General features: G+C 60.3%; 427 protein-coding genes, 2 tRNA genes, 1 other RNA gene, 2 pseudogenes and 1 riboswitch (2 of these 433 running past the window's edge). Of the genes and pseudogenes, 221 read left to right on the top strand and 211 right to left on the bottom strand.

Going from position 1 to position 447,062, the window contains the following annotated elements:
• The 3 genes in view from ACQZ6F_RS12165 to gltX are tightly spaced (at most 36 nt apart) and all read right to left on the bottom strand, a layout consistent with a single transcriptional unit that may run on beyond the window.
• Positions 1-256: the 5' portion of a hypothetical protein gene (locus tag ACQZ6F_RS12165; protein WP_449091670.1), read on the bottom strand. It extends 29 nt beyond the left edge of the window; only the first 256 of its 285 coding nucleotides appear in the window; its start codon is at positions 254-256; the stop codon falls past the left edge of the window.
• Positions 257-292: 36 nt separating this feature from the next.
• Positions 293-1,789 carry a lysine--tRNA ligase gene (lysS, locus tag ACQZ6F_RS12160; protein ID WP_449091671.1) on the bottom strand — a complete coding sequence of 499 codons (1,497 nt, stop codon included), beginning with the start codon at positions 1,787-1,789 and terminating at the stop codon, positions 293-295.
• A gap of 15 nt (positions 1,790-1,804) precedes the next feature.
• Positions 1,805-3,262, bottom strand: a complete 1,458-nt coding sequence (gltX, locus tag ACQZ6F_RS12155; protein ID WP_449091672.1) for a glutamate--tRNA ligase — start codon at positions 3,260-3,262, stop codon at positions 1,805-1,807.
• Between the two features lie 363 nt (positions 3,263-3,625).
• Between gltX and ACQZ6F_RS12150 the strand changes: the two genes are divergently transcribed.
• Entirely contained in the window at positions 3,626-4,036 is a 411-nt protein-coding gene (locus ACQZ6F_RS12150; RefSeq protein ID WP_077472554.1) for a hypothetical protein, read from the top strand.
• A 34-nt stretch (positions 4,037-4,070) separates the two neighbouring features.
• On the opposite strand, the gene ACQZ6F_RS12145 is transcribed toward ACQZ6F_RS12150, so the two are convergent.
• The 3 genes from ACQZ6F_RS12145 to ACQZ6F_RS12135 all read right to left on the bottom strand — a co-directional run bounded on the left by ACQZ6F_RS12145 (position 4,071) and on the right by ACQZ6F_RS12135 (position 6,581).
• On the bottom strand, positions 4,071-4,814 hold the full coding sequence (locus tag ACQZ6F_RS12145) for a TerC family protein (RefSeq protein WP_449091673.1): 744 nt from the start codon (positions 4,812-4,814) through the stop codon (positions 4,071-4,073).
• A gap of 131 nt (positions 4,815-4,945) precedes the next feature.
• Positions 4,946-5,785, bottom strand: coding sequence for an AraC family transcriptional regulator (locus ACQZ6F_RS12140; RefSeq protein ID WP_449091674.1), 840 nt, complete (start codon positions 5,783-5,785; stop codon positions 4,946-4,948).
• 115 nt (positions 5,786-5,900) lie between these two features.
• Positions 5,901-6,581, bottom strand: coding sequence for a TetR/AcrR family transcriptional regulator (locus ACQZ6F_RS12135; RefSeq protein WP_068400500.1), 681 nt, complete (start codon positions 6,579-6,581; stop codon positions 5,901-5,903).
• Between the two features lie 162 nt (positions 6,582-6,743).
• Between ACQZ6F_RS12135 and ACQZ6F_RS12130 the strand changes: the two genes are divergently transcribed.
• The 5 genes from ACQZ6F_RS12130 (at position 6,744) to xylA (ending at position 13,808) form a co-directional block, all read left to right on the top strand.
• Positions 6,744-7,964: an HlyD family secretion protein gene (locus ACQZ6F_RS12130; RefSeq protein ID WP_077472556.1), complete on the top strand. Its 1,221-nt coding sequence runs from the start codon at positions 6,744-6,746 to the stop codon at positions 7,962-7,964.
• 26 nt (positions 7,965-7,990) lie between these two features.
• Entirely contained in the window at positions 7,991-9,601 is a 1,611-nt protein-coding gene (locus ACQZ6F_RS12125; protein ID WP_077472557.1) for a DHA2 family efflux MFS transporter permease subunit, read from the top strand.
• Between the two features lie 151 nt (positions 9,602-9,752).
• Positions 9,753-10,778, top strand: a complete 1,026-nt coding sequence (locus ACQZ6F_RS12120) for a LacI family DNA-binding transcriptional regulator (protein ID WP_449091675.1) — start codon at positions 9,753-9,755, stop codon at positions 10,776-10,778.
• 37 nt (positions 10,779-10,815) lie between these two features.
• A complete protein-coding gene (gene xylB, locus ACQZ6F_RS12115) occupies positions 10,816-12,273 on the top strand; it encodes a xylulokinase (RefSeq protein ID WP_449091676.1) in 1,458 nt (485 codons plus the stop codon).
• 224 nt (positions 12,274-12,497) lie between these two features.
• Positions 12,498-13,808, top strand: a complete 1,311-nt coding sequence (xylA, locus tag ACQZ6F_RS12110) for a xylose isomerase (protein ID WP_449091677.1) — start codon at positions 12,498-12,500, stop codon at positions 13,806-13,808.
• 40 nt (positions 13,809-13,848) lie between these two features.
• Here xylA and ACQZ6F_RS12105 read toward each other — a convergent pair whose 3' ends face one another.
• Positions 13,849-14,205, bottom strand: coding sequence for a VOC family protein (locus ACQZ6F_RS12105; RefSeq protein WP_449091678.1), 357 nt, complete (start codon positions 14,203-14,205; stop codon positions 13,849-13,851).
• 12 nt (positions 14,206-14,217) lie between these two features.
• Positions 14,218-15,243 (bottom strand): LacI family DNA-binding transcriptional regulator, encoded by a 1,026-nt coding sequence (locus ACQZ6F_RS12100; RefSeq protein ID WP_077469394.1) that lies wholly within the window; start codon positions 15,241-15,243, stop codon positions 14,218-14,220.
• A 167-nt stretch (positions 15,244-15,410) separates the two neighbouring features.
• Between ACQZ6F_RS12100 and ACQZ6F_RS12095 the strand changes: the two genes are divergently transcribed.
• From ACQZ6F_RS12095 to ACQZ6F_RS12075, 5 genes are all read left to right on the top strand, one after another.
• A complete protein-coding gene (locus tag ACQZ6F_RS12095; protein WP_449091679.1) occupies positions 15,411-16,934 on the top strand; it encodes a sugar ABC transporter ATP-binding protein in 1,524 nt (507 codons plus the stop codon).
• 62 nt (positions 16,935-16,996) lie between these two features.
• A complete protein-coding gene (locus ACQZ6F_RS12090; protein ID WP_068400503.1) occupies positions 16,997-18,010 on the top strand; it encodes an ABC transporter permease in 1,014 nt (337 codons plus the stop codon).
• A gap of 65 nt (positions 18,011-18,075) precedes the next feature.
• A complete protein-coding gene (locus tag ACQZ6F_RS12085; protein ID WP_449091680.1) occupies positions 18,076-19,023 on the top strand; it encodes a substrate-binding domain-containing protein in 948 nt (315 codons plus the stop codon).
• A 259-nt stretch (positions 19,024-19,282) separates the two neighbouring features.
• On the top strand, positions 19,283-20,335 hold the full coding sequence (locus tag ACQZ6F_RS12080) for a sugar phosphate isomerase/epimerase family protein (RefSeq protein ID WP_449091681.1): 1,053 nt from the start codon (positions 19,283-19,285) through the stop codon (positions 20,333-20,335).
• A 293-nt stretch (positions 20,336-20,628) separates the two neighbouring features.
• On the top strand, positions 20,629-21,816 hold the full coding sequence (locus ACQZ6F_RS12075; protein ID WP_449091682.1) for a Gfo/Idh/MocA family protein: 1,188 nt from the start codon (positions 20,629-20,631) through the stop codon (positions 21,814-21,816).
• A 57-nt stretch (positions 21,817-21,873) separates the two neighbouring features.
• Here the strand turns inward: ACQZ6F_RS12075 and ACQZ6F_RS12070 are convergent, their stop codons facing one another.
• Positions 21,874-22,278, bottom strand: coding sequence for a DoxX family protein (locus tag ACQZ6F_RS12070; protein ID WP_449091683.1), 405 nt, complete (start codon positions 22,276-22,278; stop codon positions 21,874-21,876).
• Positions 22,279-22,537: 259 nt separating this feature from the next.
• Here ACQZ6F_RS12070 and ACQZ6F_RS12065 point away from each other — a divergent pair, with 259 nt between their 5' ends.
• From ACQZ6F_RS12065 to ACQZ6F_RS12055, 3 genes are all read left to right on the top strand, one after another.
• Positions 22,538-23,911 (top strand): GH1 family beta-glucosidase, encoded by a 1,374-nt coding sequence (locus tag ACQZ6F_RS12065; protein ID WP_449091684.1) that lies wholly within the window; start codon positions 22,538-22,540, stop codon positions 23,909-23,911.
• 165 nt (positions 23,912-24,076) lie between these two features.
• The gene (locus ACQZ6F_RS12060; protein WP_449091685.1) at positions 24,077-24,625 is read left to right on the top strand and encodes an NADPH-dependent FMN reductase; all 549 of its coding nucleotides are present in this window, start codon (positions 24,077-24,079) and stop codon (positions 24,623-24,625) included.
• 110 nt (positions 24,626-24,735) lie between these two features.
• Positions 24,736-26,949 (top strand): bifunctional diguanylate cyclase/phosphodiesterase, encoded by a 2,214-nt coding sequence (locus tag ACQZ6F_RS12055; protein WP_449091686.1) that lies wholly within the window; start codon positions 24,736-24,738, stop codon positions 26,947-26,949.
• 5 nt (positions 26,950-26,954) lie between these two features.
• Here the strand turns inward: ACQZ6F_RS12055 and trhO are convergent, their stop codons facing one another.
• The 3 genes from trhO to ACQZ6F_RS12040 all read right to left on the bottom strand — a co-directional run bounded on the left by trhO (position 26,955) and on the right by ACQZ6F_RS12040 (position 29,358).
• Entirely contained in the window at positions 26,955-27,896 is a 942-nt protein-coding gene (gene trhO / locus ACQZ6F_RS12050) for an oxygen-dependent tRNA uridine(34) hydroxylase TrhO (RefSeq protein WP_449091687.1), read from the bottom strand.
• Between the two features lie 87 nt (positions 27,897-27,983).
• The gene (locus ACQZ6F_RS12045; protein WP_449091688.1) at positions 27,984-28,895 is read right to left on the bottom strand and encodes a CHAD domain-containing protein; all 912 of its coding nucleotides are present in this window, start codon (positions 28,893-28,895) and stop codon (positions 27,984-27,986) included.
• Positions 28,873-29,358 (bottom strand): CYTH domain-containing protein, encoded by a 486-nt coding sequence (locus ACQZ6F_RS12040; RefSeq protein ID WP_068400507.1) that lies wholly within the window; start codon positions 29,356-29,358, stop codon positions 28,873-28,875. The genes ACQZ6F_RS12045 and ACQZ6F_RS12040 overlap by 23 nt, the downstream gene beginning before the upstream one ends.
• A gap of 159 nt (positions 29,359-29,517) precedes the next feature.
• Between ACQZ6F_RS12040 and ACQZ6F_RS12035 the strand changes: the two genes are divergently transcribed.
• From ACQZ6F_RS12035 to ACQZ6F_RS12025, 3 genes are all read left to right on the top strand, one after another.
• Positions 29,518-30,156, top strand: coding sequence for a 2-dehydro-3-deoxy-phosphogluconate aldolase (locus ACQZ6F_RS12035; protein WP_077469402.1), 639 nt, complete (start codon positions 29,518-29,520; stop codon positions 30,154-30,156).
• Positions 30,157-30,286: 130 nt separating this feature from the next.
• Positions 30,287-31,000, top strand: a complete 714-nt coding sequence (locus ACQZ6F_RS12030) for a tellurite resistance TerB family protein (RefSeq protein WP_449091689.1) — start codon at positions 30,287-30,289, stop codon at positions 30,998-31,000.
• 58 nt (positions 31,001-31,058) lie between these two features.
• Entirely contained in the window at positions 31,059-31,295 is a 237-nt protein-coding gene (locus tag ACQZ6F_RS12025; protein ID WP_068399939.1) for a hypothetical protein, read from the top strand.
• Between the two features lie 2 nt (positions 31,296-31,297).
• On the opposite strand, the gene ACQZ6F_RS12020 is transcribed toward ACQZ6F_RS12025, so the two are convergent.
• The 3 genes from ACQZ6F_RS12020 to ACQZ6F_RS12010 form a co-directional block, all read right to left on the bottom strand.
• Positions 31,298-32,413, bottom strand: coding sequence for a nickel/cobalt transporter (locus ACQZ6F_RS12020; protein WP_449091690.1), 1,116 nt, complete (start codon positions 32,411-32,413; stop codon positions 31,298-31,300).
• On the bottom strand, positions 32,407-33,066 hold the full coding sequence (locus tag ACQZ6F_RS12015; RefSeq protein ID WP_169055382.1) for a DUF1007 family protein: 660 nt from the start codon (positions 33,064-33,066) through the stop codon (positions 32,407-32,409). The genes ACQZ6F_RS12020 and ACQZ6F_RS12015 overlap by 7 nt, the downstream gene beginning before the upstream one ends.
• A 79-nt stretch (positions 33,067-33,145) precedes the next feature.
• Positions 33,146-34,039, bottom strand: a complete 894-nt coding sequence (locus ACQZ6F_RS12010) for a LysR family transcriptional regulator (protein ID WP_077469405.1) — start codon at positions 34,037-34,039, stop codon at positions 33,146-33,148.
• A 529-nt stretch (positions 34,040-34,568) separates the two neighbouring features.
• Between ACQZ6F_RS12010 and odc2 the strand changes: the two genes are divergently transcribed.
• On the top strand, positions 34,569-35,702 hold the full coding sequence (odc2, locus tag ACQZ6F_RS12005; RefSeq protein ID WP_037196325.1) for an ornithine/lysine decarboxylase: 1,134 nt from the start codon (positions 34,569-34,571) through the stop codon (positions 35,700-35,702).
• A 96-nt stretch (positions 35,703-35,798) separates the two neighbouring features.
• Entirely contained in the window at positions 35,799-36,389 is a 591-nt protein-coding gene (locus ACQZ6F_RS12000; RefSeq protein WP_449091691.1) for a GNAT family N-acetyltransferase, read from the top strand.
• A gap of 83 nt (positions 36,390-36,472) precedes the next feature.
• On the opposite strand, the gene cysE is transcribed toward ACQZ6F_RS12000, so the two are convergent.
• The 4 genes from cysE to ACQZ6F_RS11980 form a co-directional block, all read right to left on the bottom strand.
• Positions 36,473-37,288, bottom strand: a complete 816-nt coding sequence (gene cysE, locus ACQZ6F_RS11995; protein ID WP_449091692.1) for a serine O-acetyltransferase — start codon at positions 37,286-37,288, stop codon at positions 36,473-36,475.
• A gap of 16 nt (positions 37,289-37,304) precedes the next feature.
• The gene (locus tag ACQZ6F_RS11990) at positions 37,305-38,294 is read right to left on the bottom strand and encodes a WD40 repeat domain-containing protein (RefSeq protein ID WP_077469408.1); all 990 of its coding nucleotides are present in this window, start codon (positions 38,292-38,294) and stop codon (positions 37,305-37,307) included.
• Complete coding sequence (locus ACQZ6F_RS11985; protein WP_449091693.1) at positions 38,294-39,412, bottom strand: CobW family GTP-binding protein; 1,119 nt, start codon at positions 39,410-39,412, stop codon at positions 38,294-38,296. The genes ACQZ6F_RS11990 and ACQZ6F_RS11985 overlap by 1 nt, the downstream gene beginning before the upstream one ends.
• 140 nt (positions 39,413-39,552) lie before the next feature.
• Positions 39,553-40,344 carry a creatininase family protein gene (locus ACQZ6F_RS11980; protein WP_449091694.1) on the bottom strand — a complete coding sequence of 264 codons (792 nt, stop codon included), beginning with the start codon at positions 40,342-40,344 and terminating at the stop codon, positions 39,553-39,555.
• Positions 40,345-40,430: 86 nt separating this feature from the next.
• On the opposite strand from ACQZ6F_RS11980, the gene ACQZ6F_RS11975 reads away from it, so the two are divergent.
• The 3 genes from ACQZ6F_RS11975 (at position 40,431) to ACQZ6F_RS11965 (ending at position 43,082) form a co-directional block, all read left to right on the top strand.
• Complete coding sequence (locus ACQZ6F_RS11975; protein ID WP_068399973.1) at positions 40,431-40,943, top strand: MarR family winged helix-turn-helix transcriptional regulator; 513 nt, start codon at positions 40,431-40,433, stop codon at positions 40,941-40,943.
• A gap of 118 nt (positions 40,944-41,061) precedes the next feature.
• Positions 41,062-42,081 (top strand): LacI family DNA-binding transcriptional regulator, encoded by a 1,020-nt coding sequence (locus ACQZ6F_RS11970; RefSeq protein ID WP_068400510.1) that lies wholly within the window; start codon positions 41,062-41,064, stop codon positions 42,079-42,081.
• Between the two features lie 32 nt (positions 42,082-42,113).
• Positions 42,114-43,082 carry a 2-hydroxyacid dehydrogenase gene (locus ACQZ6F_RS11965; RefSeq protein WP_449091695.1) on the top strand — a complete coding sequence of 323 codons (969 nt, stop codon included), beginning with the start codon at positions 42,114-42,116 and terminating at the stop codon, positions 43,080-43,082.
• Here ACQZ6F_RS11965 and ACQZ6F_RS11960 read toward each other — a convergent pair whose 3' ends face one another.
• Positions 43,083-43,871 (bottom strand): gamma-glutamyl-gamma-aminobutyrate hydrolase family protein, encoded by a 789-nt coding sequence (locus ACQZ6F_RS11960; RefSeq protein ID WP_449091696.1) that lies wholly within the window; start codon positions 43,869-43,871, stop codon positions 43,083-43,085.
• A 294-nt stretch (positions 43,872-44,165) separates the two neighbouring features.
• On the opposite strand from ACQZ6F_RS11960, the gene ACQZ6F_RS11955 reads away from it, so the two are divergent.
• From ACQZ6F_RS11955 to ACQZ6F_RS11925, 7 genes are all read left to right on the top strand, one after another.
• On the top strand, positions 44,166-45,272 hold the full coding sequence (locus ACQZ6F_RS11955) for a TRAP transporter substrate-binding protein (protein WP_077469412.1): 1,107 nt from the start codon (positions 44,166-44,168) through the stop codon (positions 45,270-45,272).
• A gap of 231 nt (positions 45,273-45,503) precedes the next feature.
• Positions 45,504-47,807 carry a putative bifunctional diguanylate cyclase/phosphodiesterase gene (locus ACQZ6F_RS11950; protein ID WP_449091697.1) on the top strand — a complete coding sequence of 768 codons (2,304 nt, stop codon included), beginning with the start codon at positions 45,504-45,506 and terminating at the stop codon, positions 47,805-47,807.
• 272 nt (positions 47,808-48,079) lie between these two features.
• A complete protein-coding gene (locus ACQZ6F_RS11945; protein ID WP_449091698.1) occupies positions 48,080-48,835 on the top strand; it encodes an N-acyl amino acid synthase FeeM domain-containing protein in 756 nt (251 codons plus the stop codon).
• A 273-nt stretch (positions 48,836-49,108) separates the two neighbouring features.
• The gene (locus tag ACQZ6F_RS11940) at positions 49,109-49,333 is read left to right on the top strand and encodes an aa3-type cytochrome c oxidase subunit IV (protein ID WP_077469415.1); all 225 of its coding nucleotides are present in this window, start codon (positions 49,109-49,111) and stop codon (positions 49,331-49,333) included.
• Between the two features lie 109 nt (positions 49,334-49,442).
• Positions 49,443-50,606 carry a Re/Si-specific NAD(P)(+) transhydrogenase subunit alpha gene (locus tag ACQZ6F_RS11935; protein WP_449091699.1) on the top strand — a complete coding sequence of 388 codons (1,164 nt, stop codon included), beginning with the start codon at positions 49,443-49,445 and terminating at the stop codon, positions 50,604-50,606.
• Position 50,607: 1 nt separating this feature from the next.
• On the top strand, positions 50,608-51,006 hold the full coding sequence (locus tag ACQZ6F_RS11930) for a proton-translocating transhydrogenase family protein (RefSeq protein WP_068399999.1): 399 nt from the start codon (positions 50,608-50,610) through the stop codon (positions 51,004-51,006).
• Between the two features lie 7 nt (positions 51,007-51,013).
• Positions 51,014-52,408 (top strand): NAD(P)(+) transhydrogenase (Re/Si-specific) subunit beta, encoded by a 1,395-nt coding sequence (locus tag ACQZ6F_RS11925; protein WP_449091700.1) that lies wholly within the window; start codon positions 51,014-51,016, stop codon positions 52,406-52,408.
• A 30-nt stretch (positions 52,409-52,438) separates the two neighbouring features.
• Here the strand turns inward: ACQZ6F_RS11925 and ACQZ6F_RS11920 are convergent, their stop codons facing one another.
• From ACQZ6F_RS11920 to rpsU, 4 genes are all read right to left on the bottom strand, one after another.
• Positions 52,439-54,100 (bottom strand): sensor histidine kinase, encoded by a 1,662-nt coding sequence (locus ACQZ6F_RS11920; protein ID WP_077469418.1) that lies wholly within the window; start codon positions 54,098-54,100, stop codon positions 52,439-52,441.
• Between the two features lie 253 nt (positions 54,101-54,353).
• A complete protein-coding gene (locus ACQZ6F_RS11915) occupies positions 54,354-55,424 on the bottom strand; it encodes an NAD(P)/FAD-dependent oxidoreductase (RefSeq protein ID WP_449091701.1) in 1,071 nt (356 codons plus the stop codon).
• A gap of 114 nt (positions 55,425-55,538) precedes the next feature.
• Positions 55,539-56,414, bottom strand: a complete 876-nt coding sequence (locus ACQZ6F_RS11910; protein ID WP_077469420.1) for a tetratricopeptide repeat protein — start codon at positions 56,412-56,414, stop codon at positions 55,539-55,541.
• Between the two features lie 138 nt (positions 56,415-56,552).
• Entirely contained in the window at positions 56,553-56,765 is a 213-nt protein-coding gene (rpsU, locus tag ACQZ6F_RS11905; RefSeq protein ID WP_004117638.1) for a 30S ribosomal protein S21, read from the bottom strand.
• 348 nt (positions 56,766-57,113) lie between these two features.
• Between rpsU and ACQZ6F_RS11900 the strand changes: the two genes are divergently transcribed.
• From ACQZ6F_RS11900 to ACQZ6F_RS11865, 8 genes are all read left to right on the top strand, one after another.
• Positions 57,114-57,395, top strand: a complete 282-nt coding sequence (locus ACQZ6F_RS11900; RefSeq protein WP_449091702.1) for a hypothetical protein — start codon at positions 57,114-57,116, stop codon at positions 57,393-57,395.
• A gap of 13 nt (positions 57,396-57,408) precedes the next feature.
• On the top strand, positions 57,409-57,810 hold the full coding sequence (locus ACQZ6F_RS11895) for a hypothetical protein (RefSeq protein WP_449091703.1): 402 nt from the start codon (positions 57,409-57,411) through the stop codon (positions 57,808-57,810).
• Between the two features lie 176 nt (positions 57,811-57,986).
• Complete coding sequence (locus tag ACQZ6F_RS11890; RefSeq protein ID WP_068400018.1) at positions 57,987-59,240, top strand: sarcosine oxidase subunit beta family protein; 1,254 nt, start codon at positions 57,987-57,989, stop codon at positions 59,238-59,240.
• Positions 59,240-59,659, top strand: a complete 420-nt coding sequence (locus ACQZ6F_RS11885) for a hypothetical protein (RefSeq protein ID WP_449091704.1) — start codon at positions 59,240-59,242, stop codon at positions 59,657-59,659. Before ACQZ6F_RS11890 ends, ACQZ6F_RS11885 begins: the two co-directional genes overlap by 1 nt.
• 15 nt (positions 59,660-59,674) lie before the next feature.
• A complete protein-coding gene (locus tag ACQZ6F_RS11880; RefSeq protein WP_449091705.1) occupies positions 59,675-60,040 on the top strand; it encodes a sarcosine oxidase subunit delta in 366 nt (121 codons plus the stop codon).
• Entirely contained in the window at positions 60,037-63,033 is a 2,997-nt protein-coding gene (locus tag ACQZ6F_RS11875) for a sarcosine oxidase subunit alpha (RefSeq protein ID WP_449091706.1), read from the top strand. The genes ACQZ6F_RS11880 and ACQZ6F_RS11875 overlap by 4 nt, the downstream gene beginning before the upstream one ends.
• Positions 63,026-63,574, top strand: coding sequence for a sarcosine oxidase subunit gamma (locus ACQZ6F_RS11870; protein ID WP_449091707.1), 549 nt, complete (start codon positions 63,026-63,028; stop codon positions 63,572-63,574). The genes ACQZ6F_RS11875 and ACQZ6F_RS11870 overlap by 8 nt, the downstream gene beginning before the upstream one ends.
• Positions 63,575-63,753: 179 nt before the next feature.
• On the top strand, positions 63,754-64,131 hold the full coding sequence (locus ACQZ6F_RS11865; protein ID WP_449091708.1) for a hypothetical protein: 378 nt from the start codon (positions 63,754-63,756) through the stop codon (positions 64,129-64,131).
• Here ACQZ6F_RS11865 and ACQZ6F_RS11860 read toward each other — a convergent pair.
• The 13 genes from ACQZ6F_RS11860 to ACQZ6F_RS11800 form a co-directional block, all read right to left on the bottom strand.
• Entirely contained in the window at positions 64,128-64,616 is a 489-nt protein-coding gene (locus tag ACQZ6F_RS11860) for a MaoC family dehydratase (RefSeq protein ID WP_068400034.1), read from the bottom strand. The two genes, ACQZ6F_RS11865 and ACQZ6F_RS11860, sit on opposite strands and share 4 nt — an antisense overlap.
• A gap of 68 nt (positions 64,617-64,684) precedes the next feature.
• Positions 64,685-66,655 (bottom strand): glycogen debranching protein GlgX, encoded by a 1,971-nt coding sequence (gene glgX / locus ACQZ6F_RS11855; protein WP_449091709.1) that lies wholly within the window; start codon positions 66,653-66,655, stop codon positions 64,685-64,687.
• Positions 66,656-66,875: 220 nt separating this feature from the next.
• On the bottom strand, positions 66,876-68,504 hold the full coding sequence (locus tag ACQZ6F_RS11850) for an alpha-D-glucose phosphate-specific phosphoglucomutase (RefSeq protein ID WP_449091710.1): 1,629 nt from the start codon (positions 68,502-68,504) through the stop codon (positions 66,876-66,878).
• Positions 68,505-68,508: 4 nt separating this feature from the next.
• Positions 68,509-69,951 (bottom strand): glycogen synthase GlgA, encoded by a 1,443-nt coding sequence (gene glgA / locus ACQZ6F_RS11845; RefSeq protein ID WP_449091711.1) that lies wholly within the window; start codon positions 69,949-69,951, stop codon positions 68,509-68,511.
• Positions 69,952-69,954: 3 nt separating this feature from the next.
• Positions 69,955-71,217: a glucose-1-phosphate adenylyltransferase gene (gene glgC / locus ACQZ6F_RS11840; RefSeq protein ID WP_068400045.1), complete on the bottom strand. Its 1,263-nt coding sequence runs from the start codon at positions 71,215-71,217 to the stop codon at positions 69,955-69,957.
• Positions 71,218-71,243: 26 nt separating this feature from the next.
• Positions 71,244-73,451, bottom strand: coding sequence for a 1,4-alpha-glucan branching protein GlgB (gene glgB / locus ACQZ6F_RS11835; RefSeq protein ID WP_077469432.1), 2,208 nt, complete (start codon positions 73,449-73,451; stop codon positions 71,244-71,246).
• The gene (locus tag ACQZ6F_RS11830; protein ID WP_449091712.1) at positions 73,448-75,910 is read right to left on the bottom strand and encodes a glycogen/starch/alpha-glucan phosphorylase; all 2,463 of its coding nucleotides are present in this window, start codon (positions 75,908-75,910) and stop codon (positions 73,448-73,450) included. Before ACQZ6F_RS11830 ends, glgB begins: the two co-directional genes overlap by 4 nt.
• A gap of 297 nt (positions 75,911-76,207) precedes the next feature.
• Positions 76,208-77,452: a vWA domain-containing protein gene (locus tag ACQZ6F_RS11825; RefSeq protein ID WP_449091713.1), complete on the bottom strand. Its 1,245-nt coding sequence runs from the start codon at positions 77,450-77,452 to the stop codon at positions 76,208-76,210.
• A gap of 135 nt (positions 77,453-77,587) precedes the next feature.
• Positions 77,588-78,466 carry a transglutaminase family protein gene (locus tag ACQZ6F_RS11820; RefSeq protein WP_449091714.1) on the bottom strand — a complete coding sequence of 293 codons (879 nt, stop codon included), beginning with the start codon at positions 78,464-78,466 and terminating at the stop codon, positions 77,588-77,590.
• Positions 78,467-78,470: 4 nt separating this feature from the next.
• Complete coding sequence (locus ACQZ6F_RS11815) at positions 78,471-80,888, bottom strand: circularly permuted type 2 ATP-grasp protein (protein ID WP_449091715.1); 2,418 nt, start codon at positions 80,886-80,888, stop codon at positions 78,471-78,473.
• A gap of 13 nt (positions 80,889-80,901) precedes the next feature.
• Positions 80,902-84,222 (bottom strand): transglutaminase family protein, encoded by a 3,321-nt coding sequence (locus ACQZ6F_RS11810; RefSeq protein WP_449091716.1) that lies wholly within the window; start codon positions 84,220-84,222, stop codon positions 80,902-80,904.
• Between the two features lie 183 nt (positions 84,223-84,405).
• Entirely contained in the window at positions 84,406-85,833 is a 1,428-nt protein-coding gene (locus tag ACQZ6F_RS11805) for a mannose-1-phosphate guanylyltransferase/mannose-6-phosphate isomerase (protein ID WP_077469436.1), read from the bottom strand.
• Positions 85,834-86,130: 297 nt separating this feature from the next.
• Positions 86,131-87,225 (bottom strand): DUF475 domain-containing protein, encoded by a 1,095-nt coding sequence (locus ACQZ6F_RS11800; RefSeq protein WP_449091717.1) that lies wholly within the window; start codon positions 87,223-87,225, stop codon positions 86,131-86,133.
• 393 nt (positions 87,226-87,618) lie between these two features.
• On the opposite strand from ACQZ6F_RS11800, the gene ACQZ6F_RS11795 reads away from it, so the two are divergent.
• Positions 87,619-87,870 carry a hypothetical protein gene (locus ACQZ6F_RS11795; protein ID WP_077469438.1) on the top strand — a complete coding sequence of 84 codons (252 nt, stop codon included), beginning with the start codon at positions 87,619-87,621 and terminating at the stop codon, positions 87,868-87,870.
• A 30-nt stretch (positions 87,871-87,900) separates the two neighbouring features.
• On the opposite strand, the gene ACQZ6F_RS11790 is transcribed toward ACQZ6F_RS11795, so the two are convergent.
• Positions 87,901-88,371: a hypothetical protein gene (locus ACQZ6F_RS11790; RefSeq protein WP_077469439.1), complete on the bottom strand. Its 471-nt coding sequence runs from the start codon at positions 88,369-88,371 to the stop codon at positions 87,901-87,903.
• Positions 88,372-88,455: 84 nt separating this feature from the next.
• Positions 88,456-88,686, bottom strand: a complete 231-nt coding sequence (locus ACQZ6F_RS11785; protein WP_068400072.1) for a hypothetical protein — start codon at positions 88,684-88,686, stop codon at positions 88,456-88,458.
• Between the two features lie 213 nt (positions 88,687-88,899).
• Between ACQZ6F_RS11785 and ACQZ6F_RS11780 the strand changes: the two genes are divergently transcribed.
• Positions 88,900-89,208 (top strand): hypothetical protein, encoded by a 309-nt coding sequence (locus ACQZ6F_RS11780; RefSeq protein WP_077469440.1) that lies wholly within the window; start codon positions 88,900-88,902, stop codon positions 89,206-89,208.
• Between the two features lie 106 nt (positions 89,209-89,314).
• On the opposite strand, the gene ACQZ6F_RS11775 is transcribed toward ACQZ6F_RS11780, so the two are convergent.
• Both ACQZ6F_RS11775 and cpdR1 read right to left on the bottom strand, forming a co-directional pair.
• Positions 89,315-89,389: transfer RNA gene (locus ACQZ6F_RS11775), tRNA-Val, on the bottom strand.
• Between the two features lie 84 nt (positions 89,390-89,473).
• Positions 89,474-89,836: a response regulator CpdR1 gene (gene cpdR1, locus ACQZ6F_RS11770; protein ID WP_004117561.1), complete on the bottom strand. Its 363-nt coding sequence runs from the start codon at positions 89,834-89,836 to the stop codon at positions 89,474-89,476.
• A 272-nt stretch (positions 89,837-90,108) separates the two neighbouring features.
• Here cpdR1 and ACQZ6F_RS11765 point away from each other — a divergent pair, with 272 nt between their 5' ends.
• Together ACQZ6F_RS11765 and hisN are read left to right on the top strand one after the other, a co-directional pair.
• On the top strand, positions 90,109-91,008 hold the full coding sequence (locus ACQZ6F_RS11765; protein WP_449091718.1) for an N-formylglutamate amidohydrolase: 900 nt from the start codon (positions 90,109-90,111) through the stop codon (positions 91,006-91,008).
• A 338-nt stretch (positions 91,009-91,346) separates the two neighbouring features.
• Positions 91,347-92,120, top strand: a complete 774-nt coding sequence (gene hisN / locus ACQZ6F_RS11760) for a histidinol-phosphatase (RefSeq protein ID WP_449091719.1) — start codon at positions 91,347-91,349, stop codon at positions 92,118-92,120.
• 3 nt (positions 92,121-92,123) lie between these two features.
• Here hisN and ACQZ6F_RS11755 read toward each other — a convergent pair whose 3' ends face one another.
• The 3 genes from ACQZ6F_RS11755 to ACQZ6F_RS11745 form a co-directional block, all read right to left on the bottom strand.
• On the bottom strand, positions 92,124-93,098 hold the full coding sequence (locus ACQZ6F_RS11755) for an alpha/beta fold hydrolase (RefSeq protein ID WP_077469442.1): 975 nt from the start codon (positions 93,096-93,098) through the stop codon (positions 92,124-92,126).
• 148 nt (positions 93,099-93,246) lie between these two features.
• A complete protein-coding gene (locus ACQZ6F_RS11750) occupies positions 93,247-94,314 on the bottom strand; it encodes a cyclic nucleotide-gated ion channel (protein WP_449091720.1) in 1,068 nt (355 codons plus the stop codon).
• A gap of 125 nt (positions 94,315-94,439) precedes the next feature.
• The gene (locus ACQZ6F_RS11745; RefSeq protein ID WP_449091721.1) at positions 94,440-94,931 is read right to left on the bottom strand and encodes an Lrp/AsnC family transcriptional regulator; all 492 of its coding nucleotides are present in this window, start codon (positions 94,929-94,931) and stop codon (positions 94,440-94,442) included.
• 132 nt (positions 94,932-95,063) lie between these two features.
• Between ACQZ6F_RS11745 and ACQZ6F_RS11740 the strand changes: the two genes are divergently transcribed.
• On the top strand, positions 95,064-95,480 hold the full coding sequence (locus ACQZ6F_RS11740; RefSeq protein ID WP_449092385.1) for a DUF2000 domain-containing protein: 417 nt from the start codon (positions 95,064-95,066) through the stop codon (positions 95,478-95,480).
• Between the two features lie 348 nt (positions 95,481-95,828).
• Positions 95,829-96,293 (top strand): Hsp20 family protein, encoded by a 465-nt coding sequence (locus ACQZ6F_RS11735; protein WP_449091722.1) that lies wholly within the window; start codon positions 95,829-95,831, stop codon positions 96,291-96,293.
• Between the two features lie 137 nt (positions 96,294-96,430).
• Here ACQZ6F_RS11735 and ACQZ6F_RS11730 read toward each other — a convergent pair whose 3' ends face one another.
• On the bottom strand, positions 96,431-97,447 hold the full coding sequence (locus ACQZ6F_RS11730) for a bile acid:sodium symporter family protein (RefSeq protein ID WP_449091723.1): 1,017 nt from the start codon (positions 97,445-97,447) through the stop codon (positions 96,431-96,433).
• Between the two features lie 110 nt (positions 97,448-97,557).
• Here ACQZ6F_RS11730 and ACQZ6F_RS11725 point away from each other — a divergent pair, with 110 nt between their 5' ends.
• Positions 97,558-98,415: a LysR family transcriptional regulator gene (locus ACQZ6F_RS11725; RefSeq protein WP_449091724.1), complete on the top strand. Its 858-nt coding sequence runs from the start codon at positions 97,558-97,560 to the stop codon at positions 98,413-98,415.
• Between the two features lie 404 nt (positions 98,416-98,819).
• On the opposite strand, the gene ACQZ6F_RS11720 is transcribed toward ACQZ6F_RS11725, so the two are convergent.
• Positions 98,820-99,866, bottom strand: coding sequence for a threonine aldolase family protein (locus ACQZ6F_RS11720; protein WP_449091725.1), 1,047 nt, complete (start codon positions 99,864-99,866; stop codon positions 98,820-98,822).
• Between the two features lie 566 nt (positions 99,867-100,432).
• Between ACQZ6F_RS11720 and gltB the strand changes: the two genes are divergently transcribed.
• Both gltB and ACQZ6F_RS11710 read left to right on the top strand, forming a co-directional pair.
• The gene (gltB, locus tag ACQZ6F_RS11715; protein ID WP_267553587.1) at positions 100,433-105,157 is read left to right on the top strand and encodes a glutamate synthase large subunit; all 4,725 of its coding nucleotides are present in this window, start codon (positions 100,433-100,435) and stop codon (positions 105,155-105,157) included.
• A 173-nt stretch (positions 105,158-105,330) separates the two neighbouring features.
• Complete coding sequence (locus ACQZ6F_RS11710) at positions 105,331-106,785, top strand: glutamate synthase subunit beta (RefSeq protein ID WP_068400111.1); 1,455 nt, start codon at positions 105,331-105,333, stop codon at positions 106,783-106,785.
• A gap of 63 nt (positions 106,786-106,848) precedes the next feature.
• On the opposite strand, the gene ACQZ6F_RS11705 is transcribed toward ACQZ6F_RS11710, so the two are convergent.
• From ACQZ6F_RS11705 to ACQZ6F_RS11695, 3 genes are all read right to left on the bottom strand, one after another.
• Positions 106,849-107,598, bottom strand: a complete 750-nt coding sequence (locus ACQZ6F_RS11705; RefSeq protein ID WP_449091726.1) for an aminoacyl--tRNA ligase-related protein — start codon at positions 107,596-107,598, stop codon at positions 106,849-106,851.
• 260 nt (positions 107,599-107,858) lie between these two features.
• Positions 107,859-109,058 carry an SGNH/GDSL hydrolase family protein gene (locus ACQZ6F_RS11700; RefSeq protein ID WP_449091727.1) on the bottom strand — a complete coding sequence of 400 codons (1,200 nt, stop codon included), beginning with the start codon at positions 109,056-109,058 and terminating at the stop codon, positions 107,859-107,861.
• An 84-nt stretch (positions 109,059-109,142) separates the two neighbouring features.
• Positions 109,143-110,366, bottom strand: a complete 1,224-nt coding sequence (locus ACQZ6F_RS11695; protein ID WP_077469450.1) for a lytic murein transglycosylase — start codon at positions 110,364-110,366, stop codon at positions 109,143-109,145.
• 202 nt (positions 110,367-110,568) lie between these two features.
• On the opposite strand from ACQZ6F_RS11695, the gene galU reads away from it, so the two are divergent.
• Positions 110,569-111,456, top strand: coding sequence for a UTP--glucose-1-phosphate uridylyltransferase GalU (galU, locus tag ACQZ6F_RS11690; RefSeq protein WP_068400121.1), 888 nt, complete (start codon positions 110,569-110,571; stop codon positions 111,454-111,456).
• 115 nt (positions 111,457-111,571) lie between these two features.
• Here the strand turns inward: galU and ACQZ6F_RS11685 are convergent, their stop codons facing one another.
• Complete coding sequence (locus ACQZ6F_RS11685) at positions 111,572-113,092, bottom strand: outer membrane beta-barrel protein (protein ID WP_449091728.1); 1,521 nt, start codon at positions 113,090-113,092, stop codon at positions 111,572-111,574.
• Between the two features lie 196 nt (positions 113,093-113,288).
• Here ACQZ6F_RS11685 and ACQZ6F_RS11680 point away from each other — a divergent pair, with 196 nt between their 5' ends.
• The gene (locus ACQZ6F_RS11680; RefSeq protein WP_449091729.1) at positions 113,289-114,284 is read left to right on the top strand and encodes a KpsF/GutQ family sugar-phosphate isomerase; all 996 of its coding nucleotides are present in this window, start codon (positions 113,289-113,291) and stop codon (positions 114,282-114,284) included.
• Here the strand turns inward: ACQZ6F_RS11680 and ACQZ6F_RS11675 are convergent, their stop codons facing one another.
• Together ACQZ6F_RS11675 and ACQZ6F_RS11670 are read right to left on the bottom strand one after the other, a co-directional pair.
• Positions 114,285-114,743, bottom strand: a complete 459-nt coding sequence (locus ACQZ6F_RS11675) for an NfeD family protein (RefSeq protein ID WP_077469453.1) — start codon at positions 114,741-114,743, stop codon at positions 114,285-114,287. It lies immediately after the preceding gene.
• Between the two features lies 1 nt (position 114,744).
• Positions 114,745-115,761: an SPFH domain-containing protein gene (locus tag ACQZ6F_RS11670; RefSeq protein ID WP_449091730.1), complete on the bottom strand. Its 1,017-nt coding sequence runs from the start codon at positions 115,759-115,761 to the stop codon at positions 114,745-114,747.
• A gap of 320 nt (positions 115,762-116,081) precedes the next feature.
• On the opposite strand from ACQZ6F_RS11670, the gene ACQZ6F_RS11665 reads away from it, so the two are divergent.
• Complete coding sequence (locus tag ACQZ6F_RS11665; RefSeq protein WP_068400138.1) at positions 116,082-116,990, top strand: S1C family serine protease; 909 nt, start codon at positions 116,082-116,084, stop codon at positions 116,988-116,990.
• 133 nt (positions 116,991-117,123) lie between these two features.
• Here the strand turns inward: ACQZ6F_RS11665 and hemH are convergent, their stop codons facing one another.
• The 9 genes from hemH to ACQZ6F_RS11620 all read right to left on the bottom strand — a co-directional run bounded on the left by hemH (position 117,124) and on the right by ACQZ6F_RS11620 (position 127,035).
• Positions 117,124-118,158, bottom strand: a complete 1,035-nt coding sequence (hemH, locus tag ACQZ6F_RS11660) for a ferrochelatase (RefSeq protein ID WP_068400142.1) — start codon at positions 118,156-118,158, stop codon at positions 117,124-117,126.
• 96 nt (positions 118,159-118,254) lie between these two features.
• Entirely contained in the window at positions 118,255-120,342 is a 2,088-nt protein-coding gene (locus tag ACQZ6F_RS11655) for a 5'-nucleotidase C-terminal domain-containing protein (protein ID WP_449091731.1), read from the bottom strand.
• Between the two features lie 148 nt (positions 120,343-120,490).
• The gene (locus ACQZ6F_RS11650) at positions 120,491-120,814 is read right to left on the bottom strand and encodes a hypothetical protein (RefSeq protein WP_449091732.1); all 324 of its coding nucleotides are present in this window, start codon (positions 120,812-120,814) and stop codon (positions 120,491-120,493) included.
• 27 nt (positions 120,815-120,841) lie between these two features.
• Positions 120,842-121,228, bottom strand: a complete 387-nt coding sequence (locus ACQZ6F_RS11645; RefSeq protein ID WP_077469457.1) for a hypothetical protein — start codon at positions 121,226-121,228, stop codon at positions 120,842-120,844.
• Positions 121,229-121,408: 180 nt separating this feature from the next.
• Entirely contained in the window at positions 121,409-122,860 is a 1,452-nt protein-coding gene (locus ACQZ6F_RS11640) for a homospermidine synthase (protein WP_068400151.1), read from the bottom strand.
• 222 nt (positions 122,861-123,082) lie between these two features.
• The gene (locus ACQZ6F_RS11635) at positions 123,083-123,367 is read right to left on the bottom strand and encodes a YciI family protein (RefSeq protein WP_068400154.1); all 285 of its coding nucleotides are present in this window, start codon (positions 123,365-123,367) and stop codon (positions 123,083-123,085) included.
• Positions 123,368-123,370: 3 nt separating this feature from the next.
• Positions 123,371-124,015, bottom strand: a complete 645-nt coding sequence (locus ACQZ6F_RS11630; RefSeq protein ID WP_449091733.1) for an aminotransferase class IV family protein — start codon at positions 124,013-124,015, stop codon at positions 123,371-123,373.
• Complete coding sequence (locus ACQZ6F_RS11625) at positions 124,000-125,160, bottom strand: aminodeoxychorismate synthase component I (RefSeq protein ID WP_449091734.1); 1,161 nt, start codon at positions 125,158-125,160, stop codon at positions 124,000-124,002. Before ACQZ6F_RS11625 ends, ACQZ6F_RS11630 begins: the two co-directional genes overlap by 16 nt.
• Before the next feature lie 27 nt (positions 125,161-125,187).
• A complete protein-coding gene (locus ACQZ6F_RS11620) occupies positions 125,188-127,035 on the bottom strand; it encodes a M3 family oligoendopeptidase (protein ID WP_449091735.1) in 1,848 nt (615 codons plus the stop codon).
• A gap of 219 nt (positions 127,036-127,254) precedes the next feature.
• Between ACQZ6F_RS11620 and ACQZ6F_RS11615 the strand changes: the two are divergent.
• From ACQZ6F_RS11615 to ACQZ6F_RS11590, 6 genes and pseudogenes are all read left to right on the top strand, one after another.
• Positions 127,255-128,506: pseudogene (locus tag ACQZ6F_RS11615) on the top strand (sigma-54-dependent transcriptional regulator); the annotation flags it as partial.
• A 107-nt stretch (positions 128,507-128,613) separates the two neighbouring features.
• A pseudogene (locus tag ACQZ6F_RS11610) lies at positions 128,614-128,835 on the top strand (helix-turn-helix domain-containing protein); the annotation flags it as partial.
• Positions 128,836-129,010: 175 nt separating this feature from the next.
• Positions 129,011-130,969: a DUF882 domain-containing protein gene (locus ACQZ6F_RS11605; RefSeq protein WP_449091736.1), complete on the top strand. Its 1,959-nt coding sequence runs from the start codon at positions 129,011-129,013 to the stop codon at positions 130,967-130,969.
• A gap of 281 nt (positions 130,970-131,250) precedes the next feature.
• A complete protein-coding gene (locus ACQZ6F_RS11600; protein WP_449091737.1) occupies positions 131,251-131,868 on the top strand; it encodes a hypothetical protein in 618 nt (205 codons plus the stop codon).
• 122 nt (positions 131,869-131,990) lie between these two features.
• Positions 131,991-132,833 carry a glycosyltransferase family 25 protein gene (locus tag ACQZ6F_RS11595; RefSeq protein WP_449091738.1) on the top strand — a complete coding sequence of 281 codons (843 nt, stop codon included), beginning with the start codon at positions 131,991-131,993 and terminating at the stop codon, positions 132,831-132,833.
• Positions 132,834-132,844: 11 nt separating this feature from the next.
• Positions 132,845-133,546: a polysaccharide deacetylase family protein gene (locus ACQZ6F_RS11590; protein ID WP_449091739.1), complete on the top strand. Its 702-nt coding sequence runs from the start codon at positions 132,845-132,847 to the stop codon at positions 133,544-133,546.
• Positions 133,547-133,604: 58 nt separating this feature from the next.
• On the opposite strand, the gene copC is transcribed toward ACQZ6F_RS11590, so the two are convergent.
• The 5 genes from copC to ACQZ6F_RS11565 form a co-directional block, all read right to left on the bottom strand.
• A complete protein-coding gene (gene copC, locus ACQZ6F_RS11585; RefSeq protein WP_449091740.1) occupies positions 133,605-133,973 on the bottom strand; it encodes a copper homeostasis periplasmic binding protein CopC in 369 nt (122 codons plus the stop codon).
• Between the two features lie 125 nt (positions 133,974-134,098).
• Positions 134,099-134,692, bottom strand: coding sequence for an SCO family protein (locus ACQZ6F_RS11580; RefSeq protein ID WP_449092386.1), 594 nt, complete (start codon positions 134,690-134,692; stop codon positions 134,099-134,101).
• 49 nt (positions 134,693-134,741) lie between these two features.
• Entirely contained in the window at positions 134,742-135,239 is a 498-nt protein-coding gene (locus ACQZ6F_RS11575; RefSeq protein ID WP_449091741.1) for a copper chaperone PCu(A)C, read from the bottom strand.
• Between the two features lie 56 nt (positions 135,240-135,295).
• Positions 135,296-136,663 (bottom strand): PepSY-associated TM helix domain-containing protein, encoded by a 1,368-nt coding sequence (locus ACQZ6F_RS11570; RefSeq protein ID WP_449091742.1) that lies wholly within the window; start codon positions 136,661-136,663, stop codon positions 135,296-135,298.
• Positions 136,664-136,891: 228 nt separating this feature from the next.
• Positions 136,892-137,308 (bottom strand): hypothetical protein, encoded by a 417-nt coding sequence (locus tag ACQZ6F_RS11565; protein WP_449091743.1) that lies wholly within the window; start codon positions 137,306-137,308, stop codon positions 136,892-136,894.
• Positions 137,309-137,623: 315 nt separating this feature from the next.
• Between ACQZ6F_RS11565 and ACQZ6F_RS11560 the strand changes: the two genes are divergently transcribed.
• The 4 genes from ACQZ6F_RS11560 (at position 137,624) to ACQZ6F_RS11545 (ending at position 142,347) form a co-directional block, all read left to right on the top strand.
• Positions 137,624-138,886, top strand: coding sequence for a flavin monoamine oxidase family protein (locus ACQZ6F_RS11560; protein WP_449091744.1), 1,263 nt, complete (start codon positions 137,624-137,626; stop codon positions 138,884-138,886).
• 191 nt (positions 138,887-139,077) lie between these two features.
• Positions 139,078-140,175: a branched-chain amino acid aminotransferase gene (locus ACQZ6F_RS11555; RefSeq protein WP_449091745.1), complete on the top strand. Its 1,098-nt coding sequence runs from the start codon at positions 139,078-139,080 to the stop codon at positions 140,173-140,175.
• A gap of 129 nt (positions 140,176-140,304) precedes the next feature.
• Positions 140,305-141,228 (top strand): NAD(P)-dependent oxidoreductase, encoded by a 924-nt coding sequence (locus ACQZ6F_RS11550; protein WP_449091746.1) that lies wholly within the window; start codon positions 140,305-140,307, stop codon positions 141,226-141,228.
• 66 nt (positions 141,229-141,294) lie between these two features.
• On the top strand, positions 141,295-142,347 hold the full coding sequence (locus tag ACQZ6F_RS11545; RefSeq protein WP_449091747.1) for an NAD(P)H-dependent flavin oxidoreductase: 1,053 nt from the start codon (positions 141,295-141,297) through the stop codon (positions 142,345-142,347).
• Positions 142,348-142,435: 88 nt separating this feature from the next.
• Here ACQZ6F_RS11545 and ACQZ6F_RS11540 read toward each other — a convergent pair whose 3' ends face one another.
• The 3 genes from ACQZ6F_RS11540 to ACQZ6F_RS11530 form a co-directional block, all read right to left on the bottom strand.
• Complete coding sequence (locus tag ACQZ6F_RS11540; protein ID WP_068400198.1) at positions 142,436-142,687, bottom strand: DUF2312 domain-containing protein; 252 nt, start codon at positions 142,685-142,687, stop codon at positions 142,436-142,438.
• 171 nt (positions 142,688-142,858) lie between these two features.
• Complete coding sequence (locus ACQZ6F_RS11535) at positions 142,859-143,164, bottom strand: DUF1244 domain-containing protein (protein ID WP_449091748.1); 306 nt, start codon at positions 143,162-143,164, stop codon at positions 142,859-142,861.
• A gap of 28 nt (positions 143,165-143,192) precedes the next feature.
• The gene (locus tag ACQZ6F_RS11530) at positions 143,193-143,987 is read right to left on the bottom strand and encodes an N-formylglutamate amidohydrolase (protein WP_449091749.1); all 795 of its coding nucleotides are present in this window, start codon (positions 143,985-143,987) and stop codon (positions 143,193-143,195) included.
• A gap of 203 nt (positions 143,988-144,190) precedes the next feature.
• Between ACQZ6F_RS11530 and ACQZ6F_RS11525 the strand changes: the two genes are divergently transcribed.
• The 4 genes from ACQZ6F_RS11525 (at position 144,191) to ACQZ6F_RS11510 (ending at position 147,827) form a co-directional block, all read left to right on the top strand.
• Positions 144,191-144,679, top strand: coding sequence for a DUF1036 domain-containing protein (locus ACQZ6F_RS11525; protein ID WP_068400525.1), 489 nt, complete (start codon positions 144,191-144,193; stop codon positions 144,677-144,679).
• The gene (gene pyk / locus ACQZ6F_RS11520; RefSeq protein ID WP_077469474.1) at positions 144,679-146,118 is read left to right on the top strand and encodes a pyruvate kinase; all 1,440 of its coding nucleotides are present in this window, start codon (positions 144,679-144,681) and stop codon (positions 146,116-146,118) included. Before ACQZ6F_RS11525 ends, pyk begins: the two co-directional genes overlap by 1 nt.
• A 128-nt stretch (positions 146,119-146,246) precedes the next feature.
• The gene (locus tag ACQZ6F_RS11515) at positions 146,247-147,128 is read left to right on the top strand and encodes an NAD(P)-dependent oxidoreductase (RefSeq protein WP_449091750.1); all 882 of its coding nucleotides are present in this window, start codon (positions 146,247-146,249) and stop codon (positions 147,126-147,128) included.
• Between the two features lie 63 nt (positions 147,129-147,191).
• Positions 147,192-147,827 carry a LysE family translocator gene (locus tag ACQZ6F_RS11510; protein WP_449092387.1) on the top strand — a complete coding sequence of 212 codons (636 nt, stop codon included), beginning with the start codon at positions 147,192-147,194 and terminating at the stop codon, positions 147,825-147,827.
• Between the two features lies 1 nt (position 147,828).
• Here the strand turns inward: ACQZ6F_RS11510 and ACQZ6F_RS11505 are convergent, their stop codons facing one another.
• The 4 genes from ACQZ6F_RS11505 to ACQZ6F_RS11490 form a co-directional block, all read right to left on the bottom strand.
• A complete protein-coding gene (locus tag ACQZ6F_RS11505) occupies positions 147,829-148,800 on the bottom strand; it encodes a threonine ammonia-lyase (protein ID WP_449091751.1) in 972 nt (323 codons plus the stop codon).
• 88 nt (positions 148,801-148,888) lie between these two features.
• Positions 148,889-149,461, bottom strand: coding sequence for a DUF4865 family protein (locus ACQZ6F_RS11500; protein WP_449091752.1), 573 nt, complete (start codon positions 149,459-149,461; stop codon positions 148,889-148,891).
• Between the two features lie 3 nt (positions 149,462-149,464).
• Positions 149,465-149,860 (bottom strand): cupin domain-containing protein, encoded by a 396-nt coding sequence (locus ACQZ6F_RS11495; protein WP_449091753.1) that lies wholly within the window; start codon positions 149,858-149,860, stop codon positions 149,465-149,467.
• Positions 149,861-149,865: 5 nt separating this feature from the next.
• A complete protein-coding gene (locus tag ACQZ6F_RS11490) occupies positions 149,866-150,258 on the bottom strand; it encodes a tautomerase family protein (protein WP_077469479.1) in 393 nt (130 codons plus the stop codon).
• A 110-nt stretch (positions 150,259-150,368) separates the two neighbouring features.
• Here ACQZ6F_RS11490 and ACQZ6F_RS11485 point away from each other — a divergent pair, with 110 nt between their 5' ends.
• Complete coding sequence (locus ACQZ6F_RS11485; protein ID WP_449091754.1) at positions 150,369-151,310, top strand: LysR substrate-binding domain-containing protein; 942 nt, start codon at positions 150,369-150,371, stop codon at positions 151,308-151,310.
• Here the strand turns inward: ACQZ6F_RS11485 and ACQZ6F_RS11480 are convergent.
• From ACQZ6F_RS11480 to ACQZ6F_RS11455, 6 genes are all read right to left on the bottom strand, one after another.
• The gene (locus ACQZ6F_RS11480) at positions 151,289-152,338 is read right to left on the bottom strand and encodes an alpha/beta fold hydrolase (RefSeq protein WP_449091755.1); all 1,050 of its coding nucleotides are present in this window, start codon (positions 152,336-152,338) and stop codon (positions 151,289-151,291) included. The two genes, ACQZ6F_RS11485 and ACQZ6F_RS11480, sit on opposite strands and share 22 nt — an antisense overlap.
• A gap of 111 nt (positions 152,339-152,449) precedes the next feature.
• Positions 152,450-153,079 (bottom strand): tetratricopeptide repeat protein, encoded by a 630-nt coding sequence (locus tag ACQZ6F_RS11475; protein WP_077469481.1) that lies wholly within the window; start codon positions 153,077-153,079, stop codon positions 152,450-152,452.
• A gap of 90 nt (positions 153,080-153,169) precedes the next feature.
• Positions 153,170-153,295, bottom strand: a complete 126-nt coding sequence (ykgO, locus tag ACQZ6F_RS11470) for a type B 50S ribosomal protein L36 (RefSeq protein ID WP_003566454.1) — start codon at positions 153,293-153,295, stop codon at positions 153,170-153,172.
• Between the two features lie 152 nt (positions 153,296-153,447).
• Positions 153,448-154,506, bottom strand: a complete 1,059-nt coding sequence (locus tag ACQZ6F_RS11465; protein ID WP_449091756.1) for a 5-(carboxyamino)imidazole ribonucleotide synthase — start codon at positions 154,504-154,506, stop codon at positions 153,448-153,450.
• The gene (gene purE, locus ACQZ6F_RS11460) at positions 154,503-154,997 is read right to left on the bottom strand and encodes a 5-(carboxyamino)imidazole ribonucleotide mutase (RefSeq protein WP_077469688.1); all 495 of its coding nucleotides are present in this window, start codon (positions 154,995-154,997) and stop codon (positions 154,503-154,505) included. Before purE ends, ACQZ6F_RS11465 begins: the two co-directional genes overlap by 4 nt.
• 19 nt (positions 154,998-155,016) lie before the next feature.
• Positions 155,017-155,220 carry a YdcH family protein gene (locus ACQZ6F_RS11455; RefSeq protein ID WP_068400531.1) on the bottom strand — a complete coding sequence of 68 codons (204 nt, stop codon included), beginning with the start codon at positions 155,218-155,220 and terminating at the stop codon, positions 155,017-155,019.
• Positions 155,221-155,452: 232 nt separating this feature from the next.
• Here ACQZ6F_RS11455 and ACQZ6F_RS11450 point away from each other — a divergent pair, with 232 nt between their 5' ends.
• On the top strand, positions 155,453-155,626 hold the full coding sequence (locus tag ACQZ6F_RS11450) for a YdcH family protein (RefSeq protein WP_077469689.1): 174 nt from the start codon (positions 155,453-155,455) through the stop codon (positions 155,624-155,626).
• A gap of 192 nt (positions 155,627-155,818) precedes the next feature.
• Here the strand turns inward: ACQZ6F_RS11450 and ACQZ6F_RS11445 are convergent, their stop codons facing one another.
• On the bottom strand, positions 155,819-156,079 hold the full coding sequence (locus ACQZ6F_RS11445) for an ArsR/SmtB family transcription factor (RefSeq protein WP_034476040.1): 261 nt from the start codon (positions 156,077-156,079) through the stop codon (positions 155,819-155,821).
• Positions 156,080-156,302: 223 nt separating this feature from the next.
• Between ACQZ6F_RS11445 and ACQZ6F_RS11440 the strand changes: the two genes are divergently transcribed.
• The 5 genes from ACQZ6F_RS11440 to ACQZ6F_RS11420 all read left to right on the top strand — a co-directional run bounded on the left by ACQZ6F_RS11440 (position 156,303) and on the right by ACQZ6F_RS11420 (position 161,402).
• The gene (locus tag ACQZ6F_RS11440; protein WP_077469690.1) at positions 156,303-156,956 is read left to right on the top strand and encodes a thiamine phosphate synthase; all 654 of its coding nucleotides are present in this window, start codon (positions 156,303-156,305) and stop codon (positions 156,954-156,956) included.
• 9 nt (positions 156,957-156,965) lie between these two features.
• The gene (locus tag ACQZ6F_RS11435) at positions 156,966-158,192 is read left to right on the top strand and encodes a tetratricopeptide repeat protein (RefSeq protein WP_449091757.1); all 1,227 of its coding nucleotides are present in this window, start codon (positions 156,966-156,968) and stop codon (positions 158,190-158,192) included.
• Positions 158,193-158,384: 192 nt separating this feature from the next.
• On the top strand, positions 158,385-159,185 hold the full coding sequence (locus tag ACQZ6F_RS11430; RefSeq protein WP_449091758.1) for an inositol monophosphatase family protein: 801 nt from the start codon (positions 158,385-158,387) through the stop codon (positions 159,183-159,185).
• Positions 159,186-159,317: 132 nt separating this feature from the next.
• Entirely contained in the window at positions 159,318-160,367 is a 1,050-nt protein-coding gene (locus ACQZ6F_RS11425) for a flagellar motor protein MotA (RefSeq protein ID WP_449091759.1), read from the top strand.
• Between the two features lie 3 nt (positions 160,368-160,370).
• Positions 160,371-161,402: a peptidoglycan -binding protein gene (locus ACQZ6F_RS11420; protein ID WP_449091760.1), complete on the top strand. Its 1,032-nt coding sequence runs from the start codon at positions 160,371-160,373 to the stop codon at positions 161,400-161,402.
• 4 nt (positions 161,403-161,406) lie between these two features.
• On the opposite strand, the gene ACQZ6F_RS11415 is transcribed toward ACQZ6F_RS11420, so the two are convergent.
• The 4 genes from ACQZ6F_RS11415 to ACQZ6F_RS11400 form a co-directional block, all read right to left on the bottom strand.
• Positions 161,407-162,654: an RNA polymerase sigma factor gene (locus ACQZ6F_RS11415; RefSeq protein WP_449091761.1), complete on the bottom strand. Its 1,248-nt coding sequence runs from the start codon at positions 162,652-162,654 to the stop codon at positions 161,407-161,409.
• A 5-nt stretch (positions 162,655-162,659) separates the two neighbouring features.
• On the bottom strand, positions 162,660-162,998 hold the full coding sequence (locus ACQZ6F_RS11410; RefSeq protein ID WP_449091762.1) for a YciI family protein: 339 nt from the start codon (positions 162,996-162,998) through the stop codon (positions 162,660-162,662).
• Between the two features lie 244 nt (positions 162,999-163,242).
• Positions 163,243-163,431 (bottom strand): YegP family protein, encoded by a 189-nt coding sequence (locus tag ACQZ6F_RS11405; RefSeq protein WP_068400257.1) that lies wholly within the window; start codon positions 163,429-163,431, stop codon positions 163,243-163,245.
• Positions 163,432-163,540: 109 nt separating this feature from the next.
• Positions 163,541-165,340 carry an ABC transporter transmembrane domain-containing protein gene (locus tag ACQZ6F_RS11400; protein WP_449091763.1) on the bottom strand — a complete coding sequence of 600 codons (1,800 nt, stop codon included), beginning with the start codon at positions 165,338-165,340 and terminating at the stop codon, positions 163,541-163,543.
• A 192-nt stretch (positions 165,341-165,532) separates the two neighbouring features.
• Between ACQZ6F_RS11400 and rpmE the strand changes: the two genes are divergently transcribed.
• On the top strand, positions 165,533-165,754 hold the full coding sequence (rpmE, locus tag ACQZ6F_RS11395; RefSeq protein ID WP_034503571.1) for a 50S ribosomal protein L31: 222 nt from the start codon (positions 165,533-165,535) through the stop codon (positions 165,752-165,754).
• An 84-nt stretch (positions 165,755-165,838) separates the two neighbouring features.
• On the opposite strand, the gene ACQZ6F_RS11390 is transcribed toward rpmE, so the two are convergent.
• The 4 genes from ACQZ6F_RS11390 to ACQZ6F_RS11375 form a co-directional block, all read right to left on the bottom strand.
• Positions 165,839-167,776: a GTP-binding protein gene (locus tag ACQZ6F_RS11390; protein WP_449091764.1), complete on the bottom strand. Its 1,938-nt coding sequence runs from the start codon at positions 167,774-167,776 to the stop codon at positions 165,839-165,841.
• Between the two features lie 264 nt (positions 167,777-168,040).
• Positions 168,041-168,556, bottom strand: coding sequence for a protease adaptor protein RcdA (gene rcdA, locus ACQZ6F_RS11385; RefSeq protein ID WP_068400266.1), 516 nt, complete (start codon positions 168,554-168,556; stop codon positions 168,041-168,043).
• A 369-nt stretch (positions 168,557-168,925) separates the two neighbouring features.
• Complete coding sequence (locus ACQZ6F_RS11380; protein ID WP_077469488.1) at positions 168,926-169,117, bottom strand: DUF1192 domain-containing protein; 192 nt, start codon at positions 169,115-169,117, stop codon at positions 168,926-168,928.
• Positions 169,118-169,145: 28 nt separating this feature from the next.
• Positions 169,146-170,420: an MFS transporter gene (locus tag ACQZ6F_RS11375; RefSeq protein WP_449091765.1), complete on the bottom strand. Its 1,275-nt coding sequence runs from the start codon at positions 170,418-170,420 to the stop codon at positions 169,146-169,148.
• A gap of 227 nt (positions 170,421-170,647) precedes the next feature.
• On the opposite strand from ACQZ6F_RS11375, the gene ACQZ6F_RS11370 reads away from it, so the two are divergent.
• Complete coding sequence (locus ACQZ6F_RS11370; RefSeq protein ID WP_169055381.1) at positions 170,648-170,809, top strand: hypothetical protein; 162 nt, start codon at positions 170,648-170,650, stop codon at positions 170,807-170,809.
• Between the two features lie 48 nt (positions 170,810-170,857).
• Here the strand turns inward: ACQZ6F_RS11370 and ACQZ6F_RS11365 are convergent, their stop codons facing one another.
• Together ACQZ6F_RS11365 and ACQZ6F_RS11360 are read right to left on the bottom strand one after the other, a co-directional pair.
• On the bottom strand, positions 170,858-171,775 hold the full coding sequence (locus ACQZ6F_RS11365) for a PhzF family phenazine biosynthesis protein (protein ID WP_449091766.1): 918 nt from the start codon (positions 171,773-171,775) through the stop codon (positions 170,858-170,860).
• A 134-nt stretch (positions 171,776-171,909) separates the two neighbouring features.
• Entirely contained in the window at positions 171,910-172,290 is a 381-nt protein-coding gene (locus ACQZ6F_RS11360; RefSeq protein ID WP_449091767.1) for a winged helix-turn-helix transcriptional regulator, read from the bottom strand.
• 47 nt (positions 172,291-172,337) lie between these two features.
• Here ACQZ6F_RS11360 and ACQZ6F_RS11355 point away from each other — a divergent pair, with 47 nt between their 5' ends.
• Positions 172,338-173,147 (top strand): SDR family NAD(P)-dependent oxidoreductase, encoded by an 810-nt coding sequence (locus tag ACQZ6F_RS11355; protein ID WP_449091768.1) that lies wholly within the window; start codon positions 172,338-172,340, stop codon positions 173,145-173,147.
• A gap of 660 nt (positions 173,148-173,807) precedes the next feature.
• Here ACQZ6F_RS11355 and ACQZ6F_RS11350 read toward each other — a convergent pair.
• From ACQZ6F_RS11350 to tkt, 6 genes are all read right to left on the bottom strand, one after another.
• On the bottom strand, positions 173,808-174,833 hold the full coding sequence (locus tag ACQZ6F_RS11350; protein ID WP_174072163.1) for a class I fructose-bisphosphate aldolase: 1,026 nt from the start codon (positions 174,831-174,833) through the stop codon (positions 173,808-173,810).
• A gap of 212 nt (positions 174,834-175,045) precedes the next feature.
• Positions 175,046-176,248 (bottom strand): phosphoglycerate kinase, encoded by a 1,203-nt coding sequence (locus ACQZ6F_RS11345; RefSeq protein ID WP_077469493.1) that lies wholly within the window; start codon positions 176,246-176,248, stop codon positions 175,046-175,048.
• Positions 176,249-176,320: 72 nt separating this feature from the next.
• Positions 176,321-178,171 carry a potassium/proton antiporter gene (locus ACQZ6F_RS11340; protein WP_449091769.1) on the bottom strand — a complete coding sequence of 617 codons (1,851 nt, stop codon included), beginning with the start codon at positions 178,169-178,171 and terminating at the stop codon, positions 176,321-176,323.
• A gap of 319 nt (positions 178,172-178,490) precedes the next feature.
• The gene (locus tag ACQZ6F_RS11335) at positions 178,491-179,078 is read right to left on the bottom strand and encodes a putative glycolipid-binding domain-containing protein (RefSeq protein ID WP_449091770.1); all 588 of its coding nucleotides are present in this window, start codon (positions 179,076-179,078) and stop codon (positions 178,491-178,493) included.
• Between the two features lie 2 nt (positions 179,079-179,080).
• Positions 179,081-180,091: a type I glyceraldehyde-3-phosphate dehydrogenase gene (gene gap / locus ACQZ6F_RS11330; RefSeq protein WP_449091771.1), complete on the bottom strand. Its 1,011-nt coding sequence runs from the start codon at positions 180,089-180,091 to the stop codon at positions 179,081-179,083.
• Positions 180,092-180,155: 64 nt separating this feature from the next.
• Positions 180,156-182,138, bottom strand: coding sequence for a transketolase (gene tkt, locus ACQZ6F_RS11325; RefSeq protein WP_449091772.1), 1,983 nt, complete (start codon positions 182,136-182,138; stop codon positions 180,156-180,158).
• A gap of 405 nt (positions 182,139-182,543) precedes the next feature.
• Between tkt and ACQZ6F_RS11320 the strand changes: the two genes are divergently transcribed.
• From ACQZ6F_RS11320 to ssrS, 3 genes are all read left to right on the top strand, one after another.
• Positions 182,544-182,819: a DUF4164 domain-containing protein gene (locus ACQZ6F_RS11320; RefSeq protein WP_077469497.1), complete on the top strand. Its 276-nt coding sequence runs from the start codon at positions 182,544-182,546 to the stop codon at positions 182,817-182,819.
• A gap of 47 nt (positions 182,820-182,866) precedes the next feature.
• On the top strand, positions 182,867-183,244 hold the full coding sequence (locus ACQZ6F_RS11315; RefSeq protein ID WP_077469498.1) for a cell division protein ZapA: 378 nt from the start codon (positions 182,867-182,869) through the stop codon (positions 183,242-183,244).
• Positions 183,245-183,310: 66 nt separating this feature from the next.
• Positions 183,311-183,469, top strand: a non-coding RNA gene (gene ssrS / locus ACQZ6F_RS11310) — 6S RNA.
• Positions 183,470-183,542: 73 nt separating this feature from the next.
• Here the strand turns inward: ssrS and ACQZ6F_RS11305 are convergent.
• Positions 183,543-185,342 (bottom strand): chloride channel protein, encoded by a 1,800-nt coding sequence (locus tag ACQZ6F_RS11305; protein WP_449091773.1) that lies wholly within the window; start codon positions 185,340-185,342, stop codon positions 183,543-183,545.
• A gap of 125 nt (positions 185,343-185,467) precedes the next feature.
• Between ACQZ6F_RS11305 and ACQZ6F_RS11300 the strand changes: the two genes are divergently transcribed.
• On the top strand, positions 185,468-185,905 hold the full coding sequence (locus ACQZ6F_RS11300) for a MarR family winged helix-turn-helix transcriptional regulator (RefSeq protein WP_077469693.1): 438 nt from the start codon (positions 185,468-185,470) through the stop codon (positions 185,903-185,905).
• A 38-nt stretch (positions 185,906-185,943) separates the two neighbouring features.
• On the opposite strand, the gene ACQZ6F_RS11295 is transcribed toward ACQZ6F_RS11300, so the two are convergent.
• Both ACQZ6F_RS11295 and ACQZ6F_RS11290 read right to left on the bottom strand, forming a co-directional pair.
• Positions 185,944-186,660, bottom strand: coding sequence for an SDR family oxidoreductase (locus ACQZ6F_RS11295; RefSeq protein WP_449091774.1), 717 nt, complete (start codon positions 186,658-186,660; stop codon positions 185,944-185,946).
• A 47-nt stretch (positions 186,661-186,707) separates the two neighbouring features.
• Complete coding sequence (locus ACQZ6F_RS11290) at positions 186,708-187,526, bottom strand: SDR family NAD(P)-dependent oxidoreductase (protein WP_449092388.1); 819 nt, start codon at positions 187,524-187,526, stop codon at positions 186,708-186,710.
• Positions 187,527-187,627: 101 nt separating this feature from the next.
• On the opposite strand from ACQZ6F_RS11290, the gene ACQZ6F_RS11285 reads away from it, so the two are divergent.
• Positions 187,628-188,491, top strand: a complete 864-nt coding sequence (locus tag ACQZ6F_RS11285) for a helix-turn-helix transcriptional regulator (protein ID WP_449091775.1) — start codon at positions 187,628-187,630, stop codon at positions 188,489-188,491.
• Between the two features lie 8 nt (positions 188,492-188,499).
• Here ACQZ6F_RS11285 and ACQZ6F_RS11280 read toward each other — a convergent pair whose 3' ends face one another.
• Positions 188,500-188,823 carry an ArsR/SmtB family transcription factor gene (locus ACQZ6F_RS11280; RefSeq protein ID WP_077469503.1) on the bottom strand — a complete coding sequence of 108 codons (324 nt, stop codon included), beginning with the start codon at positions 188,821-188,823 and terminating at the stop codon, positions 188,500-188,502.
• Positions 188,824-188,890: 67 nt separating this feature from the next.
• Here ACQZ6F_RS11280 and ACQZ6F_RS11275 point away from each other — a divergent pair, with 67 nt between their 5' ends.
• From ACQZ6F_RS11275 to ACQZ6F_RS11240, 8 genes are all read left to right on the top strand, one after another.
• Positions 188,891-189,373 (top strand): SRPBCC domain-containing protein, encoded by a 483-nt coding sequence (locus tag ACQZ6F_RS11275; RefSeq protein ID WP_449091776.1) that lies wholly within the window; start codon positions 188,891-188,893, stop codon positions 189,371-189,373.
• Between the two features lie 711 nt (positions 189,374-190,084).
• The gene (gene mprF, locus ACQZ6F_RS11270; protein ID WP_449091777.1) at positions 190,085-192,694 is read left to right on the top strand and encodes a bifunctional lysylphosphatidylglycerol flippase/synthetase MprF; all 2,610 of its coding nucleotides are present in this window, start codon (positions 190,085-190,087) and stop codon (positions 192,692-192,694) included.
• A complete protein-coding gene (locus ACQZ6F_RS11265) occupies positions 192,691-194,088 on the top strand; it encodes a virulence factor family protein (protein ID WP_077469506.1) in 1,398 nt (465 codons plus the stop codon). Before mprF ends, ACQZ6F_RS11265 begins: the two co-directional genes overlap by 4 nt.
• 233 nt (positions 194,089-194,321) lie before the next feature.
• The gene (locus tag ACQZ6F_RS11260) at positions 194,322-194,987 is read left to right on the top strand and encodes an HAD family hydrolase (RefSeq protein ID WP_348641745.1); all 666 of its coding nucleotides are present in this window, start codon (positions 194,322-194,324) and stop codon (positions 194,985-194,987) included.
• Between the two features lie 103 nt (positions 194,988-195,090).
• A complete protein-coding gene (locus tag ACQZ6F_RS11255) occupies positions 195,091-195,678 on the top strand; it encodes a 5-formyltetrahydrofolate cyclo-ligase (protein WP_449091778.1) in 588 nt (195 codons plus the stop codon).
• 3 nt (positions 195,679-195,681) lie between these two features.
• Complete coding sequence (locus tag ACQZ6F_RS11250) at positions 195,682-196,506, top strand: TIGR00282 family metallophosphoesterase (protein WP_034476099.1); 825 nt, start codon at positions 195,682-195,684, stop codon at positions 196,504-196,506.
• Between the two features lie 125 nt (positions 196,507-196,631).
• Positions 196,632-197,474 carry an MBL fold metallo-hydrolase gene (locus tag ACQZ6F_RS11245; protein ID WP_449091779.1) on the top strand — a complete coding sequence of 281 codons (843 nt, stop codon included), beginning with the start codon at positions 196,632-196,634 and terminating at the stop codon, positions 197,472-197,474.
• Between the two features lie 125 nt (positions 197,475-197,599).
• A complete protein-coding gene (locus ACQZ6F_RS11240; protein ID WP_068400336.1) occupies positions 197,600-198,346 on the top strand; it encodes a YebC/PmpR family DNA-binding transcriptional regulator in 747 nt (248 codons plus the stop codon).
• Between the two features lie 58 nt (positions 198,347-198,404).
• Here ACQZ6F_RS11240 and ACQZ6F_RS11235 read toward each other — a convergent pair whose 3' ends face one another.
• Both ACQZ6F_RS11235 and ACQZ6F_RS11230 read right to left on the bottom strand, forming a co-directional pair.
• Positions 198,405-199,208 carry an anti-sigma factor family protein gene (locus ACQZ6F_RS11235; RefSeq protein ID WP_449091780.1) on the bottom strand — a complete coding sequence of 268 codons (804 nt, stop codon included), beginning with the start codon at positions 199,206-199,208 and terminating at the stop codon, positions 198,405-198,407.
• On the bottom strand, positions 199,205-199,993 hold the full coding sequence (locus tag ACQZ6F_RS11230; RefSeq protein WP_449091781.1) for a sigma-70 family RNA polymerase sigma factor: 789 nt from the start codon (positions 199,991-199,993) through the stop codon (positions 199,205-199,207). The genes ACQZ6F_RS11235 and ACQZ6F_RS11230 overlap by 4 nt, the downstream gene beginning before the upstream one ends.
• Before the next feature lie 333 nt (positions 199,994-200,326).
• On the opposite strand from ACQZ6F_RS11230, the gene ACQZ6F_RS11225 reads away from it, so the two are divergent.
• From ACQZ6F_RS11225 to ACQZ6F_RS11215, 3 genes are all read left to right on the top strand, one after another.
• The gene (locus tag ACQZ6F_RS11225) at positions 200,327-201,301 is read left to right on the top strand and encodes an MBL fold metallo-hydrolase (RefSeq protein ID WP_449091782.1); all 975 of its coding nucleotides are present in this window, start codon (positions 200,327-200,329) and stop codon (positions 201,299-201,301) included.
• Between the two features lie 25 nt (positions 201,302-201,326).
• A complete protein-coding gene (locus tag ACQZ6F_RS11220; RefSeq protein WP_077469510.1) occupies positions 201,327-201,788 on the top strand; it encodes a tetratricopeptide repeat protein in 462 nt (153 codons plus the stop codon).
• Positions 201,789-201,894: 106 nt separating this feature from the next.
• A complete protein-coding gene (locus tag ACQZ6F_RS11215) occupies positions 201,895-202,332 on the top strand; it encodes a DoxX family protein (RefSeq protein ID WP_449091783.1) in 438 nt (145 codons plus the stop codon).
• A 66-nt stretch (positions 202,333-202,398) separates the two neighbouring features.
• On the opposite strand, the gene ACQZ6F_RS11210 is transcribed toward ACQZ6F_RS11215, so the two are convergent.
• Positions 202,399-203,397, bottom strand: a complete 999-nt coding sequence (locus ACQZ6F_RS11210; RefSeq protein ID WP_449091784.1) for an LLM class flavin-dependent oxidoreductase — start codon at positions 203,395-203,397, stop codon at positions 202,399-202,401.
• 191 nt (positions 203,398-203,588) lie between these two features.
• On the opposite strand from ACQZ6F_RS11210, the gene ruvC reads away from it, so the two are divergent.
• From ruvC to ACQZ6F_RS11170, 8 genes are all read left to right on the top strand, one after another.
• A complete protein-coding gene (gene ruvC / locus ACQZ6F_RS11205) occupies positions 203,589-204,101 on the top strand; it encodes a crossover junction endodeoxyribonuclease RuvC (RefSeq protein WP_077469513.1) in 513 nt (170 codons plus the stop codon).
• A gap of 60 nt (positions 204,102-204,161) precedes the next feature.
• The gene (locus tag ACQZ6F_RS11200) at positions 204,162-204,413 is read left to right on the top strand and encodes an AbrB/MazE/SpoVT family DNA-binding domain-containing protein (protein ID WP_007701353.1); all 252 of its coding nucleotides are present in this window, start codon (positions 204,162-204,164) and stop codon (positions 204,411-204,413) included.
• A gap of 2 nt (positions 204,414-204,415) precedes the next feature.
• Entirely contained in the window at positions 204,416-204,829 is a 414-nt protein-coding gene (locus tag ACQZ6F_RS11195; protein ID WP_068400354.1) for a type II toxin-antitoxin system VapC family toxin, read from the top strand.
• A gap of 12 nt (positions 204,830-204,841) precedes the next feature.
• The gene (gene ruvA / locus ACQZ6F_RS11190) at positions 204,842-205,456 is read left to right on the top strand and encodes a Holliday junction branch migration protein RuvA (RefSeq protein WP_068400357.1); all 615 of its coding nucleotides are present in this window, start codon (positions 204,842-204,844) and stop codon (positions 205,454-205,456) included.
• Between the two features lie 154 nt (positions 205,457-205,610).
• Positions 205,611-206,651: a Holliday junction branch migration DNA helicase RuvB gene (ruvB, locus tag ACQZ6F_RS11185; RefSeq protein WP_449091785.1), complete on the top strand. Its 1,041-nt coding sequence runs from the start codon at positions 205,611-205,613 to the stop codon at positions 206,649-206,651.
• On the top strand, positions 206,652-207,554 hold the full coding sequence (locus tag ACQZ6F_RS11180) for a metallophosphoesterase (protein WP_449091786.1): 903 nt from the start codon (positions 206,652-206,654) through the stop codon (positions 207,552-207,554).
• A 5-nt stretch (positions 207,555-207,559) separates the two neighbouring features.
• Positions 207,560-208,069 carry an NUDIX hydrolase gene (locus ACQZ6F_RS11175; protein WP_449091787.1) on the top strand — a complete coding sequence of 170 codons (510 nt, stop codon included), beginning with the start codon at positions 207,560-207,562 and terminating at the stop codon, positions 208,067-208,069.
• Positions 208,070-208,081: 12 nt separating this feature from the next.
• Positions 208,082-208,645, top strand: a complete 564-nt coding sequence (locus ACQZ6F_RS11170; protein ID WP_449091788.1) for a DinB family protein — start codon at positions 208,082-208,084, stop codon at positions 208,643-208,645.
• On the opposite strand, the gene ACQZ6F_RS11165 is transcribed toward ACQZ6F_RS11170, so the two are convergent.
• Genes ACQZ6F_RS11165 through ACQZ6F_RS11155 form a run of 3 tightly spaced genes read right to left on the bottom strand, consistent with a single transcriptional unit; the run spans position 208,614 to position 211,626 of the window.
• On the bottom strand, positions 208,614-209,546 hold the full coding sequence (locus ACQZ6F_RS11165) for an NAD-dependent epimerase/dehydratase family protein (protein ID WP_449091789.1): 933 nt from the start codon (positions 209,544-209,546) through the stop codon (positions 208,614-208,616). The genes ACQZ6F_RS11170 and ACQZ6F_RS11165 overlap by 32 nt on opposite strands.
• On the bottom strand, positions 209,543-210,409 hold the full coding sequence (locus ACQZ6F_RS11160; protein ID WP_449091790.1) for a glycosyltransferase: 867 nt from the start codon (positions 210,407-210,409) through the stop codon (positions 209,543-209,545). Before ACQZ6F_RS11160 ends, ACQZ6F_RS11165 begins: the two co-directional genes overlap by 4 nt.
• Complete coding sequence (locus ACQZ6F_RS11155; RefSeq protein ID WP_449091791.1) at positions 210,406-211,626, bottom strand: NAD-dependent epimerase/dehydratase family protein; 1,221 nt, start codon at positions 211,624-211,626, stop codon at positions 210,406-210,408. Before ACQZ6F_RS11155 ends, ACQZ6F_RS11160 begins: the two co-directional genes overlap by 4 nt.
• Positions 211,627-211,763: 137 nt before the next feature.
• Between ACQZ6F_RS11155 and ybgC the strand changes: the two genes are divergently transcribed.
• From ybgC to glmM, 11 genes are all read left to right on the top strand, one after another.
• On the top strand, positions 211,764-212,219 hold the full coding sequence (gene ybgC, locus ACQZ6F_RS11150) for a tol-pal system-associated acyl-CoA thioesterase (protein WP_077469520.1): 456 nt from the start codon (positions 211,764-211,766) through the stop codon (positions 212,217-212,219).
• A gap of 417 nt (positions 212,220-212,636) precedes the next feature.
• On the top strand, positions 212,637-213,359 hold the full coding sequence (gene tolQ, locus ACQZ6F_RS11145) for a protein TolQ (RefSeq protein ID WP_068400373.1): 723 nt from the start codon (positions 212,637-212,639) through the stop codon (positions 213,357-213,359).
• 27 nt (positions 213,360-213,386) lie between these two features.
• A complete protein-coding gene (gene tolR, locus ACQZ6F_RS11140; RefSeq protein ID WP_077469521.1) occupies positions 213,387-213,848 on the top strand; it encodes a protein TolR in 462 nt (153 codons plus the stop codon).
• A gap of 9 nt (positions 213,849-213,857) precedes the next feature.
• A complete protein-coding gene (locus ACQZ6F_RS11135) occupies positions 213,858-215,081 on the top strand; it encodes a hypothetical protein (protein WP_449091792.1) in 1,224 nt (407 codons plus the stop codon).
• Positions 215,082-215,089: 8 nt separating this feature from the next.
• Complete coding sequence (locus ACQZ6F_RS11130; protein WP_136686830.1) at positions 215,090-215,512, top strand: cell envelope integrity protein TolA; 423 nt, start codon at positions 215,090-215,092, stop codon at positions 215,510-215,512.
• Between the two features lie 20 nt (positions 215,513-215,532).
• Positions 215,533-216,837, top strand: coding sequence for a Tol-Pal system beta propeller repeat protein TolB (gene tolB, locus ACQZ6F_RS11125; RefSeq protein ID WP_449091793.1), 1,305 nt, complete (start codon positions 215,533-215,535; stop codon positions 216,835-216,837).
• A 153-nt stretch (positions 216,838-216,990) separates the two neighbouring features.
• Positions 216,991-217,524 carry a peptidoglycan-associated lipoprotein Pal gene (gene pal, locus ACQZ6F_RS11120; protein WP_077469525.1) on the top strand — a complete coding sequence of 178 codons (534 nt, stop codon included), beginning with the start codon at positions 216,991-216,993 and terminating at the stop codon, positions 217,522-217,524.
• A gap of 160 nt (positions 217,525-217,684) precedes the next feature.
• Entirely contained in the window at positions 217,685-218,701 is a 1,017-nt protein-coding gene (gene ybgF, locus ACQZ6F_RS11115; protein WP_449091794.1) for a tol-pal system protein YbgF, read from the top strand.
• A 5-nt stretch (positions 218,702-218,706) separates the two neighbouring features.
• The gene (gene tilS, locus ACQZ6F_RS11110; protein WP_449091795.1) at positions 218,707-220,038 is read left to right on the top strand and encodes a tRNA lysidine(34) synthetase TilS; all 1,332 of its coding nucleotides are present in this window, start codon (positions 218,707-218,709) and stop codon (positions 220,036-220,038) included.
• A 116-nt stretch (positions 220,039-220,154) separates the two neighbouring features.
• Positions 220,155-222,101 (top strand): ATP-dependent zinc metalloprotease FtsH, encoded by a 1,947-nt coding sequence (ftsH, locus tag ACQZ6F_RS11105; RefSeq protein ID WP_077469528.1) that lies wholly within the window; start codon positions 220,155-220,157, stop codon positions 222,099-222,101.
• A 501-nt stretch (positions 222,102-222,602) separates the two neighbouring features.
• Entirely contained in the window at positions 222,603-223,955 is a 1,353-nt protein-coding gene (gene glmM / locus ACQZ6F_RS11100; RefSeq protein ID WP_449091796.1) for a phosphoglucosamine mutase, read from the top strand.
• A 94-nt stretch (positions 223,956-224,049) separates the two neighbouring features.
• On the opposite strand, the gene ACQZ6F_RS11095 is transcribed toward glmM, so the two are convergent.
• Positions 224,050-224,604, bottom strand: coding sequence for an SH3 domain-containing protein (locus ACQZ6F_RS11095; protein WP_449091797.1), 555 nt, complete (start codon positions 224,602-224,604; stop codon positions 224,050-224,052).
• A 320-nt stretch (positions 224,605-224,924) separates the two neighbouring features.
• Between ACQZ6F_RS11095 and ACQZ6F_RS11090 the strand changes: the two genes are divergently transcribed.
• Both ACQZ6F_RS11090 and ACQZ6F_RS11085 read left to right on the top strand, forming a co-directional pair.
• On the top strand, positions 224,925-225,770 hold the full coding sequence (locus ACQZ6F_RS11090; RefSeq protein WP_077469531.1) for an outer membrane protein: 846 nt from the start codon (positions 224,925-224,927) through the stop codon (positions 225,768-225,770).
• Positions 225,771-225,957: 187 nt separating this feature from the next.
• Complete coding sequence (locus ACQZ6F_RS11085) at positions 225,958-226,848, top strand: outer membrane protein (protein WP_449091798.1); 891 nt, start codon at positions 225,958-225,960, stop codon at positions 226,846-226,848.
• A gap of 8 nt (positions 226,849-226,856) precedes the next feature.
• On the opposite strand, the gene ACQZ6F_RS11080 is transcribed toward ACQZ6F_RS11085, so the two are convergent.
• Complete coding sequence (locus ACQZ6F_RS11080; protein ID WP_449096330.1) at positions 226,857-227,927, bottom strand: glycosyltransferase family 25 protein; 1,071 nt, start codon at positions 227,925-227,927, stop codon at positions 226,857-226,859.
• Here ACQZ6F_RS11080 and ACQZ6F_RS11075 point away from each other — a divergent pair.
• From ACQZ6F_RS11075 to ACQZ6F_RS11040, 8 genes are all read left to right on the top strand, one after another.
• Positions 227,911-229,089: a phosphoserine transaminase gene (locus ACQZ6F_RS11075; RefSeq protein ID WP_449091800.1), complete on the top strand. Its 1,179-nt coding sequence runs from the start codon at positions 227,911-227,913 to the stop codon at positions 229,087-229,089. The two genes, ACQZ6F_RS11080 and ACQZ6F_RS11075, sit on opposite strands and share 17 nt — an antisense overlap.
• Before the next feature lie 87 nt (positions 229,090-229,176).
• Entirely contained in the window at positions 229,177-230,772 is a 1,596-nt protein-coding gene (gene serA / locus ACQZ6F_RS11070) for a phosphoglycerate dehydrogenase (RefSeq protein ID WP_068400412.1), read from the top strand.
• Positions 230,773-230,979: 207 nt separating this feature from the next.
• Positions 230,980-231,627 (top strand): lysophospholipid acyltransferase family protein, encoded by a 648-nt coding sequence (locus ACQZ6F_RS11065; protein ID WP_449091801.1) that lies wholly within the window; start codon positions 230,980-230,982, stop codon positions 231,625-231,627.
• A 2-nt stretch (positions 231,628-231,629) separates the two neighbouring features.
• Entirely contained in the window at positions 231,630-232,580 is a 951-nt protein-coding gene (locus ACQZ6F_RS11060; RefSeq protein WP_068400415.1) for a phosphatidate cytidylyltransferase, read from the top strand.
• Positions 232,577-232,993 (top strand): hypothetical protein, encoded by a 417-nt coding sequence (locus tag ACQZ6F_RS11055; RefSeq protein ID WP_449091802.1) that lies wholly within the window; start codon positions 232,577-232,579, stop codon positions 232,991-232,993. The genes ACQZ6F_RS11060 and ACQZ6F_RS11055 overlap by 4 nt, the downstream gene beginning before the upstream one ends.
• The gene (locus ACQZ6F_RS11050) at positions 232,983-233,633 is read left to right on the top strand and encodes a CDP-alcohol phosphatidyltransferase family protein (RefSeq protein WP_449091803.1); all 651 of its coding nucleotides are present in this window, start codon (positions 232,983-232,985) and stop codon (positions 233,631-233,633) included. Before ACQZ6F_RS11055 ends, ACQZ6F_RS11050 begins: the two co-directional genes overlap by 11 nt.
• A 275-nt stretch (positions 233,634-233,908) precedes the next feature.
• Positions 233,909-235,108, top strand: a complete 1,200-nt coding sequence (gene mnmA, locus ACQZ6F_RS11045; RefSeq protein ID WP_068400561.1) for a tRNA 2-thiouridine(34) synthase MnmA — start codon at positions 233,909-233,911, stop codon at positions 235,106-235,108.
• Between the two features lie 165 nt (positions 235,109-235,273).
• Positions 235,274-235,350 (top strand) — tRNA-Met (locus ACQZ6F_RS11040).
• A gap of 152 nt (positions 235,351-235,502) precedes the next feature.
• On the opposite strand, the gene ACQZ6F_RS11035 is transcribed toward ACQZ6F_RS11040, so the two are convergent.
• The 3 genes from ACQZ6F_RS11035 to ACQZ6F_RS11025 all read right to left on the bottom strand — a co-directional run bounded on the left by ACQZ6F_RS11035 (position 235,503) and on the right by ACQZ6F_RS11025 (position 236,697).
• A complete protein-coding gene (locus tag ACQZ6F_RS11035) occupies positions 235,503-235,754 on the bottom strand; it encodes a DUF982 domain-containing protein (protein WP_449091804.1) in 252 nt (83 codons plus the stop codon).
• Between the two features lie 196 nt (positions 235,755-235,950).
• Entirely contained in the window at positions 235,951-236,205 is a 255-nt protein-coding gene (locus ACQZ6F_RS11030; RefSeq protein WP_068400434.1) for a PilZ domain-containing protein, read from the bottom strand.
• 84 nt (positions 236,206-236,289) lie between these two features.
• Positions 236,290-236,697, bottom strand: coding sequence for a hypothetical protein (locus ACQZ6F_RS11025; RefSeq protein ID WP_449091805.1), 408 nt, complete (start codon positions 236,695-236,697; stop codon positions 236,290-236,292).
• A gap of 34 nt (positions 236,698-236,731) precedes the next feature.
• Between ACQZ6F_RS11025 and ACQZ6F_RS11020 the strand changes: the two genes are divergently transcribed.
• Positions 236,732-236,902 carry a hypothetical protein gene (locus ACQZ6F_RS11020; RefSeq protein WP_246662526.1) on the top strand — a complete coding sequence of 57 codons (171 nt, stop codon included), beginning with the start codon at positions 236,732-236,734 and terminating at the stop codon, positions 236,900-236,902.
• A gap of 5 nt (positions 236,903-236,907) precedes the next feature.
• Here the strand turns inward: ACQZ6F_RS11020 and ACQZ6F_RS11015 are convergent, their stop codons facing one another.
• The 5 genes from ACQZ6F_RS11015 to ACQZ6F_RS10995 form a co-directional block, all read right to left on the bottom strand.
• Positions 236,908-237,159 carry a DUF6074 family protein gene (locus ACQZ6F_RS11015; protein ID WP_077469543.1) on the bottom strand — a complete coding sequence of 84 codons (252 nt, stop codon included), beginning with the start codon at positions 237,157-237,159 and terminating at the stop codon, positions 236,908-236,910.
• Positions 237,160-237,281: 122 nt separating this feature from the next.
• The gene (locus tag ACQZ6F_RS11010) at positions 237,282-237,503 is read right to left on the bottom strand and encodes a DUF982 domain-containing protein (protein ID WP_244510141.1); all 222 of its coding nucleotides are present in this window, start codon (positions 237,501-237,503) and stop codon (positions 237,282-237,284) included.
• A gap of 370 nt (positions 237,504-237,873) precedes the next feature.
• Entirely contained in the window at positions 237,874-238,125 is a 252-nt protein-coding gene (locus ACQZ6F_RS11005; protein WP_169055380.1) for a DUF982 domain-containing protein, read from the bottom strand.
• 172 nt (positions 238,126-238,297) lie between these two features.
• Positions 238,298-238,657: a DUF4189 domain-containing protein gene (locus tag ACQZ6F_RS11000; protein ID WP_077469545.1), complete on the bottom strand. Its 360-nt coding sequence runs from the start codon at positions 238,655-238,657 to the stop codon at positions 238,298-238,300.
• A gap of 268 nt (positions 238,658-238,925) precedes the next feature.
• Positions 238,926-239,186: a DUF982 domain-containing protein gene (locus ACQZ6F_RS10995; protein WP_077469546.1), complete on the bottom strand. Its 261-nt coding sequence runs from the start codon at positions 239,184-239,186 to the stop codon at positions 238,926-238,928.
• Between the two features lie 255 nt (positions 239,187-239,441).
• Here ACQZ6F_RS10995 and ACQZ6F_RS10990 point away from each other — a divergent pair, with 255 nt between their 5' ends.
• Together ACQZ6F_RS10990 and ACQZ6F_RS10985 are read left to right on the top strand one after the other, a co-directional pair.
• On the top strand, positions 239,442-240,137 hold the full coding sequence (locus ACQZ6F_RS10990) for a DNA-3-methyladenine glycosylase I (protein ID WP_449091806.1): 696 nt from the start codon (positions 239,442-239,444) through the stop codon (positions 240,135-240,137).
• Between the two features lie 114 nt (positions 240,138-240,251).
• Positions 240,252-241,250 carry a prohibitin family protein gene (locus tag ACQZ6F_RS10985; protein WP_449091807.1) on the top strand — a complete coding sequence of 333 codons (999 nt, stop codon included), beginning with the start codon at positions 240,252-240,254 and terminating at the stop codon, positions 241,248-241,250.
• A gap of 21 nt (positions 241,251-241,271) precedes the next feature.
• On the opposite strand, the gene ACQZ6F_RS10980 is transcribed toward ACQZ6F_RS10985, so the two are convergent.
• From ACQZ6F_RS10980 to ACQZ6F_RS10965, 4 genes are all read right to left on the bottom strand, one after another.
• A complete protein-coding gene (locus ACQZ6F_RS10980; protein ID WP_068400462.1) occupies positions 241,272-241,928 on the bottom strand; it encodes a methionine ABC transporter permease in 657 nt (218 codons plus the stop codon).
• Positions 241,918-243,003 carry a methionine ABC transporter ATP-binding protein gene (locus ACQZ6F_RS10975; protein ID WP_449091808.1) on the bottom strand — a complete coding sequence of 362 codons (1,086 nt, stop codon included), beginning with the start codon at positions 243,001-243,003 and terminating at the stop codon, positions 241,918-241,920. The genes ACQZ6F_RS10980 and ACQZ6F_RS10975 overlap by 11 nt, the downstream gene beginning before the upstream one ends.
• Positions 243,004-243,368: 365 nt before the next feature.
• Positions 243,369-244,217: a MetQ/NlpA family lipoprotein gene (locus tag ACQZ6F_RS10970; protein ID WP_449091809.1), complete on the bottom strand. Its 849-nt coding sequence runs from the start codon at positions 244,215-244,217 to the stop codon at positions 243,369-243,371.
• Positions 244,218-244,427: 210 nt separating this feature from the next.
• The gene (locus ACQZ6F_RS10965; protein WP_449091810.1) at positions 244,428-244,937 is read right to left on the bottom strand and encodes a cupin domain-containing protein; all 510 of its coding nucleotides are present in this window, start codon (positions 244,935-244,937) and stop codon (positions 244,428-244,430) included.
• 338 nt (positions 244,938-245,275) lie between these two features.
• On the opposite strand from ACQZ6F_RS10965, the gene ACQZ6F_RS10960 reads away from it, so the two are divergent.
• On the top strand, positions 245,276-245,665 hold the full coding sequence (locus tag ACQZ6F_RS10960) for a BRA0787 family protein (RefSeq protein ID WP_068400478.1): 390 nt from the start codon (positions 245,276-245,278) through the stop codon (positions 245,663-245,665).
• A gap of 61 nt (positions 245,666-245,726) precedes the next feature.
• On the opposite strand, the gene ACQZ6F_RS10955 is transcribed toward ACQZ6F_RS10960, so the two are convergent.
• Complete coding sequence (locus tag ACQZ6F_RS10955; protein WP_077469552.1) at positions 245,727-246,140, bottom strand: carboxymuconolactone decarboxylase family protein; 414 nt, start codon at positions 246,138-246,140, stop codon at positions 245,727-245,729.
• A gap of 233 nt (positions 246,141-246,373) precedes the next feature.
• Between ACQZ6F_RS10955 and ACQZ6F_RS10950 the strand changes: the two genes are divergently transcribed.
• The 3 genes from ACQZ6F_RS10950 (at position 246,374) to ACQZ6F_RS10940 (ending at position 249,697) form a co-directional block, all read left to right on the top strand.
• On the top strand, positions 246,374-247,534 hold the full coding sequence (locus tag ACQZ6F_RS10950; RefSeq protein ID WP_449091811.1) for a CaiB/BaiF CoA transferase family protein: 1,161 nt from the start codon (positions 246,374-246,376) through the stop codon (positions 247,532-247,534).
• 41 nt (positions 247,535-247,575) lie between these two features.
• Positions 247,576-248,853 (top strand): L-fuconate dehydratase, encoded by a 1,278-nt coding sequence (locus ACQZ6F_RS10945; RefSeq protein ID WP_449091812.1) that lies wholly within the window; start codon positions 247,576-247,578, stop codon positions 248,851-248,853.
• 94 nt (positions 248,854-248,947) lie between these two features.
• Entirely contained in the window at positions 248,948-249,697 is a 750-nt protein-coding gene (locus tag ACQZ6F_RS10940) for a dienelactone hydrolase family protein (RefSeq protein ID WP_449091813.1), read from the top strand.
• A 21-nt stretch (positions 249,698-249,718) separates the two neighbouring features.
• Here the strand turns inward: ACQZ6F_RS10940 and ACQZ6F_RS10935 are convergent, their stop codons facing one another.
• The 3 genes from ACQZ6F_RS10935 to ggt all read right to left on the bottom strand — a co-directional run bounded on the left by ACQZ6F_RS10935 (position 249,719) and on the right by ggt (position 254,961).
• The gene (locus ACQZ6F_RS10935; protein WP_449091814.1) at positions 249,719-251,281 is read right to left on the bottom strand and encodes a VOC family protein; all 1,563 of its coding nucleotides are present in this window, start codon (positions 251,279-251,281) and stop codon (positions 249,719-249,721) included.
• A gap of 128 nt (positions 251,282-251,409) precedes the next feature.
• Entirely contained in the window at positions 251,410-252,864 is a 1,455-nt protein-coding gene (locus ACQZ6F_RS10930) for an MFS transporter (RefSeq protein WP_077469557.1), read from the bottom strand.
• A 354-nt stretch (positions 252,865-253,218) separates the two neighbouring features.
• Positions 253,219-254,961 carry a gamma-glutamyltransferase gene (gene ggt / locus ACQZ6F_RS10925; RefSeq protein ID WP_449091815.1) on the bottom strand — a complete coding sequence of 581 codons (1,743 nt, stop codon included), beginning with the start codon at positions 254,959-254,961 and terminating at the stop codon, positions 253,219-253,221.
• Between the two features lie 191 nt (positions 254,962-255,152).
• Between ggt and ACQZ6F_RS10920 the strand changes: the two genes are divergently transcribed.
• Positions 255,153-255,335 (top strand): hypothetical protein, encoded by a 183-nt coding sequence (locus ACQZ6F_RS10920; protein WP_068401808.1) that lies wholly within the window; start codon positions 255,153-255,155, stop codon positions 255,333-255,335.
• Between the two features lie 16 nt (positions 255,336-255,351).
• Here the strand turns inward: ACQZ6F_RS10920 and ACQZ6F_RS10915 are convergent, their stop codons facing one another.
• Together ACQZ6F_RS10915 and ACQZ6F_RS10910 are read right to left on the bottom strand one after the other, a co-directional pair.
• Positions 255,352-256,950: a purple acid phosphatase family protein gene (locus tag ACQZ6F_RS10915; RefSeq protein ID WP_449091816.1), complete on the bottom strand. Its 1,599-nt coding sequence runs from the start codon at positions 256,948-256,950 to the stop codon at positions 255,352-255,354.
• Between the two features lie 171 nt (positions 256,951-257,121).
• A complete protein-coding gene (locus ACQZ6F_RS10910) occupies positions 257,122-258,387 on the bottom strand; it encodes a glycerate kinase type-2 family protein (protein WP_449091817.1) in 1,266 nt (421 codons plus the stop codon).
• Between the two features lie 152 nt (positions 258,388-258,539).
• Here ACQZ6F_RS10910 and ACQZ6F_RS10905 point away from each other — a divergent pair, with 152 nt between their 5' ends.
• Positions 258,540-258,968: an OsmC family protein gene (locus ACQZ6F_RS10905; protein ID WP_034503705.1), complete on the top strand. Its 429-nt coding sequence runs from the start codon at positions 258,540-258,542 to the stop codon at positions 258,966-258,968.
• A gap of 286 nt (positions 258,969-259,254) precedes the next feature.
• On the opposite strand, the gene ACQZ6F_RS10900 is transcribed toward ACQZ6F_RS10905, so the two are convergent.
• The 3 genes from ACQZ6F_RS10900 to ACQZ6F_RS10890 all read right to left on the bottom strand — a co-directional run bounded on the left by ACQZ6F_RS10900 (position 259,255) and on the right by ACQZ6F_RS10890 (position 262,204).
• Positions 259,255-259,797 (bottom strand): hypothetical protein, encoded by a 543-nt coding sequence (locus ACQZ6F_RS10900; RefSeq protein ID WP_449091818.1) that lies wholly within the window; start codon positions 259,795-259,797, stop codon positions 259,255-259,257.
• Between the two features lie 11 nt (positions 259,798-259,808).
• Positions 259,809-261,155 (bottom strand): LLM class flavin-dependent oxidoreductase, encoded by a 1,347-nt coding sequence (locus tag ACQZ6F_RS10895; RefSeq protein WP_449091819.1) that lies wholly within the window; start codon positions 261,153-261,155, stop codon positions 259,809-259,811.
• Between the two features lie 137 nt (positions 261,156-261,292).
• Positions 261,293-262,204, bottom strand: a complete 912-nt coding sequence (locus tag ACQZ6F_RS10890) for a LysR family transcriptional regulator (protein WP_449091820.1) — start codon at positions 262,202-262,204, stop codon at positions 261,293-261,295.
• Positions 262,205-262,326: 122 nt separating this feature from the next.
• Here ACQZ6F_RS10890 and ACQZ6F_RS10885 point away from each other — a divergent pair, with 122 nt between their 5' ends.
• The 3 genes from ACQZ6F_RS10885 (at position 262,327) to ACQZ6F_RS10875 (ending at position 265,429) form a co-directional block, all read left to right on the top strand.
• Complete coding sequence (locus ACQZ6F_RS10885) at positions 262,327-263,067, top strand: SDR family oxidoreductase (RefSeq protein ID WP_449091821.1); 741 nt, start codon at positions 262,327-262,329, stop codon at positions 263,065-263,067.
• 91 nt (positions 263,068-263,158) lie between these two features.
• A complete protein-coding gene (locus tag ACQZ6F_RS10880; protein ID WP_449091822.1) occupies positions 263,159-264,061 on the top strand; it encodes an SDR family oxidoreductase in 903 nt (300 codons plus the stop codon).
• Between the two features lie 156 nt (positions 264,062-264,217).
• Positions 264,218-265,429, top strand: a complete 1,212-nt coding sequence (locus tag ACQZ6F_RS10875) for an adenylate/guanylate cyclase domain-containing protein (RefSeq protein ID WP_077469565.1) — start codon at positions 264,218-264,220, stop codon at positions 265,427-265,429.
• A 70-nt stretch (positions 265,430-265,499) separates the two neighbouring features.
• Here the strand turns inward: ACQZ6F_RS10875 and ACQZ6F_RS10870 are convergent, their stop codons facing one another.
• The 8 genes from ACQZ6F_RS10870 to ACQZ6F_RS10835 are packed head-to-tail and all read right to left on the bottom strand — an operon-like array spanning position 265,500 to position 274,647.
• The gene (locus tag ACQZ6F_RS10870; RefSeq protein ID WP_449091823.1) at positions 265,500-267,467 is read right to left on the bottom strand and encodes a 3-hydroxyacyl-CoA dehydrogenase NAD-binding domain-containing protein; all 1,968 of its coding nucleotides are present in this window, start codon (positions 267,465-267,467) and stop codon (positions 265,500-265,502) included.
• 22 nt (positions 267,468-267,489) lie between these two features.
• Positions 267,490-267,885: a RidA family protein gene (locus tag ACQZ6F_RS10865; protein ID WP_449091824.1), complete on the bottom strand. Its 396-nt coding sequence runs from the start codon at positions 267,883-267,885 to the stop codon at positions 267,490-267,492.
• Positions 267,863-268,294 (bottom strand): acyl-CoA thioesterase, encoded by a 432-nt coding sequence (locus ACQZ6F_RS10860; protein ID WP_077469568.1) that lies wholly within the window; start codon positions 268,292-268,294, stop codon positions 267,863-267,865. The genes ACQZ6F_RS10865 and ACQZ6F_RS10860 overlap by 23 nt, the downstream gene beginning before the upstream one ends.
• Before the next feature lie 8 nt (positions 268,295-268,302).
• A complete protein-coding gene (locus ACQZ6F_RS10855) occupies positions 268,303-269,484 on the bottom strand; it encodes an acyl-CoA dehydrogenase (RefSeq protein WP_449091825.1) in 1,182 nt (393 codons plus the stop codon).
• A 15-nt stretch (positions 269,485-269,499) separates the two neighbouring features.
• On the bottom strand, positions 269,500-270,681 hold the full coding sequence (locus ACQZ6F_RS10850; RefSeq protein ID WP_449091826.1) for an acyl-CoA dehydrogenase family protein: 1,182 nt from the start codon (positions 270,679-270,681) through the stop codon (positions 269,500-269,502).
• Positions 270,682-270,684: 3 nt separating this feature from the next.
• Positions 270,685-271,536 carry an enoyl-CoA hydratase family protein gene (locus ACQZ6F_RS10845; protein WP_449091827.1) on the bottom strand — a complete coding sequence of 284 codons (852 nt, stop codon included), beginning with the start codon at positions 271,534-271,536 and terminating at the stop codon, positions 270,685-270,687.
• A 5-nt stretch (positions 271,537-271,541) separates the two neighbouring features.
• Positions 271,542-272,321: an SDR family NAD(P)-dependent oxidoreductase gene (locus ACQZ6F_RS10840; protein ID WP_449091828.1), complete on the bottom strand. Its 780-nt coding sequence runs from the start codon at positions 272,319-272,321 to the stop codon at positions 271,542-271,544.
• Positions 272,322-272,328: 7 nt separating this feature from the next.
• Positions 272,329-274,647 (bottom strand): bifunctional salicylyl-CoA 5-hydroxylase/oxidoreductase, encoded by a 2,319-nt coding sequence (locus tag ACQZ6F_RS10835; RefSeq protein WP_449091829.1) that lies wholly within the window; start codon positions 274,645-274,647, stop codon positions 272,329-272,331.
• 299 nt (positions 274,648-274,946) lie between these two features.
• On the opposite strand from ACQZ6F_RS10835, the gene ACQZ6F_RS10830 reads away from it, so the two are divergent.
• Positions 274,947-276,557: an AMP-binding protein gene (locus ACQZ6F_RS10830; protein ID WP_449091830.1), complete on the top strand. Its 1,611-nt coding sequence runs from the start codon at positions 274,947-274,949 to the stop codon at positions 276,555-276,557.
• Positions 276,558-276,571: 14 nt separating this feature from the next.
• Here the strand turns inward: ACQZ6F_RS10830 and ACQZ6F_RS10825 are convergent, their stop codons facing one another.
• The 5 genes from ACQZ6F_RS10825 to ACQZ6F_RS10805 form a co-directional block, all read right to left on the bottom strand.
• On the bottom strand, positions 276,572-277,420 hold the full coding sequence (locus ACQZ6F_RS10825; RefSeq protein WP_449091831.1) for an ATP-binding cassette domain-containing protein: 849 nt from the start codon (positions 277,418-277,420) through the stop codon (positions 276,572-276,574).
• The gene (locus ACQZ6F_RS10820; protein WP_449091832.1) at positions 277,417-278,289 is read right to left on the bottom strand and encodes an ABC transporter ATP-binding protein; all 873 of its coding nucleotides are present in this window, start codon (positions 278,287-278,289) and stop codon (positions 277,417-277,419) included. Before ACQZ6F_RS10820 ends, ACQZ6F_RS10825 begins: the two co-directional genes overlap by 4 nt.
• Positions 278,286-279,179 (bottom strand): ABC transporter permease, encoded by an 894-nt coding sequence (locus ACQZ6F_RS10815; RefSeq protein WP_449091833.1) that lies wholly within the window; start codon positions 279,177-279,179, stop codon positions 278,286-278,288. Before ACQZ6F_RS10815 ends, ACQZ6F_RS10820 begins: the two co-directional genes overlap by 4 nt.
• A complete protein-coding gene (locus ACQZ6F_RS10810) occupies positions 279,172-280,179 on the bottom strand; it encodes an ABC transporter permease (RefSeq protein WP_449091834.1) in 1,008 nt (335 codons plus the stop codon). The genes ACQZ6F_RS10815 and ACQZ6F_RS10810 overlap by 8 nt, the downstream gene beginning before the upstream one ends.
• Positions 280,180-280,407: 228 nt before the next feature.
• A complete protein-coding gene (locus ACQZ6F_RS10805) occupies positions 280,408-281,943 on the bottom strand; it encodes an ABC transporter substrate-binding protein (protein WP_449091835.1) in 1,536 nt (511 codons plus the stop codon).
• A gap of 377 nt (positions 281,944-282,320) precedes the next feature.
• Between ACQZ6F_RS10805 and ACQZ6F_RS10800 the strand changes: the two genes are divergently transcribed.
• The 3 genes from ACQZ6F_RS10800 to ACQZ6F_RS10790 all read left to right on the top strand — a co-directional run bounded on the left by ACQZ6F_RS10800 (position 282,321) and on the right by ACQZ6F_RS10790 (position 286,718).
• Positions 282,321-284,474 (top strand): thiamine pyrophosphate-dependent enzyme, encoded by a 2,154-nt coding sequence (locus tag ACQZ6F_RS10800; protein WP_449091836.1) that lies wholly within the window; start codon positions 282,321-282,323, stop codon positions 284,472-284,474.
• A 9-nt stretch (positions 284,475-284,483) separates the two neighbouring features.
• On the top strand, positions 284,484-286,043 hold the full coding sequence (locus tag ACQZ6F_RS10795) for an indolepyruvate oxidoreductase subunit beta family protein (RefSeq protein ID WP_449091837.1): 1,560 nt from the start codon (positions 284,484-284,486) through the stop codon (positions 286,041-286,043).
• A gap of 201 nt (positions 286,044-286,244) precedes the next feature.
• Positions 286,245-286,718, top strand: coding sequence for a VOC family protein (locus tag ACQZ6F_RS10790; protein ID WP_077469581.1), 474 nt, complete (start codon positions 286,245-286,247; stop codon positions 286,716-286,718).
• A 7-nt stretch (positions 286,719-286,725) separates the two neighbouring features.
• On the opposite strand, the gene ACQZ6F_RS10785 is transcribed toward ACQZ6F_RS10790, so the two are convergent.
• The 3 genes from ACQZ6F_RS10785 to ACQZ6F_RS10775 all read right to left on the bottom strand — a co-directional run bounded on the left by ACQZ6F_RS10785 (position 286,726) and on the right by ACQZ6F_RS10775 (position 289,706).
• Positions 286,726-287,232, bottom strand: coding sequence for a MarR family winged helix-turn-helix transcriptional regulator (locus ACQZ6F_RS10785; protein ID WP_449091838.1), 507 nt, complete (start codon positions 287,230-287,232; stop codon positions 286,726-286,728).
• Between the two features lie 24 nt (positions 287,233-287,256).
• Entirely contained in the window at positions 287,257-288,846 is a 1,590-nt protein-coding gene (locus ACQZ6F_RS10780) for a phytoene desaturase family protein (RefSeq protein ID WP_449091839.1), read from the bottom strand.
• Positions 288,847-288,923: 77 nt separating this feature from the next.
• On the bottom strand, positions 288,924-289,706 hold the full coding sequence (locus ACQZ6F_RS10775) for a cyclase family protein (protein ID WP_449091840.1): 783 nt from the start codon (positions 289,704-289,706) through the stop codon (positions 288,924-288,926).
• Positions 289,707-290,100: 394 nt separating this feature from the next.
• Between ACQZ6F_RS10775 and ACQZ6F_RS10770 the strand changes: the two genes are divergently transcribed.
• Both ACQZ6F_RS10770 and ACQZ6F_RS10765 read left to right on the top strand, forming a co-directional pair.
• Positions 290,101-291,669 (top strand): phytoene desaturase family protein, encoded by a 1,569-nt coding sequence (locus ACQZ6F_RS10770; protein ID WP_449091841.1) that lies wholly within the window; start codon positions 290,101-290,103, stop codon positions 291,667-291,669.
• Between the two features lie 96 nt (positions 291,670-291,765).
• Positions 291,766-292,281, top strand: a complete 516-nt coding sequence (locus tag ACQZ6F_RS10765; RefSeq protein WP_068401637.1) for a MarR family winged helix-turn-helix transcriptional regulator — start codon at positions 291,766-291,768, stop codon at positions 292,279-292,281.
• Positions 292,282-292,306: 25 nt separating this feature from the next.
• Here the strand turns inward: ACQZ6F_RS10765 and ACQZ6F_RS10760 are convergent, their stop codons facing one another.
• The 8 genes from ACQZ6F_RS10760 to ACQZ6F_RS10725 form a co-directional block, all read right to left on the bottom strand.
• On the bottom strand, positions 292,307-292,981 hold the full coding sequence (locus ACQZ6F_RS10760) for an amino acid ABC transporter permease (protein ID WP_077469587.1): 675 nt from the start codon (positions 292,979-292,981) through the stop codon (positions 292,307-292,309).
• Between the two features lie 94 nt (positions 292,982-293,075).
• Positions 293,076-293,873 carry an ABC transporter substrate-binding protein gene (locus ACQZ6F_RS10755; RefSeq protein WP_077469588.1) on the bottom strand — a complete coding sequence of 266 codons (798 nt, stop codon included), beginning with the start codon at positions 293,871-293,873 and terminating at the stop codon, positions 293,076-293,078.
• Positions 293,874-293,954: 81 nt separating this feature from the next.
• Positions 293,955-295,163 carry a pyridoxal phosphate-dependent aminotransferase gene (locus ACQZ6F_RS10750; protein ID WP_449091842.1) on the bottom strand — a complete coding sequence of 403 codons (1,209 nt, stop codon included), beginning with the start codon at positions 295,161-295,163 and terminating at the stop codon, positions 293,955-293,957.
• On the bottom strand, positions 295,141-295,356 hold the full coding sequence (locus tag ACQZ6F_RS10745; RefSeq protein WP_449091843.1) for a hypothetical protein: 216 nt from the start codon (positions 295,354-295,356) through the stop codon (positions 295,141-295,143). The genes ACQZ6F_RS10750 and ACQZ6F_RS10745 overlap by 23 nt, the downstream gene beginning before the upstream one ends.
• Positions 295,353-296,135, bottom strand: a complete 783-nt coding sequence (locus tag ACQZ6F_RS10740; protein ID WP_449091844.1) for an HpcH/HpaI aldolase family protein — start codon at positions 296,133-296,135, stop codon at positions 295,353-295,355. The genes ACQZ6F_RS10745 and ACQZ6F_RS10740 overlap by 4 nt, the downstream gene beginning before the upstream one ends.
• 174 nt (positions 296,136-296,309) lie before the next feature.
• Positions 296,310-297,590: a cysteine desulfurase-like protein gene (locus tag ACQZ6F_RS10735; RefSeq protein ID WP_449091845.1), complete on the bottom strand. Its 1,281-nt coding sequence runs from the start codon at positions 297,588-297,590 to the stop codon at positions 296,310-296,312.
• Between the two features lie 102 nt (positions 297,591-297,692).
• Positions 297,693-298,421, bottom strand: a complete 729-nt coding sequence (locus tag ACQZ6F_RS10730; protein WP_083197076.1) for a GntR family transcriptional regulator — start codon at positions 298,419-298,421, stop codon at positions 297,693-297,695.
• Positions 298,422-298,500: 79 nt separating this feature from the next.
• Positions 298,501-299,460 (bottom strand): DMT family transporter, encoded by a 960-nt coding sequence (locus ACQZ6F_RS10725; protein WP_449091846.1) that lies wholly within the window; start codon positions 299,458-299,460, stop codon positions 298,501-298,503.
• Between the two features lie 141 nt (positions 299,461-299,601).
• On the opposite strand from ACQZ6F_RS10725, the gene ACQZ6F_RS10720 reads away from it, so the two are divergent.
• Entirely contained in the window at positions 299,602-300,363 is a 762-nt protein-coding gene (locus ACQZ6F_RS10720; RefSeq protein WP_449091847.1) for an AraC family transcriptional regulator, read from the top strand.
• Positions 300,364-300,366: 3 nt separating this feature from the next.
• Here ACQZ6F_RS10720 and ACQZ6F_RS10715 read toward each other — a convergent pair whose 3' ends face one another.
• Positions 300,367-301,251, bottom strand: coding sequence for a sigma-70 family RNA polymerase sigma factor (locus ACQZ6F_RS10715; protein WP_449091848.1), 885 nt, complete (start codon positions 301,249-301,251; stop codon positions 300,367-300,369).
• 134 nt (positions 301,252-301,385) lie between these two features.
• On the opposite strand from ACQZ6F_RS10715, the gene ACQZ6F_RS10710 reads away from it, so the two are divergent.
• On the top strand, positions 301,386-301,844 hold the full coding sequence (locus ACQZ6F_RS10710; RefSeq protein WP_077469594.1) for a carboxymuconolactone decarboxylase family protein: 459 nt from the start codon (positions 301,386-301,388) through the stop codon (positions 301,842-301,844).
• A 58-nt stretch (positions 301,845-301,902) separates the two neighbouring features.
• Here the strand turns inward: ACQZ6F_RS10710 and ACQZ6F_RS10705 are convergent, their stop codons facing one another.
• Entirely contained in the window at positions 301,903-302,814 is a 912-nt protein-coding gene (locus ACQZ6F_RS10705) for a LysR family transcriptional regulator (RefSeq protein ID WP_068401615.1), read from the bottom strand.
• Positions 302,815-303,046: 232 nt separating this feature from the next.
• Between ACQZ6F_RS10705 and ACQZ6F_RS10700 the strand changes: the two genes are divergently transcribed.
• The 6 genes from ACQZ6F_RS10700 to ACQZ6F_RS10675 all read left to right on the top strand — a co-directional run bounded on the left by ACQZ6F_RS10700 (position 303,047) and on the right by ACQZ6F_RS10675 (position 313,521).
• Positions 303,047-303,859, top strand: a complete 813-nt coding sequence (locus tag ACQZ6F_RS10700; protein ID WP_068401612.1) for an alpha/beta hydrolase fold domain-containing protein — start codon at positions 303,047-303,049, stop codon at positions 303,857-303,859.
• A gap of 172 nt (positions 303,860-304,031) precedes the next feature.
• Positions 304,032-305,222 (top strand): efflux RND transporter periplasmic adaptor subunit, encoded by a 1,191-nt coding sequence (locus ACQZ6F_RS10695; protein WP_077469595.1) that lies wholly within the window; start codon positions 304,032-304,034, stop codon positions 305,220-305,222.
• Between the two features lie 119 nt (positions 305,223-305,341).
• Complete coding sequence (locus tag ACQZ6F_RS10690) at positions 305,342-308,539, top strand: efflux RND transporter permease subunit (protein WP_449091849.1); 3,198 nt, start codon at positions 305,342-305,344, stop codon at positions 308,537-308,539.
• A gap of 342 nt (positions 308,540-308,881) precedes the next feature.
• The gene (locus ACQZ6F_RS10685) at positions 308,882-309,766 is read left to right on the top strand and encodes an NAD(P)-dependent oxidoreductase (protein ID WP_449091850.1); all 885 of its coding nucleotides are present in this window, start codon (positions 308,882-308,884) and stop codon (positions 309,764-309,766) included.
• 7 nt (positions 309,767-309,773) lie between these two features.
• Positions 309,774-311,558, top strand: a complete 1,785-nt coding sequence (locus ACQZ6F_RS10680) for an IlvD/Edd family dehydratase (RefSeq protein ID WP_449092389.1) — start codon at positions 309,774-309,776, stop codon at positions 311,556-311,558.
• 130 nt (positions 311,559-311,688) lie between these two features.
• Positions 311,689-313,521 carry a putative bifunctional diguanylate cyclase/phosphodiesterase gene (locus tag ACQZ6F_RS10675; RefSeq protein ID WP_449091851.1) on the top strand — a complete coding sequence of 611 codons (1,833 nt, stop codon included), beginning with the start codon at positions 311,689-311,691 and terminating at the stop codon, positions 313,519-313,521.
• Here the strand turns inward: ACQZ6F_RS10675 and ACQZ6F_RS10670 are convergent.
• Positions 313,484-314,506: a YeiH family protein gene (locus ACQZ6F_RS10670; RefSeq protein WP_449091852.1), complete on the bottom strand. Its 1,023-nt coding sequence runs from the start codon at positions 314,504-314,506 to the stop codon at positions 313,484-313,486. The genes ACQZ6F_RS10675 and ACQZ6F_RS10670 overlap by 38 nt on opposite strands.
• A gap of 116 nt (positions 314,507-314,622) precedes the next feature.
• On the opposite strand from ACQZ6F_RS10670, the gene ACQZ6F_RS10665 reads away from it, so the two are divergent.
• Positions 314,623-315,558, top strand: a complete 936-nt coding sequence (locus tag ACQZ6F_RS10665; protein WP_449091853.1) for a LysR substrate-binding domain-containing protein — start codon at positions 314,623-314,625, stop codon at positions 315,556-315,558.
• 34 nt (positions 315,559-315,592) lie between these two features.
• Here ACQZ6F_RS10665 and ACQZ6F_RS10660 read toward each other — a convergent pair whose 3' ends face one another.
• Positions 315,593-316,402, bottom strand: a complete 810-nt coding sequence (locus tag ACQZ6F_RS10660; RefSeq protein ID WP_449091854.1) for a DeoR/GlpR family DNA-binding transcription regulator — start codon at positions 316,400-316,402, stop codon at positions 315,593-315,595.
• Positions 316,403-316,717: 315 nt separating this feature from the next.
• Here ACQZ6F_RS10660 and ACQZ6F_RS10655 point away from each other — a divergent pair, with 315 nt between their 5' ends.
• Entirely contained in the window at positions 316,718-317,596 is an 879-nt protein-coding gene (locus ACQZ6F_RS10655) for a phosphotransferase (RefSeq protein ID WP_449091855.1), read from the top strand.
• Between the two features lie 9 nt (positions 317,597-317,605).
• Positions 317,606-320,053 carry a GcvT family protein gene (locus ACQZ6F_RS10650; RefSeq protein WP_449091856.1) on the top strand — a complete coding sequence of 816 codons (2,448 nt, stop codon included), beginning with the start codon at positions 317,606-317,608 and terminating at the stop codon, positions 320,051-320,053.
• 173 nt (positions 320,054-320,226) lie between these two features.
• Here the strand turns inward: ACQZ6F_RS10650 and ACQZ6F_RS10645 are convergent, their stop codons facing one another.
• On the bottom strand, positions 320,227-320,766 hold the full coding sequence (locus tag ACQZ6F_RS10645; RefSeq protein ID WP_449091857.1) for an AAA family ATPase: 540 nt from the start codon (positions 320,764-320,766) through the stop codon (positions 320,227-320,229).
• A 231-nt stretch (positions 320,767-320,997) separates the two neighbouring features.
• On the opposite strand from ACQZ6F_RS10645, the gene ung reads away from it, so the two are divergent.
• From ung to ACQZ6F_RS10630, 3 genes are all read left to right on the top strand, one after another.
• Positions 320,998-321,699: a uracil-DNA glycosylase gene (gene ung / locus ACQZ6F_RS10640; protein WP_449091858.1), complete on the top strand. Its 702-nt coding sequence runs from the start codon at positions 320,998-321,000 to the stop codon at positions 321,697-321,699.
• Between the two features lie 144 nt (positions 321,700-321,843).
• Positions 321,844-322,776 (top strand): VOC family protein, encoded by a 933-nt coding sequence (locus tag ACQZ6F_RS10635; protein ID WP_077469606.1) that lies wholly within the window; start codon positions 321,844-321,846, stop codon positions 322,774-322,776.
• Positions 322,777-322,790: 14 nt separating this feature from the next.
• Complete coding sequence (locus ACQZ6F_RS10630; protein ID WP_077469607.1) at positions 322,791-323,402, top strand: alpha/beta hydrolase; 612 nt, start codon at positions 322,791-322,793, stop codon at positions 323,400-323,402.
• A gap of 50 nt (positions 323,403-323,452) precedes the next feature.
• Here the strand turns inward: ACQZ6F_RS10630 and ACQZ6F_RS10625 are convergent, their stop codons facing one another.
• Positions 323,453-323,878, bottom strand: coding sequence for a hypothetical protein (locus tag ACQZ6F_RS10625; protein WP_174072032.1), 426 nt, complete (start codon positions 323,876-323,878; stop codon positions 323,453-323,455).
• 247 nt (positions 323,879-324,125) lie between these two features.
• Between ACQZ6F_RS10625 and ACQZ6F_RS10620 the strand changes: the two genes are divergently transcribed.
• The 5 genes from ACQZ6F_RS10620 (at position 324,126) to ACQZ6F_RS10600 (ending at position 327,644) form a co-directional block, all read left to right on the top strand.
• Complete coding sequence (locus tag ACQZ6F_RS10620; protein ID WP_068401567.1) at positions 324,126-325,025, top strand: DMT family transporter; 900 nt, start codon at positions 324,126-324,128, stop codon at positions 325,023-325,025.
• A 61-nt stretch (positions 325,026-325,086) separates the two neighbouring features.
• Complete coding sequence (locus ACQZ6F_RS10615; RefSeq protein WP_077469609.1) at positions 325,087-325,476, top strand: RidA family protein; 390 nt, start codon at positions 325,087-325,089, stop codon at positions 325,474-325,476.
• Positions 325,476-325,982 carry a VOC family protein gene (locus tag ACQZ6F_RS10610; protein ID WP_449091859.1) on the top strand — a complete coding sequence of 169 codons (507 nt, stop codon included), beginning with the start codon at positions 325,476-325,478 and terminating at the stop codon, positions 325,980-325,982. Before ACQZ6F_RS10615 ends, ACQZ6F_RS10610 begins: the two co-directional genes overlap by 1 nt.
• A 127-nt stretch (positions 325,983-326,109) precedes the next feature.
• Positions 326,110-326,838, top strand: coding sequence for a class I SAM-dependent methyltransferase (locus ACQZ6F_RS10605; RefSeq protein ID WP_449091860.1), 729 nt, complete (start codon positions 326,110-326,112; stop codon positions 326,836-326,838).
• Between the two features lie 299 nt (positions 326,839-327,137).
• Positions 327,138-327,644: a flavin reductase gene (locus tag ACQZ6F_RS10600; protein WP_449092390.1), complete on the top strand. Its 507-nt coding sequence runs from the start codon at positions 327,138-327,140 to the stop codon at positions 327,642-327,644.
• Positions 327,645-327,653: 9 nt separating this feature from the next.
• Here the strand turns inward: ACQZ6F_RS10600 and ACQZ6F_RS10595 are convergent, their stop codons facing one another.
• Together ACQZ6F_RS10595 and ACQZ6F_RS10590 are read right to left on the bottom strand one after the other, a co-directional pair.
• Positions 327,654-328,658 carry an NAD-dependent epimerase gene (locus ACQZ6F_RS10595; protein WP_449092391.1) on the bottom strand — a complete coding sequence of 335 codons (1,005 nt, stop codon included), beginning with the start codon at positions 328,656-328,658 and terminating at the stop codon, positions 327,654-327,656.
• A 72-nt stretch (positions 328,659-328,730) separates the two neighbouring features.
• Positions 328,731-330,053 (bottom strand): UDP-glucose dehydrogenase family protein, encoded by a 1,323-nt coding sequence (locus tag ACQZ6F_RS10590; RefSeq protein WP_068401561.1) that lies wholly within the window; start codon positions 330,051-330,053, stop codon positions 328,731-328,733.
• 327 nt (positions 330,054-330,380) lie between these two features.
• Between ACQZ6F_RS10590 and ACQZ6F_RS10585 the strand changes: the two genes are divergently transcribed.
• From ACQZ6F_RS10585 to ACQZ6F_RS10570, 4 genes are all read left to right on the top strand, one after another.
• On the top strand, positions 330,381-331,235 hold the full coding sequence (locus tag ACQZ6F_RS10585; RefSeq protein WP_077469613.1) for a GNAT family N-acetyltransferase: 855 nt from the start codon (positions 330,381-330,383) through the stop codon (positions 331,233-331,235).
• Positions 331,236-331,426: 191 nt separating this feature from the next.
• A complete protein-coding gene (locus ACQZ6F_RS10580; RefSeq protein ID WP_449091861.1) occupies positions 331,427-332,224 on the top strand; it encodes a class I SAM-dependent methyltransferase in 798 nt (265 codons plus the stop codon).
• Positions 332,225-332,427: 203 nt separating this feature from the next.
• Positions 332,428-333,723: an adenylosuccinate synthase gene (locus ACQZ6F_RS10575; RefSeq protein ID WP_077469615.1), complete on the top strand. Its 1,296-nt coding sequence runs from the start codon at positions 332,428-332,430 to the stop codon at positions 333,721-333,723.
• Positions 333,724-333,784: 61 nt separating this feature from the next.
• On the top strand, positions 333,785-336,133 hold the full coding sequence (locus tag ACQZ6F_RS10570) for a hypothetical protein (RefSeq protein WP_449091862.1): 2,349 nt from the start codon (positions 333,785-333,787) through the stop codon (positions 336,131-336,133).
• An 82-nt stretch (positions 336,134-336,215) separates the two neighbouring features.
• Here the strand turns inward: ACQZ6F_RS10570 and rpoH are convergent, their stop codons facing one another.
• Both rpoH and ACQZ6F_RS10560 read right to left on the bottom strand, forming a co-directional pair.
• On the bottom strand, positions 336,216-337,124 hold the full coding sequence (rpoH, locus tag ACQZ6F_RS10565) for an RNA polymerase sigma factor RpoH (protein WP_068401550.1): 909 nt from the start codon (positions 337,122-337,124) through the stop codon (positions 336,216-336,218).
• Between the two features lie 370 nt (positions 337,125-337,494).
• Entirely contained in the window at positions 337,495-338,520 is a 1,026-nt protein-coding gene (locus tag ACQZ6F_RS10560) for an RluA family pseudouridine synthase (protein ID WP_449091863.1), read from the bottom strand.
• Between the two features lie 50 nt (positions 338,521-338,570).
• On the opposite strand from ACQZ6F_RS10560, the gene ACQZ6F_RS10555 reads away from it, so the two are divergent.
• Both ACQZ6F_RS10555 and ACQZ6F_RS10550 read left to right on the top strand, forming a co-directional pair.
• Positions 338,571-338,948, top strand: a complete 378-nt coding sequence (locus ACQZ6F_RS10555; protein ID WP_077469618.1) for a hypothetical protein — start codon at positions 338,571-338,573, stop codon at positions 338,946-338,948.
• Positions 338,949-338,957: 9 nt separating this feature from the next.
• Complete coding sequence (locus tag ACQZ6F_RS10550) at positions 338,958-339,788, top strand: TrmH family RNA methyltransferase (RefSeq protein WP_449091864.1); 831 nt, start codon at positions 338,958-338,960, stop codon at positions 339,786-339,788.
• A 21-nt stretch (positions 339,789-339,809) separates the two neighbouring features.
• Here the strand turns inward: ACQZ6F_RS10550 and ACQZ6F_RS10545 are convergent, their stop codons facing one another.
• Positions 339,810-341,003, bottom strand: coding sequence for a hypothetical protein (locus ACQZ6F_RS10545; protein ID WP_077469620.1), 1,194 nt, complete (start codon positions 341,001-341,003; stop codon positions 339,810-339,812).
• Between the two features lie 185 nt (positions 341,004-341,188).
• Entirely contained in the window at positions 341,189-341,800 is a 612-nt protein-coding gene (locus ACQZ6F_RS10540; RefSeq protein ID WP_068401540.1) for a DUF1134 domain-containing protein, read from the bottom strand.
• A 305-nt stretch (positions 341,801-342,105) separates the two neighbouring features.
• Here ACQZ6F_RS10540 and chpT point away from each other — a divergent pair, with 305 nt between their 5' ends.
• The gene (gene chpT / locus ACQZ6F_RS10535) at positions 342,106-342,753 is read left to right on the top strand and encodes a histidine phosphotransferase ChpT (RefSeq protein ID WP_068401537.1); all 648 of its coding nucleotides are present in this window, start codon (positions 342,106-342,108) and stop codon (positions 342,751-342,753) included.
• 204 nt (positions 342,754-342,957) lie between these two features.
• A complete protein-coding gene (locus ACQZ6F_RS10530; protein ID WP_449091865.1) occupies positions 342,958-343,320 on the top strand; it encodes a response regulator in 363 nt (120 codons plus the stop codon).
• 236 nt (positions 343,321-343,556) lie between these two features.
• On the opposite strand, the gene ctrA is transcribed toward ACQZ6F_RS10530, so the two are convergent.
• Positions 343,557-344,258, bottom strand: coding sequence for a response regulator transcription factor CtrA (ctrA, locus tag ACQZ6F_RS10525; protein WP_068401532.1), 702 nt, complete (start codon positions 344,256-344,258; stop codon positions 343,557-343,559).
• Between the two features lie 441 nt (positions 344,259-344,699).
• Between ctrA and ACQZ6F_RS10520 the strand changes: the two genes are divergently transcribed.
• Positions 344,700-345,056, top strand: a complete 357-nt coding sequence (locus ACQZ6F_RS10520; protein ID WP_449091866.1) for a flagellar export protein FliJ — start codon at positions 344,700-344,702, stop codon at positions 345,054-345,056.
• A 230-nt stretch (positions 345,057-345,286) separates the two neighbouring features.
• Here ACQZ6F_RS10520 and ACQZ6F_RS10515 read toward each other — a convergent pair whose 3' ends face one another.
• The 3 genes from ACQZ6F_RS10515 to cysQ all read right to left on the bottom strand — a co-directional run bounded on the left by ACQZ6F_RS10515 (position 345,287) and on the right by cysQ (position 347,326).
• A complete protein-coding gene (locus tag ACQZ6F_RS10515) occupies positions 345,287-345,568 on the bottom strand; it encodes a GNAT family N-acetyltransferase (RefSeq protein WP_068401529.1) in 282 nt (93 codons plus the stop codon).
• 401 nt (positions 345,569-345,969) lie between these two features.
• Positions 345,970-346,245, bottom strand: coding sequence for a CtrA inhibitor SciP (gene sciP, locus ACQZ6F_RS10510; protein WP_034476390.1), 276 nt, complete (start codon positions 346,243-346,245; stop codon positions 345,970-345,972).
• A 286-nt stretch (positions 346,246-346,531) separates the two neighbouring features.
• Positions 346,532-347,326: a 3'(2'),5'-bisphosphate nucleotidase CysQ gene (gene cysQ / locus ACQZ6F_RS10505; protein ID WP_449091867.1), complete on the bottom strand. Its 795-nt coding sequence runs from the start codon at positions 347,324-347,326 to the stop codon at positions 346,532-346,534.
• A gap of 330 nt (positions 347,327-347,656) precedes the next feature.
• Between cysQ and ACQZ6F_RS10500 the strand changes: the two genes are divergently transcribed.
• The 12 genes from ACQZ6F_RS10500 to ACQZ6F_RS10445 all read left to right on the top strand — a co-directional run bounded on the left by ACQZ6F_RS10500 (position 347,657) and on the right by ACQZ6F_RS10445 (position 362,398).
• Positions 347,657-348,907, top strand: coding sequence for a sarcosine oxidase subunit beta family protein (locus tag ACQZ6F_RS10500; RefSeq protein ID WP_449091868.1), 1,251 nt, complete (start codon positions 347,657-347,659; stop codon positions 348,905-348,907).
• A gap of 13 nt (positions 348,908-348,920) precedes the next feature.
• Positions 348,921-349,196, top strand: coding sequence for a sarcosine oxidase subunit delta (locus tag ACQZ6F_RS10495; RefSeq protein ID WP_449091869.1), 276 nt, complete (start codon positions 348,921-348,923; stop codon positions 349,194-349,196).
• Complete coding sequence (locus ACQZ6F_RS10490) at positions 349,193-352,150, top strand: sarcosine oxidase subunit alpha family protein (protein WP_449091870.1); 2,958 nt, start codon at positions 349,193-349,195, stop codon at positions 352,148-352,150. The genes ACQZ6F_RS10495 and ACQZ6F_RS10490 overlap by 4 nt, the downstream gene beginning before the upstream one ends.
• Positions 352,151-352,157: 7 nt before the next feature.
• Positions 352,158-352,712: a sarcosine oxidase subunit gamma gene (locus ACQZ6F_RS10485; protein ID WP_449091871.1), complete on the top strand. Its 555-nt coding sequence runs from the start codon at positions 352,158-352,160 to the stop codon at positions 352,710-352,712.
• A 218-nt stretch (positions 352,713-352,930) separates the two neighbouring features.
• Positions 352,931-355,357 carry a GcvT family protein gene (locus ACQZ6F_RS10480; protein WP_449091872.1) on the top strand — a complete coding sequence of 809 codons (2,427 nt, stop codon included), beginning with the start codon at positions 352,931-352,933 and terminating at the stop codon, positions 355,355-355,357.
• Between the two features lie 303 nt (positions 355,358-355,660).
• A complete protein-coding gene (locus tag ACQZ6F_RS10475; protein WP_068401518.1) occupies positions 355,661-356,563 on the top strand; it encodes a branched-chain amino acid ABC transporter permease in 903 nt (300 codons plus the stop codon).
• A 4-nt stretch (positions 356,564-356,567) separates the two neighbouring features.
• Positions 356,568-357,992 carry a high-affinity branched-chain amino acid ABC transporter permease LivM gene (livM, locus tag ACQZ6F_RS10470; RefSeq protein ID WP_449091873.1) on the top strand — a complete coding sequence of 475 codons (1,425 nt, stop codon included), beginning with the start codon at positions 356,568-356,570 and terminating at the stop codon, positions 357,990-357,992.
• Positions 357,992-358,864: an ABC transporter ATP-binding protein gene (locus ACQZ6F_RS10465; protein ID WP_068401515.1), complete on the top strand. Its 873-nt coding sequence runs from the start codon at positions 357,992-357,994 to the stop codon at positions 358,862-358,864. The genes livM and ACQZ6F_RS10465 overlap by 1 nt, the downstream gene beginning before the upstream one ends.
• Positions 358,864-359,592, top strand: coding sequence for an ABC transporter ATP-binding protein (locus ACQZ6F_RS10460; protein WP_068401508.1), 729 nt, complete (start codon positions 358,864-358,866; stop codon positions 359,590-359,592). Before ACQZ6F_RS10465 ends, ACQZ6F_RS10460 begins: the two co-directional genes overlap by 1 nt.
• Positions 359,593-359,616: 24 nt before the next feature.
• Positions 359,617-359,970: a DUF6867 family protein gene (locus ACQZ6F_RS10455; RefSeq protein WP_068401507.1), complete on the top strand. Its 354-nt coding sequence runs from the start codon at positions 359,617-359,619 to the stop codon at positions 359,968-359,970.
• A 184-nt stretch (positions 359,971-360,154) separates the two neighbouring features.
• A complete protein-coding gene (locus ACQZ6F_RS10450; RefSeq protein WP_077469627.1) occupies positions 360,155-361,276 on the top strand; it encodes a branched-chain amino acid ABC transporter substrate-binding protein in 1,122 nt (373 codons plus the stop codon).
• 150 nt (positions 361,277-361,426) lie between these two features.
• Positions 361,427-362,398, top strand: a complete 972-nt coding sequence (locus ACQZ6F_RS10445; RefSeq protein WP_449091874.1) for a 2-hydroxyacid dehydrogenase — start codon at positions 361,427-361,429, stop codon at positions 362,396-362,398.
• A 21-nt stretch (positions 362,399-362,419) separates the two neighbouring features.
• Here ACQZ6F_RS10445 and ACQZ6F_RS10440 read toward each other — a convergent pair whose 3' ends face one another.
• Both ACQZ6F_RS10440 and ACQZ6F_RS10435 read right to left on the bottom strand, forming a co-directional pair.
• Positions 362,420-363,343 (bottom strand): response regulator, encoded by a 924-nt coding sequence (locus ACQZ6F_RS10440; protein WP_077469629.1) that lies wholly within the window; start codon positions 363,341-363,343, stop codon positions 362,420-362,422.
• Positions 363,336-366,725: a hybrid sensor histidine kinase/response regulator gene (locus ACQZ6F_RS10435; protein ID WP_449091875.1), complete on the bottom strand. Its 3,390-nt coding sequence runs from the start codon at positions 366,723-366,725 to the stop codon at positions 363,336-363,338. The genes ACQZ6F_RS10440 and ACQZ6F_RS10435 overlap by 8 nt, the downstream gene beginning before the upstream one ends.
• 230 nt (positions 366,726-366,955) lie before the next feature.
• Between ACQZ6F_RS10435 and urtA the strand changes: the two genes are divergently transcribed.
• The 16 genes from urtA (at position 366,956) to ureG (ending at position 380,497) form a co-directional block, all read left to right on the top strand.
• On the top strand, positions 366,956-368,245 hold the full coding sequence (urtA, locus tag ACQZ6F_RS10430) for an urea ABC transporter substrate-binding protein (RefSeq protein WP_068401494.1): 1,290 nt from the start codon (positions 366,956-366,958) through the stop codon (positions 368,243-368,245).
• A gap of 72 nt (positions 368,246-368,317) precedes the next feature.
• Positions 368,318-369,943 (top strand): urea ABC transporter permease subunit UrtB, encoded by a 1,626-nt coding sequence (gene urtB / locus ACQZ6F_RS10425; RefSeq protein WP_449091876.1) that lies wholly within the window; start codon positions 368,318-368,320, stop codon positions 369,941-369,943.
• Positions 369,940-371,100, top strand: coding sequence for an urea ABC transporter permease subunit UrtC (gene urtC, locus ACQZ6F_RS10420; protein WP_449091877.1), 1,161 nt, complete (start codon positions 369,940-369,942; stop codon positions 371,098-371,100). Before urtB ends, urtC begins: the two co-directional genes overlap by 4 nt.
• A 4-nt stretch (positions 371,101-371,104) precedes the next feature.
• Positions 371,105-371,860 carry an urea ABC transporter ATP-binding protein UrtD gene (urtD, locus tag ACQZ6F_RS10415; RefSeq protein ID WP_449091878.1) on the top strand — a complete coding sequence of 252 codons (756 nt, stop codon included), beginning with the start codon at positions 371,105-371,107 and terminating at the stop codon, positions 371,858-371,860.
• A 1-nt stretch (position 371,861) separates the two neighbouring features.
• On the top strand, positions 371,862-372,557 hold the full coding sequence (gene urtE, locus ACQZ6F_RS10410; RefSeq protein ID WP_199150318.1) for an urea ABC transporter ATP-binding subunit UrtE: 696 nt from the start codon (positions 371,862-371,864) through the stop codon (positions 372,555-372,557).
• A gap of 163 nt (positions 372,558-372,720) precedes the next feature.
• The gene (locus ACQZ6F_RS10405) at positions 372,721-373,542 is read left to right on the top strand and encodes an urease accessory protein UreD (RefSeq protein ID WP_449091879.1); all 822 of its coding nucleotides are present in this window, start codon (positions 372,721-372,723) and stop codon (positions 373,540-373,542) included.
• Between the two features lie 142 nt (positions 373,543-373,684).
• The gene (locus ACQZ6F_RS10400) at positions 373,685-373,987 is read left to right on the top strand and encodes an urease subunit gamma (protein ID WP_034476417.1); all 303 of its coding nucleotides are present in this window, start codon (positions 373,685-373,687) and stop codon (positions 373,985-373,987) included.
• Between the two features lie 7 nt (positions 373,988-373,994).
• On the top strand, positions 373,995-374,249 hold the full coding sequence (locus ACQZ6F_RS10395) for a DUF1272 domain-containing protein (RefSeq protein ID WP_267550591.1): 255 nt from the start codon (positions 373,995-373,997) through the stop codon (positions 374,247-374,249).
• Between the two features lie 11 nt (positions 374,250-374,260).
• Positions 374,261-374,566, top strand: a complete 306-nt coding sequence (locus tag ACQZ6F_RS10390) for an urease subunit beta (RefSeq protein ID WP_449091880.1) — start codon at positions 374,261-374,263, stop codon at positions 374,564-374,566.
• Between the two features lie 23 nt (positions 374,567-374,589).
• The gene (locus ACQZ6F_RS10385; RefSeq protein ID WP_449091881.1) at positions 374,590-375,021 is read left to right on the top strand and encodes a lysozyme inhibitor LprI family protein; all 432 of its coding nucleotides are present in this window, start codon (positions 374,590-374,592) and stop codon (positions 375,019-375,021) included.
• A gap of 17 nt (positions 375,022-375,038) precedes the next feature.
• Positions 375,039-375,662 carry a Urease operon accessory protein gene (locus ACQZ6F_RS10380; protein ID WP_449092392.1) on the top strand — a complete coding sequence of 208 codons (624 nt, stop codon included), beginning with the start codon at positions 375,039-375,041 and terminating at the stop codon, positions 375,660-375,662.
• A gap of 3 nt (positions 375,663-375,665) precedes the next feature.
• Positions 375,666-377,378, top strand: a complete 1,713-nt coding sequence (gene ureC / locus ACQZ6F_RS10375) for an urease subunit alpha (protein ID WP_449091882.1) — start codon at positions 375,666-375,668, stop codon at positions 377,376-377,378.
• A 271-nt stretch (positions 377,379-377,649) separates the two neighbouring features.
• On the top strand, positions 377,650-378,510 hold the full coding sequence (locus ACQZ6F_RS10370; RefSeq protein ID WP_449091883.1) for a GGDEF domain-containing protein: 861 nt from the start codon (positions 377,650-377,652) through the stop codon (positions 378,508-378,510).
• A gap of 79 nt (positions 378,511-378,589) precedes the next feature.
• Complete coding sequence (gene ureE, locus ACQZ6F_RS10365) at positions 378,590-379,087, top strand: urease accessory protein UreE (RefSeq protein WP_449091884.1); 498 nt, start codon at positions 378,590-378,592, stop codon at positions 379,085-379,087.
• Between the two features lie 60 nt (positions 379,088-379,147).
• Positions 379,148-379,780 carry an urease accessory protein UreF gene (locus ACQZ6F_RS10360; RefSeq protein ID WP_449092393.1) on the top strand — a complete coding sequence of 211 codons (633 nt, stop codon included), beginning with the start codon at positions 379,148-379,150 and terminating at the stop codon, positions 379,778-379,780.
• 105 nt (positions 379,781-379,885) lie between these two features.
• Positions 379,886-380,497, top strand: a complete 612-nt coding sequence (ureG, locus tag ACQZ6F_RS10355; RefSeq protein WP_068401472.1) for an urease accessory protein UreG — start codon at positions 379,886-379,888, stop codon at positions 380,495-380,497.
• Between the two features lie 62 nt (positions 380,498-380,559).
• Here ureG and ACQZ6F_RS10350 read toward each other — a convergent pair whose 3' ends face one another.
• The 7 genes from ACQZ6F_RS10350 to ACQZ6F_RS10320 all read right to left on the bottom strand — a co-directional run bounded on the left by ACQZ6F_RS10350 (position 380,560) and on the right by ACQZ6F_RS10320 (position 389,679).
• Entirely contained in the window at positions 380,560-383,907 is a 3,348-nt protein-coding gene (locus tag ACQZ6F_RS10350; protein ID WP_449091885.1) for an efflux RND transporter permease subunit, read from the bottom strand.
• Between the two features lie 14 nt (positions 383,908-383,921).
• The gene (locus tag ACQZ6F_RS10345) at positions 383,922-385,112 is read right to left on the bottom strand and encodes an efflux RND transporter periplasmic adaptor subunit (RefSeq protein ID WP_449091886.1); all 1,191 of its coding nucleotides are present in this window, start codon (positions 385,110-385,112) and stop codon (positions 383,922-383,924) included.
• A gap of 389 nt (positions 385,113-385,501) precedes the next feature.
• Positions 385,502-386,470 carry an ABC transporter substrate-binding protein gene (locus ACQZ6F_RS10340; protein WP_068401468.1) on the bottom strand — a complete coding sequence of 323 codons (969 nt, stop codon included), beginning with the start codon at positions 386,468-386,470 and terminating at the stop codon, positions 385,502-385,504.
• Positions 386,471-386,524: 54 nt separating this feature from the next.
• Positions 386,525-387,658 (bottom strand): ABC transporter permease, encoded by a 1,134-nt coding sequence (locus ACQZ6F_RS10335; RefSeq protein ID WP_449091887.1) that lies wholly within the window; start codon positions 387,656-387,658, stop codon positions 386,525-386,527.
• Positions 387,655-388,542, bottom strand: a complete 888-nt coding sequence (locus ACQZ6F_RS10330) for an ABC transporter permease (protein ID WP_449091888.1) — start codon at positions 388,540-388,542, stop codon at positions 387,655-387,657. The genes ACQZ6F_RS10335 and ACQZ6F_RS10330 overlap by 4 nt, the downstream gene beginning before the upstream one ends.
• Positions 388,543-388,544: 2 nt before the next feature.
• Positions 388,545-388,880, bottom strand: coding sequence for a hypothetical protein (locus ACQZ6F_RS10325; protein WP_077469649.1), 336 nt, complete (start codon positions 388,878-388,880; stop codon positions 388,545-388,547).
• Positions 388,881-388,887: 7 nt separating this feature from the next.
• Complete coding sequence (locus ACQZ6F_RS10320) at positions 388,888-389,679, bottom strand: ABC transporter ATP-binding protein (protein WP_077469650.1); 792 nt, start codon at positions 389,677-389,679, stop codon at positions 388,888-388,890.
• A gap of 121 nt (positions 389,680-389,800) precedes the next feature.
• On the opposite strand from ACQZ6F_RS10320, the gene ACQZ6F_RS10315 reads away from it, so the two are divergent.
• The gene (locus ACQZ6F_RS10315; RefSeq protein WP_449091889.1) at positions 389,801-390,214 is read left to right on the top strand and encodes a cupin domain-containing protein; all 414 of its coding nucleotides are present in this window, start codon (positions 389,801-389,803) and stop codon (positions 390,212-390,214) included.
• A 33-nt stretch (positions 390,215-390,247) separates the two neighbouring features.
• Here ACQZ6F_RS10315 and hydA read toward each other — a convergent pair whose 3' ends face one another.
• Together hydA and ACQZ6F_RS10305 are read right to left on the bottom strand one after the other, a co-directional pair.
• Complete coding sequence (hydA, locus tag ACQZ6F_RS10310) at positions 390,248-391,702, bottom strand: dihydropyrimidinase (RefSeq protein WP_449091890.1); 1,455 nt, start codon at positions 391,700-391,702, stop codon at positions 390,248-390,250.
• A 48-nt stretch (positions 391,703-391,750) separates the two neighbouring features.
• The gene (locus tag ACQZ6F_RS10305) at positions 391,751-393,004 is read right to left on the bottom strand and encodes a Zn-dependent hydrolase (protein ID WP_077469653.1); all 1,254 of its coding nucleotides are present in this window, start codon (positions 393,002-393,004) and stop codon (positions 391,751-391,753) included.
• Positions 393,005-393,303: 299 nt separating this feature from the next.
• Between ACQZ6F_RS10305 and ACQZ6F_RS10300 the strand changes: the two genes are divergently transcribed.
• Complete coding sequence (locus ACQZ6F_RS10300; RefSeq protein ID WP_068401450.1) at positions 393,304-393,948, top strand: TetR family transcriptional regulator C-terminal domain-containing protein; 645 nt, start codon at positions 393,304-393,306, stop codon at positions 393,946-393,948.
• A 91-nt stretch (positions 393,949-394,039) separates the two neighbouring features.
• Here ACQZ6F_RS10300 and ACQZ6F_RS10295 read toward each other — a convergent pair whose 3' ends face one another.
• From ACQZ6F_RS10295 to ACQZ6F_RS10275, 5 genes are all read right to left on the bottom strand, one after another.
• Entirely contained in the window at positions 394,040-394,129 is a 90-nt protein-coding gene (locus tag ACQZ6F_RS10295; protein ID WP_244510155.1) for an SEC-C metal-binding domain-containing protein, read from the bottom strand.
• Positions 394,130-394,433: 304 nt separating this feature from the next.
• On the bottom strand, positions 394,434-395,747 hold the full coding sequence (gene preA / locus ACQZ6F_RS10290; protein WP_068401770.1) for an NAD-dependent dihydropyrimidine dehydrogenase subunit PreA: 1,314 nt from the start codon (positions 395,745-395,747) through the stop codon (positions 394,434-394,436).
• A 13-nt stretch (positions 395,748-395,760) separates the two neighbouring features.
• Positions 395,761-397,119 carry an NAD(P)-dependent oxidoreductase gene (locus ACQZ6F_RS10285; RefSeq protein WP_449091891.1) on the bottom strand — a complete coding sequence of 453 codons (1,359 nt, stop codon included), beginning with the start codon at positions 397,117-397,119 and terminating at the stop codon, positions 395,761-395,763.
• 498 nt (positions 397,120-397,617) lie between these two features.
• Complete coding sequence (locus tag ACQZ6F_RS10280) at positions 397,618-398,568, bottom strand: sensor histidine kinase (RefSeq protein ID WP_205910609.1); 951 nt, start codon at positions 398,566-398,568, stop codon at positions 397,618-397,620.
• Between the two features lie 228 nt (positions 398,569-398,796).
• Entirely contained in the window at positions 398,797-399,591 is a 795-nt protein-coding gene (locus ACQZ6F_RS10275; protein WP_077469657.1) for a response regulator, read from the bottom strand.
• Positions 399,592-399,857: 266 nt separating this feature from the next.
• Between ACQZ6F_RS10275 and ACQZ6F_RS10270 the strand changes: the two genes are divergently transcribed.
• The gene (locus ACQZ6F_RS10270; protein ID WP_068401443.1) at positions 399,858-400,064 is read left to right on the top strand and encodes a NepR family anti-sigma factor; all 207 of its coding nucleotides are present in this window, start codon (positions 399,858-399,860) and stop codon (positions 400,062-400,064) included.
• A 12-nt stretch (positions 400,065-400,076) separates the two neighbouring features.
• A complete protein-coding gene (locus ACQZ6F_RS10265; RefSeq protein WP_068401441.1) occupies positions 400,077-400,628 on the top strand; it encodes an RNA polymerase sigma factor in 552 nt (183 codons plus the stop codon).
• A gap of 98 nt (positions 400,629-400,726) precedes the next feature.
• Here the strand turns inward: ACQZ6F_RS10265 and ACQZ6F_RS10260 are convergent, their stop codons facing one another.
• The 7 genes from ACQZ6F_RS10260 to hemP form a co-directional block, all read right to left on the bottom strand.
• Positions 400,727-401,131 (bottom strand): hypothetical protein, encoded by a 405-nt coding sequence (locus ACQZ6F_RS10260; RefSeq protein ID WP_449091892.1) that lies wholly within the window; start codon positions 401,129-401,131, stop codon positions 400,727-400,729.
• A 9-nt stretch (positions 401,132-401,140) separates the two neighbouring features.
• Entirely contained in the window at positions 401,141-401,491 is a 351-nt protein-coding gene (locus ACQZ6F_RS10255) for a glycine zipper domain-containing protein (RefSeq protein ID WP_449091893.1), read from the bottom strand.
• 169 nt (positions 401,492-401,660) lie between these two features.
• A complete protein-coding gene (locus ACQZ6F_RS10250; protein WP_449091894.1) occupies positions 401,661-402,452 on the bottom strand; it encodes a heme ABC transporter ATP-binding protein in 792 nt (263 codons plus the stop codon).
• A gap of 7 nt (positions 402,453-402,459) precedes the next feature.
• Positions 402,460-403,533, bottom strand: coding sequence for a FecCD family ABC transporter permease (locus ACQZ6F_RS10245; RefSeq protein ID WP_449092394.1), 1,074 nt, complete (start codon positions 403,531-403,533; stop codon positions 402,460-402,462).
• A 37-nt stretch (positions 403,534-403,570) separates the two neighbouring features.
• A complete protein-coding gene (locus ACQZ6F_RS10240; RefSeq protein ID WP_449091895.1) occupies positions 403,571-404,506 on the bottom strand; it encodes a heme/hemin ABC transporter substrate-binding protein in 936 nt (311 codons plus the stop codon).
• 10 nt (positions 404,507-404,516) lie between these two features.
• Complete coding sequence (locus ACQZ6F_RS10235) at positions 404,517-405,572, bottom strand: hemin-degrading factor (RefSeq protein ID WP_449091896.1); 1,056 nt, start codon at positions 405,570-405,572, stop codon at positions 404,517-404,519.
• 9 nt (positions 405,573-405,581) lie between these two features.
• Positions 405,582-405,755: a hemin uptake protein HemP gene (gene hemP / locus ACQZ6F_RS10230; RefSeq protein WP_068401422.1), complete on the bottom strand. Its 174-nt coding sequence runs from the start codon at positions 405,753-405,755 to the stop codon at positions 405,582-405,584.
• Positions 405,756-405,986: 231 nt separating this feature from the next.
• Here hemP and ACQZ6F_RS10225 point away from each other — a divergent pair, with 231 nt between their 5' ends.
• From ACQZ6F_RS10225 to ACQZ6F_RS10205, 5 genes are all read left to right on the top strand, one after another.
• Positions 405,987-406,403, top strand: a complete 417-nt coding sequence (locus ACQZ6F_RS10225) for a hypothetical protein (RefSeq protein ID WP_449092395.1) — start codon at positions 405,987-405,989, stop codon at positions 406,401-406,403.
• Positions 406,404-406,408: 5 nt separating this feature from the next.
• Complete coding sequence (locus ACQZ6F_RS10220; RefSeq protein ID WP_449091897.1) at positions 406,409-407,632, top strand: TonB family protein; 1,224 nt, start codon at positions 406,409-406,411, stop codon at positions 407,630-407,632.
• A gap of 247 nt (positions 407,633-407,879) precedes the next feature.
• Complete coding sequence (locus ACQZ6F_RS10215) at positions 407,880-408,278, top strand: DUF2325 domain-containing protein (protein ID WP_449091898.1); 399 nt, start codon at positions 407,880-407,882, stop codon at positions 408,276-408,278.
• Positions 408,275-408,553: a hypothetical protein gene (locus tag ACQZ6F_RS10210; RefSeq protein ID WP_449091899.1), complete on the top strand. Its 279-nt coding sequence runs from the start codon at positions 408,275-408,277 to the stop codon at positions 408,551-408,553. The genes ACQZ6F_RS10215 and ACQZ6F_RS10210 overlap by 4 nt, the downstream gene beginning before the upstream one ends.
• Before the next feature lie 19 nt (positions 408,554-408,572).
• Entirely contained in the window at positions 408,573-408,887 is a 315-nt protein-coding gene (locus ACQZ6F_RS10205; protein ID WP_068401412.1) for an antibiotic biosynthesis monooxygenase family protein, read from the top strand.
• A 48-nt stretch (positions 408,888-408,935) separates the two neighbouring features.
• On the opposite strand, the gene ACQZ6F_RS10200 is transcribed toward ACQZ6F_RS10205, so the two are convergent.
• From ACQZ6F_RS10200 to ACQZ6F_RS10190, 3 genes are all read right to left on the bottom strand, one after another.
• On the bottom strand, positions 408,936-409,313 hold the full coding sequence (locus ACQZ6F_RS10200; RefSeq protein ID WP_449091900.1) for a DUF423 domain-containing protein: 378 nt from the start codon (positions 409,311-409,313) through the stop codon (positions 408,936-408,938).
• Positions 409,314-409,320: 7 nt separating this feature from the next.
• Positions 409,321-409,710 (bottom strand): group II truncated hemoglobin, encoded by a 390-nt coding sequence (locus tag ACQZ6F_RS10195; RefSeq protein WP_449091901.1) that lies wholly within the window; start codon positions 409,708-409,710, stop codon positions 409,321-409,323.
• A gap of 90 nt (positions 409,711-409,800) precedes the next feature.
• Entirely contained in the window at positions 409,801-410,844 is a 1,044-nt protein-coding gene (locus ACQZ6F_RS10190) for a substrate-binding domain-containing protein (RefSeq protein ID WP_174071980.1), read from the bottom strand.
• A 135-nt stretch (positions 410,845-410,979) separates the two neighbouring features.
• On the opposite strand from ACQZ6F_RS10190, the gene ACQZ6F_RS10185 reads away from it, so the two are divergent.
• The 14 genes from ACQZ6F_RS10185 to olsC all read left to right on the top strand — a co-directional run bounded on the left by ACQZ6F_RS10185 (position 410,980) and on the right by olsC (position 424,605).
• The gene (locus tag ACQZ6F_RS10185) at positions 410,980-412,023 is read left to right on the top strand and encodes a Gfo/Idh/MocA family protein (protein ID WP_449091902.1); all 1,044 of its coding nucleotides are present in this window, start codon (positions 410,980-410,982) and stop codon (positions 412,021-412,023) included.
• Positions 412,024-412,027: 4 nt separating this feature from the next.
• Positions 412,028-412,921, top strand: coding sequence for a sugar phosphate isomerase/epimerase family protein (locus ACQZ6F_RS10180; RefSeq protein ID WP_068401392.1), 894 nt, complete (start codon positions 412,028-412,030; stop codon positions 412,919-412,921).
• Between the two features lie 234 nt (positions 412,922-413,155).
• The gene (locus ACQZ6F_RS10175; RefSeq protein WP_267550622.1) at positions 413,156-414,421 is read left to right on the top strand and encodes an ABC transporter substrate-binding protein; all 1,266 of its coding nucleotides are present in this window, start codon (positions 413,156-413,158) and stop codon (positions 414,419-414,421) included.
• A 71-nt stretch (positions 414,422-414,492) separates the two neighbouring features.
• Positions 414,493-415,398, top strand: coding sequence for a carbohydrate ABC transporter permease (locus ACQZ6F_RS10170; protein WP_449091903.1), 906 nt, complete (start codon positions 414,493-414,495; stop codon positions 415,396-415,398).
• 1 nt (position 415,399) lies between these two features.
• On the top strand, positions 415,400-416,275 hold the full coding sequence (locus ACQZ6F_RS10165; protein WP_449091904.1) for a carbohydrate ABC transporter permease: 876 nt from the start codon (positions 415,400-415,402) through the stop codon (positions 416,273-416,275).
• Positions 416,276-416,375: 100 nt separating this feature from the next.
• The gene (locus tag ACQZ6F_RS10160; RefSeq protein WP_077469674.1) at positions 416,376-417,464 is read left to right on the top strand and encodes an ABC transporter ATP-binding protein; all 1,089 of its coding nucleotides are present in this window, start codon (positions 416,376-416,378) and stop codon (positions 417,462-417,464) included.
• A 95-nt stretch (positions 417,465-417,559) separates the two neighbouring features.
• Positions 417,560-418,123, top strand: a complete 564-nt coding sequence (locus ACQZ6F_RS10155) for a TetR/AcrR family transcriptional regulator (protein ID WP_174071975.1) — start codon at positions 417,560-417,562, stop codon at positions 418,121-418,123.
• A gap of 19 nt (positions 418,124-418,142) precedes the next feature.
• Positions 418,143-418,484 (top strand): DMT family transporter, encoded by a 342-nt coding sequence (locus tag ACQZ6F_RS10150; RefSeq protein WP_068401382.1) that lies wholly within the window; start codon positions 418,143-418,145, stop codon positions 418,482-418,484.
• Positions 418,485-418,646: 162 nt separating this feature from the next.
• Positions 418,647-419,432: a ThuA domain-containing protein gene (locus tag ACQZ6F_RS10145; protein ID WP_077469675.1), complete on the top strand. Its 786-nt coding sequence runs from the start codon at positions 418,647-418,649 to the stop codon at positions 419,430-419,432.
• An 8-nt stretch (positions 419,433-419,440) separates the two neighbouring features.
• Complete coding sequence (locus ACQZ6F_RS10140; protein ID WP_174071973.1) at positions 419,441-420,484, top strand: Gfo/Idh/MocA family protein; 1,044 nt, start codon at positions 419,441-419,443, stop codon at positions 420,482-420,484.
• A 41-nt stretch (positions 420,485-420,525) separates the two neighbouring features.
• On the top strand, positions 420,526-421,347 hold the full coding sequence (locus ACQZ6F_RS10135; RefSeq protein ID WP_449091905.1) for a class I SAM-dependent methyltransferase: 822 nt from the start codon (positions 420,526-420,528) through the stop codon (positions 421,345-421,347).
• Positions 421,348-421,406: 59 nt separating this feature from the next.
• A riboswitch (Fluoride riboswitch) is annotated at positions 421,407-421,495 on the top strand.
• A 115-nt stretch (positions 421,496-421,610) separates the two neighbouring features.
• The gene (locus ACQZ6F_RS10130) at positions 421,611-422,981 is read left to right on the top strand and encodes a voltage-gated chloride channel family protein (RefSeq protein ID WP_449091906.1); all 1,371 of its coding nucleotides are present in this window, start codon (positions 421,611-421,613) and stop codon (positions 422,979-422,981) included.
• A 92-nt stretch (positions 422,982-423,073) separates the two neighbouring features.
• A complete protein-coding gene (crcB, locus tag ACQZ6F_RS10125; protein WP_136686816.1) occupies positions 423,074-423,463 on the top strand; it encodes a fluoride efflux transporter CrcB in 390 nt (129 codons plus the stop codon).
• Between the two features lie 296 nt (positions 423,464-423,759).
• On the top strand, positions 423,760-424,605 hold the full coding sequence (gene olsC, locus ACQZ6F_RS10120) for an ornithine lipid ester-linked acyl 2-hydroxylase OlsC (RefSeq protein WP_077469680.1): 846 nt from the start codon (positions 423,760-423,762) through the stop codon (positions 424,603-424,605).
• 86 nt (positions 424,606-424,691) lie between these two features.
• Here olsC and ACQZ6F_RS10115 read toward each other — a convergent pair whose 3' ends face one another.
• From ACQZ6F_RS10115 to olsE, 5 genes are all read right to left on the bottom strand, one after another.
• Entirely contained in the window at positions 424,692-426,407 is a 1,716-nt protein-coding gene (locus ACQZ6F_RS10115; RefSeq protein WP_136686815.1) for a flotillin family protein, read from the bottom strand.
• On the bottom strand, positions 426,404-427,057 hold the full coding sequence (locus tag ACQZ6F_RS10110; RefSeq protein ID WP_449091907.1) for an OB-fold-containig protein: 654 nt from the start codon (positions 427,055-427,057) through the stop codon (positions 426,404-426,406). Before ACQZ6F_RS10110 ends, ACQZ6F_RS10115 begins: the two co-directional genes overlap by 4 nt.
• 5 nt (positions 427,058-427,062) lie before the next feature.
• On the bottom strand, positions 427,063-428,208 hold the full coding sequence (locus tag ACQZ6F_RS10105; RefSeq protein WP_449091908.1) for a PspA/IM30 family protein: 1,146 nt from the start codon (positions 428,206-428,208) through the stop codon (positions 427,063-427,065).
• A 271-nt stretch (positions 428,209-428,479) separates the two neighbouring features.
• Positions 428,480-431,803, bottom strand: coding sequence for a thiamine pyrophosphate-dependent enzyme (locus tag ACQZ6F_RS10100; RefSeq protein WP_077471915.1), 3,324 nt, complete (start codon positions 431,801-431,803; stop codon positions 428,480-428,482).
• A 221-nt stretch (positions 431,804-432,024) separates the two neighbouring features.
• Positions 432,025-433,020, bottom strand: coding sequence for an ornithine lipid hydroxylase OlsE (gene olsE, locus ACQZ6F_RS10095; RefSeq protein WP_449091909.1), 996 nt, complete (start codon positions 433,018-433,020; stop codon positions 432,025-432,027).
• Between the two features lie 133 nt (positions 433,021-433,153).
• On the opposite strand from olsE, the gene aac(6') reads away from it, so the two are divergent.
• A complete protein-coding gene (aac(6'), locus tag ACQZ6F_RS10090; protein ID WP_449091910.1) occupies positions 433,154-433,594 on the top strand; it encodes an aminoglycoside 6'-N-acetyltransferase in 441 nt (146 codons plus the stop codon).
• Positions 433,595-433,618: 24 nt separating this feature from the next.
• On the opposite strand, the gene ACQZ6F_RS10085 is transcribed toward aac(6'), so the two are convergent.
• Both ACQZ6F_RS10085 and ACQZ6F_RS10080 read right to left on the bottom strand, forming a co-directional pair.
• The gene (locus ACQZ6F_RS10085) at positions 433,619-434,281 is read right to left on the bottom strand and encodes a GNAT family N-acetyltransferase (protein ID WP_449091911.1); all 663 of its coding nucleotides are present in this window, start codon (positions 434,279-434,281) and stop codon (positions 433,619-433,621) included.
• A gap of 29 nt (positions 434,282-434,310) precedes the next feature.
• Complete coding sequence (locus tag ACQZ6F_RS10080) at positions 434,311-434,994, bottom strand: pyridoxamine 5'-phosphate oxidase family protein (RefSeq protein ID WP_449091912.1); 684 nt, start codon at positions 434,992-434,994, stop codon at positions 434,311-434,313.
• Between the two features lie 94 nt (positions 434,995-435,088).
• On the opposite strand from ACQZ6F_RS10080, the gene pdxR reads away from it, so the two are divergent.
• On the top strand, positions 435,089-436,516 hold the full coding sequence (gene pdxR, locus ACQZ6F_RS10075) for a MocR-like pyridoxine biosynthesis transcription factor PdxR (RefSeq protein WP_449091913.1): 1,428 nt from the start codon (positions 435,089-435,091) through the stop codon (positions 436,514-436,516).
• On the opposite strand, the gene ACQZ6F_RS10070 is transcribed toward pdxR, so the two are convergent.
• Positions 436,506-437,369, bottom strand: a complete 864-nt coding sequence (locus ACQZ6F_RS10070; protein WP_449091914.1) for a helix-turn-helix domain-containing protein — start codon at positions 437,367-437,369, stop codon at positions 436,506-436,508. The two genes, pdxR and ACQZ6F_RS10070, sit on opposite strands and share 11 nt — an antisense overlap.
• Positions 437,370-437,501: 132 nt before the next feature.
• On the opposite strand from ACQZ6F_RS10070, the gene ACQZ6F_RS10065 reads away from it, so the two are divergent.
• Positions 437,502-438,437, top strand: a complete 936-nt coding sequence (locus ACQZ6F_RS10065) for a phytanoyl-CoA dioxygenase family protein (protein ID WP_449091915.1) — start codon at positions 437,502-437,504, stop codon at positions 438,435-438,437.
• A gap of 61 nt (positions 438,438-438,498) precedes the next feature.
• On the opposite strand, the gene ACQZ6F_RS10060 is transcribed toward ACQZ6F_RS10065, so the two are convergent.
• The 5 genes from ACQZ6F_RS10060 to ACQZ6F_RS10040 all read right to left on the bottom strand — a co-directional run bounded on the left by ACQZ6F_RS10060 (position 438,499) and on the right by ACQZ6F_RS10040 (position 442,297).
• Entirely contained in the window at positions 438,499-439,080 is a 582-nt protein-coding gene (locus ACQZ6F_RS10060) for a histidine phosphatase family protein (RefSeq protein WP_449091916.1), read from the bottom strand.
• A 69-nt stretch (positions 439,081-439,149) separates the two neighbouring features.
• On the bottom strand, positions 439,150-439,356 hold the full coding sequence (locus ACQZ6F_RS10055; RefSeq protein WP_034503887.1) for a hypothetical protein: 207 nt from the start codon (positions 439,354-439,356) through the stop codon (positions 439,150-439,152).
• Positions 439,353-440,108, bottom strand: coding sequence for a COG4280 domain-containing protein (locus tag ACQZ6F_RS10050; RefSeq protein WP_449091917.1), 756 nt, complete (start codon positions 440,106-440,108; stop codon positions 439,353-439,355). Before ACQZ6F_RS10050 ends, ACQZ6F_RS10055 begins: the two co-directional genes overlap by 4 nt.
• Positions 440,109-440,205: 97 nt before the next feature.
• The gene (locus ACQZ6F_RS10045) at positions 440,206-441,105 is read right to left on the bottom strand and encodes a MurR/RpiR family transcriptional regulator (RefSeq protein ID WP_449091918.1); all 900 of its coding nucleotides are present in this window, start codon (positions 441,103-441,105) and stop codon (positions 440,206-440,208) included.
• 154 nt (positions 441,106-441,259) lie between these two features.
• Positions 441,260-442,297: an LLM class flavin-dependent oxidoreductase gene (locus ACQZ6F_RS10040; RefSeq protein WP_449091919.1), complete on the bottom strand. Its 1,038-nt coding sequence runs from the start codon at positions 442,295-442,297 to the stop codon at positions 441,260-441,262.
• Between the two features lie 212 nt (positions 442,298-442,509).
• Here ACQZ6F_RS10040 and ACQZ6F_RS10035 point away from each other — a divergent pair, with 212 nt between their 5' ends.
• Positions 442,510-442,887: a cupin domain-containing protein gene (locus ACQZ6F_RS10035; RefSeq protein ID WP_068401333.1), complete on the top strand. Its 378-nt coding sequence runs from the start codon at positions 442,510-442,512 to the stop codon at positions 442,885-442,887.
• Positions 442,888-442,947: 60 nt separating this feature from the next.
• Here the strand turns inward: ACQZ6F_RS10035 and ACQZ6F_RS10030 are convergent, their stop codons facing one another.
• Complete coding sequence (locus tag ACQZ6F_RS10030; RefSeq protein WP_449091920.1) at positions 442,948-444,630, bottom strand: phosphoethanolamine transferase; 1,683 nt, start codon at positions 444,628-444,630, stop codon at positions 442,948-442,950.
• A 230-nt stretch (positions 444,631-444,860) separates the two neighbouring features.
• Between ACQZ6F_RS10030 and ACQZ6F_RS10025 the strand changes: the two genes are divergently transcribed.
• Positions 444,861-445,247 (top strand): response regulator transcription factor, encoded by a 387-nt coding sequence (locus ACQZ6F_RS10025; protein WP_077471926.1) that lies wholly within the window; start codon positions 444,861-444,863, stop codon positions 445,245-445,247.
• Positions 445,248-445,259: 12 nt separating this feature from the next.
• Here the strand turns inward: ACQZ6F_RS10025 and ACQZ6F_RS10020 are convergent, their stop codons facing one another.
• The gene (locus tag ACQZ6F_RS10020) at positions 445,260-445,961 is read right to left on the bottom strand and encodes a phosphatase PAP2 family protein (protein WP_449091921.1); all 702 of its coding nucleotides are present in this window, start codon (positions 445,959-445,961) and stop codon (positions 445,260-445,262) included.
• 285 nt (positions 445,962-446,246) lie between these two features.
• Positions 446,247-446,624: a VOC family protein gene (locus ACQZ6F_RS10015; protein WP_449091922.1), complete on the bottom strand. Its 378-nt coding sequence runs from the start codon at positions 446,622-446,624 to the stop codon at positions 446,247-446,249.
• A gap of 375 nt (positions 446,625-446,999) precedes the next feature.
• Here ACQZ6F_RS10015 and ACQZ6F_RS10010 point away from each other — a divergent pair, with 375 nt between their 5' ends.
• Positions 447,000-447,062, top strand: partial view of a YciI family protein gene (locus ACQZ6F_RS10010; RefSeq protein ID WP_449091923.1) — the start only. 330 nt of this gene lie beyond the right edge of the window; only the first 63 of its 393 coding nucleotides appear in the window; its start codon is at positions 447,000-447,002; its stop codon lies beyond the right edge, outside the window.

Raw genomic sequence — 447,062 nt, 5'->3', positions numbered from 1 at the left:
CCTGGTAAAGCGCGAAGAGTGCTTCGTGAACTTCGCCGGCAAGACGGTAGAAATCGGGATTCGCCAAGATGGCCGGGTGCTGCAGCAACTGGTCGTCGGTCATGTCGAGCATGATCGACGCCGTGTGCATCGCCTCGTGGCAGCCGAAGGTTCCCGGCGCATATTGTGATAGATCGACATCGCCGATCTCCACAAGATCGGCCAGCCGCTGCTGCTCGCTGTCGGCATCGGCGGCCGTTGTCTCTTTCTCGGTCATAGTTCGCACCTTTGAGGTTCGGAGGACGAAACGGTCTCAGTCCGCCTTGGCGCGACGGGCCGGGAAGAGGATGATGTCGCGGATCGACGGCGAGTTGGTCAGAAGCATGATGAGGCGGTCGACACCGATGCCGAGACCACCAGCGGGCGGCATGCCCTGGTCGATGGCATCGAGGAACTCCTCGTCCAGTTCCTTCTGCTTTTCGCCGCGTGCATGCGCCTGCTCGAGCTGCTCGACCATGCGGGCGCGCTGCTCTTCCGGATCGTTGAGTTCCGAGAAGGCGTTGCCGAGTTCCCAGGCGTTGCAATAGGTCTCGAAGCGTTCGACAAGGCGCGGCTCGCCCGGCACTTCCTTGGCGAAGGGCGATATGTCCTTCGGGAAATGCGTGACGTGGGCCGGCTGGATCAGCGTGCCCTCAACCTTTTCTTCGAAGATGAAGGCCAGGCATTCGCCCCAGGTCGCGTCCTTTTCGACGGCAAAGCCAGCGGCCTTGGAGGCGGCGCGCGCTTCCTCGTCGGTCTTGATCGCCAGGAAGTCGATACCGGTCGCTTCCTTGACGGCATCAGGCATCGGCACCCGGCGGAACGGGCCCTTGAAGGAGATCTGCTTGTCGCCGAAGGCAAATTCGGTGCTGCCGTGGATCGACATGGCCAGCGTCGAGAACAGCCGCTCGACGAGGTCCATGATGTCCTCGTAGTCGGCGTAGGCCCAGTAACATTCCATCATGGTGAATTCTGGATTGTGCCGGGTGGAGACGCCTTCGTTGCGGAAGTTGCGATTGATCTCGAAGACCTTGTCGGTGAGGCCGGAGACCAGCGTGCGCTTCAGGAACAGTTCCGGCGCGATGCGCAGGTACATGTCGAGCTTCAGCGTGTTGTGGTGTGTCTTGAACGGCTCAGCGGTGGCGCCGCCATAGACCGAATGCAGCATCGGCGTTTCGACTTCCATGAAGCCGTCATTTTCCATGAAGCGGCGGATGCCGGAAACGATCCGGCTGCGCTGCTGGAAGCGGAGCTTCGATTCCTCGTTGGTCATGATGTCGAGATGGCGCTTGCGGTAGCGCAGCTCGATATCGGACAGGCCGTGCCACTTCTCAGGCATCGGCAAGAGCGACTTGGTCAGCATGGTGATCTGCTGCGCATTGATCGTCAGCTCGCCGCGCTTGGTGCGGCGCACGACGCCGGTGACGCCGATGATGTCACCGATGTCGATCATCGGCAGCAGGGAGCGCGCTTCTTCCGAGGTCACGTCCTTGTGGCTGAAGATCTGGATCTTGGCCGAGGCGTCATGGATGTCCATGAACATGCCGGAGTTGCGCGAGGAATAGACGCGGCCGGCAACGGTGACGACGTCTGTCGTTTCCGTATCCGGCTCCAGGCCTTCGTATTTCGCAGCCAGCTCGGCATTGGTGAGCGTCCGGTGGAAATGCGCCGGATAGACGTCGCCGATCTGCTCACGCAGCAGCTTCAGCTTCTGCGCACGAACTTCCGTCGCGTCGGAGGAAAGGGCTGATGTTTCGGTCTTGTCGTTCATGGTTTTACGTCCGGTTCAATTCTTCGGGCCGACGAGGGTCGCAACGGTCTGGGCCGCCAATTTCAGCCGCTGACGCACGACGGAACGGCCGAGGATTGCCATGCTATCGAAAAGCGGCAGGGAGCGCGAGGAGCCCGATACCGCGACGAACAGCGGCGCAACGATAACCTTGAGCTTCTTGCCCATGCGGTCGGCGATGGCGCGCAGCTCGGCTTCGATCGTCTCGACATTCCATTCGAGGATCTTTTCGAGATCCGGCTGCACGGTGTTCAGGATTTCCAGCAACTCTTCCGGCGTCGACTTGATCTTGGCGAAGGCCGAAGCATCGAGGTTGAGGTCCGACTTGAACAGGAAGCCGGCGAGATCGGGCAGCTCACCAAGCTTGGTGATGCGCGACTGCGATAGCTTCAGGCCTTCCTGCAGGCGGCTGTTTTCCATGGCCCAGGTCAGGACGCGCTGCTGGAACTCTTCTTCCGAGAGCTTCTCGCGGATCCAGCGGCCGTTCAGCCAGTCGAGCTTCTGGATATCGAAGATCGCGCCGGCCTTGGAGAGGTTCTCCGGGTCGAACTTTGCGGCAAGCTCTTCCATCGTCAACAGCTCATCGCCTTCGGCGATCTGCATGAAGAACAGGCCGAGGAAGTTCATCAGCGCTTCGGGAATATAGCCGAGAGCCGTGTAATAGGAGATCGACGTCGGGTTCTTGCGCTTCGACAGCTTTGACTTGTCGGCGTTGCGCATCAGCGACAGGTGCATGAAAACCGGCGGTTCCCAGCCGAGATACTGATAGATCAGGATGTGCTTCGGCACCGAGGCGAGCCATTCTTCGCCGCGCGCGACGTGGGTGATCTTCATCAGATGGTCGTCGACGACGTTTGCCATGTGATAGGTCGGCATGCCGTCCGCCTTGAGCAGCACCTGCATGTCGACGGCATCCCACGGGATTTCGACATCGCCATAGACGCCGTCATGGAACTTGCAGCTACCCTCGGTCGGGATCTTCATACGCACGACATGCGGCTCGCCGGCGGCAACGCGCGTCGAGACTTCCTCGGCCGAAAGGTTCAAACAGTGACCGTCATACTTCGGCGGCAGGCCGGCGGCACGCTGCGCCTCGCGCATCTTTTCCAGACGCTCGGGCGTGCAGAAGCAGCGGAAGCCGTGTCCGTTCGTGACGATCTGTTCGACGTAGGGCTTATACAGCTCCTTGCGGTCGCTCTGGCGATAAGGGCCATAGGGCCCACCGACATCCGGACCCTCAGACCATTTCAGGCCGCACCATTTCAGAGCGTCGAGCACCTTGGTCTCGAATTCCGGGGTGGAGCGGGTGGCGTCGGTGTCCTCGATGCGCAGGATGAACTCGCCGCCGTGTTTCCTGGCGAAGAGATAGTTGAACAGCGCGATATAGGCCGTGCCGACATGCGGCTCGCCGGTGGGGGAGGGTGCGATGCGGACGCGAACGCCTGAAGTGGTCATCTTGTTTGCCCGTCATAAAAGGCCGGGTCGCGCTTTGGACAAGCGCCGTCCAGCCGAAGATGTGTATCTGGATGAGGAAACCGGCCGGAAAAGGGCGCCTGCCGCTTCAATTCCGCGTTTTCCATATGGCTGGCCTTAGGCCATATTCAATGCATGACGTCAAGGGAAACCGCGCCTCAAGATCGACCCGATGGTGTGTCATGGACATTGCAACGCGCCGATTCGAGCCGATATATCAGAATAGTGATGCCTCTTTACCGTTCGTAAGTCTATCGGGATGAAAGCGGGTCGGTTGCCGAATTTTATTTGCAATTTCTGCGGCAGTGGCGGAATAGGTCTTCAATCAAATACCGCGAGGAAGTAATGAAGAGACTGGTTTTGAGCCTCATAATGGCGGCGGCCATGTTCGGTCCCGCCGCCGCGCAATCGACGATTACGCGCGATAGCTCGGCCAAGCTGATCGAGTCCTATCGCGCCTATATCGGTAACGACGACCTCTACAATTCAAAGGGGGAGCGTCTAACGCTGCCCTGGCAGATCATCCGTCAGGATCGGGCGAACTATCACGCCTACCGTCGGCGCGACCGCGGCGACCAGGGCGATAGTTTCTTCTCGCTGCCGTCAAACCGTCAGCGGCTGGAAGCCATGCTCGCCGATGGCAATATTGCCGATGATGCCGCGAAACTCATCGTCCGCGGCAATGTCAGGATCAAGGTCGATATTTACGGGCGCGGCGACATCGGCGAATGGGTCGACGTCCACGTTCAGGATTGAGTGCCGCACCCGTTTCCGGATGCGGATCTCTTCCTCAATGGCCGCCGGATGCCTTTTTCCGGCGGTTCCTGACCAGCATGTTGAGCACTTCCACGAGAGCTGAGAAGGCCATGGCGGCGTAGATGTAGCCCTTGGGCACATGCACGCCCATGCCTTCGGCGATCAGCGTCGTGCCGATCATCAGCAGGAAGGCGAGCGCCAGCATGACGATGCTCGGGTTCTTCTCGATGAAATTGGCGAGCGGGTTGGCGGCGACCAGCATGACCGTAACCGCAGCAATCACGGCGACGAACATGATCGGCAAATGCGGCGTCATGCCAACGGCGGTGATGATGCTGTCGACCGAGAAGACCAGGTCGAGCAGCAGGATCTGGCCGATAGCGGCGGCGAAGGTGGAGGTCGTCGACTTGGCGATGAAATCCTCGCCGTGTTCCTGCGGATCGACGTTGTGATGGATCTCCTTCGTCGCCTTCCAGACGAGGAAGAGGCCGCCGCCGATCAAGATCATGTCTTTCCAGGAGAAGCCCTGGCCGAAGATCTCGAAGACGGGCTGCGTCAGCTGAACGATCCAGGCGACAGTGCCGAGCAGTGCGAGACGCATGCCAAGAGCAAGGCCGATACCGATCTTGCGCGCCCTGTCGCGGTGTTCGGCGGGCAGTTTGTTGGTCAGGATCGAGATGAAGATGAGGTTGTCGATGCCAAGCACCACCTCCATGACCACGAGTGTGACGAGCGCGACCCACGCGCTCGGATCCTGTATCAGCCCAACAATATCCATCGACGATTTCCCCTTTTTGTCAGCATTGCCGATACTGACCCCCAGCCCCGGCCTGTCAAGAATGGCCGTAATGTAAGGAGCGTCGTCGTCCGTACAAGCGCCGCCGCCATTTTCGTGGCGGCGGGCTCGCTTTAAGCTTTGAGGGGGATCCAGATTTCGGTCACGCCCATGCCGGTGCGCGGGTCGAAACGCTCGTCATAGCGCTCCATCATGTCCGGGGTTCCGCCGTGCTGGTGGCCCGATTGCGGGAGCCATTCGCCGAAGATCTGATGCACGGTCGCGGAAATGCCCGAGATGTGGCCGCGATGGGCAAAGACCGCATAGCGCTGCGGCGGCAGTCTCGCGGTCGTAAACCCTCCGGGCAGGTCGTCGGTGCCGGTGACTTCGGCTGCGGACATATAGCGGAAGCCTTCGCTACCCTCATCCGCCTGGGTGCAGACGCCATAGGCGACGTTGCCCACCTGGCCAGGAATGTGGCCGAAATGCTGGTTGAACTTCTGCCAGAGCGAAGGGATCGCCTGCGTTGCCTCATGGGCATAGGTTTCGGCAAAGCCGGCGAGCAGCATTGCCGGGCGGATCTCGAAGCGCGGGGCATCGAGCTTGGGGAGGCGGGTGTCGTCCATTCTGATCGGCTCCTGTAGAGCGAGGTTGCGAACGTGCCCCTGTTTGCGCAGGCTCTCCGGCGTCATGCCGAATTGCTCGCGGAAGGCACGGGTGAAGGCCTCGTGCGAGCCGTAGCCGGCATCGAGGGCAACCTGGAGAATGGTGGAAGAGCTGTCCGTCAGTGCGAGAGCCGCACTGCTGAGGCGGCGGCTCCTTATATAGCCGCTGATCGAATGACCTGTGGTCATGCCGAAGACGCGCGACAGATGATATCGCGAAAGCCCGGCCGTATCGGCAATCTCATCCAATGAGATATCGGATGTGAAATGGCTTTCGATGAACCATATCGCTCTGCCGATCGCGCTCATGCCCAACTCCCTGGTTGCCGGACAATTCATAAGCGCCCGGCGGCCGCGACGCTTGATCGCCATTGCGGAGTTGGATCGCTAGCTGCTCATCGGCAACAAGGGAAGGCTTTTGCCATCAATCCTTGCGGTCGGGCCCATAGCCTGCGAGGAAAACGCGCACGGCGCCGCGTACGACATAATCGATCTCCTCCTTTGACGGAGGTTCGTCCATGTCGCCAAACAGCCGCAGCTTGAAGTAGCCGCCACTGGCCATCTCCAGAAAATGGCGGGCCGCCATGTCGAAATCGTCGATCTTGAGATGACCGGCTGCGACCTGCCGCTCAAGGAAGCCGCGCAACACCGTGCGCAGGTTTTCCGGGCCGGTGAAGAAACGTTGACAGAGGGAGGGCATGCGTTCGCGCACGCCGATGACCGTGCGCATGGCGCTGATGGTCTTGTCCGAGGTGACGTGCGTCACGAATACGATGCCGAAATCATAAAGAGACGTCGTGACATCCGATTCATCCGCCAGTGCGTTGCGCACGAGGTTGACGAAATAGGTGCGCTCGCTCTCCATCATGGCGGCGAACAGGTCTTCCTTGTTCGCGAAATAGACGTAAAGCGTGCCCTTGGAGACGCCCGCCTCGCGGGTGACGTCGTTCATGCTCGCCGCGTCGAAGCCCATCTTCATAAAGACGCGCTTGGCGCCTTCGAGAATCTGGTGGCGCTTGACCGGATCTTCGCCAGCGGCCCAGCGGCCCCCGGATGCAGGTGCGGGCGCGTTCAATATGATGGCATTTTGCGATTCGTGTTTCATCGTCTCCTTCATCAATCATTTTTGCAGAATCTTAAACAGACTCGCCAAATAAATCGAACCACGCGGTTCGATGTCTCTTGATATGGAATGGAAAAGGCTTTATGTCAATTGAACCGAACCGTTCGGTTCGATTATTTTACCTAGATTTTCGGTGGTAGGGCAATGTCGTCAAGTCATGGAAACAATGTAGCGCGCATCGTGGATGAGTCCGCTGATGCCGAAGCGGAAGCGCCGGAAGCTGGCGTATCTGCCAACGCTCCCGCCGCAGAAACGCGAAGCAATCCAGCTCCCACCCAGGCTGCGCCCGCATCTCCGGTTCCCGCGGCCCCACCGCCTCCGGCAAAGAAGCGGCGCAGCCTGGTGCTCCCTGTCATCATCGTCGCCGTGCTCGCAGCCGGCGGCTGGTATGGCTATGACTGGTGGACGAACGGCCGCTTCATGGTCTCGACTGACGATGCCTATATCGGCGGCGATATCGCGACCATTCAGCCGAAGGTCACCGGCTATGTCGCCAAGGTGAATGTCGTTGCCAACCAGCTCGTCAAGGCTGGCGATGTGCTCGCTACGCTCGATGACGGCGACTACAAGCTGGCGCTGGATCAGGCCCAGGCCTCGTACGACACCGAACAGCTCTCACTCCATACCATCGATGCACAGATCGCTGCCGGCCAGGCCGCTCTTGCCCAGTCGCAGGCCCAAAAGGTTGCCCTCGACGCCACTGTTCGTGGCGCTCAGATCACCCAGACGCGCGCTGCTGAACTGCAAGCCAAGTCGGTCGGCACCACGGCCGCCTTGGATAGCGCCAACATCGCGCTCGACCAAGCCAAGGCCAACCTGGTCGGCGGCGATGCCGCGATTGCTTCGGCACAAGCCAATATCAATCTGCTGCAGGCCCAGCGCCGCCAGGCGGAAAGCACGATCAAGGGTCTTGCCGCCGCTCGCGACAAGGCCGCCCGCGACCTGTCCTTTACCGTGCTGAAGGCGCCTTATGACGGCGTTGTCGGCAATCGTTCCGTTCAGGAAGGCGACCTTGTGTCCCCCGGACAGAAGCTGATGGCGATTGTGCCGACCCGGCAGCTCTATATCGATGCGAACTTCAAGGAAACGCAGATCCAGCACCTGGTTCCCGGTTCCAAGGTGAACGTCCATGTCGATGCCTATAGCGACCATCCGATCGTTGGCACCGTCGAGTCGATCTCGCCGGCTTCCGGCTCGGTCTTCTCGCTGCTGCCGCCGGAAAACGCGACTGGCAATTTCACCAAGATCATCCAGCGTGTGCCTGTTCGCATCGCATTGCCGCAGGATGCGCTTGATACCGGTCGTCTGCGCGCAGGCCTCAGCGTCGTCGTCGACGTCGATACCCGCACGGCACCGAACAAGTAAGCGCTCAAGCTCGGGAGAGACGCAGCATGTCGTCCGCCAGCACTACTGCAGGGTCGCCCCCACGCGCGGCCGGCCCTGCCGCGCCACCAGCGGTGGATCATATCGAGACCAAAAAGCTCATCGCCTTTCTGGCGATGGTGCTCGGCATGTTCATGTCGATCCTCGACATTCAGATCGTGTCTGCCTCGCTCAGCGAAATCCAGGCTGGCCTCAGCGCCGGCTCGGATGAAATCGGCTGGGTGCAGACGGCCTATCTGATTGCCGAAGTCATCATGATCCCGCTGTCGGGAACGCTGGCGCGCATCATTTCCACGCGCTACCTGTTCGCGATCTCGGCCGCCGGCTTCACCGCAGCGAGCGCGCTTGCCGCGACCGCCACCAACATCGACCAGATGATCATCTACCGTGCGCTGCAAGGCTTTATCGGCGGCGGCATGATCCCCTCGGTCTTCGCGGCGGCGTTCACCATCTTCCCGCCATCGAAGCGCAACGTCGTCTCGCCGATCATCGGCCTGATCGCGACGCTGGCGCCGACCATCGGCCCGACGGTTGGCGGCTATCTCTCCAATGCCTTTTCCTGGCACTGGCTGTTCCTCGTCAATATTCCGCCGGGTATCATCGTTGCGATCGTCACCTGGAATTTCATCGATTTCGACAAGCCCGAACTGTCGCTGATGAAGAAATTCGACTGGTGGGGCCTGGTTTCCATGGGTGTCTTCCTTGGCGCTTTGGAATATGTGCTTGAGGAAGGCAACACCAACGACTGGTTCAACGACAATTACATCGTCGCAGGCGCCATCGCCTCGGCCATCGGTGCGGTCATCTTCTTCTATCGAGCCTTCACGGCCGAGTTCCCGGTGGTGGATCTGAAGGCGTTCACCAACAAGAACTTCTCCTTCGGGTCAGTCTTCTCCTTCGTCATGGGCATCGGTCTCTACGGCCTGACCTATATCTACCCGCTCTATCTTGCCCGTATCCGCGGTTACGATTCGCTGCAGATCGGCGAAACGATGTTCGTTTCGGGCCTGACCATGTTCTTCACGGCGCCGCTTGCCGGCTTCCTGTCGAGCAAGATCGACCTGCGCATCCTGATGATCATCGGCTTCACCAGCTTCTCGGCCGGCACCTACATCATGATGCATCTGACGACGGATTGGGATTTCTGGGAACTGATGATCCCGCAAATCTTGCGTGGGTTCGGGCTGATGCTCTGCATGGTGCCGATCAACAATATCGCGCTTGGAACCATGCCGCCCGCCCGCATGCGCGGTGCGTCCGGCCTGTTCAACCTGACGCGTAACCTCGGCGGCGCTGTTGGCCTTGCTATCATCAACACGCTGCTGACGAACCGGCAGGACCAGCACTACTTCAACCTGCGTGACAATATTCATTGGGGCAATCAGATTGCCGTCGATCAGCTGAACAACATGGCTGCCAGCTTTACCGCCTCCGGGTTGAACGGACAGCAGGCTGCGCTGAGGCAGATGGTCAACATGGCAACGCAACAGGCTGTGGTCATGTCCTTCAGCGACATCTTCCTGATGCTTACCATCCTGTTCCTGGCGATGATCCTCGGGGTGCTCATGCTGAGCAAGCCGAATGCACCAGGCGGCGGTGGAGGTGGCGGAGGCCATTGATCTCACGCCACGCCGGTATCGATAGAAGGCCCCTCGAAGCGAGGGGCCTTTTTCGTTTCGGGAGGAAAAATCGGCAGGAAAATCGGGCGGCCGAAAATTTCTGATTTACGTACATCAGAAATCGCAGTAAGGATCTCGGCAGGAGGAGCTGATGAGACCGACTGTTCATGATATCGCCGCTGCCGCAGGCGTGAGCCTTGCCACCGTCGACCGCGTGTTAAACCAGCGGCCGGGCGTGCGGTTGGTGACGCGGGAAAAGGTGGAAGCCGCGATCAACGAGATCGGCTACATCCGCGATGTCGCCGCCGCCAATCTGGCCAAGGGCCGCGTCTATCCCATCGTCTTCATCCTGCCGACAGGCGACAATTCCTTCATGCACGGACTTCGCTCCGAGGTGCATCAGGCGACATTGCGCTCAAGCTTCGAGCGCACCGAAATCCGCATTCTGGAGGTGCCGCCTTTTGATGTGTCGGCACTGGTTGCCGCACTCGATGCGCTGCAAGGACAGGATCTCGCGGGCGTTGCGCTTGTGGCAACAGACGCACCGGAGGTGCGGGCCGCCGTCGACCGCCTCGTATCCGAGCGAATTCCTGTGGTTACCCTGGTCTCCGACCTCACCGATTCCACTCGGCATCATTATGCCGGTATCGACAATATCGCTGCGGGGCGGACCGCCGCCCGCCTGCTCGGCCGGTTTCTCGGTGGGCAGGAGGGCGATATCACCGTTCTAGCCGGCTCGATGCTGGTGCGCGACCATCGCGAGCGCCTCGAAGGATTTTCAGCCGTCATGGCGGCGGAGTTTCCCAAGCTACGATTGCTGCCTGTGCTCGAGGGACGCGATGATCCTGGGCGTGCCAGGTCGCTCGTTTCCAAGGCGCTTTCCGGCAGCACAAAGATCATCGGCGTCTACAGCCTCGGCGCCGGCAACCGGGGCCTGATTGCTGCCGTAAAGGCCGTTCGGCCCGAGCGCGAGCTGACCGTCGTCGTGCATGAGTTGACGCAGCATACGCGCGCCGCGCTGATGGATGGCACGATCGACGCCGTTCTTAACCAGGATGCCGGCCACGAAATACGCAGCGCCATCCGTGTGATGAAGGCGAAGGCCGATGGTCAGGGCGTCATCGCCGACCAGGAGCGCATACGTCTCGACATTTTCTTGAAGGATAATCTGCCCTGATCATTCGAAAGTGGCAGAACACAGGGAGTAGCATCTGATGTATTTGGGTCTCGATCTCGGAACGTCCGGCGTCAAAGCGATGCTGATCGACGGCAATCAGAAGATCATCGGTTCCGCCCATGGCGATCTCGATGTATCGCGTCCGCATCCCGGCTGGTCGGAGCAGGATCCGGCGCACTGGGTCCGCGCGACCGAGGAAGCGGTTGCCGGGCTGAAGGCGGCGCATCCGAAGGAGCTGGCGGCGGTGCGCGGCATCGGCCTTTCCGGCCAGATGCATGGGGCGACATTGCTCGATGCCGATGACAAGGTGCTGCGGCCCTGCATCCTCTGGAACGATACGCGCAGCTATCATGAGGCTGCAGCGCTTGACGCCGATCCGCGCTTCCGCGCGCTGACCGGCAATATCGTCTTCCCCGGCTTCACCGCGCCCAAGCTCGCCTGGGTCGCCAAGCATGAGCCCGATGTCTTCGCCAGAGTGCGCTGGGTGCTTTTGCCCAAGGACTATCTGCGCCTGTGGCTGACCGGCGAACACATGTCGGAAATGTCCGATTCCGCCGGCACCTCCTGGCTCGACACCGGCAAGCGCAAATGGTCTTCCGAGCTGCTGGCCGCGACCAATCTCGATGAAAAGCAGATGCCGACGCTGGTCGAAGGCACGGAAGCTGCCGGCAAGTTGCGTGGTGAGCTGGCCTCGAAATGGGGTATCGGCGGCGATGTCGTCGTTGCCGGCGGGGCAGGGGACAATGCAGCCTCGGCCTGCGGCATGGGCACGGTGAGCCATGGCGCCGCCTTCGTTTCGCTCGGAACGTCAGGCGTGCTCTTTGCTGCCAACGGCTCCTACCTGCCGAAGCCGGAGAGCGCCGTGCATGCCTTCTGCCATGCGCTGCCGAATACCTGGCACCAGATGGGCGTCATTCTGTCGGCGACCGATGCGCTGAACTGGCATTCGGGCGTGACAGGCAAATCCGCCGCCGACCTCACCGGCGAGCTGGGCGAGACGCTGAAAGCGCCTTCCAGCGTTACCTTCCTCCCCTATCTCTCAGGCGAGCGCACGCCGCACAATGACGCGACGATCCGCGGTGCCTTCATCGGCCTTGGTCATGAAAGCGGCCGCGCAGTGCTGACGCAGGCCGTGCTCGAAGGCGTATCCTTCGCCATCCGCGACAATCTCGAAGCGCTGCGCTCCGCCGGCACCGACATTGCCCGCGTCACCGCCATCGGCGGCGGCTCGCGCTCGCGCTACTGGCTGGCCTCGATCGCCACGGCGCTCGGCGTGCCTGTGGATCTGCCGGCGGACGGCGATTTCGGTGCTGCCTTCGGCGCTGCGCGTCTCGGCCTGATCGCGGCCACCGGCGCTGATCCGGTTGCGGTCTGCACGCCGCCACAGACGGCCGGGACGATTGAGCCGGTCGCGGCGCTGACGGATGCCTATACGGATGCCTACAAGCGCTATCGGGCGCTTTATCCGGCGATCAAGCCGTTGTCGGCGCATTGAAATACTGTGGCTTAAAGCCCCTCATCCGCCCTGTCGGGCATCTTCTCCCCGTTCTGACGGGGAGAAGGGGATAGACGCACCATCACCGTCCCTCCGTCTCTGATTTGGGCGAGGGTACAGAAGTCGTCCCCTCTCCCCGCTTGCGGGGAGAGGGCTAGGGTGAGGGGCAAAGCTACACGGCACGAACACGAATACCGAAATACCAAAACCCAAGGAGACAGACTATGAGCACCGGATTTTTCGGCGATATCAGCAAGGTAAAATACGAAGGCCCCGACAGCACCAATCCACTGGCCTTCCGCCACTACAACAAGGACGAGGTTGTTGCCGGCAAGCGCATGGAAGACCATCTTCGCTTTGCCGTCGCCTATTGGCATACCTTCACCTGGCCGGGCGGCGACCCCTTTGGCGGCCAGACTTTCCTTCGCCCCTGGTTCAACGAGACGATGGAAGCCGCCAAGCTAAAGGCTGACGTCGCGTTCGAATTCTTCACGCTGCTCGGCTCGCCCTACTACTGCTTCCACGATGCTGACGTGCGTCCGGAAGGCAAGAACTTTGCCGAGAACACCAGGAACCTCAACGAGATCGTCGATTACTTCGCCCAGAAGCAGGCCGAAACCGGCGTCAAGCTGCTGTGGGGCACGGCGAACCTCTTCTCGAACCGCCGCTTCATGTCGGGCGCTTCCACCAACCCGGATCCGGACGTCTTCGCCTTCTCGGCTGCGACCGTGAAGACCTGCATGGACGCGACCCACAAGCTCGGCGGCGAGAACTACGTGCTTTGGGGCGGCCGCGAAGGCTATGAAACCTTGCTCAACACCGACCTGACGCGTGAACTGGACCAGATGGGCCGCTTCCTCAACCTCGTGGTCGAGTACAAGCACAAGATCGGCTTCAAGGGCACGATCCTGATCGAGCCGAAGCCGCAGGAGCCGACCAAGCACCAGTATGACTACGACGTCGCGACCGTCTATGGCTTCCTGAAGAAGAACGGCCTCGAAAACGAAGTGAAGGTCAATATCGAGCAGGGCCATGCGATCCTCGCCGGCCACTCCTTCGAGCACGAACTGGCGCTGGCCAACACGCTCGGCATCTTCGGCTCGATCGACATGAACCGCAACGACTACCAGTCCGGCTGGGATACCGACCAGTTCCCGAACAATGTTCCGGAAATGACGCTGGCCTACTACCAGGTTCTGGCAGGCGGCGGCTTCAAGAACGGCGGTACCAACTTCGATTCGAAGCTGCGTCGTCAGTCGCTTGATCCGGCAGACCTGCTGATCGGTCATATCGGCGGCATGGATTGCTGCGCCCGTGGCCTGAAGGCTGCTGCCAAGATGATCGAAGACAAGGCGCTGTCGCAGCCGCTCGCCGACCGCTACGCCGGTTGGGATTCGGCCGAAGGACAGAAGCTGCTTCGCGGCGAATATTCACTCGATCAGATCGCGCAGTGGGTCGAGGCCAAGGATATCAATCCGCAGCCGAAGTCCGGCAAGCAGGAACTGCTTGAGAACATCGTCAATCGTTACGTTTGATCGATGACATCCGGGAGGCGGCTATTCGTCGCCTCTCGGACTACCGCCTGAACGCGCGGCTGGAAATAGCGATGGGATTTCCCGAGGGGTCCTTGGCATTGGCGAATACATAGCCGTCGGCCTGATGCAGAGGGCCGAATTCCAGTCCATCGCCCGCGCATTTGGCGCGGAATGCATCGACATTTTCGACGTCGAAGACCAGTTTCACCAGCACCTGGCCCATCTTCTGGGCCTTTCCTGCCTGATGGATCATCAGATTGGCGCCGCCATCCGATGCCAAAAGTTCGACAATCCGATCACCCTCCTGCCGGAGTGGCTTGAAGCCAAAATGTCTCTCGTAGAAATCGATCGTCGCTTCCACATCGCGGACATAGAGGGTGATCCTGCCGAGCGGCATGGCTGCGCCTCCCTATCGCCTGATACGCGACGGCGCCGAGACGGAGTTGCGCACCACCAGATCCGGCAACAGCAGGATTTCCGTCTCCGTCGGCTGACCGTCCGAGAGGAGTTCGAGCAGCAGCGCCATGGCATGCTTGCCGATGGCGGTGCGCGGCTGGCGGATCGTCGTCAGCGATGGTGTCATGAAGACGGCTTGCGGCACGTCGTCGAAGCCGGTCACCGAAAAGTCCCCCGGAATGTCGTAGCCGCGTGTCTTCAGGCCGATCATCACGCCGATTGCGGTCTGATCGTTGACGCACATGAAGGCTGTCGGCAGCGTGTCGCGCATGAAAAGCTGCTCGACGGCCAGCCGCCCGCTCTCGATGGTGCCGTCGCCGTCGAGAACGATGCGGAGATCCTCGCCGATTTCGGCGGCATCCATCCCGGCCTCGTAACCCATGCGCCGCCGGCTATAGGCAAGGCGGGTGCGGGAATCACCGATAAACGCGATCTTGCGATGGCCTTCGGCGATCAGCAGGTCGACAGCCTTGCGCGCACCGGCGATATCGTCGACGCCGACATAGGGAATACCGCCATTGAACACCGGCTCGAAGACGCCGACGCTCGGCGGCAAGCGCGCCGTCATCGTCTGGTGTCCGAAAGGCAATATGCCGGTGAACAGGATCAATCCCGCCGCTTGGTTGGAATTCAGGAATTTCAGATATTCCAGCCCGCGCTGGGCATCGTTCTGTGTGTGACCGATGAGGATGCCATAGCCATGCGCGCGTGCTTCGTTCTCCAGGCCGATGAGGATATTGGAGAAATTGGGGTCGCCAATGTCGGGCGCGACCACGAGAATCATGTTGGAACGGCCGAGCCTGAGGCTGCGTGCCATGGCATTGGTCGTGTAGCCGGTGACGGCAATTGCCTGATTGACCTTCAGCCGCGTCGAATTGGCGACCTTCTCCGGCATGTGGATTGCCCGGGAGACCGTTGCGATCGAAACATTGGCAATTCGGGCGACGTCTTCGATGGTTGCGGGCGTGGAATTCGACACTGCGCTCTGCCTTGGGTCTCGTCTCGCACCGGACACTACACAGACTTCCGTGCAGGTCAAAGGCGACCGCGAAGAATTGTGCAATATCCAACGATGTAAACCTTTACACGTTATATGTAAAGGTTTACACAGCAAGGAAAGCGGGTGGAGCCGCAAGGGAGGAAGCAATGAATTCGGAGGCCGTCGACGGTGCCGTTGTGCTGTCAGCGAAGCGAATCTGTAAGTCCTTCAATGGCGTGCAGGTTCTGTTCAGCGTCAACTTCGATCTCCGGGCCGGCGAAATCCATGCATTGATGGGCGAAAACGGCGCCGGCAAGTCGACGCTCGTCAAGGTTCTTTCCGGTTTCGAGCAGCCCAGTTCCGGCGAAATCCTGCTTGACGGCAAGCCGGTGAAGCTGCCGCCGAATGGCGCCGCCGAGGCGCTCGGCATCGTCATTATCCACCAGGAATTCAATCTTGCCGAACATCTGACCGTGACCGAGAGCTTGTTTCTGGGCCGCGAAGTCACGCATTTCGGCGTGCTCGACCGCAAGCACATGCGGGCGGAGACGCGGCGCGTGCTCGATCTACTCGGGTCGCATGTCGATGAGAACGCGATGATCAGCACGCTTTCCGTCGCCGACAAGCAGATGGTCGAGATTGCCAAGGCGATCAGCCGTGATGCGCGGATCGTCTTCATGGACGAGCCGACGGCCGTGCTCTCGCGTGAGGAAACCAACTTTCTGTTCAAGCAGGTACGCAAGCTGCGCGACCAGGGCACGAGCTTCGTGTTCGTGTCGCACAAGCTCGATGAAGTCATGGAGCTGACGGACCGGGTGACGGTCCTGCGCGATGGCCAGTGGGTGAAGACGTCGCCGACCTCCATGCTCGACGGCGAATCCATCGCGCAATTGATGGTCGGGCGCGAGCTCTCCAGCCTCTACCCGGCCAAGAACGAGCCCGATGTCGACGAGAAGGTCGTGCTCGCGGTGAACTCCATCTCGACTGGCTATGTCCGCGATGCGAGCTTCGAGCTGCGCAAGGGCGAAATACTCGGCTTTTCCGGCATGATCGGCTCCGGCCGCACCGAGCTGATGGAGGCGATCGTCGGCCTGCGCTCCCGAAATGCCGGTGAGGTCGTCGCCAACGGACAATCCGTACCGGCGCATGACGTGCATGCTGCGATCGATGCCGGCCTTGCCTATATGACCAAGGACCGCAAGTCCAAGGGCCTGCTTCTGAACTCCGGCATGACGGCGAACCTTACGCTGCAGTCGCTCGATCGGCACGGCAGGTTCGGTTATCTCAGCGCCGCAAGCGAAGCTGATGCCTTGGCGCGAGCACGCCGCCGTTTCGATATCCGCGTTCGCGACGGAAACATCGTTGCCGGCCGCATGTCCGGTGGCAATCAGCAGAAGCTGCTGCTTGCAAAGGTTATGGAGACCGAGCCGCAGATCATCATCATCGACGAGCCGACCCGCGGCATCGATGTCGGCACGAAGCAGCAGATCTATCATTTCATCTCGGCGCTGGCGCGCGACGGGCATTCGATCATCGTCGTCTCTTCGGAGATGCCTGAGGTCATCGGGCTGTGCACGCGGGTGGCCGTGATGCGCGAGGGCCGGATCGTCGGCATGCTCGAAGGCGACGAAATCTCCGAACAGGAGATCATGCGTTATGCGGCGGGCCTGAAGAAAAAGACGGCTGCCTGAACGGGCGGCGAAGGCATAAGTGAATTCCCAAGCAATAATGGGACGGGAGGTTGGTTTTGGATATGAGCGTAGGCGAGGATAGCAGCGAGAAGACAGTCAGACGGGGCCGATCCTGGCGGGATGTCGATCTGCGGGCCGTGGCACCGTTTGCGGCGCTGGTGCTGCTCCTGATCGTCGGCGCGTTGGTCAATCCGAATTTCATCGGCATGACCAATCTTACCAATGTCGCCACCAGATGCGCCTTCATTGCGATCATCGCGGTGGGAGCAACCTTCGTCATCTCGGCGGGCGATCTCGATTTGTCCGTTGGCGCAATGGTCGCCTTCGTTGCGAGCCTGATGATACTGTTCATGAACTCGGGCGTCATCGCCGATCCGAGCCTGATGCTGGCGGCGGCTGTATTGTTCTCGGTTGTCGCGGGCGTCCTGTGCGGCCTGGCCAATGGCCTGATCACGACCATGGGCAAGATCGAACCTTTCATCGCAACGCTGGGCACGATGGGCGTCTACCGCGGCTTGACGACCTGGCTGTCGCAGGGCGGCGCGATCACCTTGCGCCCGGCGGATGTGCAGGCGCTCTACAAGCCCGTCTATTATGGTTCCGTGCTCGGCGTGCCGGTTCCGATCGTGGTCATTCTTGTCGTCACCTGCATCGCGGCCTTCATCCTTTATCGCACGCGTTACGGCCGGCATGTCATCGCCGTCGGCTCCAATCGTGATGTTGCGCGCTATTCCGGCGTGGCGGTCAATCGCGTCCGCACCGTCGCCTTCGTCATCCAGGGCCTGTGTGTGGCGATTGCCGTGCTTCTCTACGTGCCGCGCCTTGGATCCACATCGGCAACGACGGGCATTCTCTGGGAGCTGCAGGCGATTACCGCCGTGGTCGTCGGCGGAACGGCGCTGAAGGGCGGCGCGGGCAGGGTATGGGGCACGATCTGCGGCGCCTTCATCCTCGAGCTCGTCGGCAACATCATGCTGCTTTCCAATTTCATTAGCGAGTATCTGCTGAGTGCCATCCAGGGCGCGATCATCATCATCGCCATGCTGGTCCAGCGGTCGCTTGCACGCAAATCATGAATAAACCGGGTCAGGGGGCGCCCGGTTCTTATGACAAGGCCCTGTCTCTATCTGGGAGGATAAACATGCGTAAAAGACTATTGGGACTGGCGGTGGTGATGGCGGCTTTGGCCGGCACGGTACATGCCGCAGACAAGAAAGTGACGATCGGCGTCTCCATTCCGGCCGCCGACCATGGCTGGACCTCGGGCGTGGTGTTCCATGCCGAGCGTGTCGCCAAGCTCCTGATGGCGGAGCATCCGGGACTGACCGTCATCGTCAAGACGTCGCCTGACGCCGCCAGCCAGGCAAACGCCGTGCAGGACCTTGAGACCCAGGGCATCGACGCGCTCGTGATCCTGCCGTCTGACCCGGATCCGCTGGTCAACGCCATCAAGGAAGTCAAGGACAAGGGCAAGTTCGTGACGCTCGTCGACCGTGCGCCAAGTAACAACGACAATTCCGTCCGCGACCTCTACGTTGCCGGCAACAACCCGGCGCTCGGCCAGACGGCCGGCGAATATATCAAGAAGAACACGCCGGACGCGCAGGTCGTCATTATCCGTGGCCTGCCGATCCCGATCGACCAGCAGCGTCAGGACGGTTTCGACAAGGGTATTGCCGGCTCGAACGTCAAGGTTCTCGACCGCCAGTACGGCAACTGGAACCGCGACGATGCCTTCAAGGTCATGCAGGACTACCTGACGAAGTTCCCGAAGATCGACGTCGTGTGGTGCCAGGATGACGACATGGCTGTCGGCGTGCTGCAGGCGATCGAACAGGCAAAGCGCACAGACATCAAGTATGTCATCGCCGGCGCCGGCTCGAAGGACATGATCAAGAAGGTCATGGACGGCGACAAGCTGATCCCGGTCGACGTGCTTTACCCGCCGGCAATGGTTGGCACGGCCATGGCTCTGACCGCTGCCAACTTCTACGACCAGGTTCCGGTTCGCGGCAATTACATCCTCGATGCGACGCTCGTCACCAAGGACAATGCCAAGGACTTCTACTTCGCCGATTCACCGTTCTGATCGGTTGATCTGAACAGATGCGCCCGCCGGTTCCGGCGGGCGTTTTTTATGCAGATGCCCTGTCATTTCGCATCGAGTGGAAATTTTTGCGGCACGTACCTCTTGCCGTCGACAGCGTGCCGTGTTTAGGTCACGGGGCATTCGACTTTCAGCCAAACGCCCCTATAGTTTTTCGAGGTTATGGTGTCCCAACCGCCTCACATAAGGGTCCGCAAGGCATCGGAAACGTTTACAGAGCGTGATTAGGGAGGAATTACTGATGAAGACGATCAAGGGCCCCGGCCTGTTTCTCGGCCAGTTCGCAGGCGATGCAGCACCGTTCAACTCGTGGGATTCTATCACGAAGTGGGCAGCTGATGCCGGCTATGTCGGCGTGCAGGTTCCGACCTGGGCAAGCCAGCTCATCGACCTGAAGAAGGCGGCCAGCTCCAAGGATTATTGCGACGAGTTCGCGGGCGTTGCCCGCTCGAACGGCGTCGAAGTAACAGAACTTTCAACCCACCTGCAAGGCCAGCTCGTTGCCGTTCATCCGGCCTATGACGAAGCCTTTGACGGTTTTGCGGCACCGGAAGTGCGAGGGAATCCGAAGGCACGGCAGGAATGGGCTGTCGAGCAGGTGAAGATGGCGCTGACCGCCTCTAAGCATCTCGGCATCAAGGCGCATGCGACCTTCTCCGGCGCGCTTGCCTGGCCCTTCATCTATCCGTGGCCGCAGCGCCCGGCCGGTCTCGTCGAGACCGCCTTCGACGAGCTTGCCCGCCGCTGGACGCCGATCCTCAACCATGCAGATGAAAACGGCGTCGACGTTTGCTACGAAATCCATCCGGGCGAAGACCTGCATGACGGCATCACTTTCGAGATGTTCCTGGAGCGCGTGAAGAACCATCCGCGCGCCAACATGCTCTATGACCCCTCGCACTACGTCTTGCAGTGCCTCGATTATCTCGACAACATCGACATCTACAAGGACCGGATCAAGATGTTCCACGTCAAGGACGCGGAATTCAACCCGACCGGCCGACAAGGCGTCTATGGCGGCTATCAGGGCTGGGTCGAGCGTGCCGGCCGCTTCCGTTCGCTGGGCGACGGTCAGGTCGATTTCGGCGCCGTGTTCTCGAAGATGACGGCGAACAATTTCGATGGCTGGGCCGTGGTCGAATGGGAATGCGCGCTGAAGCATCCCGAAGACGGCGCACGCGAAGGCGCCGAATTCGTCAAGGCGCACATCATCCGCGTGACGGAAAAGGCCTTCGACGATTTCGCCGGCAGCGGCACGGATCAGGCGGCCAATCGGCGCATGCTGGGGCTGTAATCCAAAGCCTTCTCCCCGCAGGTGCGGGGAGAAGGTAGAGGCCACCCTCGTCCTTCGAGGCTTCACTCCCTCGCAGAGCTCAGGAGGCTCCGCACCTCAGGATGAGGGCGGAGCGGGCTTTTGCGAAACTCCACAAAGGCCATCTTCGGCATTGGTAGGTAGAGGGTAGTGGTGCTGGCGCAGAAGATCAGCCTCACCCTGAGGTGGCCCGTAGGGCCCTCGAAGGGCGAGGCGGGTGGCTTGAAACGGCAAGCATCAGGAATTTGAATTTTAATTTATTCAGGAGGACCCTTATGGCAATCGAAGGATCATCGGAACAGACGCGGGAGCCGCGCATTCGGCTTGGCATGGTGGGCGGCGGCGCTGGCGCCTTCATCGGCGCGGTGCATCGTATCGCCGCGCGCATTGACGACCAGTTTGATCTCGTCGCCGGCGCGCTTTCTTCCTCGCCGGAGCGGGCCATCGCTTCTGGGCGCGATCTCGGCCTCGACCCCACGCGCACCTATTCCAGCTACCGTGACATGGCGATCCGCGAAGCCAAGCTGAAGAACGGCATCGAGGCTGTCTCGATCGTGACGCCGAACCATGTGCACTATGATGCTGCCAAGGAATTCTTGAGACGCGGCATCCATGTCATTTGCGACAAGCCGCTGACCTCCAATCTTGCCGATGCCAAGAAGCTGAAGAAGGTGGCAGATGAGAGCGGTGCGCTCTTCATTCTCACCCACAATTACACCGGCTATCCGATGATCCGCCAGGCGCGCGAAATGATCGCCAATGGCGAACTCGGCGATATCCGCATCGTGCAGGCGGAATATCCGCAGGACTGGCTGACGGAGAATATCGAGCAGTCCGGCCAGAAGCAGGCCGCATGGCGCACCGACCCGTCACAATCCGGTGCTGGCGGCTCCACAGGCGATATCGGCACGCATGCCTATAATCTCGCCTCCTTCGTTACCGGCCTGGAACTCGACAGCCTCGCTGCCGATCTCGACAGCTTCGTCGAAGGACGTCGCCTGGACGATAACGCCCATGTGATGCTGCGCTTCAAGGCCAGGGGTTCGGAAAAGCCGGCCAAGGGCATGCTCTGGTGCAGCCAGGTGGCGCCGGGCCACGAGAACGGCCTGAAGCTCCGGGTCTATGGCACCAAGGGCGGTATCGAGTGGACGCAGGCCGATCCGAACTATCTGTGGTACACGCCGTTCGGCGAGCAGAAGCGGTTGATTACCCGCAATGGCGCCGGCTCAGGCGCTGCAGCGGCCCGCGTCTCGCGCATCCCGTCGGGCCATCCGGAAGGCTATCTGGAAGCTTTTGCTACGATCTACACCGAGGCTGCGCGCGCCATCAATGCCCGCAAGAAGGGCGTTGCGGTCGATCCGGCCGTGATCTATCCGACGGTTGATGACGGTGTGAAGGGTGTTGCCTTCGTCGACGCTTGCGTTGCTTCTTCGAAGCGCAACGGCGCCTGGATCAAGCTATAGGTTCGATTTTGTTCGAGGCGGCGAAGGCCGCCTCGAATTCGCTAGGGTTGTTGCCGGTCAGGCGGCGAGTCCCTGCTTGCGCTTCGTTAGTGCGTCGATACCAAGCGGGCCGCTGCCGGCCGCGACGAGAAACAGGAAGATGAAGCAGAAGAGGATGGCAGAGACGCCGCCGTTCTGTGCGGGATAAAAACTCTTCGGTGCGTGGGCCAGGAAATAGGCAAAGGCCATGAGGCCTGACAGGACGAAGGAAGCGATCCGCGTCTGGAAGCCGATCAGGACGAGGAAGCCAAGTGTAAGCTCGAGCAGTCCGGCGATCCATGAGAGTGATCCGACGGCCGGAACAGTCTCGGCGGCTGGAAAATGCAGCACCTTTTGCGTTCCATAGCTGAACAGCACCAGCGACGCGACGATGCGCAAGAGGCTCAGCAGATAGGGGTGGAGAGAGTGGAGCGCAGGGAGCATTTGTATCCTTTCACTGTCAAGTTTGAACACTACCCTCAATTGATCCGCAATAAAAAGACAAGTCACGACTGTTGACATTGATGTTATCGAACTATCCGCAAAGGCTCTGCGATTGCCTGCGGAATCCTCCGCAAAACCGGTAGCCGGCTCTGTTTTCCAGTGGCTGCAACGTTGCAGCTCTGTCATATCGGCACTGTACTTTGTCACGCGGCTTGGCTAAACCGCAGCCAACGAAGCCATAACAGACGGGATTTTCATCATGATCGATCCGAAGCTTCTTGCTGATCGCTTCCCCGGCGATTTTACCTTCGGCGTTGCCACCGCCGCCTTCCAGATCGAAGGCGCCACCAAGGCGGATGGCCGCAAGCCCTCGATATGGGATGCCTTCGCCAACATGCCCGGCCGCGTCTTTCAGCGCCAGAATGGCGATGTTGCCTGCGACCACTATAACCGGCTTGAGCAGGATCTCGATCTGATCAAGGACATGGGCGTCGAAGCCTATCGCTTCTCGATCGCCTGGCCGCGCATCATTCCCGATGGCACCGGTCCTGTGAACGAAGCTGGCCTTGATTTCTACGATCGTCTTGTCGACGGCTGCAAGGCGCGCGGAATCAAGACCTTCGCGACACTCTATCACTGGGATCTACCGCTGACGCTTGCCGGCGATGGTGGCTGGACGGCGCGCTCGACCGCGCATGCCTTCCAGCGCTATGCCAAGACCGTGATGTCGCGCCTCGGCGATCGTCTCGATTCCGTTGCCACCTTCAACGAGCCGTGGTGCATCGTCTGGCTGAGCCATCTCTACGGCGTCCATGCGCCGGGCGAACGCAACATGCAAGCGGCGCTCTACGCCATGCACTATATGAACCTTGCTCATGGTCTCGGCGTCGAGGCGATCCGCTCCGTTGCGCCGAAAGTGCCCGTCGGCATCGTGCTGAATGCTGCTTCGGTCCTGCCGGGCTCGGATCGCCCGGAAGATGCCGCTGCCGTCGAGCGCGCGCATCAGTTCCACAATGGCGCCTTCTTCGATCCGATCTTCAAGGGGGAGTATCCGAGGGAGTTTGTCGAGGCGCTTGGCGACCGCATGCCTGTCATCGAGGATGGCGATCTCAAGACCATCAACCAGAAGCTCGATTGGTGGGGTCTGAACTATTACATGCCGATGCGCGTCTCCGATGACGCCTCGAAGAGCGGCGATTTTCCCTGGACAAAGGAAGCGCCGCCGGTCAGCGACGTAAAGACCGATATCGGCTGGGAAATCTATGCGCCGGGCCTGAAGCACGTTGTCGAAGATCTCAACAAGCGCTACGAGCTGCCGGAATGCTACATCACCGAGAACGGTGCCTGCTACAACATGGGCGTGGTCAACGGCGAGGTTGATGACCAGCCGCGCCTGGATTACTACATCGAGCATCTTGGCATCGTCGCCGACCTGATCAAGGATGGCTATCCGATGCGCGGCTATTTCGCCTGGAGCCTAATGGACAATTTTGAATGGGCCGAAGGCTATCGCATGCGCTTCGGCCTCGTACATGTCGACTACGAGACGCAGGTCCGCACGGTCAAGAAGAGCGGCAAGTGGTATCGAGAGCTGGCCGCTCAGTTTCCGAAGGGCAACCACAAGGCGGATTAATACGGTTTTACCCCCCCCCCCGAGGGGAGGTCGCGCGGAACGCGCGGGTGGGGATAATCTTCGGCGTCCGTAATGGTCACCCTACCCCGGACCTTTGGTCCGACCCTCCCCCTCAAGGGGAGGGTGGCTATCGCCCGAATCGATCGCGGCTGTTAGGCTTCGTTCATGTTTTCGCGCCCACTTTTCCTTTATGCACTGTGCGGCAGCCAGAGGCAGGCTTCGACCAGCCGCCGGCTGCTGGAAGCCCTAAGGCAGGTCTGTCCGGAGGGCATCACTATCGAGATCTGCGATCTGATCGGCGACCTGCCAATCTTCAATCCGGATGACGAGGGTGAGAGGACGCCGACCATTGTCGAGCAATTTGCCGCGAGGATCGAGCGCGCCGATGGTTTGATCGTCTCCTGTCCCGAATATGCGCATGGCATACCGGGTGGCTTCAAGAATGCGCTGGACTGGTTGGTGTCACGCGACGAGGTGCCTTTCAAACCGCTCATGTTCGCGCATGCCTCGCATCGCGGCGACCTTGTGCTGGAGCAGCTTGCCGAGGTGCTGCAAACCATGTCGCTGCGCATCGTGGAGGCGGCCTTTTTGCGTGTACCGATTGCCGGCAAGAGCGATGAGGCGCAGGCGGCAATTCTCTCGGATGCGCGCGAAAGCGGCCTGTTGCAGGCTAGTCTCAGACGTTTCGCAGAGGCGATTTGCGCTGGGCCATAAATTTTGCCGGGGGCGGCAAATATACAACTCTTTCCTGTAGGAATCTCCAACTCGCCTTAACCGTTTGTTGAAGTCCTGACGGCAGACTTCGACGCCAAGGAGAAAAGGCGTTGGGGGCAGTTTTGAAATCGTTGCGTCAGAGTACGCAGATCGGTCGTCATTCCATCGTGACGGCCGTTTTGATTTCTTTCGCAGTGGTCGTTGCCGTGGTGACCCTGATGGTGCTCTCGGCCATAGGCCGTGTGGCTGATTACTCCAACAAGCTGGATGACGAGCGCTCCTGGGAAACGACCGTCGGCGCGCTCAAGACTTTTCAGGGGCAACTCGAGGCGACGCTTCACGATCATTCGGCCCGCAATGATGCGGCGCGTAGCGTCTACGGAACAGACGATCAGGGCTGGGTCGCCGGAAACTATGGCGACATATCCTCAAACGGTGCGCTTTTCGATATCGCCGTCATCGTCGATGACCACAATAAGCCGATCATCGGCTACCACAACGGCGAGCCGGTGACGCAGAAGGTCGAGGATCTTCTTGGCACCGCCGTCTGGGCGCTGGTCGATCAGGTGCGCAGCACGCGGGTGACCGGTGTCCCCGAAGCGGGCGGCTACATCATGACCAGCAACGGCATCGCGGCTGTCGGAGCCGCGACGATCCGCGAAAGGTCCGGCCGCATTCCCGTCCCCGAAGGTCAGCGGCGCTATCTCGTTCTGGTGCGCTATCTCGATGCGGCCAGGATCAAGATGCTGTCCAACACCTATGTCATCAGCGGTCTCAAGCTGGTGCCGCCGGAGACCGTCGCGCGCTATGCCGTTTCCATCGTCGATCCGCTCGGCAAGTCGCTCGGACGGCTGGTCTGGAATTCGCGGGAACCGGGCGACCTCAGTTATCTCCAGGTCCGTCCGATCGTAGTCGGCGCGCTTGGTCTGGTAGGACTGTTCTTTATCGTATTGCTGATCTTGGGATCGCTCGCGGGACGCCGGTTGCGGGCCGAGGAAGTGCAGGCCCGCCAGGGCTCTCTTCGCGATCGCCTGAGTGGCCTCCTCAATCGCGAGGGACTGCGGCTCGACGTCGACCGGCTGGTCGAGCGGGCGAGCAGCGATGGCAGTAACGTCCTGCTTCTGTATCTTGATCTCGACGGGTTCAAGGAAATCAACGACGCCTATGGACATGGCACGGGCGACCAGCTCATCCGCGCCGTGGCCGCCGGCCTCAGCGTGCTCATCCCGCCGCAGGCGACGCTGGCGCGGCTTGGTGGCGATGAGTTCGCCATCGTTTTCCCGACCAGGGAGCTTAACGATGGGCCCGCCCTGGGATTGGCCGAACAGGTCCTGGATTTTCTTTCCGAGCCGCTGGAAATTGGTCGCCGCGTGATCGTCGTCGGCGCCAGCATCGGCATTGCAAGCTCGCCGGAAGGCCGCATCGATCGCGAGGAACTGGTGCGCCGCGCCGATCTCGCCATGTACAAGGCCAAAGAGGCCGGCCGGGCTCGTATGGCCTGCTATGAGACGGCCATGGATGCGCATCGTGAGGAACGCAATGCATTGGAACTCGATTTGCGCCGTGCGATCGAGATGGAAGAATTGACGCTTGCCTATCAGCCGCTTGTGGACGCGTCGAGCTGTGAGATGACAGGTGTCGAGGCGCTCGTGCGATGGAACCGCCCAGGCCACGGGCCTATCTCGCCCGACGATTTCATTCCTGTCGCCGAAACAAGCGGGCTGATCGAGGCTCTGGGACTTCTGGTGCTGCGCAAGGCATGCGAAGCGGCGCAGCAATGGCCGGATCTGCGCGTTGCCGTCAACGTTTCGCCGGGACAATTCCGCAATCCCGCCTTTGCCGATTACGTCCGCGGCGTGCTGAACCGGACGGAGATCGAGGCCGGTCGCGTGACGCTTGAAATCACTGAAGGCTATATCATTCAAAATCCGGAGCGTACCCGCAAGTCGATCGAGCGCCTGAAGGCGCTTGGCGTCAAGGTGGCGCTTGATGATTTCGGGTCGGGCTTCTCATCCATCGGTTATCTGCGCCAATTCGGCTTCGATCGCATCAAGATCGACCGCTCATTGACGATGGATGTGCTCGAAGATAGCCGTGCCCGCGAGATGCTGCGGGCGACGGTGGCGCTGGCCCGCTCGCTCGACATTCCGGTGACGGCCGAGGGTATCGAGCTTGAAGAGCAGGGAAGGGCGCTACGGGACTTCGGCTGCGACGAATTGCAGGGCTATTTCTATGGAAAGCCGATGCCTGCCGCCGACATCAGCAAGCGCCTGGCCGCGCAGATGACGGTTACCCTCGACGAAGAGCATGGCGCCGCCGCCTGATATCCTCAGCCGATATGCTGCTGGCCGCGTTTGCGGGCAAGAGCGACCTGCCGCTGTCTTTCGCGAAAGCGTTCCCGATCTTCCTCGCTGCGCTCGTGATAGCAATGGCTGCAGGAGACGCCGGCTTCGTAGAAGGGTGAGGTCACTTCTTCCACGGTGATCGGGTTGCGGCAGGCGTGACAGAGCTTGTGATTGCCCTCTTTCAGGCCATGCTCGACCGAGACGCGCTCGTCGAAGACGAAGCATGCGCCTTCCCAGAGGCTTTCTTCCGCCGGCACTTCCTCGAGATATTTCAGAATGCCGCCCTTGAGGTGATAGACCTCATCGAAGCCCTGCTGCTTCATGAAGGCCGTGGCCTTTTCGCAGCGGATGCCGCCGGTGCAATACATGGCGATCTTCGGCTTGTTGTGCAGGCCGGTATTCTCGCGCACCCATTCCGGAAATTCGCGGAACGTCTTGGTCTTCGGATCGACGGCGCCCTTGAAGACGCCGATCGCCGTCTCGTAATCGTTGCGGGTATCGATGACGATGGTATCGGGGTCGGAGATTAGCGCGTTCCAGTCCTTCGGCGCCACATAGGTGCCAACGATCTGGGTGGGGTCGATATCTTCGACGCCCATGGTGACGATCTCTTTCTTGAGCTTCACCTTCATGCGCACGAACGGCATTTTCGAGGCGTGGCTTTCCTTGTGTTCCAGGCCGGCAAATTCCGGCTGTGCCCTGAGGAAGGCGAGCACGGTGCCGATGGCGGCATGCGTCCCGGCGATTGTGCCGTTGATGCCCTCATGTGCAAGCAGCAGCGTGCCTTTGACGCCATTGGCCTCGCAGAGCGCAAGCAACGGCTCCTGCAGGCTTTCGAAGCGCGGAAGGGAAACGAAATGGTAGAGCGCCGCAACGAGGAATGCGCCGGTCGCCTCATGCCGTGAGCTGGAAAAGATGTCGGTCATGCCGGGGAAATACAATTTTGTGGGCCGGCAGGCAATCGGGATTTGCGTTGAAGCCTTGCGTCATCGAAACAGCATCGGCCGGCTGCTCTAGTCTGCCGCGTCCAGCCAGAGGCGCTTGACGGTTCGCGCTTCCCGCTCCGGCTTGTCGGCAAACACCCAGTGAGCCCTGTTCAATGCTTCTTCGCGGGCTATCTGCTGGCGGGAGATGATCGCCTCCAGCAGGCGTGCGCGGTCGTCGCTACCGTCGAACAACTGCGGTTCGCGATCGGCAACATCGGACAGGATCGCAAGATCGAGATAGCGGCCGAGCACATCGACCAATGCCTTGGCTTCAAGCTGCTTGGCGTGCATGGCGGCCGGCCAGATGTCCCTCAGCAACATGTGGTGCATCCAGTAATCCTGGCTGCGCTTGCGCAGATCGTGAAAGCTTTCCGCGTGAGGCATTTCGCCGAGGCATTCGGAGAGCGCTTCCATCGCCTTGCGACCGTTCTTGCGCCAGCTTTTCTGGAAGAGGCGTGCGGTATCGCGCCGACCAACGCCAAAGGATGTGTTCTTCACGGCCCCGATGGCTTCACCACAGACGGCGATTGCTGCCTTGGCCTTGTCTTCGAGGTCCGTCTCGGCCTCGGACAGGCGGTCGCGACGGCTCGTCAGCACAGCGGTGACGCGCGCCAGTGCTTGCTGCTCATCGTCAGACGTCGCAGTCTCCTGCAGATAATGGCTGACTTCAATCAATGCCGTGGCGTCCCGCACGCCCGAAAGCGTGCGTGCCACGTCTCGAAGGCGGGCATTTTCCTGCTGTTGGAATTCCCGAGCGAGCGGGGCAATCAAACGATAAAGGGCACGGACCCGCTTGATGCTTTTCCTGGCGGCATGCACCGCTTCGTGCAGGCCTTGCGGGCGATCCGTCAGGACAGCCATCGCCTTGCCGAGTTGATGCGCGGCGGCCTTGTGCACCTCGCCATCAAGAGCCCGGTCAGGCCGTATGCGATAGCTCATTATATTCCTGTTCGAACTGTGTCGCGAGCGCCTGGTTGGAATAGCGATGTTCGCCGGTCACTTCCCGGCCGATCCAATCCGGCAGTTCCGGATCATCGCTTTCGTCTTCCATCTCCACCTCGGCGATCACCAGGCCGCGATGGGCGCCGCGAAACACGTCGATCTCCCAGACAAATCCCTTGAAGGGCACCTTGTGGCGGGTTTTCTCGATCACGAGGCCGATGGCCGTTCCGAGCAGTTCCTCTGCCTCCGGAATCGGGATCTCATATTCGAATTCGTCGCGCGTCATTTTCTTGCCGATCTTGATCGTCAAGGTCGCGGTTGCCTCGTTCGTCAGCCTGATCCGGACTGAGCGATCCTCCATGGAGGCAATATATCCTTGCCGTAGAATGAGCCTCTCGGACACCAAATTACGCCACTGATCGCCGCGCACCAGAAACTTTCGCTCGATCTCTTTTGCCATGCGTTTGACATGCTCCACTGGCACAGATCGGGCTACATTATAGCAAGTCATGGGGATTTCCTACCCGTTGTATTGAGAGCAAGCTTTTGTCTCGACAAGCATCTCCGGGAAGGTTATTCGAAAGCCGGATTTCAATCGTTTTAAGGGAGCGCTCCGACCATGGGCGAGAAAACCGAGAAGCTTCTTTCCGTTCTGAAACTGCAACCGGTCGTACCCGTGCTGATCGTCGACGATGCGAAATCGGCCGTACCTCTGGCCCGGGCGCTTGTGGCCGGCGGGCTCAAGGCCATCGAGATCACGCTGCGCACCGCGGGCGCGCTCGATGCCATCCGCGCCGTCGCCGATGAAGTGGAGGGTGCGGAAGTCGGCGCCGGCACGATCCTGAATGTTGCCCAGTGGGATGCTGCTGTCGAAGCCGGTTCCAAGTTCATCGTCAGCCCCGGCACGACGCAGGAGCTTCTCGATGCGGCCCGCGCGTCGCATGTGCCGTTGCTGCCGGGTGCTGCCACCGCAAGCGAAGTCATGGCGCTGCGCGAAGAGGGCTATGCGGTGCTGAAGTTCTTCCCGGCCGAGCAGGCGGGCGGTGCGGCCTATCTCAAGGCTCTGTCCTCGCCGCTTGCCGGCACGCTCTTCTGCCCGACGGGCGGTGTCTCGCTCAAGAACGCCCATGATTATCTGTCGCTGTCGAACGTCATCTGCGTTGGCGGCTCCTGGGTCGCGCCGAAGGAGCTGGTTGCGGCCGGTGACTGGGCCGGGATCACCAAGCTTGCAGCCGAGGCTGCAGCGCTCAAGGGCTGAACGGCTTCCTTCTGATCGATTTCAGAGGCGCGCGGGGTTTCTCACGCGCCTTTTTCTTTGCCCTGGATTTGTATTTGCGGTTGCGCTTCCTATCTCCCTTTCACCATCACAAGGACGGAGGACCATCCATATGATCGACGCCCGCAAACTTCTTGACCAATTCCTGGGGTCGCAGGTTCCAGGAATGCAGGGAAGCGTGAAAGACAAGGCAACGCAGGCCATCAATCTTGCCAGGGACAATCCGATGGCAACGAGTGCCATCGCCGGCGTGCTGCTGGGAACGAAAACCGGACGTCAGATTGCCGGCAATACGCTGGCGCTCGGCGGCCTCGCAGCCATCGCCGGGCTCGGCTATCAGGCCTACAAGAATTACAGGGATGGCAATCAGCCGCAGCCGGCACCGCAATCCGCTCCTCAGAGCGAGCCGCAATTCCTGCCGCCGCCATCCAACTCCGGTTTCAGCACCGCTCCGGCAATTGCCAGCAATGATTTTACGCTCTCCCTGGTGCGGGCGATGATCGCCGCTGCCCGGGCCGATGGCCATATCGACGATACGGAGCGCCAGCGCATTCTCGGCAAGGTGCAGGAGAGTGGCGTCGGCTCCGAGGCCGAAGCCTTCTTCCAGCGCGAACTTGCCAATCCGGTCGATCTCGACGCCATTGTTGCCTCTGCGCAGACCGAGGAGCAACGGGTGCAGATCTATACGGCGTCGCGCCTGGCCATCGAGCCGGATTCCCGGGCGGAACGTGGCTATCTGGATCTGCTGGCAGGGCGACTTGGCCTGGCCGATCCGCTGGTCGATCATATCGAGGCGACGGTGGCAGGCGCCAAAGTCCAACTCTGAGGGGTAGAGCCAGTTGCCTTTCACCGGCGGCTGGCCTAAGCCTTCGCCGGAACATTTCATGGCGCTAGGGATCGGCAACTTGACGGACAAAAAGAGCGACACCCGCTCGGCGGCGATCGCAGCCGGTGTTATTTTGCTGGTCGCGACGGCCGTGCTCTATCTGATGCCAAACGTCATCGTCTGGCTCGGAAACATCTCGCCGTGGCTCGGGACGGGTTTCGGCGTATTGGTTATCCTGGCCTTCTTCTTCGTGTTCTGGCTGAGAGCTCGCTACCAGCGACGCAGCGGGCAATAAGCTCAATTCTGCAGCGAAGCGCCGAGCAGAATGACGCCGGTGCAGATGACAAGCAGCGCGCCGAAAATCTCGATGCCGTCACCGACCCATCCCGAGAGTCTCGAGCCCTTGCCGGTGAAGCGCACGGCGGTGCTTTTCGCGAAAACCGCGATAATGGCCAGCAGCGAGACGGTCAGTGCCGTGCCGATCGACATGGCGAGCACGGACAGCAGGCCGCCGAGATAGAGCCCATTCAGCATGGAGAAGGTCATGACGAGAAGCGCACCCGAGCAGGGGCGCAGACCGACGGCGATGATTGCCGACCAGGCTTCGCGGACGCTGAACTTCTCGTTCGACAGCATTTTCGGGTCTGGAAGATGGGCGTGGCCGCAGGCTTCGCAGTAAGCACCATCACCAGCCGCGTGAGCGGGATCGTAGCATTGATAGCCCTCGGCAGCCGGCATCATAGTGTTGCTGCTGCGTGAGAAGCCTCTCACCGAATCCGTGCCCGTTGCCGCACCTTCAAAAAGCGACAGGCTGATCGGGCCGGTTGACGTTGCCATCTGTATTTCCCGGCGCTGCGCCCGGCTTTGGAGCATCGCTCGCAGCTTGCGAAACAGAAGCCAGCCGCCGAACATGACGACCATGACGAAGCTGGCGATCTCCATCGCATTGGTCGCCATCGTCATGGTGATGCCGGAGCCGCGCAGCACGAAATAGGCGGCGCCAACGACGAGGACTGCGACGAGGCCCTGGATGAGTGCCGAGACGAAGGAAATGCCGATGCCGCGCTTCAGTTCAATCTCGTTGGCGACCATGTAGGAGGAAATAACTGCCTTGCCGTGGCCGGGGCCGGCAGCGTGGAAGATGCCGTAGGCGAAGGAGAGGCCGATCAGCGTCCAGAGCTGCCACGGGTCCTGGCGCATGGCCTCGATCGATTTGGTGAGGGCACGGTAGAAAGCCTGCTGCTCGTAATTCACATAGAGAAAGATCGGCGCCAGCGGTCCGCCCATCGGCTGGAAGCTCGGCTCGGCCGTGCCGATGCCAAGCGGCGAGCCTGCGGCATGCGCGAGGCCGGCGATCGCCAGAAAGGCAAACGCTGCGGTCGGGGCCAGTCTCTTTACGCTCGAAATCAGCATTGAACGTCTATCCGCGTTGCGAAGAGTTTCGACATCGTCGTTCCCGTCGGATCGTTGAAGAAGGCATCCGTCAATGTCGCCTTGTTTTCGGCGATGACCTCATCCGGGTTGGGCCGCACGACCTGGTGCGTGCAGCTTTTGAAGGCGTCGCCTTCTACGACCAGCTCGTTATCGGTCGGGAAATCGATCGATGTGTACAGTGTCGGGTCGTAGATGCCGAAGCTGAGCTTGTTGCCCTTGGTGAGCGGCATGGGCTCGGACGGTTTCACGGCAAAGAACATCAGGATCTGACCGTCGCGATAATCGACGTTGATGACGTCAGGCTTGTTCACCTTGATGCTTTTGCCGTTGAGCGTCAGGTTCGTGTAGTAGTCATAGTCGACAAGGGAATCGCGCACGGTCTTGCCGACTTCTTTCAGCTCGTCTGGGTCGAGCTTCAGGTTGGTGTTCTTGTCGAAATCCATCAGCACGGAGGACGAGAACACCTCGTCGAAACGCCAGACGTTGCGCAGCTCCTGCACATTGCCGTCCGGCCCGGCCAAAACCTCGAGCCGCGCTTCCACGAAAATATGCGGGTGCGCCGAGGCGATCGGCGGCACAAGCAGCATGCCGCCTGTCAAGGCGATAGCATAGACAATCGTGGATTTTTTCATGCGTCCGATGTGTTTCGTGAGCATTGATTCAGTTCGACTTCTGGTCAGGAAATGAGACGGAATTGGGACCGCTTGGCCCTTAGCCGTGCTTGCGGAACCAGTTGTGAAGGTAGTCCACAAAGATGCGCACTTTGGCGGGGAGATAGCGGCGGTGCGGGTAGACCGCATAGATGCCGCGATCTGTTGGAAGATAGTCGTTGAACAGCGTCAGCAGCTGTCCGCTTTCGATCGCCTTGCGGCCGATGAAATCGGGGACAACGGCAACGCCGAGATCGGACAGGGCGGCGCGCAAGGTCGCGTGCGGGCTGTTGACTTCAAGCGTGCCGTTGATGGCCACATTGAAGGTGGTGCTGTCGGCATCCACGAAGCGGATACTGCCTTGCGAACGATTGTTGCTGTCGATGATGAACGGCACGCGCGTCAGATCGGTCGGATGCTCCAGGGCCGGATAGCGGTCGAGGAATTCCCGGGTTGCGCAGAGATGGACGCGGAAATCGGAGATCTTGCGGGCGATCATGCCGGAATCTTCGAGCTTGGTGATGCGCACGGCCACATCGAAGCCTTCCTCGATCAGATCCACGAAGCGGTCGTCAGCAGCGATTTCGAGAGCAAGGTCGGGATTTTCCTTGGCGAAATCGATCAGAGATTGTCCGACTTCGGCATCGACGAAGGTGCGCGGCACCGAAACGCGCAACCGTCCTTTAAGCTGCTGGTTATTCTCGCGCACGAGGTCGGCAAGATTGTCGATCTCTTTCAGGATGTCGGAAGCGGTGCGATAGTAGGTATGGCCTGCCTCGGTCATGGAAAACTGGCGAGTGGTGCGGTTGAGCAGCAGCGCGCCGAGTTCGTCCTCAAGCTCACGGACATATTTCGAGAGCAGGGCCTTGGAGCGCCCGGTCTTGCGAGCCGCCGCCGAAAACCCCTCGGCTTCCACCACGTCGATAAAGGCACGAATCCGGGTCAACGTATCCATGGTGAAGCCTCCCGTTAACTGTTTCCGGATGTTGAACAAAACGCGCTGATTTGTTCAATTATTTTTTTAGGGCACGGGCGAAAAAAATTCTTGATTGTTACGGCGAATGTACCTATTTCCGGATCAGCCCAAAGTCGCACGTGCCCGTGGGTGTCCGCCGATCCTCGATGTGGTGAGAAAATCGGTAAGGTACCTGGAACTAACCCCTCCAGTCGCTATTTCGGCCAACCGAAAAATGCGAGGACATCTAAAGCAACGACGGTGCGGGCCTTTTTGTTCTCTCCCGGCTTTCCATCAGCCGGGGTTACTGAAGAGGCACACCTTCATTGCCGGAAGTGCGGTTGGGATACTCCCTCCAATCCATGGCAGACAAAGCGAATTAGCGCCGCTTGCGGCACTGGTTCATCATCCGCGCTTCGCGCATTTGCACGGTACCGGGGTCTCCACCGGCTGGTTCCTGAGCGAATGAGCGTCGCCCTTTGTCCTCTGGGTCTTTCCCCGGAGTTTTTGGAATTGAAAGGGAATTGACATGACCACGCAGCGTATTCGCGACTTTCTCGCTACCCGACGTCCGGACGGTCCTTGCCTGGTGGTCGATCTCGATGTCGTCCGCGATAACTTCCGTGCCTTCCGTCATGCCATGCCGGACAGTGCCATCTATTATGCCGTCAAGGCCAACCCGGCTCCGGAAGTGCTGCGTCTGCTCGCAAGCCTCGGCTCCAACTTCGATTGCGCGTCCGTCGCTGAAATCGAAATGGCGCTCGATGCCGGTGCGACCGCTGCCCGCATCTCCTTCGGCAACACGATCAAGAAGGAGCGTGATATCGCTCGTGCGCATGCGCTCGGCATCAGCCTCTTCGCCGTCGACAGCCACGAGGAAGTCGAGAAGATTTCCCGTGCCGCTCCCGGCGCTCGCGTGTTCTGCCGCGTCCTGACGGACGGCGAAGGCGCCGAATGGCCGCTGTCGCGCAAGTTCGGCTGCGTTCCGCAGATGGCTGTCGACGTTCTCGTCTACGCCCATCAGCTGGGTCTGGAATCCTACGGCGTGTCTTTCCATGTCGGCTCGCAGATGACCAAGGTCGACGCCTGGGACGCTGCTCTTGCCGATGCCAAGCGCGTCTTCGTCTCGCTGGCCAAGCAGGGCATCCACCTGCAGATGGTCAACATGGGCGGTGGTTTTCCAACCAAGTATCTGCGCGACGTTCCGTCGGCTGAGGCCTATGGCAAGGCGATCTTTGCGTCTCTGCGCGCCCATTTCGGCAACCAGATCCCGCACACGATCATCGAGCCGGGCCGCGGCATGGTCGGCAATGCCGGTGTGATCAAGGCTGAAGTCGTCCTGATTTCGAAGAAGTCGGACAATGATGCCGCTCGCTGGGTGTTCCTCGACATTGGCAAGTTCGGCGGTCTGGCCGAAACCATGGACGAGGCGATCCGCTACCCGATCCGCACGGAGCGCGACGGCGACGAGATGGAAGCCTGCGTGATTGCCGGCCCGACCTGCGATTCGGCTGACGTGCTCTATGAAAAGAACCTCTATCCGCTGCCGGTGACGCTCACCATTGGCGACGAGGTCCTGATCGAAGGCACCGGCGCCTATACGACGACCTATTCGGCTGTTGCCTTCAACGGTTTCGATCCTCTGAAGGCCTACATCATCTAAGGTCCGACTTCGCCGACCCCGTAATCAGTCGGGGCGGCACTCTCACAATTATTTGTCACCACCGCTGATAACGGTATTGGGCAACGGGAGGCCAAGATGGCCGCTGTTCTTGATTCTGTCCGCGCATTCTTTGCGCCCACAACTTTTACCCTCGACCTGGAAAACGCAGGCGATGTCGTCGCGCGAGAAAATCTGCTGGATCGCGCCATGGGTGCCGACCGCCGCAAGAAGTCGTCCGAAAAGCTGCGCCACGGCCGCGTTCCGGCCGAAGGTCTGGCACTGGTCGCTCGCGACCGCGCCGGCCATGTCGTCGGTACGGTTCGTCTCTGGAACGTCGAAGCCGGCGTCGATCGCGAGACGCGTCCGGTCGATGCGCTGCTGCTCGGCCCGCTGGCCGTTGACCCTGCCTATGAAGGCAAGGGCATGGGTTCGGCGCTGATGCGCGCTGCCGTCCTGGAAGCCAAGAAGCGCGGCCATGGCGCCATTCTGCTGGTCGGCGATGCGCCTTACTATGAGCGCTTCGGCTTCTTTGCCGAAAAGGCCCGCCATCTGGTGATGCCGGGACCGTTCCAGCGCGAGCGTTTCCTTGCGCTTGAGCTCAAGGAAGGCTGGCTCAGTGGCGCTGCCGGCATGATCGTCGCCAGCGGCCGCAAGCTTGCCCAGCCGCCGATGTCAAAGGCTGCCTGAAAGCTACTTGCCTTCGCTCCAAACGAGCGAGGGCACTCCTAATGCTCGTTGAATTTGCTATGCCGCTACATACTGGCGGAACGCTAGATGTTCTGATCCATCGTCTCGGCCGGAATTTCGTCGGCGGGATGAATACGGACGACGACAGCGGGCACACCGGCAACAGTGCAATGGGGCGGTACGGCTTTCACGACGACGCTGCCGGCCGCGACCTTGCTGAAGGCGCCGACTTCGATATTGCCGAGGATTTTTGCACCGGCGCCGATCATCACGCCATGGCGGATCTTCGGATGCCGATCGCCGCTCTCCTTGCCCGTTCCCCCAAGCGTGACGTTCTGCAGGATGGAGACTTCATCCTCGATCACGGCTGTCTCGCCGATGACGATGCCGGAGCCATGATCCAACATGATCGAGGAGCCGATCCTGGCGGCCGGATGGATATCCGGACCGAAGACGAGCGAGACGAGATTGGAAAGCCAGCTGGCGATTTCCGTGCGGCCCTCGGTCCAGAGCGCATGGGCGATACGGTGGGTCTGCAGGGCATGAAAGCCCTTCAGGTTCAACAGCGCGTGCAGATAGGTCGTGCAGGCGGGGTCGCGGGTGCGCACGGCGAGGAGATCGGCTTCGGTCGCCTGCAGGATTGCGGCGTGCCGCGCCAACACGCCTGATAGCAGCGAAAGCAGTTCGTCGTGCTCGATCCGGACGACGCAAAGCCGGGCGGTGAGCACATTGGCGAGGCTCTCGGCATTCGAGCGGCTGGCAAGGATCTGTGCCTGCAGCAAAGGGCCGAGCGTCGGCTCACGCTTGGCGAGCTCGGCAGCCTCCCGGCGGATCACATCCCAGACGCTTTCGGCTGATGCAGGTGTATTTCCGGCGATTGCCGATCCTGACTGGGGCATGATGCTGTCTTTCTCTTCAACCGGAGACGTCGACGACGCCGCAATCGCCGGCTTCGGAGGCGAAGGCCAGCAATTTGCCGGACTTGCTCCAGCTCATCGATGTGATCGCACCCTTGCCCGGCCGGCGCAAGAGCGCTTCCTTGGCGTCGCCGAGGCGGACCGCGAGGATCATGCCGTCGATGAAGCCGATGGCGAGGATATCCTCGGCAGGATGGAACTTCACGCAAGTGGCCATGATGTTGGCGCGGCTGCCGAGTTCGAGCGGCGCTTTGCCCATCGGGCCGTCCTTGCCCTGGAAGGGCCAGACGATTGCGGCTGGTGCACCGGACGAGGCGAGCCACTTGCCCTTTGCCGACCACGACAGGGATTTCACCTTGGCGGGGTAGCCCGTCATGCGCATGTGCCGGGCTTCGGCGCCCGGTTTGACATCCAGCTTCCAGCCGTGCAGGGCGTTTTCTTGCATGGTGGTGACGATGAACTGGCCGTCCGGCGAGAAGGTGACGGCGTTATGCGCGCCCTTCCATTCCAGATTGATCGGCTGTGCGCTCATGCCGACCCAATGCAGCGATACGCCATTGTAGCGGGCGGCGGCGATGCGCAGGCCCTTGGGCGCAAACGCTATGCCTTCGACGGTGCGCTCTTCCGCAAATTCCTTCGTCGTGCCGTCGGACAGTCGCACGAAGGTGCTCTTGCCGTAGGAATAGGCGACCGCACCCTGCGGACCCGCGGCGATCTGCGCGATCCATTTGCGCGGGGCTTCAGCCAGGACCGTCACGCCGCCATCGGCTGCGATGCGCAGAACCTTGCCATCTTCGCCGCCTGAAATCAGGCTTTCGCTATAGGGATCGCGAATGCAGGTGAGCATGCCCTGATGGGCTTCGGTCACCTTGTCTCCGCCTTCCAGGCGATGGATTGCGCCGGCGGCGCTGGCGAAGAAGGGGGTGTCACCTAAAAATTCGACGGCCAGAACGTGGCCGTCGATATCAAGCGGAGCAACAGTCGGCATCAGGCGGACGCCTCGCAGGCCTTGAAGCTTGCTTCGAGCTTTTCGCGGTCGAGGTCCCGGCCGATGAAGACCAGACGGCTTTCATGCTTTTCGCCATCCTTCCAGGGACGCTGGTGATCGCCTTCGATGATCATGTGCACGCCCTGAACGACGTAGCGTTCCGGATCGTCCTTGAAGGCAATGATGCCCTTGAGACGCAGGATGCTCGGCCCCTGGGTCTGCGTAACCTTCTGGATCCATGCGAAGAACCGCTCCGCGATCATCTCGCCGCCGCGGAGCGACACCGACTGCACGGTCACGTCATGGATCGGCGACGGGGCGTGGTGATGGTGGTCGTGACCGTGGTCATGATCATGGTGGTGGTGATGATCGTGGTCGTGGTCGTGGTCATGATGATGGTGATCATGGCCGTGATGGTCGTGATCGCAATCCGGGCCGCAGACATGATCGTCATGGCTCTGGTCGAGGAAATGCGGATCGTTTTCGAGCGCACGCTCCAGATTGAAGGCACCCTGGTTCAGCACGCGGGCAAGGTCGACGCCGGAGCGGGTCGTCTTGTAAACGCGGGCGGCCGGGTTGATGGCGCGCACGATATCCTCGATCTGCGCCAGCTCTGCCGGCGATACGAGATCGGACTTGTTGATGACGACGACGTCGGCAAAGGCGATCTGGTCTTCGGCCTCGCGGCTGTCCTTGAGGCGCAGCGGCAGGTGCTTGGCGTCGACCAGCGCGACAACGGCGTCGAGTTCCGTCTTGGTGCGGACATCGTCATCCATGAAGAAGGTCTGGGCGACGGGAACCGGATCGGCAAGGCCCGTCGTTTCGACGATGATGCCGTCAAAGCGGCCGGGGCGGCGCATCAGGCCCTCGACGACGCGGATCAAGTCGCCGCGAACGGTGCAGCAGACGCAGCCGTTGTTCATTTCGTAGATTTCTTCGTCCGACTCGACGATCAGGTCGTTGTCGATGCCGATTTCGCCGAATTCATTGACGATGACGGCGTATTTCTTGCCGTGGTTTTCGGAGAGAATGCGATTGAGCAGCGTCGTCTTGCCGGCACCGAGATAGCCGGTGAGAACGGTAACGGGAACGGGCTTTTGCGTGGCTGTTTCGGTCATGGGAGCCTCGAAATATGGAAGGTTGCCCCGGGGAGCGGATATTGGTCGGGTTCCATATAAGGAGTTGGAGACGGCAGTTCAAAGGCTTTTATATGTTATAAGATCACATTGGGTTGCGGACGGGCGAAATGGCCGCATGGTCAGGTCAGCGTTGATACATCGAAGCCATCGACATCCTGCAAAAGCTCCACCAGCCCTTTGACCGCATGGGCGATCAGCCTTTCGCCCTTTACAGCTGTTGCCGCCCTGGCATTGCCGGCCACGCCTTGCGCGCTCAGGTCCGACATCTTCCAGCCGAAGGCATGGGGGCCATAGGCGCGAAGATGCTTGAGGTCGCGGGTGAAATCGGACTGGCGGGACGGAAAGTTTTCCGCCTTCGACATATCGACCTTTTCCGGATCAAGGGCGAGCATGACGGAAGTCTCGATATCGCCGCCGTGAATATCGATGGCCTTGTCGTCCGGTGCGATCAGCCCGTCCGGCACGCCGAAGCGGGTCCAGCTGGTGGCGACCGCCAGCATGCCGAAGCGGACGCGGGCTTCGGTCGCGACAATGGTCATCAACGGCGAGTTGCCGCCATGGGCATTCAGCATGACGAATTTGCGGATGCCGAGCTTGTGCATTCGCTCAGCAATGCCGAGCCAGCGTTGAACCGCCTCATCGAAGGCAAGCGATTTCGAGCCGGCGACATCCATGTGCTCGATGGAGTAGCCGACGGGCTCGGCGGCGAGGAAGGTGACGGGCAGATTGGCGGGCAGGGCAGTCTTGAGGCGGGCGACGATGCCTTCGGCGATCAATGTGTCGGTTTCGAACGGGAGATGGGGCCCGTGTTGCTCATAGGCGCCAAGTGGCAGCACGACGATCCATTTTGCCCGTTCTTCAGGGGTCAATGTAGCATCATTGTCGTCGAAACATGGCAAAGGATACGCCATCTGAGGGTGTGCCTCTTGTTTATGTCAATAACCTGCGCAATGTCATAGCGTGATGGCGCATCGGCGAAAAGGTCAACGGAATCACGATGGGTAAGAAGAACAAGGTCGGGAAGAAAAGTAAGTCAGGTAAAAAGAAGGATCACCGCGACTACACGCTTGCCGATCTGTCGCCGGCATTGACGCAGGCGGCGCGGTCGATGCGCACGGTGATAACACGCAACCTGACGGCAAGCGGTCTTTATGCCGGGCAGGATGGCGTCATTCTTGCCCTGGCGGCAAGTGACGGTCTCCCCGCCGGGTCGCTGGCACAAAAGCTCGGCGTCAAGGCGCCGACTATGACGCGCACGATCGGCCGCATGGAAGCGCAGGGCTTCGTCGAGCGCCGGCCGGATGCCGAAGACGCCCGCCTGACCAAGGTCTATCTGACCGAAACTGGGCGCAACAGCGTCAGCGAGATCGAAAGTTCGGCTGCCAGCTGTGACGAGTTGGCGACGCGCGGCTTCTCCGAAAAAGACATTCGCTCGCTCGTGCGGCTGCTCAAGGCGATCGAGAATAACCTCCAGGCCGGCGATGACGACGAGGATGATGAGGAAATCTGAAATTCCTCAAGAATTCGAGTTGCGCGGCGCGATTAAACCTTTTAATTAAATATTTTAAATTCCGGAATCGTAAAACGACGGAATGAGTATAAAGCTGCGTTTCACGGGGAGGGTGCGCGTGGCGCAAAAGATAAAGCTTTCGACGATTGCGGAAACGCTGGGCATTTCAACGGCAACGGTATCCCTGGCCTTACGTGACAGCCCGCTGGTTGCGGCCAACACGCGTGACAAGATCAAGGATCAGGCCCGCGCGCTCGGCTATATATACAATCGCCGCGCGGCCAGTCTCAGGACGTCACGCTCGGGGATCATCGGCGTCGTCGTGCACGACATCATGAACCCCTTTTACGGGGAAATTCTGAAAGCGATCGAAAGCGAGCTCGACCGCAGCCGTCACACATTCATTCTTTCCAACCACTATGATTCCGTCGAAAAGCAGCGGACCTTCATCGAGACGCTGCTGCAACTCGGCGGCGATGGCGTCATCATGTCGCCGGCGATCGGCACGCCGCCTGAAGATTTCGAGCTGGCCGAAGAAAACGGCATGCCGGCTATCCTTGTAGCGCGTCAGATCGATGCGCTGGATCTGCCGACCTTTCGCGGCGATGACAGCTACGGCATCTCGCTTGCGACCAACCATCTGATCAGCCTTGGCCATCGCTCCATTGCGATGATCGGCGGCACCGACCAGACCTCGACCGGGCGCGACCGCTATCAGGGTTATGTCAACGCGCTTCGTAAGGCTGGCATCGAAGTCGATCCCGATCTGCGCATTCCCGGCGCGCGCTCCAAGCAGGGTGGTTTCGAAGCGGCGGTGCATTTCCTGTCGCTGCCGCAGAAGCCGACAGCTGCGGTCTGCTGGAATGATCTGGTCGCCATCGGCCTCATGAACGGTATTTCCCGCGCCGGCCTCGTGCCGGGACGGGACATCTCCGTCACCGGCTATGACGATCTGGAGGAAGCGGCGATCGCGACGCCTGCGCTTACCACGGTATGGAACGGCCAGGCCGAGGTCGGAAGGCTTGCAGCGAGAGCGCTTTTGGATAGGTTAGCTGGAAGCCATGAGCCGGATGGTATTCATCTCATCAAGCCGGAAATGCGCATCCGCCAGTCGACAGTGCCCTACAAGGCTCGCTAGTAGCGCCGAACCGTATCTCAAAGGAAAGATTCATGTCCGATAACCGCGTTGCCATCCTCGTCCCGGGGAAGATACACCCGCGTGTGCTCGAAAGGCTTGGAAAGCAGTTCGATGTCATCTCCGTCGATCGCGATGGTGGGCCGAAGGTTGACGCGGAAACTACGGCTCGCGTGCGTGGCGTGGCTGTCGCGGGTGGTTTCAACGCAGCCTGGATCGATGCCTTTCCGAATGTCGAAGTCATCGCCAATTTCGGCGTCGGTTATGACGGCATCGACGTCAAGCACGCCGCTTCGAAGGGTGTCATCGTCACCAACACGCCCGACGTGCTGAACGATGAAGTCGCAGATACGGCGATCGCCCTGCTGCTGAACACGCTGCGGCAATTTCCGAAGGCGGAAAGCTGGCTGCGTGAGGGACGCTGGGCGAAGGACGGCGCGTTTCCGCTCTCGCCCTTCTCGATGAAGGGGCGTCGCATCGGCATTAACGGTCTTGGCCGCATCGGCCTGGAGATCGCCAGAAGGCTCGAGCCGTTCAAGGTGAAGATCGGTTACCACACGCGTACGCCCCGCGACGCGCTGCCCTATGATTACTATTCAACCCTCAAGGAGATGGCGCAGTCGGTGGATACGTTGATCTCCATCGTGCCGAAGACGCCGGAAACGCATAAGGTCATCAATGCCGAGATCCTTTCGGCGCTCGGACCGCAGGGCGTGTTCATCAATGTCGGCCGCGGCTGGTCCGTCGATGACGATGCGCTGATTGCTGCGCTCGGCAACGGAACGCTCGGAGCCGCCGGCCTCGACGTTTTCTACGACGAGCCTAATGTTCCGGAAGGCTATCTCTCGCTGCCTAACGTTTCGCTTTTGCCGCATGTGGCTTCCGCCTCTGCGCCAACGCGCGATGCGATGGCCGATCTGGTGGCCGACAACATCATCGAGTGGTTCGCTAAGGGCAAGGCGGTAACGCCGGTGCCGGAAACGCCGGTCAAGCCGCGCGGCTGATCAGACGGCGTTTTGGTGATGGGGAGCGGCGAGGGGCCGCTCCTTGCTCGATGCATAGTCGCGCACGGCGTCGCCGAATGCGACAAATAGCTTGTGCGACGGCGAATCCGTCTCGGCCCAATATTCCGGGTGCCATTGCACGCCGACGGCGAAGGCCTTGGCACCGATCACGGAGACGGCTTCGATCGTGCCGTCTTCGGCAAGCGCTTCCACCTGCAGCCTCGGGGCCGTCTCGGCAATCGCCTGACGATGCAGAGAATTGACCCGCACTTCGCCCGGACCGATGACACGGGCGATGCAGGAACCTTCCTTGACGAAGACGCTCTGGCGGATGGAGTACATTGTGTCCCGGTCGACATTCTGAGGCTTGCGGTGATCCCAGATGCCAGGCTGGTCCTGGATCTCGCTCGCCAGCGTGCCACCAAGCGCAACGTTCAGCTCCTGAATACCACGACAGATGGCAAGCATCGGAATGGCGCGTTCAATGGCCCTCCGGATGAGCGGCAGGGATGTCGCATCGCGCGCCGGATCGAACGGCCCATCGCTTTCGTGAGCTTCTTTGCCATAGAGCGACGGATGCACATTGGTGGCGGAGCCGGAGACGAGCAGGCCGTCGACGCGGTCCAGAATGGCGTCGGCATCATTGTCTTCTTCCAGTGCCGGAACGATGAGCACCGTCAATCCCGCTGCCTTTACCGCCGCGCGGACATATTGCAGCTGCACCGCGTGCCAACTCGTACCGTCGAACTCACGGATGTCGGCGGGAATGGCAATGATCGGTCTGGACATGCAAGGCTCCGAAGGCTGCTGAACGGCTGTTTGTCGGGATCCGTGAATGACGAAGATGTCAATCCGAGGGCGGATTACCCTAGTCCTTAGTCTACGCGAAGAGGGTTCGACCGGCAACGCGGAGTGGTTTCAATAAGGCTTTGTTTCCGTTCGTCACGCGGATGTACAGGAATCGCCATAATGCGATGCAAGAGCAAACTTGAAAGACAGTGTGCGGCGTGGTTAGTTCCATCGCTTGCGCTGGGTTGGGGAGCGCGCCGCTCTCCTGCAGAACCGCCCGTATAGGAGATTTCGATGGATCGCCGTTCCTTTATAAGGCGGGCAGGAGCAGTTGGCGCAGGCGCTGCCGCCTCCGCGCTTGCGAGCCCGGCTTTGGCCCAGGAATATCCGAAGATCACCTGGAAGATGACTTCGTCGTTTCCCAAGAGCCTGGATACGATCTATGGCGGTGCGGAGGATATTGCCTCGCATGTGTCCGATGCGACCAACGGTAATTTCGTGATCCAGACCTACGAGGCCGGCGAGATCGTGCCCGCCGCGCAGGCTGCCGATGCCGTGAGCGCCGGCACGGTCGATGCCGCTCACACCTGCTCCTATTATTTCTCCAACAAGGATCCGACCTATGCCATCGGTACGGCGCTGCCGTTCGGCCTCAATGCCCGGCTGACGAATGCCTGGTTCTACCAGGGCGACGGCAACAAGCTGATGAACGAATTCTATGCGACGCAAGGTATTCTCGGCCTTCCGGCCGGCAATACCGGAACGCAGATGGGCGGCTGGTTTCGCAAGGAAATCAATACGCTTGATGACCTCAAGGGGCTGAAGATGCGCATTGCCGGCCTTGCCGGCAAGGTGATGGAAAAGATCGGCGTCGCGCCGCAGCAGGACATTGCCGCCAATGGTGTCTATGATGCACTGGACAAGGGCACGGTCGATGCGGTCGAATGGGTCGGGCCTTATGACGACCTGAAGCTCGGACTGCAGAAGATCGCCAAATACTATTATTATCCGGGATGGTGGGAAGGCGGCGCCGTGGTGCATGCCTTCTTCAATCTCGACAAGTGGAATAGTCTGCCGAAAAATTATCAGACGATCCTTGCCGATGCCTGTGCTTTTGCCAACACCAACATGCTGGCGAAATACGATGTAAAGAATCCGCAGGCGCTGAAAGATATCGTACAGCAGGGCGTGACGCTGCGTCCCTTTAGCCAGGAAATCATGGAAGCGTGCTTCCAGGCGGCCAACGGGCTCTATGCCGAGCTGTCCAAATCCAACGACTCCTTCAAGCGTATCTATGAGGATCAAGTTGCCTATAAGAAGGATGCATATCTCTGGATGCAGCTCTCCGAATATACTTTCGATACCTTCATGATGATTCAGCAGCGTGCGGGAAAGCTCTAATCAGTATTCTATAAGTGTTTAGTGATGTTGTGTTTTATTTATTAGGCACTTAAATACTACATTGCTGGTAGAATCCACTTGGGTCGATTGCGCGAATACGATGCGGCTTACAACTTAAATTCAACGTAAGTTACCGACATAATTGGAAAAACTGTCGCGATGCATGCTATTTGGGCAATCAAATTTTAAAACGTTTCACCTAGGGTGTCCGCCGCATCAGGGGAACTCTGAATGAAGCCTCCAAGCCCGAACACCGTGCCGACGGATGTTTATCTGTCGTTCGTCAGTTCGCTTTTCGGAAACCGTAAAACATTGTTTACGGGGGTGGCTGTCCATATCCTGACGTATGTCATCGTCTTCCTGAGCACGCGCGCGAACATCTACCTCGTCCTTTGCCTGGCTTTCGCAGCCGTATTTGCATTGCGGATGTATTCGTTCTGGCTTTTCGACGTGGCCGACAAGCATAGTTTCACGCGTGCCGACATCGCGCGCTGGGAAACGCGCTATGTGATCGGCGCGGCGGCGACGGCGTCCATCCTCGGCATCGGCAGCGGCTATGCCATTCTGATCGTGCAGGATCCGCTGGCCGAATTCATCTGTATCGCCGTGACGATGGCGTCGATGGTATCGATCGTCGGCCGCAACTACGGTTCACAGAAGGCGATCGATCTCCAGACGCTCGCCTGTTGCCTGCCCATCATCATCGCCTGCCTGATGTCGCAGCAGCTCTACAAGGCCGTGGTTTCCATCATGCTCGTGCCGTTCGGCCTGACGACGCGCGCGATGGCAAACGGTGTGCGGGAGTTTCTCTACAAGAATGTCATTGCGTCACGCGAGATCTCGCAGATCGCCGACCGGTTCGATACGGCGCTCAACAATATGACGCATGGCCTGTTCATGCTGGACGCCCACAACCGCATCCTCGTGGTCAATCGCAAGGCATGCGAACTGCTGAATTTCTCACATCAGGAGCAGCTCAAGGACTGTGAGTTCGATGTCGTGCTGCGCTACGGCGCGCGTCATGCCTTCATCGACGGGTCGCTGCCGGGGCTCATTCAGCGGCAGATGGCACAGCTCGTCAGCGGCACGCTGTCGCGCACGCTGATCCAGTTCAACGAAGATCAGTTTCTGGAATTTTCGGCCAGCCGCCGCGCCGATGGCGTCGTCATCCTGATTTTCGAGGATGTGACGGTTCGCATTCGGGCCGAGCGCAAGATCCTGCACATGGTGCGCTATGACCCTCTGACAGGATTGCCGAACCGCGAATATTTCGTCGAGATGGTCAAGGAGAAGCTCGCTGCGCGCAGCAGTGAAGGCCAGATCGGCATTCTGGTTCTCGACGTCGACGACTTCAAGCATGTCAACGACACCAAGGGTCATGTGACCGGAGATCGTTTGCTGGTCGCCATTGCCGAGCGACTGAAGGAGATCGCAGGCACCACAGCGCTTGCTGCGCGTCTGGTGGGCGACCAGTTCGTGCTGTTTTTCCCGAATGAGGGCAATGCGTCTGATATCGACGACCGCGTGCGCGCGCTCCATGCCGGGATGACGGGTAGCTACGATGTCGATGACAATAGCTTCCGTATTTCGTTCAGCGGCGGCTACGTGACCATGTCGAACCGCGAATTCCGTTCCGAGGAATGGCAGATCAAGGCCGATCTGGCGTTGTTCGACGCCAAGCTGAGGATAAAGGGCGGCTGCAGCGCCTTCGAGCAGGAGATGGATGCGCGTTACGTCGAGCGGCAGAAGCTGAAGGATGATTTGCGCGAGGCAGTGGAGGCCGGCAATCTTCAAGCCGTGTACCAGCCGATGTTCACGCCGGACGGCTCCCGTATCGATTGCTGTGAGGCACTGGCGCGCTGGGTTCACCCGGAAAAGGGCTCAATTCCGCCCAACATCTTCGTGCAGATCGCCGAGGAAATGGGCATCGTCGGCGGCATCACCCGCTTCATGATCAACCAGGCTTGCCGGGATTGCGTCTCATGGCCGGCACCGGTTGCCGTTTCGGTCAACCTCTCGGCGCAGGATCTGCGCAGCAACGATATCGTCGGTATCGTCATGGAAGCGCTCGACGCGTCTGGTCTGGAGGCTTCGCGGCTGCATCTCGAGGTCACCGAAAGTTGCCTCATGGATGAGGTAGCGACGGTGCGCTCCATTCTTGCCGATCTACGCTCCAAGGGTATCACGATCGCAATCGATGACTTCGGCACGGGCTTTTCCAGCCTCAGCTATCTCGATTCGCTGCCTGTGGATGTCGTTAAGATCGACCGGTCGTTCGTTCGTGACATCACGACCGACAGCCGCCGCTTCAAGCTGCTGTGCGGCATTGTCGATCTTTCCCGCGCTCTCAGCCTTCACATCGTCATCGAGGGTGTCGAGACGTTGGAGCAACTGGCGCTCATCGTTGAAAAAAATCTGGCCGATATCATCCAGGGCTACGTATTCTCAGCTCCGGTTTCCAAGGAACAAGTTTCCGGCATGGTGGAAAATCTTGTCCGGCGACAGTCAGGGCCGCGGCACGATCACGTCGCCTGACACGTCTGAGACGCTTGGGATCATCGTTGGTAAGTCACCATGGCTCGCGAAAGCAAGACAGCGGATCTATTTTGCGCACCTTTATCAAGGCCGGTCATTGTCTGTTTTACAGCAACGTACACTCGGGCGCTTCCACGATCTCCAATTTATACCGGTATTCGTTTGAAAAATTAACCTTAATGAACGAATAGTTAATAAAATCTAAAACAAATATTGATCAAATTTTCCGTAAATACCATTAATGATTCGTTAACCATCACGGAACATTAATCATGACGCATATGAGTACTTTGCAAAACAGCTTCGCTGGCAAGCTGATGGAGGTGCTCGATCACGTGGAATACCGCCGAATCGAAAGCAGCGAAGACATGGAGGATGTCGCGCGGCTACGCTACAAGGCCTACAAGGCGCGCGAAGTCTTGCCGGTGGCGGCCAAAAACCTGATCGACGACATCGATTTCGATGATCACGCCTATATTTTCGGGGTTTATTACTACGAGGAATTGGTCAGCACGGTGCGAATACACCATGTGACGCCAAATCATCGAGTATGCCAGTCGACCGGCATTTTCCCTGACGAGATTCACGCCTTTCTCGATGCCGGCATGACGTTGATCGATCCCGCGCGTTTTGCCGTGGATCCTGATCTCGAGCTCGAATTGCCGGCTTTGCCCTACCTGACGCTGAGGCCGGCCATCGTGGGTGCCATCTACTTCGACACGGATCGGGTGATGCAGCATATTCGCCCGGCACATGCGGCTTTCTATAAACGCGTCTTTTATGCCGATACGGTCGTGCCGCCGCGCATGACCAAGACTTACGGTTTCGAACTGACGCTGCTGGCATCCCGATCGAAGGAGATTCGCGGCAAGCTGATGCAACGATATCCGTTTTTCGATTCCGAACCCTACGAGCGGCGCATGATGTTTTCCCGCAGCGAAGACACCGGCACTCCGCCTTTGACCATCCTGCCGACGGCACGGCTGGCAAGCGGTGGTCGACGCGACATTCGAGGGCAGTTTGGCTAGAGCAATTCCAGCAAAAGTGCGAAGCGGTTTTGCGTCCGGAATTGCTTGAGGCAAGGAGATAGAGCATTTCCGTTCAAAAACGGAAATGCTCTGAGCTGCGCACCGATGCGACCTTCTCGTGCATTGCATTTTCCCTCGCTTTGTGTAACCCCTCGGTAGAGGATATTTGGCTGTGGCATCTCGCTCTTTGATGCTGCAGCTTTTGAGGACAATCTCCTGCCGCCAGCGAGCTACAAGGCATGTCGGGGGAGAGGATTGAGGGGAGATTTTTGAATGGCCGAACATCATACTGGACCCGCGGAAACTGGTGCTCCCATGGACTACAGGGAGCATGAAAAGACCTATAATGGCTTCCTTTTCGTCGCCAGGGTCGGATCGGCGATCATTGCCGCGCTATTGATTGGAATGGCTGCCGGTTTCTTCGGCCACGCCGGCCTGTTCGGCGGATTTGCCATTTTCCTCGTTCTTGCGATCGTTGGCGGTTTTCTCGTGCGCTGATCGACGCTGGGCTGTTCCGCCCGCGCTTTCCCTGAAATTCTGACCTGATTTCGCAGGTTCTTGCGCTGCTGTATTCAGCGGGGCTGTCGTTTGATGCGAGGTGTTGTCGTTGGGCAATCTGGTTTTTGTCGGCAAAGAAACCGTAGGGGATGAAACGCGCGTCGCGGCATCCGTCGAGAGTGTCAAGAAGATGAGAAGCCTCGGCTTCGATGTGGTCATCGAGGCTGGCGCCGGGGCTTCGGCCCGCATTCCTGACAGCGAATATGAGGCCATGGGCGCGCGCATCGGCACCACGAAGGATGCCAAGCGGGCGGATGTGATCCTCAAGGTCAGGCGACCGACGAGCAAGGAAATTACCGGCTACAAAAGCGGCGCGATCGTCATCGCCATCATGGATCCCTATGGCAACGAGGCAGCTCTCGTCGAGATGGCGCGCGCCGGACTGACGAGCTTTGCCATGGAGCTGATGCCGCGCATCACGCGGGCGCAGTCGATGGACGTTCTGTCGTCGCAAGCCAATCTCGCCGGCTATCAGGCCGTCATCGAGGCTGCCGCAATATATGACCGGGCGTTGCCGATGATGATGACCGCAGCCGGCACCGTGCCGGCGGCAAAGGTATTCGTCATGGGCGCCGGTGTTGCCGGCCTGCAGGCGATCGCCACCGCCAGGCGCCTGGGTGCCCTGGTCTCGGGTACCGACGTGCGTCCGGCTGCCAAGGAGCAGGTTGCCTCGCTCGGCGCGAAATTCATCGCCGTCGAGGACGAAGAGTTCAAGGCGGCGGAGACCGCCGGCGGCTATGCCAAGGAAATGTCGAAAGAGTACCAGGCCAAGCAGGCAGCGCTCGTGGCGGAGCACATTGCCAAGCAGGATATCATCATCACCACGGCGCTGATCCCGGGCCGGCCGGCACCGCGGCTTGTCAGCCGCGACATGCTGAAGGCGATGCGCCCGGGTGCGGTCGCGGTCGATCTTGCCGTAGAGCGTGGCGGCAACATCGAGGGCGCCGAATACAACACCGTCACGGATGTCGAAGGCGTCAAGGTGGTCGGATATCCGAACATGGCTGGACGAATTCCGGCGAGTGCGTCGGCTCTTTATGCCAAAAACCTCGTCACTTTCCTGGAAACGATGGTGGACAAGGACAGCAAGAGCCTCGGCCTCAATCGCGCGGACGAGCTGATCAAGGCGACGATGCTGACCGACGGCGGCGAAGTCGTGCACCCGAATTTCGTCGATCCCGATCAGCCGACGGTCAAAAAGGGAGATCTCTGAGATGGCCAGCCAAGCAATGGACCAGGCACTCCAGCAACTGAATGACGCCGTGACCGCTGTCACGACGGCAGCCGCACAGGCGCCTGAAGTGGCGAGCGCCGCAACGGGCGGGGTGATCGATCCCTTCGTGTTTCAGTTCGCGATCTTCGTGCTGGCGATCTTTGTCGGTTACTATGTGGTCTGGTCGGTGACGCCGGCTCTGCACACGCCGCTGATGGCGGTGACGAATGCCATCTCCTCGGTCATCGTCGTCGGCGCATTGCTGGCGGTCGGCATTTCCGCCAGCGGCTTGGCCACGGGGTTCGGCTTCGTGGCCCTAGTGCTCGTTTCGGTCAACATCTTCGGCGGCTTCCTCGTCACGCAGCGCATGCTGGCGATGTACCGCAAGAAGGACAAGTGAGGCCGGCATGACCAATATCGCAGCTTTCCTCTATCTCGTCTCCGGTGTGCTGTTCGTTCTCGCACTGCGCGGCCTTTCGCACCCGGCGACCAGCCGGCGCGGCAATCTCTACGGCATGGTGGGCATGGGGATCGCCATCGTCACCACGCTGGTGCTGGCGACGCCATCCTTCGGTGGCCTGGTGCTCATCATCCTCGGTCTTGCCATTGGCGGCGGGGCAGGCGCCTATATCGCCCGCGTCATCCCGATGACCTCGATGCCGCAGCTTGTGGCCGGCTTCCACTCGCTAGTGGGTCTTGCTGCTGTTCTGGTGGCGGCATCGGCGCTCTATACGCCCTCTTCCTTCGGTATCGGCAATATCGGCTCGATCCATACGGAAGCGCGCGTCGAGATGGCGATCGGTGCGGCGATCGGCGCGCTGACCTTCACGGGTTCTATCATTGCTTTCCTGAAGCTCGATGGGCGCATGTCCGGCAAGCCGATCATGCTGCCCTTCCGGCACGTCATCAACGCCGCTCTGCTGGTTCTCATCGTCTTTTTCATCGTCGGCCTTGCCGTCAGCGAAAGCCATTTCGATTTCTGGGCAATCATCGTCCTGTCGCTGGCGCTCGGCGTGCTCCTGATCGTGCCGATCGGTGGCGCGGACATGCCTGTCGTCGTGTCGATGCTGAATTCCTATTCGGGATGGGCGGCGGCCGGCATCGGCTTCACGCTCGGTAATCTCGCGCTGATCATCACCGGGGCGCTCGTCGGCTCTTCCGGCGCGATCCTGTCCTACATCATGTGCAAGGGCATGAACCGCTCTTTCGTCTCCGTCATCCTTGGCGGCTTTGGCGGAGAGACGGCATCCGGCGGCGCTGATAATTCCGACAAGTCCGTCAAGCTCGGCTCGGCCGAGGATGCCGCCTATCTCATGGCGAATGCTTCCAAGGTCATTATCGTGCCGGGTTACGGCATGGCGGTCGCACAGGCCCAGCATGCGCTGCGCGAGATGGGAGACAGGCTTAAGGCCCATGGTGTGGAGGTGAAATACGCCATCCATCCGGTCGCCGGCCGCATGCCAGGCCATATGAACGTGCTTCTCGCCGAAGCCAACGTGCCCTATGACGAGGTCTTCGAGCTTGAGGATATCAACTCCGAGTTCGCGCAGGCCGATGTCGCCTATGTCATCGGCGCCAACGACGTCACCAACCCGGCGGCGCGCGATGACAAGACCTCGCCGATCTACGGCATGCCGATCCTCGACGTCGACAAGGCCAAGACCTGCCTCTTCGTCAAGCGCTCCCTCGGCTCAGGCTATGCCGGCATCGACAACACGCTCTTTTACAAGGACGGCACGATGATGCTGCTGGGCGATGCCAAGAAGGTGACCGAGGAAATCGTCAAGGCGATGAACGAGTAAAGGCGTTTGCGGCCCATTCGGCTTGCCTGCCTATGCCCGTTCGCGCTCGCGCTCCATCGTGTTGCGCGGGGCGATCAGTATCCAGACGAGGCCGCCGGGGCGGAAATCGATCTCGACACTGCCGCTGAAGGAGGCAGCGGCATGGGTCTTCGTCACGGTGGTGCCGAAGCCGGTCTCGGTCGGCGGCTTGACGGGCGGACCGCCGCTTTCCGTCCATGTGACGCGGATCATCGGTCCGTTTTCGCTGGCTTCATTCGCCCACTCGATGGCGATCCTGCCTTCAGGCGCTGAAAGCGCACCGTACTTCACCGAATTCGTCGCAAGCTCATGCAGGATCAGCCCAAGGTTTTGCACGGCCTCGGGCTTCAGCAGAAAATCGTTGCCCAGGACGTCGAGCTGTTGCGGCTCCTGAAGAAAGGTTGCGAGATGGATGTCGATCACCCGTCGCAGCGAAACGCCCGACCATTGTTCGCTGGTCAGCACTTCGATCGATCGAGCCAATCCCTCCAGCCGGTCGGCGACGGCACGCTGGAAGGTATCGACACTATCCGTCTGGCGGGCGAGCTGACGGGTCATCGCCTGGGCAAGCGCCAGCAGGTTCTTGGTGCGATGGACGAGCTCATGCATGACGAAATGCAGCCGGTCTTCCGTGACGCTGCGATCGAAGGATGCATTGGAAAGCGCAATCGCCACCTGATTGGCTTCGACAACGCTCGTCTCGACCGGGGCGACGATCTCGCCGCGGCCCATGCGTTCCGCCATGTCGGCAATGCTCTGTATGGTGGTCCGCACCTGGCGCGCCAGGGCATAGACGGCAATGAGCGCGACCAGCAGCAAGGTGACGCCGCCATAGATCAGGAAGCGCCAGGTGCTCATCAGCGAGGATTGTGCCGAGGCGACAGGCCCCCAGACGACCGCTTTCCATGACCATCCGGAGATCTGGGCATAGCCGAGCAGCGAGTGCGGGAGGACCTTGTCATCCTGATAGACGCCGCTCGATGCAATCAGCTTGGAGAGGATTTCCTTGTTGAACACGTCGCCCGGCGCGTGGATCGTCGGCCCGCCGGCGGCGACGACATGGCCCGATTTGTCGAGGACGGCCGCCGACCAGCCCGGCGGCAAAGCCTCCGTGGAGATGAGTTTGGCAAGATCATCGGCATCCTGGGTTATGGCCAGGGCGGCGCCAGCCGGCGAATGTTCGAGGGGCAGGGTAACGTTATAGACCCATCGATGGATCGTTGACCCCATGAAGACGTCGGAGGTCTCGATGCGCCCGGAGTCGAGCGCCGATTGCAGCGCAACGACATTGCCCGTCTTGCCGAGCGGCTTGCCAAGAGGCCAGCGGGTGTTCAGCCTGATATCGCCGTCCTTGTTCATCAGCAGGACAAAGAGGGAATCGGTGCGCAAGACCGTCTCCGTCCGGGCGAAGAAGGTAGCGATGTCGTTTTGCTCCAACTCCGGTGAAGAGGAAAGCAGCCGCAGCGTCGTCGCCATGTCCTGCAATTGCCGATCAATGACGCGCGCCAGAGCCTGGGCGTCCTGGACGGTATCGCCCTTCAATGCGTCGCGCTCGTTGTCCTCGAGCTGAACCAGAAGCAAAGCGACGAAGGCCAGAATGGGCAAGGCGATCGCCAATGCGATGGCGATCAGATAAGCCCCAATTGACGCCTTAGGGAAATGCGGCTTCCTCATGGTGCGATCAACCGATCGTAACTCCATGACGATGAGAAGCGTTGGCAAAAGCGGAAAGATTGGTTCTCGTCGTCATGCCAAGCGCCCCCATGCCCAGTCCCGAGCTACATGCTCTCGAAGCGCCCATGTTAGGGCGCGGTAAATTACCTTGCAACATCTGAAAAGTCATCGCCGCGAAATCATAAGCGATCTCGGATATTTACGACCATAAAGATGTATTCCTGCGGTTGCGGCAACCGTGCCTTCTTCCGGGTCAGTCAAAGCGGGACAGGCGGAAAGGCGAGAGTTGCGGGGCTTTGCTGCCATCAAGGATTTCCTCGGCGGCAAGCAGTCCGACGAGTGGTGCCAGCGTTACGCCGGAATGAAGAACGGCGAGATAGAGGCCCGGTACCGCATCGACGCTTCCGAGGATCGGAAAACCATCCTTCGGCGTCGGCCTATAGCCGATGGTATGAAAATCGAGCTTCAGTGCCTCGCCACCTTTCAATGCTGCCTTGACCTTGGCGAAAAGCTCTGCTGCGGCTTTCTCCGGTTGGTTTCCGGGATTGGTGCCGCCGAAATCGCTGCCGGCGATGATCCGCCCCTCCGCCGTCTGGCGCATGTGCAGTTCCGGCGCCATCACCAGGCCATTCAGCAGTTTTGGCGCGGGCAGGGAGTGGACGATGAGGCCCGGCGGTGTTTCGAGCGGCACATCGATATCCACCGACGCGGCGAGTGCTGCCGTGCCTGCGCCAGCGGCAAGAGTGACATGATCGGCAGTTATAACGCCCTGGCTGGTTTCGACGCCGATGATCTTGCCGTTAGCCTTCAGCAGGCGGGTGACCTCGACGCCGGACAATAATGTCGCGCCATGGCGCTGCGCATCCTCCAGCAGCAGTTCTGCGGCGGCAACGGGCTCGACCGCGCCTTCTTCGGCGACGTGCAGCGCGTAGTCCGGCGGGGAGGCAAGGTTCGGCTCGATCATGATGCTGGTCGCACGATTGACAGGCTGTATGCCGTAGCCCCAGCCGTGATGCTGAGCCGCATAGGCGTCCAGCTCCACCTCTGGGAGATCCCAGCTCAATCCGCCGCACCAGGACAGCGGCAGGCCCGGCACCTCCGCCGCCAGTCGCGACCATTTGGCCATGGAGCGATGCCTGAGCCGGAAATAGAACTCCGGATTGCCCCAGCTCGCATTGATCCAGGCGAAGGAATTGGGCGTCGCCACGCCGCCGATCTTTCCGGCAATCACCGTGACTTCAGCACCCTTGCGCTGGAGATGCCAGGCGATGGAAGCGCCGATAATTCCGGCGCCGATGACGATGACTTTCTGGGGGGAGGGCATATCGCTGCCTCGTTCGAATGGGGTGCCTCAAGACTAGGCGTTCATCGGCGCAAAGAAAAGCCGCCGGGCGAAGCATCGCCGGCGGCCGAATGTCCTATTGTGGTGCGACCTTTATCAGGCGCCGGCGCCTACGCGCGCCAGGCCGTCTCTGGCTGGCTGGTAGTTGGGATCGAGATTAACCGCATGCTGGTAGGAACGGCGGGCTTTCGCCTTGTCACCCTTGCGCTCATAGACGAAGGCCTGGTTTGCCCAGGATTCGGCGACCTTGTTGTTCAGGTCGATGGCATGGTTGAAATCGGCGAAGGCGTTGTCGTCGTCATTCTGCGCGAGATAGGAAATGCCGCGGCTGTTGTAGGGCTCCGGCGAGTTCGGCGACAGCGAGATCGCCTTGGAGAAATCGTCGATCGCCTTGTCCTGTTGATTGCGCTTCTGGAAGATCACGCCGCGGCCATTATAGGCGCGGCCGTCCGTCGTTCCCAGGCTGATGGCCTTGGAATAGTCGTTGAAGGCATCGTTGTCGCGGCCTGCCTGGCGATAGAGGTTGCCACGGCCGATATAGGCGACATCGTAATTGCCGTTGATCTGCAGCGCCGCATTATAGTCAGCGACCGCTTCCGGCAGCTTGCCCATGTTGCGGTAGATGAGCGCGCGGTTGGCGTAAGCCTGATAGAACTTCGGATTGAGCTGGATCGCCTGATTGAAGTCCCCAAGGGCGCGGTTGAAATCACCGCCGCGGCCGTAAGCGGTGCCGCGTACGTTGTAGCCTTCCGGATCCTGGGGATTGGCGTTGATGACCGAGGTCAGCGAAGCAATATTTTCCGAGGAGCCCTGCGCCTTGTCGATGCGTATGACGCTATCGGTTGAGGCGGTCTGGCAGCCGGAAAGGCTGATTGCGGCAAGAATTGCCAAAGCCGGCAGAGCCGCGGCGCGCTTCGAAACACGGGAGGAGAGGCTCGAAGTGCGGAACTGTACGAAAGTCGTCATTGCCATTATCGGGTTCGCTTTCCCCATGCGTCATATCAGTCTGTTCTGATTTAATCCGATTTGCGCAGAGAATAAATCAAAAAGGCGGCGGCGAACGACTCGCCCCCGCCACACATACATCTGAAAACGTCCAAAAAACGGCGATTACTTGGCAACCAAGCCTTCGCGCTGAGCACGCTTGCGGGCAAGCTTGCGAACGCGACGAACAGCTTCGGCCTTTTCGCGAGCACGCTTCTGCGACGGCTTCTCGTAATAATCGCGCATCTTCATTTCGCGGAAAATACCTTCGCGCTGCATCTTCTTCTTGAGAGCGCGGAGAGCCTGGTCAACATTGTTATCGCGGACAAGTACCTGCACGAGAATCACGTTCCTTTGGTTTGTTGTTACCAACGGCGACGGCGGCGCCTGGAGGCAAAAAAATAACGTTCGCGCGGCCGCAGCCTTGCGATTGGTTAGGCGGGATAGCAGATCGGTTTGTCAAAGTCTAGCCAGATCGTGAGTTTGCCGGGGAAAAAGCGGCTTGTCGAGGGCTGAATTGACCCGATAAAGCCATCGCAGCCTCATGATGGCTCTGGGATGGGAATGTGATTTGCGGTGTTTTGCGACACCGACATGCCTGTGCGATGATTCTGGGTCACAATCATTTGCCTGCCACGGCAATTGCCCAATTGCTGTAGTCGGATGGTGCAAAGGGGAGTTATTTTTATGGAATCTCGCGGCTTGGTGGCCACCGGAAGACTCGGTGCCGCACTCATGCTTGCTTTCGTCGTCGCTCTTGCCGCTACTCCTGGCCTTGCTGCATCAGGCGAAGTGCATTTCGGCAGGAATGTTCGGGTCGGCGGTCATGATTTTTCGCACCAGACTTTTGACAGCAAGCATCGCGCGCAAATTTATCTTTACAACCATAAGCCGCAGAAGCCAGGATGTGTCTGGCGCAGCGACGGCCGTGGTGGCCGGGTGAAGGTTTGTCACCTGCAGCGCAAGTAGATTAGGGGAAACTATGAGCGATCAGTTCATGCCGGACAGCGTCCGCTATTTTGAGCGTCTTGTGTATGCTTCGATGGTTGTCACTTTTTGTGATTATTTTATCAGCTGGACCGACACGAGCGAGAAGTTCAACGAGAGCCCAATACTGTTCATGATTGTTCAGGTCATGGTTTTTGGTGCGCAGCTTTTTTGGGTATGGTTGGTTGTCTATCAAAAATTGAATTGGGCGCGATGGATCACCCTGTTGGCACAATTCCTTATGCTGCTTGTCGTTGGTTACGGTATCGACAAGCACTTCGGGGGCGGGACATGGACCATCGTCATTTCGTCGTTGCAAGTGATAATATCTTTGCTTGCCACGTGCTTTCTTTTTACGCGCGACGCAACAATGTGGTTTGTTCCCCAGCGGGCATGAATTCGGCCATATCGGCGCAGACTCCGCAGATGACTTGAGGTTGCTGTTCGCCCATTCTTTTTAACCGTGTCGAAAGCCGGTCCTGAATGCGTCGCAAAAGAGCCGTTGTGTCGGTTTTTGATTTGCGATCTGTATGAGCCATAAAAGGGCGTCATGCCTGAAGGAGTTGAGGGCGAATGCGTAAATACTCGGTTTTTGCCGTGGCAAGAGAAGCGATGCGGGCTCACAAGGGCTGGGAGGCCCAATGGACCTCGCCGGAGCCGCGCAAGGAGTATGACGTCATCATCGTCGGCGCGGGTGGTCATGGCCTGGGTGCGGCCTACTATCTCGCCAAGGAGCATGGCATCACCAATATTGCCGTGATCGAAAAGGGCTGGCTCGGCGGCGGCAATACCGGCCGCAACACCACGATCATCCGCTCGAACTATCTCTATGAAGAGAGCATGCACATCTACGAGCATTCGATGAAGCTCTGGGAGGGGCTGTCTCAGGATCTCAATTACAACGTCATGTACTCGCCGCGCGGCGTGATGATGCTGTCGCACAATGTGCACGACCAGCAGTCCTTCAAGCGGCATATCCACGCCAACCGCCTCTATGGCATCGACAATGAATGGCTGACGCCGGAACAGGCGAAAGCTTTTTGCCCGCCGCTCGATATCTCCAAGACGGCCCGCTATCCGATCAATGGCGCTGCCCTGCAGCGTCGCGGCGGCACGGCGCGGCACGATGCCGTCGCCTGGGGCTTTGCCCGTGCGGCGGCCGATCGCGGCGTGCACATCATCCAGAATTGCGAAGTGACCGGCATCCGCCGCGGGCCGGATGGCCGCGTGACCGGCGTCGACACGAGCAAGGGCTTCATTGGTGCGAAGAAGGTCGGCGTTTCGGCCGCCGGCCACACCACGGTGGTCATGCAGATGGCCGGCGTGCGCGTGCCGCTGCAGTCGAGCCCACTGCAGGCGCTGGTGTCTGAGCCGCTGAAGCCGATCTTCCCCTGCGTCGTCATGTCGAACACGGTGCACGCCTATATCTCGCAGTCCGACAAGGGCGAGCTCGTCATCGGCGCCGGCACGGACCAGTATAATTCCTACAGCCAGACGGGCGGGTTGCAGATCATCACCCATACGCTGGATGCCATCTGCGAGCTTTTCCCGATGTTCCGCCGCGTGAAGATGATGCGCTCCTGGGGCGGCATCGTCGACAATACGCCGGATCGTTCGGCCATCCAGTCGAAGACGCCGGTGCCGGGGCTCTACGTCAACTGCGGCTGGGGCACGGGCGGGTTTAAGGCAACGCCCGGTTCTGCAAATCTCTTTGCGCACCTCATCGCCCGCGACGAGCCGCACAAGTTCAATGCCGGGCTCAATCTGGATCGCTTCCGCACCGGTCGCCTGATCGACGAGGCCGCGGCTGCCGCCGTGGCGCATTGATGCAGGCGGCGGTCGGGATCGCTCTTGCAGCGGGGCTTTCGCTTCCGGCAGGAACGGTCGCGACCGAAGTCAGCGATCTCTTGCCAGGGGTGAACGATTTTCGCATGCAGGTGATCCATAAGGCGCATAACGAGACGGAATGGCCCTTCGTGGCCGACAGCGGAGCGCTTCTGTGTGCCAAGGTGCTGAACAAACCGGTGGTTTATTTCTTGCCGAAGCAGACGCCGGAAGTGCCAAGGGCATTCGCGCTGGATACGGATCTGTTCGGAATGAGCATGGCCAATCTGGGAATGACCTACGTGCTGAAACCCTATGGTTCGCTGGAAGTACTGCTGAAGCGCATAACGCCTTTCGTCATCATGGGACGGCGGCTCTGCGCACAGCCTCCCGGTACAAGCCTTTCGGGCTCCGAGCTTTAACACAGGTAGAAAACGATGCTGCTGATTTACTGCCCCTATTGTGAGGAAGAGCGTTCGGAACTCGAATTCCGCAACGCCGGCGACGCGCATATCGTGCGGCCGGCCAATATCGCCGGGATCTCGGATGAGGAATTCGAGGAATATTTCTTCCTGCGCGACAATCCGAAGGGCCTGATCTTCGAACGCTGGCGGCACATCCATGGCTGCGGCCGCTTCTTCAACGCGGCGCGCGACACCGTGAGCGACCATTTCTACCGCACCTACAAGGCCGGTGAGCCGAAGCCGGATCCGGCTTCGCTCAAGCCTGGCACGTCCGAGCCGGCGGTCCAGCAACAGAACGAACAAGAACAGACGGCACAAAAAGAGGGATTTGCTGAATGAGCGGCGCCAATCGTATTGCGGGCAAGGGGCGTCTGACGCCCGCCAGAACCGCCCGCTTCACCTTTGACGGCAAAAGCTACACGGCGCTCGAAGGCGATACCGTCGCCTCCGCCCTGCTTGCCAATGGCGTTCATCTCGTCGGCCGGTCATTCAAGTACCACCGCCCACGCGGCATTCTTTCGGCCGGAGCCGAAGAGCCGAATGCGCTGCTCGATATTTCCCGCGATGCGGCGCGGCGCCAGCCGAATGTGCGCGCCAGCGTGCAGGAAGTCTTCGACGGCATGAAGGCGCAGTCGCAGAACCGCTGGCCGTCGCTCGCCTTCGATGTCGGCGGCGTCAACAATCTTGCCTCGCCTTTCTTTGCTGCCGGTTTCTACTACAAGACCTTCATGTGGCCGAAGGCGGCCTGGAAGCATATCTATGAACCCCTGATCCGTCGTGCGGCCGGCCTCGGTGTCGCGCCGACGGAAGAGGATCCGGATCACTATGCCAGCCGCTATGCGCATTGCGATGTGCTCGTCGTCGGCGCCGGCATTTCCGGCCTGTCGGCGGCATTGGCCGCTGCCGAAACGGGCGCAAAGGTCATTCTCTGCGACGAGCAGGCGGAAGCCGGCGGCGCACTGCGCTTCGACACCGGCGTCAAGATCGATGGCGTCGAGGGCTACGTCTGGGCGCAGGAGATCGTCGCCAGGCTCAAGGCCATGCCGAATGTCGAGGTGCTGACCCGCACGACCGCCTTCGGTTATTACAACCACAATTTCTTCGGCCTTGCCGAGCGGGTGACCGATCATCTGGCGAAGCCCGGCCGTAATCTGCCGCGAGAACGCCTGTGGCAGGTGCGTGCCAAGCGGGCGATCCTGGCGACCGGCGCCATCGAGCGCCACATGGTGTTTCCGAACAACGACCGGCCGGGCATCATGCTGGCGTCTGCGGCGCGCGCCTATCTCAACCATTACGGCGTCGCCGTCGGTGCGAAGATCGGCGTTTATACCGCGCATGATTCCGCCTATGAAGCCGCCTTCGATCTGAAGCGCGCCGGTGTCTCTGTCGTCGCCATCGTCGATAGCCGTGCCCGCCCGGGCGAGGCTGTACTGGCCGAGGCAAAGCGGCTCGGCATCGAGGTGATGGCCGATTACGCTGTGGTCGACACCTCAGGCAAGCTCCGCGTCTCCTCCATGACGGTTTCGCGCAATGGCAGCTCCGCCACCCGCAAGATTGCGATCGACGCGCTGCTGGTGTCGTCAGGCTGGACGCCTTCGGTGCATCTGTTCTCGCAGTCGCGCGGCAAGTTGAAATTCGATGCGGAGAAGCAGCGCTTCCTGCCTGGCACCTATGTGCAGGATTGCCTTTCCGTCGGCGCATGCAACGGCACGGACGGGCTGCAGGCGGCAATCGAAGAATCGCTGGCGGCTGGCGAGCTGATGGCACGCGCCACCGGCAGCACCAATGGCGGTGAGAAGATCCAGCTTCAGGCCGAGCAGGCCTTCGAATGGACCGGTGGCATGATCGGTGCTGCCGAAGGCGCCGGACCGGACACGAATGCCAAGGCTTTCGTCGATTTTCAGCATGACGTTTGCGCCAAGGATATCCGCCTTGCCGTGCGCGAGGGCATGCATTCCATAGAGCATATCAAGCGCTTCACCACCAACGGCATGGCCTCCGACCAGGGCAAGCTTTCCAACATGCACGGGCTGGCGATCGCCGCCGAAATGCTTGGCAAGGATATTCCGCAGGTCGGCCTCACCACTTTCCGCGCGCCCTACACGCCTGTTACTTATGGCACGCTGATCAGCCATTCGCGCGGATCGCTCTTCGACCCCGCCCGCAAGACGCCGATGCATGCCTGGGAAGAGGCGCATGGCGCGATCTTCGAGGATGTCGGCAACTGGAAGCGTGCCTGGTTCTACCCTCGCGCCGGCGAGACCATGCATGAGGCCGTCAATCGCGAGTGCCGCACGGCGCGTGACGTGGCCGGCGTGTTCGATGCCTCGACGCTCGGCAAGATCGAGGTTGTCGGGCCGGATGCGGCCGAGTTCCTGAACCTGATCTACACCAATGCCTGGGATACGCTGAAGCCCGGCCGCTGCCGCTACGGCATCATGACCCGCGAGGATGGCTTCGTTTATGATGACGGCGTCGTCGGACGTCTGGCCGACGACCGCTTCCATGTGACCACTACGACCGGCGGTGCGCCGCGCGTGCTGCATCATATGGAGGATTATCTCCAGACCGAATTCCCGCATCTGAAGGTGTGGCTGACCTCGACGACCGAGCAATGGGCCGTCATCGCCGTGCAGGGTCCGAAGGCGCGCGAAATCATCGAGCCGCTGGTCGAGGGGCAGGATCTTTCCAACGAGGCCTTCCCGCATATGAGCGTGGCTGAGTGCAAGGTCTGCGGCGTGCCGGCCCGGCTGTTCCGCGTCTCCTTCACCGGTGAAGTCGGCTACGAAATCAACGTGCCGGCCGATTATGGCCAGTCTGTTCTGGAAGCCGTCTGGGCGCGGGCCGAGCCGCTGGGCGCTTGCGCCTACGGCACTGAAACCATGCATGTGCTGCGCGCGGAGAAGGGCTACATCATCGTCGGCCAGGATACGGACGGCACGGTGACGCCAGATGATACCGGTCTTTCCTGGGCTGTTTCCAAGAAGAAGACCGATTTCGTCGGCATTCGCGGCTTGAAGCGGCCCGATCTCATCAAGGAAGGCCGCAAGCAGCTCGTCGGTCTCGTCACGCGGGACCCGAAGGTGGTGCTGGAGGAAGGCGCGCAGATCGTCGCCGATCCGAACGAGCAGAAGCCGATGACCATGCTCGGCCATGTCACTTCGGCCTATTGGTCCGAAAATCTAGGCCGATCCATCGCCTTCGCTTTGGTCGCCGGCGGTCGCGAGCGCATGGGCAAGACGCTCTATGTGCCGATGCCCGACAAGACGATATCAGTCGAGGTGACGGATCTGGTGTTCTTTGACAAGGAAGGAGGCCGGATCAATGGCTGATATCGCTGCCCGTAAACTGCCGCTCGCCGGCCGCCATGGCGGTTCTTCCACCGTGCGACTGACGCCGGCAGCACCCGCTAGCCGCATTGCGCTGCGCGCGCCGACCGATTCCATCGGCGGCCTTTCGCAGGCACTCGGCCTGCAGGTGCCGAACCGGCCGAAGACTTCGGCCAGCGCCAACGGGCGTCATGCGCTCTGGCTCGGCCCGGATGAATGGCTTGTGATCGATGAGAATGGCGTGGATCTGGTAGGCCTTGCGGCCTCGGCCGGTGCGTTGCATTCGGCGACCGATGTCTCGCATCGCAACACCGCTATTATCGTCTCCGGTCCCGGAGCCGAGGCAACGATCTCGGGCGGCTGCCCGCAGGATCTTTCGCTTGAGGCCTTTCCGGTCGGCGCCTGCTCGCGCACGCTGCTCGGCAAGGTCGAAGTCGTGATCCTGCGTCTCGATGCGGAAACCTTCCGCGTCGAAGTCTGGCGCTCCTTCTCCGACTACGCCTTCGGCCTTCTGAGCGAAGCCGCCGAGGATGCGGGTCTTTAGGCTCGACAGGCCTTCGCGAGCAAGGCTGATATAAAGATCGGCTCGTTGCATGACGCCGATGGTTGGTGGCAATCGATCTTGTTTGTCATCAATATCGGTCGCATAGTGGTTGTATCGGCGAGGTCGAAATACTCGCCTTCAACCGGTGCACTGGGACGCGCGACACAAAGGTCATGCCCATGGGCTCTGACAAAGACGGCCTTGAAGTTGATTCCAAGTCGTGGACGGGCACGGGATCTGCTGAAAGCGGTTTCGGAAAGACAGAAAACTCAGAATTCTCTTGGCGAGAAGCTCTTTCTTTCGACAGGGTTCTGAAATTCATGTTTTTTCTGACTGCCAGTCAGATATTAATTACGGCGACTCTTCACGTTGCTTATCATCTCTTCGATGGGACACTCAGCCCAAATATCGACTCTGTGGTGAGCGAGCTATTTTTCAGCGGATCGCATTTTTCATATAATCTGAAGATCAAGTTGGAATTCTGCGGCGCTATCATTCTTATAAAAGCAATTGCTCTTCTGATCCGAAGAACCACCCGGCTCTTGCAACGGTTTTAAGATTCCTCGGGCCGATCCTTCGGATCGAACTGCGATATGGTCGTCCATGTCGCAGTCAGTGCCGGTTTGCGCTCGTTCTCGATTTCGACCGTCACGTCATAGGTCAGCATCAGCATATTGGCGCCGCGCAGTCGGGTTTCGGCAAGGTTGAAGCGGCCGCGCACGCGTGCGCCGCACTTCACTGGCGACATGAAGCGGATTTTCTCGAAGCCGTAGTTGATGCCCATGATCTGCTCGCGGATTTTCGGCAGGGCGCTGTAGTTCATCGCCGAGAGCAGTGAAAGCGTCAGAAAGCCGTGGGCGATGGTGCCGCCATAGGGCGTTTCCGCCTTGGCGCGCTCCGGATCGACATGGATGAACTGGTGGTCATGCGTCGCATCGGCGAAGGTGTCGATCATCGTCTGGTCGACTTCGATCCAATCGGAGACGCCGATCTCGGTTCCCACACATTTCATGATCTCAACAAGTGAGGTATCGCCGGGCATTCCATCCTCGTCTATCTAAAGGGCCATTGGCCCTTTCTGGCGAATTGGGACGGAAAGTGCAACCGGCGTCAGGATTCGACGAAGAAACTGACGGAGCGGGCGGGGATCGTGATCTGCTCACCGGCTGATGTTTCACTCGCAGGACTCAGTTGCGACCAGCCGCCTTTTTCGGATGGCGGCAGCGTGGCGTGGAGCTCATCGGCGGTTCGATTGAACAGCATGGCAAGGCGTGCCGATCGACCGGCATCGAGATCTTGCGTCTCGATGGCCATGCCGAGCACGCCCGCCGCGGGCACATCCCAGTCCGGCAAGGTCATCGGCATACCTGCGGCTGAAAACCAGACCACATCGCCGTCTCCCTTGAAGAAATCCATATCGCTGAAAGCGCTGAAACGGCGGCGCAGGCCGGCAAGCCACGCGGTATGAGCGATCAACTCATCGTCCAGCGTCTTCCAGTCCATCCAGGTGATGGCATTGTCCTGACAATAGGCGTTGTTGTTGCCTTGCTGGGTACGGCCGCCTTCGTCACCTGAGGTCAGCATGATCGTGCCGCGCGTGGCAAAGAGCGTCGAAAGCATGGCTTTGATGTCGGCGCGACGCCTGTTCTGGATGGCCTGGTCGTCCGTCTTGCCTTCGACACCATTGTTCCAGGAGAAATTCTCGTTGTGGCCGTCGCGATTGTTCTCGCCATTGGCCTCATTGTGCTTGCCGGCGTAGGAGACGATGTCCATCAGCGTGAAGCCGTCATGGGCGGCGAGGAAGTTAACGCTGCGCGTCTGCGTGCGGCCGTCACGACCGAAGATGGAAGAAGAGCCGGCAAGGATGGTCGCGAGATCGCCGATCCTGATGTCGTTGCGCCAGAAACGGCGCAGGTCGTCGCGAGCGCGGTCGTTCCATTCGAGAAAGGGCGCCGGAAAACTCCCCAGCTGGTAGCCACCGGGACCGATGTCCCAGGGTTCGGCGATGAGGATGCGATCCTGCAGCACCTCATCCGCCAGCATGGTCCGCAGCGTGACGCTCTCGGGATCAAAGCCCTTGCTGCCACGCCCGATCACAGGGGCAAGGTCGAAACGGAAACCGTCGATACCGGCATGCTGAACGAAATGGCGGAGGCTGTCGATGATCAGCCTGCGCGTCGCCGGCTGGTCGCAGGCGACGGTGTTGCCGGTGCCGGTATCGTTGACCAGCACGCCGGGCTGATCCGGCAGGCTGCGGAAATAGGTGGGGTTGTCGAGGCCGCGCAGCGACAGCGTCGGCCCCTGGCGGTCGCTTTCGCCGGTGTGATTGAAGACGAGATCGAGGATGACAGCGATCCCTTCGGCATGAAGAGCCGCGACCGTCTCGCGTAATTCCTTGATGCCGCCGGGCACGAGGCGTGGGTCGAGCGCCATGAAGCCAACGGGATTATAGCCCCAGCCATTGGTAAGGCCGAGCGGCGGCAGGTGACGTTCGTCAATCCAGGCGGTGATCGGCATCAGTTCGACGGCATTCACCCGCAGGCGCTTGAGGTGGGCGATAATGGCGGGATGGGCGAGGGCGCCGAGCGTGCCACGCTGCTTCGCCGGCACATCCGGGTGCAGCATGGTGAAGGGCCTGACGGCGATCTCATAGATCAGCCCTCCCGCCTGAAACAACGGCTTGGCGGGGGCAACGGTGACATCGCGCGAGACGATCGCTTTCGGCATAAGATCGCGCGTATCTTCGCCGACTATTCCCAGGCGTGGATCATATTGGAAGGGTCGGTCGATCTCCCGGGCGTAGGGGTCGATCAGCAGCTTCGAAGGGTCGAACCACAGGCCGCGATCGGGGTCGTATGTGCCATGGGCGCGCAGGCCATAACGCATGCCTTGCTTGGCGTGCTTGACGAAGACACGATGCTCATCGCCATCGCGGACCAATGGCAGCCGTACGACTTCCTTCTTGCCCTCGGCGTCGAACACGCAAAGCTCGATCCGCTCGGCATTCCGCGACCAGACGGCAAAATCAACGCCCGTATCGGTGAGAGTAGCGCCAAGGGAGCGGATCGTCGGCTCTGACATGCTCGGGCTTTCCATTTCTCTGACGTTGGAGCGACAAAGGTGGCGCAATTTGTGGCAGGAGCCAGTCTCGGACAGATCCCCCTCATCCGTCTTTCGGCGGCTTCGCTTCGCTCAACCACCGAAATCCACCTTCTCCCCGAGGGGAGAAGATGTTTAAGCCGCAATCCCCCTCTCCCCTCGGGGAGAGGGCAGGGTGAGGGGGACCGTACTGAATTTGCCGTTAGGTAATAACCGTCGGCTCGGCGCGGCCGGTGCGGCCCTTGATATCGGCGATATCCTGGGCTGCGGTGATGAGGTCGGCAAGCGCTTCCTGTGTCTCGATATTGTGGCGGGTGGAATCGGGTTCGTAGCGCTCGATGTAGACGCGCAACGTCGCGCCCGTCGTGCCGGTGCCGGAGAGGCGGAAGACGACGCGGGAGCCGCCCTCGAACAGGATGCGGATCCCCTGATGCTGGCTGACGGATTTGTCGACCGGATCGTGATAGGCGAAGTCATCGGCGGCGGAAACGGTGAGATCGCCAAATTTCGTGCCCGGCAGCGTCGGCAGCTTTTCGCGCAGTGCCGCAATCAGGCCGTTGGCGGCATCGGTGTCGACGCCTTCATAGTCGTGGCGGGAATAATAGTTGCGGCCGTAGGTGGCCCAATGCTGCGTGACGATGTCGATCACGCTTTCGCCACGTACTGCGAGAATGTTGAGCCAGAGCAGCACGGCCCAGAGGCCGTCCTTTTCGCGGACGTGGTTCGAGCCCGTGCCGGAGCTTTCTTCGCCGCAGATCGTCGCCATGCCGGCATCGAGCAGGTTGCCGAAGAATTTCCAGCCGGTCGGCGTCTCGTACATGCCGATGCCGCGCTTTTCGGCGACGCGGTCGGCAGCGCCGCTGGTCGGCATGGAGCGGGCAATGCCGGCGATGCCGTGCGAATAGCCGGGCGCTAGGTTGGCGTTGGCGGCCAGAATCGCCAGACTGTCCGACGGCGTGACGTAGATGCCTTTGCCGATGATCAGGTTGCGGTCGCCGTCGCCGTCGGATGCCGCGCCGAAATCGGGCGCATCGTCACCCATCATCTCGTCGTAAAGCTCCTTGCAGTAGACGAGATTGGGATCGGGGTGGTGGCCGCCGAAGTCGGGCAGCGGCAGGAAGTTGCGCACGGAGCCGTCGGGCGCCCCGAGGCGGATCTCGAAGATTTCCTTGGCGTAAGGGCCTGTGACGGCGCTCATCGCATCGAAGTTGAGGCGGAAGCCGAGGCTGATCAGGTTGCGGATGGCGCCGAAATCAAACAGCTCTTCCATCAGGGACGCATAGTCTTCGACGGGATCGATGACCGAAACGATCATGCCGCCGACATCTTCGCGCGCGATGCGGTCGAGATTGATGTCCGGGAAATCGGCGATCTTATAGCTGTCGATGACCTTGGAGCGTTCGAAGATGGCATCCGTGATCTTTTCCGGAGCCGGACCGCCATTGCCGATATTGTACTTGATGCCGAAGTCTTCGGTCGGGCCGCCGGGATTGTGGCTGGCCGACAGGATGATGCCGCCGAAAGCCTTGTATTTACGGATGATGTTCGAGGCTGCGGGCGTCGAGAGGATGCCGCCCTTGCCGACCATCACCTTGCCGAAGCCATTCGCGGCGGCCATCTTGATGGCCTTCTGGATGACATCGCGATTGTAGTAACGACCGTCGCCGCCGATGACCAGGGTCTTGCCCTGATAGCCTTCGAGCGAATCGAAAATCGACTGGATGAAGTTTTCCGCATAATTCGGCTGCTGGAATTCGGGAACCTTCTTTCGCAGGCCGGAAGTACCGGGTTTCTGATCCGCGTAGGGGGTGGTGGATACGGTTTTAATCATCGGGTTAAGCGCCTCTCGAGACTAGACTGGAGTAGAGAGCGGCGTAGCGTTCTGCGCTCCTGCCCCAGGATACGTCGGATTTCATGCCCTGCTTTTGCATCTGCGTCCAGACCTTTCGATCCTGGAAAAGATGCATGGCTCGGCGCATTGCCTGTAGCAGCCCCTCGGCGGTGACGGGCGAAAACTGAATGCCGGTTGCGACCTTGGCCTGCAGCGCGGCGTGGTTGGCATCGACAATGGTATCATTGAGGCCGCCCGTGCGGGCTACGATCGGCAAGCAGCCATAGCGTAAGCCATAAAGCTGCGTGAGGCCACAGGGTTCGAAGCGCGAGGGGATGATAATCGCGTCGCAGCCGGCCTGCATCAGATGTGACATCGGCTCGTTATAGCCGGCCGACACACCGATGCGGCCGCGATGGCGGCCGGCTGCGGCAAATAGCGCGCCTTCCAGCGCAGCGTCGCCGGCGCCCAGTATGGCAAGCTTGCCGCCCATCTGGACGATCTCGCCGGCAATCCCGGCCAGGAGGTCCATGCCCTTTTGCCAGGTAAGGCGGCTGACGACGCAGAAGATCGGCCCGTCATCGCTATCAAGTCCGAAATGTTCAGTCACCCGCTGGCGGTTGACGATGCGGTCCTTCAGCGTTGCGGCGCTATAGGTCTGCGCGATCATCGGATCGGTCGCTGGGTTCCAGACATCGTCATCGATGCCGTTGACGATGCCGTGCAGGCTGCTCGCCCGGCTGGCGATGACGCCCTCGAGGCCCATGCCGAATTCCGGCGTCAGGATCTCCTCGGCATAGGACGGGCTGACGGTGGTCAGTGCATGAGCCGTCTGCAAGCCGCCCTTGAGAAAGCCGACATCGCCATAATATTCGACGCCTTCCATGGAAAAGGCATGCGCGGGCAGGCGCAGGCCGGGGAAGATATCGGGGCCGAACTGGCCCTGGAAGGCAATGTTATGGATGGTGAGGACGCTCGGCAGCTCCGGCGTCGGAGAGTAGCGCATGTAGACCGGCACCATGGCCGACTGCCAGTCATGCGCATGCACCAGATCGGGTTGCCAGCCGGGCAGGCGGCCGGCGGCGATTTCCGCCGCGGCCAAAGACAAGGCGGCAAAACGCCGCCAGTTGTCGGGATAATCCTTGCCCATCGCATCGACATAGGGTCCGCCGGTGCGATTGTAATAGGCCGGCGCGTCCAGCACGAGGAAGGAAATGCCGGCGTGCTCGACTTCCAGTACGGTTGCCTTTTCGCCGAGCAGATCCGCGAATTCGAAACGGATCACAGGGTCGCGGATCGTCTTCAAGACTGCCGGGTAACCTGGGATGAGGGTCCTGGTCTCGACGCCGAAGGGTTTCAGCGCGATGGGCAGGGCGCCGGCCACATCGGCCAGCCCCCCTGTCTTGATCAGAGGGAAGACTTCGGACGAAACCGAGAGGACCTTCATATGCTACAAATCCAGCTTGTCGATCATCGATTGCGTGATCAGGCAGATGCCACTTTCCGTGCGGCGCCAGCGCTTGGCGTCGAGTTCCGGATCCTCGCCGACGATCAGCCCCTCCGGAATGGTGACACCATGGTCGATGACGACGTTCTTAAGCTGCGCGCGCCGTCCGACCTTGACGCTCGGCAGCACGACGGCTCCCTCCAGCTTGGAGTAGGAATTGGCGCGCACGCCGGTGAACAGCAGGCTGTTGTAGAGGCTGGCGCCTGAAATGATGCAGTCGCCGGCAACGACGGAGGAGACGGCCGAACCGCGGCGGTCTTCGTCGTCATGAACGAACTTGGCCGGCGGGCTGATTTCCGCATAGGTCCAGATCGGCCAGGACTTGTCGTAGATGTCGAGCTCCGGCACCACGGCGGTCAGGTCGATATTGGCCTGCCAGTAGGCATCGATCGTGCCGACATCGCGCCAATAGGCCTCACGCTCGAAATCCGAGCGGACGCAGGACTGCGTGAAGCGGTGCGCGACGGCTTTGCCGTTCTTGACGATGTAGGGGATGATGTCCTTGCCGAAGTCGCGGCTGGAATTCGGATCGGCTGCGTCGCGCTTCAGGCATTCGATCAGGAACTTGGTGTGGAAGACATAGATGCCCATCGAGGCAAGCGCGAAATCCGGATTGCCGGGAATGCCGGGCGGATCAGCAGGCTTCTCGACGAAATCGATAATCTCGTCCTTCTCGTTGACATGCATGACGCCGAAGCCGACCGCTTCCATGCGCGGCACTTCAAGGCAGCCGATGGTGACCTGCGCGCCGGAATCGACGTGCTGCTGCAGCATCCACTCATAGTCCATCTTGTAGATGTGGTCGCCGGCGAGGATGACCATGTACTCCGGGCCGTAGGGCTCGATGATGTCGATGTTCTGGTAGACGGCGTCTGCCGTGCCTTCATACCATTGCGTTTCCGACACGCGCTGCGAAGCCGGCAGAATATCGAAACTCTCGTTTCGCTCAGGGCGGAAGAAGTTCCAGCCGCGCTGCATGTGGCGGATCAGCGAGTGCGCCTTGTACTGGGTGGCGACACCGATGCGGCGGATACCGGAATTGAGTGCGTTGGAGAGGGCGAAATCGATAATGCGGGTCTTGCCGCCGAAATAGACGGCCGGCTTGGCACGGCGGTCGGTCAATTCTTTCAGGCGGCTGCCTCGGCCCCCGGCAAGAACGTAGGCCATGGCGTCGCGTGCCAGCGGCTGGAAACGTTTTTCTACCATTTTATTCCTCCCTGTCCGTAATGATCTCAAAATTCCGGTTCGAGCATGATGGTCGCCAGCGGGGGCAGCGTTATTGTCGCTTGTATGCCTCCACCGGCGTTAACGGCCTGTACACGCCCGCCGTTCCCCTTGCCGCTACCGCCATAAATGTCGGCATCGGTGTTCAGTATTTCACGCCACCGCCCCTCAGCTGGCAAGCGCAACGTATAATTCTCACGGTAGACTGGCGTAAAATTGGTGATGACCGCAATCGGTTTTTCACCGGGCGTCTTGCGCAGCCAGGCAAAGACCGAATTTTCAAAATCGTCGACGACGAGCCACTCGAAGCCCTCACCTTCACAGTCACGCGCATGCAGGGCCGCCTTGCTGCGATAGGTAAAGTTGAGATCGCGCACGAGGCGCCGCATGCCCTCATGCATGCGATATTGCAGCAGGTTCCAGTCCAGCGCGCGCTCTTCGCTCCATTCGCTCCACTGCGCGAATTCCTGGCCCATGAACAGCAGTTTCTTGCCGGGATAGCCCCACATGAAGGCATAATAGGCACGCAGATTGGCGAATTTCTGCCAGTCGTCGCCGGCCATCTTGGCGATCAGCGATCCTTTGCCGTGCACCACTTCGTCATGGGAGAGCGGCAGCACGAAGTTTTCCGAGAAGGCGTAGATCAGGCCGAAGGTCAGCTCGTTGTGATGATACTTGCGGTGCACGGCCTCGCGGGAGAGATAGCTCAGCGTGTCATGCATGAAGCCCATGTTCCACTTGAAGCCGAAGCCGAGGCCGCCTTCGTGAACGGGCTGCGAGACTTTCGGCCAGGAGGTGGATTCCTCGGCGATGGTCATCACGCCCGGATGAGCACCATAGACCCTGGTGTTCATCGACTGGAGGAAGCGGACAGCTTCGAGGTTCTCGTTGCCGCCATATTCGTTGGGGATCCATTCGCCGTGCTTGCGGGAATAATCGAGGTAGAGCATGGAGGCGACGGCATCGACGCGTAAACCGTCCAAGTGGTATTTTTCTGCCCAGAAGAGTGCATTGTTCTCCAGATAGGAGAGGACCTCGGTACGGCCGAAATTATAGATCGCCGTATTCCAGTCGGGGTGAAAGCCCTTGCGCGGGTCTTCGTGCTCGTAGAGGGCGGTGCCGTCGAACCAGCGCAGGCCGTGCTCGTCGGTTGGGAAATGCGCCGGCACCCAATCGAGAATGACGCCGATGCCGACTTTGTGGCAGCCGTTGACGAAGCGGGCAAAACCCTCCGGTTCGCCGAAGCGGGCTGTCGGAGCATAAAGACCGGTGGTCTGATAGCCCCAGGAGGGATCATAGGGATGCTCGGTGATCGGCAGAAATTCGATATGGGTGAAGCCCATGTCGACGCAGTAGGGGATCAGCCGCGAAGCGAGCTCATCCCAGGAGAGCATTGAGCCGTCGTCGCGACGCTGCCACGAGGCTGCATGAACCTCGTAGATGCTGATGGGTTGGCGGCGCTGATCGACGCTTGCCCAATGCTCGCGATGGGCTGCATCCTCCCAGACCTGGGTCAGTTCGTTTGCCGTGACGGAAGCGGTTTTGGGGCGCAGCTCGCTGCGGCGGGCGAAGGGATCTGCCTTGAGCGGCAGCACGACGCCGTCATTGCCACGGATTTCGAACTTGTAGGCGACACCGGCCGGGACATCCGGCGCGAAAATCTCCCAGATGCCGGAATCCGATCGGTAGCGCATGACATGCCGACGGCCATCCCAGTTGTTGAAGTCGCCGACGACCGAGACGCGCTGGGCGTTCGGCGCCCAGACGGCGAAATGGAAGCCCTGGACGCCTTCGTGCTTCAGGGGATGGGCGCCCATCTTGTCGAACAGACGCAGATGCGTGCCCTGACGGGCGAAATAGTCGTCCATCGGACCGAGAACCGGGCCGAAGCTGTAGGGATCGGTTACCGCCCATTCGGCGTCGCCGCGCCGGGCACGATAGCGCACCGGCTGCTGCTTGCTCAGCTTCACATCGCCGGAAAAGAAACCCGCCGGATCAAGGCAATCCAGTTCGCCGATGACGGAGCCGTCGAGCGCCAGGGCGGTCACGGCTTCCGCACCGAGAATGAAACAGCGCGCCACAAATCCGTCATCCGTTCGATGCACGCCGAGCACGGCAAACGGGTTGGAATGTGTGCCTGCGAGAATTGCAGCAATATCGTCTGCCGAAATATCCCTCAAGCTTGTGCCGTCAGCGGGTCTCTTCGGCTTTTTCATCCAGCTCTCCAGATTTCCTTGGCATATTGACGGATCGTCCGATCGGAGGAGAACCAGCCCATGCGAGCAGTGTTGTTGATCGTCTTGGCATACCATTCGGAGGGATTGGCCCAGAGGATATCGACCTCGCGCTGAGCTGCGGCGTAGGCATCGAAATCGGCGGCGACCATGAACCAGTCGTGGCTGTAGATGCCCTCGATCAAGTTGGCGTAGCGGCTGCGATCGTCCGGCGAGAAGACGCCGGAAGCGATGGCGGAAAGCGCCTGGGCGAGTTCGCGCGAGCGTTCGATGACGGCGCGGGGATCGTGGCCGTCGCTGCGCAGGCTGGCGACTTCATCGGCCTTGAGACCAAAGATGACGATATTGTCTTCGCCGACATTGTCGCGCATTTCGACGTTGGCGCCATCGAGCGTGCCGATGGTCAGTGCGCCGTTGAGGCCGAATTTCATGTTGCCGGTGCCGGAAGCTTCCATGCCGGCGGTGGAGATCTGCTCGGAGAGATCGGCGGCCGGAACCATGACTTCGGCGAGAGAGACATTGTAGTTCGGGACGAAGACGACCTTCAGCAGGCCGCGCACCGACGGATCATTATTGATGACGCGGGCGACATCGTTGATCAGCTTGATGATGAGCTTCGCATTGTGATAGCTCGGCGCCGCCTTGCCGGCGAAGAGCTTGACGCGCGGTTGCCAGTCCAGCTCGGGGTGCGAACGGATCTGATCGTAGAGGGCCACGGTCTCGATGATGTTGAGAAGCTGGCGCTTGTATTCGTGGATGCGCTTGATCTGAATGTCGAACATCGCATTCGGATCGAGCTTGATGCCCATCCGGCTCGCAACGAGATTGGACAGCTGCACCTTGTTGGCGCGTTTGACCGCGGCAAACTTCTCCTGGAAGGCGCTGTCGTGAGCGAATTTGTCGAGCGGCTTCAGCTTTTCGGCATCGTCGAGAAACTCGTCGCCGATTGCTTCGCGGATAAGGCTGGTCAGGCCCGGATTGCACTGCATCAGCCAGCGGCGCGGCGTGATGCCGTTCGTCTTGTTGTTGATGCGATCCGGATAGAGCTTGTGCAGGTCGGCAAAGACGGTGACCTTCATCAGGTCGGTGTGCAGCGCCGATACGCCGTTGATCGAGTGCGAACCGACAAAGGCGAGATTGCCCATGCGCACGCGCCGGTCGCCGTTTTCGTCGATCAGGGAAATAGAGCGGATTTCCGTATCGCTGAAATTGCGGGCCTTGCGGGCTTCGACCAGAATCTTGGCGTTGATGGCGTAGATGATCTGCATATGGCGCGGCAGCAGCCGTTCGAACAGCGGCACCGGCCAGCTTTCGAGCGCTTCCGGCAGCAGCGTATGGTTCGTATAACCGAAGGTCTCGCGGGTGATGTTCCAGGCCTTGTCGAACTCGAGGCCGTGGACATCGACTAGCAGGCGCATCATTTCAGCGACGGAGACAGCCGGATGGGTGTCGTTCAGCTGGATCGCGACCTTGTCGGCGAGGTTGGTCAGGTCGTCATACTGCTGGAGATGGCGGCGAATAATGTCCTGCAGCGACGCTGAGGAGAAGAAGAATTCCTGGCGCAGGCGCAGCTCCTGGCCGGCGGGGGTTCCGTCTGCCGGATAGAGGACGCGCGTCAGGCTCTCCGCCTTGTTGCTTTCGCGCAACGCGCCGATGTGGTCGCCCGCGTTGAAGGCATCGAGCAGGATCGGATCGATCGGCTGTGCCGACCAGAGACGTAGCGTGTTGACGCGCTTGCCGCGCCAGCCGACGACGGGCGTGTCGAATGCGGCGGCGATAACGCGTTCCGCCGGCTTCCACACATAGCGGGGTTGGTCGTCATGGCTGCTTGCCGTCTCGACGGCGCCGCCAAAGCCGATTTCGTAGGCGCTTTCCTGGCGTTCGAATTCCCAAGGGTTGCCGTGTGCAAGCCAGGTTTCCGGCAGTTCCACCTGCCAGCCATCGGCCATCTGCTGCCGGAACAGGCCGTGCACGTAGCGAATGCCATAGCCGTAGGCCGGCACATCGACGGTCGCCATGGATTCCATGAAACAGGCGGCGAGGCGGCCGAGGCCTCCATTGCCGAGTGCTGCGTCCGGCTCGAGCCCGGCGATGACGCGAACGTCGACACCGAGCGAGGCCAGGGCGTTGGTGATTTCTTCCATCAAGCCGAGATTGGAGACGGCGTCGCGCATCAGGCGGCCGATCAGGAATTCGAGCGATAGATAGTATACGCGCTTGGCGCCGGTCTCGTAGACCCGGCGGGTGGATTCCATCCATCTGTCGATAACGCGGTGGCGAATGACGAGGATCGTTGCCGTCAGCCAATCGTGTGGCTTGGCCACTTTCGCATCCTTGCCGATGCGATAGGTCAGGCGCTCGATGATTTCTTCCGCAAGGATTTCGGGGCGGGAAATGCGCGGGGCGGGAACGGGGAGATCGGCCTTCGTCAAATTATTCATACTATCAACTCTCGCCATTTGTGATTTATATTCAGAGTGTTATGCCCAATAAATCAAATTTCCTTTCCGTTTCACTATCAGTTTACGCACTGATGTAAAGCAGTTGCAATATGCGAGTTGGGCAGATGCGAAAATAGCCGCCAAACGTTTCCCATTCGCGGGAAAAGACTTGATTCCGATGATGTTTCAGGCTCTTATTCGCGAATTGATGAAAAATAAAAGCCGCGCGATACTCGTTTCGCGCGGCTTTTATTTTGACGGCTATTTATGGTTGCTTGGTGTGGGGTCCAGACGAGGTCACTTCGTTAGGAGCGTCATCTGCTTGGATGTTTCCGTGGCGATTACCGTAAACGCCTTGAAAAGATCCGCCGCGCTCTGTGGCGTGAAGTAGTCAGAAGCAGAAGTGGCGCAGTATTTTAGCAATGCCTGGCCATTCGATGGGGCCATAAAGGCAATCGTATACACGTGGATACCATTGCTACGCGCCTTGTCGCACTGAGTTTTGGTATCTGTGTCGGCATTTGCTACGTTGTTGTCGCCATCGGTCATAAAGACGATGTACATGCTCGGATTTGTGACGCCACTCTTCGTCTTGTGCTGAAGCTGCTCATTTGTCAGTCCGGCCGTTGTAGATGGTTTCGTCAACGCGTCGACTGCGGCCGTAAAAGCGGGGGCCGAGTTTGTGGAGCCGCTTGATGTCAGGTTGTTGACATATGTAACGACGGCGCTCGTGCCCCACTGCAGCGCCGTGGCCGTCTGGGCGACGTTATTGTAGGAGTCTGCGCCCGTGCGGACATACATCATGTTGGGGTCGGCGCTGTTTAGTTGCGCGGACAGATTGGACGTCGCAATCTTCAGCGATTCCATTTTGGTGTAGTAGTTCGGTTGAGTACCGGTACAAGTACTCCACACCTGTTTGCCGTTTTTATTCGTTTTAAGGCAACTATAAGTATATGTTGTTGTTGGTTGCTGGGCGTTAACGGTATCGGTGGCTTCGTCCATGGACCCAGAGCGATCCAGTACGAAATACATCGACAAAGCATTCTTCTGGGTTTCAGAAGTTTTTCCGCTGGTCGAGGTGCTTGACGCGGAAATGTTCATCGAACTCTGGCCGGTCAAGCGGGTCATGCTGTTGACGGGCATTGAATAGGATGCGTTCACAACGACCGTATAACCTGTATTCCCAGAGGAATCGGTCGTCTTCGTCACCGTCGTGCTAGTTCCCGCCTTAAGCGAATTCGTGGCGTTCGCATCTCCGCCAAGATAGTTGGACATCTGACCGAGCACAAAATTGTTGCCGAGATCTTTTGCGGTCGTGGTGGTCGCACCACCGTCGACAAGTGCTGTTGCAGTGGCGAGCGCGGCGGCATCAGTCGATTCCTGGAGCTGGCTGCGTGTCAGCGACATGTTCGTGACATCTACAGCAACGCCACCCGCTACAGCTAGTACCGGGATGGAAAGTGCCGTTATAATACCGAAATTTCCGGCCCTATCACGCGACAGTCTTTTAAAGATATAAAGTATATCCGAACCGGTGATCATCATGTCCGCCTGATGGAGAGTTGAAGTTCTCAATAATTGGCGGGACTATCGGCTATAAATATTAGTCAAACGTTTAAGTTGTGGTTCAAATTTTAAAAAACTATCGGATTAGTCTCATTCTTATTTCGACTTATACTATATTAGTGGAATAACATCTACGGCTTGCACGGTTTTTTGGTTACCATAACCTTTCAACACACCAATAACGGGTGCAACATCGGAATAATCGCGGCCATAGGCAACGACGATGTGATCGGTGCCGGCGGGAATGTTGTTGGTGGGGTCAAGTTCGATCCAGCCGGCGGTTTCTCCGCACCAGACGCGCACCCAGGCATGCATGGCGTCGGCACCTTCCAATCGTTCCTTGCCGGGCGGCGGGATGGTGCGCAGGAAGCCGCTGACATAGCCGGCCGGAATGCCGAGGCTGCGCAGCGCGATGATCATCACATGCGAGAAATCCTGGCACACGCCGCGCTTCAGGCGGAATGCCTCCTTGGGCGTCGTGTCGACGGTCGTCGCCTTCGCGTCGTAAACGAAATCCTTGTGGATCCGCGCGCAGACGGCATGGGCGATCTGTATCGTCGTCAGCTTCGTCGTCTTCCACTGCCTGCCGTATTCGGCGATTTCGCTCGTCTCCGGCAGGCGAGGGCTGCTGCCGAGGAAATGATGCGGGGAGGAGGGGTCGATCGACCAGCAGCTATTGATCTCGTCAGGCAATTCCGCAAGCAAGGGCGAGAAATCGGCGGCGATGGGCTGGCTCTCCACCTGCACACGCGCCTGCATGCGGATATCAAGCTTCTCATGCGGGTTGCGCACCAGGATCGACGTCGCGGGGTGCTGGAAGAAATCGGTGAAATTCGATTGTTCGTTCGGATGCGGCGTGATCTTCAGGGAACCGGCGACCAGTCGCTGGCGGTTGGTGAGCGACAGCGGCAGAATACGCAGGATGTGGCGCGCGCCGCTGGCCGGCGCGTCGTAGGTGTAACCCATGTGCAGCGACAGGTCGTAGAGCATCACATCATCCGAGATAGGTGCGGGCGAGCAGATCGGAGAGCCGCTCCAGCTCACGCTCCAGCCGCTGATAGACTTCGCCGGTCATCGTCTCCGGCGTCATGACGGCGAGGCCCGAATGCAGCCGCATGGCTTCCCGATAGAAGGGCGACATCTGGCCGTTGACGAAGGCGTTCGGCAGTTGCTCCACTTCGCGATGGATCTCGTTCATCTGGAAGAGGATTGAGCGCGGGTTAAGGGGGTCAAGCGCCAGGAGGTCGGTCACCGTCAAGCGCGCTGTATTGACGTTGTAGCGGCGGCGATGGGTCATGACGCTGTCGCCGATTTCGAGCAGCATATCGAGCGCGCCATCGGGCGCCTCGGGGCCGGACATGTGTCCGAGAAGCCGCGTCATATGCAGCCCGCGTTCGATATAGCGGCCGAGCGACAGGAAACGCCAGCCGGTGAAGCGATACATGTTTTCGTGCACGAGGCCGGCAAAGCCCGCGAGCTTGCGCAACAGGATCGTCATGGCATGGCTGGCGTCATCCCCATGCTTGACGTTTTCCTTGAAGCGGCGGGCGGTCTTGGCGAGGTCCGTCAAGGCCAGCCAGCCGTCGGGCGAAAAGCGGTCGCGAATGTTGCTGGCCGAGTAAACGGCGCTATCGATGTTGCGCAGCAGGCTTTCCGGTACGGCCTTCTCGATGTCTATGTCGATGCCGGCAAGATAGGCGCTGACGTCGGCGAGCAGCGGCTGGCTCGGATCGGCGGCTTCGGCGAAGCGGCCGTGCCAGGCGCGCAGAATGCGCAGCGCCCCTTCGGCCCGCTCGATATAGCGGCCGAGCCAGAACAGATTGTCGGCGGCGCGGCTCGGCAGGCTGCCGGGCATATTGCGGGTAAAGGTCTCTTCGGCGGGCAGCAGCGTATGCGCTTCCACGGGCTTGTCGGAGACGATCCAGACATCGGCGGCTGAGCCGCCCGACTGCATGGCGATGGCGGCGACATCGTCGCCGCTGCCGATACGGGCAAAGCCGCCGGGCATGATCTTCCAGCCGCTTTCCGTGCGGGCGGCAAAGACGCGCAAGCTCATCGGCCGTGGCATCAGCTTGCCGTTGACCCAGGCCGGCGTTGTCGAAAGGGTGACGACTTCCTGGCCGACCAGCTTGTGGCCGTCGGTTGTCAGCCAGTCCGAAATTGAATCGCGGGCAGTGCTGCGCAGCGTCGAGCCCAGCACTGATTGGCCGCTGTCATCGAAGAAGGGCATGCAGGAATAGGCGGGGCCGATCACCATCTTCTCGATATTGGCGGCGACATGCTCGCGCTCGCTCTTCTGTCCGCACCACCAGGTGGCGATCGACGGCAGCTTCAGTTCCTCGCCGCGCAGATGCCGACAGATGGTCGGCATGAAGGCGAGCAGGGCACGGGTTTCCAGAATGCCGGAACCGAGAGCGTTGACGATACTGACGGTCTGGGCCCGCAGCGCCTCCACCAGGCCCGGCGTGCCGATATGGGAGTGCTGGTTGAGCTCCAGCGGGTCGGCGTAGGAGGCATCGAGGCGCCGCCAGAGCACGCTGATCGGCCGCAATCCGGCAACGGTTCGCACCATCAGCTGGTTATTGACGACGGTGATATCCTCGCCCTCGAGCAGCATGAAGCCAAGGTAGCGGGCGATATAGGCGTGCTCGTAATAGGTTTCGTTGGCCGGGCCAGGCGTCAGGACGGCAACGCGTCCTTCGCCGCCACGCTTGCCACCCAGAAGCGCGTCACGAAAGGCTCCGAAGAAGGAGGCGAGGCGGTGCACCCGGGTTTCGGCATAGATGTCGGAGAAGGCGCGCGTCGTGGCGACGCGGGTTTCGAGCGCAAAGCCGGCGCCTGACGGCGCCTGGGCACGGTCGGCGAGGACCCACCAGTTGCCATCCGGTCCGCGGCCGATCTCGAAGGCGAGGAAATGCAGATAGTGGCCATTTGCGGGCTTGACGCCGACCAGCGGCCGCAGGAATTCCGGATTGCCGGCGATCAAGGCTGGCGGCAGCAGGCCTTCGTTGACAAGCCGGCTGTCGCCATAGATGTCGGCCATGACCTCTTCAAGCAGATCGGCGCGCTGTTGCAGGCCTTCGGAGAGGTTTTGCCATTCGCGCTCATCGATGAGGACAGGGATGTGCGAGATGGGCCAGTTGCGCTCGCTGACGCCGGTTGCGCCATAGGCGCGATAGAAAACGCCGGCATCGCGCAGGTAGCGATCGGCGCGGGCGAAGCGTTCGGTCAGTTCCTGTTCCGACATGTGGGACAATGCCGACAGGAGCTTTTGCCAGACCGGGCGCACGGCACCTGCATTGTCGACCATTTCATCGGCAACACCAGGCAGGGCGCTATAGGCAAAGGCCGGATCGTTGCCGATGCCAGCCTTTACTTCACTTCGCCGTTCCGCTGCCGGTTTTCTAACCATGCATATTCCCGTTTCAAAGTCCTGCCGGCCGGCGAAGATCGAGCGTCAGCAGGAATTCCGCCGATGTCGTCTCCGGTCGCAGGGCATAGCCGCCAGCGGTATGCCCCCAAGGTTCGAATCGCGCAAGACGTCGCGCTTCCGCTTCGTTACCATTGACAGGGAAGGTGTCATAGTTCCGGCCCCCCGGATGAGCAACGTGATAGATGCAGCCGCCGATCGAACGGCGCGACCATGTATCATAAATGTCGAAGGTCAAAGGCGTATCGATGGGCAGAACCGGATGCAGACCGGAGGCCGGATGCCATGCCTTGTAGCGGACGCCGGCGACGAAAACGCCCGAGGCACCCGTCGACGTCAACGGCATCGGGCGCCCGTTGCAGGATACGGTGTAGCGCGAGGGATTGCTGGTTTCCAGCCGCACCTGCAGACGCTCGACCGAGGAGTCGACGTAGCGGACCGTGCCGCCGACTGCGCCCTCTTCGCCCAGTACATGCCAAGGCTCCAGGGCCTGGCGCAGCTCCAGTCTGTTGCCCTCGTATTCAACTTCGCCGCAGAAGGGGAAGCGGAATTCGAGCTGCGCCTGGAACCACTCGGACCGCAGGTCGAAGCCGTTTTCACGGAGGTCAGCGAGCACATCGAGGAAATCCTGCCAGACATAATGCGGCAGCATGAAACGATCGTGCAGCGTCGTGCCCCATCGGGTGAATTTGCCTTCGATGGGATTGCGCCAGAAGCGGGCGATGATGGCGCGCACCAGCAATTGTTGAGCAAGGCTCATGCGGGCGTTGGGCGGCATTTCGAAGCCGCGGAATTCGACAAGGCCGAGCCGTCCCGTTGGGCCATCGGGCGAGAAGAGCTTGTCGATGCAGATTTCCGAACGGTGGGTGTTGCCGCTGGAATCGGTCAGGAGATTGCGGAACAGCCGGTCCACCAGCCAGGGTAATGGCGGATTGCCCTGGCCGGGCGCCGGCACCTGGGCTATCGCAATTTCCAGCTCGTAGAGGCTGTCGTGGCGCGCCTCGTCGATGCGCGGCGCCTGGCTGGTCGGGCCGATGAACAGGCCGGAGAAAAGATAGGAGAGAGAAGGATGGCGCTGCCAGTGCAGCACCAGGCTCTTCAGCAGGTCAGGACGGCGCAGGAACGGGCTGTCGTTCGGATTGGCGCCGCCGACGACCACATGATTGCCGCCTCCGGTGCCGGTGTGACGGCCGTCGATCAGGAACTTGTCGGTGCCGAGGCGCGTCTGTCGCGCTTCTTCGTAAACCGTCGTGGTGATGTCAACGCAATCCTGCCAGTTCGATGCAGGATGGATATTGACCTCGATCACGCCGGGGTCGGGCGCGACGCGAATGACGTTGATGCGCTCGTCCTGAGGCGGTGAATAGCCCTCGATATGGACCGGCAGCCCGAGCTCTGCCGCCGCATTCTCGGCGGCCGCCAAGAGTTCCAGATACTGCTCAATCCCCTCGGTCGGCGGCATGAAGACGCAGAGCCGGCCATCGCGGGGCTCGACGGAGATGGCCGTGCGCACTGCGCCGCGGATATCGCCAAGCGTTTGCTCCACCCGCGATTGCGCGCCCTCGTCGGCCTGGAACGACGCTTCCGGCATGGCGCGGCCCGCGGGCACGATGACATCGGGCAGAGGCGCGCGCGGAAGGGTGGGGTCGACGGTGTGGATATAGGGATAGCGCGACGGCGGCACATAGGGCAGCGTGCCGAGCGGCAGGCGGTAGCCGATCGGCGAGTCACCGGGCACGAGGTAAATCTTGCCGCGTCGCGTGCTCCATTTTTCGCTGACCCAGCGCGTGGCGGATGCCTTTGAATTCCATGCCTGGACGGGAAGCACGTAGCCGGTCGCCGTCGTCAGGCCGCGCTCGAAAACGCGGGCGATGCGGCTGCGCTCTTCGGGGTCCTTCAGCTTCGAATTGGACGGGTCGACATTCTCAGGCAGGCTGCCTTCCTTGATGATCCATTCGGCCGGATCTTCATAGGCCGGCAGCACCATATCGGGCTCGATGGCCAGCTCCCTGGCAATCGCCGTCAGAAGCTTTCCCGCGTCCTCGGCACTGGCGCCGGTCTTTGCTGTTTCCTCGGCAATCAAAGCCGGGTTTTGCCAGACCGGCTTGCCGTCCTTGCGCCAGTAAAGCGAGAAGGTCCAGCGCGGCAGGCTTTCACCCGGATACCATTTGCCCTGGCCGTAATGCAGGAAGCCGCCCGGCGCGAAGCGGTCGCGCAGGCGGCGGATCAGCTGATCGGCCATGTCGCGCTTGGTCGGGCCGACGGCGGCGGTGTTCCATTCCTCCGACTGAAAGTCGTCGATCGAGATAAAGGTCGGCTCGCCGCCCATGGTCAGGCGCACATCCTCGGCCTGCAGGACGCGATCGACCTCTTCGCCAAGCGCATTCAGCGCATCCCAGCTTTCGTCCGAGAAAGGCTTGGTGATGCGCGGATGTTCGGCGACGCGAGTGACCGTCATCGCGAAATCGAATTCTGTCTTGGCTTCGCCGAAATAGCCGCCGGAGATCGGGGCGGCATTGCGATAATGCGGTGTAGCGGCGAGCGGAATATGGCTCTCGCCGGTGAGCAGACCGGACGTCGGGTCGAGACCGACCCAGCCGGCGCCGGGAAGATAGACTTCCGTCCAGGCATGCAGGTCGGTGAAATCGACTTCGGTGCCCGATGGGCCATCCAGCGCCTTCAGGTCCGGAGTGAGCTGAATGAGATAGCCGGAGACGAAGCGGGCGGCGAGGCCGAGATGGCGCAGAACCTGGACGAATAGCCAGCTTGTATCGCGACAGGAGCCTTTAGCCCTCTCCAGGGTTTCTTCCGGCGTCTGCACGCCGGTTTCCATGCGGATGACGTAACCGATCTCCTGCTGCAGACGCGCATTGATGCCAACGATCATGTCGACGGTGGGTTGCTCGGAGCGGTCAAGCGTGTCGAGAAAAGCCTGCAGCCGGGGCCCGGTTTCTTCCGGCGTCATATAGATGGACAGATCCTCGCGGATCGTCTCGGGATAGGCGAAGGGCCACTTGGTCGCCTCCTCTTCGACGAAGAAGTCGAAGGGGTTGTAGACCGTCATGTCGGCGACGAGATCGACCTCGATCTTCAGCTCGGTTACTGGATCGGGAAAAACGAAACGGGCGAGATAATTGCCGTAAGGATCCTGCTGCAGGTTCACGAAATGATTTGACGGAGTGACTTTCAGCGAGTGGCTGAGAACGCGGGTCTTGGAATGCGATGCGGGCTTCAGGCGAATGATCTGAGGGCCGAGGCGGACCGGATTGTCATATGTGTAGTGGGTGAGATGATAGATGCTTGCCTTGATCGCCATATGTCTCTTTGCCTAGCCCACATCATTGTGCGGTGGTTGCTGTTCCCCGCAGGCAGTGTGTGCAATGCAGCGAAAGAATGCAAGACATCTCGGCGGGACGGTCAAAGTCTTGCTGCACAATGCCAAAATAAAAACGGCGAGCTTTTGCCCGCCGTTTTGAGAATTCTATTTTGCAGCCTGCGATCAGTGTCTGCCAAACTCGTCGACGAGACGGATAATATCGTCCTCGCCGAGATAGGAGCCGGTCTGCACCTCGATCAATTCCAGCAGGATCTTGCCGGGGTTGGACAGGCGGTGCACTTCGCCGAGCGGAATATAGATCGACTCGTTTTCGCGCAGCATCTGCACATTCTCGCCGACCGTGACTTCGGCTGTGCCCTTGACGACGATCCAATGCTCGGAGCGATGGTGATGCTTCTGCAGAGAGAGCTTCTTGCCCGGCAGAACGAAGATGCGCTTGACCTGGAAGCGCTCGCCGTTCAGCACCGAGGTGTAGCCGCCCCAGGGGCGATAGGATGTCGGATGTGTCTCGGTGAGCTTGGCGGTCTTCTTGTCGCTCGCTAAAAACTTCACGAGCTTGCCGACTTCCTGGCTGTCCTTGAGATGGCCGACATAAACGGCGTCTTCGCTGGCGATGACCGCGACGTCTTCAAGACCCTGCACCGCGACATGGAGGCTGTGCGACATCACGAGCGAGTTCTTGGTGTTGACCAAGGTCGTGGCGCCGGCTGAGACGTTGCCGCTTTCATCGCGATTGCCGACCTTCCAGACCGCATCCCAGCTGCCTAGGTCGGACCAGATGAAGGGTGAGGGGACGACAGCCGCGTTGGCCGTCTTTTCCATCAGGGCATAGTCGATGGAGATATCGGGGCTCTTTGAGAAATGATCTGCGTCCAGGCGGGTGAAGTCGAGGTCGCGCGTCGACTTGGAAACGGCCTTGCTGGCGGCCTTTTCGACATCAGGCGCATATTCCTTCATCTCGGCCAGGAGCTGGGCGGCCGAAAACATGAACATGCCCGAGTTCCAGTAGAAGTTGCCGCTCGCAACCATCTCCTCCGCCTTATCCAGCGCCGGCTTTTCGACGAAGCGCTTGACGGCATGGGCTCCGGTCGAAAGCGCCTTGCCGCTTTCGATATAGCCATAGCCGGTCGCAGGTTCGGTGGGCGTGATGCCGAAGGTGACGAGCTTGCTCTGAAGGGCCGTGTCACGCGCTAAACGTACGCAATCGTAATAGGTCGTGGTGGCATCGATCTCGTAGTCTGAACCGAGGACATGCATGATTGCGTCCTTGCCGAAAAGCTCGGTGACGAGCACGGCGGCGGCGGCGACTGCGGCTGCGGTGTTGCGAGCGACCGGCTCCAGCAATATCGCTGCGAGCTTCAGGTCCAGCTCTCGCGCCTGTTCGGCGACGAGGAATCGAAACTCCTCATTGGTCAGGACGATCGGCGCCTCGTAAAGCTCGGCATCCGAAATGCGCTCCAGCGTATTTTGAAACAGCGTCCTATCGCCGATGAACTGAATGAACTGCTTTGGGGCAGAAGCGCGCGATAACGGCCAAAGTCGTGTACCCTTGCCTCCTGCCATGATCACCGGAACGATTTTAGCTGCCATACCTTGCCTCTCCTGGATACTTCCCTCGGTAGCCTGCCGTGAAAGATTGCAACTTTCGCGCCGGCATTCTCGCCCCCAGGACAACCTATATCGCCATTGCGATGTTTTTGCACGACACGCTAGCTACAATACGCCAAGACCACAAATATTCGATTATCCCCTCAAGGAAATTTCAATGAAAGCTCGTCGGGAATATCTTCTTTAGATAAAAAGGGCTTAAGCGATCGAAATCGCTTAAGCCCGATAAAGGCAGGCCATCGACGCTTGGCCATGAGCCGGCAACCATGATGTTATTGCCTACGCCTCAGCCTTCTCGGATTGTTCCTCATGCGCATGGGCAACACCGTTGCGCCTGTTATAACGGATCGACGACCAGAGCGAGATGCCGATCAGCGCGGCGCCGCCGAGACCAGTGATGACTTCAGGGACATGCACCAGCGTCTGCACATACATGATCACCGAGAGGATCAGAATGGCATAGAAGGCGCCATGCTCAAGATAGCGGTAGTGCGCGAGTGTGCCCTTCTCCACGAGCATGATGGTCATGGAGCGCACATACATGGCGCCGATGCCGAGACCGATTGCGATGATGAACAGGTTCTGGGTGAGCGCGAAAGCGCCGATGACGCCATCGAAGGAAAAGCTGGCATCGAGGATTTCGAGATAGAGAAAGGCGCCGAAACCACCCTTTGCAGCCGCACTCATCGCCTTTTGAGAGGCGTCCAGAAAGCCTGCAAGCACTTCAACCAACAGGAAGGTGAGGAGGCCGTAGATCGAGGCGTGGAGGAAGGTCGTCGAGTCATCGCCGTCGAGGAGCGAGCTGAAAATCAGAACGAGGATCAGGACGAAGGCGATCTCGATGCCCTTGATGGTGGCGAAATTTGCCATCCGCTTTTCCAGGAAGTTGATCCAGTGCACGTCCTTCTCATGGTTGAAGAAGTAGGTGAGGCCAACCATCATCAGGAAGGTGCCGCCAAAGGCAGCGATGGGCAAGTGCGCGTCGTGCATGATGCGCGCATATTGTTCGGGTTCGGCGGCTGCGAGCTTCAGCGCCTCCCACGGATTGATCCAGGCGGCGATGGCGACGATCAGCAGCGGGAAGACGATCCGCATGCCGAAGACGGCAATGATGATGCCCCAGGTCAGGAAGCGATGCTGCCAAACCGGTGTCATTTCCTTCAGCTTGTTGGCATTGACGATGGCATTGTCGAAGGAGAGTGAAATCTCCAGCACGGCTAGGACCGCGCAGATGAAGAAGGCCGTCGCAAGGCCACCGAGCGTGCCCGTCGCATTCCAGCCCAACAGGGCTCCGAGAGCGAGACCTGCCAGGGTGACGGCAAAAGCCCAGCCGAAATAGCTAAGCATGGATTTCGAAGCGACGGGCGGCGTCATGGGCGCACCTCGCTGCAAAGGGATTTGACTCCGAATCGAGCGCGCAGCCGCATACCGAAGACGGCATGCGGGCAAGGCATGGTCAAGCTGTTCATGAGAAGAAGTCCGCCGGCTCATCTGCAGGCGGTACCGACATCGCGAGAGCGCCGTAAAAACTCTCGCCAGAGGGGCCCGGCACCATAGTCCAATCCGCTGCCGATGTCAGAAGGCGCGGAGATGACCAATAGTTAGTGAAGTCGTGACGTACGTCAAGGGGTTGAAATCGCCGCCGGAGCCGTTGCTCCCAGAAATTGAGATTTTGAGGAACCAAACAGGAAAGGCGGCGTTTGACCCTTAGGCTTATCTGTACCGCCCGTCTTGCCTGGACGACCACGACCGACAGGAGCGACCTCCATGAGTCCCAATCCCATCCATCGCAAAGCGCATGAGCAAAAGCCGGAGCTGACGGACCGGCAGAAGAAGGCGAAATCCAATACGCTTCGACAGGCACAGGTCCTGCCGCCGCATCAAGTGGACTTGACCTTACATCCAGTGACGCACGATGACGTTCACGTTCCTGCTCATGTCAACGGCGCTGACCTGTCGCGCGAAGCACCCGCCGACGCCAATCATAAGCAGAAGCGCAAAGCCAGCTCGCGGCACTGAGCCGCCCGCGCGTCATTCAATGAACGGCGCCTATTTGTGCTTGGGCGCCTTACCGTCTGACGTGAAGCTGCCGTTGAAAGTCATCTCGGGCGATTTGGCCGAGCACTCGATGGCGACCGATTTGCCGGCATAGGGATTTGCGAAGGTACAGGTGCCCTTTGCTTCAACCTTGCCTGCCATCTTGTTGCCGGCTCCTGTCGAAATGACGTCGACCGGCAGCTGCGCGGTGCCCTTTTGGCTACCGGGCTTGATGCCTCCACCATTGCCCTGGAAGCCGAGCATCTTGCCGCCCGAGGTGAAAATGAAGGTCACCGAGCCATCAGGCCCCGTCACGCTGGCGAGCTCACCCTTGCAGCCTTTGGAGGCATCCAGTTTGCCGACGACGAGCTTTGCGCATTTCCCGCTGACCACGGTGACGCCCTGTGCCGGGAAATTTTCAACGGCTGCAGCCGACGTGGCGGCCAGCGCCGTCAATCCAAAAACAATGCCTGCGAATCGCATAAGGGGCTCCTTTAAAGCCCCTGCAGGTTTGCCGATCAAAATGTGGCAGTCAACCCAAAGCAGCGACGCGTGGATACGCGGCTGTTATTCCGGCACGAGCGAGCCGATCAGTTGCAGCAGGGCATTTTGCCGATTGCCGCCGCCGGCGAGGAATTCATAGAGGCTCATGCTTGTTTCGTTGCCGCCATCGACCATGTAATCGGCCTGGCGGATGACGAAGACCTCGCCGCTTTCCGAATCGCGGGCCAGGTGGAACATATATTCATCGCCGTTGGGCTTGTGGTTCTTATAGAACTGCCGCTTCACCACCGTCATCTCGTCCTCCCGTATGATCGATGTTTCCGTATGACAGTAGGATGACGGCGCGGCCGGAAGTCAAGCGACTTGTCGCGCGAAATTGCATCAATAGGCCTGATATGGCCCAGGCCATAACGAACATCAGCATGTGATTGGCTATCTGCAAAAACGCGCTTATTCTCGGCTCTGCGCCTGAATATTCGGGACGCGACAAGTAGGAGATCGAAGCCTATGAAAATGATGTTAGCGCTGGGAGCGATTTTGAGCCTGGCATGCGTCTCCGCCGGGGAGGCGCCTTCGAACTATCAGACTTACCAGGGCGTTCGCGTCGACAGCGATCCGGTGCTGCTGGCCAGATATAGCAGGGCTCTCAACCATTGCGAGCCAGAGGCCTATTCCTGGCGTCGGGGATCACCCGACCCGAACAGCACCTTCTATTGGCTGGCTCTGAGGAATTGCCTCTATCGCCAGGGCTATGTGGATCGCGGCGTTTATGCCTATCCGACGACGGCGGTGTTCCGGCATTTTCTGGATCGGTGAATATCCGCGAGCTATTGCGGCCCGCGGAACATTCTTCCCGAAACAGACATGAAACGAAAAAGGCCTTTCGATTTCTCGAAAGGCCTTGCTTTTCAGCGAATTAGGATGGTGGGCGTGACAGGGATTGAACCTGTGACCCCTACGATGTCAACGTAGTGCTCTCCCGCTGAGCTACACGCCCATCCGATGGCGGCGCATAGATCACAAAACCTCGGGGGCCGTCAATAGGCTTTTTTTCGGTTTTGTGACGTAGTTGCCGGAAGCCTTACGCGGCAAGGAGTTTATTGACTTCGTCGACCAGCTCGCGGAGGTGGAAAGGCTTGGAAAGCACCTTCGCATCCTTTGGAGCCTTCGAATCAGGATTGAGCGCGACGGCGGCAAAGCCGGTAATGAACATCACCTTCAGGTCCGGATCGAGTTCGGTGGCGCGACGAGCCAGCTCGATGCCGTCCATTTCCGGCATGACGATGTCGGTCAAAAGCAGCGAAAACGGCTCTTCACGCAGCCGGTCGTAAGCGCTTGCTCCATTGTCAAAGGACAAGACCTTGTAGCCGGCTTTTTCGAGCGCCTTCACAAGGAAGCGACGCATGTCGTTGTCATCTTCGGCAAGAAGTATCTTTTGGGTCATCATCTTTTCGCTAATCAATGTTGTCTTGTTGGACACGTCCAGCGTTCAGGTTAGCGCTCCGCCGTAAACAAGCTGTGAATGGCCAGCTAAAACGCGCCAATCCAGCATTGGTTCAAAGCATAAGTGCATTCCACGAAAACGTCTTGCGTTTCCGCTCGCCGAACATTCGGAGATTTCGATTACGGCGCTTTGGATTAAGGCCATTTCGGTCAAGTTACTATGGACTTGCGGTCATGCAACTGGCAACATGATTACTGCGACAAGTTGTTGACATGGTAAAGACGTTGATGTCCGCGGAAATGCGCAGTTTCGAGATTTACGAGGTATTGGAGCCCGCCTCCCAGACGATACCGTTTGTCTACAGCTCACCGCACAGCGGCCGCATTTATCCCCCCGATTTCATCGCCCAGTCCCGCCTCGAAGGTATCGCCATCCGCCGTTCGGAGGATCATTATGTCGACGAGCTTTTTTCGGCCGCAAGCTCTCTCGGTGCGCCGCTGTTGCTCGCCAATTTTCCGCGTGCCTATATCGATGTGAATCGCGAGCCCTACGAGCTCGATCCGCGCATGTTCGACGGCGCTTTGCCATCCTATGCCAACATCAATTCGCTGCGGGTCGCCGGCGGTCTCGGTACGATCCCGCGAATCGTCGCGGAGAACATGGAAATCTACGCGCGCCGTGTACCGGTCGAAGAGGCACTGCGGCGTATCGATACCATCTATAAGCCCTATCACGCCAGGCTTCGCCGGCTGATCGCGCGCACCCATGTCAAATTCGGCTTCGGTGTCCTGGTCGATTGCCATTCGATGCCGGGCAACATCCGAATCGCCGGCAGCAACGCGCGGCCGGATTTCATTCTCGGTGATCGCTACGGCACCAGCGCCTCGGCGGAACTTTCGCGCGCCGCCATGCAGATCCTCGAGGAGCTCGGCTTCAACGCCGTGCGCAACAAGCCCTATGCCGGCGGCTTCATCACCGAGCATTACGGTCGTCCCTCTCGCGGACTGCATGCTCTGCAGATCGAAGTCAACCGGTCGCTCTATGTAGACGAGACGACGCTGGAGAAGCGTCCGGATTTCGATCAGGTCGCGTCGGCCATCACGCTGTTTATGAAGCGGATTGCCGAGCATGTGGAATCTTACACGGGCGATCCGGCACTGGCTGCCGAATAGCGAAAATTCTCTAGGAAAGCTTGGAAAGGCGTGGTTCCGCGCTGGCCGTTTCGTCGCGGCTTATATTCCGTATCCCAGCAAAAAAGAACCGCGCTCGTGGCGCGGCTAAGTCTAGGGAGGAAACACCCAAGGAGGGTATTTACAGTCAGAAGACTGTAGCTGGATATTGATCTCGCACTGCACAAATGTCAAGCATTTTATTGCGATGCAAAATATTTAGGCATATTTGAAAACTCTGCCTGATCGGCAGGCATTGCGCCCATTGCGTCATCATCCGGTTTGCTTCATCGGCTATATGCGTTATGGATCGCTCATCCCATCACCTAATCGGATTGACCATGCTCCCCGATCGCTCGTTTTTCTACCGTCTGGCCGAGGCGGCCAAGGCCGAAACCCTGCCGCGCTTCCGCGCCGGCGTCGATGTGGTCAACAAGGAAGCCGGCGGGTTCGATCCGGTGACCGAAGGCGATCGCGCTGCCGAAGTGGCGATTCGGTCGCTGATCGAGGCTGAGTTCCCCGATCACGGTATCTTGGGCGAGGAACATGGCAGCGTCGGCCTCGATCGCGAGCATGTCTGGGTGATCGACCCGATCGACGGGACGCGTGCCTTCATCTCGGGCGTACCCGTCTGGGGAACGCTGATCGGCCTGCAAAAGAACGGCCGCGCCATCATGGGCCTGATCGATCAGCCCTTCACCGGCGAGCGCTATTTCGCCGATGGCAACGGCTCTACCTATTCCGGCCCGGACGGCGAGCGACGCCTTAAGGTTCGCGATTGCGGCAGCCTGTCGAACGCGATTCTCTTTACCACCTCGCCGCATCTCTTCGTCGGCGAGGAGCTTGCCAAATATCGCGAAATCGAGAGCCAGGCCCGGCTCTTCCGCTATGGGACGGATTGCTACGCCTATGCGCTGCTCGCTGCCGGCCATGTCGATCTCGTCATCGAAAATTCATTGAAGCCCTATGATGTCGGCGGCATCATCCCCGTTGTGGAGCAGGCGGGCGGCATCATGACCACCTGGGACGGCGGCCGTCCGGAAATGGGCGGCACGATCATCGCGGCCGGCAGCCGGGCGGTTTACGAGCAGGCTTGCGCCATCCTGTCCCGGTAAAGGTCAGGCTCCTGCTTCCAGCTCATAGGCGTTGGTCTCCGCGTCGCTGCCGGGAATGAAGGCGTGAATGGCGGCCAGCGCCTGGTTGCGATAGATATCCCGCTCCTGCAGGATCTCGTGCTTCGAGCCATGAATGGGCACAAGCTGGGCGGCCCGGAAGTAGCGCGATACCCTTTCCTGGTCGACATAAGGCACGACGCCGTCTCTTGTCGGTGAGAGCATGACGGTCGGGATGGGGATCGAAAACAGATGCTCTGGCCTGTTGACCTGCTCGATTGCACGGAGTGCCTGCGAGAGCCAGCGTGCCGTCGGAGGCCCGAGGGAAAGCTGCGGGTAGGCCTCGCTGATGCCTGCATTGCGCCGATAGCGCTGTTCATCCGTGGTCACCGGATTCTCGCTGAACGGCCTTTCCTTGAATTTCTTGCTGAATTGCATCCGGCCGAGCCCGACCGTGCTGAAGGCGCCGGACAGGAAACGGATCAAGCCCGGAGAGGCGCCGTGACCGGTCAGGCCGATAAAGGGCGCCGATAGCACCATGCGCTCGATACGGCTTGCAAGCCTTGGCGCTGAATACATGGCAATCAGGCCGCCTGTGGAATGTCCGAGAAGAAAAAAGGGCAGGCGCGTATCCGGCAGCACGATCTTGTCGAGGAAGACGGTGAGGTCGCGTTCATAGTCTGAAAACCGCGAGACGTGGCCGCGCAACGGATCCTTCAGCAGCCGCTCCGATCCGCCCTGGCCGCGAAGATCGAAGGTCGCCACCCAAAGACCCTTGGCCGTCAGGTCGCGGATCGTCTCGAAATATTTCTCGATGAATTCGTTGCGTCCCTGCAGCACAACGACGGTGCCCTTGGCAACCGGCTGCTCGCAACGGAATACGGCATAGCGCAGCTTGCGCCCGTCGAAACTCTCGAAGAACCCTTCCGTGCGGTTTTCCGGCACCGGATTGTCTGGCGTGGAATAGAGGATCGAATCCATGGCGATGTCGCGCCTCGCTGACAAATGGCTTACCTCAAGGGGATAGCGCAGGTTGGAGGAATTGCAACAGATTTGTTGGCGGTTCTTTAGCTCGACGATCCAGTGCCCAGGACACCTCCCAAAATGTTTTGTCAAAACCTTGTCGTCATCAGGTCGTTGGTGTCCCGCCGCGTCGTTCGAGAGCGGTTCTGCGGATGATATCGGCGATTTCCGGGCTGCTGCTGGATAGCATCTGGAAATCCGACGAATAGAGCGACAGAAGCGAGACCTCGGTTGCAGCGCTGACGGTTGCCGAGCGCGGTTCGCCGCTGATCAGCGCCATCTCGCCGAAGAAGCTGCCGGTGCCGAGCTCCACGGGATTCGGCGTGGCGACGGTGACGCGGCCCTCGACGATGAAGTACATCTGGTCGCCGGCCTCGCCCTTGCGGCAGATGATGCCACCGGCCGGCACGACACGAGGCCTCAGCGCTCTGACGATCTCGATGAGTGCTCCCGAGCCAAGTTTCTGGAACAGCGGCACGGCTGCGACCAGCTGCCAGTTGCGCACGAAGTCCTGACGGCGGACCTCCTCGTAGAAGCCTGTGGCGAGGATACCCGCCCAGAGCGCGAAAATGCCGATTCCGCTCATCATGACCAGCCCGGCAAGGATACGGCCGGCGAAACTTTGGGGAATCTCGTCGCCATAGCCGGTGGTCGAGAGCGTAACCACCGCCCACCACATGGCCAGGGGAATGCTGCCGAATTTATCGGGCTGGACGTCGCGCTCGATGATATAGGCAGCAAGCGCCGCGCCAAACAGAACGATGCAGAAAATGGAGGTGACGCCGATCAGATTGCGTGCTTCTTTGCTGAGGACCCGGCCCAACAGCCGAAAGAAGGTCGAGCCACGCAGCGGCTTGAGCAACCAGATGGCGCAATAAAGGCTCTGGTCGCGCCCGCGAGCGAAGAGGAATGCGAGCACGGGGACGAGAACCGCAAGCACGTCGACGGCGGTTTCCAGCGCTCTGCCGCGCGCCTCTCTTGATCGCTGCATGAACAGCGTTTCGATCAATTGCAGAACATAGGCGGCCCAGACACCGGCGAGCACGATTTCCAGGATCAACCTGGTTTGCCCGGTCATATCAGGCGTCGTCAGTGCCGCCACCGTCAGCAGACCGATGGCAGCGAGCAGCGCGTTCAGCGATGTGGAAATCTTCGAGAAGGAAAGCGCCGACATTCGATACCCCAACTGGCCCGCCACTTTCTCAGAATAGGATGCCTCCGGTTGAAACGTAAAGGGCTCGCGGGATGTTCGCAGCAACCGGGTTTTGGCTTTGGTATAGGCAATTTATCGCTGTCTTTTCAATCTGATTTCAGTCGCTGCCCGACATCCAGCGGTAGTCCCTTGAATGGCTTGATTTCCTTCAGAACGAATGTCGTCTGCATTTCCTTGATGCGCGGCAGGCGACGCACCACCCGCATGGCGAAATCCGCATAGCTGTCGAGATCGGCGGCCACGACCTGCAGCAGGAAATCCGCATCGCCGGCAATGCTGTAACAGGCGACGACCTCGCTCAGCTTCAGGACATCGCGTGAGAATTCCTCGGCTTCCGCCTCGCTGTGGCTATCGATCTTCACCCTGATGAAGGCAAGGACGCCGAGGCCGATCTCGCGCCTGTCGAGCGTTGCCGTATAGCCCTGGATGACACCGGTTTCCTCAAGCTGGCGCACGCGCCGCCAACAGGGCGAGGTGGAGAGCCCGACTTCGGACGAAAGCGCCTGGTTCGTCAGGCGTCCGTCTTTCTGGAGGGCGCCGAGAATTCTTAGATCGACGGGTTCAAGATCGGAGGGCATAGATTGACTCAGTAGCGGTTGATATCGGTAGGATCTACCATATTGGGCGAATATGCCGCAATGAAAGGTAAGATCGCCCGCGATTGGCGCGATATCCTGCTGATAGCCATCGTCAACAGCAGCAGGGTTCCAATGCCTCCCGATATCCGTCTCGCCATAGTCATCAATCCGGATCTGCCGCTCGGGCTGATCGCCAATACCGCCGGCGCCATCGCTATAGGGTTAGGGGCCAGATTTCCCGCTCTTGCGGCGCAGTCCTTGACCGACAGGGAGGATCGCACCATCGACATCAGCTCAAACATGCCGGTACCGATGCTGCAGGCGGATGCCGATACCATCCGGTCGCTGCTGCTGAAGGCGCTGTCGCAGCTGGGCGAGCGGGCAATCGTTCCCTTTCCGGCTTTCGCGCGGTCGCTGCACGATTACAGGGAGTATGAGGCAACGTTTCCCGGGCGCGATCTATCGGAGGAGGCCATTGATGGCCTGGGCATAGCCGGTCCATCGAAATGGGTGAAATCGCTTACCGGTTCGCTGAAGCTTTTGCGTTAGCATCGAGGAGAAAAGGGGCCGGCTTGCGGGATAGAGAGATCCGCTTCGCCGGCCGAGCAGGACTGAAGAAGAAGGGACGATACACTTCAGTCATCGGAAGATGATGTATCCGACGATGTTATGGATAGGACTGTCTGCCTGAACGGGTGCCGAACTGGGTGTTCATCTGCGGTTCACGCGTTCTTTTTCAAAATCTCGGCTGCGAGGTCTGGGGCTTGAACTCCTGAAAAGCGATCCCCATCTCCATCCTGCGGGTGCCAAACGGGCTCGCAAAGCCGTCCCGAGGCCGCCAGGAGTGGGGCCGTGGGGCAAATTCAGAATCGCAATTGTCGCTCACAGGAGGACTCCATGCGTCACGTAGACTTCTCTCCCCTTTACCGTTCCACCGTCGGTTTCGACCGTCTGTTCACCATGCTCGATACCCTTGCCCAGCCGGATCAGGCTCAGACCTATCCGCCCTACAATATCGAGCGCACCGGTGAGAACACCTATCGCATCACGATGGCTGTTGCCGGTTTCGATGAAAAGGAACTGAGCGTCGACGCTCATGCCCACGTTCTCCACGTCAAGGGCGAGAAGAGCGAAGAGCCGGCTGAAGCCAGCGAATATCTCTATCGCGGTATCGCCAAGCGTGCCTTCGAGCGTCGTTTCCAGCTCGCCGATCATGTCGAGGTCCAGGCTGCTTCCCTGAAGAATGGTTTGCTGCACATTGATCTGTTGCGCAACATTCCGGAAGCCATGAAGCCCCGTCGTATCTCGATTGCGGCTGATCCGGTGGAAGCCCCAAAGGCCATCGAGGCTCACATCAACTAAATCGGGCTGACGGTCTTAAGCCGTCATGCCTAGGCTGACGGTTATCGACCGTCACGCCTTTGATCCTCCCAAGATCAAAAAGAAGCGGCGCTCCATCGGGGCGCCGCTTTTGTTTTGGGAGGAATATCAGGATATTGTCAGGCGGCGTTCGTGGCCCCTGTCGCTGCCTCGGTCTTAGCGTCGGCACGCTTCTTGGCGGCGTCGGCATATTTCTGGGCCAGGAAGGCGCAGGTCATCAGCTGGATCTGATGGAACAGCATCAGCGGCAGGACGATGGCGCCGATACCCTGGCCGGCGAAGATGACATTTGCCATCGGCACACCGCTTGCCAGCGACTTTTTCGAGCCGCAGAAGGTGATGGTGATCTCATCGGCCTTGGAGAAGCCAAGCGCACGGCTGCCGAACATGGTGATGCAGAGCACCATGGCCAGAAGCAACATGTTGGCGACGATGACGGTGGCGATGTCGAGCACCGAAAACGTATGCCACAGTCCCTCGACCACTGCCTCGCTAAAGGCCGAATAGACGACCATCAGGATCGAGCCGCGGTCGACCGGCATCAGGATCTTCTTTTTCGAGCGGATCCAGTCGCCGATCCACGGCTGCAGCAATTGGCCGGCGATGAAGGGGGCAAGCAGCTGCAACATGATCTGCCACAGCACATCCCAGGAAAAACCGCCGCCCTGGCCGCCCACTGAAAACAGCACGCCGACGAGCAGCGGCGTCAGGAACATGCCGAAGATGTTCGAAGCCGAAGCCGAGCAGATGGCGGCGGGAACATTGCCGCCGGCGATCGAGGTGAAAGCGATCGACGACTGTACTGTCGAAGGAAGCACGCTCAGAAACAGCAGGCCTGTATAGAGCGAGACAGGCAGAACGCTGGTCGGCACGATCTGGCCGATGGCGAGCACCAACAGCGGGAAGATGCCGAAGGTTGTCAGCAGGATGACGAGATGCAGCCGCCAGTGCAGCATGCCGGCAATGACAACATCGCGCGATAGGCGCGCGCCGTGCAGGAAGAACAGCAGACCGATGGCAAAGTTTGTCGCGATGCTAAAATAGTGGGCGCTTGCCCCCTGAACGGGAAAGAGGGATGCCGTCAGAACAGTGAGCACCAACAGCATGGTGAAAGTATCTGGAAGAAAGCGGCGCATCGTGCCAACCCCAATCGCGGTTGCAGGTCTTGATAATTGATCCTTGCAGATAGACCTATTGTGATCCACGATGCAAGGAATAACAGTTATCGCAATATAGGATAAGCGCTATGCTCGATCTCACGCAGTTGCGCAGCTTCGTTGCCGTGGAGCAGATGGGTAGCTTCACGCTGGCGGCAGAAAGGCTCGGGCTCGGCCAGTCGACCGTCAGCCAGCATATACAGCGATTGGAAACGGAGCTTGGGCGCAAGCTATTGGCCCGCGACACGCATCGCGTCGTCCTGACCGGTGATGGCGAGGCGTTGCTCGGGCATGCGCGCAACATATTGTCCATCGAAGGGGAGGTGCGCCAGCTCTTTGCCGGCAACAGCCTGCGCGGCAGTCTTCGCCTTGGCGTTTCCGAGGATTTCGTTACCAGCCAGCTCCCCGACGTGCTTGAGGAATTCGTTCGCTCGCATCCCTCGGTCGATCTCGAATTGACCGTCGCGCTCAGCGGCACTCTTTATGAAATGCAGGACAATGGCGATCTGGATCTGGTGCTCGCCAAACGTCGCCTCGGCGATGTCAGGGGCAAGCTGGTTTATCGCGAGCCGCTGGTTTGGCTGGCACGTGATCCCGAGCGCATTCGCAGGCTTGCAGGGCCACTGCCGTTGATTGCCTTTCCGACGCCGAGCGTCACGCGGGCGGTGGCGCTGGAGGCGCTGCGTCGCCAGCAGGTGCCGTGGCGGATCGTCTGTACCTGCGGCAGCCTTAGCGGGCTGACGGCAGCGGCTCGCGCCGGCATGGGCGTTCTTGTCCAGCCGCAAAGCATGGCGCCGACCGGGTTGACGGAGATCGCGCCGGGCTGGCTGCCGGCCCTGGAAGATGTGGAATTTGTGCTTGTGCCACGCAAGGGGGCGGATCAACTTGTGGTCAATGCCCTATCGGAAGACATTTTGACAAAAGTTCGAGGGCCCAGATCGATTTGATGATGGTGGCGTAGACCACAGGGATGGAAAAGCCTTTGTCCAGCATGCGGATAGGATTAAGCTCCTGTTAGGATTTCCTTCGCCGGCTGTCGTTTTTCACCCCGTACGTCTGTTCCGTCGCAGCGTCCGGTTCAGGTCGCAGTCAGCTTGGACTGCTATCGTAGGTGGCAGTGGACGAGTTGCATGAGGACATCCGCCCCCGATGACTTATGGCGCCATCTTCATTTCCGGGCTTATTGCTTGCGTAATGGCAATGACGGTGATCGTTCACCACGCTCCGGCATCCGATCGCGACGATTTTTCGACTTTCAGACTGTTCGCGCATCGGAATTAGAACTGAGCTTTCCTGCGACATTGAGAGCCGTCCGGCCCGAAGCCGGCTCCGGCGCTCCTTTTTCTTGCCGTCAGGCAAGACAGGCGAGGAAGTTCGTCACGTCGGCCTCGGTCGTGGCGAAGCTGGTGACAAGGCGGATCAGTGTCTCATCAGAGCGGACCAGATCCGGCTGTGATTCCGGGATCGGCCATTCGTAGAATTTCGCACCCTTGTCCTCGGCGGCCTTGGCAGCCGATTTCGATATGATCGCGAAAACTTCGTTAGAAAGCGTTGGCCAGGCAAGGCGTGCCGAAGGCGCCTTTTCGATGCCGGCGCGCAGGTGGTCGGCCATGCCGTTGGAATGGCGAGCGAGATCCAGCCAGAGGCCATCCTTGAAATAACCATCGAACTGGGCGGCGATGAAGCGCGACTTCGAGAAGAGCTGGGCGGCGCGCTTGCGGATGAAATGCATCTCCTTTGCCTGCTCCGGATTGAAGAAGACAATCGCCTCAGCGCACCAGCAGCCGTTCTTGGTGCCGCCGAAAGAGAGGATGTCGATTCCGCGCTTCCAGGTCATTTCCGCCGGGCTGACGTCGAGCGCGGCCAGGGCATTGGCGAAACGCGCGCCATCCATATGGAGCGGCAGGCCGTTCGTCTTTGCGATGGCGGCGATGGCATCGATCTCGGCGAGCGAATAGACCGTGCCGATTTCCGTGGCCTGGGTGATTGTCACCGCGGCGGCGCGGCCGTGATGGACGGCATCCTGGGGGAAGCGGGCAACCTTGGCGGCGAGCGCCTTGGGATCGATCTTGCCGAGGGCACCATCGACGGTTGCCAGTCGCGCACCGCTGAAGAAGTCAGGTGCACCGCATTCGTCCTCGGCCACATGCGCCTCGTTGTGACAGAAGCTCATTCCGCCCGGCTTCTGGACGCTGGCGAGCGACAGCGAATTTGCCGCCGTGCCCGTCGCAACGAAAAACACGGCAACCTCGCGCTCGAAGATCTCCGAGAACTTGGCCTCCACCCGTTGGTCCAGGTCGCTTGTACCATAGGCGGAAGCAAAGCCGCCGGACTCGGCGAGGAGACGTTCAGCGATCTTGGAGTGGGCGCCAGCCCAGTTATCGGAGGCAAAGAACATGAAGTGCACCAATTATAAGGAGTGAATAGCAGGCGGCATAAATAGGGTCGGCGGGACCTTACGCCAATGCAAAAACCTATCAAGTGCATGAACTTGAACAATCCATCACAGAAATTGATTGGCGCAATCAACAAATAAAATGATGCGCTGCAGCGAAACTTTATTGCTCTATTTGCGCAACAAGGGCAATCTTCCGTCGTTTGCTGACGAATTTTTGCCATTTTGCTCTTGCGAAGGCTTAAGCTTTCTGGCATAGAACTGATGAATTAGGACAGGGTTGCTGTCCTATTTTGGCCGCCGAGGCCGAAGATGCGCCAGAAGGTCCTGACGATGTCGGGATTTCAAGCTATAGTTATCGGGAGCATGCCCTTTCAAGCCGTCCAGGCAATGGGTATTGCGGCGGTGGAATAGCAAGGCGCGGAACGCTGACGACGGGCTCCACTCAAGGGGCCATGGTTCGCGGCCGGATCTTCACAATGCAACAGAGCTGTCGCGCGTCGGCGCCGGAAACGGACCGCGCGGGACGAAGGATCGCCCGCCATGCGGGCCTTACCGGAGGGAAGACGATGACGAACAGGACGACGTCCACGAGTTTTGACCAGACTGCTGCAGCCAATGCTGTCGCTGCGGCCAAAACGTCGAAACGCGCCGGCGGCTTCCCCCGGAAACAGGGCCTCTATGATCCGCGCAATGAGCATGATGCCTGCGGCGTCGGCTTCGTCGCGCATATGAAGGGCCAGAAGTCACACCAGATCGTGCGCGACGGCCTGTTCATTCTCGAAAACCTGACGCATCGCGGCGCCGTGGGTGCCGATCCGCTGATGGGTGATGGCGCTGGCATTCTCGTGCAGATTCCGGATCGTTTCTTCCGTGAGGAAATGGCTTTGCAGGGCATTACCCTGCCGAAGGCGGGCGAATATGGCGTCGGCCATTTCTTCCTCCCGCGCGACGAAGCGTTGATCGAGCATTTCAAGACCGCCATCAAGCAGGTCGTTACCGAGGAAGGCCAGGTTCTGATCGGCTTCCGCGACGTGCCGGTCGATAATTCCTCGCTGTCGAAGGCGCCTGATATCGCCGCCACCGAGCCGCATCACGTACAGGTCTTCATCGGCGCTGGCCGCGATGCTGGCACGAACGAGGAGTTCGAGCGTCGCCTCTTCACCCTGCGCAAGGTGATCTCCAACCGCATCTATGCGGAATATGAGGGCGAAGAGAGCAGCTTCTACCCCGTTTCGCTGTCGAGCTCGACCATCGTCTACAAGGGCATGTTCCTCGCCTATCAGGTCGGTGCCTATTATAAGGACCTTGCCGACCCGCGTTTCGAGACGGCGGTCGCGCTCGTGCACCAGCGGTTCTCGACCAACACCTTCCCGTCGTGGAAGCTGGCACATCCCTACCGCATGGTCGCCCATAACGGTGAAATCAACACGCTGCGCGGCAACGTCAACTGGATGGCCGCTCGCCAGGCATCCGTATCCTCGCCGCTGTTCGGCGAGGACATCTCGAAGCTCTGGCCGATCTCCTACGAGGGACAGTCGGACACGGCCTGCTTCGACAACGCGCTCGAATTCCTCGTGCGCGGCGGCTATTCCATGGCGCATGCCATGATGATGCTCATCCCTGAAGCATGGGCCGGCAACCAGCTGATGGCTGCCGAGCGCAAGGCATTCTACGAGTATCATGCCGCCTTGATGGAGCCATGGGATGGCCCGGCGGCCGTCGCCTTTACAGACGGCAAGCAGATCGGCGCGACGCTCGACCGCAACGGCCTGCGTCCTGCCCGCTACCTCGTCACCAACGACGATCGCATCATCATGGCTTCCGAAGCCGGCGTTCTGCCGGTCGAGGAAGAAAAGATCATCCAGAAGTGGCGCCTGCAGCCGGGCAAGATGCTGCTGATCGACATGGAAAAGGGCCGCATCATCTCCGACGACGAGGTGAAGTCGGAGCTTGCCACCAAGCATCCCTACCAGAGCTGGCTCAAACGCACGCAGCTGATCCTCGAAGACCTGAAGCCGGTGGAGCCGCGCGCGCTGCGTCGCGACGTGTCGCTGCTCGATCGCCAGCAGGCCTTTGGCTACACGACCGAGGACACCAAGCTCCTGATGTCGCCGATGGCGACGACAGGGCAGGAGGCTGTCGGCTCGATGGGGACGGATACGCCGATCTCCGCCATGTCGGACAAGCCGAAGCTGCTCTACACCTACTTCAAGCAGAACTTTGCGCAGGTGACCAACCCGCCGATCGATCCGATCCGCGAAGAGCTGGTCATGAGCCTGGTCTCGTTCATCGGCCCGCGCCCAAACCTGCTCGACCATACCGGCATGGCCAACGCCAAGCGTCTGGAAGTGCGCCAGCCGATCCTGACCAACGGCGATCTCGAGAAGATCCGCTCGATCGGTCATACGGAAGACCGCTTCGACACGAAGACGCTCGACTTCACCTATGATGTCGAACGCGGCGCCGCAGGAATGCCCGAGATGCTCGACCGTCTCTGCGAGCGGGCGGAAGCGGCCGTTCGCGGCGGCTACAACATCATCGTGCTTTCCGATCGCCAGATCGGGCCCGACCGCATCGCCATTCCGGCGCTGCTGGCGACGGCGGCCGTGCATCACCACCTGATCCGCAAGGGCCTGCGTACCTCGGTCGGTATCGTTGTCGAAACCGGCGAACCGCGCGAAGTGCATCAATTCTGCCTGCTCGCCGGCTATGGCGCCGAGGCGATCAACCCCTATCTGGCTTTCGACACGTTGCTTGACATGCATCAGCGCGGCGAATTCCCGAAGGAAGTGGACGCGACCGAAGTCGTCTACCGCTACATCAAGGCTGTCGGCAAAGGCATCCTCAAGGTCATGTCCAAGATGGGCATCTCGACCTACCAGTCCTATTGCGGCGCGCAGATCTTCGATGCGATCGGCCTGCAGCAGGAGCTGGTCGACAAGTACTTCTTCGGCACGGCGACGATGATCGAGGGCATCGATCTGGAGACCATTGCCGAGGAAACGGTTGCTCGTCACAGCTCGGCTTTCGGCCGCGATCCGCTCCTGGCAAGCACGCTCGACATTGGCGGCGAGTATGCCTATCGCATGCGCGGCGAAAGCCATGCCTGGACGCCGGATGCGGTGGCAGCGCTTCAGCATGCCGTGCGCGGCAATGCCGAGGACCGCTATCGCGAATTCTCCGAAATGGTCAACGACTCCGCGCTGCGGATGAACACCATCCGTGGTCTCTTCACGATCAAGGGTGCGGAAGCGCTTGGTCGCAAGCCGATCTCGATCGATGAGGTCGAGCCGGCGGTCGATATCGTCAAGCGTTTCTCGACCGGCGCCATGTCCTTCGGCTCCATCAGCCGCGAGGCGCATACGACGCTGGCGATCGCCATGAACCGTATCGGCGGCAAGTCGAACACCGGCGAGGGCGGCGAGGAGTCCGACCGCTACATGCCGCTCTTCGACGGCTCGGCAAACCCGGAACGCTCCGCCATCAAGCAGATCGCCTCTGGCCGCTTCGGCGTGACGACGGAATATCTTGTCAATGCCGACGTGCTGCAGATCAAGGTGGCGCAGGGTGCAAAGCCCGGCGAGGGCGGCCAGCTGCCCGGCCACAAGGTCGACGCCACGGTTGCCAAGACCCGGCATTCGACGCCGGGTGTCGGCCTGATCTCGCCGCCGCCGCACCACGACATCTACTCGATCGAAGATCTGGCACAGCTGATCTTCGACCTGAAGAACGTCAACCCGACCTCGGATGTGTCGGTCAAGCTCGTCTCGGAAGTCGGCGTCGGCACGGTCGCCGCCGGCGTCGCCAAGGCGCGCGCCGATCATATCACCGTCTCGGGCTATGACGGCGGCACCGGCGCTTCGCCGCTGACCTCGCTGAAGCATGCGGGTAGCCCTTGGGAAATCGGCCTTGCCGAAACCCAGCAGACGCTGGTGCTGAACGGGCTGCGCTCGCGCATCGCCCTGCAGGTGGACGGTGGTCTGAAGACCGGACGTGACGTCATCATCGGCGCGCTGCTCGGTGCGGACGAATTCGGCTTTGCCACGGCGCCGCTGATCGCGGCCGGCTGCATCATGATGCGCAAATGCCACCTCAACACCTGTCCGGTGGGTGTCGCTACCCAGGATCCGGTCCTGCGCAAGCGCTTTAAGGGCAGCCCGGAGCATGTCATCAACTACTTCTTCTTCGTGGCCGAAGAAGTGCGCGAGATCCTCGCCTCGCTTGGTGTTGCCAAGCTGGACGACATCATCGGCGCTTCCGAGCTTCTGGAAAAGGACGACATGCTCGCCCATTGGAAGGCGAAGGGTCTCGACTTCAGCCGCATCTTCCACAAGGTCGATGCGCCGAAGGAAGAGACCTACTGGACATCCGTGCAGAAGCACCCGATCGACGACATTCTGGATCGCCAGCTGATCGAGAAGGCGGAGCCTGCTCTCTCTTCCAAGACCCCGGTCGCCTTCGAGGTCGACATCAAGAACGTCGACCGTTCGGCCGGTGCCATGCTGTCGGGCGCGGTTGCCAAGCGCTACGGTCATCGCGGTCTGAAGGAAGACACGATCAACGTCACCCTCAAGGGGACGGCCGGTCAGTCCTTCGGCGCGTTCCTCGCACGGGGCATCACGTTCGACCTCATCGGCGACGGCAACGACTATGTTGGCAAGGGTCTTTCGGGTGGCCGCATCATCATCCGTCCGCCGGAAAATTCGAAGATTGTTGCGGAGAACTCGATCATCGTCGGCAACACCGTGCTTTACGGTGCGACCGAGGGCGAATGCTACTTCCGTGGTGTTGCGGGCGAGCGCTTCGCGGTCAGAAACTCCGGCGCGGTCGCCGTCGTCGAAGGCGTGGGTGACCATGGTTGTGAATACATGACCGGTGGCGTCGTCGTGGTGCTGGGCGAGACGGGGCGCAACTTCGCGGCCGGCATGTCGGGCGGCGTTGCCTATGTGCTTGACGAAATCGGTGATTTCGCTCGTCGCTGCAACATGGCGATGGTCGAGCTGGAGCCGGTTCCGGAAGAGGACGAACTGCTGGAGAAGCTGCATCATCACGGTGGCGATCTTGCGCACAAGGGACGCGTCGACGTTTCGGGTGACATGACGCGCCACGACGAGGAGCGCCTTTATCAACTGATTTCGAACCATTTCCACTACAGCGGCTCGACGCGCGCCAAGGAAATTCTCGATCACTGGGCCGATTACCGCCCGAAATTCCGCAAGGTCATGCCGGTCGAATACCGTCGCGCCCTTGAGGAAATGGAGCGCAGCCGGATGAGCGTGGCGGCGGAGTAATCCGTCTCCTGGCAAACCAGTCGAGGATTTCGCCTCGCATTGCGATCGCCATCCGGGCGATCGCGACTGTCGAACAGCGGAATCAGATGTGAATTACAGTGCCGGACAGGGAACAGATTTTACCCTTGGCACGGGAGCCGGCGGCTCCACTTTTTGAGTGAGGAAACGAAAGCATGGGCAAGGTAACAGGCTTCCTGGAAATCGACCGGCAGGTCGGCAAGTATCAGCCGGCGTCCGATCGCATCCGGCATTTCCGTGAATTCACGATCCCCATGTCGGACCCGGAAGTGCAGAAACAGGCAGCGCGCTGCATGGACTGTGGCATTCCTTATTGCCATGGCCCGACCGGCTGCCCGGTGCACAACCAGATCCCCGATTGGAACGACCTCGTCTACAACAACAACTGGGAAGAGGCGATCCGCAATCTGCATTCGACCAACAATTTCCCGGAGTTCACCGGCCGCGTCTGCCCCGCACCTTGTGAGGAAGCCTGCACGCTGAACCTGGAAGATGCGCCGGTCGCCATCAAGACCGTCGAGCAGGCGATTGCCGACAAGGCCTATGAGCTCGGCTTCATCCGGCCGCAGCCGGCAACGGTGCATACGGGCAAGAAGGTCGCCGTCATCGGCTCCGGCCCAGCCGGCATGGCTGCTGCCCAGCAACTTGGGCGCGCCGGGCATGAGGTTCATCTCTATGAGCGCGAGTCGAAAGCCGGCGGTCTGCTGCGTTATGGCATCCCGGACTTCAAGATGGAGAAGAACTTCATCGATCGCCGCGTCGAGCAGATGAAGGGCGAGGGCGTTACCTTCCATTGCGGCGTCAATGTCGGCGTCGACGTCAAGATCGAGCAGCTTTTGGCTGATCATGATGCCGTGCTTTATTGCGGCGGCTCGGAGACCCCGCGCGAAGCCGGCATTCCCGGCGTCGAGCTGGCCGGCGTCCATGACGCCATGCCCTATCTCGTGCAGCAGAACCGCCGCGTCGGCCGCGAAAACATCGACAGCGCCGGCTGGCCTGCCGACCCGATCCTGGCCGGTGGCAAGCATATCGTCGTCGTCGGTGGTGGCGATACGGCGTCCGACTGCGTCGGCACGGCATTCCGCCAGGGTGCGGTGAAGGTCACCCAGCTCGACATTCGCCCGCAGCCGCCGGAAAAGGAAGACAAGCTCGCCGTCTGGCCGTTCTGGGCGACGAAGATGCGCACCTCTTCCTCGCAGGCCGAAGGTGCGGTTCGCGAGTTCCAGGTCGCGACGCTCGAATTCATCGGGGAAGATGGCGTGCTGACCGGCGTGAAGTGCTGCGAAGTGGATGAGCGCCGCAAGCCGATTGCCGGGACTGAATTCGTCATCCGCGCCGATCTCGCTTTCATCGCCATCGGTTTCCGCGGCCCGTTCACGGACAGCGTGCTCAAGGAACTCGACGGCAAGCTGACTTTGAACACCGACCGCCGCGGCTCGACCAACGTCGTCGCCAACGACAAGGACTACAAGACCTCGGTCGACAAGCTCTGGACGGCCGGCGACGTGCGCCGCGGCCAGTCGCTGGTGGTCTGGGCGATCCGCGAGGGACGCCAGGCTGCGCGTGCGATCGACGAGACCTTGATGGGTTCGACGGTTCTGCCGCGGTAAGCCTCACAGCCGTTCCAAATATGATTTGAAAGGCCGGGCTCGCGATGAACCCGGCCTTTTTATTTATTGGTTTGCGGCGATGTTCCAGTTGTAGACGCAGCGGTCGAGCCCGATGGCAATCTCGAGCACCGTGACATCGTGATCTATCGCCAACCCCTTCCTGGCCTGGCTGCGATAGCGCTGCGGGAAGTCCGTTCGCTTGGAGATCGAGCAGACCTCCATCCATTTGTCACCGTTATCGACTTCGATATCCATCGTCACCTCGGAATAGGCCGGCAGGCGGTCGGAGGGTACGATCCTCGTCGGCAGATGGATGACCGATCCGATCATCCGGCGAACCGGTTCGAGGCAGGCGGCATGGTAGTCATTGCCGCTATCGGCGGTGAAGGCGCATTGAAATTCGAGCTGCCAGAACTCCTTGAGCCGCACATGCTTTGTCGGCTGCTCCTGCTCGCGACGATAGGATTTTCCTGCTTGCCAGACGCATAATGGCAGGCGCGTTCTGGAGTGATTGCCGAGAAGATGCTGCATGTAGACATAGGTCGAAGGCGTTGTTTCCGGCCGGAGCACCAGTTCGGTCTCCGTCTTCGAAAGCTGTTCCTGTACCCATATGTCTTCATGGGAATAGGCATCCGAAACGAGGCTGCGCGGCGTCAAGGTCGGGGCTTCCACCCTTCGGACATCCCAGGCAGGGTTTACGGATCGCAGGAAGCTGCGGATATCATCGGAAAAGAATCGGACGAGATCCTCGCGCAGGCGGATATCCCGCTCTTCCCAATGAACGAGCGAATTGACGTTGTAGATATTGAGCACGTGCCATTCTCCATGGGCAACGTTGATGTTTTGGGTAAGGGCTTTACGTCCAGCAGCCGCCGGACAGGCCAATGCCTCCGGCCGTCACGACTGGACGCGGAGACCTCGGCCGGAGAAAGCGCGCAGAATCGCGACCTGCGGGCAGGTGCGGTTACGATCGATATGATCTGCGCTGATAGTGCTCATGCCGTTTTTCTATTGGCGCGCTGTGATATTGTCAAACGGGTACAGTAATCAACCGCTGCTTGTGCCGGAGGTTCTCACGGGGTGGCCGTTGCCGGGACCGGCAATCGATAATCGTCGATGCGGCCGGCCGGCGCCGGCGCCATCTGACCCTTGTCGACGAGGAGGTCGCGCGGCGACGGCGCGGCGGCGGTTGGTGCGGGGGCCGCCCCCAGAAGCTGCGCGCCGCCGTCGAGGTCGGGATCGGACAGGCTCATGGGCGGCGTCCGGGTGACTTTTTCCGCCTCTGCCGCGGGCACATTCGCCGGCTGCACCGGCAGTGGATTGCCGGTGTCGAGGCGGGTGATATCGGGGCTTGCCTGATCGCCGAGCAGCCGTCGCGCCGATTTCTCGACATAGAAGGCGAGTTTTCGCTTGCCTGCCGGGGTCATGTTGACACCATCGGCGGTTCTGAGGCGCACCTGCTGGCCGTTGATATCGGACCCTGTCACGATGAACTCGCCGTTCTGATCGGTAAAGCCGTCCCAGATGTCGATGTACTCGCCGCCGACGCCTGCCATCTGGCTCTGATAGAGTTGATTGAGCTTGACGGCGCTGGCCGTCAGCTGATCCGAGCCGAAGGAGGGCAGGCCGACCCAGAGCAGCGGGATGTGGCGGCTCGTCACCAGCTTGGCAAATTGCTGCACGCGCTCCTCATAGGCGAGGAACCACGGATCGGTGCCGTATTTTTCGTTGAGGCCATCGCCGATGATCTGCTGACGATCATTGGCCCCGAGCATGACGATGACGATCGCCGGCTTCAGCTGATCCATCATCCCGGTCAATTGCTGCGGCCAGTTGTAATAGTCCTGACGGACAAGACCGGAGGCGACATTGCCGCGCGTCTGAATGATGACACCGGGCGAGGCGGAAAAGGCGTCCTCCAGCCCGGTTCCAAGGCCGCTCGCCAGAAAATCGCCGACGACGAGGATGGTTTTGGCATCCGGCAGCTTTTCCGCCGGCGGTGGTGTCTCCGGCTGGACCACCACGGGCTCGCGCGGCGGCGGCGTTGGGCGTTTGCGGGGCTGCACCTTGCGCCGTGGTGGCGGTTGTTCAACCTGTTGATCGGGGTAGTCGGGCTCGCGGGTGCCGAACAGCATGTCGAACAGATTTCGACGCGGCCGTTCCTGCGCTTCGGCTGCCTTCGAGAGGCAGCCAAACGCGATGACGACGGCAAGAAATGCCGTGAGAATGACCTTCAGGGTTGCCATGGTCGCGCGGGCAGGTCGTTCTGTCATAACTTCTTTCCGCTCACGGCCCGTGGTCGCATGAGGGTAGCTCCCCGGTCCAGCGATCCCGGAATCGATTGATGGCGGCGGGGCCTATTTGCGCAATGCGTTCAGCAGATCCATCGAAGGTTCGCCATCCGTATCCATGCCGATGCGCTGCTGGACAGCGCTGATCGCAGCCTTGGATCCAGATCCGAAATTGCCGTCGACGACGCCGTCATAATAGCCAAGCTGCTTCAGCCGCGTCTGCAGCTCGAATTTCTGCTGCACATTCAGCGTACCGCTCGGGCGTGGCCAGGATTGCTGCATGCCGCCATAGCCGGCGATCTGGTCAGCAAGCAAGCCAACGGCGAGAGCATAGCTGTCGGATGCGTTGTAGCGCTTGATGGTGAAGAAGTTGCCGGTCATCAGGAAGCCTGGGCCGTCTGAGCCGCCGGGCATCTTCAGCTGCGCACGATCGGAGGTCATGCGGAAGCCCTTGCCTTTGGGGCGCACGAAACCGAGGGCTGCCCATTGAGCGATCGTATGGGTCTTGCCGACTTGAGCGCTGCCACCAGGCGGCACGACGACCTCATAGCCCCAGGTGCGGCCGGTATCCCAGCCGTTTTTGGCCAGAAGATTGGCTGTTGTTGCCAGGGCATCCGGAATGGAATTCCAGATATCGGCATGGCCGCTGCCGTCGGCATCGACGGCGTAGAGCAGATAGCTCGTCGGGATAAACTGGGTATGGCCCATGGCACCAGCCCAGGAACCGTTCAGATCCTTCCGAGAGATATCCCCCTTCTGCAGGATTTTCAAAGCTGCAACCAGCTGCTTCTTGGCATAGTTGGCGCGCTTCGGATCGGCATAGGCAAGCGTTGCAAGTGCGCGGGGCACGTAATGGAGGCGGTCATTCTTGGCGAGAACAGCACCGTAGTTCGATTCCATCGACCAGATGGCCAGCATGATATTGCGGTCCACGCCGAAGTGCTGCTCGAGCGTGCGAAGCGTGGACCCATACTTGACCGCCATTTTCCGGCCAATATCCACGGTATAGGGATTGACACGGGAGTCGAGGTAATCCCAGATTTGGGACTTGAATTCCGGTTGGTACTGCGCTTTTTCGAGGACCGTGGGGTCGGGGTCCGTCACGCCGGCAAATGCATCGCGATAGGTCGATTGTGTGATGCCGCTCTTTGCGGCGGTAGCATAGAAGCCCGCGATCCATTTTTGGAACCCTGGGTCAGCATTGGCGTTAACGGGAGCGAGTCCCGCAAAGGCACCGAGCGCGAGCGCCAGAGCGAGACCACGAAGGGAGTTTTTGCGGTTTGCAGTCATCTACAGCCTTGTCCATCAATCGTTGGATTTCGGTGCGGCGAAGCAGGTAACATTCGCCGAAGCATGACACTAAGGGAACGAAGTCAACAAATTCTTTACCATGGAAGCCGGGTTCAGTCATTATTTGCAAAACAGTAGCAAATTTAATCTACTGACCTTGAGATTGGCTCGGCGCCAGCGATTTAATGCCCAGGAGGTATGAGTGGGACAGCATAAGAAGGTGCGTAAGGCAGTATTTCCGGTTGCCGGACTAGGGACGCGGTTCTTGCCGGCGACCAAGGCCGTGCCGAAGGAAATGCTCACCGTCGTCGACAAGCCGGTGATCCAATACGTCGTCGATGAGGCGATGGAGGCGGGCATCGAGCATTTCGTGTTCGTAACGGGCCGCAGCAAGCACGTCATCGAGGATTATTTCGACATCCAGTTCGAGCTTGAGCATACGCTGCGCCAGCGCAACAAGAATGCCGAGCTGTCGCTTTTGAACGGCCTGCTGCCAAAGGCCGGCACGGCCAGCTTTACGCGGCAGCAGGAGCCGCTTGGCCTTGGCCACGCCGTCTGGTGCGCCCGCGAAATCGTCGGTGACGAACCTTTCGCGCTGCTGCTGCCTGATATGGTCATGCGGGCCGAAAAGGGCTGCATGAAGGGCATGATCGAGCTCTATGAGCAAAGCGGTGGCAATGTCATCGCCGTCGAGGAATGCGCTCCGGACCAGACCCATAAATACGGTATCGTCGGCGTCGGCGAAACGATCGGCAATGGTTTCCGTATCACCGAAATGGTGGAGAAGCCGGCCAAGGGTACGGCTCCGTCCAACTTCTTCATCAATGGTCGTTATATCCTGCAGCCGGAAATCTTCCGTATCCTGGAAAGCCAGGAGCGTGGTGCGGGCAACGAGATCCAGCTGACCGACGGCATGCTGAAGCTTGCGCAGACGCAGGATTTCGCCGGTTACCATTTCCAGGGCCAGACCTTCGACTGTGGCGCCAAGGATGGCTTCATCCTCGCCAACGTCGCTTTCGCGCTTTCGCGTGCGGATATCCGTCCAACGATCGAGGACGAGCTGAAGGCACTGATCGCGGCCTTGAAATAAGCTCTCGAACTTTCGGGAAAAATGACGGGGCCTGGCATCTGCCGGGCCTCATTTCGTTTGGGTGGAGAGATTGTGCCGGATCAAGGTGTCGGGCGGGGAATCGTCCAGCCGGCTATCAGCGCTTCACCGTCAGTCCCACTCCAGCCTGGAGTTGATGCGTATCGTCGCCGGCTTTGCGGGTGGTCAGCTGATAGCCGAAATTGCCTGTGAGATCGAGGTAGCGGTTGATCCCCCAGGTCAGGCCGAGGGCCGCGTCATATTCGGTCTCATCGGCTGCACTGCCGTTGGAAGGATAGTCGCGCCAGATCGTGCCGCCCGTCGCTTTGGCGGTGAGGTTATCGCGCAATTGGTGGCTGATGGTACTCGTCAGCTGGTAGGCGGTGTAGCCGCTCAGGCCGGCCGTGGTGGATGGCTGAACGGTGGTCGAAAGGCCGATACTGACATCCGTTCCGCGCTGCGGCGACCAGGCGAGACTGCCGTCGATGGTGGGCGAGTCGACCGAGGCCAGGCGTGAATCGTCGAATTGCGTGTGCTGATAACCGAAGCCCAGCTCGCCTTTCAGCTTTTCGCCGAGATCGAGTTCGACGCCGGCCTTGCCGCCGTAACCCTGGTTCGAGCGGGCATAGCCGTTGCTGTCACGCGTCTCATCGTAGACAGCGCGACCGAGATCGACTTCGACGAAGGGAATGATCGCCGGCGACAGCTCGTAGCCGATACGCCCGCGCCATGTGCCTGCGGTCTGATTGCGGTCGCTGAGCGTGACCTGGGTTCCATCCGAGAGCACGGCATCCGAATAGACCGTGCGGGTCAGTGCGACCGCCGTCGTGCCGCGCAGCAGACCGAAATCACGTTCCAGCGACAGTCCGGTGGTGAACTGATTGACGGCGGATTGTTTGGAGGCGCCGGCAATGGCGTTCGGGTCGCTGGTGTCCTCGCGGAAGAACTGATAGCCGGCCGTTATGTGGGCAGTCGTGTCGGCTGGAAGGTCGAGGCGCAGATCCGCATTGAGGTTGATCGTCGGCTTCTCTTCACCCGTGCCGCTGATATTCTTCTGCCAGACGCCCTCGCCGGTGATGGTCAGCGCGTGGCGATCCCAGTCCGACGTCAACGTGCTGCGCAGATCCGTCTGCAGGAAGGTGCGGTTGTCTTCGACGGAGCCGGTGCGGTCGCGTTCGATATTGATCGACTGATTGACCGAAGGGCGCAGGGTGAAGGTGCCGAGCGGTATGCCCTGGGCATCCGCGCGGTCCGGATGCTGGCGCGTTCTCAGGCCATCGACGGTGGATTCCGGCAGGTTGACGCGGCGCATGTCGTTGTCGAGCGTCGAGCCGGTGGTTGTGGGGTCGACGCCATCAAGGCGAAGGCGCATATTCGGCGGCCCATCCGCATTGGTGGTAGCGGCCTGATTTGCTGGCGGTGCTGCCTGCGCGTCGGTGGCAGGTGTTGCGGACGAGTCGGTCGTCGTGGCAGACGTCGAGACGGTGGATGTATCGTCGGGTTCCTGGCCGGGCGGCAGGGATTGTGCGTTAACGGACATCGGCGCGGCGCATACGACGCCCCAGCCAAGCACGGCGGATGTCGCCCATGCCGTCAGCCGGAGGGCATTTTTACCCGCCTTTTTCTTGCCGATGTTCATTTTGTCTATGTCTGACCTTGCTGGAAAAGCACTAAATCCTTACCCAAGTGTAAAGCCGTGTGGTTAACGCTTGGTTGCTAAAGAGTTACGGCGAGATGCTATCGGTAATATTATCCAGGCCCAGCAAAAGCCCGCTGCCGTCGGCATAAGTCGATCTTTGGTGGACAGAATTGCAGAAAAGCGTTAGGCCTCGCTCATGAATAAGAGAGCTGTGAGACTCATCGAGAACGGTGCGATCGAATCCGCAATGAGGACGATCGAGACCGAGAGACGGGGCCTTGAGGCGCTGGAACGTGCATTGGCCAATGGTTTGGCCGGGCCATTCAGCCGCGCGGTGGAGATCATCGGCGACATCAAGGGCCGCGTCGTCATCACTGGTGTCGGCAAGAGCGGCCATATCGGCAACAAGCTTGCCGCAAGCCTGGCTTCCACCGGAACGCCGGCATTCTTCGTGCACCCGGTCGAGGCCAATCATGGCGATCTCGGCATGATCACGCAGGATGATGTCATCATCGCCATCTCGTGGGGTGGAGAAAGCGCCGAGCTGCGCGGCATTATCAGCTATTCCCGCCGCTTCTCGATCCCGATGATTTCCGTCACTGCGGGTGAGACGTCGACGCTGGCGCGTGAGTCCGATGTGGTTCTGCTGCTGCCCAAGGAGCAGGAGGCCTGCCCGCATGGGCTGGCGCCGACCACGTCGACGATGCTGCAGCTTGCGATCGGCGATGCGCTCACCGTGGCGCTGCTGGAAGCGCGTGGCTTCACCGCCGAGGATTTCCGTACCTTCCATCCTGGCGGCAAGCTGGGCGCCAGCCTCTCGCATGTGGCCGATATCATGCACAAGGGCGATAGCGTGCCTCTCGTCAAGCTTGGAACAGGCATGCGCGAGGCTGTCACGACGCTTGCGAAAATGCGATTCGGCTGTGTTGGCGTCGTCGATGATGACGGCTGCCTCTGCGGTATCGTCACAGACGGCGATATTGCTCGCAATATCGGCTCCAGCCTCGCGGAGATGCTGGTGGACGAGGTGATGACGCGGAATCCGAAGACGGTTAAGGAAACGACGCTGGCGACCGGCGCGATGGCCGTGCTCAATCGTCACAACATTTCCGCGCTCATTGTCGTTGACGATGCGCAGCGGCCAGTTGGGGTCGTTCATTTCCACGATCTGCTGCGAATCGGCGTCGCCTGATCAGAACGGTTCGACTGTAAGCTCGCGGCCGTTGCTGGCGACGATTTTCACGCGTGTGCCAACGGGCAAATCAGGACCTGTGACTGTCCAATAGGTATCGTTGAGGCGGATGCGTCCGCGGCCTTCGGCAATGGGCTCGCCAAGTGTTGCTGTACGCCCAACAAGGCTCGCGCCGCGCTGGTTCAGAAAAGGCTCGTCGGTCACCTGGTTGTTGTTATAGACGTAACGCCGCCCGAGCAGGGTGACGATGACGGCGGCTGCCGCAAAGACCAGCCACTGCACCTGCCAGATCCAGAAGGCGTTATCCCAGAACAGCAGCGACAATGCCCCGACGATGATGCCGGCCAGACCGATCCAGACGAGGAAGAAGCCCGGCAATATCAACTCGGCGGCGAGTAGTACCAATCCCAGCAGCCACCAGCTCCAGGGACCGAGTTCCACGACGAGATTGTCGAACATCTTAGCTCTCCCGAGGGGTCAGCGGATTGACGGAGGGCGTGGTGCGGACCGTGTTCGTGCGTGGCCGTGAAGGCTGCGGCGTGCTGTTGCCGTCGCCATTGTCGCCGAAGACTTCGCGGGCAATGGCGCCGATGCCGCCAAGCGAACCGATGAGGGAGCTGGCTTCCATCGGCATCAGCACGATCTTCGAGTTGCTGGCCGAACCGATTGACGTCAGGGCTTCGGTGTATTTCTGAGCGACGAAATAGTTGATGGCCTGCACATTACCCTCTGCAATGGCTTCGGACACCATGCGGGTAGCCTTTGCTTCGGCCTCTGCGAGACGTTCGCGGGCTTCGGCGTTGCGGAACGCCGCCTCGCGCTGGCCTTCCGCCTGCAGCACCGCCGATTGCTTTGCGCCCTCGGCGCGCAGAATCTGTGCGGCACGCAAGCCTTCCGCCTCGAGAATCTGGGCGCGCTTTTCACGCTCGGCCTTCATCTGCCGGCCCATGGCGTCAACGAGATCCTTCGGCGGCTGGATGTCCTTGATTTCGACACGCGTCACCTTGATGCCCCAGGGCTCGACTGCTTCATCGACGACGCGCAGCAGCCGCTCGTTGATGGCGTCGCGGTTGGACAGAAGCTCATCGAGGTCCATCGAACCCATGACGGAACGGATGTTGGTCTTGGTGAGGTTGAGGATCGCGCTTTCGAGATTGGTGATCTGATAGGCAGCCTGCGCCGCGTTCAGCACCTGGAAGAAGGCGACCGCGTCGGCAGAGACGCTGGCATTGTCCTTGGTGATGACCTCCTGCGTCGGAACGGCGAGCACCTGCTCCATCACGTTCATCCGTACGCCGATGGTTTCGATGAAGGGCACGATCAGATTGAGGCCCGGCTCCAATGTGCGGATATAGCGGCCGAAGCGCTGGATTGTATAACGATAGCCCTGCGGCACCGTCTTGATCCCTGCAAACAGCACCAGGATGACCAAGACCACTAGGGCAACCACGACGATGCTGAAACCACCGACTACCATTGAATTCCTCCATGGACGCGCTCGCGGAATGCGAGCCTCTCGCGTCAGGTAAAGCGCCGCCATATCGTTCCGGCGTCTTCGGTCGAAAACGCATCACGGCAGCTCAATCAGATGTGGTGGGTTAGCATGTTCTCGGCAAGGGAGGAATGGGTAGACGGGCCGTACCGGCCGATCAGCCCCAAGTTGTTGCGCCGGATCAATCAATCGCGATCCAGCCCTTGCGCCTGGCTGTTGATATTCATACTTTATAAGAGAATTTTTCGGGTCAGCTGCCGCGCAGTCTTTCGAGCCCAACCGCCGCGCATCGTCAGGGTGAAGCAATGAATATCGATAGGACTTTACGGTCGGTCGTGGCCGTCCATGCCTCAATTCCGGAAGACGCTTTCACAGCGACGACGCTGGGCACCCGCAGGGAAGGCAACGGCGTGGTCATCCGAGGAAACGGCTTGGTGCTGACGATCGGCTACCTCATCACGGAGGCGGAAGAGGTCTGGCTGACGACGAGCAATGGCCGGGTAGTGCCCGGGCATGCGCTTGCCTATGATCAGGAAACCGGGTTTGGCCTTGTGCAGGCGCTCGGCCCGCTCGACGTACCGGCGCTGGAATTCGGCGATGCCGACAAGGCCGAGATCGGCGATCCGGTCGTGATCGCCGATGGTATCGGCCAGGTCGTCGAGGCAAAGATCGTCGCCAAGCAGGAGTTTGCGGGTTACTGGGAATATCTGCTCGACGAGGCGATTTTCGTCGCACCCGCGCATCCTTCATGGGGCGGCGCTGCTCTGGTGGATGAGGACGGCAAGCTTCTGGGTGTCGGGTCGCTGCACCTGCAGATGGCGACCCAGAATGGTGAAGGCGCCGATATCAACATGATCGTGCCGATCAACCTGCTGACGCCCATTCTCGATGATCTGATCAAGCGCGGCCGCGTCAACAAGCCGCCAAGGCCCTGGCTCGGCGCTTTCTCGGCCGAAAGCAATGGTGAGGTCGTCGTCATGAGCGTGACGGAAGGCGGCCCGGCCGCTCAGGCGGGCTTGCGGCGCGGCGATGTCATTTCGGAGATCCGCGATGCGGAAGTCGACGGCTTGGCCGACTTCTATCGCAAGATATGGGAGAGCGGGCCGGCCGGCGCCGAGATCCCGCTGCGGGTGCTGCGCAATGGCCGCGAAGCCTGGTTGCGCATCAAATCCGCCGACCGTGGCAGCTTCCTCAAGAAGCCGCAACTGCAATAGAGCCTCTCCGCTTTTCTTCGAATCGCGAAGACGCTCTATATTTTGCTTTTTCACGCATTCCGGACGGAAAACCGCTGCGCACTTTTCCTGGAAATGCTTTAGAGGCCATCGCCGGGCTTGGTCCGGCGATCGGTCAGACCCAGCCGAGCAACTCCCGCCGCACGACCTTCTCGAGCACCTTCATGCCGTCTTCGCTATCGTTGAGGCAGGGAATATGCGTGAACTTGTCGCCGCCATTGTGATGGAAGGATTCGGCCGCCTGTTCGGCGATCTCTTCCAGCGTTTCCAGGCAGTCCGAGACGAAGCCCGGATTGAGCACGGCAATGCGCTTGGTGCCATCCTTGGCGAGTTGTTCCACGGTCTTGTCTGTATAGGGCTGCAGCCATTCCTCCGGGCCGAAACGGGACTGGAAGGTGACCATGAACTGATCTTCCGACAGCCCCAGCTTTTCACGCAGCAGGCGGCCGGTCTTTTGACAGAAACAGTAATAGGGATCGCCCAGTTTGAAGTAGGACATCGGTATGCCGTGGAACGACGCCAGGATCTTTTCGGGCTGCCAGTCCAGTGTTGAAAGATGCCGGGTCACGGAATTGGCAAGCGCTTCGATATAGGCATCGTCGTCGTGATATTGCGGCACGGTGCGGAGTGCCGGCTGCCAGCGCATCTTTGCCAGCTTCTCGAATGCCTTGTCGTTGACGGTTGCCGTCGTTGCGGCGGCGTATTGCGGATAGAGTGGAAAGAGCACGATGCGCTCGCAGCCCTGATCCTTGAGCGCCTGTATGCGGTCGCCGATCGACGGTTGGCCGTAACGCATGGCCCAATCGACCGTCACGTTGGGTAGATCCCGCAAGCGCTCGGCCATCAGATCGGACTGGTTGCGCGTATAGGTGCGCAGGAAGCTCTCATTTTTTTCCTTGTTCCAGATCGTCTCGTAGGCCTTGCCGACTTTTTGCGGCCGGGTGTTGAGGACGATGCCGAACAAGATTGGATACCATTTCCAGCGGGACCATTCGATGACGCGGCGATCCGTCAGGAACTCACGCAGGTAGCGACGCATCGAGGCGTAGTCGGTCCCGTCAGGTGTTCCGAGGTTGACAAGCAGCACGCCGACCTTGCCGAATTTCACGCTTGGGTGATCAGGCGGGAAGGTGGTCACGTTTTCTGTCATCAATCATATCCTCTCAGCGAAACGAAGCCCTTCACATAGGAACAAAAACCGGCCCGGGGAAGCCCGGGCCGGCGTTCTCATGCGAGACAAATCGTCTTACTTGGCTGGAATCCTCAACTTTTCGCCGACCTGGAGATGATGAGGCTTCAGATTGTGGTTGGCAGCCACAAGCCTATGCCATTGCTTGGCACTGCCATAATAGGTCTTGGCGAGATCCCAGAGCGTGTCGCCGGTAACGATGACATGCGTTGTCGGTGTCTTCGGCTTTTCGCTGGCTTCAGCTGCCGGTGCGGCGGTGGCAGGAGCTGTCGTCACCGGGGTTGCCGGTGCCGGGGTGGCCGTCGCAGGGGCAGATGCGGCGGGCGTCGTGGTTGCCGATGCCGATGATGTGTCCGCGGGCTTTGCCGGTGTTGTGGTTGCCGGTGTTGCCGCCGAGGGTGTCGAGGAGGCCGGAGGCGTCACGGCAGGTGCTGCCTTGCTGGTGTCTGCGGGTGCCGGGGCGGGCTTTTGCTCCGGTGCGGCCTGTTGCGGCGTTTCCGCCGGCTTGGCTGCTTCGGGCTGGGCGGCAGGTGCTGCCGCGGCAACCTGGGTCACACGGCCATCGGTATAGGGCTTGTAGGGATTGTGCGCGCCGAGATAGTCGGCAACCACCGATTCCAGGTTCGGACCGAAGTCATAGGCGTTCTTGCCGTCCTTGGCGAATACGGTGTAGCCGTCGCCGCCCGCGCGCATATAGTTGTTGCTGACGATGCCGTAGGTCTTTTCGGGGTCAAGCGGCTTGAATTCCGTGCCTTCCTGCACGTCGACGGAGACGAGCCGGCTGCCCGGCGGCTTCGATTTGTCGAAGCTGTATTTGAGGCCCGCGACCTGCGGGAAGCGGCCGGCGCCATCGTCGATCTGGCTGAGGCCGTTTTCCAATGCCGCCTTCACATCCGCGCCCGTCAATTGGAAGGTCGCGACTGTGTTCTGGAACGGCAGCACGGTGAGAACGTCGCCCATGCTGACATCGCCGGCGGCGATCGAGGCTCGCAGGCCGCCGCCATTCTGGATGGCGATGGAGATGCCCTGGGCCTTGGTTCGGTCGAGGATCGCGTCGGCCACGAGGTTGCCCATCGAGCATTCCTGTACGCGGCAGATCTCGCGTGCGCCCTCGATCGGGCCTTGCGAATTGCCGATCACCTTCTTGCGCAGCTCTTCGATCGGCTTGGCCATCTCCTGGACGCGGGCGGCGATCGCCGGATCCGGCTTGATGGAGGAATCGAGCAGGATCGGATCGCCCTTGGCGTCCTTGACCGCGCCGTTGTCGTCGAAGGTGACGACGATATCGCCGAGATACTTGCCGTAGGACGCGGCCTGTACCACAGGCACCTTATAGCCGGCGGGATTGTCTACCATGGTCGGATAAGGGCCGGCAGCCTTCGGATCCGTATTCGACAGCAGCGTATGCGAGTGGCCGCCGACGACGACGCTGACACCGGCGATCTTGGCGATCTTTTCGACATCGCGGGGATAGCCGACATGGGTGAGCGCGATGATCTTGTTGACGCCCTGCGATTTCAGCGCGTCCACTTCGGCGCTGATGGCGGCGGCATCGTCGGTGATCTTCACATGCGGGCCGGGCGAGGCGAGCTCAGGGGTCTCGGTCGTCACGGCGCCGACGATGCCGATCTTCTGGCCGCCGATGGTAAGCACGATCGATTTCTTGATGCGGTTGCCGAGCTTGGACTGGTCGTCGACCACCAGATTGGCTGTTACGACAGGGAATTGCGCCTTGTCGAGGAAGGCGGCAAGCGGGCCTTCGCCGTCGTCGAACTCGTGATTGCCGACGGTCATGGCGTCGATCTTCATGTCGTTGAGGAATTCGACTTCGGCGGCACCCTTATAGGTCGTGTAGAACAGCGAGCCCTGGAAATTGTCGCCGGCGTCGAGTACCACCACGTTCTGGCTGGCGAGTGCGGCCCGGCGCTGATCGATGGCCGCCTTCAGGCGAGCGGCGCCACCAAAGCATTCGTTCTTGGCTTCTTCGGCCGCAGAGCAAGTCGCATCGAATTTGTTGATCGACTCCACGCGCGAATGGAAATCGTTGAAGTGCAGGATGTTGAGCTGATAGTCCGCGAAGGCGGCGCTTGTGCTCAGCGCCAAGGCTGCGGCGGCCAAAAGTCCCACTCCTAAGGGCTGCTTCATCTGTCTCTCCTGTTCGTCTTTACAATCCGGCCCGCCGATGCCCCCATGGCGGTCCCCCGCCGGAATGTTTTCATCATGGCGGAGCGAGCGCAAGCAAAAGCTGTTGGCTTCATTCGGATTTTATAAGGAGGGTGAATTCATCACCGGATCAGGCGCATGCCTCTATGGAGGCGTCTCCGTGGGATTCTCGGATCGCCGAGGCGGCGTTCCATCCGACGACGCAGAAGACGGCTGTGCAGCAGAGCGCCGCAGCGAAATGAAAGCGCCGGCGCCGGTTCCGATAAAGCAGAATGGCGCCGATGCCATAGATCAGCAGCACGGGCAGGGCGAAGAGGAGAACGCTTGCCGGGCTATCGCAATCGAGCCCGTCGATACCCTGCGCCCGATAGCTGTTGACGGGGAGAACCGCCGCCAGAATGGCGAAAGGCAGCGCTGCGATGAGGGCCAGATAGAGCAGCATCATGCGGCGCATGGCGTTCTATCCTTCCGCCATGCCTGATCAGCCCTGGCGGTTGAGGGAGAAGTGCCCACCCGTCTCCGAGGTGCAGTTCAGCTGACCGGGGTTCGCCATGAAGCAATTCACCTTGGAGCTGGTGCGCTTGATGTTCGAATAGAGATTGATCTGGATCACGCCGGAGGGGTCGGTCGTGTAGGTTCCCGAAGCCATCTGCTGGTTCGTGCCGTCGGTCGTGTGCGTCTCGAACCGGCCGGCGGTGAACGTCGAACTCAGGCCGTTCGTGTCGCTCCAGCTGCCTTCCACCGAGTTTGTCCGCGGCTGAACGCCGGGGTTCATCGTCATCGGCGGCGGTCGCGATCCGCCGAAATCAACGCAGGCGGACAAGGCTGCTGCAGCGGCTGCGAGGGAAAGAACGGTTCTGATCTTCATAAATGTCTCCCGCGATGAAGGGCGGAGTGTTGTCGTATCGGTTGCGAGAAAGATGGCGCGGCTATTGGGTTAAAGCAAGGCTTGAGAACGCAACTCCTTGATTTATCCCGCTTGCGTAACAAAAATGCCCGCACGACCTGTGCGGGCATTCGAACGTTGCATCAGCAAGCGCTATTCCCGTTAGCGAACGAGGATGTTCCTGAACTGCCAAGGATCCTTCGTGTCGATGTCTTCCGGGAAAAGACCCGGGCGGCCATCGAGCGGCGTCCAGTCGGTGTAGTGGCCTTCAACCGGACCGAGGTATGGCAGCTGCACTTCGAGGCAGCGCTTGTAGTCGATCTCGTCAGCTTCGACGATGCCGGCGGTCGGGTTTTCGAGTGCCCAGACCATGCCGGCGAGAACGGCGGAGGTTACCTGCAGGCCGGTCGCGTTCTGGTAAGGGGCAATGCGGCGGGTCTCTTCGAGAGACAGGCGCGAACCGTACCAGTAGGCATTCTTGTCGTGGCCGTAGAGGAGCACGCCGAGTTCATCGACACCGTCTTCCAGCTCATGCTCGTCGAGAACGTGGTGTACCGGCTGCGGCGTGCCGCCATTGCCGAACATTTCGTGCAGCGAGAGCACGGCATCGTTGGCCGGATGGTAGGCATAGTGGCAGGTCGGACGGAACGTAACGTCGCCGTCCTTGTCGCGCACGGTGAAGAAGTCGGCGATCGAGATCGATTCGTTGTGCGTGACGAGGAAGCCGTATTGCGGGCCGGGGGTCGGGCACCAGGTGCGGACGCGGGTGTTGGCGCCCGGCTGTTCCAGATAGATAGCGGCCTGGCAGCCCTTCTTGTGCTTCTTGGCGTTCTTCGGCATCCATTCTTCGTGGGTGCCCCAGCCAAGTTCGGCCGGCTGCAGACCTTCGGAGATGAAGCCTTCGACGGACCAGGTGTTCCAGAAGACGTTGAGCGGCTTCGGATGCTTGGTGCGCTGGGTGTCGCGCTCGGCGATATGGATGCCCTTGACGCCAACCTTCTTCATCAGCTTGGCCCAGCCTTCGCGGTCATGCTGATCCGGCTCTTCGAACTTCAGGCCGATATCGGTGGCAAGGTTGACGAGCGCCTGCTTGACGAACCAGGAGACCATGCCCGGGTTCGCGCCGCAGGTCGAAACAGCAGTCGAACCACCGGGGTTCTTCGCCTTTTCCTTGCGCATGGTTTCGCGCAGCGCGTAGTTGGTGCGGTCGGCATTCTTCAGGCTCTTGTCGAAGTAGAAGCCGAGCCAGGGCTCGACGACGGTATCGATGTAGAGCACGTCGAGCTTGCGGCACAGCTTGACGAGGTCGAGCGAACCGGTGTCGACCGAGAGGTTGACGCAGAAGCCCTGGCCGCCGCCTTCCGTCAGGAGCGGCTTGAGCAGCTCCTTGTAGTTTTCCTTGGTGACGTGTGCCTTGATATGACGGACGCCGTGCTTCGCCAGGATTTCCATATCGGCTGGTTCTTCACGCGGGTCGATAACGACCATCCGGCTCTTGTCGAATTTGAAATGGCGCTCGATCAGGGGCAGGGTGCCGCGGCCGATGGAGCCAAAGCCGATCATCACGATCGGGCCGGTAATTTCGGCATATACCGGATAGTTGTGTTTCGTCATTCTTGTCTCCTTCGAAAGGCAGGACGCCGTTCGGTTCACGAAATTCAATCAGAGTTTGCGCGATAACGCGAGGTGAAGGGCTCTAATCATAATTTGATGTCACAATAAAGAGCTCTTCAGAGTTAGCCGGACAAAGTCAAGTGGAGGCCAACATACACGCCATATGCGACGAGTTTGTTGCCTTCAAGGTCGGTTTTCACTGACCTATCCGGAATAAAGCCATCAGGCCTTCAAGGCTTCCAATCCGTCGACAACTGTGGTGAGGGCGATTTCCTGGACGTCGTAGGATGCGATCCCGTGGATGGTGAAGGGGTCGGCGGCGACATAGGCCTCCAGCTCAGCGCGCTCGCCGCGGGCAAAAATAACGCCGCCGGTGCGCGGTACCTTGCGGCCGGATGCGAGGAACCAGCCCTTGGCATATCCCTCTTTCACCCAGGCCATGTGCGGCTCCATCTGCTTGTCGGCTTCATCATTGCCCTTGAGGTAGGTGAGCGAAAGAATGAACATGCATCAATTCCATATGAGTTGCGCGCGGATCAGGCCGCGCAGGGAGTTTCCAACGTAAAGAGTGCGGTTTCGCAGGTCGTCGGGCCGTATGCGTCCGACGCGGGCCTTGCGCTGGCAAATGAGCTCGGTGCGTAACACGCCGGCCAGCAGGCCGGATGAAATTGGGGGCGTCCGCAGCACATCAGGGCCATCCTCGAGGAAGATAGAGGTGATCGTCCCCTCGCAAACCTCGTCCTTCTCGTTCAGCAGCAGCACCTCGTCGGCCTCGTCGGGCCGATATTCGGCGCGGGCGGCCTCATAGACGGCGCGGCGCGTGGTCTTGACGCGCAGCAGCTTGTCGGCGGAATCGAGCCGGGTTGCGGCGGCGATACGGACGCGCCAGACTGTGTCGGGTGACAGCGCCGAGAAGGGGGCTGTCGTTACCGCCGCTTGTCCGTCTCGGTCCAGCGTCAGCCGGACCCTCAAGGGTGCGGAAGCACCGGCGATGGCCTCTTCCAGTTTGGTGAGCGCATTTTTCGGAGCCGGGAAGCCTAGGCGGCGGGCCGAGCGTTGCAGCCGGGCAAGATGCAGGCGCAGGCGGATGAAGCCGGCCTCCGGCTCATAGCGCAGCGTCTCGATCAGGGAAAAATCCTCTAGCGGTCGATCCATCGGTCCCCCACGGCGAAGCGCGCCTTGAGGAGGCATTCCTCATATTCCGCTTCCGCCGTCGAATCGAAGACGATGCCCCCGCCGACATTGAACACTGCGCGGCCGTCTTCGAAAAGCGTGATCGTGCGGATCGCCACCGAAAAGCGCATGGCTCCATCAGGCGAGATCATGCCGATCGCACCGCAATAGGCATCTCGCGGGCCATCTTCCAGCTCATGCAGGATTTCCATCGCCCGCATTTTTGGCGCACCGGTGATCGAGCCGCAGGGAAAGAGTGCCGCAAGAATATCGCGGATGGTGATGTCGGGCAGCAGCTTTGCCTGCACATGGCTGACCATCTGGTGCAGGGTCGGGTAGGTCTCGATTTCGAAGAGCCTGGGCACGTCGAGTGTGCCGACTTCGGTGATGCGGGAGATATCGTTGCGCAGGAGATCGACGATCATGCGGTTTTCGGCCTGCGTCTTCTCGTCGGCGAGCATGGCGGCGACGATTTCGGCATCCTCGACGGCGTTTGTGCCGCGCTTGGCCGTGCCCTTCATCGGATGCGTCTCGATCCAGCCTTCTTCATCCGTGCGGAAAAAGAGCTCCGGCGAGCGCGACAAAATGATCGGACCGCCGAGATCGACGAGCGCACCGTATTTCACCGGTTGCCGCTCGATCAGCGACCAGAAGGCAGCTCTGGCGTCGCCGTTCCAGCGGGCATGGATCGGCATGGTCAGGTTCGCCTGATAGCAGTCGCCGAGGCGAATATGCCGGTGCAGCCGGTCGAATCGCTCTTTATATATAGGGAAATCCCAGGCGGCCTTTGGCTCGGTCAGGAATTCTTGATTTTCAAGCCGTTGCATCGGCTGGCCAAGAGAGTCGTCATCGGCTGCGGGAGCATCGAAAACGCCGAAGCAAAGCAGCGGCGTCTCGCGATTCTCTTCGGCAAAAGCTGCAAGCTTTTCCTCGAAAAGATGGCCGGCTTCATAGGCAATGTATCCTGCCAGCCATTTTCCCTGTCGCCTTGCCGTCTCCATCCGGTCCAACGCATCGAAGAATTCGGCGCGCGTCCGGGCCGTGATGATCTCGGCCGGTTCGGCAAAGATCATCACCTGTCCTGTACTGTCGTCCCTGAAGAGGACGTAAGGTCGGGCGTCGGCCATTGGGCAGTTCTTCGCCGATCGGTGTCTTCAGCCCTTATCTAGCGCTTCCAACTCGTCGATCAGCCCTTCGATCATCGACAGTCCCTTGCTCCAGAACGACGGGTCGGTGGCGTCGAGGCCGAAAGGCTTCAGGAGTTCGGAATGATGCTTGGTGCCGCCGGCCTTCAGCAGTTCGAAATACTTCTCCTGGAAGCCCTGATCGGCATTCCGGTAGACGGCGTAAAGCGAGTTCACCAGGCAATCGCCGAAGGCATAGGCGTAGACGTAGAAGGGCGAATGGATGAAGTGGGGGATATAGGCCCAATAGGTCTCGTAACCCTCGGAGATCTTGATCGCCGGGCCCAGGCTTTCCGCTTGTACGGACAGCCACAGCTCGCCGATGTCATCGGAGGTCAGCTCGCCATTCTTGCGTGCAGTGTGCAGCTTGCGCTCGAATTCGTAGAAGGCGATCTGGCGCACGACCGTGTTGATCATGTCCTCGACCTTCTGGGCGAGCATCGCTTTGCGTTCGCGCTTGTCGGAGGTCTTGTCGAGCAGCGCACGGAAGGTCAGCATCTCGCCGAAGACGGAAGCGGTTTCGGCCAGCGTCAGCGGTGTCTGGCACATCAGGGCGCCCTGGCCGCCGGCCAGAACCTGGTGCACGCCATGGCCAAGCTCGTGTGCGAGCGTCATGACGTCGCGCGGCTTGCCCATGTAGTTGACGAGAACGTAAGGGTGCGCCGATGGCACGGTCGGATGGGCAAATGCGCCCGGCGCCTTGCCCGGACGGACCGGCGCGTCGATCCACTCTTCATCGAAGAAGCGCTTGGCGATTGCGGCCATGTCAGGCGCGAACTTGCCATAGGCTGATAGCACCGTCTCCTTCGCCTCGCTCCAGGGGATCAAGGCATTGGGCGTTTCCGGGAGCGGCGCGTTGCGATCCCAGAAGTTCATCTGCTCCATGCCGAGCCACTTGGCCTTCATCTTGTAATAGCGATGCGAGAGCCGCGGATAGGCATCGCGTACGGCCGCGGCCAGTGCGTCCACCACTTCGCGCTCGACGCGGTTGGCGAGATGCCTGCTGTCGGCGATATCCTCGAAGCCGCGCCAGCGGTCGGAAATTTCCTTGTCCTTGGCGAGCGTGTTGGTGATGAGCGTGAAGGTGCGAAGGTTCGCCCTGAAGGTTGCGGCAAGCGCCATGGCCGCCTTGCGGCGCGCTTCGGGATCCTGTTCCTGCAGCATGTTCAGCGCGACTTCCAGCGGCTGCTTTTCACCGTCGATCTCGAAGCGTAGCTCCGCCATCGTCTCGTCGAACAGCCGGTTGAAGGCTGCGGCGCTGGTCATGGACTTTTCCAGGAACAGCTGCTCGAGCTTGTCGTCGAGCTGATGCGGCTTGTCCTTGCGCAGGTCGACGATCCACGGGCGGTAGTGGCCGGCAGCGGGGTCGTTCGCCATGCAGGCATCCATCGCGGCGTCATCGATGCGGTTCAGTTCCAGAGGGAAGAACAGCAGGTGGGCGGCATAGTCCGTCAGCCGCGTCTGCACATCGCCATAGAGCTTGCCGTTGGCCGGATCGCTGGTGTTGGAAAAATAGGTGAGGCCGGCAAAGGAGCCGAGTCGGCCCATGATATCGTCAAGCGCCTCATATTCCTTGATGGCGGCGCCGATACCGGCATCGCCCGTCATGGTCGCCGCTTCCGTAAGCTTGCCCTTCCACTTATCCTCGAAGGCGGTGGCCATCCTGCCAGCCTTTTCCATGTCGCCCGTGAAGTCAGGCGAGGTAGCGGAAGGATAGAGATCGCTGAGCTTCCAAGCGGGCAGGTCCCCGAGCGCGCTGCCGGCGGCAGGCTGGTTGGCGGAGAAGTTAAGGGATTGACGGAGCGAGGTCGGGCTCATGGGCGATATTTCCTCTGCTTTTTATTGCGGAACGTCCGATGCATTCGTGTTTATTCGGCCAGAAAGCCTGCTGCAAGCCTGATTTCCCTGGCGCTGACGGTTGAACCATAGGCGGTAGTACATTCGTCATAATGATTAAAATGCGATGATTTGGCAAAACTTCATGTTCAAGCCTTTCTGCGAATGTCCGTGTCAGGTTTCGCATGAAGTGAGGCACCAATGACCGTTTATAATAGCGCCAAAGGGGGCGCGCAGATTCTCGTTGTTGAGGATGATCCGATTCAACGTCGTCTGCTGAAGAATGCCATCGAGCGGCACGGACACGTGGCCCATTTGGCAGAGAATGGCCGCTTTGGCCTTGAAGTTCTGAAGCGTAACAGCGATCAGATCAATGTGATCGTGCTCGACCTGATGATGCCGGAAATGAACGGCATCGAGTTCCTGGGCGCGCTGAACGAGATGGGTATCGATCTGCCCGTTATCGTGCAGACGGGGCAGGGCGGTATCGACACCGTTGTGCAGGCCATGCGGGCCGGCGCCTTCGATTTCGTCGTCAAGCCCGTGTCGCCGGAGCGCATTGCTGCGTCTATCGGCAATGCGCTCAAGCTCGATCAGCGCGAGGCAAAGGCACGCGCGGGACGCAAATCGCGTTCCAGCGCCATCACCTTCGACGACATCGTCTCGGCAAGCCCGGCGATGATGCGGGTGATCGATCTTGCGCATCGTGCCGCACAGTCGAATATTCCCGTCGTCCTGGAAGGTGAATCCGGCGTCGGCAAGGAACTGGTGGCACGTGCCATTCAGGCCGCAAGCGACCGCTCCGGCAAGCCGTTCATAACGGTCAATTGCGGTGCCATTCCGCACAATCTGGTGGAAAGCATTCTTTTCGGACATGAAAAGGGTGCGTTCACGGGCGCGGCGGAGCGCCATGTCGGCAAGTTCATGGAAGCCGATGGCGGTACGCTGTTCCTCGACGAGATCGGCGATCTGCCGCTGGAAGTCCAGGTGAAGCTGCTGCGCGCCGTGCAGCAAGGGGAAATCGAGACGGTCGGTGCGCGCGTCGCGCAGAAGGTCAATGTCCGCCTGATCTCTGCGACCAACAAGGATTTGATCGAAGAGGTCAAGGCCGGGCGTTTCCGCGAGGACCTCTACTATCGCCTCAACGTCTTCCCGATCACCATGCCGGCGCTTCGTCGCCGCAAGGAGGATATCCCGCATCTGGCACGCGCCTTTGCCGACCGGTTTGCGCTGGAGCAAAAGCTCGATCATTCGCTCGATATCAGCAACAGTGCTCTTGCGCTGCTGACGGCTTACGACTGGCCGGGCAATATTCGCCAGCTCGAAAATGCCGTGTTCAGGGCGGTCGTTCTATCGGAAGGACCCGAGCTGCTGGATAGCGATTTTCCGCAGATCGCCGCGCAGTTGCCCGGCTATTTCTCGGGCGAGCATCCGACCTTAGTTGTGGATAATTCACAGGCTCATGCCATGGATTCTGCGACCGGGGAGAGAGCCGAGCGCGGGATGCGCGTGATTTCAGCTGACGCGGCTGCAACCTCGCCGCTTCCTGTCGGCGATGCATTGGCGACCGCTTCCGACAACGTCATCGTCAGCACCAATACCTCAGGGGATGTCAGGAAACTGGCGGATGTCGAGGAAGAATTGATCCGCTTTGCCCTCCGATTCTACCGCGGGCAGATGAGTCAAGTGGCAAGAAAGCTTGGGATTGGGCGCTCAACTCTCTACCGCAAGTTGAAAGATTACGGGATAGATCCGGATGACCCGCAAAAAAGCGCGGCATGAGGGGAAGCTTAACTTTTAGGCAAGCATATTTTGTTACCCGTCGTAAAGCACTTGTTAGTGCATCGTTCACCATGTATGAAGAGGGCGATTATGTGTGGCATTTTTGCCATCGTGTCACCGCAATTGACAGCCATTTGGAACACGATGCGACATTGTCTGTCGGACGGGGATCGAATTGCCGAATTTGAGTGGAAATACCAAGCCTAATAGCTTGAGCTGGCATTCTGCGTGCTCAGACCTATTTAGCAAGGTGGCCAAGGTGGTAGCCGTTGGCCTCCTTGCTTTGGCCGTTTCTACGCCTGTTTTCGTTGGCACTCCCTCTCAGGCCGGCGGGGAAACCCGTAGCCTGAAGATCTATTACGTCCATACCGGTGAAAAGGCCGTCATCACCTACAAGCGCAATGGCAAGTTCGATCCGGACGGTCTGGAGAAGCTGAACCGCATTCTGCGCGACTGGCGCAAGAATCAGCCGACCAAGATGAATCCGCGGCTGTTCGACCTCATCTGGGAAGTGTACCGCGAGAGCGGTTCGCACGAATTCATCTACGTCATCTGCGGATTCCGTTCGCCGGGCACCAACGAGATGCTGCGCACGCGTAACGCACACACGGGCGTTGCCAAGAAGAGCCAGCATATGCTCGGCAACGCGATGGACTTCTATATTCCGGACGTCAAGCTCACCAAGCTGCGTGAGCTCGGCATGAAGCTCCAAGAGGGCGGCGTCGGCTATTACCCGACTTCGGGCTCGCCCTTCGTCCACATGGACGTCGGCGGTGTGCGCGCTTGGCCGCGCATGGATCGCCAGGATCTCGTCCGTTTGTTCCCGGACGGCAAGACCATGCATATTCCTGCCGATGGCCGGCCGCTGCCGGGCTATCAGGAGGCCGTCGCCGATTACAAGCGACGCATGTCGTCCGATATCCAGATCGCCAGCTCCTCGTCACCTCGCCGTGGCTTCTTTGCCCGCCTGTTTGGCGGCGGTGGTGCGGATGAGGAAGAGGACAATGCGGATGAAGGCTCGTCGTCGGCACCGGTCGCTGTTGCTTCGGCTTCCCGCAAGGGGCAGCCGGCTCCAACCGCGGCTGACGATGGTGACGATAGTGCGGCTCCCGCTTCTGCTCCTGCCCAGGTTCAGGTTGCGAGCATAAACGCACCCGTACCGCAGATCCGCCCGGCCTTCGGTGGTCAGTCCGCTGGCAGCGACGTAGCCTCCGCGCTCGTATCGGCGCCGCGCAATGACGCTCAGGATGCGCTTGCAGCAGCCATGCCGAATACGGGTGACCAGCCACAATATGCCGACCTTCGCTCCTATCACGTACCGGTGCCGTCCTTGCTTGACCGCCGCGCACCCGGCGATGCTGAAGTGGCGTCCGCAGAGGCAGACATGAAGGGCCAGCTTGCCGCCGTGCCTGTGCCGGCACAGCGTCCCGAAATTGCCGAAAGCCTCCTGGCCTCTGCTGATGCCGATCAGGAAGCAATCGATGACCAGGCCGATGCCGGTACGCTTTCGCCCTCGGTCATCGCCGCTCTTGAGCAGAGCCGACCCGATCGATCGGATGCTAACGCGGTGGCTGCTGTGACTTCGCCGCAGAACAATGTTGCCTCGAAGGATCAGCTCGCGCCTTCGAATAGTGGCGTAGCTTCCAGCAACGATGCTGCGCAGGCGATTGCAGCGGTTCTGCCGCAGCAGCGACCCGCTCAGCAGATGCCGATGCAGGTGGCGGCACTGGCGCCGGTTCGCAATGAACTCAAGGCAAGCAGCCCCCGTCGTTTCAATGACAGTTTCGATGCGGTGACACCGCAGGAGCGCCCGATCGCTGCGGGTATCGCCACCAAGGGCGGCCGGCCGAACAAGCAGGATGCGGTGACAGCGGATTCCGGTCGTGCCACGATAACGACGGCGCCGAAGCTGACCGAAAAGATGATTTCACAGTGGGCAATCGCAAAGGCCCGCGTGGAGATCGTCAATCGCCCGGTTAAGGCTCCTCGCTTCGTAAGCCCGGCGCTTCGTGCCCAGCCGACCGCCGTCTATACCGATGGCTTTAAGGTGCAGACGGCGTCGATCGACCCGGAGCGCTTTAGCGGTACGGCAGTGAATTTCCTTCAGGTGAAGAAGTTCAATTCGGTCGAGTAAGCAGCGTTCAAAGTTCAGACAACTTTACGGGAGCCCATTGGGCTCCTTTTCATTTGTGCGCGGCGACGAGCTTGCTGTGATTGCGGCTTGATTGATCGCTCGCAAAGCTCACGCAAATTTTGGTGGGAGGGGATCGATCAAAGCAGCTGTTGCCTGTAGGTGACACCCTGCTGGCTTTCAGGTTGCTGTCAGTTTTTATTCATTTTCGCATCATCTTTTGCTCAGTTTCGCTTCATCCGGCGCAATTAGGGCGATAGACTTGTAAGGCTGGATATCCGAATTTGAACCGTAAGACGGCAATCATCATTGGCAATGGCACACTGCACCGCGATCTCTCGGAGATCGTCGACAATGCAGATTTTGCGATGCGCTTCAACGAGCCTAAAGCCTCTGTCGGCATGAGCGGTTCACGCACCGATATCCTGATGCTCGCAGCCTCCAGCAAGCCGATGCAGCGGCGACTGACCGATCCGGCCTTCCTGACAAGCGCTACCTTCAAAGCGGCCAAAGAGGTCGTGCTCGCCTATCATCCCGACATCATCCGCAAATATCATCCCAAGCCCAACTTCCTCTCGCGTCTGAAGGGCCGAAAGAGCGACTGGACGATGCGAACCATCGAGCTGGTGGGTGCAGCGGGCAAGGAAATTCGCATCATGCCGCCGCAGTTCTACATCGAAGGTTGTGCGGAACTTGGAGTCGCCGAGTGCCGGATGGACCAGGTCTTTCCGAGCACCGGCTTTTTCGGCGTCCGATATGTGCTGTCGATCCTTCCCGCCTGTGAATGGGAGGTGAAACTCTGCGGGTTCAGCTGGGAGGGATGGAAGCGCCATGCCTGGCTGGATGAACGCCGCTGGGTAGAGGAAAAGATGGCGAGCGGCCACATCAGTCTGCTCGCTTAGTCGATAATTGGCTGTGGAATGCCATCGAAAATCACTGTTTTCAGTTTCGCCTCATGTCTGCCTAAGCTCGCCTTCATTCAGGGTTGATAGAGCCTGCGCCTACAACACTGGGATATCATTTGATGCAGACCAACGAATTCGACCCGTCTTCGGCGACGCCGCTTGAAAGAGCGCATGCGGGATTCGGATTCGATCGCGTATCTGCCCCCGTTGGAGCGAACCTGAACGAGCCGAGTCAGCTCGTCATCCGTGGCTTCATCGTCCACCTGGATCGTGCTCGCGATCGTATGCCGCAGGTCGAAAGACTGATGGCAAAGCTGCCGGTTTCGAGTGAAATCGTGGAAGCCGTCGACGGCCGTTGCCTGACCGAGGCTGAAATAGACCGCGTCTATCGCCGTAAGCTCCACAAGCCGTCCTATCCCTTTGCCATGAGCCAGGGCGAGATCGCCTGCTTCCTGTCGCACCGCAAGGCATGGGCCGCCATCGTCGAACAGAACATCGATGCCGGCCTCATCTTCGAAGATGATGTGGAGATCGATGATTCGTTTCATGCGGCCTTTGCGGCTGCCAAGGCCTGCCTCAAGCCAGGGGCGTTCATTCGCTTCCCCTTCCGAATGGGCAAGGAACATGGCACCCGCGTTCTGACGCAGGGCGAGATCAACGTCATTCAGCCGACCCGGATCGGCCTTGGCATGGTGGCGCAGCTCGTCAGCCGCGACGCAGCCATTCGTCTGCTGCAAGCAACCGCCTTCTTCGACAGGCCGGTTGATACAACGGTGCAGATGAGCTGGCTTACCCATGTTTCACCGCTCGCCGTGCTTCCCGGTGGTGTGCATGAAATCTCCTCGCAGCTTGGCGGCAGCACCATCAAGAGCCGTAAGACCCTGATGGAAAGGCTTTCCAGAGAGGTGCTGCGGCCGCTATATCGCGCAAGAATTGCGCTGCGCTCGCACCGCCCCATCTAAGAAGAGCAAAATTGTCCGTTCCAATTCTCGCATATCATCAGATTGCGGTGCCACCTTCGAGCAAGGCGCCGTTCAGAAGCATGACCGTCCATCCGGAAGCATTCCGTCGCCAGATGGAATGGCTGAAGAGGCTCGGAATTCAAGGCCTGTCACTGCGTGAGGCAATGCCTTACATCACCGGATTGAAGGCCGGCAAGGTTGCCGCCATCACCTTCGACGACAGCTATTTGAACGTCTTCGAGAATGCCTTGCCCGTGCTGCAGGAATTCGGCTTCACCGCCACGAATTTCGTTGTCGTGAACCAGATCGGCGGCGGCAATGTCTGGGACCTGCCGCTTGGCGTGGCGCCTGCGGCTTGCATGTCTGTCGAGCAGCTGCGCTGCTGGAGCAGCCTTGGGCATGAAGTCGGCTCGCACACGCTCGATCATGTCCATCTTCCGCAATTGCCGATGGAGGATGCGCGGCGCCAGATCTCGGATTCGCGCGGGCTACTGGAAGACGTGCTGGACGAGGGCGTTTCGTCCTTCTGTTTTCCCTATGGCGACGAGACACCGCTCGATCGGGTGCTGGCCTACGAGGCCGGCTATAGTGCCGCGACCACAACACGGCGCGGAAGGGCGCGGCCGGGGGACGATCCCTTCGGCCTGCCGCGCGCAACGATCCGGCGCAACGACAGCTGGCTGCATTTCGTCAAGAAATGCACGTTTGGTTGAGTCACCCATAGCTGGCGGCGTCGCCGGAGCGGCTGAAAGCCGCCCCGGAAAGGCTTGATCAAGGCGCGATGGTGAATGTGTAGGCGCCGTTGGTCTTATGGCCGTCAGTCGAGAGCGCGTGCCATTCGACCGTGTACTTGCCGGGTGCAAGCTTGTCGCTGACAGGCACCATCAGCGTTTTGTCGCCATCCATCAGCGAAGAAGCGCCCGTTTTGACCGCCTTCTTGTCCGGTCCGGTAACGGTTACGCCGCTGAACTTCAGGTTCAGACCTTCGGTGAAGGTGAGGTCGAGTTCCGAAGGGGCCTGCTTGACGGCGCTGTCGGCGGCCGGCGCGGAGGACTTCAGGTGAGCATGCGCCAGGGCCTGGCCTGCGAAGGCCATGCTGGCGGCGACAGTCACGGTTAGCAACGTCTTCATCCGAGTCATGTCGGTCTTCCTTTTCCATTGAGGCGCCGCAGGGGGCTGCGGCAGGTTTGATGGCGACGGATGTCGCCTCTTATATCCCGTTCGGATTGCTACCGATGGGGTGCGTGCGGGCGGCCTATGGCCGCTCATTTCAGAAGATTGCGGATCTTTTGCAGGGCGACGTCCTTGTCCTCGCCGTAGGCAATGAGACCGCGCAGATTGCCGTCAGCGCCGACGAGAAGGACCGAGGCTGTATGATCCATCGTATAGTCGCCGTCGGGCGAAGGCACTTTCTTGGCATAGATGCGCCAGTCCTTGATGGCCCTCTGCATTTCCGTGGGATTACCGGTAACGCCGGTGATGCGATCGGTGAAATTGCCGGTGTATTTGTGCATGACCTCCGGCGTGTCGCGCTCCGGGTCCACGGAGAAGAAATAGGCTTTGAGCCTGTCCGCCTCCGGCCCCAGCGTCTTCAGCCAGCCGGCCATTTCGAACAGTGTGGTCGGGCAGACATCTGGGCAATGGGTATAGCCGAAGTAGACGAGTGACGGGTGGCCCTTGAAAGCCTGCGCGGTCATCGGCTGGCCCCGGTCGTCGATAAGGTTGAAGGAGGAGCCGATGTGCTCCTCCGCCCCTTTTGCCGGCGGCATCAGGCTCCAGGTGAAGTAGGCGATCAAGCCGCAGACGCTGAGCAGGAAGACCGTCAGGATAGCGGGGACCGACCATTCCTTCGTGAACATGGGCTTCTCCTCCTTGGCGTGAAGGGAGGCACGGCTGCTGCCGCGCCGTTCATTCAGCTGCGTTGGCATGCTCGCCTCCGTTCTCCGCCTTGCTCGCAACCGCCGAACCCACAGGGAAATCGACATCGATCGAACCGGCCTTTTCGAAGGTCAATTTCGCCCTGATCGTCTCGCCCTGTTTGAACGGATCGATGACATCCATGAACATGAGGTGATAGCTGCCGGGCTTCAGCTGAACCGTCTTGCCGGCGGGCAGCGGCAGACCCTTCTCAAGCTTGCGCATCACCATGACGTCGTTGTCCATCTTCATCTCATGGACCTCGACTTTGACCGCTCGCGACGAGCTGGCTGCGATCAACCGGTCGTCGGTGCTGCCGGTATTGGTGATGGTCACGTAACCGCCGCCGACCTCGGCACCTGGCACCATGGCACGCACATAGGGAGCAGCGATCTTGAGCTTTCCAAGCGTTACGTCCGTGGCGAAAGCCAGACCGGGCGCGGCAAGGCAGAGGCTTGCGGCAACGAAAGAGCTGATAAATCGGTTCATGATCGGTTTCCTCCGGGGATCTGGATGCTGTGCGGCAGGACCTGCCGCACAGCCTTTCATGAGAAAAAGCGTTTCAGCGGCGGTACAAAGCGGATGACGGTCTGATCCACCACCAGCATCGCGACGACGGCGAGACCGCTTAAGGGAAAGGCGGCGCCGAAGACGATCGCGATCAGCCACAATCCGATATAGACGGACTTTTGCGGCGGCATCGGCGGCACGCCGAGACGGCCGGCCGGCCGCCGTTTCCACCACATCATGATTGCGGTGACGCAGCTCAAAATGATGGCAATGCAGGTCGCCAGCATCAGCAGCTGGTTGAGGAGGCCCCATTCCTGCCCCTGATGGACATTGATGCCCCATTCGATCGCCTGGCCGAGTGCCGGATATTGATCGAAGGAAAGGTCGACCAGCGGCTTGCCGGAATATTGGTCGATATGGACGGTGCGTTCCTGGGAGAGATCTTTGGGGAAGATCGAGGCGGTGAAGACGCCCGTTTCGTCGGAGGGCAGGGCCATGCTGAAGCCGGGCGCTATGCCCAATCCTCTGGCGATCTCGACCGCCTTGTCGAGCCCGATCGGTGTCGATGTCGGTGCTGCGCTCGAGAGCGGCACGGGCGCGTTCTCGACAATCCAGCCGGGCCTGTTGACGATGTCCTGTGTGACTTTCGTCGATTTCGGCACCTCGTCCCAGAGAGCTGCAGGATAGCCGAGATCGTTGGAGGTCAGCCATGCATTGACATTGGCGCCCCAATAGCCCGACCAGGGCATGCCGCTGAAGGCGAGGAAAAAGATGACGATGCCGGCGATGGCGCCGGTGACGGCATGGAGATCGCGCCAGAAGACACGGCGGGACGGCGTGCCGCGAACGGTGAGGACGCCGCCCGTCTGGCGCCGCGGCCACCAGAGATAGATGCCCGTCACGACAAGCATCAGTGCGAAGCCACCGACGATCTCGATGATGCGGTTGGTCCATGTTCCGAAATATTCGAGGCTGTGGATGCGTTTGACGACCCAGCTGAACTCTTGCTTCGAGCCGACCGAGCCGAGCACATCGCCATTGTGCGGATTGACGTAGACGAGCGTCGATTGGCCACCTTTCGACACCGTGACCAGCGCGGATCGGTCTGCCGCAGCAGGTTCGCGATAAGATGCCGCCATGGTGCCCGGCATGGCTGCCAATGCCGCGTCGACGATCTGCCGCGGCGGCAGCATCGCACCGGTATCGGCGACGATGTTGCGATGGGCATAGAAGGTGTCGGCGATCTGATCCTTGAAGAGATAGATGGACCCGGTGATCGCCAGGTTGAGCAGAAAGGGGATGACGAGCAGGCCGGCGAAGAAATGCCAGCGCCAGATCGCTCGATAGAGCGAGATATGGTCTGATGCGGTTGCGGCGGGCTCGGCCGCGGTGAAGGCAGACATGGGAAACTCTCCGAAGATCCGGCGGCGCGGAACGATCCCTTTCGAGAAAGATGCCTGTCTGCGGGAGTGGTGGCCTATGCCGATGTCGCCTGTAGGGCGGACAACAAAGAGATCCGTCATGTGTCGGGACATCAGCAAGGAGGTATCTCACCCGCAGCCGGCACGATCAGTTCTCGTGGTGCGGCCACCGTTGACGACAAGCGTCACGGCATCGTCCGTGACGCAGGCTCAGACAAGGATCTGGGGAGAGGGGGGAGCGCGTGGGCCGCTATTCGGCGGATAAAGCTGCCGGCGGAACGCTTCGTCTCGCGTGACGACGATATCCTCTCTGACAAAGGCGAGATGCTCGCAGATGTCAGTCGGCGGGGTGGGAAGCAGGATGGCGGCGGAGATGCGGCAGGCCTCGCATCCCGGCATATAGGCCTTGCTGTGTTCCTTGCCGTCGGGCGTCCTTTCGGTGACGCAGAGGACCGGCAGGGTTCCATCAGGCAGACGGTATTGAGCAAGTTCGACAGGGGTGAGTTCTGCGGCGCTGGCAACAGCCGGGCGATGGGCGAAACCGACGGACAGCAATGCGATGGCGCATAGAATGCGCACCAGCAACCGCGTTGTCCCAAAGATTCGCTTCCGCACGAGTCTCCCCATTATTTTCCAAAGCACCTACGACATTCGCCGCCACAGCTCAATGCGGCAATTTGGTATGCGCTTCGATGTGCCCGTTTACATGCCGCGCGAAGGTCAGTTAGAGATTGGTCGGAAAGTCTGAGCCGACTAGAGCCGGATGATTTTAGGTCTGTTTGACCTAAAATCTGAATCCGCTCTAGACTCAAAGAAGTAGAGCGTGATGTCGTCCGAAAACCGCTTACACTTTTCGGCATCACGCTCTGCCGGCGGGGCTCTGCGTCGTGCATCGTCCTGCGGCAGTTCGCCTCCAGGGGTTTGTGCAAAAAAGGAAATGGAATGCCCATCGAATCCTGGAGGGGCGGCGAAGTCGACGTTGCCGTTATCGGTGCCGGCGCTGCGGGCGTCGGAGCTGCCCGGCGGCTGCAATCGCTTCGGCCCGACCTTTCGATCGTTCTGCTCGAAGCGTCCGATCGCGTCGGCGGACGGGCGCGGACGATCCATCCCTTCGGCGCCGATGGAGTCGCGCTCGACCTCGGCTGCGGCTGGCTGCACGGCGCACGCACCAACCCCTGGACAAAGATTACCGAAGAGATCGGCCTGACGGTCGATCGCACGCCGGCACCCTGGAGCGATGGCAGCCGACAGCTGGAAGGAAAAGAGCCCGGAGTGAAGGCGGCGGCAGAGGCCGTTGCGGAATTCTTCGAGCGGGTCGATGCCTATGAAGGCGTTGCCGACGCGGATCTGTCAACCATGCTCGCGCCTGATGATCCGTGGATCGAGCGGCTTTACGCCGTCGGCGCATTCATGACCGGAGCGGAATTGCCGAAGTCTTCGGTTATCGATCTCGGTCGCTACGATCCAGGCCCAGGCCCGGACTGGCGCGTGCTGCAGGGCTACGGCACGCTTGTGGCCACCTACGGCTTGCCCGTGCCGACCATTCTCGGCGTGGAGGTTAATCGGATCGACCACACCGGAGCGGACCATGTCGTGCTTTCGACGGGCAAGGGCGAGCTGAAGGCGCGGGCGGTTATCCTGGCAGTCTCTACCAATGTCCTCGCCGCGGAGCGGATTGCCTTCTGGCCGCCGCTTCCGGAGAAGATCGAAGCGGCCTCGCGCTTGCCTCTCGGATTGGCGGATAAGCTTTTCATCCATGTGTCCGAACCGGAGATGTTTCCCGAGGATACGCATGTCATGGGGTCGCGGGAGAGCCGGCGCACGGGCGCCTATCAGCTGAGGCCGTTCGGCGCGCCCGTCATCGAAGCCTATTTTGCAGCCGATCTCGCGCTCGATCTCGAACGACAAGGCACGGAAGCCGCCTTCGCCTTTTCGGTGGAGCAGTTGAAGCGTGTTTTCGGCGCGGATATCGGCAAGAAACTCTCGCCTCTCGTCATGTCGGCCTGGGCGAGCGAGCCCTTTGTCGGCGGCTCTTACTCCTATGCGACACCTGGTGCTTCGGATCTACGCGGTGTTCTGGCCGCGCCTTGCAACGATCGGCTGTTCTTTGCCGGGGAGGCCTGCTCGCGGACGCGATATTCGACCGCGCACGGCGCCTATGAAAGCGGCGTTGTCGCGGCGGAAGCGGTGGCGAAAGCACTCTGATCTCTGCTTGATGACAGGGGCGACGCACTTCGGGGCGAAAAATAGCGATTCGCCTCAAAAATTTATGCGAAGTGCTCTTAAACTTGCGCGGCAACAGGCGTAAACGCAATCAAATACCACCCGATTTGGTTTAGATTTTCTTTCGGGAGATAAGCGGCGAAAGCCGTGATGGACAAAGCATTGGAGGAGCCATGAGTAACGGCGTCGCATTACCGTTCGACATTCAGAAAAATCCAAACCCGGCAACGGCCAGCGAGCGGGAAACCCTGCTGCAGAATCCGGGCTTTGGACGCATATTCACCGATCACATGGCGACGATCCACTATTCGCAGGATCGCGGTTGGCACAGCGCCAAGATCGAGCCGCGCAAGGCACTGGCTCTCGATCCCGCGACCGTGGTGCTCCACTATGCGCAGGAAATCTTCGAAGGCATGAAGGCCTACCATCTGCCTGACGGCGGAGCCGCATTGTTCCGCCCCAGCGCCAATGCGCGGCGTTTCCACAATTCGGCCGAGCGCTTGGCCATGCCGACCCTGCCTGAGGATCTCTTTGTCGAATCCGTGCGGGAACTGGTGAAGATCGATCGCGACTGGATTCCGACCGCCGAGGGCGCATCGCTCTATCTCCGGCCGTTCATGATCGGCTCTGAAGCCGCGCTCGGCACAAGGCCGGCGACCGACTACCTCTACTGCGTTATCGCCTCTCCGGTTGCCTCCTATTTCAAGGGTGGCGCGTCGGCTGTCACGCTTTGGCTTTCAGAGAATTTCACGCGTGCTGCTCCCGGCGGCACGGGCGCTGCCAAATGCGGCGGCAATTACGCTGCAAGCCTTTCCGCGCTTGCCGAAGGCCAGCGCGAGGGCTGCGAGCAGGTCGTCTTCCTCGATGCTGTCGAAAAGCGCTGGATCGAAGAGCTTGGCGGCATGAACATCTTCTTCGTCTTCGAAGACGGTTCTCTACAGACGCCGCCGCTGACCGGCACGATCCTGCCCGGCATCACGCGCGACTCGCTGATCAAGCTCGGGCGCGACATGGGCCTGACCGTTCGCGAGGAGCCCTATGCCATCGATCAATGGCAGGCCGATGTCGAGAGCGGGCGCCTGCGCGAAGCCTTTGCCTGCGGTACGGCAGCGGTGGTGACGCCGATCGGCAAGCTGAAGGGCCGCAAGCATGGCTTCACCATTGGCGACGGCAATGCCGGCCCCATAACGCTGCGCCTGAAGGCGGCGCTGACGGACATCCAGTTCGGCCGTGCCCCGGACAAGAACGAGTGGCTGGACCGGCTGTTCTAAGCCGGCGCAAGCGGATAATCGGCGCCCGGTGCCGACTGGGCGGTGGATCGATACTCGGCGGGAAGAATTGTCCCGCCGAGCTCTGACATGTGAGATCGCATCGTCACCCGAAACATCGGAGTTGTTATGATGAGCAACGCAAGCGAACGTCCCGGCGCCGAGCCGGGCGAGGAGATCGGCTTTGTCGGTCTCGGCGTCATGGGCCAGCCGATGGCACTCAATCTTGCAAGGGCCGGCACGCGGCTCGTCGTGTGGAACAGATCGCCGGCCGCAGCCGATCCGCTGCGTCAGGCCGGGGCGGCGGTTGCGACAAGTGTGGAGGACGTGTTTGAGCGGACGCGCATCGTGCTCCTGATGCTCGTCAATGAAGCAGTGCTGGATGAGGTGCTGCAGCGCGGCACGCCTGCATTCGCCAAGCTGGTTTCCGGGCACATCGTCGTTTCGATGGGGTCCAATCCACCCGACTACTCGCGCGGCCTTGCCGCCGAGATTGTTGCTGCGGGCGGCCGCTATGTGGAAGCGCCGGTATCGGGCTCGCGGAAGCCGGCCGAGATGGGACAGCTGGTCTCGCTGCTCGGTGGCGATCCGGAGGATGTTGCCGAAGTGCGGCCGCTGCTCGCCCCCATGTGCCGCGAAACGATCCTGTGCGGGCCGGTCGGCAACGCGCTCCTCATGAAGCTCGCCGTCAATCTCTATCTTTGCACGACGCTTGCCGGATTGGCCGAGGCGGCGCATTTCGCAAGCCGGAATGGGCTCGATCTCTCCACCTTCCAGGCGGCGATCGATTCCGGTCCGATGGCCAGCGATCTGACGCGCGTGAAGATCCCGAAGCTGATCGCCGGCGACTTTTCCGTGCAGGCGGCGACAGCCGATGCCTTCAACAGCACCAATCTGATTGCGCAGGCGGCGCGGGCTGCCGGCATGGCGTCGCCGGTGCTCGATCTGTGTCGTGCGCTCTATGGAGAAAGTGTCGAGCTTGGTAACGGCAGGCTCGATATGTCCTCCGTTTTGAAGGCAATCGAAGCGCGCACCGCGGCGCTTGGTCGCTCCTAGGAAACGGCCTGGGAATGCCTATGTTGAGCTGAGACTTAGACAGGTATTCCCGAAAGGAAGATCGACATGTCTGCCCCTACGGACAGCAATCTATTTCAGAAGCTCGGATTGAAGCATCCATTGATCGTTGCCCCGATGGCCGGCGGTCCCTCGTCTTCAGATCTCGTGGCCGCCGCCTCGGCTGCGGGCGCGCTTGGCGCCATGGGAGGCGCTTACTCCAACGCGGCGGCGATCGAGGCCTTTGCCGCTCAGGTGCGCCAGCGGACCGACAAGCCATTTGCGATCAATCTGTTCATTCCTCATTCAATCCCCGACGTCGCGCCGGATCAGTTGGAAAGGGCAGTCGAGGCAACGGCGGGTTATCGCGCGGAGCTGCAGTTGCCGCCGCCGCAGCTGAGTGCTCCTTATGAAGAGGATTTCGACGTGCAGTTCGAAGCCGTGCTGCGCATTAACCCGGCCTGCTTCAGCTTCGTCTTCGGGTTGCTGCCCGCCGATCATGTCCGCGCGGCAAAGAAGGCGGGCATCCCGCTGATCGGCACCGCGACGACACCGGAAGAGGCGAGGGCGCTTGAAGATAGCGGTGTCGACGCAATCACGCTACAGGGTTTCGAGGCTGGTGGCCATCGTGGCATCTTCGATGCCCATGCGTCGGACCCGGCAATCAACTTGCACGATCTTCTGGCGCAAAGCGTCGGAAAAATCCGCGTGCCCCTGATCGCGGCCGGCGGCATCATGACGGCCGGCGATGTTCGCGCGGCTCTGCAGGCCGGTGCGCAAGCCGTGCAGGTGGGCACCGCTTTCTTGGCCTGCGCGGAAGCCGGGACGTCTGCACCCTATCGGGCGAAACTTCTGGCAACGCCGGAGCGCAGGACACGCACGACGCGCACCTTTTCCGGCCGTTTTGCCCGTGGCCTCGAAAACCGCTTCATGGATGAGATGGAGACGAAGGGCGCTGCCATCCTTCCCTTTCCTGCGCAGAACAAATTCACGCGGGATATTCGGGGCGCATCGACCGCCAAGGGCTCGGCCGATTTCCTGTCGCTCTGGGCCGGGACCGGCAAGGGTGAGCTTTGGCAGGGAAGTGCGGCCGCGCTGATCGATCGTCTTTTCGAGCAGTGATCCCGTATTGGGCGATCTTTGCGCGCCAAAAGCAAAGGAGCCGGCAAGCCGGCTCCAATTCATGCAAACAGGTTGAGGCCAGCCTCGATTATTCCATGCCGAGTGCGGCCATGTAGGTCTGCAGGATGGATTCTTCTTCCAGGCGCTCGTTGGCGTCCTTCTTGCGAAGACGAATGATGGTGCGGATCGCCTTGGTGTCGTAGCCACGACCCTTGGCTTCGCCCATGACATCCTTGATGTCGCTGCCGATCGCGGCCTTTTCTTCTTCCAGACGTTCGATCCGTTCGATGAACTGACGCAGTTCCGCTGCGGCTACATTCTCAACGCTGCTCTCTTCCATGCACTTCTCCTAAAGGGTCCTAGAGGGTCGCTTGAAGCCGGTTGCAAATGTGATCGGCGGGTCTACCGATGCTGCCTTCGCTTCAGGGCTTGCGCGGGATTTCGAATTCGATTGGGCAGTTGAACTGCCGCGAATGAAGCGGAAGGTCAAGCCGTATTGGCCAAAGCGAGACTATTCTTTCGGCTTGTTCTGTTCGAAAGCGGCTTTTTGCACAGCCGAGGCTTCGCCTTGATGCAGGTTCTTCCAATCCTCATAGGGCATGCCGTAGACCATCTCGCGCGACTCGTCCTTGCTGACGGGCAAGCCCGATTCCTCGGCTGCTTCGCGGTACCAGTTGGACAGGCAATTGCGGCAAAAGCCGGCGAGATTCATCAGGTCGATGTTCTGAACATCGCTGCGTTCGCGCAGGTGCGCCACAAGACGGCGGAAGGCAGCGGCTTCCAACTCGGTCTGTTGTTCCTCGGTCAGCGTGCTCATCTCTCTTCTCCTCGATTCGCTCGCCGCATCATGCCTCGTAGGGACCTGTGCGCGACGGATATCGCTTGTATTCGTGCAGTGCCGGATCGGCATTCATCTCGGCGAAGATCTGGGTGAGCCGATCGGCCCATTCGACGATGCCGGCCTCGTCGCCGATCAGATCCTGGCGAACCTCCAGCAGCGCATGTGGGATACCCGTCTTCATGCAATGGCGAAACATGGTGTCGTTTCGCAATGCGCCGTCGTAAGGCTCGTTGTCGCCAATGACGAGATCGGTATCGGCACCGAGTTTTGCAAGGAGCGGCGCGACTGCGCGATCGTCGCTGTCCCAGAGCACGCTCGCATGCCAGGGTCTCGCGACACCCTTCCAAGCCGGCGTGAAGGAATGCATCGACAGGACAAGCGGCGCCTTGCCTGTTGCTTCGGCCACCGAGGCGATCGTTTCCTCGACGGCACGGTGATAGGGCCGGTGGAATGCCTCGATGCGGTAGTTCCATTCCTCGTCGGTGATGGGGTGATTGCCCGGAATGATCGCGCCGTCGGAGATCTTCATGATCAGGGTGGGGTCGTCCTCGCCGCGGTTCGGATCGATCAGCAGGCGGGAAAAGCCGCCAAGCACGCCTGGCACATCAAGCCTCTCGCAGAGGCGGCGGCACAGGCTTTCGATGCCGATATCGTAGGCGATGTGTCGAGAAAAGGCGGTTTCCGGTAGCCCCAGGCGGCCATAACGCTCGGGCAGATGCCGCATGGCATGATCTCCGAGAATGACCATGCCTTTGTCACGATTGCCGGATAGGATTTCAAAAGATCTGAAGTCGGTCATGTGGATTGTCGATTATTGTATTTTCAACTCTTTGTTTGATTGCATGCGCGGATGGAAGGTGCAAGGTTCGCAGCTTCGATCGGATGAAGAGCGGCGCGGGATGCCGTCACCATCCCGTGAAGAAAATATAATCGATTAGAGTTGCGTTGACATTCATGGGATGGCAGCGCAAGAAGACGCAACGACGAATAACCGGGAGCCAATTGGAAGCCGTGTCCAGCCAAGTCGCGCCAAGTTTCGTTAAGCGGTCAGGTCCGCTCAGCCGAATCGCCTTTCTCATCCTTGCTGCGGCAGCGCCGTTTTTCTTCATGCCGAATGCGGCTCGCGCCGATTTCCGAACGTGCAACGGCACACAGAATCTCGTCGGCGTGGCCATCGGCTATCGGGCAAAGGAAGGCTGGGTAACCGAGGGCTGGTGGCAAATTCCGGCCAATACCTGCGCCACTTTGATCGAGGGACCGCTCCAGTCCCGCTATTATTACCTCTACGCAGAAGACGCGGCTCGCGGTGGCCGATGGGTGGGCGACGTCGAAATGTGCGTGGCGGAAAACGAATTTAAAATCCCAGGCGTGAAGGACTGCTACGCTCGTGGCTACCAGAAGATGGGATTCAAGGAATACGACACGGGGCGTCAGGCGAGTTGGATGGTTCAGCTCTCCGATACCCCGGGCAGCCAGGAAAGCCAGAACTGATGAGACGCAACAGAAAAGTCAAAATCCTCGCCACGCTCGGCCCGGCCTCCTCATCGGAGGAGATGATCCAGAAGCTTCATGAAGCCGGCGCAGACCTGTTCCGCATCAACATGAGCCATGCCAGCCATGATGTGATGCGCGCGGTCATTCAGCGCATTCGCGCCGTCGAAAGCCGTTGCGGCCGTCCGATCGGTATTCTCGCTGACTTGCAGGGTCCCAAGCTGCGCGTCGGCAAGTTTGCCGAAGGCAAGGTCGATCTGAAGCCCGGCCAGACCTTTACGCTCGACAATCAGGACACGCCCGGCGACAACACCCGCGTTTTCCTTCCGCATCCGGAAATTCTGGAATCGGTCCAGCCTGGCCACCGCCTGCTGATCGACGATGGCAAGCTGGCGCTACGTGCCGAAAAATGCGACGGCAAGAGCATCGTCACGACTGTTATTTCCGGCACGAAGATTTCGGATCGCAAGGGCGTCAGCCTGCCCGATACGCTGCTCGGCGTTGGCGCTTTGACCGAGAAGGACCGTATCGACCTCGATGCCGTTCTCGCCACCAACGAAGTCGACTGGGTCGCCCTTTCCTTCATTCAGCGCCCTGAAGACCTGACGGAAGTTCGCAAGATCTCCCACGGCCGCGTCGGCCTGATGTCGAAGATCGAAAAGCCGCAGGCCGTCGAGCGCATTGAGGAAATCATCGAGCTTTCCGACGCCTTGATGGTGGCTCGCGGCGACCTTGGCGTCGAAATGCCGCTCGAATCCGTTCCCGGTATCCAGAAGCAGCTGATCCGCGCCTGCCGCCGTTCCGGTAAGCCCGTGGTCGTTGCCACCCAGATGCTGGAATCGATGATCTCTTCGCCGGTTCCGACCCGCGCTGAAGTCTCCGACGTTGCAACCGCCGTCTTCGAAGGCGCCGATGCCGTCATGCTCTCGGCTGAATCCGCATCTGGCGACTATCCGGTTGAAGCCGTGTCGACGATGGCTTCCATCGCCAGCACCATCGAGCGCGAGCCGCATTATCCGGGCATCATCTACGCCCAGCGTGCCCAGCCCGAAGCAACCGGTGCCGACGCAATCTCGCTGGCAGCGCGCCAGATCGCCGAAACGCTGAAACTTGCCGCCATCGTCTGTTACACGTCTTCCGGGACAACAGGCCTGCGCGCCTCGCGCGAGCGCCCGCAGGTATCGATCCTTGCGCTGTCGCCGAGCATTCAGACGGCGCGCCGTCTTTCGGTCGTATGGGGTCTGCATTGCGTCGTCACGCATGACGCGACCGATCCGGACGACATGGTCAACAATGCCTGCCGCATCGTTGCCGATGAAGGCTTCGGCAAGCCCGGCGACCGGATCATCATTTCCGCCGGCGTACCGCTCGGCACGCCCGGCGCCACCAATATGCTGCGCATCGCCTATATCGGTTCGGACGGCCAGTCCGGCGTGTGATTGCCGACATCCGATTGCGGCAGCACTTGAACCATCCGAAACCCGCTGTCGAAAGACGGCGGGTTTTTTCTTGAAGCCAAATTGCCTGCAATTCCCCCAAGCAGGCGGATTGAGAAGGAGATATGCCAATGAAAGTCGGATTTATCGGATTAGGGCAGATGGGCAGCGCCATGGCGGCCAATCTTCTGAAGGCTGGCCACGAGGTGACAGTCTATAATCGTTCGCGCGACAAGGCAGAGGCTTTGGCCGGCGAGGGCGCGAAGGTCGCGGCGACGGTCGCGGATGCCTGCGGCGGCGATGCCGTCTTCACGATGCTCGCTCATGACGACGCGCTGTCGGCTGTCGTTCATGGCGATGGCGGCGTGCTCGCAAGCCTGGGCAAGGGCGCCGTCCACATCTCCGCGAGCACGATCAGCGTCGCCATGTCCGAGCGGCTAACCAGGGACCATGCAGCAGCGGGTCAGCGCTTCGTCGCCGCGCCGGTTTTCGGCAGGCCGGAAGCGGCTGCCGCCGCGAAACTATTTGTCGCCGCTGCCGGCGCACCGGATGCCATAGAGACGGTCACGCCGCTTTTCGAGGCTATTGGCCAGCGCACTTTCGTTCTCGGCGAAGAACCCAAGTCTGCCAATCTCGTCAAACTCAGCGGCAATTTCCTTATCGCCTCTGTCATCGAGTCGCTGGGCGAAGCCATGGCGTTGGTCGAAAAGGGTGGCGTCGACAGGCATGCCTATCTCGATCTGCTGACATCGACACTGTTCAACGCGCCCGTCTACAAGACCTATGGCGGGCTGATCGCCGACCGCAAGTTCAAGCCAGCCGGTTTCACCGCGCCGCTTGGCCAGAAGGATATCAGATTGGCACTGGCGGCCGGTGAGGCGTTGAACGTGCCGCTGCCGCTTGCAAGCCTGTTGCGCGACCGGTTCCTGAACCTGCTTGCCCATGGCGGCGAAGAGCTCGACTGGTCGGCGATCGGCGCGCTTGCGGCGAAGGATGCTGGGTTGGTGGACTAACCTCCGACTGCTTGCAAAAGCGTGAGATGCATGCAAATTTCCTGGCTCGAAGAGGAGGAAACCATGCATCTCACCACGCTGCTAGCCTTCGCCGCCGTCTCCTTCATTGGTATCGCGACACCCGGGCCAACCGTGCTTCTGGCGCTGACGAACGGCTCGCGCTTCGGCGTCAGGCGGGCCTTGCCGGGTATGATCGGCGCCGTCCTTTCCGATGCTGTCCTGATCAGTGCCGTCGCCATCGGTCTTGGAGCCTTGCTTGCCGCCTCCGAATTCTGGTTCTCGGCTCTGAAATGGGTGGGTGCAGCCTATCTCGCCTTTCTCGGCATCATGATGTTGCGCTCCAAGGGGACGATCGACGGGGCCTTGCAGGCCAGCGCGAGCCAGCCGAAGGGAACGGCCTTTGCCATTGGCCTGAAGAGCTTTATGGTCGCCGTCACCAACCCCAAGGGCTACCTTTTCTTCTCGGCCTTCCTGCCGCAATTCATCGATCCCGCCACGCCGCAATTGCAGCAATATGTGATCCTTGGCGCCATCTTCGCCTCGCTCGATTTTGTGATCATGTTCGGCTACGCGGTTTTCGGGTCGCAGGCTGTGCGGGTGCTGAAATCAGAGGGAGCGAAGTGGCTCGAGCGTGCCTGTGGTGGCGCGCTTCTGGCTCTTGCTGGATCGCTGGCGCTTTATCGCCGCGCCTCGAATTGACTCACTGAAGGCTCAGTGCCGCTTCGAAGACCTCGGTATCGACATTGCCGCCCGATGTGACGGCGATCACCGTGTCGCCGTCGATATGCTTGCCGTGGAAGAGGGCCGCGGCCAGCGCGACGGCGCCGCCCGGTTCCACGACGATCTTCAAGCGGGTGAAGGCGAGCGCCATGGCCTTCTGGGCCTCTTCATCGGTTACGACAAGGCCGGGGCCGCAGAGGCGTTTCAGGATCGGGAAGGTGATGTTGCCCGGCTGCGGCGTGATGATGGCGTCGCAGATCGAACCCTCCATCGCGGCATTGCGCTCGATCTTGCCCGATGCCAGCGAGCGGGTGGTGTCGTCGAAATTCTTCGGCTCGCACGGGCGCACCTTGAAGCCCGGTGCCCTGGATTCCAGCGCCAGCGCGATCCCCGAAGTCAGGCCGCCGCCGCCGCACGGGACGAGTACGCTTGCGGCTTCGATACCTTCCTCTGCCGCCTGTTCGGCAATCTCCAGGCCGGTCGTTCCCTGGCCGGCGATGACCTGCGGCTCGTCGAAAGGCTTGATCAGTGTCAGGCTGCGCTCTTTCGAAAGGCGCGCGCCGATCTCGTCGCGATCCTCCTTTACACGGTCATAGAGCACGACTTCGGCGCGGAAGGCGCGAGTATTGGCGATCTTCAGCCGGGGAGCGTCCGTCGGCATGATGATGACGGCGGGGATGCCATGCAGCCGGGCCGCCAGCGCCACGCCCTGCGCGTGGTTGCCGGATGAGAAAGCAATGACGCCTCGGGCACGCACGGAAGGTTCCAGCGCCGACACGGCCGACCAGCCGCCGCGAAACTTGAAGGAGCCGGAATGCTGCAGGCATTCGGCCTTTACGAACAATTTGCGCCCGGCAATTTCTTCAAGGAAAGGCGAGGAGAGAAGCGGCGTACGCCGCGCGCGGCCACCGAGGCGAACGCGGGCGGCTTCGATCATTGCGATATCGACCATTAGGGATCACTCTTCTGCTGCAGAAAGACCTTCCATGCATAGAGCTCCCGACCTCGCTTTAAAATAAGGGGATTGTCTCCATGACACTTCAATCCGCGCCCGGCAGCGAGAGATGGCCGACATTGTAAAGCTGGATGCTCGATGCCGGTATGTCTGACGGCGGATTGGCCAGCAGGCGGAAGCGCACCAGCGTCCAGCGTGTCGGCTCGAAGGCGACGACCGAGGCGAGCACATCCTCGCGTGATAGCGCGGCAGCGGCGGCGTCGCTCTCTTTGCGGCGAAGCTCGGACAGAGACTGATCCGGTTCGATTGCCACCAACTCGCGTTTGGCGAACTTGGCGTTGCCAACATCCGCTGAAGTCCCGGCATGCCAGACGATCCAGCTGTTCACCTGAGGTCTGCCGAAGCTCTCGGTCACAGCCTGGAAGCCGGGACCGCAGATAAAATCACTTTGCGCCTCTTCTTCGTGCCAGACATAAAAAGGCGCGTAGAGGTTTTCCCTGCTCCTGGTGACTGGATCGCCCTTTCTGGCGGTAAGGTAGGCCTTGAACTTCAAGCCGGGGAGGTTGTCGAGCAGGGGCCCCTTGTCGCGGATGCGGCGATCGATGATCGCCATGTCGTAATCCGCCGGAAGGGAGAAATTATACTGCATGGCGATCATTGGTCACTCCTCTAGCCAGGTGACGGCGCTGCCGCCCTGGGCTGCCTGTATGCTGATATAGGCGAAAGTGCTTTCCGGTGCAGCACCATGCCGATGACGTTCGTTCGGCGCGAAGGTGATGCAATCGCCGGCCCGCAATTCCTCAGCCGAGGCGCCGAAGCGTTCGGCCAGTCCAACGCCGGAAAGCACGTAGAGAATCTGGCCATGCGGATGCGTGTGCCAACGGCTCATGACACCGGGTTCCAGCGTGCAGCGCATGGCCGTGAGGTCGCCGTCCTCGCTGCCTTCGACCAGTGCTTCCACCCAGAAGGGTGCGGTGGCGATGCCGGCCGGCGAAGGTCGTATATTCGTGCCGGCGCGGTGGATCGCGGATGATTGGCGAGATATGGTTTGCGGCATGGCGGTCAGCTCTGTTCGATCATCTGCGCACGGCCATCCGCAAAGGACCAGTCCTCGCGCGTAGCCGTCGTGATGGTGATCATGATGTCCTCCGGGCGGACGCCAGGTGCTTCGCCAAGAAGCTCGGCTGCCCGGCGGTAGAAAGCCTTCTTGACTTCGGTGCTACGCGGCTTGCCGGTCGTGACATCGAAGAAGACGTAGTCGTCCGAGCGCGGGTTGCTGGCGAAGTAGGTCCGGTCGAAGATCAATTCATGCGGTTCCAGCTGATGGATTGCATGAAACCGATCGGCGGCGGGCACGTCGAATGTTTCGACCATGGCGCGGTGAAAATTGTCCGACAGAGCCTTCAGATATTCGGGCGACTTGCCGCGAAGAAGGGTGATGCGGGTGAAAGGCATGGGACGCTCCTGTTTCTGTGTCACTTGACGAACATAGAATGCCATTGGATAATCATCCTGAAAATCAGATAATTATGGATCAATGATCCTGAAAATGTGGACGATTCCCTATGCGGAAGATTATCTTCGATCTCGATGTTTTGCGCAGCTTCGTCACCGGCATGGAGCTTGGCAGCTTTGCCAAGGCGGCAGACCGGCTCGGGCGCTCCACGTCGGCGATCAGCGCTCAACTCAAGAAACTGGAGGAGCAGGCGGGCACGCCCATCTTCCGCAAGGCCGGGCGCGGACTGGCGCTGACCGAAGCCGGCGAGACCATGCTTGCCTATTCCCGGCGGTTGCTGGATCTGAACGACGAGGCGGCGACGGCAATCCATGGTGCCGAACTGGAGGGTTGGGTGCGGCTCGGCCTGCAGGAAGATTTCGGCGAGACGCTGCTGCCTGATGTGCTGGGCCGCTTCGCGCGTGCGCATCCGAAGGTCCGAATCGAGGCGCGCGTTGTGCGCAACGCGGAGCTGGTCGAGCGCGTGACGTCAGGCAAGCTCGATCTGGCGCTCGCATGGAGCGATGGTTTTCGCACCGAACACACGGATCGCATCGCCGAGGTGCCGCTGTGCTGGGTCGGTCCGGCGCAAGGCGCGGTGCAATGGCATGCCGATAGTGGCGAGGTCATGCCACTGGCCTCGCTCGAGGCGCCGTGCCTTCTGCGAAATATCGCCGTCAAGACACTCGACCGGGCCGGTATCGGCTGGCGCATTTCCTTCGTCAGCCCTAGCCTCGGTGGCCTTTGGGCCGCAACGGCTGCGGGGCTTGGCCTGGCCATTCGCACGCCGCTCGGCTTGCCCAACAAAGTCCGGCAATTGACGACGGGCGAAGCGGGGCTGCCCTCCTTGCCGAAGCTGGATCTCGTGTTGCATCGCGCTGAGATTGACGCGAGCCCGGCGACAGAGCGGTTGGCATCGATCATTCTGCAGGCGGTGCGGCAGACGATCGACGCCGTGCCGCAGAGCCGGATATTTGAGGATGCGCCTGACTACGATGTCGTCACGGCCTGAGACGAGGATTCTCGTCCGGAGGTCTCACCTGTCAGGCCGGCGATCCGATTTTCCGCCTGCGCCGCCAATGTCTGTAGGTCGCGCGGCTGGCCCGCCAGCCGTTCCATGGCGGCGATCGCAACATCCGTGGTGACGTAGTCGGGCTTGTGGCCGAGATTGCGGATGGTGACGAGTTCGGAACCGGGAATGTCCCGCGCCAGACCGCGCGAATGCAGCTCTTCCAATACGATGTCGTCGCTGTCACCGGTGATGATAATGGTCGGCGCCTTGATCTCGCGATAGCGCGGCGCATGGGCGGAGACATAGGAGAAGAGGTTGACGACATCGGCCGCATTGTTGCGGAAGGTCTGCGGCCGCAGCACCAGTTCCGGCGCTGTCTTTGCGATGTAATCCGCAGGCCGCTTGTTTGGATGGAAGATGCTGAGCGTGCCGTTCTCGACCCGGCGCAAGCCAATCGGCATGACCAGCAGTCTTGTGAACAGCCAGCCGAAGACGGGCATGGCGGCCAGCGTGTAGTACCAATCGACACCGCCGGGCCAGGGATGCGTCGCGGGCGCCAGGAAGAGTAATCCCTCAGTTTTCTCGGGGTGGCGCATGCCGAAGGCGGCGGCGATAGCGCCGCCAAAGGAGTGGCCGATGATGATGGCGCTCTTGATGCCAAGCTTGTCCATCAGTTTGGCGATGGCATCCGCTTGACCTGAGGGAAGGGCGTTTTCCGCCGTTCCGCGCTCGGAATAACCATGGCCGGGCCGGTCGACGAACAGCATCTCCGCACGACCGCTCAAGGGGGCGGCAAAGGCTTCGAACTGATCGCGCAGATTGCCGCTGGCGCCGTGGATGAAAACCAGGGCAGGGAGATCCGACGTGGCCGGGCGCGGCAGGTGCACGGCGTTCAGATTATAGCCGCCGACATCGGTAAGCTCACCAATATTGGGATAGGTTCGCTCGATGGCGCGCGTCTTATAGGCGGAAAAGCCTGCGGCAGTCAGAAGAAACAGAGCGATGGTGGCGAACAGGGAATCGATCATTGCAGCACTATTCAAATATCGTCAGCTACTAATCTAGCGCGATCCCGCAGGTTTTCATCCCCTTTTTGGTGTGGTTTCGCCGGTTGGCATGGACGGGCTGTGGCACAAGGCTCAGGTGCGGCTACCGGCAATCTTTTCCGAGAGCTTGCCGGCTTCGTCCTGCGCCGAACGATTCGCCGGATAGACTTCCAGAAAGCGCTCCCAGGCCTTCAGCGCCAGCTCGTCGTTACCGTGTTCGGTCAGAATCGCCGCCATGCCGGCCAGCGCGCCGAAATGGCGCGGTTCGATGCGCAGGACTTGATTTATGTCCTCCATCGATTTGCGATAGTCGCCGATAGCGTAGTTGAGCGTTGCGCGCCGATTCCAGCCGTCGACAAAGTCGGGCTTCAGAGAGATAACCTGATCGAGGTAGTCCATGGCGGCGGCATTGCGCTTCTCTTGAATGGCCTTGTCGGCCCATTGCATCAGGAGATTTATGGTGGCGCTGCCGGAATCGCCGAGCTGTGTGTTGATCTGGTCGGCGATTAGGCTCGCCTGATCCGGGTCACGCTGGCGTTTGAGCGCCGTGAAGAGATTGTCGAGCTGTTGCCTGGGCGACAGGCTTCCCGAAGAGTCTCCGGGATCTTTTCGTTCGACGACGCTCGGCTCGTCCGCCATCGCCACATGGGGCGCGGTAGCACTCAGAACAAGGAGAATCGGCAGGGCTAGATATGACAAAGCAAAAACGCGCATGGCGGGCATAGTAGCCCGCCAATGTCGAAGATCAAACCAAATTTGATGCGATCAACTAAAACTGAGCGCCTGATCCATAGATATCAGGCTACGCGTCAATCAGCCCTGACGAGCCTTGAAGCGCGGGTTCAGCTTGTTGATGATGTAAATGCGGCCCTTGCGGCGAACCAGACGGTTGTCACGGTGACGCGCCTTGAGCGACTTGAGCGAATTCTTGATCTTCATTTTTTTGATCCGCGATGTTCGAGGGGGAATGTCACATTCGCCCGTATCTTTTAACAATCAAAAGCGCGCTCGGGGCGCGCTCTTTAGGGTGGGGAGCAAATAACCTGTCATACTGGGCCTGTCAACCATCTCAGGGCTTTTTCCCACCAGTCTTAACCAAGAAGCTGGGTAACATGGCCCATCTTGCGACCGGAGCGAGCTTCGGTCTTGCCATAGAGATGCACGAATGCGCCGTCAAGGCGCAGCCATTCCGGCAGTGCCAGTATATCGTCGCCGATCAGATTCGTCATGACGCAGTCCGAATGGCGTTGAGGATTTCCGAGCGGCAGACCGGCGACGGCGCGGATGTGCTGCTCGAATTGCGAGATGACGCAGGCAGCCTCTGTCCAGTGGCCGGAATTGTGGACGCGCGGCGCCATTTCATTGGCGATGAGGCTGCCATCGGAAAGAGCGAAGAACTCGATGCCGATGACGCCGACATAGCCGAGCGCCTCCAGTATTTTCCTCGCTGCCTCGCGCGCCGCCGCAGCTGTTTCATCGGAAATAGCTGCGGGGAGGGTGGAGGTGTGGAGGATGCCGTCTCTATGCACGTTCTCGGCTGGATCGTAACAGGCGATCGTTCCATCGATCCCGCGCGCGGCGATGATGGAAATCTCGCGCTCGAAGGATACGAAGCTTTCCAGAATAAGCGGCACGCCGCCCAGAGCGGCATAGCCACCGGCCGGGCTGTCGGCAGCCGAGCGGTAGACGCGTTGGCCCTTGCCGTCATAGCCGAGGCGGCGGGTCTTCAGCACGCCCTGACCACCGAAATCGGCAAGCGCGGCTTCAAGATCGGCCTGGCTGTCGACGGCATGGAAGCGTGCGGTCGGAATGCCGCAATCATTGATGAAGCACTTCTCGGTCAACCTGTCCTGCGCCATTTCCAATGCCTTCGGCGGCGGATAGACGGGCACCTCCAGCGCAAGCTTTTCTGCGGCGGTGACCGGAACGTTCTCGAACTCGTAGGTCACGACGTCGCAGCGCTTCACCAGTTCGGAGAGTGCTGTCGCGTCGTCATAGGCGGCAACGATCTGTTCGTTCGCCACTTGCGCTGCCGGACAGTCGATCTGCTCTTCGAGGATGATGGTGCGGAAGTTGAGGCGCGCAGCCGCCATGGCCAGCATGCGGCCGAGCTGGCCGCCGCCGATAATGCCGATCGTCTTCTCGGTCATAGGTCGTCCATTGGATATTCGGCTACGGCAGCGCTCTGGCGGGCGCGCCATTCGTCGAGACGGTCGGCGATCTCTTCATCGCTGAGCGCCAGTACGGCGGCGGCAAGCAAGGCAGCATTGACTGCGCCGGCTTTGCCGATCGCCAGCGTTCCGACGGGAATGCCGGCCGGCATCTGTACGATGGAGAGAAGACTGTCCTGTCCAGAGAGCGCGCGGGATTGTACCGGCACGCCGAAGACCGGCAGCGGTGTCATCGAAGCGGCCATGCCTGGCAGGTGGGCGGCGCCGCCAGCCCCGGCAATGATGACCTTGAAACCCTCTTCCCTGGCGCCCTTGGCGAAGCTCATCAGCCGATCGGGCGTGCGGTGGGCGGAGATGATGCGCGCATCATAGGTGATTTCAAGCACTTCGAGAGTGTCCGCGGCATTCTTCATGGTCTCCCAGTCGGACTGGCTTCCCATGATGATGGCGACAGGCGGTCTTTCAGTCATCATCGGCGCGTTGTGCTCCTCAAGCAATGATGTCGGGGATAATCTGGTCTTCCAGCTTGGTCAGCTTGTCCTTGATGACGAGCTTTTTCTTTTTCATGCGCTGGATGCGAAGGGCGTCGCAGCCCGTCTGAATCATGGCGTTGATCGCGGTATCGTAATCTTCGTGTTCCTGACGCAGCCGCGCCACGATCAGCCTGATTTCCGCCTGTTCCTGATCGGCCATGCTCATTTCCCCAGCATCTCGCGGAATCGCAGTCATTCCGCCTCATGAATCCCGCAAGCTCCTATCATCAATTGGCGATAACGGGAAGTTATCCTTCATCACGAAATTGCCGCCCATAGGCCACGTTTTCGCCTTCGACAACAGCTTGTTATTATGGCACAGTGGGAGGGTTGACACCTAGGGCCTTGGCAACTGGATGGTCAGGGCGCTCAAAGAGGAAGGAAGGGTCATAATGACTGTTCAAGCTCATCTTGAATCGCTCGAAAAGAAACATGTCGCTCTTGAGGAGGAGCTGCATGTTGCACTGACGTCTCCCTCTATCAATGATATCACGATAGCCGATATCAAACGCAGGAAGCTGCGGGTTAAGGACGAAATCCAACGTCTGCGTTCGCCTGTTCACTGATCGCAACGCTTCCAAAAATCAAAAGCCATCGATCCTGGCTGACGATAAGGGCCGACCGAAAGGTCTTCAGGCAATATGCCGGCCGGGATCGATGGGCATCTCCGCCAAAAACGGATGCGCCAGCTTCATAGCGTCGAGAGTGGGGGTTGGCGCAATTTTCCCGGAAAATTCCAAGTCATGCTTATGGGCTTTTCAGCTCCAGAATTGATCAAGCCATAAATTGAGCTTGTCAAAGCCGCGACTGTTGACCGCGTATATGCGTTTCGTGCCTTCGTTGGTCACGGAAACCAGATTGCTGTCGAGCAATGCCTTGAGGTGCTGTGACACGGCCGGGCGGCTGATAGGCAGGCCCTGCGCCAGTTCGTTGACCGTTTTGGGTGCGCGGCGCAACTCTTCCAGCAAATAGCGCCGGTTCGGATCCGCGATGGCTGCGAAAGGGTCCATGGTCGACATGGCGAAAAGCTACGTCAAACGCCAGGGTGCGGCAAGTTAATTGTGCGGTGCAGGATATATTGTGCAATAGGGCTGGTTGCAGACGACTTGGCGCTCCGACCTTTGCCTTCCCCGGGCCAGTTTCGGTCACTGCCCCTTGTCAGACTGGGCTAACGGATTTACTCACGATTGTCGAACCGGTGCGTCATCCCTGACGATGGAGCCCGAAACCATGGAAGATCGCATGACCGTGCCCGAAGATCGTTGCCGCCTCGTTCTCATCGTTCCCGATATCACTGATATAGAGGAGCAGGCGAAGGTCGTTGCCGATGCACTCAGAGGCGGCGACGTCGCCTCGGTCATCATCCCTCAATATGGATTGGATGATGGCACGTTTCAGAAACATGCGGAAAAGCTGGTGCCGATCGTTCAGGCGGCGGGTGCAGCTGCCTTGATTGCCGGCGACAGCCGCGTGGCCGGTCGGGCCAAAGCCGACGGCTTGCATATGACGGGCAACCTCGCCGAGTTTACGGACGCCGTTGAGAAGTTCGTGCCGAAATTGATCGTCGGTGGCGGCAGTGCGACCGAAAGACATACCGCGCTTGAGATCGGCGAGCTTCGACCGGACTATATTTTCTTTGGCAAGCTGGACGGAGATATCAAGCCCGAAGCGCATCCGAAGAACCTAGCGCTTGGCGAATGGTGGGCATCGATGATCGAGATCCCTTGTATCATCATGGGCGGCACCGATCCGAAATCGGCGTTGGAGGTGGCTTTGACCGGAGCCGAATTCGTCGCCTTGCGCGCGGCGGTCTTTGCAGAGCCCGCGAGCGCGCCTTCCATCGTTGCCGAAGTGAATGCACTTCTCGACGAAAAAGCGCCACGGTTTGAGGATTGATAGCGATTTATGTCGTCAAAGCCTCGATTCCGCCATCAATCCTTTTTTGCCGCGCTCGCAATGGGGCTTGTGGCATTTCCGGTGCTGGCTGCAGCACAAGCGGCAACCGGTGATACGTCGCTGCCTGGCGTCACGACACCGGGGGATAAGGGCGCGGCGCAGACTGGCGACAATGGAAAATCCGACGATTCAGCCGTGCCGGACGAGGGCGCGCCGCCTGCGAACCAAAGCATCGTAACGCGGCCACTGGGCGCCGATGCCAGCACCTTCAAGACCGAAAAGATTCAGCCGGGTGCCGAGCCCAAGCCCGACGGCGATATCAAGCCGTCCGAAGGCGTCGGTGTATTCGAGCGCATGGGCGCGAAACTGCCAGACCTGCCGCCGGAAAAATCCTTTACCGGCAAGGTCGACGATGCCTATGGCGCCTTTCAGCGCGGATATTACCTGACCGCGTTTCAGAGGGCCCTGCCGCGGGCGCAGCTCGGCGACCCCTCTGCGCAAACGTTGATTGCCGAGCTGATGACTCAAGGGCTGGGTGTGAAGCGTGACACCAAGGACGCCGCCTTCTGGTACAGCAAGGCAGCCGAGGGTGGCGATGCGACCTCCATGTTCAAATACGCGCTGATCCTGATGGAAGGGCGCGACGTGCCGCGCGACCAGAAGAAGGCGGACGAATGGATGAGGAAGGCAGCTGCGGCGGGACAGGCTTCTGCCGAATTCAACGTCGCACAGATGCTGACCGCGGAAAATCCCGGGCTGAAGGGACTGCAGCTGGCGCTTCCCTATTATGAGAAATCCGCCGAACAGGGCATTGCCGATGCGCAATATGCGGTCTCGCAGCTCTACCTCAATCTTCCGGACCTGCCGCCGGAAAAGAAGTCGCGGGCTCGCGAATGGCTATCGCGCGCGGCCAATGCCGGCTTCGATACAGCGCAGCTCGACATGGGTATCTGGCTGATCAACGGTACCGGCGGCAAGCAGGACCTCGAAAACGGCTTCAACTGGATGCGGGTGGCCGCCTATCGCGGCAATGTCGTCGCGCAAAACAAGCTGGCGCATCTCTACATCAATGCGATCGGCACCAAGCAGGACCCGGTGGCCGCAGCCACATGGTATGTCATTTCGCGACGCGCCGGATTGAGGGATCCGGACCTTGAGGACTTCTATCAGGGTATCGAGGATTTCCAACAGAAGGCCGCCATCGACGCCGCCAATAAATATCGTCGGGCGCACTGACACTGGGTCTGAAACCGGTCTTATTGAGGGTGGTGCAGCGTCAGTTTGCATGCGCCATCGCCTCGCCACTTGAAATTCCCCCGATTTTATGGTCTTGAGGCCGCCAATCTTTTATGTGCGCTGACGCTCCCGCTCCGCCGGGGCCTGATTTCGGGTCCGGTCAGCACCTTCTGCATTACCCAAGGAAATTCGATGGCCCGTTCAGCTCTTCTCAATGTCATGGTTCAGGCTGCCCTCAAGGCAGGCAAGTCGCTCAGCCGCGATTTCGGCGAGGTGCAGAACCTGCAGGTTTCTGTGAAGGGACCGGGCGATTTCGTCAGCCAGGCCGATCTCAAGGCGCAGAAGATCATCCGCGACGAGCTGCTGAAGGCCCGTCCGACCTATGGTTTCCTTGGCGAAGAAGGCGAAGAGATCAAGGGAACGGACGGCGCGCATCGCTGGATCGTCGATCCGCTCGACGGCACGACCAACTTCCTGCACGGCATTCCGATGTTTGCCGTATCGATCGCGCTGGAGCGCAATGGTGAAATCGTCGCCGGCGTTACCTTCAATCCGGCGACGGATGAGCTTTACACGGCCGAGCGTGGCGGTGGCGCGTTCCTCAACGATCGCCGCTTGCGGGTTGCCTCCCGCCGCGTGCTGTCGGATTGCGTTATCGGCTGCGGCGTTCCGCATCTCGGACGCGGCAATCACGGCAAATTCCTCGTCGAGTTGCGCCACGTCATGGGTGAGGTTGCCGGTGTTCGCCGCGTTGGTTCCGCGTCACTTGATCTCGCCTATGTGGCGGCCGGCCGTTTCGACGGTTTCTGGGAAACGGGCCTGTCTCCCTGGGACATGGCGGCAGGGATCCTGCTCATTCGTGAAGCCGGCGGCTTTGTCTCCGACTTCAATGGCGGAACTGATATGCTGGACACCAGCTCGATCATCTGCGGCAACGAGCATATCCAGAAGGCGCTTGCCGAAGTCGTCAAGCGGCCGATCCCGGCAAAGTAAAGCCGTCTTTCACTGTCTTTCACACAGTAAAACAGTCTGTTGCCAACGGGCTGTTTTGTGCTTTCCGTCTCTTCAATTCGGCGCAATGTTGCTCTAGTCTCCGCTGCGGAAAATGCGGCGGCGGAGCGTATGATGGAAAATGTGAAACTGGCGGATCTGGGATCGACAGACAATGTGTCGGGCAGTTACGCCTACAAGCTCTCAAGCCCCATGGCTTTCTTCTGGACGATGGTGCTTTTCCTGATCATCGTCGGCTTCATCGTCGCCATCTTGTTCCGGCAGGCTCAGGTCGCCTTCCTGCATAATCCGGGTCTCAACGGCCTGATCCTCGGTGTTCTTGCCGTCGGCATCCTCCTGGTTTTCAACCATGTGCTGATGTTGAGGCCCGAAGTTCGCTGGTTCAACCATTTTCGCGCCGTCGGAAATGCCGCCGACAAGGTCGGCCGCAATCCCCGGCTTCTGGCGCCGATGAGCGCATTGCTTGGCAACCGCCGCGCCATGCAGCTGTCGACCGCGACCTTGCGCTCCATTCTCGACTCGATCGCCACGCGCCTCGACGAATCGCGCGATACCTCGCGCTATCTCATCGGCCTTCTCGTCTTCCTCGGTCTGCTCGGCACCTTCTGGGGTCTGATCGGTACGATCGGCTCGATCAACGACGTTATCCAGGGCCTCGATGCCGGCACAGGCGACAGCGGCGATATTCTGAGCGCGCTGAAGTCCGGCCTCTCCGGCCCGCTTGTGGGCATGGGTACGGCGTTTTCGTCTTCGTTGCTCGGCCTTTCCGGCTCGCTGATCCTCGGCTTCCTCGATCTGCAGGCCGGGCGCGCGCAGAACCGTTTCTACACGGAACTTGAGAACTGGCTTTCTTCGGTTACCGATGTCGGCTCGGATCTGGCGCCCGTCATGAGTGGCAGTGCCGACGGGGCCTCTTCGGAGGATGTGCGGGCACTGTCGGATTATCTGCGCAAGATCGCAGACGAGGGCGGTGGACAACGTTCGGTGACGGCAATGGCGAACCTTGCCGAGGGTATTCAGGGCCTGGTCAAGAACATGCGTAACGAGCAGCAGATGCTGCGCGACTGGATCGAAGCGCAGCAGGAAGAGGCGAAATCGATGCGTCGGACGCTCGATCGCCTTGCCGATCGCATCGGCCATGCCGAGAAGACCGGGAGCAAATAACCCATGGGGCTCGCCCGCAACCGACGTCACCAGAGAACGGTGGACTATTGGCCCGGCTTCGTCGATGCGCTGTCGACATTGCTGATGGCGATCATGTTCCTGCTGACGGTTTTCGTCGTCGGCCAATTCATTCTAAGCCGCGAGATTTCCGGCCGTGACGAGGTGCTCACCCGGTTGAACAGCCGCATTAACGATCTTGTCGAGCAGCTGGCACTGGAAAAGAACGGCAAGCAGGATCTCGAGGATACGGTTGCCAATCTGCAGGCTTCGCTTTCGTCGGCAGAGAGCGAGCGTTCGCGCCTGCAGGCGTTGCTTTCGGCGGGTTCGGGCAGCAGCCAGGCGGCCGAGGCGCGCGCAGGCACGCTCTCGCAGCAGCTTGACGAGCAGAAGCAGGCAAGTGCCCGGGCCCTGAGCCAGGTCGATCTTCTCAACCAGCAGATTGCCGCTCTGCGCAGCCAGATCGCCGCAGTCGAGGCCGCGCTTCAGGCGTCGGAGTCCAAGGATCAGTCGTCGCAGGTGAAGATTGCCGATCTCGGGCGGCGCCTGAACGTGGCGCTGGCCCAGCGTGTGCAGGAACTGAACCGCTATCGCTCCGACTTCTTCGGCCGGTTGCGCGAAATCCTTTCCGACCGCGACAATATCCGCATCGTCGGTGACCGCTTCGTGTTTCAGTCGGAAGTGCTGTTCCCCTCAGGTGCCGCGGATCTCAATCCGGCCGGTCAGGCGGAAATGGCCAAGCTTGCTGCGGCACTGATCGATCTTGCCAAGGAAATCCCACCTGAGATCAACTGGGTGCTGCGTGTCGACGGCCATACCGACAATGTGCCGCTGTCGGGCAGCGGACGTTATGCGGACAACTGGGCGCTCTCCTCGGCGCGCGCCATTGCCGTCGTGAAGTTCCTGATTTCGCAAGGCGTTCCCGCCGACAGGCTCGTCGCCGCCGGCTTCGGCGAATTCCAGCCGATCGCACCCGGCGATACACCTGAGGCACGCGCCACCAACCGGCGCATCGAGCTGAAACTGACGGAGAAATAGGTCGTCAGCATCCAGGTGACGTGACAGCATCAAGGCGTGCCTGCAGAAATTGCCGCACTGCATTGCTGTCGCTCAAGCCTATTGCCGTTCTGTAGGCCGCAATGGCACTTTTGGTATCTCCGAGCTCGGCCAGCAGATGCGCCCTCACGGCCCAATAGGGTTGGTAGCTGTTGATCTCGCGCTCGGCCATCTGGTTCAGATACTGTAATCCTGCGGTTGCACTTTGCGCTCGGCCAGTGACAGCCGCGTGGCTGACGCGGGCGCCGATTGTCGGTTTCATCATCACGAGCGCCTCATAGAGCTTGGCAAGGGCCGTCCAGTCGGTGATACCAGAGCGTCGTCGGTCGGCATGTACGGATTGAATGGCGGCCTGGCACTGGAACGGGCCGAATTGGCCGAATGCTCCGGCCTGTCGCAACAGCCTGTCGGCCTCGGCGATCATCTCTGCATTCCAGAGAGCCGTATCCTGCTCGTCGAGGGGGACATACTGTCCCGCAGCACCCCGCCGCGCCTCGCGCCGCGCCTCGCTGTAGAGCATCAGCGACAGCAAGCCAGCGACTTCCGGTTCCTGGGGCAGGGTTGCCAGCAGGGTGCGGCCGAGCCAGATGGCTTCGTCGGCGAGGGAGCCTTGCTTGCCGCTCTCTCCGTCGACCCCATCCCAGCCGAGCCCGTAAGCGGCATAGATTGCCGAGAGCACACTCTCCAATCGGTCTGGCAAGGCGGGTCGGTCCGGAACGATGAAAGGGATGTGTGCATCGCGGATCTTGATTTTTGCCCGCACCAGCCGCTGGCTCATCGCCTGCGGCGAAACGAGGAAGGCCTTGGCTATGGTTGCGGCATCCACGGCCAATACCGATTGCAGCATCAGCGGAGTGTGAGCCGAGCGATCCAAAGCCGGATGGGCGCAGACGAAGAGGAGCTTCAAGCGCTCATCTGGAAAGGTGGAATTGTCGGCATTCATGCGTTCCTCCGCTTCTTCGAAGGCCATCATGATCCTGTCGCGCGCTCCGGCCCTGACGTTCTCGTGCCGCACCCGGCGAAGGAGGTTACGCTTGGCTGCAACCAGCAGCCAGGCTTCCGGATTGTCGGGGATGCCGCGTTCCGGCCAGGTACTCAATGCTGCCGCGATCGCGTCAGACAAAGCATCCTCGGCGGCCGGCACGTCGCGGAAGCGTGCGGCGAGAAAAGCAATCAGCTTGCCGTAGGATTGACGCGCCGCTTGCTCGGCGGCGCGTCGGGCATCCAATATCATGATGGCTACATCTGCAATCGTGGCCGTATCTCGACCGAGCCTTCCTGGGAGATCGGTATACGCAAGGCCCATTCCAGTGCGGCATCGAGATCCGGCACGTCGATCAGATAGAAGCCGCCGAGCTGCTCCTTACCGTCAGGGAAGGGGCCGTCCTTTACCTCGTGGTCCTCGCCCTGGCGCCGGACGACCGTTGCCGTTTCCGGCCGCGTCAGTCCAGCGCCGCCGGTCATGATGCCGGCCTGGACGAGTGCCTGCGTGTAGGCAACCCAGCCGTTCTTGTAGGCCGGGTCCTCGCGGCGGTTAAAGTCCTCGGGCGATTCTCGGATGATCAAAGCATATTGCATGAGACAACTCCCACTTCCTCTGTTGATGGTAGCCGGGCAGGCGCAATGCCTGAAAATGCAATTCTAGACTATGCGGGCTTGCCGGCGAAACGACTTTGGGCCGCTTCGATAGAATGAGCCGCGAGACGGGGGGAATTCGACAGATATGGGAGGATTTCTTGAAATTTATTGTCCAACAAACAAAACGGCCGGCACACCCAAAGGCGACCGGCCGGTCTTTATAGCAAATGCTTGGCGCGAAACCTCAGGCGGTCGCGATGGTCTGGTCGTCGATGACGGCGCCGCCAACGTGAGCCTTGATCGATTCGATAGCATGCAGAGCAGAAGCTTTCGCCTTGTAGCCTTCGGACCCGAACATGGTTTCGCCGTTCGAGGCTTTGAAGCGGAAGCGAAATTCTCCAGCCTTGTCCTTGTAGACTTCAAATTTATACATGGTTCTCGTCTCCTAGATTCGCGTCAGCGTGGGATAACGCTGAAAATCTAGCGCAACTTCGAACTTATTTCCACAAGGTTGTATGCGGTCCGACTTAACCCGGTTTACGCTATTTTGCGATGAGCATGCGCTCCTCGATGCCGGCGTCGAATTGCAGGCGCGCTAGCTTCGCATAGATGCCGCCATGACGGATCAGGCTTTGATGCGTACCCTCCTCGACAATGCGACCGTGATCCAGCACCAGGATGCGGTCGGCCTTCAGCACCGTCGCGAGACGATGGGCGATGACGAGGGTGGTGCGCGTTTCCATCAGACCTTCGAGTGCCTTTTGGACGAGAGTTTCACTCTCGGCATCGAGAGCCGATGTGGCCTCGTCGAGCAGGAGGATCGGTGCGTTCTTGAGGATGGCCCGGGCAATGGCGATGCGCTGGCGCTGGCCGCCGGAAAGCGTCACACCACGTTCGCCCACCTGCGTGTCGTATCCTTGTTCGAGGCGTGCGATGAATTCGTCTGCCTGCGCGGCGATCGCGGCGGCGCGGACCTCCTCGCGGGAGGCGCCGGGGCGGCCGAAGGCGATATTGTCGTGGATCGAATTGGCGAAGATCGTCGTGTCCTGGGGCACGATGGCAATGCGCTCGCGCAATGCCTCGGGCAGAACCTGGCTGATATCGACGCCGTCCACGGCGATACTGCCCTGCTGCGGATCATAGAAGCGCAGCAACAGCGAAAAGATTGTGCTCTTGCCGGCGCCCGAGGCGCCAACGATCGCGACCGTTTCGCCTGATGTGACCGAGAAGGATAATCCGTGCAGCGCCGATCTGCTCGGCCGCGACGGATAGGAGAAGTGGACGTCGGAGAATTCGACGTGACCATGCGGCGCCGGCAAAGGCAGCGGATTGGCCGGGGCGGCGATCGGGGAGACTTCGGCAAGCAGCTCGCCGAGCCGATCGGCAGCACCTGCTGCCTGCGACAGCTCGCCCCAGACTTCCGACAGCGAGCCGAGCGAGGTGCCGGCGATGACGGAATAAAGCAGGAACTGGCCGAGCGTTCCGGCGGACATCGTGCCGGCAAGCACGTTTTCCGCGCCGACCCAGAGAACGGCGACGATGCTGCCGAAGACCATGGCAATGGCAAAGCCCGTCAGCAGCGAGCGGGATTTAATCGCGGCGCGGGCCGCCTCGTAGGCATCCTCGACCGCCGCGCCATAGTGCTGCGAAGCGGCATCCTCGCCATTATAGGCCTGTATGGTGCGGTTGGCCGCGATGGTTTCATTGGCATAGGCCGATGCCTGCGCCAGCGTATCCTGCGCGGCGCGGGAGCGTTTGCGCACCGAACGGCCGAAACTCACCAGCGGCAACACGATGATGGGGATTGCGATCAGCACGATGCTCGACAGTTTCGGGCTGGTGAAGATCATCATCACCATGGCGCCGAGACAGAGGATGAGATTGCGCAGCGCCACCGAAGCCGTCGCGCCGACTGCCGACTTGATCTGCGTCGTATCCGCCGTCAGCCGCGAGACGATCTCGCCGGACTGGTTGACGTCGAAGAAGGAGGGCGACAGCCGTGTCACATGATCGAAGACTTCACGGCGCAGATCGGAGACGATGCGCTCGCCGATCGTGATGACGAAGTAGTAGCGCAGTGCGCTCGCCGCAGCCAGAATGAGCGCCATGGCCATGATGGCGATGAAATAGCTGTCGATCAGGCCGCGATCGGCGGCATCGAAGCCGTGATCGATCATGCGCCGCACGGCGATCGGCAGAGCGAGCGAGGTGACGGCGGCGATGACCAGCGCAATGATAGCGCCTGCCACCATGCCCCGGTATCTCTTGAGATAGGGTGTCAGTCGCCCAAGGGGTCGGATAGACCTGTTTGTTTTTTCTTCTGCGCGGCCAATTTCCGACAAGTCTTCTCCAATCCCCATATCAGCAAGGGACTTGACGTTTTCGCCCCTTGTTATCCCTGCTGCCTTCATGTATAGGCACGCCATCTTAATTGGAAGCCGTGGCCTAACCGGACTGCGGCTTCATTTATTCAATCGGTTCGGTTGCCGCAATGCCTTGCGACAAATGGACCCTGCCATGACAGGAAGATTGTTATGAAGGCGAACATCCATCCCGACTACCACACCATCAAGGTAGTCATGACCGACGGCACCGAATATGAAACCCGCTCGACCTGGGGTTCTGAAGGCGCTGTCATGAATCTCGAAATCGACAGCAAGTCCCATCCGGCCTGGACGGGCGGCAATCAGCAGATGATGGACCGTGCCGGTCGCGTTTCGAAGTTCAACAAGCGCTTCGGCGGTCTCGGCATCTAATCGCATCGCGATTTGTTGTTTTGAAAAAAAGCCCGGTTTCGCCGGGCTTTTTTGCGTCTGTCCGCTAGACTCTTGCCCGGCAAGTCATCGCAGCCGCTGCAGATAGTCGGCGCGCTCGAATGGATTGGCATTCGAGCGTTTGCGCAGGCGGGGCGGGCCTGCGGTTGGGGCATAATGGTCGAACGCATCATCCAATGTGCCCGTTCCGCTTGAGAGCCCCGGCAGCTGCTTTTGAATGCCTTGGATCATCGCAGACGCCACCGTGCCTTCCAGCCGTGCCATCCCAGCCGATATCACCGAATCCCTTGTCGATGCGCCGGATTTCGCGAGCAGGGTCGATACTCCCGTCAATGCCGTTGTCGGTATCTCGAGATGGAAGCGGTCGATCGGCTCGCACACGATCGTTTGAGCGGCAGAGAGAGCGGCGGCCAATACCAGAGGTGTCAATCGCCGAAAGTCCACGGCCGTGGTTGCGGGCGAGGTCTGGCGTGCGGCGGTCATGGCAACGTGGCAATCGATGACTTGCCAGCCAAAGATGCCTTCCTTGAGCGTTTCGAAAACCGCCTCTTCGACGGCTCGATAGAAGCTTGCGGGCATCTGCCCGACGTCCACTTCCAGGGCAAAGCTGTTGCCTGTCCCCTGTGGCCGGGGTTCGACCCGCAAGCCAACCGTTGCAAGAAAAGGGTTTGGCTCCCTGAATATGATCTCAATGCCGCTGCCCGTTCCGACAGGCCTTTCGGCGTAGATGATCGTGCTTTCCTCGAAGGCGGCCTCCAGCCCGAAATCATTTGCAAGGGTTGCCTGGATGACTTCCTTTTGCACCTCTCCGTAAAGCGAGACGGATATCTCCGATGCATCCTCGTTGGTGCGCAGATTGATGAGCGGATCCTGGTCTGCCAGCTGCATGAGTGCCAGCCACAGCGCCGCCGTGTCGGCGGGGCGGGATGGACGGACCCGGGTTTCCAGGGTCGGGGGCGAAAAATGCAGCTTGCTGGCGGATGAGCCTTCGCTGCCGATGTCATCGCCGATCTGAGCATTCGTCAGCCCGCCAATTCTGGCAATGTGTCCGGCACCGACATGCGTGACCTTGTCGATCCGGCCATTGCTGAAAACCTGGATACTGTTCACCTTTGCCTGGCCCTTCGGCAGATCGAGGTGGTCCCGGAGGGCGATCGTGCCGGAGGTCAGGCATAGATAGGCCAGCTTTTCGCCGCCCCATCCGCGCTCGATCTTGAAGATCCTGCCGCTGACCGGCCCGTCCGGGTCGGGCTTGCGGCTCGGCAGCAAGGTCGCAATAGCTGAAGTCAGGGCGCGCGCGCCGGCGCCGCTCATGGCGACCCCGGCAAAGGCGGGATGCACCAGCCCGCGTGCGATCTGATCTGCCAGGGCATGTTCAAGCCTCCGAGCGGTCAACCGATCCGGCGATAGAACATAATCGTCCATTATCGCTTCGTCGCTGGCTGCCAGGGCTTCGCAGAGAGCTGACCAATACGGTTCTTGCGCCATATCGATAGCCGTGATCTCGGCTTGCTTGCTGCCGGCATTACGAATGGCCGACATTGCAATGGGGCGTGCCGACAACTGACTCTCTATGTCGTCAAGGACTTCGGCATAGCGTGCGCCAAGGCGATCGACCTTGTTGATGAAAAACAGAAATGGGACCCCGAGCTGCCGCAATGCCCGGACCAATACGCGGGTCTGCGGCTGGACACCCTCGACGGCCGAGACAACCACGACTGCTGCATCAAGCAATCGCAGCACGCGCTCGACCTCGGCGATGAAGTCGGGGTGACCGGGCGTGTCGATCAGGTTTACGATCAGGTCGCCGATCGTAAACGACACCACCGCGGCCGCGATGGTGATGCCACGCTGCCGTTCGAGTTCGAGGCTGTCGGTCTGTGTGTTGCCGCTATCGACGCTGCCGAGTTTGTCGATGACGCCGATGTCAAAAAGGAGTCGTTCCGTAAGGCTAGTCTTGCCTGCGTCTACATGGGCCAGAATGCCCAGATTCAATGTGCGCATATCTCATCATCTTCTCAGAATTTCGGATTTGATTTTCGTGAGAAGTGAGTCGGCGCATTGGGACCTCCACATTGATTTCGGCTTGCCTTCCTCTCCATTTTTAAGAGGAAAACACCGCTATTTCTACAGGTGCCTCAAGGAGCCCGTCAAGCGCAGGCCGTTGGCTGCCTCGGGATCGGGGCGCCGCGTCCTGGGGTCAGGCCAAAGAAAAACCGGCCGTGCAGGGCACGACCGGTTGAAATCCGTTGCCGATTCTCGGTCGGCTCAATTGGTTCCGAAAGCGGTCTGCAGCAGGGTGAGCTGCGCCTTGACGCTGTTCTGGTTGTCCGGAACGATCGCGGGTTCCGTCGGACGGTAGATCTCGCGGTCGAGCAGGGCGACGCGGTTCTGCAGGCGAAGGGAGCGCTCGACGAGGTCGCGGAAGGATTCCGGCAGGTCGTTCCAGCCGGGCGCGGTGCGGTCGACGTTGAAGCCGTCGAGACGAACCTTGTTCTTCTCGGCCAAGACCTGATCGCGGGACATTTCACCGTTGTTGACGGCGCGCTGCAGCAGCAGCCAGGAGGCCATCTGCATAAGGCGGGTCGTCAGCCGCATGGATTCGGCTGCGTAGAGTACGGAGGCCATGCGCGGCAGAACCTTTGAAGCGGCGCGGCCCTGACCGTCGAGATAACCCGCGGTTTCCTCGACCAGCGACATGCCCTCGGAATACAGCGCCCTGAACTGTGCCGACGATGCGGCGTGGCCAGCAAAGCTGATCGTGTTCAACCCAAGTTCCGACATTGAATAAATCCCTGCTTCACGCAACACTTTTGTTCAGGAAAAGCCGGTCAAGTCCCTAAGAGCTTTCGGCATCCGCTTTTATGACTTTAGGATGGTGTTTTTAACTGAAATTCGCAAGGCGATTCTTAAGAAAGGGTTAATCTCCACAGTTTCGTCGGGAATGCCGATACACGACAAAAAAGAAGAGCCGCAAAAGCGGCTCTCAAGGTAAAACAGGGAGAAAAATCAGACCAATTCGCCAAGTGGAGGAACTGTCTGAGTCCAGAGCGAATCTGGATGATCCTAGTAATAAGTCGTAAAGCTTAATATTCTGTTGAGCATGTCTCAATCTTAAGCTTGTCATCCTCGATCCAGCGCCGGCAGTGGGCTTCAGAAACGAAAGAGGCTTTCCGCCGCCTTGCGGCCGGATGCCTTGGTGGCGATTTCCTCTTCCAGCCTGGCGATCTCGCTGTTGAGCAAGGCTATGCGGTTTTTCAGCTCGTCAACCGACAGTAACGACAGGTCGCTGCCGATCTCGTGTGCCGAGGGCTGCTGCGGACGATCATCGTCGAATATGCTCATTTCGGCTCCTCCATGTCCCTGAAAGGGATCAGGTGCCGTAATTTACAGTTATATCGTCCTTTTTTGAAGTCTCGCTTCTTGCCAGCGACATGCTCTCCGGCGTGATCATCTGTGCGTTGGCTGACGGCATGGTCGTATAGGCGTCGCGATCACCCGCGGGCCTTGCGGCGCGGCGGCGGCTGCGGAAGATGGAATAGGCCGTTATCAGCACGTGGGCGACGGCCGTGAGGAAGAAAAGCGAATAGGGGCCGACGGAGGACATGACCGGTCCGCCGAGAGTCGGGCCGATGATCGTGCCGATGCCGTAGAGCAGCAGCAGGCCGCCGGAAACCTTGACGAAATCCTCGGGCGCGGCGAAGTCGTTGGCATGGGCGACGGCGATCGGATAGAGCGTGTTGGCAACCGCGCCGTAGACGACCACCATGCCGATGAGGAAATAGGGGCTTGCGGGTTTGAGCAGGAAAAGCAGCAGACCGTCGAGAGCTGCGACGGCGGCCATGCCCGCCAGCACGTAGCGGCGGTCGATGCGATCCGACAGGCGGCCCGCCGGCAGCTGCATCACGGCGCCGGCAAAAATTGTCAAGCTCATCATCAGCGCGATATCGCTCTCCGACAGGCCAGCCTTGGAGCCGAAGACGGCGCCGAGCGTGCCGTAGGCGCCATTGGCGATGCCGACGAGCAGGATGCCGAGCGAGGCGACGGGCGAATTTCGATAAAGCGCCTTCAGATCGAGGCTGACGGCCTTGAGCGGCTGCGGCGAGGCGGCTGTTGACAGCGTCGTCGGCAGCATGGCGATGCAATAGCAGATGCCGCAGAACATGAAGAGGATGGGCGTGTGAATGTCGGCAAAGGGCACCATCATCTGGCCGGCGACGGCGCCGATCAGCGTGATGCCGATATAGAGCGAAAAGATCGCGCCGCGGCTCTCGTTGGTGGCGCGCTCGTTCAGCCAGCTTTCGATGATCATCGAGGTGCCGGCGGTGCAGAAGCCGGTGACGGCACGTAGCGCCACCCACCAGGTCGCGTCGACGACGATGCCGGTCAACAGCGCGATGATGGCGATGACGGAGATGAAGCCCGAAAAGGCGCGGACATGGCCGATGCGCCGGACCAGCTTCGGGGCCGTGAGGCAACCGAGGACGAAGCCGGTCGCCCAGGTTGTGCCGAGCAGGCCGAGCGTCGTGGTCGCATAGCCTTCCGCCGTGCCGCGCATCGGCAACAGCAGGCTATGCAGGCCGTTTCCCGTAAACAGGAAGAGCGTGCCGAACAGCAGGGCCAATACGGGCAAAATATTTCTTTTCATGCTCCCCACCTTCATGCGGATCCGTTTGAGGACCCGATAAGACAGGAATCCCCTCCTGCCCGTCTTCGCTATTGATTGTGTCCCGGATTGCCGCTATCGGCGTGTAGAAACAGTCTGTTGGCGCGGAAAAATGTCCGTCCTATGACGATTAGAGCATGATCGCGAAAACTGTGCAGCGGTTTTTGGTCGCGGCCATGTTCATTCTTGCGCAAACGGGGAAAAATAGCGTGACAAAAGTCATCGCGGTGCTGCTGTTGCTCGCCATGGCGGTGCATATCATCAAGCCATTGGGGCTGCCGGGCCTCAGGCGTCGAGCGGATTTCTGGAAGATCGCCATCATCGCCTTTGCCGTCTGGACGATCGCACTGATCATCAACGAGACGTTTTAGCGCGTTTCGAGCCTCGATTTGGCCTTCCAGGTGCAGTGCACTTGCAGCTTAAAGCCGGATCTCGCCGCGCATGGCGTGGACGCAGCTGCCCGAGAACAAGACTTCGTTTACCAAGCCTGCGGATTTCCTGACATCGACACTGATCAGGCTGCGCCGCCCCATCTCCACGCCTTGTTCGATGGTGATTTTGATCTCGGCATCGCGGGCTGGGAGCAGCGAGGTCAGGTAGGCTCCGAGCGCCGCCGAAGCGCTGCCGGTAGCCGGGTCTTCGGTGACATTGTCGAGCGGCGCGAACATGCGGGCACGGATATGCCACGGGTTCTCGGCCGAACGCGTGTAGAGAAAGAGCGAGAAACCGGTCTTGTCTTCCTTATGCCGCGCGGCTGCTTCGGCGAAAACAGCGGCGTTCGGGCGAGCCTTGCCGAGGGTATCGAGACCGTCCAGTTCGGCAAAGGCAAAGGGCAGGCCAACGGAGGCAAATGTCGGCGCATGCGTTGCCCGGAGGATCGATCGCGGGTCGATCTGAACGCAGCGGGCAATCAGCTCGTCGGCAACGGTCCCGCCAATCGTAAGCGGCCCCGGAGCGCGAATGCTGGCGCCGGTGACGCCTTCACCACTGCGCAGCAATGTCACATTCACCAGGCCGGCATCCTCTTCGAAGATCAGCCTGTCACCTACGGGCTTGCCGAAGATCTCCGGTTGCTGGCCAAGCGCAAAAGCGGTGCCGACATTGGGATGGCCGGCAAAGGGGATTTCCGCTGTTGGCGTGAAGATGCGGACGCGGGCCGTGTGATCCGGATCTGCCGGCGGCAGCACGAAGGTCGTTTCGGAATAGCCGAACTCGGCCGCGATCTTCTGCATGGCTTTACCGGTGAGGCCGCGCGCATCTGGAATGACGGCCAAGGGATTGCCGACGAAACGCTCCGAGGTGAAGACATCGACGGTGACATAGGCGACGGTGTTCATGGCGGCTCCCGATGGCTGTCATAGGACTGCTAGGGATATAACCGCAGGCCGGGCATGGCTGAATGCCGGAACTTGTGCCGGTGACAAGTTCGGATGATCAGCTCGATTCGTGTCAGGCCAAACGCGGGTGGGAGCTAGCCTTCAGCGACATGGCCTATCGAAAACTCCCGCGCCGCCATCAGGACAGGCATCAGCGCTCGACCGGCATCGGTCAGCTGGTATTCGACGCGCGGTGGTTGTTCGCCGAAGTCTCGCCTTGCGACAAGCCGACCATCCTCCAGCTCTCGCAGGTGTTGCGTCAACATCTTCTGTGAAATGCCCGGCATGTCCCGTTTCAATTGCGAGGTCCGCATCGATGGCTCCGCGAAAAGGCGAAACAGGATCGGAAGTTTCCAGCGCCCGCTGATCATTCGAAGCACCCTGGTGACATGCGCAACGGATCCGTCGGGACCAAGGCATACCGTCCGCTCTTCACGTTCTACAGGCACTTTAAAGTGCGTAATTGTCTCGACCATCGTTCTGTTCTTTTGTGAGCTATCGATTTCAACATAGGTATCGCGCAATGGATTTGAAACTGGACGGGAAGACCGCACTCGTCACCGGCAGCAGCAAGGGCATAGGCGAGGCGATCGCCCGGGGACTTGCTCGCGAGAGGGCGGTGGTTATCGTCCATGGCCGCGACAGGACGCAGACGGAACGGGTTGCCCGAGATATCGTCGCTGAAGGAGAACGCGCCCATGCTGTCATCGGCGATCTGACGATCGAGGACGATGTTCGGCGGTTCGTCGATGAGGCGCAGGCGCTTGCCGGCCCGATCGATATCGTGATCAACAATGCCGGCGGATCCGGCGAGGCGGAAGATTGGGCGAGCAGCCGCGCCGCCTCATGGGCGTCCGCTTACGATCGCAATGTTCTTGCTGCGGTGAGAGTAACGACCTTGCTGCTGCCGAGAATGCGGCAGGCCAAGTGGGGACGGGTGGTCAATATTTCCAGCCTGGCCGGTTTGATGCCACCAGCCTCGCGGCCGGATTATTCCGCGTGCAAGGCCGCCATGAACGCAATGACCGCCTCCATGGCGAAAGCAGTCGCGGCTGACGGCATCACGGTCAATACGGTATCGCCCGGCACGATACATAGCGGCAGGCTGGATGCCCGGTTTCGCGAGGTCGCCGTGGAGCAGGGGCTTGCGCAAGACGCGCCGTGGGAGGCGATCGAGCAAGTCGTGCTGCCAATGTTTGCCCAGGTGCCTGTTGGTCGTGTGGGAACCCTGGAGGAGATCGCCGATGCGGTTTCCTTCCTCGCCAGCCCACGGGCGGCATACATAACCGGCGTCAATCTGAGGGTCGATGGCGGGATGCTGCCGACGATTTAGGAGAGATTGGATGACAATGGCCGCAACAGATCGACAGTCTTCTTGGCTCGCAAGTGCCAATTGCGGTCATTGCGATTATCTGCGGAGCCGCTAGATTTGTCCCTTCTCCCCATGAACAAGGGAACCGCTCATTGTGGCCGAGATAATCCACCTAGATATGCCGATGGCTCTGGTAGGGGTCTGGCGCTCCGATGAAGACGACGCGAGGTCGGAATATCATGTTCGAATTCAAGGCGGTCAACTGTCAGTGACTGCAGGGGATTACATGGATGGAGAACGCTACATAGTTTCGAACGTTTCACACGATCCGCGCCGGGTGGAATTCGATACATTCATGGCATCTACCTCACGGACAGGCCACGTCATCCTGACCGCAACCAGCTCTCCTGATCGGGCGGAGATATGCTTTACCTTCACCGACATTGGCTTCTTGGCAAGACATAGAGGGGATTGAGGCAAGTGGCGAGTGCGGGCCGAGAGTGATCATGGGAGATATTGGCTACACAGGACCGAGCCTACGGCTGCGCGCTTTTCCCTTAGGAGGCTAGGCAGCAGTCAGGCCGAAAGGGAGGATTTTTCCAAATATGTGTGGCCGCGCGAACCAAAAAGCCCCGACCGCATAGCGATCGGGGCTTCTGTCCATTCAAACGCCAGCTGAAATCAGGCAGCCTGTTCGCGGTCCTTGGTCCAGCTGCCCTTGGCGGCGAGATAGTTCATCTCGGCGCGGTGGGTGAAGGCGCGCTGGCCAGCGGCGACGTTTTCAGGCTTGCCGCCCCAGGCCTTCAGCGCGCTGTCCTGCAGGGCGCGGCCATAGGAGAAGGTGACGTTCCAGGGCAGGTCATAGCCGGAGTTGATGGCGGAGAGGTGGGCGGTTGCTTCTTCGGTCGTCTGGCCGCCGGAGAGGAAGGCGATGCCGGGAACGGCCGAAGGTACGGTTTCCTTGAGAACCTTGACGGTGCGCTCGGCAACCTGCTCGACGGAGGCCTTGCGGACCTTCTTGCCGTCGATGACCATGCTCGGCTTCAGGATCATGCCTTCGAGCTTGATGCGGGCTTCGGCGAGTTCCTGGAAGACGATCTGCAGCGTCCAGCGGGTGACTTCTTCACTGCGGTCGAGGCTCTGGGTGCCGGGTTCGCCGTCCATCAGCACTTCCGGCTCGACGATCGGGACGATCTTTGCCTGCTGGCAGAGAGCAGCGTAGCGGGCAAGCGCATGGGCGTTGGCCTTGACAGCGCCAAAGGTCGGAAGCGTGTCGGAAATGGCGATCACGCCGCGCCACTTGGCGAAGCGGGCGCCGGCGTCATAATATTTCGCCAGGCGCTCGGCGAGGCCATCGAGGCCTTCGGTGACGGTTTCGCCGGGGAAACCGGCCAGCGGCTTGGCGCCGATATCGACCTTGATGCCTGGAATGCTGTCTGCAGCCCTGATGACGTCGACGAAGGGCGTGCCGTTCGCAGCCTTCTGGAAGAGGGTTTCCTCATAGAGGATGACGCCGGAGATGTATTTCTTCATCGCTTCGTCGGAGCGGAAGAGCATTTCGCGATAGTCGCGGCGGCTCTCTTCCGTTGATACGAGAGAGATGGTGTCGAAGCGCTTCTTATTCGTGGCGGTGGATTCATCCGCTGCGAGGAGGCCCTTGCCACCGGCAACCATCTTTACGGCAATGTCTTCAATTCGTTCGCTCATTTTGTTTCTCCAAGGCGATTTCAGTCGGCGACAAGATCAATATAGATCGGCGATAACAGAAGTATAGAAGGAGGGAAATGGTCGGCTAACTAATTGAAACGATTGAAATGATTTCAACCGTTTGAAACTTTCGAGGGTCATCTTAGCACTCACAGGAAAGCCGCGAAAGCCTTCGCCTTCGCGGCTCCTATCACTCGTTTGTGCGAAGCTGCTTACTTGGTGGCCTGAAGGACGGCGACACCCGGAAGAACCTTGCCTTCCATCCATTCGAGGAAAGCGCCGCCCGCTGTCGAGACATAGCTGAAGTCATCGGCAACGCCGGCATGGTTGAGCGCGGACACCGTATCGCCGCCGCCGGCAACCGAGGTCAGCTTGCCGCTCTTGGTGCATTCGGCCGCATATTTGGCGACCGCAACGGTAGCGGCGTCGAAGGGGGTAATTTCGAAGGCGCCGAGCGGGCCGTTCCAAACCAGCGTCGTGGCGCGGCCGATCCAGCTCTTGATCGACTCGACCGACTTCGGGCCGACATCGAGCACCATGGCGTCTGCCGGAATGGCTTCGATGGAGACGACCTCATTATCGGCACCAGCCTTGAATTCGCGGGCGACGACGCCGTCTTCCGGCAGGACGATCGCGCAGCCGGATGAGGCAGCCTCGATCATGATCTGCTTGGCGGTGGCGGCAAGGTCATGTTCGCAGAGTGACTTGCCGACATTCGTACCGCGCGCGGCGATGAAGGTGTTGGCCATGCCGCCGCCGATGACGAGCGCGTCGACCTTCTTCACGAGGTTCATCAAAAGGTCGATCTTGGAGGAAACCTTGGCGCCGCCGACGATGGCAACGACCGGGCGGACCGGGTTGCCGAGGCCTTTTTCCAGGGCTTCCAGCTCGGCCTGCATGGTGCGGCCGGCATAGGCCGGCAGGAGGTGGGCAAGGCCCTCGGTCGAGGAGTGCGCGCGGTGCGCAGCGGAGAAGGCGTCGTTGACGTAGATGTCGCCGTTGGCGGCAAGCGCCTTGGTGAAGGCCGCGTCGTTCTTCTCCTCTTCCTTGTGGAAGCGGGTGTTCTCGAGCAGCAGGATGTCACCATTGTTCATCTTGGCAACCGCGTCGGCTGCCGGAGCGCCGATGCTGTCGGAGGCGAAGAGAACGGCGTGATCGAGAACTTCCTCGACGGCCGGCACGATCAGGCCGAGGGAAAGGTCGGGCGAGGGGCCATCCTTCGGGCGGCCGAAATGGGCGAGCAGGATGACCTTGGCGCCCTTTTCGGACAGTTCGAGGATCGTCGGCGCGACGCGCTCGATGCGGGTTGCATCGGTGACTTTACCATCCTTGACCGGCACGTTGAGGTCAACGCGCACGAGAATGCGCTTGCCGGTGATGTCGTTGAGATCGTCAAGGGTCTTGAAGGCTGCCATGGGGAGGATCCAATATTGTTGGTGGCGTGAAGCGCGCCGACCATACTACGGATGATCGGAGACGCAAGGCGTTCAGACGTCGTTTTTGCCGGCGGTTGAATCGCTTGAAACGGCTTCTTCCGGGCGCTCGCGGCGCTTCTGCAGATAGCTGCGAAGGCTCTTCAGAATATCGTAGAGATTGATGAAGATCGGCAGGATGACCGGCGGCTCCACCGCCTCCAGCGACATGCCGACGGACTGGATATGGTCGTTCTCGTCGAGGTCGCGGACGATGAGAATGATCTCGCCAAGGCGGATGCGATCCGCATAATCGGCTTTGCCGCCCAGGCGCTGGCGCATGAGTTCGGCGATGGTGAGACCTTTTTCCTGCTCGCTCAGGAGGCCTGGCCCGTAGGCCGCGTCGAGATCGGCGGCGGGGCGCAATGGTGAGATCGAGAAGGCGCCGAAGAATTCGGCATCATCTGGATCGACCGGAGCGCGGCTGGCAAAGAGACGGTCGAGCAGGCGTGAATAGTTGGGCGAGATGAAGAGATAGACGATATCGTTTTCGCGCAGGCGGCCGGCATATTGATAGCGCATGGATTTGCCGTCGCGCACGATGAGCGAAGGTATCGCCCAGCGCGGAATACGCTCGCCGCGTAGAACCGCGCTGTCCTTGAAGACTCGATAGGAAATCAGCTCGTGATTGACCGCGCCCGGCAGATCGACCTCGACCTTGTCGATCGCGCCCATGCGTCGGGGAACGATAAGTGCGAGGCGGCGCGCCATGGGCTTGATCGTCCAGCCCTGGACGAGCAGCGACACCAGCACGACGATGAAGGCGACGTTGAAATAGGTCTGCGCCCTCTCGAGATTGCCGAGGATCGGCATGATGGCGAGCAGGATGGAGACGGCGCCGCGCAGACCAACCCAGGCGACGAAGCCGGTCTCGCGCTGGGTATAGTCGAAGGGCAGCAAGCAGAGCCAGACGGCGATCGGCCGGGCTACGAAGATCAGGAACAGCGCCAATGCGATCGCCGGGATGGCGATGGCGGGAAATTGCGATGGCGTGGCGAGCAGGCCAAGCACGAGGAACATGATGATCTGCGCCAGCCAGGTCATGCCGTCCTGGAAGCGCTTGATCGAGGCCGAAGCAGGCATCTTGCGATTGCCGGCATAGATGCCGGCGACATAGACGGCGAGGAAGCCGCTGCCGCCGACCGCGCCGGTAAACGAGAAGACGAGGAGCGCCAGCGCCAGCACGAAGATCGGCGTCAGGCCGCGATCGGTATCGAGGCGGCTGACGATGAGGACGATCATCATGCCGCCGAGCAGGCCGAGGATGACGCCGAGCCCCATCTGCTGGACGAAGGTCGCCAGCATGACGATGTTGATGCCGGCATAGCCTTCGCCGCTCGCCAGCAGCTGGACGAGGGCCAAGGTCAGGAAGATGGCCATCGGGTCGTTGGTGCCGGATTCGACCTCCAGCGTCGAGCGCACCTTGTCGCGGATATTGATGCCGCCGATGCGCAGCAGGAAGAAGACGGCGGCAGCGTCGGTAGAGGCGACGATCGAGCCGAGCAGCAGGCCTTGCAGCCAGGTGAAGCCGAGCAGCCAGGTGGCGGCAAGGCCGAATAGGCCTGCGGTCACCAGAACGCCGGCGGAAGCGATGGTCAGTGCCGGCGCCGCTGCGAGCTTGAAGGCCTGGATCGGCGTGCCGTAGCCGGAATCGAAGAGGATGATGGCCAGCGCCAGCGAGCCGAGAATATAGGCGAGATAATTGTTGGAGAATTCGATGCCGAGACCATCGGTGCCTGCGGCCAGACCGATCATCAGGAACAGCAGCAGCAAGGGGGCGCCAAAACGGAAGGCGATGAGGCTCGAGAAAGCCGCTATCAGGACCAGGACCGTGCTGACCAGCACGATGACGTAAAATGCCTCCACCTTTTCATTCCCCTCTTCCGTGCGCCGCTGCCCGGACCAGAGGCCCGGGATATAAGAAATCCCTCCGTCATCCATTATGGCGTTGCGCCGCAGCGATTGGCAAACACGGTATCGTGCGAGCAGGGTCTTGAAATTGAACCTGCTCCGACGATTGCAACGTCATGGTGTGATGCGCCTCGCCAGAACGGCAAAGCGGCTTGGAATACCCTGGGAGATTTCCTGCTCAAAATTTATTGGTAAATCTGGACCATAGCAGGGCAGGGTACGAAAAGATTCGAAATGTTTTTACGGCGATGCGCGGGTCGGCATCTACTCCCAATCAGACGTCGACGCGCCTGAAGTAGATCGGATAGTCGATCACGAGACCATCGGCGTCGACGGGCAGGTCCACGGTGAAGGCTCGGTCCTGCGCTGCGTAGCGATAGAGCTTTTCCGGCACGATGCAGGTGTAGTGCTGGCCATCGCACACAGGCTCGAAACTGTCGAAGGGAATATAGAGCATCGAAAGCTTCGCCGTTCCGTCTTCCGGCTGCAGCTCGAGCCGGCGGATTGGCAGGCTGTTGGTGAAGGGCGAACCATAGAGATCGATGTCGATGCATCCGTCGAATTGCGGCAAGGCGCGGCCGTCTTCGGTGCGCCAGTGACCCTTGCCGTCGGAGAGCAGGGCAAGGCGTCGGCCATCCGTCGTTTCGACGCTAAAGGATAAAACGGCCCAGTCGGCGGCGCAGTCGATGCGGTAGAAGACGCCGTACGGCAATCCGCCGCGACCTCCTACAATAACGCCACTGGCGCGAATGGTCGCGCCAGTGGCCGTGTCGTTTATTGGGGCGATCGTCAGGTGCTCCAGCCCGTCTCCTTCGATCGGACGCCAGCGCACTGTCGTCGGAAGGAGAGGGCGGAAGGCCATGATCAGATCAGCTTGGCAAGCGCGACGGCCGTGTCCGACATGCGGCTGGAGAAGCCCCATTCGTTGTCGTACCAGGACAGAACGCGCACGAAGTTGCCTTCCATGACCTTGGTCTGGTCGGTCGCGAAGATCGACGAATGGCTGTCATGGTTGAAGTCGCGGGAAACCAGCGGCTCGTCGGTATAGCCGAGGATGCCCTTCAGCTTGCCGTTCGATGCAGCCTTGATGGCCTCGTTGATTTCGCCGACCGTCGTTGCCTTCTTGGCCACGAACTTGAAGTCGACGACCGAGACGTTCGGGGTGGGAACGCGGATCGAGGTGCCGTCGAGCTTGCCCTTCAGGTGCGGCAGGACGAGACCAACGGCCTTTGCGGCGCCCGTCGACGTCGGGATCATGGACAGGGCTGCGGCGCGGGCGCGGTACAGGTCCTTGTGCATGGTGTCGAGCGTCGGCTGGTCACCCGTGTAGGAGTGAATGGTCGTCATGAAGCCATGGTCGATACCGACGGCGTCGTCGAGAACCTTGACGACCGGCACCAGGCAGTTCGTGGTGCAGGACGCGTTGGAGATGACCAGGTGCTCCTTGGTGAGCTGGTCGTGGTTGACGCCGAAAACGACGGTCAGGTCGGCACCGTCGGCAGGAGCCGAAACGATGACGCGCTTGGCGCCGGCCGTCAGGTGTGCGGCGGCCTTGTCGCGAGACGTGAAGATGCCGGTGCATTCCATCGCGATATCGACGCCGAGATCACGATGCGGCAGCGTCGCTGGATCCTTGATGGCGGTAACCTTGATCGGCTTGCCGCCGCCAACGATGATCGTGTCGCCTTCGACCTTCACGTCTGCCGGAAAACGACCATGGATCGAATCGTAACGCAGAAGATGAGCGTTGGTCTCGACCGGGCCGAGGTCGTTGATGGCAACGACTTCGATGTCGGTACGGCCGGATTCGACGATGGCGCGCAGAACGTTACGGCCGATACGGCCAAAGCCGTTGATGGCTACTTTTACAGTCATTGAAATTCACTCCCGTTCACTCAGGGTGTTTATCTATTGGATTTGAAAGCGCTTGTCAGCGCCCTCAGGAAAGCTTTGCCTCGGCGGCGGCGACAACGGCTTCGGTGGTGATGCCGAAGTGCTTGTAGACGTCCTTGTAGGGAGCGGAAGCGCCGAAGCCCTTCATGCCGATGAAGGCGCCTTCCGGTCCGATGAACGCATCCCAGCCTTCGCGAACGCCGGCTTCGACCGCGACCTTGACGGGCGAATTGCCGAGCACTTCCTTGCGGTAGGCGTCCGGCTGCTCGAAGAAGAGTTCCGTGCTCGGGACAGAAACGACACGGGTGGAAATGCCTTTGCCTTCCAGAACCGTGCGGGCAGCGACAGCCAATTCAACTTCGGAACCCGAAGCGAAGATCGTCACCTTGGCGTCGGCGTTACCAGCCAGCGTGTAGGCGCCCTGTTCGCAAAGGTTCTTTTCGCTGTATTCGGTGCGGGCCGCCAAAAGGTTCTGGCGGGTCAGCGCGAGACCGGAGGGGCGATTGGTCGTCTTGATGGCGATCTGCCAGCATTCCGCCGTTTCGGTTGCGTCCGCCGGGCGGAACAGCATGAAGTTCGGGACAGCGCGCAGGCTGGCGAGCTGCTCGACCGGCTGGTGGGTCGGGCCGTCTTCGCCGACGCCGATGGAATCATGCGTCAGGACGTGAATTGCGCGGATGCCCATGAGGGAAGCGAGGCGGAGCGGCGGGCGGCAATAATCCGAGAAGATCATGAAGCCGCCGCTATAGGGGATGAGACCGCCATGTAGCGCGATGCCGTTCATCGCGGCAGCCATGCCGTGCTCGCGGATGCCCCAGTGCATGTAACGGCCGGAGAAATCGGTCGGAGTGATCGACTTCATCTGGCTGGTCTTGGTGTTGTTCGACGGTGTCAGGTCGGCGGAGCCGCCGATCGTTTCCGGAATGAAGCCGTTGATGACTTCCAGCGCATCTTCCGATGCCTTGCGGGTTGCGAGCGTCGGCTTGGTTTCGGCAAGCTTCTTCTTGTAGTCGCTGATGGCAGCGTCGAACCCGGCGGGCAGTTCATGGGCAAAGCGGCGGGTGAATTCAGCCTTCTTGCCTGCTTCCGCACCGGCAAGCCGGCCTTCCCAGGCTTCGCGGGTGCCGATGGAGCGTTCGCCGGCAGCACGCCATTCACCGAGAATGTCGTTCGGGATGACGAAGGGCTCGTAGGGCCAGTTCAGCGCAACGCGGGTCGCGGCAATTTCCTCGGCGCCGAGCGGCGAGCCGTGAACCTTGTGGGTGCCCTGCTTGTTCGGAGCGCCGAAGCCGATGATCGTCTTGCAGGCGATCAGGGTCGGGCGGTCGGACGTGTGGGCGGCTTCGATGGCGGCGCTGATGGCCGCCTGGTCGTGACCGTCGACTTCGATGGTGTTCCAGTGAACGGCCTTGAAGCGGGCGACCTGATCGGTCGAGTCCGAAAGCGAGACGGCGCCGTCGATGGTGATGGAGTTATTGTCCCAGAACAGGATCAGCTTGTTGAGCTTGAGGTGGCCGGCAAGCGCGATCGCCTCATGGCTGATGCCTTCCATCAGGCAGCCGTCGCCGCACATGGCATAGGTATAGTGATCCTGCAGCTCCGAGCCGAATTCCTCGCGCAGCTTGCGCTCGGCGATCGCCATGCCGACGGCATTGGCAATGCCCTGGCCGAGCGGTCCGGTGGTGGTTTCGATGCCCGTGGCATGGCCGTATTCCGGGTGGCCGGCGGTCTTGGAGCCGAGCTGGCGGAAGCGCTGGAGCTCATCGACCGTCATGTCCGGATAGCCGGTGAGGTAGAGAACCGAATAGAGCAGCATCGAGCCGTGGCCAGCCGACAGGACGAAACGGTCGCGGTCCGGCCAGAGTGGGTTCTTCGGGTCAAACCGCAGATATTTGCTAAAGAGAACGGTGGCGACATCAGCCATCCCCATCGGCAAACCGGGGTGACCGGAATTGGCCTTCTCGACAGCATCCATGGCAAGGAAACGGATTGCATTTGCCATCCGGTCGTTTTGTTCGCGAGAGATCATGGGTTTTTCCGCAATGTTCCGGGTTCGGGGGATGGCCGCACACTTGGGAGGGAAGCCATCGGTTGAAAGGCGGGCAGAAGGGAGACAGACGGTCCTCTGAACTCCATTTTCAACGTCGCCTCAGACGGCTGAGACATAGCAGTTGGGGCGAGCAAGTCAATAAATCGAGGACCCAATCCGGGGCCGCTGCGGCAATTTTTTAACATTTGCCCGTTCACTTTTACAAAAGACGACAATGATGCGACAAAGCCTGTGCGGTAGGCAAAGGCGACATTCATCCACAGAATAGGGGACCTGCCGCATGGCCGCCTTTATTGACGTGCAGTCGCCGAGTTGAATATTGTTGCGAAATCAGACAAGTGGCCGGATGTTTTGATTCGGGCCTTGCGCGGAGTATCGAAGGCCATGACACCTTCAGGCAAAACGGTGGATGCAGCGCTTGCCCAATTGCGCCAGGCGCTTTCCACTTTGGAGAGCGCGGTTGACGGACGGTTCGAGCGCGAACGTGCACATAGCGACATAGAAGGCGAGGTGCGGCGGGTTCATACCGATCGCTCGCGCCTGGCTCAGGAACTTGATCAGGCCGAGTTCCGTGCGAACCGGCTCGAGGAAGTCAATCGCGAAGTGTCGCGCCGGCTTGTTACGGCGATGGAAACCATAAGAGCCGTGCTGGACCGCTGATCCCTCGGGAGGCAGCTGTCGCGGCACGGCAATGATCGGAAAGTCGAATGGCGCAAGTAACGGTAACGATCGACGGTAAAGCCTACCGGATGGCCTGCGAAGAAGGGCAGGAAGATCATCTGACGGATCTGGCCAATCGCTTCGACCGCTATGTGCTGCATTTGAAGAGCCAGTTCGGAGAGATCGGTGATCTCAGGCTGACCGTCATGGCCGGCATCATGATCATGGATGAGGTTTCGGAGCTGACGCGTCGGGTCTCGGCGCTCGAGGCCGAGCTGGAAACGCTTACCAGCAACCGCGATACGACGGTAGCGGCCAATGCGCGCGCCGAGGAGACGCTGGCAAGCGTCATCGACGAAGTGACCATGCGCATCAGCGGCATCACCGAGAAGCTCATAGCGCGGCCCGGCACAGAGCAGGGTTGAGTTTATTTCTGCGGATGCCGGACAGCGCCCTCTGGTACAAAGCCTCAAAGCTCTTTATATAGTTCAAGCGGTCTGCGCTTCCCGACAGGAACCACAATCCCTGGGGCCATACTCGATCCAAAGGGAGCTGTCCCTGGCTAGGTCCCTGGACCTGGACACACGGCGCCCACCTACGTTTGTAGGCACCCAGGATCGTAAACATCCATCGGTCGTCGTGGATCGCTCTTCAAGTTTCATGGCTGATGGCAAGGAAGGCGCCGCGCAGTTCTTGTGCCGCGCTGACGCCACTCCTCCTCCCCTAACGTTTTGATCTAAGATACGCTCCGCGCTCGAGTTCGGCGCGATTGGTTGCGCTGCGCAGCCGCAGCAGATCCTTGCGGGCGATCAGGCCCACGAGCCGTCCGGTTTGCGTCTCGACGACGGGAACGCGACCCGTATCAGCCTGGATCATGATGTCGGCAACGCGGCCGACGGTATCCTCCAGATGAGCGACCGGAATGGACGTATCCGAGATCACGTCATAGAGCGATTGATCCATCAGTTCCGGCTCGCTCTGCCACCGCAAGGCGTCGGCGCGCGAGATCATGCCGACCAGCCGGGCGTCGCTGTCGACGACGGGATAGAAACGATGTGCACCGACGCGCTCCGTCATATAGGCCAGCGCTTCTGATAGCCGCATGGTGGCGGGCAGGGTATCCACCTCGGCGATCATGATGTCGGCGGCGCGGGTCAGCTCGAAGGGATCGATGCCGTATTCGCGGGTGATATGCTGGCCGCGACGGGCGATCTTTTCCGTAAGGATTGATCGTTTCAACAGCAACACGGTGACGGCATAGGCGGCGACCGTTGCCGCAAGCAGGGGTATGAGCGCGCCCATGTCCCCGGTCAATTCCATGGCGAAGAAGGTGCCGGTCAGTGGCGCGCGCATGGTGCCGCCCATCATTGCCGCCATGCCCAGCAGTGCCCAGAAGCCGGGGTCGCCGGGCAGGACAAGTCCCACCAGCCAACCCAGCGCTCCGCCCAGAATGAGAAGCGGCGCCAGCACGCCACCCGATGTGCCGGAGGAAAGGGCGACCAGCCAGATGCCAGCCTTGACGAGCAGGATCGCCAGAACGGCGCCTGCCGCGACCCGGCTGTGCAGGAGGTCGGCGATGATGTCGTAGCCGACGCCGAGGGCGCGAGGCTCGATCAATCCACCGAGGCCGACGACCAGGCCGCCAAGCGCCGGCCACCACATCCAGTGGATCGGCAGCGTCTCGAACGCGTCCTCGATGCGGTAGAGCAGCGTCGTCAGCAGGCCGGATTGCAGGCCGGAGATGATGCCGAGGCCGGCGGCGAGCAGAATGCCCCACCAGGAGAGCGTCATTTCGAAATGGGCTGGAAAGAGCGCGCCACTGTCGATCAGCAACGGCCGCCAAACGACTGAAACGCAAGCTGCGACAGCGACCGGAATGAAGCTACGCGGCTTCCATTCGAATAGCAGCAATTCGACGGCGAGCATGACAGCCGCAATCGGCGTGCCGAATACCGCCGTCATGCCGGCCGCGGCGCCGGCGACCAGCAGCGTCTTGCGCTCGGCAGCGCTCAGATGAAAAAGCTGCGCAAACAGCGAACCGATGGCGCCGCCGGTCATGATGATCGGGCCTTCCGCGCCAAAGGGGCCGCCGGAGCCGATGGAGATGGCCGATGACAGTGGCTTCAGCACGGCGACCTTCGGCGACATGCGGCTGCCGCCGATGAGGATGGCTTCGATGGCTTCCGGAATCCCGTGGCCGCGGATCTTTTCCGAACCGTAGCGAGCCATCAGGCCGATGACGAGGCCGCCGATAACCGGGGCCGCCACCATCCAGGGCGAGCGCGCCACCGTGCTGAAGGAGAGTGGCGCGGTGCTGATCTTGAACAGCCAGACGGCATTGCTGACCAGCGCGATGAGCTTGATCAACACCCAGGCGGCGAAGGCTCCGCCGGTGCCGACAACCAGCGCCATGGCGATCAGCAGCAACACGCGCTTGTCGGTGGTAAAGTCGCCATTGTCCTTTCGCGATGCGCCGCCGGAGAAATCGTGGCCATGATTTTGTGAGCTAGTGGTGTCCTGCATCGGCGACCTTCTGTGCTAAGCGTGCGCGGCCATCCTTCGACCGCTTTCAATGTCGAGATGGCAAATATATCGTAATGCGATATAAATCAACAGAGATCGCTAATTGCGGCAATGAGGACGATTTGATGGTGCAGAGTTCGGATGAGACCTTGTCGCAGGCGGATTACGAGGCGCTGGCCACATTGCGCTACACACTGCGTAAATTCACAGATTTCAGCACGTCGGCAGCGCAGGAGGCAGGCCTTCCACCGCAGCAGCATCAGGCTCTGCTCGCGATCAAGGGCAATCGGCAGGGCGAGGCGATGACCATCGGCATGCTGGCGGAGCGGTTGCTGATCGCCCCGCATACGGCGACCGAACTTGCGGGGCGGCTGATCGATGCCGGCTATGTCACGCGGCATCCTGATCCTGCCGACAAGCGCCGGCAGACGCTGCGGCTAACGGAGCAATCCGAAGAGGTGTTGCTGCGGTTGAGCGCCATCCACCTGCGCGAAATCCGCGACATGGCGCCGGAACTCATCGATATCCTCAAGCGCCTGCAGGCGGATGTGCGCAACAGCTGAGGGTGCCATTGCCGCTGTCGCGCGATAATGGCTTGAGATCATTGACCGAGGCGGATGCCGCCGTCGCAGATCAGCGTGTGACCGCTGGTGAAGCCGTTGCCGATCAGGAAGCCGATGGCCTCAGCGATCTCCCGCGGGCGGCCGACACGGCCGACCGGCGTGCGAGCCGCAAAGCTGGCAAAGGTCGGCTCTTTCTGGTCAGCGCTCAGGAAATCCCACCAGGGGGTGTCGACGACACCGGGCGAAACGCAGTTCACTCGGATCGGCTTGAGCTCGACGGCGAGAATCGGTGCGAGGGCGGCAATGGCGGCATTGATGGCGCCGAGCCCCGCCGTTCCAGGCATGGCCGCCTGGGCCGAGACGGCGGAGACGAAGGTGATGCTGCCCTGCCTGGAAAGGTGGGGAAGGCATGCCTGCGCGCAGGCAAAATGCGCCATTGTCTTCTGCTCGAAACCCTTCCTGAGATCGGTAAGGTCTACGGTGGCGAAGGGGCCGGCGCCATTGCCGCCGCCCAGCGCAAGGACCAGATGATCGAGCTGCCCGATTGCCTCAAAAGCTTCGGCGAGGCCGGTAAAGTCGGCCGCATCCATAGTGGTAGCCGTGATATCGCCATTCAGGCTTTGCGCTGCCGTCTGCAGCTTCGCCGCGTCGCGACCTGTGATCGTGACACGATATCCTTTCTCGAGAAGATGGGCAGCGGCCGCGAGGCCTATGCCGGATGAACCGCCGACAATGACGACATGTTGAGACGACATGGGTGTCTCCTTTCTGGGGGGTGAGGGAGTGTATGGGAGGTTTTGGTTCAGGCGAGGCCGGTCAGGCTTTGGCTGAGTATTCGCAACTTGTGACGCGTAGCTGCGTCATAGGCCTGGGCATTGGCGCGGGCAGGGCGCAGCCCGTCGAAATAGAGGCCGGTGTGTCCGTCCAGATCATCGTTCGTTGCCAGGTTGAGGATGGCATCGGCGCCCTGATCGATAGTGCTGATCGGCGTAGCGCCGGACAGGCGCACCATGGTCGTGTCCATATAGGTCGCCGGGTGCAGGCAGTTGGTGGTGATGCCGGAGCCAGCCAGTTCCTCGGCGAGATCGAACGTGAACAGGATCTGCGCCAGCTTGCTCTGGCAGTAGGCGCGTACGCCACTATAGCCGCGCGTCAACATGACATCGGAGAAGTCGATTGCCTGCTGGCCGGCGGAGGAGACATTGACAACGCGGGCAGGGCTGCCTGCCTTCAACAGTGGCAGGAGGCGATGGGTCAGCAGGAAGCCGGCGAGATAATTCACCGCAAAACGCAGTTCATAGCCGTCCTGGCTCACTTGCCGGCCTGTGCCGCCGCCGCTGGTGCCGATGCCGGCATTGTTGATCAATATATCGAGGCGATCGTGGTCGCGCGCGACCGCATCAACCAGGGTCCGGACCTCGTTCAGCGAGGAAAAATCGGCGAGATAGAAGGCCGCCTTTCCGCCGGCATCGCGGATGCGGGAAACCAGATCTTCGGCGCGTGCGGCATTGCGGCCATGTATGAGCACCAAGGCACCCATCGCCGCCAGTCTTTCCGCAACCCGGCGACCGACACCATCAGTCGAGCCTGTGATCAGGATCGTCTTGCCGCTCATCTCCATCGCAAATGCCTCCATCATGTCTCTGATCCGATATTTGGCAGCTTGCAAAAGCAATAAACAGTTCTGGCTTTATCCTAGTATTGATCCTGCTATGATAAGCGATGACCATCAATCAGAGCCAGACCGTTCTCGAAGCCAGACGTCGCGAATTCGGCGCCTTTCTGCGCTCTCGCCGGGAGAAGCTGACGCCATCAGGCGTCGGGTTACCAGAGGGCTTTCGGCGGCGCACGCCGGGGCTCAGACGCGAGGAAGTGGCGCTTCTCGCCGGCGTCGGCACCACCTGGTACACATGGCTGGAGCAGGGGCGGGATGTTCGTGCCTCATCGGAGGTTCTGTCGGCGCTGGCAGATGCGCTTCGGCTCGATCCCGCCGAGAGGCGACATCTCTTCACCCTCAGCGATCGGCCGTCGGCTGAGGCGCCGTCACGCGGGCCTGAGGATGTGCCGGATGCGCTGCGGCGGATGCTCGCGAGCCTTGCCGGGCAGCCGGCCTATGTCCTCGGCAGGCGTTGGGATGTGCTGGCCTGGAACGCGGCATCGGTCGCGCTTTTCGGCGATTACAGCCTGCTGCAGGGGGATGCGCGCAACAGCGTCCATCGCGTGTTCACCGATCCTGCCCATCGGCAGCTTCTCGTCGATTGGGAGATCGTGGCGGCGAATTCGCTTGCAATGTTCCGTGCCGACAGCGCCCGTTACGCCGGCGATCCCGACTTCGAACGGCTGATCGCCACCTTGACGCAGGCAAGTTCGGAATTTCGTGCCTGGTGGCCGAGGCAGGACGTCTTGCGGCCGCTTACCGGTCACAAGCGCCTGCGTCATCCCGGAGGCGGGCTGATGACATTCGAATATACCGCTCTTGCCGTCATGGACCGGCCCGACATGAAGCTGGTGGTCTATACGCCGCTCGACGAGGATGGGACGAGTGGCAAGTTGAAGGAACTGTTGCGCCGGAACAGCGCGGCGTAAATCTCGTTTCAGCTCTCCAGGTCGCTTTTCAGCCGATCGAGAATGGACAGTGCGTGCCCTGCATAGGCGCTGATCCAGCGGTCGTGGATCTGCTTGATCGGAAGGCTGTTCAGGTGGTTCCAGCGCTCCCGGCCTTCCTTCTTGGCGATTACGAGGTCCGCCTCCTCCAATACCTTCAGGTGCAGCATCACTGTGCAGCGGTCCATATCCGTGAAGGTCTCGCAAAGCATCCCCGTCGTCCGTGGCGCCTCCTTGAGAAGGTCGAGGATTTCGCGCCTGCGACGATGCGCGAGGGCTTTGAAAATGAGGTCGCTGTCCGATTCGTTTGACATGTTATATTTTTATAACATAATGAGGCTGCTCGCAATCGTGCAGCAATCAATTTGCGGAGGAGACGCCATGACATTGAATGTTCGTATTTCAGGCCGGATTGGCCGCAAGGTCGAAGAAGTCTTCGACGCGGTCGTCAATCCGAAGAAGCTTTCGAGCTATTTCACCACTGTCGGCGGTGCCAGCGCGCCTCTGGTGGCAGGGGCGACCGTCATCTGGTGGAAGAATGCGCCCGTCGAGGTCGAGGAGCTGGAGGCCAACCGGCGTATCGTCCTTCGCTGGGACGGCGGCACCGGTGAGGACAACATCCGTTACAAGACCAAGGTCGAGATGACCTTCGATCCCCTGGATGACGGCGGCACGCTGGTGGTCATAGAGGAATCCGGCTGGCGCGAGGACGAGGCCGGCCGCCGTGGCACCTACCTCAACTGCGAGGGCTGGACGCAGATGCTCTGCTGCATGAAAGCCTTCGTCGAATATGGCATCAACCTGCGCGAGGGCTTCTTCCTGAGCGAAATGCGCGGCGAGCCGGCGGAGGCGCCGGATCGTTGACGCACGACAACGGTTCCTAGTCGCCGGTTCCGGCGCTGAGGTGCCGCTGCCCTCTTAATGGCTGCTCTTGAAGCCCATTCCCAGTGCTGCTGTCGGCATTGGGGGTGGGCTTTTTGCTGCCGGAGACATAAGTGATCCCGGGATGCCGAGCGGATCTACCGCCTCATAGAAGCATCTTTCCGCTTGCTCACTCGATCAGGTGTGAACGAGCTCGTTTGGGTCGCGGGCCTTGAGGCTGAGCGCACCTTGCAGTTTGGTTGATTGAGTGGCCAATTCACCTATCTTGCATTGTATAAGCCTCCATCATCGAACCAGGCGTGCCTCTTCCCTATCTGAAATCGACCTGCCGGCGTTGCCTGCAGAACTCCGGCTGGCGGAAAGAAAATGTTCATCCGAAAGCTGTTCCAGGGCAGGTGACCGGGCTTCAAATTCCTGATAGGGAGCTGCGCTTAAGGTGGGATGCGAAGATCACTTTTTTGTGTGGGGCACGTTTAAAAGCAGGGTGAATGACGAATTTGTTTAAATAATCGTGAATTCACTGCCGGCGAAACGGGGTCTGCGCCAAAATTGCCTAAATTCAGAATGATGGGAGCGCGCGTAATAACGGGCTCATCGAAAGCAGTGTAAAGCGGTGACGCGAACATAGGTCGCCGGTGTTACTGAATATCCGAACAATCGGGACCGGCGAAGGTCAATATAAACAGGTAGAGCATGTCGAGCCCAATCGATCTGGAAAAAGCCGATGAGGAATTGGAAGAGCGCGGCGGTGTCGTCGGCCTTCTCAATCGCTACCGCACGCTGATTGTCGCTGTCCTCACCGTTGCCGTCTTCTGCCTTGCTGCTTATGCGATCTTCGATCTGACCAATGAAGTCCGCTACGACGACGTCGTGCATGCCTTGACGACCACGAAGATTTCCTCCGTGCTGCTCGCGCTGCTGTTCACGGGTCTGAGCTTCGCCTCTCTGATCTATTATGACCAGAATGCGCTTGACTATATCGGTAAGCGGCTGCCGTTTCCGCATGTCGCGCTGACCTCTTTCAGCGCCTATGCGGTGGGCAATACGGCCGGTTTCGGAGCGCTGAGCGCTGGCGCGATCCGCTATCGCGCCTACACCCGGCTCGGCCTCTCGCCCGACGACATCACTCGCGTCATCGCATTCGTCACGCTTGCCTTCGGTCTCGGCCTTGCTGCAGTCGGCGCCATTGCTCTGCTTGTGATCGCCGATGAGATCGGGCCGCTGATCGATGTCGATGGACTGTGGCTGCGACTGGTCGCGGTTGCCATCCTTGCGGCGCTGGCATTCGTCATCTTTATCGGCCGTAACGGGCGCGAAGTGCGGATCGGGCCGATCGCCGTTCGCCTGCCGGATTCGCGCACCTGGTCGCGGCAGTTCCTGGTCACGGCATTCGACATTGCCGCTTCGGCCTCGGTGCTCTACGTGCTGTTGCCGGAATCCTCCATCGGCTGGCCGGGTTTCTTTGCGATTTATGCCATCGCGGTCGGTCTGGGTGTGCTCAGTCACGTTCCGGCGGGCTTCGGCGTTTTCGAAACGATCATCATCGCCTGGCTCGGAAGCTCGGTGAACGAAGACGCCGTGTTGAGCTCGCTCGTTCTTTATCGTGTCATTTACAACGTCATCCCGCTCGTCATCGCCATTGCGGCGATCTCGGTGGCGGAGCTGCGCCGGTTTGTCGATCATCCGGCCGCGTCCAGCATGCGCCGCGTCGGCGGGCGCCTCATGCCGCAGCTGCTGTCGGCCTTTGCACTGCTGCTGGGCATGATGCTGATCTTTTCGAGCGTGACGCCGACGCCGGACCAGAACCTGATCGTCCTTTCCGATTATCTGCCGCTGCCAGTCGTCGAAAGCGCGCATTTCTTTTCCAGCCTTCTCGGGCTGACCATGGTCGTTGCCGCGCGTGGCCTCGGCCAGCGTCTGGACGGTGCCTGGTGGGTCTGTGTCTTCTCGGCTGTACTGGCGCTCTTGCTGTCGCTGCTGAAGGCCATCGCCATTGTCGAGGCCGGATTGCTCGCATTCCTCGTCTTCAGTCTCATCGTCAGTCGCCGGCTGTTCACCCGGCCGGCCTCGCTGCTGAGCCAGACGCTGACCGCCGGCTGGCTGACGGCGATTGCGGTGATCTGCATCGGCGCCATCGTCATCCTGTTCTTCGTCTACCGCGATGTCGGATACAGCAACCAGCTGTGGTGGCAGTTCGAGTTTGCCGATGAGGCGCCGCGTGGGCTTCGCGCTGCACTCGGCATTTCCATTCTGTCGTCGGCGATCGCGATCTTCAGTCTGCTGCGTCCCGCAACGAAACGTCTGGAACCCGTAACGGAAGATGTGGTTGCGCGTGCCGTGACGATCGTCCGCAAACAAGGCATCGCCGACGCCAATCTGGTGCGCATGGCCGACAAGAGCATCATGTTCTCGGAAAAGGGCGATGCGTTCATCATGTACGGCAAGCAGGGCCGCTCGTGGATTGCCCTTTTCGATCCCGTCGGCCCGCGCCACGCACTCCCGGATCTCATCTGGCGCTTCGTCGAGGCCGCGCGCTCGGCGGGTTGCCGTTCCGTCTTCTATCAGATCTCGCCGGCGCTGCTTTCCTATTGCGCGGATGCCGGGTTGCGGGCATTCAAGCTCGGTGAACTGGCGGTGGTCAATCTTTCGAATTTCGAGCTGAAGGGCGGCAAATGGGCCAACCTTCGGCAGACGGCAAGCCGTGCAGTTCGCGATGGACTAGAATTTGCCGTTATCGAGCCTCAGGATGTGCCCGATGTCATGGATCAGCTTACCCATGTGTCTGACACATGGCTTGCCGATCACAATGCCAAGGAAAAAGGCTTTTCGCTAGGCGCGTTCGATCCGGACTATGTGATGTCACAGCCGGTCGGTGTATTGAAGAAGGATGGTAAGATCGTCGCTTTTGCGAATATCCTGATGACGGAGACCAAGGAAGAGGGATCCGTCGATCTGATGCGTTTCTCGCCTGATGCTCCGAAGGGCTCGATGGATTTTCTGTTTGTGCAGATCCTCGAATACCTCAGGGAGCAAGGCTTCCATCGCTTCAACCTCGGCATGGCGCCGCTTTCGGGCATGTCGAGACGAGAATCGGCACCGGTTTGGGACAGGGTCGGGGGGACCGTTTTCGAACACGGCGAACGTTTCTACAATTTCAAAGGGCTTCGTGCCTTCAAATCCAAGTTCCATCCCGAATGGCAGCCACGCTATCTGGCTGTTTCGGGAGGTGTAAGTCCCATGATCGCGTTGATGGATGCCACATTCCTCATCGGGGGCGGACTTAAGGGGGTCGTGAGGAAATGATCTTGAAATACGCAATGTCATTCGCTTTCGCATGCATGTTGTCGATGGGCCTGCTGGTGTCTGGTTCGGCAAGAGCTGACGAAGACGATACCAAATACGATCTGGGCATGATCCCGGCGCCGCATATCCTGCGTCCGCAAGGCAAGGTAACGAGTGAGGTCGTGCTGATCTCCGACGTCGCCGGCTGGGGCGACAAGGAAAAGGCGGTTGCCGAGAAGCTCGTTACCAGCGGCTCGCTTGTCATCGGCATCGATTATCCGTCCTTCCTGACCTCGCTGAACAAGTATGATGTCAGCCAGAACGACGGCTGCATCTATATCGTCGCGGATCTGGAATCGCTGAGCCAGCAGGTGCAGCGGTCCTTCGCCGACAGCACCTACCAGCTTCCTGTCATCGCCGGCGTCGGTGCAGGCGGCGCCATGGCGCTGACGATCGCAGCCCAGACGCCCGATGCGACCGTTGCAGGCACGCTTGCCGTCGATCCGACCGCCGGCATCGGCTTGAAGCAGGAGCTTTGCACGCCGGCCGAGAAGAAGACCGATGGCGACATGGTGTCCTTCGGTTTGCAGGATGGCGCCTTGCCCAATCCGATCATGGTGACCTTCACCTCTAAGGCCCCGAAGGATGGACGCGATCATGTCGAAGAGATCCAGAAGGATCATCCTGAAGTTCAGACCACGGATTCCGATCTCGACGATACCTATGCGACGCTCGAGGCTTCGCTGACGGATCTGATGAAGTCGATCGACAGCGCGAAGTCGCCGCTCGGCCTGCCGGTCGATGTCATGGAGACGACGCCCACCGAAGACACGCTTGCGATCGTCTATTCGGGCGACGGCGGCTGGCGCGATATCGACAAGGAAGTCGGCAGCTATCTGCAGGACCAGGGCATTCCGGTGGTGGGCGTGGATTCGCTGCACTATTTCTGGTCGGAGCGGTCTCCACAGCAGACGGCCGATGATCTTGCGCGCATGATCCAGTTCTACACCAAGCGTTTCAAGGTCAAGCATGTCGTGCTGATCGGCTATTCGTTCGGCGCCGATGTGCTGCCGGCGAGCTACAATCGCCTGCAGCCGGCCGACAAGGACAAGATCGTGCAGATGTCGCTCCTGTCGCTGTCGAAGAAGGTCGATTACGTGATTTCGGTCATGGGTTGGCTCGGAGCTTCGAGCGAGGGCAAGGGTGGCGATCCCATCAACGATCTCAAATCGGTCAATCCGAAAATGGTGCAATGCATCTATGGCAAGGACGATGATGAAGATGTCGGGTGCCCGCTGCTCAAGGGCACCGGTGCCGAAATCATCGCCATGGATGGCGGCCACCATTTTGACGATGACTACGAGGCGCTGTCGAACCATATCATCAATGGTCTGAAGAGCCGCCTCGGCGAATGATCGATACATGATGCGCGCGGCCGGCCTGTGCCGCGCGTATGTCTTCTTGCGGCCTCGTCGTAACGCGAGGCCGTTTGCGCTTTTGTGCTGTCGAGGCGAACGGAGTGCTTATTCCGTGCCCGTCGCCCAGCAATCATTTGCTTCTTGCCGCGGCTGCCATTAGTCCGGAAGGGCATCTATCACGGGTGGCGCATCCCTGCGGCCGCTCATTCTCACGCCTGAAAGGTTCAGCATTGTCTTCCGCCTTCACCAAGACCTATTCCGGCTTCCTGTTCGATATGGATGGCACGATCATCAACTCGATCGCCGCGGCCGAACGCGTCTGGGGCAACTGGGCTCGCAGCAAAGGTCTGAATGTCGAAGAATTCATGCCGACTATGCATGGCAAGCGTGGTGTCGATACGATCGGCCAGCTGAACTTGCCCGGTGTCGATCCGGTTGCCGAGTCGAATGGTATCATGGAGGCGGAGATTGCAGACCTCGCGGGCGTGGTCGCTCTTCCGGGTGCCGCTGATTTCTTGGCGTCGCTGCCGCCGGAACGGTGGGCGATCGTGACGTCATCCCCATACCGTCTCGCTATGGCCCGACTTGACGCCGCCGGCATTCCGGTGCCGCGCTTCATCGTCACCGCCGAGGATGTCAAGGTCGGCAAGCCCGATCCGCAGGGTTACATCCTCGGAGCGGAACGTCTTGGGCTGCGCACCTCCGATTGCCTGGTGTTCGAGGATGTCTTGGCTGGCATCAAGGCAGGCGAGGCGGCTGGCGCCGACGTGATGGTGATTACCGCCACGCATTCGCATCCCGTCGAAACCAATCATTCGACCCTGCCGAACTATGACAATGTCCGCGTGCACATAGAAGGCGATGGCAGGATGTCGATCTTGCGCAACGGCGGCTGATGCTCGCCCGCGCCGTGCCATCACCACATGTCGTTTTCGCGCTTTGCAATAGGCTGCCGGCTCATTATGTTTTCGTGATATTGTCGAACATCGCGAAGATCCGATGACCCCCAAAGAACTGAAAGCCCAATATCGAAACGAGCGTCTTGCGGCGCGAGACACCATTCCGGCCGATGAACGCATCGCAAAGGGGTTGGCCATGGCCGCCCATGGCGGCGACGCGATCGATGTGCGGCCGGGCACGATCGTTTCCGGCTTTCTGCCGATTCGCTCGGAGGCGGACATACAGCCGTTGATGGCGCGGTTGCGGGAACGCGGTGCGCGGCTCTGCGTGCCCGTCATCCTCGACCGCAGCACGATCGTCTTTCGCGAATTCGTGCCGGGGGTATCACTGGTTCCTGTCGGGTTCGGGACGTTGGGACCGGGGCCTGATGCGGCCGTGCTCGATCCGGAGGTGATGCTGGTGCCGCTTTCGGCTTTCGACAAAACCGGCCACCGCATCGGCTATGGCGCCGGCCATTACGACCGCGCCATCGACCGTCTGCATCAAAAAGGCTTGAATCCGCGCCTCATCGGCATTGCATTCGATTGCCAAGAAGTGCCATCAGTACCGGCTGAGCCGCATGATGTCCGCCTTGACGCGATTTTGACCGAGAGCGGACTTAATTTCGTTTCGGAAGCGATTGGATAGCGAATGCGGCTGCTTTTTCTGGGTGACATGGTCGGCAAGACCGGGCGGGTTGCGGTATGGGACCGCTTGCCGGGTCTCGTGTCTGATCTGAAGCTCGATTTCGTCATCGTCAATGGCGAGAATGCCGCCGGCGGTTTCGGCATCACCGAGGATATCTTTCTGGAGACGATCAACGCCGGCGCCGATGTGGTGACGACGGGCAATCACGTCTGGGACCAGAAGGAGGCGGTTACCTTCTGCGAGCGCCATGACCAATTCCTGCGTCCCGCCAATTATCCGGCCGGCACGCCGGGTCGCGGCTCGGGCATTTATTATGCCCGTAACGGCGCCCGCGTGCTCGTCGCCAACATCATGGGCCGCGTCTTCATGCATCCCGAGCTGGACGATCCCTTCAAATCGGCCGAAGCCATCCTTGCCGCATGCCCGCTGAAGGAGCAGGCGGACGCCATCATTTTCGATTTTCATGCCGAAGCGACCAGCGAGAAGCAATGCTTCGGCCACTTCGTCGATGGCCGCGCCAGCTTCGTCGTCGGCACGCATACGCATGTGCCGACCGCCGATGCGCAGATCCTGAACGGCGGCACGGCCTATATGTCGGATGCCGGCATGTGCGGTGACTATGATTCTTCGCTTGGCATGGAGAAGGAGGAACCGCTCAACCGGTTCATCTCGAAGATGCCGAAGGGCCGCTTTGAGGCGGCGTCCGGACCCGCGACCATCTGCGGCGTCGGCGTGGAGATATCGGATGCGACCGGTTTGGCTGAGAAGATCGCGCCGTTGAGGCTCGGACCAAGGCTGGCGGAAACCATTCCCGAATTCTGGCGCTGAGCGCTGCACGATAATTCATCATTGCAATCCAATGACGCGATTGTGAGCCGCCGCGTCTGATTGTCGCTGGACCTGTTTCCGGTCATGTCGCATCCTTTCGCCACTATCGGGCTTGAGGGGCTGGCATGATGCCGCGGTTTCCTGTCTTTGCCGTGTTCTTCCTATCTATCATTTTCAGCTGGGGCACGGCTGACGCCCAGCAAAAGCCTTCTCGCCCGCAGCCCAGCCAATGCCAGGCGATTGCCCAATCCTTGCCAAAGGCGACCTTCGCCAGCTTTTCCGGTCAAGGGCCTACACTTGCCAGCGATCCCGTCAATGGCGACGTAAAAATCACCTTTCTCGGCCATGCGACGCTATTCATCGAAACACCAGGCGGCGTTTCGATCGCCACGGACTTCAGCGGCGCCTATCCACCGCCCTACACGCCCGAAGTCGTCACCATGAACAAGGCGCATCCGAGCCACTACACGCTGACGCCCGACCCGGCGATCAAATATGTATTGCACGGCTGGAGCGACACGCCGGGTGAGCCGGCCAAGATCCACCTGACCGTCGGCGATACGCTGATCCGCAACGTGGTGACCGATATCCGCACCTGGGGCGGCGGCGTCGAGCCCAACGGCAATTCGATCTTCATCTTCGAAGTGGCAGGGCTTTGCATCGGCCATCTCGGGCACCTGCATTTCGAACTGACCGATCAGCAATATGCCGAGATTGGGCGCCTTGACGTCGTGATGGTGCCGGTCGATGGCGGCCTGACCATGGGGGCCGACAGCATGAGCCGGGTGGTCAAGCGGCTGCGCTCGTCGCTCATCCTGCCCATGCATCGCTGGGGACCGCCGGTCGATCAATTCCTGGCTTTGTTCGGCCCTGATTTCGATGTCGGCTACGCGCCGACGTCAAGCGTCACGGTTTCGTTGAAAACCCTGCCGCGCAAGCCGCTGATCTATGTGCTGAAGGGCATCTGATCATCGGCACCGTAGCAACGCTTTGTGAGCGCTGGCCGTCCTCAATCCGGCTTTTTGCTTGAATCAAGGCCGCTTCGCTCTTATAACGCCGCCCATTCCCAACAAAAGACGTGAACAGGGGTGCCATGGCTGGCCATTCACAGTTTAAAAACATCATGCACCGCAAGGGTCGTCAGGACTCGGTGCGTTCGAAAATGTTCTCGAAGCTGGCGCGTGAAATCACCGTCGCCGCCAAGGCGGGTCTGCCCGACCCGACCATGAATGCGAGCCTGCGCCTGGCGATACAGAACGCCAAGGCCCAGTCGATGCCGAAGGACAATATTGACCGCGCCATCAAGAAGGCCTCTGGCAATGACGGCGAAAACTACGATGCAGTTCGCTACGAGGGCTACGGCCCCGGCGGCACGGCGATCATCGTCGAGGCGCTGACTGACAATCGCAACCGCACGGCCTCGAACGTCCGTTCGATCTTCACCAAGGCAGGCGGTGCGCTGGGCGAAACCGGTTCGGTTTCCTTCTCCTTCGACCATGTCGGCGAGATCACCTACAAGCCGACGGTCGGCGATGCCGACAAGGTTATGGAAGCGGCGATCGAAGCCGGCGCCGACGACGTCGAGAGCGACGAAGAAGGCCACACCATCATCTGCGGTTTCGAAGCGATGAACGAGGTTGCCAAGGCGCTCGAAGCGACGCTCGGCGAAGCCGAAACCGTCAAGGCGATCTGGCGCGCACAGAACAACGTGCCGGTCGATGAAGAAAAGGCGCAATCGCTGATGAAGCTCATCGATAGCCTTGAAGACGACGACGATGTGCAGAATGTCTATTCGAACTTCGAAGTTTCCGAAGAGGTGATGGCGAAGCTGTCAGCCTGATCGGCGTGATTGATTGAATGAAGCCGGCCGCAGCGATGCGGCCGGCTTTTTGTTTGCCTCAGGGTGTGGTGGCGCGCGTGAAATCATCACGAAAGGCAATGAGATCCGGGGCGCTGACATCGGAAACCGCCCAGAATACCAGCCCATCCGCATACCACTCGGCGAAATTGTAACCGTCCTTCTCCGCCGTGTTGCGATTGGCTGATGTGCCCGGCCAGATGAAGAGATTGATGACATGGCCATGCCGGCGGTAGATCAGCGCCGCGACGACCCGGCCGTTCAGATAGTCCACCCTGCCGCCGACAAGGGGAAAGCCCTGTGTCGCCAGATCGACCACCGGCGGGGAGAAATCGATCTTGCCGTTGAACCATGGTTTGACGGTGTGCTGGTCGGAGGTCAGCACATCTGTCAGGTGATCGGCGAGCATCGAGCGCACGTGGCTCGCCAGAAGCTGATCCTCGATCGTCTGGCTCTGCTGCGGCACGTTCAAGACCAGCATGAGGCTGGCCGCCAGCACGGCGATGGAGGGTATGAAGCTCCATTGCCGGACGAATTGCCAGAAGCGGTGCCATGGGCTCTCCGTACTGGTCGCCGCCGTCATGGCGCGTGCCATCATCGCCTGTTCCAAAGCCAGCGCTGTCTGGACGCGTGCGCGGACAGCATCCGGCGTCTGCCATTTCACGCCGTCGCGGCCGGCAAGGCGCTTCACCATGAGAGCCTCTTCCATCTCCTGGGCGCAGTCTGCACAGGTCGCAAGATGTGCCTCGAAGCGAGCGGCGTTGCTGGCATCCAGTTCACCATCGATGAAGCCGTGCAGGAGGTCGCTCCACTCGCCGTGATCATTGCTTTGCCCTTCGCTCATCGTGCCGCCCCTTTCTCATCGAGGCTGCGCCAGGTCTCGCCGAAATCGCGGCGGGCGCGGGCGAGGCGCGACATGACGGTGCCGATCGGGGCATCGATGATCTCGGCGATCTCTTTGTACGAGAGGTCCTCGAGTTCCCGCAGCACCAGGACTTCGCGCATGGCGTCGGGCAGCATGTTGATGACCTCACGTACCCGCAGCGTTTCCGTCTTGCGGACAAGGGCCATCTCAGGTGTGTCTTCTTCGGAAACCGCCTCCGGCGACGGCGTGTCTTCCGATAAGTCGTCGCCGCTAGTCATCGGCTGTTCGTGACGGCTCTTGCGCCGCCCCTCCTGCAGCCAGGCGTGATAGCAGTTGCGGACGATGGTGAAGGTCCAGGCGCGAGCATCACCATCGCGAAAGCCGCCAAAGCCGCGATAGGCGCGCAGGAACGCCTCCTGCACGATATCCTGTGCGGCATCAGCATCACGGCTCAGGAAACGTGCAAAATTATAGGCGGCATCCAGATGCGGAATGATGGTGCGCTGGAAATGACGCATGGTCTCGTCGGCGGATGAGATCGTACGCGCATGCGGTTTGGCGGTGTCGCCCAGCCCGGTTGCCGTCATGAGGTTGGGATAGGCGGGTGTCGCTCTTCCGCGCTCGCTCTCTCCCGCAAGGAGGGCTGCCAATCGAGCGGCAAACTGCTGCAGGCTGCGTATCGCGCTCGTTCGCAGCCAGTTCAAGGTCACTGTATGAAGTTGACGGTCGAACGAAATAGAGTTGATCATCTGGGCGTCTGTCATCATGGTCCCCGCGAAACGCCGAAGCCGACTTTAAGCCTCGGTTCCAGCGCTTGCAATGTTGCCTAATGACCTAGATCGCGCTCGCACGGGTTTTATTCCCGTAAGCAGGCAAAAAATCGAAGGCGATGCATCCAGCTGATCAGCATCGGACGGATTGCGATTCGGCCTTTTAGCTCGTGATCAAAATAACCATTTACTTTCAAATGCTTGAGCGAATTCTTCTTGTCGGAGGGAATAAGTCTCGACGACCTTCGATCTTCTTCCTCAGCGGGGGCGGCAATCTGCAGCGTCCTTCGCCTGGCTGAAAGGCCATCACCCTGAGGAGATATTGCGATGTTGGACATGACCCGCCGTGCCGTGCTCGGAACGGCCGCCGCCGCGGCAGCCTTCGGACTGTCGTCGAAACTCGAATTCATACCGCAAGCCTTTGCCGCGACGCCGCTCGAGCCGGCCGTCGGCTTCTACAAATACAAGGTCGGTTCGGTCGAGATCACCGCCGTCTATGACGGTATCTGGCGCAAGCCGCACGACCCGGCCTTCATCAAGAACGCTTCCGTCGACGACACCAAGGAAGCGCTTTCCAAGGCTGGTCTCACGACCGACTTCATGCCCATTCCGCTGACTGTCGTGGTTCTCGATATTGGCGGCCGCAAGATCATGATGGATGCCGGTTCGGGTGTCGGGCAATGGCAGACTAATGCCACGCATCTTCCAGCGAACATGGCGGCGGCCGGTATCGACTACCGGAAGATCGACACGATCATGATCTCGCATTTCCATCCGGACCATGTGTGGGGCCTGATGGAGAAGGGAACGAACGCGCCTGTCTTTCCGAATGCCGAGCTGATCGTCAATGCAACCGAATATAATTGGTGGACCGATCCGAGCCGCGTCGACAAGCTGGCGGAGGGACGCAAGGAAGCCGGCCGTCGCATCGCGTCCGTCTTTCCGACTTGGAAGAACTGGAAGCTGGTCGATGACGGCGCCGAGGTCGTGCCGGGCGTGCGCATCATGGCGGCGTATGGTCACACACCTGGCCATTCGGTCTTCCATATCGATGGCGGCAGCGAACAGCTGCTTGTTTCGGCCGACATCATGTACGTGCCGGCGCTGCTCGCGCCCCATCCCGAATGGGAGGGCAGCTACGACCAGGACGGCCCGATGGCCGTCGCCACCCGCCGCAGGCTGATCGACCGCGTCATCGCCGACAAGATCAGGATCTGCGGCTCGCATTTTCCATTCCCGGGCTCCGGTACCTTCGTCAAGGACGGCAACGCCTACGGATTCACCCCCACCATCCAGGCCTGAACGGCCAAACAGAGGAGCTAAAACCATGCTGAAACATGCCCTTATCGGGATTGCCGGCCTGTGCGCCGTCGCCATCCTCCCAGCCGCCACGGCGGGCGTCGCCTTTGCCGTCGACAATATGGAATCCACCGACGCGCCTGACCTGACCTCGGTGCGCGCCAAGATCGATGCGAAGGATTATGCCGGCGCGCTTGCCGAGCTTCGCGACATCGCCGAGGAGCATCAGCAGGCCGATGTCTACAATCTGATGGGTTTCACCCTGCGCAAGACCGGGGATTTCCGGACGTCGCTCACCTACTACACCAAGGCGCTCGAGCTGCAGCCGGATCACAAGGGTGCGCATGAATATCTCGGCGAACTCTATGTCGAGACCGGCGACATGCCGAAGGCACGCGAGCAGCTTGCCACGCTTACCAAGCTTTGCCCGGCTGGCTGCGAGGAACTTGAGGATCTGACCAAGGCGATCGCCGCCAAGGGGAGCAACTAGAACCCGGCATCATCCGACCCGACGGCATTTCCATTCGTCCAATTGTGGAGATGCCGTCGGGGCAGGGTCGCGAACCCGTTGGCTTTCGGAGTGAAGGAGAGAATCCATGGAATTCGAAGAGGAAAGTGCCACCCTCGTCAATTTGAATGACACAGGGCTGCTGTTCGGCCGCATGCTGTTGTCGCTGCTCTTCCTGCAGGAGGGTATCGAATTGCTCAGCCATTTCGACAGTGCACTGGATGCCATGGCCAAGCTCGGCGTTGCTGCCCCGGTCGCGACAGCGACCATCGTGCTGCAAATTGCCGGCGGCCTTGCCATCGCCACCGGGTTGATGACCCGCTTGGCGGCTTTTGGGCTCTGCCTGTTCTGCGTGCTGACGGCACTGCTGTTCCACACGAACTTCGCCAGCCACAATGAGCTCCTGCACTTCGAAAAGGACCTGGCGATATCGGGCGGAATGCTCGTGCTGATCGTCGCCGGAGCCGGTAGATTGTCTCTGGATACGGTCATCCAGCGCTATTGGAAGATGAACCTCGCATCCTGATCGACTGGCGACACCCGATAAGCCACCCGCAAGAGGTTGGCTCATCGGGTGTTTTTTGTTGGGAACTCAGGAGACCTTCTTGAAGCTCGGAAGCGTCGCGAACAGCTCCACCGATTTCAGCCGTGCCTCGATGTCGTGGATCGGCATCGAAATGATGACCTCGTCGGCCTCGGTATCTCTAATGAACTGCGAGAGCTTCTTTTCTGCCGTTGCGGGAGAGCCGACCACGGCATAGCGCAGCGTGTTTTCCACATTCAGCTTTTCCATCGGCGTCCAGAAATCGTCCATATCCTCGCGCGGGCGAGGGAAGGGGCCGCGCACATTACGGCGCAGATTGACGAATTGCTGCTGGGCGGAGGTGAAATGATATTGCGCCTCCTCATCCGTATCTGCCGTCGAGCCCATGACGCCGACCATGACATAGGGCTTGTCGAGGGTTGCCGAGGGCGTGAAGCGGTCGCGGTAGATGGCGACGGCATCCAACAGGGATTCGGGCGCGAAGTGCGAGGCGAAGGCATAGGGGAGGCCAAGCATGGCAGCGAGGTGGGCGCTGTAGAGGCTGGAGCCGAGCAGCCAGATCGGCACGTTGGCACCGTGGCCGGGGACGGCGAGGATGATCTGGTTCTCGTCGGCGGCGCTGAAGAGATGCTGCAGCTCGACGATGTCGTTGGGGAAGGTTTGCGCGCCGGCATCCATGTTTCGGCGCAGCGCCTGTGCCGTGCGCATGTCGGTGCCCGGCGCCCGGCCGAGACCGAGATCGACACGGCCGGGGAACAGGGCTTCCAGCGTGCCGAACTGTTCGGCGATGACAAGCGGCGAGTGGTTGGGCAGCATGACGCCACCCGAGCCGATGCGGATGCGCGAGGTTGCCGCGCCGACATGGCCGATGACGACAGCGGTCGCGGCGCTGGCGACACCGGGCATGCCGTGGTGCTCGGCGAGCCAGAACCTGTTGTAGCCCAGTTCCTCCGCCTTCTGCGCCATGCGCTTCGAACTGTCGAAGGACTGGCGGATGGTGCTGCCTTCGGCAACGGGCGAAAGATCGAGGATGGAAAAGGGAACCATGGCAAGAAACCTGCGTGGTGGAAGGGAGGGTTGCCTCCACATGTAGGAGCGCCGCCTTCGCATTCCAAACCCTGTCGCCGCGATTTCGTCGCGATGTTTTCAACGCGCTTCCTGCCGCGGCAATCTGTGGCTTGTTTTTGTTTTGTTCACATTTTGCTGGCACATGTCAGGCCTGAAAGATAGGTTGACCCATGCAGAATACGATTCGCATCATCGGCATCGATCCGGGCCTGCGCCGCACTGGCTGGGGCGTCATCGACACGCTTGGCAACTCCCTGCGTTTCGTGGCGTCGGGAACCGTGACTTCGGACGGCGATATGGATCTCGCCTCCCGCCTTTGCCAGCTTCACGACGGGCTTGCCGAGATCGTCCATAGCTACAAGCCGGATGAGGCGGCCGTCGAGCAGACCTTCGTCAACAAGGATGCTGTTGCGACGCTGAAGCTCGGGCAGGCACGCGGCGTCGTCATGCTGGTGCCGGCGCGCGCCGGTCTTCCGGTCTCCGAATATGCGCCGAACGCGGTGAAGAAAGCCGTCATCGGCGTCGGGCATGGCGAGAAGCAGCAGATCCACATGATGCTGAAGATCCTCATGCCCAAGGTCGAATTCAAGGGCAATGACGCGGCCGATGCTCTCGCCATCGCCATTTGTCACGCCCACAATCGCGGCGCCAGCAGGCTGCGGCAGGCAGCACTCGCGGGATAATGTGTTCTTGACATGTTCTTATGGTAATGATAATTCTTACCGTGAGACCGGAGAGCAAGAATGCGCGTAACATCCAAAGGACAGGTGACCATTCCCCGGGACTTGCGTGAATTGGCCGGCATAGAGCTCAACAGCGAGGTCATATTTTCCGTCGAGGATGGAAAGCTGGTTGTTTCGCCCAAGAACGGCAAGCGCGAAATCGAGGATCGGCAGCGGCTTGATCGGTTCATGGCCACCCTCAAGCGCCTGGAAGGTACAGGTGATCAGGATATCGACGCCGAAGCGCTGATGTCTTTGACACGTGATCGGTAATCATGGTCACGATCGTAGACACCAATGTGCTGGTGGACTTGGCCATGCCCGGTTCAGCCTGGCATAGTTGGTCGAATGGGCAGGTTTTTTCCGCTTTCAAACGTGGCCCTGTTGTTATCAATCCCATCATCTATGCGGAGTTTTCGGTGCGCTATAGTAGCATGGACCGTGTGGATGAGCTGCTGCCGGAAAGCGAATTTCGTCGCGAAAACCTACCATGGGCCGCAGCCTTTGCCGCTGCCGCAGCCTTCAAGATCTATCGCCAGAGCGGCGGGGGGCGTGAGCGTATTCTTCCCGACTTTCTGATTGGCGCACATGCCGCCATTCGCGGTTACTCGATATTGACGCGGGATTCCAAAGGCTATCGGTCTTATTTCCCGACAGTTGATCTCATCTCCCCCGAAACCCATCCCTGACGGACGAAATTCATGATCGGCAAGCTGAAAGGCACAATCGAAGAGATCGGCGAGGACCATGTGCTCGTGGATGTGCATGGCGTCTGCTATGTCGCCTATTGTTCGGCTCGCACGCTGTCGAAGCTCGGTTCCGCCGGTGAGGCCTGTATTCTCTTCATCGAAACCTATGTCCGTGAAGACCAGATCCGGCTCTTCGGTTTCACCACGGCGTTGGAACGCGAATGGTTCAACATCCTCCAGACCGTGCAGGGCGTTGGCGCGAAGGTGGCCTTGGCGCTGCTGTCGACCCTGACGCCCGCCGAGCTTGCCAATGCGATCGCGCTGCAGGATCGTGCCGCGGTTTCGCGGGCGCCGGGCGTCGGCCCTAAGGTTGCTGTGCGCATTATGACCGAGCTGAAGAACAAGGCGCCGGCCTTTGCCGGCGAGGCGGCGAATATCGGTCTGAAACAGGAACTGGGCGAAGGGGTTGCCGCAGCACCCGTTGCCGACGCGGTTTCGGCGCTGACCAATCTAGGCTATTCGCGTGATCAGGCGGCCAATGCCGTTGCGGCGGCGATGAAACTGGCCGGCGAGGGTGCCGACAGCGCCAAGCTGATCCGGTTCGGCCTCAAGGAACTGGCGCGGTAAGGCTTTGCACCTTCCGCATTCCTTACTATTGTCTCAAAGTCGAGGGATCGACTTGCGACGCTCTTTCGTGAGGGATTATTTTGAAAGCGGCAGATATTGAGGCCGTTTTTAGCGAAAGAGACGCGAAACGCATACCGGGAATGGAACTTCTGACATGAGTGAAGCCGCACGCCTGATATCGCCGGAAAAGCGGGGCGAAGATATCGATGCGACGCTCAGGCCGCAGTCGCTGGACGAATTCACCGGCCAGGCAGAGGCGCGCGCCAATCTGAAGATCTTCATCGAAGCGGCCAAGGGGCGCGGCGAGGCGCTGGACCATGTTCTGTTCGTCGGCCCGCCCGGCCTCGGCAAGACGACGCTGGCGCAGATCATGGCGAAAGAGCTTGGCGTCAATTTCCGCTCCACCTCCGGCCCGGTCATCGCCAAGGCGGGTGATCTCGCAGCGCTCCTCACCAATCTTGAGGAGCGCGACGTGCTCTTCATCGACGAAATTCATCGCCTCAACCCGGCGGTCGAGGAAATCCTCTATCCCGCCATGGAGGATTTCCAGCTCGATCTGATCATCGGCGAAGGTCCGGCCGCGCGCTCGGTGAAGATCGATCTTGCCAAGTTCACGCTGGTTGCCGCCACGACGCGCCTCGGGCTGCTGACGACGCCTTTGCGGGATCGTTTTGGCATTCCGGTTCGGTTGAGCTTCTACACTGTTGAAGAGCTTGAATTAATCGTCCGGCGTGGCGCCAGGCTGATGGGTCTTCCCATGACCGACGAAGGCGCGCGCGAAATTGCGCGGCGCGCCCGCGGGACGCCGCGTATCGCCGGCCGACTGCTGCGCCGCGTGCGCGATTTTGCCGAAGTCGCCAAGGTCGAGGCGGTGACGCAGCAGATTGCCGATGAGGCTCTGACGCGGCTTCTTGTCGATAATGTCGGCTTCGATCAGCTCGACAAGCGCTACCTCAACATGATCGCCGTCAATTTTGGCGGCGGCCCTGTGGGCATTGAAACCATTGCAGCCGGCCTCTCCGAGCCGCGTGATGCGATCGAGGACATCATCGAGCCCTACATGATCCAGCAGGGCTTCATTCAGCGCACGCCGCGCGGCCGTGTGTTGACCGCGATTGCCTGGAAACATCTCGACATGCAGCCGCCGAAGGATATGGAGGCCGCGCAGTTCCGGTTGTTCCAGGGGGAAGAATGAATGCTCGGCCGTCGTGCCTTTCTGAAGCTTTTCGGCGGCAGCGTATTCGGCTTTCTGGCACTTGGGGGATATGCGCTCGGATATGAGCCGGTCGTCCGCCTCAACGTAACCCGTTATGCCCTAACCCCGCCGGGATGGACGCCGGGTCTGAAGCTCAGAATCGTGGCACTTGCCGATTTTCATGCCTGCGAACCATGGATGGGGCCTGAGCGCATCGCCTCGATCTGTGCCCGCGCCAATGAACTCGACGGCGATATCATCCTTCTGCTTGGCGACTATACGTCGGGAACCGATCTGATTACCGCTCGCGTCGATCATCGGGTGTGGGCAGCCGAACTGGCAAAGCTGAAGGCGCCATTGGGCGTCCATGCCATCATCGGCAACCACGACTGGTGGCATGATGCGGCCGCCCAGAGGAGTGGTCACGGTCCGACTTTCAGCCATCGGGCCCTGGCAGGAGCTGGTATCGAGGTCTATTCCAATCGCTCGGCGCGGCTGGAGAAAGACGGGCAGGGCTTCTGGATTGCCGGCGTCGAGGATCAGCTGGCCCTGCGCCGCAGCATGCGCTGGAAGCGACCTTTTACGAAGGGGCTCGATGATCTCGGCGGCACCTTGGCGCAGGTTACGGACGACGCGCCCGTCATCCTTCTTGCGCACGAGCCAGATATTTTCCCGAGCGTTCCCCAGCGAGTATCGTTGACCCTGTCCGGCCATACGCATGGCGGCCAGGTGAGGGTCTTCGGCTGGTCGCCCTATTCACCGTCGCGCTATGGCGACAGATATGTCTACGGGCATATTGTCGAGGAGGAACGCCATATCATCGTTTCCGGCGGCCTCGGCTGCTCCATCGCGCCGGTTCGCTTCGGGGTGCCGCCGGAAATCGTCGTTGTTGATGTGGGATGAAAATAGTGCCGAAACGCAAGCTTATCAGATTGAATGCCGGTAGTAATCGTTTCCAGATGCGTGTGGCTGGCCTCGGTTTTCGCGAGGGACATGTGCTTGTCCATCGGGCGGTACATGAAAATTTCTGGACCTTTCCCGGCGGTCGCGCCGAAATCGGGGAGACGTCCGAGGAAACGCTGCAGCGTGAAATGGTCGAGGAACTGGGTGTCGACGTGACGGTCGGGCGCCTTCTCTGGTCGGTGGAGAATTTCTTTCACTATGAGCAGCGCGACTGGCATGAATTCGGTCTCTATTACCTGATGGAGATCCCTGCGAGCTTTCCATTCGACCACCAGGAAATCGTCCATCGCATTCAGGACGGAGACAACGAGCTGGAATTCAAATGGGTGCGAGCGACGCGAGAGGCGCTGGTTGCACTGGATATCCCGCCCTATTTCATTGCCGAGGAAATCGAGAACCTACCGCTGACGCCGCGTCACCTCGTCTGGCGGGATGGCGATCTTGACAAGGCTTAGGGAGGAAGTTCGATGTCCGGTTTCGATCCTATTCGCAGCTTTCGCAAGCTCGCCTACAACAATGCCTTGGCAAATGTTCGCCTGCACAATGCTTGCGCATCGCTGCAGCCCGGTGAATTCGAAGCGAAGCGCACGAGTTTCTTTCCGTCGATCAAGTGGACCCTCAATCACATCCTGACGGTGGACTGGTTCTATGTCGATGCGCTGGAAGGCGGCACATTGGGTCTGAAGGCGTTCGATATCGAGGAGCCGTTCGAAAGGCTCGACGAATTGTCCCGGCAGCAGGCGGAGGTCGATCGCCGGCTCGTCGCCTTCTGCGAGAGCCTGACGCCGGAGGTGGCGATGCAGATTGTCGATATCCAGCGCAGCGGCCGTATCCAGCGGGAGCGGGCCGACGATGTGCTGAACCATCTGTTCCAGCACCAGACGCATCATCGCGGTCAGGTGCATGCGATGCTGTCCGGAACCAGCGTCCCGCCGCCGCAGCTCGACGAATTCATCGTCGCTGACGATGCACGGTTCAGGGGCGGGGAGTTGGCCAAGCTCAGCTGGGACGAGACGAAGCTGATGCGCTGAGATCGGCACAGCGAGGTGGCATTGTCTTCGCCAGTGTCTCGATCGTCTGTTCAAGCAATGGCTTTCCACCGCCTTGCCATCCCAGGGCGCCAATCTTTGCTGCGTTCATCGCGCCGCCGTTGCGTTCGGCTGCCGGAGCAGGGAGGGGATGAGGACAGTGCGTCGCTCGTTGCAGGTACCCGAGGATTTCACGGGTGTCGGTTGATATATCCGAGAGGTTGAAAGCCTCGCCATCGATGCGGCCAGCCTCTGTTTCCAAAAGAAGGCGCACGGCGCGGCCAAGGTCACGGCCATGAACTTCCGTTCCCGCACGCGAAGGGATGCTCGTACCACGCAGATAGTCATCGAAGATATCGTCCCACTTGTTCGGGCGCAGATCCCCATAGACGCCCGTCGCCCTCAGGCTTGCGGTTACAAAGCCGGGGGCGGATAGGGAGAACAGGGCATGCTCGGCATCGCGCTTCACTTCACCATAAAGCGTATTCGGCATCGGCTTGGTTGCCTCGGTCAATTCCCCATCAACTAGCTGATCGCCATAGACGGCGCGGGACGACAGGAAGACGCAGCGGCGGATGCCGGCCTTTCTCGCCGTTTCGAACAGCTTGACAGTGCCGTCCAGATTGAGCCGGCGAAATTCCTCGGGGTCATCTCCTTCGCCACCGCGGTATTTGCCCGGCACATGGCTAAACGCTGCGTGGATGAAGAAGTAGGCCTCATCGAAGGCATGGCTCTGGTCCTCGGTGGGATCCAGGCTGAGCGGCACGAAGGAAACGTCTCGCGAAAAGAGGCTCGGCTGCGCTGGGTTGCGCCCGCCGACGGCGACCTTGTAACCGGCCAGGAATAGCTCCTCGGCAATGTATCGGCCGACAAGACCTGTTCCGCCGGATATGAGGACCTTCATGCCGCCTCTTTGGGATTTGCGAGCGTCGCGATATCGGGCAGATCGAGCCCATTATGGAAGCAATGCCACAAGTCGATCAGCGGTCTCAGCTGCTCGGCCTTCGGATGGTTTTCTTCCCAGGGCTTTTCATATTGGTAATGCAGGATCGACACGCTCTGCCAGTTCCAGAGGGCAGGCATGGTGAACCATACATATTGCAGCATGTTCATGAAGATCGGCAGGCCGTGCCAATCGGGGAAGAAGGTCTCGAGAAAAGTCTGGTCGGTGCGCCGCCAGAAGACATCGGGGCGGTCGAGCCGATGCAACATGTCCTGAAAGGTCGAAAGCGACGGCTTGGCGACGAAGACGCCGGAATTCAGCCGGTGAAAATCCGCGACACTTTCATAGACATTCGGCGCGGCTGAAAATTCCGGATAGTCGAACAGCCTGTCAACATTCTTCAGCACGAGCGCATCCGCATCGATGAACACGCAGGTGTCGTATTCGATGAGCTGCCAGAGCCGCAGCTTGCAGAAATTATCGAGTGGCGTGTGAAAGGAGGGCTTGCGGCCCTTCGTAAAGGGCGCGGCGGAATGAAGGTTGCTGCGCGCATGCCGTTCGTTGAAGGCATCCGACAGGGACAGGTGTTCGACCTCGATCAGGCGGCAGTCGAGCGCGATGAGCGGAGCGAGATCGCCTTCATGGACGGCCGCCGTATGTAGCACGACGATATCGGCCTTGGTGGCGGTCCGAGCGATCGAACGCGCCAGCGCCAGTGCGCCCATGGCATAGTCGGCATTCGTGACGAGGGTCACGAATGCCTGGCCGGAGCGCGGACGGGTGTGCGGGCGCAACCCCTGCAGCATTTCACTTCCCGGCATCATGAGACGGACTTCAATCTCTTGCCTTCGGGATCGTGATTGACGGTCGCCGCCAGATCCTTCGTCCAGGCGGAGACGGCTGGCACGCGCGAACGATCGACGCGATAGGCGTATTTCTTGGCGACATCGACGATTTCACTCAGCAGGCCGGTCTCAAGCGTAATCGGCGCCAGCCCGAGGCCGAGGAACTTGTCGTTCTTGACGATCAGGTCGTTCTCGGGCGCTTCCTTGCGCGGATTGGGCAGTCGCACGATTTCGGCGCCGCTGATCCTGGCGATCATCTCGGCGAGGTCGCGGACGCGGTGCGTTTCCGTCATCTGGTTGAAGATCTCGACGCGGGCGTTGCGCTGCGGCGGGTTCTTCAGCGCAAGCTCGATGCAGCGCACCGAATCCTGAATATGGATGAAGGCGCGGGTCTGGCCGCCGGTGCCATGCACGGTCAGCGGATAGCCGATCGCCGCCTGGATTAGGAAGCGGTTGAGGACGGTGCCGTAGTCGCCGTCATAGTCGAAGCGGTTGATCAATTGTTCGTGACGGCGCGTCTGTTCCGTGTGCGTGCCCCAGACGATGCCCTGATGCAGGTCGGTGATCCTGAGGCCGTCGTTCTTGGCGTAGAACTGGAAGAGCAGCTGATCGAGGCATTTCGTCATGTGGTAGATGGAGCCGGGATTGGCCGGATAGAGTATCTCCTGGTTGACGGTGCGGCCATCGACCGTCTCGATGCCGACAGGCAGGTAGCCTTCGGGGATGGCCGCGCCGACGGTGGAATAGCCGTAGACGCCCATGGTGCCGAGATGCACGAGATGCGTGTCGAGGTTGAGCTCCACGAGCGCATTCAGCAGGTTATGCGTGGCATTGACGTTGTTGTTGACCGTGTAGTTCTTGTGACGGTCGCTCTTCATCGAGTAGGGGGCGGCGCGCTGTTCGGCGAAATGAACGATCGCATCGGGGCGATGCTCGGCCAGCCACTTCTTCAGAAGCTCATAGTCCTTGGCAAGGTCGATGAGATTGAAATGGATGCGGCGGCCGGTTTCGGCGTGCCAGATGCGGGTGCGTTCCTGGATCGAATCCATTGGCGTCAACGACTGGACGCCCAGTTCGGTATCGATCCATCGGCGGGAGAGATTATCGAGGATATGGACCTCATGACCGGCGTCGGAGAGATGGAGCGAGGTTGGCCAACCGATGAATCCGTCACCACCCATTACCGCTATTTTCATGAGATTTTTTCCTTCTGCGCCGATCCGCTGTCCGGCACCATCCCGGATAGTCGGAGTCTATGACAATTGTTCAAAGCTTGCTTGATGGCAGAACTTCGGCCAAAGAGATGCCGGACATACAAGGAGATGCGGCAACGATGAACAGCCCCTTTCTGATAGCTGGGGAACTGGAAGCCGGAAGCCACCGGCTGGTGCAGCGAGTCTATTATGAGGATACGGATTTTTCCGGTCTCGTCTATCACGCGCGCTATCTGCATTTCCTCGAGCGCGGTCGCACGGACTATCTTCGCTGTCTCGGAGTGGAACAGCGCGAGCTTCTGAATGCCGATGAAGAGGGGCTGGTCTTCGTGGTCCACCGCATGGAGATCGACTTCAAAGGGCCTGCCCGCATGGACGACGTGCTGACGATCAGTACCGTCACCGAGAAGGCCGGCGGCGCCAAGATGGTACTCTCCCAGGAAATACGGCGCGGCGATATTTTGCTAATCGCCGCCAAGGTCATCATCGCCGTCATCAATGCCAAAGGGCGACCGCGCCGGTTGCCGGAGAAGCTGGCCGCGCAGATGCTCGCCGCATCGGAATCCGCTGGCTAGCAGGGTTTTTCAACTTTTGGTGTGGCCGGCTGCCACATGCAAAGATATTGCGATTGCTAAGAGATGCCTTGCAAAAACTTGAGTTTTGTGTGAAGGAATTCGCCGCGCAAGATCTGCCTGCGTTTGCCGCCGGTTTCGTCCGGTCATTTCTTCCCAGGAGCTAGAATAGCCTTCGCCGCCGTTAAATTCTTCATGTTTCGACGCTAACATTCTTTTAACCATAATAGTGTCTTACTGGTTAAGGCGGAGTTTGTGCGGTGCACGCCTTCCTTTGACCAAATTTGACGGCAAGAAGGCAGTTGTAAGCTTGGAAGGCTTGACCAGGGCGTTCAGCGGCGGCTGCCAAACATTTCTTGTGAGATCACTTTTAGCCGCCCGGTCTAGCGCCGGGCGTTTGGATTCGGGGATTTTGGATCAATGGAACAAGTAGCATTGGCAGCGGCCACCACACCGGATATCACCCTCTGGTCGCTATTCATGCAGGCGGGCTTGGTCGTCAAGCTCGTCATGATCGGCCTTCTGGCCGCATCCGTATGGACGTGGGCAATCGTCATCGACAAGTATCTGAGCTATGCGCGAGCGCGCCGGCAGTTCGATCACTTCGAACAGGTGTTCTGGTCCGGCCAGTCGCTCGAAGAGCTCTACCGGACGCTTTCGGAGCGCAACAATACGGGCCTCAGCGCCATCTTCGTCGCCGCGATGCGGGAATGGAAGAAGTCGTTCGAGCGCGGTGCGCGCTCGCCGATCGGCTTGCAGATGCGTATCGATCGCGCCATGGACGTCACGCTCGCGCGTGAATCGGAGCATCTGATGGCGCGCCTCGGATCGCTTGCGACCATCGGCTCGGCCGGCCCGTTCATCGGTCTCTTCGGTACCGTCGTCGGTATCATGACCTCGTTCCAGGCTATCGCCGGTTCGAAATCGACCAATCTTGCGGTTGTCGCGCCCGGTATTGCCGAAGCGCTGCTGGCGACCGCCATCGGTCTGGTCGCGGCTATTCCCGCGGTTATCGCCTACAACAAGTTTTCTGGCGATGCCGGCAAGCTCTCGGCACGCATGGAAGGTTTTGCGGATGAATTCTCCGCCATTCTTTCGCGCCAGATCGATGAGAAGCTGCAGCCTCGCCAGGCTGCTCAGTAAGTAGCGGACAGAACCGGAGTAATACACATGGCAATGTCTGTTGGAGGCAAGGGTGGCGGCGGTGGCCGCCGGGGTAGTCGTCGTGGCGGAGGCCGGGGTGGCCCGATTTCCGAAATCAACGTGACGCCGCTGGTCGACGTCATGCTCGTTCTGCTGATCATCTTCATGGTGGCGGCGCCAATGATGACGTCGGGCGTACCGATCGACCTGCCGCAAACGCAGGCAGGCGCGCTCAACGCCCAGACCCAGCCCATCACCATCTCGATCAAGGCCGACGGTCAGGTGTTCATCGGGGAATCGCAAATCCAGACCACCGAAATCGCTGACAAGCTGAAGGCGATCGCCACGACCGGCTACAGCGAACGCATTTTCGTGCGTGGCGACGGCAAGGCGCCTTATGGCGTCATCGCTGACGTCATGTCGCGCATTCAGGAGGCTGGTTACAAGAATATCGGCCTGGTTACACAGCAGCAGACAACGGATCACTGACGAATCGCCATGAAGCGCAGTCTTGCCACATCTGCGGTAGTTCACATCCTGGTGCTCATCGGCGCCATGGTGACGCTGAGTGCGCCGGCGCCTTTGGAGACGCCGGAAAGCACGGCGATGGACGTCGACATCGTGCAGGCGGACCAGCTTCAGCAGGGTGAGAAGAAGGCGCCGGTGACGGATCACGTCTCGCGCAAGCCGACGACGAAGCAGGATCAGGTCGCCAACGCCCAGAACGCGGGCGAGAACAAGGTGGATATCAAGAGCCCGGTCGTGCCGACGCAGCGGCCGGAGAGTGAAACGGCAGCGTTAGCCCCGAAGAAGGTGGATGTGCCCGTTCCGCAAAATGATCCGCGGCCGAATGACGTCAAGACGATAGAGCAGAAGGATACCGAGGCTGCGCCAAAGGAAGTGGCTGCCATTCCGCAGCAAAAGCCCGAGGTGACGCCTGCTCCGACGCCGAAGACGGACCCTGCGCCGGCGACCCCGAAGGCCGATGCTGCGCCGACACCGCCGCCAACCGAGCAGCAGGCTGAAATTCCGGTCCCGAACAATGTTCCCGTGCCGGATGTCAAGCCGCAGCCGACACCGCAGAAGACCGTCGAGCAGAAGCCCGAGGTCAAGCCTGCGCCGAAGCCGGACGTGAAGGTGGCCGACGCCAAGCCGACCGACAAGACGACGACTCAGAGCACCAGCAAGAATACCTCTGCCGATGACGGCAAGAAGGATGCTGACAAGAAGCGTCAGACGGCCAAAGCCTCCAACAAGGGCTTGGACGACGGTCTTGCCGACGAGATCGCCGACGTTTTGAATAATACGTCTTCGAAGGGTGGCGCGGCGCGTTCGTCCAAACCGGCCTCGGCAGGCGCCGATACGCAGGTCGCTTCACGCGGTGGTATGAAGTCGCTTGGCGCAGGCAAGCTTAGCCAGAGCCAGCAGGACGGTTTGCGTGACCTGATACAGAAGTACTGGAACCTTCCTCCGGGTCTCGAAGGCGCCAGCGACGTGCGAATCAAGGTGCACTTCAAGCTCGACAAATCCGGGCAGATTGTTGGTGAGCCGGAGGCGACGACGAATGGTGGACCGGCTTCGACGCAGGGTGCCATGCAGTCCGCCGCCGTGCGAGCGGTTCTTCGGGCGCAATCGGAGTTCATGACCATTCTTCCGGCGGATAAGTATGACGACTGGCAGGAAGTCGTCGTCAACTTCAGCGCAGCGGATCTGGGGATGTGATGCGGGGAATGCAGCTTTCGGCAAACCACTGTCCGCGTTTTGGCCTGTCGTTGATTACGGCTCTCGTGATCATGCTGGCAGCTTCGGTATGGGTGCGGCCCGCGACTGCCGGCGGCGAGAACAACCTTAGTCATTCTGCCACGGAAAACATTCGTAACAGTGTCATGGCGAACTGGCCCCCACCTGCCGACATGACGGGCATGAAAGATGTCCGCGTCCAGGTCCGGTTTGAGCTTGATCGCGCTGGAAATATAGTTGGCAAGCCGAAGGTGACGATGACCGGCGGCCCCGAAAACACCCAAAAAGCTGTCGCGGCAAGTGCGCTGCGAGCCGTGCTCCGGTCGGCTCCGTTCAAAAACCTGCCAATGGATAAGTATGACGTCTGGAAAGAAGTAGTCATTAGCTTCAAATCGGACGACTTCGGGCATTAATGCTGAAAGGCTTGATACATATGATCAGAAAACCCTTCGTCCGTCTCCTCCTGGTACTGGCAGGCCTGATGGCAGTGCTCTCCACCCCGGCCTATGCCGTGGTCGAGCTCAACATCAACAAGGGCAACGTTCAGCCCATGCCGATCGCCATCACCGATCTGCTGTCGAATGACACCCTCGGTCCGCAGATCTCGGGCGTCATCGCCGCCGATCTGCAGCGTTCGGGGCTGTTTGCGCCGATCAACAAGCAGGCCTTCATCGAGAAGATCACCAATCCGGATTCGACGCCGCGCTTCCCGGACTGGACGTCGATCAACGCTCAGGCGCTGGTGACCGGCCGTGTGACGCAGGAGGGCGGACGCCTTCGCGCCGAATTCCGCCTGTGGGACACATTCGGTAACAGCCAGATGATCGGCCAGCAATTCTACGCTCAGCCGGACAACTGGCGCCGCGTCGCTCACATCATCGCCGATGCGATCTACCAGAAGATCACCGGCGAGAAGGGCTATTTCGATACCCGCGTCGTTTTCGTCTCCGAAAGCGGCCCGAAGACGGCTCGCAAGACGCAGCTCGGCATCATGGATCAGGACGGCGCCAATGTGCGTATGCTGACCGATGGCAGCGACCTCGTGCTGACGCCACGCTTCTCGCCCAGCCGGCAGGAAGTGACCTACATGTCCTTCGCCAACCAGCAGCCGCGCGTCTATCTGCTGCAATTGCAGACGGGCCAGCGCGAACTGGTCGGTAACTTCCCCGGCATGACCTTCTCGCCGCGCTTCTCGCCGGATGGCCAGCGTGTCATCATGAGCCTGCAGCAGGAAGGCAACGCCAATATCTACACAATGGACCTGCGCTCGCGCACCACGACACGCCTGACGTCGACCGCCGCCATCGATACGTCGCCGTCCTACTCGCCTGACGGCACGCAAATCGCCTTTGAAAGCGACCGTGGCGGCAAGCCGCAGATCTACGTGATGGGTGCCGATGGCTCCAATCAGCGCCGCATTTCCTTCGGTGATGGTTCCTATTCGACGCCGGTCTGGTCGCCGCGCGGCGATCTCATCGCCTTCACCAAGCAGTCCGGCGGCAGCTTCTCCATCGGCGTGATGAAGACCGACGGTTCCGGCGAGCGTCTGCTGACGACGGGCTTCCACAATGAAGGCCCGACCTGGGCTCCGAACGGCCGCGTCATCATGTTCTTCCGCCAGCCGGCCGGCTCGGGCGGTCCGCAGCTCTACTCCATTGATCTCACAGGCTATAACGAGCAGAAGATCCCGACTCCGGGCTTTGCTTCTGATCCGGCGTGGTCACCGCTCCTCGAGTAGTGAACGGCTTGCCACGTAATCGCCGCAAAGTCCTGTGAGTGGACCGTTTCGGGACAATTTTAGGACATCATTAACCATATTCGTTGGAATCGGATTAACCGAACCCGGTTACAGTCTGGCAACCCTGATAGAGAGACTAAGGAGAGACCGGCCATGAGCCGCATCGCAAACCCGGCCGTTGGCCACATGCAGAACCTCGCACGCAACCCGATCATGATCGCGCTTTTCGTCGGCCTTTCTCTGGCTGGCTGCGCCTCCAAGAAGGGTTTGCCGAACGATGCCAACGGTCTGGGCCTCAATGGTGCCGGCAATGCTACTCCTGGCTCCCCGCAGGACTTCACGGTCAACGTCGGCGACCGCATCTTCTTTGATACGGACAGCACGTCGATCCGTTCCGACGCTGCCCAGACGCTCGACCGTCAGGCTCAGTGGCTGGCCCGTTATCCGAACTATGCGATCACCGTCGAAGGCCATGCCGACGAACGCGGCACGCGCGAATACAACCTCGCTCTCGGCGCGCGTCGTGCATCTGCCGCCAAGGATTATCTCGCTTCGCGCGGCGTTCCAGCCAAGCGCATGAAGACGATTTCCTACGGCAAGGAGCGTCCAGTCGCCACTTGCGACGATATTTCCTGCTGGTCGCAGAACCGCCGTGCCGTCACTGTGCTGAACGGCGCCGGTTCCTGATAGGTCAATTGACCGGTCGAAATGTATAAAGGCGGCCCTCGTGGTCGCCTTTACTTTTTTGACCACACTTTGGCCGAACTCCGTTGCTTTTTGAGAGCAATTGTAAAAATCTCCTGTTCGAGCCCTCGGCCCGAAGAATCAATGAGACAGGACGATCCATATGAGAAAACTTGTCGTGGCGAGCATGCTTTGTCTCGCTGCCTTTGCAGGTAGTGAGCGTGAAGCCTCTGCCTTGTCGCTGTTTGGAATCCACCTTGGCGGCCGTGATGCCGCCTCGCAGTCGACTCGGGACAATGCGCCTCAGCAGCAAACGCAATACGGCCGTGCGCCGGTCGTCAACGTTCAGAACAGCGATGCCGAGGTTCGCGTACAGCAGCTTGAAGATCAGATGCGCCAGCTGAACGGCCGCGTCGAGGAAATGAGCTATCAGCTGCTGCAGATGCAGGAGACGATCCGCAAGGCGCAGGAAGACAATGAATTCCGCTTCCAGCAGCTCGAAAAGCGTGGCGGCAGCGCGCCTGCGTCAAACAGCGGTACGATGAAGAAGAGCGAGGCCGATGCTCCGTCCCAGGGCGCGGGCGGCCAGCAGGACGATATCGCCGGGGTCATCAGCGATTCTCAGAGTAGCGGCGTTGCGTCGCAGCAGGGTAGTGGCTCAGGAAAGCCGCCGTCCCAGCTCGGGTCGATCCAGTTTGATCAAAGCGGCGATCAGGTGGGAAGCTCGGCGACCGGGGCCAATAATGGCTCGGGTGCGCCGCCGAGCGCCAGTTCTGGAACCCAGACGGCTTCGCTTGGCAACGAAAACGATCAATACAAGGCTGCTTACGGGCACGTCCTGTCCGGCGACTATAGCGTCGCCGAACAGGAGTTCCGCCAGTATATCGAGAGCTATCCGACCAGCTCGCGCTCTGCCGATGCAAATTTCTGGCTGGGTGAAGCCCTTTATTCGCAGGGCAAATATAATGATGCGGCCAAGACTTTCCTCAACGCGCATCAGAAGTATAGCGGCTCCGAAAAGGCGCCGGAAATGCTGCTGAAGCTTGGCATGTCGCTTGCGGCACTTGATAACAAGGATACGGCCTGCGCGACGCTGCGCGAAGTGACCAAGCGTTATCCGAAGGCTTCCAAAGCCGTTACCGGCAAGGTTGCCAGCGAACAGAAGCGGCTTGCCTGCTGATTGCCATGTCTGACGATGCTGTGACTGCTGCTGCCACAGCCCTTATGCCTGAAGCCGCCGCAGCCGATTTTCTCCATTCCCTCGTCAAGCCTGCTCATATTCTCGTCGCCATTTCCGGCGGTAGCGATTCCACAGGGCTCCTGATCGCCCTTGCCGAGCAGCTCAAATCTCTTCCCCATCCGGATATTACCCTTTCCGCCGCGACGATCGATCACGGCCTGCGTGCATCCGCTGCAGATGAAGCGCTAAACGTTGCCGCTCTCTGCGCCTCGCGTGACATTCCGCATTTCGTCCGCCGCTGGGAGGGCGAAAAGCCGAAGAGCGCTATCATGGCCGCTGCCCGCGAGGCGCGCTACGAACTGCTTGCCGATCTCGCATCCGAAATTTCAGCCGATATGATCGTCACGGCCCACACGGCTGACGATCAGCGGGAGACGATTCTCATGCGCGCCTCGCGGCGGCGCGAGGGCGAAGATGGCGTCGGTACCGGTATTTCGGATGCTCTGCTGTTTGACCGCCGTATCTGGATCGTCAGGCCGTTTCTGGCCTGCCGGCGGGTGGATATCCGTGACTACCTCGACAAGCATGCCGTTTCCTGGCTCGACGACCCCAGCAACGAGGACACGCGTTTCGAGCGCGTGCGTACGCGTAAGAAGCTCGCACAGGAAACCGAAGCAGCTGTGCTTGCCGATGGTGGTGCAAATCGTACAGCGCTTTCCGGCAGGGCGGCGTCGTGGCTGGATGAATATGTGACCATTCACGCCAATGTGCTTTGTGCCATCGACCGGGCGGCTTTCTCCGGAGATGTGGCCGTCGTGACTTACGCCTTGTCCACTCTGGCCGCCGTTTTCGGTGGAGAGGTTTATGGCCCCGGTCGTCAGCAAATGGAGCGCATTCTCGACTTCGTAAAGGCAGGGCAACCGGGGCGGCGGACGGCAGGCGGGGTGGTCTTCGATCTGCGCCGCGATGCGCTCTACCTCATGCGGGAAAGTCGTAACATCGAGCCCATGACGCTGATGCCCGGCGCAAAGGCTATTTGGGACGGTCGTTTCGACGTGGCCAATTCAGGCTCGGCACCTATTCGGGTACAAGCCCGCGGGGCGCAGCTCGTTACGTCTTTTCCTCCAGATTTACCGAAAGGGGCGGTGCAGCGCGCGAGCGCGGCGATGCCGCTGATCGCGGCGGATAGGGATGAAGAGACAGGGGCTGCGGCGGTTGTGCCCCATCTTGCGCCGTTCGACCGCTTTTTGACACGATTCGACCTCATATTCGCCAACCGGCTTTCTGTCGCTTTTGGTCGTGAAGCCTATATGCGGCCGCCGCTTTCAGCCCTATAGACGGAAAAAACATGCGTCGATGTGGTTTGCCTTGGCAACGGCTTGGCGCAACCCTATGTTAGGGATCAAGTAATGCCGTCGCTTACGCGGCGGAAGTTTCAGTGCTGGGGAGTTCGATGAACCCTAATTTTCGTAATTTCGCTCTGTGGGCAATCATAGCTCTGCTGTTGATTGCCCTGTTCAGTATGTTTCAGAACGCGCCGGCACAAACAGGCTCCAGGGAAATTCCGTATTCGCAGTTCCTTCGGGAAGTTGATTCCGGCCGTGTTCGTGACGTGACCGTCACGGGCAATCGCGTCGTTGGCAGCTATGTCGAAAACGGTACGCCCTTCCAGACCTATGCTCCGGTCGTCGACGACAGCCTGCTTGACCGCCTGCAATCCAAGAACGTCAACATTGTTGGCCGTCCGGAATCTGATGGATCATCCAGCTTCCTGAGCTATCTCGGCACCCTGTTGCCGATGTTGCTGATCCTTGGCGTCTGGCTGTTCTTCATGCGGCAGATGCAAGGCGGCTCGCGCGGCGCCATGGGCTTCGGCAAGTCGAAGGCAAAGCTTCTGACGGAAGCGCATGGCCGCGTCACCTTCGAGGACGTCGCCGGTGTCGACGAAGCCAAGCAAGATCTGGAAGAAATCGTTGAATTCCTGCGCGATCCGCAGAAGTTCCAGCGTCTCGGCGGTCGAATCCCGCGCGGTGTTTTGCTTGTGGGACCTCCCGGTACGGGTAAGACGCTTCTGGCGCGCGCCATCGCCGGCGAAGCCAATGTGCCGTTCTTCACCATTTCGGGTTCCGACTTCGTCGAAATGTTCGTTGGTGTCGGCGCAAGCCGCGTCCGTGACATGTTCGAGCAGGCGAAGAAGAATGCGCCCTGCATCATCTTCATCGACGAAATCGACGCCGTCGGCCGCCATCGTGGCGCCGGTCTTGGCGGCGGTAACGACGAGCGCGAGCAGACATTGAACCAGTTGCTGGTCGAGATGGACGGTTTTGAAGCCAATGAGGGCATCATCCTCATTGCCGCCACCAACCGCCCCGACGTTCTCGACCCCGCGCTGTTGCGTCCGGGCCGTTTCGACCGTCAGGTCGTCGTGCCGAACCCGGATATCATCGGCCGCGAGCGCATCCTCAAGGTTCATGCCCGCAACGTGCCGCTGGCACCGAATGTCGATCTGAAGACGCTTGCTCGCGGTACGCCCGGCTTCTCCGGTGCCGATCTGATGAACCTCGTCAACGAAGCCGCCCTGATGGCTGCCCGCCGCAACAAGCGCGTGGTCACCATGCAGGAATTCGAAGACGCCAAGGACAAGATCATGATGGGCGCCGAGCGCCGCTCTTCGGCCATGACCGAGGCGGAAAAGAAGCTCACTGCCTATCACGAGGCCGGCCACGCCATCACGGCGCTCTATGTCGACCTCGCCGATCCCTTGCACAAGGCGACCATCATTCCGCGCGGCCGTGCACTCGGCATGGTCATGCAGCTTCCCGAGGGCGATCGCTACTCGATGAGCTACAAGTGGATGGTCTCGCGCCTCTGCATCATGATGGGTGGCCGCGTTGCAGAAGAGCTGACCTTCGGCAAGGAGAACATAACCTCCGGCGCGTCCTCCGACATCGAGCAGGCTACGAAGCTTGCGCGTGCGATGGTGACGCAGTGGGGCTTCTCCGACGAGCTCGGTCTGGTTGCTTATGGCGAGAACCAGCAGGAAGTCTTCCTCGGTCACTCCGTTTCGCAGTCGAAGAATGTTTCGGAAGCGACCGCGCAGACGATCGACAATGAAGTACGCCGCCTGATCGATCAGGCCTATCATCAGGCCAAGGATATCCTCACCGAACAGCATGACGGGTTCGTGGCAATCGCCGAGGGCCTTCTCGAATACGAGACGCTGACGGGCGAAGAGATCAAGGCGCTTATTCGCGGCGAAAAGCCGGCTCGTGACCTCGGTGACGACACGCCGCCGAGCCGCGGTTCGGCAGTGCCGAAGACCGGCGCGAAGAAGGATGGCTCGCTCGGCGCCAAGGAAGGCGATGAGCCCGAAGGTGGCTTCGAGCCGCAGCCGCGCTAACGCCTGAGATAGCTGAAAACGCAGACGAAGAGGCCAGCTTCCTTTCATCGGAAGCTGGCCTTTTTCTTGATTGGCGCGAAGACAGCGCAGGCTATAGCGGCCCGGCCCGATGCCTGGTGTTAGGCCTGCGAAACGGCACTGCTATGCGATGGGTGGAGCGAGGACTGGTTCCAGGCCGCCGGTTTCAAAACCCTGTTTGCCGGCTGCGGGGATCTGACATGGCAGCGCTTCGGCATCGGGCAAAGCGCGAGCAGCGAAGTTTGAAGACGGTTCTGATCCAGAATGAGCAGCCAGATGGCTCGGTTTCGGTGGGGAACTGGCGTTTTTTAGTGCTTATTAATGGTAACGCGTTGTAATAGGCTTTCTCGGTAATTTACGTGCCGATTTTTACAATCTGTGGCATGAGCCACAAGCGTCGATGCTCGTCGTGTCTCCGGAGTCTGGAACAGCGATTTCGATGCCGCTGCACCTGGTTAAGGTGCCGCAACGACAGGAGTGCATATGAAACGTCGCTATTTCGGAACTGACGGAATTCGCGGTCAATCCAATATCTATCCGATGACGCCGGATCTTGCCATGCGCGTGGGTATCGCTGCCGGCACCATCTTCCATCGAGGTAGCCACCGTCACCGAGTGGTCATCGGCAAGGACACGCGTCTTTCAGGCTACATGCTGGAGAACGCGATGGTTGCCGGCTTCACCGCCGCCGGCGTCGATGCCTTCGTTCTCGGTCCTATCCCCACACCTGCCGTCGCCATGCTGACACGGTCGCTGCGCGCCGACATCGGGGTCATGATTTCCGCATCGCATAATCCTTACGAAGACAACGGCATCAAGCTTTTCGGTCCTGACGGATACAAGCTCTCAGACGAGCTGGAGATGCAGATCGAAGACCTCCTCGAAAAGGATATGACGGAGCATCTGGCCAAAGCCGCGAATATTGGCCGTGCCAAGCGCGTGGACGGTGTGCATGACCGCTATATCGAACATGCCAAGCGCACCTTGCCGCGCGACGTCACGTTGCAGGGTCTGCGTATCGCCATCGATTGTGCCAACGGTGCGGCCTACAAGGTTGCGCCTGCCGCGCTGTGGGAACTGGGCGCCGAAGTCGTGACCATCGGCAACGAGCCAAACGGCACGAATATCAATCTCAATTGCGGCTCCACCAGCCCGGTGGCACTTCAGAAGAAGGTAGACGAAGTACGCGCCGATATCGGCATAGCGCTGGATGGCGACGCCGATCGCGTCATCATCGTCGACGAGACCGGCACGGTCATCGATGGCGACCAGCTGATGGCTGTCATCGCGGAAAGCTGGGCCGATAGCCAATTGCTGCGCGGCAATGGGATTGTTGCGACCGTGATGTCCAATCTCGGTCTGGAGCGCTTCCTGGACGAGCGCGGCATGTCCCTGGCCCGCACCGCTGTTGGTGATCGCTATGTCGTCGAGCATATGCGCAAGCACAATTACAATGTCGGTGGCGAGCAGTCCGGTCACATCGTGCTTTCGGACTATGGCACTACAGGCGATGGCCTCGTCGCCGCGCTGCAGATCCTTGCCGCGGTGAAGCGCACGGGCAAGCCGGTCAGCGAAGTCTGCCGGCGTTTCGAGCCGGTGCCGCAACTGCTGCGCAATGTTCGGATTTCCGGCGGCCGGCCGCTGGAAGACAATCAGGTGATGAAGGCAATCGCGGATGCCGAAAGCGAGCTTGCGCGCAATGGCCGCCTGGTGATCCGCCCTTCAGGCACCGAACCTTTGATCCGGGTCATGGCGGAAGGCGACGATCGTGGTCAGATCGAGCGCATCGTTGGTGGGTTGATCGACGTGATCTCGAGCGTGCGCACCGCTGCCTGAGCGGCGGGCCGCAATCATCGCGAATATCGGACGAATGGCCGCCTTTATCCAAGGCGGCCATATTGTTTGCGGCTCCAATTAGATGGCTGCTCGCTTATTGGAACATTTCGCCGGGATAGGCGCCCCAGAGCCTGTCTTGTCTGACATAGCCTTTCGCCGAATGCTCTCTGACGGAGACGCGGCACCAGGTTCCCGTGCAGGAATGTAATGAAAGCAACACGCGTGGCTGCAGCTCGGCAACCGTGGGGCCCGTCGGCTCCGGGTTGGTACGCAACAGCGCGTTCTTGGTCAGCCAAGGGGCGACCACAGCCGTGCGTGCTCCGGAGAGAAGAGCACTGTGCATCCATCCGGTAACGCCGGTATCGTCGCGAACCTGCCGCCAATGGCCATATTCGTCGATGATTTCCATGGGAAGGCCAGGCTTCATATAGATCCATTTGGTGGCATAGATCGTCGACGGGCCGACGCGCATGCGCGCCTTATGCGCTTTCACCGAAACGAAGCGGGGAATCGGCAATCCCGTCTCGCGCCCCTTGTTCCATGCGGTGGCGGTAACGGGTTTTACAGGTGTAGGGTTGGCCAGAGCGCCGGTGCTCAGAAAGACAAGGGTCAAGCATAGGCCGATGCATATTTTTCGATAGTAGCTCACGGCTCACTCCTGAGTTAACCCCCCGGACGCCGTACTGTAATGGTCGGATTCTTGCCAATTGGTTTAGAGAACCGGAGCGGGCTGCGGGTCTGGGCCCATGCTTTTGTCGCGTGCAAGAAAAAGGCCGATGGGTCTATCTAGTTCGCGTTATTTGAATATTTTGTAAATCTAATATAAATACTGGAGTATAATTCGTGAATAAACAGGGTAAATATTCGTAGTTAATCAGGTTTTAACTCCTTTTGCTCATTATCCCCATCATGTCTTTTCGATCGGCAAGCATCTGCTGTGCCAATGGCAAGAAATTTGGAGCCAAAGCCATGATGAAAACCCTGATCGGCGCACTTGCCACTTTGCTTGTCGGCACGTCAGCCTTCTCTGCTGATCTTTATACACCGGAGCCCCAGCAGCCGGCAGAGGTGTCTGTCGCACAGTCCAGCGGCTGGTATCTGCGCGGCGATGTCGGCTACGCCTTCACCAATCTGCGCGGGTCCAACTACTTTCAAGGTTCCAATTCCAGCCTGGTAGATTTTGACAGCGCAAAGCTGGATGGCAATGTCACGCTCGGCGGCGGTGTCGGTTATCAGATCAACAACTACCTGCGCACGGACGTGACGCTGGACTATCTCTTCAAGTCCGACTTCAAGGGGTCCACGAAGGGTGATTGCGGTAGCTGTGGCCCGGGCTACACGGTTGTTCCCGCGACCTCCCGCGATCTGGCATCTCTGACAGCGTATAGCTTGCTCGCCAACGCCTATGTCGACCTCGGTACCTATGGCCTGTTCACGCCCTACGTCGGCGGCGGTCTCGGCGGCACCTACGTCAAGTGGAGCAACCTGAAGAACACCTCGTGCTCGGATGCCAATCCGGACTCGTGCGACGGATCGGTCAGCCATAATGGTCGCGGCAGCTGGCGCTTCACCTATGCGCTGATGGCCGGTACCTCGATCGACCTGACCTGCAACCTCAAGGCCGACGTCGGCTATCGCTACCGCCACGTCGCCGGCGGCGATATGTTCGGTTATGCGGAAAATGGCGGCCCCGGCTACGACAAGGGCATCAACCTGCATGAAGCCCGCATCGGTGCTCGCTACACCTTCGGCGGATGCCAGACTGCAAGCTACATGCCGCCGGCCGATATTCCGATCCAGCCCGTCTACAAGTAAGCGCCCTTCGCGCAAGCCATTGAAAAGCCGTCCGGTTTCCCCCGGGCGGTTTTTGCTTTTTCTCCTCTCCCGTTAAGCAATTTTCCCGCGCCTTAAAGCTTCATTAACCATGAATTCCCTATGGTTAATGAAATGAGAATGGTGGCTTCCCGGTCACGGCCCCTCTTTTTGGGTGCTGGAAAGGCCAATGAAGCGACCAATTCGATATGCGGGCACCCGCAGAAAGATGGAAGGCGAGGGGGTAATGATCCGTTTCGACGCTTTGGCGCTGGCCGCAGCGATGGCAGTCGCATCGGCGGGCGCTGCCCTTGCCGGCGATGCGCCGCCGCCGGAAATCAAGATGCCGGAAGTGAGCGTCAAGGATGCGAAGGGATGGTATGTCCGCGGCGATGTCGGCTATGCCGTCAACGCCAGCCGTACCGATACGAAGTTCCGCGCCTTCGATCCGGCCAGTGGCGACTACAGCTCGGGCAGCTTCGATTCCAACCGGTTCGGCGGCGATTTCTCCGGCGGTCTCGGCGTCGGCTATCAATTCAATGATCTGTTCCGCGCTGACGTTACCGGCGATTTCTTCAGTGGCAACTATGATGGCCAAGTGTCGAGCGGCTTGCTGTGCTCCGGCGGGGCAGGCGGCACCGGCTGCTCCACCAAGGCGCGATCCTCGTTCAGGGCCGGCAGCCTGATGGTCAATGGCTATGTCGATCTTGGGACCCTTGCGGGCTTCACGCCCTATCTGGGTGCGGGTCTCGGTGCGACCCGGGTTTCCTGGAGCAATGTCAATGCAGTCGGCTCCTGCGTCGACGGCGGCTCAAGCTGCGGTGGCGCTGCCGCGGTCAGCACGCGCTATCCCGGCGATAGCGATTGGCGCATGACTTACGCATTGATGGCAGGTGTGGCCTACGAGGTTGCGCCGAATGTGAAGGTCGACCTCGGTTATCGTTTCTCCCATGTCGCCGGCGGCGACATGTTCGGCTATTCCGCTGGCGATACGGCAGCCGGTGCAGGCGGTACGATGGGGCGCGATGGCGCGCTGTCGCGTCACGAAATTCGGATCGGCCTGCGGATTACCACCTGGTAGGCCAATGCCTATGGCGTCGTCAGGATGTAGGCAATACGCCGGAAGAAATCCAAGGTGCGGAACAGATGCGCGGGTATGCGTCGCCACGGGGAAGCCTTGGCGGCACGATAGTCGCGGCGCCAGCCGATCATCGTGCTTCTCTGCAGCCGGCTGAAGCCGACGATATTGGCATTGGTGGTGAATATGGATGCATGCATGTCCCAGCCGCGTTCGATGGCGACATCCCAGGGCAGAGACATCACGGCCAACGCTTTGACGATCTTTTCCGCGCCCTTGCGTGTCACGAGGTAGCAGGCCGTCGAACCCTGAGGCCCGAAAAGGCAGCGACCGACGACATCACCTTTCCGGCTGTTGGCCGTGGCACGGAAACCGCGCCAACGATGATTGACGAGTTTGATCAGATCGGCCGTCGGCGCCGCCTCTTTGGTCGCGACGGCGCGGGTAAGGAAATCTGCATCCAAGGCCACGTCATCCTCGATGACCAAGGCCATGTCGTCACCACTCGCGAGAAACTTACGCAAAGCCGCCAGATGGCTTCGATAGCAACCATATTCCCCGGACAGGATGGTTCGGCCATGGCGCCGCTCGAAGCGGGCGTGATCGACGTCGATCCACTGATCGCGCGGGACGAGCGCGCCGTCCACGCCGTTGATTCTTTCAAACCGGAAACCGAACTCGCCGCTCTGCCGCTCTATCTCCGCCAGCCTGTCCGCCGCCCTGTCAATATTGATCAGATAGACCGGGATAGGTTGCATGAGGACGAGTGGGCTTTCGGCAAATGCAGTAAGAGACATCGAGCACACTTGTTGTTTTCCGTCGGCGCAAATCAATCGGCGCCGGGACTTATATGATTGCGCGTCGGCACATAAACCAGTCTTTTTGAGGCTTAATTTAGCGTGACTCCATTGCGTGTACCTTGCCCCTTCATCAAACTTTACGCACGGATTTGTGATCTTACGCCGCAGGCGCATTTTGCTGTTGCGCTCACTGGCGGCTTCCAATATATCCAGCGGCGGGACACTCCTCCCCAACGAGGAGCTTTCTATCTGAGAGGATAGCATCATGACTAAGCTCGCCAAGCCGGACATCCGTCCGAATAATACCCATTTCTCTTCTGGTCCATGCTCGAAGCGTCCAGGTTGGACACTTAACGCTCTTTCCGACGCGGCTCTCGGCCGTTCGCACCGCGCGAAAGTCGGCAAGGCCAAGCTGAAGCAGGCCATTGATCTTACCCGCGAAATTCTCGAAGTCCCGGCGGATTACCGCATCGGCATCGTTCCCGCCTCGGACACTGGTGCCGTCGAAATGGCGCTCTGGTCGCTGCTCGGCGAACGTGGCGTCGATATGGTCGCCTGGGAAAGCTTCGGTGCAGGCTGGGTTACCGACGTCGTCAAGCAGCTGAAGCTCAAGGACGTCCGCAAGCTCGAAGCCGGTTACGGCGAGCTTCCTGATCTTTCCACGATCGATTTTGATCGTGACGTGGTCTTCACCTGGAACGGCACCACCTCTGGCGTCCGTGTTCCGAACGGTGATTTCATTCCGGCCGATCGCAAGGGCCTGACGATCTGCGACGCCACATCGGCTGCCTTCGCGCAGAAGCTCGATTTCGCCAAGCTCGATGTCGTTACCTTCTCCTGGCAGAAGGTTCTGGGCGGCGAGGGCGCTCATGGCGTCATCATCCTGTCGCCGCGTGCCGTCGAGCGTCTGACCACCTATCAGCCTGCCTGGCCACTGCCGAAGATCTTCCGCATGACCAGCGGCGGCAAGCTCATCGAAGGTATCTTCACCGGTGAGACGATCAACACGCCGTCGATGCTCTGCGTCGAGGACTATATCGACGCTCTGCTCTGGGCCAAGGATCTCGGTGGTCTCAAGGCTCTGATCGGCCGTGCTGACGCCAACGCCAAGGTCATTCACGACTTCGTCGCCGCCAACGGCTGGATTGCCAATCTCGCCGCCAAGGTCGAGACACAGTCCAATACGTCGGTCTGCCTGAAGATCGTCGACAAGGACGTTGCCGCTCTCGACGAAGACGGTCAGGCGAATTTCGCCAAGGGCCTGGTCGCGCTCCTCGAAAAGGAAGGCGTCGCCTATGACGTCGGCCACTATCGTGATGCTCCGTCTGGTCTGCGTATCTGGGCCGGCGCTACCATCGAAGCTTCCGATATGCAGAAGCTGATGCCTTGGCTCGCCTGGGCTTTCGAAACGCAGAAGGCGACGCTCTCCCAGGCCGCCGCCTGAGACTTTGAGCGTTTACGGCTCCGCCCCGATAGGCGGAGCCCAGCATTCCGAATTCATCGTTACCCGACCTTTTTCAGGAGGCCTACCATGGCACCTCGCGTTCTCGTATCCGACGAACTGTCGGAAACCGCCGTCCAGATTTTCCGCGATCGTGGCGTCGAAGTCGATTTCCAGCCGCAGCTCGGCAAGGACAAGGACAAGCTGTTCGAGATCATCGGCAATTATGATGGTCTCGCCATCCGTTCCGCCACCAAGGTGACCGAGAAGATCATCGAGGCGGCGAAGAACCTCAAGGTTGTCGGCCGCGCCGGCATCGGCGTCGACAATGTCGATATTCCGGCCGCATCGCGCCGCGGTATCATCGTCATGAACACGCCGTTCGGCAATTCGATCACCACGGCCGAGCATGCCATCGCGCTGATGTTCGCCGTTGCTCGCCAGCTTCCGGCTGCCGACGCCTCGACCCAGGCCGGCAAGTGGGAAAAGTCGAAGTTCATGGGTGTCGAAATCACCGGCAAGACGCTCGGCATCATCGGTGCCGGCAATATCGGCTCCATCGTGATTGCCCGCGCCCTCGGCCTGAAGATGCATGTGCTTGCCTACGATCCGTTCCTGTCGAAGGAGCGCGCCGAGGAAATGGGCGTGACCAAGGTCGAGCTCGACGAGCTTTTCGCCGGCGCCGACTTCATCACCCTGCACGTGCCGCTGACCGACAAGACCCGCAACATCATCGACGCCAGCGCGATCGCCAAGATGAAGCAGGGCGTTCGCATCATCAACTGCGCCCGTGGCGGTCTCGTCGATGAGGCAGCTCTTGCCGCGGCGATCAAGTCCGGCCATGTCGCCGGCGCTGCCTTCGACGTCTTTGAAGTCGAGCCCGCCAAGGAAAGCCCGCTGTTCGGCCTGCCGAATGTCGTCTGCACGCCGCATCTCGGTGCCTCCACCACGGAAGCACAGGAGAACGTCGCGCTACAGGTGGCCGAGCAGATGGCCGATTACCTCGTCAAGGGTGCCGTCTCCAACGCCATCAACATGCCCTCGATCACCGCCGAGGAAGCGCCGATCCTGAAGCCGTTCATCAGGCTTGCCGATGTTCTCGGCGCCTTTGTCGGCCAGGTCACGGATGATCCGATCAAGGAAATCGAAATCCTCTACGACGGCGTCACCGCGAACATGAACACCAAGGCCCTGACGAGCGCGCTGCTTGCTGGCCTGATCCGCAATCAGGTTGCCGACGTCAACATGGTTTCGGCACCGATCATGATCAAGGAAAAGGGCGTCGTCCTTGCCGAAGTGAAGCGCGACAAGACCGGTGTCTATGACGGCTATATCAAGCTGACGGTCACCACCGACAGCATGACGCGTTCCGTTGCCGGAACTGTCTTCTCGGATGGCAAGCCACGCTTCATCCAGATCAAGGGTATCAACCTCGATGCCGATGTCGGCAACCACATGGTCTATCTCGCCAATACCGACGTACCCGGCATGATCGGCTTCATCGGCACGACGCTCGGCTCCGCTGGCGTCAACATCGCCAACTTCCAGCTCGGCCGCGACAAGCAGGGCGGCGATGCCATCGCGCTGCTCTATGTCGATGGTCCGATCAGCGATGAGGTGCTTGCCAAGCTGACGGCGCATCACGCGATCCGCCAGGCCAAGCCGCTGGTATTCAACGTCGACTAAGCTTCTTCTCCTCCAGCAGGAGGTGGAGACATCCATTTGCTCCTCGCGAGAGCCAAATCCGAAACCCGGTGCGACGCAAGTTGCGCCGGGTTTCTTCCATTGTTGCAGGGGTTGTGGATAAGTCGTGCCGGCGCACTATCGAGCTTTGCCAAACGGGCCTATCTCTTTGTCATGGAGGCATTGCGGAAGAACATTCTCGGGGAAGGAATGGGCACGCCGATCGAGTGGCTGGCAAAGCCGGTCTCGATTGCGATCGTGCTTTTCGCGCGGGCCATTACCGCGGTGAGGGCAATCTGGCCCGAGAGCGGCATGAATACCCGCCGCTGCATCTACTTCGCCAATCATTCCAGCCATGGCGATTTCATCCTGATCTGGGCGGTGTTGCCACCCAGGCTGCGCCGGCGCGTTCGGCCTGTTGCCGGCGCCGATTACTGGCTGAAATCCTCTCTCAACAGCTTCATCGGCCGCGATGTCTTCAATGCCGTGCTGATCGAGCGGGACCGCGAGGCGCGCAAGGAAGATCCGGTTACGCAGATGACGCAGGCGTTGGATGACGGTTCGTCCCTGATCCTGTTTCCAGAGGGCACCCGCAATCTGACCGAGGTGCCGCTGCAGCCGTTCAAGAGCGGGCTCTTTCATCTCACCCAGGCTCGCCCGGATATCGATCTCGTTCCCGTCTGGATCGACAATCTCAATCGCGTCATGCCGAAGGGCGAGTTCGTGCCCATTCCGCTGATCTGCACAGTTACCTTCGGCGAGGCCCTGCACATCGGCGAGGCCGAAGAGAAGGCGGATTTCCTGGCGAGGGCCGAAGCGGCCCTGCTGGCGCTTGCGCCGAAGCGGGCGGGGGATTGAGCATGAGTGCTGCCAGCGCCGATCTGATCCATCTCGTTCTCGGCATTTTCGGCGTGTTGATCGTCGCCTCCATCGTCGGCTATGTGCTCGAACAGCGCCTGTCGCCGGATGGATCGAATGCGGCGATTGAAAACCTGAATGCGCGCATCAAGGCCTGGTGGGTTATGGTGGTGCTGATCGGCATCGCCTTCGTGGCCGGCCGTGCCGGCGTCATCCTGCTCTTCGCCTTCTGCTCCTTTGCGGCGCTGCGCGAATTCGTGACGCTGATCAACACAAAGCGAGCCGACCATTGGGCGCTGGCCGCTGCCTTCTTCGTCGCCGTGCCGGTGCAATATTATCTGCTCTGGGCCGAGCAATACGGCATCTATTCGATCTTCATTCCTGTCTATGCCTTCCTGTTCATGCCGATCATCGCGGTGCTGCGCGGCGATACCGAGCGGTTTCTCGTGCGTATCGCCGAGGTGCAATGGGCGCTGATGATCTGCGTCTTCTGCGCCTCGCACGTGCCGGCGCTGCTCACCCTGCATATTCCGGGCTATGAGGGCCGCAACGTACTGCTGATCGCCTTCCTGGTGATCGTCGTGCAGCTCAGCGACGTGCTGCAATATGTCTGGGGCAAGCTCTTCGGCAAGACGAAGATCGCGCCGCGGCTGTCGCCTTCGAAAACCGTCGAAGGCTTCGTCGGCGGGGTTGTCAGTGCCTCGCTGATCGGCGCGGCGCTCTGGTGGGTGACACCGTTCACACCGCTGCAGGCCGGGCTACTTGCCTTCGTCATTACGATCATGGGCTTCTTCGGCGGCCTGGTGATGTCGGCGATCAAGAGGGATCGTGGCGTCAAGGATTGGGGCCATCTGATCGAAGGTCATGGCGGGCTGATCGACCGGCTGGATTCGGTCGTCTTCTCGGCGCCTATCTTCTTCCACCTCGTTCGCTTCTGGTGGTCGGTGTCATGAGCGGCCGGCTGAAAGCGCTTGCCGGCAGCAGCATCGTGCATGTGCTTTTCGCGTTCCTTGCCATGGGCGGCTGGGCCGTTTTCGCCAATCGTGCGCATCCGATGCCGCGCCCTTTGATTGCCGGCCTCGTGCAAGGCGTGCTTTCGGGCTGCCTGACGCTGTTTTTGAAGTCTGCCGTCGAGGCTTTGTCGCGACGGTTCAGTGGCTTTACGGTCCTCTGGGCGCCGCCGCTGATTGCGTGCCTGGGCTCGGCGGCGATCCTGGTGACCATCCATGCCTTGAGCGGCACGCCGGAGATCCTGAAGACGATTGCCGTGCCGCTGCTGGTGTCGTCGAGCTATGCGGCGATCTACAATTATTCGATTTCCGGCGGGAGGCGCCGAAGCATGACGGGTGAGAGCCATGGCGGGTGAGGGGATAGGAGACAGGCGGCCATTGGCCAGCCGCAATACGCGATGGGCGCAAGCCCTGGCGCGGCGCATGACCGCGCTTTCGATCACACCGAACCAGATATCGCAGGCGAGCATGGCGATGGCAGCGCTGGCCGGCGCCAGCTTCTGGCTTTCCGGTACTGGCGGCACGGGGATGCGTGTACTGCTGCTCATCCTCGGAGCCTTGTTCTGCCAGCTGCGCCTGCTCTGCAACCTGCTGGATGGAATGGTGGCCGTCGAGGGTGGCAAGGGGGAAGCCGATGGACCCTTCTGGAACGAATTTCCGGACCGCATCGCCGATATCCTGATTTTCGCCGGCATCGGCTACGGCATAGCGTCTCCCGGGCTCGGCTGGGCCACTGCCGCCTTTGCCGTGCTGACGGCCTATGTCCGCGAGCTCGGGCGCGCGACAGGCAATCCCAGCGATTTCGGCGGGCCGATGGCCAAGCAGCACCGCATGGCCGTCATCACCGCGGCGGCGCTCCTCTCCGTTGTCGAGGCCTTGTGGACCGGCGGCATATGGATCTTGACCATTGCGCTGTGGATCGTCGCGGTCGGGTCGGTCGTAACCGTGCTGCGCCGTGGGCGCAATCTGATCGGACATTTGAAAGCCAGGGGGTGATTCGCATCTCGGCCTGCCCCTTGCGCCGGATGGCAATCCTTTCTATATCCCTCCACAATTGAGGTGGGCCGCAAAGAGCGGCTGATACGCCCCGCATGATGAAAATTCGCCGCTTTTGCATGGCATCCAGCGGTGAGAAGCATGATCCCAAAAAGTGTGTAACGGTTTTTGGATAAGATCATGCGAAATCAAATAGAGAGAGCGTGACGGCTTTTCGCAGAAAGGTCATTCCGCTCGGCAGCATCGAAGATCGTTCAAGACTGGCGGCAACGACCGTGAATACACTGGATTTTGACAAGAGGCCGGAAGATACCCGCGTCGTCGTCGCCATGTCGGGCGGCGTCGACAGCTCCGTCGTTGCCGGCATTTTGAAGCAGCAGGGCTATGATGTGCTCGGCATTACGCTGCAGCTCTATGATCATGGCGCAGCCGTGCATCGCGCCGGCTCCTGTTGCGCCGGCCAGGATATCGACGATGCGCGCCGGGTCTGCGAGACGCTCGGCATCCCGCATTACGTGCTCGACTATGAAAAGCGCTTCCGCGAGACCGTGATCAATCCTTTCGCCGAGAGCTATGTCGCCGGCGAGACGCCGATCCCCTGCGTCGCCTGCAACCAGACCGTCAAGTTCGCCGATCTTCTGTTGACTGCCAAGGAACTCGGCGCCGACGCTCTGGCGACCGGCCACTACATTCGCTCGCGCCCGAACCCATCCGCCGACAATCCCGGCCGCCGTGCGCTTTACCGCCCGGCCGATGCCGATCGCGACCAGAGCTACTTCCTCTTTGCCACCACGCAGGAGCAGATCGACTATCTGCGCTTTCCGCTCGGCGGCATGCCGAAGGCCGAGACGCGCGCGCTTGCCGAGGAAATGGGCCTCGTCGTCGCCAAGAAGGCCGACAGCCAGGACATCTGTTTCGTGCCGCAAGGCAAGTATTCCGACGTGATCGCCAAGCTGAAGCCGAATGCGGCGCTCGCCGGCGAGATCGTGCATCTCGATGGCCGTGTGCTCGGCCAGCATGAGGGCATTCTGCATTATACAATCGGCCAGCGCCGCGGCATCGGTGTCGCCACCGGCGAGCCGCTTTATGTCGTCTATCTCGATGCCCGCTCGCGCCGCGTCATCGTCGGCCCGAAGGAAGCGCTGGAAACGCACCGCGTCTATCTGCGCGACGTCAACTGGCTCGGCGACGAGCCGTTGGCTCAGGCGGCTTCCGGCGAGGGTTTTGCCTGCTACGCCAAGGTCCGCTCCACCCGCGCGCCGTCGCCGGCTGTGCTGCACATCGATGCCAGCGGCATCTATGTCGACCTGACGATCGGCGAAGCCGGCGTTGCGCCCGGACAGGCCTGCGCGCTCTATTCGGCGCCGGGTGACGACGCCCGCGTCTATGGCGGCGGCTTCATCGAACGCTCTGAGCGCGAGCCGGTCGCCGAGGCCTCGCTGAAGGCTCTGCTTGCCAGTCCCGTCGCGGCGTGACGGCCGGTCGGCATCGGCAATGAGAAAGCACTGATTTTTCCACATCATCCGCTTGACACAAAGCCGAGCCGCACCTTATAAGCCGCTCAACCGACGGGCCAACGCTTTTCGAGCGACGGTTCGTTTGACCTCTACGCATGATATTCAGAGATCAAGCGTTGATATGGCGGAGTAGCTCAGTAGGTCAGAGCAGAGGAATCATAATCCTTGTGTCGGGGGTTCAAATCCCTCCTCCGCTACCATCAAAACACCAGGTAGTTTTCGATCGGCGATTGCTGTTTCTCAATCATTGAGATCACAACAGTATTCTTCGCCCGCTTCGCGCATGCATAGCGGATCCCGCACGCCTGTCTCCATGCGGACAAATCGTCAGATCATGGTCGCCCAGAGACCCTCAGTCTTCCTTCATCGGTATCTCGGCTTCTTTGACCGCTTTGATAAATGCCAGCCGGGCTTGCTCGGGAGTGCGTTTGCCGCTGATCACGTCGGCGCAGACGGATAGGGCGTGGTCCAGCGCAGGGGCTTCTTCAAGCGGCCAATCTTCGATGAGCGCCCAGCTGGCGGCCTGGGTTGTGTCGATGACGACCCATTCTTCCGGTTTCTCAAGAGCGATGGTGACCGCCTTGCTCCATTTTCTCTGCGTCACGGAAAACCCTCGAATTCGTGGATGCCTGTCGCCTGTCTCATAGGCCGATTCATCTCGCGTGGCGAGGTGGTTTCGTTCGGAAGGGAAGGCGCGCTGGGCGTTTCGCGGAGGTGGGATGCCAGGACAAGCGGAAACAAAGTCTGTCGTCGTAGCGCATGGCAGCTCGGCAATGGTCCGCCGGCCGCATCAGCGTTCCTTACATGAATTGAACACCCAAGCTGTTGATCTTTCGCCAGCGGACTTCGCAGGCCATGAGCCTGTTGTCAGCGAGCTGGAGATTGAAGCTGCTTGGGGCTGAGAGCGGGTTTTCAATCTGGATCATCGCACCCGTATCAGAGAGATTTCTGACGATGCAGTCGAAGACCGAGCGTCCATCGTTGAAGATGATCTTGGCTCCAAGAAGTGTCCGCTTTCGCGCGGCTGTTCGGCTTTCTGGCGAGGATTCGGTCATCGCTTTGGTTCCGGATATAGTTTTACTAATCTGTTATGTTCTAATATCGCAAAAGTTAATATGGTACTTCCAGGCTGGCGTTTTTCACCTGTCCGAGCGCTCGCGGCAAAGCTGCGAAATGTCGCTATTGGATGCTGTTGCGGGTGATGGCTGTGGCTTCGGATCGCGAAGTTCTTCAGTGCCAACTTGCCAAATTGTCGGCTGGCCCTTAGCCGGATATCCCTTGCAAATCGTGCGTGCCTCGACCGGGGCGAACAAGTTGTCTCTACTTGCGTTGTATTTCCAGACAGTCAACGCAAATCCGCGCAACATGCCTTGCAAGACGAAACATGCTCTGGCACCGTGCCGCCGCAGGGGAACGGGGTTTTCAATGAGATTATTTTTAGCGGCGGCTACTGTTTTGGTGGTCGCCAATTCTGTAATGGCTGCTGATGATCCGGTAACAAATGCGTACCGGGTCTGTAAGATGATAGACAATACTGGCTTGTTCACGGCGCCGTGTCAGGTTTCCAGCCGGAAATACACGGTGACCGCGACGATCGATCTACCGACTGCCGATGCCAGGAAAGCCTGCACACAGATCGTCGGCGTCGTTTCTTCGAAGGGATTTCATTTCCTCAACGCAGAATGGACCGTGCAGATCAAGTCGCCGACCGGCGGCGACAAGCCCGTTGCATCCTGCAGGTTGCCGAAATGACAACTCTAGGCTGAGGCATTCAGCTCTTCCTCAGCAAAGGCGAGCTGCAATTCCATCTGAATAGCATGCATGAAGAGGGCGGCTTGCCGCGAGATTTCGTCTTCGTCCATTCCCTGCTCTGTCAAGGTGGCGGCAAAACCTGCCATTTCCGAGCGCCAGAAACGATTGGCTTCCTCGCCGTGAAGCTGCAGCAGGGCGTTGGCACACCGCCTGATATCGCTGGTACGCCTGTCGGCCGGGAATGCTAAAAGCGACATAATCTCTCCGTCAATGGCGTGGCGAATCGCCTGCCTTTGTTGGAACAATCGCTTGCAGTGGTTCACAAAAGATGAATGGCTTCTTGTTGAATTCCAATCGCTTGCGGCGGGAAGTGACGATTTCACTGCATGACGGATATGCCCGCCTCCCGTGCAGCCCTGATCAGGGCTTCCCTTGCAGCCTCTGGCGGGGCAGCACCCAGCATCGCCTCAAGGCAAACGCGGACCGCGGCAACATATTCCTCGCCGTTTTCGAGCGGCCAATGCTCCAGCAGAAGTTCAGCGACCTGGTGTACCGAATTGACGCGGCGGTAGCCTCCATCCTCTCCAAGTACAAGCGTCACAGCTGGAAATGGCCGTAAAGTGTTTCGTTTCAAAACGCATTACCTCCGAAACGTAAATGCTTCGGTAAGCCTGCAAGAAGCGTTCCTTATGGCGCGCGATCCTGCCCGGCGTTACGGTTTTGCCCGCCGATGGCGGCGCTACGATCGACAGCCTCCCGCGAACACCCGATGGCGGGCAGGCAGGCTCCGGGGTTCGTGGTGGCTATTGACGCCTATGGCTCGCCTGACGAATTTTTCCGTGCGCGAACCCGGACGGGGCAGCTTGCTCTGTTTGGCAGAAGCATGGGACGCCCCCAAGCAAACGACGTCCGATATGCTCCGGCAAGCCGGAAGCACAACTTCATTCTGCGACTGGAAAGAAATATCAGACCTAATCCAGCACACCAGCTTCGGCGCAGGCTTCAACGAACACATGTCTCGCCTGCTCGTACAGAAGCGGATTTTTGCTGGCGGCGCCGCAAAGATCGGTTGCGGAATGGTATTTTTCGCCCCGTATTGTCGGCCAACGGAAGAGAAGATGGTTCAGCGCTTCCATGGGGCTTCTTATCGTTTCCGGCATGCCATAGCCGATGCGTAGATATACAGGTCCAAGCCAGCGAGCATCGCTGGTTTCAGCAGTCATGTTCATTTCTATTGTGCTCCGACATCACTATCGAAACTCCCGCGACCGGAAAAGGTTTCGAAATTTTTCGGAAAATCGGTTGGAGCACTCTGCGGATCGAATTCCGCCGCAATCCCGAAATCGGCTCGCGGCGGGATATTCCAATGGCACCAGGGGGCGCCAGACAGTGTGTTTACTGGCAGTCGGAGACGACGATCTTGCAGTGCGGGCAGTTGTCCAGCGCCATGCGCTCGGCTTCGCGCTTGCTGGTGCCGTAGCCGATGCCGTAGTTGACGCGGTCGCCGACATAGGCGCCGCATGTCTCGAACCAGACGGCCGTCTTGCAGGAGTCGTTGCCCGCCGAACGGCATTCCTTGATCGCATTGTGCTCGGCCTCTGACCGGCTGGAGCCCCAACCCACGCCGTAGCCGGCTTCGCTTGCGGAAAGGCCTTGCTGGTCGTCGACGGCGATTGCCCCGAAGGCCAGTGCTGACGATGCGAAGGCACACGAAATCAATGCTGCGGCGAGGGCCGCGCGAATGTTCTTCTTCATGATTAAATCCCCGAAAACCCAGATAACCCGGGCCCAACTGGTATATATCGCGCGATCATCAGGACAAGGCGGCTCACGGCTCCATTTTTGGGTGGATATGGAGACGTCGTGACCGCTTGGAAGCCAGCAAAGCGGCGCGCTATAGTGCAATGATCAGGAGAGCAAGCAGGAGCAGAACCGCCAGTCCTGTGAAAATGACGCGCAGAACACCCCGCAATACTATTGCGAGGACAATCACAACAAGCAGTGCAACGATCATGGAGGTATTTTATTGAACGACGGGCGTCTCGATCGGCACACTGGCCTCCATCGCCGCCGCGACAAAACTGTTTCTGGCTTCCAGCGCGTATCCGTGGCCGCTGTCGACGTCGGCGCAGATCTGCAATGCCATCAGGAAGGCCTTGCCTTCTGCCACGGGCCAGGCATTCAGCAGCATATCCAGCGCTTCCTTCGCATTGGCGACCGTGTAAACCTTCCCGGTACGCTTGCAGATGACCATGATGGGGTAGTTCCAGTCTTTATTGCTCATGGTGCGAGGCTCCGATCCGACGACGCTGGAATTAATGCTACGTTGCGCGAAATCTCAAGTTAATTTCATGAAGGTATCTGGTGCAGTCTGGACTCGTTTCAATTGCACTCAGGCTAATTCAACCGCTAGTTCGATCAACTCTATAGTTACAAATCCGGGTGCTGTGTTTTCGGCGGTTCTCTTTGCGTGCGGGTCACTTGCCTAAAGGCATGGGATCATAAAATATTTGATAGGCCGCGTCGCAGAGGGAGAGCCATGGGAAGCTTTACGGAGATTGAGGAACGGGCCGAGAAGCGTAAGGGTGGGCCGGACGCGCTGAAGGCGTTGATGCCGAAGACGCCGAACCACGATGCCTTGCGCGCCCTGCCGGATGACCGCATCTTGTCGGAGATGACGCGCTATGTCTTTTATGCAGGCTTCGTGCGCAACATCATCGATGCCAAATGGCCCGGCTTCGAAGCGGCTTTCTCCGGTTTCGATCTCGCCTTTCTCAATTTCGCGCCTGATGACTATTGGCATGATCTGACTTCCGACGCGCGTGTTGTGCGCAACGGCGCCAAGATCATGTCGGTACAAAAAAATGCACAGTTCATCCGCCAGATCGCCGATGAGCATGGCAGCGCCGGTCGTTTTTTTGCCGATTGGCCGATTACCGACCATATCGGCCTGCTCGCCGTGCTTGATAAGAGGGCTGACCGGCTCGGCGGCATGAGCGGGCAATATCTCCTGCGGGCTATCGGCCGCGACAGTTTCGTCATGAGCCATGACGTCCTCGTCTGCCTGCGGCTTTCCGGCGTGCCGATCTCGGAGGGCAAGCCTGGCAAGAAAGATCTGCGGCTGATCCAGGATCAGTTCAATGCCTGGCATGCCGAGACCGGGCTGCCGCTCACCTATCTCTCGCGCATCTGTGCCTTTTCCGTCGGGATGCCGGGAGAAGAGGATGACGTCTGATTGACCAGCTGCGCCTCGGCCGGATCGCGCGCCTTATAGAGGCTCGGCGCCTAAGAGTGCATTTTCGATTCGACTCATCTATGTCTCAACCATCGAGGAATGGTGAGGATACCGATGGCTAACCGGGAAATCGACATAGCGTCCATGGCGAGCAGGGGCCGTGCAACGGCGTTTATCGGCATCATTGCCATTATCGCCGTTGTGATGCTCGTCTTGAGTTCATGGTACACGATCGATCAGGGCGAACGCGGCGTCATCCTGCGCACCGGCGCCATGGTCGGCACGGCCGAACCGGGCCTGCATTTCAAGCTTCCCTGGATCGAGACTGTCGTCAAAATCCCGGTGACGCAGCAGGTGACCTATTGGACCTGTCAGAATGGCGGGAATTGCCAGACCAACGAGCATCAACAGATGCAGGCCTATTCGCAGGACCAGCAGCCTGCCGACATGCGCGTGACCATCTCCTGGCATGTGCCGGCGGATGCGGTCGAGCATGTCTATTCGGAATTTGGTTCGATCGGCAATCTGGAATCGCGGTTGATCGCCCGGCGTGCGCCGCAGGATGTGAAGACGGTATTCGGCAAGTTTACCGCCGCCTCCGTCATCCAGAACCGGGCGCAGTTCAACACCGACGTTCAGGCGGCGATAGAGGCTGGTATCCAGGGTCCGGTGCAGATCGACAGCGTCCAGGTCGAGAATATCGACTTCTCCGATGCCTATGAAAACAGCATAGAGCAGCGCATGCTGGCCGAAGTCGAAGTGCAGAAGCTGCGACAGAATGCCGAGCGCGAGAAGGTGCAGGCGCAGATCACCGTGACGCAGGCACAGGCAGCGGCAGATGCCCGCCGCGCCGATGCGCAGGCACAGGCCGATTCCGTGCGGCTGCAGGCGGAAGCCGATGCCGAGGCGATCCAGCTTCGCGGCGATGCCGAAGCCAAGGCGATCAAGGCTCGTGGCGACGCGCTGCGCGACAACCCCAACCTGATCCTTCTGACCCAGGCGGAAAAATGGAACGGACAGCTGCCTACCACCATGCTTCCGAATGGCACGGTGCCGATGCTCAATCTCGACCCGCGCCAGAACTCCGCCGCACCGGCGGCGGAGCATGAATAGCGGAGAGGGTAGGCTAAGGTCCTAGCGGTGATCGAGCCGGCGTGCCAGGCGATCGCCCAGCCATTGCATGCCCCAGACCAGAACGATCAGGATAATGACGACGGCGATCATGACGTTCGTCTCGTAGCGTTGGTAGCCATATCGGATGGCAAGGTCGCCGAGGCCGCCGCCACCGATCGTGCCTGCCATGGCGGAAGCGCCGATCAGCGTCACCATGGTTACGGTGAAGCCGGCAACGATGCCGGGCATGGCTTCCGGTATCAGCACCTCGCGAATGATAGTCCAGCGATTGCCGCCCATCGCACGTACCGCATCGATCAGGCCACGATCGACATCGCGCAGCGAGACCTCGGCGACGCGTGCGTAATAGGGTATTGCGGCGATGGTCAGCGGCACGATGGCGGCTGTCGTGCCGAGCGCCGTGCCGACGATCCAGCGTGTCAGCGGGATCAGGGCGATGAGCAGGATGATGAAGGGCACGGCGCGGAAGCCGTCGACCAGGATGCCGAGGACGCGGTTGATCGCCCCCTGTTCGGCAATGCCGCCGCGACCCGTTGCGACGAGGGCAAGGCCGAGCGGCAGACCGATAATCAGGGAGAGGAAGCCGGATGCACCCGTCATCCAGATGGTCTGCCAGAAGGAGCGCCAAAGCAGGCCGAGGATTACGTCAGTTGTCATAGCCTAGAACCTCCACCCGGGCGGAGCGGGCTTTCAAAAAATCACTGACCTGGGTCGGCAAACTCGCTTCGCGCGTCGGTACCGCGATGAAAAAGCGGGCGACCGGCTGGTTCTGGATATGGTCGATGCCGCCATGGACCAGGCGGAAAGAGCGGGGAAGAGCGGCCGAAAGCTCGGCAAAGAGCGCGCCTTGCGCCTCAGGGCCGGCAAGCTCGACACTGAGAATGGCTTCGGTACCGGATATCGGAGACATGCGAGCGGCAATATGTTCGGGAAGCTGCGGACGGGCGCTGCTCAGCAGGCTGGCGGTGATGTCCTGCCGGGGATTGGCGAAAACGGTCCATACCGAGCCTTCTTCGACGATCCGGCCGGCATCGATGACGGCAACGCGGTCGGCAATCGAGCGGATTACCTCCATCTCGTGGGTAATGAGCAGGATCGTCAGGCCGAGCTTGCGGTTGATGTCCTTCAGCAGTGAAAGGATCGATCGTGTGGTTTCTGGGTCGAGCGCCGAGGTTGCCTCATCCGACAGGAGAATGGCGGGCCGGGCTGCAAGGGCGCGGGCAATGCCGACGCGCTGCTTCTGGCCGCCGGACAGGGCGGAAGGATAGGCCTTGGCCTTGTCGGCGAGGCCGACGAGTTCGAGCAGCTCGCGGGCGCGCTGCAATCGTTCCGTCTTGCCGATGCCCTCTATCTTCAGTGGCAGGGCGATATTTTCCTCGACGGTTCTGGAGGATAGCAGATTGAAATGCTGGAAGACCATGCCGATGCGGCGGCGCAGCGGCTGCAGTTCCTTCTCCGACAAGCGGGCGATGTCACGGCCTTCGATATGGATTTCACCGCTATCGGCGCGCTCCAGCCCGTTCAGGCAACGGATCAGCGTCGATTTGCCGGCGCCGCTGCGGCCGATGATGCCGACGATTTCGCCGCGGCGCGCGCTCAGTGAAATGCCATCCAGCGCCGGCGTCGTGCCAAACCGGCGGCGCACGTCTACCAGGCGGACGATCTCGTCGCCGGTCGAACGTTCAGGCGGCGCCTGTCCGTCTATGGCGGTGGCTGGGGTGAAAGAATTCATAATGCGTCTCTTCTTAAAAGGCGGCCCTTGAGTTCGTAGAGGCCAGTATACCCCCCTCTGTCACTTTCGTGACATCTCCCCCACAAGGTGGGAGATCGTTGGGAGTTTGTTGGGCGCTTAGCAGAACAATCGGCAATGTGTCAGCAGATGCGATGCTTATTTCCTGGTGATGGCTTGCCGCCTGTTTCCAATCTTCCCCCTTGTGGGGGACTATGTCACGAAAGTGGCGGAGGGGCACACTCTCTGCGAATTCCATAACCACTATAAACTTCATCGCATTCTAACGGGAAAAATACCAAAGGCGGCCCGGGCAAGATGCCCCGGCCGCCTTGCCGCTCAGCGCTGTCCCCCGCGCCGTTCTGATATCAATAGGCGCTCTGGCCCGTACCCTTGTAGACCTTGTCGAATTCGGCCTTGACGGTGTCATTCTGGTAGGAGGCGACCAGCGTCTTAACCCAGGCTTCGTTCTCGCTGCCCTGCTTGACGGCGATGAAGTTGCGGTAGGGATTGCCTTCGGTCTGCTCCTGCGCGATGCGGTCTTGCGCCGAGAGCCCTGCTTTCAGCGCCCAGTCGGTGTTGACGACGGCCGCGTCAAGATCGTCGATCGAACGGCCGACGATGCCGGCATCCAGCTCCTTGATGTCGACGTTCTTCGGGTTTTCTGCGATGTCGGCGACCGTGGCGAGGATGCCGGTGCCGTCCTTGAGCTTGATGATGCCCTCATGCTGCAGAACGAGCAGCGCGCGGCCTTCGTTGGACGGGTCGTTCGGCACGCCAATGACGGCGCCCTTCGGAAGCTCGGCGACGGTCTTGTACTTCTTCGTGTAGAGGCCGATCGGCCAGATGCCGGTATAGCCGGCGACGACGATATGATAGTCGTGCTGCTTGATCTGGTTGTCGAGGTAGGGCTTGTGCTGGAAGGCATTGGCGTCGATTTCGCCACGCTCCAGTGCCTCGTTCGGCTGGGTATAGTCGTTGAAGACGACAGGCTCGATCTTCAGACCTTTCTTGGCGGCCTCGGCGGTCACTGCACGCCAGACGTCCTCGTCCTCGCCGCTCATGATGCCGACCTTGATCGTCTTGTCTGCGGCGAAGGACGTCGTGGCGGTTGCCGTCAAGCCGAAAACGGCGACAGCGGAGGCAAGGATGGCGGCAAGGCCGGCGCGGCGGGAAAGGCGCAGCGCGTCGAAACCTCTAGAAAGCTTTTCAGTCATGGGAAATCCTGTTTCAGATGATCGAGACCGTTATCTCGTTGACGGCTTAATCATCTCAGACGCGTGTTCGCATCGCCAAGCAGGATCATGCGTTGTGCAGCGCAGTTCTGAAAAACTCTTTTCAGTGCAGCGCAAAGCAGAAACTAATTTTCTACAAATATTGTAGTTTATTTAAGCGGCAAATGGATTTTTGCCTAAAAAATGTGCAGATCAACGGTGGATCGGGTCCTTCCAAAGGACATTTTCCGGCTTTTCCACCGGCTCGATATCGAGATTGACTACAACGGGTTCCTGTCCGGAGCGCACAAGCACGCATTCCAGCGTCTCGTCGCGGCTGGCGTTGATCTCCTGATGCGGTACATAGGGCGGCACGAAGATGAAATCGCCGGGACCGGCTTCGGCCACAAATTCCAGATTGTCGCCCCAGCGCATCCGTGCCTTGCCCTTGACGACATAGATGATGCTTTCGAGATCGCCATGATGGTGGGCGCCGGTCTTGGCGTTGGCGTGGATCGTCACGGTTCCGGCCCAGATCTTCTCAGCGCCGGCGCGGGCATTGTTGATCGCGGTCGCGCGGTTCATGCCCGGGGTCTGGGCGGTATTCGGGTCGAGGGCATTGCCGGGAATGATTTTGATCCCATGTTCACGCCAGTCGATCGGTGGATGATCGTGGCCGTGTTCATGCCCATGGTCATGCTCATTTTCATGATTGCCACACATGGTGTCCCTTTCATCGTTCCTGGAGGGATTCGTGCATCCTCCGCTTACGACCTGTCATTTTACTCTACGCGAAGCCCTTCAAAAATAAAGGGAAATGCAGAAAATTCTCAAAGAGGCTTTTCAAGTCGCGATTAATCTATAGACTTGATCAAGTTAAATGACCGGTGGGAACATTTTGTGTGTGTCCCGCGTTGCGCCGGTCACAAGATGGTTTGCCGCGCCGCTTGCCCCCATGGACTGTGTTCGGGGCGCGCCAAACTGAAGAAGCAGCGCCTGGTCTCGGAGGAGACCGATACTTTCATATCATGCGCCGGACTTCCAATTGAAAGGAGACAGACATGTCGAATGCCTTGCCGCCCCTTCATGAGGGTCATGCCCCCATCACTCTGCAGCAGCTGTTCCGCGAGGCGCTTTACGCTTTCGAGGAGTGGGACAGCGAAGTCACCGAACCGATCGTGACGTTCGAAGGGCGGATCTTCCCTCTCAGCGTCGTTTTCGAAGCCATGCGCGAATGCACCGACATCGTGCCCAACAATATCGTCTCGGCCGTCACCGAACGATTGACCAAGCCCTGGGAGGGCGAAGGTCCGCTTGACACGATGACCTTCTCGACGGCGGCGCGCGTCATGGGCGTCCTTGTTCGCAAGAGGTTGCTGGCCGTGAACAACGGCATCAACGTCGCTGTTCTTGCCGCAGAAGCCCAGACGACGGAAACGTCTGACCGCTAATAAGCGCGATCGATGATCGAAGGCCCGCTGGCAGACGATGCCTGCGGGCCTTTTTGCGTTTTCAGCGCCGGCTGACGTCGAATTCGGGATCGACGGGAATCTGCATGGCCGTGACCAGATGGTTCGTCTGTCCGGCAAGGCCGATGACGGCAAGCAGCTCCCCGTGCTGTGCATCCGTCATGCCCTTTGCTTTCGCGGCAGCCGTATGGGAATGGACGCAATAGGTGCAGCCATTGGCCGTCGAGACGGCGATATAGATCATCTCGCGCACCAGCGGATCGAGCGAACCCTCAGCCATCATCACCGCTTTCAGGCTTTCCCATGTGCGCTTCAGCAAGGCTGGATCGTTGGCGAGGCCGCGCCAGAAATTATTGACGAAATCGGATTTCCGCACCGCGCGGATATCATCGAACACCGCCTTGACCGCCGGGATCGCTTCAGCTTCCGCATCATCGAGCAATTTCACCGTCGCCATTCTGAAACTCCTTTCAACAATCCTGATGTTGCGGGAGCATAGCGCATTTTCCAGTGGCACAGGCCGGGCAGCCGGCGAATATCCTCCCTCTTTTTGTTTGCAAATGTCATCCATATGTGAAAATACTATTCACATAAGAAGATTGAGGTCGCTGTGAGAATCGGCGGCGGGGGTGTACGCCGAGGCGGAGAAACGCTTTCGGCCGAAGTATTGTCAGGGAGCAGGAATTATCGATGGCGCTGAAGAAGGACTTGCCGCTGGCCGGGCTGGTGGTCGTCGACATGAGCCAGTTCCTGTCAGGGCCTTACTGCACCCTCAGGCTGATGGATCTCGGCGCCAGGGTCATCAAGATCGAGCGCCCCAGCGGTGGCGATCTCTCGCGCGGGCTCTATCTCAGCGATGACGAGCGCGGCGATTCCACCATTTTTCATGCCATCAACCGCTCCAAGGAAAGCCTGGCGGTCGACCTGAAGAACGAGCGTGACATGCGCGCCCTGCGCAAGCTCATCTCCAAGGCCGATGTTCTCGTGCAGAATTTTCGTCCTGGTGTCATCGAACGGCTGGGGCTCGATTATGAAGCCACCAGCAAGCTCAATCCACGCCTCGTTTATTGCTCGATCAGCGGTTACGGCGAAGAAGGTCCGTGGGTATCGCGGCCGGGTCAGGATCTGCTGGCGCAGTCGCGCTCCGGGGTCATGTGGCTGAATGGTGACGAAGGGCAGGGACCGGTGCCTTTCGGTCTGGCGATCGGCGACATGCTGGCCGGTGCGGCGGCGGCTCAGGGCATTCTGGCGGCACTGGTGAGGCGTGGCATCACGGGCGAAGGCGGCCTGGTCGAAACCAGCCTGCTGGAGGCGCTGATCGATCTGCAGGTGGAAGTATTGAGCGTGCACATGAACAGCGGCAACAAGCTGCCCGAGCGTTCGCATGTTCGCAGTGCCCACGCCTACCTCTCCGCACCTTATGGCGTCTATCCTGCCGCCGACGGCTATCTCGCCATCGCCATGACGCCGATTTCCAAACTTGCCGATCTGCTCGGCATGGAGGAACTGGCGCCCTATCGCGACGACCCGAAGAGCTGGTTCACGAAGCGCGATGAGATCAAGGCGCTGGTAGCGGCACGCATTGCGACTGGCAATGTCGACGACTGGCTTGCGATCCTCGAACCTGCCGACATCTGGTGTGCCCGGGTGCTGAACTGGACGGAGCTTTTGGGCAGCGAAGGCTTCCGCGTTCTCGACATGTTGCAGACGGTAGGGCGCGATGATGGCGTCAGTCTTAATACCACCCGCTCGCCCATCCGCATCGACGGGCAGCGGCCGAAATTCGAGCGTGCGGCCCCGCACGTTGGCGAGCATAATGCGGCACTCTGGGAGGAGTTCGACCTCGGTTGAGGTTTCGAGAGGCGGCCGATGGATCTAGAAGGAGTTTTCCAATGACGCGCATCACCAATCTTCGCGTTTTCGATTTGCGCTTCCCCACATCGCAGAGCCTTGACGGCTCTGATGCGATGAATCCGGATCCGGATTATTCGGCAGCCTATGTCATCCTCGAGACCGACAAGCCCGGTCTTGCCGGCCACGGCCTGACCTTCACCATCGGCCGCGGCAACGACATCTGTTGCATGGCGATCGAGGCGATGCGGCATCTTGTCGTCGGTACGGAGCTTGCGACGGTGTTGGAAAACCCCGGCAAGTATTGGCGGCACCTGACCAGCGACAGCCAGTTGCGCTGGATCGGCCCTGAGAAGGGCGCCATGCACCTTGCCACCGGCGCTGTCGTCAACGCCGTCTGGGATCTGCTCGCCAAGGAAGCCGGCAAGCCGGTCTGGCGGCTGGTTTCGGAGATGGATGTCGAGCAGATCGCCGATATCGTCGATTATCGCTATCTGACCGACGTGCTTACCCGCGACGAAGCCGTGGCCATCCTGAAGAAGGCCGAAGCTGGCAAGGCCGACCGTATCGCCACGCTCGAGCGTGAAGGCTATGCCTGCTACACGACCTCGGCCGGCTGGCTTGGCTATGACGATGCCAAGCTGCGCCGCCTCTGCCAGGAAGCGATCGATGCCGGCTTCAACCATGTGAAGATGAAGGTCGGCCGTGACCTCGAAGACGATATCCGCCGCCTCACCATTGCTCGCGAGGTGATCGGCCCAGATCGCTATCTGATGATCGACGCCAACCAGGTGTGGGAAGTCAATCAGGCGATCGACTGGGTCCAGAAGCTTGCCTTCGCCAAGCCCTTCTTCATCGAAGAGCCGACAAGCCCGGATGATGTTGCCGGACACCGCAAGATCCGCCAGGCGATTGGCCCGGTGAAGGTCGCCACGGGCGAGATGTGCCAGAACCGCATCATGTTCAAGCAGTTCATCGCCGAGGGCGCGATCGACATCGTGCAGATCGATTCCTGCCGCATGGGCGGTCTCAACGAAGTTCTGGCCGTGCTGTTGATTGCCGCAAAGTACGGATTGCCGGTCTGGCCGCATGCCGGCGGTGTCGGCCTCTGCGAATATGTGCAGCATCTGTCTATGATCGATTACATCGCCGTATCAGGCACTAAGGACGGTCGCGTGATCGAGTATGTCGATCACCTGCACGAGCATTTCATCGACCCCTGCATCATCCGCGACGCCGCCTACATGCCGCCGAGCCTGCCGGGCTTCTCGATCGAAATGAAGCCGGAATCGATCACGGAATATACGTTCAAGGGGTGAGTCTCAGCGCCGATCAGCATTGTCGATGCAAGGGCGCTTTGTTCAACGAAGGAAGCTGTGCAATATCCGCACACTTCCGTTGGAGTATCGATGCATGCGAGTGATTTTTGCCGTTGCCCTGGCGTTTTTGTCGTCGCTCGCATTCGCAAATGCTGAAGCGGCTGGCGGTCGACAGTTCAGTATTGCCACGCCAGGCGGCAGTGTTCTCATCGAGAGCTTCACCAGCAGTTCAGGCCCAGCCCGTCCGGCCGTGGTCGTCCTGAGCGGCAGCCATGGTTTTGTTTCGCCCGGCTATGACGAGCTTGGGCAGAGTTTCAATGCGGCGGGTCTGGACGCCTATCTCGTCCACCTGCTTTCACCGGCCGATCAGAAGGCCATCGCCCGTGCAGGCAGTTCACCTGCTCGTATCGCCTATTATGCGACGCGGTGGCAGGACTGGATCGCGACGGTTCACGGCGTGGTTTCCTATATCAAGAATGAGCCCCATCATACCGGCAAGGTCGGGTTGTTTGGCTTGTCTCTCGGCGCGCAGGCAGCCGCTGCCGCCTCGGCTGACAGTACCGATATCGCCGCGCTCGTGCTTGCCGACGGTGCCTTTCCGGACGGTTATTCGAAGCCGGTGCGCTCCCTGCCGCCGCTCTATATCGTCTGGGGCGGTGCTGATCGAACCTTTCCCGTCTCGACCGCGCAGAAGCTGCGCCAGATGGCTCAAGGTCTCGGCGCGTCTGTCAGCCTCAATGTCTATGAGGGCGGACCGCATAACTTCTTTCTGAAATCCGGTGAGCAGGCAAAGGCTGCTCACCAGAGCGTCGTCGATTTCTTTGTATCCCACCTGTCCCGATGATCCGTTGTGGATTCAAGGAATCTAGGACGATTTGGCTGAGCGCTTCAGCCAACCCTGAATGACTGGCACGTCCGCGTCATCAAGCTCGTGACCAGCAGGAATGGTTTCAAGCTCAACGCTGGCGCCGGCATTCCGCAGGCGCTCGGTCAGCGGTTTGGCATAGGGGCCGTACAGATCCTTCTCGCCTGCGATAAGCAGCACGTCGGCATCAGAGATATCCGCTGTCGGCGGATTTTCGAGCACCGCCATGGAGCGCAGCAGCACGGCACGGCGGATGAGATGCGGGTGCAGCGACATCATGGCGTTCAGTAGGTTGGCGCCGTTCGAATAGCCGATATAGACGATGTGCTCCGGATCGAGGCCATAGGCTTGGACCGCGCCATCGATGAAAGCGGCAAAGGCCTCTGTCTCGCTGACAATATCGGCCTGATCGAAGGACATAGGCCCATTGCGACGGAACCAGCGCGGTGCGCCTTCTTCGAGCGCGCGGCCGCGCACGGTGAGCAATGTCGCGTTGGCATCGATCTTGTGGGCGATCGGCAGCATCGTCACTTCATTGGCGCCGGAGCCGTGCAGCAGGATGAAGACATTGCCGTTCGGCTCTTCCGGCGTGAAGAAGCGATGGACGAAGGGTAGATCGCGATAGATGACGCGCGGCTCCCCGGGCATGGAGAACTGCGGCAGGATCACGTTCAGCTCGGCCAGAAGCTTCGGACTGTCGCCGGGGGCGAAGAGGCGCGTGCCGAGCGTTGCCTCGTCCTCATCGACAAGCATGCCCGGCGCATCCGTCGCGAGTTCGAACAGGATGCGGCCCGGCTCGCGGACGTAGAGCGAGCGGAAATACTTGCGGTCATGCATCGCCGTCGGCCAGGAATTGACTGCCTGCAAGGCCGTGCGCACCGATTGAAGCTCGGCATCGTCGGCGGCGCGAAAGGCGACATGGTCGACCGTGCCGGTACCCGGCGCGCTTGCCCAGAAGCCGCGCGCGTCGCGGATGTCGATGATATCTCCCGGCTCCGAAACGAGCCTGCTGACGGCGCCGTTGATCGTCTGCGGCCGATAGTGGAAGTGATCGACCAGAATGGCCTGGGTTTCCTCAGGCGTTTCGGTGAACAGCGTCGCGCCACGGATGCGGCGAATGGCGTGCTCCTCGGGGATGCCATGGCTCGACCAGGGTGTGGTCGCCTGCAGGGCATTGGTCCCAACAAGTTTTACGATGACGCCATCCGGATCCTTCAGCCGCAGGACCGGTTCGCCGAATTCTTCCGAAGGGCCTTCCGTCTTCAGGCCGGCGCTCAAGGCGCGCGTCAGCCAGAAGCCGATGCTCATCGGGTCGATGGCAAGCGAGATCTCGCCGACCTGACCGAGGCCGGCGCGGCCCGGAGAGCCATCTTCCCAGACGAGAAAGGTGACCAGCGAGCCGGGCGAGCCGGTCGCATCGCCGTAAATGAGGTGAAGCTGGGTAGCGTCTTCAAAGCCACCCGTCCGCTTGACGAGGCGCAGGCCAAGGAAGCCGACATAGAAATCGACATTGGCCTGTACCTTGCGGGTGATCAGCGTGATGTGGTGGATGCCGGCGACCATGGGAATGCTCCAGACTGCTATTTCGTTCTGGTCGCTATTTAGGTCGCAGCGATTGTTCAATGCAATGCCGCCTCGGTGGAGGCACTGTTCACAAAAGCCGCCATTGCTGAGTTGCCCGGCGGCGAGCCTCAATGCTCGCCGAGGCTGTCTCCCCGCGATTTATGGCGATGGCCACTGAGTTCCGAGCCTGCCGTGCGTGAAAAGCTGGCGTTCCAGATCACCGCAAGAAGCGCAATCGCCGTCACGACGATGAAGGCTACGGAGAAATCGATCATCTGTGCTTTCTCAGCGCCGCGGAACTGCATCGAGCCATGTAAAGCAAGGGCGGCGACGCAGATGCCGAGGGACAGCATCAGCTGCTGGAAGGTCGAATAGAAGCTGGTCGCGGTGCTCATCCGGTCGCGCTCGATCTCGTCATAGGCAATCGTGTTGTAGGCCGAGAACTGGAACGACATGAAGAAGCCGCAGAAGAACAGGATCACGAAGATGACGGACAACGGCCAATCGGGCTTGAAGATCGCGCACATGCCATAGCCAAGCGTGCCGATCAGACCGAAGATGATGAGCGCGGTGCGGAAGCCGAGCGTGCGCAGGATACGCACCTGCAACGGCTTCATCGCCATCGAGCCGACCGCTGTCGCAATGGCGATCTGGCCGGCGGCAGCCGCCGAAAGGCCGAAACCGAGCTGCAGCATCAGCGGGATGAGAAATGGATGAGCGCCCTGGCTGATGCGCGTCAGCGAGCCGGCGATGACCGATGTCCGGAAGGTCGGCATCTTCATCAGCGAAAAATCCATGATCGGCGACGGATGCTTGCGGGCGTGGCGCAGATAGGCGATGCCGAAAAGCAGGCCGACGCAGATGAGGAAAATGGCAAGATAGCCTTCGCCCTCGCGGCTCGACATTTCAAAGCCGAAGAGCAGCGAGCCGAGCGAGATGCCGGACAGGATGAAGCCCGAGAGATCGAAACGACCGGTGCGCGGACCCTTGACCTCCTCGATGAACATGCTCACGAGGATGAAGCCGATGATGCCGATGGGCACGTTGATGTAGAAGATCCAGCGCCAGTCGAGATAGGTGACGAACATGCCGCCGACCGGAGGGCCGAGGATGGGGCCGACGAGTGCGGGGATCAGCAGCCAGGACATGGCATTGACCATATCCTTGCGTGCAACGCTGCGCATCAGCACAAGACGACCGATCGGCAACATCATGGCGCCGCCCAGACCTTGCAAAAGCCGCGCCAGGACGAGGAAGAACAGGTTCGGCGCCTGCGCGCAGAGAAGCGAGCCGACAACGAAGACCGCGATGGCGGACCGGAAGACGGTGCGCGACCCGAAACGGTCGGCGATGGCGCCGCTGGCGGGAATGAAGATCGCGAGGCTGAGAAGATAGGATGTCAGCGAGATACTCATGGCCGGCGCGCTGACGCCGAAGTCTCTCGCCATGGTCGGAAGGGCTGTTGCGAGCACTGTCGCGTCAAGCTGTTCCATGAACATCGCGCTTGCTACGATAAGCGCTACTACACGAAAATTCGGTGCGGCCCGCCGGGTGGGGGCGGCCTGGAATATCTGGTCCGACATTGTCGGGGATCGCTCTCGATGGTGCGGAGGGGTCCTAAGACAGAACCGCAAGTCTGGTCACGGCGCGAAGGCCGGTTCGAATGGCCGTTTGTATACTCCCGCTTTCGCGCGATTTCCATATCAGAAATCGCAAATCTTATTGGTCGAAATGGAAAAAATGACGCAGTCAAGGGGCAAAACGGGAATAAATGAACATTAGATGAACGAGGAGGGGCTATCTGGGGCGAGGTCGCTCACAGTTGGTTTTACTGCGAAAGATTATGTGCTCGTTTCAGTGCAGTCTGCGTTCAAAAAAGCCGGCGCCGAATGATGGCAGCGCCGGCTTCAGTCATTGTCGATTTGGCGCTGAAGCAGTTAGTAGCCTTCGGCAAGGCCGGAGCCGGCGCGGCTGTCCATGGCGCCGTTGTAACGGGCGCCGCCTCCCTTGGCGATGTCGCTGAGGCTCTTGCCGCCAACAAGGATGCCGGCCGCCTGACCCCAGACCGGCCAATCACCGCCGACTTGGACATTGTAGCCCATGCCAGTCAGCAGTTTGATCGTGTCGGGCGATAGCGCGTAGGGCTCGGTATAGATCCTATCCGGCAGCCATTGATGATGGATGCGCGGCGCGTCGATCGCCTGCTGGATATTCATGCCGAAATCGATGACGTTGATGATCGCCTCCAGCGTGATCGTGATTATGCGCGAACCGCCAGGGCTGCCGATCACCATGAAAGGCTTGCCGTCCTTGGCGATGATGGTTGGGCTCATGGAGGAAAGCGGCGTCTTCTTCGGCTGGATGGCGTTGGCTTCGCCTTGCACCAGGCCGTAAAGGTTCGGCACGCCAGGCTTGGAGGTGAAGTCGTCCATCTCATTGTTCAGCAGGATACCGGTGCCGGGTGCGACGACGCCGGCGCCGAAGGAGCCGTTCAACGTATAGGTGACGGCGACGGCATTACCGTCATTGTCGATGATCGAATAATGCGTCGTCTCGTGGCTCTCACCGAGGCCCTTCGGCATCAGATCCTTGGATACGCCGGCGCGATAAGGATCGATGCTGTCGCGGATCTGCTTGGCATAGTTTTTGTCCAGCAGCTTGCTGACGGGATTGTCGACGAAATCAGGATCGCCGAGCGCCGAATTGCGGTCGACATAGGCATGGCGCATAGCTTCGGTCATGAGATGCACGGTGTCGGCCGAGGCATAGCCGGTATAGGAGAGCGGATAGCCCTCCAGCACGTTGAGGATTTCGCAGAGGATCACGCCACCGGAAGAGGGCGGCGGTGAAGAGATGATCTCATAGCCACGATAATTGCATTTTACCGGGTCGAGTTCGCGGACCTTATATTGCTCGAAGTCGTCCTTTGCCAGAACGCCGCCCTTGTCCTGGCTAGCCTTGACGATGGCATCAGCTGTTGCGCCTTTGTAGAAGGCGTCCGGCCCTTGCTCCGAGATGCTCGACAACACCGCGGCGAGGTCCGGCTGCTTGAGCATGTCGCCGGTGGCAAAGGGCGCGCCGTTCGCTTTGGTGAAGATCGCGGCAGCGGCCGGATCTCGCGACAGCCACTGCTGGCCCTGATTCAGCATCGCCGCATCGGCCTGGTTCAGTGTGAAGCCGTCCTTGGCATAGCGGATCGCCGGTGCCATCAGCTCCTCGCGAGATTTGGTGCCATATTTCTCGCGTGCAGTCTCGAACCCCATAACAGTGCCCGGTACACCGACGGCAAGGTACCCATCCGTGCTTGCGCCTTTGACGACATTGCCCTTGTCGTCGAGATACATGGTCTTCGTTGCGGCAAGCGGTGCGCGTTCGCGAGAATCGAGAAAGGCCGTCTTGCCATCCTTCAGCCGGATGGTCATGAAGCCGCCGCCGCCGATATTGCCGGCTGTCGGATAGACAACAGCCAACGCGTAGCCGACCGCTACCGCGGCATCGACGGCATTGCCGCCATTCTTCAGCACTTCGACGCCGACATCGGTGGCCAGATGCTGCGCCGTGACCACCATGCCATGCTCGGCCTCCACCGGCGGGGGAGCGGCGGCCTGGGCGGTGACGGAGAAAAGCGCGAAGATAATCAGGGTTGCCGAGGATATCGCCCGCTGGCGGAATTGGCGCATGATGATGGTGCCTCCCATTGTCCTATCAGGATAAATGAACCCATCATTGACATGGTGTACAGCGTGAAATTGGCGATGCCCGCAGTTGTAATTTTTTCAATGACCGCTTCGCACTTGCAATATTTCTTTCATTAGTTAAGCCTACTTTAGGAGAGCCCTTGTTGAGATGAGAGTATTGCGTGGAGGGTATGATGGCCGTCACGAAGCTTGAACAGTGGAAGAACGAGCGCAAGACCAAGGCAAAGCCTTACGTCATTGCGGAGACGACGCATGTCATCGAAATCGAGTGCATGCATTGCAGCCGCCACTTCCTGCGCTGGGCGTCGATGGCAGCTGCCTATGGGCGCTGCGACGATTGCAACGCCGGCATTTGATTTTCTTCTGCCCGAACTAGTCTCGTCGTGGACGTCGCAGAGCGAAGCTTTCGAACGGTGCGATCTGACCATCGGGGCCGACTACGTCGTAATATGTCACGGTGATGGTCGTGAAGTCACCCGGATGCGCACCGGGGTCGAGGTCGAAAGCGGCAAAGCCATAAGCATGGGCTGCGTTGCGCACGGCTGACCAAGGGGCCTCTTCCACGGCATAGACCGGCGGACGCTTGTGGGTGTCAGGATTTAGATCGCCCACACGCATGATGACGCGACAGCACGGCGGATTGAAAAAGAGCTCGTTGGATGGCACCGAAGTACCGCCACCGCCGATTACCATATGCACCGTGCCCTTGGTCGTATCGATCACGTCGGTGGAAGTTCCAACCGGGATTGGCGTCAGCGTGGCATTGTTCTGCTGACCGCGGATAGGGTGGGAGCGTTCGTAATGGTGCTCATGGCCGCACACCACCAAGTCGACGGCGTATTTGTCGAAGAGCGGTAGCCATTCCTGGCGGATACCAAGATCGGCTCCGTTGAACTTGTCAGCAGTGGAAATAGCGACCTGGTGCATACAGACCACAAGCCAATCAATTGCCTTGTCCTCGCGGGCGGCCGCCAGCTCCTTTTCGAGCCATGCTTTCTGGGCACCGTTGGAATAGCCGCGCACATAGGAATCGCCGCCATCCTGATAGACCACATCGTCATTGGCGATGGCAATCACTCGCACCGAGCCGGCGGTGAAGCTGTACCAAAGGCCATGTGTCACCTCGGTCTGGCCATCGGCGGCAGGCAAGGAGAAATAGGTCTGATACGCCTTGTAGCCGATGGGACCGTTTCCGAGCTCGTTCTCATGATTGCCGGGGGAGGGCATCCAGGGACGGTTGCGGGCGCTGCGGCTGTTGTTGTTCCAAAAATCCCACCATGTGCGCACGCGGTCGTGGGCCAGATTGGCGTAGCACAAGTCGCCGTTGAAGAGATGAAAGAGCGGACGCAGCCGCTCGACGCCTAGTGTGGTGTCGCCAGCGGCGGGTGAGCCGAGATTGTCGTTGATATAGGTTGTGCCCGGCAGCGTCACACCGGCCGGTGGATCAAACACCCTTCCGAGTGTCGGCGTACCTTGGTCGCCGAAGCTGGTAAAGCGGAGGGCATGGCGCCCGCGGGGAGAAGTGCGGAACGTGCCGAATTGCGCCTCGGCGCCATCGTGTAGCGCCGCGTAGAGATAGGCGGAATCTGCATCGAGGCCGCCGACCTTGGCATGATAGGCATAGACGGTTTGGTTGGACTTGGCGTCGACATAGCTCACTTCGTCAGCACCCACCGTCTGTTCCAGCTTGCCGTCCGGCCGGCCGATGAGCACGCGCGGCTGCTTGACCGGCTGCAGCGTGTGCCAGGACACGACCATTTCGGCCGAAGCATCTGCGCCGAACTGAAGATGGAGCCCCGCCACCGGCGGCGTTGCCACTGGGTTCGTCGAACCAGTGGCAGTCGATGCCGGCGCATTCTCTTCGGCATTGGTAAACGAGGATGTCAACAGCATACCGGTGCCGATGCCGGCGGCGGCAAGGAGCCTGCGGCGGCTGATATCAAAGTTCTTATCGCTGTCCGATGTTTTCATAGCGGGGCGCTCTGGCTAGTTTGGGGGCTCCTTTTGCTAGCGCGAGACTGTGACTATGGCGCGACAATTTGGCCATGGCCGCAATTGCAAAACGGGTACCAATCGAAACATCTCTGCGCGATTGCCGCCTGCATCAATGAATATTACGCTCCCGGGGCTCACACCTAGCGTTTAGAGGATCAGGATGGCGCGGAGGTCATTGACATTCGTTCCCGTCGGACCGGGCACGAAGAGATCGCCGATAGCGTTGAAGGCCGTCCAGGCATCGTTATTCGCCAACATTTCGGCGGGGACCATTCCGGCTTTGCGCAACCGCGCCACAGTACCGGCATCGGCGAAAGCGCCGGCATTGTCCTCGCTGCCGTCGATGCCATCGGTATCCGCCGCCATGGCGTGAATACCGTCATGGCCGTCCATGTCGATCGCCAGCGACAGCAGGAATTCCGAATTTCGGCCGCCCTTGCCTTTGCCGCGCAGCGTCACCGTCGTTTCACCGCCTGACAGCAGGACGATCGGCTTGGCGAAGGGACGGTTGCGATGAAGCACTTCGCGAGCGATGGCGGCATGCGTGTGCGCGGCTTCGCGGGCTTCACCTTCTATGGAGTCCGAGAGAATGGCTGCTTCGATGCCGGCGGCGCGAGCTACCTCGGCGGCCGCTTCCAGGGAAACACTGGCTGAGGCGATGAGGTGGACTTCATTGCCGGCAAAGCGCGGATCGTCCGGGCGAGGCGCGTCAGCATCCTGCTTTTCGATATGGGCGAGAACGGCGGCCGGGAGTTCGATCCGATAGAGGCGGATCAGGTCCAGTGCCTCGGTACGCGTGCCCGCACCCGGCACCGTCGGGCCGGAAGCGACCAGCGCCGGATCGTCGCCGGGAATATCGGAGACAACAAGCGAGACCACCTTGGCCGGATGAGCGGCGGCGGCAAGGCGGCCGCCCTTGATGGTCGACAGGTGCTTGCGGATGACGTTCATTGCCGAAATCGGCGCGCCGGAGGCGAGCAGCGCCTTGTTGACGGCGATCTCGTCGGCGAGCGTCAATGCACCTGCGGGTGAGGGCAACAGCGCTGAGCCGCCACCGGAAATCAGGGCGATCACCAGATCGTCCTCTGTCAGGCCCTCGACAAGCTTCAGCAACCGGCCGGAGGCGACAAGCCCGGCCTCGTCGGGCACGGGATGGGCGGCTTCGATGATTTCGATCTGGCGGCAGGGAGCCGAAAAGCCATAGCGCGTCACGACAAGCCCCTCCAGCGGACCCTCCCAGCACTGCTCCAAAGCCGCTGCCATCTGGGCCGAACCCTTGCCGGCGCCGATGACGATGGTCCGTCCCTTCGGTTTGGCCGGCAGATGCGCGCGAATGCCGGTCAGCGGATCGGCCGCGCGAACGGCGGCGTTAAACAGGGAAGTCAGGAATGCGCGGGGGTTGGAAACGGTCATGTCGAACTGCCTGTCGTGCGATGAGCTTGTAACGATTTGGTGGCTTAACTCGCGCGAAGACGCAAGGGGCGGGATCGGCAATTGTGTCCGATGATGCGAATCCCTATGTTGGTAGGAAGAATTTCACTGTTTTACTTAAGGGATTTTTCGAAATGGCCGAACTGAAAGTGAAGACGAGACAGACGGGCGCTACCGCCACTGTTGGCCGCACCGGCCTTCCGCATGTGACATCGGTGACCGGCGGTGAGATCGATATCGTCACTTCGCCCTCGCAGCCGGGCTTCAATCCGCTCGACCTGCTTTATTCGTCGCTGTCGGCCTGCCTGGTGCTGAGCGCCCGCATGGCGGCAAGCAGCCTTGGCGTGCTGGACAAGCTCACAGAAGTTACCGCCGTTGTCACGGGTGAAAAGGCGACCGAGGGGCTTTCCCGCGTCGAGAAATTCAACATCGCCTTCACCATCAAGGGCGATTTCGGCGATGAGATCCGCAACGCCATCGCGCATGCCGCCGAAGACGAAATCTGCACGGTGAGCAATACGATCCGCGGCAATCCGAAGTTCGAGACGGTGATTTCGGGGTGAGATTGAGTGAGTGGGCGGGCTGCAAATGCGGAGCCTATCTCGCCCTTGGCGGGCGAGAAAGCAATTTCATTGGTTTAGGAATTGCGACATCGAAGCGCCTCTGCATTCCATAGCTCTGCGCAATTTCTAAGCCATTGAAATTGCAAGAGCGGGGGTCATGTCTTGCTCAACCTATTCGATGTTAGGTGCGCCCCTACCTACCCCCTCCCTTGCAAAATCTAGCACTTAGCTGAAGCTAAATGCTGATTTTGCTTTCCCGCCCGCAGGGGGCGGGATAGGCGGCCCCTCACTTCACCGGCAGCTCAAACCCCTCAAGATAAGGCCCCAGCTCCGGGTCGATATCCACCTTCACGGCGTTGGTGTAGATCGCGGTGGCGATCATGATGCCGGCGAAGGCGACCAGGTTGACGAGCGTGGGCTCGTCATAACGTGCCTTCAGCCGCTCCCATAAGTCTTCGGGAATGGCGTTGGAATCCCTGGCGATGGCCTTGCCGAAGTCGATCAGCAGCGCTTCGTCTTCGCTCGGCACGATCGTCTCGGGCGCCAGGCCGGCATTGATCAGCGCACGGCGGAAAAAGCCGACGGGGATGATCGAGCGGCATTCCGTTGCAATGGCCTGGCAGAGCAGCCAGACGGCGCGGTCGTCGAGAGCCGGGCGCAACTCCTCGCGCAGCGGGAACCATTCGGCATAGATGCGATGCGCCACCGGCGAATGCAGCAGCGTCCGCTTCATGTTCGTCATGCGGCCGCGCAATTCGACCTCGCGGTCATGCTCGGCACGCACCGCCTCGGAGGCGGTCTCATAGTCGATCGGCGTGATATGGCTCATGTCTGTCTCTCTTACTGCGCTGCCGCAGGTATTGCCTTGAAGAAGCGATTGTCCGGCCGCGGCAGGCCCAGATGTTCGCGCAGTGTCGTGCCTTCGTATTCGCGGCGGAAAATGCCGCGGCGCTGCAGCTCTGGAACGACGCGGGTGGTGACGTCAAGCAGGCCCTGCGGCAGGAAGGGGAAGACGACGTTGAAGCCGTCCGAACCTTCCTCATGCAGCCATTGCTCCATCTCGTCGGCGATCGTCTGCGGTGTGCCGACGAAAGCGAGACCGGCATAGCCGCCGAGGCGCTGGGCGAGTTGACGCACGGTCAGTTTCTCAGCCTCTGCAAGCGCGATGACGCGTTCCCGCCCGCTCTTGCTGGCATTGGTTTCCGGCGTTTCCGGCAGCGGGCCATCCGGATCGAAGCTGGAGGCGTCGTGGCCGAGTGCGATCGAGAGCGACGCGATGGCGCTGTCGTAGTGGACGAGGCTATCGAGCTTGGCGCGCTTGGCCTTCGCTTCCTCGACGGTATCGCCGACGACAATAAAGGCAGCCGGCAGGATTTTCAGGTGATCCGGGTTGCGGCCGATCTGTTTCATCCGTCCCTTGATGTCGGCGAAAATCGACTTGCCGTCAGCGAGGTTGCGCGGCGCGGCAAAGACCGCTTCGGCGGTCTCGGCGGCGAGCTGGCGGCCAACGTCGGATTGTCCGGCTTGCACGATGACAGGCCAGCCCTGCGGCGAGCGGGCAATGTTGAGCGGGCCGCGAACGCTCAGTTCCTCGCCCTTGTGGGCAAGCACGTGCATTTTTTCCGGATCGAAGAAGATGCCGGTCTCGGCGTTGCGGATGAAGGCGTCGTCGGCGAAGCTATCCCAGAGGCCGGTGACGACGTCATAAAATTCGCGGGCGCGATGATAGCGCTCGCCATGTTCCACATGCTCCTCGAGGCCGAAATTCAGCGCCGCGTCGGGATTGGATGTGGTGACGATATTCCAGCCGGCGCGACCGCCACTGATATGGTCGAGCGAGGCAAAGCGGCGGGCGATGTGATAGGGCTGATCGAAGGTCGTCGATGCGGTGGCGACAAGGCCGATCCTGTCGGTGACGGCGGCAAGCGCAGACAGCAGGGTAAAGGGCTCGAAGGAGGTCACCGTGTGGCTGCGCTTCAGCGCCTCGATCGGCATGTTGAGGACGGCCAGATGGTCGGCCATGAAGAAGGCGTCGAATTTCGCCTTTTCGAGCTCCTGCGCGAAGCTCTTGATGTGCTGGAAATTGAAATTGGCGTCCGGATAGGAGCCGGGGTAGCGCCATGCGCCGGTGTGCAGGCTGACGGGACGCATGAAGGCCCCAAGCTTCAATTGCTTCTGTTCGGTCATGGGCTCTCTCTCGAAAATCGCCGGGTCGCCACGACATCGCGACGCCGTCGCCAGCTGAAATATGCACTACGACGTAGGCGTGCTCCTCGCGCATTCAAAGAGCCGATTTCATTTATTTGATCGGTTGCGCGGAATATTCATCCAGCCTGCGCTTCAACACCGATCTGCCCCGCAAAAACCCTAACCAGCCAGTCTATGAAAACGCGTACGCGAGGCGAAAGCTGCCGGCTGCGGGGATAGAGCATCGAAACCGGTGTCCGGGTCGGCGGGAAGTCCTTCAGAATGTGCAGCAGCTGACCGGCGTCCAGGGCGTCTTCGGCATGGTAGCGCGGAACCTGGATCAAGCCGAGGCCGAGCTTGGCGGCGGCAAAATAGCTCTCGGCCGCGTTGACGGAGATGGTTGCGGGCAGGGTAATCTCGCGCACGGTGCCACCTACCTCGAACTCCAGCGGCAGCAGCCCGCCTGTTGCGGAAGAGCGGAAGCCGACCATGCGATGGCCGTCGAGCGCGTCCGGATGCATGGGCATGCCGTAACGCTCCACATAGGCCGGGGCGGCAAGCGTTACCTCCTCCAGCATGGCGACGCGGCGCGCGATCATGTCACTGTCCTGCAGCGTGCCGACGCGCAGCACGCAATCGATCCCTTCGCGGATGAGATCGACGAAGCGATCGCCCTCGGTCATCTGAAATTCGATCTCAGGATAGGTCTCAAGGAACGAGGGCAGGTTCGGCAGGACGAAATGGCGGGCGAGGGTGCCGTGCACATCGACGCGCAGCACTCCTTTCGGCTTTGCGCCGGCAAAGGCGCCTTCAGCGTCTTCTATGTCGGAGAGGATGCGCAGGCAGCGCTGATAATAGGCCTCGCCGTCGAGTGTCGGGCTCACATGCCGCGTCGTGCGCTGCAGCACGCGCACCCCGAGCCTTGCCTCCAGCTGCTTGATCGCATCCGTTACCGTCGAGCGGGGCAGGCCGGTGTCTTCCGCCGCCAGCGTGAAGCTGCGCCGCTCCACCACTCGGCAAAACACGCGCATGGCATCGAATCTGTCCATCTTATTTGTTCGCTTATTTCGGATAGTGATGCTGATTAATGGCTGATTATCCGCTTTGTGAAAAGGGGCATCTTCTCCTCATCGAAAGGCGCTGAGGCGCAAAACAAGCAAGGATGAGGAAAATGAGCAGCAATTCCAATAAAGTAGCCATCGTGACAGGTGCATCCCGCGGCATCGGCGCAGCCATTGCAGAGCGACTGGCCGCAGATGGCTTCACCGTCGTCATCAACTATGCCGGCAGCGAGGCTGCTGCCGAAGAGCTGGCCCGCAAAATCGAGGAGAAGGGTGGCAAGGCGCTGACCGCCAAGGCCGATGTTTCCGATGTCGAGGCAGTGCGCCGCATGTTCGATGCAGCCGAGGCAGCTTTCGGCGGCGTCGATGTGCTGATCAACAATGCAGGCATCATGCAGCTCGCCAAGATCGCCGATGCCGATGACGCGCATTTCGACCGTCATATCGCCATCAACCTCAAGGGCACGTTCAACACGCTGCGCGAAGCCGGCAAGCGCCTGCGCGACGGCGGCCGCATCGTCAACTTCTCGACCAGCGTCGTCGGGCTGAAGCTCGAATCCTATGGCGTCTATGCTGCGACAAAGGCCGCCGTCGAGACGCTGACGGGCATCATGTCGAAGGAGCTGCGTGGCCGCTCGATATCAGTTAATGCCGTCGCTCCCGGCCCGACGGCCACCGACCTCTTCCTGAATGGCAAGAGTGACGAACTCATCGACCGCATGGCCAAGATGAACCCGCTGGAACGGCTGGGTACGCCGGAGGATATCGCCGCCGCCGTCTCCTTCCTCGTCGGCCCCGATGGCGGCTGGATCAACGGCCAGACGCTGCGTGCCAATGGCGGCATGATCTGAGCCATTCGGGCGGCAGGGCAATGCCTGCCGCCACTGTCACCCTCGGCAAGATTTCATTGTCAGCAACTGACCATCCAAAAGGAACAGGATCATGAGCAAGCAAATCATCGTCATATCAGGCGCATCGAGCGGCTTCGGCGCTCTGACGGCGCGCGCCCTCGCCAAAGCGGGCCACACTGTCTATGCCGGCATCCGCGAGACCGGGGGACGTAACGCGCCGCAGGTCGAAGCCGTCGCCGCTTTCGCCAAAGAGAATGGTGTAGACCTTCGCGCCGTCGAGCTCGATGTCGCCTCGGACGCATCGGTGGAAGCCGGCATTGCCGAGATCATTGCCCAGCAGGGCCGCATCGACACCGTCATCCACAATGCCGGCCATATGTCCTTCGGCCCGGCCGAGGCCTTCACGCCCGAGCAGTTTGCCGAGCTCTACGACATCAACGTGCTCAGCACCCAACGCGTCAATCGCGCCGCGCTCCCTCATCTGCGCAAGCAGGGCAAGGGGCTGGTCGTCTGGGTATCCTCCTCCAGCACCCGCGGCGGCACACCGCCCTATCTGTCGCCTTACTTCGCCGCCAAGGCCGCGATGGATTCGCTCGCCGTCTCCTATGCGTCCGAGTTGACTCGCTGGGGCATCGAAACGGCGATCATCGTGCCGGGCGCCTTTACGAAGGGAACGAACCATTTTGCCCATTCCGGCTCGCCCGCCGACAAAGCCCGTGCTGCCGAATACGACAATGGTCCCTATGCCGGCGTTCCCGACCAGGCGCTGAAAGGACTTGCCTCGCTGGAGCCGGCGGACGCCGACGCTGCCTCGGTTGCCACCGCCATCGTCGATGTCGTGGACATGCCCTTCGGCACGCGTCCATTCCGTGTCCATATCGATCCGTCGGAAGATGGTGCGGAGATCGTCAACGGCGTTGCCGATCGGGTGCGGGCGGAGCTTTTCCGGCGCATCGGCCTGGAGGATCTATTGAAGCCACATGTAAAAGGCTGAGGCCTCGCTCTTACTCTTCCAGAGTGTCAAATCGCCGCTTCTGTGCCACAGGAGCGGCGTTCGCGTGCTTCCATCGAGATTATTTTGCGTCATACGGCATTCCAAGCCTGTACGTTTCGTACTAAAGCGAATCCTTTAGAGGGTCGGGAGATATCCATGGACGCGAAGGACATTGGCGAAATTGCCAGCTGGCTCATGCAGGCCGGCCTCAAGGGCATGGCGGAAGTCGATATCCTCTCGGGCTTCTGCGAGCAGTGCCGACAGCATGGACTGAACCTCGACCGAGCCATGGCGCTGATGGATACGCTGCATCCGGTTTACGAGGGCCGTGCCTTTCGCTGGGACGGCAAGCAGGTCATCGAGCGCGAGTTCGAATATGGCCCGTCGCATCAGGGGATTGCGTCGGAGAATTGGCAGCGCTCTGCCTTTCATCATCTGCTGACCACGGGTGGGGATGAAGTGCGCCGGCGCATCGGCTTTGGCGAGCCTGCCGATTTCTACGGGCTCGACACGCTGCTGGCCGATGGTCACACCGACTACATTGCCATGGTGCATCGGTTCGAAGAGGGCGGCACGATTGGCGAGATGGATTGCTTCTATTCCAACTTCGCCACGGCCGGCGAAGCGGGTTTTCCGGACGAAGATCTGCGTGTGCTGCGCAAGCTGACGCCTGCGCTCGCGCTGGCCATCAAGTGCACCGGCATGAGCCGCATTGCCCGAACGATTGCCGAGGTCTATCTGGGCGAGGATGCCGCCCGGCATGTTCTCGAAGGCAAGATCACGCGCGGCAAGACCGAGCGGATTTCGGCGGCGCTCTGGTTTTCCGATCTCGCCAACTATACGCGCATTTCGGATACGGCCGAGCCGGATGAGATCATCCCGATGCTGAACGCTTATGCCGATGCGGTCATCTCCTCGATCCATGAGGCAGGTGGCAATGTGCTGAAGCTGATCGGCGACGGCACGCTGGCGATCTTCAAGGCAAGGAATTCGGCCGATGCCTGTGCGGCTGCGCTGATGGCGGAATCGCTGCTGCGGCAGAGGCTGCGCGATCTCAATTCCCAGCGCCAGATCGAGGGCAGGCCCGTGACCGACGTCTATCTCGGCCTGCATATCGGCGATGTCTTCTACGGCAATATCGGCAGCATGGACCGGCTGGACTTCACGGTCATCGGGCCGGCTGTCAACGAGGTCAGCCGTATCGCTTCGATGTGTCGCTCGGCCGACCGCAATGTCCTGATGTCGTCGAACTTCGTCGAGGCGCTGTCGACGCATAATAGCAACGATCTGGTTTCCGTCGGCCGCTATGCGCTGCGTGGCGTCAACCGGCCACAAGAACTGTTCACACTGCTGTCTTCGGCAGCGTAAACGCTCTATTTCTTTGCTTTTACGCATTTCCGGACCGAAAACCGCGCTGCGCACTTTTCCTGGAACTGCTTTAGCGGCGACCGGCGGCGAACATCGGGCCGCCTTTGCTTGACGGAAAGCCGTAGCCGTTGATCATGACGAGATCGATGTCGCTGGCGCGAGCGGCGATGCCTTCCGAAAGCAGGGCATCGCCTTCGTCGACCATGGCCTTCAGCAGGCCAGCAACGATCTCTTCGGTGGTGAAGCGCTTCGGCACGATGCCTTTCTCGGCGCGGGCGGCTTCGATCATCCCGGTTACTTCGGGATCGACAGTCCGCTTGCCGTCGGGATAGGCATACCAGCCGCGGCCTGTCTTCTGGCCGAAACGGCCGGCTTCGCAGAGCCGGTCGGCGATGACGACATAACGCTCTGCAGGATCGCGTGTCGCCGCCTGCCGCTTGCGACGGGCCCAGGCAATCTCCAGTCCCGCCATGTCGAAGACGGCGAAAGGCCCCATGGGAAAACCGTATGCTTCCAGAGCCGCATCGACCTCCTGCGGCAAGGCGCCATCCTCAACCATGTATTCGGCTTCGCGGCGATAGGCGGAAAAGATGCGGTTGCCAATGAAGCCTTCGGTGACGCCGGAGACAATGGCCAGCTTGCCCAGCCGCTTTGCAAACGCCAATGCGCTCGCCAGCACGTCCGGCGCGGTCTCCTTGCAGTCCACCACTTCCAGCAACCGCATGATGTGGGCGGGCGAGAAGAAGTGCAGGCCGACGACCCGCTCAGGTCGCGCGGTAGCGGCGGCGATGACGTCAGGATCGAGGTAGCTTGTATTGGTCGCGAGAATTGCGTCGGCGCGGACGATGGTATCGAGGCGCTGGAACAGTTCGGTCTTGACGGTGAGGTCGTCGAAGACGGCTTCGATGACGATATCGGCCTGCGCCAGTTGCTGCATATCGGCGGTCACGCTCAATCGGCCCAGACGGTCTTCACGGCCAGCCGTGTCGAGGCGGCCGGATTGAACGGCCTTCTCGAGGATGCCGGCGATCCGTTCACGGCCTTTTTCCGCGGCTTCGGCGTTTTGCTCGACGCCGATGATGCGATAGCCACCATTCAGTGCTGATACGGCGATGCCTGACCCCATGAGGCCGGTGCCGACGATGCCGACGGTTTCTATTCTACGTGGGGCGACGGCTTCCAAACCTTCGACCTTGCCGGCGGCGCGTTCGGCAAAGAAGACATGGCGGAGAGCTGCCGCCTCTTCGCTGTCGCGAAGCTTAATGAAGGTGCGGCGCTCCTCGGCAAGTCCTTCCGCTAGGGGAGTGGTCGCTGCGAGGCGCACGAGGCGGACCGCTTCCGTTGGTGCATTCTGGCCGCGCGCCTTGCGCGATGCATCGGCGGCCGCCTTTTCGATGGCTTCAATGGGCGTAGCTGGAACGGAAAGCGCACCGGTACGGCGCAAGGAGGGGGCGTCGAGCCCTTTGATATCGGCAATGGCGTCAGCGCGTAGCGCGCTTTCGGAGACACCGTCGACAATGCCGAGCTTGAGTGCCTCCGAGGCTGAAATGATGCGTCCGCCGGCGATCATATCGATAGCGGCAGAGACGCCGATCAGGCGCGGCAGGCGTTGCGTGCCACCGGCGCCGGGAACGATGCCGAGCTTGACTTCCGGCAGGCCGATCTTGGCTGAAGGAGCTGCATGGCGGCGGTGGCAGGCCAACGCCACTTCTAGGCCGCCGCCAAGTGCTGCGCCATTGATCGCCGCTGCGACGGGTTTCGCAAAGGATTCGATGCGTGCGATGACATCAGGCAGATGCGGCTCGACCGGTGGCTTGCCGAATTCCTTGATGTCAGCGCCGCCGATGAAGCTGTTGCTAGCGCCGGTCAGGACAATGCCCTTAATCCCGCCGTCTTTCTCCGCGTGATCCAGCGCCGCCATCAACCCGGCTCTCACATCGGCTGAGAGCGCGTTGACCGGCGCATTGTCAATAGTGACGACCAAGATCCCGTCGGCAAGAGCCGCCGAAATGGTGTCCGAAAAGCGCAGTGCCGACATGATTTTGACCACCTGTTGGATGCTATTCCGGAATGATGGCTGTCGCTTGGATCTCGATCTTGGCGCGATCCTCGACGAGGGCGACGACCTGTACGGCGGCCATGGCCGGGAAGTGGCGGCCGATGGTTTCGCGATAGGCCTGGCCGATAGCCTTGAGGCTGCCGAGATATTCCTGCTTGTCGGTGAAATACCAGGTCATCGAGGTGATGTGCTTCGGCTCGGCGCCGCCTTCCGCAAGAATGGCGACAACGTTCTTCAACGTCTGGCGCACCTGCTCGGCAAAGTCGTCGCTTTCGAATTCGCAGTTGGCATTCCAGCCGACTTGGCCGCCGACGAACACCATGCGGCCGGTTGCCGCCATGCCATTGGCATAGCCGATCGGCTTGGCCCAGCCTTCAGGTTGCAGGATGGTGTGCATCGGTGGTCTCCAGATGAGAGGTCAGCGCGGCGCGGATATCATCCGGCCAGGCAAGCGATTGATGGTTATCGAGCGAGGTGGCGACGACGCGGTGTTTTGCCGTCCACAGCACATGGCCGTTGGCCGAGACCTGATGTTCCAGGTCGAGAGAGGAACGGCCGATGCCGCGCACCGTCAGCAGGAATTCGAGGTCGTCGCCCTGCAGGCCCGGCTTCATGAAGGTCAGATCGAGCCGCACGGTGGGAACACCGATGCGGCGGTCGTCAATCATATGCCTCCAGGAAAAGCCGATCGAGGCGAAATAGTCTTCCAGCACCCCGACGAGGATGTTCAGATAGGATGGGAAATAGGCGATCCCCGAGGGATCGCAATCTCCGAAGCGCAGGGGTCTGGTGGTCTTGAACGCCAAGGTCGACCTCAGTTCGAAAAGGCGGCGATGCCTGTAATGGCGCGGCCGAGAATGAGAGCGTGGATGTCGTGCGTGCCCTCATAAGTGTTGACCACTTCGAGGTTGACGAGATGGCGGGCGATGCCGAATTCGTCGGAAATGCCGTTGCCGCCAAGCATGTCGCGGGCGGCGCGGGCGATATCCAGCGCCTTGCCGCAGCTGTTGCGCTTGACGATCGACGTCAGTTCGACGGGCGGGTGACCGTCTTCCTTCATGCGGCCGAGACGCAGGCAACCCTGCAGGCCGAGCGTGATCTCGGTCACCATGTCGGCGAGCTTCTTCTGGATCAGCTGGTTGGCCGCAAGAGGGCGGTCGAACTGCTTGCGGTCGAGCACATATTGCCGGGCCTTGGCATAGCAATCCTCGGCCGCGCCGAGGGCGCCCCAGGCGATGCCGAAGCGCGCCGAGTTGAGGCAAGTGAAGGGACCCTTGAGGCCGGAAACGTTCGGCAGCAGGTTTTCCTCCGGCACGAAGACATTCTCCATCACGACTTCGCCCGTGATCGAGGCGCGCAGGCCGACCTTGCCGTGGATGGCGGGAGCAGACAGTCCCTTCCAGCCCTTTTCAAGGATGAAGCCGCGGATGAGGCCATCCTCGGTCTTTGCCCAGACGACGAAGACATCGGCGATCGGCGCATTGGAGATCCAGGTCTTGGTGCCGGTCAGGCTGTAGCCGCCATCGACCTTCTTGGCGCGTGACGCCATCGAGCCAGGGTCGGAACCATGGTTCGGCTCGGTGAGGCCGAAGCAGCCAATCCATTCGCCGGTTGCGAGCTTCGGCAGGTATTTCTGCTTCTGTGCCTCGGAGCCGAAGGTGTCGATCGGCACCATGACGAGCGAGGACTGCACGCTCATCATCGAGCGATAGCCGCTGTCGACGCGCTCCACTTCGCGAGCGATCAGGCCGTAGGCGACATAGCCGAGGCCGGCGCCGCCATATTCCGGCGCAATCGTCGGGCCGAGCAGGCCGAGTTCGCCCATTTCACGGAAGATCGTCGGATCGGTCTTCTCATGGCGGAAGGCTTCGAGCACGCGCGGCGCTAGCTTCTCCTGTGCATAGGAGTGTGCGGTATCAAGCACCATGCGTTCTTCATCGCTCAGTTGCTCCACCAGTCGGAACGGGTCGGCCCAGTCGAAAATCTCGCGGCTCATGCTCTCAATCTCCCATCAGTTTGTCTTCAAAAGTTCGCGCGCGACGATGAGTTTTTGAACCTCCGTCGCACCTTCATAGATGCGAAGCGCGCGGATCTCCCGATAGAGTTTTTCCGTTATCTCGCCCGACCTTACGCCACGTCCGCCGAAGAGCTGAACGGCGCGGTCGATGACGCTCTGCGCGGTTTCGGTCGCCGTCATCTTGGCCATGGCCGCCTCGCGGGTCGTCGGCAAGCGCTGCACGTCGCGACGCCAGGCCGCCCGGTAGGTGAGCAATGCCGCCGCGTCGATGCCGGTCGCCATATCGCCGAGGGCGGCCTGCGTCAACTGAAGGTCACCGAGCGTTGCACCGAACATGGGGCGGGCGCGAACATGGGCAAGCGATTCATCGAGCGCCCGGCGCGCAAAGCCGAGGCCTGCAGCGGCGACCGAAGCGCGGAAGATATCGAGCGTGCGCATGGCGATCTTGAAGCCTTCGCCCGGCGCACCGAGACGGCGCGAAGCGGGGATGCGGCAATTCTCGAAGCGGATCGTCGCCAGTGGATGCGGCGCAATCACTTCGATGCGTTCGGCGATCGAGAAGCCGGGATCATCGGCAAAGACGACGAAGGCCGAGATGCCGCGGGTTCCTGGCGCTTCGCCGGTGCGGGCAAAGACGGTGTAGACATCTGCGATGCCGCCATTGGAAATCCAGGTCTTCTCGCCATCGAGAACGTAATGATCGCCATCGAGGCGGGCGGCGCAGCTCATGGCCGCGACATCGGAGCCGGCGTCTTTTTCCGAGAGGGCGAAAGCGGCCAGCCAGTCACCGGCGCGTACTTTCGGTAGCACGGCGGCCCGCAATTCTGGCGAACCGGACAAGCCGATCGCGCCGGTGCCGAGGCCTTGCATGGCAAAAGCGAAGTCGGCAAGCCCATCGTACCAGGCGAGCGTTTCACGGGCGAGGCAGACGAGACGAGAATCGATCAGTGGCTCTTCATGCGACGAACCTGTGGCTGCAGCGAGCAGCCCGGCATCACCGAGCGACTTCACCAGCTTGCGGCACGCAGCATCGACATCGGTATGGTCGATGGAGGCCATGGCGGAGGATTTGCCGAAGGCATCGACCTCGGCGGCAAAGTGATGATGGCGTTCCTCGAAGAACGGCCAATCCAGATGGTCCCGCGTCGGACCGGGGAGGCTGCTTGCCGTCGACATTGCCTAGTCTCCCTGAAATTCCGGTTTGCGCTTGGCGGCAAAAGCTTCGAAGGCGCGGCGGAAGTCCTGCGTCGCCATGCAGACGGCCTGGGCCTGCGCTTCGGATTCGATCATCTCGTCGATACCCATCGCCCATTCCTGGTTCAGCATCGTCTTCGTCATGCCATGCGCGAACCAGGGGCCATCGGCGAGCGAACGGGCGAGCTTGGCCGCTTCCTGCTCGAGGTCGGCGCCGGCGTGCAGGGTGTTGTAGAAGCCCCAGGCATGACCTTCGCTTGCCGTCATCGAGCGGCCGGTAAAGAGAAGTTCGGCGGCGCGGCCCTGGCCGATGATGCGGGGCAGGATGCCGCATGCGCCCATATCGGCACCCGCAAGACCGACACGAGTGAAGAGGAAGGCCGTCTTGGCCTCAGGCGTTGCGAGCCTCAGGTCGGAGGCCATAGCAAGGATGGCGCCAGCGCCGGCGCAGATGCCGTCGACGGCCGTGATGATCGGCTGCGGGCATTTGCGCATCGCCTTGACGAGATCGCCGGTCATGCGCGTGAAGGCCAGCAGCTCGGGCATGGCCATGCGGGTCAATGGTTCGATGATCTCGAACACATCGCCGCCCGAGGAAAAATTACCGCCGGCGCCGGTCAGCACGATTGCGCGGATATCCGATGCATAGGCAAGATCGCGGAAGAGGTCGCGCAGCTCGGCATAGCTGTCGAAGGTCAGCGGGTTCTTACGCTCGGGGCGGTTCAGGCGGACGGTGGCGACGCGGCCGTCCTCGCTGACTTCCCAGAGGAAGTGCTGAGGCTTGTAATCCTTGAAGGGCTTCAGATGGCCCCGCATCGTCATGTCCCGATCGCTCATCGCGTTCAAATCTCCCCACCGGCAACCGCGATTGCCTGTCCATTGATCGATGCCGCCGCCGGCGATGCCAGCCAGAGAACGGTATCGGCGATTTCTTCCGGCGTGACGAGCCGTCCCTGCGGATTGGATTTCGTAAGCTCGCCAAGTGCCTGTTCGGCCGTGCGCCCGGTCTTGGCGACGATGGTTTCGATCGACCGCTGGATGATCGGTGTATCGGTGAAGCCGGGGCAGACGGCATTGACTGTCATGCCGGTCTTGGCGAATTCCAGCGCCAGCGAGCGGGTGAGGCCGACGACGCCGTGCTTGGCGGCGACATAGGCGGAGACGTAGCCATAGCCCTTCAGGCCGGCGGTCGAGGCAATATTGATGATGCGCGCGCCGGCGCCATGCGTCTTCAGATCGGGCAGCACGGCCTGCGTCACCAGGAAGACGCCGGTCAGATCGACCGAGAGGACATGGTTCCAGGTCTCCAGGCTGGTCTTCTCGAAAGCTGCGCTCGGGGCTTCGCCGGCATTGTTAACGAGGATGTCGACGACGCCGAATTTTTCGCGCGCCTTGGTCAGGCCATGGGCAATAGCCTCGGGATTTGTAACGTCGAATCCATCGAGCACGAAAGCCTGCACACCGATCTCGGCGGCGATCGCTTCCAGAGGTTCCTTCCGACGGCTGGCCAGGGTGACGCGCGCGCCGTCTGCTGCAAGCGCCCTTGCGATCGCGGCACCGATGCCGCTGCCGGCGCCGGTGATGAGGGCGTGACGGTCGCCAAGTTTGCCCGAAGTCGTCATCCGATCCTCACTTCGCCGGCGCGGTCGTGGCCGCGCGGGCAAGATTGGTTTCATATTGCGTCTTACCGGAGAGATACTGCTTCGGCCAGGGGATCGATGTCAGCCCGATCTTGGCGGCTTCATGCAGCGGCCAGGCGGGATCGGCCAGATGTGGGCGGGCAACGGCGCAGAGATCGGCGCGGCCGGCAGCAATGATCGAGTTGGCGTGGTCTGCTTCCGAAATCGCGCCGACGGCAATGGTGGGGATGCCGATCTCGTTGCGGATCTTGTCGGAGAACGGCGTCTGGAACAGGCGGCCGTAAACCGGCTTTTCCTCTTTCGACACCTGACCGGACGAGCAATCGATCAGATCGGCGCCGGCCTCCTTGAACATGCGCGCGAAGATGGCAGCATCTTCCGGCGTGTTGCCGCCATCGGTCCAGTCATGGCACGACAGGCGGATGGAGATTGGCTTGTCTGCCGGCCAGATCGCGCGCATCGCCCTGAAGATTTCGAGGGGATAGCGGGCGCGGTTTTCGTGGCTGCCGCCATACTCGTCGTCGCGCAGATTGGTGATCGGCGACAGGAAGCTCGACAGCAGATAGCCGTGGGCGCAATGCAGTTCCAGCCAGTCCGCGCCGGTCTCGATCGCCAGCTCGGTCGAGCGGATGAAATCGGCCTTGACGCGATCCATATCGGCGCGGTCCATGGCCTTCGGCACCTGGCTATTCCTAAGGTAGGGGATTGCGGACGCCGAAATCAGCGGCCATTCACCTTCCGCCAGCGGCTGGTCGATCCCTTCCCAGGCAAGCTTCGTTGCACCCTTGCGTCCGGCATGGCCGATCTGGATACCAACCTTGGCGGCGCTGCTGGTATGGACGAAATCGACAAGTCGCTTCCATTGCCTGGCCTGTTCTTCGTTCCAGAGGCCGAGGCAGCCGGGGGTGATGCGCGCATCCGGGGTGACGCAGGTCATCTCCGCGAAGATCAGGCCAGCACCACCAAGGGCGCGCGAGCCGAGATGAACGATGTGGAAATCGTTCATGACGCCGTCTGCAGCCGAATACATCGCCATCGGCGAGACGACGATGCGGTTGATGAGCTGGACATCGCGCAGGCGATAGGGCGTGAACATTGGCGGCAGGCAACGGTCATTGCCAACGGCAAGCCCGGATTTGTCCGCGAACCAGCGCTCGAAACCTTCGAGCCAGTCCTTGTCGCGGAGCCTCAGATTTTCATGGCTGATGCGCTGCGAGCGGGTGAGCATCGAATACATGAATTGCGGCGGCTCAAGCGTGTCGGCATAGCGGCGTCCCACGACCTCAAACCATTCCATCGCGTTGCGGGCGGCATTCTGGATGCGGGCGACGTCGACGCGGCGGATTTCCTCGTAGGTTTCGAGAACGGCCGGTATCTTGTCCTTGTCGTGTCCGTGGATCTGGAACTGCCGGGTCAGCTCGATGGCATCGTCGATGGCGAGTTTTGTACCGGAGCCGATGGCGAAATGCGCGGTGTGGGCGGCATCGCCCATCAGCACGACGTGGGAATTGCCGTTGAAATGGCTCCACTTGCCGCAGATCAGCCGATTGAAATTCAGCCAGGCGGATCCGCGGATATGGCGCGCATTCGTCATCAGCGATGCGCCGTCGAGCACTTCGGAAAACAGGTTTTCGCAGAAGGCGATGGAGCCATCCTGATCCATCTTGTCGAGGCCGTGGGCGAGATAGGCTTCCTCGGTGGTCTCGACGATGAAGGTCGAAGTCTTGTCGTCGAACTTGTAGATATGCGACTGGAACCAGCCGTGCTCGGTCCGCCGGAAATCGAAGGTGAAGGCGTCGAACAGCTTGTCGGTTCCAAGCCAGATATAGCGGTTCGGCCGGGTGATCATATCCGGCTGGAAGACCTCCGGATAATGATTGCGGATGCGGGAATTGAGGCCGTCCGAACCGATGACGAGATCGGCGTCGGGATAATCGAGATCGGAATTGACGTCGGTCTCGAAGATCAGTTCGACATCGAGGGCCTCGCAGCGCTTCTGCAGGATATTCAGCAGCTTCTTGCGGCCGATGCCAACGAAACCATGGCCTGACGTGCGCTGACGCGTGCCCTTGAACAGGACTTCAATATCATCCCAATGATTGAACGCGTCTTCGATCTCGGCTGCGCTCTCGGGGTCCCATTGGCGCATCGATATCATGGTGGCATCGGAGAAAACGACGCCCCAGCCGAAGGTGTCATAGGGGCGGTTGCGTTCGACGACGCGGATAGAATGTTCGGGATGCAGCTTCTTCATCAGAAGCGCGAAGTAGAGGCCAGCCGGGCCGCCGCCGATACAGACGATGCGCATCGCTTATCCCTCCTCTTGCGGTCGAAGGCCGCGTCGAAATCATTTAAGTTTAAAATATCTCGTCGTGGCCATTCGTCAAGGCTTGTCTTGCCGGAATCTGCGGTCCGCCGAGGGCCACAATAGCTGAAAATTCTCAAATTGCCTTTTTAAATCAAGGCGAAGTCAAAAATATTTTAGGCTTAAAATTTCTTGCTTGAACATTTCGATCTTCGGTGCGATCTTTTTTGTCATGAGACACGGGCTGCAGGGGAAAGCGGCCGTCGTGGTGAGTTGATCGAGAAGAATGCGGGAGCAAGGCAATGCTGGGACCGACCGGTCACACCGATACATTCACACGAGACAATCTGCCGCCCTTCGGCGAGTGGCCCGAGCTGCTGATGGATGGTTTCGACTATCCGGAATGGCTGAATGCCGGCTTCGAGCTTAGCGACCGAATGGTCGAGAAAGGCTTCGGCGATCATGTGGCGTTGATCGGCAATGGCCGCCGCCGCACTTATAAGGAGTTGGCGGACTGGACGAACCGCATTGCCCATGCGCTGGTCGAGAACTTTGGCGTGAAGCCCGGCAACCGCGTCCTCATCCGCTCCGGCAATAATCCGGCGATGATTGCATGCTGGCTCGCCGTGACGAAGGTTGGCGCCGTCGCTGTTAATACCATGCCGATGCTGCGGGCGGGGGAGCTTTCCAAGGTCATCGACAAGGCGGAAATCTCGCTTGCGCTTTGCGATACCAGGCTTTTGGAGGAGTTGGTCGCTGCTGCCAAGGACAGCCGCTTCCTGAAGCAGGTGATCGGCTTTGACGGCACCGCCAATCACGATGCCGAACTCGACCGCATCGCCCTCAACAAGCCGGTTCGTTTCGAAGCGGTGAAAACCGGGCGCGACGATGTGGCTCTGCTTGGTTTCACGTCGGGATCGACGGGTGTGCCTAAGGCCACGATGCATTTTCATCGCGATATCCTGATCATCGCCGATGCCTATGCCAAGGAAGTGCTGCAGGTCACGCCTGACGACGTCTTCATCGGCTCGCCACCGATCGCCTTCACCTTCGGCCTTGGCGGTCTGGTCGTCTTCCCGTTGCGCTTTGGGGCGTCGACGGCCCTGCTCGAAAATGCCTCGCCGAAGAACATGGTCGAGATCATTCAGGAATATGGCGCGACGATCAGCTTCACCGCACCAACAGCCTATCGCGCCATGCTGGCCGCGATGGAGGAGGGGGCGGATCTCTCCTCGCTGCGCATTGCCGTCTCCGCTGGCGAGACGCTGCCCGGGCCAATCTTCGAGGAATGGACCCGCAAGACCGGCAAGCCGATCCTCGATGGCATCGGCTCGACCGAGCTGCTGCATATCTTCATTTCCAATCGTCTTTCTGATGCCAAGCCGAACTGCACCGGCAAACCGCTGAGCGGTTATCAAGCGCGCGTCGTCGATGACGAAATGAACGAGGTGCCGCGCGGCACGATCGGCAAGCTGGTGGTTCGCGGGCCGATCGGCTGCCGCTATCTCGCCGACCACAGGCAGGCCGACTATGTCCGCGATGGCTGGAACCTGACGGGAGACAGCTTCATCGAGGACGAGGAGGGCTATTTCCATTTCGCCGCCCGTTCCGACGACATCATTCTTTCCGCCGGCTACAATATTGCCGGGCCGGAGGTGGAGGCTGCACTTCTGTCACATGCCGATGTGCTCGAATGCGCCGTGATCGGCAAGCCGGACGAGGATCGTGGCCATATCGTTCAGGCGCATGTGGTGCTGGCGGCCGGCGTTGCCGGCTCGGATCTGCTGGTCAAGACGCTGCAGGAGCACGTCAAGGCCGTCATCGCTCCCTATAAATATCCCCGTTCCATCGTCTTCGTCGAGGCTTTGCCGAAGACGGAATCGGGCAAGATCCAGCGCTTCCGCTTGAAGTAACGCAAGCAGCCTTTTCAGGCTGCGTCTTCTTGCTCCGCATCGCGGCCGAGCCAGCTCGGGTCGATTTCCGGTAGCGGAATGGCGTCGAGCAGCATGCGCGTATAGGCGGAGGCGGGTGCCGCGAAGACGCGTTCGCAATCGCCTTCCTCTTCCACACGGCCGTGGCGCATCACATAGACACGGTCGCAGATGGCGCGGATGACGGAGAGGTCATGGCTGATGAAGGCCATGGACAGGCCGAGGTCGCGCGAAAGCTCCTTCAGCAGATTGAGCACTTGCGCCTGCGTCGATACGTCGAGGCCGGAGACGATCTCGTCGGCGAGCACGAAATCCGGCTCCAGCAAGGCGGCGCGGGCAATGCCGATGCGCTGGCGCTGGCCGCCGGAAAGCTCGTGCGGATTTCGGTCGAGGCATGCTTGCGGCAGTGTCACACGCTCAAGGATGGCAGCGACGCGTCGTTCAGCGTCCTTCCAGTCCGAAGCCAGTTTATGCAGGAGCAGCGGCTCCACCAGGATGTGGCGGATCGTATGGCGCGGGTTAAGCGAGGCCATCGGGTCCTGAAAGATCATTTGCATGCGCCGGCGCAGTGGCCGCATCTCGCTGTCAGGCAGCCGCGTGATGTCTCTGCCGTCGAAATGGATTGAGCCGGATGAGACGTCGACCAGCCGCAACAGGGCACGGCCGAGCGTCGTCTTGCCCGAGCCGCTTTCGCCGACGATGCCGACGGTCTCTCCACGACGGATGTCGATGTTGACGCCGTGCAGCACCTTGATGCCATGGCCCGGCGGTCCGAAAAGATGCCGCTTGGCGCCATAGGTGACCTCGATGCCTCTAGCAGACAAGAGATTATCATTACCGCTCATCGGCCGCCCTCCGGAATGCCGATCTCGCGGCGCAATTGTTCGAAGACGGCTTGCGGCACTGGCGTCAGTCCTGCATCGGGCCGGTCGTAACGCGGGCCGGCGAATAGCAGCGATTTCGTGTAGATGTGCTGCGGGCGCGCAAGCACGTCGCCGGTCTTGCCCTGTTCGATGACCTTGCCGGCGTAGAGCAGGGTGACGCTGTCGCAGATCTGGGCGACGACGCCGAGATCATGGGTGACGAAGATGACGGCGGTGCCATGTGCCTCCTGCAGGCCGCGGATCAGCCGCAGGATCTGCTTCTGCACGGTGACGTCGAGTGCCGTGGTCGGCTCGTCGGCGACGACCAGTTTCGGCTCCAGCGCGAAGGCGGCGGCAATCAGGATACGCTGGCGCATGCCGCCTGATAATTCATGGGGATAGGCGTGCAGCACGCGTTCGGGATCGCGGATATGCACTTCTTCGAGCAACTTCAGTGCGCGCTGCCGGGCGTCGCGCCATGACATGCCCCGCTTCAGCCGCAGGCCGTCGGTCAGCTGTGCCTCGATGCGGCGGCCGGGATTGAGCGCCGTCTGCGGGTCCTGCGGGATCAGCGAGATGTCGCTGCCCATGATATCTCGCAATTCCCTGGCGGGGAGGGTGAGCAGGTCGCGGCGCTCGAAGAGTATGGAGCCGCCGGTGATGCGGACGCCGCGCGGCAGGATGCCGAGCAGGGCCTTGGCGATGGTCGATTTGCCGGCGCCGCTTTCGCCGACAAGGCCACGTACCTCGCCGCGCTCCAGCGTGACGGAGACATCGCGCAGGATCGGCGTGCCGCCATCGCGGTCGGACACGGCACTCAGGCCTGTTATGGAGAGAAGCGTAGATGTCATCGGCGCATCACCGGATCGAGGGCGCGGCGCAGGCCGTCGCCGAGCTGATTGAAGGCAAGCACCGTTGCGAAGAGCGCAATCAGCGGCACGAGCAGCACCCACCATCCTTCATAGATGATCTGCCGCCCCTCGGCGATCATGCCGCCCCAGGTCGGCGTGTCCGACGCGACAGAGAGGCCGACAAAGGACAGGATGGCCTCGACGATGACGGCGATGCCCATCTCCAGGCTGACGAGCGCGATCAGCACCGGCATGACATTGGGCAGGATTTCGCTGAAGAGGATCCTTGCCCGCGAAAAGCCGATCGTATGGGCGGCGGTCACATAATCCATATGCGCCTGCGCCTGGGTTTCGGAGCGTACGACACGACAGAAGCGGGTCCAGTCGATGATGACGATGGCGGCGATCACCGAATGCACGCCGGAGCCGAAGACGGCGACCAGCAGGATCGACAGCAGCACCGGCGGGAAGGCCATCCAGATATCGACAAGCCGGGAGATCACCTTGTCGATCCAGCCGCCGTACCAGCCGGCGAGAAGGCCGAGCAGCGTGCCGATGAAGGCAGCAAGCCCGGCCGCGACGAAGGCGACGGTCAAGGCGATGCGTGTGCCGAAGATGACGCGGGACAGCACGTCACGGCCGAGATCGTCCGTTCCCAGCAGGAAGCCTGAATCGGAGCCCTCGACCCAGGCCGGCGGTAGGGTGCCGGACATGAGGTCCTGCTCCAATGGGTCTTTTGGCGCGATGTAAGGCGCGAAGATAGCCAGGATGAGGAGGATCAGGATGAAGCCGCCGCCGAAGATGACCTTCGGTTCGGAAAGCAACGCCCGAAGGCGTTTCGCCGCCCTCGAGGGTGTTTTTGGCATGGCGGGCGAGATGACGTCAGCCATGGGCGAGCCTCGGATTGAAGGCCGCGACCAGCAGGTCGACGGCCAGATTGACGAGGATGAAGAGCGCGCCGAAAACCAAGACGAGCCCCTGGATCAGCGGCAGGTCGCGATTGATGACCGCATCGATCGCCATGTTGCCGATGCCGGGATAGGCGAAGATGCGTTCGACGATGACAGTGCCGCCGATCAAGAAGGTGAATTGCACGCCGGTGAGCGCGATGGTCGGGCCGACGGCGTTGCGCAGTGCTTCCTGCAGCACCAGCCGCAGGTCGGACATGCCCTTCAGTTTGGCGAGCAGAATGTAATCTTGCACCATGGCTTCCGAGAGTGCGGCTTTCAGCACGCGGGCGATGATGGCCGCGAGCGGCAGGCCGAGCGCCAGCACCGGCATGACCATATGAGCGCAGATATCGGCGAAGATTGCGAAGCGGAGGGTGAGCAGGCTTTCGAGGAGATAGAAGGGAGTGACGAACTGCACGTCTGTGCTTGGGTCGATGCGGCCGGAGAGCGGGAAGAGTGGAAACAGCACGCCGAGGACGAGCACCAACGCCAGCGCCCAGACGAAATCCGGGACGGCAAGGAAGAGGCCGTTTACGCTGTCGATGATAGGTTCGAAGATCGTGCGGCGGGCGAGTGTGCCGATGATGGCGATGGCGCCGCCGAGGAGAACCGCGAGCACGAGGGCGGCAAAGGCGAGTTCCAGCGTCGCCGGCAGGCGTTCTCCCAAGAGCGACAGCACGTTGCGCTTCAGCGAGATCGAGGTGCCGAAATCACCTACCAGTACCGATTTCAGCCAGATTGCGAACTGGGTGGTCAGGCTTGCATCGAGGCCGTAATGAGCGCGGAGTGCGGTGATATCGGCGGGGCTTGCGCCGGGCGAGATCATCATGGCGATGGGATCGCCCGGCACGACCCGCAGCAGCACGAAGACGATCAGCGCCACGCCGAAGAGCGTGATGGCGGCCATGATCAGACGATTGAGAATGGAGACTGCTATCATTCGTTATGAATTCCAATCGCACGGCTGGTGGCAAATGGAGAGTACAGGCCCCTCATCCGGCCCATCGGCCACCTTCTCCCCGTCTTGACGGGGAGAAGGGGACAGAAGCACTTACAGCCTCCCTTCCCGTCGCCTTCTTAGGCGAGGGCACAGAGGTCGTTCCCTCTCCCCGCAAGCGGGGAGAGGGCTAGGGTGAGGGGCAAGGCCACACAGTCAAAGCTAGAGGTATCAACCCTTCGACACCAGCGTCGGCTGCAGCGCGCCGGATACGTTCGGCGTCACTTTCAGGCTCGATTTATAGACGATCGGCTGAACATATTGCAGCAGCGGGATCACATAGCCTTGTTCGGCGATGTATTTGATCGCAGCCTTCCAGCCGGCAATGCGCTTGGCCTCGTCTTTTTCCACCCAGAGCGGACCGAGCATGTCGTCGACATCCTTGGTCTTCCAGGCGGAATGGGGCGAGGGGCCGAACATGGCGAAGCCCGTCGAGGTTGTCGGGTCGCCGATGGCGTTGCCCCAATTATAGAAGGCGGCGGGGCCGAGCTTGTGGGCGGCGCGCAGCTCGTAATGCTTGGCGATTTCGTAGACTTCGATTTCAGCCTCGATGCCGACCTTGCGCCACATGCCGACGATCGCCTGGATCATCTCATAGTCCTTCGGCTTGAAGCCGCGGGTGGTCTTGATGCCGAACTTGACCGGCTTTTCAGGCGAATAGCCGCTGGCGGCCAGGAGCTTCTTTGCCTGTTCCGGATCATAGGGGATTTTGACCCACGCGTCGTAGGCTTCGTACTCAGGCGCTTCCAGCGTCGACAGCGGCTTGCCATAGCCGCGCAGCAGACGCTTGATGATCGCTTCCTTGTCGATCGCCATATTGGCGGCGAGACGCACATTCTTGTCGAGCATCGGGTCGACATTGCTGATGAAGATCATGCCGATATCGGAGATCGGCGTGGCAACGCCTGCAAGGCCGGACTTCTTTTTCAGCCGGTCAAAATCCTCATAGGGGATTTCCAGCGTCACGTCCGACGATCCGGATTCGATCTCGGCCACACGGCTTGTCGTGTCGGGCACGAATTTGAAAATGACCGTGTCGAAGGCCGGCTTGCCGCCGAAATAATTCGGGTTCGCTTTCAGGCGCAGATAGGAATTGCCCTCATAGGCGTCGACCATATAGGGGCCGGTGCCGACAGGCTTCTTCTCAAAACCTTCGGCGCCCACTTTGGTATAGTAATCCTTCGGCAGGACGTAGCCGGTGAGGAAGGCCATCCATTTGAAGAAGGTCGGCTCGAAGCGAACGACATCGCCGGTGATGCGGTTGCCTTCCACCTTGTAATTATTGGCGGTCGACCAGATGAACTGGATCGGGTTGCCGGTCTCCTGCTTGGCGGCGCGTTCCAGCGACCAGACGACGTCGTCCGGCGTGAATTTCGAACCATCATGCCAGGTCACGCCTTCGCGGACGTCCATCCAGACCTCGGTCTTGTCGTCGTTCCAGCCCCAGGCGGTCAGAAGGCCCGGCTGGAATTTCAGGTCCGGGCCTTGGCCGATGAACTGATCGAAGACCGAGCGATAAATCGCCTGGATCGACGGATTGACCGCCGACGGTCCCGTGGTCGGGTCGAAGGAAGGCAGGTTGACGTTGAAGGCGATGGTCAGCGTGCCGGCTTCGGCAGCTTCCACATGCGTCCTGCCCGCCAGAATCCCAGTCAAGAATGCAGCTGCGCCGAGGCTCAGGGCCTCGCGCCGAGTAAGCTTAGTCATGGTCACTCCGTTCCCCTGTTAAGCGGCAGAAAAGCATGACGCTCCACCTGTCGCTGGCGATTTATTATCGGAATGTTTTAATCCTAAAATAAGTATTTCGGAGCGGCAAGCGCTTTCTCTGGACGTTCGGCAAAATCGCGATCCTCGTTTCCCAGCGTGTCCTGCAATGCGCATATATTTTATGCATTTGCATATATAGACATAGTTTGCGATGATTTCTTGGGACCTTCTTATCGGAGGAAGGCGGCTTGCTTCCCGTCCGTGAACGCGAATCCGTTTCGCGATAGCGCATATTTGCTCGTTGACAGCCTGCGGAAGTTCAAAATATGATTTTGCAAATGATTTAGAAGAAGCCCATAGGGCAAAGGGGTAACGTTATGGCCGAGCGGTCTTTTGCGCGCGAGGTCGAGGATCTGAAGCTCGGGGAAGGTGATATCTTCCAGGGCGAGGGTATTCTCGCGATCACCAAGGCACTCCTGCAGTCGGGCGTTTCCTATGTCGGCGGCTATCAGGGCTCGCCAATTTCCCATCTCATGGACGTGCTCGCCGACGCCAAGGACGTGATGGAGGATCTGGGCGTCCATTTCGAGACATCGGCCTCTGAGGCGGCGGCTGCCGCAATGCTGTCCGCCTCCGTCATGTATCCGGTGCGCGGCGCCGTCACCTGGAAATCGACGGCGGGCACGAATGTCGCCTCCGATGCGCTTTCCAACCTTTCTTCGGGTGGCGTCACCGGCGGTGCGCTGATCATCATCGGCGAGGATTACGGCGAAGGCTCCTCGATCATGCAGGAGCGCAGCCATGCCTATGCGATGAAATCGCAGATGTGGCTGCTCAACCCGCGCCCGAACCTGCCGTCGATCGTGAAGGCGGTCGAAGAAGGTTTCGAGCTGTCGGAGGCCTCCAATACGCCTGTCATGCTGCAGGTCGGCATCCGCAGCTGTCATGTCCACGGCCAGTTCGTCGCCAAGGACAATAAGCGGCCGGACTACACACTGAAGCAGGCGCTCGAAAATCCGATCCGCGACGTCAACCGCATCGTGCTGCCGCCTGCCTCCTTCCTGCATGAGAAGGAGAAGCTGGAGAAGCGCTGGCCGGCGGCCGTCGAGTTCATCAAGCAGCGTCAGCTCAACGAATATTTTGGCCCGTCCGAAGGCGAGGTCGGCATCATCCTGCTGGGCGGCGCCTACAATGGCGTCATGCGCGCGCTGCAGCAACTTGGCCTTGCCGATGTCTACGGCAATTCGGCCGTGCCGCTCTATGTTTTGAACGTTGCCTATCCGCTGATCGATGATCAGATGGCCGAGTTCTGCGCCAACAAGAAAGCCGTGCTGCTGGTCGAGGAGGGCGCGCCCGAATATATCGAGCAGTCGCTGAACACGATCCTGCGCCGCCGCGATATCCAGACCAAGGTCGCGGGCAAGGATGTCCTGCCGATGGGTGGGGAATATACCGCGCCAGTGCTGATGAAGGGCATCAAGAACTTCCTCGAGATGCATCAGCGCGTGTTGCTCGGCAACCAGCCACCGCTGCCGGATCCGACGCCCGTTCTCAACGATCCGAAGATCAAGGCGCTCGCCGAAGTCGTGCCGCCACGCCCGCCGGGCTTCTGCATTGGCTGTCCCGAGCGGCCGATTTTCGCGGCGATGAAGATGGTCGAGGGCGAGCTCGGTCAACACCACATCTCCGGCGATATCGGCTGTCACCTGTTCTCGATCCTGCCGCCGTTCAATCTGGGCAGCACGACCATGGGCTACGGGCTTGGCCCGGCTGCCGCCTCGGCCTTCAATGTCGCCGCCGACAAGCGCGCAATCTCGGTCATGGGTGATGGCGGCTTCTGGCACAATGGTCTGGCGACCTCGGTCGGCAATGCCGTTTTCAACAAGCAGGATGGCGTCATCCTCGTCGTCGATAATTTTTATTCGGCCGCGACCGGCGGTCAGGACATCCCGTCCTCGCGCGCGCTGAATCCGCGCCGCAAGACCAACAATTCCATCGTCAATGCGGTGAAAGGCATCGGTGCCACCTGGGTCCGCCAGATTGACCGCACCTATGATGTCGCCAAGATGCGCGACACGCTGCGCGAGGCGCTGACGTCGAAGGAGCCGGGGCCGAAGATCATCGTCGCTTCCTCGGAATGCATGCTGAACAAGCAGCGCCGCGTGAAGCCGCTATTTGCCAAGGCTGTGAAAGACGGCAAGCGCATGGTCAAGGAGCGTTTCGGTGTCGACGAAGACGTCTGCACCGGCGATCACGCCTGCATCCGGCTTTCGGGCTGTCCTTCGCTGTCGGTCAAGCACACCGATGATCCGTTGAAGGACGATCCGGTGGCGGCGATCGACAATAATTGCGTCGGCTGCGGCAATTGCGGCGAGGTTTCGGAGGCTGCGGTGCTCTGTCCGTCCTTCTACCGAGCAGATATCATTCACAACCCGACGGATTGGGACCGCTTCGTCGCCCGCCTGCGGTCCCGCGTCATCGGCTGGCTGCAGGCGCGCCGCCGCGCCAGCCGCATCGTCTTTTCGGATTGAGAGGGCGATATGAACGAGCATGTGAGCATGAGTGATCTCGGCGCAAACAGACTTTCCACGGACAAGCCGCTGTCGCTTGCCGTTCTCGCCATGGGCGGGCAGGGCGGCGGCGTGCTTGCCGACTGGATCGTCGGTCTGGCCGAGGCCGAGGGGTGGATGGCGCAGACGACGTCGGTGCCCGGCGTGGCGCAGCGAACGGGCGCGACGATCTATTATATCGAAATGCTGCCGGCGAAGGACGGTCACGCGCCGATCTTTTCGCTGATGCCGACGCCGGGTGATGTCGATGTCGTCATGGCGGCGGAGCTGATGGAGGCGGGCCGCTCCGTGCTGCGTGGCCTGGTCACGCCTGATAAGACCGTGTTGATCGCCTCGACGCATCGCTCTTTCGCGGTGGGCGAAAAGGAAAAGCCGGGCGATGGCATCGGCAATCCCGAAGTGGTGGTCGAGGCGACAGATTTTGCCGCCAAACGCACCATTGCCTTCGATATGGAAACGATGGCCGTCAAAAATGGCAGCGTGATTTCAGCCTCGATGTTCGGCGCGCTGGCCGGCTCCGGTGCCTTGCCGTTCGGTAAGCCCGCTTTTGAGGCGATGATCCGCGCCGGCGGCAAGGGCATCGAGCCTAGCCTCAAGGCTTTTAATGCCGCCTTTGATCGGGTCAAGAACAAGCCGCGCGATGCGGTTTCTGCGACGCCGCCGAAGCATTTCGATGTTCTGCCGGAGACGGCCGGCCACCCATCGCTGGACCGGCTGGTCAATCGTATCCGTGCCGAATTTCCGGAAGCGGCTCACCCACTGCTGTTTGCCGGCGCCAAGCGGCTGACCGACTATCAGGACCCTGCTTACGCGGACGAGTATTTGACCCGCGTGGCTGCTCTTTATGCGCTTGATCGCAAGGCCGGCGGCGCGGACAAGGATTTTGCCTTCACCGTGCAGGCGGCGAAATATGTTGCCGTTGCCATGGCCTATGACGATGTCATCCGCGTTGCCGATCTGAAGGTGCGTGGATCGCGCTTCGAGCGCGTGCGCAAGGAGGTGGGCGCCAAGGACGATCAGATCGTCTACATGACCGAATACATGCATCCGCGCATGGAGGAAGTCTGCGGCACCATGCCGAAGGCTTTGGGTCTGTGGATCGAGAACCGGCCGAAGCTCTTCGATCGTCTCGATCGCATGGTCAACAAGGGCCGTCGCGTCAAGACTGGCACGCTTTTCTGGTTCCTCAGCCTCTATATGGTTTCAGCGTTGCGCCGTACACGCCGCGGCACGCTGCGCCACTTGCGCGAGGTCGAACATCGTGAGGCGTGGCTGTTAGCTGCGGCTAACCTGCTAACGGTGAACTACGACCTGGCCGTCGAGGTGCTGAACAATCGCCGCCTCGTCAAAGGCTACTCCGATACGCATGCGCGCGGTCTGTCGAAATTCGACCGCGTGATGTCGGCGTTACCTCTGCTGCGCGACCGCGAAGATGGAGCTGCGTGGATGAAGCGGCTGCGACAGGCGGCGCTGCTGGATGAAAACGGGGTTGCTCTCGACGGAGCACTGAAGACCGTGGAGACGTTGTAAGCGCCGGATATCGCCCACGTAAGCAGCGCGCAAGGCGAAAAACTGCCGAAGAAATCATTGGGAAGTCGGGCCTTTTCAATCCAAGGCCCGGCATTTCATCGTCATTGCCCTGTATCCTCCCGATGTCTTGCATGGGGTGGACAAAGACGAGCCCTGTCTTATGTGAAGAAGGCAATGGGACGCCAATGGGGAGGAAAACCAATGTCCAAGAACACGATCTGCGTATGGTACGACAAGGAAGCTGAGGCTGCTGCCCGATTCTACGCCGATGTTTTTCCGGACAGCAAAGTGACTGCCGTTATTCGCGCGCCGGGAAATTATCCGGCCGGCGAACAGGGAGACGTGCTGGTTGTCGAATTCACGGTTGCCGGGGTCGCCTGCATGGGTCTGAACGGCGGCTCAGGGATCAAGCACAACGAAGCCTTTTCCTTTCAGATCGCAACGGACAATCAGGAAGAAACCGACCGTTATTGGAATGCCATTGTCGGCAATGGCGGCCAGGAAAGCGAGTGCGGCTGGTGCAAGGACAAGTGGGGCATCTCCTGGCAGATCACGCCGCGCGTGCTCACTGAGGCACTTAAAGTCGGCGGCGATGAAGCAAAGCGCGCTTTCGATGCGATGATGACCATGAGGAAGATCGACGTTGCGGCGATCGAAGCCGCCCGGCGCGGCTGACGCCTCGTCAGATCTCGTGCTTGCGGATGTTGTGAAGCACCTTGTGCAGTGTCGAGATGAAGGCGCGATATTCGGCCTCCTCGACGCCGTCGAACATCTGCAGGAACAGATCGTACATGGTCGGCCATACCTTCTCGAAGGCGGCGCGGCCTTCTTCGGTGATCGAGACGTCGCGGATGCGCATGTCCTCGGCGCGCGGCTGGCGGCGGATGAAGCCCTGGCGCTCGAGAGAGTCGAGCGTGCGGCTCATCGTCGATTGTTCGGTGACGGCAAAGACCGAGAGTTCGTTGATCGTGAGGCTTGAGGAGACGCTGAGGACCGCGAGCGCCCGCATCTTGGCAGTCGTCATGTCGTATTCGCGCAGTTCCTCCGACAGGTTGGCGTTCCAGCGGGCCATCAACCGGTTCATCAGATAGGGCGCGAAATGATTGAGGCCGATTTCGCCCATGGTCGGGCGCTGTGCGGTTTCATCCCGCTTGCGCCTCAAAACGGTGCCTGAAAACCGCTCTTCCATCGACGATACTCCCCAGGAAACTTGTTATTTCAGCGATGATGCGAGCAGAAAACCGGAGCCTCCACCCAGGCCCGGACCGGGATGCGCCGAGGCACCGATATGGTAGAGCCCCGTTATGTGGGTGCGGTGGTTAACAGATGACTTGAAGGGCCGCCAGATGAAAAACTGGTCGAGGCCGCAATAGCCGCCATAGGGGTCGCCGCCGACAAGGTTCATGTTCATGGCTTCGAGATCACCCGGCGAATAGGCGCGGCGTGTGAGCTTTATGCCGGTGAAATTCTCGATATGGCTTTCAAGCAGCGCGTCGATGCGGTCGGCATAGTGCTCGCGCACCTCTTCCGTCCAGCGGCCATCTGCTGGCGTTGCGATCTTGCCCGCAGCATCCCCTTTGATGTGGCGCGGCGCTTCGGGAAGCTGCAGCCAGAGGATCGACTTGCCTTCCGGCGCGCGGCTCGGATCAAGCGCGACGGGTTGGCCGACGCAGACGGTGGGTTCGGCGGGCAACAGCCCCCGTTCGCATTCATTGGCGGCGCGGGAGACACCATCAAGGCCCGGCGTCAGATGCAGCAGCGCCACCTTGCCCAGTTCGGCATTGGCTTTCCAGCGTGGCGGTTCGGACAAGGCATAGTGGATCTGCATGTCGCCCTTGCCGTAGCGGTAGTTGGCGACGCCAGTTTTCACTTCGGCCGGCATCGGATCCGGCCAATCCTTCATCAGCCGATCGTAGAGCTGGTTGGGTGTTACCGAGCAGATCACGCCGGATTTGGCCCTCAGTGTTTCACCGCCGGCAAGGCGGACCCCGTCGGCGCGACGATTGGGGCCGGCAATGATGGCCTCGACGTCGGCGCCAACGCGGATTTCGCCGCCATTGTCGGTAATCAGCCGCTCGAAAGCGGTCAGCAGAGTTCCGGCGCCGCCCTTGACGATCGGTGCGCCGCCGAGCTCCAGCGCAAAGCCGATGACCTTCAGCATTTCGGCGGAATAGGCACTCTCCGGCCCGAGGCCGCAATGCAGCACCCAGGGTGCCCATAGCGCGTGGATATCTTCAGACCGGTAGCTGGTTTCAAGATAGCCGCGCGCCGGTGTCAGGGCTTCTCCGAACCAGGCGGCGAGCTTGCGCAGGCCGCGATTCCAGCTTTGGCCGGCAACGTTCTTCAGCGTCGAGCCCGACCACAAGGAACCGCCGAGCAGGGAAAAGAGAAAGGGAGCATCGGCGGCGAGCGCATCCATCTCGCGAGAGAAGGTCTGTCCGTCGCCGAGCGACAGTTCGTCGAAGGTGGCGATGTTCCGCCGCCTGTCCTTGGAAAAGATAACATGCGAGCCATCGGGCCGGACCACACCTGTGGGAAGATCGGCATGGGCGAATTCGAGGCCGCGTGCCTCAAGGTCCTTGCCGATGGCGCCATAGGCCGGCGATGTCAGGAACAGCACCATGGTCGTCGCCATGACATCATGGATAAAGCCGGGCTCGGTGATCTCCTCGGTGCGCAGGCAACCGCCAATGCGGTCGTTACGCTCGAGGATGAGCACCTTGTGGCCCTTCTTGCCAAGCATGGCGGCTGCGACAAGCGCATTTATGCCGCTGCCGACGATGATGTAGTCATGATCGCCCATTGCCATCGCCCCTCACAGGCAAAATGAGTGGAAAGGCGGAGCCTAACTCGCCCCCGGACTCCAACCTTTCCAGCCTATCACGCAATCAATGCCAGCGCACGAACCGGCGAGCCCGTGCCTTTGACGAGCTTCAGCGGAGCTGCAATCAGCACGGCGCCCTTGGCGGGAAGCTGATCGAGGTTGGAGAGGCTGGCAAGACCATAGCGATTGGCCTTGTGCATGAGATTATGTGCCGGGAAGGGCGGGTTCATGCCGCCGGCGGAACCGGCATCGGTACCGATCGTTTCCTGGCCCCAGCCGATAATGCCCTTGGTCAGCAGATATTCGATCGCCTCGGCGGTCGGGCCGGGAGAATGCGGGCCGTTTTCATCGGCATTCAGGAAGGTCTCGGTCGAGCCGTTGCGCTTGTACCAGTCGGTGCGCAGCAATACCCAGCTGCCAGCCTCGATGGCGCCGTTCTGGGCTTCCCATTCCTTGATGCTCTCGACGGTCAGCAGATAGTCCGGATCGGCGGCAGCTTCCTTGGAGCGGTCGATGACATTGACCGGTGCCACGAAGTTCTGCGGCGGAATGGTGTCCGTCGTGTTGTTCGGGTGATCCTTGCCGGTGATCCAGTGGCAGGGAGCATCGAAATGCGTGCCGGTATGCTCGCCGAGCTCCAGCCAGTTCCAGGCCCAGAAGGGGCCGTCCTGATTATATTCCGAAATCGTATGGACCTTGACGTTCGGCGTGTTCTTGCCGAACTGTGGCGGCAGGTAGAGTACCGGGGTGTCCGGGCCGAGCGGCGCGGTGAGATCGACGACCTTGACGGAGCCCGAAATCAGGGCCGAGGCCAGGCTGGTGAGTGTGTTGGCGGTCATTTTAGCGTTCCCCTTGTTGTTGCATGACCCCATGCCAAGAGCCGCCTTGCGGATCTTCTGCCGGGATCGAGCATGAAACCATCGCCGCCATGCGCGGGGTGCCTTTCCTCCTGGCACCTGGTCCGCGCGGCGGCGGAATGAAGGAAGCCTATGTCACAATATATGATATTGCAAGCATTCCCACGTGGTTCCAAAGCCCAAAATTGACCTGAAATAAACCATCTGAGATCTGCCCGTAAATCACTGATATACCGTGGTAATTCGGAGTAGTCCATGAGGCAATGCGATTTCCGATCGGCCTCGCTCCCTCGAATTCATGGTGATAGGTACTTGAAGCTTAAAGCTCAGGATGTATGCATGTACAATAATAATCATCAGGGAAGAGGGGCAGTCGATGAGCTATGATGCGATCATAGTGGGGGCGGGCCATAATGGCCTTGCAGCGGCGGTGCATCTGGCGGCGAAGGGCTGGAAAGTTGCCGTGATCGAAGGCAATGCCGAGCCGGGCGGGGCGGTCAAAACCCGCGAGGTGACGTTGCCGGGCTTCCGCCACGATCTCTGTGCAATGAACCTTTCCATGTTCGCCGGCTCGGCATTCTTTGCCCAGTACAAGAATGAACTTTCGGCCGAAGGTCTGGGGTTCGTGCCGGCGGCGGATTGCTTTGCGAGCGTCTTTCGCGACGGCACCTATCTCGGCGTCAGCACCGATCTGGAAAAGACCACTGGCGCTATTGCCGATATGTCGCCGCAGGATGCCGCCGCCTGGCGGCACATGCTCTCGGAATTCGGCGCGGATGCGCCTCATATCTTTGGCCTGCTTGGTTCACCCATGCCGTCGCTGGCGGCTGCCAAGGTCATCTGGAAGGCCTGGCGCGCGAAGGGCACGGGGTGGCTCTACGACACGGCGCGCATGCTGTTTGCCTCGCCGCGCGATTTTCTCGATGCACGTTTTCAGAATGCCAAGCTCAAGACAATGATGGCTGCCTGGGGGCTGCATCTCGATTTTGCGCCCGATGTCGCCGGGGGCGCGCTGTTTCCCTATCTCGAATCCATGGCCAATCAGGCCTTTGGCATGGTGATCGGCAAGGGCGGAGCCGATACGATCGTCAAGGCGATGGCGGCCGTGCTGAAGAGCAAGGGCGGCGAGTTGATGCTCGGGACGCGCGTCGACAAGATCGTCACCTCGGGCGGCAAGGCGACCGGTGTCGTTCTTGCCGATGGACGCCGCTATGAAGCCAAGCGCGCCGTCATCGCCAATGTTCATCCTCAGATCCTGTTCGGCAAGCTTCTCGACCAAGACCCGGCGCGTGAGGAGTTCGACAGCAAGGTTAAGCGTTTCCGGGCTGGCTCCGGGACGATGATGATCCATCTGGCGCTATCGGGACTCCCGGACTGGATGGCCGGCAAGGCGCTGCAGAATTTCGCCTATGTCCATGTCGCGCCGGATCTCGAGATGATGTCGCGCGTCTATGCCGAGGCGATGGGCGGGTTGTTACCTGCCGAGCCGGCTCTGGTGATCGGGCAACCCACTGCGATCGACCCGTCGCGCGCGCCGGCGGGGCAGCATGTGCTCTGGATCCAAGTGCGCGTTCTGCCAGCTGAATTCCGTGCCGATGCGGCAGGCGAGATCAGCGGCCAGAACTGGGACGAGATCAAGGATGCCTATGCCGAGCGGGTGCTCGATATTGCCGAACGCTATGCGCCGGGGTTGCGTGGCAAGATATTGGCAAGATCGGTGTTTTCGCCCGTCGATCTTGAACGCGAGAACCCGAATCTGATCGGCGGCGACAATCTTTCCGGCAGTCATCATCTCGACCAGAACTTCCTGTTCCGCCCTGTCGCTGGCTATTCGCGCTACAGGACGCCTGTCGGATCGTTGTTCATGTGCGGAGCTTCGACGTGGCCCGGCGCGGGCACCGGGGCCGGTTCCGGTTTCATGCTGGGGAAGATGCTGGCCAAGTGACGCCATTCGGCTTGACGGGCAAACCTTTGACATTTCAAATGTTGCTCCCTAGATCGTTCAGGTAAGCAATGCAAAGCGGTGGATCGAGCTGACGTGATGACAGAGTCTGAAAGTGCAACCGTCGACCTGGAGATCATCGTTCAGGGTACGCAGGAAGGCAAAAAGCAGGAGCTGCGGCTCTGGCTGCGCATGCTTTCGACCACCAAGCTGATCTCGCAGGAAATCCGCCGGCGGCTTCGCAATGAATTCGGCGCGACGCTGCCGCAATTCGACCTGATGGCGCAGCTCTATCGCGAGCGCGATGGCCTGCGTCTCGGCGAGCTTTCGAAGCGGACGATGGTCACGAACGGCAATGTCACGGGGCTGGTCGAGCGGCTGGAAACGGATGGGCTGGTGCTGCGCGCGACGCCTGACGGCGATCGGCGCGTGACCGTCGCGAAGCTGACCGCAAGAGGGGAGACGCTGTTCAGCGCCATGGCTGCTGCCCATGAGGGCTGGCTGCGCGACATGATGGCGGATGTCGATCCCGCCATCATCAGCGAACTCTGGCAGGATATCGGCGCGGTAAAGTCTTCGGTCAGCAATCACCTTTCGGGTGCCGACTTCGATTGACGCTTCGTCTCGCTGCTATCAGTACCTAGCGCGCCCGCTCGCTCTTGAATCTCTTTTCCAGCACGCTCACCAGCCGCACCATCGGCCAGAGCAGGATGATGTAGATCAGCGCGGCCATGATCAGCGGCGAGGGGTTGGCGTAAAGGCCTTGGGCGTTCTGCCCTTCTTTCAGCAGTTCCGGCAGAGCAACCGTCGAGGCCAGCGACGTGTCCTTGAACATAGAGACACAGTTGCTTGTTGTCGGTGGGATGACGATGCGGACTGCCTGCGGCAGCACCACCTTGTAGAGTGTGATCAGAAAGGGGATGCCGAGAGCTGCGGCAGCCTCGAACTGGCCGCGCGGCACGCTTTCGATGCCGGAACGGAAGACCTCGGCCGAGTAGGCAGCCAACACGATGGAAAAGCCGAGGATCGCCGACCACCAGGCCGAAAAGCTGATGCCGACGAAGGGTAGTGCGTAATAGATCAGGATCAGCACGACCAGCACCGGCATGGCGCGCATGATGTCGATATAGGCAATCATCAGCAACTGCAGCGGCTTGGGGGCGTAGAGGCGGATAAGGCTGACGATGAGGCCGGCTGTGATACCGATGACGATGCTGACCAAGCCGAGCGCGATGGTCATCCACAGGCCGCGCAGTAGCTGCGGGAAAGCCGAAATCATGACGTCGGAGTTGAGGAAGGTATCGACGAAAGACATTGGCACTCCCGTGAGCAAGACGAAGATGGAATTTCCCTATATTTACGCCGGCCGAGATGGCCGGCGTAAGCTTATGTCGAAGATGATCTTTTGATCACGCCTTGGGGATAGGCAATTCGGTGACGGTGGAGGAGCCGGCCGGTGCCTTGCCGCCGAACCACTTCTCGTGGATCTTTTCGAGCGAGCCGTCCTTCTTCATCGCGGTGATGGCGTCGTTGATCTTGGCGACGAGCGGCGAATCCTTGGTCATCATCAGGCCGTACTGTTCGCCGGTCTTGATGCGATCCTTGATGGCGAAGCCCTTGGTCTTCACGAAGAGATACTGCATGCCGGGGATGTCGCTGACGACGGCATCGATGCGGCCGGCGCCGAGATCGAGGAACATGTCCTGCTGCGAGTTGTAGCCCTTGACGTCGGCAAAGCCCTGCGCGGCCTTGTTGTCATTGACCCATTTTTCGCCCGTCGAGCCCGAGAGTACGCCGACGACGGAGCCCTTGAGATCGGCAAGCGACTTGATCGAGCTGGCTTCCTTGGTCGCGACACCCATGTCGGAATCGTAATAGGGCTGGGTGAAGGACTGCGACTTCAGGCGTTCCGGCGTGATGGTGATGGACGAGATCGCCACGTCGATGCGCTTGGAGGCCGTTGCCGCAAACAGAGCCTGGAAGCCGTAGTCGGCGATGTTGGTGGTCATGCCGGCGCGCTTGGCAGCTTCATTGACGACATCGACCTCGAAGCCTTCGAAGCCGCCGTTCGCGGTCTTGTATTCGAAGGGCGGGTTGTTCGGGTAGGAGCCGACATTCAGCACATCGGCGGCATAGGCGAAGTGGCTTCCGCCGGCAAGGCCGACGGCGGTCGCGAGGACCAATAGACTGCGACGAGTTACAGGCATTTTCTTAGTCTCCCTCTGGTTATGGCTGCGGGCTTTTCCTCTTACCCGCGGGTATTCCCGTCCGCCCGTTGGGCGGCCGTCTCATGTCATCGCATCGACCATGCGGTCGAGGGCGATGCGCATCTGTTCGGTTTCGCGGAAAGTACACATGCGCAGGAAGGCGCGGGACGATTCGCCGAAGTGGTATCCGGGCGCCAGGCCGACGCGGGCCGTCTCCAGAATGCGTTCGCACAGCGCGGTCGCATCGGCTTCACCCTGCAGTGCAAAGAAGGCATACATGCCGCCGCGGGGCTTTTCGGGCAGAATGATGCCCGGTATCTGCGGCAATTTTTCATAGGCAATGTCGAGGCCGGCCTTGATCCGGCCGCGGATCTCTGAAACCAGCGGTTCGCCCTCGCGCAAGGCCGCAGCGGCTCCCGCCTGGACCATGGCAGAGGTGCCGCTGTTGACATATTGCGTCATCGCGCCGAGCTGATCGGCAATGGCCGATGGGTGCGTCAGCCAGCCGACGCGCCAGCCGGTCATCGCCCATGCCTTGGAGAAGCTGTTGATGGCGATCACGCGATCGCCGTCCTCCGCCACCTGCAGGATGGAGGGTGCGATCTCGCCGTCGAAATAGAGGCGGGCATAAACTTCGTCGGAGATGATCCAGATGCCGGTGCGGCGGCTGAAATCCAGCAAAGCCTGCATCTCTTCGCGCGAGGCGGTCCAGCCCGTGGGATTGCAGGGTGTCGACAGGAAGATAGCGCGGGTGCGAGCATCACAGCGGGCAAAGAGCTTGTCGAGATCGAGGCGCCAGTCGGTGTCGAAATCGAGCGATACGGCGCGGGGTTCGCCGCCGATCAGATGGATGGCGTTATGGATGTTCGGCCACTGCGGCGCGACGTAGACGACATTGGTGCCGACATCGACGAGCAGCTCGAGCGCCATGTAGAGCGCCTGCATGCCGCCGGGGGCGACCGTGGTGCGCTCGATGGGGATGGGGCGACCGTGCCAGTGGGTCTGATAGTCCGACAGCGCTTCGTTCAGCGTGGCAAGGCCGCGCATGTTCGGAACATAGAAGGTCGCGCCATCGTCGAGCGCCTTCTTTGCGGCGTCGCGGATAAAGGCCGGCGTCACCACGTCGCCCTCGCCGAACCAGAGCGGGATGACGCCGCCGAGTTCGCGGGCACGCTTGGCGAGCACGGCTATGTTGTCGGTGCGCATATCGCGGATCTGGGCGCGGATGCCTTCGAGGGCATCGCGGCCCGATATCGCATTCGGCAGGTTATGCTGCGGCAGAAGAGACAAGGAATTTCCCCTTGGAACCCGGTGCTGAAGAGACGAGGCGATTGCTGAAACCAGCCCTCGAATTGCCCTTGATTTTAGAATGGTTATCCAAAACCGACTGCGTTTCAAGGATAAAGTTTAAGCTTAAAAAGTCTGCCGTTTCATTTGATTCAACCATGACGATCGCATGTCTTAAGCTGCTGGGATCATTCATTTTTTCTTGGATCCCGAAATGGCATTTTGGTTCTTTGCGTCGGCGACGCCGGCAGCCAGGCTGGCGCCGAGAAACATCGTGTCGCTGGCCACAAGAAAGAAGCTTATTCCGGCCGCCGACCATGCGCCGACGTCATCCGGCGACGGGCGGAAGATACCGACCGCGCGAGCGGCCGACAGCGCCGTTTTCGCGATGGTCTGGATGGCGGCATCGAGCTTCTCCTTGCCCGCCGGCCCCATCGCATCGATCGAGACCGAGAGATCGCCGGGACCGATGAAGATGAGATCGACGCCTTCGACTGCAGCGATATCGGCGATATTCGCCAGTCCCTCGGCGGTCTCGACCTGGATGGCAAGCAGCAGCTCGGCATTGGCCTTGGCGAGATAATCCGGAATGCGATAGCCATAGGCCGCAGCCCGGCCGGGACCGACGCCGCGTGCTCCGAGCGGCGGATAGCGGGTTGCCTTGACGGCCGCTCTTGCCTGTTCCGCTGTCGAAATGCGCGGCACCAGAACGCCGGCGGCGCCGGCATCCAGCACGGCCGCGATATCCTCCGCCGCATGGCCGGGCACGCGAACCATGGTGGGAACGCGATGGACGTCGGCGGCGCGGATCAGGTCCTCGATGCGCTCGCGGCTGATCTGCGAGTGCTCCCAGTCGATGCAGAGAAAATCAACGCCGGAAGCGGCGGTCACTTCGATGGCGACCGGATGCGGGATGGCCGCAAACGTGCCGATCAGCGGCTTGCGCTCGATACAGTTCCGACGGAAATCGCTCATCGTCTTCCTCACATTTCAGTGGTCCTCTCAACGAGGGATAGACCGAAAAGTCATAGCTGCGAAGCGGCAATCTGCCTTGAATTCCGGGCAGCCTCCCGTACCGATCAAGGCCTCGGTACGGTGGCATTGCGGCGGCGGAGTTGTTCGGGCGCCGCCACCGCTCATGGGCGCTGTTTATTTGCGCCGCGCCATGATCTCGGTCAGGACCGCGTCGAACCGGGCGATTTCCTCGACCTTGTTATAATGCACCAGCGACACGCGGATGGCGCCCGTTTCCATAGAAAGACCGAGGCGCTTCATCAGGCGCGGGGCGAACATATGGCCGTCACGCAGGCCGATACCGGCTTTGCCCATCTCGGCGGCGAAGTCCTGCGGCGTAATGCCAGGCATGTTGAAGCAGATGGTGGGAACACGCTGTTCGAGGTGAGCTTCGTCGGAAATGCCGTAGATGACCGCGCCGTGACGCTTCAGGACCGCGATCATTTCGCGCGACAGCATCAGCTCGTATTGACGGATCGCGCCCATCGCTGAGGCCAGGGCCTGACGACGTGTATGCTCGCCGGCAGGCAGGAAGCGCCGGCCGAGAGCTTCGAGATATTTGACTGCGGCGTTCATGCCGGCGACGTTCTCGTAAGTGAAAGTGCCGACCTCGATCTTGTAGGGCGGTACATCGGGAATGAAGTCTTCCTTGAATGTGGGAAGCTTGACCAGCGCGTCGTAGCGGCCCCAGAGGAAGCCCATATGGGGCGAGAAATTCTTGTAGCCGGAGCAGACAAGATAATCGCAGCCCCAGGCCTGAACATCCATGAGCCCATGCGGACCAAAATGGACGCAATCGAGGAAGGCTTCGGCACCGGCTTCATGTGCCAGTTTGCAGACAGCGGCGACATCGACGATCGTGCCGATGGAATGTGCCGTTACCGTGCAGGCGACGAGGCGCGTCTTGTCGTTCAACAACGGCTTCAGATCTTCCACGTGCAGCGTGCCATCCTCGCGCATGCGCCACCACACGATCTTGGCGCCGTCGGCTTCGAGCGCGAGCCAGGTGGCGATGTTGGCATCGTGATCCATGTCGGTGACGACGATCTCGTTGCGCTCGCCGAGCAGCTTGGCGATGCCAAGGCTTACGAGGCGAATGAACGAGGTGGCGTTCTGGCCGAAGGAGATCTCCTCCGGTCTGTAGGCATTGACCAGCATGGCGACGCTTTCGCGCGCCTCTTCGAGATTGCGATCGACGCCCTGGCTGTGCTGGTATTTCGCCATGCGCTGGACGTTGAAATCGATGAGGTGGTTGGCAACGGCGTCCACCACCGTCTGAGGGACCTGCGAGCCGCCCGCATTGTCGAGAAAGACGAAGTCGCCGGCCTTTTGGATGGCCGGGAACATGGCGCGGACTTCATCGACCGGAAAGCTGTTATGGCCGACAAATTGGTTTGTAGAAGGGGCGGAACTCATGGGGATCTCGCTCTGAACGATGGGATTGAAATCTTTAGTTTGATCATTTGATCACAAACTAGTTTAAGGTTCAACCAAATTCCGTTTGATGGTGATCGCAGGCTAGCGGCGGAATGCGGAGCCGGATCCCTTGCTGCGCGGTTCGTCTTGCGTCACCGGGCAATATTCACGCAGAATTTCGTGCGTGCGGCTGATATCGGCAACGACTCCATCACGGGCAGCGGCAAAATCGCCGGCCTTCAAGGCCTCGACAATCGGGACATGCTGCCCGGCGGGATCGAGTTCGCCGCTGCGCATCAGCGGCTCGACCGAGGCGGACAGCATGCGCATGTAGGGGCCGAAGCGCAGCCATAATGTTTCGATGAGCTGCAGCAGCACTTCCGAGCCGGAGGCGCTGTAGATGGTGAAATGGAACTGCTGGTTCTTCGCCATCAGGTCGTAGACATTGCTGCCGAGGCCGATTGCGTGCTGATCGACGGCAATACGCTCGAGCGTGGCGATGTCAGTCGGGGTGAGGTTGGGTATGCCAAGCTCGGCGGCCAGGCCCTCCACGGCGATGCGGGCGCGGCAGAGATCATCCAGCCGGGCCAGCGTCACCATCGGAATCCGGGCCGAACCGTTGGCGGCCACTTCGAGCGCATTTTCGGCAGCAAGCCGGCGCAAGGCCTCGCGAACCGGCATGTTGCTCGTGCCGAAGGTTTCGGCGAGCGAGGCGATGGTTAGCGTCTGGCCGGGATCGAAATTTCCGGCCATCAACGCATTTCTGAGCTGCTGGTAGACGCCCTCCTGGATCGTCGTTCTGGAGGACACCGGTTCCAGGGCTATGCGCACACTTGCTTCCTTTTCGCTTGGGGACTCGTCCATGGTAGAACGAGGACCACGCGAATGGAAAGTGTTTCGCTCGGAGGCCTCAGGCTTCCTCCGCCTCCCAGCCCGGTTCTTCGGCTTCAAGAGACGCTTCATCCGCCGCCGTTGGTGCCTTTCGCAGGCCAATGCCGACGCCGAGGAGGGCGAGCGCGCCGCCGATGGCGTGATAGGCGTGCAACTGTTCTCCGATAAGCACCCAGGCAAGTGCCGCGACGACGATCGGCAGGAGGTTGATCAGCAGCGAGGTCCGGCTGGCGCCGAGTTTCTGGATGCCGATCATCCAGCAGAGCGGGGCGACGAGCGATGTCGGGATCGCGGCGTAAAGGATCAGCGGCAGATTGGCCGTCGTCACCGGCGAGATCTCGCCTATCAGGAAAACCGGTAACAGCAACAATGTCGAAAAGCCTATCTGCCAGAAGAGCTGCTGCCACATCGGCATAGGCATGGCCCAACGTCTCAGCATTACGCCATAGAGCGCGTTCGACAGTACGGCGATGATCATCAGGCCGTCGCCGATATGCAGGCCGCCGTTTACCAGCCGTATCAGGTCACCCTGAGACGTCAGGTAGACGAGCCCAATCAGCGAGATAGCGCCGCCGGCGATGCTGGAAACACTCAGTCTTTCTCCGGCAAGCAGGCTGGCGAAAAATGTCGACAGCAATGGCATCAAGGCAAGCATGACGCCCATGTTGACGGCCGAGGTGGTCTTGGCGGCCTCATAGGCAAGGCTCTGGTAGATCACCATGCCGAGCGCTCCGAGGATCGCAAGCTTCAGCCAGTGCTCGCGCAACAATGCGCGGTTGCGCCATGCCGCGCGGCCGACGAAGGGCAGCAGCACGACGAAAGCAAGCAGCCAGCGATAGAAGGAGATGGAGCCAGGTGAAATCAGACCGGCGGATGCCTTGGTGACGACGACGTTGCCAGACCAGATCAGCACGGTGAGCAGCGGTGCAAGGCCTGCTGTGCTGAGGATGGATGCGGATGCGTTCGGCTGGGTGTTCATATGGTCGTCTCCCGACGTCATTCTGGCTTTATGCAGAGCAATCGATGGCGGACATCCGTTCGCCTATCGTGAGGTTTTTCTACTCCCTGTCCGAATTTTGGTATATAACGAGATTAGGACAACCGATAATGAAATGAGGACATGACAGAGAGGCTTCCGCGCATTGAGGGCGATCCGCCGCGCCCCGTTTCCTTTCGGACTGAAAATTTCAAGGCAGGCACGGTGTTTCCGAAAAAGAGCCAGCCTTGGGGTGAGCTGAACTACGCGCTGATCGGTGTCTGTGAGTTCGATATTCAGGGCGTGCCCTATCTGTCGCCGCCGCATTACGCCATCTGGTTGCCGCCGGATACGATGCATGGGGCTCACAACCAGCACGATCTGCGTTATGTCACCGTCTATGTCGAGCGCGCCCTCTGCGCCGATTTGCCGGCCGAGCCTTCGACGCTGAGTATCAGCCCATTGCTTAAGGCGATCCTGGCGGATTTTGCGGCGCGGGATATCACTATGCCGGAAACCTCCGAGGACTTGCGGCTGGCGCAGGTTCTGGTCGATCAGATTCGCCTGGCGCCGCGCTGCGAAAGCTATCTGCCGTTTTCGGACGATCCGTTGCTTGGTCCGGTGTTGACTGCCTTGCAGGCCGATCCCGGCGATCGGCATTCCCAAGCGGAATGGGCACGCCGGATGGGTACCACCGAGCGGACCTTGTCGCGCCGATGCCAGGACGATCTCGGCCTTTCCTTCAACGAATGGCGGCAGCGGCTGAAGCTGGTTGCCGCATTGTCGCTGATCGAAGCGGGGGAGCCGGTGCATCGGATTGCATCGCAGCTGGGCTACAGCAACGCCTCGGCCTTCATCGCCATGTTCCGCCGGCTGACGGGCACGAGCCCGACACAGATGCGGTAGAGATCATGGCTCGATCATCACGACGTCGAGCTTACGCAATTCCTCAGGATCGGCCAGGGCGTCGACGGCGGTGATCATGCCGTTCGCGGCGATGGTGAAGCGAAGTGCGATGCGCAACTGTCCGCCGAGAATCACAACGGCGCCGATCGCGCCATCGATGACGGCCGGCTGGGCGGCCTGCGCGCGGCCACGGAAAGCCTCGGCGATTGCGGGCCGCCCGTGGATCTCGCTCACGGAGCCCATAAGCGCGGCGACGGCGTCGGGGCGGAAGACGATTTTCGGATCAAGGACAGCCAGCAGCGCCTGCATGTCGCCACCGCGAGAAGCTGTCAGGAAGGCATCGACAACATGCCACTGGCGGGTGAGGTCGGCCTCTGTTGCGACCGGTGTCTCCTGAACGCGGCGGCGCGCTCGGCTGGCAAGCTGGCGCGTAGCAACGACGCTGCGTTCAACGATCGGGGCGATGTCGTCAAAGGGCATGTCGAACATGTCGTGCAATACGAAGGCGAGCCGTTCGGCCGGGTTGAGCCTCTGCAGCACCACCAGCAGGGCAAGACCGACGGAATCGGCCAATAGCGCATCCTGTTCCGGATCCGTGCCGTTGCCGGCATCATGCGTCACGGCCGGTTCGGGGACATGGGCCGTCAACGGTTCTTCGCGACGTGATTTTCGGGCGCGCAGCCAGTCGAGGCAGATGCGCGCCGTCACCGTCGTCAGCCAGCCGCCGAAATTTTCGATCTCGGACGCGTCGGTTTTAAGAAGACGGAGCCACGCTTCCTGCACGGCATCTTCCGCCTCGGTTCGCGAGCCGAGCATGCGGTAGGCGACGGCACGCAGATGCGGCCGGTTCGCTTCGAATTTCTCAGCCTGCCAGTTTCTTTCGTCCATTGGTCACATTCCCTCACGCTGTTCCGTCAAACCCATGACGAATGCAGCCCGGCCGGTGTGACACAGGACCGGCGGGAAAATGAATCGTCAAGCGCGGAGCCATCGTGGCGCCCGAACAATCAGAGGATAGAAACATGCAAGCTCGTATGAAGCACCCCGCCCTTGTCCTGCCGGAAACGCTGCAGGCGCTTCTCGCCGTCAGCAACTCCATCAGGGATCGTGGCCTTTCGGAAAATACCATGGACCTCGTGCATCTGCGCATCAGCCAGATCAACGGCTGCAGCGTCTGCACCGACATGGGCTTTCGCAAACTGCAGAAGGCGGGCGAGAGCATCGAGCGCATCGTCGGGGTCTCCGCATGGCGGGAAATGCCATATTTCTCGGATGCCGAGCGTGCGGCGCTCGCGCTTGGCGAGGCCGTCACCCGGCTTGCCGACAGGCCTGATGCCGTGAGCGACGAGATCTGGAACGAGGCCGCCCGACACTATGACGAGAGCGCTCTCTCCGCCCTTATCATAGCGATCTCGGTCGACAATGTCTGGAATCGGTTGAACGCTACAATCCGTCAGCAGGCAGGTGTCTCCTGGAGCTAGGCGGCCAGCGAACGGTCATCCTTCTCCCCGCTGATCGGGGAGGAGGCCAGCTGCAATCTCAGGCTTCCCCCACCCGCGAGGTCACGAGCAATTTCGCCAGCCAATCGACGAACACGCGGACCTTGTTGCTGAGGTGCCGGTTCGGAGGATAGACGATGTGCATCGGGAGCGCCGGCCTGGTCCAGCCCGAGAGGACTGGTACGAGGTCACCCTTGGCAATCGCATCCCGCGCCATGAAGCTGGGGACCTGTGCAATGCCGAGACCGGTCATGGCCGCCTGGAGATAGCTGCGGCTGTCATTCACCGAAAGGATGTAGCGCGGAGTGATTTCCAGCGACTCGTTGCCGCGGTCAAACAGGAAAGGGACCGTTCGGCCGGTTTGAGCGCGAAAATAACTCACCGCGTAATGGTTGGTTTCCAGATCTTCCGGACGCTCGGGGATGCCGTGCTTTTCGATATAGATGGGAGCGGCGCAGGTGATGAGATGGATCTCGCCGACGCGGCGGGCGATCAGCGACTGGTCGCTCGGCATGCCGGCGCGCAAGGCGCAATCGACATTCTCGGCCAGATAGTCCACCAGCCGGTCGCCGACGCCGAGATCGATATGGATATCGGGATAGCGCTGGTGGAAATCGCACAGCGCCGGCATGACGATCTTCTCGGCGAAGGCGCCGGCCATTTCGACGCGCAGGCGGCCGCTCGGCAGGCTCTGCGAATTGCTGATGCTGCCGTCCAGTTCCTCTATTTCCGAAAGGAGCTGAATGGCGCGCTCATAATAGAGAGCGCCGTCGGTGGTCACCATGACGCGGCGGGTCGTCCGGTTCAGAAGCTTGGCATGCAGATGGGCTTCGAGCGACTGGATGAGCGTCGTCACCGTTGCCTTCGGCATGGAGAGGGCTGCTGCGGCGCGGGTGAAGTTACCCGTCTCCACCACACGCGCGAAAGCCCGCATTGCTGATAACTGGTCCATTCCATGGTGTCCCTCGACCGCCAAGAAAGGGGTCGATTGTTTGTAATGGTGAATAGTCTGATCGAATATAGGCTACTTATGCTCTGATCGGAATAACAATATGTTGTTTCCAAGATTGTTGCAATGCGGCACGGGGCGCTGAAGACCGCATTATCGAGAATATGGTTCCAAGGCGTGCTAAGCCGCTACCGGAAGAGATCATATTCACTCGAACAGATAAGGATTTGGGTCGATGGATGCGCCGTGGAAAGATGTTGTGCTGGAAAACGTGCCTACGGGGCCGGTGAAAGCGCGGATCTATAACGGCGAAGGTTTGAAGAAGGCGGCACCCCTCGTGCTCTATCTGCATGGAGGCGCCTTCCTCGATACCTGTCACGCGACCGAAAGACCGGTGGCGGCAAGCCTCGCTGAGGCCGGCGCCATCGTGGTTGCGGCGGATTATACGAGTTGCAATCAGAATGCTTTTCCGAAGGTGCTGGAATGCGCCTACGGGCTTCTTGCCTACCTCAGCAACAAGCGAAACATGCTTGCGCTGGGTGGGGCAAAAAAATCGCTGCTGTTTGTCGCCGGAGAGGAATCGGGTGGCAATGTTGCAGCGGGTGTCGCTTTAAAGGCGCGTGATCAGATACCCGGTTCGTTGGACGGACAGGTGTTGATATCGCCTTTGCTCGATCCCTTCATGGGATCAAAATCTTTCCTCCAGGCGGAGGAAAGCGGCATGCGCGAGCGCTGGACGGAGGGTTGGAACCGCTACCTGGGTTTTCTGGGCGGTGTCTGCCATCCCTATGCAGCGCCTCGATACTGTTCGCGGCTTTCGGGCCTCGCGCCGGCATTGGTGCTCACGGCCGAGGACGACCCGCTCCGCGACGAGAGCATGGAATACGGCAGTCGGCTGAAAGCGGCTGGCGTCCGTGTTCGCCAGCAAGTCCTTCCCGCCGGGACAGGCTGGCCCACCCTCTACGGCGGGCAGTCGAAAGACAGGCCCTCATGGCAGCAGGATGTCTGTTGCTGTTTCAAGGGCTTCGTCGAAGACGTGCAAGCTTGATCAACTAGAGCATCCCGATCGCGAGGGAAATCGCGGATTTGGACGAGGTGCTGGAGGCAAAGGTCGAGGCGATCCCCGCATCGATGCGCGGCGCTTTGAAGCCCTGCCTATATTGAGGCGATAGGAATTTTCGGTCCCCGTGTCCCAAGAGGGGGCCAAAGGAGAGACTAATATGAAATCCAACGGTAAGCGCTGGGCCCTGTGGGGCGCCGGCATGAGTGTTGCTGCGGCCGTTGTGGGTGCAGCCTTCTATCTGGAGCTGCCGCGCGGTGCCCAGGCAACCGAGGCAAGCGGCCCGGCGGCGATGCCGCCAACCCCTGTCACCGTTGCCGCGGTAGAGTCGCGCGACATCACGTCCTGGCAGGAATTTTCCGGCCGGCTCGAAGCTATCGACCGGGTCGAAGTCCGGCCGCGCGTGGCTGGTGCAATCCAGTCCGTGCAATTCCGCGAAGGCGCCCTGGTCAAGCAGGGCGACCTGCTTGTCACGATCGATCCCGCACCCTATGAGGCGGCCGTTGCCCAGGCTCAGGCGCAGGTTGGAGCTGCAAAGGCGAGGCTCAATCTGACCAAGGTCGAAGTCGACCGCGGTCAGAAGCTCTTCGACAACAAGACGATCTCGCAGAGCGACATGGACACCCGCGCCAGCAACTACGCCGAAGCGGATGCCAATCTGAAGGCAGCGCAAGCTACCTTGCAGACGGCTCAGCTGAACCTCGACTACACGCAGGTTCACGCTCCGATCGCCGGCCGCGTCGGCAAGATCGCCGTGACCGTCGGCAATCTGGTCGCCGCCGGCTCATCTTCGCCGGCTCTGACCACGCTTGTTTCGGTCGATCCGATCTATGCAAGCTTCAATGCCAACGAGCAGACCGTGACCCAGGCCCTGGCAGAGCTGCCGGCGACCAATGGCGCGGTCCCGCCGGTCGAACAGATCCCGGTACAGATCGGTACGGCCAGCGATAGCGGCACGCCGATCAAGGGTAAGTTGCAGCTGATCGACAACGAGGTCGATGCCGCGAGCGGCACTGTCAGCGTCCGCGCCGTCTTTGACAATCCCGGTGGCCGCCTCATCCCCGGCCAGTTCGTGCGGGTTCGCATGGGCCAGCCGAAAGCCGAGAGCAAGCTCGTCATCAGCGACCGCGCAGTAGGCACCGACCAGGACAAGAAGTTCGTCTTCGTGGTTGGTGGTGACAACAAGGTCAATTACCGACAGGTCCAACTCGGTTCGCTGGTCGATGGCGAGCGGGTGATCGAGGACGGCCTGAAGGTCGGCGAAAAGGTCGTTGTCAACGGGCTGCAGCGCATCCGCCCCGGTGCGGTCGTCGCGCCGCAATTGGCAGAGAAGGTCGCGACCGCTCAGTAAGACTTGGCCTTCTCCCCGTGGGGAGAAGGCCAACATCCGAATTCACATGATCCGCCGGCGGCTCTCAGCTTGCCGGACAGGGATTTTGCATCCGCTTTCACCCCGGAGAGGGCTTTGATATGAACATCTCCAGATTCTTTGTCGACCGCCCGGTCTTTGCCGGTGTTCTTTCGGTCCTCATCGTGGTCGCCGGCCTTATCGGCCTCAGGGCGCTGCCGATCTCCGAATATCCGGAGGTCGTGCCGCCGTCGATTGTCGTGCGCGCCACCTATCCCGGCGCCAACCCGACCGTTATTGCCGAAACGGTTGCGACGCCACTCGAAGAGCAGATCAACGGCGTCGAGGGCATGCTTTACATGTCCAGCCAGGCAACGTCCGACGGCGTTCTCAACGTAACGGTCACTTTCAAGCTCGGCACCGATCCGGACAAGGCGCAGCAGCTCGTGCAGAACCGCGTTTCGCAGGCCGAGCCGCGCCTGCCCGCGGAGGTCCGTACCCTCGGCATCACGACCGTCAAGAGCTCGCCCGACTTCATCATGGTCGTCAACCTCGTCTCGGACGGGGCCGACCACGACATCACCTATCTGCGAAACTATGCGACCCTGAACGTCAAGGATCGGCTCGCCCGCATCGAAGGCGTCGGGCAGGTGCAGGTCTTCGGCGCCGGCGACTATTCCATGCGCGTCTGGATCGATCCGCAGAAGGCGGCCGAGCATAATCTTGCCGCCAGCGATATCAGCAATGCGATCGGCTCGCAGAACGTCCAGGCCGCGGCCGGCATCATCGGTGCCTCGCCCAGCCGGCCGGGCGTGGATCTGCAGCTCAACGTCAACGCCCAGGGCCGCCTGCGCACGCCCGAGGAGTTCGGCAACATCATCGTCAAGACGGGCGCCAATAGCGAGATCACCCGCCTTCGCGACGTCGCTCGCGTCGAACTGGGTGCGGAAGACTATACGTTGCGTTCGCTGCTCGACGGCAAGCCGGCCGTCGCCGTCGCGGTTCTCCAGGCGCCTGGTTCGAACGCGATCGAGATCGCGAACAATGTGCGCTCGACCATGAACGATCTGCAGAAGGCCATGCCGGCGGGCGTCAAGTACGAGATCGTCTACGATACGACAAAATTCGTCCGCGCGTCGATCGAGAAGGTGATCGACACGCTGCTCGAAGCCATTGCGCTGGTTGTTCTCGTCGTCATCCTGTTCCTGCAGACATGGCGCGCCTCGATCATCCCGCTGATCGCCGTTCCGGTGTCGATCATCGGCACCTTCGCGGTGATGTATGTCTTCGGCTTCTCGATCAATGCGCTCAGTCTGTTCGGCCTGGTGCTGGCGATCGGTATCGTCGTGGACGACGCGATCGTGGTGGTCGAGAACGTCGAACGCAATATCGAGAACGGGCTCAGCCCGCGGGACGCCACCTACAAGGCCATGAAGGAAGTTTCCGGTCCGATCATCGCCATCGCGCTGGTCCTCGTCGCGGTTTTCGTGCCGCTCGCCTTCATCTCCGGCCTGTCCGGCCAGTTCTACCGCCAATTCGCGCTGACGATCGCCATCTCGACCGTCATCTCGGCCTTCAACTCGCTCACCCTGTCCCCGGCACTGGCATCGCTGCTCCTGAAGGGTCATCATGCGCCGAAGGATCGGTTGACGCGGGTCATGGACGCGGTCTTCGGCTGGTTCTTCCGTGGTTTCAACCGGGCGTTCGGAACCGGTTCGAAATACTACGGCAAGGGCGTCGGCGGCCTGCTGTCGCGCAAGAGCATCGTCATGGTGATCTATTTCGCGCTGGTGGGAGCGACCTATAGCCTGTTCACAACGGTTCCAGGCGGTTTCGTGCCATCGCAGGACAAGCAGTATCTGATCGGCTTCGCACAGTTGCCGGATGCCGCAAGCCTCGACCGCACGGAAAGCGTGATCAAGCGCATGACTGATATCGCGCTGAAGCAGCCTGGCGTCGCCAATGCGATCGCCTTCCCGGGCCTGTCGATCAACGGTTTCACCAATTCCTCGAATGCCGGTATCGTCTTCGTGACGCTGAAGGACTTCGACGAGCGCAAGACTCCCGATCTTTCGGGCGGGGCGATCGCCATGGCGCTGAACCAGAAGTTCGGCGCCATCCAGGATGCCTTCATCGCCATGTTCCCGCCGCCGCCAGTCAACGGTCTCGGCACGACAGGCGGCTTCAAGCTGCAGATCGAGGATCGTGCCGGCCTCGGCAACCAGGCGCTCGACCAGGCGGCCAAGGCAGTGATTGCCAAGGCCTACCAGACACCGGAACTCGCTGGCATCTTCTCGAGCTTCCAGATTAACGTGCCGCAGCTCTTCGCCGATCTTGACCGCGCCAAGGCCGAGCAACTCGGGGTCTCCGTCACCGACGTCTTCCAGACGCTGCAGATCTATCTCGGTTCGTTCTATGTGAACGACTTCAACGCCTTCGGCCGCACCTACAGCGTCCGCGTACAGGCCGATGCCAAGTTCCGCGCCCAGCCGGAAGATATCGGCCAGTTGAAGGTTCGCTCGGCATCGGGCCAGATGATCCCGCTTTCAGCCTTGCTGAAGGTCGATGCCACCACCGGTCCAGAGCGTACGAACCGCTATAACGGCTTCCTTGCGGCCGACATCAATGGCGGCCCGGCGCCCGGTTTTTCGTCGGGTCAGGCACAAGCGGCGATCGAGAAGATTCTGCATGAGACGTTGCCCGCCGGCATAGACTTCGAGTGGACGGACTTGACCTACCAGCAGATTCTGGCCGGCAATTCCAGCATCGTCGTCTTCCCGCTGGCGCTGCTGCTGGTCTTCCTCGTGCTGGCCGCCCAATATGAGAGCCTGACCTTGCCGCTCGCCATCGTCATGATCGTGCCGATGGGTGTATTGGCGGCGCTGACCGGCGTCTGGCTCACGGGTGGGGACAACAACATCTTCACCCAGATTGGTCTGGTGGTGTTGGTGGGCTTGTCGGCGAAAAACGCGATCCTGATCGTGGAATTTGCCCGCGAACTGGAATTTGAAGGCCGCACGCCGGTACAGGCCGCCATCGAGGCCAGCCGTCTGCGTCTGCGTCCGATCCTGATGACCTCCATGGCCTTCATCATGGGTGTCGTGCCGCTGGTTACCTCGACCGGTGCCGGTGCCGAGATGCGAACCGCCATGGGTATCGCGGTGTTCTCGGGCATGATCGGCGTCACCTTCTTCGGCATCTTCATGACGCCGGTCTTCTATGTGCTGATCCGCACTCTGTCGGGCAACCGTCCGCTGAAGCAGCACCATCACAACGATAATGACCATTCGGCGGAGGTACTCCCGATCGCCGCCGAATAGGGGGCCGTGCCGAGCGGTACTCCAGTGCTCGACACCCCATGGGCGGGACCGCAAGGTCCCGCCCTTTTCTTTTGTGCTGGCTCAATTCCTGCCTCTGCCGGGCCGCGCGTTCCGTTGCCGGCAGAATTTGTCACATGCGCACGGATTTCCTTTGCATGCGGTCACCATAGGTTTATCAAGCTCTTGGGTGAGTTGGTTGACGTATACCGGGCATAGGGAGCTGCCCATCGGCACCCAAGGTTAAGGATAGTGGTGTGCGTAAGGTTGTTGTCGGATCGGTTGGGTTGACTGGGCGCTGCAACGTTGCAGGTTTCACATGCTCATAATTCGGAGGACGTCGCTGTGAGCGGCAGAAAGATCGCTTTTCTCGGGACGGGATTGATGGGAGCGCCGATGGCACGGCGGCTTCTTGATGCCGGTTTTCCGCTCACCGTTTGGAATCGCGACCGCAGCAAGGCTGATCCGCTCGCTGAGCATGGCGCGACCGTCGCTGTTACTGCCGTGGAGGCGGCAAGGGGGGCATCGGTCGTCTTTACCATGCTCACCAATGGCGGTGCCGTCAGCGAAGTCCTGTTCGGCAGCGGCGTGGCTGATGCGCTGGAGTCCGGGGCCGTCGTCATCGACAATAGCTCGATCCCGCCGGCCATCGCCCGTGAGCACGCATTCAAGCTTGCGGAGCGCGGTATCAGGCATATCGATGCGCCGGTCTCCGGCGGCGTGGTCGGTGCTGCGGCCGGGACGCTGGCAATCATGGCCGGCGGCGATGCCGACGTCATAGACAGTGTTCGCGATGTCATGGCGCCGCTTGGTCGCGTGACCCGCGTCGGCCCAAGCGGCACCGGTCAGCTTGCCAAGCTCGGCAATCAGCAAATCGTCGCGGTGACCATCGGCGCCGTTGCCGAGGCGATGCTGCTTGTCGAAGCGGGCGGTGGCTCTCGCGAGGCATTTCGTGCGGCCATTCGTGGTGGTTTCGCCGAAAGCAGGATTTTGGAACTGCACGGCCAGCGCATGATCGAGCGCAATTTCGAGCCGGGCGGAACCGCCCGCAATCAATTGAAGGATCTGGATACGGTCCTTGCCGCTGCCCAGAATCTCTCGCTTCAGCTGCCGCTGACGGAGGCCGTCAGGGCCGAGTTTGCGGAATTCGTCGAAAATGGCGGTGGCGAGCAGGATCACAGCGGGTTGCTGCAGTATCTGGAAGACAAGAATGGCCAAGGAAAGGCTTGAGGAAGAGATGAGCGATAAGGGTGCATCCAAGCGCCGCCTGCGTTCGCAGGACTGGTTCGACAATCCGGATCATATCGATATGACGGCGCTCTATCTGGAGCGATTCATGAACTACGGCATCACGCCGGAAGAGCTGCGCTCGGGTAAACCGATCATCGGCATTGCCCAGAGCGGCAGCGATCTGACCCCCTGCAATCGCCACCATCTCGATCTTGCCAAGCGCGTGCGTGATGGCATTCGCGATGCCGGAGGTATTCCGATCGAATTCCCGACCCATCCGATCTTCGAAAACTGCAAGCGGCCGACGGCAGCGCTTGACCGCAACCTTGCCTATCTCGGTCTCGTCGAAGTGCTCTACGGCTATCCGCTCGACGGCGTGGTACTGACCACCGGCTGCGACAAGACCACGCCCTCGGCGCTGATGGCGGCCTCCACCGTCAACATTCCGGCGATCGTGCTGTCCGGCGGCCCGATGCTGGATGGCTGGCATGACGGGGAGCTTGCCGGGTCCGGCACAGTGATCTGGCGCTCGCGCCGCAAGCTGGCGGCCGGCGAGATCGATGAGGAGGAGTTCATGGAGGCGTCTCTCGCTTCGGCGCCCTCGATCGGTCATTGCAATACGATGGGAACGGCCTCGACGATGAACGCCATGGCCGAGGCGCTCGGCATGTCGCTCACTGGCTGCGCCGCCATTCCCGGCGCCTATCGCGAGCGCGGCCAGATGGCCTATCGCACCGGCCGCCGCGCTGTCGAGCTCGTGCTTGAGGACATCAAGCCGTCCGACGTGCTGACGCGCCAGGCTTTTCTCAATGCCATCCGCGTCAATTCCGCCATCGGCGGATCGACCAATGCGCAGCCGCATCTGGCGGCGATGGCCAAGCATGCCGGCGTCGAGCTTCATCCGGATGACTGGCAGGTGCATGGTTTCGACATTCCGCTGCTTGCCAATGTGCAGCCGGCGGGCGCCTATCTCGGTGAGCGCTTCCATCGTGCCGGCGGTGTTCCCGCCATCATGTGGGAGCTGCTGCAGGCCGATAAGCTTGACGGAAGCTGCCCGACGGTGACCGGCAAGACGATGGCGGAAAATCTTAAGGGTAGGGAAGCGACGGATCGCGAGGTCATCCTCCCGTTTGCCGAGCCTTTGAAGGAGCGCGCCGGCTTCCTCGTGCTGAAGGGCAATCTTTTTGATTTCGCCATCATGAAGATGAGCGTCGTGTCGGAGGATTTCCGCAGCCGTTATCTACAGGAGCCTGGCCACGAAGGCATGTTCGAGGGCAGGGCCGTGGTCTTCGACGGATCGGAGGACTATCACAAGCGCATCAACGACGCCGATCTGGGTATCGACGAGAGGACCATCCTCGTCATTCGCGGGGCCGGGCCGATCGGCTGGCCGGGATCGGCCGAAGTGGTCAACATGCAGCCGCCGGATGCGCTCCTGAAGCGCGGCATCCGCAGCCTTCCGACGATCGGCGATGGGCGCCAGTCGGGGACGGCCGACAGCCCATCCATTCTCAACGCTTCGCCGGAGAGTGCGGCCGGCGGGGGACTTGCCTGGCTCAGGACCGGCGACACCATCCGCATCGACTTCAATCACGGCCGCTGCGACATGCTGGTGGAGGAAGCGGAGATCGAGCGCCGCAAAGGCGATGGCATACCGCCGGTCCCGCCGGACGCGACGCCATGGCAGCGCATCTATCGCCGTTCAGTCACGCAGCTTTCCGATGGTGCCGTGCTCGAAGGCGCTGCCGAGTTTCGCAATCTCGCGGCCACGCCGCCTAGGCATAATCACTAATAGCATTTTGACGCAAACTGTTGGCAGGTGGCCGGTAGGGGCCGCCGTTAAAGTTCGCGAAAGGCAGTAGTGCAAATCTATTGAGTAACAGTTATGTAATCTCTCCAATTTCCGAAGGGGGTTGAGCTCTTTGGCAGAGACGGCATCAGGGCGAACCGAAGAAGAGTTCCAGGACCTTTTAAGAAGGTTGGAGCTGGCGCTTGAGGCGTCTCAAATCGGTGTCTGGCAGCATAACGTCAATGACAAGGAATTGCTCTGGGACCAGCAGATGCACCGGCTCTATGGAACCGGCCTTCAAGATCGCCGGGTGCCGTCTGACGTCTGGATGAATGCGTTGTATCCCGAAGATGTCGAGAGGGCAGTCAACGACTTCCAGATCGCTCTCGATGGGCGCGGCTTCTATAACTCGCAGTTTCGCATCGTTCTGCCCAGCGGAGAGGTGCGCCATCTGCGCTCCAGTGCGCATTTCTATGAAGATCACGACGGTTCGCCCTCCTTTATCGGCGCGGAGTGGGATGTCACCGCCGACGTCCAGCTCAATCGTGAACTGACCAGCCAGAAGGCGATCGCCGAGGCGCGGGCCGTAGCGCTCGAACAAAGCCGCGCCCGTATCGAATATGCCGCCGATCATGATTACCTGACCGGCCTTCCCAACCGGCGCTATTTCGACCGACGGCTGGCCGAACTGCGCAAGGATGCGGACGTCGAGACTTTGGGTGTGCTTCATATCGATCTCGACGGTTTCAAGGAGATCAACGACAAATGGGGCCATGCGGCGGGTGATGCGACGCTGCAGAGCGCGGCTGCCCGTATTTCAGCGGCGATCACTGCCAGCGATCTCGTGGCGCGTATTGGTGGCGACGAGTTCGTGGCGGTATTGGTCAATATCGGCAGCGCCGAGAGGTTGGAGGCCATCGCCGACGACATTCTCTCGCGGCTGCGGCGCGAAGTGCGCTTCGGCAACGACATGCTTCGGATCGGTGCGTCCATCGGGGTGGCGTCGAGCCGGTCCGACAATGCGGGCAGTCTGCTGGCAGAATCCGATGTCGCGCTTTTTCAGGCCAAGAAGCTCGGCCGCAACCGCGTCGAGTTCTTCACGCCGGAGCTCCAGGCAGATCTGCATGCGGAACGTCGGTTGGCCGACGAACTGCGGCTTGCGCCGATGCTGCAGCAGATCGAGCCATTCTATCAGATTCAGGTCGACGCACGCAGCCGCCGCATCGTTGGGTTGGAGGCTCTGGCGCGCTGGCGGCATCCGGAAAAGGGATTGCTGTATCCAGTGGCATTCCTCAAGCTGGCTGAGGAATACGGGCTTACCGCCGAGATCGACGCGGCCGTGCTGACGCGTGTACTTGCCGACCGCGCCGTTTGGGTGTCGCAGGGCGTCGAGCCGCCACGCATCGCCGTCAATATTTCCGGCCGCCGGCTCGCCGATCACGATCTGATCGAGGGATTGCAGGCACTGAAGATACCGCCACATGCCATCGCCTTCGAACTGGTGGAAACCATCTTCCTCGATGATCCTGACGATCGGGTGCTCGCCAATATCGATGGGATCAAACAGATGGGTATCGATATTGAGATCGACGATTTCGGTTCGGGTCATGCTTCACTGATCGGCCTGGTCAAGCTGAAGCCGAAACGCTTGAAGATCGATCGGCAATTGGTGACGGCTGTCACGGTCTCGGAAGAGCAGCGCCGCCTCGTCGGCTCGATCGTCGAAATCGCCCGGGCCCTGAATGTCGAAGTCGTTGCCGAGGGTGTCGAGACCGAGGAACATGCCCGTATTCTGGCCGACCTCGGTTGCGACGAGCTTCAGGGGTATGCCATTGGCTATCCTGCCCCCGAAAACGAGATTGCGGCACTGCTGAAGCCGGCTCCTGCATCCGGCAGACGCCGATCCGCCGTTGCCGGCGGTGGGCGCGCTACTGAATCTGCAACGCGACGATCAGACCGTAGCTGATCACACCGAGCATCAGCAGCGACAGCGTGGCGGCGACGATCACGCGCCCGCCGGCATGAGCGACAGAGCGGATGTTCACCGACAGTCCCAGCGCAGCCATGGCGATGACGGTGAGGATGCTCGAGACCGATTGCATCGGGGCGACCAGAGCATCCGGGATGAGGCCAAAAGAACGCATTGCCATCAGCCCGAGGAAGCCGCAGATGAACCATGGAACCAGCGAGTGATGATGGCCGCTGCGACCGTTTGCATCCGTCGTCTCGACTTTGGTGAGAATGCCGAGCATGAAGATGACAGGGCCGAGCATCAGGACGCGAACAAGCTTGACCAGCGTGCCTGTCTGGACGGCGAGAAGGCCGACAGGGGCGGTTGCGGCGAGCACCTGCGGGACCGCATAGACGGTCAACCCGGCAAGCGTTCCATATTGCGGCACGCTCATGCCGAAATAGAAGTAGAGGAACGGCAGCAGAAAGACGGCGGCAATGCCCAGCACGGCCGTGAAGGCGAGGGCTGCGGCAATCTCCTGCGAATCGGCCTCGATCACCGGCGCGACGGCAACGATGGCGGAGTTGCCGCATATGGAATTGCCGCAGGCAATCAGCGTTGCCAGCTTCGGCGGCAGGCCGAGCAGACGCCCGATCAAATAGGTTGCGGCAATCGACAGCACGACGACGATGGCGATGCCGGCGATCAGCCAGACGCCCGCTCCACGCACTGCCGAGAGGCTTATGGACGCGCCAAGGAGGACGATGGCGATTTCGAGCAGGATCTTGGCACTGAAATCGATGCCCGGCCGCATGGTCGGCTTCAACGGCTTGATGGTGCAGACGGCAATGCCGAGGGCGATGGCGAGCACCAGGCTCTCGATCCAGCGGCCGCCGAGAAGGCTGAGTTCCGCATGTTCGCCGGCATAGGCGACAACTGCGACGGCACAGGTAAGTGCGAGGCCGGGGAGGATTTTGTTTGCGCGTTGGGCGAGGGGCATGTCGTACCGTCGATCTTTTGTTATGATTTGCTGACGGTAGGAAAGTCTCATCTGTCGATGTGGACATCCATCGAATATTATCCTACGTTTCGTTCGATAAATTAGAATGATTTCCCATGACCTTTGAGCAGCTTGCCATTTTCGTCGCCGTCGCCGAGCGCGAACACCTGACCCATGCTGCGGAGGCCATTCACCTCACGCCTTCGGCTGTGAGTTCGGCGATCAAGAACCTCGAGGCCTATTACGGGGTGGAGCTGTTCCACCGCGTCGGCCGGCGGATCGAGCTGACGGAGACGGGGCGGTCCTTCTTAGGGGAGGCGAAAGCCACGCTTGCCCGTGTGCGTTCGGCCGAACTCATGCTGTCCGAGCTTGCTGGATTGCAGCGCGGTCGGCTCAGCCTCTATGCGAGCCAGACCATTGCCAGCTACTGGTTGCCGCCGCTGCTGATGCGGTTTCACCGCGATTATCCCGGCATCGAGCTGGATCTGACGATCGGTAACACCCGCACTGTCACGGAAGCCGTCATCGATGGCGCAGCGGAACTCGGGTTCATCGAGGGCGAGGTGGACGCGCCGGCACTGTCGATGAAGATCGTCGCCCAAGACGCGCTTGTCATCGTCGTGCCACCGAACCATCCCTGGGCGGACGGGCGGCAATTGACCGGTTCCGACCTTGCAGGCGGCACATCCTGGGTGATGCGCGAGGAAGGCTCGGGTACCCGTTCGGAATTCGAGAATGCGATTGCCAAGCTCGGCGCCCCGTCAGCCGATCTCAATGTTGCACTCGTTCTGCCGTCGAACGAAGCCGTGCTGTCGGCGGTTTGCCTGGGCCAAAGCGCAGCCGCTATTTCCAGCGCGGCGGCGAAAGCCTATCTCGGGCAGGGATTGCTGGTTCAGGCCAGTTTCGATCTGCCGGCGCGCAGCTTCCGATTGCTGCGCCACAAGGAGCGCCACGCCAGCAAGGCGGCGCTGACCTTGGAGGCCATGTGCAAGAGCTATCGCAAATTCGCCAGTTTCGATCCGGATGAGCGGAGCGAACCGGCTGGCGCTTAGAATGCTGGGTAACCCCGATCTCCGATGAGTTCGCCTAGCGTCGCTCGGCCCGCTGCCGGTTGGCGACGACGAGTTCGATTTGGTTGCGCTCCAGCATGGCGTTGATGTCGGCGGGTGGGGCCTCGTCGGTGACGAGGACGTCGAAGGTTTCCGGCTCGCTCAGAATGATCGGGGCGCTGCGCCCGAATTTGGCGCTGTCGGCAACGATGATGCAGCGTTCAGCCCGGCTCACGGCTTCGCGCGAATATTCCGCCTCTTCGAGATCATGCAGCATGAAGCCCGAGGTGGCGTTGATCGCGCCGACCGAGAGGATGGCGTGTCGTATGTTGAAGCGCCGCAGAAAATTGGCCGCTTCCATGCCGAAGGCGCCACCATCATGACCGCGCAGTTCGCCGCCGGCGAAGAAGATGCGGTTGCCGTTGCGGGTGGCGAGCGCATGAGCCACTGACAGGGCATTGGTGACGACGAAAAGGTTCTGGTGTTTCTGCAGCGCGACGGCGATGAAGGCGGTGGTAGAGCCGACATCGAGGAAGAGGGTATCGCCGTCTTCGATCATCGAGGCGACGGATGCGGCGATCATCCGCTTGGCCTCGGCATTCTCGTTCATGCGCAGGTGCAACGGCGGCTCGATCATCGAGTCCTTGATATGAACGCCGCCATGGACCTTGGTGACGAGACCGTTGGTTTCCAGGCTGCGGATATTACGGCGGATCGTCTCTTCCGAGACGCCGAGACGCTCGGCAAGAAATTGGATGCGGCTTGCGCCGCCGGCCAGCCGGAGTTCCTCCAGAATCTCGCGCTCGCGATGATTGGAGTGAAGCGGTGGCTGGGATATGCCCGACATGATCCTGATCCTATTGAGGGTATCGATCCCAAGATATGCAAATGGCTTCCGGATCGAGCAGGCGCCTGTGCCAAGGGGGCAGCAAGCTCTCTGCGAGATGAATCCGATCGCCTCACGCTGGAGTTTTTAAGACAAATCTCACCTACGGTGAAGCGCCGTGTTAGACTATCCATAGCTCATTCGATTGGGAATTATTCGCAAATCCAACAAAAAGCCAAGAATCTGTTTGATTTTGTGGATCGGTTCTTGACAGCTTTGCCATTGTAAGGAACCTTTCTCGTCCAAAGGATGCTCGCTAGAGGCGCCGGAGGGGGAATGATCGTAACGCCGGAAGACAGGATACAGTCTCTCGATATTTGGCGCGGGCCGATCGACATCGCCCCGCTTGTAGGCGGCATTACCAACCGCAACTATCTAGTCAACAATGGCGGACGACGCTTCGTCGTGAGGCTCGGCTCGGATATTCCGGTTCACCATATCAGCCGTGCCAATGAGGTGTCGGCGAGCAGGGCTGCGCATGCGGCCGGCCTTTCGCCGGCTGTCATTCATCATCAGCCCGGCATCATGGTGCTTGACTATATCGACGCCAAGCCGCTCTCCGCCGATGACGTAAGTGAGCCGAGCATGATGGCGCGCGTCGTGTGTCTCGTCCGCTCCTGTCATCGCGATATTGGCCGGCATTTTCGCGGGGCCGCGGCGATCTTCTGGGTCTTCCATGTGGTGAGGGACTATGCGGCCACGCTCGATGCCGGCGGCAGCCAGCACAAGTCGCGGCTGCCTTCCTTTCTCGATATTGCCGAGCGGCTTGAACGCGAGGCTGGTCCCTTCGAGATCGCCTTCGGCCATAATGATCTACTGGCCGCGAATTTCCTCGATGACGGCAAACGGCTCTGGTTGATCGATTGGGATTATGCCGGTTTCAACACGCCGCTCTTCGACCTCGGCGGCCTCGCCTCCAACAATGAATTTTCCGAGCAGCAGGAAGTGGCGATGCTGGAGGCCTATTTCGAGGCGTGGGTAAGCGACGATCTGCGCCGGCGCTATCAGGCGATGAAATGCGCTTCGCTCCTGCGCGAGACGATGTGGAGCATGGTTTCAGAAATCCATTCCGACATCGAATTCGATTATTCTTCCTATACAGCTGAAAATCTGCGGCGGTTTGAGAGCGCCTGGCAGGATTTTCGCAATTCTTGAGGTGACGCAATGAAGGACCTGCCGACCACAGCGAAAACCGTCGTCATCGGCGGCGGCATCATCGGCTGCTCGACCGCCTACCATCTCGGTAAGCTCGGCTTTACCGATACGGTGCTGCTGGAGCGCAAGAAGCTGACCTCGGGCACGACGTTTCATGCTGCCGGCCTCGTCGGCCAGCTGCGCACCAGCGCCAATATCACCCAGATGCTCGGCTATTCCGTCGATCTCTACAAGAAGCTCGAGGCCGAGACGGGACTTGCCACCGGCTGGAAGATGAATGGCGGGTTACGCCTTGCCTGCAACGAGGAGCGCTGGACAGAGGTCAAGCGGCAGGCGACGACGGCGCAATCCTTCGGCCTGCAGATGCATCTGCTGACACCGAAGGAGGCTTTCGATCTCTGGCCGCTGATGGATACAGACGATCTGGTCGGGGCTGCCTTCCTGCCGACCGACGGGCAGGCCAATCCTTCCGATATCACCCAAGCCTTGGCCAAGGGCGCGCGCATGAGCGGCGTCTCGATCTTCGAGGATACCGAGGTTCTGGATCTCGAAATCGACAAGGGTCGGATCCGCGCCGTCATCACCGATAGGGGACGCATCGAATGCGAGCGCGTCGTCGTCTGTGCCGGGCAATGGACGCGGACCTTTGCTGGCCGCTTCGGCGTCAACGTGCCGCTCGTCTCCGTCGAGCATCAATATCTGATCACCGAATCCTTCGGCGTCCCCTCCAACCTACCGACGCTGCGCGATCCCGACAGGCTGACCTATTACAAGGAAGAGGTCGGCGGGCTGGTCATGGGCGGCTATGAGCCGAACCCGATTCCCTGGGCGCTCGATGGCATTCCCAAGGATTTCCACTACACGCTGCTCGACAGCAATTTCGACCACTTCGAGCAGATCATGGAGCAGGCGCTGGTGCGCGTTCCGGCACTGCAGACGGCTGGCGTCAAGCAGCTGCTGTGCGGTCCGGAGAGCTTTACGCCCGACGGCAATTTCATTCTCGGCGAGGCGCCGGAGCTGAAGAATTTCTTCGTCGGCGCCGGCTTCAATGCCTTCGGCATTGCCTCTGCCGGCGGTGCGGGTATGGCGCTCGCCGAATGGGTCGCCAAGGGTGAGCCACCCTACGACCTCTGGCCGGTCGACATCCGCCGCTTCGGCCGTCCGCATTTCGATACCGATTGGGTGCGAACCCGCACGCTTGAGGCCTATGGCAAGCACTACACCATGGCTTGGCCCTTCGAGGAGCATTCCAGCGGCCGACCCTGCCGTAAATCGCCACTCTACGACCGCCTGAAAGCTCAGGGCGCTTGCTTCGGTGAAAAGCTCGGCTGGGAGCGGCCTAACTGGTTTGCCGATCTCTTTGCCGGCGAGGAGCCGAAGGACGTCTATACCTATGGGAGGCAAAACTGGTTCGATGCTGTCGGCCGTGAGCATAAGGCCGTTCGCGAGGCCGCCGTCATCTTCGACCAGACCTCCTTTGCCAAGTTCGTGCTGAAAGGCCGGGATGCCGAGGCAGCGATCTCGTGGATCGCAGCCAACGACGTCGCCAAGCCTGTGGGCGCGCTGACCTATACGCAGATGCTCAATGACCGGGGCGGCATCGAATGCGATGTCACCGTCGCCCGTGTCGCTGAAAACGAGTTCTACATCACCACGGGCACGGGCTTTGCCACGCATGATTTCGACTGGATCGCCCGGAATATTCCGGCTGACCTGCATGCCGAGCTGGTGGACGTGACCTCGGCCTATTCCGTGCTGTCGCTCATGGGGCCGAAGTCGCGCGAGATATTGCAGGCCGTGACATCGGCTGATGTTTCCAATGCCGCATTCCCCTTCGGCAAGGTGCGGACCGTCGGCATTGCCGGCTGCCCGGTGAGGGCGCTGCGCATCACCTATGTCGGCGAGCTCGGTTATGAGCTGCATGTGCCGGTGGAATATGCGGGCACTGTCTATGACGTGCTGATGGCGGCCGGGCGCGAGCACGGCCTTATCAATGCCGGCTATCGCGCCATTGAAAGCTGCCGGCTGGAGAAGGGTTATCGCGCCTGGGGCTCCGATATCGGGCCGGATCATACGCCTGTTGAGGCCGGGCTCGCATGGGCAGTGAAGATGAAGAAGGACATTGCATTCCGTGGCCGCGAGGCGATCGAGCGGCAGCTGGCATCTGGCGTGAAAAAGATGCTCGCCTGCTTTGTACCAGGCGACCCCGAGACCGTACTTCTCGGCCGCGAGACAATCTATCGCGACGGCCAGCGTGTCGGCTGGCTCTCAAGTGGCGGCTACGGCTACACGATCGGCAAAGCCATCGGCTACGGCTATGTTCGCGACCCAAGTGGCGTGACCGAGGATTTTGTGCTCTCCGGCCGCTACGAGCTTGATGTGGCGCAGCGGCGCGTGCCCTGCCAGGTGTCGCTGAAGCCGCTCTATGATCCGCAGATGATGCGGATTAAGGGGTGATCTGGGGGATGAGTGATTTGAGAAAGGTGGCGCAGCTTGGCCAGCCGCCAATCTCATCACGGATGGATATAGTGGCCGGAGCTTTTGACGAATAAACTGAAAAGCTGCAGCTAATGAGATCGGCGCAACGTGGGGGCCGATCGCAGAAGTCCGGTGCCATTCGCACAAAACCCCTATCGTCGGTCCGGCAAGTCCCACGCCCGATAGAGATTATTGAGCGCCTCCGCCGTATGACATTCTATGAGCGGCAGGCCGGATTCCTGGAGCATTTTTGCATATTTGACGCCGCTACTGCGGGTCTTGACCAGTATCCATTGAATCATTTCCCATTTGACGCTGTCCTTCGCACCTTCGAGATGTCCCGCGCGGTTCGAACGGTTGATGAGCGTGCGTCTGAGATAGCGGGAAAAGCGAAGCCAATGGTTGGAGCTTATGAGGATGGCACCGGTGGCCCGGGCGAAGCGCTGCGGCATCAGGCGCGAATAGTTGCCTTCTATAACCCACCGCTCTTCAAGAATAGCCGCATCATGGAGTGCGGCGAACTCGGCTTCAGGGCGCTGCTGCCAGTCTGTATGGGGCAGGTGGTGAAGCTGATCGAGATGCACGGCCGGGAGGCCGAGCTTTTTCGAAAGAGCAACCGCGAGGGTCGACTTGCCGGCATTGGAAGGACCGAGCACGACGATGCGCTCGCCAAGGGAATGCAAGGGAAGCATAGGGCACCGGTCGGAAAATTGGGATGGCTTCCATTGGCCGAAGTAAATGAGATTGTCAACGATTGGGGTCGTTTGCTGCGTCCATTGCCGCCATTTCCCATATCAGCCTGGGCCAAGCAGCGCCGTTCTTCGAAAACTGTGATCTCTCCACCGCCGCATCAGCCATTTTCTTGACACGCCGCCGCTTTCATCCTCAATCGGCATGCTGACAACAGACGGAGGCGAGAGACGATGGCGGAAGCGGGTATCAAGCTGGAAGAAAGCTGGAAAGAGGCGCTGTCTCCGGAATTCGAAAGCCCCTACATGCAGCAGCTCAAATCCTTTCTCGTTGAGGAGAAGCAGCGCGGCAAGGTGATTTTTCCACGCGGCAGCGAGTATTTCCGGGCGCTGGATCTGACGCCGCTCGATGAGGTTCAGGTCGTCATCCTCGGGCAGGACCCGTATCATGGCGTCGGCCAGGCGCATGGGCTCTGCTTCAGTGTTCGCCCCGGAGTGCGCATCCCGCCGTCGCTGGTGAACATTTACAAGGAGCTCGAAACGGATCTTGGTATCCCGCCGGCGCGTCATGGCTTCCTGGAAAGCTGGGCGAAACAGGGCGTGCTGTTGCTCAACAGCGTGCTGACCGTCGAAGAATCTCAAGCCGCCTCGCATCAGGGCAAGGGCTGGGAGAAATTTACCGACGCGGTCATCCGCAAGGTCAACGACGAATGCGATGGCGTCGTCTTCATGCTCTGGGGCTCCTACGCGCAGAAGAAAGCCGCCTTTGTTGATACCGAGCGCCATCTGGTGCTGAAATCGGTGCACCCATCGCCGCTGTCGGCTCATAACGGGTTCTTTGGCTCCAAGCATTTTTCTCAGGCCAATGCCTATCTTGCTGAGCAAGGACGAGAGCCGATCGACTGGGCACTGCCGAGCGATCCAGGTAATGGTTGACCTCATATTGAACGACATCCATCTGTCGTTCAATAATTGAAGACAATCCGTTTGGCACTTGAGGGCTATCGAAACAGGGCTTTGCGGACCATCTTCTGCCCATGAGAAACGCCTGCCGTTGCAGGCGAAACAAAGGGGTTAGAGATGCTCAATCAGATCAAGGGTCTTCACCACGTTACCTCGATGGCGGAAGACGCCCGTACCAACAACAAGTTCTTCACCGACACGCTCGGCCTGCGCCGCGTCAAGAAGACGGTCAATTTCGACGCGCCCGATGTCTACCACCTCTACTATGGGGATGAGATCGGCACGCCCGGCACGATCATGACCTATTTCCCGTTTCCGAAGATGGCTCGTGGCCGTCCGGGCACCGGCGAAGTCGGCAATACCGTCTACTCCGTTCCGGAAGGTGCGCTCGGCTACTGGACCGAGCGGCTCAGCAAGCAGGGCGTCGAAGGTCTGAAGGCCGACGAATCCTTCGGCCAGAAGCGCCTGCATTTCGCCGGCCCGGATGGCGATGGCTTCGCTCTCGTGGAGGTCAAGGATGACAAGCGTCAGCCTTGGACGCATGGCGGCGTCGATGCCGAGCATGCCATCAGGGGCTTCCATTCCGTCGCCATGCGGCTGCGGGACGAGGGTGCCACGGCAGAACTGTTGAAATACATGGGCTATGAGGTCGTCGATACGCATGAAGGCGTCAAGCGGCTCGCCATTCCCGGTGGCAACGGTGCCGACTATGTCGACCTCGAAACCATGCCGAACATCAATCGTGCGCTTCCGGGCGCCGGCTCCGTCCATCATGTCGCCTTTGCCGTCGAGAACCGCGCAACGCAGCTCGAAGTGCGCAAGGCGCTGATGGATACGGGCTATCAGGTAACGCCGGTCATCGACCGCGATTACTTCTGGGCGATCTATTTCCGCACGCCGGGCGGCGTTCTGTTCGAAGTCGCCACCAACGAACCGGGCTTCAACCGCGATGAGGACACGGCGCATCTCGGCGAAGCGCTGAAACTGCCCGGCCAGCACGCGCATCTGCGCGAGCTGATCGAGCGGAACCTCGAGCCGCTGGAAGGCTAATCGGGAGAGGGATCATGATGGATACGAATTATGTGCACCGGCTGAAGGCCGGTGCACCGGGAAAACCCATTTTCTTCACCTTCCATGGCACCGGTGGTGACGAGAACCAGTTCTTCGATTTCGCGGCGCGGCTCTTGCCCGAGGCGACCATTGTGTCGCCGCGCGGCGATGTGTCGGAACATGGGGCGGCGCGATTTTTCCGCCGCACGGGTGAGGGTGTCTACGATATGGCCGATCTCGCCCGGGCGACGGACAAGATGGCTGCCTATGTCTCGGGGCTTGCGGCCGAGCACGGCGCATCGCAGGTGCTTGGCCTCGGCTTTTCCAATGGGGCCAATATCCTTGCCAACGTGCTGATCGAGCATGGCAATCTCTTCGACGCAGCGGTGCTGATGCATCCGTTGATCCCGTTCCAGCCGAAGGATAATTCAAGGCTGGAGGGGAGGCGCGTGCTGATCACGGCGGGTGAGCGGGATCCCATCTCGCCGGCTCCCGTTACCCAGGCGCTCGCCGATTATTTCGCACGGCAGGATGCGCAGGTGACGCTCGAATGGCATCCGGGCGGCCACGATATCAGGCCGAACGAGATCGAAGCGATCCGTACATTCCTCGCGCCCTACGCCTGAATTTGAACAGGACCTCGCCGCAGGGCCGCCATTGGCTGTTCTGCGGCCTGCTATTTGCCGATCAGGCGCAACATGGCCTTCGCCTGGGATGCGGCTGCAAGCTTTGCGTTGTCGTCGATATAATCATTCCCGCAGAAGCGGCTGAGATTGGTTGTATCAGTGCTGTCGGACTGAACGTGTTTCGCATCGGCAATGACGATGCGCCATGCGCAGCCGAGCATCTTGTCGGGCTGGATCGCCATGTCGCAGCCAGTGCTGAGGCACAGGGCGACATGTTTCTGGGCGCGATACCCGCCCGCGATGGCCTCCTCATACTCAGCCTTCCATGTTTCGCGGTTATGCTGGCAACGGGATGGATTGCTGCTCTGGCTGCATTGCACCGTCGCGTCGACATAGGTTTGCGCCGGCGGCCACAGAGGGCCATCCACCAGGCTGACGCAGCCGCACGCGAACAAGGTGGCCGACAGCAGGCGCAACTGATTCTCCCTTAACCGAAATTCACGCGAACCGTAGAGCCGCGGAAAATATCTGCAAGACGAATGTCGCAGGAACTGCTTTTGGGGGTGACTTCGATCATCCTTCGCTCAACCACGGGGCCTGGGGCGTGGCCTTCCTGCAACCCTCGGCATCTTCCGACGTCCACGACATCAGAGGGCGCAAGCTTTGCTTGTGGGTGGCATGGCCGCTCGCTATGGATCTGCCACAACAGGACGGGGGGAGTTGATGGTAACGCTGGCGGAACAGCAGCAATACAGGCTGGGCGTCACCTATGTGGCGCTTTCGGCGCTGGCCTGGTCGACCTCGGGCCTCTTTGTGCGGGCGATCCACGCCGACCTCATGACCATTCTCTTCTGCCGCGGGATCGTTTCCGGCCTCGGCGTCTTCACGCTGTTTTTCTACATCGAACGCCGCAATGCCTGGCGCATCCTGCGCTCCATGCGCGGGCCTTCGCTGGCGGCGACAGTCTTTTCGACGGCTTCGATGATCAGCGGTATCGGCTCGATCTATTATACGTCGGTTGCCGACGCCATGGTCATCTATGCGACGGTGCCGTTCGTCACCGCCGGCGTTGCCTTTCTCTTCATCGGCGAGCGTCCCAATATGAGGACGCTGATCGCCAGCGGCATCGCTTTCATCGGCGTGCTCGTCATGCTGTCCGGCCATTCAGGCGACGGCGGCAGCTGGCTCGGCAAAGGGCTGGCGGCGATCATGACGCTGACGGTGGCCGCACTCGCGGTCGTCATGCGCCAGCATCGCAATGTACCGATGCTGCCGGCGATGGCGCTGTCGGCGTGGCTCTGCTCCTTCATTACCTTCTGGTTTGCCTCGCCGCTTGCGATATCCGGCCAGGATCTCGGCCTGATCATCGCCTTCGGTATCATCCAGAACGCGATGGGCCTCAGCCTCTATACCTTCGGCTCGCGGCTCGTTCCCGCCTCCGATGCAGCCTTGCTGACGGCACTCGAAGTGCCGCTGACGCCGTTATGGGTGTGGATGGTTTTTGCCGAGCGGCCGTCGACGGCGACGCTGATCGGCGGACCGATCGTGCTTGCAGCACTTTTCGGGCACATCCTGTTGGAGGTGCGTCGAAATAGGGTGGTTACTTCAGCAAGAACGCATTGAACGGCTTGTGGGCTTCGCCTCAAAATGTTGAAATCGCTCCGATCACGAGGAGTCGATATTGATGAAGAAGGTATTCAATCCACCGTCTGTCCGACGCCCCTTCGGCAATTACAATCACGGCCTGCTGGTGCCGCCGGGCGCCAGTCTTCTGGTCACGTCGGGCCAGCTCGGCATCGGCCTCGATGACCGCATCCCGCACGATGTGACTGCCCAGGCAGAGATGTGTTTCCAGGCGATCAACGCCATTCTCGATGATGCCGGCATGAGCTTCGCCGATGTCATCCGTATCGCCGGCTTCGTCACCACGCGTGAGGATTTTCCTGCCTATATGGCGGTGCGCGACCGCTATACGCTTGATCCCAAACCGGTTTCGACGCTGCTGATCGTCAGCGGGTTTACCCGGGCTGAGTTTCTGGTGGAGGTCGAGGTCACGGCCGCGAAGGTGGTGTGATGATGACGGGCAGCCCGGTGCAATCAGTCGATCCGAAAATGCCCGACATAACGGGGCTTTACGAAACGCATCTGACGGTGTCCGATCTTCAGCGCTCCATCGGATTTTACCGTGATATTCTGAAGCTCGAGGTTGCGACCATTATCGAAAGCAGGAATGTCGCCTTCCTTTGGATCGGGGACAAGCGCACGAGTATGCTGGGCCTCTGGGAAACGGGCAGCGCGCCTCTTCGCATGCGTCTTCATATCGCGTTGAGAACCTCTCTCGACGATGTCATTCGCTCCGCTGCCGCATTGAAGGCTAACGGTGTTCAGCCGAAGGGCTTTCATGGCGAGCCGCTCGATGAGCCGGTCGTTGTCGGCTGGATGCCGGCGGTTTCGCAGTATTTTTCCGATCCTGACGGGCATTCGATCGAGTTCATCCATGTGCTTGAAGAGGCCGCCGATCCGGGCTTCGGTGTGAAGCCCTATTCGCAATGGTTGGCGCGGCCGAAGACGGCGGTTTGACAGCCGCCCGCGCCTCGCTTCCTTCCCCCGACTTTGCGCCGGCTTCGTTATGGTTTATGCGGGGGAGATTCGACTGATATTTGCCGATGCGGCCAATCGCTTGCCGCGGAGAGCATAGGAGACTGCCATGACCCAGAACATCTACGACGATCCAGGCTTTTTCGAAGGCTATAGCCGGCTTCAGCGGTCTGTCGAAGGGTTGGCGGGGGCAGCGGAATGGCCGGCGATACGGGCGTTGCTGCCGGATCTGCATGGTCTCGATGTCGTCGATCTCGGTTGCGGTTTTGGATGGTTCTGCCGCTGGGCCGCAGAGCAGGGTGCCGTCGGCGTGCTGGGGCTCGATGTATCCGACAAGATGCTGGATCGCGCCCGCGTCGAGACGAAGGATGAGCGCATCCGCTACGACAGGGCGGATCTGGAGAAGCTGGAGCTTCCCAAGGCGAGCTTCGATCTGGTCTACAGCTCCCTGGCTTTCCATTACATCGAGGACTTTGCCGGGCTTCTGGCGAATATCCGCCAGTCGTTGAAGCCTGGCGGCCGGCTGATCTTTTCGATCGAACATCCGATCTACATGGCGCCGCGTCAGCCGGAGTGGTTGACCGATGCGGATGGCGGCAAGATCTGGCCGCTCAGTGCCTACCAGATCGAGGGGAAACGGCTGACAAACTGGCTGGCCGAAGGCGTCGTCAAACAGCATCGGACCATGAGCACGACCCTCAACCTGCTGATAAAATCGGGCTTCGCCATCGCCCATGTCGAGGAATGGTCGCCGAGCGACCAGGATCTGGCCTTGCATCCGGATTGGGTGATCGAGCGCGAGCGCCCGATGTTTCTGCTGATCTCGACGCGGACCTAACGGCGGAAGCAGCGCCAACTCGTGCCGATGCCGTCAAGGAAACGTCCCGTCGTCTCGCCGATGGGACGGCCAACCTGATGCTTCGGATTCGGTCGGCAGTAATAGGCGCAAATACCCCAGATGCTCGCGGCCGGGATTGCTTTTCCTATTGTTGATAGATTTTATAGAAAACTAATTGCTCCCGGGATGCGGCTTTCGGGAAATGCCGTTGCTTGAGATCGTCGCTTCGACCCGATACGTTGGGTCATCCGGCTGAGCTTGTAGGGATAGTGGGAATGAATATGAAAACGTCCGTGGCGATGGAGAAGGCGGTGCCCGTCGCCGATCCCGATGCTGTGCGAACCGAATTTCGCAACGCCATGGCGCGTATGGCGGCAGCCGTGAACATCGTCACGACCAATGGCCCGGCAGGGCTTGCCGGGTTTGCCGCGACTGCTGTCTGCAGCGTCACCGACAACCCTCCGACCTTGCTCGTCTGTCTCAATCGCGGTGCTTCGGTTCATCCTGCCGTGACCGAGAATGGCGTGCTCTGCGTCAACGTTCTGTCCGAAGGTCACCAGGACCTGTCACGTCTCTTCGGCGGCAAGACACCTGTCGCCGAGCGCTTCGCCGCGGCCGCATGGTCGGAACTGTCGACCGGTTCGCCTGCGCTCGATGATGCACTTGTTTCGTTCGACTGCCGTATCGTGCGCCAAGCCGATGGCGGAACACACGATATCCTGATGTGCGAAGTCGATGCCATCCGTCTGCGCGACGGCGGGCAGGGACTTATCTATTTCGACCGGGCTTATCACCCGGCCGGATAACCCATTTCCTCAGTAGTTTTCCTGATACCAATCGACGAAGCGGCGCACGCCGACATCGACGTCGATCTGCGGCTTGAAGCCGGTGAGCGCCACCAGCAGGTCCGGCACGGCATAGGTGTTGTGGACGTCGCCGGGCTGCATCGGCAGCATATGGCGGATCGCCTTCTTGCCGAGCATCGTCTCGATGGTTTCGACGAAGGTCATCAGCCCCACGGGCTGGCCGCCGCCGATATTGACCACGCGGAAGGGCGCGTTCTTCGACAGCGTATCGGTTATCGTCTCCGATACCACCCGGTTTTCCTCTGACGGAATGACGCCGATGAGCCTGATGATGCCTTCGACGAGATCGTCGATATAGGTGAAATCGCGGCTCATCTTGCCTTCGCCGTAGATCTCGATCGGCCTGTCATTCCTGATAGAATCGACGAACTTGAACAGCGCCATGTCCGGGCGACCCCAGGGGCCGTAGACGGTGAAGAAGCGGAAGGCGGTCGTCGGGATATTGAAGAGATGGGCGTAGCTATGCGCCATCAGCTCCATGCTTTTCTTCGTCGCCGCATAGATCGTCATCTGCTCGTCGGCCTTGTCGCTTTCGGCGAAAGGGATCTTTTCGTTGGCACCATAGACGGAGGAGGTGGAAGCCAGCAGCAGGTGCTTCGGCTGGAGGTTTCTCGCCAGTTCCAGGATATTGAATGAACCAATGAGATTGGAATCGACGTAGGAGCGCGGATTTTCGAGGCTGTAGCGAACGCCAGCCTGGGCCGCGAGATGGACGATCACGTCAGGCTCGGCAAGCTCGGCGGCGTGATCGAGCGCGGCCTTGTCTTCAAGCATCCCGGTGACAGCTTTGAAGCCGTTGGAACGCGCGAGAATGGCCGTGCGCTTCTCCTTGAGCCTGACGTCGTAATAGGGCGTCATGCCGTCGAAGCCGACGACGAAATGGCCCTCGTCTAGCAGGCGCCTGGCGAGGTGAAACCCGATGAAGCCGGCTGTGCCGGTGATGAGATAACGCAATGGATCGGCCTTTGCTTGAAGCATTTCCAGGAAAGTGCGCAGCGGTTTTCCGCCCGGAAATACGTAGACGTTCTAGAGTTCGGCGCCGTTCATCGGTCGGCCGATGCTGGTATAGGCAAAGCCGTGCTTTGTGACCTCGTCATGGCGATAGATGTTTCTGAGGTCGACAAGGACGGGCGATTTCATGACGGATTTCAGCCGCGCGAAATCCAGCGCGCGGAACTGGTTCCATTCGGTGACGATGACGAGGGCATCGGCGCCGCGAGCGGCGCCATAGGCGTCATCGGCATAGGTGATATCGTTCAGAACAAGCCGGGCATTGTCCATGCCCTCCGGATCATAGCCGCTGACGGTTGCGCCGGCGTCCTGCAGGGTCTGGATGACCGAGATCGCCGGGCTATCGCGCATGTCATCGGTGTTCGGCTTGAAGGTCAGGCCCAGGACCGCAATCGACTTGCCCCTGATATCGCCGCCCATCGCCGCGATCACCTTGCGGCCCATAGCGCGCTTGCGGTTGTCGTTGATGGAGATCGTGGTTTCGATCAGGCGCACGGGCGCGTCGAAATCCTGCGCGGTTTTTGCCAGCGCCAGCGTATCCTTCGGAAAACAGGAACCGCCATAACCGGGGCCGGCATGCAGGAATTTCGAGCCGATGCGGCCGTCAAGGCCGATGCCGCGCGATACCTCCTGCACATTGGCGCCGACCTTCTCGCAAAGATCGGCCATCTCGTTGATGAAGGTGATCTTCATAGCGAGGAAGGCGTTGGCGGCGTATTTGATCAGTTCCGACGTCCGGCGGGCGGTGAAGAGCAGCGGCGCCTGGTTGAGATAGAGCGGGCGGTAGACTTCGGTCATGACGCCGCGGGCGCGGTCGTCATTGAGGCCGATGACGATGCGGTCCGGACGCTTGAAGTCCTCGATGGCAGCACCCTCGCGCAGGAATTCCGGATTGGAAACAATGGCGACATCGGCCTGCGGATTGGTTTCGCGCACGATGCGCTCGACTTCGTCGCCGGTACCGACCGGGACGGTCGATTTCGTGACGATGACGGTGAAGCCCTTGACGTGCTCGGCGATTTCGCGGGCAGCGGCATAGACATAGGAGAGGTCGGCATGACCGTCGCCGCGCCTTGACGGCGTGCCGACGGCGATGAAAACGACATCGCTGTCGGCGACGCTCGTCTCGACATTTGTCGTGAAGGAGAGGCGGCCGGCGCGAACATTGTCTGCGACAAGCTGCTCCAGGCCGGGTTCGAAGATCGGGATCTCGCCGCGCTGCAGCGCCTCGATCTTGCTTGCGTCCTTGTCGACGCAGATGACGTCATGGCCGAAATCGGCAAAACAGACGCCGGACACGAGCCCTACATACCCCGAGCCGATCATCGTGATGCGCATGAAACTTCAATCCTCTTGCTGGCGCAGGCTCCGGCGTCGGGACGCGGAGCCTGCATGGGCGATCGCCTGCGCTTATACACAGGATCAATGGGCACGCCTATATCCGATGCTCCCGCCAAAGGAATTGCGACAGAAGTGTCATAAAGAGCTGATCGTGCCAGCGTCATTCTACTGCACCTTTACCTGTGCCCCAAATGAAACGAAGCCTTTGTACTTTAAGGCTATCATTGCCTATCGCTTGTGATTGGCATCATGTTGCCGCATGATGAATTGGGCGCAATCGTTCCTTTCGGAGCGATTATATAATGGGTGGTTCGGGACTATTGCATGAAGTCGACTTTTGCCGTGCGTACAATGCGGGCCGGGGAATTGGAGCTCGCTCTCGAATGGGCTCGGCAGGAGGGATGGAATCCCGGCGTCGATGACGCCCATGCATTCTGGGAGGCGGATCCGTCCGGTTTCCTGATCGGCGCGATCGGCGAGGTGCCTGTGGGTTGTATCTCGGCGGTGCGCTACGGCGAGAGCTTTGCCTTCATCGGTCTTTACATGCTGCATCCGGAGTTTCGCGGCAAAGGATATGGCAAGCAGCTCTGGAACAAGGGCATGGCGCTTGCCGGCAATCGTACCGTCGGGTTGGACGGTGTCGCCGCGCAGCAGGGCTATTACCGCCAGCACGGCTTTGAGGTAGCCTACCGCACCGTGCGTTACGGTGGCATCCCCAAGGTGCTGGATGCAGGGGAGCAGGCGACACAGGTGACGCCGGTCACGCATGGCAAGCTTCAGGGACTACTGCAATATGATGCCACAATTTTCCCCGGTTTGAGGCACTCCTTCATCAGAGTCTGGTGCGATGCGCCGGAAAGACGCAAATCCTTCATGGTCGGCGGCGGCAGCAGAGTTCGTGGCTATGGCACCATCCGGCGCTGTTTTCACGGTTACAAGGTCGGCCCGCTATTTGCCAACAAGCCGGAGATCGCGCGCGCTTTGCTGGCGCGCCTGGCCGCCGAGGCGAAGGGAGCCCCGATCTATCTGGATGTGCCGGTAGACAATCTTCACGCCGTCAGGCTTGCCGAGGAATTTGGCTTGTCGCCGGTGTTTGAGACGGCGCGGATGTATCGTGGTCAGGCGCCGGAAATACCACTTGATCGCGTGTTCGGCGTCACCACGCTCGAACTGGGCTAGCCGGGACCGCGCCGCGTTAGTCACGGGCGCGATTTTAACCTTAACAAACGATTAATCGCCAGATCAGGGCCTTAACCCGCCTTGCGATGCTGCATGTTCGACGCCGCCGTTATATAGATTATCCGGGGCGCCAAGGGGGAATTGAGCATTGAGATGCTCACTTTCTGTATTGGAGTCGGGTTATGCATGTAATGGAAACTATTAACCGCCAGACTTGGCGTAATCCTTGGGCTTTGCGGGATTATCGTCGCAGTAGCGGCTATCTCAACGAAGGCGAGCGTGCCGCCTTTGCTATCGCTGCTCCGCAAATGGGCAGGGGACGCATTCTCGATATTGGCGTCGGCGGGGGCCGTACAGCCGGTCTCTTGCGTGCGATTGCGAGTGACTATGTCGGTGTGGACTACACACCCGAGATGGTCGAGCTTTGCCGTCATAACCATCCGGATCTCCGTTTCGAGGTCATGGATGCGCGTGATCTGTCGGCTTTCGGGGATGCCAGCTTCGATCTGGTCGTGTTCAGCTATAACGGCATCGATTCCGTCGATGCATCTGGCCGGCTTGCCGTTTTGCGCGAGGCAGCGCGTGTGCTTGCCTCCGGCGGCGCCTTCGTCTTCTCGACATTTCATCGCGGCTGGCACGGTTTTGAACATCAGGTGGATTATCGCCGCCTTGAGTGGACACCTAATCCGGTGCGGCTCGGCCTCAGGACGCTCCGCTACGTTGAGGGCCGCATCTCTGGCACGCTGCGCCAGCGCCGCCTGAAACCTTTCGAGCAGCGTGACGGCGAGCATGCCGTTCTGTTGCACGGGGCTCATGATTTCGGTGTCATGGTCTATGCGACGACGCCATCACAGGTACAATCGCAACTGGCCGAGGCCGGCTTCGCCATGCCGGCACTCCTGCTCGATCTGGACGGAAACGCCATCGGCGATGTCGCATCGCCCGACCATGAATATTTCCATGTCGTCGCGCACAAGCCAGGTCCCTGAGAGGCGATCGATCCTGGCCGGGCAAAGCCGTCCTTGGGCTTGTCCGGCCTCCTTGCGGGAAAAATCCTGTTGGGGGCGCTGATTCGTCATGCAAAAAGCCGATTCTCCTGAGACAACAGGGTCGCTTTCCCAAAAACAAAGCTTTATAGATGCGCGGGTTTGAGCAAGGCGCGCCTCCGTGCGCAGGAAGCGGGAATCGAGAAATGACGAATGTGGTAGTGATCGGCTCGCAATGGGGCGATGAAGGCAAGGGCAAGATTGTCGACTGGCTTTCGGAACGCGCCGATGTGATTGTACGCTTTCAGGGCGGCCATAATGCCGGTCATACGCTTGTCGTCGACGGCGTCAGCTACAAGCTTGCATTGCTGCCCTCCGGGCTGGTGCGCGGCAAGCTGAGTGTCATCGGTAATGGCGTCGTGGTCGATCCGCATCATTTCGTTGCCGAGGTCGACAGGCTGCGTGCCCAGGGTATCGCTGTCACGCCTGATGTGCTGCGTATCGCTGAGAATGCGCCGCTCATTCTGTCGCTGCACCGCGATCTCGACGCCTTGCGCGAAGATGCGGCCTCCAACAGCGGCACCAAGATCGGCACGACGCGCCGCGGTATCGGCCCGGCCTACGAAGACAAGGTCGGCCGTCGCGCCATCCGCGTCGTCGATCTGACCGAGCCGGAAACGCTGCCTGCCAAGATCGATCGGCTTCTGACCCACCACAATGCCCTGCGTCGCGGCATGGGTCTGGATGAAATCTCGTTCGATGCCCTGCACAACGAGCTGACCTCGGTTGCGGAGCACATTCTTCCTTACGTCGATCAGGTTTGGCGGCTCCTCGACGAGCAGCGCAAGGCCGGCGCCCGCATTCTGTTCGAAGGTGCGCAGGGCGCATTGCTTGACAACGACCACGGCACCTATCCGTTCGTGACCTCTTCCAACACGGTTGCGGGCCAGGCTGCCGCCGGCTCTGGTCTCGGCCCGACGGCGCTCGGCTATGTGCTCGGCATCACCAAGGCCTATACGACCCGCGTCGGCGAGGGACCGTTCCCCTGCGAACTGCATGACGAAATCGGCAAGCATCTGTCGGTCGTCGGCCGCGAAGTCGGCGTCAACACCGGCCGTCCGCGCCGCTGCGGCTGGTTCGATGCCGTGCTGGTGCGACAGACGGTCAAGACCTCAGGTATCACGGGCATTGCGCTTACCAAGCTCGACGTGCTCGATGGCCTTGACGAGCTGAAGATCTGCGTCGGCTACAAGCTCGACGGCAAGGAAATCGACTATCTTCCGTCCAGCCAGGCGGCTCAGGCGCGTGTCGAGCCGATCTACATCACGCTTGAAGGCTGGAAAGAGTCGACTGTCGGTGCGCGCAAATGGGCAGATTTGCCGGCGCAGGCGATCAAGTATGTCCGCCAGGTGGAAGAGCTGATCGGCGCGCCGGTGGCCATGCTTTCGACCAGTCCGGAGCGCGAGGACACCATACTTGTGACAGACCCCTTTGAGGGCTAAAGTCCCGAACCTATGACGAATCCCGGCCCGGCTGCCCGCCGGGCATCATGAGAAAGTACTGATGGCGGATTTTGTAGCAGTCATTCGACGGGCCGTTGACGGCCTGACGGAAAATAATCCCGAGATGCGGGTCAAGGTTTACGATCGAGCTCGTGGTGCCGTTCAGCGGCAGCTCGAGAGCATGAAGCCGCGCCCGCCCGAGGAAATGCTGCGCCGCCAGCTCGATAAGCTTGAAGCCGCGATCATCGAGGTTGAAGCCGAACACGCCGAAGCGCTGCCGGCGGGCGAGGAGCCCGTGGCCGAAGCGCCCGTCGTGCATGAGGAGATTGCTCCCGAGCCCATCCAGGAAGCTCATGTCGCCGAGGAGCATCATCCGGAACCACATGCGGAAGAGCCGGAGCCGGTTGCTGCCGAAGTTCATGTCCATGCGGAACCAGCCGTCGAGCAGAGCGTGCCATATGAGCACGCTCCCGCGGAACAGTGGAGCGAGCCTTATCAGGACGAGCAGCACGCTCCGGCAGAGCATCATGCTGTTGCCGAACCTCATGTCGAGGTTCACGAGGCTGCCGCTCCCGAGGCTGCCTATCACGATGAGCCGCAACACCATCCGGAAGAGCCGCAGCATTATGTGGAGGAGGCGCCAGAGGTTGCCGCCGAGCCCGTCCATGCTGCGCCTGTGCGGCAAGCGGCAAGAGCGCCGGTTGACGATGTCATAAACCAGGTCGAACAGATCTGGGCTGAGGTTGACGCACCGGCTCGCCAGGCCGCGCCGGAGCCGGCGGTTTCATATCCCAACGAGCCGACAATGCCGGCCGCGGCCTTTGCCGAAACGCCCTTCGGGCATGCCATCGAGACGCCCGAAACCACGAAGGCGCCAGCACCGGCGGCCAATAAGGGTTTCGTCTGGGATGCGGATGTCTTCGAAGAGATTCAGCCTGTGCCGTCTGTCTCGCAACCGGTGCAGCCCACGAGCCGGCAGATGCCGGACAATGCCTTTGAGGACGTCGATCTCTTCGCCGATGTCCATTCGTCGCGCAAGGCGGCACCCGAGGCCGATGCTGCCAATGACGGATGGCGCGAGCTTAAGGAACTTGCCGGTTTCGACAAGCGTGCTGACGATGGACGAAGCGGTGCGTCTTCCATTCCGCCCGATCTTGATCAGGCCATGGCCGCGAAGCTGCAGGGCAAAAGCTTCCGCATGGAGCCGAAGCGCCGCCGCGTCAATGTCGCCGGTATCGTCATTACGCTTGTGGTCCTGGCTATTGCCGGCGGGGGTGGCTATGCGGCATGGCTGAACCGCGAAGCGCTCAACAATATGGTGACGAAGCTCGTCAGCTCCGCGCCGAAGAGCGCAGCAACGCCTCCTGCTTCGGATACCGCAAGCAACAGCGCGGCGAAGACCGCCCCTGCCGCGGCTCCCGCCCAATCTTCGACGGCGCCGGCGCCGAACAACACGGCTGCCGCCCAGCCGCCGGCAGCTGGCAATACGGATGTTGCCGCGCTGAATAGCGATCCGAACACGGTCAATACGAAGTTCACCCAACGGCTTCGCGCGGATGGCACGGAAGAGGACGAAGGCCCCGCCGCAAACGGCCAGCCGGGTGTTGTTGAGGGCAAGTCCATAGCCGAACAGAATGTGGCTTCCACGGCCCCTGCAGCCGCGGCCGCGACGTCTCCGGCCGCCACACCTCCGCCTGCAAACAATGCAGCCGTACCGCCGCAGGCCCAGACGCCTGCTGCGACGGCTCCGGCCTCGACGGCCCAACAACAGGCTCCGGCCGCCAATCAACAGCAAACTGCTGCCAATCAGCCGCCGCCCGCGACACAGCAGACGGCTCCGGTTACCGACGGCCAGAAGGTTTTCCTTTATGAGGAACGCCTTGGTCAGACGTCGCCGACCGCCTTCCAGGGTACGGTCAGCTGGTCGGTACAGGAAGGCAAGGGCGCCGATGGGCGGCCTGAGCCCTCCGTTCAAGGTCTGATCAGCGTTCCTGAGCGCGGTTTGACGGCAACCATCACCGTTTCCAGAAACGGGGACCCCTCGCTTCCGGCGAGCCATCTGATTGAATTGGCTTTCCAGGTACCTCCGAATTTCGAGGGCGGCGCGATCGATAATGTCCAGCGCGTTGCGCTGAAGGCGACGGAGCAGGATCGCGGTGATGCCCTCATTGCCGTCCCGGCCAAGGTCACCGACGATGTCTATATGGTCGCGCTCAACGATTTCCCGGATGCGCGCAAGACCAACCTTGATCTCCTGAAAACCCGCAACTGGATCGACATTCCGGTCGTCTATCGCAATGGCCGCCGCGCCTTGCTGACGATGGAGAAGGGCCAGACCGGCACGGATGCCTTCAACAAGGCCATCACCGAATGGCAGGCGCTAGGCGGGGTTGCTTCGAGCGGACAGTAAGATTTCCCTGACAGGGATACGAAAAAGGCGGGCTTGCGGCCCGCCTTTTTTATGTGTTCATCAATTTTCGAAATCGAGACCGTCAGGCTGTCGCTTCAACGACGCGGAGCGCCTTGGCACGCTCCAGGGCGTCCTTCTGCACGGCCTCCTGGACCTTTTCAAAAGCACGGACCTCGATCTGGCGAACGCGTTCGCGGCTGATATCGAACTCGGACGAAAGATCTTCCAGCGTGACCGGATCTTCGGCGAGGCGACGTGCCTCGAAGATGCGGCGTTCGCGGTCATTCAACACACCCAGCGCGCGAGAAAGCATCCGGCGGCGCGTGTCGAGTTCGTCCTGTTCGATCAGTACGTCTTCCTGGCTGTCGTGATCGTCGACAAGCCAATCCTGCCACTGGCCGGAATCGCCTTCGGAAGCCTTGATCGGTGCGTTCAGCGAAGCGTCGCCGGAGAGGCGGCGGTTCATCGAAACGACTTCCTCCTCCGAGACGTTCAGCTTGGTGGCGATCTCGGTGACATGTTCCGGCTTCAGGTCGCCGTCATCAATGGCCTGGATACGGCCCTTCAGCCGGCGCAGGTTGAAGAACAGGCGCTTCTGATTGGCGGTCGTACCCATTTTCACCAGCGACCAGGACCGCAGGATATATTCCTGGATCGAGGCCTTGATCCACCACATGGCATAGGTTGCCAGGCGGAAGCCGCGTTCCGGGTCAAACTTCTTGACAGCCTGCATCAGGCCGACATTGCCTTCGGATACGACTTCGCCGATTGGCAGACCGTAGCCGCGATAGCCCATGGCAATCTTCGCCACGAGGCGCAGATGGCTTGTGACGAGCCTGTGCGCGGCCTGACGGTCGGCATGTTCCGCATAACGCTTGGCGAGCATGTACTCTTCCTGCGGTTCCAGCATCGGGAACTTGCGGATCTCGTCCAGATAACGATTGAGGCCGGCTTCTCCGGCAGCGATGGACGGTAAGGTATTACGGGCCATGAATGTGCACCCTCCTATTCGAGATTTGGTACCTTCTGGGGGCGTATTGCGCCTTCTGCGAAGCGGACCAAGGCGTGCGAGCCACGAGGACCCCGCACTGAACCAATGTAAAGATAAGTACGGCGAAACGGTGATTCAAGGATATGGTCACGCAAGTGTTATAGCGGCGTGACCTGATCGGCCCCGTCGTGAAATCGCCCTTGGGATTCTCCTCCCGAATACCCCCGCACCGTAAAGTCTAGCCATATCAGTCTCCAAAACGAGTAAGCGTTTCGACAACTGAGGGCGCGCCGGGGGTTCGGACCTCTGGCTGATACTATAGGGCGATAAGATGCAGGCGTCCAGCAACGTTTGCCGGGGAGGCGGTCGCCTATGCTCTCAAGGCTTCCGCCAATTCTTCCATATCATCGGGCAAGGGCGCTTCGAAGCGCATGATTTCGCCGGTGCGGGGATGCTCGAACTGGAGCATATAGGCATGCAACGCCTGGCGGGTGAAGCCATTGAGAACCTGCCTTGCGGCCTCCGGCAGCAGATTGGCCTTGGTCTTGAAGCCGCCGCCATAGACGGCGTCGCCGAGCAGTGGGTGACCGATATGCGCCATATGCACGCGGATCTGATGTGTACGCCCGGTCTCGAGATGGCAGTCGACCAGCGAGGCGAGCGCGAGTGCGTCCTGCCCTTCGTGGAAACGCTCCAGCACCTCGTAGTGCGTAATGGCCTCATCGGCATCCTGTGAGTCGGGGCGCTTGACGGCGCGGCGCGTCCGGTCGGTGTTCGAGCGGCCAAGCGGTGCGTCGACAGTGCCGATGAGCTGGCGGGGACGGCCCCAAACGATCGCCTGATAGGCGCGCTCCAGCGATGTCGTTCTGCCGTGATCGGCAAATTGCAGAGACAGGTGACGGTGCGCGGCATCATTCTTGGCAACGACCATGACCCCGGTCGTATCCTTGTCCAGCCGATGCACGATGCCCGGCCGGCGAACGCCGCCGATACCGGAAAGGCTGTCGCCGCAATGGTAGATCAGCGCGTTGACCAGCGTTCCCGTCCAATTGCCGGCCGCGGGATGGACGACAAGTCCGGCCGGCTTGTCGATAACGATGACGTCCTCGTCCTCGTAGAGCACGTCGAGCGGAATATCCTCGCCCTGCGGCGTCGGGTCCTCGGGGTCGGGCAGCGCGATCTCATAGACGTCGCCGGGACGCACCTTTTTCTTGGCGTCGGTCACCGGCTCGCCGTTCAGCAGCACGGCTTCCGCTTTGATCAGCGCCTGGATGCGGCTGCGGGAAAATTCCGTCCCGAACTGTGCGGTCAGCCATGCATCAAGCCGGCCTTCGGCGCTTTCGTCAGCGGTTAGGACTTTTCTATTGCTCTCGGCTTCTTTAAAGGGGTCGCTCAAACGTATTTCTCCGGCGCCTCTGGGCGCGCTCAATCAGCAAGGACGCATCGATGACAAATCTCGAGCCAGACGATCAAGAGGAAAAGCCCCTCGATCCGGCCCTGGAGAAAGTCCGACGCAAGATGATCCGCCTGCAGATCGTCTCCGCGGCCGTCATGGTGGTGAGCCTTATGGCCGTCTTCGGTGCTGTTGTCTACAAGACGATGAAACCATCCGCAAAGCCGGCAGGGCAGGCGACCGCCAACATTCCTTCGGATGCACCGGTTGCCGTGACGGCTCTGCTGCCGGCGGGCTTTATCGTTCAGTCCACCGCCTTGTCGGGAAATCAGGTGCTGTTCTACGGCACGCTCGCCAGCGGTCAGCGGCAGGCTATCGTCTTCGACTACGGTATCGGCCGTATCGTGGCGACCATATCGCTGCCGAACTGACGCCTGACGATGACGAGCGATCGGCTCATCGAGATCACGCATCCCGACGATCCGCGCATCGCCGAGTTTCGTGATATCCGCGAACGTGACCTGACGGGCCGCGAGAGCCGTTTCATCGCCGAAGGCACCGTCGTGTTGCGACTTCTTGCCGGCGCACATGCGGTAGGGGGCGATTTTATCGCCGAGAAAGTGCTATTGCTGCAGAACCGCGTTGCCGGACTGAGGGATATCGTGGACGCGTTACCAGCCGATGTTCCGATCTATGTCGCGACATCGGAGGTGCTTGACGGCATCGTCGGGTTTCATCTGCATCGCGGCGTTCTGGCACTCGGTCGCCGTAAGGCGGAAGCCGAACTCAGCGCCTTCCTCGACCGCCTGCCGCAACAGGCACTCGTACTTGCCGGGTGCGGCATCTCCAATCATGACAATATGGGGTCGATGTTCCGCAATGCGGCCGCCTTCGGAGCCGATGCGGTACTGCTCGATGAGAGCTGCTGTGATCCGCTCTATCGAAAATCGCTGCGCGTTTCCGTCGGTTCGGTTTTGACCATGCCCTATTGCCGGCAATCGCGTGATGTCGACCTGCTTGCGGCGCTCGCCGATCGCGGTTTTGCGATTTGGAGCCTGTCGCCGCGTGGAAAGGTGGATATTCGCGATGTCGAGGCATCGGACCGCATGGCGCTGGTCGTGGGTACGGAGGGAGACGGGCTGCCGCACACTATCCTGTCCGCCTTCAACAGCGTGCGGATCCCGCAGGCCCCGGGCCTCGACAGCCTGAACGTCGCAACCGCCAGCGGCATTGCACTTTTCGAGATGGCTGCAAGGATCAAGCGCGTCTGAATAAAGCGCTTGCCGTGCTATTCAGGGATGCTTCGGCAGCAATGACGCCACCCGGTCGGCAAGGCTGATGCGGGCTGCTTGCTCGGCGGGATCTTTATTCCCCTGCAGAAGATCGGCTATCGGTGAGGCATTGCCTTCTTTGAGTGCTGTCAGCGCCACCATGTTGGCAGCAATCGTCGCGATCTCCTCCCGCATTGCCTCATCATGTGCGGGCGAGCGGGCTTTCAGAAGGCGATCCGAGAGGGCCGCGGCCCGATTGCGGACCTCCTCCGTCATTTTTACGATGTCATCTTCCACTGTGCGTTCCGGTTTGGCTGCGTTCGTCTGATCGTCGGCGGCAGCCGGAATCATGGATACTGCGGAGAGTTTCGGCGTCTTGGCCGGCTTTTTCGGTGGCGCGATGCCAGCGGCGCGCAGCGCCTTGCCGGCCTCTCTCGATTCCTTGACGGCGGCTTCCAGCCGTTCCCTCAGGCGGACAACGTCCTGAGCGTGCCGTTCTATCGCGGTTTCCTTGTCGGCGTTGCCGGCGATCTCGCGGTCCAGCCGTTCTTCCAGCCGCTTGTTCTTGTCGCTTTCCTGTCGATGAGACTGCTCTGCATCCACCGCTCGCAGGCTGGCGGCATTGAGGTCCTCACGAAGCGTCTCGCGCTCGTCCCGCAATGTGTTGATGCGCAGCTTCAGGCTCTCGATCTCCGTCTCCCGGGTCGCAAGGTCGATCTTGAGGTTGTCCGCATCGGCGGCCATCTTGGTCATGCGCTTGCGCAGGCCGTCGATGTCGGCTTCCTTCTCCAGGCTAGCCTGTTCGGCAGAATGGATGCTGGATTTGAGCTGGCTTATATAGCTTTCCTCGCGCCGCAAGCGTGAGCGCAGTTCTCCCGCTTCGACTTCGAGATCGTCGATGCGCGTCTGCTGCTCGGTATTGCCGGCGACAAGCCGGCTGGCCTCCTGCTGAAGCTTGCCGTTGTGGATCTGCAGCGCCACGGTCTTGTCGCGCTCCTGGGTCAGAGCCTGCTCGGCCCGGGCGTTTTCCGCGGCAAACAGTGCGCGTGCCATATCCTTCTGTGCCCGCACTTCCTGCGGGCTTAGCGGCATGGTCGCCTTCAGGCGCTTTTCGGTGAACCAGACGATACGGCGATGGATGGCTGGCGCTATCATGAAGATCAGAAGCGCGGCAGTCAGAAAGCCCAATCCGAACAAGAGAGCAAATTGAATCACGACGCGGCCAGTATCCTGGGGTTATTTTCGATCTCGATGAAATGAATAATCATGGGTCGGGCATGCGAGCAAGTGTTTAAATCGGATATGGTTTACCGGCGCGGGCCGGATTTACTGAAAGAAAAGGCCCGCAATTTGAGCGGGCCAAGTCAGTAGCTGCCTGGGAGGCGATATGAACAGCAGGCTTAGAAGGGATTCCAGGTCGCGTTGGGCGTGACCTTCAAGTAGCCCATGTTGACGCCAAGACGGGCGCCAAGGCCGGTGCGGATCGGAACAAGGACGATATTGTTGTTCTTCAGGACGGTCATTCCGAAACCTGCAACGACGAAAGCCTGACCGCTAACACCGCCAAAGCGGGTATAGACGCTATCGATGCTCGGCAGATCGTAGACCAGCATCATGACGCGCGTGCCCTGGCCGCCATAGTCGAAACCGAGCGATGGGCCCTGCCAATAAAGCGGGTGCTCGCCGGCATTCTTGGTGTTCAACTGACCTTCGCCATAGGTGAGGCCGGCGAGAAAGGCGCCTGAGCCTTCCTGGCCGAGAATATAGCCGTTTGGCAACCCATATTGCTGGAAGGCGCGCTCGATAACCTTGGCAAGGCCGCCACTGGCGGAGCCGAAGAAGGAATGGCCGGCATCGACGATTTCCTGCGCCGAATATTGATTGTTCGGCGCGGCGGCAGCCTGGCGGACCGGCAATATGAAGCTTGCGAATGCAACAATGGCCAGGATCAGGCCGAGGCCAAGCGTCCTGGTGCCGGGGCTTGGCATTCTCTTCAGGAATTCATAGCGCATCAAAGTCATCCGTTCATCATGGTCGGTGCGATAGGGAGCGGATGTGCAACACATTCGTCTGAACGCGCCACACTCGGCTCGCCCCCTTTTTCAGACCGTTTTGCCCATCCATCGCAGCACGATTCGCGTGCGAAAAGGTCTGATGGTGATGAATGCATTTTGCGTCGATGGTCTTAACAATCGGTTTACCAAATATGGTGTCTTTATGGCGTGCGGTACACCGCCTGAGACAATCCTCGGGCAACCTTGCCGTGGCAACGTGGAATCTACTGCGTTTCGCCTTGTCAGCATTCAGGAGACAATGAATGTCGAAGAATCCGAACCTCACTCTAACCGGGCCTGATCTGGCCGCGCTGCTATGCAGCCGCGTCTGCCATGATGTGATCTCGCCGGTCGGAGCGATCAATAACGGCCTGGAGCTGCTCGACGAGGGCGGCGCCGACGCCGACGCCATGGATCTGATCCGCACCAGCGCGCTCAATGCGTCCGTCCGCCTGAAATTCGCCCGTCTTGCCTTCGGTGCTTCCGGCTCAGTCGGCGCATCGATCGATACGGGCGAGGCCGAGCGGGCAGCGAAGGATTTCGCCGCTGCCGAGAAGAAGACCGAGGTCAGCTGGGTCGGACCGCGCGCCATCATCGCGAAGAACCGGGTCAAGCTGTTGCTCAACCTTTTCCTCGTCGCCTACGGGGCCATTCCACGTGGCGGCAATATCGAGGTGACGCTGGAAAATCCCGAACTCGACGCCAAGTTCACGATCGCCGTCAAGGGGCGGCTGATGCGCGTGCCGCCGAAATTCGCCGAGATCTGCTCCGGTGCCCTGGAAGAGGCGATCGACGCCCATACGATCCAGCCCTATTACACCGTTCTTCTTGCTGAAGAGAGCGGTATGGAGCTCTCCTACAATGTGACGCCGGAAGAGCTGACCTTCGTCGCAGAGATACCGACCAAATAGACGGATTGAGCTTTTTGTGTCTTTCAGCCCGCGGTCACCCCATGGCCGCGGGATTATTTTTTCGTGTGTGTCGATAATTTGCAATCTTATGGTTGTCCGCTCAATTGATAATGTAGCGGTAACGAATCCTTAGCATGCTGGTCCTATCGTTCCAATTTGATGTCGCCGTTGCAATACGGGCGGCGGGTGCCAGGGAGTTCGCGGATGCAGCGGTTCATGATTACGGATAGTTCGGATGTCGTGCGCAAGGTCGGCAAGCGAATCCTGTCCGAGCTGGATTTCCTCGTAAGCGAAGCCGGTGACGCCCAGGAGGCGCTGGTGCGCTGCCAGGCGGAAGTCCCGGACTATCTGATCGTCGATGCCGGCATGGAAGGGGCACTGGAACTGATTGCCAATATCCGTGCCCTGCCGAACGGCAAGGACGTGAAGATCTATTATTGCGTCGTGGAGGCCGATCTCCGCAAGCTGATGGCCGGAAAGCGGGCTGGCGCCACCGACTTTCTGCTGAAGCCCTTCGATCGCAAGATCCTGACGGCCATCTTCGGCAATCGCGCCGTCGCTGCCTGATTTCATTAGAGCATTTTCGCTTTTCCTCGAATTGCGAAAGCGCTCTATCTCCTTGTTCTTACGCATTCCACACGGAAAACCGCTGCGCACCTTTCCCGGAAATGCTCCAGGAATTCTTGAAGCGATAACAGCCGCCCTTTTGGAGCGGCTGTTATTTTTTGCGGTTCCACCAACAAAAAATCCCGCCGGCGACGGCGGGATTTCTATGTATGGGCGGTAATGGCGGGGAGGCGGCTTTAAGCGCTTTCGGCGAACTCGTTATTGTCGGGTTCGCGCAGCACGTAGCCACGGCCCCAAACAGTCTCGATGTAGTTCGCGCCGCCGGCGGCATTGGCCAGCTTCTTGCGCAGCTTGCAGATAAAGACGTCGATGATCTTCAGTTCAGGCTCGTCCATGCCACCATAGAGATGGTTCAGGAACATTTCCTTGGTGAGCGTCGTACCCTTGCGGAGCGAAAGCAGCTCCAGCATCTGGTATTCCTTGCCGGTCAGGTGCACGCGCTGGCCGCCGACTTCGACTGTCTTGGCGTCGAGGTTGACGATGAGCTCGCCGGTCATGATCACCGATTGGGCATGGCCCTTGGAGCGGCGGACGATGGCGTGGATACGGGCAACCAGCTCATCCTTGTGGAACGGCTTGGTCATGTAGTCGTCGGCGCCGAAGCCGAGGCCGCGAACCTTGTCCTCGATGCCGGCCATGCCGGAGAGGATGAGGATCGGCGTCTTGACCTTCGAAAGGCGCAGCGTGCGCAGCACTTCGTAGCCCGACATATCCGGAAGGTTGAGATCCAGAAGGATGATATCGTAGTCGTAAAGCTTTCCGAGATCGACGCCTTCTTCACCGAGGTCGGTGGTATAGACGTTGAAACTTTCGGACTTGAGCATCAATTCGATGCTCTGCGCTGTCGCGCTGTCGTCTTCAATTAATAGAACCCGCATAATTGTCCCCTTTACCGCCGCCGAAAGGTCGTCAGCCCCCTTACGCGATACCGATCAAATCACTGCTTGATTTGGAAGCTGCCATGTAATGGTTAACAAATTCTGATTCACTCTGGCAAGTCGTATCGAATTTATTAAATAATTTTTCCATTGCACTGTTTTCCAACGACAATCAGTAAAATCGACTCCTAAAGTATCGCGTTAAGAACTCACGCCAAGTGATTCATCTGACTCATCAATGCAAACATGTCGAATTCCGACCGAAACATTTACTGAGCCTTAAATCATTACGCCTATCATTAACGATGCCCGTAAACGAAAGGTTACCAGCGGTAGGCTTTTATTAAGATCGCTGTAATTTTTTTTAACCAAGCCGTGTCAAAGCGGCTCGGCGGGCGGAAATATCGAGAGCCGGGGTCTCGCATCACGGGAGTAATGCGTATGAAGTCACGTGAGAGCCTAGTTCGCCTGAAAGAGTTTCAGGTGAACGAAAAACGCCGTCAGCTGCAGCAATTGCAGATGATGATGGCGGAATTTGACCGTATGACAAAGGATCTGGAAAGCCAGATCGTGCTGGAAGAGAAAAAGTCCGGCATTGTCGACCCTAACCACTTCGCTTACCCGACCTTTGCCAAGGCCGCGCGCCAGCGCGCGGACAACTTGCAGGTGTCGATCCGCGAGCTGCAGGTTCAGGAAGAGGCTTTGGAACACTCGCTGGAAGACATGCAGGCGGAATATGCCAAGGCCGCAGCGCTCGAAGAGCGTGATGGTTCAGGTCCTGCAAGGGCGCGCGCCTGAGGTCGTAAACGCGTCGTCTTGTTTCGATCCGCGTCATTCCATTCCGACACAAAGTTCAGCTTCGGAATGTGCGGGATGACGAAAACGACACGAAAGCCGCGCATGACTGGCCGTGACAGGGCCGGTCATGCGGGGCTTTTGCATTTGCGGGTATCAGTTGGATCGAAGGAACCGGCGTTCCCGCGCCGGACGGCCTTGTGCCTACGCGATGTCGCGTTTGTGTTTAGTGCTTACGAGTTGATGACGTCGCGCCAATCGTCGTGACGTTGCGCCTGGGCCTTGAAAAACGGGCAGAGCGGAATGATTTTCCAGCCGCCGCGCCGCGCTTCCTCGACGGCGTGAGCGGCCAGTGCCTGGCCGACTCCCTTGCCGCGCAAAGCGTCAGGCACTCCGGTATGATCGATGATGATCAGCTTCGGGGAGGTGCGGGAAAATGTCATTTCCGCCTCATGACCCTCGACGGTTGCGACATACCGGCCGCCGGATGCGTTGTTTTCATTGCGAATATCCATGATCTCGCTCCCTGATCCTGTTGCATGCGCCGAGGATCGCATTTGCTCCGCGACCTGCCAACTGCTCTATTTCACATCATGCGGCATAGTGCCGGCGAATTTCGAGGAGGGGACGGTCGTTCCAGACCTGCGCTCCGATGAAGGCATTCGGTCCTCGGCGCTCTCTCGGCAAGGCTGGATCGGGAAAGTCATTCGGCAAGCAGTGGATATTTCGCAGCAGACCCCGATCGGGATCGAAGTTGTGAGTGATCACCACTGATGAGATCTCACAGATATTGTTTGCTGCTGGAATGATCGACCCGCCTTGGAACTGGTCTGATAAAACAATTCGGGCCTCTGTCCCGTATGGGGAGAAGAGGCCCGAATACAAGTTCAAACAAAATGGAGTGCTGTTGCTACTGTCAGTGGCGATACTGCTGTATGCGGGTCGTCCGCAGCCCGGCCAGGCCATGGCTGCTGATGGACGACTGCCAGGAGAGGAACTCTTCGACGGTCAACGTATAACGTTCGCAGGCTTCTTCCAAGCTGAGCAAACCACCACGCACGGCGGCGACAACCTCTGCCTTACGACGAATGACCCAGCGGCGCGTATTCGGCGGCGGAAGGTCTGCTATCGTCAGCGGGCTGCCATCGGGGCCGATGACATACTTCACTCGGGGACGTATCATTTCGGTCATTGGACTCTCTACACACACTCAAGACCACGAGAGGCACTCTATCTTGCCACATTTAAAAATTGCCTAAGCACATAGTAAGACTTTGCTAAGAATTTTAAGGAGTGTGGTCGGCAGGTGATTTGCTTTTGCTGCAACCGGATAAAATGCCGGCTAACCGCCACGATTTCAGGGGGATGCGGCAGCCGTCCTATAAGTTTTTGTCAGTGAAAACTTACGCTTTCGGGGCGAGAATCCCGATGTCTTTCCCGCCAGACGAGAAGATTACCCCACTTCTCGACAGTCGTTTCTATGCGGGAAGGCCGATTTTCTTTCCGCCCCAGCAGATGAAATGCGGGTTTGCGAAGTCGCTATCCCCGGTCTGGTCGATCTTTCCGTAAGCAAGCGGCGCGCCGTCGACGGTCACCGTAGCGCCACCGGCAGCACGCAATACGGCATCACCGGCTGCCGTGTCCCATTCCATGGTGCGGGCGAAACGCGGATAGACATCGGCCTTGCCTTCGGCAAGCAGGCAGAATTTCAATGAGGAACCGATCGAGGTGCAGGCGGAGACTGCATTATCGCTCAGAAAACTCTCCGTCTTCGCGTTGCTGTTGCAACGGCTGGCAAGCGCGGTCAAATTGACCGGCCGCTCGCGCACGGCGATGGTGGTGCGGTCTGTCACGACAAAACGGTCGTCGACAACAAGCTTGCGGGCTCTGCCCGGCTCGCCGGTAAAGGCTATTCCGAGGGCCGGGGCATAGACGATGCCGGCGACGGGAATGCCATTCTCGATATAGGCGATGTTGACGGTGAATTCGTCGCGATGCTCGATGAATTCGCGCGTGCCGTCCATGGGGTCGACCAGGAAGAACGAGTGGCCGCGAATATCCGGAACCCTGCCGGCGGACACGGATTCCTCGGCAATAACAGGAATATTCGGGAAATCCCGCGCAAGGTGTTCGAGAATGATATGTTCGGCGCGCTCGTCGGCGAGGGTGACGGGGCTCATGTCCTGCTTCACGGCAACAGCGTAGCCGGCGCGGTAGACCTCTAATATGGCCTTCCCCGCTTCGAGCGCCGCCTTCTCAAATGTCGTAAGCATTGCCTGTTCGTCTTCCGCGCCACGTTCGCGCTTCAAGTCTCCGGACATTATAGATGGGAATTCGCGAAGGTGGAGTTTAGAGCTCAAATAATCCGGCTGCTTCCGGCTTAGCGCCAGAACAGAAATTTCGCAACCAGGCTCTGCATCCCTGCATTGTCTTGGGTGCCTTCTACGGGCATGGCGTGTCGTTTGAGAGACAATCTCAGGGCCTGTCACATCAGCGCATTCGGAAAAGAACATGTTCTGTTTGCGAAGCTTTTTCGTCCTTAAAGGGCTTGTCGTTTTTATTGCATATGCGAATGTGCGGCCGGGTAGTATCGGGATGAATGCATGCGATATTCGGCATATCAGCTTCTAAAACAGGCGTTTTCGGGCAACCGCAATTGGCAACCGGTATGGCGGACGCCAGAGCCGAAATCGCATTATGACGTAATCATCGTCGGCGCCGGCGGGCACGGGCTGGCGACAGCCTATTATCTCGCCAAGGAATTCGGCATCACCAATGTCGCGGTGCTGGAGAAGAACTATATCGGCTCAGGCAATGTCGGCCGCAACACGACCATCATCCGCTCCAACTATCTGCTGCCGGGCAACGAACCTTTCTACGAGTTCTCGATGAAGCTCTGGGAAGGGCTTGAGCAGGATTTCAACTATAATGCCATGGTTTCGCAGCGCGGTATCGTCAACCTGTTCCATTCCGATGGGCAGCGTGATGCCTATGCGCGGCGCGGCAATGCCATGCGCATGCACGGCGTCGATGCGGAATTGCTCAATCGCGAGCAGGTTCGCCGGATGATGCCCTATCTGAATTTCGACCACGCGCGCTTTCCGATCCTCGGCGGTCTCTTGCAGCGGCGCGGCGGCACGGCCCGCCATGATGCCGTCGCCTGGGGCTATGCGCGCGGCGCCGATAGTCGCGGCGTCGATCTCATCCAGCAATGCGAGGTAATCGGCATCCGCCGCGAAAACGGCGTCGTCACCGGCGTCGAGACTAATCGCGGTTTCATCGGCTGCAACAAGCTGGCGCTGGCGGCGGCCGGCCACACTTCGATCCTGGGCAGCATGGCCGATCTCGAACTACCGATCGAAACCCATGTGCTGCAGGCCTTCGTCTCCGAGGGGCTGAAGCCTATCATCGACAATGTGATTACCTACGGCGCGGGACACTTCTATATCTCGCAGTCGGACAAGGGCGGCTTGGTCTTCGGGGCCGATATCGACTACTACAGCTCCTATGCGCAACGCGGTAATCTCGCCACCGTCGAGCATACGATGGAGGAGGGCGTGTCGCTCATTCCCGGCCTGTCACGGACACGTGTGCTGCGCACCTGGGGCGGCGTCATGGATATGAGCATGGATGGCTCGCCGATCATCGACCGCACGCCGATCGAGAATCTCTATTTGAATTGCGGCTGGAACTACGGCGGCTTCAAAGCGACGCCGGCCTCCGGCTTCTGCTTCGCGCATCTGATCGCCAAGGGCGAAAGCCACGATGTCAGCCGTCTCCTGCGTCTTGACCGTTTCGAGCGCGGTTTCGCGATTGACGAAAGCGGCAAGGGTCCGCAGCCGAACCTGCATTGAGGGCACGATACCAATGGCAAGCTTGATCAACTGCCCGCATTGCGGCGTGCGACCGAAGGAAGAATTCTCCATTCGCGGCGCGTCGGTTACCCGCCCGGCTCCGTCGGCTCGGGATGAGGATTGGCATCGCTATGTCCATATCCGCGATAACGAGCGCGGTCGGATTCTGGAATATTGGCACCACGCGGCCGGCTGCCGCCGCTGGCTGGTGGTCGATCGCAGCAATGTCACCCACGAGGTCTTTTCCGTCACCGATGCCGAAGACAAGGCAAGGGAGGCTGCACAATGACGGCCTATCGTCTTTCGACCGGCGGCCTCGTCAATCGCAGCCGCCCGCTTTCCTTCAAGTTTGACGGCAAGGATATGAAGGGCCTGGAGGGCGATACGCTCGCCGCCGCTCTTCTTGCGAACGACCAGCTGCTCGTTGGTCGCAGCTTCAAATACCATCGTCCGCGCGGCATTCTGACAGCGGGTTCGGCCGAGCCCAACGCGCTTGTTACCATCGGCAAGGATGGCCGCACCGAGCCGAATACGCGCGCCACCGTCGCCGAGCTCTATCAGGGCCTGAGCGCCGTCAGCCAGAACCGCTGGCCATCGCTGAAATACGATCTCGGCTCCGTCAATGGTCTGTTGTCGCCGTTCCTTGGCGCCGGTTTCTACTACAAGACGTTCATGTGGCCTGCTGCCTTCTGGGAGAAGGTCTATGAGCCGGTAATCAGGCGTGCCGCCGGTCTCGGCAAGGCCGTCATGCAGGCTGATCCGGATCGCTATGAGAAGGCCTGGGCGCATTGCGATCTGCTTGTTGTCGGTTCCGGTCCGGCCGGATTGATGGCGGCGTTGACTGCGGCGCGTGCCGGTCTGCGCGTCGTCCTCGCCGATGAGGGCTTCCGTCTCGGCGGTTCGTTATTGTCGGAAAAGATCTCGATCGACGGCGTGTCAGCCGATATCTTCGTGCAGGCGACGCTGGAGGAATTGCAGAGCTTTGAAAACGTCACGGTGATGCCGCGTACGACCGTGTTCGGCTGGTATGACGGCAATGTCTTCGGCGCGGTCGAGAAGGTGCAGAAGCATGTGGCGATGCCGTCGCCAGACCTGCCGGTCGAGCGTCTGTGGCGTATCGCCGCCAAGGGCGCAATTCTTGCTTCCGGTGCAGAGGAACGTCCGCTCGTTTTTGGCGGCAACGATCTGCCGGGCGTGATGATAGCCGGCGCCATGCGCAGCTATCTCAATCGCTACGGCGTCGTCGCCGGTCAAAAGGTGGCCGTTTTCACCAATGGCGGCTCGGGCTATCGCACCGCTCTCGATCTTGCAGCTGCGGGCGTCGAGGTTTCGGCGATCCTGGACACGCGGCCTGCGTCTTCCGATGCCGCGCCGCAGGATGTCCGCGTTGTGCACGGCGCGAGCGTTCACGCGACCAAGGGCAAATACCGCATCAGCGGCGTCCTTGCCGATCGCGGTGGCCTCGATGAACTGATTGCCTGCGATGCGCTTGCCATGTCAGGCGGCTGGTCGCCGATCATCCATCTTGCCTGCCAACGTGGGGCAAAGCCGGTCTGGTCGGATGAAAGCCAGGCATTCATGGCACCGACCGTCGGCGGCGAGCTGGAGGTCGCCGGGTCGGCCGCGGGCATCGATAGCATCTCCGGCTGTCTCGCAGATGGGGCGGCAAAAGCAAAACGGGTCGTGGAAAGTCTCGGCAAAACCGTTCATGCCGCCGATGTGCCTGAGGTCGAAGGAGATTATGATCCGTCCTTCGCTGCGATCTGGCATGTGCCCGGCGCCAAGGACAAGGCGTTCGTGGACTACCAGAACGACGTCCACACCAAGGATCTCGGTCTTGCGCTGCGCGAAGGCTTCGGCCATGTCGAGCACGCCAAGCGCTATACGACCAGCGGCATGGCGACCGACCAGGGCAAGCTCGGCAATGTGAACGCCGCCGGCATCATCGCCGGCATGCGCGGCGTCAGCCCCGCAGCCGTCGGTACGACGACGTTCCGGCCGTTCTACACGCCCGTTTCGTTCGGGGCGCTGGCCGGCACGGCGCGCGACAAGCATGCGCAGCCGGTGCGGGAATCGCCGCTGCATGGCTGGGCGAAGAAGAATGGCGCGACCTTCGTCGAGGCCGGTCTCTGGTATCGCTCGTCCTGGTTCGCGCGGCCGGGCGAGAAGGGCTGGCGCGACAGCGTCGATCGCGAGGTTCTGAACGTCCGCAACAATGTCGGGCTTTGTGACGTGTCGACGCTCGGCAAGATCGAGGTTTTCGGCAAGGACGCTGCCGAATTTCTCAATCGCCTCTATTCCAATGCCTTCCTGAAACTGCCGATCGGCAAGGCGCGCTACGGGCTGATGCTGCGCGAGGATGGCATCGTTTTTGATGACGGCACTACCAGCAAGCTGACGCCCGATCATTTCTTCCTCACCACCACGACGGCAATGGCCGGCGAGGTGATGACGCATATGGAATTCTGCGCTCAGACCCTTTGGCCGCAGCTCGACGTTCGCTTCGTCTCCTCCTCGGATCAATGGGCACAGATGGCGATTGCCGGGCCGAAGGCGCGGCTGGTGCTGGAACAGCTTATCGAGGACGATATTTCCGATGCGTTCTTCCCGTTCCTCGCCGCCGCCGAAGTCATGTTGAAGGGCGGCCTCAAGGCGCGCCTGTTCCGCATATCCTTCTCCGGCGAGCTTGCCTATGAGCTTGCGGTTCCCGCCGGCTACGGCGAGGCCGTGGCGGATGCGATCATGGAAGCGGGCAAGGCTCATGGCATATGCGCCTATGGCGTCGAAGCCCTCAATGTGTTGCGCATCGAGAAGGGCCATGTCACCCATAACGAGCTGGATGGCCGCACGACGCCCGACGATGTCGGCCTTGGAAAAATGATGTCGGCTCAGAAGCCTGACTTTATCGGCAAACGGCTGTCCACACGTTTCGGCCTCACGGCCGCCGATCGTGGGCAGCTCGTCGGACTGAAGCCGCTGGATACGACGAAGGAAATCCATGCCGGTGCGCATCTGCTGAAGGAGGGCGCAAGGCCGTCGACGGTGAATGACCAAGGCCATGTCTCTTCGGCCTGCTTCTCGCCCACCCTCGGCCATTCCATCGCGCTGGCTTTCCTGAAGTCGGGCCGGGAGCGGATCGGCGAACATGTGGTCGTGTGGGACGGATTGCGCGGCGAGGAAGTCGCGGCGGAGGTCTGCAGCCCCGTTTTCGTCGATCCGGACAACAAGAAGCTTCTCGGGTGAGGGATTGATGAGCGTGGCATATCAAAACAGGCATGTGCTGGAAGATCACATTTCCGGCTTCGAGGCTGCCGCCAATCCGAATCATCTCGCTGTCGTGCGCAAGCCGGCCATCTTTTCCGTGCTTGGGAAGGCCGGCGAGGAGGGGTGGGTTCTGGCTGGCCTGAAGGCGATCGACGATGTTTCGGTTCGCAGCGTCGGGCCGCGGGAATGGCTTGTCGTGTCCGAGACGCTCGGTGCCGACAGCGTGGCGCGCGATCTCTTTCTGCTCGACGCTGCCCGTGTTTCCTTTTTCGAGCAGAGCGATGGTCGCGTGCTGCTTCGTATTTCCGGCCCCAGCGTTCGTCGTATTCTGGCGAAATGCGTGGCCGTCGACCTGCATCCTCAGGTCTTCGCCGAAGGGCAATCGGCAAGCATGTTGTGCTGCCATGTCAGCGCCAATGTCACCCGCACCGGTTCTGACAGCTTCGAAATCATAGTGCCGCGCTCCTATGCCGGCAGCGTGTTCGAGGAGATCATGGAGATGGGGCGCGAGTTTGCCCTGACCGCCGGTTTCGCCGACTGAAAGCCTTACGCTGCCGTACCTCCAATGATTGGCCGACCGGCTTGCGCCGCCAATAGGCGATGGCGCGATCCGAACAATTGCGATGGCGCAAACAGACATATCGGTTTCGCAGTTCGGGCTATTTGGTCACCCGGATAGTCTCTAGGTTCGGTCTCAAATGCGGTCGGTCGCGCGGGAAGACACTCGGCGGCTTCGTACCGAAAACAGGGGATTCCTAGATGAAAAGCCATGCCAAGGTCGTCGTCATCGGTGGCGGTGTCGTCGGATGTTCGGTGCTCTATCACCTGACGAAATTCGGCTGGAAAGATGTGGTGCTGCTGGAGCGCTCCGAACTGACATCCGGATCGACCTGGCACGCCGCCGGTGGCATGCATACGATCAACGGCGATCCGAACGTTGCCAAGCTGCAAAAATACACGGTCGAGCTCTATAAGGAGATCGAGGAGTATTCCGGCCAGGACATCGGCTTGCATCTGACCTCCGGCCTGATGCTGGCGGCAACGCCGCAGCGCTTCGACTGGCTGAAGTCGATCCTCGCCAAGGGCCGCTACAATGGTCTTGAAGCGACGCTGCTGACGCCGAAGGAAGCGCATGAGATGATGCCGCTTCTCGACCCCGATCAGTTCGTAGGCGCTCTCTACGACCCCGTCGAAGGCCATCTCGATCCCTACGGCACCACGCATGCCTATGCCCGCTCGGCGAAGAAGAACGGCGCCGATATCTATCTGCATACAAAGGTAGAGGAACTGGTGCAGCGCGAGGACGGTTCCTGGCGCGTCATCACCAATCAGGGCGAGATCATTGCCGAGCATGTTGTCAACGCCGCCGGCCTCTGGGCGCGTGAAGTCGGCCGCATGGTGGGGCTCGAGCTGCCTGTGCTTGCCATGGAGCACATGTATCTGATCACCGAGGACATGCCCGAGGTCATCGACTTCAACAAGACGACGGGCAAGGAGCTGATGCACTGCGTCGACTTCGATGGCGAGATCTACCTGCGCCAGGAGCGGCAGGGCATGCTGATGGGCACCTATGAAAAGGCATGTCGCCCCTGGTCGCCGGTGACGACGCCGTGGGATTTCGGCCATGAGCTGCTGGCCGAGGATATCGAGCGCATCACGCCTGAGCTGGAAGTCGGCTTCCGCCATTTCCCGGCCTTCAACAATGCCGGCATCAAGAAGATCATCAACGGCCCCTTCACCTTCTCGCCGGATGGTAATCCGCTTGTCGGCCCGGTGCGCGGGCTGCGCAATTACTGGTCGGCCTGCGCCGTCATGGCCGGGTTCAGCCAGGGTGGCGGCGTCGGATTGGCGCTTGCCAACTGGATGATCTACGGCGATCCGGGCTTCGACGTCTTCGCCATGGACGTCTCGCGCTATGGCGACTATGCGACCCTTGCCTATACCAATGCCAAGGTGCGCGAAAACTATGCGCGGCGCTTCTCGATCCGCTATCCGAACGAGGAATTGCCGGCCGCCCGTCCGCTGCTGACGACGCCGATCTACGACAAGCTCAAGGAGGCCGGCGGCGTTTTCGGCGCCTACTACGGTCTTGAGCAGGCCTTGTGGTTCGCTCCGAAAGGCGAAGAGGATCAATTCTCCTGGCGCCGCTCCAATGACTTCGATGTCGTCGGTGCCGAGGCGAAGGCTGTGCGCGAAAGCGTCGGCCTGATGGAGACCTCGGGCTTTGCCAAATACTCGGTCAAGGGACCGGGTGCGGAAGCTTTCCTCGACAATCTGCTGACCTGCCGCATTCCCGCCATCGGCCGCATGACGTTGGCGCCGATGTTGAAGCATGATGGCAAGCTCATTGGCGATTTCACGCTCGCGAAGCTCGGCGAGGGTGATTTCCTGCTCATCGGCTCCGGCATCGCGGAAGCCTATCACATGCGCTGGTTCGAAAGCCTGCTGCCCAAGGATGGCTCGGTCGAGCTTCAGGCGCTGGGCCTTTCGCTTCTCGGCCTGTCGATCGCCGGTCCCAATGCCCGCAAGTTGATGCAGAAGCTGACGCATCAGGATCTTTCGACCGAGGCTTTCCCCTTCATGTCCATCCGGCGCATGGATCTCGGCATGGCGTCGGCGATCGTCGGACGCGTTTCCTATACCGGCGACCTGGGATATGAGATCTGGATGAAGCCCGAACATCAGCGCTACATCTTCGACCTGCTGATGGAAGAGGGCGCCGAATTTGGCATAAGGCTCTTCGGCCTCCGGGCGCTGAATGCGCTGCGGCTCGATAAATCTTATGGCAGCTGGTCTCGTGAGTACCGGCCGCTCTACGGGCCGCTGGAGGCCGGGCTTGGCCGATTCGTGGCGTTGTCCAAGCCTGCCGATTTCATCGGCAAGGCAGCGGCGGCCAAGGAGAAGGCGGAAGGCGGCGCGCTGCGGCTGCGCACCTTCATCCTGGCGGCGAAGGATGCCGATGTCATCGGCGATGAGCCGATCTATCACAACGGCGCGGTCTGCGGCTGGGTGACGTCGGGCGGTTATGCCCATGCCTCCGGGCTTTCGGTTGCCGTCGGCTACGTGCCGAAGGAAATCGCCGATGAGGCACAGGGCTGGTCGATAGAACTGCTCGGTGAGATCCTGCCGGCAAGGCCGCAGGTCGACCCGCTGTTCGACGCGGATGGCGCGCGCATGCGCGCCTGAGTGCCGTTCGAGAGGAGCTGGCAGGCCCCGGAGAGGGCCTGCCACTGAGAAAAACTCTTCAGTGCAAAATCCTGCTCAATTATTTTGGCTATTTTTGAGCCAGTGGATGCCGTTTTTCTGTCATTTTTGGCCGGATTTAGGTCAGCGCACGGCGATTTGAAAAGAATTTGTCAATTTCTTGCCTTTTTGGCTTCACATTTCTTTCGAAAGCGGTATGGAATCTCGCCCACGGGCCCTCTTGAAGGAGACCCTAAAGTAATAAGAGATGTGGTCGATTGACGCCACATCCAGGGGAAATGACATATGGATTATTTTATCCAGCAGCTCCTAAACGGGCTGACTCTCGGGTCTATCTATGGCCTGATCGCCATTGGTTACACCATGGTTTACGGCATCGTCGGCATGATCAATTTTGCCCATGGTGATGTCTTCATGCTCGGCGGCTTCGCCGCTCTCATCACCTATCTGGTTCTCGTATCGCTCTTCGCCGGCTTGCCGGTGGCGGTATTGCTTCTGGTGATGCTCATCGTCGCGATGCTGATGACGAGCCTCTGGAACTGGGTGATCGAACGCATTGCCTATCGGCCGCTGCGCGGATCATTCCGGCTGGCGCCGCTGATCACGGCAATCGGCATGTCGATCGTGCTGTCGAACTTCATTCAGGTCGCTCAGGGTCCGCGCAACAAGCCGATCCCGACGCTCGTGGGTGATGTCTACAACTTCGGCGCCGTCTCGCTGTCGCTGAAGCAGATCATCATCTTCATCATCACCGTCGTTCTGCTGGCCGCCTTCTGGTATCTGGTCAACAAGACGGCGCTTGGCCGCGCCCAGCGCGCGACAGAGCAGGATCGCAAGATGGCGGCGCTCCTCGGCATCAATGTCGACCGCACCATTTCCGTCACTTTCATCATGGGCGCCGCACTCGCTGCCGTCGCCGGCACGATGTATCTGATGTATTATGGCGTCGCCAACTTCACGGATGGCTTCACGCCGGGCGTGAAGGCGTTCACCGCAGCCGTTCTCGGCGGCATCGGTTCGCTGCCGGGCGCGGTCCTTGGCGGCTTGATGATCGGCTTCATCGAGTCGTTCTGGTCAGGCAATTTCCCCATCGCGTATAAGGACGTCGCGACTTTCGGCATCCTTGCTTTCGTTCTGATCTTCAAGCCAACCGGCATTCTCGGGCGGCCGGAAGTCGAAAAGGTATAACGCCATGGCAGATTCAAACGTCGTTGCAGGCAAGACCGCTCCCGGTCTTGTCCAGAAGGGGATTAAGGACGCCTTCTGGACCGCGCTTATCGCCTTTGGCATGTTCGTTCTCTATATCGGCTTGAAGACCGATCAGAACATCGACAACAAGCTGATCATCGTTCAACGCTGGGGTCTTCTGGCCTCCATCGTCGCCATCGCAGCGGTCGGACGCTTCGCGATGACGGTCTTCCTCCAGCCCATTCTGGACGCGAGAAAGGCCGAGAAGGCGAAATCCGCGCCGGTTGTGGCCGAACGGGGCTTTGTCGGCAAGAATTTCAACGTGATGGCACTGGTTTTCCTGCTCATCTATCCGATGCTGGCGCTGGCGCTCTTCGGCCCGCAGGGATCGCTGACATACGTTGACAACTTCGGTATCCAGATTCTCATCTATGTGATGCTTGCCTGGGGACTGAATATCGTCGTCGGCCTGGCGGGGTTGCTCGACCTCGGCTATGTCGCCTTCTATGCCGTCGGCGCCTATTCTTATGCGCTGCTGTCGTCGCATTTTGGTCTGTCGTTCTGGATCCTGCTGCCGCTGTCGGGTATTTTTGCCGGTGTTTGGGGCATGGTCCTCGGCTTCCCGGTGCTGCGTCTGCGCGGAGACTATCTGGCGATCGTGACGTTGGCCTTCGGTGAAATCATCCGTATCGTCCTGACAAACTGGACTGACGTGACGAAGGGCAGCTTCGGGATTTCCAACATCACCAAGGCATCGCTGTTCGGCATCTATACGTTCGATATGAAGGATCCGCACAATTTCGTCCGGAGCTTCGGCCTGCCGATCTCGTCGGCCTGGTACAAGATCTTCCTTTTCTACGTCATCCTGGCGCTCTGCATGCTGACGGCCTATGTGACGATCCGGCTGCGCCGCATGCCGATCGGACGTGCCTGGGAAGCATTGCGTGAAGACGAGATCGCCTGCCGCTCGCTCGGCATCAATACGGTGACGACGAAGTTGACGGCTTTCGCCACTGGCGCGATGTTCGGCGGCTTTGCCGGCTCCTTCTTCGCAGCCCGTCAGGGCTTCGTATCACCGGAATCCTTCGTCTTCCTGGAATCGGCGGTCATTCTTGCCATCGTCGTTCTCGGCGGCATGGGATCGCTGAAGGGCATCGCCATTGCCGCGATCGCCATGGTCGGCGGCACCGAATTGCTGCGCGACATGGATTTCCTGAAAACCGGTCTGGTCTTCGGCAATACGACGATCATCCCCGGCTTCGGGCCGGATTTCACGCCGGAACTCTATCGCATGCTGATCTTCGGGCTCGCCATGGTGGTCGTGATGATCATCAAGCCGCGCGGTTTCGTTGGCACGCGTGAGCCGACCGCCTTCCTCAAGGAGCGAAAAACCGTCTCCGGCAGCTTTACCAAGGAGGGCCACGGCTGATGAACGCTGTGACCACACCCCCCAGCGACACCTTGCTGAAGGTCGATCACCTGTCGATGCGGTTCGGCGGCCTGATGGCGATCAACGATCTCTCCTTTTCGGCGAAGCGTGGCGATATCACCGCGTTGATCGGACCGAATGGCGCAGGCAAGACGACTGTGTTCAACTGCATCACCGGCTTCTACAAGCCGACGATGGGCATGATCACGCTCAACCAGAACAGCGGCAAGGATTATCTCCTGGAGCGCCTTCCCGACTTCCGGATCACCCGCGAAGCCAAGGTTGCGCGTACCTTCCAGAACATCCGCCTGTTTTCGGGCCTCACCGTGCTCGAGAACCTGCTGGTCGCGCAGCACAACAAGCTGATGCGCGCGTCCGGCTATACGATCCTCGGGCTGCTCGGCATTGGTCGTTATCGCTCTGAGGCCAAGAATGCCATCGAACTGGCGCGCTTCTGGCTCGAAAAGGCCGACCTTATCGACCGGGCCGACGATCCGGCCGGCGATCTTTCCTATGGTGCCCAGCGCCGTCTGGAAATTGCCCGCGCCATGTGCACAGGCCCGGAGCTGCTCTGCCTGGACGAGCCGGCTGCCGGTCTCAACCCGCGCGAATCCTTGGTTCTCAACGAGTTTCTGCGCAGCATCCGCAAGGATACCGGTACGTCGATCCTGCTGATCGAGCATGACATGTCGGTGGTCATGGAAATCTCCGACCATGTCATCGTGCTCGAATATGGGCAGAAGATCTCCGATGGTACGCCCGATGAGGTGAAGAACGATCCGAAGGTGATCGCTGCCTATCTGGGTGTCGAGGATGAAGAAGTGGAAGAGGTGATTGCCGAAGTCGAACACCTCCAAGAGGGTGAACATTGATGGCGGGCGAACCACTTCTGAAAGTCGCGGGTGTTGAGACCTATTACGGCAATATCCGCGCGCTTGCCGGTGTCGATATCGAAGTCAACAGCGGCGAGATCGTCAGCCTGATCGGTGCGAACGGTGCCGGCAAGTCGACGCTGATGATGACGATTTGCGGCACGCCGCAGGCGCGCAGCGGCACCGTCACATTCGACGGACGCGATATTACGCGCATGCCGACGCACGAGATTGCCCGGCTTCGCATCGCCCAGTCACCCGAAGGCCGTCGCATCTTTCCGCGCATGACCGTCTATGAAAACCTGCAGATGGGCGCGAGCCTCGACAAGCTCAAATATTTCAACGAGGACGTCGAGAAGATCTTCACGCTGTTCCCGCGCCTCAAGGAGCGCCAGTCGCAGCGCGGCGGCACGCTTTCGGGCGGCGAGCAACAGATGCTGTCGATCGGCCGTGCGCTGATGGCGCGTCCGAAGCTGCTGTTGCTGGATGAGCCGTCACTTGGTCTTGCGCCGCTGATCATCAAGGGCATCTTCGAGGCGATCAAGGTCTTGAACAAGACCCAGGGACTGACCGTGTTCCTGGTCGAGCAGAATGCCTTTGCGGCGCTGAAGCTTTCCGACCGCGCCTATGTGATGGTCAACGGCCGGGTGACGATGAGCGGCTCGGGCAGGGAACTGCTTGCCAATCCGGAAGTGCGCGCCGCCTATCTTGAAGGCGGGCATCATTGAGCCCCGTTCCGCGGAGAATTTGACATGCAGGGACTTCTCTTCGACAGCGATACCGGCGGCCGTCTGGTCATCCGCGCGATCATCGTCATCCTCGGATTCTGGACCGCGTGGCGAGCAGGGCGCGCGGTGGCGTCCAATTGGGACTCCTATCCGCTGGTTGTCATCTATAGCTTCCTGATCGGCCTTGGTCTGCAATTCCTGCACCATGCGCTGTTCAACGGGCCGGTGTTCGACTTGACGATCTACATTATCGACGTCGTTCTTCTGCTCGTTTTCGCGACGGCGGCATATCGGTATCGACGTACCGATCAGATGGTGAATAATTATTACTGGCTCTATGAAAAGACCTCGGCCTTTTCGTGGAAGAAGAAGAATTGACAGTCTGCTTAAACTAGGCACAGTCTGCATTCAGAAGTGGCATCATCCTGTCTCATAAAAACAAAAAGCCTATGACATGATCATGCCTCCAAGCTTCGGAATACAAGCGTTACCGGCGTGATGATTGGTGGGTATCGCGCAGGGTAAATCAAAAGGAACCCGCTTAAAAATTGGGAGTAACAATATGAAGAAGTATCTTCTGTCGGCAGTGGCTTTGTCGGCGATGATCGCATTCGCTGGCGTTGCGAAGGCCGACATCATTATCGGCGTTGGTGGTCCCTTGACGGGCGCGAATGCTACATTTGGTGCCCAGCTTCAGAAGGGTGCCGAACAGGCTGCCGCCGATATCAACGCAGCCGGCGGCATCAACGGGGAAAAGATCAAGATCGAACTCGGCGACGACGTCTCTGACGCCAAGCAGGGCGTTTCCGTCGCCAACAAATTCGTCGCCGACGGCGTCAAGTTTGTTGTCGGTCACTTCAACTCGGGCGTTTCCATCCCGGCTTCGGAAGTCTACGCCGAAAACGGCATCCTGCAGGTTACCCCGGCTTCCACCAATCCGCAGTTTACCGAGCGCGGCCTCTGGAACACCTTCCGTACCTGCGGTCGTGACGACCAGCAGGGTGCAGTTGCCGGCAAGTACATCGCCGACAACTTCAAGGGCGCCAAGGTTGCCGTCGTTCACGACAAGACTCCTTATGGCCAGGGCCTTGCCGACGAAACCAAGAAGAACCTCAACGCCGCTGGCGTGACGGAAGTTCTCTATGAAGGCATCACCCCCGGCGACAAGGACTACTCGGCCCTCATCGCGAAGATGAAGCAGGCTGGCGTCGACTTCGTCTATTACGGCGGTCTGCATACCGAAGCCGGCCTGATCATGCGTCAGATGGCCGACCAGGGCGTCAAGGCACACTTCATGTCTGGCGACGGTATCGTCTCGAACGAACTTGCTTCGATCGCTGGCGACGCAGTCGACGGCACGCTGATGACCTTCTCTCCGGATCCGCGCAAGAACCCGGCTTCTGCCGATCTGGTCGCCAAGTTCCGTGCAGCCGGTTATGAGCCGGAAGGCTACACGCTGTATTCGTACTCTGCTCTGCAGGTCATTGCCGCTGCTGCCAAGGCCGCCGGTTCCAATGATCCGATGGCAGTTGCCGATGCGCTGAAGGCAAAGGGCCCGTTCAAGACCGCCATTGGCGATCTCGGCTTCGATGCAAAGGGCGACATCACCCGTCCGGACTATGTCATGTACAAGTGGTCCAAGGGTTCCGACGGCAAGTACAACTACGCCGAAATCAGCAAGTAATCGTCGCGTTGCCGATTTGTCGGCGACCATGTGATACAGGAAGCCCGGCCATTGGCCGGGCTTTTTCATATGTGCTGGCCGCGGATCGCCATTTCCTTCGCGGCAGACCTGCTTTAAATCTGCCTAGTATTCGGCAGGAGGATGAGCAGCATGAGCAGACCCCGTATTCTCGTAACCCGTCGCTGGCCCGATGCTGTCGAGGCGGCGCTTTCCGAGCGTTTCGATGTCACGCTGAACCAGGACGATGCCGCGCTTGATTTGGCAAAGCTACGCGAAGCGCTGCTGACCTACGATGCGGTCCTGCCGACTGTCTCCGACAAGCTTCCGGCATCGCTTTTCGATGGCGATACGATCAGGACGAAGATCCTCGGCAATTTCGGTGTCGGCTTCAATCACATCGACGTCGCCTCGGCCAAGGCGAAAGGCATCGTCGTCACCAACACGCCGGGCGTACTCACCGATTGCACCGCCGATATCGCCATGCTGCTCTTGCTGTCCGTCGCTCGGCGTGGCGGAGAAGGCGAGCGGGAAGTGCGTGCCGGGGCCTGGAGCGGATGGCGGCCGACGCATCTGGTCGGCACCAAGGTCACCGGCAAGACTGTCGGCATCATCGGCTTTGGCCGTATCGGCAGGGCATTCGCCCAGCGCTGCCACTTCGGCTTCGGCATGGATGTCGTCTTCTACAATCGCTCCGCCATTGATCCGATGGAAGCCGCGCGCTATGGCGCCATGCAGCTGCAGACCGTGGAAGAGGTGCTTGAGGTTTCCGATTTCGTCTCCCTGCATTGCCCCGGCGGCGCGGAAAACCGGCATCTAATGAATGCCGCCCGTCTTTCCAAAATGAAGCAGGGCGCCTTCCTGATCAACACGGCGCGCGGCGATGTCGTGGATGAGACGGCGCTGATATCGGCGCTGGAGCAGGGTACGATCCGCGGCGCCGGCCTTGACGTCTACGAGGCGGAGCCGCATGTGCCGGAGCGGCTGCGGGCGCTTGATAATGTCGTGCTTCTGCCGCATCTCGGCAGCGCGACGGAAGAGACGCGTACGGCCATGGGTATGAAGGTGGTGGACAATATTACCGCCTTCTTCGCGGGACGCGAGCCGCCGGACCGCGTGGTCTGAATTCGGTCGTCCTTCAGCGGCTTAGACTTCATGCAGCGCATGGGCCGCTTTGACTGCGGCGGATGCGCGGTTTTCGACGCCGAGCTTCACGTAGATCTGCTCGAGATGCTTGTTCACCGTGCGGGCGGACAGGCCGAGGATTTCGCCGATATCCCGGTTGGACTTGCCCTTGGCGATCCATAGCAGCACCTCGGATTCGCGCTGCGTCAGCGAGAAATGCTGACGCAAGATTTCGTCGTCGGCACGTTGATTGGTGGCCGTCAGGCGAAACAGATATTCGTCAGCGCCGATGGCACCGAGGAAGGTGAATTGCAGGGCCGCCTGGCTGCCATTGCTGATGGAGACGATGTTGTCGCGCGCCGGGCCCAGCCGCTCGCGCTCGAGCATGAAGGCCGCAATGTGCTTCGAGGCAAGATCGAGGCCATCGTCGCTGCCGGTAGCTGCGTTGATGAGGCGCGTTGCCTGCGGCGTCGACCAGTGGATCGCGCCATTGCCCTTGACCGCGAGAAGATGGCGGCCGGCGGCATCGAGCGCCACGCGTGCGCTCTGGGCTGAGCGGGCATTGCGGAGGTGAACGCGGATACGGGCGCGCAGCTCGTCGATGTTGATCGGTTTGGTGAGGTAATCGACGCCGCCCGATTCCAGCGCATGCACGACATGCTCGGTCTCGGTCAGGCCCGTCATGAAGACGACGGGAATCTGGGCGATGCCCGCATTGGCTTTCAGGCGACGGCAGGTCTCGAAACCATCCATCGACGGCATGACAGCATCGAGCAGGATGAGGTCCGGCGTGATGCGTTCAACAATATTCAGCGCCGCCGATCCCGAGGTGGCGATCAGTACTGAGAAGCCGGATTGTTCGAGCGCATCAGTCAGGAAGCCGAGCGCTTCCGGCGAATCGTCCACCAACAAGACTATATCGCGGGGCAGGGTGGTCTCAGCCAATCTGGTCTACCTTTTCAGTGTCGAAGGCGTGCAGTGCATTCAGGAAGCCGCCGAGATCGAAGGCCTGGACATGAGCGCGCATAGCGTCGGTGAAGGGCTGATTTTCATCCAGCTTGGCGAGATCGGCAAGCTTGGCCTCTATGCCCCTGATATAGCCGATCTCTCCGAGCCGCATCAATTCGCGTACATGCTCTATCCCCGGGCTCTTCAGCGGTGGCGGCGGTTTCGGTGCTGCCGGTGCGGAAGCGTCGGCATAGGTCCATTTCAGGCCGAGATGGAGTGCAAGCTTGTCGCGAAGCTGGCGGATGTCGATCGGCTTGGAGATGGCGTCGTTGTGGCTGTCGTCGCTGTCGGTCGCCGCGGCGGCATCGCCGATATTGGCCGACAGCATCAGGATCGGCGCCTTCTGGCCGCTTTCTCGTAGCCGCGACACCAGTTGCCAGCCGTTCATGCCGGGCATGGAGATGTCGACCAGAAAGAGATCCGGCTTGATGCCCTCGATCAAGGTCAGGCAATCGGGGCCGCCGGCAGCCGTCAGCACGATGAAATCGAGTGGCGACAGCACTTCGCGCATCAACTCGCGATGATCCTCATTGTCGTCGACGACGACGACGGTGCGGCGCGGCCCTTCGTAGCCGACGACGCGCTGCTCCTGCGGCGGCGGCTTCATCGGGCGAAGCACGGCCGACAGCATCAGGCGCACCTTGAAGGTCGAGCCCTTGTCCTTTTCGCTCGCGACGGAGATTTCGCCGCCGAGCGTGTTGGTGAGCAGTCGCGTGATGGTCAGGCCGAGGCCGAGGCCGGGCATGGGTCTGATGCTATCGGCCTCGCCGCGCTGGAAGGGCTCGTAGATGCGGGTGAGATCCTTTTCGGCAATGCCGCGGCCGGTGTCCGAAACGGTGAAGGTCGCCACCTGATTGCGATAGCCGATCTCGAAGCGGACGCTGCCGGCATCGGTGAACTTGATGGCGTTGGACAGCAGGTTGACGAGGATCTGCCGCAGCCGTTTCTCGTCGGTGCGGACATAGTCTGGCAGGGCGGCGGCGCGTTCGTGGATGAAGGCCAGTCCCTTCGCCTGCGCCTGCGGATTGAACATGTCGACGATCTGGTCGAGGAAGTCGTGGATGTTGATTTCGTTGGAATAGACCTGCAGGCGGCCGGCCTCGATCTTCGATATATCCAGCAGCCCGTCGATCAGGCCGGACAGATGTTCGGCGCTGCGGCGAATGACCTTCAAAGAGGATTGGCGTGGCGCAGGAATGGTCTCGTCGCGCTCTAGGATCTGCGCGTAGCCGAGCACAGCATTGAGCGGCGTGCGCAATTCATGGCTGAGGCCGACGACATAGCGGCTCTTGGCGCGGTTTGCCGCTTCGGCCACTTCTTTGGCACTCTGCAAGGCGGCGTCCGTCTTCTTGTGCGCGGAGATTTCCTTCAAGAGAAGCGTGTTCTGGCGCGAGGATTCCTCCTCGGCGACGACGCGGCTGTCATGGGCTAGCACATAGAACCAGCAGACGACGCCGGCGATGACGGCAAAGACGGCAAAGACGATGAAGATGGTGCGGTTGACCACGGCTGCCGTTTCAGGCGACGCGGCACCGACCTGATGCGCGATCATTGCGAGGATGGCGCCGACGGCCGTCAACGAGATGGCGACGGCGATGCCATACCGACCGAGCCGCGTGGCGAGCTTTGCGACGATGGTCTCGGGCAGCAAGGCCTTGGCGACCGTGCCGACCTGCGTATTGAGCCGGGCCTTCGGCTTGCACATGTCGTGGCAGCGGCTGTCGAGCGAGCAACAGAGCGAGCAGATCGGCGCGGCATAGGCCGGGCACCAGGCCATGTCCTCAGGCTCGAAGGGGTGTTCGCAGATCGAGCAGGTGATGGTGGTGAGGTTCTTCCAGCTCTGGCGCGGCTTGCGGGCAAGGTAATATTTGCCCTTGGTTGCCCAGGCGAGAGCAGGCGAAGCGATCAGCGCGACGATCAGGGTGATGTAGGGCGCAAGCGAGGCGGCAACCGCACCGAAGGCGCCGAAATGGGCGATCAGCGAGATCGTCGCCGATAGCGCCATGGCGCCGAGGCCGACAGGATTGATGTCGTAAAGATGGGCGCGTTTGAATTCGATGCCGGGAGGTGCGAGCCCCAGCGGCTTGTTGATGAAAAGATCGGCCGAGATTGTGCAGAGCCAGGCCATGGCGATGATCGAGAAGATGCCGAGCGTCTCTTCCAGCAGCCGGTAGATGCCAAGCTCCATCAGCAGCAGAGCGATGGCGACGTTGAAGACGAGCCAGATGACGCGGCCGGGATGGCTGTGCGTCAGCCGCGAAAAGAAGTTCGACCAGGCAAGCGATCCGGCATAGGCATTCATGACGTTGATCTTCAGCTGCGAGATCATCACGAAGGCGGCCATCAGGAGCAGCGCTGCATTGTGCCAGGGGATCATGTAGCCGAAGGCGGTCAGATACATCTGGGCGGGATCGGCGGCGTGACCAGCCGGCACGCCGGAGGTCAGCGTCAGGACGACGAGGAAGGAGCCTGCGAGCAGCTTCGGCGCGCCGATGATCACCCAGCCGGGCCCCGCAAGAAAGATCGCCAGGCGATGGCGCCATTTGCGATGCCCATCCGGCGGCAGGAAGCGGAGGAAATCCGCCTGTTCGCCGATCTGCGACATCAGCGCCAGGATGACGGCGGAAGCGGCACCGAATTCCACCAGATTGAACGGTGCGGCGCTGCCCGGCGCGCTGGATGCATGATGGAGGCCGGCGAAGGCCCGCCAGAGATCGAATTTACCCCAGTCGGAAAAGGCGATGAAGACGAAGGGCAGGATGTTGAGAACAATCCAGAAGGGTTGTGTCAGCAGCTGAAATCGGCTGATGAGACGCACGCCGTGGGTGACCAGCGGAATGACCATGACGGCGCTGATGATGTAGCCGATCCACACCGGTATGCCGAGCGTCAGCTCCAGCGCGCCGGACATGATCGACGCCTCGATCGCGAACAGCATGAAGGTGAAGCTGGCATAGATCAGCGAGGTGATCGTCGAGCCGATATAGCCGAAGCTCGCGCCGCGCGTCAGCAGGTCGATGTCGACGCCGTGGCGGATGGCATAACGGCTGATCGGCAGGCCGATCGCCAGCATGACGAGGCTGGCGACGATGATGGCGTAGAAGGCATTGGTCGTGCCGTAGGAAAGCGTGATCGTACCGCCGATCGCCTCCAGCGCCAGGAAGGAAATGGCGCCGATCGCCGTCTGCGAGATGCGCTGCGAGGAGAATTGCCGGGCGCTCTTGGCGGTGAAACGCAGGGCATAGTCTTCCAGCGTCTGGTTCGCGACCCAGCGATTATACTCGCGTCTCACAGGAATGATGCGTTGCCGCGCGGCCATGCTTACCCTTCAACCGTCCTGCCATAGTAATTCCGGCAGTCCGGGAATGTCGTAACATGGATCGATACGGTGCTTAAGGGCATGAGGGTGCCCAAAGCTGCACATTTCGCCCCGGCGTCTACGTCATATTACGTATGTGGTTTCCCCAGTGGCTGCCGGATAGTCGCTGCAGACAACGGTTAATCTTCGTTTACCGGCCGTTGCAGCAGATAAAAAGAGGGGAACTACGGATGAAATTCAAGACTCTCGTCTCCAGCGCGCTGCTTGGCGCCATCATGTCCACGACCGCATTCCACGGCGCTTTCGCTGCCGACGACACTATCAAGGTCGGCGTGCTTCATTCGCTTTCCGGCACCATGGCGATTTCGGAAACGACGCTCAAGGATGCCATGCTGATGCTCATCGACGAGCAGAACAAGAAGGGCGGCGTTCTCGGCAAGAAGCTCGAGCCCGTCGTCGTCGACCCCGCGTCCGACTGGCCGCTCTTTGCCGAAAAGGCCCGCGAGCTGATCCAGAAGGACAAGGTTTCGGCCGTATTCGGCTGCTGGACCTCGGTGTCGCGCAAGTCGGTTCTGCCTGTCTTCAAGGAACTCAACTCTATCCTGTTCTATCCGGTGCAGTTCGAAGGTGAAGAGTCCGAGCGCAACGTCTTCTATACGGGTGCTGCTCCGAACCAGCAGGCGATCCCGGCTGTCGACTATCTGATGAAGAACGAAGGCGTGCAGCGCTGGGTGCTCGAAGGCACCGACTATGTCTATCCGCGCACGACCAACAAGATCCTCGAAGCCTACCTGAAGTCGAAGGGCGTCAAGGACGAAGACATCATCATCAACTACACGCCGTTCGGTTTCTCCGACTGGCAGACGGAAGTCTCGAAGATCAAGGCCTTCGGTGCAGCCGGCAAGAAGACTGCCGTCGTCTCCACCATCAACGGCGACGCCAACGTTCCCTTCTACAAGGAACTCGGTAACCAGGGCGTCAAGGCGGAAGACATTCCGGTCGTCGCCTTCTCGGTCGGCGAAGAGGAACTGGCTGGCGTCGACACCAAGCCGCTTGTCGGCCATCTGGCCGCCTGGAACTACTTCCAGTCCGTCGACACACCCGCCAATGCCGCCTTCATCAAGGAATGGCACGCCTACACCAAGAACGACAAGCGTGTGACCAACGATCCGATGGAGGCCGCCTATATCGGCTTCAACATGTGGGTGAAGGCTGTCGAAAAAGCCGGCACCACCGATCCGGACAAGGTCATCGACGCACTCGTCGGCGTCTCTGTTCCAAACCTCACCGGCGGCACCGCTACCATGATGCCGAACCACTACATCACCAAGCCGGTTCTGATCGGCGAAGTGCAGGAAAACGGCCAGTTCGACGTTGTCTCGCAGACCCCTGCCGTGGTCGGTAAGGAATGGTCCGAATACTTGCCCGACAGCAAGGATCTGATCTCGGATTGGCGCATGCCGATGAACTGCGGCAACTTCAACGTTACCACCGGCAAGTGCGGCGGCAAGGGTTCCTGATATCAGCTGACTTAATGCAAGACCGCCGCGGGCAGGCTTTTCTGCCCGCGGCAGCTTGAGGGGACAAGCCCAATGTTCGACAAATTCACTTACCGCATAACCATGGCGCTCGTCGCCGGCTTCTGTCTCATGTTAGCGCTGACGGCCACGGGCCTGCGCGCTCAGGAAGATGCCCATGGCCTCGTCAATTCGCTCGGTCAGGCCAATTTCCAGCAGGCCGCTGCGATCGTCCAGAGCCTTGCCAAGACCGGCGACCCCAAGGTTGTGCCGGCACTGCAGGCCTTCTCCGATGGCGATCTTTATGTCCGCAAATCCGACAACCAGGTCTTCATCGCCAAGTCCTCGGGCGATGCGATGGCCCTGGTTGACCCACTCACGGGACAGGCGGCCGGGCAGGAAGCCCAGGACAATCTCGGCAAGATCAAGATCAACAACAGTCTCCGCCGCGCCGTCCGTGCGGCTCTCGGCAGTTTGACGCTGATGAGCCCGGATCGCGGTGTCCGGCTCGAGGCAGCGCAATCAGTGCTGAAATCGCCGAGCGCGGATTCGCTGGAGACCGTCGAGACGGCGCTGCAGAACGAGAAAGACGGAGAAATTCGCACTGTCCTCGAACGGGCTCGAGCTGTTGCCGTGCTCGGCTCCGACCGCCCCTTGGAAGACAAGAAGGCGGCGATCGAGACGATCAAGGTCGAGGGCGGTCGCGATGCGATCGGTATTCTCTCTTCTGTCTCCGTTGACGATAGTCTCAAGCCGGATGTCGCCGCCGCCATTGCCGGCATTCAGGACCAGTTGAAGTTCTGGGATGCGGTGCAGAATGTCTGGTACGGCCTGTCGCTTGGCTCAGTGCTGCTGTTGGCCGCCATCGGCCTTGCCATTACCTTCGGGGTCATGGGCATCATCAACATGGCGCATGGCGAGATGGTAATGCTCGGCGCCTATTCCACCTTCATGGTGCAGAGCGTCATCCGCAATTCGTACCCGGAACTGTTCGACTGGTCGCTCGCGATCGCTCTGCCGGTTGCCTTCATCGTCACCGGTGCGGTCGGTCTCGTCATCGAGCGCGGCGTCATTCGCTTTCTCTACGGTAGGCCGCTGGAGACGTTGCTTGCGACCTGGGGTATCTCGCTGATCCTGCAGCAGGCGGTGCGCTCGATCTTCGGACCGACGAACCAGGAAGTCGGCAATCCCTCGTGGATGTCCGGCTCCTTCGATCTCGGCTACCTCTCCATCACCTGGAACCGCCTCTGGATCATCGTCTTCGCACTCGGCGTGTTCGTTACGCTGTTGTTGCTGCTGAAGCGCTCCGCCTTCGGCCTGCAGATGCGAGCGGTGACGCAGAACCGGCGCATGGCTTCCTCGATGGGCATCCGCACGCCCTGGGTCGATGCCTTCACCTTTGCGCTCGGATCGGGCATCGCCGGCATGGCTGGTGTCGCGCTCTCGCAGATCGACAACGTCTCGCCGAACCTCGGCCAGAGCTACATCATCGACAGCTTCATGGTCGTGGTGTTCGGTGGCGTCGGCAATCTCTGGGGGACGCTGGTCGGCGCCTTCTCTCTCGGCATTCTCAACAAGTTCCTTGAGCCCTATGCGGGAGCGGTGCTCGGCAAGATCCTCGTGCTCGTTCTCATCATCCTCTTCATCCAGAAACGTCCGCGCGGGCTCTTCGCGCTCAAGGGAAGGGCGGTGGAAGCATGATCACCGCCTTCATCCTGCGCTCGCTTGACCGCCGTATCAGCATCGCCATCGCGATATTGCTCGCCGCCGCCTTTCTCGTGCCACTGTCGAACCTGGCTCTGCCGGAAACCAGCGCTCTGCATGTGCCGACCTATCTGATGTCGCTGTTCGGCAAGTACCTGACCTATGCGCTGCTCGCCTTGGCGCTTGATATGGTCTGGGGCTATTGCGGCATTCTCTCGCTCGGCCACGGCGCCTTTTTTGCGCTCGGCGGCTATGCGATGGGTATGTATCTGATGCGGCAGATCGGTTCGCGCGGCACTTACGGCAATCCGATATTGCCCGATTTCATGGTCTTCCTGAACTGGAAGGATTTGCCGTGGTTCTGGTATGGCTTCGATAACTTCTGGTTCGCGATGCTGATGGTGCTCGTCGCACCCGGCCTGCTTGCCTTTATCTTCGGCTGGTTCGCCTTCCGCTCACGCGTCAACGGCGTCTACCTGTCGATCATCACGCAGGCGATGACCTATGCGCTGCTGCTTGCCTTCTTCCGCAACGATATGGGCTTTGGCGGCAATAACGGCCTGACAGACTTCAAGGATATTCTCGGCTTCAACATCCAGGCCGATGGTACGCGCGCCGTGCTCTTTGCCATCACTGCGCTGATCCTGGCGCTGGCGCTGATGCTGTCCTCAGCCATCGTGCGGTCGAAATTCGGCAAGGTGCTTGTGGGAGTGCGCGACGCGGAAAGCCGCACGCGCTTTCTCGGGTATCGCGTCGAGCATGTGAAGCTGTTCGTCTTCGTCGTGTCGGCGATGATGGCGGGTATTGCCGGGGCCCTCTATGTGCCACAGATCGGCATCATCAACCCCGGCGAATTCGCGCCCGCCAACTCGATCGAGGTGGTGATCTGGACGGCGGTTGGCGGCCGGGCAACGCTGATCGGCCCGATCATCGGCGCCATCCTCGTCAATGGCGGCAAGACTGTTTTCACCGGACTGTTTCCCAGCTTCTGGCTGTTTGCGCTTGGCGGCTTGTTCGTCGCGGTGACGCTGTTCCTGCCCAAGGGCATCGTCGGAACGATCGGTCCTTATATAGCCAGGAAACCCAAGCCGGTCAGTCCGCAGCCCAAGGCCGCGGAGGACGAAGCCAGCAAGCCCGTACAGGCGGCGGAGTAAGACCATGATCCCGGATATCAAGCCCAACAGCATGCTCTATCTCAACAATGTCTCGGTCTCCTTCGACGGTTTCAAGGCCTTGAATTCACTGTCCATGGTGATCGAGCCGGGAGAGCTTCGCGCCATCATCGGCCCGAACGGCGCCGGCAAGACGACGATGATGGATATCATCACCGGCAAGACGCGGCCCGACGAGGGTGAGGTGTTCTTCAATGGCCAGATTGACCTCACCAAGAGGGACGAAGCGGATATCGCCCAGCTGGGCATCGGCCGGAAATTCCAGAAGCCGACCGTCTTCGAGAGCCATACCGTCTGGGATAATCTCGAACTGGCGCTCAACCGCAATCGCGGCGTCTTTGCAACGCTGTTCTATCGGCTGACATCGGCCGATCGCGCCCGCATCGACGAAATCCTCGAAACGGTGCGTCTGTCGCATCGTCGCGACGAGCTGGCGGCCAATCTTTCCCACGGCCAGAAGCAGTGGCTGGAGATCGGCATGCTGCTCGCGCAGGAGCCGAAATTGCTGCTGGTGGACGAACCCGTTGCCGGCATGACGGATGCGGAGACGGCGGAGACGGCTCTGTTGCTGAAGGAGATCGCCAAGACGCGTTCCGTTGTCGTGGTGGAACACGATATGGGCTTCATTCGCGATCTCGGCGTCAAGGTGACATGCCTGGCCGAAGGCTCGGTGCTGGCGGAGGGCTCGATCGATTTCGTCAGCAGCGATCCGAAGGTGATCGAGAATTATCTGGGGCGATGAGATGCTGACAGTCGAAAACGCAAATCTGCATTATGGTGCCGCACAGGCGCTGCGCGGCATCTCCATCAAGGCCGAGATGGGCAAGATCACCTGCGTGCTCGGACGCAATGGTGTCGGCAAGAGCTCGCTCTTGCGCGCCGTCACCGGCCAGCATGCGCTGTCGGCGGGAACAGTCGCGTTCAACGGCGTGACGCTGAACGGCATGGCGCCCTTTGCCCGCGCCAAGCAGGGTATCGGCTATGTGCCGCAGGGCCGTGAGATCTTTCCTCTGCTCACGGTGAAGGAGAATCTGGAAAGTGGTTATGCACCGCTCTCGCGCCGCGATCGCAATATTCCCGACGATATCTACAGCCTGTTTCCGGTGCTGAAATCCATGCTGTCGCGACGCGGCGGCGATCTGTCGGGCGGCCAGCAACAGCAGCTGGCCATCGGCCGGGCGATGGTGACGCGGCCGAAGATCCTGGTGCTGGACGAGCCGACCGAGGGCATCCAGCCCTCGATTATCAAGGATATCGGCCGGGCAATCCGGTATCTGAGAGACTCCACCGGCATGGCGATCCTGCTGGTCGAGCAATATCTCGATTTCTGCCGCGAGCTTGCCGATTACGTCTACATCATGGATCGCGGCGAGATCGTGCATGAGGGGCTGGCCGAGACGCTGGATACGCCGGAGGCTCGTCGACATCTGACGGTCTGAAGAGTGCCTTTCTTTTCGGCGTTTGACGAAAAATGAAGCGGCTCCCGCCCATGGCAGGCCGCTCCCGCGGGCTATTTCATAAGGCACAGAAATTGCTTGCGTTTATTCCTTGCCGGGTTTCAATGATCCGACCTTGGCATGATGTGGTAAGTGGAGAGACGGAATGGCGATGGCGGCGGCGAGCACGAGACCGCAGAGGGCGCGGGGTCGCGGTCATCTGGCGGCCAAGTCGCTTGGCGGCCGCACGCGCCTTGCCGAACTCTTTCAGGAAGGGGCGGCGAAGATCCGGCTGCCTGAAACCTTCGACAGTTCCATGGAAGCGGTCATCATCAATACGGCTGGCGGCCTCACCGGCGGCGACCAGATGGACTGGAGCATCGTTGCAGCACCAGGCACGCGCATCGATGTGACCACGCAGGCCTGCGAGAAGATCTACAAGGCTTCGGCCGACACCGCCATGATGCAGACCTCCATCAAAGTCGGCGCCGGCGCGCGCGTCGATTGGCTGCCGCAGGAAACCATTCTGTTTGACCGCGCCTCGCTGTCGCGCAAACTCAATGTCGAACTCGACGCTTCAGCTGAATTTCTCGCCGTCGAGGCTATCCTGCTCGGGCGCAAAGCCATGGGTGAGGCAATGGCGCAAGGATTGTTCCGTGATCGCTGGCGCATCCGTCGCAACGGGCGGCTGATCCATGCCGAGGAGCTGCGGCTCGATGGTGATATCGCGGCTTTGACGGCAAGGAGCGCCGTATTGGGCGGTCAGGTAGCCTTCGCGACGCTGCTTTATGCCGGGCCGCTCGCGGAGACTTATTTGCGTCAGGTCCGGCTGCTTGTCGAAAGCCATGTTGGGGGCGTCAGTCACTGGAGCGACAAGCTCGTGGTGCGGCTTGCCGCTGCCGATGGCTTCGCGCTGAGAAAAATCCTGATCCCGATCATTTCCGCCTTGCGCAATGGTGCGCCTGTGCCGAAAGTCTGGAACCTGTAGTCCCCGGAGCCGGATGATTTCAGGCCTGCTTGACCTAAAATCATCCGGTTCCAAAATCAAAGAAGTAGAACATGATGTCGTCCGAAAACTGCTCACACGTTTCGGCATCATGCTCTGAAAACAGCAATCACGTAGGTAGGCGATGAACCTCACTCCAAGAGAAAAAGACAAGCTGCTGATTTCCATGGCGGCGATGGTGGCGCGGCGGCGGCTGGAGCGCGGTGTCAAGCTCAACCATCCCGAAGCCATCGCGCTGATCAGTGATTTCGTGGTCGAGGGTGCCCGCGACGGTCGTCCGGTTGCCGAGCTGATGGAGGCAGGCGCTCACGTCATCACCCGCGATCAGGTGATGGAGGGCATTGCCGAGATGATCCACGATGTTCAGGTCGAGGCGACATTTCCCGACGGGACCAAGCTCGTCACCGTCCACGAACCGATCCGGTAACGCCGCGATGCTGGAGCTCAGACCCAATTGCGAATGCTGCGACAGGAACTTGCCGCCGGAAAGCCCCGACGCGATGATCTGCACCTTCGAGTGCACGTTCTGTGTCGATTGCGTTGGCGGCGTACTGGGTGGCATCTGCCCGAATTGCGGTGGTGAGTTCGTCCAACGGCCCATTCGCCCGGCGGCGCTGCTCGCCAAATATCCCGCTTCGACCAAGCGTATTCTGAAAGCTGAGGGCTGTGCGCCCGTCCGGGCTGCATAAGGAAAAAGATCATGATCCCAGGTGAAGTCATTACAGCAAGCGGCGATATCGAGCTGAACGTCGGTGCCGCCACCGTGACGCTGGAGGTTTCCAACACCGGCGACAGGCCGGTGCAGGTCGGCAGCCATTATCATTTTGCCGAGACCAATGGCGGCCTGGCCTTCGATCGAGACAAGGCGAAGGGTATGCGGCTGGATATTCCAGCCGGCACGGCCGTGCGTTTCGAGCCCGGCCAGACTCGCCAGGTGACGCTCATCCCTCTATCCGGCAAGCGCGAAGTCTACGGCTTTCGCCAACAGATCATGGGCAAGCTCTAGGCTCGGGAGGAGGAGTTATGTCAATGAAATTGCTTGCATCCGCTGCATTCTTTGCAGCGACCTTGATGTGCGGCGCAGCCTTCGCGCAGAGCGACGCGGACGAACCGCAGATCGATTGTTCGAAGGCCGAGGCGCAGACGGATCTGAATATCTGTGCGGCGCGCGATTTCGACACGGCCGACAAGGCGCTGAACGCGCAATACAAGAAAACGCGCGCTGCGATGGTCGCGATCGATGCCGATCTGGAAAACGATATGAAAGGTGCCGAAAAGGCACTCCTGAAGGCGCAGCGCGCTTGGGTGGATTATCGCGACGGCGAATGTGAAGCGGCAGGCTTCCAGGCGCGGGGCGGATCGATGGAGCCGATGCTGGTTTCCGGCTGCAAGGCCGACTTGAGCAAAAAGCGGACCAAAGAACTGAAGGAACTTGCCGACGGGATCGGAGGCGATCAATGAGCGCAAGGCGCACGGTGATGATCGTCGGCAATGGTGAGATCGCGGCGGGTGCGGCGGCCATGATCGATGCCGCCGACAAGGTCATCCGCTTCAATGATTGCCGCTCGATGGGTGCCGGCGGCAGCCGCACCGATGTCGTTGCGGTCTGCAATACCGGCCGGCCGGCGCGTGCCATGCTCGGTTCCGCAGAGTGGCGCAGGAGCCCTGCTGTCGCCTCCGCCTCGGAAATCTGGAGCGTGCGGGATCCAGTCAAATTCGCTGCATTGCGCGGGCCGCTGTCGTTGTCGCATCCGGAACTCGATGATTTCTGCGACGACTATACCGACCAATTCACTGCTTTCTGCCAGGCGACCGGCAAACGCCATGTCGTCATCGGCCAGTCCATTCATGAGGGCGTCGATCTGGCGCTCGCTGTCCATGAGCCCGGCTCCTATGTGGTGCCGAGCAGCGGCATGATCGTGATTGCCGAGGTGCTGGCGCACCATCCCGACGACGATATCGCCATTACCGGCTTTAGCCATACGGGCTGGGACGAGCATCCTTTTGCCGCCGAGAAGCGGCTGGTGGACAGCTACGTTTCCTCCGGCCGCCTAAGGCGTCTCGCCGATACGAACCCTATCTCTGCCTCCCAAGGAGACTGATCGATGCCCTACAAGATTTCCCGCGCCGCCTATGCCAGCATGTTCGGACCGACGGTCGGCGACAAGGTGCGGCTGGCCGATACCGAATTGTTCATCGAGGTAGAGAAGGACTTCACCACCTATGGCGAGGAAGTGAAATTCGGCGGCGGTAAGGTCATTCGCGATGGCATGGGGCAGAGCCAGGTGACCCGGGCCGCCGGGGCCGTCGATACCGTCATCACCAATGCTTTGATTGTCGATCATTGGGGGGTGGTGAAGGCGGATATCGGATTGAAGGATGGCCGCATCGTCGCGATCGGCAAGGCCGGCAATCCGGATACGCAGCCTGGGGTCAACATCATCGTCGGGCCGGGCACGGAGGCGATTGCGGGTGAGGGCAAGATCGTTACCGCCGGCGGCATGGACAGCCATATCCATTTCATTTGCCCGCAGCAGATCGAAGAAGCGCTGATGTCAGGCATCACCACCATGCTTGGTGGTGGCACCGGCCCGGCGCATGGGACGCTGGCGACCACCTGCACGCCGGGACCCTGGCATCTGGCTCGCATGATCGAGTCCTTTGACGCCTTTCCGATGAATATCGGTCTCTCGGCCAAAGGTAACGCCTCGCTGCCGGCAGCGCTGGAAGAGATGGTGCTTGGCGGTGCCTGTGCGCTGAAGCTGCACGAGGACTGGGGCACGACGCCGGCGGCCATCGACTGCTGCCTGAGCGTCGCCGACGAATACGACGTGCAGGTGATGATCCACACGGATACGTTGAATGAAAGCGGTTTCGTGGAGGACACGATCGGCGCCATCAAGGGGCGCACGATCCATGCTTTTCACACGGAAGGTGCCGGCGGCGGTCACGCTCCTGATATCATCAAGATTTGCGGCCAGTCTAACGTCATCCCGTCTTCGACCAACCCTACGCGGCCCTATACGGTTAACACCATCGCCGAACATCTCGACATGTTGATGGTTTGCCATCACCTGTCGCCGTCGATCCCGGAAGACATCGCTTTTGCCGAAAGCCGTATCCGCAAGGAGACCATCGCCGCCGAGGATATCCTGCACGATATCGGCGCTTTCTCGATCATCTCATCCGACAGCCAGGCCATGGGCCGCGTCGGCGAAGTGGCGATCCGCACCTGGCAGACCGCCGACAAGATGAAGCGCCAGCGCGGCCGGCTGGCCCAGGAAACTGGCGATAACGACAATTTCCGGGTGAAGCGCTATATCGCCAAATATACGATCAACCCGGCCATCGCCCATGGCGTCAGCCATGAGGTAGGGTCGATCGAAGTCGGCAAGCGTGCCGATCTGGTACTCTGGAACCCGGCCTTTTTCGGCGTTAAACCCGAGATGGTTCTCCTCGGCGGCTCCATTGCAGCGGCGCCCATGGGCGATCCGAACGCCTCGATTCCGACGCCGCAGCCGATGCATTATCGCCCGATGTTCGGCGCTTATGGCAAGAATCGCACCAATTCCTCGGTGACCTTCGTCTCCCAGGCCGCCTTCGATGCAGGGCTTGCGGCCAAGCTCGGCGTTGCCAAGGCGCTGCTGCCGGTGAAAAACACGCGCGGCGGCATTTCCAAGGCTTCGATGATCCACAACAGCCTCACGCCGCATATCGAGGTGGATCCCGAGACCTATGAAGTGCGGGCCGACGGTGAGCTTCTCACCTGCGAGCCGGCGACGGTGCTGCCGATGGCCCAGCGTTACTTCCTGTTTTGATGAAGGCTGTGGAAATCAACTACCAGTGGACGAGAAAGCCCCGGAAACGGGGCTTTCGCCATTTCATGCAGTTAATGCAGCGTTATCAGTGGTTTGTGGAGACAGATCCGCGCCTCACCCTGGATTTCCTGAAAAAGTAGATGCCATCGGCCATCCACGATTGTTCACAAGTTGGGAAATGCACCGCATTTTAATCATTGTGTTAAAGACCTGGAAGCGCCTTCACCCCTATCTCACATGACTGAAACGGTGGCAGAAGAAGGTGAATCGCATGAGACGATGGATTTCGCTGCAAGCTGAGATCGGTAATTTTCAGCATCCGCGTGCGATTTATATTTTCGCGCTTAAGATGAGTTTTGCAGCCGTCATCCTGTCGCTTGTGATCATGATTGCGATGCTTCCCGTGCTGCAATGGTTGGATCTTTTGCCGTTGCCGCTCCTCGAGGCAATGCGCTTCGGTGTCCTGCTGGCATGGATCATAGGCGCTACCGTTTCCGGCGCATTGGCCGTGTTCGCAGGGTTTGCGATCCATCGGCTCGCAGTATCCCGCGCCGAATTCGAGCGGCTGAGCCGCACCGATATGCTGTCCGGCCTGTTCAACCGCCGCGCCTTCACCGAAGCCCTGAATGAGGCTGGTCATGATGCGTCGCTGGTGATCTTCGACGTTGACCGGTTCAAGACGATCAATGATCGCTTCGGCCATGCATCCGGCGATGCGGTCATCGCGGCGGTATCGCAGATATTTGCCGATGTCTTCACGGGTGAGGACGTGATCGCCCGTCTTGGCGGCGAGGAATTCGGCGCCATCATTCACGGTGGCGACAATGACGAGCGCATCGCCCGCATCGAGGACATCAAGGAACAGATCGCCAACCACCCGATTGCCGTCGACGGCGGCTCGGTGAAAATCACCATCTCGGCGGGAATCGCGGATATCGGCAAGGATCGAAAGGCGGCCGCCGTCTATGCTGCGGCCGACAAGGCGCTTTATCTTGCCAAGACGCTGGGCCGCAATCGCGTCATTCACGAGCGCGAGCGGCTGTCCCAGGTCTGGCATCGTTGCGCGACCGAGCATGAGCACGAAGCCATGACCGATCCTGTGGAACTGCAGCGCTACGTGCAGCGCATGTAGTGTTTGGCAGGCGGCATTGGTGCTTGCACCGGAGGCGACTATTTTGCATGGTCTGGCAGAGTTTTGAATTGGACCTGTCATGCTACACGTAACCTCCTATCTTCCGGCCGGCACTCCTTCTTCCAACCCGATCGATCGTGTCGTTCTGCCGCATGATCTGCGGCACCTGCGCCGCAAGCTGCTGCATCTCGAAAACGGCGAGATGGTCATGCTCGACCTGAAGGAGCCGGTGCTGTTTGCCAATGGCGATCTGCTGGTTCGTGAGGACGGCGAGCTGATCGAGATCGTGGCGGCAGACGAAAAGCTGTTCGAAATCAAGCCACGCGATCGCCGGCATCTCATCGAGCTTGCCTGGCATCTCGGCAATCGGCATCTGCCGGCGCAGATCGAAGAGGAGCGTATCCTTATCTTGCGTGATCATGTCATCCGCTCCATGCTTGAAGGGCTTGGCGCCACGGTGGCCGAGGTCAGCGAGCCTTTCCAGCCGGCGCGTGGCGCCTATCATTCCCACGGCAGCCATTCGCATGGCCACGGCAGTGACCATGATCACGGGCATGGCCACCATTCGCATGATTGAACGATTGTGAGCGAAGAACTGGTATCCGACGGTCGTGATCTGCAGGCGCTGTTGCGGCTGATGGCATGGCTGTCACCGGCTTTTCCGATTGGGTCTTTTGCCTATTCGGGCGGCCTCGAACGGGCAGTGCATGACGGGCTGGTTCACGACAGCAAGAGCCTGAAGGATTGGATCGAGACCATCATCCATCATGGTGCTGTCTGGAATGACGCCGTGTTGCTTGCCGAAGCGCACCATGCGGGGGAAGATGCGCCGCGGCTTGCGGCCGTCGTGGAACTGGCGGAAGCGCTGGCTGGGTCCAAAGAGCGTCACACCGAGACGATGTTGCTCGGAGAAGCCTTCCTGTCCGCCGCCGGGGCATGGCCGCACGGGATCTTTTCGATCCTGCCGGCAAAGGCCGCTTATCCGGTCGCGGTCGGCGCGGTTGCCGGCGCGCACGCTATTCCGGTCGAGAAGGCGCTTGCCGCCTTCCTGCATGCCCTGGCGTCGCAGATGCTGTCTGCGGGCATCCGGCTCGGCGTCAGCGGGCAGAAGGACGGAGTTGCCATTCTGGCGGCCCTGGAAGCTGCCATCGCCGATGTGGCGAAGCGGGCGGGGCGATCCAATCTCGACGATCTCGGTGCGGCGACGGTGCAGGCGGATATTGCCAGTCTGCGCCATGAAATCCAGGGCACACGGCTGTTTCGGTCGTGATGTGCAGCCCTGGGAAAATCCCGCAATGAGGCAGGACCTACGTCATTCGCCGCTGTGCGGCGGGCGGGCGCTTCGCTATGCTGTTGCTTTATCGGAGTTGTGAGCATGAAATCGAGAAATGGACCTTTGCGCGTCGGCATCGGCGGCCCCGTCGGCTCAGGCAAGACGGCGCTGACGGAGAAGCTGTGCAAGGCGATGCGTGACGACTATTCCGTCGCCGTCGTCACCAATGATATCTATACGACGGAAGATGCGGAAGCGCTGGTGCGCATGCAGGCGCTGCCGTCCGACCGTATCGTCGGCGTTGAAACCGGCGGCTGCCCGCACACTGCCATTCGCGAGGATGCGACGATCAACCTGCAGGCCATCGCCGGCCTCAACGAGCGGCTTCCGGATCTCGACGTCGTCTTCATCGAATCCGGTGGCGATAATCTGGCCGCGACCTTTTCGCCTGATCTGGCCGATATCACCATCTACGTCATTTCGGTGTGTCAAGGCGAGGAGATCCCGCGCAAGGGCGGCCCCGGCATCACCAAGTCGGATCTGCTCGTCATCAACAAGAAGGATCTGGCGCCTTTCGTCGAGGTCGATCTCGATGTGATGGACCGTGACGCCACCCGCATGCGCCAGGCTCGCCCTTTCGTGTTTTCCGACATGAAGCGCGGCGAGGGCGTCGGTACGATCGTCAGTTTTCTAAAGGAACAGGGCGGCCTTTGAGCCGCCCCGTCTTTATCAGTGTCGTAGAGGCGAGCTGACTGATGTTCAGCTCGCGCCAAAGCCTATTCGGCCGCGAGCGGTGGCAGCTTCAGCACATTCGCGCCGCTTGACCGGTGGCCTCTGCCATCCTTGTTCTCAACCATCTCCAGACGCTCCTCGAGAGTGGCGAGCGATTTCCGGTTTTCGTCGATGGCGCTCGCCAGGCCTTCCTTGGTCAGGACTTCGTCATCGGCATCCTTCCTCCCGACGAGCTTGCCGAAGAGGAAGCCGAACAGGCGCGACAGGTCGTCCATGATCAGGAAGAAGGACGGCACGACCACCAGGCTGAGCACGGTGGAGACGATAATGCCGCCGATCACGGCAATCGCCATGGGCGCGCGGAACGAGCCGCCTTCGCCGACGCCGAGCGCTGACGGCAGCATGCCGGCCGACATGGCGATCGAGGTCATGATGATCGGACGCGCGCGCTTGCGTCCGGCCTCCACTACGGCTTCCAACCGTGGCATGCCTTGATGCATCATCTCGATGGCGAAATCGACGAGCAGGATGGCGTTCTTGGTGACGATGCCCATCAGCATGAGAATGCCGATCATGACGGGCATGGACAGCGCATTGCCGGTCATGATGAGTGCCAGTGCCACGCCGCCGATCGCCAATGGCAGCGACAGCAAGATGGTGAAAGGCTGGATCACGTTCTTGAACAGCAGGATCAGCACGGTCAGAACAAGCAGAAGGCCGAGCAGCATGGCGTTGCCGAAGCTCTGCATCATCTCTTTCTGCACCTTGGTGTCGCCGCTTTCCGCCAGATGCACGGTCGACGGGATTTTGGCGCTCTTGACGATGTCAAGGAAGTGCTCGGATGCCGTATCCAGCGCTACGCCCTGTGGCAGATCGGCGCCGATGGAGACGACACGGAAGCGGTTGTTGCGCTTGATTGAAGACAGACCCTCGGAATAGTTGATATCGGCAACGCTTGAGAGCGGTACGCTGGTGGCTGTCGACGCCTGTCCGGTGGTGCCCATGGACGTCTTGATGCGCAACGCACGAATGGCGGCCAGATCACGACGCATGCCGAGCGAAGCCTGAACGCGGATCGGTATCTGGCGATCGTCGAGCGAGATCTTCGCAAGCGAAGCGTCGATATCGCCGATGGTGGCCACACGCACCGTATCGGAAATCATCTGCGGTGTGATGCCGAGGCGTGCCGCCTCATCCTTGCGCGGATAGATCTGCAGCTCGGGACGCGGCAGCGCGCCGTCGGCGCTGACATTGGCGAGGGCCGGATCGGTGCGAAGCTTGGCCTCCAGAATGCCGACGGCCTGGTTCAGATCCTTCTCGTTGCGGGAGAGGAAGTTGTAAGTCAGGTCGCGATCGCCGCGGTCGTTGAGCTTGGTGATGCGGACGTCAGGGATATCTCGCAACTTTGCGAAGACTTCCTTTTCCACATCCCATTGCGGGCGCTCGCGACCGTGCACGGCGACTTTCGGCAGGTGAGGGCCGATCACTGGCAGCGAGCCGAGCATGTCGTTCACCAGTTTCTTGACAAGCGACTGATCGAGCTTGCCAAGCGTTAATGTCACCGTCGCGCGGCGCAGTTCCAGATCGCCCTTCGGCGAAGCGCCACCGAGAACGAAGACGCTTTGGACGCCGTCGATGCCCTTGACGCGCCGATAGATTTCATTGGTCGCCTGCTCGGTATCCTCGAGCCGTGCGTTCGGCGGCAGTTCGGCCGAGAGCACGATACGCGACGAGTCCTCCGGCGGAATGAAGCTACCGGGCACGAACATGACGAGCGCAACCACGGAGGCAATGGAGAAGGCGAAAGCCGCCAGCAGCGTCGGATAGCGCGTATACCAACGCTTCGTCGTGATCCGTACCAGCCAGCTATAGCCGCGCATGAGGCGTCCGTCGTTGTCGTGGTGATCGTCAACGCCGTCTTCTGCGCGCATGAGATAGGCAGCCATCATCGGTGTGATCAAACGCGCCACAAGCAGCGAGAAGAACACCGAGAAGGCGACCGTGAGGCCGAACTGGATGAAGTACTGGCCTGGAATGCCCGGCATGAAGGAGACCGGCACGAAGACAGCGATGATGGTGAAGGTCGTCGCAATGACGGCCAGACCGATCTCATCGGCAGCATCGATTGCGGCGCGATACGGCGTCTTGCCCATCTTGATATGGCGGGCGATGTTCTCGATCTCAACGATCGCGTCATCGACAAGAATGCCCGTTGCCAGCGTCAGCGCCAGGAAGCTGATAAGGTTCAGCGAGAAACCGATCTCGCTCATGATCCAGAATGTCGGGATCGCGGAGAGCGGCAGGGCAACAGCGGAAATCAGCGTCGCACGCCAATTCCGCAGGAAGAGGAAGACCACGAGAATGGCCAGTAGCGCACCCTCGAGCAGCGTGTGCATCGCCGCTTCGTAGTTGCCATAGGTGTAGTAGACAGAGTCGTCGATCATTTCGATCGTGACGTTCGGGTTTTCGGCGCGAACCTTATCGAGCGTGTCGGCAACCGTCTTGGCGACCGTTACCTCGCTGGCGCCTTTGGCGCGAAACGCGGCGAAAGTGGCGACGGGGGTGCTGTTGAACCGCGAGAACGACTTCGGTTCCTGATAGGTGTCCTTGATCACTCCGAGGGCGGAGAGCTTGACGAAGCGGCCGTTGGTCAGCGCGATCGTGGTGTCGGCGAGCTGCGCGACGTTGCGGGCGTCACCGAGGACGCGGATTGCCTGCTCGCTGCCGGCAACTTGACCGCGGCCGGAACCGAGGTCGATGTTGGTGCCGCGCAACTGCTGGCTCACCGACAAGGCGGTAATGCCGTAGGCGTTTAGCTTGTTCGGATCGAGCTCAATGCGGACCTCTCGGTCAGCGCCGCCGTAGCGATCGACGCGGCCGATACCGGCCTGACCCTGCAAGGCACGCTTGACCGTGTCGTCCACAAACCAGGACAGCTCTTCCAACGTCATATTCGGCGAGGAAACGGCAAAGCTCTGAATTGCCTGACCTGCGACGTCGACCTTGGAGACGATGGGCTCATCGATTGTGGACGGCAGGTTGCCGCGGATACGGTCGATGGCATCCTTTGTGTCCTGAACGGCCTGCTCGGTCGGTACTTCCAGACGGAAGATGACGACGGTCTGCGATTGGCCGTCGGTCACGGTCGATTGTATTTCGTCGATGCCGTTGATGCCGGCGACGGCGTCTTCAACCTCTTTCGTCACCTGCATTTCGAGCTCGGCGGGCGAGGCGCCGCTCTGCGTCACGGTGACGTTGACCACAGGTACGTCGATGTTCGGAAACCGGGTAATCGGCAGATTGAAGAAGGCGTGGGCGCCCACCACCATCAGCAGGAAGAAGCCGAGGAGCGGGGCGATCGGATTTCGGATGGACCAGGCGGAGAAGTTCATCTTACCGTTCTCGCTCAGTTGGAGGCTTGCGACGTATCACGCACGGGCGTGATATGGTCGCCATCGCGGACATAGGCGCCGGCCTTGGCGACGACATCTTCACCGGCCTTCAGACCCTTGAGGATCTCGATATAGGCTCCGTCCTGAATACCGGTCTCGACGTTGACGAACTTGACGACGCCGTTTTCGACCTTGCGGGCGGAAGAGCCGCTTTCATCGCTGTTGACGGCCGTCAGCGGCAGGGCAACGCCTTCTTCCTGGCGGATGACGATTTCGGCGCTGCCATACATGCCGGCGCGCGCCTTGTCGCCTTCGTTGATGGTGATATGCACCGCGCCGAGGCGGGTGAGGGAGTCGACGATCGGCGCGACCAGGCGCACGGTGCCGGTCAGCTTTTCGCGGCTGCCCGACAGCGAGATCAGGGCCTTCTGCCCGATGACGATCTTGGTGATGTCGCTTTCGGAAACATCGACCACCAGTTCGAGCTGGCTGTCACGGATGATGGTGAAGAGCGGATCGCCATTGCCATTGGCGATGGCGCCGACGCGAGCATTGCGCGAGGCGACGGTTCCGGCGACAGGGGTTTTGATGCCGGTGCGGGCGAGCTTCAGGTCGGTGTCGGCGATCTGGCTGTCGGTGACCTTGAGGTCGGCCTCGGACACCGCGATTGCCTGTTCTGCGGATCCGACGCGGGCCTTGTTGGCCGCTGCGGCTGCATTGGCCTGTTCGACGGAGGAGGTCGACATCGTGCCCTTGGCACCCATTGTGACGGCGCGGACGCGTTGCAATTCGGCCTCTTCCGCATTGGCGCGAGCCTCGGCGAGCTGCGCATGCAGCTGGGCAAGGCTTGCTTCGCCCTTGGCGCGCGTTGCCTGCATCTGGCTCTTCTGCAGGATCAGGGCGTCTTCGTTCAGGGTGGCGAGCGTGCTGTTCGCCTCGACCTTGTCGCCGACATCGGCGTTGAGCGTGCGGATCGAGAGGCCGTCCACCTGCGGCTGGATATAGACTTCCTCGACGGCCTTCACCGTGCCTGTCGCAACGACCTTGTCGGTCAGTTTGCGCATCGCGGCGGTGGTGATGACGATTGCGGGAAGGTTCTGCTTCGGCGCGGTAACGACGGGTTCCTCGGCCAGTGCGGCGGGCGCTGCCAGCAGGGAAAGCATGATTGCAGTCGTGCTTAGTAGTCTAAACGGCGTGGAGGCCATGCGTCCGGTTCCAGTTCGGCATCGTGGTCAAAGGGATTTCGCTGTTATCCGTCGCGAACACGGGGGATCAATGCATGCGAGCCGGCTCATCCGGCGGATAAACATCCGTCTGTCATGGCTGCAGGTCCCCAATCCTAAATTCGCTCCTGTACATGGGAGCGGTTTTCAAATCTCGCAAGATCACGAGAAAATGATTTTACGAGTATTTCTACTGATTGCAGCTTTGCGAAGCAATCACGGCATTGTGATGTCAGCATTCCAATAGTTGATAGCTGACGCCTTTTAGGCAAATGCCGCGGCAAAGCCAGCTTTTTGTTGCTGCTGTTACAAAATGAAAAAAACGCGCGAAGCCTGGACCTCGCGCGTTTTGGTTGCCGTTGCTGCCCGAACTACTTCAGGGCCGCGTCCGTGATCTCATGAGTATAAGCACCGGTCGGCTTCTTGTTGATGATCTTCTGGTCGAGCAGAGCTTCGACGGTACGATCATAGAGCTTTGCGTCGAGCTTGCCGCTGCCGATCAGCTTGGCGACTTCGCTCATCATGCGCTTCTGATGGTTCTCATCCTGGCCGCCATTGTCCATGACGATTTCGGCGGCTTCATCCGGATGCTCGACGGCATATTTCCAGCCCTTCATCGAGGCGCGGACGAACTTGACCATATCGGCCTTGAACTTCGGGTCCTTCAGCTTGTCCTCGTTGACATAGAGACCGTCTTCCAGAAGGTCGATGCCAAGCTTGGTATAGTTGAAGACGGTGAGGTCTTCCGGCTTGAAACCGGCATCGATCGCCTGCCAGTATTCATTATAGGTCATGACAGAGATGCAATCGGCCTGCTTCTGCACGAGCGGCTGAACGTCGAAGCTCTGCTTCAGAACGGTGACGCCGTCCTTGCCGCCATCGGTTTTCAGGCCGATCTTGTGCATCCAGGCGAAGAAGGGATATTCGTTGCCGAAGAACCATACGCCAAGCGTGTGGCCCTTGAAGTCGGCTTCGGTCTTCACCGGGCCGTCCTTCGGGCAGATCAGTTCCAGGCCGGATTTGTCGTAGGGCTGAGCGATGTTGATCAGCGGCACACCCTTTTCGCGGGCGACTAGAGCGCCGCCCATCCAGTCGACGATGACATCGGCGCCGCCACCGGCAATCACCTGCTCGGGAGCAATGTCCGGGCCGCCCGGCTTGATATCGACGTCAAGGCCTTCTTCCTTGTAGAAGCCCTTGTCCTTGGCGACGAAATAGCCGCCGAACTGGCCTTGTGCCACCCACTTCAATTGCAGCGTCACCTTGTCGGCAGCGGATGCTGCCTGCGCGGCGGCGAGCGCCATCGCGCTTGCCATCAATGCAATCATCAGTTTTTTCATGTTCTACCCTTTCCCTCTGAAGTTACGCCTTGATCCCTTGGCCAGGATCTTAGGCTACGTCTTTCCACCACGGATAGACGGATGCCAGAATGTCGTCATCCTCTCGAGAATGGCGACGATCCCGTAGAAGACGGATCCCGCAATCGCTGCAACCGCGATTTCCGCCCAGACCATGTCGAGATTCAATCGACCATTTTCGGTCGAAATGCGAAACCCCATACCCGACATGGGTGTACCAAAGAACTCCGCCACGATGGCACCGATCATGGCCAAGGTCGAGTTGATCTTCAGTGCATTGAAAATAAAGGGTGCAGCGGCCGGCAGGCGCAGTTTGAACAATGTCTGCCAATAGCTCGACGCGTAGGTGCGCATGAGGTCGCGCTCGATGTTGCCGGCGGCGGCAAGGCCCGCCACCGTGTTCACCAGCATCGGGAAGAAGGTCATGATGACGACGACGGCAGCCTTGGACTGCCAATCGAAGCCGAACCACATGACCATGATCGGGGCAACGCCGATGATGGGCAGCGCCGAGACGAAATTGCCGATGGGCAACAGACCGCGGCGCAGGAAGGCGAAGCGGTCGGCGAGGATGGCGACGATGAAGCCGCTCGCACAGCCGATGATGTAGCCGATCAGCACCGAGCGGAAGATCGTTTGCTCCACGTCGGTCCACAGGGTCGGAAGCGAGCCGGCAATTCTCGCCCCAATGGAGCTCGGGGGCGGCAGCAAGACCAGGGAGACGCCCGCGCCGCGTGTCACCGCTTCCCAGATGATCAGAATCCAAGCACCGAAAATCGCTGGGATGAGCAATCGCAGCCCATAATTGCCGAGATCGGATCGCGGGCGGATGGATGAGAGCACCGAGACGCAGCGCCAGGCCAGAAGCCAACCGGCGGCAATCAGCACGAAGAAGGAGAGTTGCGCCTTGCCCTCATTGCCGGTCAGTCCCGACAACAGCAGCCAGGCAGCGCCATGCGCACCGATGAACAATGCTGCAGCCAGCAGAGCCGGACCCAAGCTGGCGAAAGAGGCCACGGCGGCCGCGATGAGCAGCAGGAAGACAAGGATCGTCACGCCACCGGTAAAGGGGAAGGCGGCATCGGCTGCAAACAGCGGCAGCATGGCAACTGCTGCTGCGCAAAGGAGGATGGCGAGCGCGCCTTGCCAGGAGAAACGAAGAGCCTTCATGCGGGCCGGCCTCCCATCGAATGATTGACGATGCGCGCGGCGATGCTGACGATGGCGACAAGGATTGCCGCCAGCACAGAACCGGCGACGAGTGCCGCCCAGATGTCGATCGTCTGGCTGTAGTAGGAGCCTGCAAGCAGCTTGGCGCCGATGCCGGCGACGGCTCCCGTCGGAAGTTCGCCGACGATCGTGCCGACGAGGCTTGCAGCAATCGCCACCTTCATCGAGGTGAACAGGAAAGGGATGGAAGCAGGTACGCGCAGCTTCCAGAAGGTCTGCGATGCGCTCGAATTATAGGTGCGCATGAGGTCGAGATGCATCACCTCCGGAGAACGGAGCCCCTTGGTCATGCCGACCGTGACGGGGAAAAACGACAGATAGGTGGAAATCAGCGCTTTCGGGATCAGCCCGTCGATGCCCAAGGCGCTGAAGACGACGATGATCGTCGGCGCGATCGCCAGAATGGGGATGGTCTGCGATGCGATGATCCAGGGCATCAGGCTGCGATCCAGAGCCACCAGATGCACGATGCCGACGGCAAAGAGAATGCCGAGTATCGTTCCGAAAGCAAAGCCGACGGCCGTCGGGGCAAGCGTTACCCAGGCATTGTAGACGAGGCTGCGGTTGCTTGTGGGAGCACGAAGGAAGGTGTTCTCGAACACGTTCTGCGCCACCTGATGCGGTGCGGGCAGGATCGGCTTCGGCTGTGCCAGCGTCTTGCCGATGAACTCGACCGTTGTCGAGGTGACGTTGGCGCGGCGATCGAGATCGCGCTGGAACGGCGCGTTGAGGATGACCGCGAAGACATACCAGAGCAGCAGGATCGCCAGCACGATAGTTACGACCGGTACGAACTTGTGCTTGAAGAATTGTTCCTTCTCCATGCTCACGCCCTCCCTTGCGCCGGAAGCAGCATCAGCGCCATGGCGACGATGCCCAGCCCGACGCCGGCTAGCTGCGGCAGGCTCAGCCGCTCACCGAAGACGATGAAAGCGATGATGTTGACTGCGATGAGCTGGGCGATCGAGGAGGCTGAAATTGCCAGACCCAGGCCACCCTCGCGCATGAGCCGGACCATCATCAGGTTGCCGATGCAATAGAGAATGAGCGCCAGGATCAGCACTAATATGTTGTTGTTGGCGATGTAGGCGCGCGAGGCTGTGGCGCCGCTTATGAAGATCGCCATTGCGCCGAGAAGCCAGAGGAGGAATTGCGGGTTCATGGCGATCCTATTCCTCGTAGCTGTGTCCGGCCCGCAAACCTTCGCGGACACGATGGGCGATTTCCAGAAATTCAGGCGTTTCGCGGATGCCGAGCGGGCGCTCGAGCGGCAGCGTCGATTCGATGACATCTGTGACGCGGCCTGGGCGCGGCGACATGACGACGATCTTGGTGGAGAGATAGACCGCCTCGGGAATAGAGTGCGTCACGAAGCAGATGGTCTTGTTCGTTCGCTTCCACAGCTTCAGCAGCTGTTCGTTGAGGTGATCGCGGACGATCTCGTCGAGCGCGCCGAAGGGTTCGTCCATCAGCAGCAGATCGGCATCGAAGGCCAGAGCGCGGGCGATGGACGCCCGCTGCTGCATGCCGCCCGAAAGCTGCCAGGGGAATTTCTTCTCGAAACCGCTGAGGTTGACGAGTTCGAGCGTCTGAGCAATGCGCTTGGCCCGTTCGCTCTTGGCGTAGCCCATGATCTCCAGCGGCAGGGCGATGTTCTTCTCGATGGTGCGCCAGGGATAGAGGGCGGGGGCCTGAAACACATAGCCGTAGGCACGGGCCTTGCGCGCTTCGTCCGGTGTCATGCCGTTGACGGTGATATCGCCCGAGCTCTTTCGTTCAAGATCGGCGATGACGCGCAGAAACGTGGTCTTGCCGCAGCCGGAAGGGCCGATGAAGGAGACGAAATCGCCCTTGCGGACATCGAGATCGACATTGCTCAGCGCGTGCACCGGCCCGTCGTTGGTATCGTAGGTGAGACAGAGATTCCGCGCGGAGACGACGGAGGGAGCGGATGACGTCATTAACACCTACCAGTCATGTTTTCGCCGCGTGGTCGGGGCGGATTGCGTGTTATCCTGCTTGGTATTGCGGCCTGGATTGGCGAGGGTGCCTTGCGGCCGCGAAATCCAGGGGAGCAATACCATGAGTGTTTCATCGAAGCCCACCTGTCATGTCGTCCGGCCTGGCAGCACCTATGCCGGAAAACAGGGCTTCAACTATTTCGAGGGGATCGCCGCCGAGACGGTGGGCTCGACGGGCATCTGCATGCATCTTCTGACCATTCCGCCGGGCGGCAGAGCCAAGGCGAATCTGCATGTTGCGCATGAGACGGCGATCTATGCGCTTTCCGGCGAGACGCATTGCTGGTTCGGGGATCAGCTCGAGGAGCGCGTTATCGTTCACGAGGGCGAGATGTTCTATATCCCGGCCGGCGTGCCGCATCTTCCCGCCAATCTCAGCGATCGGCCGGCGACAGCCATCATCGCCCGCACCGATCCGAACGAACAGGAAAGCGTCGTCCTGCTGCCGGATCTGGAGCGGTATGTGCCGCGCTAAGCGGCAGATGAGCCGAAGCGCTGAGCCCAAGCTTTATACCCCGCTTGCGGGGATGCCGCTACGCTGAACCTTGCGCGGTGCGGTGACTTCTTTCCAGGTCGAAAGCGCCCGGTTGGCAGCGGTAAACGGCTCGCGCTTGACGAACTCGCCGTGGCCTTCCCTGGTCTTCACCGTGCCCTCTTCGATGGCGACGACGCCGCGCGTCAGCGTGTAACGCGGCAGGCCGGTCACTTCCTTGCCTTCGAAGACGTTGTAGTCGATCGCCGACTGCTGGGTCTTGGCGGCAATGGTCTTCGAGCGCTTCGGATCCCAAACGACGATATCGGCATCGGCGCCGACGAGGATCGCGCCCTTCCTCGGGTAGATGTTGAGGATCTTGGCGATGTTGGTGGAGGTGGCGGCGACGAATTCGTTCATCGTCAGGCGGCCGGTGTTGACGCCATAGGTCCAGAGCATCGGCAGGCGATCCTCAAGGCCGCCGGTGCCGTTGGGGATCTTGGTAAAGTCATTGAGGCCGAAACGCTTCTGCTCCGTCGTGAAGGCGCAATGGTCGGTCGCGACCACCTGCAGCGAGCCGGAGGCAAGACCTGCCCAGAGGCTGTCCTGATGCTGCTTGTTGCGGAAGGGCGGGGACATGACACGGCGGGCGGCGTGATCCCAATCGGCGTTGGCATATTCGCTTTCGTCGAGTGTCAGGTGCTGGATCAGCGGCTCGCCATAGACGCGCATGCCCTTCTGGCGAGCGCGGCGGATGGCTTCGTGCGCCTGCTCGCAGGAGGTATGGACGATGTAGACCGGCGAGCCGGCCATATCGGCGATCATGATGGCGCGGTTCGTTGCTTCGCCCTCGACTTCGGCGGGGCGGGAATAGGCATGCGCCTCCGGGCCGTTATTGCCTTCGGCAAGAAGCTTCGCCTGCATCTGCGCGACCACATCGCCGTTTTCGGCATGGACGAGCGGCAGGGCGCCGAGTTCGGCGCAGCGCTGGAAGGACGAGAACATTTCGTCGTCATCCACCATCAAGGCGCCCTTATAGGCCATGAAGTGCTTGAAGGTATTGATGCCCTTGTCGCGGACGATGGTTTCCATCTCGTTGAAGACCTGCTCGCCCCACCAGGTGATCGCCATGTGGAAGGAATAGTCGCAGGTGGCGCGGGTGGACTTGTTGTCCCACATGGTCAGCGCTTCGAGCAGCGACTGGCCGGGCGAGGGCAGGGCAAAATCCACCACCATCGTCGTGCCGCCGGCAAGGGCTGCACGGGTGCCGCTTTCGAAATCGTCGGAGGAATAGGTGCCCATGAACGGCATTTCGAGATGCGTGTGCGGATCAATGCCGCCGGGCATCACATAACAGCCGGCGGCATCGAGCACTTCGCTGCCCGAGAGGTTCTGCCCGATTTCGACGATCTTCCCGCCTTCGATCTTGACGTCCGCCTTATAGGTCAGGTCGGCCGTGACGATGGTTCCACCCTTGATGACTGTGCTCATGGTGTCTGCTCCAGATGTGTGAAGTTCCGATGTTGGCAATCCTGACCGTCAGGCCACGATCTCCGCCGTCTCGACGACTGCGTGGAACAGCACATCCGCGCCTGCGGCTGCCCATTCCTTGGAAATTTCTTCGGCCTCGTTGTGCGAGAGACCGCCGACGCAGGGGCACATGACCATGGTAGCCGGCGCCACCTTGGCGGCCCAGCAGGCATCGTGGCCGGCGCCGGAGATGATGTTCATGTGGCTGTAGCCAAGCCTTTCGGCCGCGTTGCGCACCGAGGTGACGAGCTTCGGGTCGAAGGTCACCGGTTCGAAATGGCCGATGGCCTCGACTGAGCAGCCGACGCCGAGGGCGTCGCTGATCTTCGCCGCCTCGGCCTCGATCTTGGCGCGCATGCGGTCGAGCTTTTCCTTGTCGGGCGTGCGGATGTCGACGGTGAAGACCACCTTGCCGGGAAGCACGTTGCGCGAATTCGGCGAGAAGAACACCTGCCCGACGCCGCCGACGGCGCCCGGCTGGTTTTCCATCGCCACGCTCTGCACCATCTCCACGATCCGTGACATGGCGAGGCCGGCATTGACGCGCATGTTCATCGGCGTTGAGCCGGTATGCGCTTCCTTGCCGGTCAGGGTGAATTCCAGCCACCACAGGCCCTGACAGTGCGTGACGACGCCGATGGTCTTTTCGGCGGCTTCGAGAATCGGGCCCTGCTCGATGTGATATTCGAAATAGGCGTGCATCTTGCGGGCGCCGACCTCTTCGTCGCCGAGCCAGCCGATGCGCTTCAGCTCTTCGCCGTAGGTCTTGCCTTCCGGGTCCTTGCGGCCATAGGCGTAGTCCAGGCTATGCACGCCGGCAAAGACGCCGGAGGCCAGCATGGCGGGGGCAAAGCGTGCGCCTTCCTCGTTGGCCCAGTTGGTGACGACGATCGGATGCTTGGTCTTGATGCTAAGGTCGTTCATCGTGCGAACGACTTCGAGGGCTGCGAGTACACCGAGCACGCCGTCATATTTGCCGCCGGTCGGCTGGGTATCGAGATGCGAGCCGACGTAAATGGGCAGGGCGTCCGGGTCGGTGCCGGCACGGGTCGCGAACATGGTGCCCATCTTGTCGACGCCGACTTTCATACCGGCATTTTCGCACCATGTTCTGAAAAGGCTGCGTCCCTCGGCATCGGCATCGGTCAGCGTTTGACGATTATTGCCGCCGGCAATGCCGGGGCCGATCTTCGCCATGTCCATCAGCATATCCCAAAGGCGATCGCCGTTGATACGCATGTTTTCGCCTGGCGCTGCCACCATGATGCAATCCTCACCTGTTTGTCCTGGGGCATGCAAAGCGCATGCCCAATTGTTCCCGTTGGTCTGTCCGAAGCGTCTACTTGTTTTTATCGCCTCGGGAAATCGCCAGTTGCCTTTAGGAGACAACTGACAGATAATTTGACCGATTGGTAAACATTACAACTTCCGTGGCGCGGCTCAAGACGAAAAGCACGAAAAATTCCGATAAAATTTCAGGCGATTGCCTAAATTAAAAGCACTGACAGGGTGAACGAGAGCTCGGCCGAAAGGCTTGGATTTCAAGGAGAAACAGAGCAGACATGGCCATTCCCAGAGCCGCCCGCACCCAACGCCGTACCCGAATTCAGGAAGAAAAAGAGGAAGTCATACTCGAGGCTGCGCTCGACGTGTTTTCCGTGAACGGCTTTCGCGGCTCGACCATCGATCAGATTGCCGAAGTGGCTGGGATGTCGAAGCCCAATCTTCTCTATTATTTCCGCACCAAGGAGGCGATGCATCGCGCGCTGATCGACCGGGTTCTGTTTACCTGGCTGGAGCCGTTGCGCGCCTTCGATGCCAATGGCGATCCTGAAAGTGAGATCCGTTCCTATATCCGCCGCAAGCTGGAAATGGCCCGCGATTTCCCGCGTGAAAGCAGGCTCTTTGCCAATGAGATGCTGCAGGGTGCGCCGCATGTCGAGGATGAGCTGCGCGGCCCGCTGAAAAGCCTCGTCGATGAGAAGGCGGAGGTCATCCGTGCCTGGGCCAAGACCGGGAAGATCGCAAAATGCGACCCCTATCACCTGATCTTCTCGATCTGGTCGACGACGCAGCATTACGCGGATTTCGATGTACAGGTACGTGCCGTACTCGGGGACGAGCATTCGGGCGAGGGGCGCTTCGAGGATGCTGCCCGCTATCTGGAGCAGCTCTTCGTCGACGGGCTTGGTATTCGGCAGTCTTAAGCGGCGGCGCAAGCTTTAAAGGATCGCGCCGCCTGTGACGATGGCGGAAATCAGCTCCGCTCTCTAAAAATAGTAATCCCGTTCGATGCCGTCATAGCGGCCCGACTTCAGGCAGCAGCTCTTGAAACCGCCTCCGTGAACCGCAGGGGCAGGGATCGTTGCGGCCGAGTTTTTCGACCAACTCGATATCGCCCCGGATGAATTGCGAGCCGGTTTTTACCCGGGTTTCCGATGGGAAAGACTTGCGTCGCTTGGACGTGACCTCAAAAGCTCACGTCGTGGAGGGTTTTGGACTTGCGTGACATGGTCGCCTCCTCTGAGTTGCCATTGCTGCATCTATGGGCAGCGCAACTCTCATAGCGCGAACTTCAAGCTTTTCCGAGTAGCTAAACGCTCACTGTGAAAAAGCTGATAGCGAACGTAAAAATGGGCGGCCGCAGCAAGCTGCAACCGCCCGTCCATGTTTACGCAGATGTTGGTCGGCGTTATTCCGCCGCCTGCTGGGCCATCGGGTTATTCGGATGGGTCGTCCAGTTGGCGTAGTTCGGGTCGACAATCTTGCCGGTGCGCTTGTCGAGGCTGCCGGCCGGCAGTTCTTCCATGGTGATGCAGTTTTCGACCGGACAGACGCTGACGCAGAGGTTGCAGCCGACGCATTCCTCGTCCATCACCTCGAAGTGCCTGGCGCCATCGACCATGTTGGTGATTGCCTGGTGCGAGGTATCCTCGCAGGCAATGTAGCAACGGCCGCACTTGATGCAGGCATCCTGGTCGATCTTGGCCTTGGCGATGTAGTTGAGGTTGAGGTACTGCCAGTCGGAGACATTCGGCACCGCGCGGGCGATGATATCATCAAGGCTGCGGTGGCCCTTCTCATCCATCCAGTCGGAGAGGCCCGTGATCATCTCTTCGACGATCTTGAAGCCATAGGTCATCGCCGCCGTGCAGACCTGCACATTGCCAGCGCCAAGCGCCAGGAATTCGGCCGCGTCGCGCCAGGTGGTGATGCCGCCAATGCCTGAGATCGGCAGGCCGTAGGTTTCGGGATCGCGGGCGATCTCGGCCACCATGTTGAGCGCGATCGGCTTCACCGCCGGACCGCAATAGCCGCCATGGCTGCCCTTGCCGCCGACGGTCGGGTTCGGGGCGAAGTTGTCGAGATCGACGGATACGATCGAGTTAATCGTGTTGATCAGCGACACGGCGTCGGTGCCGCCGGATTTGGCGGCGCGGGCCGGCTTGCGGACGTCGGTGATATTAGGCGTCAGCTTGGTGATGACCGGCATGCGGGTATATTGCTTGCACCAGCGCACGACCATTTCGATATATTCCGGCACCTGTCCGACCGCGGCACCCATGCCGCGCTCCGACATGCCGTGCGGACAGCCGAAATTGAGTTCGATGCCGTCGGCTTCGGTTTCCTCGACCAGCGGCAGGATTGCTTTCCAGGCATCCTCCACGCAGGGAACCATGATCGAGGCGATCAAGGCACGATCCGGCCAGTTCTTCTTCACCTGCTTCATTTCGCGCAGGTTGGTGTAGAGGTCGCGGTCGGTGATCAGCTCGATGTTGTTGAGACCGAGCAGGCGGCGGTCCGCGCCCCAGATTGCGCCGTAGCGCGGGCCGTTGACGTTGACAACGGGCGGGCCTTCCTCGCCGAGCGTCTTCCAGACCACGCCGCCCCAACCCGCCTTGAAGGCGCGCTCGACGTTATAGGCCTTGTCGGTCGGCGGCGCCGAGGCCAGCCAGAACGGGTTCGGGGATTTGATGCCGATGAAATTATTGCGGAGATCAGCCATATCGATTCTCCTTTCAGGCGACTGCAGCGGCCGACTGGGCGGCAGCGAGCGCATTGTTGATGGATTCGGCCGCGTCGCGACCCTGTGCTACGGCGGAAACCGTCAGATCATCGCCGCCGAGCACGCAGTCGCCGCCGGCCCATACGCCTTCGAGCGAGGTGCGGCCTTCGCCGTCGATGGCAATGCGGCCGGCTTCCATGCGCAACGCGCCGAGGCCCGATGCCTCGAAGGTCTGGCCGATGGCCTTGAAGATCTGATCGGCGGCGATGACGCCGATATCGCCGGTGCCGGTCAGCTTGCCGTCGCGCAGTTCGGTATATTCGACCTCGATGCCGGCGACCTTGCCGTCCTTGTCGAGAATGCGCTTCGGAGCGAGCCAGTGGCGAATCATCACGCCCTTGGAGGCGGCCAGATCCTGCTCGAATTCCGAGGCGTTCATGTGTTCCTTGCCGCGGCGATAACAGATCGTCACTTCTTCGGCGCCGAGCAGCTTTGCCTGCACGGCCGCATCGATCGCGGTCATGCCGCCACCGAGAACGACGACGCGGCGGCCAATGGCGATATCGGCCTTGTCGCCGGCCTGGCGCAGTTCAGCGATATAGGCGACCGCATCGGCTACGCCCTCAAGATCCTCGCCTTCGGCGCGCAGCGCGTTGACGCCAGCAAGACCGAGGCCGAGGAAGACCGCGTCATATTGCTGGGAAAGGTCGGACAGGCTGAAATCACGGCCGAGTGCCTGGCCGTTCTTCACCTCGATGCCGCCAACGGCGAGCACGTAGTGGACTTCCTTCTGGGCGAAATCGTCGACCGCCTTGTAGGTGGCGATGCCGTATTCGTTGAGGCCGCCGGCCTTTGCGCGGGCGTCGAAGATGGTGACGTCATGGCCCTTCACGGCGAGGCGATGGGCGCAGGCAAGACCTGCGGGGCCGGCGCCGATAACGGCGATCTTCTTGCCGGTGGAAGCGGCGCGGGCATAGAATTGCTTGTTCTCGGCCATCGCGGCATCGGTTGCATAGCGCTGCAGCCGCCCGATTTCCACAGGCCGCTCCTCGGCAGTATTGCGCACGCAAGCCTGCTCGCAGAGCTGTTCGGTGGGACAGACGCGGGCGCACATGCCACCGAGAATGTTCTGGTCGAAGATGGTCTTTGCAGAGCCGATCGGGTTCCCCGTCGAGATCTGACGGATGAACATCGGTATGTCGATGGAGGTAGGACAGGCCGTCATGCACGGCGCGTCATAACAGAAATAACAGCGGTCGGCTGCGACCAGCGCCTCATGGTTGTTCAGGCGCGGATGAAGATCGGAAAAGTTAGCATCATATTCGGCAGGCGTCAGCCGGCCCCTATGAATCCCAGTTTCCAGTCGTCCCATTGAAGTTCCCTCTTATAGTAAACGGCCAGTGGCAAGAACGGTAACTCAGGATAAAAAATTTATCAAACGGTAAATTTTTGCGTTTTTCTTTGCTGTATTGCAGCCTGAAATGTGTCGTCGGGACGTGCCAGGGTGGTCCCAAAAAAGTCATGCAACTGCTTAATTTTGCTGTGATTTTGTGAATATAGCGAGTAATGGAGTCCGAAGCCCACGAGGCTTTGCCGTCGAAGCGGAGCAGGAGGCCGACTGCGCTACGGATCATTTTGCCAATGCGGTGCGGGTGAAGAAAAAGCGAATTTTTTTGCCTCCGGATGGAACCAAGGCCCGGCAGCATCGTTATTAGGATGTCCTGTCGATGATCGCATCCCCCTGATGCACGCCCAATAGCATCACAGGACTTCTACTCACGGTCCCCTCCCGATGAGTGCAAAGCAGCCAGTGCGTCGCCCTCGCACTGGCTGTTTCTTTTGCCTTGCGGATCGGCGCCTGTCAGGCGGATCAGCGGCGTCTCAGGATCTCATATTCAGTTTCGGGAATGGTGAGGCGATAGCCGATGCTTCCATCACCGATGGCAAAGTCGGCGCGGCCATTCATGGAAGTCGGTACGACACGCTCGAGCACCGTGCGGCTGAAGCTGTTGTCCTCGAATTCATGGTCGTTGGGCGTATAGAAACGCTCCGACCATGCCACCTCGATCGCCTTCTTGCCATCGAGTTCGGCTTCCTTGCAATTCAGCGTGATGCTGGTCGCTCCCGCCGAAATGGCGCCATGCGAGGCGGAGTTGACGATCAACTCGTGCAGGGCAAGTCCCAGGTGCACGGCTGCATTGGGTGTCAGATGTGCATTGATGCCGTAGATCGGCATGGGTACGCCGGCATCGGGCCAGTAGGGCGCGAACTGCTTTTCCGCAAGTTCGAACAAATAGGCACCACGCCAGCTGGAATCGGTGATGAGATCCTGTGAATTCGACAGGGATTGCAGCCGGCCACGGAATTTGATCAGGAAATTGTCGACTGAAAGAGTATGGCGCGCGGTCTGCGTTGCGATGCCCTGAATGATCGCCAGAAGGTTCTTCGAGCGATGCGATAGCTCGCGCAGTAGCGACTTCAGCACTTTTTCGCGGTGGCGGCTTTCGGTGATTTCAGAGATGACTGACAGTACGCCCTGCGGCTTGCGGCCGCCAATGCGCTCTATCTTCAGCTCGTAGATGCGTATGCCATCGCCGCTTGGAATTTCGACTTCCGCCGTGGCCGGCTTGCCGGTTTCGAGCACCCCTCGCTTCAGGCGCAAGAGGTGCTCTCCATCCTTCTCGCCGAACAAATGCCAGTCATTGCCGCCAATCACGAGGGATGGCTGCAGATGATCCGGCAGATTGTCGGCATACCGTATTGCCAGAGCTTGGTCCTGAAACAGGACCCACACGTTGGCGCTCGCAAGCGCCCGCTCCATCAGAGCGGCTTTGCCTTCCAAACTCAAAGGCGCGCCGGGTAATGGTTCAGACGTATTCACCCGCTTGCCTTTCACTCGAATTTCGAGAGCCCCGCCGATAGGGCATTCTCACTCGCAAGAATTCGGACCGACCTATAAAATTACCCGGTATAACAGTCCGTAAACCGGCCGCATTGAATCTCAACGCCCGGCTGTGATCTTTGTTCCGCAGCAGGGTTTCCAATCGAATTAGGCCGCCACCTTTGTGGTTTCGTTGAAGAAAAGCGCCTGGCTGATGAGTGCCTTCACCATGTCGGGGTTGAACGGCTTCGTGACGAGGAAGGTCGGCTCCGGCCGTTCGCCCGTCAAAAGGCGCTCTGGGAATGCGGTAATGAAGATCACAGGGATATTGGCCGTCTTCAGGATGTCGTTGACGGCGTCGATGCCCGAACTGCCATCGGCAAGCTGGATGTCGGCAAGAACCATCCTCGGCTTCGTTGCATTGTAGAGCGCAACCGCTTCGGCATGGGTGCGGGCAATGCCGGTCACGCGATGTCCGAGGCTTTCGACCATCTGCTCGATATCCATCGCGATCAGCGGCTCGTCCTCGATGATCATGATTTCCGTGGCTACCTGCCGCGAAATTTCCTGCGACGCAGTGTCGAGCAGATGCATGGCATCGCTTTCCGAGATGTCGAGGATGTCGGCGATCTCGCCGAGGCGGAAACTTTCGACGGATGCGAGCAGGAACGCCTGGCGCGCGCGCGGGGAGACCTTGGAGAGGTTCACTGTTGCGCGCTGTTCCCAGGCGAAGGGCGAGATTGGTTCGGGAATCTGAAGGGATACGGAACCGAACAGCTTGGTGAACAGTTTATAGAGTGCAACGCGGTCGCTGTCGGTATCCGGGAATATGGAGATGTCGGTGATGATGGCTTCCAAAACCGCAGCAACATAGGCGTCCCCGGACGTCTGCGTTCCAGTCAAAGCACGTGAATAACGACGCAAATAGGGGAGGTGCGGCGCAATGCGTGTGGAAAGTGTCATCAAGGGCTCCCGCCTTTTATAAAATTCTAATTTAAATACAGCACAGAGGGCTGCGATGACTAACAAACGTCAGTTCAGTAAAAAAGTTCCTCTTTGTCGGAACTTTTTTTAGCTAGTCGCATTACAATGCTTACAATCGGCGGGCTTCATCCTTTACGAGTCGTTACGAAGCTGTTTGGACGAGCTGGACTGTTCTCCTGAACGGCGAGGCGGAAAGGCATGTCCTACCCATGAACGCGAGACAATTGAAAAAGCGAGCAGGCTAAATGACAGTTCAAAATCACGAGGACGCAGACACCAAGACATCCGACCTGCGCGCAATCGATATCCTCGACCCCAACAATCAGATCGGCAACAGGCTGCGCTCCTTTTATGCTGCAGTGCAGGACGAAGCCATTCCCGATCGCTTCCTTGATCTGCTCGAGAAGCTGGATCAGGCCGAGCGCTTGGCTTCCTCGAACGTCTCTAAATAGGAGGTGGGCGAGATGGAACCGCAATCGAGCTTCAAGCGCGAACTCCTGTCGGCTCTTCCGAGCCTGCGAGCCTTCGCTATTTCTTTGACCGGTCGCCATGATCGGGCAGACGATCTTGTCCAGGATACGATCATGAAGGCCTGGGCCAAGCAGGATCATTTCGAGATGGGCACGAATATGAAGGCCTGGCTCTTCACCATCCTGCGCAACGAACTCTATAGCCAGATGCGCAAGAGCGGCCGCGAGGTGCAGGATAGCGACGGCATCTTCACGGAATCGATGGCAACCCATCCATCGCAATATGGTGCGCTCGATCTTCAGGATTTCCGCAAGGCGCTCGATCAGTTGCCGCCGGATCAGCGCGAAGCCATCATCCTCGTTGGTGCTTCCGGATTTTCCTATGAGGAGGCCGCCGAGATTTGCGGCTGCGCAGTCGGCACGATCAAGAGCCGCGTCAACCGCGCCCGCCAGCGCCTGCAGGAATTGCTCGGCATTTCCGGTGAAGCGGACTTTGGTCCGGATGCCACTTCGGCACCGCTGACATCAAAGGCATTTGCCTTCTAAAGAAAAGGCCCGGTCCAAAAGACCGGGCCTTTTCCTATCTCATTCATGTGTGGTGACGGACGTCGCTTCCCTACGAGATTACGAGGGAAGCCGGAATTTCAATCGTCTTCGCTGCTCGTTCCGAACATATTGCCGAACAACAGGGCCGCGGCGATCGCCGCAGTCATCAAAGGCTGCTTTTTTACGAGCCCAAGTACGGTGACCGCGATCGATTCCATTGCAAGGCGACGTTCCCGCGCACGCCGCTGTTCCTGCTTGTCGATGATCGCCATGATGACAAGTACGATCAGGCCGAGCAGCAAGGCTCCCGCGCCGATGAAGAGTGCCGAGGCCGCGGCGCCATATATCGCCGCAAGCCAGATGGCGGCCGCCACGAGAAAGAAAGCATAGGCCGTCAACAGCAAGAGTAACGCAACCGCGATAAAAATACCGTTGCGCTTGGTTCGCGCAACGGTACGGCTCAATTTGCCTGACAGGAGCAGGCCCAGGATCGAGGTCAGCATTCCGCCTCCCTAGCGGCGAGACAGAAGCAGGGCGACCGCCAAGCCGAATGCCGCAGCAGCGCCTATGGTGGCGACCGGATGCTGACGAACGGTTCTGCGAACTTCGCGCGAACCCTTGGCATAGCCGCGCTGCAGTTCCTGCAACAGTTCCTCGCCGCGCACTGTCAGATCGTCCAATCCGGACTCTGCGCTTGCACGCAATTTCTTGCCCTGCTTTGCGCCGTTCTGGCTGATCAGCTTGGCAAAGGCCGCAACTTCTTCGCGCAGCGCTTCGATCTGGTCCTCGATGCTTGCCTCGACGTCTTGCAGGCTGCTGCCATTACGCTTGCCTCGGGCCGAATGCAGGATGGATGTAGCCATGTCTAGCTCCCTTTGCTTTAAGTAGGCGCCCGAAAAGCGCCTGTTGTTCGCGATGACCGGACGTTATCCGACACACTAGTTTGTCTCGCGTGCGGAGCATCAATTCCGATCGCTGCACCTCAACGCGCGGCTGTAGCAAAAGGTTCCGGAACAGGTGGCGGAAGCAGGGTCAGTCGATGAGCGCGCTATGGGCGAGCACGAAGGGAGCGCCATCGGCGGGAACGCGGTTGACCCGCAGATTGCAGCCGAACACATCCTGAAGATGCTGGTCGGTCAGGGCTTCCCTGACCGAGCCCGCAGTCTGCAAACGACCGCTCTTGAGCAGGACCATCCGATCGGCAAAAAGCGCGGTCAGGTTGAGATCGTGCATGACGGCGATGACACCGCCGCCACGGCGGCAGAACTGCCGGGCAAGCGTCATGATGGTGAGTTGATGGCTGATGTCCAGGCTGGAGACTGGCTCGTCGAGGAGCAGCCAGCAGGGTCTGCCATCGATGACCGGTTCGGAAATCTGGCAAAGCACGCGGGCGAGTTGCACGCGCTGCTGTTCGCCGCCTGACAGTTCCTGGTAGAAACGCCCCTGGAAGCCGGCGAGATCGACAGCGGCGAGTGCCTCGGCCGCCGTGCGATCGGCCTGCTCCGGATGACGGTTGCGCCCGCTGGTGAGGCCCATGCGGACGATTTCGCGCACGGTGAAGGGGAAGGAGATCGAGCTTGCCTGCGGCAGCACCCCGCGCATTTCGGCGAGCTGCCATGGCTCCAGGCCACGGATTTCAGAGCCGTTCATGTGCACCGAGCCTTGATAGGCCAGTTCGCCCGAAATGGCCTTCATAATGGTCGTCTTGCCGGAACCGTTCGGCCCGCAGATCGCCGTCAGCGTTCCGGGCTCGGCGGCGAAAGACACGTCCTGCACGATGGTCTGGCCCGCAAGCCGGACAGCGAGATTGGAGACCTGGATCATCGTTGGCTCACAGGCTGAGGCGCGAGCGCTGCCGCAGCAGCATCCAGAGGAAGAACGGCCCGCCGACACCGGCCGTCAGAATGCCGATCGGCAGTTCGGCCGGGGAAACGATGGTTCGGGCAACCACATCGGCAACGATCAGCAACGAGCCGCCGAGCAGAGCCGAGGCCGGCAACAGGAAGCGATGGTCCGGTCCGATGATCATGCGCAATATATGCGGCACGACGATGCCGACGAAGCCGATGCCGCCGCTGACGGCAACAGAAGCGCCAACCGCCGCCGCCACGCTGACGATCGCGATGTTCTTCAGCCGTTGAACGGCCACGCCCATGTGAAATGCTGCGGCTTCGCCGAGCGTCAGGGCGTTCAAGCCTCGCGCCATGAAGGGAAGGGGCAGAAGCGACAGGATGATGATCGGGCCGGCGCCCATGACCTTGCTCCAGGTCGAGCCGGCGAGCGATCCCATGCTCCAGAAGGTGAGGTCGCGCAATTGCCGGTCGTCGGCCATATAGATCAGAATTCCTGTCGCAGCCAAAGCGAGAGAGCCGAGAGCGATGCCCGCCAGCAGCAGGGTGGCTATGGACGTCTGCCCATGCCGGGTTGCCACCTTATAGAGCAGCAGTGTCGTCACCAGGCCGCCGATGAAGGCCGCGATCGGCAGGGAAAAGATGCCGAATATATGTACGACCGGAGCCAGCACGCCACCGCCGAGAACGATCATGGCGACTGCACCAAGGCTGGAGCCGGCGGAAACACCGATCAGGCCTGGATCGGCCAGCGGATTGCGGAAGAGGCCCTGCATGACGGCGCCGGAGACGGCAAGGCCGCCGCCGATCAGGAAGCCGAGTATCGCGCGGGGCAGGCGTATGTCGAAGATGACGATGCGGTCGCGATTGCTGAGCGCGCTATCGGCACCGCCGCGCACCATGCTGGCGACAACGTCGATCACGGAAGCGTTGGAGGCACCCATCGTGATCGAGAAGGCGAAAGCTGCCGCCGAGATGAGAACGAGGGCGGCAAGCACAAGGAACGCAAGCGCCGTGCGATCCCCGTTGCGATGACGTGCCGTCGTTTGCGACATTTGCTTCAGCCCCGCCACGGCATCGTTGAATGCCACGTCAGCCTCCGTAGATAGCCGCGTTCAGCTCGCGAATGGCGCTGGCGGTGCGTGGTCCGAAGCCAAGCAGATGCAGGCCATCCATCCGAATGACTGCCTTGTGGCTGGCTGCGGGCGTCAGCGAAATAGCCGGTTGCTTCAGCAGATCTTCGTTCGACATCGACAATGGGCCTTCGCGGTCCATAATGAGGATGACGTCGGGCTTGGCTTCGATGATCGCTTCGTCGGTCAACGACTTGTAGCCGCTAAAACCGGTGATCGCGTTGAGGGCGCCGGAGAGCTTGATGATGCCATCGGCGGCCGTATCGGTACCCGAAGCGAGGATCTTGCCGTTCTGATTGCTGAGTATGAAGAGGACGCGCTTGCGCTCGACCTCCGGGCGCTTGGCGGAATCGACGATGGCGGCATCCAGATCGGCTGCGACCTTGTTTTCCAGCGCCTTTGTCTTTTCCGGTACGCCGAGCAGCGAACCGACGACCTCGATCTTCTTCAGGATGCCGTCACGGTCATAGGTCTGCGGCACGGTTTCGAAAGGCAGGCTGGCATTATGCAGCACCGCCAGAGCTTCCGGCGGACCGGAGCCCTCGACAGCGATGATGGCGCTTGGATTGACCGCCAGTATTCCTTCCGGAGACAGCGCCCGCATATAGCCGACATCGGGAAGCTTGGTTGCTTCTTTCGGATAAAGGCTGGTGGAATCGCGTGCGATCAACCGCTTCTCTTCGCCGAGCGCGTAAATGATCTCGGTGACGTCGCCGCCGATGGAGACGAGGCGCGTGGTATCCAGCTTCTTGGTCGTCTCGGCGGCGTGAGCATGGCGCACGAGGCTGCCATATCCGGCAATGGGATTGGCGGGTACGAGCGGCAGGGTCATCACCACCAAGGTCAATGCGACTTCCCAAGGCTTGATGCGCTTGAAGTTCTTAAACATCGTCATGGGCCACTTCTTATGCAGCGACGCTGGCGCCGGCTCTCGTCAGATTTTCGATGATGACGCGCCAGTCGGGGCGCTCGTCGAAGCCTTCTTTCCGTTTGCCGAAGAACTGGATGATCATCTCGCCCTTGGCGTTGTAGGCTTCCACGGAGCTGACATGCCCGTCCTTGGTCGGCTTGCGCACGGCCCAGGCCTCGGCAATGTGATCCTGGCGAAGGTGCAGGTGGAAAGTCGGGTCCATGACGTTGATCCAGGGGCCCATGGTCTGGACATTGAAGATCGGGCCGGAGTGGATCTGGACCGTGCCTTCGTTGGCGACGAAGCACATGATCGGCAGACCTTCGCGCACCGACGCATGCATCATCTCGGCGACCGCGCCCGTTTCCAGTTTCCAGGCATAGTCGTCGCCGACGGTTCGGATCGCTTCCTGGCGGCCGATCTTCAGCTTCTTGAGCATGCCGAAGAATTCGTGCGTGTCGGTCATGCGGCTCCAGTGATCGCGCAGCTCGTCGCGGCTGACGTCGCCATCGGTGGCGCCATTGTCATAGCCGGAGCGATCCTCGGCGAATTCCTGCGACTGATCGTCAAGCCGCAGCTCGGCGACCATGGCATGATAGGCATCGACATTCGAATCAGGGCGCAGATGCACCTTGTGAACGGCGTCGCCGGCCTTGTCGAAAAACTGCAGGCTCAGCTTCTGCTGGTCGCCGTCAGTCTTGGTGACGGCGAAGGCATGCGCCCAGCGCTTCGGGAAAATGCGCAGATCGATATTCTCGCCGAGAACGATTGCGGCGTGGACACCGGTCTTGATGTTTTCGTAGACGCCGATCTTCTCGTGGACGGCGCTTTCGTTGCGCGACAGGGCCATGACTTCGCCGAGCGAGGCGATCCGCTCCAGAAAGCGGTTGGCGTCTGCGTCGATGCGGATGGCTGAAATGCCGACTTCGGCAGCGACCAGGGCTGCTTCGGAAATCTCGAGGCAAGCTGCGATATCGCGCTCCCGCATCTTCGGGTTTTCGGCGCGGAAGGCGCGAATGGCGGCTGGGGTTGGTCTGGTCGTCTCAGTCATCTGTCATGCCTATTTGTTGAGTATGAGCTTGCCTTGGCGCGTGATCTTCATTCGATAGATAACGCCTTCATGCTTGATCATAATTTCGGTCTGGCCCCGGAAAATATCCGTGCTCTCGACAATTCTTACCTGCGGTGCCGTCGTGCTTTGAGCCGGCGGCGTTGGGGTCTTCTCAGCAATCATCCCGTTTAGTTTTGCCTGAAAATTCATCGTGGGCCGAACCCTTGCTCGGCCAAATTTATCTTGACTTGCATACTCATGGTTTCATAAAGACGCAATAGAAGACTGACAAAGTCAAGTTTAAAAATTCGACGATGCACGCCTAAGCGGTTAGCCGGGTCAACAGTCGTCAAAACCATATTCGGAGATATGTCGATGCTGACGAAAACGATCCTGGCGCTCGCTATTTCGGGGATGTTTGCAACGGCATCCTGCGCACCGGCATTCGCCCAGGATGCAAGCGCCGCGCCGGCTCCAGCCGCGGCCAACCACAAGCTCAATGTCGAGCTCAATGCGCTGGCTCCGTCCCAGAAGGGCTGCATGATGACCTTCGTTGCCGAAAACGACATGGCGACGCCGATCAACAAGATCTCCTTCGAGCTCGCCTTCTTCAACGACAAGAATGCGGTCGACCGCGTCACCGTTCTCGACTTCCGCGACCTGCCGCTCGGCAAGAAGCGGGTGCGGCAATTCGACATGCCCGGCGTGAAGTGCGAGACCGTATCGCGCATCATCATCAACGACACGCCGGTCTGCGATGGCCCGGCGGCGGGTGAGTGCAAGGCCGCGTTGACGACCCGCTCCCAGACCTCCGTTCCTTTTGAAGGTTGACGGCCATGGCGACGCGCTCGGTCAAGGTTTCCATGGAGCGCCGCCGTGCGAACGGTGGCATGAATGACAACTATCCGAGTGTGCTGCCGGGCCACGAGCTTACCGGCCTCGAGGGCGTACCGCGCCCGCCGGCTGGGGAAGCGGTGTCTCACTACAGCCGTTTTACGCAGATTGATTCCTTTCCGGAGCATCCGAGCGAGCCTGCTCCGGTTGAGGCAGCCGAGCAGTTGCCGATGGACGCAATGCCCGAGAGGGCCGGCAAGACCATTGTGGCACGCGGAACGTCGCTGATCTTTTCCGGCATGGGGTCCTGCCTGTTCCATGCGATCGTGGTCGCAATTCTGCTGATCACCTTTGTTGCCACGCCGGAAGAGGCACAGGAAGAGGCGGGCGATACTGTCAGCGTCATCATGATCGGTAACTCCGATACCGACCAGATGGCCGCGGGAGAGGAGAACGAGCAGCCGCAGCCGGAACAGGTGACGGCCGAAGCAGTGCAGCCACAAACGGTTCAGCCGACCGAGGTGACGCCGGAAGAAACACAGGCGCCGCAGCCCGATGTCGTTCAGCCGCAAACGACGGAAGCGCAGCCCGTCAAGACGGCGGAGGCCGTTCAGCCGGTCGAGCAGCCGCAGATATTGGCGACGCAAGCGCCGGCTGAAACGACAGTCGTTCAGCCTGTTGACCCGGTCCAGCCTGTCGAGAATGAAGTGGTCGAGGCGCAGCCGGTCGAGCCGGCGCCGGAAGTCGTGACGCCGGTTGAAAAGCCGAAGCCGGTCGAGAAGCCGAAGGAAATCAAGAAGCCGGTTGCTAAGATTGTGAAGGCCAAGTCGGGGTCGAACGGCGAGAACCAACAGGATTCCAAGAGAGGATCCGTAGACGGTACCGAGGCGGCGCAGTCTGATAATAATTCAGTTGCAAATGCGCGGCGCACTGGAGCAGGAACTGCTGAGATTGCCAATTATCCAGGCAAGGTTCAGTCGCGTATTCGCCGAGCCGTTCGACTGTCGTCGAAATATCAAGGAGGGATCACAGTGCGTGTCCGCCTAACGATTGGTTCAAGCGGCAATCTGGCCTCGATGTCTATCGCCCGCAGCTCAGGTATTCCTGAGTTGGATGAAGCGGTCACCGATGGCATCCGTCGGGCTGCGCCATTCCCGCCGTTGCCGTCGGAATGGGGCAAGCCCAGTTGGTCCTTCACCCAAGAGGTCCAGGTCACAGGACGCTGAACCCAAGAATGAGCGGCCGCCTCGTCAGCCGGACAAGATTGAAATTGGCCTGTTCGCTGTCGATGAGACGGATTGATTTCATCGAACGCACCTTATCCGCATGAGATTTTGAAACGGCGCGTACTGTCACATTAAAATATGATCAAAACTCTCAACTTTATACTTTACTCCAAAACTCATGTTTAATATGGTTGTCTCGTGCTCGATGGAATCGAGCGCGCAAGAGCAACCAGCAAACGGGTGATGTATGGCGCGTAAGGGGAAGAAGGATTTTGGCCGCGAGAACCGCCAGGCGCAGACGCCGGCCCCGGTTCCGGCGAAATCCGGTCTCGACGTCCGCAGTTTTCTCTATGTCGGCGGCCGTGATTGCCAGGTTGCGCATCTGCGCCAGATCGCCAGCAATTTCGGGGCGGAATTGATCCATCACGATGGTGGTCTGCGCGAGGCGGTATCGCGCATCGATACCGTGTTGCCTTCGGTCGACTGCGTCTTCTGCCCGATCGACTGTATCAGCCACGATGCCTGCCTGCGGGTGAAGACCGGCTGCAAGAAGTTCGGCAAGACATTCATTCCCTTGCGCAATGGCAGCAAATCCAGCCTCGAGCGCGCATTGCAGACCATGAAAGAACGAGAAATTTCCCAATGATCAACAATGGCCCTGACGGGTTCATGCTGATCGGCCTGCATAAGCTGGCTGCGCAGAATGGCGATGGGCTGGTGCCCGAACTTTACGAGTTATTGATGCGTCGAGCAGAAGAACAGCAGCGTGCTGCCAACGTCACGTCCTTCCCTTCATGGAAGGCGCGGCGCCCGGGTGAAATGCCGGACAGCCCACTGGACGAGATCACGCGTGACGGCGCAAATGTCGTTGCCTTTGCGCCGGGCGTGGATAAAACTGTCCCGCGTCGCAAGAAGGTCTGATCGTTCGAACGAGGTCGCCATGTATATCGCCATGAACCGCTTCAAGGTCGTCATCGGTTTGGAGGGCGAGTTCGAAGAGGTTTGGCGAGGGCGCGATTCCCGGCTTTCCGAAGTGCCGGGTTTCCTTGAGTTCCGTCTCTTGCGCGGCAAGGCGAATGTGGACGAAGGCTATACGCTGTTTTCCTCGCATACGACCTGGTTCAGCGAAGAGGATTTCATCAACTGGACGAAATCCGAGCATTTTCGCGCGGCACACCGCAATGCCGGCGACAACAAGCGTCTCTATTGGGGACCGCCGCAATTCGAAGGTTTCAGCGTGGTTTCAGGGATCTGAGAGGGTGTAGCCCATCGGCCGTTCTGAAGCACCAAGATCGATTGCTCTCTATGCTCTTGAAGTGCCTGGTCTGAAGAAGGCGCCGATTGCTATGACGGCCCAACCCGCAATCATGCCCAATCCGCCGGTCGGCGCGGCCATCGGAAACAGCGAGCTGCCGCCGAAGTGGCGGTTGATGAGATCACCAGCGAAGATCAACGTTCCCAATCCCAGCAGCAAGGCCGCGACCGGTGCCGTGCGGATGCGGTCATAGCCGGCATAGAGCGCCAACAGGGCAGGGGCGTGGGCGAGGCACATGGTGGAGGCAGCGCCGAGGAAATGCGTGTCGCCGCCATGCGTGGCCGCCGCCGCAAGCGCCACTCCACCGCCGCCGAGGATGCCGGCAACAAACAGGGTGGCTGGACGGATTATGGCGCCAATGCTCATGTCTTTCTCATTCCCGGTTCTGCATGTGGAAGGCCAGCCGTTCGATCGGCTCCCAGATGATGGTTCGCAGCTTTTCGTTTTCGATGGTCTCGTCCATGGCGCGCCGAAAACAGAGCAGCCACTCGTCACGTTCCAGAGGGCCGATGGCGGCGACGAAATGCCGGCTGCGCAGGCGGGGATGGCCACGTTTCTCGATGTAGAGCTGCGGCCCGCCAAGATAGCCGGTCAGATATTCGTAGAATTTCTCCTGCGAGCCCTCGAGGCTCGGCGGATGCACGGCACGACAATTGGCTGCTTCCGGCAGCGTGTCCATCAGTTCGTAGAAGCGCGCCGTCAGCGCGCGCACTGTCCGGTCGCCGCCGATTGCTTCGTAAAGTGTGATGGTTTCTCCGCTCAAGCCACGACCCCTGTTTGTGATGTCCTACATGGCAACTGACGGACAATGCCGCAACCGTCGATCTGCCCGGTGCGGCGTTTCGGCGCTGCCTTATTTGCTGGTTGTCAGGTGGAAAGCATCGCTTTCCCCGGGAACGAGCTCAAGCGGCCAGGTCGTCTGCCGGTTCGTCTTGGGGTAGATATGATTGTAGGCGGGCATGCTGGACAGCAGGATTTCCGCCAGTTCGACGCCGAGATCGTGGAGCGAGGTGCGAAAGCAGGTCAGCGCCGGCTGCAGGAATTTGGCGCGCGGCGCCTCACGAAAGCCGACGACGGCAATATCGCGGCCGGGAATGATGTCAGCCTCCATCATTCGTCGATAGAGACCGATGGCCATCAACTCATAGATCAGGATGACGGCTGTCGGCCTGTCTTCAAGGCGCAGCAGTTCGTCGGCGACCTGATAGCCACCCTGTTCGCTCGACTTGGCGCGGATCACCAGCGCCGGGTCATAGGCAATGCCGTGCCGCTCCAGCGCGCGGCGATAGCCTTCGGCAAAGACGAAGCCGAGGTTGATGTCGCTGGCGGGGGTGCTGATGGCAATGCGGCGGTGCCCATGTGCCACGAGCCGGTCGATCGCGCAATTGGCGACGCCGTCGAAATCGAGGTCGGCCCAGGGGTGCTGCGTGCCCGAGAGGCTGCGGCCAAGCGCTGCGAAGGGGATCTTCGCCTTGGCGAGCAGATCGAAGCGCTTGTCGACGCGCTGCGTCTCCGAAATGATCATCGCGTCGGCGATGCGTCGCGCCACCATGCGCTTCAGATACTCGTAGGGATCTTCGTCATTCGGGCAGGGGAGCATGATCAGATCGAGGTTGTGGCGCGAGAACACGCTCTGCAGCCCGCCCGTCACGGTCAGGAAGAAATTGTCGCTGTTTTCAACGGTTTCCTTGCTGGACTGGATCATCAGGCCGATGACGTTCGTCGTGCCCTGCCGAAGGCTGCGCCCCGATTGGTTGGCGACATAGCCAAGCTGTTCGGCGGCGGCGAGTACGCGCTTGCGGGTCTCCTCGTTGACGTCGGGCTTGCCGTTCAACGCGCGAGATACTGTGCCGATCGAGATATCGAGATGCTCGGCAAGCTGACGAATTCCCTTCATCGGCCGCGGTGTTCCTCCATGCGCCATTTTCCGTAGTCCTCCTCTATTGACACAGGAAAATCTTTTCGCATAGTATCGTAAACGTTTACGGAGTGCGTGTCATGAGGGGTTAGACACCACCCGCTGGAGGACATCGTGAAATTTAATGCCATTTTGTGCGGGTGCGGAGCTATGTCCAAAGGCTGGCTCAGGGCCATCGCCTCGACGCCGTCGCTTGCCGACTCCATTCAGATCGTGGGCCTGGTTGATCTCAACCGGACGACCGCGGAGAATATTGCCAAAGAATTTGCCCTCGACAATGCCGTCATCGGCTCTGATCTGGCCGAGGTCATCGCCGCGACGAGGGCTGATCTGGTTTTCGACGTCGTCATTCCGGCCGCGCGTTTCGGCGTTGTCTCGACGGCGCTGAAGGCCGGTTGCCACGTGCTGAGCGAAAAGCCGATGGCGACGTCGCTCGCCGAGGGTGCGGCGCTGATCGATCTCGCCGCTCAAGCCGGCAAGGTCCATGCCATCATCCAGAACCGCCGCTTCATTTCGGGGATGCGCCGCTTGCGGCGTTTCGTGGAGGAGGGGGCGATCGGCGAACTCACGGGCATTCATTGCGATTTCTTCCTCGGGCCGCATTTCGGTGGTTTCCGCGAGGAAATGGACAATGTCCTGCTGCTCGACATGGCGATCCACACCTTCGATGCCGCCCGTTTCGTGTCCGGTAAGGTGCCGGTCTCGGTCTATTGCGTCGAGAAGAATCCTGTGGGTTCCTGGTACAAGCACGGGGCATCGGCCCATGCGCTCTTCGATTTTTCCGACGACGTCGTCTTCAGCTATCGCGGCTCCTGGTGTGCCGAGGGTCGACGCACGAGCTGGGAAAGCCAATGGCGGCTGACCGGCAGCAAGGGCATGCTGACCTGGGACGGCGAAGAGAATTTCGAGGCGACCATTGCCGGCCATGAGCCGGGACTGTTGCACGGCTTCACCCCGATCGAGGTTCCCGGCCCGAAGCATGAGGAAGAGACGCATGGTCACGCCAGCGTCATCGCATCCTTCATCGAAGCGATAAGAACGGGCAAGGCGCCCGAAACGGAAAGCCGCGACAATATTCGCAGCCTCGCCATGGTTCTCGGCGCGATCGAAAGCGCCAAGACTGGCCGGCGCGTCGACATTTCAGCACAAGGACAGTGAGACCATGACCAATCCGGCAAAGGCCATCCGCATCGGCACGATGATCAGGGCGACGAACGAGGATGCCGCCAAGAACATTGCCAAGATCGCCGATCTCGGCTTTGAAAGCTTCGAGCCATTCTTCTGGCAGACCACGAACGGCCAGAACCTCGCGGAACTCGGCAAACGCAGCCTGGACGCCATCGGCGATCGAGACATCACCATCTCGACCCTCGGCATGTTCGGTAACCCCCTTGAGGAGCGCGAGCTTGACCTGCAGACGCTGCAGGGCTGGAAGGATTGCATCGACAACGCCCATCATTTCGGCGCCACCTGCGTTGCCGGTTTCACCGGCCGCATCCGCAACAAGCCGCTCACGGAAAGCCTGCCGCGCTACAAGCAGGTCTGGAGCGAGCTTGCCAAGCGCGCTGCCGACAAGGGCATCAAGATCGCTTTCGAAAACTGCGCCATGGATGGCAACTGGGCGACCGGCGACTGGAACATCGCCCATAATCCCGATGCCTGGGAGCTGATGTTCAACGAGACCCCGGACGACAATCTCGGCCTGGAATGGGAGCCGTGCCATCAGATGGTCTATCTGATCGAGCCGCTGCCGCAGATCCGCAAATGGGCGAAGAAGATCTTCCACGTCCACGGCAAGGACGCGACGATCCGCTGGGATGTCATCAAGGAGCACGGCATTTTCGGCAAGGAGAAGTTCGTTTTCATGCGCACGCCGGGCTTCGGCGACAGCAACTGGACCGACATCATCTCCGAACTGCGTCTTGCCGGCTGGTCCGGTTCCATCGACATCGAAGGCTGGCATGATCCGGTCTATCGCGATGCGCTGGAAATGACTGGCCAAGTTCATGGCCTGAACTATCTGAAGAAAAGCCGGGGTGGGGACTTCGTCGAATAGCGCACGTATTTGCGAATCTGAATCGATTTAGGAGGCAAGTTGTGCGTTAATCAGATGCCCGGAGCGGCTGACGCTTCGGGCAAGACGGGCATCCAAACGGAGGAACTGCCGAGCGTCTGCTTCCTGTCTCATAGGAGAGGCGACGCCCGGCAAAAATGAGAGGAAAAGACCGATGGCAGCGCGAGCCATGCCATCGGACAAACACCGTCACGGTTCGCAGGTGGAGGAGAATATATGAGCATTTTTTCGAAGCTGGCGATCACCGCCGGCATGTCGCTTCTGTTGGCTGCCGGTGTGGCGCAAGCCCAGAGCAAGACATTTAACGTCTGGTGGTACGAACTTCCCGATACGCCTCAGGCTATCGCCTGGACGAAGGCGCTCGGCGTCTTCAAGGCCAAGCATCCGGACGTAACCGTGAATTTCGAACAGAAGACCTTCGATCAATTGCAGAAGGCCGGCAGTCTCATTCTCAATTCCGACCAGGCTCCTGACGTCCTCGAATACAACAAGGGCAACGCGACGGCGGGTCTCGTCGCATCGCAGGGCCTGCTGACGCCGCTCGACGACCAGTTCAAGGCGCGCGGCTGGGACAAGGTCCTGAACGAAACCAACACGCAGCTCAGCAAATATGATGCGAACGGCGTCTATGGCTCGGGCCCGATCATCGGCATCCCGGCGCTCGGCGAATTCGTCTCGGTCTTCTATAACATCGACATGTTCAAGGCCGATGGCCTGAAGGTGCCGACGACGCTGGCCGAGTTCGAGGCGACTCTCGACCACTTCAAGCAGAAGGGCATCACGCCGCTTGCCTACGGTACGGTGGATTCGAACGCGCAGCATCTGCTCTACACGCTGGCACTGACGCAGGCCGACGACACCTGGGTCAAGAACTACCAGGGCCTCAAGGCACCGCTCGATACGAAGCCCTTCCTGTTCGCCGCTCAGAAGATCGCCGACTGGGTGAGCAAGGGGTACATCTCGAAGGATTCGACGGGCCTCAAGGGCACGGATGCCGCCAACGTCTTCTCTTCGGGCAAGGCTCCGATGTTCGTCAGCGGCACCTGGAACAATGGCAACTTTGCCAACACCATCAAGACCTTCAAATGGAGCCAGTTCCTTTTCCCGACACCAAAATACACGGTCGGCTCGACGGGCAGCATGTTCATGGTGCCGAAGAGCGCCAAGAACAAGGATCTCGCCTATGAGTTCATCGATCTGGTGCTGAGCAAGGAAAATCAGAACGAACAGGCAAACCTCGGCGGTGTCGCAATCGATGCCGATCCGGCAGCCATCACCGATGAGGTCGGCAAGCGCAACGTCGAACTCTTCAAGCAGATTTCCGGCAAGGGTGGCCTCGGCTTCTATCCGGACTGGCCGGTGCCTGGCTATTACGAACTCCTGATCCAGGCGACCACCGGCCTGGTGAATGGTTCCACGACGCCTGATCAGTTGGCCGCACGGCTGAAGAAGGCCTACGACGACGTGCAGGCGGCCCAGTAACCCATCGGCGACAATCACAACGGCGGGACGGCTTTAAACGCCGCCTCGCCGTATCGGACTGGAGGAATTCGATGGACAAGTCGAGGAGCGCCGGCAGGGCGGGATACTATTTTTACATGTTCCCCGGCATGCTGGGGTTTACGGTCATCGTGCTCATTCCGCTGATTGCCAATTTCGTGATCAGCTTCACGACGTGGAAGGGCGGCGTCATTCCGCCTCGCTATGTCGGCTTTGATAATTATGAGAGGCTGCTGCAGGACGGCGCCTTCTGGGGTTCCATCCAGCACACGCTGCTGTTCATCATCTCGATGACGATCGTGCCCATTCTTCTGGGGCTGGTGCTGGCCGCGGTGCTGTTCGACTATATCAGCGCGCAATTCAACGAGACCTGGTCGAGTTTCTTTCGCGCCGGCTTCTATCTGCCGCAGATCCTGCCGCTGACCGCTGCCGGCGTTCTCTGGGGATGGATCCTCAATCCCATCGGCATCATCAATGCGGTGCTGAAGGCCATCGGCCTCGATTTCATGGCCAAGAACTGGCTGGGGGACGCGAGCTATGCCCTCTGGGCGGTTTCCGCCGTCATCGTCTGGGTTCAGGTCGGTTACTGCCTTGTCGTCTTTATGTCCGGGTTGGCGCGTGTCGACCCTTCGCTTTACGAAGCAGCAGAGCTCGACAATGCCAGCTGGTTCGGCCGCTTCCGCTCCATTACCATTCCGATGCTGATGCCCGAGATCTTCGTGGTCGCACTGACGACGCTGATCGCCGCCCTCAAGGTTTTTGCGCCGATCTATGTTCTGACATCAGGCGGCCCGGACAATGCGACGACCGTGCCATCCTACCTGTCCTATTACCATTTCTTCACGACGAACCGCGTCGGCTACGCAGCGGCAATCGCAACCTTGCAGACGGTGATGACCATCGTGCTCGGCATCGTGTTCCTGCGCATGCAATCGAAACAATCCGAGGGAGGGCATTGATATGACCGCCACGTCTTCGCTTTCGGTCCCGGTTGTCTCGGCGGATCATCGGCAGAGAAAGGGCTTCGGCCGCTGGGTCGTTCTGGCCATTCTGCTCGTCTTTCTGGCCGGAACGCTCTTTCCGTTCTTTCTGGCGGCCTTCAACGCCATCAAGACGCCTTCGGATTACGCTGCCAATGGCCCGCTTTCCTTCCCGCAGAGCTTCGATCTGACGGCGCTGAAGAACTTCTGGGATACGGTCAATTTCCCCCGCAAGCTCTTCAACAGCGTCCTGATCAGCGGATGCACGGCCATATTGGCCGTCGTCCTCAGCCTGCTCAACGCTTATGCCATCGGCATCGGCCGGGTGCGGGGTGGGCAGGCAATGCTGGTGATCTTGCTGATCGCCATCATGGCGCCGCAGGAGGCGCTGGTTTACCCGCTCTACTACATGGCCAAGCAGGTAGGCCTGTTCGACTCGATGCTTTCGGTGATCCTCATCATCGGCGTGTTGCATACCGCCTTCGGTACCTATCTTCTCTCGTCCGTCATGGCGACCTTCCCGCGCGAGATCATCGAAGCCGCGCAGATCGACAATGCGAGCCGGTGGCAGATCCTCTGGATGGTGATCGTCCCTGTGATGCGGCCGACGCTCGCCGTGCTTGCGACCTTCTTCTTCATCTGGACCTGGAACGAGTTTCTGATCCCTCTGGTGTTCCTGGTCTCCAACAACAATCAGACGGTCTCGGTCGCCATGGGTGTGCTTTCGGGCGCCAATACGCAGGAACCGACCGCGATTGCGGCGGCTTCGTTGCTCGGCATCACGCCAACGGTGATCTTCTTCCTGATTTTCCAGCGTACGCTCACACGGGGCGTGGCTGTCGGTGCGGTCAAATAAACCAATGCGGAAAGTCCCGTCCGGTCGGTCGTCATCCGGCAGGGCGGGATGCGATGAATGGCAGGTCTGACAAAATTCGAGTTTTCCGCAGGAGGAGAAATTGGCAGGAATCAACATCAAATCCCTCACCAAGCATTTCGGTGCCGTGCAGGTTCTCAACGATATCGATCTGACGATCGAGCGTGGCGAGTTCGTCGTTTTCCTCGGTGGCTCCGGTTGCGGCAAGTCGACATTGCTGCGGATGATCGCGGGTCTTGAGTCCATCACCAGCGGCGAGATCTGGATCGGCGGAAAGCGCGTCGACCAGCTGCCGCCGGGCGAACGCGGCGTATCGATGGTGTTCCAGTCCTATGCGCTCTATCCGCATATGACGGTACGCGACAACATGTCCTTCGGCTTGAGAAATATCAAAACGCCCAAGCATGAGATCGCAAGACGCATCGAGGAAGCCGCAAAGATCCTTGAGATGCCGCATCTTCTGGATCGCAAGCCGTCGGCATTGTCGGGCGGTCAGCGCCAGCGTGTCGCGATTGGCCGCGCCATCGTGCGCGAGCCGGATGTCTTCCTCTTTGACGAGCCGCTGTCCAATCTCGACGCCGGCCTTCGCACCCGCACCCGCGTCGAACTGGCGCAGTTGCATGAGCGCCTGGGCGCGACGATGGTGTTCGTCACGCATGATCAGGTTGAGGCGATGACGCTTGCCGACCGGATCGTGCTGCTCAACAACAAGAAGATCGAGCAGGTGGCGTCACCCGTCGAGATCTATACGCGGCCCGCAACGCGCTATGTCGCTCAGTTCGTGGGCTCGCCGGGCATGAACTTCATCAATATCGCCGGTGTCGGCGAGGCGGGCGGATTGGCAACGGCGACCTTGCCGGATGGTTCGGTCATCAGGACTGCCGTGCCGCTTGACGGTCTTTCGAATTCCGGATTGACGCTCGGCATTCGCCCCGAGCATCTGGTCGTTGCGGCTGCTGAGAAGGGCGATATTGGCGGGCATGTTGAGACTGTAGAGCGCCTGGGCGACCGATCGCTCGTCCATGTCCGGCTCAAGGATGGTTCGAAGATTATCGGTACGGATCCGGGCATGACGACCGTCGCCACCGGCGCGCCGATAGCGTTTACCGTCGATGCTGCAAAGGTATCGATCTTCGATGCGAATGATGTCGCTTATCATTGCGTGAATTGAGAGGAGAATGGCTCGGATGAGGTTCGGAATTCGTGAGTTTTAGGGTCGACGAATAGTTCATTGACGAAACCGTCCAACTGGTATGTTATGCCGCCATGTCTACTGCGCACCATAGGAAAAAGCAGCCTCTGTTCGTCCGCCAGCAATTGCTTGACGTGGCGGCGCGGCTGGCTTCGGAGAAGGGGATGATGGCGGTGACGCTGGATGCCGTTTCCGGCGCTTCCGGTGTCAGCAAGGGCGGATTGCTGCATCATTTTCCCAGCAAGAACATGCTGCTCGAAGCGCTGTTCGAAAGTCTGCTGGAGCGACTGGATGCGGCGATCGAGGAGGCGATGCGCGCAGACCCACTGCCGCATGGGCGCTTTACCCGCGGCTACCTTCATGCCTGCCTTGCACTGCGCGATCAACCGCAGGGTACGAAGGACTGGGCGCAGGTGACGATGGTGCTGCTCAGCGAGCCGCAATTGCGTCAGCGCTGGCGTGACTGGGTGCGCGAGCGCAGCGAGGAATATGTCGGAACGGACTCCTCGGTGGATGCGGCCATCGTCAGGCTGGCGACGGACGGGCTCTGGCTGGCCGATCTGCTCGGCAGCCGGGATATGGACGAGAGTGCCCGCCAGAGGCTTATCGATCGGCTTGTAGAACTCACACAGCTCTAGGAATATCGGAGAATACGGAATGGCGAACGCATCGGTCTATGCAATGCTGGTGGCTGCGATCGTGCTTGAGGTGATCGGTACGACGGCATTGCAAATGTCGCAGCAGTTCACGCGGCTTGGCCCTACGGTCCTGCTGGTGGTTTGCTACACCGCCGCCTTCTATTGTCTTTCGGTAACGTTGCGGGTGATGCCGGTGGGCATTGCCTACGCCATCTGGAGCGGGCTCGGCATCGTGCTGATTTCGGCGGTCGGGCTGGTGCTTTTCCGCCAGAAGCTCGACCTTGCCGCCATCATCGGCCTGGCGCTGATCATCGCCGGTGTCCTCATCGTCAATCTGTTTTCAAAATCCGTGTCGCACTGAAAAGACAGGTGTTTTTCATGGCCATTTTTGCCTTTGTCAAATCGCTTTGGACGCATTATGTCTTGCACTAAATGGTTCAAGTGGCTTGAGGTATAGCGTTTTCCCAAAGCGCTTTGGATCGCGTAAACTATTCAATTCCAATGGTATAAGAGGAGTGCCGTAATGACTATTCGTGCCGTCGTTTGGGGCGAGAACATTCACGAACAGACTAACAAGGTTGTCGCCGGGATCTATCCCGAGGGCATGCACAACACCATCGCCAAGGCGCTGAATGCCGACGCCGGTATTGAGGCAACGACTGCAACGTTGCAGGAGCCGGAACATGGTTTGACTGAGGCCCGGCTGAAGGACACCGACGTCCTGCTCTGGTGGGGTCACAAGGACCACGGCGCCGTCAAGGACGAGGTCGTCGAGCGCGTTGCCAAGCGTGTCTGGGAAGGCATGGGCCTCATCGTCCTGCATTCGGGCCATTTCTCCAAGGTCTTCAAGCGGCTGATGGGCACGCCCTGCGCACTGAAGTGGCGCGAAGCCGGCGAGCGCGAGCGCCTGTGGGTCATCAATCCGCGTCACCCGATCGCGGCCGGCCTCGGCGAGCATTTCGAGCTTGAAAACGAGGAAATGTACGGCGAGCAGTTTTCCGTTCCGGAGCCGCTCGAAACCGTGTTCATCTCCTGGTTCCAGGGCGGTGAAGTCTTCCGCTCGGGCATGACGTGGCGCCGCGGTGCGGGCAACATCTTCTATTTCCGCCCCGGCCACGAGACCTACCCGACCTATCACAACGACACCGTCCAGAAGGTACTGGTCAACTCCGTGAAGTGGGCACACAACCCGCTCGGCACGCAGGCAAGCATCCACGATGCGCCGAATGTGCCGGTTGAGAAGGCGCTGGAGCCGATCGTCGAGCGTGGCCCAAGACTGCACCAAGCCGGCGAAGCCGGTTATCGCTGAGGTAGGATATGCGTCTCATAGTAGTTGGCACGGGCGGCATGGCGAAGAACCATGTGGAGCATTTCGCCCGTATTCCCGGCGTCGAGATCGTCGGCGCCGTCGATACGGATGCGACGAGGCTCACCGCCTTTTGCGATACGTTCGACATCAAGAACCGTTTTCTGTCGCTGGACGAAGCCATCGCCTGGGGTGAGTTCGACTCGGTGACGAACGTCACGCCGGACAAGGCTCACAATCCGACGACCTTGCCGCTGCTTGCCGCCGGCAAGCACGTTCTCTGCGAGAAGCCTCTCGCGGAGAATTATGAAAAGGCGCTCGAGATGACGGAGGCTGCCGAGAGGGCAGGCGTCGTCAACATGGTCAACCTGACCTATCGCAATGTCGCGCAGCTGCAGAAAGCGCGTGAGATGGTGATTTCGGGCGAGATTGGCACCGTGAAGCATGTGGAAGCCTCCTACCTGCAGAGCTGGCTGGTTTCCAAGGCATGGGGCGATTGGCGCAGCGAGTCCAAATGGCTCTGGCGCCTGTCGACTGGTCACGGCTCGAATGGCGTTCTCGGGGACATTGGCATCCATATCCTCGATTTCGCTGCCTATGGCGCCGCGACCGATATCGATCATGTCTTCGCCCGTCTGAAGACCTTCAACAAGGCGCCGGAAGAGCGTATTGGCGAGTATACGCTCGATGCGAATGACAGCTTCTCGATGTCGGTCGATTTTGCCAATGGTGCGCTCGGCGTGGTGCATGCCAGCCGTTGGGCGACGGGACATCTGAACGAGCTGAAACTGCGCATCTACGGCGAACGCGGAGGCCTGGAAGTGTCCCACAGCCCCAATGGATCCGAGCTGCGGGGTTGCCTTGGCGACGACACCGAAACGGCGACCTGGAGGGTCATCGAAGTGCCGCCGGTGCTGACCAACTATCAGCGTTTCGCTGAAGCGGTCATGACCGGCACCAGCCAGGACCCGAGCTTTCGCCACGCGGCCAACTTGCAGCGCGTGCTGGATCTTGCCATGGTGACGGAGACGGAGCGGCGCGAACTGAAGGTTTGAGTTCATAGCGAACCTTCAGGCAACGTCTTGGGAGAACATGCATGTCCACCGAGGAAAAAGTTGCCAGCCACTACACCCATGGATCGCTGGAAACGGCGATCCTGAAAACGCTTGCCGATAGCGGCAGCGATATCGAGCTGCTTCGCGTCAGTGACCTTGCCGGTGTCGACGAATTCCATTTGGGGCGGCATGCGGCCACGGTGGAATTCGCGCGCGACCTCACTCTGGCCGGCGGGATGCGGCTTGCCGATATCGGTTCAGGCCTTGGCGGCCCCGCCCGTCATTTTGCCGATTCCTATGGATGCATTGTCTCGGGCATCGATCTCACCGAGGAGTTCGTTCAGGTCGCCAATTCGCTGACCGCTCGCTGCGGTCTGACGGAACTAGTATCCTTCAGGCAGGGGAGTGCATTGTCGCTACCCTTCGAAAGCGGTGATTTCGACCGTGCGACCCTCATCCATGTCGGGATGAACATCGAGGACAAGGCGAAGCTGTTTGCCGAGGTCCGTCGCATCCTCAAACCCGACGGCCGTTTCGGTCTTTATGAGATCATGCAGATGCGCGAGGGCTCGGTGCCCTATCCGATGCCCTGGGCGATGACGCCGGAGACAAGTTTCGTCTGCACGCCGGACGCCTATCGCCAAATGCTCGAAGAGGCGGGCTTCGTGGTGGAGCTGGAGCAGGACCGCAGTGCGCTGGCAATCCGCCTGATGCACGAAATGCGAGCCAAGGCCGCTGCGGGCGAGGGGAAGGGCATGGCAACGTTGATGGGGCCGAGAGCCTCCGAGCGCGGCGCCAATGTCAACACGTCGGTGGAAGGCGGCCTGCTCGCACCCATCGAGATGATTGCCAGAGCCGTGTGACGAAATCGGCGGCTTGCCGTTTCGCCGCATTGACAGCAGCCTGCCGGTTTTTGTATTGAAAATCCAACGGTAATGGATTTCTGCCGGGCCATGGTGGCCGAACCGCTGCTCTGAATTTTCCAGGGAAGCTGATGACTCCTACTCAACACGCCCAAAAGGCGAAGGAGTAGAGTCGTGCCCGTTTTTCCGCCGTTATCTTTTTCATGCTTCCTATCCATTGTCCCCGACAGAGCCAATTCCGGTGCTGCGGGAGGGGCGAACTGATGTCCGCATCTCTATTCCTACATGATCGTTTTCAGCAATTTCGCAGCCTGTTCAAATGGATCGCGCTTGTCGTGCCAATGGCGGTGGCCGTTGGCTCGCTCTGCGCGCTGTTCCTGTGGAGCCTTGATCGGGCAACGGCGGCGCGCTTCGAGCATCCCTGGCTGATCTTCCTCATGCCGGTCGCCGGCTTCGCCATGGTATGGGTCTATCAGCGCTTCGGCCGCGGAGCGGAAGGCGGCAACAACCTGATCGTCGATCAGATCCACGAACCCGGTGGCGGCGTGCCGCTGCGCATGGCGCCCTTCATTCTCGTATCGACGGTTCTGACACATCTGGTCGGCGGCTCCGCCGGGCGCGAGGGGACGGCGGTCCAGCTCGGGGGCAGTGTTGCGAGTGCCTTTGCAAGAATTTTCCGCCTCAGCCATGCCGAGATCCGCATACTCCTCATGGCAGGCATAGCAGCCGGTTTCGGCGCCGTCTTCGGCACGCCGATCGCGGGCGCGGTCTTCGCTCTCGAAGTTTTGACCATCGGGCGCATGCAATATGAGGCGCTGATCCCGAGCCTTGCGGCGGCGATAGCCGCCGACTGGACCTGCCATGCCTGGGGTATCGAGCACATCCAGTATCATGTCGGTTATCTCTCTGGCACGCCGGCGAGCAGCTTCCACCTCGAGCCACTGCTGCTCATCAAGGTCGGCGTTGCCGGCGTGCTTTTCGGCCTGATGGCGCGCTGCTTCAGCGAAGTCTCTCATATCGCCTCTGCCACCTTCAAGCGATTCTGCGCCTATGCGCCGCTGAGGCCCGTCATCGCCAGCGCGGTGCTGATCGGTCTCGTCTATCTGCTCGGCACGCGCGAATATCTGGGGCTTGGTGTCTGGTCGCCGAACTCGGGCGATGCGACGATCCTCGGCTTTTTCGATCCGGCGCAAGTCGATTACTGGAGCTGGTTCTGGAAGGCGGTCTTCACGATCGTGACGCTGAGTGCCGGCTTCAAGGGCGGGGAGGTGACGCCGCTGTTCTTCATCGGAGCGGCCCTTGGCAATGCGCTCGCGGCCATTCTCGGCGCGCCGGCAGATCTCTTTGCGGCACTGGGCTTCGTTGCCGTGTTTGCCGGTGCCACCAATACGCCGCTCGCCTGCATGATCATGGGCATCGAGCTCTTCGGCGCGACGCACACCGTCTACCTCGCCGTCGCTTGCTTCCTCGCTTATATCTGCAGCGGTCACACCAGCATCTATCTGTCGCAGCGTCTGGGGATCGCCAAGAGTGCGGCTTCCGGCGAGGTCACCGCGGATGTTCCGCTTCGTCATATTCGCGAGCAGGGATCGAAGGCGCGCGGCAAAAATGCCCGCAAGACCGAAAAGGCTTAACGCGAGACGACCGGTGATTGTCGAAAGTCTTGCGATGCTGATAGTCAGGAAGCCTCAGTCCGGATATCGTCCAACCACCGCAGGAGATTATCGTGATCTATCTTGTCGTTTTTCTCGGTGCTGGACTAGGGGGTGCCTGCCGTCTTGGCATCAACGAGATTGCGGCTCGATTGCTCGGAGTCGATTTTCCGTTCGGCACACTCATCATCAACGTCGTCGGGGCGTTCTTCATGGGCGTCCTGACGGAGTATTTCGTCTTTCGCGGCGGTGTGTCGCAGGAACTCCGGCTATTTCTGACGACGGGTGTTCTCGGCGGCTTCACGACATTTTCAACCTTTGCGCTGGAGAGCGTCGCGCTCTGGGAGCGAGGCCAATGGATGCCGTCCGTCGCCTATGTCGTACTGTCGGTTTTCCTGTCGATAGCGGCGCTTATCGCCGGATTAGCGATTGTCCGGCTAATAATTTCGGGGCAAACTGTCTGAGGAAAAGACATTGGCTGCCTTTGCCGCATTTTTGCCGATTATGAGGTGAAATCCTCCGGGAAATCGTCGAAGATTTCTTCCATGAGAAACCAACGCTGATCGCGAACGGACGCTCTTGCGAAATTCGACTATTCAACTCATATAATCGATTATTATGATCATCGCATAACCAAGGAGACGGGCGTCAATCAGGAACGGGCAGGTGAGCATTGACGATGTTAAACCTGTTGCCACCTTGCAATCCTCCTGCAATTCCCAGGTGGCAATGCTTCCTCTCGGACGGCCTTGAGACAGACATGACGGAGAGTCCTTTGAGCGCACCTGCTCCCACTTCCACAGAAACTCATGCTCCGGAACAAACCTTCGGCACCGCCGGCCTCGCGCCGATGGACCGCCCGAGCGCCATGACGCGCTTTTTCATGGGTATCGTTGCCTGGGCTGAAAGCCTCAATCTGAAATATGCCAAGCTCGGCAATCCGCCGGTCTACGACGTCGCGACCTTCCCCTGGGCGGCCGAGATCGAGAAGGATTATCCGGCGATCCGCGCCGAACTCGAAAAGGTGCTGTTGCGCCAGAGCGAGCTGCCGACGTTCCAGGATATCTCCACCGACGTGAAGACTATCTCGACCGATACGCGCTGGAAGACCTTCTTCCTCCTCGGTTTTGGTGTGAAGTCCGAGCAGAACATCAAGGCATGCCCCAATACCTGGGCGGCTGTGCAGAAGATCCCCGGATTGACGACGGCGATGTTCTCGATCTTCGAGCCTGGCAAGCATCTTCCGGCGCATCGTGGCCCCTATAATGGCGTGCTGCGCCTGCATCTCGGCTTGATCGTGCCGGAGCCGAACGAGAAGCTGGCAATCCGCGTGGACAAGCAGATTTGCCACTGGCAGGAAGGCAAGGCGCTGATCTTCGATGACGCCTACGAGCATGAGGCCTGGAACCATTCCGACAAGACCCGCGTGGTGCTCTTCGTCGATTTCGTCAAGCCGCTGAAATTCCCGGCACGCTTTGTCAACTGGGCCCTGATGAACCTGGCGATCTTCACGCCGTTCATCAAGGAAGGTCTCGACAACCACAAGGAATGGGAAAAGAAGTTCTACGCCGAGGCCGAAGCGCTGAGAAATCGCCCGAAGGCCTGATCCGCGTTCGCCAGCGAAGTTTATGAAAAAACCCCGGAATCCGTAGCGGATTCCGGGGTTTTGTTTTAGCCGGTCAGGCGTAATCGTCAGGCCGGTTTGTCCGTCTCTTCGGTGTCGCCGTCATAATTGTCGTTTGACTGGACCACCGCGGGCTTGCTGTCGAGATTGCCGAGCAGCGCCGAGATGGCATTGTCGCCATCGAAACCGGCTTCCTTGAGCAGGCGGTCGAGGATCGGCTTGTTGGCCTGATAGGAGAGAAGCTGACCGGCGAGACCTTCGCCGAGGCCGACGCCACTGCCGCCAGTCGCTCCGTTGCCATTGCGGCCGAGCATGCCGCCGGTGTCGAAGATGCGGATATCCGAGATCTTTTCGATCGGCTTGACTGCTTCGGCAAGCGCTGCTGGAACGATGCGGATGCGCTCGCGGGTGATCTCGAATTCGATGATGGCGGGGCTGAGCTTGTTGCGTGCTTCATTGAGCAGCGCCTCGCTCTCGGCCGTGGCCTTACCGGTTTCCAGAATACCCTTGGCCTTGATGATCGCGGCATCGGCCTCGGCGGTGGCCAGTGTCTTGATGGCATCCGCCTGGTCGATTGCCGCCTGCTTTTCGGCTTCTGCGGCGATGGTGACAGCCGTTGCCTGGGTCTGTGCCCGCTTCTGTGCATCGATCACGGCGATCTGCTTTTCGCGCTCGGCGATTTCGACGGCCTTGGCGGTGCCGACCTTTTCTTCGGCGGCGATAGCGAGTGCACGGGCGGCTTCGGCTTTTGCCTTGGCTTCCGACTCCTCGCGGCTCTTGTTGGCAACTGCGATGGCGCTTTCCTGCGCTACGATCTGGTTGTCGCGGCGAGCTTCCGTTTCACGCTGCTGGACCGCACGGGCCGAGTCGATGTTGGCGGACTCACGCACCTGCTTGGCCATGGCCTCGCGTTCAGCGATGGCCTGCTCGGCGGCAATGCGGGCTTCCTCTTCCGAGCGCTTGGCGGCCTGTTCCTGCTGAGCGGTTTCGGCGCGGGTGGCAGCGGATTTATTGGCGATGTCGCGCTGCTGGTTCAGTTCGGCCTCGCGCTTCGTCCGATCGATGGTCAGCGATTGCTGCCGCGCCTCCAGGTCCTTCTGGGCGATTGCGACTTCGGTATCGCGAACGATTTCGTTGCGTTCCTTCTTGCGGCCTTCAGTGACGCGGGTGAGCGCGGCCAAACCATGAGCATCGAAGAAGTTGTTGGCATTGAAATGCTTGATGTCGGTCTGGTCGAGGCGGGTCAGCGACACCGACTCGAGTTCAAGACCATTGGATTGGAGGTCGGAACCAACGGCTTCCTGCACCGCCTTGACGAAATCCATGCGTTGCTCCTGCAGCGCGTCGAGGTTCATCGTGGCGGCGACGGAGCGCAGGCTGTCGACGAACTTCGCCTCGATCAACTGGCGCAGCTGCTCAGTGTCGTTGGTGCGGCTGCCGAGCGTCTGTGCGGCAAGGGCGATGGAGGAGGTGTCCGGCTTGACGCGGACATAGAACTCGGCGCCGATATCGACACGCATGCGGTCTTTGGTGATCAGCGCGTCGTTTTCGCCACGTTGGACCTCCAGGCGAAGGGTCTTGAGGTTGACACGGGCGATCGAGTGGAAGATCGGCAGGACGACGGAACCGCCGTCGAGGACGACTTTCTGGCCACCGAGACCGGTGCGCACATACGCCTCGTCGCGGCTCGAGCGGACGTAGAGCGAGGCGAGGACAAAGCCGATCCCGAGGATCAGGACGATGCCGATGCCTGCTGGCAGAAGAAGGTCATATAGGCCGTTCATTGGTGTTGCTCCGTAGAGGATTGATCAGCGGGACCGACAAGGTCCGATGGGGCGGGAACTGCGATGAAGATATCGGCCTTGCGATCGACAAGAAGGACCTCGGCGCCAACGCCGAGCGGGCCTTCGCCCTTGGCGGCACTGGCGCGCAGCTGATGCCAGTTGCCGTGCACGTCCTTGAGCGAAACGCGGCCGGGCAGGCCCTGGTCCAACGGTCCGACAGTGACTTTGGCGGTGCGACCGACGAAATCGCCGGCATCGACGACATAGGTCTCGTCGCGCGGAATGAGCCGCGCGATGGTACGGGTGGAGCTTCTCACCAGCGGGATGGTGAGAAAGGCGGCGGGGAGTACGGCCACCACTGCCGGCAGCGGTGGCCAGACCATGGCGGCCACCGCCTGCACGGCAAAGCCCGTGATGGCGAAGATGCCGAGCAGCAGCATGATCAGGATCAACAGCGGCACGCCGCCAAGGTTGATCCAGGAGAGCAGGCCGGCGACAACGCCATCGTGACCATCAAGATGTGGCTTGCCGATCATCTCGCTCAAGGAGAAACCGAGCAGCATCGAGAGGATTTCGATGGCGGTCAGGCCGATCAGGATCATCGCCGCGATGGCAAAGGGCGCACATTCGGGTGCGAGGAAGAGGTGCATGGTCGTTACTGATCATTCGCCTTGAAACGGGCAAGGCGCGCTGCAATGGCCTGCTCCCGGTGCAGGCGGTCAAGCTCATCGAGCTCGGCGCTGGTGGCAGGCTCGCCTGCCGGAACGCCGGTGAGGCGGGAGACGGCAGCGGCTGCACGCGCCGCACCTGCTGCCGGTGTCGCGCGCGGCACGCCACCAGTTGCTTCTTCCGGCGCGTGGCGGGCTACGCTGCGCTTGAAATCGGCCAGGCGGGCCTCCGCCTCGCGGCGGGTGGCAAGAACGGCCTGCAGCGCCTTCTGTCCTTCATCGATCTGTGCATTTGCATCCGCGAGCGCCTTGTCGAGCGCGGCGATCTGGGATTCGAGATCGATCTGGCGGGCGACGCCGGCCTTGGCGAGGTCTTCGCGCTCGGCCGATATCGCAAGGCGGATCTTCGCGTCGAGGGCTGTGAGATCGTCGACGATTTCGGTGCGGCGGCTCTGGATGCGGTATTCCTCGGCGCGTGCCTTGCCCAGATCGGCGCGCGCTTCGTCAGCGGCTGCGTCGATCTCATGCAGTGCCTGTTCTATGACTGCGATCTTGTTGGCGCCTTCCACCTTGTCGACTGCCGCGTTGGCGAGGCCGGCGATCAGTCGTCCCATGCGGGAAAGAATGCCTTCGTTCATCGTCATATTTTCCTCCGTTCGGGGAGAGTTTGGTGTGACCCCGATGTGAATCGCGTAGTGGCCGCCATCGGCGATCAGGTAGGCGGTAAGATTGGTGTCCCACCCCTTGAAGTAACCGGCCACGTCAAAGGGCACGGCGATACGGCCGCGCACCGTCGAGATTGTCAGATCCGACGGACCCTTGATGGCAAAGAGCTTTTCGTCGAGCGGCAGGCGGTTTGTGCCCGCTGGCTCGCCCCTGTTGGCCGCGAAATCACGCAGGCCGAGCGTTACGAGGCGCGCGGGCAAAGCGGTGCGTTCGCGGATGGTTTCATAGGCAAGCTCATGAAGCGTAACGAGGTTCGCCCCGGCTCTGTCCGGAACGATCTCTGCGAGCAGCCTCATCATCTGCCCGTATGCAGCGAAGGTCTCGTCCATCGCGTGTCGTGCCGCTGCATCGGGAGCGAGTTCGTATCGCAGATGCGTTGGGTGCAATGAAGCGGGTGCCTTTGCCATGCACTTCAAGTAAAGTACCGCTCAGGTGCTTTTCAAGAGATGGCACACGCAAACATGGATGAATTGTAATGAAAGATAGGCAGCATAGGTTGCAAAAACTTGATGCTTCGCGCTTCTGATACGCGATCGAGGGTACGCGCATCTCGGATCTATGTAGCAGCAGCCGCCAAATTGCGCCTAATCGGACGAACGCCTCACACTTGATGGAACAAGAGCGAGGCGTCGTTATCGGATCTGCGCGGCTGCAAGAACAGCGGCTACGCTATGATTGTTATTTTATCGTGCGAACTATCGCAGCACCCGCCGTCATGCCGCCGCCGAAGGCGACGAGGCCGAGATTGAGCGGCTCGGAGCGTTCATTGACGACGTGATGCATGGCAAGCGGGATGCTCGAAGAGCTGGTATTGCCATAATTCTCGATGACGCTCAGAGCCGGGCGACCGCTGCGCTTGGCGATGGTGTCGATGATGCGCTGGTTGGCCTGATGCGGCACCAGCAAATCGAGATTGGCGAGCTCAATGCCGGCATCGACGCAGGCGTCCTCGATCGAGCGGGACATGGAATGCACCGCTTCCGTGAAGACCGAGCGTCCGTTCATGGCGATGACGCCATCATCCGGCAGTGGAACGTAGAGCAGATCCCCTGGTTCCGGCCGGCCGCTGACGATCGGGCGGCTCGCCGTAAACAATGGATTGCGCGCCATGTCGCGTGTGGTCACCAGGCTTGCGGTAGCCGCGTCGCCGAAGAGAATCGCGGTAGAGAAATCCTTCATGTCGAGCAGAGGCGACAGTACCTCGGAGGTGACGATTAGCACCTTGGCGTCGTTCTGCTGCGCGATGAAGTCGTGGGCCTGCTGCAAGGCGTAGAGATAGCCGGAGCAGGCAGCGCCCATATCATAGGCCGCAAGCGACGGCCGAACGCCATCTTCCGCGACGGCCACTGCAACGCGGCTTGCCAGCGACGGCGTGGCGATATCGGGCGTTCCCGTCGCGGCAATCACCAGGTCGATATCGTGAATCGACATTTCGGTCTGGCGCAGCAGATCGCGGACGGCTTTTGTCGCGAGGCTCAGCGTGCCTTCACCCGGACTGATCCAGAACCGGCTCTTGATGCCGGTGAGCGCGAAGATCTCTTCGGCCCGACGGTTCGGCCAATGATGGATGATGTCCTCGTTGGCGACGCGGCGGCCGCCGGTGGCGATGCCGAGGCCGCTGACGGCGATTTCCGAGAAACTACCGGAGTGGCGGCGCAACGCCGGAATGGAATGTGACTTCAGGCGGCGCAATACAAACTTGTTCTGTATTTCGGAGGCGAGCGCGAAGTTCTGCTCTGCCATGTCGCGATTGGCGTCCACAGTCAGAAGCGGGCTGTCGGTCGCGACCTGGTCGCCGATCCGGACAAAAACCTCCTGTACCACGCCGCCGATATTGGCGCAGATCTCGACCGAAGCCTTGGTGGCTTCGACGACGGCAACCAGCTGACCGACTTCGATCGTGTCGCCTGGCTTCACCAGCAGATCGGTGATCAGCACGTTTTCGTCGGCAGGGCCGGAGCCGATCGCCTTGATGGCGGCGGTCGGGCCATTGTCGTCTTCCTTATGCCAGGTGACCTCGCATTCGAGGACCTCGGCCATCAGATCGACAAGCTTGCTGTAGGACGGCAGCGTCTCGAGCTGATTGCGGAAATTGAAAGGTACATGCGCGTCGGACCGGGCAAGCCTGCGCACGACGACCGGCACATCGGTCTTTTCCGTGACGGTGGCGACGATTTCCGCGCCCATGCCCACGGTGCGGTTGTCCTCATGGACGACGATCAGGCGGCGGGTGCGCCGGGCACTCGCCAGCACTTCCTTCTCGTCCCATGGCGAAATCGAGCGCAGGTCGATCACTTCGACGGAAAAGCCCTGGGCTTCGAAGGCGCTGGCCGCCTTGGCACAGAGAGAGACCGTGTTGCCATAGCTGACCAGCGTCAGGTCGCGGCCGCGGGCCACGTGGCGCGACAGGCCGGGATGGACGAAATGCTTGTCGAGGTCGGTCGAGGTGCGACCGTCGGAATTGTTGAGCACCGCCTTGGGATAAAGAAAGACGGTGGGGCGGCGCGATTCGAATGCGGCATTGAGCAGGCCAGCCGCATCGCCGGCACTGGAGGGCATGACGACGTCAATGCCTGGTGTGTGCGCCAGCATGCCTTCGAAGCTTTGGGCGTGGAACGGCCCGAGGCCCGGCTTGTAGCCGCCACAGCTTACCATGAGGATGACGGGCGATTCCCAGGCACCATTGGTGCGCCAGTACATGCTGCCCATTTCCGAAACGATCTGGTTATAGGCAAGCGGCAGGAAATCGGCGAATTGCAGGAAGGCCACTGGCCGTTGACCTGCGAGGGCACGGCCGACGGCGGTTCCGACAATAGTGGATTCGCTGAGAGCTGCGTTGTGAACGCGCTCGGGATATTTGGTGCTGAGACCGCGGGTAACGCCAAAGACATCGCCCTTCGGATCCTCCACGTCCTGTCCGAACAGCACCACTTCGGGATTGGCGGCCAGTTGCTTGTCGAGGACGTTGTTCAACGCCTCACGCATCGTCAACGTGGCTTCGCGTTCATTGCCGCGATATTCCGTCGTTTTGCCGAAGGAAGCAGGGTAGGGCGCCTTTGCTTCCGTCTCGACCTTGGGCGCATCTTCCCTGCGGGCGAGAGCGGCTTCGGCCTGTACTTCGGCCGTCAGTTCCTGCTCTATCTTCTCGAGCGCATCGGCATCGACACCAGCCTTGTGCAGCATCGCCCGCAGGTTCGGAAGCGGGTCACGCGAGGAGCCGGTCTCGATTTCCAGCAGGGTGCGATAGGTCTTCTGATCGTCGGCATTCGTATGGTCGGACAGGCGCTCGACATTGAGGAGCACGATGCTCGGCACGCGATTGTTCCGGCTGTGGCGAACGGCTTTGCGGAAGGCTTCCCGCGACGAGGTAAGGTCGGCCCCGTCGGTGCGGATGATGTCGACGCCATAGAAAGAGGATGCGGGTCCATCAGGCAGGTCGAAGAAGGTTTGCTTGCTCGTGCGCGTCGAGATCGAGAAACTGTTGTCCTCGATGACAAAGACGACGGGATACTGGCCACGAACGGCCTCGGCGACGGCTTCGACGAATTCGCCTTGTTGGGTGGTGCCATCACCGACGCAGCAGATGGCGATCGGCAGGCCGGCCTTGTGTTTCAACGCCGCGCCGACGCCTGCTGCGTGCAGCGCATTGTTGCCGACCGGGCCGACAATGGACGTGATGTTGAGTGCGCGGGAGGATAGATGGGCGCTCATCTGCCGTCCGGCGGAATGGGAATTGGCCGTGGCGAGCAGGCTTGAGAAAAACTCACGAATGGGCATGCCGCGGGCCAGCATCAGGGCCTTGTCGCGATAATGCAGATGCAGCCAGTCGTCGTCATGGAGGAATTCGTTGAGCAGCGCCGTCGACTCATGACCTGCGCCGGAGACATGAAAATGTGCTATGCCTTGCTTGATGAATTCTCGCTCAAGGCGATCTATTTCTCTAGAAATGAAAAATATTCTATGAAGCTGCTTGAGGTATTCTGTGCTAAACCTCCCTTCCATATCAATAATTTTCCTAATCTTTCATCATGATAATTTGTGTGGACCTAGGTAATCCCCTGGGATGCCTTTTTCAATACACGTTAAATGACAATATCTTCCCGGTTTGAAACGGAATTACGTGCATTGTCAGGTCGAAACTTTTCGGAATATTTCTGTCCACAGCACAAGCGTGACAGGGGCACCCGGTCACGGTCCTGACGGGTGCCCAGGCAAAAGCGTTTTCAGCTGCTCTTGCGGATCGGCGCATCGTTGCGCTGCCGCGCAGCCGCCGCCTTAGCCGCCTGCTCCTCTTTGAGGATCAGTTCCTTCGGCTTCTTGCCAATGATTTGCTTGCGGCCGGTCTTGGAGAATGGCTGAACGATCTGGGCAAGGAAGCTGTCGGCGACCTTGCCCGTGATGCCGATGTCGGTGGACGAGGGGCGAGGCGGATTATGGTAAGTGCCGAGGATCTGGTCCCAGATCACGAGGTTCTCGCCATAGTTGGTGTTGCCTTCGGCGAGCAACTTGGAATGATGCCAGCGGTGTAGGCGCGGGGTCGACAGGATCCAGTCGAGCGGGCCGGTGCGTACATCGATGTTGCAATGCGTGAGCAGACCGATGAAGGCCGTGACCGCTCCGATCCACAGGAAAACCGGCAGCGGCGCGCCGAGCAGATAAAGCGGGATCTGGCTGAGCGCGATCTTGAACAGGCTGTCGACTATGTGAAAGCGCCCGGTATTGATGACCCACAGGCGCTCGACGCTGTGATGCAAGGCATGGAAACGCCAAAGCGACAGGTGCTCATGCGCCAGGCGATGGGCGAGATAGAGACCAAGTTCGGCAATGACAAGGCCGAGCACGACCTGCACGGCCATCGGCCATTGCTCCGGCCAGATATCCGCTTTGTGGCTCAGAAAAGGCTGTGCCACCGTGGCTACCGCCATCGGAAACGAAGCGCCGATGGCCGCGGCAATCTGCACCGTCCCCTTGCTCAGAAGCGTGTGGGCGATGTTGTTGAACGTCTCGCCGTCAGGGTCGAGCCAGGTTTCCTCATAAGGCATGAGCCGCTCGAAGAGCGCGATAGTCACGACCACAGAGAAATAGACGACATTGAACCACAGCAGATGCATCTGGGAATTGAAGGCAAAATAGGAGCCCACCAGCCCGGCACAAAAGATGGCCGGCCACAGCAGGGATGAAACAGCAGCGTAAAGACGCGAACTGCTTTGAAATCTCATTCCATCGTCCTCAGATTTGGATCATCGAAGAATTCGTGCGCGAGTAAACGCGATATGTAGCGTGGTGATTGTGGAGTCGAAAGTGAAATTTTTCGCCACGGAGGCGAAGAGTGAGCCATTGAGAGGAGTACACATGCGTATTGAGGAGGCCGGACACGAGCATTTGGATGCGTGGGTGCGTTTGCGCTCCGAGCTTTGGCCCGGCGATTCGATCGAGCATCACCGATCCGAGCTTGAGCAGCTTCGTTCTGGTGAGGGTGCTATTGGGCTCGTTGCGATTGATGGTGCCGATCATGTCGTCGGTTTTGCTGAAGCGACATTGCGGCATGATTACGTCAATGGCTGCGACACATCGCCCGTCCTGTTTCTCGAGGGCATCTATGTTCGCCATGAGCATCGCCGGCAAGGCATTGCGCAGGCGCTTTGCCAGGCTGTTGCCGACTGGGGACGAGCCGCCGGCTGTGTCGAATTTGCATCCGATGCGCGGATCGACAATCTCGACAGCCACGCTTTCCATAACGCACTCGGTTTCGTGGAAACCCAGCGCGTGGTTTATTTTCGCAAATCTCTCTAGACCGGAACCCAGAGAGGAGCCGGCCTATCCGAATGTCAGCTTGGTTTTCTGCTGTCCCGCCGCGTCGAAATTCTCAGGCGCGAGCCAACGCTCGTAACCTGCCTTCAGGCGAGGCCAGTCGGCATCGATCATCGCAAACCAGGCGGTGTCACGGTTCTGGCCCTTCGCAACCATGTGCTGGCGGAAGATGCCTTCGAAGGCGAAGCCGAAGCGTTCGGCCGCCCGCTTCGACGGTTCGTTGAGGTTGTTGCATTTCCATTCGAAGCGGCGGTAACCGAGCGTATCGAAGACATAGGATGCGAAAAGGAAGAGGGTTTCAGTCGTCACTGGGCTGCGGGCGATTGCCGGCCCCCACAGGATGCTGCCGATCTCGATGACGCCATGCGTATTGTCGATCCGCATTAGGGCTTGTCGGCCTTCGGCTTTCCCCGTCCGCTTGTCGATCGTTGCGAAGAAAAGAGGATCGGCGCCAGATGCAGCTTTTTCAAGCCATGGAGAAAAGGCCGCGTAATTGGCGGGCGCGCTTTCGAAAAGATAGCGGAACCGGTCTTCAGCGCCGGGTTGCTGAGCCGAAGCATAGAGGTCCTCGCCATGGCGCGCCGGATCGAGAGGCTCGATCCTGACATAGCGGCCTTCGAGGGTGGTTCGTTCGGGGCGCGGCACGCCGTTCCAGTTGGCAAGATCCATATCAAAATCCTTTGGTCATCAAATGCAGTTTAGCGAAGCCGGCCGGATTGTATCAAGTCCTTGAGCGACTGCGGCAATTCCATTCCGTCCGGCGTGCCGGGCGCGGCCTCCGCTAGCGCCAGATGGCTTCTCATCGGCAAAACGCCGGCCCAGACCGGATGGTGAGCCTCGTCCATATCGCCCGGTGGACCGTTGCGGATCTTGGCGGAGGCCTCGTCGATCTTCATCCGCATCACCGATGTCGCCTTTACTTCCTGCTTGGTCATCGGCCTCAGGCTCTCCCAGCGGCCGGGAAACAGGTCCTCGACCAGACGTCGCAGCGCCTCGGTCTTTTCGTCGATGTCATCGACCAGACGGGCGGTGCCGAAGACCATGGCGGAGCGGTAGTTGACCGAATGATTGAAGGCGGAACGGGCGAGCACATAGCCGTCCATGATGCTGCAGGTGAGACACACCGGCATATCTTCCGCCGCGCGCAGAAAGCGGCTCGCGGATGAGCCGTGCCAATAGACATAATCGCCTTCGCGCCAGTGCAGGGTCGGCGTCACATAGGGTGCGCCATTGATGACATAGCCGACGTGACAGAGAGGCGCGGCATCGAGAATGGCATGGACGTCGGCATGGGCATGGCTCCCACGTTTTGGGCTGCGCCGGACGCGGGTGCGCTCGGTGGTCGGGTAATCCTTTGTATTTGGCGGGTAATGATCGGCCATGTCGTCCTCGTCGATTGATCCTTGATCTCTGACAACAAAGAGGTAGGCTATAAATAGCCAGTTTTTTGATTTTTAGCAGACCAGTTGGAGTGTCATGACAACAGTTGCACAGTGGCCGGCGCTCGATCGTGTTTCGGGCGATCTGGAAGGGCAGGTCTATCGGTTGATGCGCGATCGTATCCTGCGCGGGCAGATGCCGGCCGGGCAGCGTGTGCCGTCAACGCGGGGAATGGCGATTTCGCTCGGTGTCGCCCGGTCCACCGTCGTCAGTGCCTATGATCGCTTGAAGGAAGAGGGTTATCTGCAGTCGACGACGGGTGCGGCAACCCGCGTAGCGGCTTTCCCTTCGCCGGCGCCGTTTGGCCAGCTCGCAGCGCCATTACCGAATGCGCCCCGGATTACGGAATTCAAGAGGGGTGGATTGTTCGAGCCCGGAGTGCCTGACGTCTCCACCTTTCCACATGCGGCCTGGGCGCGATGTCTCGGTGCCCGTGGCCGGTCCCTTCGCGTTCATGATCTCGGCTATGGCGCCCAGAGCGGGCTTCCTGAATTGCGCGCGGCGATCCTCGATCATATCTCGGCGACGCGCGGTGTCGCCGCCCGGCCCGAGCAGGTGCTGATCGTGCCGTCGACGGGCGCGGCGATCGGGTTACTCGCCAGCGTGCTGCTTCAGGCCAACGGCTCGAATGGCGACATCGCCTGGATCGAGGATCCGGGCTATGCAACGGCGCAGGCACTGTTAAGGGTGGCGGGGGCCAACCTCGTGCCCGTCCCCTGTGACGAGGAAGGCATCGATATTGGTCGCGCGGCCGGGCCGCCGCCGCGACTGATCTATGTCACGCCCTCGCACCAATATCCGACCGGTGTCACCATGAGCCTGCCCCGTCGCCTGGCGCTGCTCGAATTCGCCCGCGCCACCGGAGCCATCGTTCTGGAGGATGATTACGATAGCGAGTTCCAGTATGCGACCCGCCCGATCGCCGCCTTGCAGGGCATCGATCGTGGCGAAGTGGTCGCCTATCTCGGCACATTTTCGAAGACGCTGGCCCCGGGCATGCGTGTTGCTTATGTCGTAGTGCCTTCCAGGCTCTTGGCGGCTGTCGAGGTGGCGCAGAGACTGAGGGGAGCGATCGTGTCGATCCATATTCAGGCGGCACTTGCCGATTTTATCAGCGAAGGCCGGTTTCGCGCGCATCTGCGCCATATGAACGCTGTTTATGCGGAACGCATGGCGGCAGTTGTCTCCGCGCTCAGGCATCACTGCGGCCAGTACCTTGCCGTCGGCGAAGGTAGTGGCGGCCAGCAGCTGGCGAGCTGGTTTCGGGACGCCACCGCCAATGACGTCACCGCCATGCGCGCCATCAATTCGCACGGCTTCGCATTGCGCGCCATGTCCTCGCTGCATCTCGGAGAGTCGCGGCCGGGACTGCTGTTCGGCATAGCCCGCATGGAAGCCCACGCAGCGGATGCGGCGGCGGCAAAGATTGCAAGACTGCTTGCGATGGCATCCATCAGCGGCTGACGAACAGCGCCCTGTATTGTCGAGGGGTCATGCCCTTTAACGCCTTGAACTGCCGGTTGAAGTTGGCGAGCGAGACGTAGCCGACTGCGTCGCTGATGTGGTGCACGGCCTGATCGGTGGAGGAAAGGCGGGCGCAGGCGTCACCGATGCGCATGCGGATGATGTAGTCGGATATGGCCAGGCCCGTGTGGCGTCGAAACATGCGATGCAGGCCGGAGACACTGAGCGCGGCAATATCGGCCAATTCGTCGAGGCTGATCGCGCGGGAATAGTGGAGATGCATATGGGTCAGCAAGCGATCTATGCGCTCGCGGCTTTCCTTGATGTCCGGTGCCTGAGCCGGCGCGCTTGCAAGCGGTATTGCCTGCCGGTCTTCCGCGGCGCCGGCGAGGATACCCAATAGCGACAGCAGTCGTTCGACGGGAGGCTTCTCGAAAATCGCCTCGAAGGCAGGCCGCAGGGCTGCGGCCGCAGCACTCGAAAAATGGAGACCATTGTCGGCGTGGCGCAGCATGGTTTCGATCGGCCGGAATTCGACGGCCCCACCCGTCATCTGCAACAACCAGTCGCGATGAAACCAGAGTACCAGCGCGACGTGGGGCTCAGACTCGTCGATCTTGGCGCGCGAGGCCCAGCTATGCGGCAGATTGGGGCCGACAAGGATGAGATCGCCGTCGCCATATTCGCCGCTGTGATCGCCGATGAAGCGCTGCCCGATCGAGTTCAGCGTCAGTGTGAGCTCAAACTCCGGGTGATGGTGCCACTGGAAAGGAATGCAATCGTCCAGCCTGCGATTGAGCATGCTCCACGATGCCTCTGGCGAGCTCGGCAACACTTCGAGATAAGGCTTCATAGGGCGCCCATACAGCACTAGACGCCAGAATAGTATCAGAATTGGCCAAAGCCGGGCAACATCAAAGCGGGAGCTGCGGTTACAACCGTTCTGTCACCCGAGACGAAGGGACCAGCCAGATGGAGGAAATCAATGCACCCTGCCTTGAAACGAGATGCCCACCCGACCGCATCCACGGTTACGACGCAACTGAAGGATATAAGGAAGACATTGCCGCTCAGGGTGCTGTCGAACGACGACTGGCAGCAGTGGATCACCAAGGGCTATGTGATTGTGCGCGGCGCCGTGCCCGCGGCGAATGTCGAGCGGCTTGTCGACGTTTTGTGGCGCTTTGACGAGAAAGATCCGAACGATCCTTCCACCTGGTATGCGCCGCAACGGCGCGAGCACAAGATGAAGGAGCTCAACAACACAGGCATGCTGGAGATCTACAATCATCAGTATCTCTGGGATAACCGCATGGAAAAGCGGATCTACGACGTCTTCGTCGACATATGGGACCGCGAGGATCTGTGGGTCACCATTGATCGGGCCAATCTCAATCCGCCAAAGAAGGTGAAGGGAAATCCGAACGGCTTCATTCATTGGGATGTGGACACTTCGATCCGTCCGTTGCCTATCGGTGTGCAGGGCGTGCTGAGCCTCAAGAAGCAGGATGGCGATGTCGGCGGATTTCAGTGCGTGCCGGCGCTCTTCGAGCATTTCGACGCCTGGGAAAAGACCCAGCCGGCGGATCGCGATCCGATGCATCCCGACATGACTGATCTGTCGGTCGTCAATATCGATATGGAGCCGGGCGACCTGATGATCTTCAATTCGCTGCTGGCGCACGGCGTGCGGCCGAACCACGCCGACAATCGCGTTCGCATGGCGCAGTACATCTCCATGCATCCGGCTGAGTTCGACAATGTCGGCGAGCGTGAGGAGCGTATTCGTCTGTGGCGGGAGCTCGATCACCCGCAGCGCGATGCCTTTCCCGGCGATCCCCGCGAATGGGAAAAGCACAACGCCTCTATGGCAGTGTTGACGCCATTGGGCGAGAAGCTGCTGGGGCTCAAGGCCTGGTAGGTATCATGCCTTGATTTCCAAGGAGGTATCGAGGGGCCTGCGTCGCTCGATACCGTTCGGATCAGATCTGATTCCAGCGACGGATGACCGGCTCGGTTATATCGTGTTCGTAACCGAGCACGCTGATGCTTGTGGTATCGAGCACCAATCGAGCGCCGTCTTCTGGCGGCAGGCCGACCCAGCGAGAGGCGAAGACGCGCAGGAAGTGAGCGCTGGAGAAAATCAGCACCGAGCCATTGATGGTGCGAAGTTCGCCTATGATCCGGTCGGCGCGTGCGCCGACATCGGCGGCCGTTTCGCCATTCGGGCAGCCGTCGCGAAAGACCTGCCAGCCTGGGCGTTCGGCGAGGATCGCCTTGGTGGTGATGCCCTCATAGGCGCCGTAATCCCATTCAGCCAGATCATCCTTGACGACCCGGCGGTCGCCGAAGCCGGCAAGCGCGCAGGTATTCTGGGCCCGCTGCGATGGGCTCGACCAGACGGCAGCGAAATCGATGGCGGGCAGGCGATCCGCAACCTTGCGGGCGGCTTCCTCGCCGGCTGATGTCAAGGGAATGTCAGTACGGCCGGTATGCCTGCCGGACAGGCTCCATTCCGTCTGCCCGTGCCGCACCAGATAGATTTCGGGATGGGCGCTGCTCATGTGACCGTTTCTCCATTTCGCCGATGCTGCCGAATTCTTCGCATCTGCGAGGGAGCGTGTCGAGGGGCGTTATCGCTTCACGGCGCGGCGGACGCTGTAGAGCAGAATGGCGAGGCAGCCGAGCAACAGCAGAACGGCTCCGGCAAGCGGCGGCATGGCGAGAAACTCGACCGCGCCTGCAATTGCGAGGATGAGGATCAGGCAGAGCGTGGCGAGGCTACCGTCATCGATGAACATGCCGATGAGTTCGGACAGGGCAATGCGGAGAACGGTCATTGGGCTGCCTTTGCTGTTGGGTTGCCGGTGGAGCCGCGCAGGCCACGGAGGATGGTGTAAGAGGCAAGCGAGACGATCGCAAAGATAGCGATCAGGGAGAGATCCGCGCCCGGCCAGTGAGCGCCAATGCCTTCGCCTGTCCAGAAAATCCCGAAGCTCGTCAGCATCAGGCCAACGACGAACTTAAGGGTATTTTCCGGCACAGTTGCGAGCGGGCGATGCACCAGCAGCCCGATCAGCATCACCAGAATGAAGGCGGCAAGAGCGCCGAGGCCGGCATAGAGCGTAAGGCCGTGCGCACCGCCGACGGCGACGACGATGAAAACCACCTCGACGCCCTCAAGCAGCACCGCCTTGAAGGCCGCAAGGCCGGCAAGATAATCGGCGCGGTTATCGGTCGATTGTGCCTGCAGGCTTGCGGTTTCCTTCGAGAAGGCGGCTTCCTCGTCATGTAGGGCGATGACACCAAGCGAGCGGAGGATGGCCTTGCGCAACCAGCGCATGCCAAAGAGGATCAGCAGAACGCCGACGACGAATTGCAGCGTTTCGATCGGCACGAGCGCCAGCAGCGGACCAAAGATGAGGACGAGGGCGGCGAGCACTGCAAGCGCAAGTGCGGCACCGGTCAGCGCCGGACGCCAACTCCGGGTCACGCCGACGGCGAGTACGATAGTGAAAGCTTCCACAACCTCGACGAATGAGCCGAGAAAGGATGCCGTCACGGTAGAGAGAATGGGTGTGAGGCTGTTCATGAGATGATTCCCGAATGACGGTTAGGGCTTTGATTTTGCATGGTCTTGTTCGGCAGATTTTCTTCATGTTCCAGGTGAGCTTGCGCCGCGTCGGCGTTCATTTCCGCTTTCGCGTGCCGCGTTTGGCCCAGGCCTTGTCGAGAGAACCGCGCAGCGTGCTCAGTTGGTCGAGGCTGTCGATGGCTGCATCCTTGTTCTTTGCCGCCAGCGCAACGATCATCGCTTCGATCAGCACCATCGTGCCGCCGTGCATGGCAAGGTGATCGGCATTGCCGCGCGGCACGGGCAGGATTTCGGCCACCTTGTCGGCGACCAGCGGGCCGAGGTCGTCGCTGACCAATATGACCGGTGCGTTCTGACGGGCTGCGTGTTCGAGCAAGATCTCAACTTCGCGGTAGAGCGGCGCATAGGCCATGATCAGCACTGCGTCGCCCTTGCCGATCCACAGGAGACGGTCGGCGAGCGCGATGCCTGAGGCAGAGAGAGGGTTTGTCGGCAGGCCGATGCGGTTGAATTGCAGGCTGGCATAATCGGCTATCGCGCCGGATGGGCCGATGCCGAAGACATGACGGCGAGGTGCGCCAACCAGAATATCGATGCAACGCTCGAAGCTTACGGCGAACTGCTCATGCCGCAGCGATTCCAATGCCTTGTCGTGAATGCCCATGACATGGCGCAACGCATCGCCAGCGTAGCCACCGGTTTCAGCGAGGGTTCGCTCCATTCGCGTGCTGGGCGACGGCGTTCCCGTCAGTTCCGCAAGTAGGGCAGCCCGCAGCGTCGACAGGCTTTCGAAGCCGAGGGCGCGGGCAGTGCGCACGACCGTCGCGTCACTGGTGCCGGCCAGCTGGGCGATCTGGGCAGCCGAATTGAGCAGGACCGCCTGCTTCTGATCGATGAAGAAGCGGGCGATGCGTTGCTCTGCGGGTGCAAGCGTATCGAAAACGGCGAGAACCCGGCTTTCGAAGGTCGGCAGCTCTTGCGTCCTGTCTGTCATCCTGGTGTTCCATATTCGTAGTAAATGCTACTTGCATGGATATAGGTAGCATTTACTACGAGCGAATGACAACAAAATTCAACGGATGCCTTGCCGTCTGGCGAGACATCCGCTGTTTCAGTCGATCATGGAGACCGCCTTGGTCGACCCCGGACTATGCCGCCAGAGCGGCCCGCACCGCCGGGATAACCTTCTGGCCATAGAGCTCGATGCAACGCATCATCTTCTCATGGCCGAGCGCACCGGCGCTATACTTCAACTGGAAGCGACTGATGCCGAGCGTCTTGACCACGGGCGCGAGCTTGGCGGCGACCGTTTCCGGCGAACCGACATAGAGCGAGCCCTTTTCGATCTCGTTATCGAACTCCGCCCGCGTCATGGGCGGCCAGCCGCGCTCGCGGCCGATGCGGTCACGCATCGCCTTGAAGCAGGGCCACAATTCTTCGCGCGCCTGTTCGTCCGTCTCGGCGATGTAGCCCGGCGAATGGATGCCGATCGGCCGCACGGGCTTGCCGAGCTGTTCGAAGGCGCGATGATAGAGATCGACATAGGGCTGGAAGCGATAAGGGCTGCCGCCGATGATCGCGAGCATGAGTGGCAAATCATAGTGGGCGGCACGGACAACCGATTCCGGGCTGCCGCCGACGCCGATCCATGTCTTCAGGTGGCCGCTCTCGATGGTCGGGAAGACCTTCTGGTTCTTCAAGGGCGGGCGGATGCTGCCCTGCCATGTCACCGGCTCGTTGGAGAGCAGTGCTGCGAAGAGATCCAGCTTTTCCTCGAAGAGCTTTTCATATTGTGAAAGCTCGAAGCCGAACAACGGGAAGGATTCCGTGAAGGATCCGCGGCCAAGGATGACCTCGGCACGACCGTTCGAAATGGCGTTGACGCTGGAGAAGCGCTGGAAAACCCGGATCGGGTCATCCGAGCTCAGCACCGTCACTGCCGATCCGAGATGGATCTTCGATGTGCGGCTGGCGATGGCCGCCAGTATGGTTTCAGGTGAGGAAACGGCGAAGTCTTCGCGGTGATGCTCGCCGATGCCGAAGAAGTCGATGCCCAGCTGATCGGCCAGGACGCCTTCTTCGACGACGTTGCGGAGAACCTGCGCGTGCGGCAATGGCGCGCCCTTGTCGTCAAAGGTCACGTCGCCGAAAGTATCCAGGCCGAATTCGACATTGTTTGTCGTCATGATTTTTCCTGTCATGTGTCGAAGTGATGTTGAGCAAGCATGTAGTGTCGTTCCCCATCGGCAACTACCCGGAAAGTTTCGGCCGAAACCTTCGAGGAATTCGATATGACGATGACAATCCAGGGTATGCGGCAAGGATGACGTTGCGTTCGGCGACGCCTCCGCCAATATTAGCTTTGCTATCAGCCCGATCGGGCCAGAGGAGGAAACACATGGTCGCACTGAAAAAAGTCAATCTTACCAAGGCTTTTGCCGCTTTTGACGAGACGTGGAGCCCGCGCGTCGGCGGCGACATCAACGATTTTCAGGTGAAGCTCGTCAAGCTGGATGGTGCCTTCCATTGGCATCATCATGAAGAGGAGGATGAGCTGTTCTTCGTCGTCAAGGGCACGCTGCGCATGAAGCTGCACGAGGAGAATGGCGGCGATATCGTGCTTGGCCCAGGCGAATATATCATCGTGCCGCATGGCGTGGAGCATTGCCCGGTCGCCGAGCCGACATGCGAGGTCGTGCTCTTCGAGCGGAATACGACGCTCAATACCGGCAATGTGGAAAACGAGCGGACTGTCAGACAGCCCAAGCGACTTTGAGCAATCCCGACTACTTGGCAGCCCCGTCGAAACGGGGCTGCCGGCTACTGCGTGGCGCTATCAGTTCTGCGCCAGCTTGTTAGACGGTGTGCGGCAGGCGGCAAACAGGTCCAGGCTGGGATCATAGACCTTCGTCGAGACATCCATCATGCCCAGAACACTGTGGAAGATGTTGTCGTGGGAGTGCGTGCCTGTGGCCGCATTCTTGGAGAGGCAGGCCATGTCGTAACCGCCCGTCTTTGCCAGATCGTCAGCCATCCACACCAGCATCGGTACAGTCGTCTGCTGTGCCGGGGCGATGATATAGGGCGTGCCGTGCAGGTAGATGCCGTTCTCGCCGAGCGACTCGCCATGATCGGAGAAATAGAGCACGGCGCCGGATATGGAGTTCGATCGCTGCTTCAGCTTGTCGATGACCATCGAGACGATGTGATCCGTGTAGAGGATCGTGTTGTCGTAGGCATTGGTGATCTCTTCCTGCGAGCAGGAGCTGAAGTCGTTTGAACGGCAATCGGGCTTGAAGCGGCGGAATTCCTCCGGATAGCGCTGATAGTAAGCCGGGCCATGGCTGCCGAGCTGATGCAATACGAGAACGCTGTCTCCCTTTACCTTGTCGAGCCAGCCATCGACCTTGTCGACGAGGATTTCGTCCTTGCATTCGCCGTCCTTGCAGAAGCGCGGATCGGCCGAAGGCGGCAGATAGGTGTAGGAAACACGGTCGGTCACATTGTAGCTGCCGGTGTCGTTGTCCAGCCAGGTCACACCGACTTTGGCGTGGGTGAGCACATCGAGCAGGTTTTCCGTCTCCAGTCCCTTGCGATGAGAATATTGTGCCCGGGTATAGACCGAGAAGAGGCAAGGTATCGAGGTTGCTGTCGCCGTGCCGCAGCTGCTGGTATTGGGGAAGTAAACGACATTGCGTTTCGCCAGCTCGGGATTGGTCTCTTTGCTGTAGCCGCCGAGCGAAAAGTTCTGTGCACGGGCGGTTTCGCCAGCCACGATGATCGTTACGCGCGGCTTGCCGTTGTCGACGGCGCCGACTTTGCGGGCGTCCGTCCCGAGAGGGCCTGCGACGACATTGGCATTCCTTTGCATGTCGATGCCGTAGCGCACCACGCTGGCGATCGGCACCACGGGATTGAGGGTATCCAACAGGTCGCGGTGCGCACGGCCGACGCCGGCATAGGTCTTGTAGAAGCTGGTGCCTGCGGCGACGAAGACGGCGGTACAGGCGAGAATGACGGCGGTGTTATAGACGAGCTTCCAGAGGATCGGGCGATGGATGATCCGCACCCAAATGATCACCAGCGCCGGCAGAACTCCGGTCAACAGCACATGCATCGCGAAACGTGTGGTGATCAGGTGCCCGGCTTCCGCGCCCGTCGAGACGGCGGCATTGCGGATCATTTCCTTATCGATGATCACGCCGAACTGATCGTTGAACCAGGAGGACACCGATGCCACCAGCACGAAGAAGATCAGGGCCGGCTTGGTGATGTATTTTGCCGAAAATAGCGTGAAAAGTGCCAGGATGGCAGCGGAAATACCCGCTACGAAGCCGACGAAGGCGAGCGGCTCCGAGGTAATGAAATAGACATAGGACTTCGCCCAGAAGGTCTGGTTTGTCACAAGAAGTACATAAAGGGTGGTTATAAGGCACAGTGTGACGCTGCCGATGGCTGGCCTGACGAAACGTCGGCCAGATGAAGCGTTATTGTCATTCAATGCTTTTCTCCGAAGCATGTGCTGTCGGCGGGACCGGAAAATCCCAGCCGCAGGCTGCAGCTTTGATTGCTAAAGCCATCTACGGTGGCGACCATTCCTGACAATTACCTGAACGGTAGACGCTTGAACACAGCTGTTTGCGTGTTGGCTCATATTCACTTTGCTTTTTGTGGCATTGCCGGCTGAATTTCAGGTCGCCGTCAGCAATCCCGATCATAGGATCCGTGATTGCAACCGGGGGCGCAATTGTGCGGGTTTTATTGGTCGAAGACGATCCGACGATCGGCAATGCCGTGCAGGATCACCTGCGTGCGGAAGGCTGGTCGGTCGAGTGGTCGATGACGCTGCAATCGGCAACAGCCGCAGTTACCAGCGAAATTCATGATGTCGTCCTTCTCGACCTCCGCCTGCCGGATGGAAGCGGCCTCGACGTGCTGAAGCGTATGGAAATACTGGGGAATTCGACGCCCGTGATCGTGATGTCGGCCTATGATCAGCTATCGGACCAGATGACGGCCATCGGTATCGGCGCCGTCGACTATCTCGTGAAGCCTTTTGGGCTTGCCGAGATGACCGCTCGTGTGCGGAAGGCAGTCAAATGGAGAGAGCGCACCAGGCTGCGCAATGCAGGATGAGCGTTGCCGGTCTCAGGACTGGATGGATGATGGCCCCGAGCGAATAAAATCGATGACTGCCATGGCTGCTGCAAAGACAACCAGCGACAGAAGCCAGCCCAGAATGGCGTCCGACAGGTAGTGGGCTCCGGTGAAGACGCGCATGAAAGGCATCATGATGGAGATGACGGCAAGCGGGATGCCGAGCGGAAAGCGGAGGCGCGGCGGCAATAGCAGCACGAGACAGAGCAGCCAGCCGCCGGAGGATGCTTCACCGGAAACGAAGGAGCAATTTCCAAGGCACTTGCCGGCGAATGAGCCCGCCTGCGCGAAATCCAGCCCACCGCCGAAGAGATCGGTGCCGCGGGGCCTTGGCCTGCCCGAATAGCCCTTGAGCAGCGTATTGACGATAAGACCGCAGCCGATGGCGAGGGAAAGCAGGGCGGCGATGTATTGATCGGTCTTTACCGTCCGCCAGCTTGCGCCGTATCGGCGCCAGGACGTGACCAGCGTCGCCAGCAGAGCGACAATGGCGATGTAGGGCAGGGCGAGCGTCACTTCGCGCAAAATTTCGAGAAGAGGGTTTTTCGCAAGGGCAAAGGTGCCGCAGATTTCGCCCACAGGCGTCGATGATGCGCAGGGTACAGCAGTAAAGACGCTCTGAGCGACGGAAAGATCGATGCCAGGAAAGCGATTGAACACGAACAGCAGCAGCCACCAAAGCGTAAACAGCACGAGAAACGCTATAAGGGACCTGCTTACCGGCGTTGTTCGCTTTGCATATGCTGCGCCATCATAATTGTCGAACATCGAAACGCCGGCCACTGTCTGAACAAATCCAAAACAAGCGTCCGCGGGTGTTCTTATAGAACACTGAACGGCTGCCCCCGGGCGTCCCTTATGACAGAAGCCTGACAGCAACCTGAAAGATGAAATGCCTACAGAAGCTAACGAATTGTTCGATAACCGTCGGGTAAGGCCCAACGGTTCGATCAGGTTTCGGCGGCCTCTGCGTTACGGCTATTCACCGGTCTTGAAATAGGCTTCCAGCCGATAGCCGTCGGGATCGATGACGAACGCCGCGTAATAGAACTGGCTGTAATCCGGCCTGATGCCTGGCGAGCCGTTGTCTTCCCCGCCATTGGCGATGCCGGCGGCATAGAAAGAATCGACGGCTTCCCGGCTCGGCGCGACTAAACAGAAATGAAGACCGGAACCGCGATCGGCGGGCACAGGGTGTTCCACTTCACTCACCCAGAACTGGGCGCGTTCCGCGCCGTATCCGACCGTGCCGTCGAAATTGGTCAGGCGTTCATAGCCAAGTGGCGAAAGTGCCGCGTCATAAAATTGCTGCGCCCGCGCCAGGTCTTTGACGCCGATCGAGATATGGTCGAACATAGAAACGAGCTCCCGCCGTGTTGTCTGCAAAACTTTGTGCAAGACCGTGCCCCTGGGGAAGCGCCGGATAGTCCAAAGTCTGCAGATCCAATTCGGCCCCACCTTCTTGCATGGATTGTGGGAAGTCAACAAAGGCGATCCGGCAGTTTGAAAAGGCCTGGATGCGAGGGAATTCGACGAGGGTTCCCAGGTTGCCTCCGCCTTTTCGATGCTGGTAAATTGGGTCGGCCGAGCGCATTTCCGTCGCGTTCTGGAAGCGAATGCGAATTTTTTTCGAAGTGCCTGTCGATTTTAAGCTGCCTGCTTCGTCGTCGATATGAGCGGGATGATCGTGCTGCAATGGTGCAGGCGGCTCGCTTTTAAAGGAACAGCCCCATGCGTTTCATGTCTATCGTCACTGCCACCGATTTCCTGCAGCCGTCGCCAGAGCTTGCTGCG

This window comes from Rhizobium sp. A22-96 (assembly GCF_053521805.1).
The sequence above is the reverse complement of the archived record's forward strand: the minus strand, read 5'-3'. Positions and strand labels throughout refer to the sequence as shown.

What these genes read in the sequence shown, in the direction of transcription:
- glgX (WP_449091709.1), bottom strand. Translation starts at nt 66,655, where the DNA reads ATGTCAGAGCCGACGATCCGCTCCCTTGGCGCTACTCTCACCGATACG.
- ACQZ6F_RS10070 (WP_449091914.1), bottom strand. Translation starts at nt 437,369, where the DNA reads ATGAAGCCTTATCTCGAAGTGTTGCCGAGCTCGCCAGAGGCATCGTGG.
- ACQZ6F_RS11450 (WP_077469689.1), top strand. Translation starts at nt 155,453, where the DNA reads ATGACTGTTCAAGCTCATCTTGAATCGCTCGAAAAGAAACATGTCGCT.
- urtE (WP_199150318.1), top strand. Translation starts at nt 371,862, where the DNA reads ATGCTGACAGTCGAAAACGCAAATCTGCATTATGGTGCCGCACAGGCG.
- ACQZ6F_RS10970 (WP_449091809.1), bottom strand. Translation starts at nt 244,217, where the DNA reads ATGACTGAAAAGCTTTCTAGAGGTTTCGACGCGCTGCGCCTTTCCCGC.
- ACQZ6F_RS11925 (WP_449091700.1), top strand. Translation starts at nt 51,014, where the DNA reads ATGACCAATATCGCAGCTTTCCTCTATCTCGTCTCCGGTGTGCTGTTC.
- ACQZ6F_RS10570 (WP_449091862.1), top strand. Translation starts at nt 333,785, where the DNA reads ATGGCGGATTTTGTAGCAGTCATTCGACGGGCCGTTGACGGCCTGACG.
- ACQZ6F_RS10620 (WP_068401567.1), top strand. Translation starts at nt 324,126, where the DNA reads ATGGTAACGCTGGCGGAACAGCAGCAATACAGGCTGGGCGTCACCTAT.
- ACQZ6F_RS11345 (WP_077469493.1), bottom strand. Translation starts at nt 176,248, where the DNA reads ATGGCAGCCTTCAAGACCCTTGACGATCTCAACGACATCACCGGCAAG.
- ACQZ6F_RS11060 (WP_068400415.1), top strand. Translation starts at nt 231,630, where the DNA reads ATGAGTGCTGCCAGCGCCGATCTGATCCATCTCGTTCTCGGCATTTTC.
- ACQZ6F_RS10165 (WP_449091904.1), top strand. Translation starts at nt 415,400, where the DNA reads ATGACCGCCACGTCTTCGCTTTCGGTCCCGGTTGTCTCGGCGGATCAT.
- ACQZ6F_RS11750 (WP_449091720.1), bottom strand. Translation starts at nt 94,314, where the DNA reads ATGTCGGCGCTTTCCTTCTCGAAGATTTCCACATCGCTGAACGCGCTG.
- ACQZ6F_RS11595 (WP_449091738.1), top strand. Translation starts at nt 131,991, where the DNA reads ATGCAGACCAACGAATTCGACCCGTCTTCGGCGACGCCGCTTGAAAGA.
- ACQZ6F_RS11295 (WP_449091774.1), bottom strand. Translation starts at nt 186,660, where the DNA reads ATGTCGTCTCAACATGTCGTCATTGTCGGCGGTTCATCCGGCATAGGC.
- ACQZ6F_RS10500 (WP_449091868.1), top strand. Translation starts at nt 347,657, where the DNA reads ATGCGATATTCGGCATATCAGCTTCTAAAACAGGCGTTTTCGGGCAAC.
- ACQZ6F_RS11800 (WP_449091717.1), bottom strand. Translation starts at nt 87,225, where the DNA reads ATGACGCCGCCCGTCGCTTCGAAATCCATGCTTAGCTATTTCGGCTGG.
- ACQZ6F_RS10885 (WP_449091821.1), top strand. Translation starts at nt 262,327, where the DNA reads ATGAGCAGCAATTCCAATAAAGTAGCCATCGTGACAGGTGCATCCCGC.
- ACQZ6F_RS10105 (WP_449091908.1), bottom strand. Translation starts at nt 428,208, where the DNA reads ATGGCAAAGGCACCCGCTTCATTGCACCCAACGCATCTGCGATACGAA.
- ACQZ6F_RS11000 (WP_077469545.1), bottom strand. Translation starts at nt 238,657, where the DNA reads ATGAAGAAGAACATTCGCGCGGCCCTCGCCGCAGCATTGATTTCGTGT.
- ACQZ6F_RS10245 (WP_449092394.1), bottom strand. Translation starts at nt 403,533, where the DNA reads ATGTCGCAAACGACGGCACGTCATCGCAACGGGGATCGCACGGCGCTT.
- ruvC (WP_077469513.1), top strand. Translation starts at nt 203,589, where the DNA reads ATGCAGAATACGATTCGCATCATCGGCATCGATCCGGGCCTGCGCCGC.
- ACQZ6F_RS11580 (WP_449092386.1), bottom strand. Translation starts at nt 134,692, where the DNA reads ATGTTCACGAAGGAATGGTCGGTCCCCGCTATCCTGACGGTCTTCCTG.
- ACQZ6F_RS10325 (WP_077469649.1), bottom strand. Translation starts at nt 388,880, where the DNA reads ATGAACCCGCAATTCCTCCTCTGGCTTCTCGGCGCAATGGCGATCTTC.
- ACQZ6F_RS10385 (WP_449091881.1), top strand. Translation starts at nt 374,590, where the DNA reads ATGAAATTGCTTGCATCCGCTGCATTCTTTGCAGCGACCTTGATGTGC.
- tilS (WP_449091795.1), top strand. Translation starts at nt 218,707, where the DNA reads ATGTCTGACGATGCTGTGACTGCTGCTGCCACAGCCCTTATGCCTGAA.
- ACQZ6F_RS10065 (WP_449091915.1), top strand. Translation starts at nt 437,502, where the DNA reads ATGCACCCTGCCTTGAAACGAGATGCCCACCCGACCGCATCCACGGTT.
- ACQZ6F_RS10115 (WP_136686815.1), bottom strand. Translation starts at nt 426,407, where the DNA reads ATGAACGGCCTATATGACCTTCTTCTGCCAGCAGGCATCGGCATCGTC.
- ACQZ6F_RS12130 (WP_077472556.1), top strand. Translation starts at nt 6,744, where the DNA reads ATGTCGTCAAGTCATGGAAACAATGTAGCGCGCATCGTGGATGAGTCC.
- ACQZ6F_RS11805 (WP_077469436.1), bottom strand. Translation starts at nt 85,833, where the DNA reads ATGGCAGCTAAAATCGTTCCGGTGATCATGGCAGGAGGCAAGGGTACA.
- ACQZ6F_RS10480 (WP_449091872.1), top strand. Translation starts at nt 352,931, where the DNA reads ATGAAAAGCCATGCCAAGGTCGTCGTCATCGGTGGCGGTGTCGTCGGA.
- ACQZ6F_RS10705 (WP_068401615.1), bottom strand. Translation starts at nt 302,814, where the DNA reads ATGGACCAGTTATCAGCAATGCGGGCTTTCGCGCGTGTGGTGGAGACG.
- ACQZ6F_RS11540 (WP_068400198.1), bottom strand. Translation starts at nt 142,687, where the DNA reads ATGGAAGAGAGCAGCGTTGAGAATGTAGCCGCAGCGGAACTGCGTCAG.
- ACQZ6F_RS10045 (WP_449091918.1), bottom strand. Translation starts at nt 441,105, where the DNA reads ATGACAGACAGGACGCAAGAGCTGCCGACCTTCGAAAGCCGGGTTCTC.
- ACQZ6F_RS11300 (WP_077469693.1), top strand. Translation starts at nt 185,468, where the DNA reads ATGGTGCAGAGTTCGGATGAGACCTTGTCGCAGGCGGATTACGAGGCG.
- ACQZ6F_RS11440 (WP_077469690.1), top strand. Translation starts at nt 156,303, where the DNA reads ATGACCGTGCCCGAAGATCGTTGCCGCCTCGTTCTCATCGTTCCCGAT.
- chpT (WP_068401537.1), top strand. Translation starts at nt 342,106, where the DNA reads ATGTCGAAGAATCCGAACCTCACTCTAACCGGGCCTGATCTGGCCGCG.
- ACQZ6F_RS11810 (WP_449091716.1), bottom strand. Translation starts at nt 84,222, where the DNA reads ATGGCGATCAAGGCAAGCATCTATCATCTCACCCACTACACATATGAC.
- ACQZ6F_RS12075 (WP_449091682.1), top strand. Translation starts at nt 20,629, where the DNA reads ATGGCAATCGAAGGATCATCGGAACAGACGCGGGAGCCGCGCATTCGG.
- ACQZ6F_RS11220 (WP_077469510.1), top strand. Translation starts at nt 201,327, where the DNA reads ATGCTGAAACATGCCCTTATCGGGATTGCCGGCCTGTGCGCCGTCGCC.
- ACQZ6F_RS11005 (WP_169055380.1), bottom strand. Translation starts at nt 238,125, where the DNA reads ATGACTGCTGAAACCAGCGATGCTCGCTGGCTTGGACCTGTATATCTA.
- ACQZ6F_RS11875 (WP_449091706.1), top strand. Translation starts at nt 60,037, where the DNA reads ATGAGCGGCGCCAATCGTATTGCGGGCAAGGGGCGTCTGACGCCCGCC.
- ACQZ6F_RS10945 (WP_449091812.1), top strand. Translation starts at nt 247,576, where the DNA reads ATGACGCGCATCACCAATCTTCGCGTTTTCGATTTGCGCTTCCCCACA.
- ACQZ6F_RS10895 (WP_449091819.1), bottom strand. Translation starts at nt 261,155, where the DNA reads ATGACCGAACAGAAGCAATTGAAGCTTGGGGCCTTCATGCGTCCCGTC.
- ACQZ6F_RS10550 (WP_449091864.1), top strand. Translation starts at nt 338,958, where the DNA reads ATGACGAGCGATCGGCTCATCGAGATCACGCATCCCGACGATCCGCGC.
- ACQZ6F_RS12135 (WP_068400500.1), bottom strand. Translation starts at nt 6,581, where the DNA reads ATGAAACACGAATCGCAAAATGCCATCATATTGAACGCGCCCGCACCT.
- ACQZ6F_RS11895 (WP_449091703.1), top strand. Translation starts at nt 57,409, where the DNA reads ATGAGCGATCAGTTCATGCCGGACAGCGTCCGCTATTTTGAGCGTCTT.
- ACQZ6F_RS10575 (WP_077469615.1), top strand. Translation starts at nt 332,428, where the DNA reads ATGACGAATGTGGTAGTGATCGGCTCGCAATGGGGCGATGAAGGCAAG.
- ACQZ6F_RS10205 (WP_068401412.1), top strand. Translation starts at nt 408,573, where the DNA reads ATGTATATCGCCATGAACCGCTTCAAGGTCGTCATCGGTTTGGAGGGC.
- ACQZ6F_RS11275 (WP_449091776.1), top strand. Translation starts at nt 188,891, where the DNA reads ATGACATTGAATGTTCGTATTTCAGGCCGGATTGGCCGCAAGGTCGAA.
- ACQZ6F_RS10845 (WP_449091827.1), bottom strand. Translation starts at nt 271,536, where the DNA reads ATGAGCGATCGGGACATGACGATGCGGGGCCATCTGAAGCCCTTCAAG.
- preA (WP_068401770.1), bottom strand. Translation starts at nt 395,747, where the DNA reads ATGGCTGATCTCCGCAATAATTTCATCGGCATCAAATCCCCGAACCCG.
- ACQZ6F_RS10715 (WP_449091848.1), bottom strand. Translation starts at nt 301,251, where the DNA reads ATGGACGAAAGAAACTGGCAGGCTGAGAAATTCGAAGCGAACCGGCCG.
- ACQZ6F_RS10140 (WP_174071973.1), top strand. Translation starts at nt 419,441, where the DNA reads ATGCGTCTCATAGTAGTTGGCACGGGCGGCATGGCGAAGAACCATGTG.
- ACQZ6F_RS11730 (WP_449091723.1), bottom strand. Translation starts at nt 97,447, where the DNA reads ATGCGCCGCTTTCTTCCAGATACTTTCACCATGCTGTTGGTGCTCACT.
- ACQZ6F_RS10765 (WP_068401637.1), top strand. Translation starts at nt 291,766, where the DNA reads ATGACAGAGTCTGAAAGTGCAACCGTCGACCTGGAGATCATCGTTCAG.
- ACQZ6F_RS11685 (WP_449091728.1), bottom strand. Translation starts at nt 113,092, where the DNA reads ATGAACATCGGCAAGAAAAAGGCGGGTAAAAATGCCCTCCGGCTGACG.
- ACQZ6F_RS11555 (WP_449091745.1), top strand. Translation starts at nt 139,078, where the DNA reads ATGAGTAACGGCGTCGCATTACCGTTCGACATTCAGAAAAATCCAAAC.
- glmM (WP_449091796.1), top strand. Translation starts at nt 222,603, where the DNA reads ATGAAACGTCGCTATTTCGGAACTGACGGAATTCGCGGTCAATCCAAT.
- ACQZ6F_RS10680 (WP_449092389.1), top strand. Translation starts at nt 309,774, where the DNA reads ATGAGCGATAAGGGTGCATCCAAGCGCCGCCTGCGTTCGCAGGACTGG.
- ACQZ6F_RS10030 (WP_449091920.1), bottom strand. Translation starts at nt 444,630, where the DNA reads ATGCTTCGGAGAAAAGCATTGAATGACAATAACGCTTCATCTGGCCGA.
- ACQZ6F_RS12025 (WP_068399939.1), top strand. Translation starts at nt 31,059, where the DNA reads ATGGCGCTAGGGATCGGCAACTTGACGGACAAAAAGAGCGACACCCGC.
- ACQZ6F_RS11790 (WP_077469439.1), bottom strand. Translation starts at nt 88,371, where the DNA reads ATGCGATTCGCAGGCATTGTTTTTGGATTGACGGCGCTGGCCGCCACG.
- ACQZ6F_RS12080 (WP_449091681.1), top strand. Translation starts at nt 19,283, where the DNA reads ATGAAGACGATCAAGGGCCCCGGCCTGTTTCTCGGCCAGTTCGCAGGC.
- ACQZ6F_RS11200 (WP_007701353.1), top strand. Translation starts at nt 204,162, where the DNA reads ATGCGCGTAACATCCAAAGGACAGGTGACCATTCCCCGGGACTTGCGT.
- ACQZ6F_RS10360 (WP_449092393.1), top strand. Translation starts at nt 379,148, where the DNA reads ATGGCATGGCTGTCACCGGCTTTTCCGATTGGGTCTTTTGCCTATTCG.
- ACQZ6F_RS11695 (WP_077469450.1), bottom strand. Translation starts at nt 110,366, where the DNA reads ATGACTGCAAACCGCAAAAACTCCCTTCGTGGTCTCGCTCTGGCGCTC.
- gltX (WP_449091672.1), bottom strand. Translation starts at nt 3,262, where the DNA reads ATGACCACTTCAGGCGTTCGCGTCCGCATCGCACCCTCCCCCACCGGC.
- ACQZ6F_RS10515 (WP_068401529.1), bottom strand. Translation starts at nt 345,568, where the DNA reads ATGGATATTCGCAATGAAAACAACGCATCCGGCGGCCGGTATGTCGCA.
- ACQZ6F_RS11815 (WP_449091715.1), bottom strand. Translation starts at nt 80,888, where the DNA reads ATGGTTAGAAAACCGGCAGCGGAACGGCGAAGTGAAGTAAAGGCTGGC.
- ACQZ6F_RS10490 (WP_449091870.1), top strand. Translation starts at nt 349,193, where the DNA reads ATGACGGCCTATCGTCTTTCGACCGGCGGCCTCGTCAATCGCAGCCGC.
- ACQZ6F_RS10150 (WP_068401382.1), top strand. Translation starts at nt 418,143, where the DNA reads ATGGCGAACGCATCGGTCTATGCAATGCTGGTGGCTGCGATCGTGCTT.
- ACQZ6F_RS12125 (WP_077472557.1), top strand. Translation starts at nt 7,991, where the DNA reads ATGTCGTCCGCCAGCACTACTGCAGGGTCGCCCCCACGCGCGGCCGGC.
- ACQZ6F_RS11630 (WP_449091733.1), bottom strand. Translation starts at nt 124,015, where the DNA reads ATGGATCGACCGCTAGAGGATTTTTCCCTGATCGAGACGCTGCGCTAT.
- ACQZ6F_RS10315 (WP_449091889.1), top strand. Translation starts at nt 389,801, where the DNA reads ATGAGTGTTTCATCGAAGCCCACCTGTCATGTCGTCCGGCCTGGCAGC.
- ACQZ6F_RS11910 (WP_077469420.1), bottom strand. Translation starts at nt 56,414, where the DNA reads ATGGCAATGACGACTTTCGTACAGTTCCGCACTTCGAGCCTCTCCTCC.
- ACQZ6F_RS10825 (WP_449091831.1), bottom strand. Translation starts at nt 277,420, where the DNA reads ATGAGCGGTAATGATAATCTCTTGTCTGCTAGAGGCATCGAGGTCACC.
- ACQZ6F_RS11180 (WP_449091786.1), top strand. Translation starts at nt 206,652, where the DNA reads ATGCTCGGCCGTCGTGCCTTTCTGAAGCTTTTCGGCGGCAGCGTATTC.
- xylB (WP_449091676.1), top strand. Translation starts at nt 10,816, where the DNA reads ATGTATTTGGGTCTCGATCTCGGAACGTCCGGCGTCAAAGCGATGCTG.
- ACQZ6F_RS10050 (WP_449091917.1), bottom strand. Translation starts at nt 440,108, where the DNA reads ATGAACAGCCTCACACCCATTCTCTCTACCGTGACGGCATCCTTTCTC.
- ACQZ6F_RS10790 (WP_077469581.1), top strand. Translation starts at nt 286,245, where the DNA reads ATGTCCAAGAACACGATCTGCGTATGGTACGACAAGGAAGCTGAGGCT.
- ACQZ6F_RS10035 (WP_068401333.1), top strand. Translation starts at nt 442,510, where the DNA reads ATGGTCGCACTGAAAAAAGTCAATCTTACCAAGGCTTTTGCCGCTTTT.
- ACQZ6F_RS11830 (WP_449091712.1), bottom strand. Translation starts at nt 75,910, where the DNA reads ATGAATAATTTGACGAAGGCCGATCTCCCCGTTCCCGCCCCGCGCATT.
- ACQZ6F_RS11315 (WP_077469498.1), top strand. Translation starts at nt 182,867, where the DNA reads ATGGCGCAAGTAACGGTAACGATCGACGGTAAAGCCTACCGGATGGCC.
- ACQZ6F_RS11065 (WP_449091801.1), top strand. Translation starts at nt 230,980, where the DNA reads ATGGGCACGCCGATCGAGTGGCTGGCAAAGCCGGTCTCGATTGCGATC.
- ACQZ6F_RS11290 (WP_449092388.1), bottom strand. Translation starts at nt 187,526, where the DNA reads ATGGAGATGAGCGGCAAGACGATCCTGATCACAGGCTCGACTGATGGT.
- ACQZ6F_RS10905 (WP_034503705.1), top strand. Translation starts at nt 258,540, where the DNA reads ATGGCCGAACTGAAAGTGAAGACGAGACAGACGGGCGCTACCGCCACT.
- ACQZ6F_RS10040 (WP_449091919.1), bottom strand. Translation starts at nt 442,297, where the DNA reads ATGACGACAAACAATGTCGAATTCGGCCTGGATACTTTCGGCGACGTG.
- ACQZ6F_RS10875 (WP_077469565.1), top strand. Translation starts at nt 264,218, where the DNA reads ATGGACGCGAAGGACATTGGCGAAATTGCCAGCTGGCTCATGCAGGCC.
- ACQZ6F_RS10940 (WP_449091813.1), top strand. Translation starts at nt 248,948, where the DNA reads ATGCGAGTGATTTTTGCCGTTGCCCTGGCGTTTTTGTCGTCGCTCGCA.
- ACQZ6F_RS11350 (WP_174072163.1), bottom strand. Translation starts at nt 174,833, where the DNA reads ATGAGCGAACGAATTGAAGACATTGCCGTAAAGATGGTTGCCGGTGGC.
- ACQZ6F_RS11865 (WP_449091708.1), top strand. Translation starts at nt 63,754, where the DNA reads ATGGGCTCTGACAAAGACGGCCTTGAAGTTGATTCCAAGTCGTGGACG.
- ACQZ6F_RS10810 (WP_449091834.1), bottom strand. Translation starts at nt 280,179, where the DNA reads ATGATAGCAGTCTCCATTCTCAATCGTCTGATCATGGCCGCCATCACG.
- ACQZ6F_RS11170 (WP_449091788.1), top strand. Translation starts at nt 208,082, where the DNA reads ATGTCCGGTTTCGATCCTATTCGCAGCTTTCGCAAGCTCGCCTACAAC.
- pal (WP_077469525.1), top strand. Translation starts at nt 216,991, where the DNA reads ATGAGCCGCATCGCAAACCCGGCCGTTGGCCACATGCAGAACCTCGCA.
- ACQZ6F_RS10215 (WP_449091898.1), top strand. Translation starts at nt 407,880, where the DNA reads ATGGCGCGTAAGGGGAAGAAGGATTTTGGCCGCGAGAACCGCCAGGCG.
- cpdR1 (WP_004117561.1), bottom strand. Translation starts at nt 89,836, where the DNA reads ATGACCCAAAAGATACTTCTTGCCGAAGATGACAACGACATGCGTCGC.
- ACQZ6F_RS10055 (WP_034503887.1), bottom strand. Translation starts at nt 439,356, where the DNA reads ATGACCGTTCTCCGCATTGCCCTGTCCGAACTCATCGGCATGTTCATC.
- ACQZ6F_RS12150 (WP_077472554.1), top strand. Translation starts at nt 3,626, where the DNA reads ATGAAGAGACTGGTTTTGAGCCTCATAATGGCGGCGGCCATGTTCGGT.
- ACQZ6F_RS11990 (WP_077469408.1), bottom strand. Translation starts at nt 38,294, where the DNA reads ATGCCGACTGTTGCTCCGCTTGATATCGACGGCCACGTTCTGGCCGTC.
- ACQZ6F_RS11665 (WP_068400138.1), top strand. Translation starts at nt 116,082, where the DNA reads ATGAATATCGATAGGACTTTACGGTCGGTCGTGGCCGTCCATGCCTCA.
- ctrA (WP_068401532.1), bottom strand. Translation starts at nt 344,258, where the DNA reads ATGCGGGTTCTATTAATTGAAGACGACAGCGCGACAGCGCAGAGCATC.
- ureE (WP_449091884.1), top strand. Translation starts at nt 378,590, where the DNA reads ATGCTACACGTAACCTCCTATCTTCCGGCCGGCACTCCTTCTTCCAAC.
- ACQZ6F_RS10435 (WP_449091875.1), bottom strand. Translation starts at nt 366,725, where the DNA reads ATGGCCGCGCGGCAACGCATCATTCCTGTGAGACGCGAGTATAATCGC.
- ACQZ6F_RS10210 (WP_449091899.1), top strand. Translation starts at nt 408,275, where the DNA reads ATGATCAACAATGGCCCTGACGGGTTCATGCTGATCGGCCTGCATAAG.
- ACQZ6F_RS11425 (WP_449091759.1), top strand. Translation starts at nt 159,318, where the DNA reads ATGGAAAATGTGAAACTGGCGGATCTGGGATCGACAGACAATGTGTCG.
- ACQZ6F_RS11820 (WP_449091714.1), bottom strand. Translation starts at nt 78,466, where the DNA reads ATGCTCTACGACCTGTCGCTGCACATGGGTTACACCTACGACGCGCCG.
- ACQZ6F_RS11265 (WP_077469506.1), top strand. Translation starts at nt 192,691, where the DNA reads ATGATCTTGAAATACGCAATGTCATTCGCTTTCGCATGCATGTTGTCG.
- gap (WP_449091771.1), bottom strand. Translation starts at nt 180,091, where the DNA reads ATGACTGTAAAAGTAGCCATCAACGGCTTTGGCCGTATCGGCCGTAAC.
- lysS (WP_449091671.1), bottom strand. Translation starts at nt 1,789, where the DNA reads ATGAACGACAAGACCGAAACATCAGCCCTTTCCTCCGACGCGACGGAA.
- ACQZ6F_RS11960 (WP_449091696.1), bottom strand. Translation starts at nt 43,871, where the DNA reads ATGTCCAGACCGATCATTGCCATTCCCGCCGACATCCGTGAGTTCGAC.
- hisN (WP_449091719.1), top strand. Translation starts at nt 91,347, where the DNA reads ATGCTCCCCGATCGCTCGTTTTTCTACCGTCTGGCCGAGGCGGCCAAG.
- ACQZ6F_RS10880 (WP_449091822.1), top strand. Translation starts at nt 263,159, where the DNA reads ATGAGCAAGCAAATCATCGTCATATCAGGCGCATCGAGCGGCTTCGGC.
- ACQZ6F_RS10605 (WP_449091860.1), top strand. Translation starts at nt 326,110, where the DNA reads ATGACCCAGAACATCTACGACGATCCAGGCTTTTTCGAAGGCTATAGC.
- ACQZ6F_RS10530 (WP_449091865.1), top strand. Translation starts at nt 342,958, where the DNA reads ATGCAGCGGTTCATGATTACGGATAGTTCGGATGTCGTGCGCAAGGTC.
- ACQZ6F_RS11090 (WP_077469531.1), top strand. Translation starts at nt 224,925, where the DNA reads ATGATGAAAACCCTGATCGGCGCACTTGCCACTTTGCTTGTCGGCACG.
- ACQZ6F_RS11545 (WP_449091747.1), top strand. Translation starts at nt 141,295, where the DNA reads ATGTCTGCCCCTACGGACAGCAATCTATTTCAGAAGCTCGGATTGAAG.
- ACQZ6F_RS11890 (WP_068400018.1), top strand. Translation starts at nt 57,987, where the DNA reads ATGCGTAAATACTCGGTTTTTGCCGTGGCAAGAGAAGCGATGCGGGCT.
- ftsH (WP_077469528.1), top strand. Translation starts at nt 220,155, where the DNA reads ATGAACCCTAATTTTCGTAATTTCGCTCTGTGGGCAATCATAGCTCTG.
- ACQZ6F_RS10335 (WP_449091887.1), bottom strand. Translation starts at nt 387,658, where the DNA reads ATGAAGGCTCTTCGTTTCTCCTGGCAAGGCGCGCTCGCCATCCTCCTT.
- ACQZ6F_RS10600 (WP_449092390.1), top strand. Translation starts at nt 327,138, where the DNA reads ATGGAGAAGGCGGTGCCCGTCGCCGATCCCGATGCTGTGCGAACCGAA.
- ACQZ6F_RS10800 (WP_449091836.1), top strand. Translation starts at nt 282,321, where the DNA reads ATGGCCGAGCGGTCTTTTGCGCGCGAGGTCGAGGATCTGAAGCTCGGG.
- ACQZ6F_RS10990 (WP_449091806.1), top strand. Translation starts at nt 239,442, where the DNA reads ATGGGAAGCTTTACGGAGATTGAGGAACGGGCCGAGAAGCGTAAGGGT.
- ACQZ6F_RS12070 (WP_449091683.1), bottom strand. Translation starts at nt 22,278, where the DNA reads ATGCTCCCTGCGCTCCACTCTCTCCACCCCTATCTGCTGAGCCTCTTG.
- ACQZ6F_RS11565 (WP_449091743.1), bottom strand. Translation starts at nt 137,308, where the DNA reads ATGGGGAGACTCGTGCGGAAGCGAATCTTTGGGACAACGCGGTTGCTG.
- ACQZ6F_RS10060 (WP_449091916.1), bottom strand. Translation starts at nt 439,080, where the DNA reads ATGAGCAGCGCCCATCCCGAAATCTATCTGGTGCGGCACGGGCAGACG.
- ACQZ6F_RS11530 (WP_449091749.1), bottom strand. Translation starts at nt 143,987, where the DNA reads ATGACCGACTTCAGATCTTTTGAAATCCTATCCGGCAATCGTGACAAA.
- ACQZ6F_RS11975 (WP_068399973.1), top strand. Translation starts at nt 40,431, where the DNA reads ATGGGTAAGAAGAACAAGGTCGGGAAGAAAAGTAAGTCAGGTAAAAAG.
- ACQZ6F_RS11255 (WP_449091778.1), top strand. Translation starts at nt 195,091, where the DNA reads ATGACCCCCAAAGAACTGAAAGCCCAATATCGAAACGAGCGTCTTGCG.
- glgA (WP_449091711.1), bottom strand. Translation starts at nt 69,951, where the DNA reads ATGAAGGTCCTCTCGGTTTCGTCCGAAGTCTTCCCTCTGATCAAGACA.
- ACQZ6F_RS11755 (WP_077469442.1), bottom strand. Translation starts at nt 93,098, where the DNA reads ATGGATTCGATCCTCTATTCCACGCCAGACAATCCGGTGCCGGAAAAC.
- ACQZ6F_RS11900 (WP_449091702.1), top strand. Translation starts at nt 57,114, where the DNA reads ATGGAATCTCGCGGCTTGGTGGCCACCGGAAGACTCGGTGCCGCACTC.
- ACQZ6F_RS10495 (WP_449091869.1), top strand. Translation starts at nt 348,921, where the DNA reads ATGGCAAGCTTGATCAACTGCCCGCATTGCGGCGTGCGACCGAAGGAA.
- ACQZ6F_RS10080 (WP_449091912.1), bottom strand. Translation starts at nt 434,994, where the DNA reads ATGGCCGATCATTACCCGCCAAATACAAAGGATTACCCGACCACCGAG.
- ACQZ6F_RS11355 (WP_449091768.1), top strand. Translation starts at nt 172,338, where the DNA reads ATGGATTTGAAACTGGACGGGAAGACCGCACTCGTCACCGGCAGCAGC.
- ACQZ6F_RS11305 (WP_449091773.1), bottom strand. Translation starts at nt 185,342, where the DNA reads ATGCAGGACACCACTAGCTCACAAAATCATGGCCACGATTTCTCCGGC.
- ureC (WP_449091882.1), top strand. Translation starts at nt 375,666, where the DNA reads ATGCCCTACAAGATTTCCCGCGCCGCCTATGCCAGCATGTTCGGACCG.
- ACQZ6F_RS10670 (WP_449091852.1), bottom strand. Translation starts at nt 314,506, where the DNA reads ATGCCCCTCGCCCAACGCGCAAACAAAATCCTCCCCGGCCTCGCACTT.
- ACQZ6F_RS11795 (WP_077469438.1), top strand. Translation starts at nt 87,619, where the DNA reads ATGAGTCCCAATCCCATCCATCGCAAAGCGCATGAGCAAAAGCCGGAG.
- ACQZ6F_RS10720 (WP_449091847.1), top strand. Translation starts at nt 299,602, where the DNA reads ATGACAGAGAGGCTTCCGCGCATTGAGGGCGATCCGCCGCGCCCCGTT.
- ACQZ6F_RS10840 (WP_449091828.1), bottom strand. Translation starts at nt 272,321, where the DNA reads ATGACGACTTCGGGCAAACTTGGCGACCGTCACGCCCTCATCACCGGC.
- ACQZ6F_RS10585 (WP_077469613.1), top strand. Translation starts at nt 330,381, where the DNA reads ATGAAGTCGACTTTTGCCGTGCGTACAATGCGGGCCGGGGAATTGGAG.
- ACQZ6F_RS10170 (WP_449091903.1), top strand. Translation starts at nt 414,493, where the DNA reads ATGGACAAGTCGAGGAGCGCCGGCAGGGCGGGATACTATTTTTACATG.
- ACQZ6F_RS11420 (WP_449091760.1), top strand. Translation starts at nt 160,371, where the DNA reads ATGGGGCTCGCCCGCAACCGACGTCACCAGAGAACGGTGGACTATTGG.
- ACQZ6F_RS10200 (WP_449091900.1), bottom strand. Translation starts at nt 409,313, where the DNA reads ATGAGCATTGGCGCCATAATCCGTCCAGCCACCCTGTTTGTTGCCGGC.
- ACQZ6F_RS10630 (WP_077469607.1), top strand. Translation starts at nt 322,791, where the DNA reads ATGATGGATACGAATTATGTGCACCGGCTGAAGGCCGGTGCACCGGGA.
- olsE (WP_449091909.1), bottom strand. Translation starts at nt 433,020, where the DNA reads ATGAGATTTCAAAGCAGTTCGCGTCTTTACGCTGCTGTTTCATCCCTG.
- ACQZ6F_RS10520 (WP_449091866.1), top strand. Translation starts at nt 344,700, where the DNA reads ATGAAGTCACGTGAGAGCCTAGTTCGCCTGAAAGAGTTTCAGGTGAAC.
- sciP (WP_034476390.1), bottom strand. Translation starts at nt 346,245, where the DNA reads ATGACCGAAATGATACGTCCCCGAGTGAAGTATGTCATCGGCCCCGAT.
- ggt (WP_449091815.1), bottom strand. Translation starts at nt 254,961, where the DNA reads ATGCGCCAATTCCGCCAGCGGGCGATATCCTCGGCAACCCTGATTATC.
- ACQZ6F_RS10475 (WP_068401518.1), top strand. Translation starts at nt 355,661, where the DNA reads ATGGATTATTTTATCCAGCAGCTCCTAAACGGGCTGACTCTCGGGTCT.
- ACQZ6F_RS10755 (WP_077469588.1), bottom strand. Translation starts at nt 293,873, where the DNA reads ATGCCTGTAACTCGTCGCAGTCTATTGGTCCTCGCGACCGCCGTCGGC.
- ACQZ6F_RS12085 (WP_449091680.1), top strand. Translation starts at nt 18,076, where the DNA reads ATGCGTAAAAGACTATTGGGACTGGCGGTGGTGATGGCGGCTTTGGCC.
- ACQZ6F_RS10340 (WP_068401468.1), bottom strand. Translation starts at nt 386,470, where the DNA reads ATGAAAAAACTGATGATTGCATTGATGGCAAGCGCGATGGCGCTCGCC.
- ACQZ6F_RS11710 (WP_068400111.1), top strand. Translation starts at nt 105,331, where the DNA reads ATGGGCAAGGTAACAGGCTTCCTGGAAATCGACCGGCAGGTCGGCAAG.
- ACQZ6F_RS11375 (WP_449091765.1), bottom strand. Translation starts at nt 170,420, where the DNA reads ATGAAAAGAAATATTTTGCCCGTATTGGCCCTGCTGTTCGGCACGCTC.
- urtD (WP_449091878.1), top strand. Translation starts at nt 371,105, where the DNA reads ATGATCCCGGATATCAAGCCCAACAGCATGCTCTATCTCAACAATGTC.
- ACQZ6F_RS10265 (WP_068401441.1), top strand. Translation starts at nt 400,077, where the DNA reads ATGGAACCGCAATCGAGCTTCAAGCGCGAACTCCTGTCGGCTCTTCCG.
- ACQZ6F_RS10405 (WP_449091879.1), top strand. Translation starts at nt 372,721, where the DNA reads ATGGCGATGGCGGCGGCGAGCACGAGACCGCAGAGGGCGCGGGGTCGC.
- tolB (WP_449091793.1), top strand. Translation starts at nt 215,533, where the DNA reads ATGATCAGAAAACCCTTCGTCCGTCTCCTCCTGGTACTGGCAGGCCTG.
- ACQZ6F_RS10085 (WP_449091911.1), bottom strand. Translation starts at nt 434,281, where the DNA reads ATGGATCTTGCCAACTGGAACGGCGTGCCGCGCCCCGAACGAACCACC.
- ACQZ6F_RS11475 (WP_077469481.1), bottom strand. Translation starts at nt 153,079, where the DNA reads ATGCCCGCCATGCGCGTTTTTGCTTTGTCATATCTAGCCCTGCCGATT.
- ACQZ6F_RS11570 (WP_449091742.1), bottom strand. Translation starts at nt 136,663, where the DNA reads ATGTCTGCCTTCACCGCGGCCGAGCCCGCCGCAACCGCATCAGACCAT.
- ACQZ6F_RS12090 (WP_068400503.1), top strand. Translation starts at nt 16,997, where the DNA reads ATGAGCGTAGGCGAGGATAGCAGCGAGAAGACAGTCAGACGGGGCCGA.
- ACQZ6F_RS11500 (WP_449091752.1), bottom strand. Translation starts at nt 149,461, where the DNA reads ATGATCGCCATGCAGTATAATTTCTCCCTTCCGGCGGATTACGACATG.
- ACQZ6F_RS11740 (WP_449092385.1), top strand. Translation starts at nt 95,064, where the DNA reads ATGCCTCCCGATATCCGTCTCGCCATAGTCATCAATCCGGATCTGCCG.
- ACQZ6F_RS10395 (WP_267550591.1), top strand. Translation starts at nt 373,995, where the DNA reads ATGCTGGAGCTCAGACCCAATTGCGAATGCTGCGACAGGAACTTGCCG.
- ACQZ6F_RS10145 (WP_077469675.1), top strand. Translation starts at nt 418,647, where the DNA reads ATGACTATTCGTGCCGTCGTTTGGGGCGAGAACATTCACGAACAGACT.
- ruvB (WP_449091785.1), top strand. Translation starts at nt 205,611, where the DNA reads ATGAGTGAAGCCGCACGCCTGATATCGCCGGAAAAGCGGGGCGAAGAT.
- ACQZ6F_RS11490 (WP_077469479.1), bottom strand. Translation starts at nt 150,258, where the DNA reads ATGCCTTTCACCCGCATCACCCTTCTTCGCGGCAAGTCGCCCGAATAT.
- ybgF (WP_449091794.1), top strand. Translation starts at nt 217,685, where the DNA reads ATGAGAAAACTTGTCGTGGCGAGCATGCTTTGTCTCGCTGCCTTTGCA.
- ACQZ6F_RS10485 (WP_449091871.1), top strand. Translation starts at nt 352,158, where the DNA reads ATGAGCGTGGCATATCAAAACAGGCATGTGCTGGAAGATCACATTTCC.
- ACQZ6F_RS10760 (WP_077469587.1), bottom strand. Translation starts at nt 292,981, where the DNA reads ATGTCTTTCGTCGATACCTTCCTCAACTCCGACGTCATGATTTCGGCT.
- pdxR (WP_449091913.1), top strand. Translation starts at nt 435,089, where the DNA reads ATGACAACAGTTGCACAGTGGCCGGCGCTCGATCGTGTTTCGGGCGAT.
- ACQZ6F_RS10725 (WP_449091846.1), bottom strand. Translation starts at nt 299,460, where the DNA reads ATGAACACCCAGCCGAACGCATCCGCATCCATCCTCAGCACAGCAGGC.
- ACQZ6F_RS11955 (WP_077469412.1), top strand. Translation starts at nt 44,166, where the DNA reads ATGGATCGCCGTTCCTTTATAAGGCGGGCAGGAGCAGTTGGCGCAGGC.
- ACQZ6F_RS10540 (WP_068401540.1), bottom strand. Translation starts at nt 341,800, where the DNA reads ATGCGCTATGAATTCCTGAAGAGAATGCCAAGCCCCGGCACCAGGACG.
- copC (WP_449091740.1), bottom strand. Translation starts at nt 133,973, where the DNA reads ATGACTCGGATGAAGACGTTGCTAACCGTGACTGTCGCCGCCAGCATG.
- ACQZ6F_RS10690 (WP_449091849.1), top strand. Translation starts at nt 305,342, where the DNA reads ATGAACATCTCCAGATTCTTTGTCGACCGCCCGGTCTTTGCCGGTGTT.
- ACQZ6F_RS10580 (WP_449091861.1), top strand. Translation starts at nt 331,427, where the DNA reads ATGGAAACTATTAACCGCCAGACTTGGCGTAATCCTTGGGCTTTGCGG.
- ACQZ6F_RS10900 (WP_449091818.1), bottom strand. Translation starts at nt 259,797, where the DNA reads ATGAGCCATATCACGCCGATCGACTATGAGACCGCCTCCGAGGCGGTG.
- ACQZ6F_RS11030 (WP_068400434.1), bottom strand. Translation starts at nt 236,205, where the DNA reads ATGACCGAATCCTCGCCAGAAAGCCGAACAGCCGCGCGAAAGCGGACA.
- ACQZ6F_RS11680 (WP_449091729.1), top strand. Translation starts at nt 113,289, where the DNA reads ATGAATAAGAGAGCTGTGAGACTCATCGAGAACGGTGCGATCGAATCC.
- ACQZ6F_RS10155 (WP_174071975.1), top strand. Translation starts at nt 417,560, where the DNA reads ATGTCTACTGCGCACCATAGGAAAAAGCAGCCTCTGTTCGTCCGCCAG.
- ACQZ6F_RS11495 (WP_449091753.1), bottom strand. Translation starts at nt 149,860, where the DNA reads ATGCCGCAAACCATATCTCGCCAATCATCCGCGATCCACCGCGCCGGC.
- ACQZ6F_RS11620 (WP_449091735.1), bottom strand. Translation starts at nt 127,035, where the DNA reads ATGAGCCCGACCTCGCTCCGTCAATCCCTTAACTTCTCCGCCAACCAG.
- ACQZ6F_RS11915 (WP_449091701.1), bottom strand. Translation starts at nt 55,424, where the DNA reads ATGCCCTCCCCCCAGAAAGTCATCGTCATCGGCGCCGGAATTATCGGC.
- ACQZ6F_RS10190 (WP_174071980.1), bottom strand. Translation starts at nt 410,844, where the DNA reads ATGAAGGGAATTCGTCAGCTTGCCGAGCATCTCGATATCTCGATCGGC.
- ACQZ6F_RS10270 (WP_068401443.1), top strand. Translation starts at nt 399,858, where the DNA reads ATGACAGTTCAAAATCACGAGGACGCAGACACCAAGACATCCGACCTG.
- ACQZ6F_RS10850 (WP_449091826.1), bottom strand. Translation starts at nt 270,681, where the DNA reads ATGTCGACGGCAAGCAGCCTCCCCGGTCCGACGCGGGACCATCTGGAT.
- ACQZ6F_RS11575 (WP_449091741.1), bottom strand. Translation starts at nt 135,239, where the DNA reads ATGAACCGATTTATCAGCTCTTTCGTTGCCGCAAGCCTCTGCCTTGCC.
- ACQZ6F_RS10795 (WP_449091837.1), top strand. Translation starts at nt 284,484, where the DNA reads ATGAACGAGCATGTGAGCATGAGTGATCTCGGCGCAAACAGACTTTCC.
- ACQZ6F_RS10870 (WP_449091823.1), bottom strand. Translation starts at nt 267,467, where the DNA reads ATGTCGGCACTGCGCTTTTCGGACACCATTTCGGCGGCTCTTGCCGAC.
- ACQZ6F_RS10735 (WP_449091845.1), bottom strand. Translation starts at nt 297,590, where the DNA reads ATGAGTTCCGCCCCTTCTACAAACCAATTTGTCGGCCATAACAGCTTT.
- ACQZ6F_RS10740 (WP_449091844.1), bottom strand. Translation starts at nt 296,135, where the DNA reads ATGAGCGATTTCCGTCGGAACTGTATCGAGCGCAAGCCGCTGATCGGC.
- ung (WP_449091858.1), top strand. Translation starts at nt 320,998, where the DNA reads ATGGCGGAAGCGGGTATCAAGCTGGAAGAAAGCTGGAAAGAGGCGCTG.
- ACQZ6F_RS11235 (WP_449091780.1), bottom strand. Translation starts at nt 199,208, where the DNA reads ATGAGCGAAGGGCAAAGCAATGATCACGGCGAGTGGAGCGACCTCCTG.
- trhO (WP_449091687.1), bottom strand. Translation starts at nt 27,896, where the DNA reads ATGACCGACATCTTTTCCAGCTCACGGCATGAGGCGACCGGCGCATTC.
- ACQZ6F_RS11650 (WP_449091732.1), bottom strand. Translation starts at nt 120,814, where the DNA reads ATGCGCCGCATGATGCTGCTCTATCTGGCCCTCATCGCAGCGCTGCCT.
- ACQZ6F_RS10275 (WP_077469657.1), bottom strand. Translation starts at nt 399,591, where the DNA reads ATGACACTTTCCACACGCATTGCGCCGCACCTCCCCTATTTGCGTCGT.
- ACQZ6F_RS10980 (WP_068400462.1), bottom strand. Translation starts at nt 241,928, where the DNA reads ATGACAACTGACGTAATCCTCGGCCTGCTTTGGCGCTCCTTCTGGCAG.
- purE (WP_077469688.1), bottom strand. Translation starts at nt 154,997, where the DNA reads ATGACTGAAAGACCGCCTGTCGCCATCATCATGGGAAGCCAGTCCGAC.
- ACQZ6F_RS11745 (WP_449091721.1), bottom strand. Translation starts at nt 94,931, where the DNA reads ATGCCCTCCGATCTTGAACCCGTCGATCTAAGAATTCTCGGCGCCCTC.
- ACQZ6F_RS10260 (WP_449091892.1), bottom strand. Translation starts at nt 401,131, where the DNA reads ATGCTGACCTCGATCCTGGGCCTGCTCCTGTCAGGCAAATTGAGCCGT.
- ACQZ6F_RS10775 (WP_449091840.1), bottom strand. Translation starts at nt 289,706, where the DNA reads ATGACCGCCAACACACTCACCAGCCTGGCCTCGGCCCTGATTTCGGGC.
- ACQZ6F_RS11245 (WP_449091779.1), top strand. Translation starts at nt 196,632, where the DNA reads ATGATGCCGCGGTTTCCTGTCTTTGCCGTGTTCTTCCTATCTATCATT.
- ACQZ6F_RS11135 (WP_449091792.1), top strand. Translation starts at nt 213,858, where the DNA reads ATGAAGCGCAGTCTTGCCACATCTGCGGTAGTTCACATCCTGGTGCTC.
- ACQZ6F_RS12030 (WP_449091689.1), top strand. Translation starts at nt 30,287, where the DNA reads ATGATCGACGCCCGCAAACTTCTTGACCAATTCCTGGGGTCGCAGGTT.
- ACQZ6F_RS11365 (WP_449091766.1), bottom strand. Translation starts at nt 171,775, where the DNA reads ATGAACACCGTCGCCTATGTCACCGTCGATGTCTTCACCTCGGAGCGT.
- ACQZ6F_RS10645 (WP_449091857.1), bottom strand. Translation starts at nt 320,766, where the DNA reads ATGCTTCCCTTGCATTCCCTTGGCGAGCGCATCGTCGTGCTCGGTCCT.
- ACQZ6F_RS10455 (WP_068401507.1), top strand. Translation starts at nt 359,617, where the DNA reads ATGCAGGGACTTCTCTTCGACAGCGATACCGGCGGCCGTCTGGTCATC.
- ACQZ6F_RS10350 (WP_449091885.1), bottom strand. Translation starts at nt 383,907, where the DNA reads ATGAACTTCTCCGCCTGGTCCATCCGAAATCCGATCGCCCCGCTCCTC.
- cysE (WP_449091692.1), bottom strand. Translation starts at nt 37,288, where the DNA reads ATGCCCCAGTCAGGATCGGCAATCGCCGGAAATACACCTGCATCAGCC.
- ACQZ6F_RS12020 (WP_449091690.1), bottom strand. Translation starts at nt 32,413, where the DNA reads ATGCTGATTTCGAGCGTAAAGAGACTGGCCCCGACCGCAGCGTTTGCC.
- ACQZ6F_RS12065 (WP_449091684.1), top strand. Translation starts at nt 22,538, where the DNA reads ATGATCGATCCGAAGCTTCTTGCTGATCGCTTCCCCGGCGATTTTACC.
- ACQZ6F_RS10955 (WP_077469552.1), bottom strand. Translation starts at nt 246,140, where the DNA reads ATGGCGACGGTGAAATTGCTCGATGATGCGGAAGCTGAAGCGATCCCG.
- ACQZ6F_RS11785 (WP_068400072.1), bottom strand. Translation starts at nt 88,686, where the DNA reads ATGACGGTGGTGAAGCGGCAGTTCTATAAGAACCACAAGCCCAACGGC.
- ykgO (WP_003566454.1), bottom strand. Translation starts at nt 153,295, where the DNA reads ATGAAGATCAAGAATTCGCTCAAGTCGCTCAAGGCGCGTCACCGTGAC.
- ACQZ6F_RS10465 (WP_068401515.1), top strand. Translation starts at nt 357,992, where the DNA reads ATGAACGCTGTGACCACACCCCCCAGCGACACCTTGCTGAAGGTCGAT.
- ACQZ6F_RS11085 (WP_449091798.1), top strand. Translation starts at nt 225,958, where the DNA reads ATGAAGCGACCAATTCGATATGCGGGCACCCGCAGAAAGATGGAAGGC.
- ACQZ6F_RS11965 (WP_449091695.1), top strand. Translation starts at nt 42,114, where the DNA reads ATGTCCGATAACCGCGTTGCCATCCTCGTCCCGGGGAAGATACACCCG.
- ACQZ6F_RS10330 (WP_449091888.1), bottom strand. Translation starts at nt 388,542, where the DNA reads ATGGAGAAGGAACAATTCTTCAAGCACAAGTTCGTACCGGTCGTAACT.
- ACQZ6F_RS11335 (WP_449091770.1), bottom strand. Translation starts at nt 179,078, where the DNA reads ATGGCCTTCCGCCCTCTCCTTCCGACGACAGTGCGCTGGCGTCCGATC.
- ACQZ6F_RS11980 (WP_449091694.1), bottom strand. Translation starts at nt 40,344, where the DNA reads ATGGCGTATCCTTTGCCATGTTTCGACGACAATGATGCTACATTGACC.
- livM (WP_449091873.1), top strand. Translation starts at nt 356,568, where the DNA reads ATGGCAGATTCAAACGTCGTTGCAGGCAAGACCGCTCCCGGTCTTGTC.
- ACQZ6F_RS11720 (WP_449091725.1), bottom strand. Translation starts at nt 99,866, where the DNA reads ATGTTCTTTGCCTCCGATAACTGGGCTGGCGCCCACTCCAAGATCGCT.
- ACQZ6F_RS10700 (WP_068401612.1), top strand. Translation starts at nt 303,047, where the DNA reads ATGGATGCGCCGTGGAAAGATGTTGTGCTGGAAAACGTGCCTACGGGG.
- ACQZ6F_RS10910 (WP_449091817.1), bottom strand. Translation starts at nt 258,387, where the DNA reads ATGACCGTTTCCAACCCCCGCGCATTCCTGACTTCCCTGTTTAACGCC.
- ACQZ6F_RS11210 (WP_449091784.1), bottom strand. Translation starts at nt 203,397, where the DNA reads ATGGTTCCCTTTTCCATCCTCGATCTTTCGCCCGTTGCCGAAGGCAGC.
- ACQZ6F_RS11560 (WP_449091744.1), top strand. Translation starts at nt 137,624, where the DNA reads ATGCCCATCGAATCCTGGAGGGGCGGCGAAGTCGACGTTGCCGTTATC.
- ACQZ6F_RS11480 (WP_449091755.1), bottom strand. Translation starts at nt 152,338, where the DNA reads ATGATCGATTCCCTGTTCGCCACCATCGCTCTGTTTCTTCTGACTGCC.
- ACQZ6F_RS10250 (WP_449091894.1), bottom strand. Translation starts at nt 402,452, where the DNA reads ATGATCCAGGTCTCCAATCTCGCTGTCCGGCTTGCGGGCCAGACCATC.
- ureG (WP_068401472.1), top strand. Translation starts at nt 379,886, where the DNA reads ATGAAATCGAGAAATGGACCTTTGCGCGTCGGCATCGGCGGCCCCGTC.
- ACQZ6F_RS10235 (WP_449091896.1), bottom strand. Translation starts at nt 405,572, where the DNA reads ATGACTGAGACGACCAGACCAACCCCAGCCGCCATTCGCGCCTTCCGC.
- ACQZ6F_RS10305 (WP_077469653.1), bottom strand. Translation starts at nt 393,004, where the DNA reads ATGGTGGCAGCGCCAGGCGAAAACATGCGTATCAACGGCGATCGCCTT.
- xylA (WP_449091677.1), top strand. Translation starts at nt 12,498, where the DNA reads ATGAGCACCGGATTTTTCGGCGATATCAGCAAGGTAAAATACGAAGGC.
- ACQZ6F_RS11550 (WP_449091746.1), top strand. Translation starts at nt 140,305, where the DNA reads ATGAGCAACGCAAGCGAACGTCCCGGCGCCGAGCCGGGCGAGGAGATC.
- ACQZ6F_RS11880 (WP_449091705.1), top strand. Translation starts at nt 59,675, where the DNA reads ATGCTGCTGATTTACTGCCCCTATTGTGAGGAAGAGCGTTCGGAACTC.
- ACQZ6F_RS11945 (WP_449091698.1), top strand. Translation starts at nt 48,080, where the DNA reads ATGACGCATATGAGTACTTTGCAAAACAGCTTCGCTGGCAAGCTGATG.
- ACQZ6F_RS10930 (WP_077469557.1), bottom strand. Translation starts at nt 252,864, where the DNA reads ATGTCGGACCAGATATTCCAGGCCGCCCCCACCCGGCGGGCCGCACCG.
- ACQZ6F_RS12010 (WP_077469405.1), bottom strand. Translation starts at nt 34,039, where the DNA reads ATGGATACGTTGACCCGGATTCGTGCCTTTATCGACGTGGTGGAAGCC.
- ACQZ6F_RS10320 (WP_077469650.1), bottom strand. Translation starts at nt 389,679, where the DNA reads ATGACGTCATCCGCTCCCTCCGTCGTCTCCGCGCGGAATCTCTGTCTC.
- ACQZ6F_RS12120 (WP_449091675.1), top strand. Translation starts at nt 9,753, where the DNA reads ATGAGACCGACTGTTCATGATATCGCCGCTGCCGCAGGCGTGAGCCTT.
- ACQZ6F_RS11870 (WP_449091707.1), top strand. Translation starts at nt 63,026, where the DNA reads ATGGCTGATATCGCTGCCCGTAAACTGCCGCTCGCCGGCCGCCATGGC.
- ACQZ6F_RS10015 (WP_449091922.1), bottom strand. Translation starts at nt 446,624, where the DNA reads ATGTTCGACCATATCTCGATCGGCGTCAAAGACCTGGCGCGGGCGCAG.
- ACQZ6F_RS10890 (WP_449091820.1), bottom strand. Translation starts at nt 262,204, where the DNA reads ATGGACAGATTCGATGCCATGCGCGTGTTTTGCCGAGTGGTGGAGCGG.
- ACQZ6F_RS11640 (WP_068400151.1), bottom strand. Translation starts at nt 122,860, where the DNA reads ATGACGAAACACAACTATCCGGTATATGCCGAAATTACCGGCCCGATC.
- ACQZ6F_RS11505 (WP_449091751.1), bottom strand. Translation starts at nt 148,800, where the DNA reads ATGGTCGATATCGCAATGATCGAAGCCGCCCGCGTTCGCCTCGGTGGC.
- ACQZ6F_RS10830 (WP_449091830.1), top strand. Translation starts at nt 274,947, where the DNA reads ATGCTGGGACCGACCGGTCACACCGATACATTCACACGAGACAATCTG.
- ACQZ6F_RS10950 (WP_449091811.1), top strand. Translation starts at nt 246,374, where the DNA reads ATGGCGCTGAAGAAGGACTTGCCGCTGGCCGGGCTGGTGGTCGTCGAC.
- ACQZ6F_RS11670 (WP_449091730.1), bottom strand. Translation starts at nt 115,761, where the DNA reads ATGGTAGTCGGTGGTTTCAGCATCGTCGTGGTTGCCCTAGTGGTCTTG.
- ACQZ6F_RS11380 (WP_077469488.1), bottom strand. Translation starts at nt 169,117, where the DNA reads ATGAGCATATTCGACGATGATCGTCCGCAGCAGCCCTCGGCACACGAG.
- ACQZ6F_RS10665 (WP_449091853.1), top strand. Translation starts at nt 314,623, where the DNA reads ATGACCTTTGAGCAGCTTGCCATTTTCGTCGCCGTCGCCGAGCGCGAA.
- ACQZ6F_RS11940 (WP_077469415.1), top strand. Translation starts at nt 49,109, where the DNA reads ATGGCCGAACATCATACTGGACCCGCGGAAACTGGTGCTCCCATGGAC.
- ACQZ6F_RS11215 (WP_449091783.1), top strand. Translation starts at nt 201,895, where the DNA reads ATGGAATTCGAAGAGGAAAGTGCCACCCTCGTCAATTTGAATGACACA.
- ACQZ6F_RS10285 (WP_449091891.1), bottom strand. Translation starts at nt 397,119, where the DNA reads ATGGGACGACTGGAAACTGGGATTCATAGGGGCCGGCTGACGCCTGCC.
- glgB (WP_077469432.1), bottom strand. Translation starts at nt 73,451, where the DNA reads ATGAAAAAGCCGAAGAGACCCGCTGACGGCACAAGCTTGAGGGATATT.
- ACQZ6F_RS10390 (WP_449091880.1), top strand. Translation starts at nt 374,261, where the DNA reads ATGATCCCAGGTGAAGTCATTACAGCAAGCGGCGATATCGAGCTGAAC.
- ACQZ6F_RS11075 (WP_449091800.1), top strand. Translation starts at nt 227,911, where the DNA reads ATGACTAAGCTCGCCAAGCCGGACATCCGTCCGAATAATACCCATTTC.
- ACQZ6F_RS10110 (WP_449091907.1), bottom strand. Translation starts at nt 427,057, where the DNA reads ATGCACCTCTTCCTCGCACCCGAATGTGCGCCCTTTGCCATCGCGGCG.
- ACQZ6F_RS11645 (WP_077469457.1), bottom strand. Translation starts at nt 121,228, where the DNA reads ATGAAGATCAGAACCGTTCTTTCCCTCGCAGCCGCTGCAGCAGCCTTG.
- ACQZ6F_RS10815 (WP_449091833.1), bottom strand. Translation starts at nt 279,179, where the DNA reads ATGGCTGACGTCATCTCGCCCGCCATGCCAAAAACACCCTCGAGGGCG.
- pyk (WP_077469474.1), top strand. Translation starts at nt 144,679, where the DNA reads ATGAGACGCAACAGAAAAGTCAAAATCCTCGCCACGCTCGGCCCGGCC.
- ACQZ6F_RS11240 (WP_068400336.1), top strand. Translation starts at nt 197,600, where the DNA reads ATGGCTGGCCATTCACAGTTTAAAAACATCATGCACCGCAAGGGTCGT.
- ACQZ6F_RS11360 (WP_449091767.1), bottom strand. Translation starts at nt 172,290, where the DNA reads ATGGTCGAGACAATTACGCACTTTAAAGTGCCTGTAGAACGTGAAGAG.
- ACQZ6F_RS11225 (WP_449091782.1), top strand. Translation starts at nt 200,327, where the DNA reads ATGTTGGACATGACCCGCCGTGCCGTGCTCGGAACGGCCGCCGCCGCG.
- ACQZ6F_RS10770 (WP_449091841.1), top strand. Translation starts at nt 290,101, where the DNA reads ATGAGCTATGATGCGATCATAGTGGGGGCGGGCCATAATGGCCTTGCA.
- ACQZ6F_RS10855 (WP_449091825.1), bottom strand. Translation starts at nt 269,484, where the DNA reads ATGAGCCGCGAGATTTTCGACTGGGCCGACCCGTTCCGACTGGTGGAG.
- ACQZ6F_RS11930 (WP_068399999.1), top strand. Translation starts at nt 50,608, where the DNA reads ATGGCCAGCCAAGCAATGGACCAGGCACTCCAGCAACTGAATGACGCC.
- ACQZ6F_RS12140 (WP_449091674.1), bottom strand. Translation starts at nt 5,785, where the DNA reads ATGAGCGCGATCGGCAGAGCGATATGGTTCATCGAAAGCCATTTCACA.
- ACQZ6F_RS11510 (WP_449092387.1), top strand. Translation starts at nt 147,192, where the DNA reads ATGCATCTCACCACGCTGCTAGCCTTCGCCGCCGTCTCCTTCATTGGT.
- odc2 (WP_037196325.1), top strand. Translation starts at nt 34,569, where the DNA reads ATGACCACGCAGCGTATTCGCGACTTTCTCGCTACCCGACGTCCGGAC.
- ACQZ6F_RS10280 (WP_205910609.1), bottom strand. Translation starts at nt 398,568, where the DNA reads ATGGAGCGGGCGCTTGCGAGCGCCAACGTGTGGGTCCTGTTTCAGGAC.
- ACQZ6F_RS11920 (WP_077469418.1), bottom strand. Translation starts at nt 54,100, where the DNA reads ATGAGGAAGCCGCATTTCCCTAAGGCGTCAATTGGGGCTTATCTGATC.
- ACQZ6F_RS12015 (WP_169055382.1), bottom strand. Translation starts at nt 33,066, where the DNA reads ATGAAAAAATCCACGATTGTCTATGCTATCGCCTTGACAGGCGGCATG.
- ACQZ6F_RS11155 (WP_449091791.1), bottom strand. Translation starts at nt 211,626, where the DNA reads ATGAAAATAGCGGTAATGGGTGGTGACGGATTCATCGGTTGGCCAACC.
- tkt (WP_449091772.1), bottom strand. Translation starts at nt 182,138, where the DNA reads ATGATCTCTCGCGAACAAAACGACCGGATGGCAAATGCAATCCGTTTC.
- glgC (WP_068400045.1), bottom strand. Translation starts at nt 71,217, where the DNA reads ATGGTAGAAAAACGTTTCCAGCCGCTGGCACGCGACGCCATGGCCTAC.
- ACQZ6F_RS11675 (WP_077469453.1), bottom strand. Translation starts at nt 114,743, where the DNA reads ATGTTCGACAATCTCGTCGTGGAACTCGGTCCCTGGAGCTGGTGGCTG.
- ACQZ6F_RS10695 (WP_077469595.1), top strand. Translation starts at nt 304,032, where the DNA reads ATGAAATCCAACGGTAAGCGCTGGGCCCTGTGGGGCGCCGGCATGAGT.
- ACQZ6F_RS10615 (WP_077469609.1), top strand. Translation starts at nt 325,087, where the DNA reads ATGAAGAAGGTATTCAATCCACCGTCTGTCCGACGCCCCTTCGGCAAT.
- tolR (WP_077469521.1), top strand. Translation starts at nt 213,387, where the DNA reads ATGGCAATGTCTGTTGGAGGCAAGGGTGGCGGCGGTGGCCGCCGGGGT.
- ACQZ6F_RS11850 (WP_449091710.1), bottom strand. Translation starts at nt 68,504, where the DNA reads ATGATTAAAACCGTATCCACCACCCCCTACGCGGATCAGAAACCCGGT.
- hydA (WP_449091890.1), bottom strand. Translation starts at nt 391,702, where the DNA reads ATGAGCACAGTCATCAAGGGTGGAACCATCGTCACGGCCGACCTGACC.
- ACQZ6F_RS10780 (WP_449091839.1), bottom strand. Translation starts at nt 288,846, where the DNA reads ATGGGCGATCATGACTACATCATCGTCGGCAGCGGCATAAATGCGCTT.
- ACQZ6F_RS11825 (WP_449091713.1), bottom strand. Translation starts at nt 77,452, where the DNA reads ATGATCACCGGTTCGGATATACTTTATATCTTTAAAAGACTGTCGCGT.
- ACQZ6F_RS11250 (WP_034476099.1), top strand. Translation starts at nt 195,682, where the DNA reads ATGCGGCTGCTTTTTCTGGGTGACATGGTCGGCAAGACCGGGCGGGTT.
- urtB (WP_449091876.1), top strand. Translation starts at nt 368,318, where the DNA reads ATGTTCGACAAATTCACTTACCGCATAACCATGGCGCTCGTCGCCGGC.
- ACQZ6F_RS11410 (WP_449091762.1), bottom strand. Translation starts at nt 162,998, where the DNA reads ATGCAATATGCTTTGATCATCCGAGAATCGCCCGAGGACTTTAACCGC.
- urtC (WP_449091877.1), top strand. Translation starts at nt 369,940, where the DNA reads ATGATCACCGCCTTCATCCTGCGCTCGCTTGACCGCCGTATCAGCATC.
- ACQZ6F_RS10590 (WP_068401561.1), bottom strand. Translation starts at nt 330,053, where the DNA reads ATGCGCATCACGATGATCGGCTCGGGGTATGTAGGGCTCGTGTCCGGC.
- ACQZ6F_RS10650 (WP_449091856.1), top strand. Translation starts at nt 317,606, where the DNA reads ATGAAGGACCTGCCGACCACAGCGAAAACCGTCGTCATCGGCGGCGGC.
- ACQZ6F_RS11985 (WP_449091693.1), bottom strand. Translation starts at nt 39,412, where the DNA reads ATGACCGAAACAGCCACGCAAAAGCCCGTTCCCGTTACCGTTCTCACC.
- ACQZ6F_RS11160 (WP_449091790.1), bottom strand. Translation starts at nt 210,409, where the DNA reads ATGATGCCGGGAAGTGAAATGCTGCAGGGGTTGCGCCCGCACACCCGT.
- ACQZ6F_RS10995 (WP_077469546.1), bottom strand. Translation starts at nt 239,186, where the DNA reads ATGAGCAATAAAGACTGGAACTACCCCATCATGGTCATCTGCAAGCGT.
- ACQZ6F_RS10400 (WP_034476417.1), top strand. Translation starts at nt 373,685, where the DNA reads ATGAACCTCACTCCAAGAGAAAAAGACAAGCTGCTGATTTCCATGGCG.
- rpoH (WP_068401550.1), bottom strand. Translation starts at nt 337,124, where the DNA reads ATGGCCCGTAATACCTTACCGTCCATCGCTGCCGGAGAAGCCGGCCTC.
- olsC (WP_077469680.1), top strand. Translation starts at nt 423,760, where the DNA reads ATGACGGAGAGTCCTTTGAGCGCACCTGCTCCCACTTCCACAGAAACT.
- ACQZ6F_RS10985 (WP_449091807.1), top strand. Translation starts at nt 240,252, where the DNA reads ATGGCTAACCGGGAAATCGACATAGCGTCCATGGCGAGCAGGGGCCGT.
- ACQZ6F_RS12000 (WP_449091691.1), top strand. Translation starts at nt 35,799, where the DNA reads ATGGCCGCTGTTCTTGATTCTGTCCGCGCATTCTTTGCGCCCACAACT.
- ACQZ6F_RS11515 (WP_449091750.1), top strand. Translation starts at nt 146,247, where the DNA reads ATGAAAGTCGGATTTATCGGATTAGGGCAGATGGGCAGCGCCATGGCG.
- ACQZ6F_RS10240 (WP_449091895.1), bottom strand. Translation starts at nt 404,506, where the DNA reads ATGACGATGTTTAAGAACTTCAAGCGCATCAAGCCTTGGGAAGTCGCA.
- ACQZ6F_RS10965 (WP_449091810.1), bottom strand. Translation starts at nt 244,937, where the DNA reads ATGTGTGGCAATCATGAAAATGAGCATGACCATGGGCATGAACACGGC.
- ACQZ6F_RS11130 (WP_136686830.1), top strand. Translation starts at nt 215,090, where the DNA reads ATGCAGCTTTCGGCAAACCACTGTCCGCGTTTTGGCCTGTCGTTGATT.
- ACQZ6F_RS10975 (WP_449091808.1), bottom strand. Translation starts at nt 243,003, where the DNA reads ATGAATTCTTTCACCCCAGCCACCGCCATAGACGGACAGGCGCCGCCT.
- ACQZ6F_RS12035 (WP_077469402.1), top strand. Translation starts at nt 29,518, where the DNA reads ATGGGCGAGAAAACCGAGAAGCTTCTTTCCGTTCTGAAACTGCAACCG.
- ACQZ6F_RS11735 (WP_449091722.1), top strand. Translation starts at nt 95,829, where the DNA reads ATGCGTCACGTAGACTTCTCTCCCCTTTACCGTTCCACCGTCGGTTTC.
- ACQZ6F_RS11950 (WP_449091697.1), top strand. Translation starts at nt 45,504, where the DNA reads ATGAAGCCTCCAAGCCCGAACACCGTGCCGACGGATGTTTATCTGTCG.
- ACQZ6F_RS10345 (WP_449091886.1), bottom strand. Translation starts at nt 385,112, where the DNA reads ATGGCCTCCACGCCGTTTAGACTACTAAGCACGACTGCAATCATGCTT.
- ACQZ6F_RS10300 (WP_068401450.1), top strand. Translation starts at nt 393,304, where the DNA reads ATGGCCATTCCCAGAGCCGCCCGCACCCAACGCCGTACCCGAATTCAG.
- cysQ (WP_449091867.1), bottom strand. Translation starts at nt 347,326, where the DNA reads ATGCTTACGACATTTGAGAAGGCGGCGCTCGAAGCGGGGAAGGCCATA.
- ACQZ6F_RS11230 (WP_449091781.1), bottom strand. Translation starts at nt 199,993, where the DNA reads ATGACAGACGCCCAGATGATCAACTCTATTTCGTTCGACCGTCAACTT.
- ACQZ6F_RS10130 (WP_449091906.1), top strand. Translation starts at nt 421,611, where the DNA reads ATGTCCGCATCTCTATTCCTACATGATCGTTTTCAGCAATTTCGCAGC.
- ACQZ6F_RS10920 (WP_068401808.1), top strand. Translation starts at nt 255,153, where the DNA reads ATGGCCGTCACGAAGCTTGAACAGTGGAAGAACGAGCGCAAGACCAAG.
- ACQZ6F_RS12105 (WP_449091678.1), bottom strand. Translation starts at nt 14,205, where the DNA reads ATGCCGCTCGGCAGGATCACCCTCTATGTCCGCGATGTGGAAGCGACG.
- ACQZ6F_RS11780 (WP_077469440.1), top strand. Translation starts at nt 88,900, where the DNA reads ATGAAAATGATGTTAGCGCTGGGAGCGATTTTGAGCCTGGCATGCGTC.
- ruvA (WP_068400357.1), top strand. Translation starts at nt 204,842, where the DNA reads ATGATCGGCAAGCTGAAAGGCACAATCGAAGAGATCGGCGAGGACCAT.
- ACQZ6F_RS11765 (WP_449091718.1), top strand. Translation starts at nt 90,109, where the DNA reads ATGGTAAAGACGTTGATGTCCGCGGAAATGCGCAGTTTCGAGATTTAC.
- ACQZ6F_RS10100 (WP_077471915.1), bottom strand. Translation starts at nt 431,803, where the DNA reads ATGGAAGGGAGGTTTAGCACAGAATACCTCAAGCAGCTTCATAGAATA.
- ACQZ6F_RS11280 (WP_077469503.1), bottom strand. Translation starts at nt 188,823, where the DNA reads ATGTCAAACGAATCGGACAGCGACCTCATTTTCAAAGCCCTCGCGCAT.
- ACQZ6F_RS10180 (WP_068401392.1), top strand. Translation starts at nt 412,028, where the DNA reads ATGACCAATCCGGCAAAGGCCATCCGCATCGGCACGATGATCAGGGCG.
- ACQZ6F_RS12060 (WP_449091685.1), top strand. Translation starts at nt 24,077, where the DNA reads ATGTTTTCGCGCCCACTTTTCCTTTATGCACTGTGCGGCAGCCAGAGG.
- ACQZ6F_RS11435 (WP_449091757.1), top strand. Translation starts at nt 156,966, where the DNA reads ATGTCGTCAAAGCCTCGATTCCGCCATCAATCCTTTTTTGCCGCGCTC.
- ACQZ6F_RS10835 (WP_449091829.1), bottom strand. Translation starts at nt 274,647, where the DNA reads ATGCGCATCGTCTGTATCGGCGGCGGCCCGGCTGGCCTCTACTTCGCG.
- tolQ (WP_068400373.1), top strand. Translation starts at nt 212,637, where the DNA reads ATGGAACAAGTAGCATTGGCAGCGGCCACCACACCGGATATCACCCTC.
- ACQZ6F_RS11415 (WP_449091761.1), bottom strand. Translation starts at nt 162,654, where the DNA reads ATGATATTGGATGCCCGACGCGCCGCCGAGCAAGCGGCGCGTCAATCC.
- ACQZ6F_RS10805 (WP_449091835.1), bottom strand. Translation starts at nt 281,943, where the DNA reads ATGACTAAGCTTACTCGGCGCGAGGCCCTGAGCCTCGGCGCAGCTGCA.
- ACQZ6F_RS10380 (WP_449092392.1), top strand. Translation starts at nt 375,039, where the DNA reads ATGATCGTCGGCAATGGTGAGATCGCGGCGGGTGCGGCGGCCATGATC.
- ACQZ6F_RS11465 (WP_449091756.1), bottom strand. Translation starts at nt 154,506, where the DNA reads ATGACCGAGAAGACGATCGGCATTATCGGCGGCGGCCAGCTCGGCCGC.
- ACQZ6F_RS10635 (WP_077469606.1), top strand. Translation starts at nt 321,844, where the DNA reads ATGCTCAATCAGATCAAGGGTCTTCACCACGTTACCTCGATGGCGGAA.
- ACQZ6F_RS10660 (WP_449091854.1), bottom strand. Translation starts at nt 316,402, where the DNA reads ATGTCGGGCATATCCCAGCCACCGCTTCACTCCAATCATCGCGAGCGC.
- serA (WP_068400412.1), top strand. Translation starts at nt 229,177, where the DNA reads ATGGCACCTCGCGTTCTCGTATCCGACGAACTGTCGGAAACCGCCGTC.
- ACQZ6F_RS11285 (WP_449091775.1), top strand. Translation starts at nt 187,628, where the DNA reads ATGACCATCAATCAGAGCCAGACCGTTCTCGAAGCCAGACGTCGCGAA.
- ACQZ6F_RS11390 (WP_449091764.1), bottom strand. Translation starts at nt 167,776, where the DNA reads ATGCGCACATTGAATCTGGGCATTCTGGCCCATGTAGACGCAGGCAAG.
- hemP (WP_068401422.1), bottom strand. Translation starts at nt 405,755, where the DNA reads ATGATTGCTGAGAAGACCCCAACGCCGCCGGCTCAAAGCACGACGGCA.
- ACQZ6F_RS11405 (WP_068400257.1), bottom strand. Translation starts at nt 163,431, where the DNA reads ATGTATAAATTTGAAGTCTACAAGGACAAGGCTGGAGAATTTCGCTTC.
- ACQZ6F_RS11485 (WP_449091754.1), top strand. Translation starts at nt 150,369, where the DNA reads ATGCGGAAGATTATCTTCGATCTCGATGTTTTGCGCAGCTTCGTCACC.
- ACQZ6F_RS11655 (WP_449091731.1), bottom strand. Translation starts at nt 120,342, where the DNA reads ATGAAGCAGCCCTTAGGAGTGGGACTTTTGGCCGCCGCAGCCTTGGCG.
- ACQZ6F_RS11625 (WP_449091734.1), bottom strand. Translation starts at nt 125,160, where the DNA reads ATGGCCGACGCCCGACCTTACGTCCTCTTCAGGGACGACAGTACAGGA.
- gltB (WP_267553587.1), top strand. Translation starts at nt 100,433, where the DNA reads ATGACGAACAGGACGACGTCCACGAGTTTTGACCAGACTGCTGCAGCC.
- ACQZ6F_RS11885 (WP_449091704.1), top strand. Translation starts at nt 59,240, where the DNA reads ATGCAGGCGGCGGTCGGGATCGCTCTTGCAGCGGGGCTTTCGCTTCCG.
- ACQZ6F_RS10255 (WP_449091893.1), bottom strand. Translation starts at nt 401,491, where the DNA reads ATGGCTACATCCATCCTGCATTCGGCCCGAGGCAAGCGTAATGGCAGC.
- ACQZ6F_RS10745 (WP_449091843.1), bottom strand. Translation starts at nt 295,356, where the DNA reads ATGAATGATCCCAGCAGCTTAAGACATGCGATCGTCATGGTTGAATCA.
- hemH (WP_068400142.1), bottom strand. Translation starts at nt 118,158, where the DNA reads ATGACAGAAAACGTGACCACCTTCCCGCCTGATCACCCAAGCGTGAAA.
- ACQZ6F_RS10935 (WP_449091814.1), bottom strand. Translation starts at nt 251,281, where the DNA reads ATGGTCGCCGGCATCCACCACATCACGCTGATCACCCGCAAGGTACAG.
- ACQZ6F_RS10225 (WP_449092395.1), top strand. Translation starts at nt 405,987, where the DNA reads ATGTTTGCAACGGCATCCTGCGCACCGGCATTCGCCCAGGATGCAAGC.
- ACQZ6F_RS10865 (WP_449091824.1), bottom strand. Translation starts at nt 267,885, where the DNA reads ATGCACACCATCCTGCAACCTGAAGGCTGGGCCAAGCCGATCGGCTAT.
- rpmE (WP_034503571.1), top strand. Translation starts at nt 165,533, where the DNA reads ATGAAGGCGAACATCCATCCCGACTACCACACCATCAAGGTAGTCATG.
- ACQZ6F_RS10220 (WP_449091897.1), top strand. Translation starts at nt 406,409, where the DNA reads ATGGCGACGCGCTCGGTCAAGGTTTCCATGGAGCGCCGCCGTGCGAAC.
- ACQZ6F_RS11860 (WP_068400034.1), bottom strand. Translation starts at nt 64,616, where the DNA reads ATGCCCGGCGATACCTCACTTGTTGAGATCATGAAATGTGTGGGAACC.
- ACQZ6F_RS11320 (WP_077469497.1), top strand. Translation starts at nt 182,544, where the DNA reads ATGACACCTTCAGGCAAAACGGTGGATGCAGCGCTTGCCCAATTGCGC.
- ACQZ6F_RS10610 (WP_449091859.1), top strand. Translation starts at nt 325,476, where the DNA reads ATGATGACGGGCAGCCCGGTGCAATCAGTCGATCCGAAAATGCCCGAC.
- ACQZ6F_RS11445 (WP_034476040.1), bottom strand. Translation starts at nt 156,079, where the DNA reads ATGTCGACCATGGACCCTTTCGCAGCCATCGCGGATCCGAACCGGCGC.
- ACQZ6F_RS10555 (WP_077469618.1), top strand. Translation starts at nt 338,571, where the DNA reads ATGACAAATCTCGAGCCAGACGATCAAGAGGAAAAGCCCCTCGATCCG.
- ACQZ6F_RS10175 (WP_267550622.1), top strand. Translation starts at nt 413,156, where the DNA reads ATGAGCATTTTTTCGAAGCTGGCGATCACCGCCGGCATGTCGCTTCTG.
- ACQZ6F_RS11635 (WP_068400154.1), bottom strand. Translation starts at nt 123,367, where the DNA reads ATGTTCATTCTTTCGCTCACCTACCTCAAGGGCAATGATGAAGCCGAC.
- ACQZ6F_RS11050 (WP_449091803.1), top strand. Translation starts at nt 232,983, where the DNA reads ATGGCGGGTGAGGGGATAGGAGACAGGCGGCCATTGGCCAGCCGCAAT.
- ACQZ6F_RS10450 (WP_077469627.1), top strand. Translation starts at nt 360,155, where the DNA reads ATGAAGAAGTATCTTCTGTCGGCAGTGGCTTTGTCGGCGATGATCGCA.
- ACQZ6F_RS10960 (WP_068400478.1), top strand. Translation starts at nt 245,276, where the DNA reads ATGTCGAATGCCTTGCCGCCCCTTCATGAGGGTCATGCCCCCATCACT.
- ACQZ6F_RS10135 (WP_449091905.1), top strand. Translation starts at nt 420,526, where the DNA reads ATGTCCACCGAGGAAAAAGTTGCCAGCCACTACACCCATGGATCGCTG.
- ACQZ6F_RS10445 (WP_449091874.1), top strand. Translation starts at nt 361,427, where the DNA reads ATGAGCAGACCCCGTATTCTCGTAACCCGTCGCTGGCCCGATGCTGTC.
- ACQZ6F_RS12145 (WP_449091673.1), bottom strand. Translation starts at nt 4,814, where the DNA reads ATGGATATTGTTGGGCTGATACAGGATCCGAGCGCGTGGGTCGCGCTC.
- ACQZ6F_RS10915 (WP_449091816.1), bottom strand. Translation starts at nt 256,950, where the DNA reads ATGAAAACATCGGACAGCGATAAGAACTTTGATATCAGCCGCCGCAGG.
- ACQZ6F_RS10785 (WP_449091838.1), bottom strand. Translation starts at nt 287,232, where the DNA reads ATGGAAGAGCGGTTTTCAGGCACCGTTTTGAGGCGCAAGCGGGATGAA.
- urtA (WP_068401494.1), top strand. Translation starts at nt 366,956, where the DNA reads ATGAAATTCAAGACTCTCGTCTCCAGCGCGCTGCTTGGCGCCATCATG.
- ACQZ6F_RS11535 (WP_449091748.1), bottom strand. Translation starts at nt 143,164, where the DNA reads ATGAGCACGCTGACCGAGGAACAACAGACCGAGTTGGAAGCCGCTGCC.
- mprF (WP_449091777.1), top strand. Translation starts at nt 190,085, where the DNA reads ATGTCGAGCCCAATCGATCTGGAAAAAGCCGATGAGGAATTGGAAGAG.
- ACQZ6F_RS10655 (WP_449091855.1), top strand. Translation starts at nt 316,718, where the DNA reads ATGATCGTAACGCCGGAAGACAGGATACAGTCTCTCGATATTTGGCGC.
- ybgC (WP_077469520.1), top strand. Translation starts at nt 211,764, where the DNA reads ATGAACAGCCCCTTTCTGATAGCTGGGGAACTGGAAGCCGGAAGCCAC.
- ACQZ6F_RS11725 (WP_449091724.1), top strand. Translation starts at nt 97,558, where the DNA reads ATGCTCGATCTCACGCAGTTGCGCAGCTTCGTTGCCGTGGAGCAGATG.
- ACQZ6F_RS10820 (WP_449091832.1), bottom strand. Translation starts at nt 278,289, where the DNA reads ATGACATCTACGCTTCTCTCCATAACAGGCCTGAGTGCCGTGTCCGAC.
- ACQZ6F_RS11195 (WP_068400354.1), top strand. Translation starts at nt 204,416, where the DNA reads ATGGTCACGATCGTAGACACCAATGTGCTGGTGGACTTGGCCATGCCC.
- ACQZ6F_RS12040 (WP_068400507.1), bottom strand. Translation starts at nt 29,358, where the DNA reads ATGGCAAAAGAGATCGAGCGAAAGTTTCTGGTGCGCGGCGATCAGTGG.
- ACQZ6F_RS11700 (WP_449091727.1), bottom strand. Translation starts at nt 109,058, where the DNA reads ATGACAGAACGACCTGCCCGCGCGACCATGGCAACCCTGAAGGTCATT.
- ACQZ6F_RS10460 (WP_068401508.1), top strand. Translation starts at nt 358,864, where the DNA reads ATGGCGGGCGAACCACTTCTGAAAGTCGCGGGTGTTGAGACCTATTAC.
- ACQZ6F_RS11015 (WP_077469543.1), bottom strand. Translation starts at nt 237,159, where the DNA reads ATGTCGCTTTTAGCATTCCCGGCCGACAGGCGTACCAGCGATATCAGG.
- ACQZ6F_RS11455 (WP_068400531.1), bottom strand. Translation starts at nt 155,220, where the DNA reads ATGGCCGATCAGGAACAGGCGGAAATCAGGCTGATCGTGGCGCGGCTG.
- ACQZ6F_RS11055 (WP_449091802.1), top strand. Translation starts at nt 232,577, where the DNA reads ATGAGCGGCCGGCTGAAAGCGCTTGCCGGCAGCAGCATCGTGCATGTG.
- ACQZ6F_RS11430 (WP_449091758.1), top strand. Translation starts at nt 158,385, where the DNA reads ATGGCCCGTTCAGCTCTTCTCAATGTCATGGTTCAGGCTGCCCTCAAG.
- ACQZ6F_RS12095 (WP_449091679.1), top strand. Translation starts at nt 15,411, where the DNA reads ATGAATTCGGAGGCCGTCGACGGTGCCGTTGTGCTGTCAGCGAAGCGA.
- ACQZ6F_RS11165 (WP_449091789.1), bottom strand. Translation starts at nt 209,546, where the DNA reads ATGAAGGTCCTCATATCCGGCGGAACAGGTCTTGTCGGCCGATACATT.
- ACQZ6F_RS10710 (WP_077469594.1), top strand. Translation starts at nt 301,386, where the DNA reads ATGCAAGCTCGTATGAAGCACCCCGCCCTTGTCCTGCCGGAAACGCTG.
- ACQZ6F_RS12045 (WP_449091688.1), bottom strand. Translation starts at nt 28,895, where the DNA reads ATGAGCTATCGCATACGGCCTGACCGGGCTCTTGATGGCGAGGTGCAC.
- rcdA (WP_068400266.1), bottom strand. Translation starts at nt 168,556, where the DNA reads ATGTCGGAACTTGGGTTGAACACGATCAGCTTTGCTGGCCACGCCGCA.
- ACQZ6F_RS10370 (WP_449091883.1), top strand. Translation starts at nt 377,650, where the DNA reads ATGAGACGATGGATTTCGCTGCAAGCTGAGATCGGTAATTTTCAGCAT.